Annotated in this window: 374 protein-coding genes, 4 tRNA genes, 4 pseudogenes and 1 riboswitch; of the genes and pseudogenes, 178 read left to right on the top strand and 204 right to left on the bottom strand. The window is 62.9% G+C overall.

The window, feature by feature from the left end; genetic code table 11:
- Positions 1 to 143, top strand: a pseudogene (locus ABIE35_RS14080) (DUF222 domain-containing protein); the annotation flags it as partial.
- A 130-nt stretch (positions 144 to 273) separates the two neighbouring features.
- Here the strand turns inward: ABIE35_RS14080 and ABIE35_RS14075 are convergent.
- Both ABIE35_RS14075 and ABIE35_RS14070 read right to left on the bottom strand, forming a co-directional pair.
- On the bottom strand, positions 274 to 1461 hold the full coding sequence (locus ABIE35_RS14075; RefSeq protein ID WP_354515780.1) for a 4-hydroxybenzoate 3-monooxygenase: 1188 nt from the start codon (positions 1459 to 1461) through the stop codon (positions 274 to 276).
- 117 nt (positions 1462 to 1578) lie between these two features.
- Positions 1579 to 2319 carry an IclR family transcriptional regulator gene (locus tag ABIE35_RS14070; RefSeq protein WP_354515778.1) on the bottom strand — a complete coding sequence of 247 codons (741 nt, stop codon included), beginning with the start codon at positions 2317 to 2319 and terminating at the stop codon, positions 1579 to 1581.
- A gap of 219 nt (positions 2320 to 2538) precedes the next feature.
- Here ABIE35_RS14070 and ABIE35_RS14065 point away from each other — a divergent pair, with 219 nt between their 5' ends.
- Entirely contained in the window at positions 2539 to 3822 is a 1284-nt protein-coding gene (locus ABIE35_RS14065) for an MFS transporter (RefSeq protein ID WP_502921385.1), read from the top strand.
- Here ABIE35_RS14065 and ABIE35_RS14060 read toward each other — a convergent pair.
- Both ABIE35_RS14060 and ABIE35_RS14055 read right to left on the bottom strand, forming a co-directional pair.
- Complete coding sequence (locus tag ABIE35_RS14060; protein WP_354515774.1) at positions 3819 to 4292, bottom strand: Hpt domain-containing protein; 474 nt, start codon at positions 4290 to 4292, stop codon at positions 3819 to 3821. The two genes, ABIE35_RS14065 and ABIE35_RS14060, sit on opposite strands and share 4 nt — an antisense overlap.
- A gap of 261 nt (positions 4293 to 4553) precedes the next feature.
- Positions 4554 to 5162 (bottom strand): TasA family protein, encoded by a 609-nt coding sequence (locus ABIE35_RS14055; protein ID WP_354515773.1) that lies wholly within the window; start codon positions 5160 to 5162, stop codon positions 4554 to 4556.
- Between the two features lie 217 nt (positions 5163 to 5379).
- Between ABIE35_RS14055 and ABIE35_RS14050 the strand changes: the two genes are divergently transcribed.
- Entirely contained in the window at positions 5380 to 6135 is a 756-nt protein-coding gene (locus tag ABIE35_RS14050) for a ZIP family metal transporter (RefSeq protein WP_354515771.1), read from the top strand.
- A gap of 19 nt (positions 6136 to 6154) precedes the next feature.
- Here the strand turns inward: ABIE35_RS14050 and ABIE35_RS14045 are convergent, their stop codons facing one another.
- A complete protein-coding gene (locus ABIE35_RS14045; protein WP_354515769.1) occupies positions 6155 to 7402 on the bottom strand; it encodes a hypothetical protein in 1248 nt (415 codons plus the stop codon).
- Between the two features lie 314 nt (positions 7403 to 7716).
- On the opposite strand from ABIE35_RS14045, the gene ABIE35_RS14040 reads away from it, so the two are divergent.
- Genes ABIE35_RS14040 through cls form a run of 3 tightly spaced genes read left to right on the top strand, consistent with a single transcriptional unit; the run spans position 7717 to position 10676 of the window.
- Positions 7717 to 8094, top strand: coding sequence for an SHOCT domain-containing protein (locus ABIE35_RS14040; protein ID WP_207595426.1), 378 nt, complete (start codon positions 7717 to 7719; stop codon positions 8092 to 8094).
- A 44-nt stretch (positions 8095 to 8138) separates the two neighbouring features.
- On the top strand, positions 8139 to 9203 hold the full coding sequence (locus ABIE35_RS14035) for an AI-2E family transporter (protein WP_354515767.1): 1065 nt from the start codon (positions 8139 to 8141) through the stop codon (positions 9201 to 9203).
- Between the two features lie 6 nt (positions 9204 to 9209).
- Positions 9210 to 10676, top strand: a complete 1467-nt coding sequence (gene cls / locus ABIE35_RS14030; RefSeq protein WP_354515765.1) for a cardiolipin synthase — start codon at positions 9210 to 9212, stop codon at positions 10674 to 10676.
- Between the two features lie 15 nt (positions 10677 to 10691).
- On the opposite strand, the gene ABIE35_RS14025 is transcribed toward cls, so the two are convergent.
- Positions 10692 to 11288 carry a DedA family protein gene (locus tag ABIE35_RS14025; protein WP_354515763.1) on the bottom strand — a complete coding sequence of 199 codons (597 nt, stop codon included), beginning with the start codon at positions 11286 to 11288 and terminating at the stop codon, positions 10692 to 10694.
- Positions 11289 to 11416: 128 nt separating this feature from the next.
- Between ABIE35_RS14025 and ABIE35_RS14020 the strand changes: the two genes are divergently transcribed.
- The 4 genes from ABIE35_RS14020 (at position 11417) to ABIE35_RS14005 (ending at position 19379) form a co-directional block, all read left to right on the top strand.
- Positions 11417 to 14053, top strand: coding sequence for a LuxR C-terminal-related transcriptional regulator (locus ABIE35_RS14020; RefSeq protein ID WP_354515761.1), 2637 nt, complete (start codon positions 11417 to 11419; stop codon positions 14051 to 14053).
- A gap of 116 nt (positions 14054 to 14169) precedes the next feature.
- Positions 14170 to 15972 (top strand): SLC13 family permease, encoded by a 1803-nt coding sequence (locus ABIE35_RS14015; RefSeq protein WP_354515759.1) that lies wholly within the window; start codon positions 14170 to 14172, stop codon positions 15970 to 15972.
- A 150-nt stretch (positions 15973 to 16122) separates the two neighbouring features.
- Positions 16123 to 17871 (top strand): MFS transporter, encoded by a 1749-nt coding sequence (locus tag ABIE35_RS14010; RefSeq protein ID WP_354515757.1) that lies wholly within the window; start codon positions 16123 to 16125, stop codon positions 17869 to 17871.
- Positions 17868 to 19379, top strand: coding sequence for a leucyl aminopeptidase family protein (locus ABIE35_RS14005; RefSeq protein WP_354515756.1), 1512 nt, complete (start codon positions 17868 to 17870; stop codon positions 19377 to 19379). The genes ABIE35_RS14010 and ABIE35_RS14005 overlap by 4 nt, the downstream gene beginning before the upstream one ends.
- A 114-nt stretch (positions 19380 to 19493) precedes the next feature.
- Here ABIE35_RS14005 and ABIE35_RS14000 read toward each other — a convergent pair whose 3' ends face one another.
- The 15 genes from ABIE35_RS14000 to gcvP form a co-directional block, all read right to left on the bottom strand.
- On the bottom strand, positions 19494 to 19754 hold the full coding sequence (locus tag ABIE35_RS14000) for a GlsB/YeaQ/YmgE family stress response membrane protein (RefSeq protein WP_207595429.1): 261 nt from the start codon (positions 19752 to 19754) through the stop codon (positions 19494 to 19496).
- Between the two features lie 72 nt (positions 19755 to 19826).
- Positions 19827 to 20765, bottom strand: coding sequence for a serine/threonine-protein kinase (locus ABIE35_RS13995; RefSeq protein ID WP_354515753.1), 939 nt, complete (start codon positions 20763 to 20765; stop codon positions 19827 to 19829).
- Positions 20762 to 21163, bottom strand: coding sequence for a hypothetical protein (locus tag ABIE35_RS13990; protein WP_354515751.1), 402 nt, complete (start codon positions 21161 to 21163; stop codon positions 20762 to 20764). The genes ABIE35_RS13995 and ABIE35_RS13990 overlap by 4 nt, the downstream gene beginning before the upstream one ends.
- 79 nt (positions 21164 to 21242) lie before the next feature.
- Positions 21243 to 21764 (bottom strand): MarR family winged helix-turn-helix transcriptional regulator, encoded by a 522-nt coding sequence (locus ABIE35_RS13985; RefSeq protein ID WP_354515749.1) that lies wholly within the window; start codon positions 21762 to 21764, stop codon positions 21243 to 21245.
- A gap of 65 nt (positions 21765 to 21829) precedes the next feature.
- Entirely contained in the window at positions 21830 to 22894 is a 1065-nt protein-coding gene (locus tag ABIE35_RS13980; RefSeq protein ID WP_354515747.1) for an FUSC family protein, read from the bottom strand.
- A gap of 160 nt (positions 22895 to 23054) precedes the next feature.
- On the bottom strand, positions 23055 to 24326 hold the full coding sequence (locus ABIE35_RS13975; protein ID WP_354515745.1) for a hypothetical protein: 1272 nt from the start codon (positions 24324 to 24326) through the stop codon (positions 23055 to 23057).
- A complete protein-coding gene (locus ABIE35_RS13970; protein WP_354515743.1) occupies positions 24323 to 24835 on the bottom strand; it encodes a hypothetical protein in 513 nt (170 codons plus the stop codon). The genes ABIE35_RS13975 and ABIE35_RS13970 overlap by 4 nt, the downstream gene beginning before the upstream one ends.
- Position 24836: 1 nt before the next feature.
- Positions 24837 to 25673, bottom strand: coding sequence for a COG1470 family protein (locus tag ABIE35_RS13965; RefSeq protein ID WP_354515741.1), 837 nt, complete (start codon positions 25671 to 25673; stop codon positions 24837 to 24839).
- 86 nt (positions 25674 to 25759) lie between these two features.
- Complete coding sequence (locus ABIE35_RS13960; RefSeq protein WP_354515739.1) at positions 25760 to 26215, bottom strand: hypothetical protein; 456 nt, start codon at positions 26213 to 26215, stop codon at positions 25760 to 25762.
- A gap of 501 nt (positions 26216 to 26716) precedes the next feature.
- On the bottom strand, positions 26717 to 27724 hold the full coding sequence (lipA, locus tag ABIE35_RS13955; protein ID WP_011774451.1) for a lipoyl synthase: 1008 nt from the start codon (positions 27722 to 27724) through the stop codon (positions 26717 to 26719).
- A 111-nt stretch (positions 27725 to 27835) separates the two neighbouring features.
- Complete coding sequence (locus tag ABIE35_RS13950; protein WP_354515737.1) at positions 27836 to 29248, bottom strand: L-serine ammonia-lyase; 1413 nt, start codon at positions 29246 to 29248, stop codon at positions 27836 to 27838.
- A 383-nt stretch (positions 29249 to 29631) separates the two neighbouring features.
- Positions 29632 to 30951: a serine hydroxymethyltransferase gene (gene glyA, locus ABIE35_RS13945; protein WP_354515735.1), complete on the bottom strand. Its 1320-nt coding sequence runs from the start codon at positions 30949 to 30951 to the stop codon at positions 29632 to 29634.
- A complete protein-coding gene (gene gcvH, locus ABIE35_RS13940; protein WP_089596855.1) occupies positions 30948 to 31331 on the bottom strand; it encodes a glycine cleavage system protein GcvH in 384 nt (127 codons plus the stop codon). Before gcvH ends, glyA begins: the two co-directional genes overlap by 4 nt.
- A 53-nt stretch (positions 31332 to 31384) precedes the next feature.
- Positions 31385 to 32533, bottom strand: coding sequence for a glycine cleavage system aminomethyltransferase GcvT (gene gcvT, locus ABIE35_RS13935; protein ID WP_337340041.1), 1149 nt, complete (start codon positions 32531 to 32533; stop codon positions 31385 to 31387).
- A gap of 11 nt (positions 32534 to 32544) precedes the next feature.
- Entirely contained in the window at positions 32545 to 35397 is a 2853-nt protein-coding gene (gene gcvP / locus ABIE35_RS13930) for an aminomethyl-transferring glycine dehydrogenase (protein ID WP_354515732.1), read from the bottom strand.
- A gap of 149 nt (positions 35398 to 35546) precedes the next feature.
- Positions 35547 to 35645: riboswitch (glycine riboswitch) on the bottom strand.
- Positions 35646 to 35893: 248 nt separating this feature from the next.
- Between gcvP and mscL the strand changes: the two genes are divergently transcribed.
- Both mscL and ABIE35_RS13920 read left to right on the top strand, forming a co-directional pair.
- Complete coding sequence (gene mscL / locus ABIE35_RS13925) at positions 35894 to 36370, top strand: large conductance mechanosensitive channel protein MscL (RefSeq protein WP_354515731.1); 477 nt, start codon at positions 35894 to 35896, stop codon at positions 36368 to 36370.
- Positions 36371 to 36526: 156 nt separating this feature from the next.
- A complete protein-coding gene (locus ABIE35_RS13920) occupies positions 36527 to 37420 on the top strand; it encodes an amino acid-binding protein (RefSeq protein ID WP_354515729.1) in 894 nt (297 codons plus the stop codon).
- 12 nt (positions 37421 to 37432) lie between these two features.
- Here the strand turns inward: ABIE35_RS13920 and ABIE35_RS13915 are convergent, their stop codons facing one another.
- From ABIE35_RS13915 to ABIE35_RS13895, 5 genes are all read right to left on the bottom strand, one after another.
- Positions 37433 to 37780: a hypothetical protein gene (locus ABIE35_RS13915; protein WP_354515727.1), complete on the bottom strand. Its 348-nt coding sequence runs from the start codon at positions 37778 to 37780 to the stop codon at positions 37433 to 37435.
- Between the two features lie 154 nt (positions 37781 to 37934).
- Positions 37935 to 38216 carry a hypothetical protein gene (locus tag ABIE35_RS13910; protein ID WP_354515725.1) on the bottom strand — a complete coding sequence of 94 codons (282 nt, stop codon included), beginning with the start codon at positions 38214 to 38216 and terminating at the stop codon, positions 37935 to 37937.
- Positions 38217 to 38278: 62 nt separating this feature from the next.
- Positions 38279 to 39652, bottom strand: coding sequence for an NAD(P)(+) transhydrogenase (Re/Si-specific) subunit beta (locus ABIE35_RS13905; protein ID WP_354515723.1), 1374 nt, complete (start codon positions 39650 to 39652; stop codon positions 38279 to 38281).
- The gene (locus tag ABIE35_RS13900) at positions 39649 to 39996 is read right to left on the bottom strand and encodes an NAD(P) transhydrogenase subunit alpha part 2 (RefSeq protein WP_354515721.1); all 348 of its coding nucleotides are present in this window, start codon (positions 39994 to 39996) and stop codon (positions 39649 to 39651) included. The genes ABIE35_RS13905 and ABIE35_RS13900 overlap by 4 nt, the downstream gene beginning before the upstream one ends.
- Entirely contained in the window at positions 39996 to 41192 is a 1197-nt protein-coding gene (locus tag ABIE35_RS13895) for a Re/Si-specific NAD(P)(+) transhydrogenase subunit alpha (protein ID WP_354515719.1), read from the bottom strand. Before ABIE35_RS13895 ends, ABIE35_RS13900 begins: the two co-directional genes overlap by 1 nt.
- 185 nt (positions 41193 to 41377) lie before the next feature.
- Between ABIE35_RS13895 and ABIE35_RS13890 the strand changes: the two genes are divergently transcribed.
- Both ABIE35_RS13890 and ABIE35_RS13885 read left to right on the top strand, forming a co-directional pair.
- On the top strand, positions 41378 to 41989 hold the full coding sequence (locus ABIE35_RS13890; protein ID WP_089596871.1) for an NADPH-dependent FMN reductase: 612 nt from the start codon (positions 41378 to 41380) through the stop codon (positions 41987 to 41989).
- Between the two features lie 115 nt (positions 41990 to 42104).
- Complete coding sequence (locus ABIE35_RS13885; RefSeq protein WP_354515717.1) at positions 42105 to 42533, top strand: superantigen-like protein SSL4; 429 nt, start codon at positions 42105 to 42107, stop codon at positions 42531 to 42533.
- A gap of 8 nt (positions 42534 to 42541) precedes the next feature.
- Here the strand turns inward: ABIE35_RS13885 and ABIE35_RS13880 are convergent, their stop codons facing one another.
- Positions 42542 to 43246 carry an HAD family hydrolase gene (locus ABIE35_RS13880; RefSeq protein WP_354515715.1) on the bottom strand — a complete coding sequence of 235 codons (705 nt, stop codon included), beginning with the start codon at positions 43244 to 43246 and terminating at the stop codon, positions 42542 to 42544.
- Complete coding sequence (locus tag ABIE35_RS13875; protein WP_354515713.1) at positions 43236 to 43517, bottom strand: hypothetical protein; 282 nt, start codon at positions 43515 to 43517, stop codon at positions 43236 to 43238. Before ABIE35_RS13875 ends, ABIE35_RS13880 begins: the two co-directional genes overlap by 11 nt.
- Positions 43518 to 43628: 111 nt before the next feature.
- Between ABIE35_RS13875 and ABIE35_RS13870 the strand changes: the two genes are divergently transcribed.
- Together ABIE35_RS13870 and ABIE35_RS13865 are read left to right on the top strand one after the other, a co-directional pair.
- Positions 43629 to 44270 (top strand): NADPH-dependent F420 reductase, encoded by a 642-nt coding sequence (locus tag ABIE35_RS13870; protein WP_354515711.1) that lies wholly within the window; start codon positions 43629 to 43631, stop codon positions 44268 to 44270.
- A gap of 199 nt (positions 44271 to 44469) precedes the next feature.
- Positions 44470 to 45252, top strand: a complete 783-nt coding sequence (locus ABIE35_RS13865; RefSeq protein ID WP_354515709.1) for a VOC family protein — start codon at positions 44470 to 44472, stop codon at positions 45250 to 45252.
- On the opposite strand, the gene ABIE35_RS13860 is transcribed toward ABIE35_RS13865, so the two are convergent.
- Both ABIE35_RS13860 and ABIE35_RS13855 read right to left on the bottom strand, forming a co-directional pair.
- Positions 45253 to 46137, bottom strand: a complete 885-nt coding sequence (locus tag ABIE35_RS13860) for a PaaX family transcriptional regulator (protein ID WP_354515707.1) — start codon at positions 46135 to 46137, stop codon at positions 45253 to 45255. It abuts the gene before it with no gap.
- An 85-nt stretch (positions 46138 to 46222) separates the two neighbouring features.
- Complete coding sequence (locus ABIE35_RS13855) at positions 46223 to 46603, bottom strand: hypothetical protein (protein WP_354515705.1); 381 nt, start codon at positions 46601 to 46603, stop codon at positions 46223 to 46225.
- Positions 46604 to 46776: 173 nt separating this feature from the next.
- Between ABIE35_RS13855 and ABIE35_RS13850 the strand changes: the two genes are divergently transcribed.
- A complete protein-coding gene (locus ABIE35_RS13850; RefSeq protein WP_354515703.1) occupies positions 46777 to 47310 on the top strand; it encodes an ABC transporter permease family protein in 534 nt (177 codons plus the stop codon).
- Positions 47311 to 47408: 98 nt separating this feature from the next.
- Here the strand turns inward: ABIE35_RS13850 and ABIE35_RS13845 are convergent, their stop codons facing one another.
- The 7 genes from ABIE35_RS13845 to ABIE35_RS13815 are packed head-to-tail and all read right to left on the bottom strand — an operon-like array spanning position 47409 to position 55590.
- Complete coding sequence (locus ABIE35_RS13845) at positions 47409 to 47825, bottom strand: acyl-CoA thioesterase (protein ID WP_354515702.1); 417 nt, start codon at positions 47823 to 47825, stop codon at positions 47409 to 47411.
- An 8-nt stretch (positions 47826 to 47833) separates the two neighbouring features.
- The gene (locus ABIE35_RS13840; RefSeq protein ID WP_354515700.1) at positions 47834 to 49192 is read right to left on the bottom strand and encodes an MFS transporter; all 1359 of its coding nucleotides are present in this window, start codon (positions 49190 to 49192) and stop codon (positions 47834 to 47836) included.
- A 2-nt stretch (positions 49193 to 49194) separates the two neighbouring features.
- Positions 49195 to 51585 (bottom strand): bifunctional salicylyl-CoA 5-hydroxylase/oxidoreductase, encoded by a 2391-nt coding sequence (locus ABIE35_RS13835; RefSeq protein ID WP_354515698.1) that lies wholly within the window; start codon positions 51583 to 51585, stop codon positions 49195 to 49197.
- 14 nt (positions 51586 to 51599) lie between these two features.
- The gene (locus tag ABIE35_RS13830; protein WP_354515696.1) at positions 51600 to 53282 is read right to left on the bottom strand and encodes an AMP-binding protein; all 1683 of its coding nucleotides are present in this window, start codon (positions 53280 to 53282) and stop codon (positions 51600 to 51602) included.
- Positions 53283 to 53340: 58 nt separating this feature from the next.
- A complete protein-coding gene (locus tag ABIE35_RS13825; RefSeq protein WP_354515695.1) occupies positions 53341 to 54213 on the bottom strand; it encodes an acyl-CoA thioesterase in 873 nt (290 codons plus the stop codon).
- Between the two features lie 3 nt (positions 54214 to 54216).
- Positions 54217 to 54699, bottom strand: a complete 483-nt coding sequence (locus ABIE35_RS13820; protein WP_179017946.1) for a cupin domain-containing protein — start codon at positions 54697 to 54699, stop codon at positions 54217 to 54219.
- A 30-nt stretch (positions 54700 to 54729) separates the two neighbouring features.
- Positions 54730 to 55590 (bottom strand): fumarylacetoacetate hydrolase family protein, encoded by an 861-nt coding sequence (locus ABIE35_RS13815; RefSeq protein WP_354515693.1) that lies wholly within the window; start codon positions 55588 to 55590, stop codon positions 54730 to 54732.
- 135 nt (positions 55591 to 55725) lie between these two features.
- Between ABIE35_RS13815 and ABIE35_RS13810 the strand changes: the two genes are divergently transcribed.
- Together ABIE35_RS13810 and ABIE35_RS13805 are read left to right on the top strand one after the other, a co-directional pair.
- Positions 55726 to 56124, top strand: a complete 399-nt coding sequence (locus ABIE35_RS13810) for a RidA family protein (RefSeq protein ID WP_354515691.1) — start codon at positions 55726 to 55728, stop codon at positions 56122 to 56124.
- 76 nt (positions 56125 to 56200) lie between these two features.
- Positions 56201 to 56563 (top strand): iron chaperone, encoded by a 363-nt coding sequence (locus tag ABIE35_RS13805; RefSeq protein ID WP_232481469.1) that lies wholly within the window; start codon positions 56201 to 56203, stop codon positions 56561 to 56563.
- Here ABIE35_RS13805 and ABIE35_RS13800 read toward each other — a convergent pair whose 3' ends face one another.
- The 12 genes from ABIE35_RS13800 to ABIE35_RS13745 all read right to left on the bottom strand — a co-directional run bounded on the left by ABIE35_RS13800 (position 56564) and on the right by ABIE35_RS13745 (position 68020).
- A complete protein-coding gene (locus ABIE35_RS13800) occupies positions 56564 to 57367 on the bottom strand; it encodes an IclR family transcriptional regulator domain-containing protein (protein WP_354515690.1) in 804 nt (267 codons plus the stop codon).
- Between the two features lie 105 nt (positions 57368 to 57472).
- Complete coding sequence (locus ABIE35_RS13795; protein WP_354515688.1) at positions 57473 to 58141, bottom strand: 3-oxoacid CoA-transferase subunit B; 669 nt, start codon at positions 58139 to 58141, stop codon at positions 57473 to 57475.
- Between the two features lie 2 nt (positions 58142 to 58143).
- Positions 58144 to 58830: a 3-oxoacid CoA-transferase subunit A gene (locus ABIE35_RS13790; protein WP_354515686.1), complete on the bottom strand. Its 687-nt coding sequence runs from the start codon at positions 58828 to 58830 to the stop codon at positions 58144 to 58146.
- A gap of 5 nt (positions 58831 to 58835) precedes the next feature.
- Positions 58836 to 60056 carry a thiolase family protein gene (locus ABIE35_RS13785; RefSeq protein WP_354515684.1) on the bottom strand — a complete coding sequence of 407 codons (1221 nt, stop codon included), beginning with the start codon at positions 60054 to 60056 and terminating at the stop codon, positions 58836 to 58838.
- Positions 60057 to 60093: 37 nt separating this feature from the next.
- Complete coding sequence (gene pcaC, locus ABIE35_RS13780; RefSeq protein ID WP_354515682.1) at positions 60094 to 60525, bottom strand: 4-carboxymuconolactone decarboxylase; 432 nt, start codon at positions 60523 to 60525, stop codon at positions 60094 to 60096.
- Complete coding sequence (locus tag ABIE35_RS13775; RefSeq protein WP_354515680.1) at positions 60522 to 61325, bottom strand: alpha/beta fold hydrolase; 804 nt, start codon at positions 61323 to 61325, stop codon at positions 60522 to 60524. The genes pcaC and ABIE35_RS13775 overlap by 4 nt, the downstream gene beginning before the upstream one ends.
- A complete protein-coding gene (locus ABIE35_RS13770) occupies positions 61318 to 62739 on the bottom strand; it encodes a lyase family protein (RefSeq protein ID WP_354515678.1) in 1422 nt (473 codons plus the stop codon). Before ABIE35_RS13770 ends, ABIE35_RS13775 begins: the two co-directional genes overlap by 8 nt.
- Positions 62736 to 63329 (bottom strand): protocatechuate 3,4-dioxygenase subunit alpha, encoded by a 594-nt coding sequence (gene pcaG / locus ABIE35_RS13765; RefSeq protein ID WP_354515676.1) that lies wholly within the window; start codon positions 63327 to 63329, stop codon positions 62736 to 62738. Before pcaG ends, ABIE35_RS13770 begins: the two co-directional genes overlap by 4 nt.
- 4 nt (positions 63330 to 63333) lie before the next feature.
- The gene (gene pcaH / locus ABIE35_RS13760; protein WP_354515674.1) at positions 63334 to 64203 is read right to left on the bottom strand and encodes a protocatechuate 3,4-dioxygenase subunit beta; all 870 of its coding nucleotides are present in this window, start codon (positions 64201 to 64203) and stop codon (positions 63334 to 63336) included.
- A gap of 51 nt (positions 64204 to 64254) precedes the next feature.
- The gene (locus ABIE35_RS13755) at positions 64255 to 66126 is read right to left on the bottom strand and encodes a bifunctional sugar phosphate isomerase/epimerase/4-hydroxyphenylpyruvate dioxygenase family protein (RefSeq protein WP_354515672.1); all 1872 of its coding nucleotides are present in this window, start codon (positions 66124 to 66126) and stop codon (positions 64255 to 64257) included.
- Positions 66126 to 67031, bottom strand: a complete 906-nt coding sequence (locus ABIE35_RS13750; RefSeq protein WP_354515670.1) for a shikimate dehydrogenase — start codon at positions 67029 to 67031, stop codon at positions 66126 to 66128. The genes ABIE35_RS13755 and ABIE35_RS13750 overlap by 1 nt, the downstream gene beginning before the upstream one ends.
- A 218-nt stretch (positions 67032 to 67249) precedes the next feature.
- Positions 67250 to 68020, bottom strand: coding sequence for an IclR family transcriptional regulator (locus ABIE35_RS13745; RefSeq protein WP_354515668.1), 771 nt, complete (start codon positions 68018 to 68020; stop codon positions 67250 to 67252).
- A gap of 206 nt (positions 68021 to 68226) precedes the next feature.
- Here ABIE35_RS13745 and ABIE35_RS13740 point away from each other — a divergent pair, with 206 nt between their 5' ends.
- A complete protein-coding gene (locus ABIE35_RS13740; RefSeq protein WP_354515666.1) occupies positions 68227 to 69564 on the top strand; it encodes an MFS transporter in 1338 nt (445 codons plus the stop codon).
- A gap of 134 nt (positions 69565 to 69698) precedes the next feature.
- Here ABIE35_RS13740 and ABIE35_RS13735 read toward each other — a convergent pair whose 3' ends face one another.
- A complete protein-coding gene (locus tag ABIE35_RS13735) occupies positions 69699 to 69944 on the bottom strand; it encodes a type II toxin-antitoxin system PemK/MazF family toxin (protein ID WP_354515806.1) in 246 nt (81 codons plus the stop codon).
- Positions 69945 to 69980: 36 nt separating this feature from the next.
- Positions 69981 to 72695, bottom strand: coding sequence for an FG-GAP-like repeat-containing protein (locus ABIE35_RS13730; RefSeq protein WP_354515664.1), 2715 nt, complete (start codon positions 72693 to 72695; stop codon positions 69981 to 69983).
- 228 nt (positions 72696 to 72923) lie between these two features.
- On the opposite strand from ABIE35_RS13730, the gene ABIE35_RS13725 reads away from it, so the two are divergent.
- Positions 72924 to 73160, top strand: coding sequence for a hypothetical protein (locus ABIE35_RS13725; protein WP_089597727.1), 237 nt, complete (start codon positions 72924 to 72926; stop codon positions 73158 to 73160).
- 23 nt (positions 73161 to 73183) lie between these two features.
- Here ABIE35_RS13725 and ABIE35_RS13720 read toward each other — a convergent pair whose 3' ends face one another.
- On the bottom strand, positions 73184 to 73471 hold the full coding sequence (locus ABIE35_RS13720) for a MoaD/ThiS family protein (protein ID WP_354231278.1): 288 nt from the start codon (positions 73469 to 73471) through the stop codon (positions 73184 to 73186).
- 7 nt (positions 73472 to 73478) lie between these two features.
- Positions 73479 to 74642 (bottom strand): WD40/YVTN/BNR-like repeat-containing protein, encoded by a 1164-nt coding sequence (locus tag ABIE35_RS13715; RefSeq protein ID WP_354515662.1) that lies wholly within the window; start codon positions 74640 to 74642, stop codon positions 73479 to 73481.
- Positions 74643 to 74950: 308 nt separating this feature from the next.
- On the opposite strand from ABIE35_RS13715, the gene ABIE35_RS13710 reads away from it, so the two are divergent.
- Both ABIE35_RS13710 and ABIE35_RS13705 read left to right on the top strand, forming a co-directional pair.
- The gene (locus ABIE35_RS13710; protein ID WP_354515660.1) at positions 74951 to 76159 is read left to right on the top strand and encodes a GGDEF domain-containing protein; all 1209 of its coding nucleotides are present in this window, start codon (positions 74951 to 74953) and stop codon (positions 76157 to 76159) included.
- Positions 76160 to 76360: 201 nt separating this feature from the next.
- Positions 76361 to 77140 carry an isocitrate lyase/PEP mutase family protein gene (locus ABIE35_RS13705; protein WP_354515659.1) on the top strand — a complete coding sequence of 260 codons (780 nt, stop codon included), beginning with the start codon at positions 76361 to 76363 and terminating at the stop codon, positions 77138 to 77140.
- 51 nt (positions 77141 to 77191) lie between these two features.
- On the opposite strand, the gene ABIE35_RS13700 is transcribed toward ABIE35_RS13705, so the two are convergent.
- Positions 77192 to 78115 (bottom strand): LysR family transcriptional regulator, encoded by a 924-nt coding sequence (locus ABIE35_RS13700; protein WP_089596932.1) that lies wholly within the window; start codon positions 78113 to 78115, stop codon positions 77192 to 77194.
- Between the two features lie 182 nt (positions 78116 to 78297).
- Between ABIE35_RS13700 and ABIE35_RS13695 the strand changes: the two genes are divergently transcribed.
- Both ABIE35_RS13695 and ABIE35_RS13690 read left to right on the top strand, forming a co-directional pair.
- Positions 78298 to 78663 carry a CBU_0592 family membrane protein gene (locus ABIE35_RS13695; RefSeq protein ID WP_354515657.1) on the top strand — a complete coding sequence of 122 codons (366 nt, stop codon included), beginning with the start codon at positions 78298 to 78300 and terminating at the stop codon, positions 78661 to 78663.
- A 149-nt stretch (positions 78664 to 78812) separates the two neighbouring features.
- Positions 78813 to 79844, top strand: a complete 1032-nt coding sequence (locus ABIE35_RS13690) for an LLM class flavin-dependent oxidoreductase (RefSeq protein WP_354515655.1) — start codon at positions 78813 to 78815, stop codon at positions 79842 to 79844.
- 33 nt (positions 79845 to 79877) lie between these two features.
- Here the strand turns inward: ABIE35_RS13690 and ABIE35_RS13685 are convergent, their stop codons facing one another.
- Entirely contained in the window at positions 79878 to 80078 is a 201-nt protein-coding gene (locus ABIE35_RS13685) for a hypothetical protein (protein WP_207595485.1), read from the bottom strand.
- Between the two features lie 193 nt (positions 80079 to 80271).
- Here ABIE35_RS13685 and ABIE35_RS13680 point away from each other — a divergent pair, with 193 nt between their 5' ends.
- Genes ABIE35_RS13680 through ABIE35_RS13670 form a run of 3 tightly spaced genes read left to right on the top strand, consistent with a single transcriptional unit; the run spans position 80272 to position 83791 of the window.
- Positions 80272 to 82902 (top strand): CHAT domain-containing protein, encoded by a 2631-nt coding sequence (locus ABIE35_RS13680; RefSeq protein WP_354515653.1) that lies wholly within the window; start codon positions 80272 to 80274, stop codon positions 82900 to 82902.
- A complete protein-coding gene (locus ABIE35_RS13675; protein WP_354515652.1) occupies positions 82886 to 83227 on the top strand; it encodes a CU044_2847 family protein in 342 nt (113 codons plus the stop codon). The genes ABIE35_RS13680 and ABIE35_RS13675 overlap by 17 nt, the downstream gene beginning before the upstream one ends.
- A 57-nt stretch (positions 83228 to 83284) precedes the next feature.
- Positions 83285 to 83791, top strand: coding sequence for a universal stress protein (locus ABIE35_RS13670; RefSeq protein WP_354515650.1), 507 nt, complete (start codon positions 83285 to 83287; stop codon positions 83789 to 83791).
- Positions 83792 to 84180: 389 nt separating this feature from the next.
- Here ABIE35_RS13670 and ABIE35_RS13665 read toward each other — a convergent pair whose 3' ends face one another.
- From ABIE35_RS13665 to ABIE35_RS13655, 3 genes are all read right to left on the bottom strand, one after another.
- Complete coding sequence (locus ABIE35_RS13665) at positions 84181 to 84951, bottom strand: polyprenol monophosphomannose synthase (RefSeq protein ID WP_354515648.1); 771 nt, start codon at positions 84949 to 84951, stop codon at positions 84181 to 84183.
- A gap of 158 nt (positions 84952 to 85109) precedes the next feature.
- The gene (locus tag ABIE35_RS13660; protein WP_354515647.1) at positions 85110 to 86414 is read right to left on the bottom strand and encodes an LssY C-terminal domain-containing protein; all 1305 of its coding nucleotides are present in this window, start codon (positions 86412 to 86414) and stop codon (positions 85110 to 85112) included.
- 55 nt (positions 86415 to 86469) lie between these two features.
- The gene (locus ABIE35_RS13655; protein WP_354515645.1) at positions 86470 to 87444 is read right to left on the bottom strand and encodes an NAD-dependent epimerase/dehydratase family protein; all 975 of its coding nucleotides are present in this window, start codon (positions 87442 to 87444) and stop codon (positions 86470 to 86472) included.
- Between the two features lie 113 nt (positions 87445 to 87557).
- Here ABIE35_RS13655 and ABIE35_RS13650 point away from each other — a divergent pair, with 113 nt between their 5' ends.
- Positions 87558 to 87806 (top strand): hypothetical protein, encoded by a 249-nt coding sequence (locus tag ABIE35_RS13650; protein ID WP_354515643.1) that lies wholly within the window; start codon positions 87558 to 87560, stop codon positions 87804 to 87806.
- Positions 87807 to 88064: 258 nt separating this feature from the next.
- Positions 88065 to 90356, top strand: a complete 2292-nt coding sequence (treS, locus tag ABIE35_RS13645; protein ID WP_354515641.1) for a maltose alpha-D-glucosyltransferase — start codon at positions 88065 to 88067, stop codon at positions 90354 to 90356.
- Positions 90357 to 90422: 66 nt separating this feature from the next.
- Here the strand turns inward: treS and ppk2 are convergent, their stop codons facing one another.
- The 3 genes from ppk2 to ABIE35_RS13630 all read right to left on the bottom strand — a co-directional run bounded on the left by ppk2 (position 90423) and on the right by ABIE35_RS13630 (position 92900).
- Positions 90423 to 91358, bottom strand: a complete 936-nt coding sequence (gene ppk2, locus ABIE35_RS13640) for a polyphosphate kinase 2 (RefSeq protein WP_089596959.1) — start codon at positions 91356 to 91358, stop codon at positions 90423 to 90425.
- Between the two features lie 71 nt (positions 91359 to 91429).
- Positions 91430 to 91972, bottom strand: coding sequence for a GNAT family N-acetyltransferase (locus ABIE35_RS13635; protein ID WP_354515639.1), 543 nt, complete (start codon positions 91970 to 91972; stop codon positions 91430 to 91432).
- 37 nt (positions 91973 to 92009) lie between these two features.
- The gene (locus ABIE35_RS13630) at positions 92010 to 92900 is read right to left on the bottom strand and encodes a MurR/RpiR family transcriptional regulator (protein WP_354515637.1); all 891 of its coding nucleotides are present in this window, start codon (positions 92898 to 92900) and stop codon (positions 92010 to 92012) included.
- A 174-nt stretch (positions 92901 to 93074) separates the two neighbouring features.
- Between ABIE35_RS13630 and ABIE35_RS13625 the strand changes: the two genes are divergently transcribed.
- Positions 93075 to 94370 (top strand): exo-beta-N-acetylmuramidase NamZ family protein, encoded by a 1296-nt coding sequence (locus ABIE35_RS13625; RefSeq protein WP_354515635.1) that lies wholly within the window; start codon positions 93075 to 93077, stop codon positions 94368 to 94370.
- Between the two features lie 64 nt (positions 94371 to 94434).
- On the top strand, positions 94435 to 96453 hold the full coding sequence (locus ABIE35_RS13620; protein ID WP_354515633.1) for a glycoside hydrolase family 3 protein: 2019 nt from the start codon (positions 94435 to 94437) through the stop codon (positions 96451 to 96453).
- A 16-nt stretch (positions 96454 to 96469) separates the two neighbouring features.
- On the opposite strand, the gene ABIE35_RS13615 is transcribed toward ABIE35_RS13620, so the two are convergent.
- Both ABIE35_RS13615 and ABIE35_RS13610 read right to left on the bottom strand, forming a co-directional pair.
- Positions 96470 to 97480, bottom strand: coding sequence for a YdcF family protein (locus tag ABIE35_RS13615; RefSeq protein WP_354515631.1), 1011 nt, complete (start codon positions 97478 to 97480; stop codon positions 96470 to 96472).
- A gap of 168 nt (positions 97481 to 97648) precedes the next feature.
- The gene (locus ABIE35_RS13610) at positions 97649 to 98311 is read right to left on the bottom strand and encodes an alpha/beta fold hydrolase (RefSeq protein ID WP_354515629.1); all 663 of its coding nucleotides are present in this window, start codon (positions 98309 to 98311) and stop codon (positions 97649 to 97651) included.
- A 275-nt stretch (positions 98312 to 98586) separates the two neighbouring features.
- On the opposite strand from ABIE35_RS13610, the gene ABIE35_RS13605 reads away from it, so the two are divergent.
- The 4 genes from ABIE35_RS13605 to ABIE35_RS13590 all read left to right on the top strand — a co-directional run bounded on the left by ABIE35_RS13605 (position 98587) and on the right by ABIE35_RS13590 (position 103520).
- Positions 98587 to 100473 carry an FG-GAP-like repeat-containing protein gene (locus ABIE35_RS13605; RefSeq protein WP_354515627.1) on the top strand — a complete coding sequence of 629 codons (1887 nt, stop codon included), beginning with the start codon at positions 98587 to 98589 and terminating at the stop codon, positions 100471 to 100473.
- A gap of 65 nt (positions 100474 to 100538) precedes the next feature.
- Positions 100539 to 100904 carry a metal-sensitive transcriptional regulator gene (locus ABIE35_RS13600; RefSeq protein ID WP_354515625.1) on the top strand — a complete coding sequence of 122 codons (366 nt, stop codon included), beginning with the start codon at positions 100539 to 100541 and terminating at the stop codon, positions 100902 to 100904.
- 49 nt (positions 100905 to 100953) lie between these two features.
- Entirely contained in the window at positions 100954 to 101187 is a 234-nt protein-coding gene (locus ABIE35_RS13595) for a heavy-metal-associated domain-containing protein (RefSeq protein ID WP_232481475.1), read from the top strand.
- A gap of 8 nt (positions 101188 to 101195) precedes the next feature.
- On the top strand, positions 101196 to 103520 hold the full coding sequence (locus ABIE35_RS13590; protein WP_354515623.1) for a heavy metal translocating P-type ATPase: 2325 nt from the start codon (positions 101196 to 101198) through the stop codon (positions 103518 to 103520).
- Between the two features lie 26 nt (positions 103521 to 103546).
- Here ABIE35_RS13590 and ABIE35_RS13585 read toward each other — a convergent pair whose 3' ends face one another.
- Entirely contained in the window at positions 103547 to 103819 is a 273-nt protein-coding gene (locus tag ABIE35_RS13585) for a DUF2277 domain-containing protein (protein ID WP_089596993.1), read from the bottom strand.
- Positions 103820 to 103977: 158 nt separating this feature from the next.
- Here ABIE35_RS13585 and ABIE35_RS13580 point away from each other — a divergent pair, with 158 nt between their 5' ends.
- Positions 103978 to 104241, top strand: a complete 264-nt coding sequence (locus ABIE35_RS13580; protein WP_011776688.1) for a WXG100 family type VII secretion target — start codon at positions 103978 to 103980, stop codon at positions 104239 to 104241.
- A gap of 62 nt (positions 104242 to 104303) precedes the next feature.
- Here the strand turns inward: ABIE35_RS13580 and ABIE35_RS13575 are convergent, their stop codons facing one another.
- Positions 104304 to 105350 (bottom strand): EamA family transporter, encoded by a 1047-nt coding sequence (locus ABIE35_RS13575; protein ID WP_354515621.1) that lies wholly within the window; start codon positions 105348 to 105350, stop codon positions 104304 to 104306.
- A gap of 71 nt (positions 105351 to 105421) precedes the next feature.
- Here ABIE35_RS13575 and ABIE35_RS13570 point away from each other — a divergent pair, with 71 nt between their 5' ends.
- Together ABIE35_RS13570 and ABIE35_RS13565 are read left to right on the top strand one after the other, a co-directional pair.
- Positions 105422 to 105970 (top strand): CGNR zinc finger domain-containing protein, encoded by a 549-nt coding sequence (locus tag ABIE35_RS13570; RefSeq protein ID WP_354515619.1) that lies wholly within the window; start codon positions 105422 to 105424, stop codon positions 105968 to 105970.
- Positions 105971 to 106018: 48 nt separating this feature from the next.
- Positions 106019 to 106378, top strand: coding sequence for an iron chaperone (locus tag ABIE35_RS13565; RefSeq protein WP_354515618.1), 360 nt, complete (start codon positions 106019 to 106021; stop codon positions 106376 to 106378).
- Positions 106379 to 106387: 9 nt separating this feature from the next.
- Here ABIE35_RS13565 and ABIE35_RS13560 read toward each other — a convergent pair whose 3' ends face one another.
- The 4 genes from ABIE35_RS13560 to ABIE35_RS13545 all read right to left on the bottom strand — a co-directional run bounded on the left by ABIE35_RS13560 (position 106388) and on the right by ABIE35_RS13545 (position 109302).
- The gene (locus ABIE35_RS13560; RefSeq protein ID WP_354515616.1) at positions 106388 to 106837 is read right to left on the bottom strand and encodes a hypothetical protein; all 450 of its coding nucleotides are present in this window, start codon (positions 106835 to 106837) and stop codon (positions 106388 to 106390) included.
- A gap of 117 nt (positions 106838 to 106954) precedes the next feature.
- Positions 106955 to 107299 carry a hypothetical protein gene (locus tag ABIE35_RS13555; protein ID WP_354515614.1) on the bottom strand — a complete coding sequence of 115 codons (345 nt, stop codon included), beginning with the start codon at positions 107297 to 107299 and terminating at the stop codon, positions 106955 to 106957.
- A 68-nt stretch (positions 107300 to 107367) separates the two neighbouring features.
- Positions 107368 to 107952 (bottom strand): DUF308 domain-containing protein, encoded by a 585-nt coding sequence (locus ABIE35_RS13550; RefSeq protein ID WP_354515612.1) that lies wholly within the window; start codon positions 107950 to 107952, stop codon positions 107368 to 107370.
- Positions 107953 to 107961: 9 nt separating this feature from the next.
- Positions 107962 to 109302 (bottom strand): MATE family efflux transporter, encoded by a 1341-nt coding sequence (locus ABIE35_RS13545; protein ID WP_354515610.1) that lies wholly within the window; start codon positions 109300 to 109302, stop codon positions 107962 to 107964.
- 41 nt (positions 109303 to 109343) lie between these two features.
- Between ABIE35_RS13545 and ABIE35_RS13540 the strand changes: the two genes are divergently transcribed.
- The 3 genes from ABIE35_RS13540 (at position 109344) to ABIE35_RS13530 (ending at position 110852) form a co-directional block, all read left to right on the top strand.
- Positions 109344 to 109943 (top strand): antibiotic biosynthesis monooxygenase, encoded by a 600-nt coding sequence (locus tag ABIE35_RS13540; protein WP_089597001.1) that lies wholly within the window; start codon positions 109344 to 109346, stop codon positions 109941 to 109943.
- A complete protein-coding gene (locus ABIE35_RS13535) occupies positions 109940 to 110350 on the top strand; it encodes a GNAT family N-acetyltransferase (RefSeq protein ID WP_089597002.1) in 411 nt (136 codons plus the stop codon). Before ABIE35_RS13540 ends, ABIE35_RS13535 begins: the two co-directional genes overlap by 4 nt.
- A 67-nt stretch (positions 110351 to 110417) precedes the next feature.
- On the top strand, positions 110418 to 110852 hold the full coding sequence (locus tag ABIE35_RS13530; protein WP_354515608.1) for a DoxX family protein: 435 nt from the start codon (positions 110418 to 110420) through the stop codon (positions 110850 to 110852).
- A 153-nt stretch (positions 110853 to 111005) separates the two neighbouring features.
- Here ABIE35_RS13530 and aztD read toward each other — a convergent pair whose 3' ends face one another.
- Positions 111006 to 112319: a zinc metallochaperone AztD gene (gene aztD / locus ABIE35_RS13525; RefSeq protein WP_354515606.1), complete on the bottom strand. Its 1314-nt coding sequence runs from the start codon at positions 112317 to 112319 to the stop codon at positions 111006 to 111008.
- A 124-nt stretch (positions 112320 to 112443) separates the two neighbouring features.
- On the opposite strand from aztD, the gene ABIE35_RS13520 reads away from it, so the two are divergent.
- The 4 genes from ABIE35_RS13520 (at position 112444) to ABIE35_RS13505 (ending at position 114744) form a co-directional block, all read left to right on the top strand.
- On the top strand, positions 112444 to 112776 hold the full coding sequence (locus tag ABIE35_RS13520; protein WP_354515604.1) for a PEP-utilizing enzyme: 333 nt from the start codon (positions 112444 to 112446) through the stop codon (positions 112774 to 112776).
- The gene (locus ABIE35_RS13515) at positions 112773 to 113336 is read left to right on the top strand and encodes a hypothetical protein (protein WP_354515602.1); all 564 of its coding nucleotides are present in this window, start codon (positions 112773 to 112775) and stop codon (positions 113334 to 113336) included. The genes ABIE35_RS13520 and ABIE35_RS13515 overlap by 4 nt, the downstream gene beginning before the upstream one ends.
- Positions 113337 to 113404: 68 nt before the next feature.
- Positions 113405 to 114379, top strand: a complete 975-nt coding sequence (locus ABIE35_RS13510) for an acyl-CoA thioesterase (protein ID WP_354515601.1) — start codon at positions 113405 to 113407, stop codon at positions 114377 to 114379.
- Between the two features lie 110 nt (positions 114380 to 114489).
- The gene (locus tag ABIE35_RS13505) at positions 114490 to 114744 is read left to right on the top strand and encodes a histidine kinase dimerization/phospho-acceptor domain-containing protein (protein ID WP_354515804.1); all 255 of its coding nucleotides are present in this window, start codon (positions 114490 to 114492) and stop codon (positions 114742 to 114744) included.
- A 16-nt stretch (positions 114745 to 114760) separates the two neighbouring features.
- Here the strand turns inward: ABIE35_RS13505 and ABIE35_RS13500 are convergent, their stop codons facing one another.
- The gene (locus ABIE35_RS13500; RefSeq protein ID WP_354515600.1) at positions 114761 to 115498 is read right to left on the bottom strand and encodes a VOC family protein; all 738 of its coding nucleotides are present in this window, start codon (positions 115496 to 115498) and stop codon (positions 114761 to 114763) included.
- Positions 115499 to 115593: 95 nt separating this feature from the next.
- Here ABIE35_RS13500 and ABIE35_RS13495 point away from each other — a divergent pair, with 95 nt between their 5' ends.
- Positions 115594 to 115953 carry a hypothetical protein gene (locus tag ABIE35_RS13495; protein WP_354515598.1) on the top strand — a complete coding sequence of 120 codons (360 nt, stop codon included), beginning with the start codon at positions 115594 to 115596 and terminating at the stop codon, positions 115951 to 115953.
- Between the two features lie 61 nt (positions 115954 to 116014).
- On the opposite strand, the gene ABIE35_RS13490 is transcribed toward ABIE35_RS13495, so the two are convergent.
- The gene (locus ABIE35_RS13490) at positions 116015 to 116746 is read right to left on the bottom strand and encodes a hypothetical protein (RefSeq protein ID WP_354515596.1); all 732 of its coding nucleotides are present in this window, start codon (positions 116744 to 116746) and stop codon (positions 116015 to 116017) included.
- Positions 116747 to 116841: 95 nt separating this feature from the next.
- Positions 116842 to 118230, bottom strand: a complete 1389-nt coding sequence (gene dnaB / locus ABIE35_RS13485) for a replicative DNA helicase (protein WP_089597011.1) — start codon at positions 118228 to 118230, stop codon at positions 116842 to 116844.
- 595 nt (positions 118231 to 118825) lie between these two features.
- On the opposite strand from dnaB, the gene ABIE35_RS13480 reads away from it, so the two are divergent.
- Together ABIE35_RS13480 and ABIE35_RS13475 are read left to right on the top strand one after the other, a co-directional pair.
- Positions 118826 to 119299, top strand: a complete 474-nt coding sequence (locus ABIE35_RS13480) for a hypothetical protein (protein WP_089597012.1) — start codon at positions 118826 to 118828, stop codon at positions 119297 to 119299.
- 7 nt (positions 119300 to 119306) lie between these two features.
- On the top strand, positions 119307 to 119882 hold the full coding sequence (locus ABIE35_RS13475) for a hypothetical protein (RefSeq protein WP_354515594.1): 576 nt from the start codon (positions 119307 to 119309) through the stop codon (positions 119880 to 119882).
- 6 nt (positions 119883 to 119888) lie between these two features.
- Here ABIE35_RS13475 and ABIE35_RS13470 read toward each other — a convergent pair whose 3' ends face one another.
- On the bottom strand, positions 119889 to 120245 hold the full coding sequence (locus tag ABIE35_RS13470; protein WP_354515592.1) for a TFIIB-type zinc ribbon-containing protein: 357 nt from the start codon (positions 120243 to 120245) through the stop codon (positions 119889 to 119891).
- A gap of 103 nt (positions 120246 to 120348) precedes the next feature.
- Here ABIE35_RS13470 and ABIE35_RS13465 point away from each other — a divergent pair, with 103 nt between their 5' ends.
- Positions 120349 to 120828: a MepB family protein gene (locus tag ABIE35_RS13465; protein ID WP_354515591.1), complete on the top strand. Its 480-nt coding sequence runs from the start codon at positions 120349 to 120351 to the stop codon at positions 120826 to 120828.
- On the opposite strand, the gene ABIE35_RS13460 is transcribed toward ABIE35_RS13465, so the two are convergent.
- From ABIE35_RS13460 to ABIE35_RS13445, 4 genes are all read right to left on the bottom strand, one after another.
- Positions 120814 to 121440: an FMN reductase gene (locus ABIE35_RS13460; RefSeq protein WP_354515590.1), complete on the bottom strand. Its 627-nt coding sequence runs from the start codon at positions 121438 to 121440 to the stop codon at positions 120814 to 120816. The two genes, ABIE35_RS13465 and ABIE35_RS13460, sit on opposite strands and share 15 nt — an antisense overlap.
- Positions 121441 to 121531: 91 nt before the next feature.
- Positions 121532 to 122491: an alpha/beta hydrolase gene (locus ABIE35_RS13455; protein ID WP_354515588.1), complete on the bottom strand. Its 960-nt coding sequence runs from the start codon at positions 122489 to 122491 to the stop codon at positions 121532 to 121534.
- Between the two features lie 57 nt (positions 122492 to 122548).
- Entirely contained in the window at positions 122549 to 123535 is a 987-nt protein-coding gene (locus ABIE35_RS13450) for an alpha/beta hydrolase (RefSeq protein WP_354515586.1), read from the bottom strand.
- 153 nt (positions 123536 to 123688) lie between these two features.
- Positions 123689 to 124201: a GNAT family N-acetyltransferase gene (locus tag ABIE35_RS13445; RefSeq protein ID WP_354515585.1), complete on the bottom strand. Its 513-nt coding sequence runs from the start codon at positions 124199 to 124201 to the stop codon at positions 123689 to 123691.
- 152 nt (positions 124202 to 124353) lie between these two features.
- Here ABIE35_RS13445 and ABIE35_RS13440 point away from each other — a divergent pair, with 152 nt between their 5' ends.
- Both ABIE35_RS13440 and ABIE35_RS13435 read left to right on the top strand, forming a co-directional pair.
- The gene (locus tag ABIE35_RS13440) at positions 124354 to 125604 is read left to right on the top strand and encodes a CaiB/BaiF CoA transferase family protein (RefSeq protein ID WP_354515584.1); all 1251 of its coding nucleotides are present in this window, start codon (positions 124354 to 124356) and stop codon (positions 125602 to 125604) included.
- Entirely contained in the window at positions 125601 to 126554 is a 954-nt protein-coding gene (locus tag ABIE35_RS13435; RefSeq protein ID WP_354515582.1) for a hydroxymethylglutaryl-CoA lyase-like TIM-barrel protein, read from the top strand. The genes ABIE35_RS13440 and ABIE35_RS13435 overlap by 4 nt, the downstream gene beginning before the upstream one ends.
- Here ABIE35_RS13435 and ABIE35_RS13430 read toward each other — a convergent pair.
- The gene (locus ABIE35_RS13430) at positions 126551 to 127000 is read right to left on the bottom strand and encodes an SRPBCC family protein (RefSeq protein WP_354515580.1); all 450 of its coding nucleotides are present in this window, start codon (positions 126998 to 127000) and stop codon (positions 126551 to 126553) included. The two genes, ABIE35_RS13435 and ABIE35_RS13430, sit on opposite strands and share 4 nt — an antisense overlap.
- A gap of 85 nt (positions 127001 to 127085) precedes the next feature.
- Positions 127086 to 127379 (bottom strand): DUF4287 domain-containing protein, encoded by a 294-nt coding sequence (locus ABIE35_RS13425; protein WP_354515579.1) that lies wholly within the window; start codon positions 127377 to 127379, stop codon positions 127086 to 127088.
- Between the two features lie 203 nt (positions 127380 to 127582).
- On the opposite strand from ABIE35_RS13425, the gene ABIE35_RS13420 reads away from it, so the two are divergent.
- Positions 127583 to 128491, top strand: coding sequence for a hypothetical protein (locus ABIE35_RS13420; RefSeq protein WP_354515577.1), 909 nt, complete (start codon positions 127583 to 127585; stop codon positions 128489 to 128491).
- Positions 128492 to 128497: 6 nt separating this feature from the next.
- On the opposite strand, the gene ABIE35_RS13415 is transcribed toward ABIE35_RS13420, so the two are convergent.
- Positions 128498 to 129415 carry a diacylglycerol/lipid kinase family protein gene (locus ABIE35_RS13415; RefSeq protein WP_400389136.1) on the bottom strand — a complete coding sequence of 306 codons (918 nt, stop codon included), beginning with the start codon at positions 129413 to 129415 and terminating at the stop codon, positions 128498 to 128500.
- Between the two features lie 176 nt (positions 129416 to 129591).
- Here ABIE35_RS13415 and ABIE35_RS13410 point away from each other — a divergent pair, with 176 nt between their 5' ends.
- A complete protein-coding gene (locus ABIE35_RS13410; RefSeq protein WP_089597024.1) occupies positions 129592 to 129801 on the top strand; it encodes a hypothetical protein in 210 nt (69 codons plus the stop codon).
- Positions 129802 to 129806: 5 nt separating this feature from the next.
- Here the strand turns inward: ABIE35_RS13410 and ABIE35_RS13405 are convergent, their stop codons facing one another.
- Genes ABIE35_RS13405 through ABIE35_RS13395 form a run of 3 tightly spaced genes read right to left on the bottom strand, consistent with a single transcriptional unit; the run spans position 129807 to position 131765 of the window.
- A complete protein-coding gene (locus tag ABIE35_RS13405) occupies positions 129807 to 130589 on the bottom strand; it encodes a methyltransferase domain-containing protein (protein WP_354515575.1) in 783 nt (260 codons plus the stop codon).
- Positions 130589 to 130948: an iron chaperone gene (locus tag ABIE35_RS13400; RefSeq protein ID WP_354515574.1), complete on the bottom strand. Its 360-nt coding sequence runs from the start codon at positions 130946 to 130948 to the stop codon at positions 130589 to 130591. The genes ABIE35_RS13405 and ABIE35_RS13400 overlap by 1 nt, the downstream gene beginning before the upstream one ends.
- A 25-nt stretch (positions 130949 to 130973) precedes the next feature.
- A complete protein-coding gene (locus ABIE35_RS13395; RefSeq protein ID WP_354515800.1) occupies positions 130974 to 131765 on the bottom strand; it encodes an IclR family transcriptional regulator in 792 nt (263 codons plus the stop codon).
- A 58-nt stretch (positions 131766 to 131823) separates the two neighbouring features.
- Here ABIE35_RS13395 and ABIE35_RS13390 point away from each other — a divergent pair, with 58 nt between their 5' ends.
- Positions 131824 to 132501: an ABC transporter ATP-binding protein gene (locus ABIE35_RS13390; protein WP_354515572.1), complete on the top strand. Its 678-nt coding sequence runs from the start codon at positions 131824 to 131826 to the stop codon at positions 132499 to 132501.
- A 1-nt stretch (position 132502) separates the two neighbouring features.
- The gene (locus tag ABIE35_RS13385; RefSeq protein WP_354515570.1) at positions 132503 to 134035 is read left to right on the top strand and encodes a DUF6297 family protein; all 1533 of its coding nucleotides are present in this window, start codon (positions 132503 to 132505) and stop codon (positions 134033 to 134035) included.
- A gap of 30 nt (positions 134036 to 134065) precedes the next feature.
- Here the strand turns inward: ABIE35_RS13385 and ABIE35_RS13380 are convergent, their stop codons facing one another.
- Positions 134066 to 134917, bottom strand: a complete 852-nt coding sequence (locus ABIE35_RS13380; RefSeq protein WP_354515568.1) for a PhzF family phenazine biosynthesis protein — start codon at positions 134915 to 134917, stop codon at positions 134066 to 134068.
- Positions 134918 to 134988: 71 nt separating this feature from the next.
- On the opposite strand from ABIE35_RS13380, the gene ABIE35_RS13375 reads away from it, so the two are divergent.
- Positions 134989 to 135411: a DUF1801 domain-containing protein gene (locus tag ABIE35_RS13375; protein WP_089597030.1), complete on the top strand. Its 423-nt coding sequence runs from the start codon at positions 134989 to 134991 to the stop codon at positions 135409 to 135411.
- Between the two features lie 66 nt (positions 135412 to 135477).
- Here ABIE35_RS13375 and rplI read toward each other — a convergent pair whose 3' ends face one another.
- From rplI to rpsF, 4 genes are all read right to left on the bottom strand, one after another.
- Entirely contained in the window at positions 135478 to 135930 is a 453-nt protein-coding gene (gene rplI / locus ABIE35_RS13370) for a 50S ribosomal protein L9 (protein ID WP_024818808.1), read from the bottom strand.
- Positions 135931 to 135948: 18 nt separating this feature from the next.
- Positions 135949 to 136188, bottom strand: a complete 240-nt coding sequence (rpsR, locus tag ABIE35_RS13365) for a 30S ribosomal protein S18 (protein WP_003800144.1) — start codon at positions 136186 to 136188, stop codon at positions 135949 to 135951.
- A 128-nt stretch (positions 136189 to 136316) separates the two neighbouring features.
- Complete coding sequence (locus ABIE35_RS13360) at positions 136317 to 136898, bottom strand: single-stranded DNA-binding protein (protein WP_011776754.1); 582 nt, start codon at positions 136896 to 136898, stop codon at positions 136317 to 136319.
- A gap of 50 nt (positions 136899 to 136948) precedes the next feature.
- Complete coding sequence (rpsF, locus tag ABIE35_RS13355; protein WP_011776755.1) at positions 136949 to 137254, bottom strand: 30S ribosomal protein S6; 306 nt, start codon at positions 137252 to 137254, stop codon at positions 136949 to 136951.
- 232 nt (positions 137255 to 137486) lie between these two features.
- On the opposite strand from rpsF, the gene ABIE35_RS13350 reads away from it, so the two are divergent.
- Entirely contained in the window at positions 137487 to 137825 is a 339-nt protein-coding gene (locus ABIE35_RS13350; protein WP_354515565.1) for a YnfA family protein, read from the top strand.
- Positions 137826 to 137884: 59 nt separating this feature from the next.
- On the opposite strand, the gene ABIE35_RS13345 is transcribed toward ABIE35_RS13350, so the two are convergent.
- Positions 137885 to 137967: transfer RNA gene (locus ABIE35_RS13345), tRNA-Leu, on the bottom strand.
- A 120-nt stretch (positions 137968 to 138087) separates the two neighbouring features.
- Here ABIE35_RS13345 and ABIE35_RS13340 point away from each other — a divergent pair.
- Together ABIE35_RS13340 and ABIE35_RS13335 are read left to right on the top strand one after the other, a co-directional pair.
- The gene (locus ABIE35_RS13340; protein WP_354515563.1) at positions 138088 to 138252 is read left to right on the top strand and encodes a hypothetical protein; all 165 of its coding nucleotides are present in this window, start codon (positions 138088 to 138090) and stop codon (positions 138250 to 138252) included.
- Positions 138253 to 138278: 26 nt separating this feature from the next.
- Positions 138279 to 138938, top strand: a complete 660-nt coding sequence (locus ABIE35_RS13335) for a DUF1345 domain-containing protein (RefSeq protein WP_354515561.1) — start codon at positions 138279 to 138281, stop codon at positions 138936 to 138938.
- 87 nt (positions 138939 to 139025) lie between these two features.
- Here ABIE35_RS13335 and ABIE35_RS13330 read toward each other — a convergent pair whose 3' ends face one another.
- The 3 genes from ABIE35_RS13330 to ABIE35_RS13320 all read right to left on the bottom strand — a co-directional run bounded on the left by ABIE35_RS13330 (position 139026) and on the right by ABIE35_RS13320 (position 142905).
- Positions 139026 to 140441, bottom strand: coding sequence for an amino acid permease (locus ABIE35_RS13330; protein ID WP_354515559.1), 1416 nt, complete (start codon positions 140439 to 140441; stop codon positions 139026 to 139028).
- Positions 140442 to 140666: 225 nt separating this feature from the next.
- The gene (locus tag ABIE35_RS13325; protein ID WP_354515557.1) at positions 140667 to 141974 is read right to left on the bottom strand and encodes a M18 family aminopeptidase; all 1308 of its coding nucleotides are present in this window, start codon (positions 141972 to 141974) and stop codon (positions 140667 to 140669) included.
- 37 nt (positions 141975 to 142011) lie between these two features.
- Positions 142012 to 142905, bottom strand: coding sequence for an intradiol ring-cleavage dioxygenase (locus tag ABIE35_RS13320; protein WP_354515555.1), 894 nt, complete (start codon positions 142903 to 142905; stop codon positions 142012 to 142014).
- Between the two features lie 165 nt (positions 142906 to 143070).
- Between ABIE35_RS13320 and ABIE35_RS13315 the strand changes: the two genes are divergently transcribed.
- From ABIE35_RS13315 to ABIE35_RS13305, 3 genes are all read left to right on the top strand, one after another.
- Entirely contained in the window at positions 143071 to 143517 is a 447-nt protein-coding gene (locus tag ABIE35_RS13315) for a hypothetical protein (protein ID WP_354515553.1), read from the top strand.
- Positions 143514 to 144254 (top strand): cyclase family protein, encoded by a 741-nt coding sequence (locus ABIE35_RS13310; RefSeq protein WP_354515551.1) that lies wholly within the window; start codon positions 143514 to 143516, stop codon positions 144252 to 144254. The genes ABIE35_RS13315 and ABIE35_RS13310 overlap by 4 nt, the downstream gene beginning before the upstream one ends.
- Positions 144255 to 144319: 65 nt before the next feature.
- On the top strand, positions 144320 to 145096 hold the full coding sequence (locus ABIE35_RS13305; RefSeq protein WP_354515549.1) for an IclR family transcriptional regulator: 777 nt from the start codon (positions 144320 to 144322) through the stop codon (positions 145094 to 145096).
- On the opposite strand, the gene ABIE35_RS13300 is transcribed toward ABIE35_RS13305, so the two are convergent.
- From ABIE35_RS13300 to ABIE35_RS13260, 9 genes are all read right to left on the bottom strand, one after another.
- Entirely contained in the window at positions 145093 to 145863 is a 771-nt protein-coding gene (locus ABIE35_RS13300; protein WP_354515547.1) for an IclR family transcriptional regulator, read from the bottom strand. The genes ABIE35_RS13305 and ABIE35_RS13300 overlap by 4 nt on opposite strands.
- Positions 145864 to 145899: 36 nt before the next feature.
- Positions 145900 to 146082, bottom strand: coding sequence for a hypothetical protein (locus ABIE35_RS13295; RefSeq protein WP_354515545.1), 183 nt, complete (start codon positions 146080 to 146082; stop codon positions 145900 to 145902).
- Positions 146083 to 146095: 13 nt separating this feature from the next.
- Positions 146096 to 147538: an amino acid permease gene (locus ABIE35_RS13290; RefSeq protein WP_354515543.1), complete on the bottom strand. Its 1443-nt coding sequence runs from the start codon at positions 147536 to 147538 to the stop codon at positions 146096 to 146098.
- Between the two features lie 238 nt (positions 147539 to 147776).
- Complete coding sequence (locus ABIE35_RS13285; RefSeq protein ID WP_354231659.1) at positions 147777 to 148226, bottom strand: Lrp/AsnC family transcriptional regulator; 450 nt, start codon at positions 148224 to 148226, stop codon at positions 147777 to 147779.
- Between the two features lie 105 nt (positions 148227 to 148331).
- Entirely contained in the window at positions 148332 to 149024 is a 693-nt protein-coding gene (locus ABIE35_RS13280) for a response regulator (protein WP_354515540.1), read from the bottom strand.
- Positions 149021 to 150310: a sensor histidine kinase gene (locus ABIE35_RS13275; RefSeq protein ID WP_354515538.1), complete on the bottom strand. Its 1290-nt coding sequence runs from the start codon at positions 150308 to 150310 to the stop codon at positions 149021 to 149023. The genes ABIE35_RS13280 and ABIE35_RS13275 overlap by 4 nt, the downstream gene beginning before the upstream one ends.
- Positions 150311 to 150336: 26 nt before the next feature.
- Positions 150337 to 151188, bottom strand: coding sequence for an ABC transporter permease (locus ABIE35_RS13270; protein ID WP_089597045.1), 852 nt, complete (start codon positions 151186 to 151188; stop codon positions 150337 to 150339).
- Positions 151189 to 151190: 2 nt separating this feature from the next.
- Positions 151191 to 152135 (bottom strand): ABC transporter ATP-binding protein, encoded by a 945-nt coding sequence (locus tag ABIE35_RS13265; RefSeq protein ID WP_280625159.1) that lies wholly within the window; start codon positions 152133 to 152135, stop codon positions 151191 to 151193.
- 147 nt (positions 152136 to 152282) lie between these two features.
- On the bottom strand, positions 152283 to 153785 hold the full coding sequence (locus ABIE35_RS13260) for a bifunctional phosphatase PAP2/diacylglycerol kinase family protein (RefSeq protein WP_354515535.1): 1503 nt from the start codon (positions 153783 to 153785) through the stop codon (positions 152283 to 152285).
- 76 nt (positions 153786 to 153861) lie between these two features.
- Here ABIE35_RS13260 and ABIE35_RS13255 point away from each other — a divergent pair, with 76 nt between their 5' ends.
- Positions 153862 to 154566: a phosphatase PAP2 family protein gene (locus ABIE35_RS13255; RefSeq protein ID WP_354515533.1), complete on the top strand. Its 705-nt coding sequence runs from the start codon at positions 153862 to 153864 to the stop codon at positions 154564 to 154566.
- On the opposite strand, the gene ABIE35_RS13250 is transcribed toward ABIE35_RS13255, so the two are convergent.
- The 8 genes from ABIE35_RS13250 to ABIE35_RS13215 form a co-directional block, all read right to left on the bottom strand.
- Complete coding sequence (locus tag ABIE35_RS13250; RefSeq protein WP_354515531.1) at positions 154511 to 155698, bottom strand: MFS transporter; 1188 nt, start codon at positions 155696 to 155698, stop codon at positions 154511 to 154513. The genes ABIE35_RS13255 and ABIE35_RS13250 overlap by 56 nt on opposite strands.
- Complete coding sequence (locus ABIE35_RS13245) at positions 155695 to 156462, bottom strand: DeoR/GlpR family DNA-binding transcription regulator (protein WP_354515529.1); 768 nt, start codon at positions 156460 to 156462, stop codon at positions 155695 to 155697. The genes ABIE35_RS13250 and ABIE35_RS13245 overlap by 4 nt, the downstream gene beginning before the upstream one ends.
- Positions 156463 to 156606: 144 nt before the next feature.
- The gene (locus ABIE35_RS13240; protein ID WP_354515527.1) at positions 156607 to 158289 is read right to left on the bottom strand and encodes an ABC-F family ATP-binding cassette domain-containing protein; all 1683 of its coding nucleotides are present in this window, start codon (positions 158287 to 158289) and stop codon (positions 156607 to 156609) included.
- An 88-nt stretch (positions 158290 to 158377) separates the two neighbouring features.
- Positions 158378 to 159634, bottom strand: coding sequence for an FAD-dependent oxidoreductase (locus ABIE35_RS13235; protein ID WP_354515526.1), 1257 nt, complete (start codon positions 159632 to 159634; stop codon positions 158378 to 158380).
- Positions 159635 to 159648: 14 nt separating this feature from the next.
- Positions 159649 to 161637, bottom strand: coding sequence for a penicillin-binding transpeptidase domain-containing protein (locus ABIE35_RS13230; protein WP_354515524.1), 1989 nt, complete (start codon positions 161635 to 161637; stop codon positions 159649 to 159651).
- Positions 161638 to 161743: 106 nt separating this feature from the next.
- Positions 161744 to 165595: an NPCBM/NEW2 domain-containing protein gene (locus tag ABIE35_RS13225; RefSeq protein ID WP_354515523.1), complete on the bottom strand. Its 3852-nt coding sequence runs from the start codon at positions 165593 to 165595 to the stop codon at positions 161744 to 161746.
- A gap of 150 nt (positions 165596 to 165745) precedes the next feature.
- Positions 165746 to 166402, bottom strand: a complete 657-nt coding sequence (locus ABIE35_RS13220) for a response regulator (protein ID WP_354515521.1) — start codon at positions 166400 to 166402, stop codon at positions 165746 to 165748.
- Positions 166399 to 167676: a sensor histidine kinase gene (locus ABIE35_RS13215; protein ID WP_354515519.1), complete on the bottom strand. Its 1278-nt coding sequence runs from the start codon at positions 167674 to 167676 to the stop codon at positions 166399 to 166401. Before ABIE35_RS13215 ends, ABIE35_RS13220 begins: the two co-directional genes overlap by 4 nt.
- A gap of 195 nt (positions 167677 to 167871) precedes the next feature.
- Between ABIE35_RS13215 and ABIE35_RS13210 the strand changes: the two genes are divergently transcribed.
- Positions 167872 to 168951, top strand: a complete 1080-nt coding sequence (locus ABIE35_RS13210; protein WP_354515517.1) for an ABC transporter permease — start codon at positions 167872 to 167874, stop codon at positions 168949 to 168951.
- 24 nt (positions 168952 to 168975) lie between these two features.
- Entirely contained in the window at positions 168976 to 169680 is a 705-nt protein-coding gene (locus ABIE35_RS13205; protein WP_354515515.1) for an ABC transporter ATP-binding protein, read from the top strand.
- A 7-nt stretch (positions 169681 to 169687) separates the two neighbouring features.
- Here the strand turns inward: ABIE35_RS13205 and ABIE35_RS13200 are convergent, their stop codons facing one another.
- Positions 169688 to 170086, bottom strand: a complete 399-nt coding sequence (locus ABIE35_RS13200) for a winged helix-turn-helix transcriptional regulator (protein WP_207595570.1) — start codon at positions 170084 to 170086, stop codon at positions 169688 to 169690.
- An 83-nt stretch (positions 170087 to 170169) separates the two neighbouring features.
- Here ABIE35_RS13200 and ABIE35_RS13195 point away from each other — a divergent pair, with 83 nt between their 5' ends.
- Positions 170170 to 170775, top strand: coding sequence for an NAD(P)-dependent oxidoreductase (locus tag ABIE35_RS13195; RefSeq protein WP_354515514.1), 606 nt, complete (start codon positions 170170 to 170172; stop codon positions 170773 to 170775).
- A 6-nt stretch (positions 170776 to 170781) separates the two neighbouring features.
- Here the strand turns inward: ABIE35_RS13195 and ABIE35_RS13190 are convergent, their stop codons facing one another.
- From ABIE35_RS13190 to ABIE35_RS13170, 5 genes are all read right to left on the bottom strand, one after another.
- Positions 170782 to 172227: a phytoene desaturase family protein gene (locus tag ABIE35_RS13190; protein WP_354515512.1), complete on the bottom strand. Its 1446-nt coding sequence runs from the start codon at positions 172225 to 172227 to the stop codon at positions 170782 to 170784.
- Positions 172228 to 172233: 6 nt separating this feature from the next.
- Positions 172234 to 173730: a glycosyltransferase family 87 protein gene (locus tag ABIE35_RS13185; protein ID WP_354515510.1), complete on the bottom strand. Its 1497-nt coding sequence runs from the start codon at positions 173728 to 173730 to the stop codon at positions 172234 to 172236.
- 163 nt (positions 173731 to 173893) lie between these two features.
- The gene (locus tag ABIE35_RS13180) at positions 173894 to 174034 is read right to left on the bottom strand and encodes a hypothetical protein (RefSeq protein WP_181151794.1); all 141 of its coding nucleotides are present in this window, start codon (positions 174032 to 174034) and stop codon (positions 173894 to 173896) included.
- 611 nt (positions 174035 to 174645) lie between these two features.
- Positions 174646 to 175227 carry a histidine phosphatase family protein gene (locus ABIE35_RS13175; RefSeq protein ID WP_089597061.1) on the bottom strand — a complete coding sequence of 194 codons (582 nt, stop codon included), beginning with the start codon at positions 175225 to 175227 and terminating at the stop codon, positions 174646 to 174648.
- On the bottom strand, positions 175224 to 176693 hold the full coding sequence (locus ABIE35_RS13170; protein ID WP_354515507.1) for a CCA tRNA nucleotidyltransferase: 1470 nt from the start codon (positions 176691 to 176693) through the stop codon (positions 175224 to 175226). Before ABIE35_RS13170 ends, ABIE35_RS13175 begins: the two co-directional genes overlap by 4 nt.
- A 196-nt stretch (positions 176694 to 176889) precedes the next feature.
- Between ABIE35_RS13170 and ABIE35_RS13165 the strand changes: the two genes are divergently transcribed.
- The 5 genes from ABIE35_RS13165 to trxA all read left to right on the top strand — a co-directional run bounded on the left by ABIE35_RS13165 (position 176890) and on the right by trxA (position 182875).
- Positions 176890 to 177393, top strand: a complete 504-nt coding sequence (locus ABIE35_RS13165) for an NUDIX hydrolase (protein ID WP_026005276.1) — start codon at positions 176890 to 176892, stop codon at positions 177391 to 177393.
- Positions 177394 to 177419: 26 nt separating this feature from the next.
- Complete coding sequence (murJ, locus tag ABIE35_RS13160) at positions 177420 to 179432, top strand: murein biosynthesis integral membrane protein MurJ (RefSeq protein WP_354515506.1); 2013 nt, start codon at positions 177420 to 177422, stop codon at positions 179430 to 179432.
- Between the two features lie 141 nt (positions 179433 to 179573).
- On the top strand, positions 179574 to 181325 hold the full coding sequence (locus ABIE35_RS13155; RefSeq protein ID WP_354515504.1) for an ABC transporter substrate-binding protein: 1752 nt from the start codon (positions 179574 to 179576) through the stop codon (positions 181323 to 181325).
- Positions 181326 to 181557: 232 nt separating this feature from the next.
- Positions 181558 to 182514, top strand: coding sequence for a thioredoxin-disulfide reductase (gene trxB / locus ABIE35_RS13150; protein WP_354515502.1), 957 nt, complete (start codon positions 181558 to 181560; stop codon positions 182512 to 182514).
- 34 nt (positions 182515 to 182548) lie between these two features.
- On the top strand, positions 182549 to 182875 hold the full coding sequence (trxA, locus tag ABIE35_RS13145; protein ID WP_021473158.1) for a thioredoxin: 327 nt from the start codon (positions 182549 to 182551) through the stop codon (positions 182873 to 182875).
- Between the two features lie 5704 nt (positions 182876 to 188579).
- Here the strand turns inward: trxA and ABIE35_RS13140 are convergent.
- From ABIE35_RS13140 to rpmH, 8 genes are all read right to left on the bottom strand, one after another.
- Positions 188580 to 189800, bottom strand: coding sequence for a ParB/RepB/Spo0J family partition protein (locus ABIE35_RS13140; protein WP_354515500.1), 1221 nt, complete (start codon positions 189798 to 189800; stop codon positions 188580 to 188582).
- Between the two features lie 67 nt (positions 189801 to 189867).
- On the bottom strand, positions 189868 to 190923 hold the full coding sequence (locus tag ABIE35_RS13135) for a ParA family protein (protein WP_280625212.1): 1056 nt from the start codon (positions 190921 to 190923) through the stop codon (positions 189868 to 189870).
- An 87-nt stretch (positions 190924 to 191010) separates the two neighbouring features.
- Positions 191011 to 191661, bottom strand: coding sequence for a 16S rRNA (guanine(527)-N(7))-methyltransferase RsmG (gene rsmG, locus ABIE35_RS13130; RefSeq protein WP_311212517.1), 651 nt, complete (start codon positions 191659 to 191661; stop codon positions 191011 to 191013).
- Between the two features lie 6 nt (positions 191662 to 191667).
- Positions 191668 to 192219, bottom strand: a complete 552-nt coding sequence (locus ABIE35_RS13125) for a Jag family protein (RefSeq protein ID WP_089597070.1) — start codon at positions 192217 to 192219, stop codon at positions 191668 to 191670.
- The gene (gene yidC, locus ABIE35_RS13120) at positions 192219 to 193196 is read right to left on the bottom strand and encodes a membrane protein insertase YidC (RefSeq protein ID WP_354515497.1); all 978 of its coding nucleotides are present in this window, start codon (positions 193194 to 193196) and stop codon (positions 192219 to 192221) included. The genes ABIE35_RS13125 and yidC overlap by 1 nt, the downstream gene beginning before the upstream one ends.
- A 16-nt stretch (positions 193197 to 193212) precedes the next feature.
- Positions 193213 to 193698: a membrane protein insertion efficiency factor YidD gene (gene yidD / locus ABIE35_RS13115; protein ID WP_354515496.1), complete on the bottom strand. Its 486-nt coding sequence runs from the start codon at positions 193696 to 193698 to the stop codon at positions 193213 to 193215.
- A complete protein-coding gene (rnpA, locus tag ABIE35_RS13110; protein ID WP_354515494.1) occupies positions 193628 to 194038 on the bottom strand; it encodes a ribonuclease P protein component in 411 nt (136 codons plus the stop codon). Before rnpA ends, yidD begins: the two co-directional genes overlap by 71 nt.
- Positions 194039 to 194079: 41 nt before the next feature.
- Positions 194080 to 194217, bottom strand: a complete 138-nt coding sequence (gene rpmH, locus ABIE35_RS13105) for a 50S ribosomal protein L34 (protein WP_011776797.1) — start codon at positions 194215 to 194217, stop codon at positions 194080 to 194082.
- Between the two features lie 465 nt (positions 194218 to 194682).
- On the opposite strand from rpmH, the gene dnaA reads away from it, so the two are divergent.
- The 11 genes and pseudogenes from dnaA to ABIE35_RS13050 all read left to right on the top strand — a co-directional run bounded on the left by dnaA (position 194683) and on the right by ABIE35_RS13050 (position 206832).
- Positions 194683 to 196101, top strand: a complete 1419-nt coding sequence (gene dnaA, locus ABIE35_RS13100; protein ID WP_026541014.1) for a chromosomal replication initiator protein DnaA — start codon at positions 194683 to 194685, stop codon at positions 196099 to 196101.
- Positions 196102 to 196675: 574 nt separating this feature from the next.
- Positions 196676 to 197800: a DNA polymerase III subunit beta gene (dnaN, locus tag ABIE35_RS13095; RefSeq protein ID WP_089593048.1), complete on the top strand. Its 1125-nt coding sequence runs from the start codon at positions 196676 to 196678 to the stop codon at positions 197798 to 197800.
- A gap of 11 nt (positions 197801 to 197811) precedes the next feature.
- Positions 197812 to 198726, top strand: a pseudogene (gene gnd / locus ABIE35_RS13090) (phosphogluconate dehydrogenase (NAD(+)-dependent, decarboxylating)); the annotation flags it as partial.
- Positions 198727 to 198749: 23 nt separating this feature from the next.
- Positions 198750 to 199943, top strand: a complete 1194-nt coding sequence (gene recF, locus ABIE35_RS13085) for a DNA replication/repair protein RecF (RefSeq protein WP_354515491.1) — start codon at positions 198750 to 198752, stop codon at positions 199941 to 199943.
- The gene (locus ABIE35_RS13080) at positions 199930 to 200484 is read left to right on the top strand and encodes a DciA family protein (RefSeq protein WP_354515489.1); all 555 of its coding nucleotides are present in this window, start codon (positions 199930 to 199932) and stop codon (positions 200482 to 200484) included. The genes recF and ABIE35_RS13080 overlap by 14 nt, the downstream gene beginning before the upstream one ends.
- Before the next feature lie 338 nt (positions 200485 to 200822).
- Entirely contained in the window at positions 200823 to 202901 is a 2079-nt protein-coding gene (gyrB, locus tag ABIE35_RS13075; protein ID WP_089593052.1) for a DNA topoisomerase (ATP-hydrolyzing) subunit B, read from the top strand.
- 63 nt (positions 202902 to 202964) lie between these two features.
- Positions 202965 to 205634, top strand: a complete 2670-nt coding sequence (gene gyrA, locus ABIE35_RS13070) for a DNA gyrase subunit A (protein WP_207595586.1) — start codon at positions 202965 to 202967, stop codon at positions 205632 to 205634.
- On the top strand, positions 205631 to 206332 hold the full coding sequence (locus ABIE35_RS13065) for a DUF3566 domain-containing protein (protein ID WP_207595587.1): 702 nt from the start codon (positions 205631 to 205633) through the stop codon (positions 206330 to 206332). Before gyrA ends, ABIE35_RS13065 begins: the two co-directional genes overlap by 4 nt.
- Before the next feature lie 113 nt (positions 206333 to 206445).
- A tRNA-Ile gene (locus ABIE35_RS13060) sits at positions 206446 to 206519 on the top strand.
- Positions 206520 to 206566: 47 nt separating this feature from the next.
- The gene (locus ABIE35_RS13055; RefSeq protein ID WP_232481486.1) at positions 206567 to 206686 is read left to right on the top strand and encodes a DLW-39 family protein; all 120 of its coding nucleotides are present in this window, start codon (positions 206567 to 206569) and stop codon (positions 206684 to 206686) included.
- 70 nt (positions 206687 to 206756) lie between these two features.
- Positions 206757 to 206832 (top strand) — tRNA-Ala (locus ABIE35_RS13050).
- A gap of 182 nt (positions 206833 to 207014) precedes the next feature.
- Here ABIE35_RS13050 and ABIE35_RS13045 read toward each other — a convergent pair.
- Complete coding sequence (locus ABIE35_RS13045; RefSeq protein WP_354515486.1) at positions 207015 to 209006, bottom strand: beta-N-acetylglucosaminidase domain-containing protein; 1992 nt, start codon at positions 209004 to 209006, stop codon at positions 207015 to 207017.
- A gap of 118 nt (positions 209007 to 209124) precedes the next feature.
- On the opposite strand from ABIE35_RS13045, the gene ABIE35_RS13040 reads away from it, so the two are divergent.
- A complete protein-coding gene (locus tag ABIE35_RS13040; protein ID WP_354515484.1) occupies positions 209125 to 210033 on the top strand; it encodes a DMT family transporter in 909 nt (302 codons plus the stop codon).
- Positions 210034 to 210071: 38 nt separating this feature from the next.
- On the opposite strand, the gene ABIE35_RS13035 is transcribed toward ABIE35_RS13040, so the two are convergent.
- Together ABIE35_RS13035 and ABIE35_RS13030 are read right to left on the bottom strand one after the other, a co-directional pair.
- A complete protein-coding gene (locus tag ABIE35_RS13035; RefSeq protein ID WP_354515482.1) occupies positions 210072 to 210947 on the bottom strand; it encodes a glycosyltransferase family 2 protein in 876 nt (291 codons plus the stop codon).
- A 143-nt stretch (positions 210948 to 211090) separates the two neighbouring features.
- Positions 211091 to 212059: a hypothetical protein gene (locus ABIE35_RS13030; RefSeq protein ID WP_354515480.1), complete on the bottom strand. Its 969-nt coding sequence runs from the start codon at positions 212057 to 212059 to the stop codon at positions 211091 to 211093.
- A gap of 153 nt (positions 212060 to 212212) precedes the next feature.
- Here ABIE35_RS13030 and ABIE35_RS13025 point away from each other — a divergent pair, with 153 nt between their 5' ends.
- On the top strand, positions 212213 to 212755 hold the full coding sequence (locus tag ABIE35_RS13025; protein ID WP_026541003.1) for a peptidylprolyl isomerase: 543 nt from the start codon (positions 212213 to 212215) through the stop codon (positions 212753 to 212755).
- Between the two features lie 21 nt (positions 212756 to 212776).
- Positions 212777 to 213631: a rhomboid family intramembrane serine protease gene (locus tag ABIE35_RS13020; protein ID WP_354515478.1), complete on the top strand. Its 855-nt coding sequence runs from the start codon at positions 212777 to 212779 to the stop codon at positions 213629 to 213631.
- Between the two features lie 46 nt (positions 213632 to 213677).
- Here ABIE35_RS13020 and ABIE35_RS13015 read toward each other — a convergent pair whose 3' ends face one another.
- The 7 genes from ABIE35_RS13015 to ABIE35_RS12985 all read right to left on the bottom strand — a co-directional run bounded on the left by ABIE35_RS13015 (position 213678) and on the right by ABIE35_RS12985 (position 218482).
- Positions 213678 to 214298, bottom strand: a complete 621-nt coding sequence (locus ABIE35_RS13015) for a GyrI-like domain-containing protein (RefSeq protein WP_354515477.1) — start codon at positions 214296 to 214298, stop codon at positions 213678 to 213680.
- Between the two features lie 812 nt (positions 214299 to 215110).
- The gene (locus tag ABIE35_RS13010; RefSeq protein ID WP_354515475.1) at positions 215111 to 215710 is read right to left on the bottom strand and encodes a DNA-3-methyladenine glycosylase I; all 600 of its coding nucleotides are present in this window, start codon (positions 215708 to 215710) and stop codon (positions 215111 to 215113) included.
- Positions 215711 to 215803: 93 nt separating this feature from the next.
- Positions 215804 to 216520 (bottom strand): alpha-ketoglutarate-dependent dioxygenase AlkB family protein, encoded by a 717-nt coding sequence (locus tag ABIE35_RS13005; RefSeq protein WP_354515474.1) that lies wholly within the window; start codon positions 216518 to 216520, stop codon positions 215804 to 215806.
- Positions 216517 to 217146 carry a methylated-DNA--[protein]-cysteine S-methyltransferase gene (locus ABIE35_RS13000; RefSeq protein WP_354515472.1) on the bottom strand — a complete coding sequence of 210 codons (630 nt, stop codon included), beginning with the start codon at positions 217144 to 217146 and terminating at the stop codon, positions 216517 to 216519. The genes ABIE35_RS13005 and ABIE35_RS13000 overlap by 4 nt, the downstream gene beginning before the upstream one ends.
- Positions 217143 to 217673 (bottom strand): RNA polymerase sigma factor, encoded by a 531-nt coding sequence (locus tag ABIE35_RS12995; RefSeq protein ID WP_354515471.1) that lies wholly within the window; start codon positions 217671 to 217673, stop codon positions 217143 to 217145. Before ABIE35_RS12995 ends, ABIE35_RS13000 begins: the two co-directional genes overlap by 4 nt.
- Positions 217673 to 218182, bottom strand: coding sequence for a methylated-DNA--[protein]-cysteine S-methyltransferase (locus ABIE35_RS12990; protein WP_354515469.1), 510 nt, complete (start codon positions 218180 to 218182; stop codon positions 217673 to 217675). The genes ABIE35_RS12995 and ABIE35_RS12990 overlap by 1 nt, the downstream gene beginning before the upstream one ends.
- Positions 218183 to 218227: 45 nt before the next feature.
- On the bottom strand, positions 218228 to 218482 hold the full coding sequence (locus ABIE35_RS12985; RefSeq protein WP_089593065.1) for a cell division protein CrgA: 255 nt from the start codon (positions 218480 to 218482) through the stop codon (positions 218228 to 218230).
- Between the two features lie 157 nt (positions 218483 to 218639).
- Between ABIE35_RS12985 and ABIE35_RS12980 the strand changes: the two genes are divergently transcribed.
- Together ABIE35_RS12980 and ABIE35_RS12975 are read left to right on the top strand one after the other, a co-directional pair.
- A complete protein-coding gene (locus ABIE35_RS12980; protein WP_354515797.1) occupies positions 218640 to 219467 on the top strand; it encodes a class E sortase in 828 nt (275 codons plus the stop codon).
- Positions 219468 to 219637: 170 nt separating this feature from the next.
- Positions 219638 to 220279, top strand: a complete 642-nt coding sequence (locus tag ABIE35_RS12975; RefSeq protein WP_354515468.1) for an aminodeoxychorismate/anthranilate synthase component II — start codon at positions 219638 to 219640, stop codon at positions 220277 to 220279.
- 104 nt (positions 220280 to 220383) lie between these two features.
- Here the strand turns inward: ABIE35_RS12975 and pknB are convergent, their stop codons facing one another.
- The 7 genes from pknB to ABIE35_RS12940 are packed head-to-tail and all read right to left on the bottom strand — an operon-like array spanning position 220384 to position 229940.
- Positions 220384 to 222288: a Stk1 family PASTA domain-containing Ser/Thr kinase gene (gene pknB / locus ABIE35_RS12970; protein WP_354515466.1), complete on the bottom strand. Its 1905-nt coding sequence runs from the start codon at positions 222286 to 222288 to the stop codon at positions 220384 to 220386.
- Between the two features lie 9 nt (positions 222289 to 222297).
- Positions 222298 to 224133: a protein kinase domain-containing protein gene (locus ABIE35_RS12965; RefSeq protein WP_354515465.1), complete on the bottom strand. Its 1836-nt coding sequence runs from the start codon at positions 224131 to 224133 to the stop codon at positions 222298 to 222300.
- On the bottom strand, positions 224130 to 225587 hold the full coding sequence (locus ABIE35_RS12960; protein ID WP_354515464.1) for a peptidoglycan D,D-transpeptidase FtsI family protein: 1458 nt from the start codon (positions 225585 to 225587) through the stop codon (positions 224130 to 224132). The genes ABIE35_RS12965 and ABIE35_RS12960 overlap by 4 nt, the downstream gene beginning before the upstream one ends.
- Entirely contained in the window at positions 225584 to 227011 is a 1428-nt protein-coding gene (locus ABIE35_RS12955) for an FtsW/RodA/SpoVE family cell cycle protein (protein ID WP_354515462.1), read from the bottom strand. The genes ABIE35_RS12960 and ABIE35_RS12955 overlap by 4 nt, the downstream gene beginning before the upstream one ends.
- A complete protein-coding gene (locus ABIE35_RS12950; RefSeq protein WP_354515461.1) occupies positions 227008 to 228702 on the bottom strand; it encodes a PP2C family protein-serine/threonine phosphatase in 1695 nt (564 codons plus the stop codon). The genes ABIE35_RS12955 and ABIE35_RS12950 overlap by 4 nt, the downstream gene beginning before the upstream one ends.
- Before the next feature lie 3 nt (positions 228703 to 228705).
- Complete coding sequence (locus tag ABIE35_RS12945; protein ID WP_089597073.1) at positions 228706 to 229185, bottom strand: FHA domain-containing protein FhaB/FipA; 480 nt, start codon at positions 229183 to 229185, stop codon at positions 228706 to 228708.
- A 5-nt stretch (positions 229186 to 229190) separates the two neighbouring features.
- The gene (locus ABIE35_RS12940; RefSeq protein WP_354515795.1) at positions 229191 to 229940 is read right to left on the bottom strand and encodes an FHA domain-containing protein; all 750 of its coding nucleotides are present in this window, start codon (positions 229938 to 229940) and stop codon (positions 229191 to 229193) included.
- Between the two features lie 370 nt (positions 229941 to 230310).
- Between ABIE35_RS12940 and ABIE35_RS12935 the strand changes: the two genes are divergently transcribed.
- Positions 230311 to 230393, top strand: a tRNA-Leu gene (locus tag ABIE35_RS12935).
- Between the two features lie 138 nt (positions 230394 to 230531).
- Here ABIE35_RS12935 and ABIE35_RS12930 read toward each other — a convergent pair.
- Both ABIE35_RS12930 and ABIE35_RS12925 read right to left on the bottom strand, forming a co-directional pair.
- A complete protein-coding gene (locus ABIE35_RS12930) occupies positions 230532 to 231230 on the bottom strand; it encodes a FadR/GntR family transcriptional regulator (protein WP_354515459.1) in 699 nt (232 codons plus the stop codon).
- 10 nt (positions 231231 to 231240) lie between these two features.
- On the bottom strand, positions 231241 to 232368 hold the full coding sequence (locus ABIE35_RS12925) for an L-talarate/galactarate dehydratase (protein ID WP_090822204.1): 1128 nt from the start codon (positions 232366 to 232368) through the stop codon (positions 231241 to 231243).
- Positions 232369 to 232451: 83 nt separating this feature from the next.
- Here ABIE35_RS12925 and ABIE35_RS12920 point away from each other — a divergent pair, with 83 nt between their 5' ends.
- Positions 232452 to 232724, top strand: a complete 273-nt coding sequence (locus ABIE35_RS12920; protein ID WP_354515456.1) for a hypothetical protein — start codon at positions 232452 to 232454, stop codon at positions 232722 to 232724.
- Positions 232725 to 232760: 36 nt separating this feature from the next.
- On the opposite strand, the gene ABIE35_RS12915 is transcribed toward ABIE35_RS12920, so the two are convergent.
- Positions 232761 to 233387, bottom strand: coding sequence for a response regulator transcription factor (locus ABIE35_RS12915; RefSeq protein ID WP_354515454.1), 627 nt, complete (start codon positions 233385 to 233387; stop codon positions 232761 to 232763).
- The gene (locus tag ABIE35_RS12910; RefSeq protein WP_354515452.1) at positions 233384 to 234604 is read right to left on the bottom strand and encodes a sensor histidine kinase; all 1221 of its coding nucleotides are present in this window, start codon (positions 234602 to 234604) and stop codon (positions 233384 to 233386) included. The genes ABIE35_RS12915 and ABIE35_RS12910 overlap by 4 nt, the downstream gene beginning before the upstream one ends.
- A 145-nt stretch (positions 234605 to 234749) precedes the next feature.
- On the opposite strand from ABIE35_RS12910, the gene ABIE35_RS12905 reads away from it, so the two are divergent.
- From ABIE35_RS12905 to ABIE35_RS12895, 3 genes are all read left to right on the top strand, one after another.
- A complete protein-coding gene (locus tag ABIE35_RS12905) occupies positions 234750 to 235223 on the top strand; it encodes a hypothetical protein (RefSeq protein WP_354515450.1) in 474 nt (157 codons plus the stop codon).
- An 89-nt stretch (positions 235224 to 235312) separates the two neighbouring features.
- Positions 235313 to 235885, top strand: coding sequence for an RNA polymerase sigma factor (locus ABIE35_RS12900; RefSeq protein ID WP_354515448.1), 573 nt, complete (start codon positions 235313 to 235315; stop codon positions 235883 to 235885).
- Entirely contained in the window at positions 235882 to 236706 is an 825-nt protein-coding gene (locus tag ABIE35_RS12895) for a hypothetical protein (protein ID WP_354515447.1), read from the top strand. Before ABIE35_RS12900 ends, ABIE35_RS12895 begins: the two co-directional genes overlap by 4 nt.
- 27 nt (positions 236707 to 236733) lie before the next feature.
- On the opposite strand, the gene ABIE35_RS12890 is transcribed toward ABIE35_RS12895, so the two are convergent.
- Positions 236734 to 237450, bottom strand: coding sequence for a TetR/AcrR family transcriptional regulator (locus ABIE35_RS12890; protein WP_354515445.1), 717 nt, complete (start codon positions 237448 to 237450; stop codon positions 236734 to 236736).
- Positions 237451 to 237505: 55 nt separating this feature from the next.
- Here ABIE35_RS12890 and ABIE35_RS12885 point away from each other — a divergent pair, with 55 nt between their 5' ends.
- From ABIE35_RS12885 to ABIE35_RS12875, 3 genes are all read left to right on the top strand, one after another.
- Positions 237506 to 238930, top strand: a complete 1425-nt coding sequence (locus tag ABIE35_RS12885; RefSeq protein WP_354515443.1) for a flavin monoamine oxidase family protein — start codon at positions 237506 to 237508, stop codon at positions 238928 to 238930.
- An 84-nt stretch (positions 238931 to 239014) separates the two neighbouring features.
- Positions 239015 to 239881 (top strand): universal stress protein, encoded by an 867-nt coding sequence (locus ABIE35_RS12880; RefSeq protein WP_354515442.1) that lies wholly within the window; start codon positions 239015 to 239017, stop codon positions 239879 to 239881.
- A gap of 23 nt (positions 239882 to 239904) precedes the next feature.
- A complete protein-coding gene (locus ABIE35_RS12875; protein WP_354515440.1) occupies positions 239905 to 241419 on the top strand; it encodes an APC family permease in 1515 nt (504 codons plus the stop codon).
- Between the two features lie 39 nt (positions 241420 to 241458).
- Here ABIE35_RS12875 and ABIE35_RS12870 read toward each other — a convergent pair.
- Together ABIE35_RS12870 and ABIE35_RS12865 are read right to left on the bottom strand one after the other, a co-directional pair.
- Positions 241459 to 242121, bottom strand: a pseudogene (locus tag ABIE35_RS12870) (prolyl oligopeptidase family serine peptidase); the annotation flags it as partial.
- 1004 nt (positions 242122 to 243125) lie between these two features.
- Positions 243126 to 244349: a YncE family protein gene (locus ABIE35_RS12865; protein WP_354515438.1), complete on the bottom strand. Its 1224-nt coding sequence runs from the start codon at positions 244347 to 244349 to the stop codon at positions 243126 to 243128.
- A 104-nt stretch (positions 244350 to 244453) separates the two neighbouring features.
- Here ABIE35_RS12865 and amiA point away from each other — a divergent pair, with 104 nt between their 5' ends.
- The 7 genes from amiA (at position 244454) to ABIE35_RS12830 (ending at position 252378) form a co-directional block, all read left to right on the top strand.
- On the top strand, positions 244454 to 244555 hold the full coding sequence (amiA, locus tag ABIE35_RS12860; protein ID WP_242703463.1) for a streptamidine family RiPP: 102 nt from the start codon (positions 244454 to 244456) through the stop codon (positions 244553 to 244555).
- A gap of 74 nt (positions 244556 to 244629) precedes the next feature.
- Positions 244630 to 245361 carry a hypothetical protein gene (locus ABIE35_RS12855; protein ID WP_354515436.1) on the top strand — a complete coding sequence of 244 codons (732 nt, stop codon included), beginning with the start codon at positions 244630 to 244632 and terminating at the stop codon, positions 245359 to 245361.
- Positions 245358 to 246434, top strand: coding sequence for a CocE/NonD family hydrolase (locus ABIE35_RS12850; RefSeq protein WP_354515434.1), 1077 nt, complete (start codon positions 245358 to 245360; stop codon positions 246432 to 246434). The genes ABIE35_RS12855 and ABIE35_RS12850 overlap by 4 nt, the downstream gene beginning before the upstream one ends.
- Entirely contained in the window at positions 246431 to 247822 is a 1392-nt protein-coding gene (locus ABIE35_RS12845; protein ID WP_354515432.1) for a YcaO-like family protein, read from the top strand. The genes ABIE35_RS12850 and ABIE35_RS12845 overlap by 4 nt, the downstream gene beginning before the upstream one ends.
- Complete coding sequence (locus ABIE35_RS12840) at positions 247822 to 248970, top strand: nitroreductase family protein (RefSeq protein ID WP_354515431.1); 1149 nt, start codon at positions 247822 to 247824, stop codon at positions 248968 to 248970. Before ABIE35_RS12845 ends, ABIE35_RS12840 begins: the two co-directional genes overlap by 1 nt.
- Positions 248957 to 250720 (top strand): ABC transporter ATP-binding protein/permease, encoded by a 1764-nt coding sequence (locus ABIE35_RS12835; RefSeq protein ID WP_354515429.1) that lies wholly within the window; start codon positions 248957 to 248959, stop codon positions 250718 to 250720. Before ABIE35_RS12840 ends, ABIE35_RS12835 begins: the two co-directional genes overlap by 14 nt.
- Positions 250717 to 252378: an amino acid ABC transporter ATP-binding/permease protein gene (locus tag ABIE35_RS12830; RefSeq protein ID WP_354515428.1), complete on the top strand. Its 1662-nt coding sequence runs from the start codon at positions 250717 to 250719 to the stop codon at positions 252376 to 252378. The genes ABIE35_RS12835 and ABIE35_RS12830 overlap by 4 nt, the downstream gene beginning before the upstream one ends.
- A gap of 31 nt (positions 252379 to 252409) precedes the next feature.
- Here ABIE35_RS12830 and ABIE35_RS12825 read toward each other — a convergent pair whose 3' ends face one another.
- A complete protein-coding gene (locus ABIE35_RS12825; protein WP_354515426.1) occupies positions 252410 to 253498 on the bottom strand; it encodes a LacI family DNA-binding transcriptional regulator in 1089 nt (362 codons plus the stop codon).
- Between the two features lie 280 nt (positions 253499 to 253778).
- Here ABIE35_RS12825 and ABIE35_RS12820 point away from each other — a divergent pair, with 280 nt between their 5' ends.
- The gene (locus ABIE35_RS12820) at positions 253779 to 255206 is read left to right on the top strand and encodes a right-handed parallel beta-helix repeat-containing protein (protein ID WP_354515424.1); all 1428 of its coding nucleotides are present in this window, start codon (positions 253779 to 253781) and stop codon (positions 255204 to 255206) included.
- A gap of 119 nt (positions 255207 to 255325) precedes the next feature.
- On the opposite strand, the gene ABIE35_RS12815 is transcribed toward ABIE35_RS12820, so the two are convergent.
- The 4 genes from ABIE35_RS12815 to ABIE35_RS12800 all read right to left on the bottom strand — a co-directional run bounded on the left by ABIE35_RS12815 (position 255326) and on the right by ABIE35_RS12800 (position 258996).
- Positions 255326 to 256345 carry an ABC transporter substrate-binding protein gene (locus ABIE35_RS12815; protein ID WP_354515423.1) on the bottom strand — a complete coding sequence of 340 codons (1020 nt, stop codon included), beginning with the start codon at positions 256343 to 256345 and terminating at the stop codon, positions 255326 to 255328.
- Positions 256346 to 256386: 41 nt separating this feature from the next.
- A complete protein-coding gene (locus ABIE35_RS12810) occupies positions 256387 to 257208 on the bottom strand; it encodes an ABC transporter ATP-binding protein (RefSeq protein ID WP_354515421.1) in 822 nt (273 codons plus the stop codon).
- Entirely contained in the window at positions 257205 to 258323 is a 1119-nt protein-coding gene (locus tag ABIE35_RS12805; RefSeq protein ID WP_354515419.1) for a FecCD family ABC transporter permease, read from the bottom strand. Before ABIE35_RS12805 ends, ABIE35_RS12810 begins: the two co-directional genes overlap by 4 nt.
- A gap of 109 nt (positions 258324 to 258432) precedes the next feature.
- Positions 258433 to 258996 carry a hypothetical protein gene (locus tag ABIE35_RS12800; protein ID WP_354515417.1) on the bottom strand — a complete coding sequence of 188 codons (564 nt, stop codon included), beginning with the start codon at positions 258994 to 258996 and terminating at the stop codon, positions 258433 to 258435.
- Between the two features lie 121 nt (positions 258997 to 259117).
- On the opposite strand from ABIE35_RS12800, the gene ABIE35_RS12795 reads away from it, so the two are divergent.
- Positions 259118 to 259501 (top strand): VOC family protein, encoded by a 384-nt coding sequence (locus ABIE35_RS12795; RefSeq protein WP_354515415.1) that lies wholly within the window; start codon positions 259118 to 259120, stop codon positions 259499 to 259501.
- Positions 259502 to 259555: 54 nt separating this feature from the next.
- Here ABIE35_RS12795 and ABIE35_RS12790 read toward each other — a convergent pair whose 3' ends face one another.
- Positions 259556 to 260005, bottom strand: a complete 450-nt coding sequence (locus tag ABIE35_RS12790) for a DUF5997 family protein (RefSeq protein WP_354515413.1) — start codon at positions 260003 to 260005, stop codon at positions 259556 to 259558.
- Between the two features lie 33 nt (positions 260006 to 260038).
- Here ABIE35_RS12790 and ABIE35_RS12785 point away from each other — a divergent pair, with 33 nt between their 5' ends.
- Positions 260039 to 260764 (top strand): LysR family transcriptional regulator substrate-binding protein, encoded by a 726-nt coding sequence (locus tag ABIE35_RS12785; RefSeq protein WP_354515411.1) that lies wholly within the window; start codon positions 260039 to 260041, stop codon positions 260762 to 260764.
- Here the strand turns inward: ABIE35_RS12785 and ABIE35_RS12780 are convergent, their stop codons facing one another.
- Entirely contained in the window at positions 260765 to 261463 is a 699-nt protein-coding gene (locus tag ABIE35_RS12780; protein ID WP_354515409.1) for a GntR family transcriptional regulator, read from the bottom strand.
- Positions 261464 to 261572: 109 nt separating this feature from the next.
- On the opposite strand from ABIE35_RS12780, the gene ABIE35_RS12775 reads away from it, so the two are divergent.
- Genes ABIE35_RS12775 through ABIE35_RS12760 form a run of 4 tightly spaced genes read left to right on the top strand, consistent with a single transcriptional unit; the run spans position 261573 to position 267216 of the window.
- Positions 261573 to 262331, top strand: a complete 759-nt coding sequence (locus tag ABIE35_RS12775; RefSeq protein ID WP_354515407.1) for a LamB/YcsF family protein — start codon at positions 261573 to 261575, stop codon at positions 262329 to 262331.
- A gap of 49 nt (positions 262332 to 262380) precedes the next feature.
- Positions 262381 to 263730 carry an MFS transporter gene (locus ABIE35_RS12770; RefSeq protein WP_354515405.1) on the top strand — a complete coding sequence of 450 codons (1350 nt, stop codon included), beginning with the start codon at positions 262381 to 262383 and terminating at the stop codon, positions 263728 to 263730.
- Between the two features lie 5 nt (positions 263731 to 263735).
- Complete coding sequence (locus tag ABIE35_RS12765) at positions 263736 to 265445, top strand: 5-oxoprolinase subunit B/C family protein (protein ID WP_354515403.1); 1710 nt, start codon at positions 263736 to 263738, stop codon at positions 265443 to 265445.
- Positions 265446 to 265452: 7 nt separating this feature from the next.
- On the top strand, positions 265453 to 267216 hold the full coding sequence (locus ABIE35_RS12760) for an acetyl/propionyl/methylcrotonyl-CoA carboxylase subunit alpha (RefSeq protein WP_354515793.1): 1764 nt from the start codon (positions 265453 to 265455) through the stop codon (positions 267214 to 267216).
- Between the two features lie 5 nt (positions 267217 to 267221).
- On the opposite strand, the gene ABIE35_RS12755 is transcribed toward ABIE35_RS12760, so the two are convergent.
- A complete protein-coding gene (locus ABIE35_RS12755) occupies positions 267222 to 268475 on the bottom strand; it encodes a D-arabinono-1,4-lactone oxidase (protein WP_354515401.1) in 1254 nt (417 codons plus the stop codon).
- A gap of 126 nt (positions 268476 to 268601) precedes the next feature.
- On the opposite strand from ABIE35_RS12755, the gene ABIE35_RS12750 reads away from it, so the two are divergent.
- Positions 268602 to 269606, top strand: coding sequence for a LacI family DNA-binding transcriptional regulator (locus tag ABIE35_RS12750; RefSeq protein WP_354515399.1), 1005 nt, complete (start codon positions 268602 to 268604; stop codon positions 269604 to 269606).
- Here ABIE35_RS12750 and ABIE35_RS12745 read toward each other — a convergent pair whose 3' ends face one another.
- The 3 genes from ABIE35_RS12745 to ABIE35_RS12735 form a co-directional block, all read right to left on the bottom strand.
- Entirely contained in the window at positions 269607 to 270602 is a 996-nt protein-coding gene (locus tag ABIE35_RS12745; RefSeq protein ID WP_354515397.1) for a bile acid:sodium symporter family protein, read from the bottom strand.
- Positions 270603 to 270685: 83 nt separating this feature from the next.
- Positions 270686 to 272182 (bottom strand): SulP family inorganic anion transporter, encoded by a 1497-nt coding sequence (locus ABIE35_RS12740; protein WP_354515395.1) that lies wholly within the window; start codon positions 272180 to 272182, stop codon positions 270686 to 270688.
- 22 nt (positions 272183 to 272204) lie between these two features.
- The gene (locus ABIE35_RS12735) at positions 272205 to 273311 is read right to left on the bottom strand and encodes a GTP pyrophosphokinase (protein ID WP_354515393.1); all 1107 of its coding nucleotides are present in this window, start codon (positions 273309 to 273311) and stop codon (positions 272205 to 272207) included.
- Positions 273312 to 273421: 110 nt separating this feature from the next.
- Between ABIE35_RS12735 and ABIE35_RS12730 the strand changes: the two genes are divergently transcribed.
- Both ABIE35_RS12730 and ABIE35_RS12725 read left to right on the top strand, forming a co-directional pair.
- On the top strand, positions 273422 to 274243 hold the full coding sequence (locus ABIE35_RS12730) for an alpha/beta hydrolase fold domain-containing protein (protein ID WP_354515392.1): 822 nt from the start codon (positions 273422 to 273424) through the stop codon (positions 274241 to 274243).
- 39 nt (positions 274244 to 274282) lie between these two features.
- Complete coding sequence (locus ABIE35_RS12725) at positions 274283 to 275218, top strand: carbohydrate kinase family protein (protein WP_354515390.1); 936 nt, start codon at positions 274283 to 274285, stop codon at positions 275216 to 275218.
- A 23-nt stretch (positions 275219 to 275241) separates the two neighbouring features.
- On the opposite strand, the gene ABIE35_RS12720 is transcribed toward ABIE35_RS12725, so the two are convergent.
- Entirely contained in the window at positions 275242 to 276303 is a 1062-nt protein-coding gene (locus tag ABIE35_RS12720) for a glutathione S-transferase family protein (RefSeq protein WP_354515389.1), read from the bottom strand.
- 71 nt (positions 276304 to 276374) lie between these two features.
- Here ABIE35_RS12720 and ABIE35_RS12715 point away from each other — a divergent pair, with 71 nt between their 5' ends.
- Complete coding sequence (locus ABIE35_RS12715; RefSeq protein WP_354515791.1) at positions 276375 to 277184, top strand: HAD family hydrolase; 810 nt, start codon at positions 276375 to 276377, stop codon at positions 277182 to 277184.
- Here the strand turns inward: ABIE35_RS12715 and ABIE35_RS12710 are convergent.
- Both ABIE35_RS12710 and ABIE35_RS12705 read right to left on the bottom strand, forming a co-directional pair.
- Positions 277181 to 278110: a methyltransferase family protein gene (locus ABIE35_RS12710; protein ID WP_354515387.1), complete on the bottom strand. Its 930-nt coding sequence runs from the start codon at positions 278108 to 278110 to the stop codon at positions 277181 to 277183. The genes ABIE35_RS12715 and ABIE35_RS12710 overlap by 4 nt on opposite strands.
- Complete coding sequence (locus ABIE35_RS12705; protein WP_354515384.1) at positions 278107 to 278973, bottom strand: SDR family oxidoreductase; 867 nt, start codon at positions 278971 to 278973, stop codon at positions 278107 to 278109. The genes ABIE35_RS12710 and ABIE35_RS12705 overlap by 4 nt, the downstream gene beginning before the upstream one ends.
- 138 nt (positions 278974 to 279111) lie before the next feature.
- On the opposite strand from ABIE35_RS12705, the gene ABIE35_RS12700 reads away from it, so the two are divergent.
- Together ABIE35_RS12700 and ABIE35_RS12695 are read left to right on the top strand one after the other, a co-directional pair.
- Positions 279112 to 279384: a hypothetical protein gene (locus ABIE35_RS12700; protein WP_354515382.1), complete on the top strand. Its 273-nt coding sequence runs from the start codon at positions 279112 to 279114 to the stop codon at positions 279382 to 279384.
- Positions 279385 to 279397: 13 nt separating this feature from the next.
- Positions 279398 to 280195, top strand: coding sequence for a glycerophosphodiester phosphodiesterase family protein (locus tag ABIE35_RS12695; RefSeq protein ID WP_354515380.1), 798 nt, complete (start codon positions 279398 to 279400; stop codon positions 280193 to 280195).
- Positions 280196 to 280287: 92 nt separating this feature from the next.
- On the opposite strand, the gene ABIE35_RS12690 is transcribed toward ABIE35_RS12695, so the two are convergent.
- On the bottom strand, positions 280288 to 282129 hold the full coding sequence (locus ABIE35_RS12690) for a glycoside hydrolase family 2 protein (protein WP_502921386.1): 1842 nt from the start codon (positions 282127 to 282129) through the stop codon (positions 280288 to 280290).
- Positions 282130 to 282231: 102 nt separating this feature from the next.
- Entirely contained in the window at positions 282232 to 283287 is a 1056-nt protein-coding gene (locus ABIE35_RS12685; RefSeq protein ID WP_354515378.1) for a LacI family DNA-binding transcriptional regulator, read from the bottom strand.
- Between the two features lie 379 nt (positions 283288 to 283666).
- Here ABIE35_RS12685 and ABIE35_RS12680 point away from each other — a divergent pair, with 379 nt between their 5' ends.
- The 5 genes from ABIE35_RS12680 to ABIE35_RS12660 all read left to right on the top strand — a co-directional run bounded on the left by ABIE35_RS12680 (position 283667) and on the right by ABIE35_RS12660 (position 288894).
- On the top strand, positions 283667 to 284806 hold the full coding sequence (locus ABIE35_RS12680; RefSeq protein WP_354515376.1) for an extracellular solute-binding protein: 1140 nt from the start codon (positions 283667 to 283669) through the stop codon (positions 284804 to 284806).
- A gap of 178 nt (positions 284807 to 284984) precedes the next feature.
- Positions 284985 to 285746, top strand: coding sequence for a carbohydrate ABC transporter permease (locus ABIE35_RS12675; RefSeq protein WP_337340153.1), 762 nt, complete (start codon positions 284985 to 284987; stop codon positions 285744 to 285746).
- A gap of 2 nt (positions 285747 to 285748) precedes the next feature.
- The gene (locus ABIE35_RS12670; RefSeq protein WP_354515373.1) at positions 285749 to 286639 is read left to right on the top strand and encodes a carbohydrate ABC transporter permease; all 891 of its coding nucleotides are present in this window, start codon (positions 285749 to 285751) and stop codon (positions 286637 to 286639) included.
- Between the two features lie 90 nt (positions 286640 to 286729).
- A complete protein-coding gene (locus ABIE35_RS12665; RefSeq protein ID WP_354515371.1) occupies positions 286730 to 287692 on the top strand; it encodes a D-2-hydroxyacid dehydrogenase family protein in 963 nt (320 codons plus the stop codon).
- A gap of 59 nt (positions 287693 to 287751) precedes the next feature.
- Positions 287752 to 288894, top strand: a complete 1143-nt coding sequence (locus tag ABIE35_RS12660; RefSeq protein WP_354515369.1) for a glycerate kinase — start codon at positions 287752 to 287754, stop codon at positions 288892 to 288894.
- On the opposite strand, the gene ABIE35_RS12655 is transcribed toward ABIE35_RS12660, so the two are convergent.
- The gene (locus tag ABIE35_RS12655) at positions 288895 to 289125 is read right to left on the bottom strand and encodes a DUF2630 family protein (protein ID WP_207595644.1); all 231 of its coding nucleotides are present in this window, start codon (positions 289123 to 289125) and stop codon (positions 288895 to 288897) included. It lies immediately after the preceding gene.
- Between the two features lie 91 nt (positions 289126 to 289216).
- Here ABIE35_RS12655 and ABIE35_RS12650 point away from each other — a divergent pair, with 91 nt between their 5' ends.
- The 3 genes from ABIE35_RS12650 (at position 289217) to ABIE35_RS12640 (ending at position 290574) form a co-directional block, all read left to right on the top strand.
- Positions 289217 to 289660, top strand: coding sequence for a YdeI/OmpD-associated family protein (locus tag ABIE35_RS12650; protein ID WP_354515367.1), 444 nt, complete (start codon positions 289217 to 289219; stop codon positions 289658 to 289660).
- Positions 289661 to 289708: 48 nt separating this feature from the next.
- On the top strand, positions 289709 to 290152 hold the full coding sequence (locus ABIE35_RS12645) for a hypothetical protein (RefSeq protein WP_354515365.1): 444 nt from the start codon (positions 289709 to 289711) through the stop codon (positions 290150 to 290152).
- 122 nt (positions 290153 to 290274) lie between these two features.
- The gene (locus ABIE35_RS12640; protein ID WP_354515363.1) at positions 290275 to 290574 is read left to right on the top strand and encodes a hypothetical protein; all 300 of its coding nucleotides are present in this window, start codon (positions 290275 to 290277) and stop codon (positions 290572 to 290574) included.
- Positions 290575 to 290648: 74 nt separating this feature from the next.
- On the opposite strand, the gene ABIE35_RS12635 is transcribed toward ABIE35_RS12640, so the two are convergent.
- Positions 290649 to 291908 carry an MFS transporter gene (locus tag ABIE35_RS12635; protein WP_354515361.1) on the bottom strand — a complete coding sequence of 420 codons (1260 nt, stop codon included), beginning with the start codon at positions 291906 to 291908 and terminating at the stop codon, positions 290649 to 290651.
- Positions 291909 to 291963: 55 nt separating this feature from the next.
- Between ABIE35_RS12635 and ABIE35_RS12630 the strand changes: the two genes are divergently transcribed.
- Positions 291964 to 292917, top strand: a complete 954-nt coding sequence (locus tag ABIE35_RS12630) for an ArsR/SmtB family transcription factor (RefSeq protein WP_354515359.1) — start codon at positions 291964 to 291966, stop codon at positions 292915 to 292917.
- A gap of 48 nt (positions 292918 to 292965) precedes the next feature.
- On the opposite strand, the gene ABIE35_RS12625 is transcribed toward ABIE35_RS12630, so the two are convergent.
- From ABIE35_RS12625 to ABIE35_RS12595, 7 genes are all read right to left on the bottom strand, one after another.
- Positions 292966 to 293517, bottom strand: coding sequence for a dihydrofolate reductase family protein (locus tag ABIE35_RS12625; RefSeq protein WP_354515358.1), 552 nt, complete (start codon positions 293515 to 293517; stop codon positions 292966 to 292968).
- A 41-nt stretch (positions 293518 to 293558) separates the two neighbouring features.
- A complete protein-coding gene (locus ABIE35_RS12620; RefSeq protein WP_280625425.1) occupies positions 293559 to 293885 on the bottom strand; it encodes a hypothetical protein in 327 nt (108 codons plus the stop codon).
- A 513-nt stretch (positions 293886 to 294398) separates the two neighbouring features.
- The gene (locus tag ABIE35_RS12615; protein WP_354515356.1) at positions 294399 to 294965 is read right to left on the bottom strand and encodes a TetR/AcrR family transcriptional regulator; all 567 of its coding nucleotides are present in this window, start codon (positions 294963 to 294965) and stop codon (positions 294399 to 294401) included.
- Positions 294965 to 295432: a nuclear transport factor 2 family protein gene (locus tag ABIE35_RS12610; RefSeq protein WP_354515354.1), complete on the bottom strand. Its 468-nt coding sequence runs from the start codon at positions 295430 to 295432 to the stop codon at positions 294965 to 294967. The genes ABIE35_RS12615 and ABIE35_RS12610 overlap by 1 nt, the downstream gene beginning before the upstream one ends.
- Before the next feature lie 302 nt (positions 295433 to 295734).
- Positions 295735 to 296277, bottom strand: coding sequence for a GNAT family N-acetyltransferase (locus ABIE35_RS12605; protein WP_354515352.1), 543 nt, complete (start codon positions 296275 to 296277; stop codon positions 295735 to 295737).
- Between the two features lie 324 nt (positions 296278 to 296601).
- Positions 296602 to 296859, bottom strand: a complete 258-nt coding sequence (locus tag ABIE35_RS12600; RefSeq protein ID WP_207595661.1) for a hypothetical protein — start codon at positions 296857 to 296859, stop codon at positions 296602 to 296604.
- Between the two features lie 8 nt (positions 296860 to 296867).
- Complete coding sequence (locus ABIE35_RS12595; RefSeq protein WP_354515350.1) at positions 296868 to 297836, bottom strand: hypothetical protein; 969 nt, start codon at positions 297834 to 297836, stop codon at positions 296868 to 296870.
- Positions 297837 to 298262: 426 nt separating this feature from the next.
- On the opposite strand from ABIE35_RS12595, the gene ABIE35_RS12590 reads away from it, so the two are divergent.
- The 3 genes from ABIE35_RS12590 to ABIE35_RS12580 all read left to right on the top strand — a co-directional run bounded on the left by ABIE35_RS12590 (position 298263) and on the right by ABIE35_RS12580 (position 301151).
- Entirely contained in the window at positions 298263 to 298643 is a 381-nt protein-coding gene (locus ABIE35_RS12590; RefSeq protein ID WP_207595663.1) for a hypothetical protein, read from the top strand.
- Positions 298644 to 298893: 250 nt separating this feature from the next.
- The gene (locus ABIE35_RS12585; RefSeq protein WP_354515348.1) at positions 298894 to 299748 is read left to right on the top strand and encodes an alpha/beta fold hydrolase; all 855 of its coding nucleotides are present in this window, start codon (positions 298894 to 298896) and stop codon (positions 299746 to 299748) included.
- A gap of 614 nt (positions 299749 to 300362) precedes the next feature.
- On the top strand, positions 300363 to 301151 hold the full coding sequence (locus ABIE35_RS12580; RefSeq protein WP_354515346.1) for a hypothetical protein: 789 nt from the start codon (positions 300363 to 300365) through the stop codon (positions 301149 to 301151).
- Between the two features lie 340 nt (positions 301152 to 301491).
- On the opposite strand, the gene ABIE35_RS12575 is transcribed toward ABIE35_RS12580, so the two are convergent.
- On the bottom strand, positions 301492 to 302265 hold the full coding sequence (locus ABIE35_RS12575; protein WP_354515344.1) for an SDR family oxidoreductase: 774 nt from the start codon (positions 302263 to 302265) through the stop codon (positions 301492 to 301494).
- 159 nt (positions 302266 to 302424) lie between these two features.
- Between ABIE35_RS12575 and ABIE35_RS12570 the strand changes: the two genes are divergently transcribed.
- Positions 302425 to 303021, top strand: a complete 597-nt coding sequence (locus ABIE35_RS12570; protein WP_354515342.1) for a TetR/AcrR family transcriptional regulator — start codon at positions 302425 to 302427, stop codon at positions 303019 to 303021.
- Between the two features lie 239 nt (positions 303022 to 303260).
- Here the strand turns inward: ABIE35_RS12570 and yczE are convergent, their stop codons facing one another.
- The 4 genes from yczE to ABIE35_RS12550 all read right to left on the bottom strand — a co-directional run bounded on the left by yczE (position 303261) and on the right by ABIE35_RS12550 (position 307086).
- Positions 303261 to 303890: a membrane protein YczE gene (gene yczE, locus ABIE35_RS12565; protein WP_207595667.1), complete on the bottom strand. Its 630-nt coding sequence runs from the start codon at positions 303888 to 303890 to the stop codon at positions 303261 to 303263.
- Between the two features lie 67 nt (positions 303891 to 303957).
- On the bottom strand, positions 303958 to 305793 hold the full coding sequence (locus tag ABIE35_RS12560; protein ID WP_354515340.1) for an alpha/beta fold hydrolase: 1836 nt from the start codon (positions 305791 to 305793) through the stop codon (positions 303958 to 303960).
- On the bottom strand, positions 305790 to 306389 hold the full coding sequence (locus tag ABIE35_RS12555) for a TetR/AcrR family transcriptional regulator (protein ID WP_354515339.1): 600 nt from the start codon (positions 306387 to 306389) through the stop codon (positions 305790 to 305792). Before ABIE35_RS12555 ends, ABIE35_RS12560 begins: the two co-directional genes overlap by 4 nt.
- A 130-nt stretch (positions 306390 to 306519) precedes the next feature.
- Positions 306520 to 307086 carry a type 1 glutamine amidotransferase domain-containing protein gene (locus ABIE35_RS12550; protein ID WP_280625520.1) on the bottom strand — a complete coding sequence of 189 codons (567 nt, stop codon included), beginning with the start codon at positions 307084 to 307086 and terminating at the stop codon, positions 306520 to 306522.
- A 192-nt stretch (positions 307087 to 307278) separates the two neighbouring features.
- Here ABIE35_RS12550 and ABIE35_RS12545 point away from each other — a divergent pair, with 192 nt between their 5' ends.
- Both ABIE35_RS12545 and ABIE35_RS21200 read left to right on the top strand, forming a co-directional pair.
- Complete coding sequence (locus ABIE35_RS12545) at positions 307279 to 307770, top strand: DUF2975 domain-containing protein (protein ID WP_354515337.1); 492 nt, start codon at positions 307279 to 307281, stop codon at positions 307768 to 307770.
- Positions 307770 to 307913, top strand: a pseudogene (locus ABIE35_RS21200) (helix-turn-helix domain-containing protein); the annotation flags it as partial. The gene ABIE35_RS12545 and the pseudogene ABIE35_RS21200, both read left to right, overlap by 1 nt.
- On the opposite strand, the gene ABIE35_RS21195 reads toward ABIE35_RS21200, so the two are convergent.
- The 6 genes from ABIE35_RS21195 to ABIE35_RS12510 form a co-directional block, all read right to left on the bottom strand.
- On the bottom strand, positions 307906 to 309015 hold the full coding sequence (locus tag ABIE35_RS21195) for a Gfo/Idh/MocA family protein (protein ID WP_502921384.1): 1110 nt from the start codon (positions 309013 to 309015) through the stop codon (positions 307906 to 307908). The pseudogene ABIE35_RS21200 and the gene ABIE35_RS21195 overlap by 8 nt on opposite strands.
- 30 nt (positions 309016 to 309045) lie before the next feature.
- Positions 309046 to 310065: a LacI family DNA-binding transcriptional regulator gene (locus tag ABIE35_RS12530; protein ID WP_354515788.1), complete on the bottom strand. Its 1020-nt coding sequence runs from the start codon at positions 310063 to 310065 to the stop codon at positions 309046 to 309048.
- A 45-nt stretch (positions 310066 to 310110) separates the two neighbouring features.
- Positions 310111 to 311568: a GH1 family beta-glucosidase gene (locus ABIE35_RS12525; protein WP_354515334.1), complete on the bottom strand. Its 1458-nt coding sequence runs from the start codon at positions 311566 to 311568 to the stop codon at positions 310111 to 310113.
- Positions 311568 to 312470, bottom strand: a complete 903-nt coding sequence (locus ABIE35_RS12520; RefSeq protein WP_354515332.1) for a carbohydrate ABC transporter permease — start codon at positions 312468 to 312470, stop codon at positions 311568 to 311570. Before ABIE35_RS12520 ends, ABIE35_RS12525 begins: the two co-directional genes overlap by 1 nt.
- Complete coding sequence (locus tag ABIE35_RS12515) at positions 312467 to 313564, bottom strand: carbohydrate ABC transporter permease (protein ID WP_354515330.1); 1098 nt, start codon at positions 313562 to 313564, stop codon at positions 312467 to 312469. The genes ABIE35_RS12520 and ABIE35_RS12515 overlap by 4 nt, the downstream gene beginning before the upstream one ends.
- A gap of 63 nt (positions 313565 to 313627) precedes the next feature.
- Entirely contained in the window at positions 313628 to 314944 is a 1317-nt protein-coding gene (locus ABIE35_RS12510; RefSeq protein ID WP_207595676.1) for an ABC transporter substrate-binding protein, read from the bottom strand.
- 453 nt (positions 314945 to 315397) lie between these two features.
- Here ABIE35_RS12510 and ABIE35_RS12505 point away from each other — a divergent pair, with 453 nt between their 5' ends.
- Positions 315398 to 316009 carry a nucleotidyltransferase domain-containing protein gene (locus tag ABIE35_RS12505; RefSeq protein WP_354515328.1) on the top strand — a complete coding sequence of 204 codons (612 nt, stop codon included), beginning with the start codon at positions 315398 to 315400 and terminating at the stop codon, positions 316007 to 316009.
- The gene (locus ABIE35_RS12500; protein WP_354515326.1) at positions 316009 to 316389 is read left to right on the top strand and encodes a hypothetical protein; all 381 of its coding nucleotides are present in this window, start codon (positions 316009 to 316011) and stop codon (positions 316387 to 316389) included. Before ABIE35_RS12505 ends, ABIE35_RS12500 begins: the two co-directional genes overlap by 1 nt.
- A 6-nt stretch (positions 316390 to 316395) precedes the next feature.
- On the opposite strand, the gene ABIE35_RS12495 is transcribed toward ABIE35_RS12500, so the two are convergent.
- Positions 316396 to 317244, bottom strand: coding sequence for a MurR/RpiR family transcriptional regulator (locus ABIE35_RS12495; RefSeq protein ID WP_354515324.1), 849 nt, complete (start codon positions 317242 to 317244; stop codon positions 316396 to 316398).
- A gap of 149 nt (positions 317245 to 317393) precedes the next feature.
- Here ABIE35_RS12495 and ABIE35_RS12490 point away from each other — a divergent pair, with 149 nt between their 5' ends.
- The 6 genes from ABIE35_RS12490 to ABIE35_RS12465 are packed head-to-tail and all read left to right on the top strand — an operon-like array spanning position 317394 to position 323677.
- Positions 317394 to 318581 carry a C45 family autoproteolytic acyltransferase/hydrolase gene (locus tag ABIE35_RS12490; RefSeq protein WP_354515322.1) on the top strand — a complete coding sequence of 396 codons (1188 nt, stop codon included), beginning with the start codon at positions 317394 to 317396 and terminating at the stop codon, positions 318579 to 318581.
- Positions 318578 to 320230 (top strand): ABC transporter substrate-binding protein, encoded by a 1653-nt coding sequence (locus ABIE35_RS12485; RefSeq protein ID WP_354515320.1) that lies wholly within the window; start codon positions 318578 to 318580, stop codon positions 320228 to 320230. Before ABIE35_RS12490 ends, ABIE35_RS12485 begins: the two co-directional genes overlap by 4 nt.
- 4 nt (positions 320231 to 320234) lie before the next feature.
- Entirely contained in the window at positions 320235 to 321185 is a 951-nt protein-coding gene (locus ABIE35_RS12480; protein WP_354515318.1) for an ABC transporter permease, read from the top strand.
- Positions 321182 to 322045: an ABC transporter permease gene (locus ABIE35_RS12475; protein WP_354515316.1), complete on the top strand. Its 864-nt coding sequence runs from the start codon at positions 321182 to 321184 to the stop codon at positions 322043 to 322045. Before ABIE35_RS12480 ends, ABIE35_RS12475 begins: the two co-directional genes overlap by 4 nt.
- 4 nt (positions 322046 to 322049) lie before the next feature.
- On the top strand, positions 322050 to 322859 hold the full coding sequence (locus tag ABIE35_RS12470) for an ABC transporter ATP-binding protein (protein ID WP_354515315.1): 810 nt from the start codon (positions 322050 to 322052) through the stop codon (positions 322857 to 322859).
- Positions 322856 to 323677 carry an ABC transporter ATP-binding protein gene (locus ABIE35_RS12465; protein ID WP_354515313.1) on the top strand — a complete coding sequence of 274 codons (822 nt, stop codon included), beginning with the start codon at positions 322856 to 322858 and terminating at the stop codon, positions 323675 to 323677. Before ABIE35_RS12470 ends, ABIE35_RS12465 begins: the two co-directional genes overlap by 4 nt.
- Positions 323678 to 323839: 162 nt before the next feature.
- On the opposite strand, the gene ABIE35_RS12460 is transcribed toward ABIE35_RS12465, so the two are convergent.
- Both ABIE35_RS12460 and ABIE35_RS12455 read right to left on the bottom strand, forming a co-directional pair.
- Positions 323840 to 324772: a 5'-nucleotidase gene (locus ABIE35_RS12460; protein WP_354515311.1), complete on the bottom strand. Its 933-nt coding sequence runs from the start codon at positions 324770 to 324772 to the stop codon at positions 323840 to 323842.
- A 99-nt stretch (positions 324773 to 324871) separates the two neighbouring features.
- Entirely contained in the window at positions 324872 to 326227 is a 1356-nt protein-coding gene (locus ABIE35_RS12455; RefSeq protein WP_354515310.1) for a uracil-xanthine permease family protein, read from the bottom strand.
- Between the two features lie 255 nt (positions 326228 to 326482).
- Between ABIE35_RS12455 and ABIE35_RS12450 the strand changes: the two genes are divergently transcribed.
- Positions 326483 to 327088 (top strand): malonic semialdehyde reductase, encoded by a 606-nt coding sequence (locus ABIE35_RS12450; RefSeq protein WP_354515308.1) that lies wholly within the window; start codon positions 326483 to 326485, stop codon positions 327086 to 327088.
- A 564-nt stretch (positions 327089 to 327652) separates the two neighbouring features.
- Here the strand turns inward: ABIE35_RS12450 and pgm are convergent.
- Together pgm and ABIE35_RS12440 are read right to left on the bottom strand one after the other, a co-directional pair.
- Positions 327653 to 329314 (bottom strand): phosphoglucomutase (alpha-D-glucose-1,6-bisphosphate-dependent), encoded by a 1662-nt coding sequence (gene pgm / locus ABIE35_RS12445; RefSeq protein WP_354515306.1) that lies wholly within the window; start codon positions 329312 to 329314, stop codon positions 327653 to 327655.
- A 201-nt stretch (positions 329315 to 329515) separates the two neighbouring features.
- Entirely contained in the window at positions 329516 to 330271 is a 756-nt protein-coding gene (locus ABIE35_RS12440; protein ID WP_207595695.1) for an SDR family NAD(P)-dependent oxidoreductase, read from the bottom strand.
- Between the two features lie 217 nt (positions 330272 to 330488).
- Between ABIE35_RS12440 and ABIE35_RS12435 the strand changes: the two genes are divergently transcribed.
- Positions 330489 to 331175, top strand: a complete 687-nt coding sequence (locus ABIE35_RS12435) for a DUF4190 domain-containing protein (RefSeq protein WP_354515304.1) — start codon at positions 330489 to 330491, stop codon at positions 331173 to 331175.
- Between the two features lie 93 nt (positions 331176 to 331268).
- Here the strand turns inward: ABIE35_RS12435 and ABIE35_RS12430 are convergent, their stop codons facing one another.
- From ABIE35_RS12430 to ABIE35_RS12420, 3 genes are all read right to left on the bottom strand, one after another.
- Positions 331269 to 332768, bottom strand: a complete 1500-nt coding sequence (locus ABIE35_RS12430) for a peptide MFS transporter (RefSeq protein WP_354515303.1) — start codon at positions 332766 to 332768, stop codon at positions 331269 to 331271.
- A gap of 74 nt (positions 332769 to 332842) precedes the next feature.
- Entirely contained in the window at positions 332843 to 334246 is a 1404-nt protein-coding gene (locus ABIE35_RS12425) for an amidase (protein WP_354515301.1), read from the bottom strand.
- A gap of 25 nt (positions 334247 to 334271) precedes the next feature.
- The gene (locus ABIE35_RS12420) at positions 334272 to 335015 is read right to left on the bottom strand and encodes a Type 1 glutamine amidotransferase-like domain-containing protein (protein WP_354515300.1); all 744 of its coding nucleotides are present in this window, start codon (positions 335013 to 335015) and stop codon (positions 334272 to 334274) included.
- A 155-nt stretch (positions 335016 to 335170) separates the two neighbouring features.
- On the opposite strand from ABIE35_RS12420, the gene ABIE35_RS12415 reads away from it, so the two are divergent.
- From ABIE35_RS12415 to ABIE35_RS12405, 3 genes are all read left to right on the top strand, one after another.
- Complete coding sequence (locus ABIE35_RS12415) at positions 335171 to 335497, top strand: rhodanese-like domain-containing protein (RefSeq protein ID WP_024818941.1); 327 nt, start codon at positions 335171 to 335173, stop codon at positions 335495 to 335497.
- A gap of 30 nt (positions 335498 to 335527) precedes the next feature.
- Entirely contained in the window at positions 335528 to 336463 is a 936-nt protein-coding gene (gene pheA / locus ABIE35_RS12410; RefSeq protein ID WP_354515298.1) for a prephenate dehydratase, read from the top strand.
- Positions 336464 to 336568: 105 nt separating this feature from the next.
- Complete coding sequence (locus ABIE35_RS12405) at positions 336569 to 336799, top strand: hypothetical protein (RefSeq protein ID WP_354515296.1); 231 nt, start codon at positions 336569 to 336571, stop codon at positions 336797 to 336799.
- On the opposite strand, the gene ABIE35_RS12400 is transcribed toward ABIE35_RS12405, so the two are convergent.
- Positions 336796 to 337857 (bottom strand): diacylglycerol/lipid kinase family protein, encoded by a 1062-nt coding sequence (locus ABIE35_RS12400; RefSeq protein WP_354515294.1) that lies wholly within the window; start codon positions 337855 to 337857, stop codon positions 336796 to 336798. The genes ABIE35_RS12405 and ABIE35_RS12400 overlap by 4 nt on opposite strands.
- A gap of 112 nt (positions 337858 to 337969) precedes the next feature.
- Between ABIE35_RS12400 and serS the strand changes: the two genes are divergently transcribed.
- Entirely contained in the window at positions 337970 to 339250 is a 1281-nt protein-coding gene (serS, locus tag ABIE35_RS12395) for a serine--tRNA ligase (RefSeq protein ID WP_354515292.1), read from the top strand.
- Here the strand turns inward: serS and ABIE35_RS12390 are convergent.
- Positions 339247 to 339987, bottom strand: coding sequence for a class I SAM-dependent methyltransferase (locus ABIE35_RS12390; RefSeq protein WP_354515291.1), 741 nt, complete (start codon positions 339985 to 339987; stop codon positions 339247 to 339249). The two genes, serS and ABIE35_RS12390, sit on opposite strands and share 4 nt — an antisense overlap.
- A 175-nt stretch (positions 339988 to 340162) precedes the next feature.
- Between ABIE35_RS12390 and helR the strand changes: the two genes are divergently transcribed.
- The 4 genes from helR (at position 340163) to ABIE35_RS12370 (ending at position 344665) form a co-directional block, all read left to right on the top strand.
- Positions 340163 to 342376, top strand: coding sequence for an RNA polymerase recycling motor ATPase HelR (helR, locus tag ABIE35_RS12385; protein ID WP_354515289.1), 2214 nt, complete (start codon positions 340163 to 340165; stop codon positions 342374 to 342376).
- A 73-nt stretch (positions 342377 to 342449) separates the two neighbouring features.
- Entirely contained in the window at positions 342450 to 343295 is an 846-nt protein-coding gene (locus tag ABIE35_RS12380) for an HAD family hydrolase (RefSeq protein WP_354515287.1), read from the top strand.
- 39 nt (positions 343296 to 343334) lie between these two features.
- A complete protein-coding gene (locus tag ABIE35_RS12375; protein WP_354515286.1) occupies positions 343335 to 344189 on the top strand; it encodes a DUF6597 domain-containing transcriptional factor in 855 nt (284 codons plus the stop codon).
- Between the two features lie 80 nt (positions 344190 to 344269).
- On the top strand, positions 344270 to 344665 hold the full coding sequence (locus ABIE35_RS12370) for a DUF1761 domain-containing protein (protein WP_354515284.1): 396 nt from the start codon (positions 344270 to 344272) through the stop codon (positions 344663 to 344665).
- Between the two features lie 19 nt (positions 344666 to 344684).
- Here ABIE35_RS12370 and ABIE35_RS12365 read toward each other — a convergent pair whose 3' ends face one another.
- Positions 344685 to 345422 carry a GAF and ANTAR domain-containing protein gene (locus ABIE35_RS12365; protein WP_354515282.1) on the bottom strand — a complete coding sequence of 246 codons (738 nt, stop codon included), beginning with the start codon at positions 345420 to 345422 and terminating at the stop codon, positions 344685 to 344687.
- A 139-nt stretch (positions 345423 to 345561) separates the two neighbouring features.
- Between ABIE35_RS12365 and ABIE35_RS12360 the strand changes: the two genes are divergently transcribed.
- A complete protein-coding gene (locus tag ABIE35_RS12360) occupies positions 345562 to 346338 on the top strand; it encodes a sigma-70 family RNA polymerase sigma factor (protein ID WP_354515280.1) in 777 nt (258 codons plus the stop codon).
- Between the two features lie 18 nt (positions 346339 to 346356).
- Here the strand turns inward: ABIE35_RS12360 and ABIE35_RS12355 are convergent, their stop codons facing one another.
- Complete coding sequence (locus tag ABIE35_RS12355; RefSeq protein WP_354515278.1) at positions 346357 to 347319, bottom strand: glycosyltransferase family 9 protein; 963 nt, start codon at positions 347317 to 347319, stop codon at positions 346357 to 346359.
- Between the two features lie 86 nt (positions 347320 to 347405).
- Between ABIE35_RS12355 and ABIE35_RS12350 the strand changes: the two genes are divergently transcribed.
- The 7 genes from ABIE35_RS12350 to ABIE35_RS12320 all read left to right on the top strand — a co-directional run bounded on the left by ABIE35_RS12350 (position 347406) and on the right by ABIE35_RS12320 (position 354279).
- On the top strand, positions 347406 to 347960 hold the full coding sequence (locus tag ABIE35_RS12350) for a D-glycero-alpha-D-manno-heptose-1,7-bisphosphate 7-phosphatase (protein ID WP_354515277.1): 555 nt from the start codon (positions 347406 to 347408) through the stop codon (positions 347958 to 347960).
- Entirely contained in the window at positions 347957 to 349045 is a 1089-nt protein-coding gene (locus tag ABIE35_RS12345) for a glycosyltransferase family 9 protein (RefSeq protein WP_354515275.1), read from the top strand. Before ABIE35_RS12350 ends, ABIE35_RS12345 begins: the two co-directional genes overlap by 4 nt.
- Positions 349042 to 350145 carry a glycosyltransferase gene (locus tag ABIE35_RS12340; protein WP_354515274.1) on the top strand — a complete coding sequence of 368 codons (1104 nt, stop codon included), beginning with the start codon at positions 349042 to 349044 and terminating at the stop codon, positions 350143 to 350145. The genes ABIE35_RS12345 and ABIE35_RS12340 overlap by 4 nt, the downstream gene beginning before the upstream one ends.
- On the top strand, positions 350142 to 351410 hold the full coding sequence (locus ABIE35_RS12335; RefSeq protein WP_354515272.1) for a glycosyltransferase: 1269 nt from the start codon (positions 350142 to 350144) through the stop codon (positions 351408 to 351410). The genes ABIE35_RS12340 and ABIE35_RS12335 overlap by 4 nt, the downstream gene beginning before the upstream one ends.
- 65 nt (positions 351411 to 351475) lie before the next feature.
- A complete protein-coding gene (locus tag ABIE35_RS12330; RefSeq protein WP_354515786.1) occupies positions 351476 to 352117 on the top strand; it encodes a D-sedoheptulose-7-phosphate isomerase in 642 nt (213 codons plus the stop codon).
- Positions 352114 to 353517: a PfkB family carbohydrate kinase gene (locus ABIE35_RS12325; RefSeq protein ID WP_354515270.1), complete on the top strand. Its 1404-nt coding sequence runs from the start codon at positions 352114 to 352116 to the stop codon at positions 353515 to 353517. The genes ABIE35_RS12330 and ABIE35_RS12325 overlap by 4 nt, the downstream gene beginning before the upstream one ends.
- 66 nt (positions 353518 to 353583) lie before the next feature.
- A complete protein-coding gene (locus tag ABIE35_RS12320) occupies positions 353584 to 354279 on the top strand; it encodes an SDR family oxidoreductase (RefSeq protein ID WP_091464488.1) in 696 nt (231 codons plus the stop codon).
- On the opposite strand, the gene ABIE35_RS12315 is transcribed toward ABIE35_RS12320, so the two are convergent.
- The gene (locus ABIE35_RS12315) at positions 354245 to 355411 is read right to left on the bottom strand and encodes a glycosyltransferase family 9 protein (protein ID WP_354515268.1); all 1167 of its coding nucleotides are present in this window, start codon (positions 355409 to 355411) and stop codon (positions 354245 to 354247) included. The two genes, ABIE35_RS12320 and ABIE35_RS12315, sit on opposite strands and share 35 nt — an antisense overlap.
- A 111-nt stretch (positions 355412 to 355522) precedes the next feature.
- Between ABIE35_RS12315 and rfaE2 the strand changes: the two genes are divergently transcribed.
- On the top strand, positions 355523 to 357112 hold the full coding sequence (gene rfaE2 / locus ABIE35_RS12310; protein WP_354515267.1) for a D-glycero-beta-D-manno-heptose 1-phosphate adenylyltransferase: 1590 nt from the start codon (positions 355523 to 355525) through the stop codon (positions 357110 to 357112).
- A gap of 9 nt (positions 357113 to 357121) precedes the next feature.
- Positions 357122 to 358156, top strand: coding sequence for an NAD-dependent epimerase/dehydratase family protein (locus ABIE35_RS12305; RefSeq protein ID WP_354515265.1), 1035 nt, complete (start codon positions 357122 to 357124; stop codon positions 358154 to 358156).
- Positions 358157 to 358159: 3 nt separating this feature from the next.
- Here ABIE35_RS12305 and ABIE35_RS12300 read toward each other — a convergent pair whose 3' ends face one another.
- A complete protein-coding gene (locus ABIE35_RS12300; protein WP_354515263.1) occupies positions 358160 to 359242 on the bottom strand; it encodes an FUSC family protein in 1083 nt (360 codons plus the stop codon).
- Positions 359243 to 359426: 184 nt separating this feature from the next.
- On the opposite strand from ABIE35_RS12300, the gene ABIE35_RS12295 reads away from it, so the two are divergent.
- Genes ABIE35_RS12295 through ABIE35_RS12285 form a run of 3 tightly spaced genes read left to right on the top strand, consistent with a single transcriptional unit; the run spans position 359427 to position 361380 of the window.
- Positions 359427 to 360359 (top strand): hypothetical protein, encoded by a 933-nt coding sequence (locus ABIE35_RS12295; RefSeq protein ID WP_354515261.1) that lies wholly within the window; start codon positions 359427 to 359429, stop codon positions 360357 to 360359.
- Positions 360356 to 360787 carry a phage holin family protein gene (locus tag ABIE35_RS12290; protein ID WP_011772900.1) on the top strand — a complete coding sequence of 144 codons (432 nt, stop codon included), beginning with the start codon at positions 360356 to 360358 and terminating at the stop codon, positions 360785 to 360787. Before ABIE35_RS12295 ends, ABIE35_RS12290 begins: the two co-directional genes overlap by 4 nt.
- Positions 360784 to 361380: a DUF3618 domain-containing protein gene (locus ABIE35_RS12285; protein ID WP_354515259.1), complete on the top strand. Its 597-nt coding sequence runs from the start codon at positions 360784 to 360786 to the stop codon at positions 361378 to 361380. Before ABIE35_RS12290 ends, ABIE35_RS12285 begins: the two co-directional genes overlap by 4 nt.
- 120 nt (positions 361381 to 361500) lie before the next feature.
- Here the strand turns inward: ABIE35_RS12285 and ABIE35_RS12280 are convergent, their stop codons facing one another.
- From ABIE35_RS12280 to ABIE35_RS12255, 6 genes are all read right to left on the bottom strand, one after another.
- The gene (locus ABIE35_RS12280; protein WP_207595725.1) at positions 361501 to 362100 is read right to left on the bottom strand and encodes a hypothetical protein; all 600 of its coding nucleotides are present in this window, start codon (positions 362098 to 362100) and stop codon (positions 361501 to 361503) included.
- 71 nt (positions 362101 to 362171) lie between these two features.
- Complete coding sequence (locus tag ABIE35_RS12275) at positions 362172 to 362822, bottom strand: hypothetical protein (protein WP_354515257.1); 651 nt, start codon at positions 362820 to 362822, stop codon at positions 362172 to 362174.
- Positions 362794 to 363429 carry a hypothetical protein gene (locus ABIE35_RS12270; RefSeq protein WP_354515255.1) on the bottom strand — a complete coding sequence of 212 codons (636 nt, stop codon included), beginning with the start codon at positions 363427 to 363429 and terminating at the stop codon, positions 362794 to 362796. The genes ABIE35_RS12275 and ABIE35_RS12270 overlap by 29 nt, the downstream gene beginning before the upstream one ends.
- A 46-nt stretch (positions 363430 to 363475) precedes the next feature.
- On the bottom strand, positions 363476 to 364279 hold the full coding sequence (locus ABIE35_RS12265; protein ID WP_354515254.1) for a hypothetical protein: 804 nt from the start codon (positions 364277 to 364279) through the stop codon (positions 363476 to 363478).
- Positions 364276 to 365256 (bottom strand): hypothetical protein, encoded by a 981-nt coding sequence (locus ABIE35_RS12260; protein ID WP_354515253.1) that lies wholly within the window; start codon positions 365254 to 365256, stop codon positions 364276 to 364278. The genes ABIE35_RS12265 and ABIE35_RS12260 overlap by 4 nt, the downstream gene beginning before the upstream one ends.
- 201 nt (positions 365257 to 365457) lie before the next feature.
- The gene (locus ABIE35_RS12255) at positions 365458 to 365946 is read right to left on the bottom strand and encodes an inorganic diphosphatase (RefSeq protein WP_024818962.1); all 489 of its coding nucleotides are present in this window, start codon (positions 365944 to 365946) and stop codon (positions 365458 to 365460) included.
- Positions 365947 to 366158: 212 nt separating this feature from the next.
- Here ABIE35_RS12255 and dacB point away from each other — a divergent pair, with 212 nt between their 5' ends.
- The 16 genes from dacB to ABIE35_RS12175 all read left to right on the top strand — a co-directional run bounded on the left by dacB (position 366159) and on the right by ABIE35_RS12175 (position 382385).
- Entirely contained in the window at positions 366159 to 367601 is a 1443-nt protein-coding gene (gene dacB / locus ABIE35_RS12250) for a D-alanyl-D-alanine carboxypeptidase/D-alanyl-D-alanine endopeptidase (RefSeq protein ID WP_354515784.1), read from the top strand.
- Between the two features lie 61 nt (positions 367602 to 367662).
- The gene (locus ABIE35_RS12245; protein WP_354515251.1) at positions 367663 to 368784 is read left to right on the top strand and encodes an Rv3626c family coenzyme F420 biosynthesis-associated protein; all 1122 of its coding nucleotides are present in this window, start codon (positions 367663 to 367665) and stop codon (positions 368782 to 368784) included.
- 119 nt (positions 368785 to 368903) lie between these two features.
- Positions 368904 to 369974 carry a tRNA lysidine(34) synthetase TilS gene (gene tilS / locus ABIE35_RS12240; RefSeq protein WP_354515782.1) on the top strand — a complete coding sequence of 357 codons (1071 nt, stop codon included), beginning with the start codon at positions 368904 to 368906 and terminating at the stop codon, positions 369972 to 369974.
- A 31-nt stretch (positions 369975 to 370005) separates the two neighbouring features.
- The gene (gene hpt / locus ABIE35_RS12235; RefSeq protein ID WP_011772910.1) at positions 370006 to 370557 is read left to right on the top strand and encodes a hypoxanthine phosphoribosyltransferase; all 552 of its coding nucleotides are present in this window, start codon (positions 370006 to 370008) and stop codon (positions 370555 to 370557) included.
- A 165-nt stretch (positions 370558 to 370722) separates the two neighbouring features.
- Positions 370723 to 371553 carry a hypothetical protein gene (locus tag ABIE35_RS12230; RefSeq protein WP_354515249.1) on the top strand — a complete coding sequence of 277 codons (831 nt, stop codon included), beginning with the start codon at positions 370723 to 370725 and terminating at the stop codon, positions 371551 to 371553.
- Positions 371554 to 371792: 239 nt separating this feature from the next.
- Complete coding sequence (gene ftsH / locus ABIE35_RS12225; RefSeq protein ID WP_089593194.1) at positions 371793 to 373862, top strand: ATP-dependent zinc metalloprotease FtsH; 2070 nt, start codon at positions 371793 to 371795, stop codon at positions 373860 to 373862.
- Positions 373863 to 373872: 10 nt separating this feature from the next.
- Positions 373873 to 374508 (top strand): GTP cyclohydrolase I FolE, encoded by a 636-nt coding sequence (gene folE / locus ABIE35_RS12220; RefSeq protein ID WP_354515248.1) that lies wholly within the window; start codon positions 373873 to 373875, stop codon positions 374506 to 374508.
- 5 nt (positions 374509 to 374513) lie between these two features.
- Complete coding sequence (gene folP, locus ABIE35_RS12215; protein ID WP_354515246.1) at positions 374514 to 375419, top strand: dihydropteroate synthase; 906 nt, start codon at positions 374514 to 374516, stop codon at positions 375417 to 375419.
- Positions 375420 to 375430: 11 nt separating this feature from the next.
- Positions 375431 to 375790, top strand: a complete 360-nt coding sequence (folB, locus tag ABIE35_RS12210; protein WP_354515244.1) for a dihydroneopterin aldolase — start codon at positions 375431 to 375433, stop codon at positions 375788 to 375790.
- Positions 375787 to 376332 (top strand): 2-amino-4-hydroxy-6-hydroxymethyldihydropteridine diphosphokinase, encoded by a 546-nt coding sequence (gene folK, locus ABIE35_RS12205; protein ID WP_354515242.1) that lies wholly within the window; start codon positions 375787 to 375789, stop codon positions 376330 to 376332. Before folB ends, folK begins: the two co-directional genes overlap by 4 nt.
- Positions 376329 to 376850: a DUF3180 domain-containing protein gene (locus tag ABIE35_RS12200; RefSeq protein WP_354515241.1), complete on the top strand. Its 522-nt coding sequence runs from the start codon at positions 376329 to 376331 to the stop codon at positions 376848 to 376850. Before folK ends, ABIE35_RS12200 begins: the two co-directional genes overlap by 4 nt.
- Positions 376831 to 377343 carry a PH domain-containing protein gene (locus ABIE35_RS12195; protein ID WP_354515239.1) on the top strand — a complete coding sequence of 171 codons (513 nt, stop codon included), beginning with the start codon at positions 376831 to 376833 and terminating at the stop codon, positions 377341 to 377343. The genes ABIE35_RS12200 and ABIE35_RS12195 overlap by 20 nt, the downstream gene beginning before the upstream one ends.
- Positions 377340 to 378959, top strand: a complete 1620-nt coding sequence (locus tag ABIE35_RS12190) for a PH domain-containing protein (protein WP_354515237.1) — start codon at positions 377340 to 377342, stop codon at positions 378957 to 378959. The genes ABIE35_RS12195 and ABIE35_RS12190 overlap by 4 nt, the downstream gene beginning before the upstream one ends.
- Complete coding sequence (locus ABIE35_RS12185) at positions 378952 to 379860, top strand: Rossmann-like and DUF2520 domain-containing protein (protein ID WP_354515236.1); 909 nt, start codon at positions 378952 to 378954, stop codon at positions 379858 to 379860. The genes ABIE35_RS12190 and ABIE35_RS12185 overlap by 8 nt, the downstream gene beginning before the upstream one ends.
- Before the next feature lie 5 nt (positions 379861 to 379865).
- Positions 379866 to 380768 (top strand): pantoate--beta-alanine ligase, encoded by a 903-nt coding sequence (panC, locus tag ABIE35_RS12180; protein WP_354515234.1) that lies wholly within the window; start codon positions 379866 to 379868, stop codon positions 380766 to 380768.
- A gap of 105 nt (positions 380769 to 380873) precedes the next feature.
- Positions 380874 to 382385 (top strand): DHA2 family efflux MFS transporter permease subunit, encoded by a 1512-nt coding sequence (locus ABIE35_RS12175; RefSeq protein WP_354515232.1) that lies wholly within the window; start codon positions 380874 to 380876, stop codon positions 382383 to 382385.
- Positions 382386 to 383191 lie beyond the last annotated feature (806 nt).

Genomic DNA, 383191 nt, shown 5'->3' with positions numbered 1-383191 from the left:
GCAACCACCACCACCACCTCATCCACAAAGAACAATGGCGCATCGACATGAAAACCGGCGTCCCCTGGTTCATCCCCCCACCCCACATCGACCCAACCCAAACACCCCGACGCAACCACCACCACACACCCCACAGAACATAGGAGGCCCGGGTTCAACGGGGGGGAAGAGGCCAAGGGCCCGATCTTGATCCGGGGGCGGCGACCCATCGCCATCAGGAGATGAGCCGCCGTCGAGCGCTTGCTGAACGGTTCGCCCGGCAAATCCGCGGGCTTAGCGCGTGGCGGGCCAGCCCGTGTAGGACTCTGCGAGGTACGCCTTCGCGTGCTCGGAGGTCACCACCGAGTGCAGTTCACCGAGTTGTCGGGCGCGGTCGAACTCGTCGCCACCCGCCACCGTGTGCAGCATGGACGTCATCCAGTATGAGAAGTGCTGGGCCTTCCACACGCGGTCCAAAGCACGGTCGCTGTACATATCCAACAGCGCCGTGGAGCCCTGGGAGTAGAAGGAATCGAGGCCCTCAAAGAGCATTTTGACGTCATGGATGGCCAGGTTGAGGCCCTTTGCTCCCGTGGGTGGAACAGTGTGCGCTGCATCGCCGGCCAGGAAGAGGTTGCCGTGGCGCATGGGGGTGTGGACGAAGCTGCGGAACGGCAGGACCATCTTCTCCAGGACAGGCCCTTCCTTAAGCTCGAACCCGTTGCCATTGACGCGCTTGCGGAATTCGTTCCAGATGCGTTCGTCATCCCAGTCGGCCACATTTTCCTTGGGATCGCACTGGAAATACATGCGCTGCACAGTTTCGGTGCGCTGGCTGATCAGGGCGAATCCGTTCTCGGAGTTGGCATAGATCAGTTCGTCGGCGCTGCGCGGGGCTTCGGCGAGGATCCCGAACCATGCGAAAGGGTACTCGTGGAAGTACCACTTGCGGTCGGCCTCGGGGATCTGGAAGCGGCAATGGCTGCGGGATCCGTCAGCGCCGACCAGGAAGTCGGCCTGGATTTCGAATTCCTCGCCGTTGGCGTCTGTGAACCACACCTTCGGCTTGCCTTTGAGATCGTGAACCGTGGTGTCCGTGACGCTGTACCGGACGTCACCGCCGTCGGCCTCCCGCTTCGCAGCGAGGTCCATGAAAACGTCAGTTTGCGGGTAAAGCCATACGGATTCGCCGACGAGTTCCTTAAAGTTGATGCGATGGCTCTCGCCGTTGAACCGCAGCTCGATGCCGTCGTGCCGGTCGCCTTCGCGAAGCACCCGGTCCGAAACGCCGGAATCCACCAACAAGTTCACGGTGCCGTGCTCAAGAATTCCCGCGCGAACCGTCTCCTGGATGTCCTTGCGGCTGCGGATCTCCACCACTACGGACTCAATGCCCTGTTTGGCCAGCAAATGGGAGAGCATGAGACCTGCGGGGCCTGCGCCCATAATGGCCACTTGGGTGGTGATGGGTGTGCGTGCCATGGTTGTTCCTCGCTTCGTTGCGGATCCCGGCTTGCTCGGAAGCGGGATGAATCTGGAATCAGTGTGTCCCGCAACGGGTGAGTGGCGTTACAGCAATTCCGTTGAACGGAAGCTCACTTACTCGCCGAGTTGGCGTCCAATGCCACGGGCCGCCGTTTGAAGCGCTGGTACCAGCGCCTGCAGCCTCATCTCAGCCAGCGGGACCACAACGCCCAGTGCCGCCACGGTCCGACGCTTGCCATTCATCACAGGAACGGCAATGCCCCACGTGTCAGGATCCACAACACCCGCGAGTTGCGCGTATCCCTGCTGGCCCGCTTCGGCCAGGAAATGACGCACGACGTCGGCAGTCACCTTCCCGGAAGGATCCTCGAATTGTTCGAGGTACTCCGCCTGCAGTTCCCGTGGTTGGTGGGACATCAGGGCCAGCCCTGCCGAAGAGATGTGGACAGGCATCCTTCCGGCGATCCTGGCACGGTTGGCGACTGATCCCCTCCTCGAAAGCCGCTCCACGAAGAGCGCTTCCCACCCATCCAGCACAGCAAGGTTCACGTTCTGGTTCAGGACCTGCTGGATATCCTCCATGAAGGGCATGGCAGCTTGCCGGAGGGCCAAGGTGGGCGAATTGCGGTTGACGAGTTCCCACAGACGCAGCCCCAGCCTTACAGTCCCGCCAGCACCAAGATCCAGCAACCGGTGCTCCGAGAGTTGGCGGACCAGTCGATGCGCCGAGGAGAGCGGAAGCCCGGCCCGGTCAGCCAACTCGGTCAATTGCAGCGAGGTTGCCCCCTCCGGAAAGGCCTCGATCACCCGCACTACGCGGTCAACCACGGAATCACCGGATGCCGAGTTGGCCACGATGCGCTCCTTTGCTTGCTGGTCGGTCGCTTGCACGTCAGTGGGGTCTGATCTGTGGTGAGTGGCTTACATTCATGCCAGCAGACACACCTTCCATTCAATGGTAGAACGTGTGCCACGCAACATCAGACGGTGATACAACTCTCATGACTGACCGAACGTTCTTTGGCTCAGGAATCAATCAGCCAGGACCACCAACAACGAAGTACCGAGGACGCTATGCCAACGATGTCATCTGCCCGCCGCTCCCAATGGCCCGTTTGGCTATGCTGGCTGGCCATGGTTCTGGACGGCTTCGACCTCGTGGTTCTCGGAACCGTCATCCCCACACTCATCAAGACAGGCGAACTGGGCTTCGACGCGGTCGGAGCCACCTTCGCCGCCACCATCTCCTTGGTTGGCGTTGGTCTTGGCGCGCTCTTCATCGCGCCGCTATCGGACAAGTTTGGTCGTAGGAAACTCCTGATCGCCTGCGTGGCAGGCTTCTCGCTGTTCACCATCGGCGTTGCCTTCGCCCCGAACGTTGCGGTCTTCTCACTGCTCCGCCTGCTGGCCGGTCTCGGGTTGGGCGCCTGCCTGCCGGCGGCGTTGGCATACATGAACGACTACGCCCCAGCCGGGTCGGCCGGAAAGTCCACAACCCGGACCATGACCGGGTACCACGTGGGCGCCGTGGCCACGGCCTTGCTGGCCATTTTCATCGTTCCCGACTGGCGGCTCATGTTCATCATCGGTGGCGTGGCTGGGCTGATACTGCTCCCGTTCCTGTGGGCCAAGTTGCCCGAATCCCTCCCGGAAGCAGTTCCTGTCAACGCGGGCGAGTCCAAGGCGGACGGATCCGCAAAGGCGGCGACCGCCGTCGAACATTCCGCCGGTACCAAACCAAAGACCGGCTTCCGCGACCTCCTGCAGAAGCCCTATCCTCTGGTGGCGGTTGGAATTGGCATTGCGTCCTTCATGGGGCTGCTGCTGGTCTACGGGCTGAATACGTGGCTGCCCCAACTGATGGCCGCCGCCGGATACCCCGTGAGCACCGGGCTGACGCTGTTGCTGGTCCTGAACGTGGGCGCCGTCGCGGGGCTGTTCGTCGCCGGAATCCTTGCCGATAAGCATGGGACCAAGAAGATCGTGCTGCTGTGGTTCGGGTTGTCGGCGGTGCTGCTGGCCATCCTCAGCGTCAAGATCCAGAACGAATTCCTGCTCAACGCGGCAGTCTTCGTGACGGGAGTCTTCGTCTTCAGCTCCCAGGTACTGGTGTATGCCTGGGTCAGCCAGCTCTTCCCGGCCAGGCTCCGCGGTACCGCACTGGGCTTCGCTGCGGGGGTTGGCAGGTTGGGTGCGATCGTTGGTCCTGCCGTAACCGGGACCCTGGTGGCCGCGAATATCGCCTACCCTGCAGGCTTCTACGTCTTTGCAGGTGCCGGTGTCCTGGCCGTTGCCGCACTGTTCCTGGTGCCGCATGAGGTCAAGGCCGCCGACCCCTCCGTGTCGGCCCACCACTAACTCCCTTCAACCCTGAAACCTGCCGCCAAGCAGCGGTCCGTGGAGTTCTGCAGCGATGGGAGTGCCAGGACCGCTGAATCGAAATGGCCTCCCCGGATCATGGCTTCAATGGCCCGGCACTGGTTCTCCGTGTCCACGGCACCCACCATGGCGGAGGAAATCTTAAGGCTCAAGACCGCATCCATACTGGCATCGGCATCGTGAAGGCAAAGGCCAGTGGAGATTCTGAGGATCCTGCCGGGCAGCATGGACAGGTATGTGGAGAGGAAGCTTATGGCCGGCGCATCGTCGTCCAACTCCTCAGCCAGCGCCTGCAGCGTGCTCGCCTCCAGGACAGATTCCGTTGGAGCCCGGTGTGGTTCAGCGTGACTTGCCACTGCCCGCCAGTCCCTCATTACGTGCTGCTTGGGGCTCCACGATGAAACGCCGACCTTGGGGGCTGATCCCTCGATGCTGTTGAGGGTGCTCATTGTCCCTGGCGTTCCTTCCGGGTGTTGATCGGCTTCTGTGGGGAGCCTGTTCCAAAGTCTGTGTGGCCCGGCTCAGGCTTCCTGCGGAAAATCCTCAAGGCTGGCCCAGAAATATGGCAGGCCAGGAAAATACCGGCGGACCTGATCGGGCAGGGGGGCGCCCGACCAGGCCCGGCGGGGCTTGATGGTGTTTCTGTTCGGCAGTCGCAGCGGACCCGTTGTTACAGCGGGCTGGCCGTTCGGGGTCAGCGGGGGTGGGTGCTACTTGGTGGTTTCGGTGCGCTGGGTGCCGGTGAAGGAGAAGGCGATGGTGGAGGTGGCGCCTTGGAAGTCGTTGTTCGCGGTGGTGGGGAACGCGGTGGTGACTTTGAGGTTGTCGGTCTTGGCCGAGGTCAGGGAGGTGAGGTTGGTGAGGGCCTTGTTGGCGATGATGACCGGGGCGGAGGCCAGGACGGTGCTCTTGGTTCCGGTGCAGCTGTAGGGGGCGGCGGTGCCGGTCCAGGCCACGGAGCAGTTTTCGATGGTCAGTTGCAGGCCGTTGGTCACGTCGGTGGTGAGCAAGGACCCGGTGGCCCCGGCGGAGGTGGTGAGGGTGACGTTGTTCAGGTCCGAGTTGCCGGTGTTGGCCAGGGTGACGAGTTTTTCGACCTTGTCTCCGGGGAGCAGTCCTGCGATGGGGACGTTGAGGGTGTTGGCCGGGCCGGGGGCGCCCAGGGCGATGGTGACCGTGCCTGCGGTGACGGCCTGCGACGCGGAGGTCGAAGAGGTGAACGCGCCGTAGGTTCCCATGCCGGCGACGGCGGCTGCGGTGCCGACCAGTGCGACGGAGGCGAGGATTTTGCCGGAGGTGGTCTTGAGGCTGATGGCCATCTGAGTATGGTCCTTTCGGGAGGCCACCGCGGGTCCGGCCGGCCGTTCTTTTCCAGCCTCTCTGGCTGACAAGAACTACTGTGCCGGGGCTGGATCAAGAACTAATCCTGCAAACCCGCAACACTTCCTCAGGAAAACCTCAAGACTCACCACAGCCCCACCAACCCCATATGAAACACTCATGTGGCACGTGGAAGACCAAGGAGAGGGCACAAGAATGCCGATGTGGTTGCAGGCCCTGATGTGGGGAACGCTGGCAGGCGGAGCCCTGGTTCTCGGCGCGGGCATTGCCTGGCTGTGGAAAGTCCCGCCGAAGGTTGTTTCCACGGTGATGGCCTTCGGTGCGGGTGTCCTGATCTCAGCCCTTGCCTTCGAACTGGTGGACGAAGCCGTCCAAGGCGGTGGCTTGATCCCCACCGTCTTGGGCTTCCTCCTCGGTGCACTGATATTTGTGGGCTCGAACGTTCTGTTGGCACGCGCCGGTGCCAAACATCGAAAACGTTCCAGCGGCCCCCAACCGTCCGAGAAAGACAGCCCCGGCAGTGGAACAGCCATCGCCGTGGGTGCGCTGATTGACGGCATTCCCGAATCGGTGGTGCTCGGCGTCGGCCTCCTTGCCGGCGGGGCGGTGAGCCCTGCCATGCTGGCCGCCGTCTTCATTTCCAATGTTCCTGAGGGATTGTCCAGCACAGCCGGCATGAAGAAGGCCGGCCGCAGTCCTGCCTACGTCTTTGGCACATGGACCGGCATTGCCGTGTTCAGCGGACTCGCGGCGCTCATCGGCTACACCGCCTTGGAGAACGCCCCCGGCACTGTCATTGCGTTCATCACCGCGATCGCCGCCGGCGGAATCCTGGCCATGCTGGCGGACACCATGATTCCCGAGGCTTTCGAAGAGCACCATAACCTCACGGGGCTGACGGCCGCCGTCGGGTTCTTGAGTGCCTTCACGATCCATCACGTCGGCGGGTAACGGTGAGAGCCAAAAGGGGCTAGTGCGGCAGCAGACCCAGCAACGGCAGGGCGACCGCCGTCGACACTGCCATGGCCGCCGTGTTGCCGATCACCGGGTGAAATCCGACGGGTAGGCGAACGGAAACCACGCGGGCAAGGGGCGGAGCCAGGACTGCTCCCAGCACGGCTCCGCCCACCATCGCGGACCACGACCCTTCGTAGGCCAGGACGGCGGCAGGAGCTACGGACACCACGGACGCGTACGTGGCCGCCCACCCGTCGCCGCGGTACCAGCGCTGCCAGAGGACGACGCCGGTTGCCGAGGTCAGCGCCTGGGCGAACAGTATGTGGGGCAACAGGTTGGTTCCGTACGCCGGCAACGCCGGGTTGAGCACAAACGCCGCCGCGACGGCCAGAATCACGCCGATACCGGCGAGTTCGTTGGCGAAGAAGTGCGTTTCGGTGAAGTCCTTGAGGACGCGGCGAGCAGCCCACGCGGCGTCGTTGCGGAAAGTACGGTAACCACCCGACGGCGGTCGGCACGGTTCTGGTGGTGGCCCGGGCTTTTGCAGTGCCAGCCACGGCAAACGCCGGGCCACCATGAACGCCAGCACGGAGCCAACGGACATCGCGAGGACGTTTGCCACCACCACCGGCAGGCTGAGCGGCGTCGATAAGGCAGGGATGAACAGCAACGCCAAGGGTGTCGTGGTGGCTGCTCCCAGAACGGCACCGGTGACACAGGTCTTCCAGCCGGCCCCGTAGAGAAGGACCATGGCGGGAGCGACGCAAACAAAAGGCACGAACGTGGGCTGCCACCCGTCGTCGAGCATCCACCCGAAAGCCAGGTTGGACAGGAGCAAGCTCAGCGACGCCGACGCCAGCACCCACGGCCAGAGGCCGCTGCCATAGGTGAGCGACCCCGCCCAGTTCCTCCCCCGTCGCCCGGCCCACCATGCCAGCGCGGCCCCTGACAGCAGGCCGAACGCGGCCAGATCCGACGCCCAGAACAAGGGCTCGGTCATGTCGCTGAGGAACCAGCGCAAGGCAGTCATCGGTGAGTGGGCGGCGGCTTCCGGCCAGCCCGTGTACACCGGGCCAATCCGCGGAGACTGTTGCCCGAGCGTGTGCAGGAGCAACGCGAAGGCCCCGACGATAGCCGCAATGCTGAACGCCCCCAAGGCGACCGCTGCCGAACCGCGACGGGGCGCTTGCTCCGGCCCTCGCGTGACCTCGGGTTTGGATGGTAGGTCAGCTGCCGGAAAAGTTGGGAAAGAGTGCGTCATTGGAACCCTAAAACGTGCGGTGGTGCGTGGCTTTGAGCAGCGTAACCGACCGTTTGACGCCAACTGCAACGGCCAAGTTATGGGGAATTTGTGACCGGAACGGGGGCCCAGCCCAGCCGCCCGTCGTCGGTCCTCACAACCTCCGCTCACCCTTAGTGGGTGATCTTTCTGTCCAATCGCTGTCGATCCAGCGCGGAGGGGGACTGGCGGATGCGGGCGAATCGAGAATGGTGTTGTGGTCCCGCCGGGGAACGGGTCCCTTGCCGGATGACGACGGCCCTGCCCCGGGCCGAACGAACGATGGGAAAGACACCATGAACTTTTTGGAATCGTTGTGGAGCATCATTGTCGCCTTCTTCTTCATTGCCTATTTGATTCTCCTCTTTCAGATCATTTCGGATCTTCTCCGCGATAAAGCCCTGGGCGGCGGTGTAAAGGCCCTGTGGATTTTGTGCCTGTTCGTGGCACCGTTTATCTCGGCCTTGATCTACGTCATCATGCGCGGGAAAGGCATGGCGCTTCGCAGCGAAATACGCGTCCGTGAATCTGTGGAGGAAGCAGAGAATTACATCCGGGAGGTTGCTGGAGCGCCGACGCCCACCCAGCAAATCGAATCAGCCAAAGCGCTGCTTGCCGCTGGCGACATTACCGAGGCGGAGTACGCTCGCCTGAAGGAGCTCGCTTTGGCCTGATTCGGGCGATGGCCCGCTATCCATATACCGCCGAAAGGGACCGCATGACGCGATTGAAGGCATTCCCACTGCTGGAAGGCGGGCCGTTCCGATTTGGTCTGATTACGGCATTGGGTGTTCTGGTTGCCTTGGCCCTGGGCTCGGCGGTCATTACGTTGCGGTATTCGCTGACGCTGATCTTCGCGGCCCTGTTCATCTCCTTGGGCCTGTATCCGTTGGTGCGCTGGCTGGAACGCTGGAAACTCTCGCGTGGCGGAGCTGTACTCGCAGTGGCCGCTGGATTCCTTATGGTGGTGGCCCTTTTGATCCGCTTCGTGGTCCCCATCCTGGTGGAGGAGGGCGCCGCGCTGGTCCGGGTGCTGCCATCCAGCTTCGACGCAGTGGGTGAACAAGAGTGGTTCCGGGACGTCAACGGTTCGCTGGGTGGAGCCTTGACTCCGTTGCTGGATTGGTTGGAAACCTCTGCGGCGGATCCCAATGTCTGGCTGGCAATTGGCGGCGGAGCGGTCCAGGTTGGCTACAACGTGGTGAACGGGACCTTCGCCGTGGTCTTTGTGGTTGTCCTGACCCTCTATTTCGTGGCAGGACACGAGGTCATGAAATCCAGCCTTTACGCCCTGGTGCCGGCATCCCGCAGGGAATCATTCGCGGATATCTCCGAAACAATCATTGCCTCCGTGGGTAAATACCTGAGCGGAATGTCGGTTCTGGCTCTGTTCAATGCGATCTTCACCTTTATTCTCCTTTCCGTGGCCGGAGTCAGATATGCGGCTGTACTCGCCGTCCTGGCATTCCCCATTACCCTCATACCGCTGGTGGGCAGTGCGATCAGCACGGTCATCATTACCGTGGTTTCACTCTTCACCTCTCCTTCAACGGCGCTTGTTGTTTTCCTCGTCATGCTGGCCTACATGCAGATTGAGGCCTACGTCCTGACCCCTCGTGTGGTGGGCAAAGCGATCAGCATCCCAGGTTCTTTGGTGCTGATCGGCGCAATGGTGGGCGGTACGCTGCTGGGCCTGCTGGGAGCGCTGATCGCCTGCCCCACCACGGCTTCCATCCTGCTGATCATCAAAAAAGTGGTCATCCCGCAGCAGAACGCCAAGTAGCGCGGCATGCAAGGACTACTGCACGACGCCGATGCCGTCGCCTTGATCCTGCTGGCGCTCCACATCGTGCTCGGATCAATTGCCGCGGTGATGGTTTCGGCCAACCGGAAACCGTCGTCGGCCATTGCCTGGGTGCTGGCAATCATCTTCATTCCCTACCTGGGCACGGTGGCGTTCCTGCTGGTGGGCCGCGGCAAACTGCCCAAGGCCCGGCGCGACAAGCAACGCGCCGTCAACGAGCTGATGCTTGGACGCACGCCTGGCCTCTCAGCAGTCAGCCACAGTGAGGACTGGCCCGCCTGGCTGCGTTCCGCCGTCGAACTTAACCTCCGGCTCGGCGCGCTGCCCATGGTGGGCGGCAACCGCGCCGAGTTGCTGGAGGACTACAAGGGTTGCTTCGACCGCATGATCGCGGATATGGATACCGCTGAAGAGTATGTCCATGTGGAGTTCTACATTTTGGCCCTGGACCCCACGACTTCTCCGTTCTTCGATGCCATGGCCAGGGCCTGCCAGCGCGGTGTGGCGGTCAGAGTGCTCTTCGATCACCTGGCAGCAGTAGGCGACCCCAAATACAAGGACATGCTGCAAGCTTTTGACGGTATGGGCGCCGAGTGGCACGCGATGCTTCCCTTGCGCCCCTTCAAGGGTCAATGGCAACGTCCGGACCTGCGCAACCACCGGAAACTTGTGGTGGTGGATGGAAAGGTGGGCTACACGGGCTCCCAAAACCTGATCGATGCCTCCTACAACAAGAAGCGGAATATCAGACGCGGCCTCCAATGGCATGAGCTGATGGTGCGGTTGGAGGGGCCCGTGGTGCGGGAACTCAACGCCGTGTTCGTCACCGACTGGTACAGCGAGTCCCAAGCCCTGCTTCCGTTGGACACTTCACCGGTGGTCCTGGGGTCGGAGCCGGAGCTCATTGACGCCCAGGTCCTGCCCAGCGGTCCCAGCTTCGATAACGACAACAACCTCAAGCTCTACACCACGCTCATTTACAAGGCCGAGCACCGCGTCAGTATCACCAGCCCCTACTTTGTCCCCGACGAAGCCATCCAACTGGCCATTGTCACCGCAGCGTCGCGGGGCTTGAGCGTTGAGCTCTTTGTCTCGGAGGTAGGCGACCAGGACATGGTCTACCACGCCCAGCGTTCCTACTATGAAGTCCTGCTGCGGGCCGGTGTCCGTATCTACCTTTACCGGGCTCCGCAGGTCCTGCACGCCAAACACTTCACCATCGACCACGACGTCGCAGTTATCGGCTCAAGCAACATGGATGTCCGCTCGTTCAGCCTCAACATGGAAGTCTCGGTGCTGGTCCATGGCCGATCCATCGTGGACCGGATGCGGGCAGTGGAGGACACCTACCGCGCGGCGAGCACCGAGTTGTTGCTGGAGGACTGGTTGCGGCGGCCGGTGGGTGAAGTGGCACTGGACAATTTGGCCAGGCTGACGTCGTCGTTGCAATAGCACGCCTGGGTTAAGTCAGTCGTCCAGCTGCAAATACCACGTCACGGCGGCGCTGATTCCCCTGCCCAACAGCAGCGAGAAGGCGATGGCGATGACCACGGCGAACTCCGTGGAAAGCCCTGGCCAAAGCCCGGACAGGGCCCCAATGCCCACCGAGTAGGCGGACCACAGGATGCCAGCTGCGACGGAGTAGAGGACAAACCTGCCGCGCGGGACCGGGGTGATGGCGCTGGCGACATTCATGGTCAGCCGTCCGAGCGGGACAAACCGGGACGTCAGGACCCACGAGGCGGAGTGCTTGGACAGACGTTCCCGGGAAGCATGCAGGGCCTTCTGCGTCCGGGGGCCCTGGAGGATCTTCCAGCTGGCCATGTCCCGGCGCCGGACCAATTCATACGCGCCCAGGTCTCCGGCAACCGCTCCGGCCAGCATCGCGGCCACCAACAGGTAACCGTTGGGAAGGTTGTCGGTGGCGGACAAGGCTCCCAGAGCCACAAACAAGGACGTGGTGGGAATGGGTGGAAAAACGGCCGACAATGCCACGAACACGGCCCCGAGCGGGTAGACCCAGCCGGAATCCGCAGCGCTCATGATGTCCCTGAAAGCCTGCACGGTGAAACCCCCTTCCGGGCTTCGCCCAAGCGTCTCACGGCGGACAACCCAATCCTCACGCTCAGAGGCCGCCTCGCGGATCGCCTGTACTGGGTGAATCCTCGAAGTCCCACCCCTACACTGAAGGAGTGGACGACCTCGGTGGTACCCGCCCGGACCTCTTGAGCCCCCAACTGATGGCGGTCTCCAAACCGCCTTTGGACCTGCTGGCTCGGCCCCGGCTTGTGGCAAAACTGGATGCCACACCTGACACCATCCTCCTCTGCGCCCCTGCCGGGTTCGGCAAATCGGTGGTCCTCGGCCAATGGCTTGCCAGCCGGATGTGCAACGTGGCGTGGGTCAGCCCGGACCACCAGGACGAGCCGGCCCTGTGGCCCTCGGTACTTCAGGCACTCCGGCAGTGCCCAGCCATACCGGACGGTGCCTTGTGTCAATTTTCGGGAGCCGAGACGAATGCCCACGACGTCCTGAATCACTTGGCAAGGCAGTTGACCGCCTCCGAAGGCACCATCCGCCTGGTCATCGACGGCGTTGAGGGCTTCCCGGCAGAAGACCGCGATCATTGGATTCCGGCGCTGTTGAACCAAGCGAATCTGCCCCTCCAACTTGTCCTGGCTACCAGGGAAAGCACGGCCGTTGACCCTGGACGCGCCCGGCTCAGCGGGCGGATCCTGGAACTGCAATCACGTGATCTTGCTTTTTCCCTGGACGAGATCAACTCACTCGCGGCCAAGACCATCACGCTGCTGGGGACGCATCAACTGGCCGAGCTGTTCCGACAAACCGGGGGCTGGCCCGCTTGTGTGGTGCTTGCTTTGCGTTCGTTGCGCCAAGCCGCGGACGTCGAAATGCCCGTGGGCGACATTGCAGCCAACAACCGCCAACTCGCTGAGTATCTGGACCATGAAATTCTCCGTACACTCACCCTGGACGAGCGGCACGTGCTCTCCAGTACCAGCGTGTGCCGTGTCCTGGTGGCCGCCCAGGCCAACGCCCTCACGGGCCACCGGAACGCCGGGAACGACCTCGCCAAGCTGGCGGACCACCGCGATCTGGTGGAATCTGCGGGGAGTGGCCGGAAGGTCTTTCTGGTCCGGTCCCCGATCAGGGCCTGCTTCCGGGCGGAACTTGCCCGGAAGGAGCCGGACGAATTGCTCCGTCTCCACCGGATCGCCGCGCACTGGCATGAGCAGGCAGGCGAACTCGAGGCCGCCCTCCGGCACGCCATGGACTCAGCTGACAGTCAGTTGACCGGCGCAATCCTCGAACGGCACGGAGCAACCCTCCTGGGATCAGGCGGAGTCACGCGGGTTCGGAGGGCCATCGCGGAGCTGCCGGATTCCGTCCTGGCGGTGAGTCCCAAGCTCTGCCTGGTTGCGGCGCTGGCCCATGTGGAGAGCCGTCAGCCCACCACCGCCGCCCGCTACCTGGCCGCCGCGAGTCGTTTGTGGACAGAAAACCCGCCCTCCGACCTCTCAGAACTACGCGCCCTGGCAGAAGCCCGTCTTTCCTGGTTCAGTGGAGACTGGGAGAAACAGGACCCCAAAGCTACCTCGGACTTGGCAGCCCTTCCCTTGTCACGGCAGAGCGACATCCGGATCGAAGCAAGGATGGTTTCGGTCACCGCCGCCGTGGTCGAGCAGCAATACGGGGCCGCCGAAAACGAGGCCCAGGAGGCCCTGCTCGAGGCCACCGAAGCGGGTAACGGCTACCTCGCCGGCAAGGTGTACCTCAAGCTTGCCGGCATTTCCTCAATGCAAGGCCACCTCCGCCGCGCCGGTGAGTATCTTCGACAGGCAGAGGAGAAGCTTCCGGCCTATGCGTGGACTGCGGGAGCCGGCCGATCGGTGGGTGCCCTGATGCATGCCGCTGCCGCCCTTCTCGGCGCCGAACCTGCGGCGGCCCTCAAATTCGCCGCGTCGGCAAGTGCGGAACTGGGACAACTGGGGTCCTCTTCCAAAGGAGTGGGGGCCGCGATGCGCGCCACGGTGGAACTGATCACTGCGTGCGCCCACCTGGATTCAGGGGACAGGCGGCACTCCCTGGATGGCATGCGGCAAGCTAGGCTGAGGATCGGCCAGGGCCATCTCTTCGCCCAGCCCGTGGCGGCCTTCGTCGCGGTGTTGGAACATGCCGCTGCACTGTCCTTGGGTCATTCAGAGCGTGCCCGCGAAGTCCTGGAGTGGGCCGAAGAGATCATCCCCGGGACGGGCGAGTTGTGCTTGCTGCGAGCGCAGGGCCCCGCGGGGATCAGTCGCTTCGACGCCGCAACCGAACGTCTCCGGCCACTGCACGCGGGCGTTGCTGCACCCCTGCTGGAGTGGACGTGGCTTCACGTGAACGTCCTTGAGTGTTCCATTGCCATTCGCACGGGGCGGCGGACTCTGGCCGGCAAACTCTTGGAAGATGCGCTGGGCATGGCCGACGATTTAGGGGTTATCAGGCCTTTGGCCATCGCTCCCCAGGAGGTCGTGGACCTGTTGGTGGAACGGGCGGGTACGCACGGGCCCCGCGAGGAGCTCGCCAAGCGGTTGCTGGCTTTGAGGCCTCCCGCTGATTCCCGGCTTGCGCCTTTGTTGACGCCCCGCGAGCGGGAGGTCCTTACCCTGCTCCCCTCACACTTGTCGCAGGAACAGATGGCGTCAGAGCTTCACTTGTCCGTGAATACGGTGAAAACCCACCTGCGGATCATCTATTCCAAGCTCGGCGCCGGGTCTCGTCATGATGCCGTGTCCGCGGCCTACAAGTTCGGGCACCTGCCGTAGCCCGTGACCTCGGCGGACGCCCATCACTCACCCGATTGGGGTGACCCTGCGGTTGTTACCCGGATCTAGTCTGAAAGAATGCTGGCCAAGTACCCCACGGGTGACCCAAGGCATCAATGACAGACGTCGTCGTTACGCTGCTGGTGCTCGTCGTAGTGATTGCTGCGTTCGTGTGGAACCGCCTGCCGGTTGAGGTAGTGGCGCTCGGAGCAGCCTTGGCCCTCTACGGCACCGGCATTGTGGGTTTGGACGACACATTCGCCGGTTTCGGGAGCGGGACCGTGGTGTTGATCGCCGCGTTGTTCGTGGTGGCGGAGGCGATCGATGCCGCGGGCGTCACGACGTGGCTGGGAAGCTTGCTGATCAGGTTCTCGGGAACGAGCCGAACCCGGTTGATGGTGCTGATGATGGTTTTGACGGCTTTGCTGACGGCCCTCATCAGTGTCAACGGAGCAGTCGCCGCGTTGTTGCCCATGGTGGTTGTCCTCGCAGTCCGACTGGGTCGCAGGCCTTCGGAACTCCTGATGCCCATGGCTTTCGCAGCCCACGCCGGGTCCTTGCTGATTCTTACCGGTTCACCGGTCAACATACTGATCCTGAACGCAGCGCTGGACACCACGGGAAAGGGAATCGGGTTCTTTGAGTTCGGGCTGGTGGGGCTTCCCTTGCTGCTGGGCACCATCGGATTGACCCTGTGGCTGGGACCACGGCTTCTGCCATCCCGAACGCCTGATGCCCTCCCCAAGGACCTGGGTTCCCACAGCGAGACCCTCATGAACCACTACCTCGGCGGGGAGGGGCTGAGCCGTCTCAGCATCCCGGCAGGATCAGCATTGGTCGGCCAGCCGGTTGCGTGTCTTCAGGACGGGCACGACGGCGGCCACCTCCACCTCATCAGCGTGCAGCGGCCGGACGGAAAACCGTCCGGCAGCACCATTTTTGAAGGCGGCGATGAGATAGTGGTGCGCGGCGGGCAGCAGACGATCGACGCCCTCGCTGCCCGGCACGGCCTGGAACAGGACGACGACGCCACATGCGGCCTCATCAGCAGTACCTACGGAGTGGCCGAGGTAGTGGTGGCGCCGCGGTCGAACCTCGTCGGCACGGAGGCCTACCCCGGGATGGTCACGGACAGCGGGGACCTGGTGGTGTTGGCCCATCACCATCCGGGTGAGCCGGAATCGTCGGGGCGCACGCTGATCACTGCCGGAGACAGGCTGCTGCTTCAAGGATCCTGGTCGGCGCTGGATCAGCACACAGTGGACCACAATGTGTTGCTGGTGGACTCTCCAGACACCATCCGCCGCCAAACAGTGCCGTTGGGGCCGCGGGCCACGCCGGCGCTGATCATCCTGGGAGCCATGGTGGTTCTGCTGGCCACCAACTTGGTGCCTGCACCCGTCGCGGCCATGCTGGCGGCTTTGGCCATGGTGGTGCTGCGCGTTGTCACAGTTCAGCAAGCCCACCGTTCCATGGCCTGGACCACCCTCATCCTGGTGGCCGGCATGATTCCGCTGTCCACGGCCATCACCTCCACCGGCACCGCCGAGATCCTCGCCGAGGGCATGGTGGCAGTGGTAGGGAATGGTGGGCCCTTGCTGTTGCTCTTGGGGCTCTTTGTGGTGACTGCAGTCCTGGGTCAGCTGATCAGCAATACGGCCACTGCCCTGATTATCATTCCTATCGCTCTTTCCGTGGCCCAGGAATCATCCATCAATCCCTACGCCGTGCTGATGTGCGTGTCCGTAGCTTCCTCCGCCGCGTTGCTGACCCCCGTGGCAACGCCGGCGAACATGATGATCATGCAGCCGGCGGGCTACAGGTTTGGCGACTACTGGAAGTTCGGGCTGGCCATCATGGCACTATACGCGGCAGTGGCCATCCTATTGGTGCCCGTGTTCTGGCCGCTGCAGACGTAGCCCTCCCTTCAGGACCAAGACTCCAGAACCAGAACCCAGTGATCGGAGATCGACGCCAAGGCAAACCCGCATACCGTTCCGCCAACCCCGTAGTGAGGTATTCACAACGCCCCTTCACTGTGAAGGGGCAGAGCACACCAGGAGCAGGATATGGCCAGCGACCACACCACCAAGGAAACCCCACCACCCGTCAAGGCGGCTTCATGGCTGCCCTTGATCGTGGTGGTCCTCACCCAAATCCAGGCATCATTCGCCGTCAATGCCCTGACGGTTTCCATGCAGGGCATCACCACCGACTTGGACACCGCAGCGACGTCAGTGGGCACTGCCATTACTGCCGGGACGTTTTCGATGGCGGCGTTCATCCTCTTGGGAGCGAAGCTGGGCGCCCGGTTCGGTACGCGCAAGGTGTTCCAGATTGCCGTCGCCATTCATGCCGCCGCCATGGCAGGGGTGGCATTGAGCCTCAGTCCGGCGATGCTCTTCATCGCCCAAGCGTCGTCCGGTGCTGTCATTGCCTTGATCGCACCCGCACTCACGGTCTTTATCGCCACCAATTACAAGGATCAGCAGCAAGCCAAGGCCATCGGGCTCCTGGCTGCCGCCATTCCGGCCGCTGGTGTTCTGGCCTTGCTCATCGCCGGCTGGTTCGCCACCACAATCGGCTGGCGCTACTCGTTCGGCCTCATGGTGGTCCTCGGCGCCCTCAACCTGCTGCTGAGTTTTAAGCTCAAAACTGTCCCGGCACAACCCCAGCTGAAGATCGACTGGACCGGCTCCGTCATCGCCGCGGTGGCCGTCATCCTGCTGAGCTTCGGTTTCAGCGGGTTGTCCGCCTGGGGTACCTGGTTCGCAACCAACCAGGCGCCGTTCGACATCCTTGAACTCTCCCCTGCGCCGCTGCTGATTCTCCTGGGAACCATCGCGGGACAGGTGTTCTTCAGGTGGATCCGGAAACGCCAGGATGCCAAACTGCCCCGCATTTTCGACCTCAGGGTGTTGGCCTCCAGTTCCGAACTCGCAGTGACCGCGTGCATGGCCATCATGCTCTTCGTGGGAACGGCCGCAAATTTCCTGATCCCGCTCTACATGCAGATCGTGCAGGGCCGCTCCAGCATCGAGACGTCGTTCTCGATCATTCCCTACACGTTGTCCATCTTCCTTGCGAGCACCTTCGTGGCGTTCCTGTATGACAAGTTTCCGCCCCGGACCATCGCGCAAGGCGGCTTCGTAGTGGTTGCCGGTGCGCTGGTCCTTCTCGCCTTCACCATCCGCAACGACTGGGGCCAGCTGTTTGTCGTGCTGGGCCTGATCCTCCTGGGACTCGGCCAGGGCGCAATCGTCGCGTTGGTGTTCAATACGCTGCTCAGCGCGGTTCCCCGTGAGCTGGCCGGCGACGTCGGAGCCTGGCGCGGACTGGTCCATAACCTCTCCGGCAGTGTGGGCATCGCGGTGGCGAGCGCGTTCGCCGTCGGAATGCTCTCCTCGCTGATTGCCAGCGGCGCCGCCGCGCATCCTGAGGTTTCCCAGGAGTTGATCTACAAAGTGAACGTCAATGAGGCCGACTTTATGACCAACGCGCAGGTGGAGGCGGTGATCGGCGACCGCGTGAGCAGCCCTACCGAGCTGGCGGCCGCGACGGAAGTCAACGAGGAAGCGCGTCTCCGTGCCCTGCAGATCTCCCTTCTTGGGCTCTCGGGGCTTGCCCTGCTGGCGATCGTTCCGGCGGGCCGTATGCCAGGCCGGATGACAGGCGACCTGCCTGAACAGCTCGAACCGGACGATCCCGACGCGATCCCGGAGCCGGGCCCCAAAGCGGACCAAGCCGTGACGGATTCTTCACCCACAGGTGCTCCAACCACAGATGTCCCCACCACAAAAGAACGGGCGAAACGGTGAACCACGAAGCCTACAAACTGATCCCGGAAGATTTCTCAGCTCTTCCTTCCTTGGGCGGCACCGAACCGGAGTTGCACTTCGTGGACGGCTTCGGCGCCCTCGACGCGATCGGCGTGCTGGTCTCCTCAGAGGGTGATGTTCCCGAGTCCGTCGGACTGCACCGGGAGACCTTGGCCGGCGCGGGGTTTGACGGCAAACCCGGGACTACCCTGCAACTGGCCAACGCCTCAGGAACCCTGGTGGTTGCCGTTGGAGGCGGAGAGCCTGGTTCCTTGGACGCGGACGGCTGGCGCAAGGCGGCCGCGGCCTTGGTCCGGGCCACGCAGAAGCACTCCCGGATCGGTTTTGAACTGACTGACACGGCAAGGATCGACGCCGGGCGGCTGGGCCAGGTGCTGGCCGAAGGAGTGCTGTTGGCCCGGTACAGCTACGACACCCTCAAGAGCAGGGGCAAAGGAACCGCCCTTGCCGAGGTGCAGTTCCTGGCTCCCGGGACAGACACCGAGGCTGCTTCACGGGGTGTGGACACGGGCCGCGCTAAAGTGCGGGCCACCACCATCGCCCGGGACCTATGCAACGCTCCGCCGAGCCACCTCACTGCCGTTGGCTTGGGCTCGGCGGCGAAGGAGCTCGGGGAACGGTTCGGGTTTGGGGTTGAGGAGTTCGATAAACAACAGCTCATCGACCTCCGCTGCGGCGGCCTGCTCGGCGTGAATGCCGGCAGTGCCCAGGAACCGCGCATGATCAAGCTCTCGTACCGGCCCGGGGGAACACCAACAGGCCACCTCGGCCTGGTGGGCAAGGGCATCATGTACGACTCCGGCGGTGTCAGCCTCAAACCCAGCGATCCCATGCACCTGCTCATGAAAATGGACATGGGCGGGGCTGCGGCGGTCCTTGCCGTTTTCACCGCATTGCGCGATCTCGGCTGCAAAGCCGCCGTCACCGGATTCCTGATGTGCACGGACAACATGCCCTCCGGCTCGGCCTACAAGTTGGGGGACGTGCTCACCACGCGGAGCGGACTCACCATCGAGGTAAAGAATACCGACGCCGAAGGTCGCCTGGTGATGTGCGATGCTCTGACGCTCGCGGTAGAGGATGGTGTGGACGGGATCGTGGACATCGCCACCCTGACCGGGGCAGCCCTGATGTCGTTGGGACAGCTCACCGCCCCGGTGTTCGGAAACGACCAGCGCTTGGTGGACCTGGTGCTGGAATCGGGCCGGCGCACAGACGAGCAACTGTGGCAGCTTCCACTGGAACAGGCCTACCGCCCCCAGCTGGATTCCGACGTCGCGGACATCTCCAACCTCGGCGGACCCTACGCCGGTTCCACCACTGCCGCCCTGTTCCTGGCCGAGTTCGTGGGTGAAACTCCCTGGGCGCACATCGACATTGCAGGCACCATGCAGTCGGACAAGGACGACTCGTGGCGAAGCAAGGGTGCCACGGGGTTCGGCGCGCGTCTCCTCATCGATCTGGCACTCAACTATTCAGCCACCTGACCGCATTCACCCCTGAGCGCCCCCGTGAGACGGCCACGAGGCCCCGACGCAGCAGCGTCGGGGCCTCGTGGTGTTCTGGCGGTGCGGCTTTCAGGCGCCTGGGCCTTCTTGCGCTTAGGCCTTCTTGCGGGTGAGCAGTCCCCAGATGATGAGGACCAACAGAGCGCCGCCGATGGCGAGCAGCCACGTGGAGAGCGACCAGAACTCGTTGATACCCACGTTGAAGAGCGCGCTGCCGATCCATCCACCCAGGACGGCGCCGACGATGCCGAGCAACAGCGTAGCGATCCAGCCGCCGCCCTGCTTGCCAGGCTTAATGGCCTTGGCGATGGCTCCAGCAATCAAACCCAAAACGATCCAACCAATGATTCCCATTTTTCATCTCTCTTTCATAAGTAGGACCCAGTTCGGCATAAGGACGCATGCCGCTATCGACCTGATTGTTGGCTACCAGCTGAGCCGTCGGAGCATGCCGACGGTTTGGCTGGCAGACGGCCTGCCGGCAGGATCGGGGTCTGTCATGGCATGAAGCACCATGGACCAGCGCCGCCGAACCGTGCCGGGAATTCGGGGTTCCCCAAGAGTCCTTGCCACCATTGACTCGAGGGGAGGGCCTGGGAACGCTTTGGTTCCGGTCAGGCATTCAAGTGCCACCAAGCCCAGCGAGTAGATATCGCTGGCCGACGTAGACGTACCACCGCATACCTCTTCGGGACTCAAGTAATGAGGTGTTCCCGACGACGATTTGGGCGCCGAATGACGCCCGTCGATGGCTATCCCAAAGTCGGTCAACTTTGCGATTCCAGGACCATCCGGGTCCGCGCGGAAATCCACCAGGATATTGCCCGGCTTGATGTCGTTGTGGACGATCCCCCGGCGATGAAGATGCGTCAGCGCCTTGGCGATTCCGCTCATCCACGCCACCGTCTGCGCCGGGGAGGCCGGGTGCTCGTGGAGGATGGACCGGAGGTCGTTGCCGTCCATCAGATCCATCACCAGATAATTGCGGCTTCGCTGGGAGTCCGCGTCCGCCGTCGTACCCGAACCGAGCACTGCGACGATGTTCTGGTGGCGAAGCCTGCTATGGATGTCCACCTCGCGCCGGAAGGGCGAGTCCTTGGCGGGGTCCGATGTGCCGGGGCTGGATGTAGAGGGATCCGTTGCCCGGAAGATCTTCACGGCCACGTGCTTTCCTGTGCGGAGGTCGAGGGCTTCATTGACGTAGGCTTCCGAGCCGCCGCCCAGCCGACCGCCGAGACGGTACCGTCCACCGAGCACTACTGCACCTGGCTGGACCGTGCTTGGCTTCACCGCACCTGGCTGGGCCATGCTTGAACACCCGGCCCCGCGATCAGCGCGGACGGCCGTAACGTCAAGCGTGGTCACGCCAAGAGTGTTTCGATCTCGGCGGCCGGAACACCGGCCACCTCCGCGAGCGCCTGGGGGTTGACTCCGGCGTCAACGGCCTTCCTGAAGGCCAAGGCAAGAGTGTTCTGGGAGATAGCGAGTTCATGCTGGAGACTCTGGCGGCGAAGCGCAGCGATCCAGACACCACTCACCGGGTCAATGGCGTCAATGTCCATGCGGAAGCCGCACCCGCAGGCCCACTCCGGCCAGATGGGCTCTACCGAGACCCACTTCATGGCGTCATAGGATGGCCCGGCGGAGATGGCCATGTGCGACCCGCAATGCACCGGTCCCACAGGAATTACCTGTTCCGTGACAACGTGCACGTCATTCTCAGCCACCGGTGTGGAACTTGGTTCACGCAGTGCGACTGTCATCGTCTTCCCACACATTCACTAGTAAGTAGCTTGGCTATCTAGTTATATGTGTACTTATCAGTTATGTCCAGCCGGGACGTCAGGGAGTTGCGACGCTGTCAATGGCTGCGCGCATACGCCGGAGGAACTCCACCACCACGGCGGCGTCTTCTGCGCTCAGGGTTTCGGCGGCCTCCATCATCCGCGAATGCATGTCCCCCAAGGTGCTGCGAACCTCTTGGTCGGAGCCCGGGGTGGGTCGCAGAATGAGGGCCCGCCGATCGGTAGGATGCGGTTCCCGGCTCACGTAGCCGGACCTGACCAGGCGGTCCACCAGGGAGGTCATGGACGCCGACGTCACACCAAGACGGACCGCCAACTCCTTGGGCCCCACATCGCGACCAGCCCGCTCGGCTTCAAGAAGGTAGCGCAAGGCCACAAGATCGGTTTCGCCCATTCCCATGGAGGCGCGCGTTCGGCGGCGCATATCAGCCTCGGCGGAGCGATAGTCCCTGAGCGCATTCAGGACGTCCACTGCGCCCATCTGCTTACGGCTCTCCAGCCCGTACCAATAGCCCTGACGTTCACTTTTGTCGATCATCACCAGTCCTTTGGTAGACATGTATCTCGCTTGTCTAACCAATCGATCCTAGGCGATAACTCCCCGTACCGCTGACATCCACCCGCTCAGGCAGTGGACAGACCCCCGCGCACCCGCCGCCAAACCGCCGGGGCCACCACCACTGCGACGCCGACGGCGGCACCAATGACTGTCTCGATGATGCGGTCCCGGAGGAGCAAAGCAGGATCGACCGGCGCCGCCAACAATGTGGCAATCAACGCCAGCGGAGTTACGAACACCTGCGCCACCAGATACTGCCGGGCGATGAACATTTCCGCGCCGAACTGGCACGCCGCGATCACCAGGACCATGGCCCAAGGCGCCGGGTTGAACCACAGGATGCCGGCCAGCAACACCAGCCCGATTACCGTTCCGGCGATCCTTTGGATGCCGCGGCTCACCCGGTGGCGCGTCGAATGGCCCACCAGCGGAACCACGGCCGCAACCATCGCCCAGTAGGTGTGCCCGAACCCGAGCCGCTCCCCCACCAGCGTCGCGATGGTCCCCGCAAGGCCCGCAGCAACCAGGTAACCGCCGCCTTCCAGCCAGATCGCCCGGCGCTCGGCGTCGGTGTGACGGATGGGAGGCGGCCGTTTCCACGGTGTCCGATGGCTCTTGACGACACGGGACGACATGCCAATCAGCAGGCAGAAACCAGTGGTGAGAAGCGAGACCAGCATCGCTTCCCACAGAGGCGGTTGGGCGGCGATGGACGCGATGGCGGCAAACGCAAAGATGTGAAAGAGCGAACCACCCGGACGGAGCCTCCAGGCAGCCACCACCACGGAGCAGACACCGGCCACTACGGTGGTCGTGGCGGTCAGAAGCCACGAATATGCGGCACCTTCCAGCCCGGAGCTCTGCGCAAAGCGGGCCATGAGAGTGGCCAGGAGAATGATGAAAAGCATGAAGCCGCCGGCACGCAACTGGCTGCGAAAACGGATGCTGTGCGGCTCGTTGCGGCCATAAATTCCGGTGAAGGCTCCGAACGAGGCAAACACTGCCAGGTCCATGCGTCCGATCAGCGTCAACGTGATCAGCGGAACAAACACACCTACAGCGCAGCGGAGGGCGGGATGATGGTCCTTGTTTCCAGGACCCATCGTGAACATTTCCGCTACAGCCTTCAAGGGGGCGGCTCGCCTTTCGTCGCAGGATCAAACGTACGACGACGGCGCTGGCGTCCGCTTCAAGGTTACGCTCCGAGCACTGGACTACTTGGAGTTTTTGTACACATAGTGCCCCGAATCACGCGTCATCGGGGCACTATGTGTACAAAAAACTCCAGGGTCAGAAGCGGGATGCTGCGAGGCTGTTGACCTGCATCGTGGAGAGCTCGTTGCCGGCGAGGTCAGTCACTCCGGCTGCCGGAGCGTAGCCCGGAAGTGGCGTCGGCGTAGCAGCTACCGTCAGCGTCCCGGGGCCTCCCGCCCCCAAGGTGATTGTGAGTGTCTTGGCGCCCGGGTTCCACGTCAGGCTGGAGCCGCTGGTGTTGTTCCCGGCGAAGGTGAGGGCCGTGCCGGTGTAATTCCCACCGAGCGCCACACTGCCAACCCTCAAAGTGGGGCAACCCGCCTGGGACACGGTCAGCACATCGTCTGCGCTGATGTTTACGAGGACCTGGCTGCTGCCGTTTCCGTTCTGGGTTTGGGTTGTGGTGTTGCTGGTCCAGGCACTGCAGATGGTGTTGGCCACCAGCGCCTCGGAGAAGGTGAGCTTCACGGAGTCGGTCTGCTCTACGATGCCCAGGGTTTTTCCTGTGCCGTTGTTCAGCTGAACCGCAGTGACCGTTGGCACCACCACATCCTTGGTGGATGTTGCGGTCCCGGCGGGTCCGGTGTTCCCGGCCGCATCGCTTGCGCGGGCCGAATAGGAGATGGTTCCGTCAGTGAAGGCGGAGAGGTTGAGTGGAGCGGCGGTCCACACGCCGGTGGCAAGGGTGGCGACAGTCTGCGATACCGGCGCTGCACCGGCGCCGGACACCGTGAGGGTCACCGAGGAGTTGGCCTCTGCCGTACCGCTGATGGGAACGCTCCCGACGGTGGACTGGTTGACGTAAGCCGGCGCGGTTACCGCCGGAGCCAGGGGCGCGGTGGTGTCCGTGACAGGTGTGGTGGCAGTGCTGCGTTGGCTCTCGGTTCCTTGCCACAGGGAAAGGGTAGGCGTCACGGTGTAGTACCAGGTTCCGGCCGGCACTCCGGCCTCAACGCAACCCAGTCCAACCACCGTTCCGGCGCATCCATTTGTCGCCGGAACCTTCGTCCCGCCGGTCGCCGAACTGTAGCGGGCAATACTGTAGCCGGTCACGGACCGTCCTGCCGCCGTCGTGCCGGCCGCCCATGACACCGTCACGTTGGCACCGGAGATGGCGGTAGCAGGCCTGGCCCCTTGGGTTACCGTGTCGGCCTTTACTGCGCCCGGCCCGCTGGTGATTGAGCCCCAGAATGCGCTGGCAGCCGGACCTCCCCAGGAGACGAGGAGAATGCCGGCCACGATGATCGCGAGCCTGCTCCGCCAGCCGAACACAGCAGATACAGGACGGTTTTGACGAAGCCGGCTCACTTCCGTACCTCCAGCGTGACAGGAACGGTGAATTGGGCGCCTTGGCAGGCGGAGACCGACGTCGTGCTCATTCCTGCAGCGCCCTGGAGCGTCAGCAGGATGGAGGAGTTCGGCTGGATGATCAGCGGCGGTGAAAGCGGCACGGGAGGCGGTGTGAACGACACTCCTGTTGTGGTGCAACCGGGGTGGGCCGCGTCGGCGGTCACGGGCCCGTTGGCCGCAAAACCATAGACGGTGACGGCGTGCGGGTTGGGGTTCGACGCGCGAAGGAGGACGTCTGCGGTTCCGCCGGGGACCAGGCTGGTCTGGGAAGTGTCGCCCGGGACCAGTGCGTCCACCGTGACGGCCTGCATGGTGCCATTGCTTGCTGAACCGCTGCCTGTTCCCGCAGCCGCCCAGTAGGCATAGGCGGAACCTGCGCCGCCCAGGATGCAGAGGGCCACGGTGGCCACAGCAGTTCGTGCAAGCCGGCCATGAGTGGGGATGCGCGGAGTTGGGACTGTGGTCATGTCAGTTCGCCTGTCCTGTTCCGCTGAACGTCAGCCGGATGGTGGCACCCTTGCACCCATCCTGAAGCTGTGACGTATCCAGCATGGTGATCTGGGGCCGTTTCGGCTCAGGAACCCCCAGCGATGAGAGGGAGCGGCTCCCCGGCGCCACTGTCAGCGGATACGTTCCGGAGTACTGGGCGAGCGTGTAGTCGGCCGGAGTGCACGGCAGGTTGGCCGCCACCGCGGCGGGAGTCCTCACCACCTGGCTGATGGCAACAGTCAGATTGCTCACCGCGATGGCCTTGTTGTTGGGGTTGGAGATCAGCAGGTCCACGGACCGTGTAACTCCCGGAGCGAGCAGCCCGCTGACAGTACCGCTCACATCAAAGGTCCGGTTTACCTCCAGGACGTGCAACTGCGCCTGCGCTGACGACTGGAGAGTTCCGGCCGTCCCCTTCACGGTGAAGTTGGTCTTTCCAGCCGGGGTGGCGGGCGCCGTGGTGATGGTCAACGCCACCTGGGCGGTGCCTCCGGACGTCAACACCACCGACGACGGCGACCATGCAGCTGCCGCTCCTGCCGGCAGACCTGTGACGGCGAACGTCACCGGCCCCGTAAAACCTCCCGCGGATGCTGCGGACACCGTGTACGTGGCTGATTGACCCTGATTAACCGTGCGGCTTGAAGGCGACAACGTCACGGTGATTCCTTTGGTGACCTTGGCCTGACCGCCCTGTGCACCGCTTGCGGCAAGTGCCCCAACGGGCACCAATGCCACTACCAACGCCAGGAGCAGCGCGCGTAGTGGTATCGCGACTCGGTGCAATGGCGCGGTGCGCTCTGGGCGGGGGTCCATGGAAGCTCTTTTCGGACGTATTCGGTGCTGGGCAGAAGGATCAGCCGGGGATCACCACTCGCAGGATGATCCCCGGCAGGCCGGTGCTACAGGCTTGAGACGTTGACCGTCACGATTGCCGACTTGCAGGCGTCCTGGTTCTCGGTGGTGCTGTCATTGAACTTCAGGACGCCGCTGCCCACTGAGGTTCCGGTGGAACCGGCCGCCACAGGGCTGCTGCTGGTCACCGCGGTGACCTCGAACCAAGCCGGAAGACAACCGGCCACGTTGGTGGTCACATTCGCGGAGAGGGCGCCCACCACCGTGCTGGAGGTGGTCGAGTTATCGGCCGTGTAGGCCACATCGACCTGGTTGCCTGGTGCGAGCCCAGCGGCGAACGTGGCGTGGAGCGTCACCGTTCCGCCGCCGGACGCGTTGGTGGCTGAGCCGTTGCCCGAGCCCGTGGTGGTCCAGTAGGCATAGGCAGCCCCGCCGCCGACGGCTACCAGTGCCACGCCAGCGACAGCAGCGGTGATCCGGCTCTTCTTGGAAAGCTTGCGCATGATAAGACTCCTTGGTTTTTCTATGTCCCGGGGAGCCGCATCGCAACCCCCAGCATCCGAACGTTGTTGTCGAATGAAGCGATGCCCCCATGTTTCTGTGCGCCAGGCTTCCGTGGCTACCCTTTGCTGTACGCCTCTTTTAAGCCCGAACGAGGGGTCAGAAATACGCTCATACCGCATGCAAGTACTCAGGTTCTGGCGGCGGACTACTTGGATGGGCGCCGCTGAATGCAGTCAGGGCCGGGCGGTGGGTACTCAGTTTCAGTCAACGCGACCGGGGCGCCGTCCGCTGGCTTTGCGATCCTCCGCAGCACGCAGCCCCACCTGACTGCGCGAACATTGTGCCCGTCTTGAGCAAAAACTGCGCTGGTGTTCGAGTGCTGGGGTTTATGACTTAACCCCCGACGGCGGTCGGTCGCCTCTTGGAGGGGACCGACCGCCGTCGGGCTATGCCGTTGGTGGGGATGATTTCAACGCCGTGAGGTGTCCTTGTGTGGGGGCTTAGCCGTGGGCGGCGAGGATGGTGGAGGCTTCCTGGCGGGTGGTGCCGGAGGACTCGATGTGGGCCAGGGCGGCCGGGATCTCCCAGCCCTTCTTCCGCATGGCGGTGGCCCAGAGGCGCCCGGCCCGGTACGAGGACCGCACCAACGGACCCGACATCACACCAAGGAACCCGATCTCCTCGGCCTCGTGCTGGAGGTCCACGAACTCCTGCGGCTTGACCCACCGGTCCACCGGCAAGTGCCGCTCGGACGGGCGCAGGTACTGGGTGATCGTGATCAAATCACACCCGGCCGCATGCAGATCCCGCAGCGCCTCGGAGATTTCTTCCCGGGTCTCGCCCATGCCCAGGATCAGGTTGGACTTGGTCACCATGCCCAAATCCCGGCCCTGCGTGATGACATCCAGGGACCGCTCGTACCGAAACGCCGGACGGATCCGCTTGAAAATCCTCGGCACGGTCTCCACGTTGTGCGCGAACACCTCGGGCTTGGAATCACAGATCGCCGCAATGTGCTCGGGCTTGCCGGAGAAATCAGGGATCAACAACTCCACCCCGGTGCCCGGGTTCAGTTCATGGATCTTCCGCACCGTTTCGGCGTACAACCACACACCCTCATCGGCCAGGTCATCACGGGCCACCCCGGTCACCGTGGCGTACCGCAACTGCATGGCCTGGACGCTCCGCGCCACTTTGGTGGGTTCGAACATGTCCACCGGGGACGGCTTACCGGTATCGATCTGGCAGAAATCACAGCGCCGGGTGCACTCTGACCCGCCGATCAGGAATGTCGCTTCCTTGTCTTCCCAGCACTCAAAAATGTTCGGGCATCCGGCCTCTTCACAGACCGTGTGCAGGCCTTCCTTCTTCACCAGATTCTTGAGCTGGACGAACTCCGGACCCATCTGGACCTTGGCCTTGATCCACTCGGGCTTGCGTTCAACCGGGACCGCCGAGTTACGCTGCTCAACGCGCAGCAACTTACGGCCTTCAGGGGCGAGTGTCATGACGTTCCTTCGAGTTGATCTCTAAATTCTTGCGTTGCGGGGCCTGTTCTGCGCCCTTCGGCTTCGGCATGGGGCGCAGAGCGGGCCCCACAACGCGTTGGGTTTTGGGTTTCAGCATTCGACGACGTTGACGGCGAGGCCGCCCATCGCTGTTTCTTTGTACTTATGGGACATGTCCTTGCCCGTTTCCCGCATGGTCACAATGACCTCATCCAACGAGACCCGGTGTGTTCCGTCGCCCCAGAGCGCCATCTTCGCCGCGTTGATCGCCTTCGCCGCAGCAATCGCGTTCCGCTCAATACACGGAATCTGCACCAACCCACCGATCGGATCACACGTCAGCCCCAGGTTATGTTCCATCGCGATCTCCGCAGCATTCTCCACCTGCCCCGGCGTACCACCCATCACCTCAGCCAACCCGGCAGCAGCCATCGACGACGCCGACCCCACCTCACCCTGACAGCCCACCTCAGCACCCGAAATGGACGCCTGCTCCTTATACAACACACCCACAGCACCGGCAGCGAGCAAGAACTTCACCACCACATCATCCCGATCCTGCTGCGTGGCCTGGTCCATGCCCGGGGCGTAATTCAACGCGTAATACAACACCGCCGGAATGATCCCCGCAGCACCATTCGTCGGCGCCGTCACCACACGCCCACCGGACGCGTTCTCCTCATTGACCGCCAACGCGATCAGGTTCACCCACTCCTGCCAATACTTCGGATCGTTCCGGTCCTTGTCCTCCTTCAACAACCGCTCCAACCAATCAGGAGCACGACGACGGACCCGCAACCCACCCGGCAACACACCCTCACGCTTCAAACTGGTTTCAACGCAGGCCTCCATCACGGACCAGATATGCAGCAAACCCTCCCGGATCTCCTCCTCCGACCGGGACGCCCGCTCATTGATGAACATGATGTCGCTGATCCCCAAACCCTTCGACGAACAACGCCCCATCAACTCCGCCGCCGTCCTAAAAGGCAACGGCAACTCCGCCTTCGACTCCTCCAACTCTTCCTGGGCCGCGTCTTCCTCACCCTCACGGACAATAAACCCGCCACCGACCGAGAAGAACGTCGCCTCCCGCAGAACATTCCCCCCAGCATCGGACACAGCGAACTTCATCCCATTCGTATGCCGCGGCAACACCGTCAACGGATGCAGAATCATGTCCTCCACCGCGTACGGCACCTCCACACCCTCACCGAAGGCACCAGCCAGGTTCAGCACACCCGTCTCAGCAATCGAGGCCAAACGCTCCTCCACCTGATCAGGCAGGATTTCCGCGGGATCATAGCCCTCAAGTCCGAGCAACGTCGCCGTCATGGTCCCATGCCCACGACCCGTCGCAGCCAACGACCCATACAGGTCAACCCGCAACGACGCCACTGAATCCAGGACACCAGCGTCCCGCAACTCGCCGGCAAACACCGCCCCCGCACGCATCGGCCCCACAGTATGAGAGCTCGAAGGCCCAATGCCTACAGAGAACAGATCGAAGACCCCAACGGCCATGGCTATTTCCTCACTAAGTAAAACGACATTGAACCCGCCCCGCCCCCAACAAACGGAACGGACCCCAAACCCCCCTTCGCCGATTCGGGGCTTCGCTGCAAACCCGCCGTACCCACGGCACGTCCCGCAGCAACCCCGAATCGGACGGAACACCAACACATTCCCCAACCAACCCGACGCCCGAAGAACACCCCCGGCAGCTGGACCTGTTTCTCAAACAAGCGAACCCGAGTCCGGTCCTGAGACGGCGATCAGGCATGCGGCCCTCATGGGCCTGAGGTCCGGCAGCGGGCGTCCAAGGGAGCATCGCATCCGCTCAGCGGGTGCCTATGCGACCGAGCCCGCCGAGGACTTCAGGCCCATCGGCCAACGCAACCGAGCGACTAGCTCAGGTTCGCAACTCCCGGGTACAGCGGGTGCGCCTTCGCAAGAACATCAACACGGTGACGCAACCCGGAAAGGTCCGCGTCGGCGTCGGCGATCAATGCCTCGGCGATGATGTCAGCCACCTCGCGGAAGGCTGCTTCGCCGAAACCGCGCGTGGCCAACGCCGGGGTGCCGATGCGCAGCCCGGAGGTGACCATGGGCGGGCGGGGGTCGAACGGGACAGCATTGCGGTTGACGGTGATGTCGATCGTGGCAAGGCGGTCTTCGGCTTGCTGGCCGTCGAGTTCGCAGTCGCGGAGATCGACCAGGACCAGGTGCACGTCCGTTCCGCCGGAGACGACGCTGATGCCCTTGGCGGCGACGTCGGGCTGGACCAGTCGCTCGGCGAGGATGCGGGCACCGGCGAGAACGCGTTCCTGACGCTCACGGAACTCCTCCGACGCGGCGATCTTGAACGCCACAGCCTTGCCGGCAATGACGTGCTCCAGCGGTCCGCCCTGCTGGCCCGGGAACACAGCCGAATTGATCTTCTTGGCGATGTCGGCGTCGTTGGAGAGGATGATGCCGCCGCGCGGACCGGCGAGGGTCTTGTGCGTGGTGGACGTGGTGACGTGGGCGTGCGGGACCGGCGAGGGGTGCAGTCCCGCAGCTACGAGACCTGCGAAGTGGGCCATGTCCACCATGAGGTAGGCGCCCACCAGGTCTGCAATGCGGCGGAACTCGGCGAAGTCCAGCTGCCGCGCATAAGCGGACCAGCCAGCCACGATCAGTGCCGGTTTGTGCTCCTGTGCCAAGCGCTCAACCTCGGCCATGTCCACGGTGTGGGTGTCCTCGCGAACACCGTAGGGGACCACGTTGTACAGCTTGCCGGAGAAGTTGATGCGCATGCCGTGGGTCAGGTGGCCGCCGTGTGCCAGGTTCAGTCCCATGATGGTGTCGCCCGGCTTGATGAGCGCGTGCATCACCGAGGCGTTGGCCTGGGCACCTGAGTGTGGCTGGACGTTCGCGTACTCAGCACCGAACAGGGCCTTGATGCGGTCAATGGCGAGCTGCTCGATCACATCGACGTGCTCGCAGCCGCCGTAGTAGCGCTTGCCCGGGTAGCCCTCGGCGTACTTGTTGGTCAGCACCGAACCCTGTGCCTGCATTACCGCGACGGCGGTGTGGTTTTCGGAGGCGATCATTTCCAGGCCGTCGCGCTGGCGACCCAGTTCGTCGTCGATCTTCGCAGCGATCTCAGGATCCAGCTCGGACAGCTGGGCGTCCAACGACGCCGACACCACTTGCTGGTACTCAGTTACAGATACCGGGTTCACAGTTCTCCACCGTTCGTTGCAGCGTATTCTTCGGCCGACATGAGCGGCCCTTCCTCCGTGGCGGCCACCTTGAACAGCCAGCCGGCCCCGTAAGGATCGTTGTTGATGAGCGCAGGATCGCTGACCACGGCGTCGTTGATCTCGGTCACCTCCCCCGTCACGGGCGAGTACAAGTCAGAGACCGACTTGGTCGACTCCACTTCGCCACAAGTCTCACCTGCAGTGACGGTCGAACCAACCTCGGGCAGGTCGACGTACACAATGTCGCCCAAGGCATCAGCGGCAACCGCGGAAATCCCGATCCCCACAGGCCCGTCACCATCAGCGGCAACCCACTCGTGCTCAGCCGAGTACTTCAACTCGGCAACTACCTTGCTCATAAGATTCCTTCTCTCACTAACTGAAAACTTTTCAAGATCACCCGCTGTAGGGGCTACTTCCGACGCTTGTAGAACGGCAGCGCCACTACTTCGAAGGGCTCAGCCTTCCCGCGCAGGTCCACCTCGACCGTCGTGCCCGGCTCTGAATGCTCGACGTCGACATACGCCATCGCTACCGGGTAACCGAGCGTGGGGCTCGGTTGGCCGGAGGTGACTTCGCCGATGAGCGAGCCGTCTTTGAGGACCGAGTAGTGTCCGCGGGCGGCGCGGCGGCCGGTACCTTTGAGACCGACCAGCTTCTGGCCGATGGTGGATCCGACCCCGGCTGCCTTGATCGACGTCAGTGCTTCCCGACCAACGAAGTCGCTTTCCTTAGCTAAGGAAACTACCGGGCCGAGGCCTGCGGCGTAGGCATTGACGTGGATGGAGAGCTCGTTGCCGTAGAGCGGCATTCCGGCCTCCAAACGCAGTGAGTCGCGGGCTGCGAGGCCTGCCGGGATGAGGCCGTGGCCTTCGCCGGCTTCGAGCAATGCTTCCCAGAGGCCCGGGGCGTCGAGGTTCGGGACGTAGATCTCGAAGCCGTCTTCGCCGGTGTATCCGGTGCGGGCGAGCAGCAGGTCCTGGGTGCCGCCGTCGAACGTCAGTCCAACCTCAACCGCAGCGTAGTACTTCAGATCGGTGACCAGCGCGTGCTGATCGGTGGGAACCAGGGTCAGCAGGATGGCTTCGGCGTTCGGGCCCTGCACCGCGATCAGTGACGTCTCGGCAGAAACGTCCTCAACGACGACGTCGAAACCGGCCGCGCGCTTCAGCAGCGCCGCGGCGACCACCTTGGCGTTGCCCGCATTGGGGACCACCAGGTACTTGTCCACGCCGTCCTCAGGAGAGGGTCGACGGTAGGTAATGAGGTCGTCGATGATGCCGCCGTCGGTGTTGCAGATCAGCGAGTACTTCGCTTTGCCCACGGCGATCGCGGACAGCTTGCCTACCAGCGCGTAATCCAGGAAGGCCGCAGCGTCCGGGCCGGACACCCAGACTTCACCCATGTGGGAGAGGTCGAACAAGCCCGCGGACTTGCGAACGGCGTGGTGCTCGGCGAGCTCGGACTCGTACTTCAGGGGCATCTGCCAGCCGCCGAAATCGGTGAAGGAAGCGCCGGCCTTTTTGTGCTGTTCGTACAGAGCCGTGTAGTTCTCAGACATGTGGGGAGTCCTTAGTTTTCGAAGTCCGTGAGCGGAGGGCAGGAGCACACCAGGTTGCGGTCACCGGCGGCGCCGTCGATCCTGCCGACCGGCGGGAAGTACTTGTCCTGCTTCAGGTGAGGGACGGGGAACGCTGCCTGCTCACGCGGGTACTCACGTTCCCAGGCGGAATTCACGACGGCGGCAGCCGTGTGCGGCGCGTTGCGCAGCGGCGACTTCTCAACAGTGAAATCACCGCTGGCCACCTGCTCGATTTCGGCGCGGATGGTGATCATGGCTTCGATGAACCGGTCGATTTCGGCCAGGTCCTCGGACTCCGTCGGCTCCACCATCAACGTGCCGGCAACCGGGAACGCCAGGGTGGGGGCGTGGAAGCCGAAGTCGATCAGGCGCTTGGCCACGTCTTCGGCCGTGACACCCGTGCGGGAGGTCAGTTCGCGGAGGTCCAGGATGCACTCGTGCGCCACGAGCCCGCCCTCGCCCGTGTAAAGGATGGGGAAGTGCTCATCCAGGCGGGAGGCAACATAGTTGGCTGCAAGAAGCGCCGACTTGGTAGCTTCCGTCAGACCCTGCCCACCCATGAGCTTCACGTACGCCCAGGAAATCGGCAGCACACCGGCCGAGCCGTAACGTGAGGCGGAGATCGCGACACCATGACCAGGTTCGTGCGCCGCTTTGTTCGCGTCGCCCGGCATGAAGGGAGCCAGATGCGCCTTCGCAGCAACCGGACCAACACCCGGTCCGCCGCCACCGTGCGGGATGCAGAAGGTCTTGTGCAGGTTCAGGTGTGAAACGTCGCCGCCGAACTTGCCCGGCTGGGCCAGGCCAACCAGCGCGTTGAGGTTGGCTCCGTCAACATAGACCTGGCCGCCGGCTGCGTGGATCGCGTCGCACACCTCGCGGACGTCGGCGTCGTACACACCGTGCGTGGACGGGTAGGTGATCATGATGCAGGACAGGACGTCCTTGTTGGCTTCAATCTTGGCCGTCAGATCCGCGTGATCAATGGTGCCGTCAGCAGCCGTGGCCACCACCACTACCTTCATGCCGGCCAGCACAGCAGACGCTGCATTGGTGCCGTGGGCCGACGCCGGGATCAGGCAGACAGTGCGCTGCTCATCACCGCGGGACAGGTGGTAGCCGCGAATCGCCAGCAGACCGGCGAGTTCACCCTGGGAACCGGCGTTCGGCTGGATGGAGACCTGGTCATAGCCCGTGATCTCCGTCAGATCAGCTTCAAGATCCCCGATCAGTTCGCGCCAACCCGCCGTCTGGTGGTCCGGAGCGAACGGGTGGATCGAGGCGAACTCCGGCCAGGAAATGGCTTCCATCTCAGCCGTGGCGTTCAGCTTCATGGTGCAGGAACCCAGCGGGATCATGGTGCGATCCAATGCGAGGTCCCGGTCGGACAGCTTGCGGATATAGCGCAACAGCTGCGTCTCGGAACGGTGCGTGTTGAACACCGGGTGCTGCAGGAAATCACTCGTTCGGACCACGTCCGCGGGCAACTCGAATCCGGAGGCGTCCCCTACCGGACCGGCTCCAAAGGCGACGGCCACCGCAGAGAGGACCTCCGGCGTCGTGGTTTCATCAACGGAGACACCAACGGTGTCGGCGTCGATGAGGCGCAGGTTGATGCCGCGGGCTTCAGCGGCGGCAATGACCTTGTCAGCCTTGCCGGGGACGCGGACCGTGAGCGTGTCGAAGAAGGCGTCGGCCACGAGTTCGCGGCCGGCCTTCTGCAGCGCGGTGGCAAGCGTACGGGCATGGCCGTGGACAGTTTCGGCGATCGCTTTCAGGCCCTCAGGGCCGTGGTACACCGCGTACATCGAGGCGACAATGGCGAGCAATGCCTGCGCCGTGCAGATGTTGGACGTGGCCTTTTCGCGGCGGATGTGCTGCTCGCGGGTCTGGAGTGCCAAGCGGTACGCAGGGACGCCGGCGTTGTCTTTGGAAACACCAACGATGCGGCCGGGAAGTGTACGTTCCATGCCTTCGCGAACGGCCATGTAAGCGGCGTGCGGGCCGCCAAAGAACAGCGGGACACCGAAGCGCTGCGCAGTTCCGACGGCGATGTCCGCACCTTGCTCGCCCGGGGGCGTGATGAGGGTGAGCGCCAGCAAATCCGCGGCGACCGTGACCAGCGCACCGCGTTCCTTGGCCTCGGCGATCACACCGGAGTGATCGAACACGCGGCCCGAGACCCCGGGTTGCTGCAAGACGATGCCGTTGATGTCGCCGTCGGGAAGGCCGGAGCTGAGGTCGGTGATCTCAACTTCGAAACCCAGCGCCTCGGCCCGGCCCTTCACAATGGCGATGGTCTGCGGCAGGAGATCAGCGTCCAGGACAGTCTTGCCGTCCTTGGCAGTCTTGGACTTGTTGGCGCGGCGCATCAGCAGTACAGCCTCGGCCACGGCGGTGGCTTCATCCAGCAGCGAGGCGTTGGCTACGGGAAGTCCGGTGAGGTCCTGCACCATGGTCTGGAAGTTGAGCAGCGCTTCGAGGCGGCCCTGCGAAATTTCCGGCTGGTACGGCGTGTAGGCCGTGTACCAAGCGGGAGCTTCCAGGATGTTGCGGCGGATCACCGGGGGCGTCACGGTGTCGTAGTAGCCCTGGCCGATCATCTGGACAGCGGTTTTGTTCTTGGAAGCCAGTTTGCGCAACTCGGCGAGGACCTGGACTTCAGTGAGGGCGTCCTGCAACTTCAGGGCGGTGTCCTGGCGGATGGAATCGGGGACCGCGACGTCTACCAGGCCGTCGACAGAGTCGTAGCCGATGGCCTTGAGCATGGTGTCAACGTCGGCTTGGCGGCGGGCGCCGATGTGCCGGTCCGCGAAGGCGGTGGGGGTTGATTGAACAGTCAAGAGGAACTCCATGATTCAGGCGCCCAGTGAGCGCCACGATGATGTGGGGTTCCTCCCCGCTCTGTATTGGACCTGAGAGATTCCGCAGGAATGGTTGCCTGCTTGCACCGTCGGTGAGCCCGGTTGCCCGGACTGCTTTCCAGAGTTGCCTAACCGCGGCGGTACATGGGCCTGAGAGATTCCTGGGGAGGATTTGCTCCTACGGCGCCTGACTGGATGTACCGGCAGGACTCTCCCGCCGCAGATCAAAAGCGTTGCGCCACCATGAGTGACACGCTTCACACCATAGCCGGTTGTTTTGAAAAAGTGCAAGCAAGGTGTGGCTACTCCAGCAACCCTCTCTCACATCCCAAGCCCTTCCCACCAACGCTCTCTCACATCCCGAGCCCTTCCCACCAACGCTCTCTCACATCCCCGCTTACACCGGCTGGAAACCCCGGAGTGGTATTTTGATCTCTGCTGGAGGCAGACACTGCACCTATTCGGAGGATCATCCATGTTCAAGGGTTTCAAGGACTTCATACTTCGCGGCAACGTGATCGAGTTGGCCATTGCCGTCGTCATCGGCAGCGCGTTCACCGCACTCGTCAGTGCCTTCACCAACAACATCATCAACCCCGTAATCGCCGCCGCCGGTGGCATGAACGCCGATGGGCTCGGCTTCAAGATCTGGGAAAACAACCCCGCGACGCTGGTCAACATCGGCGCTGTACTGACGGCTCTCGTGACCTTTGTGATCACCGCTGCCGTGGTCTACTTCATCTTCGTGGCACCCATGAACAAGATCAATTCCCTGGTCAAGGACCGTCTCTCCACCGAAGAACCCGAGGAAGAGCCGCTTCCGGCAGATACTGCCCTTCTGGCCGAAATCCGCGACCTCCTCAAGGACGCCGCTGCCGCCCGCAGCACCGCTCGGACCTCTGACCTTGAGTCGGACCTGGACTCCGAACTCGATTCCGACAGAACCCGCTAGGATCGTCAGCTCCCTGCGGGCATTAGTTCCCAGTTGCTTCACCGAACCCGGTGTTCTCTCCGCGAGGGCGCCGGGTTCTTGCACGTTCACCGGCCTGTCCCCAGAACGTGACGCAGAGGCAACGGGCACGAAACAGCAACAGGGCAGCATGAAACCATGAAGCCCAACCCGAGCACTCCCGTTACCGCGGATCTCCTCTGTGACGTCTGCGGTCAATTGCCCGAAGCTTCCAAAACCCGGCTCACGCTCGCAAACATCGCGGTAATGCTCCCCATCGAATTGCTGGTGCACGCCGCCGTCGTGGAAACGCGCCTTCCCTACGTCGCCAAAGTCCTCCTCCTGGCAGTCACGGCCACAGTCCTGGTCATCTGGGTGGCCGAGCCATCGGCCGCCAAGGTACTCCGCCGTTGGCTGCACGCGCCGGCCCTCCGCCAGCGACGTACGCTGAACTTGGCACCTGCCCTATGGCGTGCGCGTACCGTGCTTCTGGACCAGCCAGGGTCCTTGCAGAAGATCACCCAATCCCTGGCCAAGCTGAACAGCAACATCCTCAGTCTTCATGTCCACCCTATGACCGGGAGTGGGCCCACTGCCGGTGACCCCGATGAAACCGTAATGGATGAGTTTGTCCTCTCCGCCCCGGGCGAGGTCACTGAGTTCGAGCTGCTGAAAGCACTGCACGACGGCGGCGGGCGGGAGTCCCAGGTGTGGCCCACCACCGCTTTGGCCATGGCTGACGGCCAAACCAAGGCCCTGAGCCTCGCCACGCGAATTGCCGGCAATCCCGCGGAACTTCCGCACGCAGTTGCCGAGCTTCTCGCCGCCAAAGTAGTCCCGCTCGATCCCGAACGCCCGGCACCCCAGGTGAGTACCGGCGTCGGGTCTTCCAGCGACATCCTCAAGATTCCGACAGCTTGGCATGGTCCGCTGGTCTTTTCCCGGCCGGGTGAGCCGTTCTCGCCAGCGGAATCCGCACGCGCTCACAGGTTGGCCGAGCTTGCTGAAATCCTGTCGCACAGCCCGGCGGCCCAAGAGAGCGCGCACTGCTGAACCCCACAGCCTTCAGTCCTGGTCGATCTTCTCGAGAAGCTTCCCCAAGGCATCCCGGATGTCGTCGTAGTCGTACTGACCAGCCCTGCTCTCGGCGGCGATCACACCACAGCGGTGGATCTTCGTGAAATCGCCAATGGGGAACTTGTAGTGGCCCTTTTGGTCATCCGGGTGGTCGTCGTCCACCCCGAGGAACCACTTGGAGTATTCGGCGTGCCCGTGCTTGTCCAGGAAGGCATTTTCGTCCTTGGTGGAGGGCGCGTGCTCACTCCAGTCGTCGCGGGTGTCCTTGACCACCTTGCCGTCCGCGACCAGGTGCTTCGCATGGTCGAAGGCCTTTTTGTTGAGTTTCACTGTCATGGCGCACCTCGCTGGGATGGGTGGCTTGGCTGTATTCGGTAGCTCGTGCAGCCCAGCTTAGGACGACGGCGGACGGGCGGGAAGGCCGCTTCGGGGGAAGGCCGGACTGGCGGGCCCAGCGACCAGGCTCAATTTCCGCGCCAGGCCCCTGCGGTCAGTCGACGAGCCGGACCCTGAGACCGGTTCCCCACTCCTTTTCCACCAACCTCCGCTCGATAGGCCCGCTCTGTGCAAGCCAGAGAACCTTGCCGTCATAGGTCACGGACTCCACACAGCCTTGGTCCACAACCTCGTTGTACCGCAAAACCTGCACCGTCTGGCCCACGAGGACCCTCCAATTGGTCACAGCCCTGCCCTCGGCTTGGCTGAAACTCGTCCCGGCCGACGACTCTTTGTAACTGTCCTGCACGTCGATGACTCCTAGCGGTGCTTTCACAAGTTTCTTTAAGGACTTGTGCCGCCACGGTTCAATACATGACGCGGTTCGGGGGCTTTTTCCTAGAGTCCCTTCACCGCGCCCAGGACTTTGGTCAGTGAATCCTTGGCATCTCCGAACAGCAGGGTGGTTTGGGGTTCGTAGAGGAGTTCGTTCTCAATGCCGGCAAACCCCGGACGCATGGAGCGTTTGAGGAACACCACCTGCCGGGCGTCGGCCACTTCAAGGATGGGCATCCCATAGATCGGCGAGCCGGAGGTGGTCTTCGCGGCAGGGTTGACGACGTCGTTGGCGCCCACCACCAAAGCGACATCCGCGGTCTTGAATTCGGAGTTGATGTCGCCCATTTCCTTCAGCGATTCGTAGGGCACGTTGGCCTCAGCCAGCAGCACGTTCATGTGTCCGGGCATTCGCCCTGCAACGGGGTGGATGGCGAAGTCCACTTCGATTCCGCGTGCTTCCAAAGCCAATGCCAGCTCTGCCGCGGTGTGTTGTCCCTGGGCAACTGCAAGTCCGTATCCCGGCACAATGATGACCCTCTGGGCATAGCCAAGCAGCACTGCAACGTCCTCTGCACTGGAGGACCGCACTGGCCGCTCGCTCACAGCGGTGGATCCTGCCGTCGAGCCACCTTTGAAGGCGCCAAACATGATGCCGGCGACACTACGACCCATCGCCGCCGCCATGGCCCGGGTCAGGATGGTGCCCGATGCTCCCACCAACGTTCCGGCAACCAACAAAAGAACATTGCCCAGCACCAGCCCCGATGCCGCGACAGCCAAGCCGGTGAAGGCATTCAGGAGCGAAATGACGATCGGCACATCGGCACCGCCTACCGGAAGAACCAAGAGGACCCCTGTAACAAGACCCAGGACAAGGAGCACCAACGCCAAGGCCAGTGAGCCGTTCAATATCACCACAACACCGGCACCCACAGCGGCCAGCAACACCACGGCCATCAGTGCGGGCAGACCCGGGAACGTGACAGGGCGGGTGGTCATGAGCCCTTGGAGCTTGGCGAACGTGACCCCGGAACCGGCGAATGACACTGCACCCACCAGCAGCGTAAAGACGATGGCCAGACGAACCCAGGGATCGTCTGCGTGGGATAGTTCCAGCATGGCAACAAGCGCCGCAGCACCACCGCCGACCCCGTTGAAGAGGGCCACGAGCTGGGGCATCTGCGTCATCTGCACGCGGCGGGCCACCGGCGCCGCCACACCTGAACCCACCGCAATGGCACCGAGGATCCAGGGAATGTTGTCCAACTTCACGGAAACGAAGACCGTGACCACGGCCAGAAGGGCACCAAGGGCTCCAATCAGGTTGCCGCGACGGGCCGTTCTGGGTGAATTGAGCCCCTTCAACGCGAGGATGAAGCACGCCGCCGCAGCCAGGTAGAGGAGTGCCGTCCACGTGGGATTGAGCAGCGTCACGGTTGGCGCTCCTTCGTCACGGTTTCGGCGGAGCCAGGACCAGCCGGCTCAACTTTCGACGGCGGCCGTTGCCTTCCGCGGAACATCTCCAGCATGCGGTCAGTCACCACGAACCCGCCCACGAGGTTGGCCGTGGCAAGGACGACAGCCAACAAGGCCACTGCCAGCACCCACGGATCTGCAGCCTGTCCGGCAACAATGATGGCTCCCACCAGGATGATGCCGTGGATCGCGTTCGCGCCGGACATGAGCGGCGTGTGCAGGGTGCTGGAGACCTTGGAAACAACCTCGAAGCCCACAAACACGGCCAGCACGGTGATCGTCAGCAGGCTCATGCCATCCATCAGCGCACTCCTTCAGGTCCGGGACGGGTGGTGCCAACGGGTGCTGTTTCGCCTGCGAGCGCCGTGAGCGCCTCCGCAGTGGGTGCGTGCCGGACTTCTCCGAGGTGGGTGAGGCAGCTGCCGGCCACTACTTCGTCGTCGAAGTCCGGGGAGACCGTCCCGTCTTTGGTCATGAGCGCCAACAGATTGGCCACATTCTTGGCGTAGAGACGGGAAGCGTCTGCGGGCATCGCGGAGGCTGCGTCCTTGATTCCCACCAGTGTCACAAGCCCTTGACCGTCAGCGGTGGGCACGGGAATGTCTTGCCCCGGGATGCTTCCCTCAACATTCCCGCCGGATTCGGCCGCCAGGTCCACCACCACGGAGCCGGGGCGCATACCCTGTACCATCTCGCGGCTCACCAGGAGCGGCGCCCTTCTGCCGGGAACAGCGGCGGTGGTAATCAATACGTCGGCTTGGGCAACGTGCGGCGCCAGGAGTGCCCGCTGCAACGCGCCGCGGTCTGCGCTGAGTTCGCGGGCGTATCCACCGGATGCCTCGGCGGTTTCCAGGTCCAGTTTGATGAACGTGCCGCCCATGGAAGCTACTTCGTCCGCCGAAGCCGGGCGGATGTCGTTGGCGGAAACCCTGGCCCCGAGCCGCTTGGCTGTGCCGATCGCTTGCAGTCCGGCAACACCGGCGCCCAGCACCAGCACCCGGGCAGGCGGAATGGTCCCGGCCGCCGTCATGTACAGCGGGAAGAACCGAGGCAAACGCATGGCCGCCTCGAGGACGCAGCGATAGCCCGCCACCAGGGCCTGAGAAGTGAGCGCGTCCATGGACTGGGCGCGGGAAATACGGGGAACCAGCTCGAGGGCAAAGGACGTGATTCCACCTGCGGCCAGCGCCCGCACCGTAGGCAACTCCGAGGACGGCGACCCCAACCCTACGGTGACCGAACCCCGTGGGAGGGCTGCCGCCGTCGACGGTTCCATGGGACGTACGTGGCAGTAGACATCAAGCGATCCGAGAACCAACGACTGCACCACAGCGGCGCCCGCCGCCCTGTAGTCGTCGTCGCCATGGCCGGACGCCAGCCCAGCGCCGGACTCGATCTCAACCTCAAGGCCCAACCCCACCAACTGCTTCACCGTTTCCGGCGTTGCAGCCACACGTCGCTCACCGTCGAGCGTCTCGCGCGCTATGCCAGCTTTCACCCGCCACCCCTTTTCCGGAATTCTCCAGAACTCAGTTGGCATGAGTCTATGACCGCAAAGGTCCCGACGGGAGTAGGGGCTGCGCTATGTGCATAAGTCAATTAGGGTCGGTAAGAGCTGGGGCAACCAGCCACCACACCGTCGACGAGCCGGTTCCGGCCGTGCCGTCGGAAAGGAACGCCGCAATGGACACTTTCAAAATCGGTTACTTCGTCGGAAGCCTGGCGAGCAATTCCATCAACCGGGTCCTCTCCAAGGCGCTCATCAGCGTCGCGCCTTCGGAGCTCGAGTTCCATGAGATCGCCATCAAGGACCTGCCTCTTTACAGCTCGGATTACGACGCCGATTTCCCGCCGGCGGGCCGGGAACTGAAGGATGCCATCGCCGCATCGGACGGCATCCTGTTTGTCTCCCCTGAGTACAACCGCTCCATTCCGGGCGCGTTGAAGAACGCCATCGACTGGGGTTCGCGCCCATGGGGCACCAACTCGTTCGCCAGGAAGCCCACGGGGATTATCGGCGCATCGCCCGGCGGCATTGGAACGGCGGTGATGCAGTCGTCCATGCGCAGCGTGTTGAGCTTCCTGGACGCGCCGCAGCTGAACGCCCCTGAGGCTTACATCCGCTTCGTCGCAGACGCGTACGACGACGACGGTTCAGTTAAGGACGAGGGAACCGCGGCCTTGCTGCGGCATTACATGGAGGAATACAGCGCGTTCGTGCAGCGTGTACTCGCAGCCAACGCCCCGGGCCACATCGGGGACCAGGAACCGGATTCTGCCAAGCTCACGCGGTAAGGGCCGCGCTTCACGTCGCCCCGGTGGCTGCAGCGGCGAAAACCACCCACCGCCACGGTTTAGTCAGTATCCTTACGAGTACGAGGATGCACGCCACTAAATCTTGGAGGTATCGATGTTTCGAAGAATAGCCACCACCACCTTGGCCGTGGCCCTTTTCGCAGGGTCCATGCTCTCTGCAACGGTTGCAGCCAACGCGGCGCCAGCCGCCCATGGGGGCGCAGTCCAAGGCAGCGCAGTCCAAGGCAACGTAGGCGCCACCACACCGACACCCACAGCGGATTCCACCAACCCCTCCGGCCCCTCAACACAAACACCAACCAACCCGGCACCATCATCCGGGGCTCCCAGCACATCGAATCCTGCAGGCAGTGGCCCCGCAAACCCCGGGACCGGAGAGTCCGATCCCCAGGAACAAACCCGCACGGACGCCACGCCATGGGTGCTGGCCGGAGTAGCCGCAGTCATCATCATCGCCTTGATCATCTGGACCGCGCGGAATCGGCGCGGGCGGGACAAGGGAATCAGCGACGAGCCGCGCTAGGCGACTGACTACCCCTTGGGAGCGCCCGCCGCCAACCGGCCGATGATGCTGCTTTCCAGGTGCTCCAGCAGGTGCCGCGGATTGTCATAGACCTCTGCGGCACCTGCGTCACGCAGCTCCGCCTCACTGATTCCGCCGCAGGTCAGGGCAATCACGGGAACACCAATGGCCGCACCGGCCATGACGTCCCAGACTGCGTCGCCAACAAAAACGGCATCCTCGGGGCTGACGCCAAGCTTCTCCAGGCAGGCGATCAGGATGTCCGGCGCGGGCTTGCTCTCCTTGGCGTCGTTGGAGCTGGTCCACGCATCGATGGAGGATCCGGCGTCGAGGATGTGCCTGCTGACCTCAAGGTCTCTTTCTTGTGCTGACGACGCCAAGCCCACAGCCAGCCCTGACCCGGAGCATGCTGAGAGGAGGTCGCGGACGGAGTCGAACGGCCGCAGCGTCGGCCAGAACGTTGAGAACACTGCGCTATGGGCTGATTTTAGATTTTCCTGCAGGTCTTCGGTGCAGTCAGTTACGAGGCTCTGGATCAGGCGGTCGCCCCCCATGCCCACCCGCCGATGGATGGCGGACATCTCTATGTCCAACCCTTCACGCCGGAACGCCTGCCACCACGCCATGGCGTGGAAGTAGCTGGAATCAATCAGGGTGCCGTCCACATCGAAGAGGACCCCGCGCGTCTTCGGTGATGCTGAATCAGTTGTCATGGCCAACCACCTTCGGTTTGGTCTGGATGTCCTGCGCCGCAAGGGCAGGATCGATGACTGGCTCCTGGAGCATAAGGACTGCATACCGCTCCGCGGATCCCGTTCGCAACAGGCCCGTCCCCGCTACTTCCCTCATGGCGGCGACTCCCTCAACAGCCTCGTCCAGCGAGGAAAAACGCTTTGAAAGCCCCATCAATGCGTCGCTGCCGTCCAACACCAGAATACGAAATCCTCCGTCGGGGGTCTCTACCAGTTCCAAATGACCGGCCATACCGACCTCCTCGCCTCAACCCACCCCATAATAAGACTACTTAGTATAGGGCTGATCGACATATTTCGTCACGCGGGAAATAGGCGTCTGCAACTTTTTGTTTGCACGGACATGACAACAATCGGAATCATCGGTGCAGGACACATTGGCAGCCAGGTTGCACGCAAGGCCGTGGAATTGGGCTATGACGTCGTGATCAGCAATTCACGAGGCCCCGAAACACTCGGCGAACTCGTTGCAGAACTGGGGCCGCGCGCCCGTGCCGCCACGGCAGCCGAGGCAGCAGCGGCGGGCGATTTCGCCGTCGTGACCGTACCCCTCAAGAACTACCAGAGCATCCCGGCAGAGCCACTCGAGGGCAAGATCGTCATCGACACCAACAACTATTACTGGGAACGCGACGGCCGCATCCCCGAGCTGGACAACGGCGAAGCCACCACTTCCGGACTGCTCCAGAAGCACCTCCCCACGTCCAAAGTGGCCAAGGGCTTCAACCACATCTTCGCCAAGGACATCACCACCGACGGCACCCCGGCCGGCACGCCCAACCGCCGCGCGCTGGCCACCGCAAGCGACTTCCCGGAAGCCGCCGAGCTGGTCACCAAGCTGTACGACGAGTTCGGCTTTGACACCGTCAACGTCGGCCCGCTGGAGGACAGCTGGCGCGTCGAACGCGACCGCCCCGCGTACGTCATCCGGCAGACCGCCGTCGAACTCCAGGACAACCTCGCCAAGGCGACCCGTACGGTCTAAACACTCAACCCACGACGGCGGGCAGGCGGCTGACGCTTGCCCGCCGCCTTGTTTTGGGCTGCTGCCTTGAAAAAGGGGATGGAAACGGTGTCATAAATCGGGCCCGAGGCGCACTTTATGGGTGGCTGCTTCCTCAGGCGCTTGGCGCATCGGGCACCTGGGGAAGCAGCTGCCCCAGCGCCCCGACCCGAGGAGTCCTATGTCCACCAAGATTTCGAGCTGGCCCGCCGCAACCCCCATGTGGGTGGACCTGGGTGTTGGCGACCTCACCGCCGCGAAGGCGTTCTACGCAAACCTTTTTGGTTGGGAGTTCGTGTCCGGTGGCATGGAATCCGGCGACTACGTCCTGGCTCATCTGAGGGGCCGCGCCGTGGCCGGACTGGGCCCCAAACAAGATCCCGGCATGCCCACGGTCTGGACCACCTTCCTGGCGTCGGACGATGTTGACCTCACGGCGAAAAGGATCCGCGCGGCGGGAGGGCAGCTCTTGGCCCCGCCCTTTGATGTCATGGAATCCGGCCGCATGGCCCTGGCCACCGACAGAGTTGGTGCGGCGTTCGGCGTCTGGCAGGCAGGCACCCACATCGGCGCTGAACGCGTCAATGAGCACGGATCCCTTTGCTGGAATGAACTCCACACCCGCGACTATTCCGGGGCCCGGTCCTTCTACTCGGAGGTCTTCGACGTCAGCTACCAGGATGTCACCGAAGAGGGCCTGGTCTACTCCACGTTCCGCCGCCCTTCGGACGGCCGGGAAGTGGGCGGGATGCAGCACGACACGGCACTTCCAGAAAACGCGCCCAACTACTGGATGACTTGGTTCGCCAGTGATTACGTGGCGGGGACGGCAACCCGGGCCGTCGAGTTGGGCGCAACACTGTTGGGCCCCGTGGCGGAAACCACCCTGGGCCGGATGGTGGTGGTCCGGGCGCCGCAGGGTGAAGTGTTCGGCGTCATCGACGCACCCCGGACCAGCGACTAATCAGGCTGCTGCGGGGTCCAGGGCTTCCGCGATGACCTCGTGTGCGTGGGCGGCGGCCAAGGGTGCCGCCAGACGATGAACTGCCTGGAACGTCCTCCGCACCGCCGGACCGTGCCATTCCGGCGGAAGGTAGTCGGTGGGGAGGTTCGGGTCGCGGTACGGGAACTTACGCCACATGGTGAGCATGGGAATGTAATAGCGGAAGGCGTCACGCCGCAGCTCTTCGGTGGAATCAGCCAGCGCCCTTTCGGGATCGTCGCCTACCCTCTCCGTCCATTGCTGTTCCGCGCCTTCGTACAGCCCAAGGAACTCGGTGAATTGCTCATCGAGCTCCTTGAGGTCCCACCATTCCGAGATCTTGGGTCTCATGGGGCCGTCAAAAACGTAGTCGCTCCGGAACAGGTCCACGAACTCAATCAGTCCCCCGGCGGTGAGCCGCTCCCGGGCTTGCTCCAGCTTGTGGGCCGGCGCGATCCACACCCCGTTGGCCACCGAACCGAACCCCAGGGCCAGCAGCGCGGAACGGAGCTGGTGACGGCGGTTGCGCATGGATTCCGGAACTGAGAAAACAGCAAGCACCCAAGTGTCCACCGGAGCGGGCGGTTCGGGCGCAAAGATCCGCCGGTCACCCTCACGGAACACATCGCTGATGGACTCGGAAATTTTGTACTTGGCGATTCCACCCTCTCGGACACTCTTCAGCACACCCTTGGCCTTGAGCCTTGAGACTGACGACCTCACACCCGGAGCGTCATAACCGAGCGAACCCAGCATGGAGATCAGCGCAGAAACCGGCAAAGCATCGCCCGCGTTCCGGCCATAGAGGCCGAAGATCGTAACGAGCAACTGCTGGTGGCGCACCGGGGGTGCCGGGACGGCGAACATCGAAGGATCCTCATTTCCGCGCCCCCAATCAGGCGCCAGTCCAGTTCATCATAGGTGCGGTGATGGTCCCCGCCGATGTTCCGTATCAGCCCAGCGAAAGAAGCAGAAAGAGAATTGCGAGTACCAGCGCCACAGGAGTCATGACGAAACGCTCGGGCTTGCTGCGTGAGATCGCGTTCAAAACGACGCCCAAGGCGAAGTAGGCGGTGAGGACCCACATGAAAACCCCGGTAAAGGGTTGGCTGATCAGCACCGGAACCAGGCCGGCCTGCGCCAAAGCCGCATAGCCGAAGAGGGCGTACAACAGGATGGAGACGATGCTGCCGATCCTCAATTTCCGCGGCAGGACCTCATGCTGTCCGCCCCAAGCGAACCTTCCAATAGGCGCGCCAGCAACCAAAGCCACCTGGAAAACGGCCAAACAACCAAGGATTATGCACGCGGGAATCGCGTAGAGCTGCTCCACCGGCTAAGCGTAACCGCCCGGCGCCGCGCAGTCCGCGAACCTGACATGAACGCGGAACGAAAAATCCGGAGCGACTGGCCGCATCTTTATAAGCATGCTTACTATAGACGGACGCTGTTTCGAGGCCCCACGCCTCACAAGGTTCTTTCCGTATCAACGACAGGAAGCACATCATGGCAGGAAATCTCGTAGCCCGTTCCCTTCACGACCTCACCGCCGCGGCATGGTTCGGCGGCTCGCTGATGGGGGCCATCGGACTGAACGGTGCCGCAGCAGAAGCCAAGGATCCCACCGAGCGTACCCGCCTCTCAAGCAAAGGCTGGGGAAAATGGGCTCCCATTCAGACAGCAGCGTTCGCCGGACACCTGGCCTCGGATCTGGCCATCGCCTGGGAGAACAAAGGCCGCATCGCCAAGCAGGACAACGTGGCCGCAAACACTGTCTACAAGACTGTGGTGACTTTGGCGGGAGCTGCCGTCACCTTGTACGCAGGTGTTGTTGGGAAGAAGGTGGATGAGCTCTCGGGCGAGGGCGCAGAGGGTGCCACCGAACCGCGCGCAGGCGCATCGGACGAGTTGAAGGCTGCCCAGACGCAGCTGAAGGCACTCCAGTGGGCCATTCCTGCTTTCGCTGCCTGGGTGATCATCCTTGGTGCCAAGCACGGCGAGATGCAGCGGCCCAAGAACATTCTGAAGGGCCTGCGCTAGCCACCCCGCCCGGCGCAAAACCCTTAGCCCCTCGCCGAGACGGCAGTTGATGACATTCCCAGAACCCGGCATTGTCACCTACTGCCATCTCGGCGGGGCTATCCGGTAACTCGCCCGGCACGGTCCGCCTTGACGGCGCGGACCAGATGTTCCGGCCAAGGCAGCGCCGACGTCGCTCCCGGGGGGACATGCGCGGTGGTGACCGTCCCGTACGCGGCCACCTCACCGGCGTCGGACGTTACATCGAAAGCCATGGTCAGCGAGGTCCGGCCGAGCGCACTGATCTTCACCGTGGCGGTAATGCGCTGGCCGAACCACAGCTTGGCCTTGTAGTTGATCACTTGCTGCACCCGCGGAGCGCTGGGGAAATAGTCCGGCAACTCCAGCGAACGGAAGAGCTCGGCCTCCGCAGCTTCAACCCAGCGCAGGATGGCCGAGTTGTGCTGGTGTCCGGAGGCGTCGGTGTCCACCCATTCCACCGTTCGCTCGACGCTCGCCTCCGGAAACCTGTCCATGATTACTCCTAGCGGGCGCTGACGGTAGCGTCGTCAGGATCAACGTCGACGGCGGCGACGGGCACCTCAGGCTGTGGCTTGGGAATCATCGCCACAGCACCGGCTGCCAGTACTGCGATGCCGGCGAAGATCGCGAAGTTGGCCTCGAAAGGCAACTTGGAGCCTGCGATCCAGCCACCAATCAACGGCCCGGAGATGGCACCAAGGCGGGCGAAGCTCAGGGCCCAGCCAGTTGCCGTGCCACGGACCTTGGCCGGGTAGTAGTCGGCGATGTACCCGGTGAGCACCAGCGACGTGGAGATGGAACCGACACCGGCGAAGGCGACGAACAGCAGGTTGACCACCATGGTGTTGGGGAAGACCAGCAGCATGATGCCCAAGCCGCCCAGGATGTAGAACACCACCAGGATGAGCTTCTTGCCGTACTTGTCCGCGGCGCGGCCCAGGAGCAGGCCACCGATGGCGGACGCAAGGCTGAAGACCAGAAGGAAGGTCAAGGACGAGCCGAGATCGTAGCCGGCCTTCTTCATGATGCTCGGGAGCCAGGTGTTCAGGCCGTAGACAAGGACCAGGCCACAGAAAAGCGAGATCCAGAAGAACACGGTGGAGCGCAGGTACTTCCGCGAGAACATGGTGGTGATGGTCTTCCACCAAGGATCAGCCTGCACACCTGCTTTGGGAGCCACGGCAACAACCGGCGTGTAGTTGGAGATGTTCAGCTTGGTGGCCAGAGCCTTGGCCTCTGTCTTGCGGCCCTTGGATTCCAGGAATTCCAAGGACTCGGGGAGGAACTTCCAGATGATCGGAATCAGCACCACCGGTGCCGCGCCGATGGCAACAACCGCGCGCCAACCGCCCAATGGCAGGACGAACAGTGCGGCAAGTGCGGCAGCAACGATGCCAAGCGAGTAGCCGGAGTACATCAGGCCGTAGTTGTAGGAGCGCTTGTTCGGCGCAGAGTATTCAATGGTCAGGGCCGCGGCTACCGGGATGACGCCGCCCATGCCCAAACCACCGATGAGCCGGAACAGTCCGAAGAGCTCCGGTGTCGGAGCCCAGGCAGCGCCGGCCTGGGTGAGCGTGAAGATCGCCATGGAAGCCAGGAGCATCTTCTTGCGCCCCACGAGGTCGCTGAGCGTGCCTATGAAGAGGGCACCAATGAGCATTCCGACCAGGGCATATGATCCCAGGCCGCCCAATGCGAGCGGCGAAAGGTTCCATTCCTTGTACTCAGCAAGGGCCGGAAGGATGGCTCCGAGGACGCCGACGTCGTAGCCCTCGGCGAGGATCGCGAGCCAGCAGCAGAACAACACCAGGCCGGTGGTCTTCTTGGGCACGTTCCAGTTGTTGACGGGTGCGGTGGCCATGGCTACTTCACCAAAACCGATGCGGCGGCGGACTCGGGAGTCCAGCGGAGGTGGGTGTTGGCCTCTTCGATGTCCGCTTCCTTCAGCAAGGACAGACGGGGACGGACGGCGTCAGTGCGGGAGCTCGGTGGTTTCCGGCGACCGGCACGGAACTGCGGGATCCAGTCAGCGCCGGGGCCTTGGTACTCCTGCTCCGCGGCAGCGTGGAGGGTCCACTGGGGATCGTAGAGGTGCGTACGGCCCAACGCGATAAGGTCCGCACGGCCGGCGAGGAGGATGGAGTTCACGTCGTCGTAGGTGGAGATGGCGCCTACGGCGATCACAGCTACGCCTGCCGGTGCGGCCACTTCCTGACGGATGCGGTCCGCGAACGGTGTCTGGTAGCTGCGGCCGAAAGCGGGCTTCTCTTCCTTCGCGACCTGACCGGTGGAGACGTCCAAGCCGGCAGCACCGTGTGCCACGAAGGCGCGGGCGATTGCTACGGAATCGTCGGAAGTGTTGCCACCCTCGATCCAGTCAGTCGCGGAGATGCGCACCGTCACCGGCTTGCCGGCAGGCCATGCCGCGCGAACGGCGTCGAACACTTCCAGCGGGAACCGCAGCCGGTTCTCCAGGCTGCCGCCGTATTCGTCGGTCCGCTTGTTGGACACCGGCGAAAGGAAGGAAGACAGCAGGTAACCGTGGGCAGCGTGGATTTCGAGGAGGTCGAAGCCTGCCTCGTCGGCACGGACCGTGGAAGCGACGAACTCTGCCTTGATGGCGTCCATGCCGGCGCGATCCAACTCCACGGGAGTCTGGTTCTCCGGGCTGTACGGCAGGGCTGAGGGCCCGACGGCGGTCCAGTTGCCGGACTCGAGCGGCTGGTCGATGCCTTCCCACATGAGCTTGGTGGAACCCTTGCGGCCTGAGTGGCCCAACTGGGCGCCGATCTTGGCGGTGGAACGGCTGTGAACGAAGTCCACGATCTCCTTCCAGCTGTCACGCTGCTCGTCCGTGTACAGGCCGCTGCAACCGGGGGTGATGCGGCCGGCTTCGGAAACACAGACCATTTCGGTCATGACCAGGCCGGCACCACCAAGAGCTTTGGAGCCGAGGTGGACCTTGTGGAAGTCCCCCGGGATGCCATCCGTGGCTGAGTACATGTCCATCGGGGAGACCACAATGCGGTTCTTCAGTTCCAGATCGCCGATGCGGAACGGTTGGAACATGGCCGGCGCTACCTCGGTGAGCCCCTGGGATTCAGCAAAACCGCGGTCCACGGCGTCCGCGAATTCAGGATCACGGAGGCGCAGGTTTTCCTGGGTAATGCGGCGACTACGGGTAAGCAGGTTGAACGCGAACTGGGTGGGGTCCTGGTCCTTGTACTGGCCGATCCGTTCGAACCACTCAAGGGAAGCCTGGGCGGCGCGCTGGGTGGAGGCGACCACGGGCCGACGCTCAGCCTCATAGGCTGCCAGGGCGGACTCAACATCCGGGTGCTCGTGCAGGCACGCGGCCAGCGCCAGGGAGTCTTCCATGGCCAGCTTGGTGCCGGACCCGATGGAGAAGTGGGCCGTGTGGGCAGCGTCGCCCAGCAGCACCACGTTGTTGTGGCGCCAGCTCTCGTTGCGGACCGTGGTGAAGTTGATCCACTTGGAGTTGTTGGTCAGGACCTCGTAGCCGTCCAGTTCCTCAGCGAAGATCCCACGGATCTTGTCGATGGCCTTTTCATCCGAGACGCCGGGAGGAAAGACCTCGTTGGCCGTCTCATCGAAGCCTGCGGCTTGCCATACATCCTGGTGCATCTCCACGATGAACGTAGAGCCCTCGTCTGAGTACGGGTAACCGTGGATCTGCATGACGCCCCACTCGGTTTCCTTCACGAAGAATTTAAAGGCCTCGAACACCTGGTCCGTACCAAGCCACATGAACTTGTTGGTCCGGGGATCCAGGTTTGGCTTGAACGAGTCAGCGTACTTCGCACGGATCTGCGAGTTGATGCCATCCGCAGCAAGAACCAGATCGTAGTTGGCTTCAAGTTCCTCGACAGCCGGGGCCAAGGTGCTGAAGCGCACGTCAACGTTCAGTTCGATGCAGCGGCGCTGGAGCAGCTCCAGCAGTTCCTTGCGGCTCATGGCCGCGAAGCCCTGGCCGCCGACCGTCATCATCTCGCCGCGGAAGTGGATGTCGATGTCTGACCAGCGAGCGAAGCGCCGGCTCATGTATTCAGCCACCACGGGATCGGCATTGCCGATGCCGCCGAGCGTCTCATCGGAAAATACGACGCCGAAGCCAAAGGTGTCGCTGGCAGCGTTACGTTCCCAGAGGGTGATGTCGTGCGATGGATCCAGCTGCTTCATCAGCGCTGCGAAGTACAGGCCGCCGGGGCCGCCTCCAACGATTGCGATCTTCATGGTGATGCTCCTTCTCAGGCCTGGCTCTGGCCGGCGGGGGTAAGTTGTTCGGTCTGGCTCACGTTCGCCTGCGAAAGGCCTTCACGGAGCTTGAAATGCTGGAGTTTGCCGCTGGGGTTGCGCGGCAGTTCGGTGACGAACCGAATGTCCCGGGGGTACTTGTACGGGGCGATGGTCTGCTTCACGAAGTCCTGGATCTCCTTGCGTTTGCCGGCGTCGCCTGTGACGCCGTCGCGCAGGACAATGAACGCGCAGACGATGCTGCCACGTTCCGGATCCGGGACTCCAATCACCGCGTTCTCCACCACATCCGGGTGCTGGTCGATAGCGGTCTCCACCTCGGGCGCACCGATGTTGTAACCGGAGGAGACGATCATGTTGTCCGAGCGGGCCTGATAGGTGAAGTACCCGTCGGCGTCCATGGCGAAGGTGTCGCCGGTGACGTTCCAGCCGCGGACCACGTAGTTGGCTTGGCGGGCGTCGTCCAGGTAGCGGCATCCGGTGGGGCCGATCACGGCCAGGCGTCCGATGCTGCCGGGGCCGAGCTCATTGCCGTCGTCGTCCAGGATGGTGGCGCGGAAGCCCGGCACTGCGCGGCCGGTGGTTCCGGGCCGGATGTCGTCCCCGGCAGCGGAGATGAAGACGTGCAGCATCTCCGTGGCGCCGATTCCATTGACCAGACGCAAACCCGTAGCCGCGTGCACGGCTTCCCAGGTTTCCTTGGAAAGGTGCTCTCCGGCGGAAACGGCGATGCGCAGGCCTCGGAGGAGGTCGCCCCGCTGCTCCTTCAGGATGGCGCGGTACGCAGTGGGGGCGGTGAACAGGATGGTGGCCCCGGCTTTTGCGGCGTGCTCCGCCAATTCCACAGGCCCGGCCTTCTCCGTCAGGAGCGAGGACGCGCCGAACCGGAGCGGGAAGACCACCAGACCACCCAGCCCGAAAGTGAACGCCAACGGCGGCGAACCAGCGAAGACATCATCCGCGGTGGGCTGCAGGATATACCTGGCGAACGTGTCCGCATTGGCCAAGATGTCCCGGTGGAAGTGCATGGTCACCTTCGGGACTCCGGTGGTACCCGACGTCGGACCCAGCAGGGCAACGTCGTCAGCGGCAGTGTCCACCGGGGTGAACTTGCCGCTCTTGTGCCCGCAGCGGGAGGCGAGGTCGCCGTCGTCGTCGAATCCCTTGCCGGCCCCATACGTCAGGACGGTGAGGCCATCACCCGCCGCAATGGCGAGCTCGTCCACAAACCGGTGGTCCGAAATGGCGACCGTCGGCTTGGTGAGTTGGATGAGCGTGGCGACCTCGGTGGAGCGCAGCATGGGCATGGTGGTGACCACTACGCCGCCGGCCTTCAGAACGCCCAGCCAGGCAGCAACGATCCACGGATTGTTGGGGCCGCGCAGGAGCACGCGGTTTCCGGGAACAACACCGAGGTCCTCGGTGAGAACCTGGGCCACCTGGTTGGAGCGCTTCTGGAGCTGACCGTAGGTCCAGACCGAGCCGTCAGGGGTCCACAGGGCGGGGCGGTCTGCGCCGTACTGTTCGACAGCGTTGTCGATCAGCACCGCAGCAGCGTTGAGCCGTTCCGGGTACTGGAGTTCGGGAAGGGTGAATTCAAGCGCAGGCCAGGTATCGGCGGGCGGCAGGTGGTCGCGGGTGAACGTGTCCACGTGGGCCGATGGCATCATGCTCATGGCCGTTCCTTTCAGTGGTGCGTCGTTGAAGCTGTTGGTTGGGGAGGTGGAGTGTTGTCTAGGCGCCGGCGCGGATCATGCCCTCTTGGGCCACCGTGGCGAGCAGCCTTCCTTGCCGGTCGAAGAAGCGGCCCATGGCGAGGCCCCTGTTGCTTTGCCCGGAGATGGCTTCCTGGGCGTAGAGGATCCATTCGTCAGCCCGCCCGTCCCGGTGGAACCACATGGAATGGTCCAGGCTGGCGGTGGCGAGTCCGGGGCTTGACCAATTGAGCCCGTTGACCCGGAGGAGCGGCTCCAGGATGGTGTAATCGCAAACGTAGGCGAGGGCCGTGCGGTGAAGGTCGGCGTCGTCGGGCAGGGTGTCGAAGGCCTTGACCCATATGGCTTGCTGAGGCACTGCACCGCCTTCAAGCTCGATGTATACCGGCCCGGGAATATGCCGCATGTCGAAGCTTCGTCCCGTGGACCAATAGTCTGCGGCCGGTCCGTCCGTCCCGTCCAGCACATCGGCTGCGGTCCGCAGTGATTCAGGCTCGACGGCGGCAGGGGCCTCGGGCTGGAAGTCCGGTCCGGCTTCGGGAACCTGGAAGGAACCCATTGCGGCATAGACTGCCTTGCCGTTCTGGAAGCCCCTGACGGTCCGGGTGGAGTAGCCACGACCATCCCGCAGGCGCTCCACTTCGTACCGGACACTGGAACCGATATCCACTGGACGCATGAAGTAGCTGTGCATCGAGTGGAGTGTCCTGTCAGTATCAACGGACCGCATCATGGCGGCAGCGGCTTGTGCCACCATGTCTCCACCGTAGGCTTTTGGCCACGGCACGTACTGGGTGGTTGCTTCATAGGCCTCGTCGAAAACCTCGGCTGTTGCCGGCGCGAGTTCAACGGCCTTGAGGAAGGTCTCCGACGTCAGGGTTCCAGCGATCATGGCTCAGGCCCGGCGGTAGTCGGCGAGGGTTTCGTCGGCAACGTCTTCAAGGTTGACCACGAGGTTCTCCGGCGTGCGCGCGGTGAGCCAGACGAGCTCTTCCGTGATGGACATGTTGGCCTCGACGTGCGGCATGAAGGGCGGCACGAAGACCCAGTCACCGGCCTTCATGTCGATGAACTCGGAATAGTTCTCGCCGAAGTAGATGCGGCCGTGGCCGCGCAACACGTAACCGCCGGTTTCAGCCTCGCCATGGTGGTGCGGCAATGAGCGGTATCCGGGGGTGTTGGATACCTGGCCGAACCAGATCTTGGTTGCCGGGGTGTGCTGGATGCTGACACCGGAGACGCGGATGCAGTCGCCGGACTGAGCCGTGTTGGTATCTTCGGCACCGGCACGGGTGACTACGGGGACAACCTTGCCGTCAGCCTGGGCGTAGATGGAGTTGTCGCCTTCGAGGCGGTATTCCGTGGTGGTCTGGCTCATGGGTTTCTCTCCTGATCAGTTGATGGTGGACTAAGCGTTTGCGGTAGCTGCTACGGGAGCGTGGATACGGAACTGGTTTTCCAGCCGGCCGATCCCGTCAATTTCGGTGGCGAGGACATCGCCGTCCTTGAGGAAGCGGGGAGGGGTCATCCCCATCCCCACTCCCCCGGGCGTGCCTGTGAGGACAAGGTCACCGGGACGCAGGATGGTGAACTGCGAAATGTACGACAACAGCTGTGCCGGGCCGAACACCAAGGTGCTGGTGTTCCCCTCCTGCACCAGCTCGCCGTTGACGTAACCGCGGACGTCGAAATGCCCACCGACTTCATCTGCCGTGACCATGACCGGGCCTACCGGGGTGGTGCCGTCCCAGGCTTTGCCTTGGAACCACTGCAGCGTTCGGTTCTGCCAATCGCGCATGGAAACGTCGTTGGCAACCGTATATCCGGCGATGGCCTCACGGGCCCGGCCTTCATCCGCACGGAACAGTTCAGAACCCACGACGACGGCGAGCTCGGCTTCCCAGTCGACGCGGCCGCTGCCGTGGACTTCAACAGCGTCGTTTGCGCCCACCAGGGTGTCCGCGTACTTGGCGAACAACGTGGGGTACTCCGGAAGGTCGCGGCCCATTTCCTGGATGTGGTCCCCGTAGTTCAGGCCGCAGCAGATAACCTTGCCGGCCCGGGGAAGGAGCGGGGCCAGGTGGGCGTCAGCTGCTGCGATCACGGTCTGGTCCTTGGACGCTGCGGCCTCTTCCACAACAGCACGCCACTCCGGCTGAGCCAGGAGGGCCCCGACGTCAGTGGCGGGCAGCGCGAGGTATGAGTCGGCGCCCGTGGCGAGTGCCGCCGTCGTACCTCCGTTGGACGTGCGCAAGGTGGCGAGTTTCATTGCGGGTTCCCTTCGAGTTTTGTGATGTGTCGACTTTTTTACGATCGTCACATATGCTCAACGTAGCACGGCGGAAATGATCTGCACAGAGGCTTTCCAAAAGTTTTTGCAGTTGCCACAACGAGGAGGAACAGCATGAGCCACACAACGATCAACCCGGAATCGCTGCCCAAGCCATCAGGCTTTGCGCACGGCATCCTTGCCGGCAACACCGTCTTCCTGGGTGGGCAGACGGCCCTGGACAAGAACATGAACATTGTTCCCGGCGGCATCGTGGAGCAGTTCACGCAGGCCTTCACCAACGTTCTGACAACGCTGCGTGAAGCCGGCGGACAGCCCGAAGACCTCGTCAACGTCACCATCTACCTCACGGACGTGGACGACTACATGGCCAACGGTCGCGAAATCGGACGCATCTGGCGCGAGATGGCGGGATCGCAGTATCCGGCAATGGCCGGCATCGGTGTCACGCGGCTGTGGCAGAAAGAGGCCCTGATCGAAATCCAGGGCATCGCGGTCATTCCTGAGCGCTAAAGCTCTGGAGTTTTTGTACAGATACCGCCCCTAAAACCGCTTCTAAAGGTCATTAGCTGTACAAAAACTCCCGTCCATGGCGCAGGATTGGGCCATGGGAACCGTCACCGAATACCTTGAGGGCGTCAGCGAAGCCAACCGCTCGATTCTGGAGCGGATTGTGGGGATCGCCCGCGAACTCGCGCCCGACGCCGAAGAAGGCGTCAGCTACGGTATGCCTGCGCTGCTTGTTGACGGCAAGGGCTTCCTGAGCGTGCAGGAAACCAAAAAGCACCTGGCGTTGTACCCCTTCAGCGGGCAGATCCTGCCAGAAATGTCGGAGGAATTAGGCGGCTATTCCTGGTCGCCGGGCACATTGCGGTTCTCTGCCGACAATCCCGTGCCGGACTCGTTGGTACGCCGGATCCTGGAGACGCGGTTGGCTTCGATCCGGAAGTAGTCAGTGCTTCGCCGAGACGTCCTGCGAGATGGCGTTGGCCGTGGCCACCACTTCGGCCCGGACTGAATCCAGGTACTTCTCCGGATCCGGCTGCGCTGAGACGGCTTGGGCCTGCAGGGACACGTTGATCGCAGCCACATTGTCACCATTGTTGTGGTTCCACACGGGCGCGGCGATGGACATCAGTCCGATTTCCAGCTCCTGGTCGAGCAGGCACCAGCCTTGCACACGGACGCGCTCGACGGCGGCCCTCAAGTCGGGCACGCTGGCGACGGTTCGCGGGGTGAGGGGTTTCAATTCGGCGTTGGCCAGATACGCCTCAAGCTTGGCCTGCGGCAGTCCGGCGAGCAGAACCCGGCCCATGGAGGTGGCGTACGCCGGGAAGCGGGTGCCCACCGTGATGCCCACGTTCATGATCCGGCGCGTGGCGACGCGGGCCACATAGAAAATGTCGGGACCGTCAAGGACCGCTGCCGAGGTGGACTCCCCCAGTTTCACACTGAGCTGCTCCAAGTGCGGCTGCGCCAACTGGGGCAGGGACAGCGCCGACAGGTAGGAGTAGCCAAGCTGCAGCACCTTGGCCGTGAGCGCGAAGGTCTTGCCGTCGGTGCGGACGTAGCCCAGCTCAACCAGGGTGTGCAGAAAACGGCGTGCCGTCGCGCGGGTCAGGTCGGTGCGGGCTGCGACTTCGCTGAGGGTCATCACCGGGTTGTTCGCATCGAACGCACGGATCACCGCCAGGCCCCGGGCCAGCGACTGGACATACTGATCGCTGGCTTGAGGGGTTCCTGCGGAGTCGGTCATGGTTACCAATCCTAGATTGCGCTGCGGGGCCTACTCTGCACGCTAAGCGGGGCTCATAACGCGCAAAGCGGGCCCCACAACGGTAAGGGCCACAACTTGCGGGGCCTACTCTGCCTTCTTCAGCGGCAGCGGCACGAGTTCCTGGATCTCCTCGAAGGTGCAGCCGAACGTTTCGCGGACGGTGACGCCGTCGGGTCCTGTGAGGAACACTGCCTTGTCCGTGTACACCCGCGTCACACATCCGACGCCGGTCAGCGGGTACGTGCACTGCTCCACCAGCTTGGACACACCCTCGCGCGTCAGCAGCGTCATCATCACGAAAACGTCCTTGGCGCCGGTGGCCAGGTCCATGGCTCCACCGACGGCGGGGATGGCGTCTGGGGCGCCGGTGTGCCAGTTGGCGAGGTCACCGGTGGCGGAGACCTGGAACGCGCCGAGCACGCAGATGTCCAGGTGCCCGCCGCGCATGATCGCGAACGAGTCGGCATGGTGGAAGTAGGAGGCTCCGGGCAGCTCGGTGACGGGGATCTTGCCTGCATTGATCAAGTCACCATCGATCTCGTCACCAACAGCGGCCGGCCCCATGCCGAGCATCCCGTTCTCCGTGTGGAGCGTGATGTTCTGCTCCTCGGTGAGGTAGTTGGATACGAGGGTCGGCTGGCCGATGCCCAGGTTCACGAAAGAACCCGGGGCGATGTCGCGGGCCACCAGCTGGGCGAGTTCGTCGCGACCCAGCGGCTTCTCGGACGTCTGGATGCTTGTCTGGGTGCTCATGCTCAGGCCACCTTTTCTGTTGTTCCGGCAGAATCGACGCGGACCACACTGTTGACGTAAATCCCCGGGGTCACCACGTTCTCCGGATCCAGGGAACCGGTGGGCACGATCTCCGAGACCTGCACAATCGTGTGCTTGGCCGCGGCAGCCATGATGGGCCCGAAGTTCCGGGCGGTCTTGCGGTACACGAGGTTGCCTTTGCCGTCGGCCTTGAGTGCCTTGATGAGGGCAACGTCGGCGTGGATCGGCGTTTCGAACACCTGCCACTTCCCGTCCAGCAACCGGGTTTCCTTGCCCTCAGCCAACGTGGTGCCGTAGCCCGTGGGGGTGAAGAACCCGCCGATACCGGCACCGGCGGCTCGGATACGCTCGGCGAGGTTGCCCTGCGGAACCAGTTCCAGCTCGATCTCGCCGGCATGGAACTTGGCGTCGAAGTGCCAGGAATCGGATTGCCGCGGGAAGGAGCAGATCATTTTGCGGACCCGGCCTTCCTTGATCAGCAAGGCCAGGCCCTGATCGCCCTGGCCGGCGTTGTTGTTCACCACGGTCAGGTCCTTCGCACCGCAATCCATCAGTGCGTCGATCAGTTCGAACGGCTGCCCGGCGTTGCCGAAACCGCCGATCATCACCGTGGAACCGTCTTTGATGCCAGCGACAGCCTCGCCAACAGTGTCAATGAAATTCAGCATCGTCCTTAGGCTCCTTCCGAAACACCGGCAGTAACGTTTTCGAGCACCACGGCCAGGCCTTGGCCCACGCCGATGCAAATCGCCGCGACACCCCAGCGCTGGCCGGAGGCCTGCAGGGAACGGGCCAGCGTGCCCAGGATGCGTGTGCCGGAAGCCCCGAGCGGGTGGCCCATGGCGATCGCCCCGCCGTGCTGGTTCACGATCCCGGGATCGATCCCCCACGCGTCAACGCACGCGAGCGATTGCGCGGCGAACGCTTCGTTAAGTTCGACGGCGCCCACCTGGTCCCAGCCGATGCCCGCCTTCGCGAGGGCCTTGTTCGCGGCCTCCACCGGGGCAAATCCGAAGAACTGGGGATCGTTGCCGTGCGCGCCCCGGCCGGCAATGCGGGCCAAAGGATCCAGGCCCAGCATCCCAGCAGCCGCTTCCGAACCGATCCACGCCGCCGAAGCACCATCGGACAAAGGCGAAGCATTCCCTGCGGTGACCGTACCGCCGTCGGGCCCTGAACCCTCGGGACGGAAGACGGTCTTCAAACCGGCAAGCTTCTCAGCCGAAGAACCAGCCCGGATACCCTCATCACGGACAAGGTCGGTACCCGGGACCTGCGACACAAGGTTGTCGTAGAAGCCCTCGTTCCATGCAACATCGGCCAGGTTGTGCGAATCTGCCGCAAAAGCATCCTGCCGTTCACGGGTGATTCCGTACTTTTCGCGCAGCCGTTCGGTGGCCTCACCCAGGGAGATGGTCCAGTCCTTGTCCATGGCCGGGTTCACCAAACGCCAACCGAGCGTGGTGGACGCCAAGGTCATGTCACCGGCCGGGTAGGGCTTGGAGGTCTTCGGCAGCACCCACGGCGCACGGGACATGGATTCGGCGCCGCCCACGAGCATGAGATCGGCGTCGCCGGCGTTGATCTGCCGCGAAGCGATGATCGCAGCATCCAAGGACGAGCCGCAGAGACGGTTGACCGTGGTGCCCGGAATGGAGACCGGCAGGCCAGCGAGCAAGGTGGCCATGCGGGCGACGTTGCGGTTTTCCTCGCCGGCACCGTTGGCGTTGCCGAACACCACCTCGTCGATCCGCTCAACATCCAGCCCCGGCGCCCGCTTGACGGACTCTCGGACAACGTGGGCAGCAAGGTCATCGGGACGGACTGCAGCAAGGCCGGAGCCGAACTTGCCAAAGGGCGTGCGCACGGCGTCGTACACAAAAGCCTGGTTCATGGGTTTCTCTTTCGTTCTTCCCACCTTGGTGGGGGACTTAGTTGGGTTCGTTGGCGTCGATTTCGGCGAATACTTTCTGGGCCGTCTTGAAGGCCGAATTGGCCGACGGAACACTGCAATAAATGGCGGTCTGCAGCAGGATTTCCTTGATTTCATCCCGGCTCAGACCGTTGTTGAGGGCCGCCCTGATGTGCATGGCCAGCTCTTCCCAATGGCCATGGGCCACCAGTGCCGTGAGGGTGACAGCGGAACGCATTTGCCGGCTGAGGCCGGGTCGCGTCCAGATGCCACCCCAGGCGATTCTGGTGATCATGTCCTGATAGTCCTCGGTAAACGAGTCCTTGTTGGCGTTTGCCCGATCAACGTGGGCATCCCCCAGCACTTCGCGGCGGACCACCATGCCGGCGTCGTAGATGTCCTGGGCGGTGGCGTCGGGCTGCACGGCGCCGTTGTGGTCGGCAGTAGTCACAGTTCGTTCTCCTTCATGAAGGTGCGCATCAATTCCGCCACGGCGGCTGGTGCCTCTGCGGGCGCGAGGTGGGCGACGCCGTCGAGCGCTACAGCCTGGGCAGTACCGCCGCCTGCGGTGATACCGGCGGCAACAGCTTCGGCGAACGACGGCGGAGCAACAGAATCTTCGACGCCGGCAATCGCCAGCGTGGGGACGGTGATGCTGCCGAGCTGCTCGCGGACGTCGAACGAGGCAAGGGCTTCGCAGCAGAACGAGTAGCCGAACCGGTCGGCGTCGCGCAGGGCGTGCAGGAGGCGGCTGCTGATGTCCGGCTGGCGGTCCATGAATCCGGGCGCAAACCAACGCTCCGCGGAGCCTTGGATCATCACGGGAGTGCCCAGTTTGCGAACCGTCTCGGCGCGCTCCAGCCAGCCCTCCGGAGTGCCGAGTTTGGCACCGGTGCACTGGACCGACAGGCTGCGGAGGCGGTCGCCGTGCTTGATCCCGAGCTGCAGGCCGGTGGCCCCGCCCAGGGAGACGCCGGCGTAGTGGAACTTTCCGCCCGGCGAAACAGAGTCGACAAGATCGACGACGGCGTCAGCCAGTTCCGCAACATCGAAGCCTTCGGTGGCGGTCGGCGAGATGCCGTGGCCGGGGAGGTCCCAACCGATGACGTCATATTCGTCGCCGAGGAGGGCCGCGGTTTCCGTCCAAAGAATGGTGGATGTGCCCAGCGACGGGCCCACCACCAAGAGCGGTTTGGCTCCGAGTTCCCGCTGCGGGGAGAGCAGCACGGCCTTGACAGTTGGCTTAGCCACGAGTGGCTCCCTTCGATGAATATGCTGCAAAGTGCGGGTACGCGGCCAAGATCCGCCGGGTGATCTCCCGGGCCTCGCCAAGGTAGCTCGCGGGATTCAGCAGCGCCTCAAGTTCGGGGTCCGAGAGCTGACCCCCAGGCACGGTTTCGCGCAGCAGTTTGGTGTAAATGCGGGTCTGCTCGGCGGCAGGCGCCTTCAAGGTTTCGTCAACGACGGCCTGCAGCTTCTGCTTTCCGTCGTCCCCGAGGAGGGGTGCGACGGCGGCCACCACCCCTTCGCTGAGGAGCAGCGGTCCCGGGATGTCGAGGTTCCTGCGCATCGCATCAGGGAAGATGCGGAGACCTTCTGTGAGTTCACGGAGATGCCCGGCCGCGCCCAAGGCCAAGGCCAGCAACTGCCGCAGGGCCGGCCATTCACTGTGCCAGGCGCCATCCGGCCGCTCGTCGTTGAAGGTCGCCGCAGCAAGGTGCAGCTGGGCCGCGAGGCCGGGAGCCTGCAGCGCCGCACTACGAATCAGCACCGACAAGACAGGGTTCTGCTTCTGCGGCATGGCCGAGGAAACCCCGCGTCCGGCGGCCAAGGGTTCGCCGAGTTCGGCAACCTCCGGGCGGGTCAGGAACAGCAGATCCGCGGCGATTTTGCCGAAGGAATCGATGAGGGCGGCGAGCCCGTCGCCGAGGGCAGTGATCGCCAGGCGGTTAGTGTGCCACGGGGCGGGAGCGGGTGCGAGGCCCAGCCCCGAGGCCAAGGCATCGGCCAGCGTAAATGGCGTTGAAGAAGTACCAGCAGTCAGCTTGGTACCTGAGGCCAGCGTCCCGCCAGCCCCACCAAATTGCACCGGAAGCTCCAGGGACTCCAACCGTGCAGCCGCAGCGGCCACACCCTGGAACCACTGGGCGGCCTTGAGCCCGAAGGTGTACGGAAGGGCATGCTGCGTCAGGCTCCTGCCCACGCACAGCGTGTCCGCGTGCTCCTCCGCCAAGGCGGCGAGCGCCGTCGTCGTGCCCTTGGCCTCTGCCAGCAACGCCGTAACGGCGCGGCTGGCGAGCAGCATGAGGGCGGAGTCGAGGACGTCCTGGCTGGTCAGCGAGGTGTGGACAGCGGAATTCGCGCCAACGCCGGCGGTGTCCAACTCCCGGACCCGGGCCCGCAGATCACCGAGCAGCGGGATGACCGGGTTTCCGCCGCCCTGGGCGCGTTCCGCTAGTGAGAGAACGTCGTAAGAACCGGCATCGGCGGCTTCGGCCACCACGGCGGCGGATCCGGCGGGAACGAGTCCCGCCTCCTCAAGGACGGCAGCCCAGGAGGCTTCGACGTCGAGGATCGCCGCCATCACGGCACGGTCGCCCGTCAGCGCCGCCACAGCGGGCGACGCCGAGACGGGGCTGAGGAGGCCGAAGTCGCCGTCGGTCATGCCGGGTTTTCCGTCTTAATGTCCAGCGAGCCGTCCTGCTGGAAATCCAGGAAGACGGTCTCGTCGCCACCCTGCAGGCGGATGTCCCAGGTGAGGCCACCGTCAGGGTCGCGGCGGGCGATGAGCGTCTTGCGGCGCCCGGGGTCCAGGGAGCTCAGCAGGGGATCGTTGGCCAGGGCTTCCTCATTCTCCGGTAGGTAGACGCGGGTGAAGAGGCGGTTCATGAGGCCACGGGCAAACACGGCCACGGAGATGAACGGCGCTGCGCCCGGCTTAAGCGGGCCGGGGTTGACGGTGGTGAAGGTGTACACGCCGGAGTTGCCAACGGAGCCGCGGCCCCAGCCGGTGAACGTGTAGCCGTCGCGGACCAGGGAGCCGGTGCGCTGGACGATGTTGCCTTCGGAGTCCGGCTGCCAGATCTCCAGAATGGCGTCGGGGATGGCGTTGCCGGCGCCGTCGTACACGGTGCCTTGGAGGCGGATGCTGCCAGGGCTGCCAGGTGCCAGGAGTTCGTTGTCCTTGTTAAAGGGAAGGGCGTAGCCGTAGAAGGGGCCTACGGTCTGGCCCGGTGTGGGTGCCAGCTTGCTCATGCGCTTACTCCTCGTCCCCGGCGTCGCCGTACGCTTCGTTTTCGGTCCAGGTCCGTTTGGAACCGGTCAGGATGATGTCCCACTTGTAACCGAGGGCCCATTCCGGGCTGGTCAGCTCATGGTCATACTGTGCCACCAGGCGGTCACGGGCATCCTGGTCCACGATGGACTGGTAGATGGGGTCAAGCGGGAAGAGCTGGTCACCGGGGAAGTACATTTGGGTGACGATTCGCTGGGTGAACTCGGAGCCGAACATGGAGAAGTGGATGTGCGCCGGGCGCCAGGCGTTCAGGTGGTTCTTCCACGGGTATGCGCCGGGCTTGATGGTGGTGAAGCTGTAGGAGCCGTCATCACCGGTAATGCAACGGCCGACGCCGGTGAAGTTCGGGTCCAGCGGTGCGGGGTGCTGGTCGCGCTTGTGGATGTAGCGGCCTGATGCATTGGCCTGCCAGATCTCCACGAGCTGGCCTGCCACCGGACGGCCATCACCATCCAGGACGCGGCCGGCCACGATGATGCGCTCACCCTGCGGTTCGCCGTTGTGCTGGATGGTCAGGTCGGATTCCAGGGCATGCACGTCCTGGTGTCCGAACGCCGGCGAGTAAAGCTCAATGGTCTCCGGGTCCGCGTGGTGCAGGCTCTTGGTGGGGTGGCGCAGGATGCTGCTGCGGTACGGCGCGTAGTCCAGCCGCGGCATGGTCTCCGGCCCCTTGCCGTTCTTCAACGCCTCGGCGTAACGGTCCCCGATGCCCTTGATCTCAGCACTGAGATCGGATTGGGTTTCCACCTTCTTGGCGTGATGGGCGGCGTGTGGCTCAGCGGGCGGCACGAGTTCCTCGGATTCGAGCGCCTGTGTTGTCTGTTCTTGCGGCACGGCCGGCTCCTTTCGGTTGATGGGTTCTCTTGGGTCTGCGGGGCGGCGGGTTTACACCCGGTGGAGCGAGTCGTATTGGACGGCGTGGCGCACCGGAGCGTTGGGCGCCCCGTAGCCGTCGTAGTTGCCGCGGCGTTCCACCATTTCGAAGAACACACTGCCCACTGTGGCGGTGTAGAAGTGGAGGAATTCGCCGTTGGCGTCCCGGTCATACAGGAGGTTCAGTTCCTTGAGGGTGTCCAGGAAACCGGGTTCAAGATCGAACCGGGCATCCAGGTCCTCGTAATAGTTGGCCGGAATCTGCAGGAACTCAAGGCCCCTTTTGTGGGCGGACCGGGCAGTTGCCACGAGGTCGTCCACGGCGAAGGCGATGTGTTCCTGGTACGTTTTGCGGGCTGTTTGGGCCTGCTGTGCGGGCGCCAAATTCAGGACCAGCCTGATCGCGCCGTTACTGGTCTCCATGACTTGTGAACGGACCAAGCCGCTGGGGCTGGGGACTTCGGCGAACGGCTGCGGTTCCAAAGCCAAAGCGCTGGTGTAGAAGAGGACGGCTTCGTCAAAGTGTTGCCACGGCTGGGCCAGGTTTACATGGTCAATCACTGCGTTCTGTGCGCTGGGAGCGTGCTCCTGGCCTTCGCCGAACTCGTGCGTCCACGCCGCGGTCCCGTCCGGGCTGCCTTGGCAAAGGAAGATCTCGGTGGAGTCCGGTGCGGAGATGCCTTGGAAGACTTCCTCGTCAGCCTGGACCTTGCGCGCCACCACGGGCGCCTTGAGTTGCTGGGCGCGAGCGGAGGCAATCACTGGAGAGTCGACGTCGAACCCCAGAGCGGCAATGGCCGGTTCAGCGTCTTGTGCCGCCTGTTCGTTGATGATCACGCGGGCCTGTCCCATGGTCCATAGCTGGACGTCCTTGGTGCGGTGCCGGCCTTGGAACCCGAAGCCAAGCTGGCCCAGGAGCTTCTCCAGCTGAGCGGTGTCGTCAGCCTTGACCTCGGCGAAGTTGAAGCCTGCGGGCTCGTTCACCTTGGGCAGCGTGGCCAGTTCCATGGGATAACGACGGCGGGACGCACCGCCGTTGCCGGCCGCGGCTTCGGTTGGGCTGCTTGCCAGCCACTGGGCGCTCTGCTCCTCCAGCCAGATCAAGGAACGCATGGCGTCGACGGCGGTGCGCTCGGTGTCGGACTGCCGGAAGACGTCATTGAAGACTTCCAAAGAGACCGGACCCGTGTAGCCGGCCCGGACCACGTGGCCCATGAACTTGGCGAGCTCGAACTGGCCTTCACCGGGGAACACGCGGTAGTGGCGGCTCCAGGAGAGGACGTCCATGGTGAGCTTGGGGGCATCGGCAACCTGGACGAAGAAGATCTTCTCCGCGTTGATGTCCTCGATGGGCGCCGTGTCCCAGTCACGGGAGAGGATGTGGAAGGAGTCCAGGCAGGTGCCCAGGTTGGGGTGGTCCACCATTTCAACCAGGCGGTAGGCGTGCTCGTAGTCGTTGACGTACTTGCCCCAGGCCAGGGCTTCGTAAGCAACCCTGACGCCGTGGGCCCCCGCAAGGTCGGCGAGTTCAGCCAGTTGCCCTGCCCTAAGGGCATCGTCGTCGATGGTTGCCGTGGCGACATTGGAGCACACCAGGATGGTGTCCATGCCAAGGCGTTCCATCAGGTTGAACTTGGCCTCGGCGCGCTTGAGGTTGGCCTTCAGCAAGTCCGGAGTGACGCCGTCGAAATCGCGGAACGGCTGGTACAAATCCAAGCCCAACCCCAGGTCCGCCGCCATTTTCCGGACTTCTTCCGGGCTGTGCGGCGAGGTCACAAGGTCCTGCTCGAAGATCTCGATGCCGTCAAAGCCCGCAATGGCGCAGGCCTGCATCTTCTCCTTCAGGGTGCCGGAGAGGCAGACCGTGGCGATTCCGGTGCGCATCAGTGGGCAGCCTTCGCAAGCTCGGGGGCTGCGGCATCTTCAACGGCGATCAGCTCCAGGAAGTGTGCCCGCATCCGTTCACGGTTGGCTTCGCGTCCAGTGATGAGCTGGAAGGCGTCGGCCGCCTGGCCGACCGCCATCCGACCGCCGTCGAGGACTTCGCAGCCCTTGGCGCGCGCTTCCCGAACCAGCTGCGTCTCGATGGGGCGGTACACGATATCCGCCACCCAGTGGCGCGGTTCCAGTAGTTCGATGTCCAGGGGAAGGCCGGGGTGGGCCGCCATGCCGATGGGGGTGCAGTGCACCAACCCGTCGGCCTGGGGCATGATCTGGCTCAACTCCTCGGTGCTTCGCGGCGTGACGGTGGCTTCGGGGAAGAGCCCGCCGAGCTCTGCGGCACGTTCGGCAGCGCGGTTAGGGTCCATGTCCACGAGGTCCAGCGTGCTCACACCGGCCGTGAGGAGCGCGTAGGCCACGGCCGAGCCGGCGCCGCCTGCGCCCAACTGGACCACGCGGTCCAGCGTCGCCCCAGGGAGTCCGTCGGCGAGCGCCGAGCCGAAGCCGGAGAAGTCGGTGTTGTGGCCGATCAGCCGACCATTTTGAATCAGGACTGTATTGACAGCACCCAGGCGACGGGCGTCGTCGGAAATTTCATGAAGATGCTCCAGCACCAGCTGCTTGCAGGGGTGCGTGATGTTGAGGCCGTTGTAGCCCATGCGCTGGGCTGCGGTCAGGAGATCCCCGACGGCGGTGGCCGGCAACACGAGTTCCAGCAGGTCGATGGGGCGGTACAGCAAGCGAAGGCCCTGCACGTCGGCTTCGCGTTCGTGCATGGGCGGCGTGAGCGAGGGCATGACGCCTTCACCTATGAGGCCCACCAGAACGGACTCGGCTCGGTTGCTCATCCTAAAGCTCCTTTGACTTCAGCACCGCGGTCTTTCGGCGCCTTCTCGGGGCGCCGCCGGACCGGGTGTTCTTTAGATTACTACAAGTGTTCATATTCCGCACGCTTGTTCTTATCGCGAACATTTGCCTTGTTTGGCAATGGTGCCTGGGTGCGTTGCGAGGCCTGCTCTGCGCGGTATTTCGAGCATTTGGGGCGCAGAGCAGGCCTCACAACGAACTAGCGCTGGGGCAGGCGGGCCGCGAGTTCAGCCGCAGCCTCCTGCAGGGTGGGTACGTGCGCGATGAGCTCTTCCATGGTGAGGCGGAAGACCGGCACGGCGACGGCCACCGAGGCGAAGGCGTGGCCCTGCGAGTTGAGGACGGGAACAGCGACGGCGCGCATGCCGATCTCATTCTCTTCGTCCATCACCGCATAGCCCTGCCGGCGGACCTGCTCGATCTCCGCGCGGAAGGCGTCGCGGTCGGTAATGGAGCGCTCCGTGAGGGGATCCAGGGGAAGTTCCTCCAGGAGGTGCTTCCGCTCGATCTCTTCCTCGAAAGCCACAATTGCCTTGCCGACTGATGTCGTGTGCAGCGCCCCGAGATGGCCGGGGTCGCTGGTGACGCGAAAGGTCTTGGGGCCATCCACCTTGTTCACCGTCAGATGGTGGTTGCCATCGCGAACGGAGAGGATAGTGGCCTCATGCGTGCGCTCGGTAACGCGCTGCAAGACAGGCAGCGCAGTGGCGGCGAAGCCATGATGGTTCGATACGCGCTGGCCGAGCTGGAAGACGCGCAAGCCCAGGTGGTACCGGCGCCCATCGGGCTCGTAATCCACAAAGCCATCGCGTGTCAGCGAGCCCAGCAGGCGGTACGTGGTGCTGAATGGCAGCCCGGCACTCCTCGCAAGATCCGCCGCACTGGCGCCTCGTGGCTCGTCGCCCAGTAGCACCAACAAGCTCAGTGCCTTGCCGACCATGTCGGTCTTTGTGTCCTCTTTCACACTCATAGCTCGATGCTCTCACATAGTGAGAGCTATTTCTAGATGGTGGCGACATCTCTTGACAAGTGACCCCACTCACAGCCACTATTGCTGTATTGCACAAGTAGCTCTCACCATGTGGTTACTTGTATGGGATTTGACCGGCCGCACCTCGCTTGGGTCTCCCCACAGAAGCCAGATCCGCGACATCGTCGTCACAGAAGGAACCACCCATGAGCCAAACAATGCCGTCAGCGACGCCAGGCACTGAAACCGCCGCCGGAACCCCTAAGAAAGCCGCGCTTGCCAGCTTCCTGGGCAGCGCCGTCGAGTACTACGACTTCTTCATCTTCGGCTCGGCCGCGGCCCTGATCTTCCCCCACGTGTTCTTCCCGTCCGCCGATGCCAACGCGGCCATCATGTCCTTCGCGACCTTCGGCTTCGCCTATGTTGCCCGCCCCGTGGGCGCCGTGATCCTCGGCCACTTCGGTGACAGGATCGGCCGGCAGAAGGTGCTCATGTTCACCTTGGTCCTGATGGGTGCAGCTACCTTTGTGATCGGCTGCCTCCCCGACTTCAAGACCATCGGCTGGTGGGCTCCCGTCCTGCTTGTTCTGGCCCGTCTTTGCCAGGGCCTCTCCGCTGCCGGCGAGCAGGCAGGAGCCTCGTCCATGACCCTGGAGCACGCTCCGGACAACCGCCGCTCGTTCTTCACCTCGTGGACCCTCACCGGTACACAGGGCGGCCAGATCCTGGCAGCGCTGGTCTTCATTCCTGTGGTGGCCCTGCCTGACGAGATCAAATACGGCATTGGGTGGCGCATCCCGTTCTGGCTCAGCGCCGTGGTGGTTCTGGTGGCGTTCTTTATCCGCCGCACGCTGCACGAGCCCCCGGCCTTCGCCGAAGCCAAGAAGAACAACGAAATCTCCAAGCTCCCTGTTGCCGATCTGCTCCGCCTGCACTGGCGCGATGTCCTGCGCGTCGTCTGCTGTGCCTTCATCGCCGCAGTGAGCACCGTGTTCGGAACGCTCGCCATCAAGTACGCCCAGGACGTCGCCGGGGTCAACAGCACCATCACCCTGTGGCTGGTGGTCGTAGCCAATGTGGTGGCCCTCGGAACCCAGCCGCTGTTCGGCATGCTCGCGGACAAGATCGGCCGGAAGCCCGTCTTTATCTATGGAGCTTTCGCCAGCGCCATCATGACCCCAGTGTTCCTGCTGACTCTGGAATCCGGCGTGGTGCCCCTGATGTTCCTGGTGTCCGTGCTGTTCTTCTCCTTCGGGTACGCCGCTGCCAACGCAGTATGGCCATCCTTCTACGGTGAAATGTTCAGCACCAAGGTCCGCTTCTCCGGCCTGGCTATCGGCACGCAGCTCGGCTTCCTCATGGCAGGCTTCGCCCCGGCCATCGTGACTGCACTGGGCGGAACAAAGCCGGGCGGGTGGGTGCAGATCTCCATCTTCACCGCCGTGATCTGCGTGATCGCAGCCGTCTCAGCCATGACGGCCCGCGAATCAGCCAAGACCCCCACGGCGGAACTCGGCCTGCACAAGCAAGCACAGCACGCCTAACCCTGACGCTTCTTCCCACTCAGCTGGGACCGAAGCAGCGAAAACCCGGAGTGTCACGTGACATTCCGGGTTTTTCGCTTGCCTAAACCTGAGGGGTCAAAACTCTCGGAGGAGGCCCGGAGCTTTACGCTGCGTCACCCAGCGAGACCCAGGAAAACCAGCAGCGCTCTCTCTACATCTACAAGCTGGGTTGCCGTAACTCTGCCGAGTCGATGGTGGACGTTGCTTCGCCTCACCGTTGTGGGCTTGTCGATCATGACGTGACTGACCTGTCGAAGGCCAGTTCCCGAGCTTGGTTCCACCGCGATTCGCAACAAGGGGGCATCCACCAAGGTGCTGGTCAATGGCAGCACAGTGACAGAGTCAGTTTTGGGCGCTATGGCTGAGGTTGGTCTGTGGACATCTCCGAAGACGGGCTACCTCGGGTCCAACGCCACCGGCTTGAACTTTCCCGCGCCCGTCCCGGAGTAGAGCAGCAGCGTTCCGTCGCCGGCTACGCCCACCAGGGTCGGATCGCCTGTGCCCGTGAAAGCGTTGCCGAGCGCAGCGAAGGAGGTGAACATGTTCCATCCAGAGCCCAGGTACTGCCGGGTGAGGAACCCTCCGCTGCCGTTGCCCGGGTAGAGCCACAGTGCCCCGTCCGTCCCTCGGGCAAGGACATCTTCCCGGCCGTCACCGTTGAAGTCGCTGCCCTGCATCACCGCGTTGAAGATATTCCACCCGGTACCGACCTGCTTCCATGGCTGGAATCCTCCGGCGCCATTTCCTGGGTAAAGCCACAAGGTACCGTCCGCGGCGCGCGCCAGGATGTCGGCCATCCCATCACCGGAGAAGTCGCCCGGCGCCAGCATCTGCGTGAAGCCCTGCCAGCCAGTGCCGATCTGTTTGCGGGCAAGGAACTGGCCTTTCCCGTCGGTCGGGTACAGCCACAGCGTCCCATCGGAGGCCCTGGCCACAAGATCCGGGTGCTTATCGCCGTCGAAATCGCCCACGCTCAAGACTGACGTGAAGACGTTCCAGCCCGTCCCCACCTGCACGCGCGGCAAGAAGCCGCCCGAGCCGTTGCCCGGGTAGAGCCACAGGATGCCGTTGGTGCCGCGGGCCAAAATGTCAGCGACAGCATCGCCGTCGAAATCCCCGGCCTCCCACACCTGGCTGAACTGGTTCCAACCGGTTCCAATCGCCAGGCGGTCCGCGAAGCCGGTCCCGTCACCCGGATAAAGGGTCATACGTGAACCGACGCCGAGGACGTCATGTTTACCGTCACCGGTAAATTCCTGCCCGCCGACGATGTCGCCCGCCAGGTTCCACCCAGTCCCGACGGCGGTACGCGGCAGGAGGCTTCCCTTGCCGTCGCCGGGGTAGACGTAGAGGGTGCCGTCCGACGAACGGGCCAGGAGTCCAGCCGTCCCGCCCCCGAACGTCCCCGCCGCCGAAAGACTGGTGAACGCATCCCAGCCTTGGCCGATCTGCCGCTGGGCCAGGAAACCGCCAGAGCCGTTTCCGGGATAGAGCCACAGCCGGCCATCGGTTCCGCTTGCCACCAGATCTGCCCGGCCATCGCCGCTGAAGTCACCGGGAGCCACCAACTGTGTGAAGCCCTGCCAGCCCACGCCTACCTGCGTACGTGGCAGGAAACCGCCCTTGCCGTTGCCAGGGTAGAGCCACAGAGCGCCGTCACTGCTGCGCGCCAGAATGTCAGTGAAGCCGTCACCGTTGAAATCGGAGGTGCCCAGTACAGCGTTGAAAATGTCCCAACCACTGCCAATTCGTACGGGATCTTCAAGGCGGTTTCCGGGCAGCCCTGCATAGAGCAGGAGCGAACCGTCAGCTTCGCGGGAAAGGACGTCGGCCAGCTTGTCGCCGTCGAAATCGCCGGCGGAAAAGCTCATCCGCGTCTTCAATTTGGTGTCAGCGTTGATGGTCACCGTGGCCGAGGTGGCGCTGACCGAGTTGATGGTCACCCTGGTGCCCGTGTAGGTGGTGAAAGTGCTGCCCGCCTGCCAGGCGTGGTTCTGGCTGTACCAACCATTGAACGGCGTGGTGTCCGGCATGAGGACCAGTGACGAGGCGATGGTGGCACCGCCGCGCTGGACGATTTTGACGCCTTTGTTGCCGCCCGAGAGGTAGCTGTCGTAGGCGCCCACTGGCTGCCGGAGTTCCAGGTAGTAGACCTCCCGGCTGACGGGATCCGTGAACTTGATGGCGCGCTGGGCCTCTGTGCCGCCCCAGGGCTTCAGGGTGTAGCTCTTGACTCCTGTGGCCACGCCGGTATCGCGGATTTCGTCGCCCCGCCCGAGGCCTCCGTAGTCCCAAAACGTTGAGCTGATGACCGGCGAGTTCCACTGCGCAGCGCCCATGATGTCTGTGGTGTCGCCGTACTCGCGGATGTAGCAGGACGGGTCCGTGAACTGGCCATTGCTGTTGACGCCGACGTCGGACGCCCCGCTGCGGCACTGCAGGGCATCAGCGTGCATCATGCCAATGACGTGCCCAAACTCATGGCTCATCACGTTATTGGAAAAGTTGCTGATCTGCGGCATCAAGACGCGGCCACTGTAACTGCCGCTGCTGTAGCCGGCGCCGAGCGCGTTCCCGGACAGGGTGGTGGTGGGAATGTAGATCACCAGCGCCGTGTAGGGGCTCGCGGACCATTTCAGCTCGCTGGTGATGGTGGAGATGATGGAGCTGTAGCTGTCGGTCGACTTCGCGCTGGACTGGTGCCCGGCAACCTTGCTGGTAACCGTCATGGAGAGCTTGTTGGCCGACATCGCCTGCCAGTACTTGCTGCTGGCCGCTACCGTCTTTTCGGCGTCGGCCATGGAGACAGTGTTGGCGTTGTCCGCCAGCTTTGCCGTCACCAGCCGGACACGGATGTCCCCGGCGGGGCCAATCGCTGCCGCACCGTCACGGAGGAGGGAGTCGACGTCGGACTGTCCCTTGGGTGCATCGTCCGCCGGCGGCGTCTCGAACGTGTGATCAGAATGCGGGGTGCCTTCGACAAACTGGACATTCGGATTATCCGGACCCGGCACTGGAACGGCCGTGGCGGGGGCCTGAACAAAAAACAGGCCGGTGGCAAACACCACCAAGCCTGTGGACAGCGCGATCGATCGCCGCAAAACACCCATTGAATCTCCCCGGGGACGGAGCCTGTGGTTCCTGTGAGTCTCAAGAACCGAGATCAGGCTACAGCCGCACCCGCAATGCGCCGGGAAGGCGGGGCTGGGTCGCCGGAAATGCAACCAACCCGGAATGCTAACCGGACCCTAACCACCCCGAAATACCGTGGCAACATTGCCGCGCCACACTGGAAGAGCCGGCAAGTGCAGGCACCAGCTCCAGCCCAGGAGGCCACCATGTTGAAGGAAGTCACAACACATACAACACGAATACGCGCGATCAGCCAGCTCCACCGTGGAGACGAGATCGAAGCCCGACTGTCCGTGGGACCCGCCTATGATGACGTGGTCATCCGCCGCGGACAGGTCCAGGAAACCGCGCCGGGAATCGGCGTTGTCTGGATCATGGATCACGCCTCCGGTATGAGGAAAGCCATCAACACCGACGAATGCAGTGTTTGGCGCGTCGCCTGATCCGGCTTGACCCCAAACCCTGCTCAGCCGCCGGCAACGGACTGGACAATCAGGACCTCCTGGCCGGCTGCAACCTCCGTATCAAGACCCTTCAGACGCCGGACCTCATCACCGTTCACGTAAATATTCACGAAACGGCGCAGGGCCCCGGTTTCATCACGCAAGCGCCTGGCCAGCACCGGATAATCTCCGGTCACCGCATCAAGCAACTGTCCAACGGTCACAGCCCCGTCGGCGGACGCAGTCAGATAGGACTGTCCGCCGACGAGTGGCTGCAGGACACCAGGCAACAGGACCGTAAAGTCAGCCACAACGGGCCTAACCAGGTACCGGGGCGCTGGCTTGCCCTGCACGCGCGGCGCCGCTGGGGCTTCCCACCACGACGGCGGCCCTCACGCACAGGACGTCCGGCAAGTGCGAGGCCACTTCAGTAAAGGTCCCGCCCTCGTCGGCACTGGCGTAGACCGCACCTCCACGGGTACCGAAATACACGCCAACAGGTTCTGCCGTGTCCACGGACGCGGCATCGCGCAGGACAGCGTTGTATTCGTGGTCCGGCAGGCCGGTATGAAGTTCTGTCCAAGTATTGCCGGCGTCGTTGGTGCGGTGAACACTGAGCCTGCTGTCCGGCGGGATGCGTTCTCCGTCGGCCTTCAATGGAACCACCCACGCAGTTCCTTCACGCCGTGGGTGCGTCAGCATGACAAAACCGAAGTCTGCAGGCAACCCGTCCGCGATGGAATCCCAGTTCTCCCCGTTGTCATCCGTTCGGTATACGCCGTGATGGTTCTGCGCGTACAAACGGCCCTCGACGGCGGCGTCCGCTGCGATCTTGTGGACGCACTGCCCGAACTCCGGGTTGGGATCGGGCATGAAGTACGCCGAGATTCCTTTGTTCCTGGGCTCCCAGGAGGTCCCGCCGTCGAGCGATCTGTAAACGCCGCCCGTACTCATGGCGATGTGGACCTTCTCGCCGGAAGGATCAACCACTATCGAGTGCGCCGCCGCGCCTCCATAGCCGGCTCCCCACTCGCCGCGGTGCGGGTGGTCCCACAGTCCGCGGTTCAACTCGAAGTGTTCGCCCCCGTCGGTGGACTTCCATACTGAAATCGGCTCGCACCCGGCCCAGACAACGCCAGGGCGGGAGTCGGCGTCAGGGTAGATCTGCCAAACGCGTTCCAAGGCGGCGTCAGTGCCCTCCGGGAATTTGATGGCACCTTGCTCGGGCTCGGTCCAAGTGTCGCCAAGGTCATCAGAGTGGGCCACGGTGGGTCCCCAATGCTCTGATCTCACGCCCACCATAATCCGGGTTTTGCCGTCCCGCGTGTCTATCCCGATGCTGGGAATCTCACTCATCAGGAAGTGCGGGCCGGAGAGGGACCATTCCTTGCGGTCCGGGCTGGTGGCCAGCCACAGGCCTTTCTTGGTCCCGATCGCAATGACATAACTCTCTGCGGTATCTGCGGTTGCCATGCGTCCCATCGAACCATCAGGGCGGGTGGGTGGCAACGGTTTTTGGGCGTATGTGGATAGTCAGGCCTCCAGGGCAAGAACAACCCTTACGGTTACAGTGTGGTCAAACTCCAGATCGTGACACGAAAATCGAGAAAACTTTTATGGAGCCAAAGCGACCAACCTCCACCGGCACTGGAGAAAACGTGCTTGACTGTGGTTTTGCGGTCATGAGACCGGAACAACTTGTTGGGGGATCAGATGTTTTGCGAGGTCAAAGAGCCATGAGGCGATCACGAAGGAACTCCGCGGTTGTAGCCCGGTAGCGGGGCCGCGTCGTGATTGGAGTTTCGCTACAAGAGGGAACGATAGTTCTGGACCCCTTCTCCGTCAGGATGGTCCTCGGCTTGGTCATTCTGACCTTGATCGTCATTTCCTGTGTTTCGTCCCAGCGGAGACGCTCGCCCTACGCCGAATGGTGGCGCGTGGCCCTGTGCCTCTTTTTGGTCGGCAATGCCGCCTTCCTGCTGAACGGTACTGACTTCCAGCTGTGGGCCAACCCCTTGGGCAAGGCCTTGGTTGTTGCCGGAACCTTCTGCATCTGGGCGGGAGCGCGCACTCTGCGCGACCACCGGGTGCCTCCCTGGTTTCTGGCGGCTGCGTCCATTCCCAGCTGTGTTGCATCTGCACTGGATGGCCCGGGGAACAGCGTATGGTCCGGCGGTTTGGTGTACCTGGGCCTGACCACACTGGGAATCACGTTGGCGGGGCTGGAACTGTGGTTCGCCAAACCCGTCCGGTCCAGGATTACGAGGTTCCTGTCCATCATTGCCGGGCTGACAGCCTTGTATTACCTGTTCCGGGCCATCAGCTTTGTCCTGGACGGGCCCACCAGCCAGGTGTTCCGAACATTCTTTGGGTACGCGCCGGCCGCTCTGATGCATTTGATCCTGCTGGTGGCAGTGTCCTCCACCATGAATACGCTCAGCAACAAGCAGTTGATCAAACGCCTCCGGGAACGTGCCGATCGTGACCACCTGACCGGCCTGCTTAACCGGGGTGCCTTCTTGGAGCTGGCCTCCCGGTCCCTCGCGGAGTCTTCCCCGCGGGGTGCGGCGCTGATTCTTGCGGACTTGGACAACTTCAAAGCCGTCAACGATGAGCATGGCCACGCAGCCGGGGACTCCGCGCTCCGGGCTTTTGCTGAGGCCTGCACTTCTTCGGTCAGGTCGACAGACGTCGTGGCGCGGTATGGCGGGGAAGAATTCGTCCTGCTGCTGCCGGGGGCGACACAACAGCGGGCCGAAGCCATCGCGGCCGAAATCAGTGGTCGGCTGGCGGCCATGAAGGGTCCGGATGGCCTGCCGTTCCCGACAGTGAGCTACGGCGTGACGTCCACCGGCGCGGACGTCCAGGACCTGGCCTTCATGATCAATGTGGCAGACGCCGCGCTCTACAGTGCCAAGGCCCAAGGACGGAACAGGGTTGTAGGCGCCGACCCCGCGGACGCGGAGGCCGCGGCTGAAGCCAGCCAGCCGCCGTCGTAATTCACGCACGTTCGTAGTACACGGACATCCGACGCATTGTGTCGGGCCTCGCCCTTTAGTCTGTGGAAAGTCAGGAGTAGGTAGTTCACCGCCCGCAGGCGCTTGGTATCGCGTTGTGTGACGTTATGCCTAGGCTGTGGGTGGCAAGTGGGACCGGTCCCACCCGTGGAGCACGAAGAACAACGATGACGGAGAGCGACGATGACTGAAGCCAACACCAATGCACGTGCACAACAGCTGAAAGCCCTGCACGAAGCCCCTGAAATCCTGAGTGTGGTCAATGTGTGGGACGCCATCAGTGCCCGCACTATTGCAGGTCTTCCTGAAACGAAGGCCATCGCCACTGCAGGGCATTCCATTGCCGCAGCCTTCGGATATGCCGACGGAACCATGCCCCTGGACGTGGCGCTGGACGGCGTGAAGCGAATAGTCGACGCCGTGGATCTCCCGGTCACCGCAGACCTGGACGATGGCTATGACAACCCTGCCGAAACCATCCGCCGGGCAATTGGGATCGGAGTGGTGGGCGCGAACGTTGAAGATCGCTTGCGGCCCTTCGACGAGGCCGTTGCCCGCGTGCAGGCCATCATCTCGGCTGCTGCCGGGGAAGGCATCCCGTTCCAGCTGAATGCGCGAACCGACGCGATTGCCCGGGGTGGGGACCGGCCGGTTGAGGAGAGCATTCAGGATGCCATCGCCCGGGGACGCGCCTTCCTGGACGCCGGAGCTTCGTTGGTCTTCGTGCCGGGTGCCATGACCCGTGAGGTCATCGAACCCTTGGTGGAAGGCTTGGGACACGGGAAGCTCTCCGTGATTGGTGCGCCGGGAGCGCTGCCGGCCGCGGAGCTTCAGGAACTTGGTGTGGCACGAGTGTCCTACGGTCCGTTCACCCAGCGGGTTGCCCTGCGGGCGCTTCAGGATCTGGCCTCGGACCTGTACGGCTCAGGAGTCATACCTGCCGACACTCCGGCGCTGAACTAGCCGCCTGCGCGTGCTTGCCTGTACCTGTCCTGTCCGCGAAGGCGGGACAGGTCAGGAGGCCGAGCGGGTATCGAACGCCGCCGCGGATTCCCTCAGCAGCCGGGCCACCGTGTCCACAGGCAGACTCGCTGCCCGTCGCCGATCGAAGCGTCGCAGGGCGATATGGCGGGTGCCCAACCCAGGAACGTCCAGGATGTCCACGTGGTCGTGGACGACGCCGGTAAGCGCCAGGGTGGGCACAATGGCCACCCCCTCCCCGGCAGCGACGAGTGCCAGCGCGGTGAGGGTGTCGTGGTACTGATGAACAGTCTCAATCCGGGCACCTGTCGAGTGGCGGAGGCGTCCGAGCACTGCGGTGTTGGCTGCTGACGGCTCCACTCCCAGCCACGGCAAGTGCAAGCGGCTTAGGTCGATGTTGTCCGTGCCGAGCAGGCTTCCTGCGGGCACCACCAGCTTCCATGGCTCATCAAGCAGGGGTTCCTGGACCATTCCGGCCGCCATCGGATGCTGCTCTGCCGCCGTCGAATCCTGTTCTATGACCACTGCATCCAGCTGTCGCTGGCGGAGTAGCCGCATCACCGCTGGGAAGCTGTCCTCAACGATCTGTATCTGCAGCTGAGGGTATTGGCTGCGCCACTCGGGAAGTCGCGGGATCACCACTGTGCGCATGAAACTGGTAAATCCTCCCACCCGCACGACTCCCGCGATGTTAACCTCGCTTTGCATCCGGGCACGGGCAACGTTCAGTGCCCGTTCTATCTCTTCCCCTGCCTCTGCCATGGCCAAGCCGGCGGGTGTGAGCATTGATCCTTTGGGGGTGCGCAGGAGTAGTGCTTGCCCTGCCTCAGTCTCGAGTTTGCTGAGCTGCTGCGACACCGCAGACGGCGTAATCCGCAGTTCGTCAGCCGCCGCCAGAACGCCTCCAGTGCGGGCTACGGCAAGAAGAACCAGCAGCCGGCGTGGGTCCACATCCATGTTAAGCACTCCTAAACACGGTCTTCAGAATATTGCAATTGATCTAAAGGTCATAGTCGCCCAATATTGTCTCAAAAGCACGATTCAGCAACGCACCACCGTCTAGCGAATCAAGCCTCCACTCCGGACCAAACGCCGCCCGCCGGCGTCATCCGGGTGCCCAAAATCTTGAAAGGACTCCCATGGAACTGCTGTTCGAAATCACCGGCTGGGCCGGCGCAGTGGCAATGCTCGGCGGCTACATGGCAGTGTCCATGGGCTGGTTGCAGGCAGGCACCACCTTCCAGACCGTGAACCTCTTTGGTTCGTGCGCCTTCATTGTTAACGGCACGCTCCATGGGGCATGGCCGTCCGTGGTGACCAACGTGGCATGGTTCCTGATCTCCGCTGTGGCGCTTCTCCGGATGCGGGCCAAGGAAGTCCCCGCGCAGCAGCCCGCGCAGGCTGCGCAGCCCGCGCCCCATGCCCAAGAGATCCACTCTCTTGCCCCCGACACTGCCGCCCAGGTCATCGTCGCGGCCGCTCGCCCAGTCGCCACCTGCGTCTAGCGGCCGCTAGCTGCGCCTGGTCCCGGCGTCACGAGCAGTCCTTCCGCTGTAAACGGTCCGGGCATCACAAAAGGTAACGTCCCGCCGTCGTCCGCGGGACCGGAGCCTATTCTGGGCAAGTAGCCGCCGCCCTACCGTGAAGGAAGCCCATGCCCACCCCCGAACATCCCCTGCGCAAGCTTGGTTTCCTCACTATTGGCCTGTTCGATCCCGCGGATCCCGCCGCCGGGCACCAGTCCACGTTGGAGATCATCGAGCTCGGGGAGAGGCTCGGCTTCGACAGTGCGTGGCTCCGGCACCGCCACCTGCAGTTCGGCATCTCCTCGCCGGTAGCAATCATGGCTGCGGCCAGCCAGCGCACCTCCAGGATTGAGCTGGGCACCGCGGTGACTCCGTTGGGCTGGGAAAACCCTTTGCGCCTTGCCGAAGACCTGGCCACCGTGGACCTGCTCTCCGGCGGCCGGATCAATCCGGGGCTGAGCGTAGGCGAACCCATGAACTACGACACCATAAAACATGAGCTGTACCCGGACACTGCCGGCGTGGAGGACTTCAGCTACGCCCGCGTGAACCGGCTTGCCCGCCTGATCGCCGGGGAGAGAGTGCGGGACTTCTCCGGCAAGCAGGGCGTGGTGGAAGAATTCTCCAACCGCGTTGAGCCACACTCCGCCGGGCTCCGTTCGCGGCTTTGGTATGGGGCGGCGAGCATGAAATCGGCGGTGTGGGCAGGGGAGAACGGCTTCAATCTTCTCTCCAGCAGTGTGATCTTCCCGGACAAGGATCAAGAACCGGACTTCGCCGGAGTCCAGCAGTCACAGATCCGCGCGTACCGTGAAGCCGCGGCCCAGTCAGGGAACACCTCCCGTGCCTCACAAGGCCTGGTAGTGATTCCCACAGACTCGGCCACACCTGCCCAGCGGAACAAGTACCAACGCTACGTCGAGGAACGCACCCCACGCACCCGCGCGCCCCAAGGGCCGAAGGGCATGATGTTCGCACAGGACATCATCGGCACCAGCGATGACATCGCCGAGCAGCTCTACGCCCACCGAGGATTCCAGGAAGTGGACGAGGTGGCCTTCGCACTGCCCTTCAGTTTTGACCACGAGGACTACGTCCAGATCCTCACCGACATTGCAGTCAAACTGGGGCCGGCCTTGGGCTGGAAGCCCGCCGGCTAAGCCGCCGTCAGTCCAGTCAGGCCAGCCAACCCGTCAGTCCACGAACTCTGATTGTGTCTCGATGAAGTCCCAATCCGCATCGGTCAGCACGCCGCTGACCTTGTCAGGATGGGGCCCGCCGGCCTCAGCAATATGCTGCAGCACGGGCAGCGGAAGTTCGTCGGCGCGCAGGTTCTCACGCAGCCATTCCTTGCTGTCCAGGTGCAGATCGAGCCACCACATGAAAATTTCCATCGCGGACCGCCTTCCGTCAGATGAGCCATGGGTTCTGATGCGCCGTGGGCCCGGATTAACCGTAGGCCGGGTCAGGAGCGTCTACAAGGGTCCGGCTCTTGTGGCGGGCCCGGCTTAGGGCCAATCTATTCCTAAGGGTGCTCCCGGCCCTCTCGATGTTCGGCCGGACCGCCCGTCACACAAGGGATCCGCGATGGACAGTGACATCGAGCTGGAGATTGATGCCGGCTCTGCACGCGGCGACTATACGGTGCGCGTGGTCCGTGCACCGGCGGGAGGTCACGCCTCGGGCATGTTCACCCTGGACGTGGAGGGCATCCTTGAGCGGCTCCCCCAGCTTGAAGCCACCGTCCTGGCGTCCGCTGTAGCCGCCCGCAGGACCATGCCAGTGGCGGAGATGGCCGTCCGTGAAGTGGGCCAGCAGTTGTTCCAGGCCTTGTTCACCCGCGAGGTTTACGGCACATACCGGGCCAGCCTCGGCGCGGCGCAGCATGCCGGCCGGCAGCTCAGGGTGGTCTTGAGGTTGTCCGCCCCTGAACTGGCCACCATGCCCTGGGAGACCCTGTTTGATCCCGAAACAGAGACCTACCTCTGCCAGACCGAGCCCCTCCTCCGCCATGTCCCCGCACCCGACTACAACCTGAATCCCCTGGATGTGGCGCCACCCCTGCGCATTCTGGGGATCGTCGCCTCGCCGCGGGACCTGCCCAGCTTGGACGTCACCGCTGAGAAGGACCATCTGAGCCGGGCCCTGGCCGGGCCGGTGTCCGAAGGCCGGGTGGAGCTGGTCTGGGCAAAAAGCGGAACCTGGGATGACGTTCAATCCATGCTGCTGGCCGGGCCTTGGCATGTGGTCCACTTTGTAGGCCACGGAGACTACGACTCCCGCACCGACGAAGGCAGGATCGCGCTGGTAGGACCTGACGGCAGGGCCGCCATGGTCCGCGCCGTCCGTCTCATGGCACTGCTCAGCGTCGCTGCTCCCCGCCCGCGGCTGGTGGTGCTGAACTCGTGTTCCTCCGGGGAAATGGGCCAGTCGGACCTCTTCTCGGGCACCGCAGCCGCTCTGGTCCGGAGCGGAATAGGCGCCGTTGCAGCCATGCAGTTCGCCATCAGCGACTACGCCGCCATCGCCTTCGCCCACGGCTTCTACGCAGCAATCGCCAATGGCCGCACCGTGGACGAGGCAGCGCGGGTCGGCAGAATCTCTGTCATGGCCAGCCCGGACGGAACGCTCGAATGGGTCACCCCTGCCCTCTACGTCCGCAGCGGCACCACCCAGCTGTTCACACTCACAGGAACACCGCGCGCTGCGGTTGAAAGTTCGACGGCGGCCCGGACCTCGGGCGGTCAAGATCCGGGACCAGCCCACGCAAGTTCGCCGGCCTCATCGCCCGGAACCGGCCAGGACCAAGCCATGCCGGCCCAAGCAACGCCGATACCGGCCACACAGCCCCAGTCCAACGCCGGGCAGGCCATGAAACGGGCGCAGCTGCGGGCACTGTACGTCCAGGCCTCCGCTGAGTTGCGGGCCCGGCGCTTGGAACAGGCCGTGGAACTGTTCGAAGACCTCCTCATGCTGGAGCCTGGATACCGGGACGCGACGGCCCTCAGAGACAAGGCCCGGCACCGGCTGGAGCTGGATCGCACTTACCGCGAAGCACTCAAAGCAGAGGAAGCCGAAGACTGGCTGGCCGCGGCTGATGGCTTCGCCGCGGTGCAGGATGACCCCGGGTTCCCTGACGCCGCCGTCCGACGCCAGGACTGCGAGCGCCGGCAACGGATCTCGGACCTGCAAGGCGAGCTTCGATACCATTCCTCCCTGGGCTCCTGGGAAGCAGTGCTGGACGTGTCGGCAGAGTTGGCCACCGTGGACCCCAATGCCGCAGATCCCGATGGACTCGCAACCGCGGCCCAGGCAGAAATCGAAAAGGCCAAGCCGCAAGAGCCACCTGCCGCTGAAACGGCTGAGGTGCCTGCGACGCCTAACGATGAGAAGCCCCACGGTTCGTACACGGCGGCGGATCTACCAGTGCGGCCACCACGGACAAATGCCCCGGCCCGCGCCAACCCCGGCCCTCACACCGTGCCCGGCCCCAGCCCCCAAGCGCGTTCAGCCCTGAACCCAGCCCCATCCGTCACCAAAGCCCAGGCACCCGCTGGCGTCCCGCCGTCGAACGCCGGGTTCCGGGGGTCAAAGGCCGGCGTCCCGGCACCCGCCCCCGTTGGCGGGTTGGCTCCTCCGCTGCGGGCGCCGCTGCTGTGGGGCGGCGTCGCACTGATCGTGGCGGGCGGACTCGGGGCGTGCTTCGCCGTCTACTTCCTGTGGTTGGACGACAACTATTGGTACGAGAGCGGCGGCGACGGCTCCCTCCGCATCGTTTACGGCCTTGTGGCACCTCTTGGGTACCTGCTGTTGGCGGTCGCGGGACTTCCCGATCGCACCGCCATGGCCCGGGTGGTGATGGCGGTGGTGGTTGTTTCGGGTGCTCTTTTTGGGCTCTCCGGGCTGACCGAAACGGTGGATCCCACCACGGTGATCTCCGGTTTTGTGCATGCGGGGTTCGGTTTGTGGGCGGGGATCCTGGCCCTGCGCTCCCGCACATCCGAGCCGTTCGGGTGGCTGCTGCTGTGGCCCACGGTGACGGTTCCGCTGGTCTGGGTCCAGGACAAAGGTGTCTTCCTTGAGTCCTGGTACCGGACGCACGCCTACTTTGTGCTGATTCAGCTGCTGGTTTTGTGCGCAGCCGGGATCGGTTTCGTGGTGGCGGCCCGCCGACTGCGGGCGTCGGAGAAGGGACAGGAACATGAGCAGGTTGGTTGAATTCACCACCGACGACGGCGGCACGGTTGTTGTGGAGGTCGCGAACGCAGCGGGGAGCCTGGTAACCAGGGGTGGTGATCACGCGGGAGACCATTCGGGGGTTTTCGCACGGGCGCAACAGACGTTCGAGCGCGCACTGGCGCATGTGCGTCCGGCGGTGCAGGGAGTGATCGATGAGCTCCTGAGCCTGGAGAACCGTCCGGATGAGGTGAGCGTGGAGTTCGGCATTGACCTCCACGCGGAGGCGGGCGCTTTCATCGCATCGGCAAGCACGGCGTCCAATTTCAAGGTGCGGCTCACTTGGAACAAGCCGACGGCAACCTGACGCCGGATCGCCCCTCAACAGCCTGTTCTTTGGATCGCCCCGGCGCAACAATAAGGTATGGCTGCGGAAAATTTCAGCGGACCGATTCCCTTGGTGGTGGGGGTTCTCCCGGACCAGCATGTGGAAGTGCTCCAAACTGCCCGGGCCTTGGCCGAGCGACTCGGCGTGCCGTTGGTGTGCGCCTACGTGGACGAGGCGAGTTACCTCGTCGAGTGGGACCCGTCCCGGGAGACGCACCGGATGTCGCTCCACCCGGAGAAGGAAGATGCCGACGTCGAGGCCGTGCGCGGCGACCTCGGCAGGGTGATCGCGGAGGCTATGGACGGCGGCACGGCAGATTGGACCTTGCGCCTGCTGGCAGGTGACCCGGCACGGGCCTTGGGCAGGCTCGCCGCGGACATCAACGCGTCCATGATCATTGTGGGGACGCCCGAGCCCGGTTTGGGGCACAGGATTTCCGAGGCACTCAACGGCTCGGTGGCCGCATGGCTGAGCCATCACCAACGCCGTCCGGTGCTGATTGTCCCCCAGAAAAAACGGCCGGAAGCTGCCCATAGAAACTAAAGTGAAAGTACTTATTCGAGGTGGTGGCGAAGGGGTTGCGCGCAACGTAGAGTGATTACTGCAGGTCAGCGAAAGCGCCTGCTCAAAGGCCGCTCCGGAGTGCGTATCCCCCAATAACGCACTCCGGAGCTCTTTTGTTTAACCCCTAAAACGCTCTCTCACATCCCACGCCCTTCCGACCAGCGCTCTCTCACCTCCCACGTAGACGGAACGACGGCGGCACCCGGGTGAGTGCCGCCGTCGAGCCTTAAGGGGCGGCCTTCATTGGGTGGCTGGCTTCCTGCCGCGGTCCGTCACCACCCACTTTGAATCTCCGGGCAGGGCAACGCGCCGCATTCACCGGCGTGTCCGGCCGTCAGCGGATTCAAAGTCGGTGGTTGCGGGACGGCCTACTTCTGAAAGCGGAGCTTCCACGGCGTGAGCGCCGACTCCAACTGCTCGCGGAAATTCATCTTCGAGGCACCTTCCACACGTTCTTCAAAGTGGATGGGAATTTCGGCGATTGCCAATCCCCGCCTTGCCGCCCGGTAGTTCATCTCAACCTGAAATGAGTAACCGTCACTTTGAACCGCCTGGACATCGATCTCTTTCAGTGCAGAGGCGGTCCAGGCCTTGAAACCCGCCGTTGCATCTTTGACCTTCAAGCCCAGGACCACACTCACATAAAAATTCGCCCAGGCGGAGAGGGCCTTGCGATGCCATGGCCATTCCGCAGCCGTGGAACCCCCGGAGACATACCGTGAGCCGATAACCAGCGCCGCGCCGGAGGTTTGAATCCGATCAACCATGGTGGGAATCGCCAGCACGGGATGGGACAAATCAGCGTCCATCTGGATGACGATCCCGGAGCCATCGGCCAGAGCCCGGGTCATTCCCGCCACGTATGCTCTGCCCAACCCATCTTTTTCCTTCCGATGGAGGACTGACACTGTTCCGCTGGATTCCGCTGCCAGTCGATCAGCCACAGCCCCGGTTCCATCGGGAGAGTTGTCATCGACAACCAGAATGTTGAGATTGGCAATTCCAAGGGCGGCGAGCTGGGCAATGAGAACGGGCAGGTTTTCCCGCTCATTGTAAGTGGGCACAACAACGGTTATTTTCGGATTCTTGACACTCAAAACGTGGGTCCCCAATTCGGTTTTCGGATCTAGCCTGAGCATGGTGCATGCGCTAGGCCCAGCCAGTCTATTCACTGGATCCTTATGACCTCCGCCGGCCCGGCGGCATACCCGTGCCTTCACCACCCACTTTGAATCTGAAACCACCGCGACACGCCGCAAAGGCCGGCGTGTCAGACGGACCCCACACTCTAAGAAGGTCAGGAAGGCACGCGCCGCCCCACCACGGAGGCCGGAACGGCCGGGACGCGCTGCCGTTTGGCGTAGACCCTGGCCCGCTGGCTGGACAACGCCAGCAGGACCAGGATGTCCGAGGCGAGACCGGAGAGACCTGCTTCGAGAGTGAGATTGGCAGTCCCAGTGGAGTAGTCGACGGCCTGCACCAGGATCGAGATGGAGCTCAGGGCCATTGCGATCACCCGGGCGCCGTTGCTGCCAAGGAAAATCCGCCAAGCCAGGAAAACCTCACCGAGCCCGAAGAGCAGGACGATGACCGCCATGGTGACGATCGCCGTCGTCGTGGTTTCCGGGTCCAGAGGGACGTCTTCGAGCCCAATGTCGCCACCGGAGCTGAGCAGTGTCAGCGCCAACGTAAAAGCTGCAATCGCCCGGATGGCCACCAGGACAGCGCCGGTCACGATAGGTGCCGGGCGCCGGTCACGGCTGTCGGTCCGGCTGGGCGGCTGGTTGGCGGGGACCTGGACGCGGCTGGCGTCGATGATGGGAAGGTCTCCGTCGGTGGAGATGGAATCACCGCCGCCGTTGCGCGTGTGATATCCGGTGGAGAAGTCCTCGATCACCTGAACCGAGACGGCAGGCTCGGCAGAGGAAACGGTGGAAACGATGTGGTCCCGCTCCACGTCCGTGTTCTGCTCGATCTTGTGAGTGATCTGCAGGGTGAAGAGCGAGAAGCCGACGCTGCGGTCATACGTTCCTGCCGCGAGCCAATCCACTTTGTGCCCACCGGGGAGGAGCCAACCCTCAGGGCAACGCCAGAAGCGGACGTGGTGGCGTTTTCCGGGGGTGTTGTTGACCTCTTGTTGGTATGCAAAGTCTTGTTGCCGGTCGAAGAGATACAGGGGGCTGACCGGCGCTTCGGTATAGCTCTGCCGGAAAATGGTGGAGCTGATGATGCGGCGGCTGCTGGCGAAAGTGACGTCGTCGGCCATGGTCCATCCTGCGGACCTCATGATCGCATGGATCTGGGGTTCGGCTCCCAGCAACGCCGCGTTCACGGGATCGCCCAGCAGACCATCGCTGGTGCGTGCGCGGCCTATGAAATAGCCCGGAACGTAGATGGTGGTCAGTATCCGGTGCAGCCGTGGCAAAAGCAGGTAGGCAAGGAAGGCCCAGAAGACAAAGGAGAACCAAAGCTGGCCCCACCCCAAGTGGAAGCTCTCCCCCACCAGCAGGAAGGCCAGCCATACCGCGGCAGCTCCACCCAGGACGAAGAACCCGTGATCGAGCCGGCTGTCCGTGACACCGTTGTTCGGCACTTTATCCATGAAACTCCCCCTGTGGCCCCTTAAGCTTCGGGCCTCGGGTGATAGTTGTACAGGCTTAGGTCAGCAGTTTCGGCACGTCGAGTTGCCCGTTGCTGACGAGCCACTGCACAGACTCCAGCACTGCCTGCTCGGGTTCGTAGCGCGGCGCATACCCGATCAGCGACTTTGCCTTGTGGATACTCACGCAATGATTGCGGGAGAGGTGGGCCCAGCTGATATCGGCAGACTCCCTGGTAGTGGTCCGTCGGAACTCATCCCAGCCCACGGTTTCCATGCGGGGTTCCTGCCCGAACCAGGAAGCAGCGACGCTCACGTAACCGCGCACCGTCAGGGCGCTCGGAGCAACAATATTGAAGTCCTCCCCGGCCGCAGCGTCCCGATTCAGGATGGCTTTCTCGAAGGCCTGCGCGACGTCGTCGGCATGCACATGGTGCATCAACTCAGTACCGATTCCGGGCACCCGGAGTGGCTGTCCCGAGGCAATCGTCTGCCACACTCCAGGATCCAGATTGCCCAAGGGCCCAATCGGCTGCCATCCAGGACCTACGATGTGCCCAGGATGTATCGAGGTTGTGGCCAACCCTCCGGAAGCAGTTTCCTCCTTGAGTATCCGGGCGATGTCACGCTTCTGGATCCCGTACTCATCCACCGGCTCTTCGGCGGAGTCCGATTCCTCGGCCAGGGGCAACTTCAGACTGACGCCGTATCGCCAGATGGAGCCGCAGTGCAGCAGATGGCCTGTTTCGCCGCGCAAGCGATCCACCAGCGCAGTGGCCGATTCGACTGTGAAGCACATGAGGTCAACCACGACGTCGGCGCCCAGTTCCGCAACCCGGTCGCCAAAGATGCCCTCGCGGTCCTCGTGCTCACGGTCCGCGGTGACCTTGCGGACCTGCCGCCACTCGGGGACGTCCGCATACGGCAGGCGGCTTCCGCGGCTGATGTTGACGACCTCGTGTCCTGCGCGCACAAGCCTGGGGACAAGGAAGGACCCAATATGGCCACTGCCACCGATTACTACGATTTTCATGGGTTCTCCGATCTCCACGAGTCACGGTACTGGCTGATGAGGGTGCAGCGGTAGGGCCGAAAGCAGCTCCGGGAACCGTTGACTGTCCCGGCGCGCCTACTTAGGCTATCGAAATGACAAACCTCAAGAAGAAGATTGCGTCCATCTTTGCGGCTACCTCCATTCTTGCGGGCGGAGGAATTGCCCTCGCCGCACCCGCCGAGGCATCCAGCACTTACGTTTATTGGTTTCACACGAAGGCTACGTGCGAATCAAACCTGAACGCCGCCAGGCCGGGATTTGGTTCGTACGTTCGGCTGGTCGAAGGGTGCGTACGGAACGGCAACGGTTACGCCTACACCGTGGTGTGGCGGTCCTCGTAGGCCACCCGCTGACAGACCCCCCGAAGCCCGACGTCGGCAGTCATGTGAGTGCCGACGTCGGGCTTTGCTGTGGTTGACCTCTTGGACGACGAACGTCAAGCCGCCAGATGATCACGAGACTTACTTGTTCCCGGGTTCGACAAACCGCAGGCCAAAGTGACTAGCATGAATAGTCCGGGCAAGCCCGGGTACGTGACCTCTTGAACGACCCCCCTCGGACGGTCGGCGTTGACGCGGCGACCACGTAAGGAGACAACTGTGCGGGAGCCTGCAGTCAACACGAGCGTGTCAGAAATCAGCGAATCTCCAGAAGAAAATCCGGAGGAGACGCCCCTGGAAACGCCCGATGAAACCGCAAGCGAACCGGCGGAAATCACGTTTGATGAACAGTTCTACCCGGCCAGGCCCAAGGCGCTGCGGCCGATCGCCCGGAGGCGGCAATTCTTTGCTGCCCGGCCCTCCTTGGAATTCGATGGCTTGAACTCCACCTATGTGGACTGGCTCCGGAACCAATCCATGCTGGGCGACGCCAACACCATGGCCCGGCAACTGTCCGGGCAGGCCAGCATGTGGCAGAACTCGTATGCCAGGCCCAACCCGCGGGCAGCCGTTGAGCGTTCACCCGTCTGGTTCACCGCCTACCCGTTGTCCTTCATCACCAAGGACGGCCAGTCCTTCCTATCGGCACTGGGTGATCCCGAGCTCTGGGATGCGTTCAGCAAAATCGGCATCCGTGGGTTGCACACGGGCCCGGTAAAGCTGGCCGGTGGCATCCGCGGCTGGTCGCAGACGCCCAGCGTGGACGGGCATTTTGACCGCATCTCCATGGCGATTGATCCCGCGTTCGGGACGGAAGAAGAGTTCCGTCAGATGTGCGAGGTCGCCAACGAGCACGGCGGCACCATTATTGACGACATCGTCCCCGGGCACACCGGCAAGGGTGCGGACTTCCGGCTGGCTGAGATGAACTTCCGGGACTACCCCGGTATCTATCACATGGTAGACATCCCCGAGGAGGACTGGCACTTGCTGCCCGACGTCCCCGAGGGCGAAGACTCGGTGAACATCAGCCCGGCAGCTGAGGAAGCCCTGCAAAAGGCGGGCTACATCATTGGGCGGCTGCAGCGGGTCATTTTCTACGAACCCGGTGTCAAGGAAACCAACTGGAGCGCCACAAAGCCCATTATCGACACCACTGGCAAGACCCGACGCTGGGTCTACCTGCACTACTTCAAGTCCGGCCAGCCGTCCATCAACTGGCTGGACCCAACGTTCGCCGGCATGCGCCTGGTGGTCGGCGACGCGCTGCATTCGTTGCTGGACCTCGGCACCGGTGCGTTGCGGCTTGATGCCAACGGCTTCCTGGGCGTCGAAAAGAGCGCGGAAGAGGAGCCGGGATGGTCAGAGGGCCACCCGTTGTCCGAGGCGGCAAACCAGCTGATCGGCTCCATGATCCGCAAGGTGGGCGGGTTCTCCTTCCAGGAACTCAACCTCACCATCGACGACATCAAGGCCCAGTCAGAATCGGGCCCCGACCTCTCATACGACTTCATCACCCGGCCCGCATACCATTACGCGTTCGTCACCGGCGATACCGAATTCCTGCGCCTGACCTTGCGCCTCTCCATGGAGATCGGGGTGGACCAGGCCTCCTTGGTCCACGCCCTCCAGAACCACGACGAACTGACCTATGAGTTGCTGCACTTCGCCGCCGGACACAGGGACGATGTTTTCGAGCTTGGCGGTGAAGAACTGACCGGAGCCGAAGTTGCGGAGAAGGTGCAGGAGACCCTGCGGGAACGTCTCACGGGCGAGAATGGGCCCTACAACGCCCTGTTCACCACCAACGGCATCGCTTGCACCACGGTCAGCTTCATCATGGCCGCGCTGGGCATCAAGGACCAGGACGCCATCACCCCTGAGCAGGAAGCCCAGGTACTGGACGCCCACGTGCTGTTGTCCATGTACAACGCGCTGCAGCCGGGCGTCTTCGCACTCTCGGGCTGGGACCTCACCGGTATCACGGCCCTGGACCGCGAAACCGTCAAGGAACTCACGTCGCAGGGCGATACACGCTGGATCAACCGTGGTGCCCACGACCTCATGGGCACCAGCCCGGACGCGAAGACCTCGCTGGCCGGCATGGCCCGTGCCCGCAGTCTCTACGGTTCCCTGCCAGAGCAGCTCAAGGATTCACGCTCCTACGCGCGGCGCCTCCAGCAGATCCTCACGGTGCGGGAAGAGTCCGGCATCGCCACCAGCACTCTGCTGGACGTGCCCGACGTTTCCAACCGGGGGCTGCTGGTTTTGGTCAACCAGCTCGCCGGCGGAGCGCTGCAGGTCACGGTCCTGAACTTCTCGGACCAGGACATTGCAGGCAGCATCCAGTCCGGACACCTTGTCCCCGGCGCCAGCGTGCACGACCTCTTCAGCGGCGACAACGTGGGCCAGGTGGACGACCTCCACAGCTTCTATCTCGAGCTGCCGGCCTTCCAGGGTACGGCGCTGCTGTTGAAGGACCCGGTTGTTGAGGAAGAGTCCGCCGAATAGGAAAGCACGACGTCGGCACTCACGGTGAGTGCCGACGTCGCGGTTTGGCGTTGATCGCCCGCAGCGTTAGTCGCCTACGGCGTCGCGGCCGCGGCGGAGGATGAGCGGATCGGCGTCGTAAACGACCGAGGTGTCCTTGTCCTCGTAGTCGAATTGGTTCAGGAAGTAGCGCATGGCGTTGATGCGGGCGCGCTTCTTGTCATTGGACTTGATGGTGATCCACGGCGCGTGGTCGGAGTCCGTGTGCAGGAACGTCTGTTCCTTCGCGTCGGTGTACTCCTCCCAGCGGTCCAGGGATGCAAGATCCATGGGCGAGAGCTTCCAGCGGCGGACGGGGTCGATCTGGCGGATGGCGAAGCGGGTCCGTTGCTCCTGCCGGGTGACGGAGAACCAGAACTTGGTCACGTGGATCCCGGCGTCCACCAGCATCTTTTCGAAGACCGGCGCCTGCCCCATGAAGGTGTCGTATTCGTCGTCTGTGCAGAAGCCCATGACTTTCTCCACGTTGGCCCGGTTGTACCAGGAGCGGTCGAACATGACGATCTCGCCGGCTGTCGGAAGGTGCTGGATGTAGCGCTGGAAATACCACTGGCCCTGCTCCCGGTCCGAGGGCTTGGCCAGCGCAACTGTCCTGGCGGACCGGGGATCCAGGTGCTCTGTGAAGCGCTTGATGGTGCCGCCCTTGCCGGCGGCGTCCCTGCCCTCAAAGACAATCACGTGCTTGAGCCCGCGGTCCTGGCCCCAATACTGGAACTTCAGCAACTCAATCTGGAGTCGGTACTTCTCGATCTCGTACTCATCGCGGGTCATCCGCTCTTGGTACGGATAGTCCTCGTTCCACGTTTCAACGGCGGATCCACCGGGATCGATCAGGTCCGGGTCCTCCCCTTGCCCGCCGCTGATGGTGTAGCCCAACTCCACCAGGTGATCGATGGTCTCCCGAAGGTTGTCCCGGACCCACCAGTCGTCCAGTGATGTGGATAGTGAGTTAGCCTCCGTCATGCGGTCCTCCTGGTCAGCCGTGTAGTGCCCGGCAGCCTAGCAACGGATGGTGACGGGAACATGAACGACTGTCATGAGCTTGGCCCAAAGCCCACGACGTCAATCCAGTAGCGACGGAAGGCCTTGCCCTCGCCGTCCAGGCGCACGTCTTCGAGTACCCCACCACAACGTTCAATGGTCTTTGCGGACGCATCATTGCTGTCATCGCAGGTCAGGAGTACCCGGTCAGGCCCTCCCCCTGCCGCCAGGCTGGAGCACATTTCCCGCAGGGCCCAGGTTGCTGCGCCACGACCGCGATCCGAAGGGCGGACGCCGTACCCAAGGTGTCCACCCGAGTTGAGAAGTGCCGGAGTGAGGTAGTGCCGAAAAGCGATAGCCCCTACATATCGGGATCCCTCTGTTATCCAGCGATAGGTGCAGGGAACAATGCCGTTCACTTCCTGGGCATGCTCAGCGTCCGCCAACTTTCGGACCCACGCGGCAAAACCTTCGGCCGTGCTGATGTCATCCCCGGCAAACAGCCCGGCGCCATCCTGGTGGGCGCCGTCCCATTCGCGGTGGGAATCGGCAAAAGACTGGTAGAAGGCCACGTCCGGAGCGGTAAGAGTAAACATGGTGACGACTCTAGGCCCCGCTGATCCGAACTTCTTGTCAAGCCAATTTACGGCCTTGGACCGCTGCGTGCGTTTTCTTCAGCGCAGAGACGGACGCATCGTAGGAACGTTGGGCGACTCCCACAAAGAGGCAGTCCACCACCATCATTTGGGCGATACGGCTACCCATTGCCCCGGACCTGAAGGGTGTCTCACGCGCGGCGGTGTTCAGCACAATGTCGGCGGTCCGCCCCAGTGCAGAATCGGCGTGATTGGTGACCGCAATGGTGGCTGCCCCTGCCGCCTTCGCTGCCAACAGGAAGTCGACCGTATCCACGGTGCTCCCTGAGTGGGAGACTGCGACAGCAACGCCGTCGCCGTCCAGGAGCGCCGCAGATGCCAGCGCCGCATGGGGGTCGGACCAACTGAAGGACGTCAGGCCAATCCTGTGCAGCTTCTGCTGCAGGTCCTCGCCCACCAAGCCACCCGCCCCAACGCCGAAGATGTCGGTCTTCCGCGAGGTGGAGATGGCCTCCACCGCCTGGGCGAGTTTATCGACGTCGAGCACTTGGGCCGTGTCGGCTATGGACATGGTCTCGTTGAAGGCAATTTTGGAAACGATGTCGCGCAGCGAATCGGATGTATTGATGTCCTCATAGACTCCCGCCGGAACATTGTTGGCGAGACTCTCGCGTGCGGTTTCCCGGGCCAGATCCAGACGCAGATCCGAGTACCCGCTGTAGCCCACCTTCTTGTAGAAACGGACTACCGATGTGGTGGACGTCCCGCCCTGCTCGGCAAGATCCCCGATGGACATCATGGCCGCGCGGGAAGGATCCGCCAGGACGATCTCGGCAATGGCCCGCTCGGACGGGCGCAGCGACGGCAGTGCGGAACGGATCCGCACTAAAACGGTCCGTGACAATTGCCCGTTCAGTGCCTCTTCCATGGTGTTTCCTTCCAGCTAACCCAGCCAATCCACGGTAGCGGCCGGCCCATGTAAATAATTTACCCAACCACAGCACGAGCGGTAAACGATTGACGCAGATCCTCCCAGCGAATACGGTCGATGTAAGCGACATCACAAAAGTTGTCATGCCCTGCTCATCCGGAAAGGCTCCCCATGACACTCAACCGCCGAAAACTCATCCACGCGTCGGGACTGGCCGCCGCGGCCGCCGTCGTCGGGCCCTTAGCCCCGAGCGCCAGTGCCACCACCGGTCTGGCCACCCGCCCCGGAAAGCCGGGAACCGTAGTCACCGGCGCCGACGTTGCCGCCGCAGGCAACTGGAGCATTTTCGCCGGCCGCCGGGTGGGAGTCATCACCAACCCCACCGGAGTCCTGGCGAACTTCCACTCAATCGTTGACGACATGGCGGAAAAGGGCGTCGACCTGAGGGCAGTCTTCGGTCCCGAACATGGCTTTCGGGGCACTGCCCAGGACGGCGCCAGCGAGGGGACCTCCGTGGATCCCCGCACGGGCATCACGGTCTACGACTCCTACGGCGCCGACGTGGACCAGTACGTGGGCTTCTACGAAAAGTCCGGCGTGGACACCATCTGCTTCGACATCCAAGACGTGGGGGCGCGGTTCTACACCTACATCTGGACCATGTGGGGTGCCATGCAGGCCGCCTCCCGGACGGGCGCCAGATTTGTCGTCCTGGACCGTCCCAACCCGATCGGCGGACAGGCAAGGGGGCCGGTCCTGCAGAGCGGATTCGAGTCCGGAGTGGGAAAACTGGGCATCGCTCTCCAGCACGGCATGACCGTGGGTGAGCTCGCCAAGTACTTCAACGCGGTGCATTTGCCGGCCGTGGGCCTCGCTCCCCTTCAAGACCTCCACGTGGTGGAAGTACAGGGGTGGCGCCGCGAGATGACCGGCCCGGAGAACCGGGCATCGTGGATCCTGCCGAGCCCCAATATGCCCACCCCGGAGACTGCCCTCTTGTACCCGGGCACGGCACTTTTCGAGGCCACCAATATGTCCGAAGGCCGCGGAACCACCCGGCCCTTCGAACTGATCGGCGCCCCCTACGTGGATCACCGTTGGGCCGAGGCGCTCAACAGCAAGGGCCTGGCCGGCGTCACGTTTCGCGAGGCCTACTTCCAGCCCACCCTGTCCAAGAACCAGGGCGTCATCTGCGGAGGGGTCCAGGTGCACATCACCGATCCTGCCCGCGTTGAGGCCCTGGAGGTCGGCACCCACATGCTGGTGGAAGCCAAGCGGTTGTACCCGGGCTTCGCCTGGCGCGGCGACGCCGGGCGCTGGATGGGGCTGTTGAGCGGGTCCGCCCGCTTTGCCGAACAGCTCGACGCCGGTGCTGACGCCCGGACCATCCTGGACAGCTGGCAGGCGGAATTGGGCAAGTTCGTCCGCGATACCCGCCAATACCTCCTCTACAACGGGCCGCGCTAGGCCAGCCGGAAATAATGTGACGATTGGGATGGGAATTCACATGCTCAGAAAAGGAACTACCTTGATGACGGCCGCCGCCACGGCGCTGCTCATGACGGGTGCGGGGGTGGTGACGGGCGCCGGCGCTGCAGTGGCGGACGTCCCCACCACGGCACGCACGACGACGGTCACCGCCTCACCGGACATCGAGGCAATGATCTCCGGCATGTCGCTGGACGAAAAGATCGGCCAAATGACCTGGACCCACGTTTATGGATCCTCGGCCGATGACACGTCCATGGCGGCAAGCAACCAAGCACGTTACGGCGTCAATACTCCGGCGGAAGTCGTGGCCAAGTACAACCTTGGCGGCGTCCTCTACTTCGCGTGGTCCGGGAACACCAACAACCCCCGGCAGGTTGCCGGGCTGTCCAACGGCCTGCAGGAAGCCGCGGTGGGCGAGGACGGAACCGGCATTCCGCTGGCGGTCACCATCGACCAGGAAGGCGGCCTGGTTGCCCGCATCGGACCGCCGGCCACCGTCCTCCCGGGAAATATGGCGTTGGGAGCTACGGCAGACGCGGAACTTGCTAGGGCGCAGGGCGAAATCCTGGGCTCTGAGATGCGTGCCATGGGCATCAACGTGGACTTCGCGCCGGTGCTGGACCTCAACTCCAACCCGGACAACCCCGTGATCGGCATCCGCTCCATGGGCGAAGATCCCGCGTTGGTCAGCGCGCTCGGCGTGGCGCAAATCGACGGCATCCAGGAACACAACGTCGGCGCGGCAGCCAAACACTTCCCCGGCCACGGCGACACCTCAGTGGATTCCCACTACGGGCTCCCCACCGTCACCTACAACCGGGAGACCCTGAACCAGCACCTGAAACCCTTCAAAGCCGCCATTGACGGTGGCGTGGACATGGTCATGACAGCGCACATCATTGTGGAGGCCATCGACGCAGAGATGCCCGGCACCCTGTCCCACAAGGTCCTCACAGGATTGCTTCGGGATGAGCTGGGCTTCAAGGGCCTGGTGACCACCGACGCCTTGGATATGGCCGCTATGGCCGCCGAATGGCCCCAGGAAGAAATAGCCGTCAAGGCCATCCAGGCCGGCTCTGACATCCTGCTTAACTCCCCCGATGTGGACGCCTCGTTCGCAGGTGTCCGTGCCGCCGTCGAGTCCGGAGAGCTCGCCGAGAGCCGCCTGGATGAGTCCGTCCGGCGGATCCTCGAGTGGAAGGTCAAGCGGGGTGTCTTCGAGCAACCGATGGCAGACCCCAACGCTGTGGACACCCTTGTTGGAAGCGCAGAGAACCTGGCCACGGCCAAGCTGATCTCGGACCGGGCAGTGACCCTGCTCCGCAATGAGGACAAAGTCCTGCCCCTCGCATCCGGCAGCTCGGTACTCATGGTGGGGGCCGGTTCAGCCTGGCCGGAGCTCGCGGGACCGATGCTCAAGGAGCAGGGATTTACGGTCACTGAAGACTACGAGGATGGGGCATCCCCCTCCGCGGCGTACCGCGCGCGTGCGGTAGCCGCAGCCGGCACCGTGGATGCCGTGGTCTTCGCTTCGTACAACGCAACCGGCAACGCGGCGCAGCAGCAGATGGTGGCGGAGCTGGCAGCCACCGGGACCCCCGTCATCGTTGTGGCCACACGCAACCCCTACGACATCAGCGTCTTCCCCGGCGCCGACGCCGTAATCAACAGTTACGGGGTCAAGGACGTCAATTTCCACGGTGCCGTCCGTGCCATTTCAGGGGCTGTAAACCCCGGCGGCAAGCTTCCGGTCAACATACCGGAAGCAGACGGCGACGGCGTCCTGTTGCCTTTGGGCTTCGGCCTCCACTACGACACCGCGACGCCGGCAACGGTCACCTTCACGGACAAGCCGGGCCGCGGGCAGGACTCGTACACGGTCCCGGCGGTGGACGGCGTGGTCTACCTGGTTGACGGCAAGGAAATCGCGGCCGGTACGTACAAGAAGCCTGAGGGCACTGTGACAGTCACTGCAGTCCGCGGCAAGGGGTACGTCTTTACCGACGGCGCCGTCACCGAATGGAGCCACACGTTCACCACGGGGGTCCCCAAGCCGTAGGGCCAGATTAAACGGCTCACACCACCGACGAGTTCATCAGTGCGACCGTGATGAGCAGGGCAACCCCGAACATCGGCAGGCAAAGGACCATGTTGGTCAGGCGGTTGTCCCTCATCACGGCCACGAACTCGCGAAGGAAAGCGCTGGGCACAAAGTACCTGGCGGTCGGAGCACCCACTACCTCCGCGTTGATCTTCTGGCGTCGGGACAGGAGGGCAGCGCGGAGTACGTGGTAGTTGTTGGTGCACACCAGCAAGGGCCCTTGGATTCCCTTTTCAGCCAAAAGGGCTACGGAATAGGCCAGGTTTTCGCGGGTGGTGGTGGCCTGGTTTTCTTCCAGCACGTCGCCGGAGGCAGCGCCCTTTGCCACCAGATACTCCTTCATTGCCGTGGACTCGGGCCGGGGTTCATCCGGGCCTTGACCCCCGGAAGGCACCAGGACCGGCCTTGCCGGTGCGCCGCCGTCGTAGATTTCCAAAGCCTTGTTCAGGCGCGCGGCGAGCAACGGCGGGACCGCTCCGTCGATCAAACCGGAACCCAGCACAATGACGGCCGCCGGATTTGCGCTGAACCGCATCCTTGAATACACCAAGGCATACCCGAGAAACACCACAAAGGCGCAGCCCAGGTAAGCGCAGAGGAAGAAGGCCAACGCAGCGAGGCCTGCCAGGACGGGCTGCCCGCTCAGGACGAAGAGGAACGCGACCACCGGGGCGAGGAACACCGCCAGCCCCACCGCAATAGGCAGAAAGCTGCTGATGCCGGGGCCTTCCCTGCGGACCATCGTGATCCCGTTGGCGATCAGGAAGCCGGCGAACACGAAAATGCTCACCACCGGAACCACCACTACCACCAGGTTCAGCCATTCGAACCACGGGTTCAGGTCGATCAGGAAGTCCAGGATGGCCTGCAACAGGAGCCATACCGCCACCAGGAGCAGCACCCCGTTGCGGAGCCTGCGTCGATCGGACTGGTAGGAGGCAAGGAAGAGCCCCGCGAAGAGAAGTCCAAGGACCAGATTCAGCATGGTCCAAGCCTATGCGTTGGGGGCTGGTGCCTCGCGGTGCCCGGCTCAGTGGGGCTCGGTGGGGATGGTGACGGCGGCGGACACCTTCTGGGAAGGCCGCGAAATACCCCTGCTGTGGCTGCATTCGTGCAGCAGCAACATCAACTCACAACGTATTTTGAAGTACAGTCAGCGTTCATCCTGTGCTTGTCTGAGCAACTGCTGGGCGAACTGGTTCAACGCCGCCGCCACAGCGCCCGGGTGACTTAGCGTGGCGTAATGGCCGCCCGGGATTTCCACCGGTTCGATTCCCAGCCGATCCTGTACTTGACGCCGCATGAACGGCGCTGGAAAGAACAGGTCGTCACGGCACAGGATGGCCAGTGTGGGCACGTCCGGATGCCGGCCGGGCCATGGTCCTGACATCCAGGCCCCCTGCTGATCGCGCTCCTTGTCCCGGGCTTGCTGTGCAAGATCGTCAGGAACCATATTGAAGAACGCCTCTTCGGGGATGGTCTCGCGGTCATGCCCGGTATTGGTCCACCAGTCGCCGAAGGTCTCGCCAGGCATGGGAATCATGGCCGAGAGATACACCAGGCCGTCGGACGTGAGTTCATTGCTGACCAAGGGTGCCGTAAAGCCACCCAGCGAGTGGCCCACAACTATGGTGTGCCGCGCGCCGTCGGCCGCCCTGGTTGCCGCGCGGGTGTAGTCCTCAAGCATCGCGCCGTCGTCTTCAATAGGGAGGTCGACCGCGATGACCTCATGGCCCGCCGATTCGAGCAAGGGCTTGACCAAGTGCCAGTCCCACGCCGTGGAACCGCCGCCATGAATCAGTACGAAAACCGCCATTTCCCCTCCCCGTCCCAGTTCACCGTGTGCCGTCACCAACGGGTCCGCAAAGCCACGTGTGGCCGGTGGGTTGATCAGAAATTCATCGTAGTGCCGGCCCTCCGGCAAAGGCCAGAACACCTGGGTGCTGCCTGAGGCGCATCTGGTGCGTCCCGCCGTCGAGGGCTATTCCGCGGCCCAAGTGCGGGGTAGACTCCGGCCCAGGCGCGGGGGAAGCGTCTTGGCACTTTGGGGGGATTGCAGTGGGAACTGTTGTCAGTGTTTCAGGAACGCCTGTGCGCCGCTTTTCTGACCGGGGGCGGTCCCGCTGGGGCACTTTGGTTGCGGCAGCCGGAGTGGCGTCGCTGTTAATTTCCGGGATCCCAACTTCTCCTGCTGCGGCAGACATCGTTGCGGACATCATCGACGTGGGGCCCGAAGCCAGCGACGTAGCGGTCAACCCCGTCACCAATACTGTGTATGTCACTACCCGCGATGGGCTGACCGTCATTAATGGAAAAACACAGGCCACAGTCAAAATAGCAACGGGGAGCACCCCGGTGGCTGTCGCGGTTAACACTGCGACCAATAAGATCTACCTCAGCCTCAAAAGTGACCCATCCGCGCCGGGATCCGTGGCCATTGTCAACGGCGCCACTCATGCCGTCGCCAGAGTTTCGGTGGGCGCCGCTCCCGGAGAGCTGGTCATCGACCAGAAGACCAACAAGATCTACGCGGGCACCCTCGACGGCGTCTCCGTCATTAACGGAAGCACCAACGCCAGCACCATCATCAACTCCGGATCGGTCAGTACGCTGGCCATCAATCAGGTGACCCATCGGCTGTATACCCTGGGTGGAGGTGGCCTCAATGTCATCGACACTTCAACCAACGCCGTGACTCGCATTGACCTGGGCACCAATGCAGTGCCGAGTTACTTGGCCGTCAATCAGGTGACCAACAAGGTATACGTCGCCGTACGGGCGCGGCAGTATGCAGCGCTGGAAGTTGTTGATGGAGCCACAAACCAAGCAGGCGGGATGTTCTCCGATCTCAACGCCAGCCCCACGTCCCTCTCCGTGGACGAAAAGAACAATCGGGTCTACTTCGGCCGGACTTCACTGGGGGATGGCACCATTTCATCGCGGACCGGTCTGCTGGCGATATTCGACGACGGCGGACCTGGGCGGGTCGATATCAGAACCGGCGCGGCGCCAGGAGCGATTGCCGTCAACGGAACCACCAACAAGGTGTATTTTGAGGCCGGTTACAGGGGCACCACGGTGGTCGATGGTAAAAGCTTCGCTCTCTCCACACTGTCACACCCCTTTACGGGCACCCTGGCCGTCAATGAGGCCACCAACAAAATCTACGCAAGCAATTGGCAAGGGTCCGTAACGATCATTGACGGGAACAGCCCCACACCCCTGAAAAACGACTTCAGCGGTGATCGAAAGACGGACCTGTTGGCCCGCGACGCTTCGGGTGTCTTGTGGCTCTACCCGGGAAACGGGGCGGGTGGTTGGCTCCCCCGCACCCAAGTGGGTTCGGCGTGGAACTCCATGACCGCCGTCGTCAGTCCCGGCGACTTTAACGGCGACAAGAAACCGGACGTTCTTGCTCGCGATGGTGCCGGCCACCTGTGGATGTACCCGGGAAACGGGGCGGGTGGTTGGCTGGCGCGGGTTCACGTCGGGTCGGGCTGGAATGCCATCACGGCCATCGTTACGCCAGGGGACTTCAATGGGGACGGCACCGCCGACATCCTCGCCCGCGATACTTCCGGGACCCTCTGGCTGTACCCCGGCGACGGTCGGGGAGATTGGTTGCCCAGGACCAACCTAGGGACCGGCTGGAACGCGCTGACGGCAATTGTTGGCTCAGGTGACTTCAACAGCGATGGCACCCCCGATGTCCTTGCCCGTGACGGATCCGGTGTTCTCTGGCTCTACAACGGGAACGGCACCGGAGGCTGGGCATGGGACCGCCAGAAGGTCGGTGAGGGTTGGAACAGCATGACATCCATCGTCGCCCCAGGAGATTTCAACGGTGACGGGCGGCCGGACATTGTGGCCCGCGATGGCAGCGGCTCACTCTTCTTGTACCCGAGCGCCAGCGGTGGAGCGTGGCTGCCTACCGTCCGGATCGGACAGGGCTGGAATGGCATGACCGCCCTGCTCTAGAAACAGTCAAGTTATACCCCTAGGGGGTACTTGCTTTATACCCCCATGGGGTATAAGTTTGTGTCATGAGCACGCCAGACCTGAGCATGGGCCAACCGGATGCACTCACCATCGACGTGGAACCGGAGCACGCCGCACCCCACGGGTACACCAGCAACAAGGATGCCTACCTCAAACGATTGAAACGGATCGAGGGGCAAGTCCGCGGAATAGCGCGGATGGTGGAGGACGACAAGTACTGCATCGACATCCTCACCCAAGTAGCCGCCGCCACCAAGGCGCTCCATGCCGTCAGCCTTGGACTCGTCGAAGAGCACATCGGCCACTGTGTGGTCGGTGCTGCCTCCGAGCCCAACCCGGAAGCCCGCGCCGAACAGATAGACGCCAAAGTGAAGGAGGCCACCGATGCCATCGGGCGCCTGCTGCGGTAATTCCGCCAACAACCACCACACCATTCAACTCACCACCAAGGAGAGCTCCATGAGCCAGACCATCCAGACCAACGTCAACGTTTCCGGCATGACCTGCGGTCACTGCGTCTCCAGCGTGAGCGAAGAACTTGAGTCTCTCACCGGCGTCGAAAACGTGGCCGTAGACCTCAACCCCGGTGGACTGTCCACCGTAACCATCACCTCAACCAAGGAGCTCTCGCCGTCCGAAATTGGCGAAGCCGTCGCAGAAGCCGGCTACCTGGTGGTAGCCAACGAAGCTTAGGAGTCCTCTTGAGTACCCAGGAGACTTTCAACCAACCTGCACACAGGGTCATCGAACTGGACATCGAGGGCATGACCTGCGCCTCGTGCGTCAATCGAGTGGAACGAAAACTGGGCAAACTTGAAGGCGTCGAGGCAAGCGTCAACCTCCCCCTCGAATCAGCCCACGTCACCGTCCCGGCAACCGTGACAGACCAGCAGATCGTCGACACGGTTAACGCCACAGGCTACAAGGCCACCGTCCGCCAAGCCCCAACGCCCCACACCCGCGAACCCCGCCCCCATGAGCACCACCACGGCAACGAGGCTCCGGAAGCAGAGCATGATGCCGGGCACGAAAATCACATGGAGCACGGCCCCTCCGCATCGACGCTCCGGCCCCGCCTGATTGCCGCGGCGCTGTTGACTGTGCCCGTCTTTGCCATCTCGATGATCCCCGCCCTCCAGTTCGCCAACTGGGGTTGGGTTGTTGGGGCGTTGGCCCTGCCGGTGGTGAGTTGGGCGGCGTGGCCTTTCCACAGGGCTGCTGCCGTCAACGCCCGGCACTTCGCCTCCACCATGGACACGCTGGTGTCCATCGGTGTGATCGCCGCGTACCTCTACTCTGCGTGGCAGTTGTTCGTGGATCCCCGGATGACTGAACACCCCGGCATGGAAAGCATGTCCGGCGGCGGGCTGTACTTCGAGGTCGCCGCCGTGGTCACCACGTTCCTGCTGCTGGGGCGCTACCTCGAGGCGAACGCGAAGGCCAAGGCCGGCAATGCACTCAAGGCCCTGCTGAATCTGGGTGCCAAGGATGCCACGATCCTGGTAGACGGCGTGGAGCAGAAGATTCCGGCCGATCAACTCCTGGTGGACGACCTCATTGTGGTCCGCCCGGGCGAGAAGATCGCCACTGACGGCGTGGTCACTGATGGTGCGTCCGCCGTCGACGCTTCACTGGTGACGGGCGAATCGGTGCCGGTCGAGGTTGGACCCGGGAGCGCGGTGACAGGCGCTACCATCAACACGTCCGGCCGCCTGCTGGTGCGTGCAACCCGTGTTGGTTCTGACACGACGCTCGCCCAGATGGGTCGCCTGGTCAGCCAGGCACAAACCGGGAAGGCACCTATTGCCCGGCTCGCGGACAGGATCAGTTCCGTCTTTGTGCCGATCGTTTTGGTGATTGCCCTGGTCACGTTCCTGTTGTGGCTGTTCTTCTCGGGTGACCTCAACGCAGCCTTCACGGCCGCGGTCGCTGTCCTGGTTATCGCTTGCCCCTGCGCCTTGGGCCTGGCCACTCCTGTGGGTCTGCTGACGGGAACGGGCCGCGGCGCTCAGCTGGGCATTCTCATCAAGGGCCCACAGGTCCTTGAGGACACCCGGCACGTGGACACCATCCTGCTGGACAAGACGGGCACCGTGACCAGCAGCAAGCTCGCAGTCGACCACACTGTTGCACTGAACGGCCATTCAGCGGCCACCGTCCTGACATTGGCAGGAGCCGTGGAAGCCGCTTCCGAGCACCCGATCGCCCACGCGATTGCCGCCTCGGCGCAAGAAGCACTGCACGACGCCGGCAGCCTGCCTCGCGTAGAGGGCTTCAGTTCCGCTCCGGGCGGCGGCGTCCGGGGAACCGTTGCGCTGGACGGGGTGACCAAGATTGTCGTCGTCGGACGCTCCGGCTGGCTCGAGGAGAACGGCGTCACGCTCGACTCAAGTCACCGTGAAGCACTTACCGCGGAGGAAAACGGTGGCGCCACGGCGATCTGGGTTGCCATCGACGGCCAGCCAGCCGGCATTGTCAGCCTGAGCGACACCATCAAGCCCGGATCTGCAGCAGCAATCCAGAAGTTGAAGGACCTGGGCATCCGCCCCATCCTGTTGACCGGGGACAACGCTGCCGTGGCCGCCCAAGTAGCGGCCGCCGTCGGGATTTCACCTGAGGACGTGTTTGCCGGTGTCCTGCCTGAGGGCAAGGTCCAGGCTGTCAGGAAGCTGCAGGCTTCCGGCGCTACGGTGGCCATGGCCGGTGACGGCGTCAACGACGCTGCGGCCTTGGCACAGTCGGACCTCGGCATCGCCATGGGCTCGGGCACGGATGTCGCCATCGAAGCCTCAGACCTCACGGTGATGGGCAGCGACCTTGGTCAACTGGTGCAGGCGATTGAGTTGTCCCGCAAGACCCTGTCCACCATCAAGACCAACCTGTTCTGGGCATTCTTCTACAACGCGATCGGCATCCCGGTGGCAGCCCTCGGATTCCTGAACCCGATGATCGCCGGCGCAGCAATGGCGGCGAGCTCGGTGCTGGTAGTAGCGAACTCGCTGAGACTTCGGTCCTTCGGGAAGTAGACCCGGAAAGCTAGCAGAGGCCTGGGTTAGGCCGTTCCGAAACGGACGGCCGACCGGGCCTTTGCTTTGGCTGCTTCCTCTTCCCGGTTCTTCGCCGGAGCGTGGCTCACCAGGGAGTCCAGGAGATGCTGCGTAATATGGGCGATCTCGTGGACAGCCTCGGCGAAGGCTTCCTCGTTGGCTTTGGAAGGCTTGGTGGATCCGCTGATCTTGCGCACGTATTGCAGCGCTGCGGCCTCCACTTCGGCGTTCGTAGCATGCGGTTCGAAGTTATGCAGGGTCCTGATATTGCGGCACATAACCCCATGCTAACTAGGGGCAGTGCTGCATGGGGAGGGGTGCCCATCGACGGTTTTTGGTTTCCCGGGATAGGTTTTAGTTATTGGATCTTCCGGATGAGCCGGAGGCCGCTGGGGATGCCGAAGAGCTCGGGTCCGAACAAATGAAGGAGAATCTCATGGCTATTTGGGGTGCAGATGTTGATCAGCTTCGTCAGCTCGGTAACAAGCTGAAGGCAGGTGCCGAGAACATCGAGCAGCAGCGTTCACAGCTGAAGGGTGCACTTGACGGCACCGACTGGAAGGGCCCGGACGCTGACAAGTTCCGCGGCGAGTGGGACAGCCAGCACGCTTCCAACCTGAAGAAGGTTGCCGACGCACTTCGCGAAGCCGGCGATCGCGCTCAGAAGAACGCTGAGCAGCAGCAGCAGGCCTCCAACTAAGACAGTTGGAAAGAACCCGGACGCACAAGCGTCCGGGTTCTCTGCGTTTAAGGCTCGCCCGCTTAGCTGCGTGGCGCTTTGGTGACTGACCCTGACGGGACGGGTTCGACGTCGTTCGGGTGGTCCAGGACCCGGGCCGCAGACTCAGCGGGCCGGCCTTTGGCGGCGCTTCGGTCTCCCCGCAACTCATCGACGCGGACCAGGACAACGCCGCCCACAATGAAGAGGCCGCCCAGCAACTGGATGGGACCAGGGAGTTCGCCCAGCAGCAACCATGCCCAGATCACGGCGAACAGAACTTCGGTCAGAGACACGAACGATGCCACTTTGGAACCCAGGCTCCGCGCGGCCATGATCCCGGAAACATAGGCAAGGACAGTGGCCAGGATGATGAGTCCGACGGCGGACACCCACCACGGCGTTGTCCAGGGTCCGAGGGTTGTATCGGCGGTGCTGAACGTCATGGGCAGCAAACCCAGCAGGCCGACCAGCCACATCACCAGCGCACCCACCATAAGACCGCCGGACGCGAGCACCAGCGGAGGCAGGGTGTCGTTCTCCTTGGCGGTGATGAAGAAGTAGATCACCAGGCACACGGCCGCGGCCATGCCCCAAAGAACACCGATGAAGTCCACCTTTACGGCACCGGTCAGGTCGAGCACCAGGACCAGGCCACCCAGTGACAGGAGTGCGCCCACAGAGGTAAGTGCCCGGGGCCGGCGGCGGCTTGCGATCCACAGCCACAAAACGATCATCACCGGGGCCAGGTACTCCAGCAACAGGGCGACACCCACAGACAACCGCGCGACGGCGTTGAAGTAGAACAGTTGGCATCCTGCGACGCCGATCAAGCCGAACAGCAAGATGGTCAGCCAGTTGTCCTTGAGTTGGTGCCAGCGGCCGCGGAGAACCACGACGGCGGGAATCAACAGAATCAGCGCGGCACCAGTGAGGCGCACGGCAACAGCAGCTCCGGGTGACCACCCGGTTTCCAGCATCGACTTGGCGAACGAGCCGGACGTGCCAAAGACAGCGGAAGAAAAGAGTGCAATGCCGAGTCCTGATGCCAGGAAACCTTGTGCATCAGCCTTCGTCGTTGGAGCTGACACAGCAGCCTCCTGTCAGGAGTAAAGTGGGCTTATGGTCATGACAGTACTCCCGGAACTTGTAAGGAGTCAAAGTGCTTTTTGCGCCTGACACCGAAATTGCCCTTCGTAGCGTCGTCAATCTCATCAACACTGCCGCCAACGGAGAGGAATCGCTCGCCACGCTGGAGGACCTCAACGCCTTTCTGGACGCCGAAGAGTTCACGGGTTCCAGGGTTAACTCCCCTGCGGAACTGACCAGTATCAAGCGTCTCCGCAGCGAACTCGCAGCGCTCTGGAGTGCCGACGAGGATACGGCGGCCAAGTCCGTCAACAAGCTGCTGATCGACGCCAAGGCACTTCCCCAACTTGTGAAGCATGACCACTGGGACTGGCACCTCCACGCCACCACTCCTGAAGCTCCACTGGCAGACCGGATGGGTACCGAGGCAGCGATGGCTATAGTCGACGTCATCCGCAGCAGGGAAATGGACCGCATGCGCGTGTGCGCGGCCGAGGACTGCGACGCCGTGGTGCTGGACCTCAGCCGCAACCGCTCCAAGCTCTACTGCGACACCGGCAATTGCGCCAACCGAGCCCACGTTGCCGCCTACCGGGCAAGGAAGGCCGCCGAGGGCGAGTAAAAGGGCATAATGGCGCTATCAATGCGGTCGATATAGAGGACATCCACCATGACAGCGAGTTCCATCAGCGAGTACATCGACCAGTACGACGGCGATGTACAGCAACGATTGCTGACCGTGTACCGGATGATCAAGTCGGCCGTACCGGCTGAAGCGGTGGAATCGATCAGCTGGCGCATGCCTACTTTCAAACTCGGCGTCGAGCCGTTGTTCTTCTTCACCGGAACAAAGCGCCACGTCGGGTTCTACCCCACACCGCAGGCGATCACGCACTTCTCAACGGCTTTGAGCGACTACGGAACCACCGAGCACGCCATCCAGCTGCCCCACAACGCCCCGCTCCCCATCACGATCCTTCAGGAGATCATCGATTGGCGGCTGCGGCAATTGCCTTCAGACGAGGCATGACCGGTTCGCTTAGGCCACACTCTCCGGCCACGTCACACGGTCTCCGGAGACCATAGACATCGGCCCCAGGCTTACGCCCTTTCCCCGGACCAGCGTGTACGGCTGCACCAGGCTTAGCGCGAATCCCGCTGAGTGTTCCAACGCGAGATGAACGGCGTCACCTTCCAGGCCCACAAGCCTGACGTCGGACACCACGACGGCGGCCCGCAGGTCCTCCCGCTGGTCGGCCAGCGCGTCGTAGCATTCCGCGATTGCGGCGTTCGACTCCACCTCGCCAGCCCCGGGCGTCGCCTCCGCACCGACGAGGAAGTGGTCTCCGTCGTCCTTGATGGCTGCCGCAAACGGGCGGAGTCGGCCGGAAACGGTGAGCCGCTGGACGGCCAGCGGCAACGCCAGGTTGAGCAAGGTGTCCACGTCCGCCTGGGCCGTTTTATCCACGGATTCCCGCCAAGGTGCCATCAATTCCCCCCAAGAAAGATAGTCGTGGGCCCACCCTACCCCCGGGCTTCAGTCAGCGGAATGCCACAGCACGCGTAAAAAAGCGCTCCCCCACCATGGTGGGGAAGCGCTGGAAGACTAGCGGCCGGCGTCGGGCGTTTCAGCCTGGTCGTCCGGAGCCGCTGGGCCGCCGTGGCCTGGACGCTTGGAGCTGAGGTTTACCCCGGAGCCCTTGCCGAGGTGGTCGGCGTTTTCCTTGTGGCTCATGGAAAGCATGGCCGCCACAACTAGGCTCACGATGAACGCGATGCCGGCGCCGGTGAAAGCGAGGTCGAACCGCGGGGCCTTCGCACTCCCGCCGGAGGCGAAGATGAGCACGGCCACGAAAGCCAGTACTGCAAAGAACGCGGAGAACATGAGGGGTCCCTTGACCGAGGTCCGCATCTTGCGCGGTTCTCCTGGTGTCTGGTCAGCCACGGTCATTCCTCCAATGATGGCGGTTCGTGTCCGCCGGTCTGCAAAAGTTCTACAACGAGTAGAACGTCCAGCTACTAGTTTACGGCCTCGGGCGAAGCGCCGGGAGCAGAGGCCTGGGCCGTGCCACCGGACGCTGCCTTGGAGTCGTGCCGCAGGGTAAGCCCGGACAGTATCCACAGCACGCCGGAAATGATGGCCCCGCCGCCGGTAACACCCAACAGCGCATGGGCCCCGAGCGAGGTGAAGAACGGCAACAGAACGGCCGTGCCAACGGAAATGACGCCGGAAACGAGCCAGTCGCGAGCCAAGGAATCGCGTTTCCTGATGCCGTGCACCAGCTCGAGGAGGCCCAGCACCAGTAGCGCCAGCATGGCCGAAAGAGCGACGCCCGCATCAGACTGGGTGACCAGGGCGCCAATTCCGCCGAGCGCCATCACTGCAGGCACGGCCACCGGCAAAGCCCGGGACATCCATACGGCACCGGCAGTGGCAAGCAAATACAGGCCTACAGCCCACGCCAGGACGTGCACAGACGGGGAAGCCCAGAAGATGGTGACCGCACCAAACAGCAGTGCCACCGTGGCACGGATCAGCACGGGTTTCCAGAGTCCGGCCGCGGAGGCAGAAGGAGTCTGGGCAGGAGTCGCTGGGAGAGTCACCCGTCCAGTTTAGTGGGAACCCAGCACCATCCACCGATCAGTGCGTGCACGGAGCCCCAAAGTCACGCCGCGGGCCAGCATGTAGCCCAGCGCAAACGCGGCCCACAGCCACAGGAGCCCCGCCTCGCCGTCGGGCCTCAACTGGTGGATGGCCACCAGCAGCGGCAGGTAGACCACCAGGTTGACGACGCCGGCAATCGCCAGATAGCGGGCGTCGCCGGCGCCGATGAGGACTCCGTCCAGGACGAAGACGTATCCGGCCAACGGCTGCCCGACCGCCAGGACCCAGAGGGCGACGGTGAGGGCGGAGCGGACACCGGCGTCGGGAGTGAAGAGGTAGCCGGCCCACGGAGCAGCAATGGCAAGGAGCACACCGGTGATCACGCCGAATCCCAGGCCCCAGCGGATCATGGTGCGGGTCAGCTCACGGACGCGTTGGGCGTTCTTGGCGCCGAGTTCCTTGCCGATCAGGGCTTGCGCGGCGATCGCCAGGGCATCCAGGGCGAACGCGAGGAACGAGAAAATTGTCATGGCCAACTGGTGCGCGGCGAGGTTCACGGCCCCTTGGGCTGTGACCACCAGAACAGTGGCGAGGATGGCGAGGCGGAGACTCAGGGTGCGCAACATGAGCCACGAACCCACTTTGGTCATGGCGCGGATGCCATGCCAGTAGGGCTTCAAGGACACGCCGTGTTGCCGCGCATTCCGGCCCACCATCACCAAATAGACCGCCGCCATTGCCCACTGCGCAATGCTGGTGCCGATCGCCGAGCCCGCCACGGACATGTTCAACCCGTACACAAAAAACACGTTGAGGGCGATGTTGACGGCGAATCCCGCGGTGGCCACCAGCAACGGAGTCCGGGTGTCCTGGAGGCCACGAAGGACGCCGGTCCCGGCGAAAATGAGGAGCATCGCGGCCAGGCCTGGCATGGACCACCGCAGATAATCGACGGCGAACTGCCGAACGTCCCCAGTGGCTCCCATGAAGCCAACCAGCGGTTCAGCCGCCAAAAAGCCAACCACCGCGAGGACCAGGCCCAGCAGCAGCGCCAGCCACACGCCGTCGCGCCCTGCCGCCAAAGCCTTGCCCAACTTGCCGTCGCCGATCGCCCGGGCCACTGCCGGCGTCGTCGAATACGCCAGGAAGACCATCAGCCCCACTGCGGTGTGCAATATGGTGGACGCGAGCCCTACACCGGCCAGTTGGTCGACGCCCAGGTGTCCGACGATTGCGGAGTCGGCCAGCAGGAACAGCGGCTCGGCTATGAGCGCGCCGAACGCGGGGACGGCCAGGCGGAGGATCTCGCGGGCGTTGGAGCGCGTGGGTGCGATTGTGGTTTGAGGCACTAAACAAGCCTAGTCTGCTCCGGGCCGGGTACATTTGGGCCGTGTCACACGAGCATCCCGTCACCGTTTCCGTCGCCCGCACCATCCTTCCGGGCTATACGCGCCAAGCCAACGCGTGGGCCCACGCCGGCCAGGAACTCGCCCGCGAATGGCCGGGATACTTGGGGTCGGGATGGGTTCGCAACGGGGTGGATTCCACCGAATGGCACATGCTTTATCGCTTTGCTGACGCCGAGTCGCTGCAGGAGTGGGAAGACTCCGAGGAACGGCGCTGGTGGATCGACAGCGCCAGGGACATGATGGAGACCACCCGCGTGGAGCGTCACACGGGGATTGAAGGCTGGTTCTCGCGGCCCGGCGACGTCTCGGTGGTGGTGCCCGAAACAGTGGTGCCGCCGCGTTGGAAGCAGGCCATCAGCATCTTCCTGCCGTTCTTCCCGTTGAGTCTGCTGGCCAACTTCCTGCTGCATCCGTTGACCCAGGACTGGCCGTTGGTGTTCGCGGTCCTCTTGAACATCGTGATCCTCACGCCGTTGATGACGTACATCTTCCTGCCGATCACCACCCGGCTGCTGCAGCCATGGCTTCAGGCGAAGCCCCGCGGCAGCCGTCCCGTTCGGACCAAGGGGGCTGCGCGATGACCTACGTTCTTTCCGCAGACAAGGACCGCGTTGATCGCGATTGGCTCTGGAATGAACTCTCCACCAATGTCTACTGGGGGAGGTGGCGCACTCGCGCCGATGTTGAAGCACAGCTGGACAACGCTTGGCGGATCGTGGGTGCCTACGATTCCCGCACCGGCGCCATGGTGGGCTACGCCCGGGCGTTCTCCGACGGCGTCGCCATCGCTTACCTGGCCGACGTTTACGTCCACGAATCCGCGCGCGGCCAGTCGCTGGGCAAGGCCATTGTCCGGGAAATGATCGACGCCGGGCCGGGGGCCAACTTCCGCTGGATGCTCCACACCAGCGATGCACATGGGCTGTACCAGCAGTTCGGTTTTGCAGAACCAGATGCGCGCTACCTTGAGCGTCGCGAAGTCAGGTAGCTGGGAGTTTGGTCATAAAAAGCCACGATTAGTTGACAGTTCAACTTAATTCCTGAAGGGTTGAACCATGAACAAGTCCAGCTTGACCACCACAGCCCTGACCATCCTGCGCGTTATTGCAGGATTTCTCTTCGCCGCGCACGGTTGGCAGAAGTTCAACGAATTCACCATTGCAGGCACCCAGGCGTCCTTCGCCCAGATGGGCGTCCCCGGCGCTTCGGCGGTAGCCCCGATCGTGGCAACCCTGGAGCTCGTGGGCGGCATCGCGCTGATCATCGGGCTCCTGACCCGCGTGTTCGCGGCCCTTCTGGCCGTCAACATGCTCGGCGCACTCTTCCTGGTGCACGCGCCGGCCGGCGTCTTTGTCGGCAACGGCGGGTACGAGCTGGTGCTGCTCTTCGCCGGAGCCGCCCTTGCCCTCGCACTGGCCGGCGCAGGCAAAATCTCCGCCGACGCCGCACTGTTCGGCCGCTCAGGATCCAGGCTCCGCGTCCTCGCATAAGTGCCCCACGCCAGCCACCCGCGTCAACGCACCACCGACGCTCTCTCACATAACAGTCCCTATACGCCAACGGTCTCTCACTTTTCTAAAGGAAGTGAGAGACCGTCGGCGTTTAAGCACCGGGATGTGAGCGAGCGTCGGGGACGTCAGGGACTAGCCCTTGACGCCGGTCAGCTCGTTCGGGACATGCTCCACCTGCGCCGACTTCGCCACCTTGCCGGTCTTCAAGTCCACCGCATGGATGGTGCGCGTCGCTGGCTCGGTGACGAACGCCGTCGAGCCCTGGACAAAGAGCGTGGGCCGCGGGTCCTGCCAAGTCGTCGATTCTTCCCATGAGCCAACCACCGGGATCGTCGTCGTGACGGTACCGGTCAGGGGATCGATCACACGCAGCCCGCCATCCGTGCCAAGTACCAGCGCCTCACCGGCGGGTCCGCGGCCGAGCGAGCGGAAGGAGTAGCTGGTGCCAATATCCACCAACTGCAGGCTGGCCGTCTCAGTGTTGACCAAGGAGATCCGCGTGGGCCGCTCGAGCTCGGCGGCCTTATCCACCTTGTAGTCACCGAGAATGACAGGCGACTTTTCGGAGCCGGCCTGGTTTCCCATCCGGCCGTAGGCGTCAGGGCTGGCAACCTTGGTGATGGCGCCGTCCTTGTAGATGAGCATTCCGTTTTCGCAGCCAACCACGACGGCTTCGTTGGCGGCTACGGCCTCGCCGTGAACTCCGGGGCATTCCTCGTTGCGCAGGATTTCCTTGCGGTCCTGGCCTTTGCCCGCCGACAGCACCGCGATGCCCGATCGCCCCTCGTCGTTACCGATTGTCACCAGGAGCTTGCCGTCTTCCAGTTCCACAGCCACACCGTGATGTGCCTCGGGCGTGGTGTAGACGTCCGTTGACGGCAGTTTTCCGTCCTCTACGGCAACAGCCAGCGCAGAGGTTTCGAAGCTCTCCACCTTGCCGGAACCGTCATTGAAGAGCACGGTCTTGCCTCCGTGCAGCACCACATGACCGGCTTTCTCTGCCGCAAACGCCAACTCAGTCAGCTTGGGCTCGGCCACATAGTGGTGGCTGTGATCTCCGTGCGGCTCCGTCCAGGCGCCTGCGTCGAAGAGGCGGAAGGAGTCGCCCGTGGACACGAAGACGTGCCGGCCATCGCCGGCGGGGTTAAGCCGGTTGAAACCGGACATTTCCGCACTTGCCACCTGCTCAAGCGAGGTAGCGTCCAGAACTGCAATGCCGGCGTCGTGGGTGTAAACGAGCCGCGGAGTCGGTGCACCAGCCTCCTTTGCGCTGGATGAGGAGATGGCTTGGGGCGCTGCGTCGACTGCGTTGCCGGCTGAGCCACCAGTCGCGGCGCACGCTGTGAGCAAAAGGGCAGAGAGCCCGACGGCGGCAATCGGCTGTGCGCGAAACCTACCTTTGCGCGTGGTGCGGACAGGGGACATGGGGGCGGGGTGATGAGGCATGTGTTAAATGATATTGATTCTCATTTATGGTGCAACTTGATCGCTTAGCTGCTTGTCACGTTTCGTGGCGTACGACCAGGCCGAATGGTGCCGGGGCAGCGGTTTCGGTGGTAGAACTAGCGTGATGAACACGATCCTCACCGGTGTCGGCGCCAGCGCCGGGACTGTCCAAGGGCCCGCCCGGCTCATTCACGGACCCGACGAATTCAGCCGCTTCCAGGCCGGCGATGTCCTGATCTGCCGCACCACCGACCCCGCATGGACCCCTCTGTTCGGCATGGCATCCGCAGTAGTCACCCAGACCGGCGGAACGCTGTCCCACGCAGCGATAGTGGCCAGGGAATACGGAATCCCAGCCGTGTTGGGCGTCCGGGATGCCCTTGCTTTGCTCCCCGACGGAAGCCAGCTGACCGTAGACGGCGCGCAAGGAACCGTCACCGTGGCGGACAGCAAATGACACTTCTCACCCTGCACGCCGTGCGCCTCCTCGGATTCGCGGATACGGAGGCTGTAGCGGCGCGCTTCGCACAGGATCGACTTGCGGTGGAGTCCCAGCTCATCGACGCCGGTGTGAACGGCCTTGTTACGTACAGCACGTTTGCGGGGAGCAGTGGTTGGTCGTTGTCGAGCTTTGGTCGGACTGAGAATGAGCGGCTGCTTGCCCAAGAGTTGGATGATGCAGGGGCACGCGGCGCGGTACTGACCGTGCATGACGATTTCGCGGACCTAAACACCGGCGTCGTGGAGGCTTGCAGCGCCATCCAGCTGCAGACTCCGGACGGTGAGGGGGCTATGGATGTCCTGATAGGCGCCTTGTCAGCGTGGCGTCCGCTCGAAGCCCAGCTCGCCGGCGTGCTCCCCCGCTTCGAGGGTTACTCCGAGCGCCTGCTGAACGCACTGAAGCGCGCTCCAGAGGATACGGCCTGGTTGACGGCTACGGACCGCGATTCATTCCACCGCGCCTGGTTCGAGCTGCACGAGGATCTCATCGCCACCCTTGGCATCCAGCGCGCGTGACCCGTTCAACCCCTGGGACAGCCGACTTAGTCACGTAACAGAAACCTGCCAACAGTAAGATTCCAAGCATGAGCGATGACGCCGCCAATTCAGTGACCCTCCGCTTCCTCGCGGCTCCCATGGACGTTGGGCACAGCGGGTCCGTCGACGCCGGCACGGTCCTTGAGTGGGTGGATAAGGCAGCCTACGCAGCAGCAGTGGGCTGGTCGAAGTCGTATTGTGTCACCGCCTATGTAGGCAACATCCACTTCACGGATCCGGTCAACAGCGGCGACATGGTGGAGGTGACGTCCACCATCGTCTACACCGGCCGCTCCTCCATGCACATCCACACCGTGGTCAGCTCGCGTGATCCCAAGGGCGGCCCTGAGACAATGCACAGCCAGTGCATGGTGATCTTCGTGGCGGTGGGGCCCGACGGCAAGCCGATTCCCGTCCCCCAGTTTGAGCCGTCTACGCCTGGAGAGATCGAGCAACGCGACCATGCCCTGGCGCGCATCGAGGTCCGCGAGCAGATCGTCAACGCGATGAACGCCCAGGAATATACCGACGCCGGCACCGCCGAGCGCGTCGTCCTGCGGTTCATGGCGTCCCCCACTGATGTGAACTGGGGCGGCAAGGTCCACGGCGGCATCGTGATGAAGTGGATCGACGAAGCTGCGTATGTCTGCGCATCCCGGTATGCCGGGAAGGACACTGTGGCTGTGTTCTCCGGTGGCGTGCGCTTTTACCGGCCACTGCTGATCGGTCACGTCGTAGAGGTGGAAGCCCGTCTCGTCTACACCGGCGCCAAGGGCATGCACATTGCAGTCCACGTCCGCTCCGGCGACCCCAAGAACCGCGAAATGAACCTGACCACGTATTGCCTCACGGTGATGGTGGCGCGCGATGAAACCGGCACCGCCGTACCGATTCCGTCCTGGGTGCCAGTCTCCGAGGAGGACAAGAAGCTGCACGCTCATGCCCGCGAACTGCTGGAAATCCGCGGGCGGGCACCGGGAAACAGGCTGCCGGATCACCTGTTGAAGGCTTCGGGCAGCTAAGGTCGGGCAACTAAGGGAGCCGGCTGACCCCGAGTGTCGAAAGCGGACGAGGTGCCCGTCATCGATGAAGGCTCACTGTCGGCCGGGCTGGTCCCGGCCGCAGCCATGCCATCGCTGCCGCCTCCCATGAACTGCGGACGCCCCTGACGTCGCCGCGGACCAACGCAGCAATGCTCCGGAACTCCGAACTTCCCCAGGTCAGCAAGGAACGCATTACCGGGGCCCTGGAGCATGAACTGATAGCCATGCAGTCCTTCATCGAGGACCTGATCGATCTGGCCCGAAACAAGGAGTCCCTTCCTTCATCGAAGAAGTTGATCTCAGCGAACTTGTTCCTTACGCTGCCGCTGGCCGAAGGCAGCTAGGCACCTCGTCTGTTCGTCAGCCTGGCCGCAGTACACAGAACTCGTTGCCCTCGGGGTCCGCAAGGCAACGCCATGACACGTCGCCCTGGCCGACGTCAGCGTCAACGGCACCCAGGGTGTGCAAACGGTCCACTTCTGCCGCTTGATCGTCACCGGAGTAGGGCATCAGATCGAGATGGATACGGTTCTGCAGTGAGTCGGGGTCCGTCGTGCGGAGCAACTCCAGATATGGCCCGACCCCCGCGGACGAACGCAGCCTAGCGTGTTCATCCGTCACCTCGTGGAGGGTCCAGTCCATGGCACGGCTCCAGAAGGTGGCCATGGCCCGCGGATCTGCGCAATTGACCACCACAGTGGCAATAGGTCCGGTGTCTTGGTAGATCGGGCGGGGTTCCAACACGCAGAACAGGTTGCCCTCGGGATCTGCCAGCACCGTCCATGGCACCTCTCCCTGCCCTATATCGGCCGGAGTCGCGCCGAGCTCCTTGAGCCGCGCAATAAGTTCCGCTTGGTGGGCAGCAGAGGTGGTAGCGAGATCGAGGTGCACCCGGTATTGCACCGTCTCCGAGTCCGGAACTGTCACGACGTCAACGCAGACGGCTGAAGGGTCAGGCCACGTGAAACCCACGGGTTCAACATTGGTCACACCGGGTCCCTCACTGGAAGTACCCCATCCGAGGGCGTCAGCCCAAAACTTCCCGAGAGCAGAGTCATCCCGGGCTTTGAAGTTCACTTGAACAAGTCGCAGTCCCATGCCGCACTACCCTATACCGAGCCAAGGCGCATTCGCGGTCGGCAACGTCATGACCGAGGCATGGCGCCCGACGTTCATGTTCTACAGTGTCCTCCATGAACGAACTGATCCTCCTGATCATGCCGCAATATCTCGACGCCGGAGATGAAGTCCTGCTGTTCCGGGAGGCCGCGGAAGGGGTGGGAGCCAGCCTCAGGGAAATTGTCCTCATGGACACGCGCGAGGCTTCCGTTGAATGGTTCTATTCCCGCAACGACAGCGATGATCCCTGGCATGCGAGTGTCACCGCCATCGTGGAGCAGGGCGGAGGTCGGCGACTGTTGGAATCGATGTACCAGGACCTCACCAGCGGCCTGGACGATCGCCCGTCTGCCACGGTGATCCCGAGCCGCAGGGGCCACATCGAGGAGACCTACCGCCTCCTGGTGGAGGCTCTGGCTCCGGCCGCTCATTAGGGGAACCAAAAGCCGCACAGGCGGGGAAAGCTCCCGCCTGTGCGGCCCGGACATTCAAGAACTACTTGATCAGCGCTGCTGCCTGGTCCATGAGGGCGCCCGCTGCTTCCGGCCCACCGGCCACACCATCTTCGGCAGTTGCCGAGGCGGAGATCAAGACACCATCCTTAATCGCGTGCGCAATAAAGATGGCGCCTTTTCTTCCATCAGGGAGCACCATTACGGTCTTGAAACCCTCGGTTCCGGGCACGTTGCCCACGCCTTCGACCTTCTGAGTAGAGGTGGTGAGCGTTTGCCCTTCAGCGGAGTAGGACACCTTTTTGCACTCTTCCGCCTGGGATTTGCTCTTCTCCAAATCGTCTTGGAGACGGGCAGCATCGACGCCGGAGGTCAACGACACACTGCTGATGAAACCGTTGGCTTTGGTCCGGGTCGTGCCGGCCGCCGTGGAACCGTCGATGGTGCGCGGCGCCCCCAGCAAGAAAGGATCCTTACAGGCGGCGGGTTCGATGGTGGCTCCTGCGAATCCCTTAACCATCGAGTCATACTGCGCCAGCAGCTCGTCGCCCGAGAGTACGGCGGGGCTGGTGCCATCCGCCAGTTTGACCTGCCCGACCAACGCGATGAGCTCTTCCTTGGTGTACTGCTTCACGGGCGTCGGCGTCGAAGTAGCAGCCTCGCTGGCCGGGGCCGACGTTGATTCCTGTGCGGCCGTGGTACCACCACCACAAGCCGTGAGAGCCAAAATTACCAGTGCCGATGCCCCGAATCCGAGCAGCGAATTTTTCTTCATGTGTTTCCCCAATAATTCTTAGTGATGCGCCCGCTGTCACGGACTCCACTTAGACTACTGGCCCTCATTGGTCGCCCCGGACCATGTAGTGGCGGCTAGAAGCCGCCGCCGCCAGCGCCTGCATCGCCTGCCATATTGGCAAAACGCGAGTAGTGGCCCTGGAAAGCAACAACGATGTCCTTGGTGGGACCGTTACGGTGCTTGGCAATGAGGATGTCCGCTTCGCCGGCGCGGGGCGATTCTTTGTCGTAGACATCTTCACGGTGCAACAGGATGACCATGTCCGCGTCCTGCTCGATGGAGCCGGATTCACGGAGGTCGGACACCATGGGGCGCTTGTCCTGGCGCTGCTCGGAACCACGGTTCAGCTGTGACAGGGCGATGACGGGAACCTGGAGCTCCTTGGCAAGCAGCTTAAGCGCACGCGAGAACTCGGAAACTTCCTGCTGGCGGGATTCCACCTTTTTGCCGGAGCTCATGAGCTGGAGGTAGTCGAGAATCACCAGTTTGAGGTCGTGCTGCTGCTTCAGGCGGCGGCACTTGGCCCGGATCTCCATCAGGGACATGTTGGGGCTGTCATCGATGAACAGCGGAGCATCGTTCATGCGACCCATGGTGGTGGCGATCTTGGACCATTGCTCGTCCTTGATGGTGCCCTTACGGAGGTCTTGCAGACCAATAGTGGCCTCTGCGGACAGAAGACGCATGGCGATCTCGTTCCGGCCCATTTCCAAGGAGAACATGACTGTAGCCAGGTTGTTCTTGATGGCGGCAGAACGGGCAAAGTCCAGTGCGAACGTGGACTTACCCACGGCAGGACGCGCTGCAATGACGATCATCTGGCCGGGGTGGAGCCCGTGAGTCAGTTCGTCCAGCTCGTAGAAGCCAGTGGGAACACCGGTCATGCCTTCGCCGCGGTGACCGGAAGCTTCGATCTCGTCCACGGTGGATTCCATGACGTCCTTCAACGCCACGTAGTCCTCTGCAGTGCGCTTTTCCGCCACCGCGTAGACCTCGGCCTGGGCCTGGTTGACCAGGTCTTCCACTTCGCCGTCCTGGCCGTAGCCCATCTGGACGATCTTGGTGCCGGCGTTAACAAGGCGGCGAAGGACAGCACGCTCGGCAACAATCTCGGCGTAGTAGCCGGCGTTTGCCGCGGTGGGCACGGTCTGGATGAGCTCGTGGAGGTAGGCAGGACCGCCGATCCTGTTAATCTCCCCGCGCTTGGTCAGTTCATCCGAGACGGTGACGGCGTCGGCTGGCTCGCCACGACCGTAGAGGTCAATGATGGACTCATAGATGGTCTCGTGGGCCGGACGGTAGAAATCATGCCCACGGACGATCTCGACGACATCCGCGATCGCATCCTTGGACAGCATCATGCCGCCAAGTACCGACTGTTCTGCAGGGATGTCCTGGGGAGGTTTCCGGCTCGAGTCCGAAGCGCGTGTGCCCTCGATTGAGTCCAAGTGCGTAACTGACAAAGCCGTCCTCCATTTGTGTACCGCTGCAGAGATCTACTCCCCGGCGGCCCGTAAAGCGCAGTGTGTGGTGACGAAGTCCGCCCGGTGCCTCTGACGATGTCAGGCAGGGCCGACAAAATAGCATTCCGTATCCACAAGTTATCCACAGCCGATTCCCCAGGCCCGCTGCCAATGGTGGTTGGAGCAGCGTCCGGGGAACTCAACAAGAGATATTCGCATCCAAAATGGACACTCCAGACACGTTACAGCAGGCGCCTGACACCCCCTGTGGAAAACCTGTGGAATACCAGCCCCTCGTTGTGCACAGACTGTGCGTTACCCTGTGGATAGAGAAATTCTTTTACAGGAAAATAGCGTCTGACCTGCGGAAACAGTCATCACAAGCTGTGGACTAAAGAAAGATTCGGCGCAATTTCATCCACAGACGCTCTGCCACTCTGAGCCTCATGAAGGGCGGAAAGCACCCCAAACATGCCGCAAATGTGATGCATCTTACAAACCGGCCCTAAATTTGACACCACCATCTCAGAAGCCTATGCCGGAAGTGGAATGTGCTGTGGATAACCAAGTTCTGGCATAAGCTCTAAGCATGGGGATGAACTTTGGTGACGTGTTGACGCTTGCCCTTCCGCTTCTAGTCCTCGTTGGCCTGTTGTGGGCACTCACGGCGGCCTTCAAACCGCGTGATACCGGCGTCTCGGACGCGGAGAGGTATCAACGTGAACTGGCAGCCCGTTCGGCTGCGCACCAAGCGTCCCAAGTGCAGGAGGCGCTGGCCCTGCGCGCCCGGATTGAAGCCACCACCAAGCCGAGCCAGAATGAGGCAAGCCACCGGGAACAGGCGGAGAACACCAGGTCCGCTATTCAGGCCCAGGCCGCCCGTTCACACGCTGCCGGCCAGACCGGACACCAGCCTGCCGTCCTTCCCAATGGCCAACTGAACCCACAGCTGGCGCTCGAGCTCCAAAACCTGGTCCGCAGCGGGAAGAAAATCGAGGCCATCAAGGTTCTGCGCCAAGCCACCCACTCGGACCTGCTTACCGCCAAGAACTACGTAGATCGGCTCTGACAACGCCATGGATTCCATCCTCATCCCGCTCCTGATCCTCATTGCGGTCATTGCGGGCGTGCTCCTGCTCATTCGCTCTTTCACCAAGCGTTCAGCTGAAACCACAGCGGGCGTCGCTGCCGCGAACGCCCCGAAGGATCCCGTCGAGCTGGCCAGGGAATCTGCCGCCAAGCTCAACCAGGAGCAGCACCGCCAGCTCTACTCCCTGATCGCCCGAGGACAGGGCATGGCAGCGATCAAGCTTTACTTACAGGCCACTGGCGAAGGCCTGCGTGCCTCGCGTGAAGCGGTAGGCGCCTTGGCGGCCCACCCGCAGCCTTTCACCCCGGAGCCAGCCGCCAAGGACCTGCTGGCTGAGGACGATGATGAGCCCGAGCGCTTTCCCTACCGCTACAGGGCGATCGTCAGCAAAGGCGAGGTGACGCGGGAAGTGAGCAGCAACATGCTCAACGATGAGATCTACGGACGAATCCGGACGCTCGCCAAAAGTGGAGATGTTGAGGGCGCCGCCATAGCGTTGACGCGCCACTCAGACATCACCATCAAACAAGCCCGCGAGTTTATTGAGCTGTTGGACGACTAGGAAAACCTAGAAGTCGAAGAGGTCTCCGAGGAAGCCTTCTTTTTTCTTGCGTTTACGGCCGTACCCATCGCGATCGTAGCCTTCGCGCCGATCGCCATCACGCCGGTCGTAGTCGCGCCTGTCCCTGTCGTCATACCGCGGCTGCTGCGGACGGGAGTCAAACGGATTGTAGAGGGGTGGCGGCGCGACGGGGGGCTGGGACGGCGCAGCCGCCGGCCGGGAGGGGGCAGGGATGGTTTCTGCTGCGACGCGATCAATGATCTTGTCCAGCTCCCCACGGTCCAACCACACACCCCTGCATTGGGGGCAGTAGTCAATCTCCACGCCGCTTCGTTCGCTCATCACCAGGTCAATGGAATCCACAGGACACTTCATGGTTGCCCCAACGATCAACCACGTGAAAAAGTTCGGGCCAACCAAAGGGTGGGATTCACCAAGGGCCCAGCACCACGTGCATACTGATCTGATGGTTCATCCTGATGTCCTTCAAGCGCACCGGCTGATGAACCTCCTGGGGAAGACGTGCTCCCTCCCCGTTCCCGAGTCGGACAACACTGAGTACGGCGCCGCAACGTCCACCTGTGGGCCCGCAGTGATCCGTTTCCGGGTGGGCAAGGTTACGCCGACCAAGGTGGGTCTCTTCGTCGCGGTGTGGCGTCGGTCAGCTGCCGGAGGTACGGAACCGTTCCCGGCGGACCACCCGGAAGCCAACGACGCCGACACTTTGGTGATCTCCGTCCGGGAAGCGGAGAACACCGGTCACTTCGTCTTTCCCCGGTCCGCCTTGGTCACTCACGGCATCAGTTCCCTCAATGGAAGAGGCGGGAAGCGCGGGTTCCGCGTCTATCCTCCGTGGTCCGCAACCACCAACCCCCAGGCACAGAAGACGCAGGCGTGGCAGAGCGGGTATTTCCACTCTCCTGAAAGCGGACTACCGACCCGCTGAAATACCTGCCAACAGCTGTTCGAACGGCAGTGATTCAAGGGCGTCGGGCTTGCGGTTCGGCTGGGGACCGCTGAGCAACTGCACGAGTTCCCCCGCAGCGCGGTCCACTCGCGACGAAAGGGGCGAGCCGCCGTCGTCGGTGTTTCCCCAGTCCTGGGGCCCCGCGAACACGCCCGTAGCGGCGATCCTGGTGCGCAGGTAGGTGAACAGTGGGCGCATGGCGTAATCGAGGACCATCTGGTGGCGGTCGGTGCCTCCTGTGGCGCCCAGCAGAACAGCCTTGCCATCCAGCGACTTCGGGTCCAGCACATCGATGAACGATTTGAACAAACCACTGTAGGAAGCGCTGAAGACGGGACTGACGGCGATGATGGCGTCGGAATCATCGACGCCGGCAATCACCTCAGCGAGGCGCGGCGCGGCATAGCCGGTGACGAAGTTGTTGGCGATATCCACGGCAAGGTCACGCAGTTCAACGGTGTCGATCTTCACGTCGTACCCTGCAGCCCGCAACTGTCGCTCGGCGGATGCGGCCAGCTGATCGGCCAGCAGGCGGCTCGACGACGGGACACCGAGTCCGGCGGAAAGGACGGTGATGCGGCGGGTTTCCATGGCATTCTCCTGTTACTTGTTCATCCAGCTTACATGCATTTGCATCTAAATCAATGAACGGGCGCAGGCCTGGAACTATTCCCGGAAGGCCTTAGCCGCCGTCGATCCCCGCCAGGAACGCGGTCGTGGCCGCCGCGATCCGCTCCTGGGCAACGTCGCGGCCCACGGTGGGTTCGCCGTCGCCGGGCTGCGGCCCGTAATCCCCGAAGAACGCATGGTTACCACCCCGGACCTCCACAAAGGCGGCATCACGGGGCAGCAGCTCACGGGACGCGTTGATCTTCCCAGGCGTACTGAATCCGTCTTCGGATCCCGAGATGGACAGGATCTTCAGCCCTGTGCGGTCCCGCATGGAATCCAGCGGGTAGGAGGCGTACAGCAGCAGGCCGTCCACGTCCTGGTTGGACAGGGCAAATGAACTCGCACTGACCCCGCCCAGCGAATGACCCCCAACAGTCCACGTGGAAATTTCCGGATGGGCCTCCATGGCGCCACGGGCCTGGTTTCCGTCCAACAAGCTGAGATTGAGGGGTGTCTTGAGGATCACCACCAGGACCCCGGCATCCACTGCGGGCCTGAGGATGTCCGCATACGCCCGCGCCTCTACGCGGGCACCGGGGTAGAAGACGAGCCCCTTGCTGGGCGGCGCTCCTTCGGGCCTCATGACAATCGCCGTCGGCTCTTCAACCACCGGGGCCTTGGGAGACGATCCGGCCGCTACGGCGCCCTCTTGGTAGGCGAAGGGATTCAGCCAAGCCAGCATGCCCACCAGGGCCAGCACAGCCACGCGCCCGGCCCACGCGCCTGCAACCCTTAGCGCCGAACGCTTGCGGGACGCGCGGCGGCGGCGCCACAGCAGAACAGCCCAAAGAAGTCCGACGACGACGGCAGTCACCAACAGCGCGGGCAGCAACGGGTGTCCGCGCAGGACAGCGGGATTCCCGAGCAACATCCACAGGGGCGCCAGGACCAAGGCGGCAACACACACGACAGAGGCCCAGAAGAGCACCGGCCTGCGTGTGACGGGTGGGACTTCAAGGGAGGGGGTCATACTCCAATAATAGTTCCATCATGGAGATACTTTGAACTTTCCCAGGAAACCGGACGATCAGCGCCGCGTGGCGTGGGTGGACAGGAAGGCGAACGTCTTGTCCCGCGCCTCCCTCGCCTCATCGAAGTTCAGGTGGAACTGGTACTCATGCGGCAGCTCCGGCTCATGGGTGGCGGGCCAGAACAGCTCGGTCACCGGAACGCCGGCATCCTTCAGGCGGTTACTGTAGGGCACGGATTGGAGCCAGGTGAGCCCGTCACCATTGCCGCCGCTGATGAACGTCGGAGGAAAGTCGTCGGTGACAAAGTCGATGGTGGACATGGTCGCCCCGGCGTAGGTAGCGGACCAGTCCTTAGTGCCCGTGTAGGCCCAAAGGGAGGTCTTGAATCCCCAAGCTACGATGCCACTGAGGTCAGCCATGGCCCGGAGATCATACACACCGCAATGCAGGATGGTGGCGGCCAACTCCGACTTCTGGAGGGCGGGCTGGATCCCCATCAGATTGGCGTACTCGGGGTTTACGGTGAGCGTGGTCATCTGGCTGGCAAGCTGGGCCCCGGCAGAGTCACCGGCGAGCACAATACGGCTGGTGTCCACGTTCAGTTCGGCCGCATGGGCCTTGATGTAGGCAAGGGCGTCGTTAATGTCACGCACGGCAGTGGGATAGGTGGCTTCGGGGGCGATCGGATAGCTCATGCCGATGGTGGTGTAACCCTCGGCGGCGATGATCTGGAGATACGGATTCACGTCGCGCTGCGCCCCGGAAATCCAGGCACCCCCATGAATCCACACCACTGTCGGCAGCGGCGCGGTGGTCCCCTCAGGGCTGAAAACATCAAAAGTGGACCCGGGCTTGTACACCACGCCGGCCTGGGTTTGCAGTGGCGCATCCGGCACGTAAGGGGTCATCTCGTCAATGGTCGCCTGCGCCCCACGCTCAAAAACACTGCGGATCAGCATCGCGGATGGCCACGGGGTAGCGGACAGCGCCAGAAGGACGATCAGGACCAGAAGAATCGCAACGTCCAGCTTCTTAAGCCGCAACGACCGTGCTCTCGGAGGCCGCGAACGTGGCCCCGCGCCTGCTGATTGGCTCTTGTCCGCGCTTCTTTGGATCGATTCCAACGGTCCCATCACACACTCCCCCGGTCGGCGCACCTGTGGACTATGCTAAGGCAGCCGCGGCGTTTGCTGACGTCAGCCCTGCGGCCGTGCCGCTGACAGCAGCACTCCTTCGCCGCCGTCGAACGCTACGGTGTGAAAACGGGCGCCACGCGCGACCTCCCGAAAGCCCCATCTTCGGTGCAACGCCAGCGACGCCTCGTTGCCCGCATTGACCACATACCAAGCGAACTCCGCCCGCTCCCACATCCAGTGGAGACGGGCCTCAGTCAGCTGAGCCGCCAGGCCCCTGCGCCGGAATTCAGGCCGCACGGTGACGCCACCCAGGTATTGCCCGGCCGGCGCGGGGCCGTCCGCATAGTCCCAGTGATGCGTTTTGGCCCAACCGACGACGCCGGACCCACCTTCCGCGTTGGCGTCATCATGCGCTTCGGCCACCACGACGAGACGGGCGGGGTCCGCGACCGCGGCGCCGATGCCCGCAGCGAATCGCTCAGCGTCACTGGACGATGTCCGCCCAGCTGCGATGTCCGTGGCGAGGATGACCTGTACATCGGCCGGGCGGGCGGGCCTGATAGTGAAGTACACCGGCTCAGTCTATTTGAGCAAAAGACTTTCATTATGAGTTGCAGCCCATAATATGGGATAGGTAATGGAGCCCTCGCGCCGGGATCCAGGCCATGGGCCGGCTATTCTGCCAGGCCCCGCAACACAGTCCCGCGCCCGCACGAAAGAAGCCCATGACACACCACACCATCGCCCCACTGGACGGCGTCCGGGTCCTGGAACTCGGCAACTACATCGCCGCACCCACGGCCGGCAGGCTGCTGGCCGACTTCGGAGCCGAGGTCATCAAGGTGGAGCGGCCCGGCACAGGCGACGAACTGCGCAACTGGCGCCTGCACAAGGGCACCACGTCCATGCTGTACCGCACGCTGAACCGCAACAAGAAGTCCGTGGTCCTGGATCTCCGCACCAAGGCGGGCAAGCAGGCAGTGCTGGAGCTGGTGGCCAAGTGCGACATCCTCCTGGAGAACTTCCGGCCCGGGACGCTGGAAAAGTGGGGTCTGGGACCGGAGGTCCTCAACGAAGTGAACCCCGACCTCATCGTCACCCGCATCTCCGCCTTCGGGCAGACGGGGCCGCTGTCTGAGCGGCCCGGTTTTGCCGCCGTCGCCGAAGCCTACGGCGGGTTCCGCAACCTGGTGGGCGACCCGGATCGCGCTCCCGTTCGCGTTGGCGTCTCCATCGGCGACTCAATCGCGGGCCTGTACGCCGCCTTCGGCTCCATGATGAGCCTGTACCAGCGTGAAGCACGACGCCGGGACTCGGCCGGCGCCGTTCCGCTCACCGAGCGCATCATCGACGTTGCGCTGAACGAGGCAATGTTCTCGATGATGGAATCGCTGATCCCTGACTACCAGGCTTACGGCGTGGACCGGCAGCGCGTGGGCGGCCGGATGGAGGGCATCGCTCCCTCCAACGCGTACGTATGCAAGGACGGTGCGAGCATTGTGGTGGCAGGCAACGGTGACTCCATTTATCAGCGATACATGCAGACCATCGGGCGCCCCGATCTCGCCGAAGACCCTTCGCTGCAAACAAATGCCGGGCGCTGGGCCCAGCGAGAGGAGCTTGACCAGGCCATCGGCGAGTGGGCAGCTACGCTTTCAGGTGCCCAGGCGCTGGCCGCCCTTGAGGCCGCAGGAGTTCCGGCTGGACCGATCTATACCGCCGCGGACATCAGCACGGACACCCAGTACGCGGCCCGCAACATGATCCAGAAGTTCGACGTGTCCACCGGCGAGGAAATCCTTCCACGGGTGGGCTTCCCGGGCATTGTTCCAGTGATCGGGGACCAGTCCCTGCCCATCAGGAACCTCGGCCCGGACTTGGGCGAAAATACGCAGGAAATCCTTGGCGGACTCCTGAAAATGGATGCCGCGCAGATCAATGCGGCTTCCGGCCGCGAGGAGGCCTTCCGACCATGAGCCGCTTCGAAAGCCCCCTGGCCACCACGCTGGGCAATGTCATCCTTCGGGACGTCACGCTGCGCGACGGACTACAACTCACCGGCAAGCTCCTCCCCACCGAACAGAAGATCGAGACGGTGCGGGAACTGCTGCGGCTTGGAGTGCCGGCCATTGAGCTGGGGTCCATGGCCCGCGCAGACCTGGTCCCCACCATGGCCAACACACTTGACGTGGTTCAAGCCCTTACCCCCGAGGAATTGGAGAAGTGCTGGATCTGGGTTGCCACCCCCGGCCACGTCGCCAAAGCATCAGCCGCCGGAGCGCGGAACTTCCAGTACTGCTTGTCGGCCTCGGATTCGCACAACAAGGCCAACATTGGGCGGACCACCGATGAGAGCTTGGCCGCCCTTCCCGAAGCCGTTGAGTACGTGCGAGCGGTGGCTGGCCGGATCCAACTGTGCATTGCCACCTCCTTCACCTGCCCGTTCGAGGGTTATGTTCCCGAGGAGCGCGTTCTCTCCATCGCCAATGATCCCCGGGCGGAAGGCACCACGGACATCGTCATCTGCGACACCTTGGGGCAAGCCGTGCCCGCGCAGGTCTCCCGGCTCATCACCCGGGTCCGGGACGAGTCCCCTGCGCGCAGGGTCGTTTATCACGGCCACGACACTTGGGGCTTGGGTGTAGCGAATACGCTCGCCGCCATTGAGGCCGGAGCCGCCATGGTGGACGGCGCCCTTGGTGGACTGGGCGGCTGCCCTTTCGCACCCGGCGCAAGCGGCAATACGTCCAGCGAAGACATTCTTTTTGCAACCCGCCCTGAATGGCTGAGTCCGGGTGTCTTCGGGGAACTTGTGATGCTTTCGGAGAAACTGCTGGCCGCGTTGGGTGAACCGAACCGCTCCAAGGCAGCCCAGGGCGCACGCTCCAAGGCTGAGGCCTTTGATTGGGTCAGGCCTGCCTCCTAGCCCTTCTTGCCCGCTCCGCCCGCAGCCATAAGTTCCAGACGCTTGAGCGTCTCGCGGTTCCGCACTGCTATCACGGGGTCCCGCAACGCCTTGGGTATCAGTTTCCCCGGGCCGCGGACTGCATCTTCTGCGATGGACACCCGGCACTGGGAACCGCCAAGGTCTTCCAAGGTGATCAGGATTCTGGCTTCGCCCAGAGGCCAGCCCTTGGCGAGGATTTCCAGCTTTCTGCCAGGTTCCACAGCTGTGACCCTGCTGCTGTCATCGATCAGAAAGGGCCACGACCCCACGGAATGATGCAGCTTGGAACCCACCTGCGGCCACTGGTCGTCGACGGCGCGGATCCGTGAAGCACCCACCACCCAGCCGGAATAGAGCCACCCGTCCTCAATGACTTCCCAGACGTCGGCGGCGGGGGACCTGAACAACTGCGTGACGGTGGACATGTGGACCCTTTCTCAGCAGATGCGGCCAAGGCAATGAGCTTAAGCTAAGCATGCTTATTGATTGCCCGCCATAGGCCGCTCCCAGTCACGGCTGTGGCTTGCTGGCCTTGCCGTCCAGCCAGAGCATGTCCGACTCGTCCCGGTGCGTGCCGTCCGAGCCCACGTGCTTGCTGTCGATCTGTGGGCCCTTCTTAATGACGTGCACCAGCGCCATTCCATGGCCGCGCCCAAGTTCGTAGTCGGCTTTGAGCCATTCAAGGATGGTCCCGGCCTTCACCGAAGGGTCACTGAAGCCCTTGGATTCGGCGATTTCAACCAATTTCCTCGGAGTGAGGCCGGTCTTGTCTTCAATGGCATCGAGATAAGCCTGGAATGACATCGACGTCACCTTTTCGTTGTAGATTTCAGGGACAGGACTGCGGAGTCTGCGTGAGCCACATCGTACCGCCGCCAAGCCCCCGCTATGCGGGGCTTTGATGTACGACTCGCTGAGGTAGGGCCGCGAAAGCGTCAGCTCAGCGTTAACCCGGCGGTGTCATGCGCGGGTACCGCGCTGCTTGCCGGCGCCCCTACACTGATCGCATGATGAGCCGACGGTGGCCTCCTTTTGTTGTGGGTATGGCCATCGCTGTGACTATGCCCCTTTTGGCCGCGTGCGACTCCGGCGGAACCGGTGACGGCGGCTCCGTTTCGGATCCCTCCAGCGGAAGCTCAGGGCCTATCGCCGTTGAGGTCAACCAGTCCCGGGACCAATATGGCAAGCAGGCCATCCTGCTGCAGCTCACCAACACCACGGACGCTCCCCTGACGGTGACCGCCGCCCGGCTGCGGTCCACGCTATTTGCCGATGACATTTCCTGGGAGCCGTCGGAAGGCGGCCTGGAGTTGCCACCCCGTCAGCCAAAAAGCCTTCCCGCAATCCTGCCCGCGGCCGCCTGCGAAACATCAGGGGATGCGTCACCGGAACTCAACGCCAGGATCACTTACGCAGCACCGGGCAAAGAACCCGCGGAGGGGATCACCGACGCTTCCGATCCCTTCGACGTCCTGACCAGAAACGCCGGCGAGCTGTGCCTCGCAACAGAAGTCGCCGCCGTCGCCGCCATAGTCCTGGACCCCGCACTTGAGGTGGCAGCGGACGGTCGCACCGCCGTCGTGCGCCTTGTCATTACGCCAGCCACGCCGGGTGGATCGGCGAATACCCTCACCATTGAATCGATCGACGGAACGACTCTTCTGGCGGAGGCTCCCTCTGATCCCTGGCCTCGGAACGTCACCATCGCACCCGGTGACTCCATACGCGATTTGGCCTTGCGCATCAGACCTGCGCGCTGCGACCCACATGCTGTCGCCGAGGACAAGGTGGGGACACTCCTGCCATTAAGGATCACAGTGGGAGAACGGCAGGGGTCGGTGAAGATCGCAGCGTCGAACGAGCTCCGCGGCCGGATCTACGACTTCGTCACCGCCGCCTGCGCCACTGCGGGCTAAGCGCGCCTAGCCGAGAGTGGCCAGGGCGCGGGGAGCGCACTCCACTGTGACCTTGACGTTCGCTTCAACGCTCTTCACCTCGCCATCCATTTGATACGGCAGCGGCTTGAGCGTGGTGAATTCGTACTTGCTCATGCTCGGTTGGTCACCCAAGCCCTGCGTGGTGGCCTTGAGCGCAGTCAGGAGAACGCGCCACTTGGGCATGTGCGGGAAAGTGATGACCTCGAATTTCCCGTCGGACGGGTGGTTTGCCGCTTCACTGAGCGTGGCGTACTTGGCCATTTCATTGATGTTGGCGAAGACGAGGCTGTCGAACTTCCGGCGCTTCCCGTCAGCCGTGCGAATACCAAAGGGCTCGAACTTGGAAAACGTCTGGATCACGGTGACCATTTCCGTCAGGGCACCTTTACTGCCCTTTTCGAGTTCAGTGGCCACCACCGGGGTCAAGCCGAATCCGATGTAGGAATGCGCGTATTCGAGGGGCTCATTCTCTTTTTGGCCCGTATGGATGCGGAGAAGGTCAATGTTGTGAACATGGCCTTCCGCGATGGCTTCTTCCAACGGTTTCGTCGCCATGATCCTGCTATGGTCGTTGGCGTTTCCGGCAGCCCTGACTGCACAGACAGCCCTGGGGTTCCCGGCCTGCATCACACCATTAACCACCTCGTTGTAGCCGCCATCGCCGCTGACGGACACCACCAGGACGTCTCCGCCCCTGCCGGCCGCTTCCCTCGCCAGATCGACGGCGTGTCCGGCGTGCTCGGTGGGCTGGAGGATGATCTCAGGCTGGTAGGAGAGGAGCTCCTTCAGCCGGTCATGCAACTGCTGCGCCAACTCAGGCGCATCCCCCGTGCTGTTGGGGTTGAAAATGATGACGATCGACTCAAAGGTCCGGGCAGAATCCACAGTGTGCTCCTGATTCATTGCGAGGTCCCTCTTCAGGCGGTAGTTTCCCTCGGAAGTTCCCATAGTATTCGCAAAGCCGCTGGGGTTTCGGATGAGCCCTGAACGTGCAAGCATGAAAATGCACGTTAAGAAGCAGGATCCACCTCAATCAGCCTGATGCAGTTTAGTGCTGTGTCAGGAGTCGGGAAAGGTTCATGGAAGACTCACGCCAGACGGCCCGATCACTGGTCATGGAGCATGAGATCACCCTGGACGATTTATGGGCTTGGTATTGGGCCAACGGCGGGAACGCCAGGCCATGGGATTTCGACGCCTACCTCTTTGGCATCCAGGAGCGGGATCCCTTTGACCTGAAGATCCTCACGTGGGCCATGGAAGATCTTGAGGCGCGTTCACTGCTCTGATTCCCCTAAGGCATTGCTGCATGGGCCGGCTGCTTACGCTCTTTCCGGGCCTCCATCAGATGCCGTGTTGAGTGGGCAACGAACGGGCGCCCGGACCTCATCTGCTCATCCATTTCCCTCAGTCTGCCCAGATAGCGTTCTGCTGAAAAATCGGGAACCCACCACACACATTTGCGCAGGATCCACACCACGGCGCCCACGTCGAAGAACTCCATCCGGCACCGGGCGGTGCGGAGGTCCGTGATGGTGAGGCCGGAGGCTTCGGCAGCCGCTGCCTCGGCCTGGGGGTCCCGCCCCTTACGCTGTTCCGATAAAGGCCCCAGAAAGTGTTCAATCAGTTCAAAGGCCGACGCCGGTCCCACATGCTGGGCGAAATAGCAGCCACCGGGAATCAGGACGCGGTGAATTTCTTTCCAGTCGGGCCTGACCGGGTGGCGTGCGGTCACGAGCTCGAAGGAACTGTCAGGGAAAGGCAGGCCGGAACCGGCTGTCGTCTCCAGGATGTCTACTCCGCGTGGCCCCAGTAACCCACGGGCGCGCTGGGCGTTGGGCGGCCAGCCCTCGGTGGCAGCCATCAGTTCAGGAAACTGGGTGGCCTCTGAGAGCACCTCGCCACCACCAGTGTCCAGGTCCAAGGCACTCCGGACAGCGGCAAGGCGGCCCGCCAGCAACTTCGCATATCCCCACGGCGGACGTTCTTCGGTTGCCCGCCCGTCCAGCCAGGCGAATCCCCAGCCGTTCACGTCCGCTTCCCCGGCCTCCGCCACCAAAGTCTCAAAATCACGCATCAGTGTTTCCGTCGTCTTTCCGCCGCGAGTTGGCCAGCAACCCTGCTGATCAGTTGGTACGGGATTGGCTTGGATAAAGGAAACTTCAAGGTTCCTTTCCCGGACAGATACTGCTCCAACTCGTTATTCAACGCTTCGTCTCCCCGAGGGACCGGATACACCGAAATGTGGTGTGCCCAAGCAGCGAAATACACCACATAGTGCCCGTCGATGGTGACTGTAGGAATGTCATAGCTGATCATCTCGCCGGCATCGGGAACTGCTGCGTGAATGCTCCTGCGGATCTCCTTGAGGATCAGCTGGGTGGCCTCAGGCTGGGCAGCAATGTAGGCGTCCACTGTGGAGTGTTTCCCAGCCATCGTCATTCTCCCTCACGTTGATTAATCAGCTTTCGCCGGGGAAACGTCCACCGATCAGCCTGGTCATGTGCTCAGCGGTAGCCAGCAAGGGCTCCACCCAAGCCTCGCATGTCTCCCGCGGCATCCGAAGGGTTGGCCCGCTGATAGTGACGGCACCCACCAGGCCGGCGGCCGAATCGAAAACCGGCGCGGATAGCCCTGATGCGCCGTCTTCCCGCTCACCCACAGTGATGGCGAACCCGTCAGCGTGGGTCTTCTTTACCGCCGCTTCGAGCTCCTCGGAGCTGGTGATGGTGTGGTCCGTGATGGACTCCAACGGATCCCGCAGCACGGCTTCCATCAATTCCGGCGACCAAGCCAGGAGCACCCTGCCTGCCGACCCTGCGTGAAGCGGCACAATCTTTCCCAAGTGCATCTCCCGGCGGAGTGCGTGATGCGTTTCAGCCATGGCCACGCAGACCCGGTAGTGCTGTTCCGCTTTGAAGAAGCACGCAGTCTCGCCGGTGGTGTCCCGAAGGGACTTGAGCAGCGGACCCAGGATATCCACCACGTCCATACCGCGGGTTGCCGGCGCTGCCCAGTAGGCCATCCGCATGCCGATGCGGTACGCATCGCCTTCCCGGTCCAGGAAGCCCTGCGACGTGAGGTTCGTGACCAGTCGCTGCACTGTCGACGTAGGCATGCCGGTGGATTCGCGGATGTCGGCCAACTGCAGCACCGGCTTGGACAACGAGAAAGCATCCAGGATGGACGTGATCTTGCCCAGGACAAGCAAAGGGTTGCCGTTGGCCTTCACGGAAGCATCGGATGCGGACATAAGACTCACGCTAAACGCTCCGGCAAGGTCGCGCCAATCCCGCCGGTAGGGTTGCATCATGGGGACAGTTTTGGAAGCCGACGGCTTGCTGGTTGGGTATGCCGGGGCTCCGGTGTGCGGGGAAGTTTCTGCATCCGTGGACACGGGTGAAGTCTTGGGAATCGTGGGCGTCAACGGCGCCGGGAAGTCCACGGTAGCCCGCACTCTGGCCGGACGTCAGGCGTCCTTGGCCGGCGACGTGAAAGTCCACGGCCTCCTCATCGACCCTGACGCCGTTCCCTTCCGCCGGCAAGTTTCCGCAGTGTTTGACGACGACCTCTTCTTCCCGTCCCTCACAGTTCGGGAACACCTCCTCCTCATCGCCCGCGGCCATTCACTGGACAACCCCGAAGCGAGCGTTGAGGAAGAGCTGGATTTCTTCGGGCTCCAGGGCAGGTCGCACGCCATCCCTGACGCCCTCTCTTCAGGGCAGCGGCGTCGGCTGCTGCTGGCAGCAGGGCTGATCCGCCCGTCGTCCCTCCTGATCCTTGATGAGCCGGAACAACGGCTCGATCCGCGGATGCGGGTGGCCCTCGGTGAGCGCATCGCCGCCCACGCCGAAGATGGTGGCGCAGTGGTTCTGGTAACCCATGATCCGCAGCTCCTGCTCGCCACCGCCTCCACGTGTTTGGTTATTGACGAGGAAGTCCAGGAATTCGATCCGGTACAGGGGGCCTCGATCATTGCCGGTTCCTGACATGCTCACCCTCGATCCGTCCGGCCGGAACAGGGAGCTGGCTGCTGACATCGTCCGGTTTACCCGCAAGTCCGCCCGACGCTACAAACGCAGTCGGATCTCGTGGGGCGACAGGTTCGTCGATGCCTACAGTTGGGGCCTTGGCATCGGTGTGTCCCTGACCATCGCAGCCTCGTTCGTTCTCGCGCTGCGCAACGAAATCGCGGACCGCGCTTCCACCACCGGCAGCATCATTGGCGAGCAATGGCTGGTCCTGCCGGAACCCGTGTTGTGGACGTCCGTGACCTTCGCGGTCCTTCTGGTCATCAGCAACCTGGCACGCAAGTTCGGACCCATGGCAGTGAGTGGGGCGGAGAGCACCTGGTGGCTGACTCTACCGGTGGATCGCCGCCCCATGGTCCTGCCGCCGTTCCTCGGCAAAGTCGCGCTCACCGCAGCCGGTTCGGCCATCATCTACCTTCCCTTCGGCATGGTGACCGCCATTGACCGCGCCCCCGTTGACCACGTGTTCGCTGCACTCACTTTTGGCGGTGCCGGCGCCATTGCGGTGGTTCTGGCGGCCGTGCAACAGCTCGGCCTACTGGGACCCCGGCTGGGTAAGGCGACCACTGCGGCGGCGACTTTTGGGTGCTCGTTCCTTCCCGCGCTGTCGTGGTCTCCGTGGCCAACAGCGCTGGTGGGCCTTGCCGCCGTCGGACTACTGGCGCTGGTTGTGCCGCGGTCCGGACGCGTGCGGGGTGAAGAGCTGGTTCGCGGCGGAGCCGTGGCCGGTCATGCCGGGGCTTCGCTGTTCATGATGGACGCCAATGAGGTGCTGCGCGCCTTAAGTGGCGGCCGCCAACGGGTCGACGGCGGCAGGGCGGCCCGCTTTTACGCCCGGCACACGCACGGCCCCCTCAGGGCGCTGATCCGCGCTGATGCAGTTGCCTTCCTCAGACTCAATCCCCCGCTGATGCCACCCCTCCTGTGGCTTGTTGCCTGCATCGCCATGCTTTCGGTGGAAGGCGGGCTGCCTGAGTTCGTGCAGCTGGCGGTCATCGTGATCGCGGGGTGTGCCACGGCTTCCGGGATGGGAACCGTGGCCCGGAAGACCGCCCTGGTTCCTGAGCTCGACGCCGTGCTTCCACTGCATCCGGCACTGGTCAGGACCAGTCGCGCGCTCATGCCTTGCCTCGCCATGTCCCTGTGGATGGCGGTGCTCAGTGGGCTGTTGGTTCTCCTCGGTGCAGCGGATCCGTGGTTGATGCTGGTCGGTGCCCTGGCCGGCGTGGGCATGGGCGCGGGAACTCTCCGCGCGGCCACCAGAACGCCGCCGGACTGGACCGCTCCGCCGGTTGAGACTCCGTTCGGCCCTGTTCCCCGTGCGCAGCTGGGCTCCCTGCTGCGCGGGCTGGACGTGACCATTTTGGCGACCATCCCGCTGCTCGTGGCACTCTATCTGGGGTACGTCCCATCGACCGTCCTGTTGGTGCAGGCCATGTTCAGTGCAGGGATTTTCCTGGTGGTAGTGCTGTCGAGGCCCAAGCGCACGTGACAGCGGTACGGGCAGTGCCTTGGGAAGCCTTTAGAGCAGCACCGTTCCTTTGATGCACGTGGCCGCCGCTCCACCCACCCAAATCACGCCGTCCTCCGCTTTGATATGGACCCTGCCCGCCCTGCCCAGCACGGTGCCCTGGGCTGCAATGTACTCCTCAGGCGCCCGGCCACTGCCGATCAACCACTGCGCCGCGCCGGCATTGAAACTGCCCGTGACCGGGTCTTCCACCATGGCGTCGCCAGGAATGAACGTACGGACTTCAAAGTCGACGCCGGTACCCGGTTGATGCGGTCCGATCACACCGACCTTGAGGTCACCCATGGCAGCGAAATCCGGTTCGATGGCCAAAACTTGTTCCGCGGAACCGAGGAGCACGCCGATCCATGTGGGTCCGTTGACCAGCCATGAGGCGTCCAACAGAGCTTCGTCCGGAAGACGCAGGCCGGCCGCGAGCTGGACCCTGATACTGTCATCAACCGGGCCAAAGCGCGTCAGCGGCGGCGCGGCGAAAGCCAACCGCCCGGCGTCGTGCTTCACCCTCACCAAACCGGCGCCGCACTCCTGGACCAGGACGCCGTCAGCCTTGGGCACTCCCCCGGCCTGAAGCCAGGTGTGCGCTGAACCCAGCGTCGGATGCCCTGCGAAGGGGAACTCCTCGCTGCCTGTGAAGATCCGCACCTTGTAATCCGCCAGTGGGTCCGTGGGCGGCAGGAGAAACGTGGTCTCGGAAAGGTTGGTCCAGTTGGCGAAGTGCTGCATTGTGCCTGTGCTGAGGCCTTCGGCATCGACCACCACGGCAAGCGGGTTGCCTCGGTAAGGCTGGTCGGAGAAGACGTCCACCTGGTGGAACGGGCGGCTGCGCAGGGCTTCTGAAGTCACCGCTGCAGGCTATCACCGGTTGCTGGCCGGTTTTGCTGACGCACGTGCCCCGGGTCTGCAAAACTACCCCTATGGCAGAGAACAAGACCCAGCCCACGGACGTGTCCGTGGAAGAATTCCTGGCCGCCGTGGAACACCCGACCCGGCGTGCGGACGGCTTCGAACTGCTGGAGATGATGCGTGACATCACCGGCAAGGAAGCCGTCATGTGGGGGCCGTCGATCGTTGGCTTCGGCAGCTATCACTACAAGTACGACAGCGGCCGCGAAGGCGACGCCGCCGCCGTCGGATTTTCACCGCGCAAGAGCAGCCTGGTGCTCTACGGCCTCACCGAAGGTCCCGACGCAGACCGGCTGCTTCCGGAACTCGGAAAGCACAAGACCAGTGCCGCGTGCCTGTATGTGAACAAACTGGACGACGTGGACCGGGACACCCTGGCCGAGATGATCCGCACCGGGTACAAGCACGTGATGGAGGAGTTCCACACTCCCTGATTCCCCCGTAAAAAAAGACCCCCACCACCGGAATCCGGTGATGGGGGCCTTGGATGCAGTCAGAGACTACTTGCTTGCAACGACCTCGAGGTCGATGACAGCGGAAACGTCCTCGTGCAGGCGAACGTTGGCCGTGTACGAACCGACAGACTTGATGTGGTTCGGCAGTTCAACGTTGCGCTTGTCGATGGCGCCGAGGCCAGCGGCCTCAACAGCAGCAGCGACGTCAGCAGGCTTGACCGTGCCGAAGAGACGACCGGACTCGCCGGCCTTCACCTCGAGCTTGACCTTCTTGGAGGACAGAGCCTGGGCCTGGGCCTGTGCAGCTTCAACAGAAGCGTGCGCACGAGCGGCGCGGGCAGCCTTGATGGACTCAACCTGCTTCTCGCCACCCTTGGACCAGGTCAGAGCGAAGCCGCGGGGCAGCAGGAAGTTACGTGCGTAACCGTCCTTGACCTCCACAACGTCGCCAGCAGCACCGAGACCGGTTACTTCGTGGGTCAGAATGAGCTTTGCCATGTTAGTTAATCCCTTCCCTTAGCCGCGGCCAGCGCCGGAGTAAGGCAGCAGAGCAACTTCGCGGGCGTTCTTGATTGCCTGGGCGATCTTGCGCTGTTCCTGAACGGTAACGCCAGTAACGCGACGAGCACGGATCTTTCCGCGGTCGGAGATGAACTTGCGCAGCAGTGCTACGTCCTTGTAGTCGATGACGGTGATGTCAGCGGCCTTCAAGGGGTTGGACTTTGGTTTGGGCTTACGGAGTTCAGCCTTAGCCATCGTGGAGCTCCTTTTCTATGGAGCCCGTGGATATTGATCCACGGGATGGTGGTGTTCGACGGCGGTTGCCACCAAGGTGCCTCGCGGCAGTCCGGGTGAGCGTCCGGCGTCGGACGTTTATGTTTTGTTTAGAAGGGAGGTTCGGAATCCGGGCCGTTGCCCCAGCCGCCAGCGTTGCTGACACCGGGCGTAGCCCAAGGGTCATCCTGCTGCTGTGCGGGCTGGTTGCCGCCCCAGGTTCCACCGGAGTTGCCGCCGCCCTGGTTTCCACCAGGAGCGCCACCTCCAAAGCCACCGGAATTACCAGCGTTACCGCCACCGAAGCCGCCCTGCCCACCGCCGGAGCGCTGGGTACGGTTGACCTTGGCGTTTGCGTAACGCAGGCTGGGGCCGATTTCGTCGACCTCAAGCTCGATAACGGTGCGCTTTTCGCCTTCTTTTGTTTCGTAGGAACGGCTCTTCAAACGGCCGGAAACGATGACGCGCATGCCCTTTGTGAGGGACTCGGCCACGTTCTCGGCTGCTTCGCGCCATACAGATGCGCGGAGGAACAGGGTTTCCCCGTCCTTCCACTCATTGGACTGGCGGTCAAAGGTCCGGGGAGTAGAAGCGATGGTGAAGTTCGCTACTGCTGAGCCAGACGGGGTGAACCGCAGCTCGGGGTCATTGGTGAGATTACCGATGACCGTAATAGTGGTTTCGCCTGCCATCTACTGCCTCCTTGTTCGTTCCTGCGGGATAAAGATCTGGAAGGGGCTGATTACTCAGCAACGACCTTCTGGTCTTCAGGACGGATGATCTTGGTGCGCATGATCGTCTCGTTAAGAGACAGCTGGCGATCAAGTTCCTTGGCGGTAGCCGGTGCTGCGGTGAAGTTCACCACTGCGTAGATACCTTCGGACTTCTTCTTGATGTCGTACGCCAGACGGCGACGGCCCCAGATGTCAACCTTTTCGATGGTTCCACCATCGGTGGTGATGACATTGAGGAACTTCTGAAGCGACGACTCTACGGTACGCTCTTCGACCTCGGGGTCGATGATTACCATCAATTCGTAAGGACGCATATGTGAACCCACCTCCTTTGGGCTAAGCGGTTACGGTATTTCCGTAACAGGAGGTTCATTTGCGATGCCGTGTACCCGCTCCCCCGCCGAAGACTCGGAAGGAGGGCGCAACACAGACTTCAATATCTTAGTGCATCTCCTGCACCCAAAGCTATTCGAGCGGATCCGTCGCCGGAACCGGTCACTTGGCGTATGTGGATAAGCCGGACAGCCAGCAGGGAATACTGGAGCAATGACCGCCCTGAAGTCCATCGTTCTCTTCGTCCTGGCCGCCGTTGCAGAGATCGGCGGTGCGTGGCTGATCTGGCAGGCCGTCCGTGAGGACAAGGCCTGGTGGTGGGCCGGCCTCGGCGTCGCGGCACTGGGCATCTACGGCTTCTTCGCAGCGTTTCAGCCCGACGCGCACTTCGGCAGGGTCCTGGCCGCCTACGGGGGCGTCTTCATCGCGGGCTCGCTGGCCTGGGGAATGCTGGTGGACGGCTTCCGCCCTGATCGGTGGGACGTGGTCGGGGCTGCAATCTGCATAGTGGGCGTGGGCGTCATCATGTTCGCACCCCGCCCGGGAGCGTAGGCCCGAACGGCCCGAACACTGCAAAACCCCCGGAAGGCAACCTTCCGGGGGTTTCTTTGTGCGCGGAGGGGGACTTGAACCCCCACCCCCTTTCGAGGACTAGCACCTCAAGCTAGCGCGTCTGCCATTCCGCCACCCGCGCAAGGTGATCAGGAGAAACAATGTTTCGTTTTTCTCCTCGACAGCGACAAAGACAGTAACACGGAGAACGGCAATTCGTGGATTCCTGAGGTCTTGATGGAGCCTCGCTAGGGTGGTGGCCATGGATGCCACACCCCTGAATGCCTTGGTCCTGACCGTCGTCTTCGCCGCGATCGGACTCTACGCCCTGTACTTCGTGATCCGCTCAGGCGTCCGCGACGGCATTCTGCAGGCCGACAAGAAGCGCAGCGGGCAAACGGAGCCGTCAGGCCCAACCGACTTTTGAGCTCCCCCACTGGTTAGGGTGGGCACATGGATAACGTCAGGGTGAGGCGGAGCCGGCTGCGCTTCGTCGTCATGGTCCTGGCCGGCACAGCGGCCTTCGTCGCTACCGGCATCTCAGGCAGTTGGGTGGATGCGCCTGCGGTCGGCTGGGCCGTGGCCGCCCTGGTCTACGTCGCATGGGTTTGGCTGGTGATCGCGCGACTCGATCCTGCACAAACGCAGCACCATGCAACGTCCGAGGACCCGTCGCGGGGAGTCACCGACCTGCTGATTCTCGGGGCCAACCTGGCCAGCCTTGCTGCTGTGGCCGCCGTGATCGTCAATTCGCACACTGAAGGAACCGGTTCCCGCCTGTCCTCTGCGGCTCTCGCCCTGGCGTGTGTGGGACTGTCATGGATGCTGGTCCAAACGCTCTTCACGCTGCGCTACGCCGAGCTGTATTACAACCAAGATGCCCGCGCCGGCGGTGAAGTGGGCGGCATCAGCTTCAACCAGGACCGGCCGCCGCAGTACACGGACTTCGCCTATCTGGCCACGAGCCTGGGCATGACGTACCAGGTATCGGACACCAACCTCGGCAACCACTCGATCCGGCTGGAGGCGCTGAAGCACAGCCTGCTGTCCTACTTGTTTGGAACCGTCATCCTGGCCGTCACCATCAACCTCGTCATCGGCCTGGCCCAGTAGCCAAGAGGCCTACGGCGGTGACCTTAAACCGAAACGGGGCAGCCGTCGTCGAATGTTGACGCCGGCTGCCCCGCTGCTGAAAGACGCTTACGACGCCGGTCCCCCACCGATCGTCGCGTCCACGGCTTCCGGGGTGGTCGCCTCGGGTGGAACGGCGCCACGCTTGCGGTAGCGCCAAATGCCGATGCCCACCACGATCGCGGCCAACGCCAGCGACAGGAAGAGCGACTCACGGGTGGATTCGATGATCACCATCCCGATAATGAGGGCAACGATGGCGCCAATGGCGATCCACGTGAGGTACGGGAAGAACCACATCTTGAGGTCGAGGTCCTTGGCCGCAGCCCCCATGCGCTTGCGCAGGATGAGTTGCGAGGCCGCAATGACCAGCCACACAAAGAGCGCGATGGCACCGGACGTGTTCACGAGGAACAGGAACACCGTGTCCGGGGCGATGTAGTTCAGGCCAACGGTAATGAAACCCACCACCGTGGAGGCCAGCACTGCTGCTGCCGGGACGCCGCGCTTGGAGATCTTCATCCAGGACTTGGGGGCGTCTCCACGCTGGGAGAGCGAGAACAGCATGCGGCTGGCGGTGTAGAGGCCGGAGTTCAAGCAGGAGAGCACCGAGGTGAGGACAACGATGTCCATGATGGTGCCGGCGCCCGGGATTCCGTAGAGCTCGATCACGGCAACGTACGGGCTCTTGGCAACGGAGGCGTCGTTCCACGGCAGAAGCGTGACAACAATGGCGATGGAGCCGATGTAGAAGATCAGGATGCGCCAGACAGTGGACTTCACGGCCTTCTTGACGGCGTCTACGGGGTTCTCCGATTCGCCGGCCGCGATGGTGGCGATTTCGGCGCCGAAGAACGAGAAGACCACTACGAGGATGCCCGCCAGGACTGCGCCAGGACCGTTCGGCATGAAGCCGCCCTGGTCCAGAAGGTTGGCGACGCCCGGCGCGGAAACGCCCGGCATGAGCCCCAGGATGGCAGCGATGCCTGCGAGCAGGAAGATGACGATTGCGGCCACCTTGATGGACGCGAACCAGAACTCGAACTCGCCGTAGGACTTCACGGAACCAAGGTTGGTCAGCGTCAGGAGCACCATCAAAATCAGTGCCCAGATCCACTGGTCCACGCCGGGAACCCAGCGGTGCATGATGGCTGCGCCCGCCGTTGCCTCGATGCCAAGGACAATGATCCAGAACCAGGCATAGAGCCAGCCGATACTGAAGCCCGCCCAGCGGCCAAGGGCCTTGTCAGCGTATGTGGAGAACGAGCCCGTCTCCGGATTGGCAGCAGCCATCTCGCCCAGCATGCGCATGACCAGGATGACCACCAAGCCGGCAGCCAGGTAGGCCACGAGGATGCCAGGACCGGCTTGCTGGATGGCAGCGCCCGAGCCTACAAACAAGCCTGCGCCAATAACGCCGGCGATGGCGATCATGGAGAGGTGCCGGGGCTTTAGGGACTTTGAAAGTTGTTGGTCAGCGTGCATGGATCTGCGCCGTCCTTTAGTTTTTTCCGGGTGGCCAGCGTGGTGTGCCACGGACCACATGACTCACTCACGCTAGCTTGCTGCACCATCGCGCTGCCTGTGCAGCTGAACATTTTGACGTCCCCAAAAAGGGGAGTGTGCACAAAATGTACACCTGGAGACATCCAAGGTTTCGTATTGGAAACTTTCGTAATACCCCTGAAATGAGTGTTTGAGGCTTCCCCGTCAGACGAAGGTGCGGAAGAACAACTCAACAACAGTTGCCAGGTACCGCGGATCCTCAACGCCGCAGAGCTCGCGCGCAGAGTGCATCGACAACAAGGGAATGCCCACATCCACGGTCCGGATACCAAGGCGTGTAGCAGTCAGGGGTCCAATGGTGGATCCACACGGGAGATCGTTGTTTGACACGTATTCCTGGTAGGGAACGCCGGACTCATCGCACAACCTGGCCCAGAAGGCAGCACCTGTGGCATCCGTGGCGTAGCGCTGGTTGGCGTTGATCTTCAGCAGCGGCCCACCGTTCAGTACCGGCTTGTTGGCGGGATCATGCTTTTCCGCATAGTTCGGGTGCACGGCATGGCCGGCATCGGCGGAAACGCAGAACGACGCCGCCAGCGCCTGCCTCCGCTGGCTCACCGAGGCGCCGAGGCCGTCCGAGATGCGGACCAGGATGTCTTCGAGGATGGGGCCGCACGCACCGGAGCGCGAGTTGGAGCCGATCTCCTCATGATCGAAGGCCGCCAGGACGGCGATAGGGCCCTCCACTGGAGCTGACGCTGCATGGCTGATCAGAGCCACCAGGCCCGCGTGGGTGGAGGAAAGGTTATCCATGCGGCCTGAAGCGAAGAACTCGCTGTTGGCCCCGAAAACCGCAGGGGCCTGCGTGTCTGCCACCACGACGTCGTACCCGCCAATCTCGGCTGCATCAACCACGTCACCCTCAACGCGATCGGCGAGCAACCCGAGCAGGTCCTCCCCGGCGGGGTCGCCTTGACCGAAAATCGGGTTCATGTGCTGCTGCTTGGACAGATGCAGTCCATTGTCGTTCACCCCGCGGTCCAAGTGGATCGCCAACTGGGGGAAGCGAAGAAGAGGGCCCGTGGCTGTCAGATGCTGGGTTCCGTCCCGCATGACCAAACGGCCCGCCAGCTGCAGTTCCCGGTCCAGCCATGAATTCAGCAGGGGTCCGCCGTACACCTCAACGCCGGCCTGCAGCCAGCCGAATTTTCCGGTGGTGGGCTTCGGCTTGAGTTTGAAGGAGGGCGAGTCCGTGTGGGCGCCGAGGATGTTGAAGGCAGTGGTGGGGCCGGCGGACGCGGGCGTTACCCACGCGATCAAGGCGCCGTCGCGGATCACGTAGAACGTGCCCGCTCCGCCATCCCACGGCTCCAGTTCATCCAGGGCCGTGAAGCCTGCCGCGTCCAGGCGGCGGGCTGCCTCGTGGACTGCATGGAAGCTCGACGGTGACGCAGAAACGTAGGCGCCAAGGTCCTGGATGTGGTCAACTGCTGCGGAGGCATTCGAAGGCATGACCCCGAGTCTAGCCGCGCTGTTGGCGCCGACCGGGTTAAACGGTGACGTTCAGCGCGGCCGTATAACCGCCCGCCACCGAGCCGGATATAGTCGCGAGTTGGTATATACCTCCGTCGTCGCCAAAGACGTTGTCCGAGGTCAACGTGGTGTTGGGGAAGTTTCGGGCGCTGGACTCGTAGCCCGCGGTTGCGTACACCGCCTTGCACGCCGTCTCTGTGAGGGCAATCTGGGAGACGGCCAGCACCTGCCCGGCAGCGGTAGTGTTACTCATCGATTCGAATACCTCAAAGTGAATATGTGGCCATCGGCCGTTGTACGCGCCTGGATAGATGGTGCTGAAGGTCAGTTGGCCGTTGGCGTCGGCCTCCTGCACGCCCCTCAGGTAGTTCTGGTTCTCCAAGCCTGAATCGTAGAGCGAGTACTTGCCGTTCTGGTCGCAATGCCAGATGTACACGGCAGCTCCAGCCAGCGGCGAGCAGCCATTGGCGTTGTCCAGGAGCGTCAGGGTCACCGTGAGGGGTACACCTTCAGCTGTAGTGGTGGACGTTCCGAAACTGGACCTGATGTCCCGGCGGACCACCCCGGAGGCCTCCAGCACGTTGGGACCGTTGGAGCCGTCCCCCGGGTAGGGCCCGAGCGTCTCCTCAGGGATCTCGACGCCACATTCAGCAAATGCCCGGGTCACCGTGCTGGTGGCCGACGCTGAAGGTGACGCTGCCGCCGTCGTGCCTTCCGTCGCCGTCGCTGCGGCCGTAGCGCTGGCAGCGCTCGACGGCGATGCGCCGCCACCTTCCGTACCGGGCGTGCATGCCGCGAGGGCCGCAGCAGTCCCGGCACCGAAGAGGACGCCCAAAGTACGTCGCCTGCTCAGGAGCGTAGAGAGATCGAACTCGAGTCCGCGATCGTGGTTGGGATGAGGAGTAGTCATGCCTCAATGAAACGCGGGCGGCCTGTGCCTTGTACATGGGAAGGCTGTGGCCGGACTGTGAGACTCCGAGCAATATGTGCAACATAAACATATTCATATGCTTGTAATGCTCGTCACGTCGTGGCACGATGTCTCAACGGACATAATGACGGAAGGTCACTCGCCATGAACATTGAACTGAAACCAGTGCGAAAGCTTCGAATTCACTGGCCCATTCCCGTGGAAACCATGAAGCAAATGGCCGCTGGCGACCTTGGCGCCCTCGACTCCGACGAGGGCATCGCCTCCCTGCTGAACGAACTGGAGTCGGCACCCGAACTGGGCGGCTTCGGCAACTACCACCACGTCTTCGAGTCCTCCGCGGGTTTCGAGGGATTCACGGTAGCTGAGGGGGCCAAGCCTACGCTCGGCGCTGTAGGACAGCGGACCATCTCCCCTACTTTTGTGTTCACCACCTACTTCGACGATTCCCTTGACCACCGAACTGTCCAAGAGTTGGTACAACGGATTGTCGACATCCACCCTTGGGAAGTCCCTGTGATCGAGGTCTCGGGTCCGCTCAGTGTCTCCAGCAGCTCCGCGGCCCACGCCGAAACGCGGGTGGCGTCATGAGTGCACCCCTTTGGCAGGAATTGGCACCTCTGCTCCGAAACCGGACATTCACCGACCTGACCCACGCCTTCCATCCCGGGCAGCCGCATTTTCCGGCCTTTCCCGACGAAACCAGGGAAACCCTCTTCGATCTGGAAAAGGGAGACGGGTTCACAGCCCACAGATACTCGATCGTGGGCCAGTGGGGCACCCACGTGGATCCGCCGTCGCATTTTGTCCTGGGCGGCCGGACCCTCGACCAACTGCCCGTGGAGGACATGATCCTGCCGTTGGTTGTCCTGGACATCAGTGAACGCGTCGCTGCCGATCCGGATGCTACCCCCACCGTGGAGGACGTCCTGGGCTGGGAGACGCGCAATGGGGACATCCCTGCCGGGTCGTTCGTGGCCCTACGCACCGGCTGGAGCCACCGCTGGCCGGACAGCGCTGCCATGGCCAACGTCGACGACGCCGGGATCAGCCATACTCCCGGATGGTCGCGGGAAGTTTTGGAGTACCTGATCGAAAAGCGATCTGTCAGCGCAATCGGCCATGAACAGACGGACACCGATCCCGGCATGGCCACATCGCGGCAGGATTTCAGCCTGGAAACCTACGTCCTGGCCCAGGACAAGTGGCAGATTGAGCTACTTGCCGCCCTGGACCATCTCCCGGAGGCCGGTGCAGCCTTGATAGCCTCGTGGGCAAAACCGCTCGAGGGCAGTGGCTTCCCGGCCAGGGTCTTCTCCATCCACTGACTCCGGCCGTCCCCATAACGCCGGGCTGTGACGCCTGAGCAGGCCGGGGTAGCTAGAATCGATCCATGTCAAAGACCTCCAGCATGGGCCGCGGCATGATGGCCCTTCTTGCGGTGGGGGCCCGTCATGCGGAAGGTTTCGACGGCGGCACGGTGGCCGACGTCGCAGCCCGCCTCGGCAAAGACCGCAGCCAGGTGTCGCGAAGCCTCAAGGGCGCGCAGCAGGAAGGCTTCCTGACACGTTCGGACCAACGCGAGTACTGCCTGGACTGGTCCATCCTGACGGACGCCCAACTGGTCACAGAGCAGCGGCTGAAGACCGACGGCCTCACGGCCTTGGAGGGATTGGCCACCGAAACCAACGAGGCCTGCTTCCTGGGCGTACTGAGCGGAAACAGTACGGTCACTATCGGCGAGCAAGTCCCCGAGAGCGCAAACCTTGTGGGTTCCTGGCTCGGCCGCCCCTACCCCGCCTACTGCAGTGACGCCGGCCAGGCGCTCCTGTGGGATGCCCCGGAGGCGGAAATCCGGAAAATCTTCAGCACAGTGGAGTTCGTGAGGCATGGCCCCAACACTCCGGTTTCCGTGGATGATTTCCTGGAACGGCTCAACAAAGCCCGCGTCCGCGGATACTCGATTGTTGATGAAGAAGCCGAACCCGGCCTCTACTCATTGTCCGCGCCCATCCGGGACTTCAAGGGAGATGTTGCCGCGGCCCTGCAGATAGTTGGGCCAAAAATTCGCGTGGAGCCCCAGCGGGAGGCCTTCGCCGTCGCTCTCGGCTCTTGGCGGACCTGGCTCGAGTCCAGGGTTGGCGGAGGCGCACGCCAGTTCGACGCCTAGGCTTCGAGGCCCGGCCCGCCGCTGAGCCGTTGGGCGCTGGAGTGAAGAACAGCGGCGATCTCCGGGGCAGCAGACTCCACAGTGGACTGGCTTCCCAGCACGCTGAGGGCCGCGATGATCCGGCCATCCACAGCCCGAACGGGGACGGCAAGCTCCCAGACGCCATATTCGAATTCTTCAGCAGCGAGGACATAGCCCTTTGGCCTGTCGCGTTCCATCAAATTGACGACTTCGGGGGCGGTGTGCGCTGCAGCGGGTCCGCCTACGCCGATGAAGTTAACTTCCCTGAGTAAGGCTCCGATGTCCTTAGGCGAGTGGTCCCACAGCAAGGCCCGCCCCGACCCCGTGCACCACACCGGGGTGACCATGCCAGGTTTGGCGAAGCCACCCAGGACTGAGTTGTTGGTTGACGAACGTAACAGGAGAACGCGGACACCCTCCCGAACGGACAGCCGGGACCGCAGTCCGAACGCTGACACCAGTTCTTCAAGTTCCGCGGGTGACTTCTGAACCCACGTACTGTTCAGGGAGGCTGCGAGGCTGAAGAATCGCGGTCCTGTGCGGAAAGGGCCACGGTCCACCCGTTCCAGCAGTCCAAGATCACACAATTCCTGGGCCAGTCGAGAGACCCGGCTTTGCTCCATGTCCAGTCCGGCAGCCAGCTGCGAGACACCCAAAAGTTGGCGTCCCTGCTTTTCGCGGTCCGTGACCATACGGACAAGGCGAAGACCCTGGCCCAGGGATGACGCCTCCGGTGACACCACCACGAATCCCGCTCCTTCCACCAAGCGTTCACGCCATTCTCACACGGTGGCGTCCGCTGCAAGGACACGGGCCCTGTTGGCCCACACAGTGTAGAGGTCAGCGAGTATCGCGGCATTCGCCGCTTCAAGTTCCCCGACCGTGATTTTTCCGCCGTCCTGCCCGCCGAAGAGGACCCCCGGAAACGGCGACACGGCCGGGCATGAGGCCCGGCCGTGACGCATGGCCAATCTCGAATCAGGCCGAACGCTTTGCCTTGGCCTTCGGGCCATAGCGGAAGTGGAAGAACAGGTAGCAAGCCGCCACGAACGGAACACCAAAGTACAGCGCAGCGATCTGGGTGGGGTCGAAGGCTATGCCAATCAGGGATACGACGCAGAGGGTGAAAGCCAGGATGGGCAGCACCGGGAAGAAGGGGGCTTTGTAGGCCAGATCAGCCACCTTTCCGCCATTCCGGATGAATGCCCTCCGGTGGAAGAAATGTGAGGCAGTGATGGACATCCAGACTCCCACCACCGCGAATCCGGCAATGGACACCAGGGCCAGGTAGACGGTCTCGGGTGCAGCCACACTGCTGACCAGGGACGCCAGCCCGCCCACCATGCTGACGGAAAGGGCGACCAAGGGTATTCCCCGCCGGGTCAGCTTCTTGAGTGCGCGGGGGCCGTGTCCTTCATCAGCAAGTGAATAGAGCATTCGTGCACATGAGAACAATCCGCTGTTCCCCGCTGACAACAGCGCGGTGATGATGACAAAGTTCATGATGTCAGCCGCGAACGGGATGCCCACAGAGGAGAAAACCGTGACGAACGGGCTTTCATCCAATCCAACTTGGTCGTAGGGGACCGTGGCAGCGATGACGGCAATAGCGCCCACAAAGAAGATCAGGAGCCGGATAACGGTGCTGCGCATGGCCTTGGGGATGTTCTTTGCAGGGTCCTTGGTCTCCCCAGCCGCAACGCCGATCAGTTCAGAGCCGGAGAAGGCATAGAAGACAGCCAGGGCGGTGACCAGGACACCGGTGAAACCGTTGGGGAAGAGACCGCCTGAGGTATTGAAGTTCTCAAAGAGGAAGGGGTGGTTGCCGGACTCTGCGAGGGGATGGAATCCAAACAATGCAGCCCCGCCGAAGACGATCAACGCGATGATCGCCCCCACTTTGACGATGGAGAACCAAAACTCGGATTCCCCGAAGAACTTGGAGGAGAAAGCGTTGAAGCCGAAGAGCATGGCAGCGAAGACGAGGCACCACACCCAGACCTCAACATCGGGGAACCAGCGCTGCATGAGCAAACCTGAGGCTGTGAACTCAGATCCGATGGCCACTGCCCAGCAGAGCCAGTAGAGCCAGGCGGTAGCGAAGCCGGTTGCCGGACCAATCGAGCGGGAGGCGTAGATGTGGAAGGCGCCGGAGACGGGGTAGGCAATGGCGAGTTCGCCGAGGCATGCCATCACCAGGTAGACCACGAAGGCGCCAACCAAGTAGGCGATCACGGCGCCCAGCGGGCCCGCTTGCGAGATGGTGTAGCCCGAGCTCAGGAAAAGCCCTGAACCGATCACACCTCCCATAGCGATCATGATCAGGTGCCGTGGTCCCATGGAGCGGCGCAACCCGGGTTCCGGCGGAGCCAAGGGGGTATCGGCTGGATGATCCAGTTTCAGGGGTGTAGAAGATTCCATGTCTTGTCTCCGTTAAGTGACAGGTGCGAACGGTACGCCGAGGACTTCCGGGGCGGGGAGCCGTGGGGGCGCTTGTAGTGACGAAGGTAACACAGATCATGTGAGTTTAGTCATTAAAAACATTTATGAATGCGAATAACGCACACTTTGCATTACGGGCATGACGATGTGCCCGTTCACTTGTCAGAATGACCCAGCATTGAGGCAGCGACAGGAGCCCGCCGGAACCAGGGGATCCCTACAGCGAAGCCCGTCGGATGACGTTGGACAACGTCATTGCTGTCACGGTATCGCTTACTCCGGGGAGGGCAGCGATCTGCTCCCAGATCTCCTGGACGCGGCCGAGGGATCGCGCTTCGACACGGACGATGAGGTCAAAGTCGCCACTGAGAACATCGCACAGGACTACTTCCGGAATCGATCGGAGCTCGTTCAGGACGTCGGCCCCCCGCATCCTGTCCTTGCGGTAAACCATCAGGAAGGCCGAAACCAGTGATTCGGCATCTACTCCAGCTACCACTGTGTAGCCCTGGATATAGCCCTGCCGTTCCATGCGGTCGATCCGCTGACGCACCGCATTTCTGGACAGAAGAACCTTGCCGGCAAGTTCGGCGTGAGGGACGCGGGCATTCTTGGTCAGTTCCGCGAGGATCCTTTGATCGATGCCGTCCAGACCAGCCCGCTCCATGTGTCCCTTTCCACCTACTCCTGCAGGAACAACAGCTCCTGCCTCGACCGAAAGGCCCACGAAGGAAATGATACTTCCACAAGTCCCCGCGGCGTTTCCCCGCGCTCAGTAGTCAGGGTTGCTCGGCACCACAAGCCCGGTCTCGTAGGCGTAAACCACCACCTGCACCCGGTCCCGCAACTGGAGCTTGCTCAGGATTCGGCGGACGTGGGTCTTAACGGTCGCCTCGGAGAGGAAGAACTTGTGGGCGATCTCCGCGTTGGACAGGCCCTCGGCAATGGTGGTGAGGATCTCGGTTTCGCGTGGCGTGAGATCGTCCAGCAACGGGTCCCGCTGGGGAGTTGGCGACTGCCCTGGCAGCGCACCTCCACGAACGTACGTTTCCAGGAGCCGTTGCGTCACTCGCGGAGCAACCACGGCATCGCCGCTGGCCACGAGGCGCACAGCGTGGACCAGTTCCGAGGGTGCAACGTCCTTAAGCAGGAAGGCGGAGGCGCCGGCCTGCAAACCGGTGAAGGCATACTCATCGAGGTCGAAGGTAGTAAGGATGATGACCCGCGCCTCGGACCCGGAGTCCGAGATCCGACGCGTTGCCTCAATCCCGTCCATGGCGGGCATCCGCACGTCCATCAGGATCACATCCGGCGCGAGTGCTTCTACTTGGCGCACGGCTTCGATGCCATCGGATGCCTCGCCGACTACGTGGAAGTCGTCCTCGCCTTCCAGAATGAGCCGGAAGCCCATCCGAAGCAGTGGCTGATCATCCACGAGCAGCACTTTGATGATGTCTTCTGTCATGATTCCCCCTTGTCGCCGGCCCAGCGGAGCTCGGCGTGAACTGCCCAGCCTCCCCTTTTACTGGGCCCCGCAGTAACGATTCCAGCATAAATTCCGGCGCGTTCATTCATCCCGGCGATTCCCTGCCCGGTGCCCAGGCTGCCCACGGGTTCGCTGCCGCCCTCCACGGTTCCGCGGCCGTCGTCGTGTACGTCAATGGTGACCAGATCGGCGTTCCGCGCCACCTGGACGTCAACGCGGCTCAGTGAGCGTCCGTACCGCAGGACGTTGGTCAGCGACTCCTGCACAATGCGGTAGACGGTGAGTTCAAAGGCGGGATCGGCCGGTAATCCAGGGCCTGTGTGCGCATAATGCAGCGGCAGACCCGCGGTCCGGAAGCCATCCAGGAGCTTCGAGAGGTTGTGCCCGGATTCCAGGGGCGTGAGCGGCGCCGGCCGCCCCGAGTCGTCGCGAAGGACGCCCAGCACGCGGCGCATGTCGGCCAGGGCGGTCCTGCCGGTCCGGGACAATTCGCCCAGGACCTCGGCTGCGCGCTCCGGATTCTTCCTGACCACCACGGCAGCACCGTCCGACAGGCTGACCATCACCGTCAGGGAGTGTGCCACGACGTCGTGCATCTCGCGTGCGATCCTGTTCCGCTCGGTCACCTTGCCCAGATGGGTGGTGCGGGCCGCCCAGGCAGCGATCTCGGCCTCATGCTCCCGCCGCTGGCGCACGGAAATACCGATGCCAGTGGCCAGGAGGTTGGACAACATGATGGTCACCGCGGTGGCAATGTTGTTGATCAGGTGGAAGTTCTCCGGGACCTCCTGGAGGGTGTCCATGCCGCTGGGAATCGTCCACATGAACAGATACAGCAGGCTCAGGGGCAGGCTGGCGGCAACGAACACCACCAAAGCGAGGCTGCGCTTCCTGATGGACGCCACGGCGTACAGCGCAAACCACAGGCCCGCTGAGACGTTGGAACCCCACGGGTTCAGGATGGCGGCCGCGACCTCCAGAAGAACGACGGCGGCCACCACTTGAAGCGGGTAGCGGCGCCTGAACATCAGTACAGCCGCGATCATCAGCAGCAGGGCCACCACCAGCCATTTGCCCTCGGCGACGGAAGTGATGATGGTGGGCAGGGCCAAGAGCACGTAGCAGAGGATCACCACGGCATCCATGGCGCGGGGGCGTTCGTAGAAGTAGCGCCGGATGCGGCCCCTGCGGCGCTGGGTGATTTCAGCGAAGGACGCGTCCACCGTAGCGGTGGACGCGTCCTTCACCTGTGGAGCTTCAGTCATGGATTGAGCCTAGACGGCAACCCGTCCTAGACGTCCCGCTTCTTCAGCAGGAGCATGGCCAGGGCTACCGGTACAACAACCCAGGCACCCAGGACCAGCGCGGCCTGCCATGCTTCCAGCGTTTCAGGAACATGCTCGACGGCGGTCATCGGGGTGATGGTGCTGGTGGGGAGGTACTTGTTGGCTTCCTTGAAGAAATCGCCGGGAATGAGCTGGAAGGCAATCGGCGCAACGAACAGCAGCCCCACCAGGCTCATGATGCCGCCGGCCGAGTTCCGGACGATGGTTCCAAGGGCCATGCCGATGGCTGCTACTGCTGCCACGTAAAGGCTGTTGACCAGGAGGAGCTTGACGGACTGCGAGCTGCCAAGATCCAGCTTGAGGTCGTAGTTATCCACGATCGGGAGGGACACCAGGCCGGCAATGTAGATGGACACGGCCGTCAGCAGGAAAGCGCTGACCATGACCACAATGAGCTTGGCCAAGAACGGTGAGAGCCGCTTGGGGACGGCGGCAAAAGTGGAGCGTGCCATGCCGGTGGTGAATTCGGAGCTCATCAGCAGGACACCCAAGGAGCCGAGGATGAGCTGGGCGAACGAGATGCCGGAGGTGGGAATGCTGACGGCCAGGTCTCCGCCCTGGGCGGCCATGGCAGCCGCGGCTTCGGGGTCGTTGGCAACCTGCTCGGCAAACTGGCCGGTTCCCCACGCCGAGAGGGCGGCGAAACCCACCATCACCAAGGCTGTGGAGGCCAGGAGGATCAAGGTGGACATCAGCGTGCGGAACTTGATGAATTCCGAGTTCAGCACGCGGTGGAATGCCGGTCCCGGACCGACGGAGTTACGGATGGACTTACGGTCCATAGTGGTGGTGCTCATGTCTATTTCCCTCCGGCCTGGGCGGGAACCGAGGCCCCGGTGGTGATGTGCGAGTGGTATTCCACCTCGTCCTTGGTCAGTTCCATGTACGCCTCTTCCAGGCTTGCCTGAAGCGGAGTGAGCTCGTACACCATGACCTGGTTTTCCAGTGCGGTCCTTGCGATGCCCCGGGGGTCCAGTCCGGACACCTCGAGGAGTTCGCGCTCGTGGACCTCCACGGAAACGCCGGTTCCGGCCAGGAGCTGCATGAGGCGTTCCGGCTGGTCGGTGCGGACACGGGTCCGTGCCTGGCCTTTGCCGGTAATGATTTCGGCGATGGGCGCATCGGCAATGATCCTGCCGCGGCCGATCACGATCAGGTGATCTGCCGTCAGTGCCATCTCGCTCATGAGGTGGCTGGACAGGAAGACCGTGCGGCCCTCGGAGGCCAGGTACTTTACGAGGTTGCGGACCCACACCACGCCTTCAGGGTCCAGGCCGTTGACGGGCTCATCCAGAATGATGGTCTGCGGATCGCCCAGCAGCGCAGCGGCAATGCCGAGGCGCTGACCCATTCCGAGCGAGAATCCCTTGACCTTCTTCTTTGCTACATCGCCCAGTCCGGTCATTTCAATGACTTCGCGGACCCTGCTCTTGGGGATGCTGTGCGTCGCCGCCATGGCGAGCAGGTGGTTGTAGGCGGTGCGGCTCGTGTGCACTGCCTTGGCGTCCAGGAGTGCGCCGATTTCGCGGAGCGGTGCCTTGTGCTGGGCGAACGGTTCACCGTTCACCGTCACAGAGCCCGACGACGGAGCGTCCAGCCCCATGATCATGCGCATGGTGGTGGACTTGCCGGCACCGTTCGGACCCAGGAAGCCGGTCACCCGTCCAGCCTGGACAGTGAAACTGACACCGCCGACGGCGGTCTTCTCGCCGTAGACCTTGGTCAGGCCTTTTGCTTCGATCATGGAAGCGTTCCCTCCTCGGAGCACATGAGTGTGCGGATGAGTTTTGAATGTACTCACCACGCTACTCATGGAGGGAACGAAAATCGCCGGTCTCAGGGATGATTCAGGGTTCGGTCAGGGTAGTCCTCGCGGATGACCCGCACTGATTCAGTCGGCCGGGAGCGGCGAGTAGACGCGCAGCTCGCGCGGTTTCACGGTGAAGGTGGCACTGCGCACCCCGGGCTTCGGTTCGCCGTCCACCGCCAGGACCAGCGGCTGCCCGATCGCCTCCACGGTGACGGTGGTGGCCTCGGTCAGGTGGGTGACTTTGGAGGCAGCAACCGTGCCGGTCACTACCGCCCACAGCAGCCGCGCACGGGCGAACGGCTCATCCGCAGTGATCATCCGCAGATCGAAAACACCGTCGTCCAGCACGGGTCGGCGAAGCGGTGCGTGGTCGCTGGGATAGAACCTTCCCCGCCCCATGTAGAGAATCCAGAGCTTGTGCTTAACCCCGTCCACGGTGAGCGTGGTGGGCGAGTTCACTCCGAAGGTGCGCAGCGATGCCACCACGCTGGCAAGTGGCTTACCCATCGCCGGCTGCAGTCGCTCCCGGCGACGAACAAGATTTGGATACACGCCTACGCTGGCGGTATTCAACATGGCCAGTTCCGTGGTTTCGGGGGTCTCGGGCAGGCCACGCTGCACCACTACATGCCCCAGGTCAACCGCCGCTGCTTGCCCCTTGGTCACCGCCTCGATGGCATCGTCGATCGAGCTGGTTCCGAGATCGCGGGCGAAGTGGTTGAGGGTTCCGCCGGGGAGCACCAGCAGCGGCAGTGAATGTTCGACGGCGGCCGCGGCGGCAGTTCCAACGGTTCCGTCCCCGCCCCACACGCCCAGCGCAACGGTGCCGGGCCGGGTGGCGGTGGCGTCGATTTCCGCGGCGACGTCGTCACCCTCCGCAATTTCGCGTATATACGCCTTTGGGAATACAACTTTGAGAAGCTCGCCGGTTTCGGGGGAGTAGGACCCTCCAAGGACGTTGACCGCAATACTCAGCCCCTCGCCCTCGACGATGGCGGGCGCCTCCGCAGGCGTCCGGCGGGGCGTTGGTTCTGCGGGCTTGGCGGGCCACCACCTGCGCGTCACTAGCGCCGCGCCTGCTCCCAGGGCCGATCCGAAGACCACATCGGAGGGCCAATGGGCCCCCGTGTGCACGCGGGAATAGGCCACCCCGGCGGCAAGGGGTGCCAGTACTGCGCCGAGTGCCGGTGACACCATCCCGGCACCCACGGCGAAAGCTACCGCCGAGGCAGAATGCCCGGAGGGCATCGATGAGCTGGTTGGCTGCGGGTTCACGAAGCGAAACAGCGGCAGGTGCTCAGGAAGGGGGCGCCGCCGGGGAAGTACCCGCTTGAAGATGACGTTGGTGACGCCTGAAGCAACGCCCAAGGCCAACACTCCATGAAGAGCCGCCCTACGCGGCTTTCCCGGGAAGGCGGACATGATTCCCGCAATCCCGAACCAGAGCTTTCCCTTGGTGGCCGCGGACGAAAGCCTCCTGAAGAAGACATCATGGTCACCTTGGGGCTGCCTGGAGACAGCCCGGACCAGAAAGTGGTCGAATCGTGCAACTCGTCTGGGGGCCTTGCCCACGAAGCCTCGCATTACTTCACAGTATCGCCTGCACACCCCCACTGAGGGGCTGCCCATGCCGTCAGCCTGCCGTGGCTACGATGAATGGATGATTCGTGTCCTGCTTCCTCGTCAACAGCCCGGGTGGCAACTGGTTGTCCCGGCCGTGCTGCTTCTCTGCGCCTTCATGGTGCCGGGCGTCATGATCATGGCCGGGCAGGGCGAGCCTGCGTTCAACGGCGTTGACACCACGTGGCAGACCTTCGCTTTCACTCTGCACTCACCGTTCTGGGACGGTGTGAACGCGGTACTCAACTGGGCGGGCTACGCCGGGATCCTGGCGTTCCACGTGGTGCTCGCCCTTGCGCTCGTGGTTTGGCAACGGCCCATGGGGGCGGTCTTTGCCGCAACCTCCGGCATCACGGCACTGGCCCTCACACAGCTGGGCAAAGCAGTGGTGGGTCGGGACAGGCCCCAGGCCGCCCAGGTCCTGACGGATACCGGTTCATACCCCTCGGGACATGTGTCGGCCACCACCGCGTTCCTCATGGTGTTGGCCATCCTTATGGGCCGTTGGTGGGTTACCTTAGTGGCTGCCATTGGTGTCTTGGCCATGATGGTCAGCCGCACCTACCTCTCGGCACATTGGCTCAGCGATGTACTTGGCGGCGCTTGCCTGGCAGCCGGTGTTGTCCTGATCATGTGGTGGCGGTTCAGGGATATATGCGTCAAAGAGAATGACTTGGCAGATGGCCGGACTATTTGGGCGGCAAGGGCTTCGCGACGCCGGCAAGCAGGAGAGCGAGCAAAATAGGCGCTCCGATGGCCAGCAATGCCAGGTGGATTCCTGTGTGGTCGCCCAGGTAACCCAAGAGGGGTGGCCCCGCCAGGAAGGCGACGTAGCCGATGGTGGAAACCACGGAAACCCGTGCAGCGGCATGCTTGGGGTCGTCCGCAGCGGCTGACATGCCCATCGGGAAGGCCAGCGCTGCACCGATGCCCCACAATGCCGCACCCACACCGGCCAGGATGACGTTACCGGCGAAGACAAACAGCGCCAGGCCCACAGCCGCTGCCGCCATGCTGGCCCGCAGGACGTTTACACGGCCAAACGTGTCGATCGCTTTGCCGCCGAAGAACCGCATGATGGTCATCGCCAGGACGAAGAGCGCGAACAGCAACGCACCCGTGGATTCGGAGGCGCCAAGCCCGTCCACAGCAGCCTTCGCGATCCAGTCGTTGCCCGCGCCTTCGGTCAAGGTGGCACCCAGGACTACGACGCCGATCAGCAGCGTCCTGCCGTCCCGCCAAGCCGAAGGTCCCTTCGCAACCGGAGCGCCGTCGTCGTGAACTTCTGCGGCCTCATGCGGAAGGAAGTACTTGGGGACCGTCAGCGCCAAGGCAACGGCAATGGCTGCGATAACCAGCAAGTGTTGCGGGAGGCCGACGCCAAGCTGGGAAAGACCTGCGCCAATCAGCGCTCCAAGGAACGCTCCGCCGCTGAACGCTGCGTGGAACTGCGGCATGATGGTGCGCTTGAGCCGGTGCTCAACGTCCGCGCCCTCAATGTTCTGGGCTACGTCCCACAGGCCGATGCCGATACCGAAGAAGAAGAGAGCAATCGCCGTCGCCGGAACAGAGGCGGCCATCAGCGAGAAGGCGATGGCCGCCCCTGCGGCTCCAGCGACGATGCCCGCCACACGAACCGTATTGGCCGTGCCGATCCTGCCAACCACCCAGCCGGCCGACGGCAACGCCAGCAAGGATCCGACGGCGGTGCAGAGCAGCAGGGTGCCCATCTGGCCTGACGTCAGGCTGAGCGCCTCCGTCACTGCCGGAATGCGTGCAGCCCAGCTGGCAAACACCAACCCGTTCATGCCGAAGATCAGGAACGTCGCCACCGCCGCGGCATTGACGTTGGTGCTGCTTCTGGTGTTGGTGGTCATACAATCACAACTTCCACGGAGAGTTTATTGAGCCGGGCAAGATCTTCTGGGGATGGTTTCTGGTCGGTCACGATCACGTCCACGGCGTCCATGGCTGCGACCAAAGCTACTGCACTGGCATTCCATTTGCTGCCAGCGGAGGCCACAACCACGCGCGCTGCGGATTCCAGGCCGGCGCGTTTCACGGCCGCATCATCAAGGTCATGGGCCAGCAGTCCGTCCTTGAGGTTGAGTGCACACGGGGTCACGACGGCGGTGTCGAACCTGAGCGAGCGGACGTTGGCTTCTGTCATGGGTCCCCGGAAAGACTGCTCCCCCGCGATGAGGCTGCCGCCGGGAAGGATAAGCTGCGGCGCCCGGCCGGATTGCTGCCCTGTCAGGGCCTCGACGCCGTGGAGGGACATGGGCATCACCGTCAGTTCCCGCTTACCCAACCGGCGCGCGATCTCCGTGGCAGTGGATCCGCTGTCCAGCCACACATGCTCGCGGTCGTTAATGAGTCCGTCAACGGCCTCAGCAATGCGCGTCTTGGCTTGGTGGTCTTCCAATTCACGTTGGCCGTAGCCAGGGTTCTCGCCGCGTGCCAGCAAGCTGCGGGCGCCGCCGTGGATGCGTTTCAGCACTCCGTTGGCGGCAAGGATCTCCAAGTCGCGGCGAATCGTGGCACCCGATGCTCCCGTGGCGTCCACGAGTTCATCCACGGTGGCTTGTTCGCGGGTGCGCAGCAGCTCGCCAATGAGCCGGTGGCGGTCAGCAGTTCCCATTCCTCAACCGTAGCAATGATTGCGCATTTAATCATCATTGGTGATCATTTGCTCATCGGCGCTCTCTCACATCCCATGGGTTAAAGCGGAACGCTCCTGCAGCAAGTGCAAGAGCGTTCGCGGAAAACCGGCGGAAGGTGAGGGTTACCGGGCGCGCTCCACCCGCTTCTCATCCCAGACGGGTTCTTCGGATTCGTAGACCTTTCCATCGGACCCAAAGATCATGAACCGGTCAAAGGACTTGGCGAACCAGCGGTCGTGCGTGACCGCAAGGACGGTGCCTTCGAAAGAGTCGATGGCACGCTCCAAGGCCTCACCGGAGTGCAGGTCCAGGTTGTCGGTTGGCTCGTCCAACAACAGCAGGGTGGCGCCGGACAGTTGCAGCAGCAGGATCTGGAAGCGGGCCTGTTGGCCACCGGACAAGGATTCATACTTCTGTTCGGACTGACCAGCCAAGCCGTACGAATCCAAGGCGCCGGCTGCCGCCTCGCGGGCGAGTCCGGAGCGGTGCTCATCGCCGCGGTGCAGGATCTCCAGCAATGTGCGGCCCAGAAGATCCGGACGAACATGCGTCTGCGCGAAGAACCCGGGCCTGATGCGGGCGCCCAGCTTCACGGTCCCTTCGTGCGGCACTTCAGCAATCACGACGTCGGACACCGGCAGGTGCTCACGCTCCGGATCGGTACCACCGGTGGCAAGAAGGCGCAGGAAGTGGCTCTTGCCGGAACCGTTGGAGCCGAGCACGCCCACACGGTCACCGAACCAGATCTCCGTGGAGAACGGCTTCATGAGTCCGGTCAGTTCGAGCTTCTCAGCTACTACGGCACGCTTGGCCGTTCGCCCACCCTTGAGGCGCATCTTGACGTTCTGCTCAATCGGCAAGGCCTCGGGTGGCCCGGCTTCCAGGAACTTTGCGAGGCGGGTTTGCGCAGCTTGGTACCTGTTGGCCATGTCGGAGCGGAAAGCGGCCTTGTTCTTGTACATGTTGACGAGTTCTTTGAGCTTCACGTGCTCCTCGTCCCAGCGCTTGCGGAGTTCCTCGAACCGGGCGTTACGGTCCGCACGTGCCTCCACGTAGGATCCAAACCCGCCGCCATGGATCCAGGCCGAGGCGCCGTTGATACCCGGCTCGAGCGTCACGATGCGACCCGCCGCGTTGTTCAGCAGCTCACGGTCGTGGCTGATGAACAGCACGGTCTTCTTGGACTCGTTGAGCTTCCCCTCCAGCCAGCGCTTGCCGGGGACATCCAAGTAGTTGTCCGGTTCATCCAGGAGCAAGAGCTCGTCCGGACCGGCAAAGAGCGCTTCCAGCACCAAGCGCTTCTGCTCGCCGCCTGAAAGGGTCGAGGCACGGCGGAACTGCGCTTTGTCGAAGGAAATCCCCAACGCAGCCATGCACACTTCATCCCAGACGGTCTCGACGTCGTACCCGCCGGCATCTCCCCAGTCCACGATCGCCTGGGCGTACTTCATCTGGGTGGGCTCGTCGTCGTGCTCCATCATGGCCAGCTCTGCGTCCTCAACCGCCTTGGCTGCAGCCGCGAGGCCCGCCTGGGCAGTGGAAACGAGGAGGTCGCGGACGGTTGACTCGTCACGGACCTGGCCCACGAACTGCCGCATGATTCCCATGTTGCCCGACCGGCCCACTACACCTTCGTCCGGCGTGAGGTCACCGGCGATGATCTTGAACAGCGTGGTCTTGCCGGTTCCGTTTGGTCCGATCAGTGCAGTCTTGGTGCCGTCGGGGACCTTGAAGGTCACCCCATTGAGCAGCTGAGTGCCGTCGGAGAGGAAATAGTCGATGCCGGAAACGTCAATATGGGCCACGTTTCAATCCTCCCACGGCGCGGTATTAACGCTCGACGGCGACAGTCGGCAACGCTCGACGACGGCAGTTGGTGGCGGAACCACCCGCCTAAGGCTTCCTCCGCGCAAAGGCCGGCGCATGCTCGGGGCGCGGGCCGAAGGCGATCATTCGAGCGGGCAGCTTCCCGAACCCGGGGAAATTCCGCGCAACAAAGAGCAACGGCTTGGGAGGTTTCGGCTGCTTACCCGCCATGACCTGTGCGAACACCACACGATGCAACACCCGCTGGAAGGACTGGATCATGACGGTGGGAAGCCAACGCCGCTTCTGGACCGCGGCGAGGTGGCCGTCGTCGAGCCTTTCCCGCAGCAACGGCGAGGCGAGCACGCGCGCTGCTGCCACAGCGTCCTGCACTGCGAGGTTGATGCCCACGCCGCCAGCGGGCGACATCGCATGGGCGGCGTCCCCTATCAGCAACAACCCCGGCTTGTGCCACCGGGACAGCCTGTTGAGTTTCACGTCCAAGAGGTGGAGGTCGTCCATGGCGGCAATGGTGTCCACACGGTCCGCAAGGTCCGGTCGCAGCCTGGCTACCTTAGTGCGGAAAGCTTCCACCCCTTCAGCCCTTAACTGAGGATCCAAACCCTTGGCCGCCAAGTACGCTATCTGGTGATAATCCTTGCGGGTCAGGCTCAGCAGGACATCTGAAGTGCCAAAGCGCGGCGCAATGGAAGCTACCGGCTGGTCCTCGTTTGCGGTACGCGGGAGCCGGAACCACCAGGTATCAAACGGCACGGGAAATTCGTGCGGGACCAGTCCGGCCTTCGTCCGGAGAATCGAGCCGCGACCATCACAGGCCACCGTCAAAGGAGCCCGTAGTTCGCCGCTCCCCACAACAGAACCAGTCCGCGGATCACGGGTTCCGTACGTCAGTCCAACCACAGCCCCCGAAGCGTCAGTCAGCAGGTCCGTCGCCTCCGTATTCATCAGCAGCGTGAAGGTAGGTTCCTGCCGGGCCGCATCCACCAGGAAGTTCAGCAAGTCCCATTGCGGGACCATGGCCACGTAGTTGTAGGGCGCCTTGAGTCGTCCAAAGTCCGCGAGGACCACGGAGTCGCCGGATCCTGCGGGTAGCCGGAAATTCCCCAGTTTGCTCTGGGGAAGGGCACGAAATCCCTCACCCAGCCCCAGCTCGTCCAAGAGCCGGATCGTCGAGGCGTGAACGGTATCGCCCCTGAAATCACGCAGGAAATCGGCGTGTTTCTCCAGCACAGTCACCTTCACGCCGGCGCGGGCAAGCAGCAGTCCCAGGACGATTCCGGCCGGCCCTCCGCCCGCCACCATACACTGGGTGTCTGCTGCCATGGTCAGCCTCCGGTTCAGCCCGCCGCGGTCAGGAACGACTTCAACAATGGCCCGCTGGTGGTGGCACCCAGCCCGCCGTCTTCAACAAAGACTGAGACTGCCAGGTCTCCGTGAGTCGCCACGATCCAGGCGTGGGTCTTGGGTGGGTTGTCGTTGCCGAATTCCGCGGTGCCCGTCTTGGCTCCCACGGGCGCGCCGGGAACCTCGGCCAGGAACCCAGCGTGCCCGGACGTGACCACGGCGCGCATCATGTCGGCCAGTGACGCGGCCTCTTCCTTGGTGATCGGCTGGGTGGACGCCGGTGCAGCGCTTGCCGTAGTGGAAGCGGACGACGGCGCGGCGGAGCCGCTTTCGGTTGGGGCAGCAGTAGCGCCGGGGTCCTGCGCGGCGGCGGCGTTCAGCACGAGCTGCGGTGAAACCGGGGCCCCGTTGGCGACGGAAGCGGCCATAACGGCGGCCGAAAGTGGCGAGAAGAGGACCTTGCCCTGGCCGATCATGGAGGCGGCGTGCTCGGTTCCTTCGGCGGCCCCGGGGACCGAGCCAAGGAAAGCATCCGCGCCCAGCTTGGGGGCTTCAACGGCCACACCCAAAGCCTGGGCAGCCGATTCAAGTTGATCCTGACTGACGGTTTCACGGGCGTTGATGAACGCGGTGTTGCACGAGTGCGCAAACGCGTCCCTCAAGGCGACGGAGCCCAGTGATGTTTCGGGGTAGCCTTCGGCGTTCTTGAAGGTGCGGCCGTCCACATTCAGCGTTGAGGGGCACTCCACCTTGGAATCCGGGGTGGCACCATTGCGGAACATCGCCAGCGAATCAACCATCTTGAAAGTGGATCCGGGTGCGTACTGTCCCAGGAGCGCAGTGTTGTAGCCGTTGCTGCCCGGACCGGAGGCAGCGGCAAGAACGGCGCCTGTCGAGGGCCTGATGGCCACAATGGCGGAAGCCGGTTCGATTCCTGCCAACGTTGCTTCAGCCAACTGCTGAAGCTTCAGGTCCAGGGTGGTCTTGAGCGTAGTGCCCGGCGCAGGAAGGGACGAGAAGAACACCTTGGTGCCGAGGGTTTCGCCGTCGGTCTTTTCAGCCGGGGTGGCCACCACCTCCACGCCATCCTTGCCGCGCAACAGGGAGTCGTACTTTTGCTGCAGGCCGCCGGTCCCCGTGGTGTCTCCGGCGCGCAGGGCTCCATTGGATTTCTCTATCTGCTCAGCGCTGGCTTGGCCTACGCTGCCCAAGAGGGCGCGGGCAAAGGTGCGTGTGGGTGCAAGCGCCATGGAGTCCAGGATGCTGACGCCGCCGGCAATAGCCTTGATCTTGGCCTCAGTGATCTCAGCTGTATAGGCGCGGAGGACGAGGCCCTCAACGAAAGCCTGTGGGCCGGAGGCGGCAACCTGCTTGGCATACTCTTCGGCATCCAGGCCGAGCAGAGCTGCCATGGCACGGGCAGAGGCGTCCGCTTGTTCAGCGGGAACCTTGGTCTTGTCGATGCCAACCCGGAAGACCGGACGGTCCTCAACAATAGGAGCGTCCCCCGCGCCAAGGATCTGGCCGCGCTGGGCGGCAACGGTCTTGACCGACAACGTCTCGCCGTCGGAGAGTTGCGGCGCCAGCAGGGCCGGGCTCCACTGAACCGCCCATTTGTCGCCGGACTTCTTCAGCGTGGCATCGGAGCTGTACTCCCATTTTGCCGAGCCAATGTTCCAACTGTAGTTAAGGGGGAAAGTTGCGGTATCGCCGTCGAGTTTGACGTCTCCCGAAGCAACCGAGGGCTTCGCGCCCAAGCCCTCAAAGACGGCTTTGAGTTCATCATTGGCCGCGGCAGCGTCCTTGCCCTCTACGGCGAGCGATCCGACGTCGAGGGCTGCCAGGGAGGACGCGAGCTGCTTGGCAGCTCCCTCCGCACCGGCGCGGCCGTCATCGCAGGCCGTCAACGAACCAGCCATCACGAGCGCTACAAGACCAAGGACAAAACCCTGCTGCATTTTCAGTTTCCCCATTTGGCACATTATGCCCCGTTCCCCTGACAGTTTCTTGTTGTGCCCGGGAAGCGGACAGCCGCCGCCTGCCAGCCCCGGGAAAGAGCGGCAAGCGACGGCTGCCTGGAACATCCAACTACGGAGCGCAGGTGAACTTGGCATCACCCCAGACACCGTGCGCGCCATTGATGGAGCCGGACGGATCCACCACCAGTTCCACGTACGCCGCTCCTGTCAGGTCAACAGACACCGATTCCGGAGCGAACCCCGGGGTGTAGGTGCGCGACTGGTACTTGTTCACGCCGTCGGCATTGACCTTGAAGATGATGTTGCCGCCGAAGCCGCTCTCGAGACCCACCTGCGAGGTAAACGAGGTGCACTTGCCGCCAAGGTAATACGTGATCTTCGAGGCAGCGTGGACCCCAAGACCCTTGGTGAACACGGGCTGCTGTCCTGTTGCCGGGTCTGTGTAGTTGATGGCCAGCGGCTTGTCGGGGGACGATGCCGAGTCCTTGTTGGCCACGTTCTTGCCGATCACGCCGTAACCATTCAAGGCCTGGACCCACGGGGTTTCGGAGGCATAAACGGAGCCCACCGGAACGTCCGGCAAGGGCTGTGAGGTCACCTTCCAGTCGAAGAACTTCACCCGGGTGTCTGTCGGCAACGTGACGGATGCCAACTCCTTGGTGGGGTTCAACCGGACAGTGTTGGAGAACGCCTGATACTTATACTGCGTGTACTCCGGTGAGGGACCGTTGGCGTTGTTGCGGCCCTGTTCAGACACCGCCAGGACAGCCCCGTTGAGGACGGACGGCTGCAGCCAGTTGGGGAAGAAGATGGACTGTTTTTCCATGCTCCCATCGGCATATGTCAGGGTCAGGGTTGGGCTGGTGCCGTTGCCCACCGCGGCAGACCCAAGGACGGCCAAGTGCGTTCCCTTGCCCGTGACAGCGATCGTCTGGGCAGAGAGCGCCACGGAGTTGGGCACGTCCGGTCCAACGGCAGGCCAGGTGTAGTCCACCTGTGTCGGCTTTCCGGCATCCACCGTTACTGTGCTCCCCGGACGGACGCCGCCAGCAGGAACCGTAGCGGCAGCCAGTTGCTCGGCAGCGAAGGTGGCCCCTCCGCCGTCGAAGTTTCCGAGGGCCTTGCCCGCAACGGTGGTCACCGAAACGGTGTTGTATGCGGCAGCCAAGGAACCGTAAGCGACGTAGATTTGGTTGCCGCCCGTCACCGTTTGCGTGCTGGAGCCAGAAGCAGCGTACGACGCCGACACCCGCACGGTCTGTTGGCCCGCCTTGGCGCTGGAGCCGGGTTTGATGACGAACGTTGCCGTGGTTGTCGCGCCACCTTCGACCTTGGCCGCAGTGGCACCGGAGGAAGAGACCACGGTCCAGCCTTCCGGGAGCACCGGCGTCAGGACCACATTGGTCTTGGCCTTGGTTCCGGTGTTCACGAACGCCGCTGTGGCAGTGGTTTCCTGGTCCTGGAAGACCTGCTCGCCGGTGGTCACCCGGACTTCAGCAGCCGTGTCTTCCTGGCTCTTGCCGCCCAGCGGGCCTGCCTGCTGGAGTTGCACGGTGGCCGACTGGTTGGAGGCAAGTGAGCCCGTCTTCACCCAGATGGTGCCGTTGTTGGCTTCGTCGAAGTACCAGCCCGTGGTTGCTGCAGCATAGGCGGCCTGGGTGGAGTGTTGGGCAAGCTTGGTGCCGCCGATCTTCACATCCTTGGGTGCTGCGCCCGCGTGGACCTTCAGTTCGTATGGCCGGGCTGCGGCCTTGCCGGTGTACTCGCCCTTGCGTTCACCAATGGACACCTTGACGCTGCTGTTTCCAGTGCCTGGAGCGTCCACGGAGAAGAGCTGGCTGGACGACTTGCCGTCCTTGAACTCGCGGGTGACCTTGTCGTCTTCGTACAGGGTGAATGTGTCCTGGCCCTTGGCGTAGACATCCAAAGTGATCATGGAATCTTCAGGAACCAAGGAAGCGTTGCGGGCCACGATGCCTTGCGGGATCACCGCTCCTGCACGAACGAAGACCGGGAGCTTATCCAGCGGCGCGTTGTAGCCGTTGAGGATCTGGCCGCCCTGGTAGAGCTTGCCTGTCCAGTAATCCACCCACTGCTGGCCTTCGGGAAGGAAGATGCCGTTGCGGACATCGGTCTGCGTAAAGACCGGAGCAACCAGGAAATCCGAGCCGAGCATGAACTGGTTGTTGGCCTCGGCTCCATATGACCATGGCTGGTCAGGGAACTCGAGGGCCATGGAGCGCATCATCGAAACGCCGGTGGTGGAGGACTCCTGGGCCAGCGTGTAGATGAAGGGCATCAACTGCTGGCGGAGCTGCAGGTACTGGCGGTTGATGGCCGTGGCCTCGTCGCCATAGAGCCACGGACGCTTGTCCGTAGCGGCCCAGCCGGACATGGAGTAGAGCGCCGGGGCAAAAGCCTTCCACTGAAGGTCGCGGACGTAGGACTCCGCGGAACCACCAAAGATGCCGTCAACGTCGCCCGTGGTGAACGCCAAACCCGAGTTGCCGGCACCGGTGAGGGCGGAGACCTGCCAGCGGACGGCGTCGAGGTTTCCTGAATGGTCACCCGTCCACTGCATGCCGCAACGCTGGGAGCCGGCCCAGCCCTCAACCATCAGCGAGGTGCCGCGGGCGTTGGAGTATTGCTCGATTCCGCCGTGCGCAGCTTCGCACCCGGTGAGCGCTTGGCGGTAGCCTTGGCCCACCCAGGCCACGTCGAGCTTCCGCAGCCGGACGCCGGCTTCGCCCACTTCGTATTCCTGGTTGGTCAGGGAACGCTGGGTCCACAGGCCAACTTTGAGGTCTGTTTCTTCCTCGACGTTGCTGACGGTTTCCGGGAGTTGCTGGTACTCGCAGCCGTAGCCGTCGTTGACCAGCATCCAGCCGGCGGGCATGTCGTTCTCTACGAACTTCCGCGCGGTCTTGATGGCGTCCGGAGTGCGCTGCTTGGCGCCGTCGGGATCGCCGTAGCCGGAAGAAGAATAGCCCGGATTGGACCGGTTGTAGCAGTCAGCATCGCCGTATTCCAGAGCGTAGACCGGAGGCATCATCGGCTTGCCGGTCAGCGTGGTGTAGGCGCCCAGCGACTGCTTGTAGTCGCCCACGAAGTAATAGGCGTCAAAGCGCTTTTCCTCGTGGGTGGTGGTGGGCTGCCCCGCAAAGTTGTAAGAGCCGCGGGCAAAGGTGTCACGAAGGACGCCGTAGCCGTTGGAGGACATGTAGTACGGCACGGCATTGGGGTAGCCGTCGTCGTCCCAGTCGAAGTTCTTGGCGATGTTGATCAGGGCGCCGGTGTGCACGGAGCGGCCGTTCTGCATGCCGCCACCGATGAACTGCTCCCCATCCTGCTGGGCGAGGTGCTGCGTGGCGGAGTTGGCGCCGAAGGTGATGGGTGCGGATTCTTCAAGGACCAGTGAGCCGTCAGCCCGGACGACGCGGAGTTGGGTGGTGGCTTTGTTGATCCCGACGCTGATCTTTGCGGTCTTCAGGACCAGCCAATCACCGTCAGTGACAGCAGGCGTGACGCCCGGGAACTTGTCTTTGCCCACCACGATGTTGGCGGTCCTGGCCGGGTCGCCCTGGTCCGAGTTGGCGGGGTCCGTGAACGTTCCACTGGGGTCAGCTTCCAAGCGGAAGTTGCCGTCGTCCAGGAAGGTGACGCGGATGGCGCCCTTTTCGGTGGAAAGGTCTACGACGTTGCCGGCCTGGGTAAAACCCGTCACCGCGCCGAGAGGTACTCCGGCGGCGTCGACAGGTACTTCGGGGGTGACGGATTTGATGGCGGCGGGATCGCCGGGAGCGGCATTCGCAGCATCAGCGAAGGACAGTGCGGGAATGGCTCCCGCTAGGAGTAATGAGGCGAGGCCGAGCGAAGCGGCCTTCCTGGCTAGCGAACCTTTTGTGGTGCGTCCGGAACTGTTGGGGACAGCTCCGGACAGACCCAAGGAGGGTGCGGACATGTGGGGCCAACTTTCGACGAGTGATTTTTCGTGATCTAACTCATAGCGAAACGTGCACTAATCGTCACCGCAAAAAGCCCAAAGGTCAACCGTTTCACCAAAATTGATATACGCAACTAGGCCAGGGAAGGCCCGGCAGAGCGGCGGGACTCAGTGCCCGCGGATGATCCTGCGCTGCGTCGCAACGGCAATGGCAGCCGTGCGGTTATCCACCCCGAGCTTGGAGTAGATGTGCACCAGATGTGTCTTCACAGTGGCCTCTGAAATGAAGAGCTGCTTGGCCATGGCCCTGTTGCTCATCCCCGTGGCGAGCAGCTCCAGCAGTTGGACTTCGCGGGCGCTCAACGCCGGGGCAGGATTCCGGATGCGGCCCATAAGACGTGCAGCAACCTCAGGCGCCAGCGCAGTTTGACCGGCGGCCGCCGACAGCACCGCCTGTCGGATCTGTTCGGGCGGAGCATCCTTGAGCATGTAGCCGCTGGCACCCGCTTCCACCGCCGCAAGGATATCGGCATCGGTATCGTACGTGGTCAGAATCAGCACAGGCGGCGGGGGAGTTCCCGCCTCGCCCGCCTTGATTTTCCCTGTGGCTGTGACCCCGTCCATGCCACTGCCCATCTGCAGGTCCATAAGCAACAGGTCCACCGGCTCACCGAGTGCGTGGAACTTGCCCAACTCAGCCAGCGCCGCATCGCCGTCGGACGCTTCTGCAACGACCGTGACTCCCGGGAAGTCCGCCAGCATGGCGCGGAGTCCGGCCCTCACCACGGGGTGGTCATCCACCAACAAGACCCTGATTTCGCTCATGACACACCATCATCTGCCGGCAGCGGCATACGAATGGCCACCACCGTTCCTTCGCCGGGCGCCGATTCAATCTCCAGGCTGCCTTCCAGTGCGGCCAGCCGCTCACGCAAACTCCTGAGTCCGACGCCGGTGCCGTCACCACGCACCGTACCGGCCGCCGTCGATGCCTCAAATCCGACGCCGTCGTCGAAAACGTCCAAGGTCACCTCTTCGCCCAGGAAGGACAGCGTCACGACGGCGGCACGCGCGTGGGCGTGCGCCCACACGTTGGCGAGGGAAGCCTGGACGGCCCGGAGCAGGGTGGTCTGGTACGTGTTCGGCAGCTCAACGGGCGTCCCCACCAGCTGGAACCGGCAACGCAGGGCGGTCCCCCTGGCAGCGGCTTCCGTCTCCGTCTTCCCGCACAGCCTGCGCAGCGTGTCCACCAGGCCGGACTGCTCCAGATCGGGCGACCGCAGGCCCCGGACGAAACTCCGCGCCTCCGCAAGATTGGTCGACGCCGTGTCTTGGACAATCCTCAAGCGCTCCTTGGCCGCCTGCGGATCCCCGTCATCCAAGGCCTTCTCCGCGGACCTGCCCATCAGGATGATGCTGGAGAATCCCTGGGCCAGGGTGTCGTGTATTTCGCGGGCCAGCCGTTCACGCTCAGCCAGCATGCCGGCGTCGTGCTGGGTTTGCGCGAGTTCAGCGCGCGTCCGCCGGAGATCGTCTGCAACGGTTCGCTGGTTCTCGGCTTCAAGGAACAGCGCCCGGTAGGCCAGCCCGGTGACCACCGCAAAGACGGCTCCAAACACCGGGCCCAGGACCATGGCCAGCTGCAATCCGCCGCCTGCCGCTCCCCGGCTATGGAACCACAAAGCACCCACCAGCAGCGCCGTGCTCAGTGCAATTGCGGGGAGGGCAAGCCTCCGGGGGAGCAGGTGAAGCAGCAGGAAGAACAGTGGGAATGCCACCCAGGCGAAGTCCCCACTGACCAGCAGGAGCAGCAACCAGAGCAGCATGACCGCGGCCAACCACCACCGCGCATACGGCGTGGGGTTGAAGCGGGAGGCATCGCCGGCATGGCGCTTCTCAAGGATTGTGCCAGCGAGGTACACCAAGGCCAGCACGGCAGATAACCCCAGCCCCGCCGCCACGGCCACCGGTGATGGCGCTGTGGTCGTGCCAACTCCGGTCAGCAAGCGAATAACCGCCACCAGCAGCAGCACCGCGAAGCCGACGTGCAGGCACACCCGCAGCACGCGGAGGATGGTGGCGGCGCCGGTGGACTGCATGCCTCCCAGCGTATCCCCGGCAACTCGCCGCAGGCCTCGGCTTCGGCGTCCCGCCGCCTGAATCAACCATTTGGATGATCGCCATCCCAACCCCTTGTCGCCGGCTGATCCATCCGGCTCCCGATGTGCCCGGGAACCATCGTTGGAATCGTTGTAAGTACCGGGATCAAGCCCGTGTTCAAGCAAAGGATTCTGATGTTTCTCGCCATCCGCGACATCCGTTTTGCCAAGGGCCGCTTCGCGCTCATGGGCAGCGTGGTCGCCCTGATCACCTTGCTCCTCGTCATGCTGTCAGGGTTGACGGCCGGCCTTGGCAACCAGTCCACGTCGGCCATCGCGGCGCTGCCCGCGCAGCAGATCGTGTTTGGCGCTCCCGCCGGAGGTGAGCCGAAGGCGTCGTACACCGAGTCGGAGGTTTCCACGAACCAACTCGAGGCCTGGCGGGAACAGCCAGGCGTCACCTCGGCCCAAGCAGTGGGGATCAGCCAAACCCGGTTCCAGTCCTTGGACGACTCCGGTGCCCCGAGCGGCACTGCCAACGTTGCGGTCTTCGGCGGTGGCCCTGCCCCAGCCACGGTGAAGGACGGAACAGCGGTCATCGGCGAATCCCTGGCCAAGGATCTGTCCCTTTCTCCCGGCAGCCGTGTCAGCGTTGGCGGCACGGAACTGGCCGTGGCCGACGTTGTGGCGGACCAGTGGTACTCGCACACCGGCGTCATCTGGACAACCCTTGAGTCCTGGCGGACCGTCGCGCACGCGGCACCCGGTACCGCTACCGTTCTCGCCATAACGCACGACGCCGGGCCCTCCTTGGACCTCGACGGCGCCAACGCGGCGGCAGGCACGGTGAGCACGGATCCCGTGGGTTCTTTTCAGGCACTTTCCTCGTATAAGAGCGAGAACGGCTCACTCATGCTGATGCAGGCTTTTCTATACGGCATCTCCGCACTGGTGATCGTTGCCTTCCTGACGGTCTGGACCGTACAGCGGACCCGCGATATCGCCGTGCTCAAGGCTTTGGGCGCGTCCTCGGGGTACGTTCTGCGCGATGCCCTGGCCCAAGCCGCCATAGTGCTCCTGGCGGGCGCAGCCGTGGGCGGTGCCATTGGCCTGGCCGGGGGAGTCTTCGCCGCGCAAGCCGCTCCCTTCCTCATCACTCCGATGACAACCCTGGTCCCCGTCGTGGGAATCGTGGTGCTGGGGTTGGCCGGCGCGGTTCTCGCGGTCCGCAAAGTCACCTCCGTCGATCCGCTCCTCGCCCTCGGCGGCAATTGATACATTCCCTGAAAGGAATACACTGTGCCAACCGCATTGAACCTCGTCAACGTCTCCCTGGAGTACCCGGATGGCGGCTCCGTCCTGAAGGCTCTGGACGCCGTCAACCTCACCGTCAGCGGTGGTGAGTTCCTCTCCTTGGCGGGTCCCTCCGGATCCGGAAAATCGTCCTTGCTCGCCGTAGCGGCCACCCTGGTCAAACCCAGTGCCGGGCTGGTCGTCATCGATGGGCAGGACGTCTCCGCCCTCAAGGAGGCCGACCGCACGGCGCTTCGCCGGCACAAGGTGGGCATCATCTTCCAGCAACCAAACCTGCTTCCCTCGCTGACCGCCGTCGAACAATTGCTGATCCGCGAGCACCTGCGGGGCAATCCGCTGAAGGAAGCCCGCCGCACGGCCGAGGGGCTGCTGGACGTTGTGGGCCTGTCCATGGCGGCGCACAAAAGGCCCCATCAGTTGTCAGGGGGACAGCGTCAGCGGGTGAACATTGCCCGGGCGCTCATGGGCAACCCCACCGTCCTGCTGGTGGATGAACCAACTGCTGCACTGGATCACGAGCGCAGCGAGTCCATTGTCCGGCTGCTGCGACGGGTGACGGATGAGTTCTCCACGGCCACTGTCATGGTCACCCACGACACGGAGTTCCTACCCCTCACCGACGCCGTCGCCACCATGCGCGACGGGCGAATCAGCCCCGCGCTGGTCCCCGGCGCGAGCCCAACTAAGTAGCAGTTGATCAGTTGGGTGAACGGAGAAGGGCCTCGTCCTGGGCGTCGTCATAGGCGTCGCGGGCTTCGAGGATGGTGGGCACATGGGTCTCGGCCCAATGCCGCAACATCGTCAGCGGGGGCAGCAGGGACTCGCCTAAAGCCGTCAGTTCGTAGTCAACCCGAGGCGGTACCTGCGCGTAGACGGTCCGCGTAATGAGGCCGTCGCGCTCCAAGGCGCGCAGGGTTTGCGTCAAGACCTTTGGAGTCACGACGTTCACCATTTTGCGCAGTTCCGAAAAACGGACCGGCCCGTCGCCAAGCACTTGAATCACCAATGAGGCCCACTTATCGCCGATGCGCTGGAAAACCACCCGCGACGGACAGTTGGGATCCAGGACATTGCCGGCCAGGTCTTTAGTATCCATGAGGTAACCCAGTTCCTTTGAAGCTATCAGTATCCGGTGGATACCGTTGTGTTATTGCAAGGATACCAACTCCAAGGAGAGCTATGAAAATCGCAGTCTACGGCGCAACGGGCATGGTCGGCAGCCAGATCGTCAATGAGTCCATCACCCGCGGCCATGAGGTTACAGCCATATCCCGCAAGGGCGCAGAGGTTCCCGGCGCTGCCGCCCAGGCGGCGGATCTGGCTGACGGCCCGGCGTTCGCCTCCATCGCAAAAGAGCATGACGTCGTTGTGCTGGCTACGGGCCCCAGCCGTACGGGCGGCGACCATGGCGAATGGCTCGATGCCATGGCTACCGCCTACAGCAATGCCGAAGGAACGCGGCTCATGATCGTCGGCGGTGCCGGCTCCCTGGAAATCGATGGCGTCCGCCTGCTCGACTCCCCGGACTTCCCGGAGGCCTACAAAGCTGAGGCGACCACCGCAGCCAGGGCCCTCGAAGCCGTGAAGCAGGCCCCGGAGTCCCTGGACTGGACAGTCCTCGCTCCTGCCCCCGTCATCCAGCCGGGTGAGCGCACCGGCGAATACTCCGTGGCCAAGGATTCACCGGCCGGTGGCAGCATCTCCACGCAGGACTACGCCGTAGCCATGCTGGACGAAATCGAAAGCCCGGCACACCGCCGCGCACGCTTCACCGCCGCCAACTAGCCCAAACTAAAGCCCCAGGCCCAGCCCGGGTACCCGCGCACCAAAGATGTCTTTGAGGGCATGTTTCGCTGCGTGGTACCCGGGCATTCCTGTAACACCCGGACCAGGCGGCGTGGACGACGAACACAGATATACGCCCGGCATCGGCGTCCTCCATGGCACGTTGGACACCACGGGCCGCTGCACCAGTCCGCGCAGGTCCAGGAGTCCGGCGCTGAAGTCGCCCCCAACATAATTCTCGTTGTACGCGGCCAATTCTGCCGCCGTCGTGGTCTTTGAAGCGACCACCACGTCGCGGAAGCCGGGGGCGTACTGCTCAATCCGCGCCGTCACGGCCTCAGCCATGTCCACCGTGGAATGGGCAGGTACATGGCAGTATGACCACAGGACCTGGCGGCCCTCCGGTGCCCGGGTGGGGTCCACCACCGATGGTTGGGACACCAGGACGTACGGCTCGGCGGGATGCTTGCCCATGTCCACCAGGTTCTCGGATTCAGCCATGGCAAGCCGTGAACCACCCACGTGGACCGTTCCCGCCTTCGCCAGTCCGGGATCCAACCATGGAACCGGTCCCGACAGGATGAAATCCACTTTGCATGCTGCATTCCCGAACCGGAATGTTTCGAGTGCACGCCGGTAGCGGTCGGGGACTTCAGTTCCGCCGAGCCTCGCCAAGGTGGGGGGAGCGACGTCCAGCAGGATGGCCTTCGCAGGCCGGACCTGATCCAGTGAGTCGACGCGTTCACCCACGTGGATGGTCCCACCGTGGGCCGTCAGGTCGTCTGCCATGGCCGTCGCGATGGACATCGATCCGCCCACCGGAATGGCCCAGCCTTCCGCGTGGGCCAGCACGCTGAGGAGGAGGCCCGCACCGGTGGAACTGAGCGACGGCTGAGACCCGAGGGCGTGCGACATGACTCCCGTCAACAGCGCAGGAGCCGCTTCCTCCCGGAAACGGCGGCTCCACAGTGGCGTCCCCTGGTCGAGGGTGGCAAGCCCGAACAGGACGGCCGCCACGGGGTCCTTCGGCATACGCAACAGCTGGTTGGAGGTAAAGTCCACAACTCCGTTGACACGCTCCACCAAGGGCCCAAGAAGCCGTCCGTACGCCTCACCGTCTACGCCCAGTTCCAAGACCGTCCGTTCCAGCGACTGGTAGGCCAGCGCCGCGCCGCCTGTGTCCAGGGGAGTGCCGTGCTGGACTTCCGGAACCCGCAGGTCTATCCGCCGGGAAAGCTCGAAGGCGCGGAAGAACGGAGACGCCAGGGCCATGGGATGGACAGCGGAGCAGACATCGTAGAGGTAGCCCGGTTCCAGGAGTTCACTGGTACGCGAGCCACCGCCGATTGCCTCCGCGGCCTCGTAAAGGCGGACGTCCAGTCCGGCCCGCGCCATGACCACTGCTGCGGCCAGACCGTTGGGACCGGCTCCGACGACGGCGACATCACCCATTGCTGGTTACCTCCGCTCGCTGGACTGCTGGGGTTTCGATGGCAGGGTGGCCGAGCTCCAAGGCAACAAAGACCGCGAGGGACGGAAAAGGTCTATCCGGAGCCAATCCGGGGCCCCGTTGAAGGGCCCTCCATGAGGATCGTCTTCGCCATGGATGCGCAAAGGGTCCTGCACGGGATCCCAGATATCCATGACTACTCGTGCCATGAGGTAGGCGGTCACCGTCATGTGCAGGCCGACTGCCAGCACGTAGTAGGACATATCGATGTTGTGCTGGACGGAGCCGCCACTGGTCGCTTGGCCCAGGTACATCCAGATTGCAGCCCAATGCAGCCCCTCGGCTGCCTGCCAGATGAGGAAGTCGCGCCAACGCGGCCGGGCCAGAGCCAGGAGCGGGATGAGCCAGATGACAAATTGTGGTGAGTAGACCTTGTTGGTGAGGATGAACGCGGCAACTATGAGGAACACGAGCTGGGCGATCCGGGGCCGCCGCGGTGCACACAACGCCAAGGCCCCAATGAGTGCACACGCCAGGACGAACAGGTACAGCGCCAGCGAATTGATGGTGGCCGCATTCATTTGCGTCCACTGGACCCGGTCGGCCACCAGGTTGTAAGCAAACCACGGTGAGCTGTACCCGGCGGGGCGTTCCTGCGTGAATTCGAAGAAGTAGCGCCAGCCGGAGGGATTCATCGCGGCGATCGGCAGGTTCACTGCGAGCCACGAGGCCAAGGCGGCCCCGGCCGTGATGAAGAATGTCCGGAGTTTTCCGGAACGCAGTGCCAGGACCAGCACAGCGCCAAGGACCAGTACGGGGTACAGCTTGGTCGCCGTCCCCAACCCAATGCACACACCGGCCAGCATCAGCTTGTCCCGTGAGAAGAAGTACATTCCCAGGGCCAGCAGCCCCACGGCCCACATATCCCAGTTGATAAAGCCGGCAAGGATGATCCCGGGCGCGACGGCTACCATGGCGGCGTCCCACGGGCGACGCTTGTTGATTCGTGCCGTCAGCAGCACGGTGATCATCCAGACGGCCACGATCAATGTTGCGTTGATATCGAAATAGCCCAGGATGCGTTCGCTGCCCACCCCTTGGCCAGGGACCATCAACGCCGTGATACCGGCGATGATTCCCATGAGGACGGGGTACTCGAACAGGCTGCCCTGGGTGAAGAAGGGGAAGATGCCATCGCCGAGGCCGCGGTTTTTGAAGAGCTCGGGGAAGTCGGAGTAGCAGGTGGCGTAGAACTGCCCGGGCGTTTGCCAACCATTAACGCGGCAGTACTCCTTGGCGAGAACTGCCAGTATCGCGGCCACCACGGTCAGGACGATGAGGACCCGTTCAACGGTGTACGGCCCGGAGGAGAGCTGTCCCGGAGACGAGTGCTTCCCCAAGGGCCCGCCAATGAGCTCCGTGAAGTTCCGAAGCAGGGAGTCGCTGCGGCTGGGAACCACAAAGCGGGCACGTTTTTGCTGCCGGTGCGGCTTCGTCTCCTGCATGGATCGAGCTTACAGTCACGCTTTGGCTGCAGCATCACACGCAGCAAACATCATCCCGCACCAACGCCTTTAAAAGGGGGGAGCCCACGCGTAGCCGCGTGGGCTCCTTGAGGTTCAGCATGAAGGTGTGGCACCTGAACTCCTTAGTGGCGGTTGCAGGGCATCAACGGATGAGTCCCATCTGGTGCAGGACAACGTAGACGTCTTCACGGCGCTGGTCCAGCAGTTGGCCGTTGAACAGCGTGCGGTCCTTGGGAGCATTGGTGCTCTTGAAGAAGCGCATGTCTTCCGGGCGTTTTCGCATGGTTCACCTCCTTTCCGGGATGAAAATCGGAATTTGGGCACAGCAATTAGAGCCTATGAACTCAAAAGAATTCGTGGCGTAAAAGGGCACAAATAGCCGAGGCTAATAAGGGGATAAAAGCGGACCGAATCAGGAAAACCCGAATCGTCGTGCACAATTGCGCGTGCTTCCGGCAGTCGACCCAACAAGAAGCTGGTTCCGAACTTTGGGGAAACTGCGCACCCGCGGCATGCTGCGTGGGTCCGCGCCTACAACTGACTACTCAGAAGGGCAACCACAGAGAGTGGCCGACCATGAAACTCCGCCGGCGTCAGGGCCGGTCCGGATGGTTCAGGAGTGGGTCAGAGAGCAAAAATGGCGTCGATCATCAGCAGAGGCCGGGGCAGCAGTGACGGTCAACTTCCGTCCGCTAGTCAAAGTAATCATTTTTCCCAACCTCCTTTTCTGGCTGATAAACAGCCTGCTGTGGCATTGTCCCGGCTGACTGAACCGAGGAATGCGCGCCTGGTTCCCGGCGGGTCGCTCTGGGAACAAGATATAAGCTACCCCATCAACCGGGGATTTGACCAGCACAAATGGCTAATTCGCCAAAAGTTTTCTAAATTCGTGTTCTAGAGGCCCCAACGCACAATTGCCGGCGTCCGCTTATCCCACCCGAGAGTGCAGACTTTTGCAGTTCCGAGAATGAAGTGCCGGCCTTCGCGGGCATCCATTTCCAGCCATCGCGCGGTGAGGATCCTGGAGAAATGCCCGTGTGCCACCACCAGGACATTGTCCATTCCGGATTCCAGGACGCGTCCAATGATCTTGTCGGCCCGGGCGGCTACTTCATCCAGGGTTTCACCGTTGGGCACACCATCGGTCCAGATGAGGTAGTCCGGGTTGTCCTTGCGGATGAGGTCGGAGCTAATGCCTTCGTAGTCGCCGTAGTTCCATTCGACCGCCAAGGGCTCGTGCACGGCTTCCGGGTAGCCGGCCAGTTCCGCGGTGCGACGGGCACGGCGCAGCGGCGAGGTCAGCACGAGGTCGAAATCGATGCCCTCCAGGACCTTGCGGGCCTCTACCGCCTGCTGCTCACCCTCAACAGTGAGGGGAAGGTCAGTCAGGCCGGTGTACTGGCCGCTCTTGGACCACTCCGTCTCGCCGTGGCGAAGGATCCAAAGTTGCGGACGTGGGGAAGTCGCAGCGTTCATGAAGGCTCCTCAGTTTCGGTCAAAGGCTCGACGACGGCGGATTCGGGTTGCGCTTCCCACCAAGCCAAAAGCTTCTGCTCGGCTTCTTCGGGGGACAGTGGTCCGTGTTCCATGCGTTCTTCGAGAAGGAACTTGTAGGCCCTGCCCACCACGGGTCCGGGCTTGAGCCCCAAGAGTGCCATGATCTGTGCTCCGTCGAGGTCGGGGCGCACAGCCGCCAGCGACTCCTGCTCCAAGAGCGTCCTGATGCGCTGCTCAAGGTCATCGTAGGCGAAGGACAAGCGGTCGGCCTTGCGCTGGTTACGCGTGGTGACGTCGGACCGGGTGAGGCGGTGCAGGCGCTCCAACAGGGGACCGGCGTCGGTCACGTAGCGGCGGACCGCAGAATCACTCCAGCCCGCATCGCCGTAGCCGTAGAAGCGCATGTGGAGTTCCACCAGGCGGGACACTGCTTTGATCGACTCGTTGTCAAAACGTAGTGCCTTCATTCTCTTCGCCGTCAGCTTGGACCCCACAACATCGTGATGGCGGAAGCTGACCGCGCCGCCCGGTTCAAAACGACGCGTCGCCGGCTTGCCGACGTCGTGCATTAACGCCGCGAACCTCAGTACGAAGTCCGGGCCGGGCACTGGACCGTCAGGTCCCGTTTCCAGGGCAGCGGCCTGCTCCAGTACCTGCAGGGAGTGCTGGTACACGTCCTTATGGCGGTGGTGTTCGTCGGCTTCGAGCCTCAGGGCGGACACCTCCGGAAGCACGAACTCTGCGAGCCCTGTGTCCACCAGGAGGTCGATGCCCACACGCGGGTGCGCTCCGTTGATGAGCCTGACCAGCTCTTCACGGACGCGCTCGGCGGAGATGATCTTGATACGGTCTGCCATTTGCGACATCGCGAGCCGGACGTCGTCATGTACCGACACGCCCAGCTGGGACGCGAAACGTGCCGCACGCATCATGCGCAGGGGATCGTCGGAGAAGGATGCCTCGGGCGCACCGGGTGTGGTGAGCTCGGAGGCGTGGAGGTCGCGGACACCGCCGAACGGGTCCACGAGTTCCAGGCTGGGCAACCGCAGTGCCATGGCATTGATGGTGAAGTCGCGCCGCAGCAGGTCATCGGTCAGGGAGTTGCCGAACGCCACCACCGGCTTGCGTGAATCGGGGTCGTAAGCCTCCGCGCGGTAGGTGGTGATCTCGATCTGGAAGCCGCTCTTCTTCATTCCGATGGTGCCGAAGGCGCGTCCGATTTCCCAGAAGTTGTCCGCCCACTTCTTGATAACGGCGATTGTCTGGTCCGGCGTGGCGTCGGTGGTGAAGTCGAGGTCCGGGGATGTCCTCCCCAGGAAAAGGTCGCGCACGGGTCCACCCACCAGGGACAGCTCAAAGCCGGCATCGACAAAGCGCTGCCCGAGGTCGAGCACCACCGGATCGATGGTGAAGTTAACTGAAGAGCTGTCCAATACGTGCGCCATAGTTCCTTAAGCTTGGCAGATTTTTGCTCGGCATTGGGCCACTGTTCCATGCGAAATCAGGCATGTGTCCACGGAGCATCTCCTGCAGTCCATCTTGTGGCCATGTCCCGGTCATCACTCGAGGGCAAGAGTCGTTAGAGTGGACCTCATGGCCAACCCGATCCCGAGCGCTCCTGGCAGGAGGACAAACGCACCGTTGCCGTCGGCAATCGGCGCGCACGTCGCGCCTGCCCAGCAGCACCCGGTCCAGGCCTCGCTTCCCACTGTGGAGGAAGTGTCAGCGGGCGGCGTAGTAGTAGACACGTCCGACGGCGAACTCCGGGTTGCGATTATTGCCCGCCTTAATAGGGGTGGCCGGCTGGAGTGGTGCCTGCCGAAGGGCCACCCTGAAGGCCGCGAGAACAACGAGGAAGCTGCTGTCCGTGAGATTGCCGAAGAAACCGGCATCGAAGGCAGCATCCTGGCGCCCTTGGGCAGCATCGATTACTGGTTCACTGTGAGCGGCCACCGGGTCCATAAAACAGTGCACCATTTCCTGCTCCGGGCAACGGGTGGCGAACTGACCATCGAGAACGATCCCGATCAGGAAGCCGTGGACGCGGCGTGGGTTCCTATCCAGGAACTGGCACGCAAACTGTCCTTTCCGAACGAACGCCGCATCGCCGACCTGGCACGGGAAGTGCTGCCGGAACACCTCTGAGCCGGCTACGTGGGACGATAAAGGCGATGTCTGAAGCCAAAACCACCCAGTCCGTTCAGTCCGGAGAAGCCCGTTCCAGCGCCATCATGGCTGCGGGGACGCTGGTTTCCCGGTTCCTTGGCTTCGCCAAAACATGGATGCTGGGAGCAGCACTCGGCCTCGGTTCCACGGTCAATGACACCTTTATCAACGCTAACAACCTGCCCAACCTGATCTTCCTGTTGGTTGCCGGCGGCGTCTTCAATGCCGTCCTGGTTCCGCAGATCATCAAAGCCAGCAAGGCACCGGACCGCGGCGCGGACTACATCAGCCGCCTCCTGACCCTGGCGGTGCTGGTCCTTTTGGCCTTGACGGCGTTGGTCACCCTCGCGGCGCCGCTGGTCATTGACCTCACCACCCAGGGCTACTCCGAGCAGCAAAAGGCCCTCGCAGTCACGTTCGCGTTCTGGTGCCTGCCTCAGATCTTCTTCTACGGGCTCTACGCCCTCCTCACCCAGGTTCTGAATGCTCATGGAGCATTCGGGCCTGCCATGTGGGCCCCCATCCTTAATAACCTGGTGGCCATTGCCGGCTTGGGCATGTTCATCTGGATCCTCGGTTCCAACCTCACCAACCCGCACACCTTGGACAACTGGGGCCCCACTCAGACGTTCCTGATCGCAGGGTTCTCCACCTTTGGCGTGATCGCACAGACCGCCATTCTCCTCATCCCGGTCTTCCGTCTGCGCCTCGGCCTGCGACCCCGCTTCGGTTGGCGCGGTGTTGGACTGGGACAGGCAGCCAAGCTGAGCGTATGGACCCTGGCGACTGCCGCCGTCGGGCAATTGGCGTTCCTTTATGTCATGAGGATCGCCACCATTCCCGGTGCAGAGCGGCTCCGCCTGGACAACGCCGGGGATAAGGCCGCAGCTGCAGTCCTGCCCGGCAACGCGGTCCTGGAAGTCGCGAGCCAGCTGTACCTGCTGCCGCACTCGATCATCGCGTTGTCCTTGGCCACCGTCCTCTTTAATCGCATGACACGCGCGTCGCAGGATGGCAACAAAGCCGAACTTCGTGACGCCCTGTCACACGGCCTGCGCACCATGGCCGTGGCCACCGTCTTCGGCGCCTTGGCCTTGTTCGCTTTGGCTGGCCCGCTGGGCATGTTCTTCTCCGGAGGCAAGCCGCAGGACGGCGTCATGCTGGCCCAAACGCTGACCATCCTGGCCCTCAGCACCCCGTTCCTGAGTGCCAACTTCATGATGTCCCGCGTGTTCTACGCCAATGAGGACGCCCGTACACCCCTGTACGTCCAGCTGTGGCTGGCCGTGATCTACGTGGTGGGCGCGTTCTTCATCCAGTTCCTCCCGGTCGGCCAGATCATCTACGCGATCGCCATTCTTTACACACTGGGCAACATCCTGTCCGTGGTCATCAGCGTCATCTTCCTGCGCCGCCTGCTGGGCCACCTGGACGGCCCCCGGATCGCCAATTCCTACATCCGCATGGGCTACGCCGGCCTCGGTTCTGCGCTTGCGGGCGCCGGCGCACTCTGGCTTCTGGGCAGCTACCGTGCCGATGGTTTCGCGTGGAGCAGCCGCCCGGCCGCCCTGGTGACGGTGGCCGTCGTCGGGCCCGTCATGCTGCTCGCCTACCTGGTCCTGCTCCGCGTCTTCCATGTCACCGAACTCCGCGACCTCCTGCGGCCGCTCATGGGACGCTTCGGACGTGGCGCCCCCGCACCGGTTACCGGCGACGTTGTGAAACCCACGACGGCGGCACGCGCCACGGTCTCGGATGATACCGGTTTGATTCCACGCATCTCCGGCGAGTTCGACGCCGCGTCCTACCGTGCAGGTCCAGCTGTGGAACGCGTTGCTCCCCAGCCCGCCCCTGACGTTCCGGACGCGCCAAAAACCTATCTCCCGGAAGAGGACGCCCCCAGCACGGCCCGGGGCAGCAGGTTCCGCCCGCAGGTCCCGTTGCCAGGCCGACGCACCTACCAAGGCGATGCCGGGCGCAATCCATACTTCCCAACCCGCGGAAACCGCCGGAAGTGAGCCGGTGGCGCCAACGTGGGCGCAGGGCATCAATCGGCTAGGCTAGAAAATGAATACAGGTAGTTGCAAAAGCGGTTGAACCGGCTCGCCGGGCCGGCCGCGTGCAGGGCCCGCAACTCCCGGACAGCCTAGGAGGAACACGTGTCCCACCCGATCGACGTCGGATCAGTACTTGGCGGCCGCTACAAGGTCACAGCCAATGTGTTGACCTCGCATGACCAAGATCAGGTGCTCGACGGCGTGGACCAGGTCCTCAACCGTCCCGTGAGCATCCTTGTCGCCGGCCCCGGAAACGCTGAGCAGGTTGCCCAGAGCGCCCGCGAAGTCGCCACGGGGGAACGCCCCGGCCATGTCCAGATCCTGGACCTCGGCGTCAGCGACAACACCACCTACCTCATCACCAACCACAGCAGCGCTCCCGATTTGCTGGACCTGGTGGTCGCGACCAACCCGCCGTACGTCGAGCCGTTCTTCACTGAGACGCTCGGAAGCGAGATCTTCGGCCAGCCACGGACCTATGAGCCTGAGACCTACGACGGCTTGTACGAAGACGACGAACACGACGCCGAGTACATCCAGTACGACGAAAACGGCTACCCGATTCACCGTGAGGGCGATGCCGATCCTGCTGCCGCTCCCCAGGGCAGCAACGTGCCTCCGAGACCAGCTTCCAGTCCGTCATCATCCAAGAGCGGCATCGCAGGCAAACTGGCTGCTGCCGCCGCCGGCGCTGGTGCCGCCGGTTTGGCGGCGTGGAAGAACTCGGGATCCAAGAACCACGACGCCGGTGCTGCCGCCGACGGTGGTGCGGTCGCCGGCAATAGTGCCGCTGACTCCGGCTCCGGTGCCGCTGCTTCAAGCGCTTCTTCGTCGGTTGCTGCGGGGTCGGGTGCATCGGCTCAGCCGCCAACGCAGGCCGTGACATCACAGCCAACACCTCCTCAGGCTCCGCCGGCAGCCCCGGCCCAGCCACCAACACAGCCGCGAACACAGACCGTCAATGCCCAGCCGGCACCGACGCGCGAACCGGCCGAACCCAAGGTGTCGCTGTGGTCCGAAGAGGACTATGGCTTTGCCGGAGGTGGTGCTGCTGCTGGCGCCGCAGCTGGAGCTGCGGGTGGTGCCGCAGCCGCTGCACGAGGTACCTCAGACTCCGGTTACGACCGCGCCCCCACCACCTTCCCGGCGTCGGCCGCTGTGCAGGAAGACTATGACGACGAGGAAGTGTACGAGGACGACGCTCCGGAGAAGGAGCCGCGTTCCCTCCGTTGGCTCGTCGGCGGCTTGCTTGCTGCCGTGCTGATCGTGGGACTTGTCCTCGCCGTCACCAACCTGGGCAGCCTCCTTCCCAGCGGAGCCCCTGCAGCCACGCAAAGCACCTCCGCACCTCAGTCCAGCAGCACGCAATCCGAGGAACCAACTCCTTCGGAGACGGCGCCGCCGGCCACACCGCCCGCCATCGAGGGCATTTCCCGCCTCGGTGACTTCCCCTTCGCGGCCACGTACGACAAAGACCTCGCCAGGGCCTTCGACGGCAACGCGGCAAGCTACTGGTCAGACATGGAGTTTGCCACAGCCGACTGGGGCGGACTTGTCACCAACATGCCGCTGGTGATCGAGCTGAAGGAAAAGACTGAGGTTAAGTCCATTGTGCTGAACCAGTTGGGTGGATCCGGTGGCAGCATCAGCGTTTACACCAACGACCGCCCTGCCATGGACGGAGCCAAGCTGGTAGGCACCAACAGCTTCACGTCCCCGGAGCTGACCATGCCCTTGGCGGCGCCGACGCAGACCCAGTACGTCATTGTGGACATTAAGGCCTTGCCCAAGCTGGCGGCACCGAAGACCCGTTTCGGATTCGGCCTGCGTTTGGCAGAGGTCGCGGTCCAGTAGCCCCACCCAACCAAGTAGTAGTAGTAGAGGCCGTTGTGACTCGTCAGAACGGCCTCTACTTTCATCCGTAGTGGAGTCACCGCTTATTATCGGCATGCGCGCAGACGGTACCCTTAACAATGGTGGCTTTCAGGGTCCCCATCCCCAACGGAATATTTGGGGTGCAACCGGGGTTGAGTCAGGTGGCTGCCCCGAAAGCCGCAGCATCGACTAAGGAAGAGGTTCACGCCACGTGAGCATTGCAGAAAACAGCGCATCGCAGGTGCGTGACGTCATCATCGTAGGTTCAGGCCCCGCCGGCTACACAGCCGCTGTTTACACCGCCCGTGCCAACATGAAGCCTCTGCTCATTGCCGGTTCCGTCACCGCTGGTGGCGAACTCATGAACACCACAGACGTGGAAAACTACCCGGGCTTCCCCGGCGGCATCATGGGCCCGGACCTTATGGAGAACTTCGAGAAGCAGGCCGCGCGTTTCGGTACCGAAATCCAGTTCGAGGACGTCACCGAATTGGACCTCGACGGCGACATCAAGACCGTGACCATCGGTACGGGTGAGACCTTCCAGGCGAAGGCCATCATCCTGTCCACCGGTTCGGCCTACCGCGAGCTCGGCTTGGCGAACGAAAAGCGCCTCTCAGGTCACGGCGTTAGCTGGTGTGCAACCTGCGACGGTTTCTTCTTCAAGGATCAGGACATCGCTGTAATCGGTGGTGGCGACTCGGCCATGGAGGAAGCACTGTTCCTCACCAAATTCGCAAAGTCTGTCACGGTGGTCCACCGACGCGACACACTCAAGGCTTCGAAGATCATGGGCGATCGCGCTCAGGCCCACGAGAAGATCAATTTCGTGTGGAACACCGCGGTGGAGGACGTTCTGGGTGAAGACAAGGTCACTGGTCTGAAACTGAAGAACCTTGTGGATGGCACCGAATCCGAGCTCGCCGTCACCGGGGTCTTCGTCGCTATCGGCAACGATCCCCGCACGGACCTCATCAAGGGCAAAGTTGATCTGACCCCCGAGGGAACCATCGCCGTGGAAGGCCGCAGCTCCCGGACCAACATCAAGGGTGTCTTCGCCGCGGGCGACGTCATCGACCCCACCTACCGCCAGGCCATCACGGCTTCGGGCTCCGGTTGTGTAGCGGCCCTCGATGTTGAGCACTACCTCGCAGACTTGCACTCCTAAGCTGCAACCAAGCAACCATACGAAGGGAAAAGTTATGAGCAACGCAAAAGACGTAACTGACGCAAGCTTCAGCACTGATGTCCTGGCTTCTGAGAAGCCGGTCATCGTGGACTTCTGGGCAGAGTGGTGTGGCCCTTGCCGCAAGCTCGGTCCCATCCTTGACGAGATCTCCGTCGAGTACGGCGACAAAGTTGATGTTGTGAAGCTCAACGTCGACGACAACCCTGCCATCGCCGCCGAGTACGGCATCACGTCCATCCCGGCTGTGTACCTGTTCAGTGGGGGAGAAGTGAAGAGCACTGTCATCGGCGCCAAGCCGAAGCAGTTCTTCGAGAAGGAATTCGCGGACGTCCTGTCCTAGGGGCAATTCCTCACCCTGATTCAACAAAAGCCGGCGGTTGCTGCTCCTCACGGAGCGGGAGCCGCCGGCTTTTTTGGCTCTCATGGATTATTGAACCATTTACGTTCACTTTTTCTATAGCGGTTGCCGTAGCGGGGCTGTGATTCGCTTAATTGGCGCGTTTCACCTCTCCCTACCTGGGGTAGGCAAAAGCAGGGACCCCCTCTCACATCCCGCGCCCTTGAACCCCACCCTCACTCACATCCCGCGCCCCTCAACCCCACCCACATCCCACGCCCTTCAACCCCACCCCCACTCACATCCCGCGCCCCTCAACCCCACCCTCACTCACACCCCACGCCCTTGAGCCCCACCCTCACTCACATCCCACGCCCTTGAACCCCACCCTCACTCACATCCCACTCGGGCCGGTGTTCCGCGAGGTAACATGCTGATCCGAAGTGATTGCTCGGCACAGTGTGATCGGGACACCTTGGAGAACTTCAGTCCCTGAATGCACCATCCTGAAGTGGAAGCACGCTTGAACAGAGCCCTATGGACCTTAGACGTGCGATGCCAGGACCAGGGAATCGGGAACGAAACTAGTAGCAGCAGCTTCGTCCTATCAGGCAAATAGCTCAATGTCGCCTAGTCGTAGGCGTGTGGAATCATCCGTTTTCGGCATGATGCTACCCGCAGCACAGGTCACCATAACGCGCGTCGTTGTGCCCCCGCCCGGCCAGGGCAAGCCATCAGCGTGGAGAGCTCAAAAAGAGGATCGAAGCAGAGGGGATGCTGATTGCTCCATGGAGTCTCGTCCGCCTATTCCCAGATTCGGTTGAACTGACTACCAGGCCAATTCCTAGGCCCGAGCCTGGCTTCATAACCCCCAGCGAATGTCGGAACTTCCGTTTTGGACATACATTCACTGCAGCACGTTCTTCCCACGGATGCAGATTGTGATCCTTATCCGTCGTTTCACGTGAAACGACGACGGTTAGTCCTCCTTAGGCGCATAGTCCATTGACCTTGCGCAGGTTTCACGTGAAACATGCTTCTCTTGGTCGGTTATGGCCGCATGAATTGTGCGCCAGCCGGTCGGCTCTGGCACCGGCCGACCAGGCGTGACGGCTGAATAGTGGCGAAAGTCCGCCATTGAGATGCTCTCGACGAGTATAAACCGCACGATCCATCGGCTACTTTTTGTTAGTTTCGGCGATCCCCGGAGTCCTTGGTCATCGCACTTGAGCCTTTCTGACAGAGGAACGCGCCAGGGCAGCTCCTGGGTGGGCGCCTCGCTCTGACGGGCCTACGTCGCTGTTGAGGAGCATTGCGCGGCAAAGCAGGGAGGAAGAATGGGCCTCGCGAGGGACATCAGCCGTGCTAGCGCCCAATCGCGCACCATCACGTCCTCACGAGAACCACAAAGAGTGGGGTACCTTGCCCTAAACTGAAACGCCATTTGAGACTGTTCAGATCGGTGCCCCTGGGACCTGCCCCTGGATACACAGATGCAACGACTATTGGGGGTCCAGTGGCCACGAAAACATCGAGAACACTCTGAGTAAAGTGCATCCAGGCCGCCAACGGTCATGCAATCACCCTATAGATGCATCGTGACTTGGGCGATGAATGGGGCTACCGCGACTATCCGGCAAAGCTAGGGCGCCGGCCTGCATGATTGGGGAGCGTGCACGCTCAATGATCCACGCAGGGACTCTCCGCTCGCCCGCACAGTTCCACAAACAAGCTCTGGGCAATGCACGTTAAATACGCTGCCGCCAGGTGTCTATGAGGAACAAGCCCTTGGAGCTAGGAATGCGCGCACTGGGCCACGACGTGTTTCACGTGAAACACGTCAGCCCGGCCACGACCACACGCGAAGAAATGCTTTGCCATGATGTAGCGGCATGACCGGCAAATAGGCGTTCATCAGCATGCGCAGATGCGTTCTTGGTCTGCGACTATGAACTTCTCGCAGCAGCGGAAGAGGACGCCGCCTCAGTGCTGACCTCGGTTTCCCGGAGGAGCTTACTATTTCACCACCCTCAAACCCGCTATGGATCAAAGGCAGGTCGGGGCGAGCTGCACTTTCCAGGAATAGTGGACCTGCAATGCAACGCTGTCCAGGGTTGTCCGTCACCACCGACTGTGACGCGCCATTATGTACTGACCGACCTCATTAGGAAGGCGCGAAGCCTAGGCCGGTCTACGGTCGGGCCTAGGGGACCGCTAGGGGAATAGACACCGTGAATTGAAAGAAGTGAATGAAGAGACAGGCCGTCCAGAGATGGTCGTCTAATCGACGGCCGGAGACGTCCTGCGATTGCCGACGTGCAGGACGCCACAGACGTGGCAACGACTCGAAACATGTCCACCGTCGGGAAATGCACAAATGCAGCCGACAAAGGCAATCAGCCGTCGGCGCCGCAATGTTTCACGTGAAACGCCGCATAGTCCCGGCCTGAATAACAGTGATCCTCCATGGATCATAAGACGACGTCGTCTCCAGCAGGCTCTGACTCTTACAGGCCCAGGGCTCCTGGGAGCAGTTCTATACCCCGCTCCGCCACAAGGCGAGCAGCCCCGTACCGCTCGATCTTGTGTCTGTGACCGTTGTGCCCCAGCACGGCATAGAGGCGGACGGGTCCAGGGGATTAGGCCTTTCGGTTCAGCCCACGCCCGCGGCGTCCGCCTACACGTATAGGCACAGTCCTTTGGAGAATACGGGGCACTCAATCACATAAGCCAGCGCGTGGGTGCCCGCGGAGTGTCGTACTCAAGACATCGGATGAATCTCCGGGAGTCAACGGGCTCCGCAGCGTAGTAGGACAGCCAGCCGGACCGCCCCACTGAACCCAAAGCTTAGGTGCCATGGCAAACTACGACGACATTGGATCCCCGGCTCGTTGATGCTCTTCATGCGCATTCCGGTACGGCATTCATTGCTAAGCATCAGAGCATCAGGACACACGGGCTGAGGTCATGGAGCAGCTTCACCCGGTACAGTTGTCCACCGGTGGACGACCCACAGGGGGCAAGTTGTGCACAGCTTTATCCACAGGGTTATCCACCGCCCATGAGATTATTCACAAGGCATCATTTCGCCGACCCGTAGTGGGCGGGACCCCGCCAAGGAGGGTTGAGTCTTTTAGTCTCTGCCTACCAGGTAAAAGTGGGCACGCACCGCGAGCGTACATACGGGAAATCAATGAATCGAGGGGCCAAACACGGAGAATTACGTCTATGGTCGTCGTTCGATTAGTCCGCCATGGATAGGGCCCTTTTGAAGAAGGAGCACCAAAGAAGGAAGGAGGACTCCTCGGCACTTCAACACACTCTGGGCCTCAAGAGGGACTGCAGCTCGGCTCAGGTTATCCCCAGACTTATCCACAATGATATCCACCACGATATACACAGGTAACTAAAGGTTCCCGACTATGTGTAGACGCTCCAGTCGACGTCCTGTTTCACGTGAAACACGAGTCGTTGATGCTCGGTGGGGGAGCAAGCAACATAGGTCGCCAAGGGCTCACCTCTAGTTCTCAACGCTCTCAGCGGAGTCTTCCCTGAAGAGGACAAGGATGAAAAGAGACGAGTAGCGCGCCGACCCGGGCGACATCTGACCAATCCGGTTCACGGCGTCCCATCGATGCGTCCGGGGGCTAAGTGCATGTAGACGTCCGGGGGGAATACGACCATCCTCTGACATTACGGAAAGCCTCCCGCCCGAACGTTGCCTGACGGATCCGTACTTCAACTTGGAGAGTCAATGTTGTAATGGAGGGGCATAGGCATTAGTCGGGGGACTATTTCCGTCTGCTCGACGGCCACATTGGCGGCACCGGCACAGTGACAGCCCCCGTCTACGGAGCTAAGGATGGGACCAGCTTCGACAGGCATGCCAGATTCGTCGACACCTGCTGCTGTACGCCGTGGTAGCCCGTTGGTGCCTGTTGGCCCTGGACACACGGGCTCAAGGGCCACAGACGTGAAGTTCCTCGCGACGCTGAGGAGGAACCAGCTGCCCAAGTTCCTGACGGTTAGCCTAAGTTCCAACGCACATTGACGCCGAGGGAAACGTGCCTAACTAATAAAGCTGCCAAGGACTCACCGGCTCCGCACTAGGAGAGGGCCAGTCTGTTCGAAGACCTCAATGCCTCTCTCATCAGCCCGAGCGGATTTGGTAGAGCGCGTAAAGCTGATCACAACGCCTCAGCCCTGGCAATCCGTTACGCCTGCGATAGGACAGTGTTCGTGGCAGCACCTCCGGCAACCACTGCCGGCTCGAGCGCGAGCGGGAGAGGCCGCGATGTGCTGTCCCGGAGAGCGACGACGGGGAAACCCTAAGGACCTGGAGGAGCCTGCTGGTGGCCTATTAGCCAATGGCCGCGAACCGTCAGGCTTTGGTTAGGAGGGAAGCTAGCTACGCATCAGCTGTTCCGCATTGATGCATTCTTGGTTCCAAGATCGTCAATTATGGGGACGCAAACTGTTGCACCTCGTACTGCCAAATAGCCTTGCCCCGACCTTCGGGCTATATGGTCGACGGAAGAACCGCACCCCGGCGAGAATTTTAGCCATCTAGTCGATCCGCCCTTGAACCATCGGTTGTGAAAGAAGATCACATACCTTCATAGTCGATTCGGTGCCCTGTGTCAGCGAATCCTTACCTTTTGCGGTTTCATAGCCGAACCTTAGACCCAGCTGTTTCACGTGAAACAGCGCCAGAGATGCGCGTGCCCGGAACCGGCTCTATTCCTCCGCGTATGCCAAAGATACAAACACTGGTTCTAGACGCTGGATATCCGACATTGCATGAGACTTCCCCATCTCCAAGAAGCCGCAATGCCAATGCGGCGACCGCCGAACCAGTGCTTAGCCAAAGATCGATTGCACGCCACCGAAATACTAAGAGTGTGTTTCACGTGAAACAGAAGCTTCCGCCGAAAGTTCAGATACGCCCGGGCCCTCGGCTACTAGAGAAGAGCAGCCTGGGGATCCGCGCAGAACTGGGGTAAGTGTTCATTTGTGGTGAAAATCCACTGACGGGGGCTTGCTCCACACGGGTTCCCTTCGCACCATTGGCGCTCAAATCCACCGGCATTCGGGAAAGCGTTGCGAATCGTCGACGGCAATCGGACGAGGCGTGCGGCTATGCCATAAGCCGTCTCCCGCGCCCTCTGGCGCCACCTAAGCCACGGGGGAGACCTGCAGAGTGCCAACGCTTGACCCAGCTCCACGCGCATTTCGAACCCCTCAGCCCGGCAAGGTGCGCACCCAAAAAGTCCTTCTCGCATGTTTCACGTGAAACATGTTTCGTCCGTCTCTTCACGGTGAGTATAGGGGAATCTTGAGCGAACAACGTATCCCAGCCACAGACGGTGGGGCGAACGCTCCAGGAAGGCGTAAGGTCCGCAAATCCCGGTAGACACTGCCAAGTACAGCGGATACCCACTGGCCAAGAGAGTCCCTTTTCGTCCAAGTCGACACATAGGGCCCTAGGAGTCCGTAGCAAAAGCCATGAGGATGCCACGCGACTGGTTGGTTTGTGGCTCTGAATCAATCAGTGCCCTCCGCAAGGACTCCCGTAGAAAATACGGAGAAGCCTATCTGGACACGCTACGTAGACCGAAACCGGGAAGGTACGAAAAACTGCGGGTGATCAAAAACCAAAATGGGGCCTACTCGACGAGTAAGCCCCATTCAGTTGGTTCACTACAATTTAGCCTTCGGCGCCAGGGCCAAGCACATCCATGATGCGGTTGAGATCCTCAACGCTGGCGAACTCAATGCTGACTCGGCCTTTGCGTGCACCCAAAGTAATCTTCACATTGGTGTCCAGACGGTCCGAGAGTGACGACGCCAAGTAGTCCAAACGCTCGTGGCGCGCATTGGGTTTCGGGATACTGCTCTTGGCGGGAGCAGTAGGATCTTGATAGAGAGCCACTGCCTCTTCTGTTGCCCTCACAGACATCCCCTCGGCCACAATCTTCTGAGCCAGGCGTTCCATCGCAGCGGCGTCCGGCAGGGCCAAGAGTGCCCGCGCATGGCCGGCAGACAAAACACTGGCTGCTACACGCCGCTGGACCAGCGGCGGAAGCTTCAGCAAACGGAGTGTGTTGGACACCTGCGGCCGAGAGCGACCTATGCGGTCTGCAAGCTGTTCGTGAGTGGTCCCAAAGTCTTCCAAGAGCTGCTGATAGGCAGCAGCCTCTTCCAGAGGGTTCAGCTGGCTGCGGTGGAGGTTTTCCAGCAAAGCGTCGCGAAGGAGGTCGTCGTCAGTGGTATCGCGGACGATTGCAGGGATGGTTTCGAGCCCTGCGGCCTGTACCGCCCGCCAGCGACGCTCACCCATGACCAATTCATACGGTTCTCCACCCTTTTCGGTTGAAGTACGTACAACAATTGGCTGGAGGACGCCGATTTCGCGAACGGAGTGAACCAGCTCGGCCATGTCATCTTCATCGAAGACCGAACGCGGCTGTTTACGGTTCGGATGGATGTCACCGACCGGAATCTCGGCAAAGCGAGCACCAGGAACTTCAACCAGCTCCACGTCCGGTGTCGAGCGAGTAGCGGACTTGGTTGCGGCCTTTGCTGGCTCCGATTCATCCGTCGTGTGATCAGAGGACACTGACGCTCGCTTGGGGGCAGGCTTCGATGCAGATGTCTTGGAGGTGGCGGACTTGGTTGACGCCTTGGAAGCTGCCGCTTTGGGTGCTGGAGCCTTGGTGGCGGCCGGCCCCGCTGCCGACTCCTTTGACGGCTCCACAGCAGCGGAGTCCTGCATCGGAGCTTCTACTGCCGGCTCTTCGGACTTCCGGGCTTCCGGGAAGAACAGATCCACAGGACGGGATGGCGCCACGCCGTTTCCCTGGGCCGCGGCCGAGCTAGGAATGAGAGCCCCAAGACCCCTACCGAGGCCCCTTCGCTTTTCGCTCATTGATTCATCCCTCCGATGAAATGGCCGAGCACGGAACTGCTCAGGCTGTTGCAGTGTTTCAAGAATTCTAGCGTTCAGCGATTTCGGCGGCGGCTTCCATGTAGGAGAGCGCGCCGCTCGACGAAGGATCGTAGGTCATGACCGTCTGCTGGTAGCTGGGTGCTTCGGAGATACGCACAGAACGCGGAACCACTGCTCCCAGAACTTGTTCGGGGAAGTGTTGGCGTACCTCGGATGCGACCTGAGCGGCGAGGTTCGTTCGGCCGTCGTACATGGTCAGCAGGATCGTGGACACCTCCAGGTCGGCATTGAGGTGCTTCTGGATCATTTCGATGTTCTTGAGAAGCTGGCTCAATCCTTCCAAGGCGTAGTACTCGCACTGGATGGGAATAAGGACTTCACTTGCGGCACAGAAGGCGTTGACCGTCAGCAGCCCGAGGCTGGGCGGGCAGTCAATAAAGATGAAGTCCAAGCGGCTCTCGCCGTTCTTCTCCCGCTCCTTGGCGTAGACGTCGATGGCTCGCCGGAGCCTCTGTTCCCGGGCAACCAATGAAACCAGCTCGATTTCAGCACCGGCAAGATGGATGGTGGCGGGTGCGCAGATCAGGTTGGGAATATCTGGGCAAGGGGCCACAACGTCCTTCAGGGGAAGGTCGTTGATCAGGACGTCGTAGATACTGTCAACGTCGGCGTGGTGCTCAATGCCCAGAGCAGTTGAAGCGTTGCCCTGTGGATCAATATCAATCACCAGGACGTTGAGGCCGGCGGAGGCCAGGGCGGCAGCGATGTTCACGGTGGTGGTCGTCTTACCGACCCCACCTTTTTGATTGGAAACCGTAAAGATGCGGGTTTTGTCCGGCTTTGGCAGCTCCCTGCCCACCAGCCGTTCACGCCGACGGGTCTCGTGTGCCAGCTGACGGGCGATGGGACTCGAGTCATCAATGGAATCCATCACGTTATGCACTCCATCAGATACGGTTTCACGTGAAACAGCGGCATTATCAACCGAATTAGTGCGCACGATTGCAGACTGAAGAGACGCAGAAGGTGTAGCCATTGCCCGAGCTGACCCCAACGACATAAACGGGGGGATTCGCTGCGTGGAGGTTTCACTACTGCCCACTGGTCACACTCTCACTCTCATTCGGCGCTTGCTGCCGTTCTCTAGCCTAACTGCTCAGCCGCCGACACGCGGGAAACCGAGCGGGTCTCAGGCCGTCTTTCCGGGCTTGTTGACGATAATCCTCACCACAGTGGTGGGTTCCTCCAAAAGCTCCTGTCCACAAACCACAACCGACGTTTCCACGCCGCCAAGTTTGCGGATGACTTTCTTGGCTTTCTCAATTTCCTCGGCAGCACTGCGACCCTTGATGGCCACGACTTCGCCGCGTCCGTTCAGGAGCGGAATCGTCAGGCCCGCCAAGTTGCTGAGTGCAGAAACAGCACGCGCCGTCACGACATCGGCATCCACCATTCCAACGGCCAGCTCTGCACGCGTCCTCATGATGGTGACGTTGTCCAGGCCCAGGTCATCTACGACTTCCTGAAGCCAGATGACACGACGCTCCAGCGGCTCAATCAACGTCAGTTCAAGGTCCGGGCGGGCAATCGCCAGGCAAAGACCCGGCAGACCTGCCCCGGATCCGACATCAGCGACATGGCTGTCCATGGCAATGGCAGATTCAATAACTGCGCAGTTCAATACGTGGCGACTCCACAAACGCGGAATCTCGCGTGGGCCAATCAGCCCACGCTCAGTTCCGGATGTGGCGAGGTGTTCCACGTAGCGCTTGGCAAGATCCAAGCGCTCCCCAAAGATTTTCTCTGCCGCTTCAAGTTCAGCTGCGGTAATTTCAACCATGAGCTGCTAGTCAGCCGAAACAACGATGTGGCGGCCGGCGCCTTCGCCTTCAGACTCGGAAACGAATCCGAGGTCAGCGACGGCGTCGTGGACAATCTTCCGCTCGTAAGCGCTCATCGGCTCAAGGGCCACCGTACCGCCGTCGGCCTTGACCTTCGCCACGGCGTCTTCAGCGATCTGCTGAAGCACGCCGGCGCGCTCCTTGCGGTAGCCGTTGATGTCCAACACAAGGCGTGAACGGCTCTCGGTAGCGGAAAGGACCGAGAGGCGGGCAAGCTCCTGCAGCGCTTCCAGAACTTCGCCGTCACGTCCTACGAGGCTATCCAACGCTGCCGACTCTTCATCGGCACCAATGGAGATGTACGTGCGCCCATTGCGGACCTCGATGTCGATATCGCCGTCGATATCGGCAATATCCAGAAGTTCCTCGAGGTAGTCGGCGGCAATGTCGCCTTCTTCTTCAAGACGGCTGGCCGTCTTGGACTGCGTCTCTTCCTGGGTCTCGTCCTGATCTTCAGTCACAGCGGCGATAACTTCTTCAGTGCTCTCGGCAGACATTACTTCTTCTTCCTGTTCTTACGTTGTGGCTGGACGCGCTGTGCCCGGATCTCGGCTGCTGCCGCGGCAGCTGCTTCGGCTTCAGCGGCGGCGTCCGCAGTCTTCTTGCCACCCAGCAGCGGCGGCAGGCCCTTCGCGGCGCGGCGCTCCTCCAGTGCCTTGGCGGCAGGGGAGCCCGGGGTGGGCATACGGCGGATGACGAAGAACTGCTGGCCCATGGTCCACAGGTTGGTGGTGGTCCAGTAGATGAGGACACCGATGGGGAAGTTAATGCCACCGATACCGAACACGAGCGGCAGGATATAAAGCATCATCTTCTGCTGGCGCATGAACGGGCTGGCCATGGCCTCTTCGGACATGTTCTTGGCCATGATTTGCTTCTGGGTGATGAACTGCGAGGCCGTCATGGCAATGATCATCACGATGGAGAGAATCCAGACTGCGACCTCGTTGCCGCCGGCACCACCGTGAAGCAGCGAAGCAGACAGCGGCGCACCAAAGATGCTGGATTCATCGAACTGTACAACCTGCTCGGCGCTCATGGCCCCGATGCCCTTGCCGCTGTTACGGGCTGCGGTGATACCCGACAACACCTGGAACAGTGCGAAGAAGAACGGCATCTGAATCAGCATCGGCAAACAGGCCGAGAACGGGTTGGTGCCGTGCTTCTTGTACAGGGCCATCTGTTCCTGGGCCATTGCCTGGCGGGACAGCTGATCGGTCTTGCCCTTGTACTTGGTCTGAAGTTTCTTCAGGTCCGGCTGCAGCAGCTGCATGCCTCGCTGCGCCTTGATCTGCTTGACGAAGACCGGAATCAGGGCGGCACGGATCACCAACACGAGGCCGATGATGGACAGAGTCCACGTCCAGCCGTTCGCGGCGGGCAGGCCAATGAAGCTCAGTCCCTCGTGGAAGCCAACCATGATGATTGACACCAGCCACTTGAACGGAAACATGATTGTTTCAAAGAAGTCCATACGATATCCCTATTCGTTAGGCCGCCGAGCGGCCTTCTTCATCAGCCTGAGCAGCCAGGAACTGGTCCGGATTGTTCAGTACAACAATTGTGGGCGTCCGGCCTTCAGGCCAATGACGGTGGCCGGCGGGGACATGGTCCACTCCACCGGCGTTCCAAGGGTGACATTTGGCGAGCCTTTTGGCTGCGAGCCAGCTGCCCTTCACGGCGCCATGCACCGTTACTGCTTCCAACGCGTACGCGGAGCAAGAGGGAAAGAAACGGCAAACCTGGCCGTACAGGGGCGAGATGACCTTGCGGTACGTCTTCAACAAGAGAATGAGGATGTTGCGGGGCAGCTCCCAGAGGAACGTGCCCATCGCCGCCGGCAGATTCCTTGAGGGAACCTTGCCGGAGGGGTCGCTTGAGGAAGGAACGACGGCGGTGCTTATGTCATGCACGCGGTGTCCCTTCCGTTGTGGTGCCGTTGTGTTCAGTCGAAGCGTCGCGTGGAGCTGAGCCACTCAATCGCTTCGTCGTCACTGCCAGTGCGGCGTTGTAGTCCGAGAGCAGTTGCTCCCAGCTGGCAGATGCAGCTGCGGGCAATGCCCGGACCACCACCGCCAGACCCGTTCCATGCGTGTGCAAGGAAAGAGCGCCTGCTTCTCTCAGTCTCCTCTTAACGAGGTTCCTGGTCACGGCGTTCCCGACGGCTTTGGAGACAATGAAGCCGATTCGACTCGGCTCCCCGGCCCCGATAGAGGCCGTATATAACACTAAGTTCCGGCGTCCATTGCGGACGCCGGAACGTACAGTTGTTGAAAAGTCGGTAGACGTCCGCAGACGGTTAGGGGTGGCTAGCACCGTCGAACCCGCAAAAAGACCCTGACCGACAAGTCAGTTATTTACGCCGACAGTTCGACGCGGCCCTTGCCGCGACGGGCAGCCAGGATGGCGCGGCCGGCACGGGTGCGCATACGAAGGCGGAAGCCGTGCTTCTTGGCCCGACGGCGGTTATTCGGCTGAAAAGTCCGCTTGCTCACGTTAGTTACTCCAGTGGATCAAAGGTGCGCCCACCCGATCAAAAAAGGGGAAGAACTGGCCGACGCTAAGTTTTGTATGTGCCTGCCGCCGTTGCCTTCCACACGGTGAACGTGTGGAGTTACAACTGATCTCAAAAGCGGACACAAAGGACTTCACAACGTTAGGGCAAAAAGGCACCCACAGTCAAACCGGGAGCCTGCCGCGGAGCTATCCACAGCTGTGCCCAACTCCCGTTCCCAGCCTGTGGATGAAGTGGCTCACAGGCTGCATTCCGGAACAACAACGGTGTAATTATCCACAGGCAACTTCCCAGCTATCTTCTAGCGTTTCCATCCCCTAGAGTGGCTCAGTAGCCCAATGTCCACCCGCTGTGTATAACTCTGTGGATTATCGCCCAGAACAGCGCCGCCGGAGACACTTCGGCTGCCAGCAACGCCGGCAAGCAAGTATTTAGGAACTGATTGATGACAGTAGACGAAGCCAACCACGCCAACACTGTCGGAAGTTCCTGGCGCAGGGTGCTGAGCCTCATGGAACAGGACGACCGGGTTTCACCCCGTCAGCGCGGTTTCGTCATCCTCGCCCAGGCACAGGGCCTCATTGGTTCCACACTCCTGGTTGCCGTTCCCAACGAGCTCACGCGCGAAGTCCTGCAGACCCAGGTCAAGGATGCCCTGGACGATGCCCTTCGCAGCGTCTTCTCGGACGATATCCGCTGCGCCATCGACGTCGACACCGATCTGGTGCCGGTCCACGCTGAGCCGGAACCCGTCGTCGAGCTTTCCGCCGTATCCGACTTCGCTGAGCCGAAGCCCCAGCCCACTCCGCCCAGTACCTCGCATGAGTTCGGCCGCCTGAACCCGAAGTACATCTTCGATACCTTCGTGATCGGTTCCTCGAACCGATTTGCGCACGCGGCCGCCGTCGCCGTAGCCGAAGCGCCGGCCAAGGCGTACAACCCGCTGTTCATCTACGGCGACTCGGGCTTGGGCAAGACCCACCTGCTGCACGCCATCGGTCATTATGCCCGCCGGCTCTACAGCGGCATCCGGGTCCGCTACGTGAACTCCGAGGAATTCACCAACGACTTCATCAACTCCATCCGGGACGACGAGGGCACCAGCTTCAAGACCACGTACCGGAACGTGGATGTGCTGTTGATCGATGACATCCAGTTCCTGGCCGGCAAGGACCGGACGCAGGAGGAGTTCTTCCATACGTTCAACGCCCTGCACAATGCCAACAAGCAGGTTGTCATCACCTCGGACCAGCCGCCCAAGATGCTGGCCGGTTTCGAGGACCGCATGACGTCCCGCTTCGAGTGGGGCCTGCTGACCGACATCCAGCCGCCGGAACTCGAAACCCGCATCGCCATCCTCCGCAAGAAGGGCTTGAGCGAAGGCTTGTCGGCACCGGACGATGCCCTGGAGTACATCGCTTCCAAGATCTCCAGCAACATCCGGGAACTCGAGGGTGCCTTGATCCGCGTCACGGCGTTCGCCAGCCTCAACCGCCAACCGGTGGATGTAGCCCTGGCTGAGATGGTGCTGAAGGACCTGATCACTGACGACGGCGCCCAGGAGATCACGGCGAAGCAGATCCTGGACCAGACGGCTGACTACTTCAAGCTCAGCATGGAAGAGCTCTGCAGCAAGTCCCGCACCCGTACGTTGGTGACCGCCCGCCAGATCGCCATGTACCTGTGCCGTGAACTGACGGACATGTCGCTGCCGAAGATCGGGCAGGAGCTCGGCGGCCGCGATCACACCACCGTCATCCACGCTGATCGCAAGATCCGCGAACTGATGGCGGAGCGTCGTGTGATTTACAACCAGGTCACTGAGCTCACCAACCGCATCAAGCAGCAGCAACGCGACTCCTGAAATCCACACCGCGGCCGCAACTACATACCTTATTAACAGGTGCATGTGGATAAGCCTGTGGATACTTAAGGGGACAAGCTCGGTTAATGGGCTTAAAACCCTTAAGCCGTCTGTGGATCGTTAAAACGCGGCCTGGGAGTTGTCCCCATCCACACCCTGTTTAAAACCCAGTTAACGCACAATGAGTGAACAGGGCTTAACCGCTGAACGACGCGGCAGGATCGGGTTATCCACAGTTTCCACAGCAGTTATTAACACTACGAATCCCAAAAAATTGAAATCCCTCAAATAACAATCTCGTTCTGCCGCCCTCCTGCCCCACCGGGGGCAGACCACAGACTGACCCAAAGGCCGCCTGCGGCTGTCCACATACGGAGGGTCCGGCCCGACGGGGATGGGTTAATCGCGGATCTTCCGGCTAAGCTGTCAGCAGCGCTCCCATCCTTGGGTCTGTTTGTAGTTCGCTGAGTGCGGACCATGCAGGTTCCGGTGCCGGATTGCAAAGAATTAGCGGCTTCCACGCAGGAATCCGCAGCTACTACTTGGCAGCAGCAATGAAAGGCGGCACCCCTCCGTGAAGTTCAGAGTCGACCGCGACGTCCTGGCAGAAGCCGTTACGTGGACCGCGCGATCGTTGTCTCCGCGGCCGCCAGTACCCGTGCTCTCCGGCCTCCTCCTCAAAGCTGAGGCAGGAACGGTCAGTCTCTCGAGCTTTGACTACGAGACTTCGGCGCGCCTGGAAATTCCGGCAGATATTGCTGTCGAGGGCACCATTTTGGTCTCGGGTCGCTTGCTGGCAGATATCTGCCGCAGCCTTCCGTCAGCTCCCGTGGAAGTGGAAACTGATGGCAGCAAAGTGACCCTCACTTGCCGCCGAAGCAGCTTCCACTTGGCAACCATGCCCGAGGCTGAGTATCCGGCACTCCCGGCACTGCCCACCATCAGCGGCACATTGCCCGGTGATGCTTTCGCCCAGGCTGTTTCCCAGGTAATTATTGCGGCCAGCAAGGACGACACCCTCCCAATCCTGACCGGTGTGCGCATGGAGATCGAGGACGACCTCATCACGCTCCTTGCCACCGACCGTTACCGCCTCGCCATGCGCGAAGTCCCTTGGAAGCCTGTTACTCCCGGGATTTCCACCAGCGCTTTGGTCAAGTCCAAGACCTTGAACGAAGTAGCCAAGACCCTTGGTGGCAGTGGCGACATCAACCTCGCCCTTGCAGACGACGACAGCCGGCTCATCGGCTTCGAGAGTGGCGGACGCACCACCACATCACTCCTGGTGGATGGCGACTACCCCAAGATCCGTTCACTGTTCCCGGATTCCACGCCCATCCACGCCACGGTTCAGACCCAGGAACTGGTTGAGGCCGTTCGCCGTGTTTCGCTCGTGGCCGAGCGAAACACTCCGGTCCGCCTCGCCTTCACACAAGGACTGCTCAACCTCGACGCCGGTACCGGCGAGGACGCACAGGCTTCCGAAGAGCTCGAGGCACAACTTTCCGGCGAAGACATCACGGTGGCCTTCAACCCGCACTACCTCGTTGAGGGTCTGAGCGTTATCGAGACCAAATATGTTCGTTTCTCCTTCACCACCGCCCCCAAGCCGGCCATGATCACGGCGCAGGCTGAGGCGGATGGCGACGACCAGGACGACTACCGCTACCTCGTGATGCCGGTCCGCCTTCCCAACTAACCGGAACGTACCCGCCACCCTCGCAGAAAAGAGTTCACACTGTGCACATCGGTCTGATCGGCCTCGGAAAAATGGGTTTCAACATGCGCCAGCGCATGCGGAACGGCGGCATCGAGGTCACTGGTTTCGACCGCAATCCGGACGTCACTGATGTTGCTTCCGTAGATGAACTCACCGCGGCACTTCCCAGCCCGCGACTGGTGTGGGTCATGGTGCCGTCAGGCGCGATCACCGATGCAGTGGTGACCGAACTGGGTGAGAAGCTCAGCCCAGGAGACTTGGTGATCGACGGCGGGAACTCACGTTTCACCGAAGACCAGAAGCACGCTGCGGCGCTTGCCGAAAAGGGCATTCGTTTTGCCGATTGTGGTGTTTCCGGAGGTGTCTGGGGCCTCGAGAACGGTTACGGCCTGATGGCAGGCGGCGCCGATGAGGACATCGAACTCGCCATGCCGGTATTCGACGCCCTGCGCCCGGAAGGCGAACGCGCTGACAGCTTTGTCCACGTTGGCGGTGTTGGCGCCGGCCATTACGCGAAAATGGTCCACAACGGCATCGAGTATGGTCTGATGCAGGCCTATGCCGAAGGCTACGAACTGCTGGCAGCCAAGGACATCGTGAAGGACCTTCCGGGTACTTTCCGGGCTTGGCAAAAGGGGACGGTGGTCCGCTCCTGGCTCCTGGACCTCATGGTCAAGGCGTTGGACGAAGATCCAGGCCTGGCTTCGATTGACGATTACGTCGAGGATTCCGGCGAGGGCCGCTGGACCGTGGAGGAAGCGATCGCAAATGCAGTGCCGGCACCAGCCATCACTGCTGCGCTTTTCGCCAGGTTTGCTTCCCGCGAGGACAATTCACCAGCCATGAAGATGGTTTCTGCCCTGCGTCACCAGTTCGGCGGACACGCCACCCGTCCGGCCAACTAGGCCGCAGGAGTCCTGCAAACGGCGTGTACCTCGAACATCTTTCGCTGACGGATTTCCGCAGCTACGCACAGGTTGACCTGAAACTCGGCCCGGGTGTGACTGTCTTGGTAGGGTCCAATGGAATCGGCAAGACCAACCTCATGGAAGCCATTGGATATTTGGCGACGTTGAGCTCCCACCGCGTCAGCACGGATGCGCCTTTGCTGCGTTTTGGTGCGGACCGCGCCATGATCCGGGCCAAGCTGGTCCGTGGGGAACAAGCCACGGTCATCGAACTGGAAATCAACGCCGGGCGGGCCAACCGGGGCCGTATCAACCGCGGAAACCCGGTGCGGGCCAGGGACATCCTGGGGATCTGCCATACGGTGTTGTTTGCGCCGGAGGACTTGGCACTGGTCAAGGGCGATCCCTCGAATCGCCGCCGTTTCCTGGATGAGCTGTTGGTCAGCCTCGTGCCGCGGCATGCTGCCACGCGGAGCGACTATGACCGCGTCCTGAAGCAGCGCAACGCCCTCCTGAAATCAGCCCGTGCGGGAAAATTCACGGCAGGTCACGAGGCAACACTGGACGTTTGGGACCAGCATATGGCCCGGGCCGGCGCCGAACTGCTCCACGCCCGTCTGGAACTGGTGGAACGTTTGCGGCCCCATCTGAACAGCGCCTATGCGCAGCTTACGGATGGATCCAAAGAGGCGGGGGCGGTCTACCGTTCAACCATCCAAGGCGTCTTGGACGACGACGGCGGTCCAGCCGAGCACGGTACGGAACCTTCGGCGTCGGTTGATGACCTCCGGCTGCTGTCCGTAGATGAACTCACCGAACGCTACATCCAGGCTTTCGCAGCATCGCGGAAGAAGGAACTGGAACGTGGCATCTCCCTGGTGGGTCCTCACCGCGATGAACTGGAACTGGTGTTGGGCCAAGCTCCGGCCAAGGGCTATGCGTCCCATGGTGAAACCTGGTCCATGTGCTTGTCTTTGCGCCTTGCTTCCTACTATGTGATGTTGGATGACGCACGTACGGGTGGAACGGCTCCGATCCTCATTCTGGACGATGTTTTCGCTGAGTTGGACGTCCAGCGGCGGCGTAAACTGGCTGCAATAGTGGGCGGTGCCGAGCAAGTGCTGGTGACTGCCGCCGTCGATGCCGATATCCCCGAGGAGCTGGCCGGACGGCGCGTAACCGTTGTTCCGGGAGGGATCGATGGCGAAGGATAGCCGCGACGGTCTTCAACCCGGCCGCGATCCGGATGAGATTGATGCTGCCCAGGCGGCGTTGAACCGTATGCGCGAAGCCGCGGCCGCGCGGGGCGAAGTACGGCAGCGTGCGCCCCGACCAGGATCTGCCCCCCAACGCAAGGGAATCCGGGATACCAGGGGTTTCGCGAAATTCCATGGCAGCGGCCGGGATCCTTTGGGCCTCGGCAATGTGGTGGGCCGTTTGGTGGCTGAGCGCGGGTGGACGTCCCCTGTGGCTGTTGGATCCGTCATGGCGGAATGGGAAACCCTTGTTGGGACGGATATTTCCGCCCACTGCACGCCGGAGAGTTTCACGGACACTACGCTCCACGTCCGCTGCGATTCCACGGCGTGGGCGACGCAGCTCCGCCTGCTCAGCTCGAGTCTCCTGGAGATGTTCCGCAACGAACTGGGTGAAGGAGTAGTTACGAGCATCCAGGTTCTGGGTCCATCGGCTCCAAGTTGGCGAAAAGGCGGGCGCAGCGTCAACGGTCGCGGCCCGCGAGATACTTACGGCTAAACGGCGTGCAGGGCGATTCAACGCCCCGGAGTCGTATAGGCCCCCATCGGGACCACCGTAGGGCCATTGCAGATAGGGCCAGCGCCCTCCTATGGCCATATTCAGCTCTCGGCTGCCCCCGTATTTGCAAGGATTTGCGGGTTTCCACGATAGAATTGGCGTAGATCACTGAGCGCCGGTGAAACGTCGTTGGGGTCCTGGATCCACTCTTGTGGCATTGGGGACCCCCTTCGTCGGAGTAATCGGCGCAATCAGTCACGTGCCCGTTGAAGGCTGCGGTTCGCCGCGGACACCACCGGGAACGGCCGACATCGAGTACAGAGGAGTCGAAAGCGCCTGTGGCTAACGACAATGCAGAGACCTTGGCAGTAGAGCCCGAAGAGGAGACTGTTCCCAAGCCTGACACGCCCGCAGAGGCGCCCAGGGAGTACGGTGCCAGCGACATCACCGTGCTGGAGGGCCTCGAAGCGGTGCGCAAACGCCCCGGTATGTATATCGGATCCACTGGTCCCCGCGGCTTGCACCACTTGGTCTATGAAGTGGTGGACAACTCTGTTGACGAGGCACTGGCCGGTTATTGCAGCCACATCGAGATCACCCTCCGCGCCGACGGCGGCGTTCGTGTTGTGGATGATGGCCGTGGTATCCCCGTGGACATTCACCCGACCGAAGGCAAGCCGACGGTTGAAGTGGTCATGACAATCCTTCACGCCGGCGGTAAGTTCGGAGGCGGCGGCTACGCTGTTTCCGGCGGCCTCCACGGTGTGGGTATCTCCGTGGTGAACGCCTTGTCCCGCCGTGTGGACACGGAAGTCCGCCGCCAGGGCCACGTATGGCGCATGACCTTCGCCGACGGCGGCAAACCGCAGGGCGAACTCGTCAAGGGTGAGGCCACCGACGTTACCGGAACGTCCCAGACGTTCTACCCGGATGGCACGATCTTCGAGTCCACCGAGTTCGATTTTGAAACCCTCCGGGCTCGTTTCCAGCAGATGGCGTTCCTCAACAAGGGCCTGCGGATCACGCTGACCGATGAGCGTCCGGTTTCCCGTGACGGTGATGATGATCTCGATCTCGACGCCGTTGCCACCGAAGGCGAAGTCGCCGCCGAACACCGCACTGTGGTGTACCAGTACCCGGACGGCCTGCTGGACTACGTTAAGCACCTGAACTCGAACAAGAAGGTCGAGATTGTCCACGAGGACGTCATCGCTTTCGAAACCGAGGACACCGAGCGGCACATCGCCGTCGAGGTTGCCATGCAGTGGACCACCGCGTACTCCGAGAGCGTCCACACTTACGCGAACACCATTAACACCCATGAGGGTGGAACGCACGAAGAGGGTTTCCGCGCCGCGATGACCTCGCTCATCAACCGGTACGCGCGGGAGAAGAGCATCATCAAGGAGAAGGAAGACAACCTCACGGGTGATGACATCCGTGAAGGTCTGACTGCCGTTATTTCGGTCAAGCTCTCCGAACCACAGTTCGAAGGACAGACCAAGACCAAGCTGGGCAACTCCGAGGTCAAAGGCTTTGTCCAGCGGGTTGTCACGGATCAACTGGGTGACTGGCTTGAACGTAACCCCGGCCCCGCCCGTGACGTGATCCGCAAGGCTATCTCGGCTGCCCAGGCACGCATGGCTGCACGCAAAGCCCGCGATAACGCCCGCCGGAAGAGCCCGCTGGAATCGTTCGGAATGCCCGGCAAGCTTTCCGACTGCTCGTCCAAGGATCCTTCACGTTGCGAGGTTTACCTGGTGGAGGGTGACTCCGCAGGTGGTTCGGCCAAGCGCGGCCGCAACCCGGAAACCCAGGCCATCCTGCCACTGCGCGGCAAGATCCTGAATGTCGAGCGTGCCCGCCTGGACAAGGCCCTCGGCAACGCCGAAGTTCAGTCCATGATTACCGCGTTCGGAACGGGCATTGGCGAAGACTTCGATATTTCCAAGTTGCGCTATCACAAGATTGTCTTGATGGCCGATGCTGACGTTGATGGCCAGCACATCACCACCCTGCTGATGACGCTGTTGTTCCGCTACATGCGCCCGCTGATCGAAAACGGCTACGTCTACCTGGCCCAGCCGCCGCTGTACAGGATCAAGTGGTCCAACGCGGCTCACGACTACGTTTACAGTGACCGCGAACGTGATGAAACCATCCGCAAGGGTGCTTCCATGAACAAGCGGCTCCCCAAGGACAATGGCATCCAGCGCTACAAGGGTCTCGGTGAGATGGATTACACCGAGCTGTGGGACACCACCATGGATCCGGATCGCCGCACGTTGCTGCAGGTCACCATGGATGATGCCCTGGCTGCCGACCAGACCTTCTCTGTCCTGATGGGCGAGGACGTTGAATCGCGCCGTAACTTCATCCAGCAGAACGCCAAGGACGTCAGGTTCCTCGATATCTAGGGCTCCACAAGGGCATCTGAATATTCTTGAACTGACATATACCTGAAACGGAAACCTTAGATTATGAGTGACGAAACTCCCGAAGTCCCGGCGGAATCCACTGCCGACGACGTAGTTCTTGAGGGCGATGTGCTGACCGACCGCGTGGAGCAGGTGGACCTGCAGACAGAGATGCAGCGGTCTTACCTCGACTACGCCATGGCCGTCATAGTCGGCCGCGCCCTCCCGGACGTCCGCGATGGCCTGAAGCCCGTGCACCGCCGCGTTTTGTACGCAATGTTCGACGGCGGTTACCGCCCCGACCGCTCGTTCAACAAGTGCGCCCGCGTGGTTGGCGACGTCATGGGTACCTATCACCCGCACGGTGACATGGCGATCTACGATGCCTTGGTGCGCCTGATCCAGGACTGGACCATGCGGTACCCGCTGGCACTTGGCCAGGGCAACTTCGGTTCACCGGGCAACGATGGCGCTGCTGCACCGCGGTACACCGAGACCAAGATGGCACAGCTGGCCATGGAAATGGTCCGGGACATTGACGAGGAAACCGTCGACTTCCAGGACAACTACGACGGCAAGAACCAGGAACCCACCATCCTGCCGGCGCGCTTCCCCAACTTGCTGGTCAACGGCTCTTCCGGCATCGCCGTCGGCATGGCCACCAACATTCCGCCGCACAACCTGCGCGAGGTTGCCGACGGCGTGCAGTGGGCTCTCGAGAACCCCACGGCCACGCGGGAAGAGCTTCTTGAGGCTCTGTTGCTGCGGATCAAGGGCCCCGACTTCCCCACGGGTGCCACCATCCTGGGCCACAAGGGCATCGAAGACGCCTACCGTACCGGCCGCGGCTCCATCACGATGCGCGCCGTGGTCAACGTCGAGGAACTCCAGGGCCGTACCTGCCTGGTGGTGACCGAGCTGCCGTACCAGGCCAACCCGGACAACCTGGCCATCAAGATTGCCGAACTGGTCAAGGACGGCAAGATTTCAGGCATTGCGGACCTCCGCGATGAAACCTCCGGCCGTACCGGACAGCGCCTGGTGATCGTGCTCAAGCGCGATGCGGTGGCCAAGGTGGTCCTGAACAACCTTTACAAGCACACGCAGTTGCAGGACAACTTCTCGGCGAACATGCTGGCAATTGTCGACGGCGTTCCGCGCACCTTGAGCCTTGACGCCTTCATCCGTCACTGGGTTGCGCACCAGATGGACGTCATTGCACGCCGCACCCGTTACCGCCTGCGCAAGGCCGAGGAAGAAGCGCACATCCTGCGCGCGCTCCTCAAGGCACTGGACATGCTGGATGAGGTCATTGCCCTCATCCGCGCGTCCAACACCACAGAGGCTGCCCGTGAAGGCCTCATGGAGCTCCTCGAGATCGACGAACTCCAGGCCCGCGCCATCCTGGACATGCAGCTGCGGCGACTGGCCGCCCTGGAACGACAGAAGATCCAGGACCGCCACTCCGAGCTCGAGTCGATGATCGAGGAATACAACTCGATCCTCGCTTCGGAGGAGCGGCAGCGCCAGATCATCAGCGAAGAACTCGCGGAGATCGTGGCCAAGCATGGCGATGACCGCCGCACGCACATCCTGATGGGCTTCGACGGCGACATGTCCATGGAGGACTTGATCCCCGAAGAGGAAATGGTTGTCACCATTACGCGCGGCGGCTACGTCAAGCGCACCCGCAGCGACAACTACCGTTCCCAGCAGCGCGGCGGCAAGGGCATCAAGGGTGCCCAACTGCGTGGCGACGATGTCGTGGAACACTTCTTCGTCACCACCACCCACCACTGGCTGCTGTTCTTCACCAACCTGGGCCGTGTCTACCGCGCCAAGGCCTACGAGCTCGCAGAAGCGGGTCGTGACGCCAAGGGCCAGCACGTGGCCAACCTGCTGGCATTCCAGCCTGATGAGCACATCGCCCAGGTCCTGGACCTCCGGGACTACCAGCAGGCCCCCTACTTGGTGCTCGCCACCAAGAACGGCCTGGTTAAGAAGACGAGGCTCGAAGACTATGACACCAACCGCACGGCCGGCGTCATCGCCATCAACCTGCGCGACGAGGACGAGCTGGTTTCCGCCCAGCTGGTCAGCGAGACCGACGACCTCCTCCTGGTTTCACGCAAGGGCCAGTCCATCCGCTTCACGGCCACCGATGACGCACTGCGTCCCATGGGCCGCGCTACGTCCGGTGTGACCGGTATGAAGTTCCGTGAAGACGACGAATTGCTTGCTGCAGACGTCGTCCAGGACGGTTCCTTCGTCTTCATCGTGACCGAGGGCGGCTACGCCAAGCGGACCGCCGTGGACGAATATCGCTTGCAGGGCCGTGGCGGCCTGGGCATCAAGGTTGCCAAGCTTGCCGAAGACCGCGGTGACCTTGTGGGTGCCTTGATCGTGCAGGAAGAGGACGAAGTCCTGGTGGTCATGGAGGGCGGCAAGGTGGTCCGCTCGGCTGTCACCGGCGTGCCGGCCAAGGGCCGTGACACCATGGGTGTCATCTTCGCCAAACCGGACAAGAACGACCGCATTATTGAGGTTGCGCGCAACAGCGAACGCGGCTTGGAAGTCGAAGAGTCAGAAGACGGACTCGACGATGACGTAACGTTGGCTGCAAACGACGGCGCCCCTGAGGCGACCGTGACGGCCGAAACGGAAAACGACGCAGACCCGGAAACCGAAACGGGCGCGGAGCTGAACGAAGACAACACCGGAGGTAACGAGTGAGTAATTCCGACTCATATCCCAAGCCGAGCACAGGTGTCCCCGGCGGACTCCGGCAGCCCTCGGGCAGCGCCCAAGCAGGAACGCCTGCGCGGCCCCAACAGCGTCCAGGAACCGGGGCTGCTGGAACCGGCGCCGCTGGCGCACGCCCAGCAACTGGCACCAACTCCGCGCAGCGGCCCTCCGGGGCTCCCGGACAACGGCCGGCCCAGGCAACCCAGCGTCCTGCAGGCGCTCCCGGACAACGCCCGGCACAGCCCGGACAGCGCCCTGCCCAGTCAGGTCAGCGCCCCGCCCAGGGTGCCCCCGGCTTGGTGAAGCCTGCTCCCAAGGCCAAGGTCCGCCGCGCTCGTTTGCTGGTCAGCAAGGTGGATCCCTGGTCTGTCCTGAAGATGGCGTTCCTCTTGTCCGTTGCGTTGGGCATCGTCACAGTGGTGGCTGCCATCGTGCTGTGGACTGTGTTGGATCTCACAGGCATCTTCAATCAGGTCGATAGCCTGCTGGGGACCCTGGCGGGATCGGAAGGCAGTGGATTCGAACTGAAGAAGATCGCGTCTCTCGGCCAGGTGGCATCCTTCGCCACCATCATTGCCGTGGTGAACGTGGTCCTGCTGACCGCACTCTCCATGCTTTCCGCAGTGCTGTATAACATTTCCGCAACGTTGGTTGGTGGCGTCGGCGTCACTTTGACCGACGACTAATAGAAACCCGCGGAAATACGCCGAAATTGGCAGAATTTCCGCACGGAAATGCCTCGATTTGAGATCGGGCCGGGATGTGCTGTACAGTCATATCTCGGCCCGATGAGGCATCGGGGCGTATAGCTCAGGCGGTTAGAGCGCTTCGCTGATAACGAAGAGGTCCCAGGTTCAAGTCCTGGTACGCCCACGGAACCGAAAGTGGTTCAGGTAAAACTGAACCGGAATGAGGTACTTGTGAAGAAGTTGCTTGTAGTTGTAGCAGCGGCAGTCGCAGGTCTCCTGGTCTATAAAAAGGCGCAGGAATCCGAAGCCCGGAAGGATGTCTGGAGCAAGTCAACCGACACGGTCGACTAGCCGAGGAGCCCGGTCTGAACTGGTAAATACCAGCGGGGACATGGGGTATGATTGACGGGTTGCTTCTTATGGGGGCATGGCGCAATTGGTAGCGCACCTGCTTTGCAAGCAGGGGGTTCGGGGTTCGAGTCCCCGTGCCTCCACCATAAGAAAAGTCCCGGTCAGAAATGACCGGGACTTTTGCTTTTAACTCCGTAACGCTGCCAACACCCAACAAGGCCGGCGCCACCCCGCCCACGCCACGCGCTTCCACCATCGCCACGCATCTCCGGGCGGCACCAGCGAATGTGCGTGTCATCAACGAATGCCCGCGGCACCAAGGGGGAACTCAGCCAGCCGGAACCTGCTGCAAAGCTCGCTCAAGGAACGCTGCCAGCTCGCTGTTCCCCAAGACGGGCGTCACCACACCCAGCTCCAACGTCGGCTGTGTCTTGGCCCCAGCAGTCTTCAGGGCACCCTGCACTTTGAGCCGTGCTGCGGTTGCGGCCTCTGTATCGGCTCGCTTGTCCGCCTCCAGCATGGTGATGGCCTCCTCCACGCCTCGTCCGTACTCAGCAGCCGCTGCAACCCACGTAGAGCCGTCCTGTGCGAAACCAGGCTCCGCCATCCGTGGCAGGAGCCCGGGAAGACGCTGAAGCAACGCAGCGCGGTCCCTCAACGCCCCCGAGGGTTGCGTGCCGGCGTCGTACTCCGCCCAGAACTGGTCAATATCGCGCCGCAACTCTGGAGCGGAAGGGGTGAGTTCGTCGTCCTGCCAGTCCTGATTCAGGTCCACGAAGGCCCGTACGGCAGCTTGGACCTCAGGATCGGGCCCGGCGAGCAAGGCCAACGCGGCATTCATGGAATGGGAGGCGTCATAGGCGGGGCCGTTCCAGGAGAGGTCAGCGTAGTTGAAAATGGCGGGCAGGGAGAGATAGGGCTGGATCATTGGGTTGGTGACGATGCCCTGGATGGACCGGTGCAGATCTGCGTCCCTGCCGATGACGGGTGCCAGGAAGAGATGGTCCTGGGAGAAGTCGTTGACCGGATAGTTATCCCAGATGACTATGCTGCGGGAGGCGCCGGGTGTCCCGTAGGTCTGGCCCGCTGTCTCAGCTGACTTCCGGGTAATCCGGTGGGAGACGACTTCTTCACCCGTCCACTGCACCACAATTCCGGGGTTTAGCGCCTGACCGAGTTCGCGCTTGTACGGAGTGCTCGGTGAGCCGTTATAGAAGGTGGGGACCGTTTCCAACGGGAGGACCCCGTCCTTGGCCGAGATGAACTTTTCATTCACGTCGTTAAGGAAGGACGCCTGTGCCTTCGCCAGGTTTGCTTGCCCCGCGCCGAATTCCCGGAGGTCTTCCGCGCATTGGACTTTGGTGGCGATGTCATCCAGGGGAATCACGAACGAACGCACTCCCGGCGCATACAGGGATTCAAGCTTCGCCACCGCGTCTTCAAGGTCGGCCTCGCGCGAATAACAAATGTCGATCCCTGGCGAGAGGGCGTAGCTGAAGCGGACGTGGTTGGCGGCAGCAGCGTCGATCAGTTCCCGCAGCTCCTCGAGCTCCTGCTCGGTGTACAGCTCGCGCCACTTGTCGCGCAACAAAGGATCGTCCTTGGGTGAGTAGATGTAGGTGTTCATCTTTTGGCTGCCCGCAAATTCAATGACATCCAGGCGGGCCTGGTGGGACCACGGCGTGCCATAGAAGCCCTCAATGACGCCGCGGGTTTGCATCAGCGGCCAGTCACTGACCAGGACCGGGGACACAGAGCCGGCCTTGAGCAACTGCCGGAGGGTCTGCACGGCGTGGAAGACGCCGTCGTTATCACGTCCGGCGAGGACCGCCGTCGGAACCCCGTCAGGCTGTCCGGTAGCAATGGCATAGCCTTCAGCGCGTCCAAGGGCATCACGAAGGGAGGAGTCGCCGTCCACGCTCAAAGCCTTGAGTGCCGGACCCATGGCGGACCCGGTGCCAAGGTGGATGGCAGATGATCCGTCGCGGGGGTTGGAAAGCTGCGTCACGACTTCGGCCGTGCCCCCAGCACCGGTCACGAGGTCCTGCACGGCGGCGGTGGAGGCCTGATCGGTTCCGGCGGGTGCCACCACGTACACATGACCGGTCAACGGAACAGGGTCGCCGGTTGCGGTCCGGGCATGCTGGGGTACCGGGAAGATGCTTGGAACACCTGTCCCGTTTCCCCCGTTTCCCGGGGTTCCGTCAGGACGTTCACGTGAAACAGCGGCCCATCCAGCGATAATCAGGGCGGCTGTGAGCACTCCGGCCGCCACCAGCAGCAGGACTGACCGCCGACGCTTGACGGGTGCTTCGCTCAATCAGATAACCCCTTGGGTATGCCGTCACCGGATGACGGGAATGCTGAGTCAAGACAACCACACTGTTGGAGCATCAGATAGGGGCTGGAACGCTCCCCCACCCCACTAGTGTTGATCCGTGACCTTTCTCATTGCCGCCCTGGGTGTTCTGGGTGTTGCGTCCTCCGGACCGCTCATTGCGGGCACCCTCGGAGCCACCTCAGTGACGGCACTGGCTATCGCTTTCTGGCGGAATGCGATCGGTGCGGTGGTGATGGCAGCTCCGGTGGCCGTCCGCGAGCCGAGAGCATTCGGCAGGATCACCCGTCGGGAATTCGGCTGGTCCACTGTTGCCGCCGTTGCACTGGCGTTCCACTTCGCTTGCTTCATCACCGCCCTTGAACTGACCTCGGTGGCGGCCGCCACTGCCTTGGTGTGCCTGCAATCCGCGTGGATCGCGGTTTTCCAGCTGTTCCGGGGCACACGGCATCGCTGGCCGGTGCTGGTGGGCCTGGGGATCGCTTTCGGCGGAGTGGTGGCCATTACCGGGTTCGATATGGGTTCCTCGCCGGAGGCCCTGCTCGGAGACTTGTTGGCGATTGCCGGCGGCGCTCTGGCGGGTCTCTATACACTTGCGGGCGGGAAGGCCCGCCAATCCATGGGAACGGGTACCTACACCACGCTCTGCTACGGCATGTGCGCAGCGATCGTGGCGGTGCTGGCACTGTTCAGCGCCCAGCCATTGACAGGGTTCGACGCCGGCGGCTGGCTTGGCATTATTGCCATCACCGTTTGCGCGCAGCTGGTAGGGCACACGGCGTTCAACCACTTGCTGGCCACGATGAGTCCGCTGCTGGTGTCCATGATCATCCTGCTGGAGATTCCGGGCGCTGCCATCCTGGCTGCCGTCTTCCTGTCTGAGACCTTGCCGGCCGGGACCTATGCGGGCTTGGCACTGATCCTGGCTGGCCTGGCCGTGGTTGTTGCCGGGCAGCGGCGGGGACGCCCAGCAGCAGATCGACGCGAAGCTGAGTTGGGCACGGACTGAGGATCCGCCGTCGGGCGCTTGTAATAGGCGCTGCGCGCCTAGACGCCACCGCGGCGGGCGCCCTGTGCGGCGTTGGCCGTGTGGATGGCCCGGAGAATCTTAGCCGGGAAATACACCGAGAAGAACACCACCATGGGCGCTTTCAAGGCCATCTTTTTGACGTTGTGGGCCTTGTACGTCCGGTCGAAGCGCTGCACGTAGTAGCGGTAATCGCGGGGTGAATCCTCCAGGCGGCGGGCAGACATGCCGGACACCATCTGGGGAATGTACTGCACTTTGAGGTCGTGCTCGAAGAGGTGCAGGGACAGATCAATGTCCTCGTGCATCTCATCCTTGGGATCAAGGCACGCTTCGTCGCGGATGGTCTCCCAGGCGGTGCGGCGAAGGGCCATGTTGGAGCCGAAGAGGAAATGGTACTGGTGCTTGGCCAAGCGCAACATGAGCTGGCGCATTTTGTCGTCCGCCTTGAGGCCGAAGCGACGCATGGGCATGTCGTAATAGACCACCGGACCCGTTGCCGCAGCAATCGACGGGTCCGTGAATGCCTTTTGGACTTGTTCAACCCAGTCAGGTTCCAGGACGGAATCTGCATCGATGCGTCCCACTACCTCGCCCGTGGCGCTGTTCAGGCCGTGGTTCCGGGTAGGGATCAGGCCCTGGGAGGCTTCCTGGCGCAGGAGAATGATGGGGCTTTCCGGGTATTCCTGCTGCATCTGGCGCACGATCTTGGCTGTGCGGTCCGTGGAGAGGTTGTCCACCACAATGATTTCGTCAGCCGGCACGGACTGGTAGATGGCCGCGATGAGGCACTGGCGAATGACGCTTTCCTCGTTATACGCCGGGATGACGATGGACACGCCCGGGGGCACCGGACCATCCTGAAGGGCACCCGCAGAGGGTCTATCGGCTGACATCACACCAAATCTAACACTCGAGGCAGTGCCCCGGACGGAGGCTTTGGTTACAAGCCGGCAAACACTGAAGGGATCCCGGCAATGAGCGGGATCCCTTCAGTTGCTCGACGTGCCGGCCCCTGCCCGGGGCCACATGTCACTGCTTAGTTCTGTACACCTTTGGCATCGGAGTCCGAGCCGTCAGTGTCCTTGTGCAAGCTGGCAGCGATGTTCTTGACTGCAGTCTTGGCGTCGGTTGCCACCTTCGCGGAGGAGTCTTCCACGTTCTGGAAAGCATCCTTGGTGGCCTGCTCTGCCTCAGCTGCGGCTTCCTCCGGCGTGATGTCCTTGGTGCCGGATTCAGTCGCTGCGGCAGCCGTTGCTGATGCTGAGGCGTCAGCCGAAGCCGGGGCAGCCGGAACCGGAGCGGGCGTCGGGGTGACCGGGGAAGGTGTCTTCCACGGATCCTCCACCGGCTTGGAAGCCTTCCATGCGGCAACGCCGGCGGCAGCGGCCGCGGCAATAACAGTCACGATCAGCCAGCCGCGCTTCTTAGGCTTAGGCTGTTCCTTCACCAAAGCAGTGGAAACGGCCTTGGTGGCCTGGTCGGTCACTGCCTTGATCTGCTTGCCAGTGGCCTGCGCCTGCTCCTGGACGCTGTGCACAACGCCGGAATCAACCAGCTTCTGCGCTACGGCGTCAACCTGGGCCGGCGCGTTCTCCAGCGCGTGGTGAACGGCTACCGAAGCCTGGCCCAATTGCTCGGACAGCTTGGGCAGGTACTCATCCACCACTTTGTCCCGCGCGTGGCCGAGAGCCGGAGTAGCTTTGTTGAGCGTCTCCTGGATCCTGGGCGTTGCGTCCTCCACTACGTCATGGATCTTCGGCGCGAGGTGCGCCAATCCATCCTGAATCCGCGGCGTAACAACAGCAACGCCGTCGGCGAGGTTGTGCGCAGCGGACTTCAGCCCCTCTTGGATCTTGGGGGAAGCGGTATCAATGCCGTGCTGGATACGCGGAACAGCCCAGTTGACGGCGGCTTCCACGCGGGGTGCTGCCCAGTCGCGGGCGTTGTCCACACCTGCCACAACGGATTGTTCGAGGTCGCGGGCAATACGGTCTGATTTCTTCACAACTACCTCCCGATACACATGCTCGTTTGTTGCTAGCCTACGTCGCTTGTGGAACACCGGCTATTCATCTGCCCGATTCGTCCCGGATTTCACCGAGCGCGGAACCGGCTTTACAACTGCAACGGCGTTGACCCTGCATGGAAGAATGGGGCCATGACCATCGCAACCGCAAAAGCAACGATCCACACGACCCTCGGCGACATCAAGGTTGACCTCTTCGGCAACCACGCGCCCAAGACGGTCGCCAACTTCATTGGCTTGGCCACGGGCGAAAAGTCCTGGAACCACCCCGAAACGGGCGAAGACAAGACCGGGACGCCGCTGTACGACGGCACCATCTTCCACCGCATCATCAAGGATTTCATGATCCAGGGTGGAGATCCCCTGGGCCGCGGCGTTGGCGGACCGGGCTACCAGTTCGACGACGAAATCCACCCGGAACTGACCTTCAACGCGCCGTACAAGCTGGCCATGGCCAACGCCGGTATCCAGATGGGCAAGGGCACCAACGGGTCACAGTTCTTCATCACCACCGTGAACACCGATTGGCTGTTCGGCAAGCACAGCATCTTCGGCGAGGTCACGGATGAGGAATCCCGCAAGGTTGTGGATTCCATTGAGGCCGTCCGCACCGGCATGGGCGACCGCCCCGTTGAGGACGTCGTCATCAACAGCATCGACATCGAACAGCTCTAGTCAGACTCTGAACCTGAGCTCATGAGTTACGGAATCCCGTCGGCAGAGCCGTCCGCTGATATTCCGGTGTGCCCGAGGCACCCGGACAGGCCCTCCTATGTGCGGTGCCAGCGCTGTGGGCGCCCTGCGTGCCCCGAGTGCCAGCGGGCGGCTGCCGTCGGGTTCCAGTGCGTTGACTGCGTCAACGAACAAAAACGTACGACGCCGGTCTACCGGTCGCCGTACGGCGGCGCCTTGGCTGTGGGCAAGCCCTTGGTGACGTTCGTGATCATTGGCCTGTGCCTGTTGATCTTTGTCCTTCAGTGGATCGTGCCCCGGGATGCGGTCTTCCAGAACTTTGCTTTCGCGAATATTTTCGCCGACAGCCAACCGTGGCGCATGCTCACCGCGGCCTTCCTGCATTCGCAGGGGTTCCTGCTTCATATCGTCCTGAACATGTACACGCTGTGGATCTTCGGACAAGCCCTTGAGCCTTTGCTCGGGCGCATCCGGTTCCTCGCTCTGTATTTGATCTCTGCCGTCGGCGGATCAGTGGGCTACCTGGCCCTGACCCCGATGTTTCCGCCCGTTGCCGTTGTGGGTGCGTCCGGGGCCATCTTCGGACTCTTTGGCGTCATGCTGGTGGTGCAACGTCACCGTGGCGGTGAAACCAAGCAGCTCTGGGTCCTGATCGCCATCAATGGAGCCATCGGTTTCTTCGTTCCCAGCATCGCGTGGCAAGCGCACCTGGGTGGCTTGATCACCGGCGGCCTGGCCGCTGCCGTTATCGCCTACGCACCAAAGGGCAAGAACCAAGCCCTGCTGCAGGCCGGCGGGCTAATCCTGGTGGCTGGCCTGTTGGCCGTAGTCACGTGGTTCCGCGTCACTGCCGGATAGCCGACCGTCAGCATAGTTTCCCTGTCCGCGGTTGGCCTGCCCTTATTTAGCCTGCAACCGGCATCACTGGCTGCCGCAGGATGGTCTTGAGCTTCTCCGGTACGGTGCGGCGCGGATCGCCGAGATAGATTTCATGATGCTTGCCGGTCATAGCCAGTGATTGACCGGGAATGAAACTGTTGTGCATCTCCTCAAGCACGGGTGCCTCGTCATCGTAGGACCCAATGTGGAGCGTCTGCACGCTCATGCCTTCCTCCAACGTCTCCAATCGGAGCGCCTCCAGGGCCGGGGCCTGCCCCTTTTTGGCCACCACCTCGCGTGCTGCATCAAAATGCTCATGCGTGATCCACTCCGGGATCAGGTTCATCAGCGACCAGTCCCACTGTGACTTGTCCCTGGCGCTGGTGAAGGACTCCATGTCATCGGCCCACCAGAGGGCCTCCAAGGGCATCACACCGTAATCCTTGTCCAGCTGGTTCTTACTGAAGAACTTCAGCTTGTAGGCCACCGGATACAGCGTGGTCAGAGCGTCCTTGTAGGCCTGGGCGCTGTTGGGGTCTCCGTGGCCGTCAATCATCAGGAACTGCAGCGGCGGGACTGTCACTACCGAGAACTCGCCGTGCTTGGCGCTGTAGGTGCGGATCAGTTTCTTGAAGTCGCTCTTCATCCCACCACGGTACGCGCAAGGCCAGAACGCATCGATGTACTCCGCCACGCCCAGCGGCAATGCTGGCTATCCCCGGCGTTATCCACAGCTGTTATCCACACTGTGTGTAACTTACATACGTGTAGTTAGCCCCTCTTCCGGTCGTTGGGGCCGTCAGATCGGCAGATATCCCCCGAAAGGCATGAATTTCTCCACACCTGTGGATAACTTTGTCCCCGTTAGCCTTGTAGATGTGGACAAACGCAGACATTTGGGGCCCGCTGTGGACAACCCTGTTATTTACGTCCCACAGCTCCGAGTATCAACAGGCTTATCAACATTGTTAATAACTTACACACGTGTAGTTCAGGGCATCCGGAGTGCCCTGAGTCCCGGCATCGTGGGGATTTCCGCTGAGAAACCCACAAGTTTTCCCCACCTGTGGATAACTTGTGAGCAGCTGGCTGTTATTAAGTGGGTAACTTCCTGGCCACCTTGGTACCTGCCGCGTGCTCAACAGGGGAGTGTGTCTGTGGAACGCCGGACCCGACGGGCCGCCGATGTGCCCCGAATCAACCCAGGGCAAATCCGGCAATCCTACGATGTTGAACATTCGGTGAAACTTAGGGCACTATCCACAGCCCAGTACACAGTGGGTAAAACTGTTCTTACCCGGGAATGTGGCCAAAATTGGCGCCAGCCCAACGATCCATGGCCAATTTCCGTGGATGTCCACAGAGTTTATCCACGCCTGTGGATAAAGTTGCGCACTTCTGTGGACAAGGGTTGGGGATCGCCGCACCACGGAGTCACGCCCACACTGAGCCGATGGATCAGGCCCATACTCCCGACGACCCACGGCGATGGCTGTCCAGCAGGTGGGTGTCAATCATGCCGATTGCTTCCATGAGGGCGTACATGGTGGTGGGCCCAACAAAAGCGAAGCCCTTCTTCCGAAGTGCCTTGGAGAGCGCGACTGACTCAGGGGATGTTGTGGGAATATCCGCATAGGTGCGCGGTGCCGGGGTGGTCTGTGGCTGGAATGACCACACAAAGTCCACCAGCCCCCCTTCATCGCGAAGGGCAATAGTGGCCTTGGCATTGGTGATGGCTGCACGGATCTTGAGGCGGTTTCGGACAATCCCCGCATCCAGCATCAGCCGTTCGACGTCCTCATCTGTGAAGGCTGCGACGCTCTCCGGATGGAAGTCCAAGAACGCAGCCCGGAATGCTTCCCGTTTCCGGAGAATGGTGGCCCATGACAGGCCCGCTTGGAAGGCTTCCAGGCTGATGCGTTCGTACATGCCCTGCTCATCGCGCACAGGCATTCCCCACTCGTGATCGTAGTAAGCCTGCATGAGCGGGTCCGATGCAGCCCACAGGGGGCGCGCAAGCCCGTCCTCGCCGATGACGGTGCCGTTGTCCGGGCTCATCCATGCTCCTCCGCGGCCGGGGCTCCTGGAACCCGCGGCCAGTTGTTGTGGCGTCTGGGGATATTCTGCCGGGTGGCTCCGACATTCATCGCTTCAGGACATTCCAGTTACCCTCATGGTGATGTTGATCCGCCCATGCGACAGGCCGCAATCATCGGGAGCCGTGCCGGGAAAGACCTTGGGAATGCCGTGATAGGCAAACCTGGATGGCCCACCGAAGACAAACAGGTCTCCGGAGCGGAGTTCCACATCCGTATACGGCTTGGTCCGGGTCTCGGTGTTGCCGAAGCGGAAGAGGCATGATTCGCCGATGCTGAGGGACACTACGGGAGCCCCGGAGCGTTCATCTTTGTCCTGATGCATACCCATTGCTGCGCCGTCGTCGTAGAAGTTCACCAGCGCGGCGTCGGGCGTGTAGTCCGAGGCAAGATCTGCCAGTGACCCCTCCGGATCGGCTCCGGACGCATAGGCATCCGCAAGAGCCTTCCGTCCCAAACGAACCATCCAGTCCGGGAAATCGAGCACGGGACGCCCGTTGACGTCGGTGGCTTCGCGCGTGTATTTGTACGGTTGCCAATGCCAGCCCAGACATACGGTTCGCACCGACATCTGGTGCCCGCCAGGCAGAGTCGCAGCACGCAGGGGAACCGGACCGTGGGTCCATTCCCCGAAACGTGCGACGATCCACCGCTGCTGTTCCGGGGTGAGCCAGCCAGGAATATGGACGGCACCCGAGGCAATCAGCCGGGGTCCGGCGTCGTGTGTTTCCGGCTGAACCAGCTCCAAGGGAAACAGGGCGTCATCGCTCACGCCGCTGCCTCCAAAGCCAGCAGCGCGCGTTTTGCCTCCGGTCCCCCGAGGTAGCCGCCAAAGCTGCCATCCGATTTCACTACCCGATGGCAAGGGATGATGACGGGAAGCGGATTGGTGGCACAGGCAGTTCCGACAGCCCGGACCGCATTGGGGCTGCCCGCAGCCAAAGCAACGTCCGCGTAGCTTTCGGTGCGACCGTAGGCAATCCGGGGCAGGTGCTGCAGCACATTCAGCCGGAACCCGCGGGACAGGCGGAAGTCCACGGTGAGATCGAACTCCGTCCGGGTGCCGCCAAAATACTCCTCGAGTTGCCGCGCAGCAGCGTCCAACCGTGCCGGTGCCTGAAGAATGCGGGGGCTGATGGTGTCGGACAAGCGCTGCAGGACTTCGGCGTGGTTTTCCACCTCAAAGGCCACACGAACGATTCCCCGGTCAGTGGCAGCCAAGAGGAGTTTCCCCACAGGGGAATCCACCACTCTGTAAGCCACGTCCAGGGTGTGGGTCAGTTGGGCATCGCGGGCAAGCCGGGCGCGCAGGCTCGTAAGGGCGGGTTCCAGGCCGGAGTCGAGGGGTTCCAGGAGTGACAGTACGTCCGCGTGGTCAGGGCTTGATTCAAGGGTCATCGGATTTCTCCCTTCGGAAGTGAATGTGCCAGAGCCGGAAGGTCAGCCAGCACGCTGCGGAGTGCTTTGACGCCGTCCGACCCTGCGCGTCGCGCAGCCTCAGGAGTACCTCCCAGGAGTGCGGCTACGTCCTTATAGGGAAGTCCAGCCAGGTAGTGATACGCAACGGCCTGCCGTTGCTTGGGTGGAAGATGCGTCACCGCGTCCAGTAACTCGGCGTGGTCCCCACCGGGAATGCCAAGGTGCGAAGCATGCTCGGGCGGGGAATCCACCGGGAGGGCCCGACGGTTGCCGGCCCGCAGGTGGTCGACGCATTTTCGGTGGGCTATGGTGACCAGCCAGGCCTGCACGTTGGCGTCGTGCGGGAGGTCAGGATAAGCCTGGAGGGCAGCGAGGAAGGTATCGGACCAGGCGTCGTCGGCGTCGTGAACGCCCAGGACCGCACGGCACACCCGGAGGACGGTGGCGCCCTGTTCGTGCACTACCGATTCGAAGGGTTTCTTGCTGATCGCTTGCCGAAGCCCCATCAGAAAAGCTTTCCTTCTTTCACAGCCGCCGGTTCTTCCAGTTCAAGCAGGAAGCGTTTATTCCGGAGGCCACCGGCGTAGCCGGTCAGTTGACCCTTGCCTCCCACCACGCGGTGGCACGGAATGATGATGCTGATGGGATTGCGGCCGACCGCGGAGCCCACGGCCTGGGCCAGATGAGGATCGCCCAACTCAGCGGCCAACTCGCCGTAACTGACGGTTTCTCCGAAAGGGATATCTTGGAGCCGCGTCCAGACCTTCTCCTGAAACGGATTACCGTGTGCCTCATGCGGTACGCCAAAAACGGTGCGGTGGCCACCCAGATACTCGTCCAGTTCGTGCCGGGTCCGGGCGAACACAGGATCTTCGAGCTCCACAGGAACCCCGAAGTAGTCGGGCGGAGGCATATGCCAGTGGCCCTCGTAGAAGATGCCCGTCAGAAATTCCCCGCGGGCAGTCAGCGTCAACTGCCCTAAGGGGGAATCCATGGTGGTGTGCCGGATGCTCATATCTTGTAGACGTCCACGGGCACGGAAATGTGAGGTGCGGCTTTCCTAGGAGCGCCAGCGCGTGGTCATCAGGAAGCCCACAATGGCAATTCCGAAGCCGGCCACGATGTTCCATGAGGCCCAGTCGCGGACCGGGAATTGTCCCTCGGTGATGTAAAACGTGATGATCCAAAGGAGGCCGAGGATCATGAGCCCGAACATGACGGCTTTGTACCAAACCGGGTTCGGCTTGTACTGCTGCGCTGCGGAAGCCTGCTGGTCCTGACGGGCAGGCCGCTTGCGGGGCTTGGACTCGGGCACGGATCCTCCTTGGCTGTACGTTGGTACCCGTTCCAGCCAGCCTTGATATCCTGCAGGAAGGAAAATTCCAGCGGTTAACGGCCACGCGGCGTTCCGGGTTGGTTCTAGCTGTCAAGTCTAGCCGCAACTCGGGGTCCGCCCGCCGCGCCCGCGCCCGATCCGAGGAGACGCTGTGGCGCATCAGCAGACGACGGCGGCTTCTGCCGTGCCGTCCGGGCGCCGCGGGCAGGAGGAATCTCCCCGCAGGCGCCTCCGCGCTTCGGACGTCGTCCGAAAACTCAGCCAGATCCTGGGTGAACTCCTCATCACCGGCGGTGTTGTCCTTTTGCTGTTTGTGGGCTGGCAACTGTGGTGGACCAACGTCGAGGCAGACGCCAAACAGACGGAAGCCATTCAGAACTTCGCCCAGCAACTCACGGGGCCCGTTACTCCTGCAGAGTCCCCGAGCCCGGCGGACTACGGGGATCCAGTCGTGGGAACAGCTCCTGCCAACGGGGAAACAATCGGGATCATGTACATCCCACGCTTCGGCGCCGACTACACCCGTCCCATCATCGAAGGAACCGGCGCGGACGTCCTGGACACGCTGGGCCTGGGACACTACGGAAGCACCAGCATGCCCGGCGCAGTCGGGAACTTCGCAGTGGCCGGCCATCGTCAGACACACGGAGCGGTCCTGGACAGCATTCACACCCTGGTTCCCGGGGACAAGATCTACGTTCAGACTGCTGACGGGTACTACACCTACGTCTTCCGCAACAACCAGATCGTGCTTCCCAACCGCACTGATGTGTTGCTGCCGGTGCCTACGCAGATGGGCGTCGCGCCGGAGGAGAGAATCCTGACCATGACCAGTTGCAACCCGCGTTTCGGTTCGCAGGAACGCATCATCGCCTACTCCGTCATGGAGGGCTGGCAACCGGCCTCAGCGGGACCGCCGTCGGAAATTGCCTCCCAAGTAGCCAAGGCCCAAGGAAAGGGGTAGCGGATGTACGCGTGGATTTTCCGCAATCTACCGGGACCCGTTTGGGTGCGGATCCTGACGTGTTTGGTACTGGTGGCAGCAGCCCTGGTACTGATGGTCCAGTTCCTCTTCCCCTGGTTCTCCCAATTCACCACTTTGACTGACTCAACGATTGGTTTAGTGCAGCAGCCATGAGCACAACAAAAATTCTTGTAGTAGATAACTACGACAGCTTCGTCTACACCCTGGTGGGATACCTCCAGGAACTCGGTGCGGAGACCACCGTTGTCCGCAACGACGACGTGACACTCGCCGAGGCCACCGAGCTAGCAGCAACGCGCGACGGCGTCCTCGTCTCGCCGGGCCCCGGCACCCCAGCTGAAGCCGGCGTCTGCATCGAGCTCATCAAGTGGTGCGGCGACAACAACAAACCGATGTTCGGCGTCTGCCTCGGCCATCAGGCCCTGGCCGAAGCGTACGGCGGCGTGGTGACCCATGCCCCGGAACTCATGCACGGCAAGACGTCCCCCGTGAAGCACGAAGGCAAAAGCGTTTTTGTCGGGCTCCCCTCGCCCGTCACGGCAACGCGCTACCACTCCCTTGCTGCGGTTCGCGATTCCATCCCGGACGTCCTTGAGATCACCGCGGAAACCACCAACGGCGTAGTGATGGGATTGCAGCACAAGACCGCACCCCTCTGCGGTGTCCAGTTCCATCCGGAATCGGTCCTCACAGAAGGCGGCTACCAGATGCTCGGCAACTGGTTGGAGTCCCTGGGGATGGCCGGAGCGGCCGAACGGGCCTCCAAACTGAGCCCGCTGATCAAGCAGTAGGTGGCGGGGCTGCGGCGGTCGGCAGCGACCGCCGCCCTCCGCGTGCTAGCTCGTTCCTCGCTTTGATGCACGCTTCCGGGCGCCGGCCCGCTGCCTTCGGGCCGCTATTTCTTGGTGGGCGTTGGCTTCGGAGTTGGTTTGTCTGTCTCCGTGGGTGTTGGAGTGGGGGTCGGCGTCGGAGTGACGGGGGCTTTCGCTACCGTGATGGTGACGGTTTTACCCTGATCCACTTCGGTATTGAACGTCTCGCTCTGGGCCGTTACGGTTCCTGCAGCAACCTCTGAGTTTTCCTGCTCAACCACCACCATGGGCAAGCCATTGGTCTTGAGTGAGGCCTCCGCTTCAGCCAGCGGCAGTCCGATCAGCTGGGGCATGAGTACCTTGCCGGAGGAGACCTGGAGCTCCACCTTGGAGCTGATGGCGATGGCTCCGCCAGGGGCCGGGCCGGTATTGATCACCAAGCCCACAGGCACAGTGGCGCTGTGAGTCCGGACGGTGACAATATCGCCGGTGATGCCCAGCCTGCGCAGGGCGTCACGGGCGTCAGACTCCGTACGGCCCACGATGTCGGCCGGAATGGTCACCGAACTGGGTCCACTGGAAATCTTGAGGACAACTTCGGCGTCCTGGTCGAGCATTGAACCAGCAATGGGCGATGTGCCAATGGTCATGTCCTTGGCCACTGTGTCACTGGCTTCGCGCACCGTTTTAGGCACCAGCTTGGCCGAATAGATTTCCTGGATGGCCTGGGACTCGGACATGTTGGCCACAACGGGCACAGCGATCTTAGCCGGGACCGGCGGTTGCGCGTTCATGAGGTTGTAAAGCCAGAAACCGCCGCCTGCCAGCACAATGAGAGTAAAGATCACCAGAGTTGCAGCCCACGCGCGACGGCGGCTCTTCTGGCCCGCTGTCCGCTCGGTTTCCGGTGGGAGGCCCAAAGGAAGGACCTCCTCCGGCTGTTGTTCAGCGGGTTCGTCCTTGTATTGATCGACGGCGAGGAAACCAACAGCGGTGGAACTCAGGAGCTGCGTAGCTGGGTCCTCTTGGTCCACGAGGTCGTTCGGATCTGTGGGCGCCTCACTGGCCGCGACAGCCGGGACGGGAATGCCGTTGCTTGCCGCGCGCAGTGCGCGGCGGAAGGAGGCAGCGTCCTGGAAACGGTCTGTCCGGCTCTTCTGCAGAGCCTTTGCAAGGACCGAGTCGAGGGCTTCGGAAACGTCGGGGTTGTGGGCGCTGGGCATATCCGGGATTTCGCGGACGTGCTGGTAGGCCACAGAGACCGGGCTGTCGCCAACAAAGGGCGGCCGGCTGGTCAGCAGTTCGTAGAGGAGGCAACCGGCCGAGTAGAGGTCGCTGCGGGCGTCCACGGTTTCGCCGCGGGCCTGCTCCGGTGAAAGGTACTGTGCTGTGCCCACCACGGCCTGCGTCTGGGTCATGGTGGCAGCGGAATCTGCCATGGCACGTGCGATGCCAAAGTCCATGACTTTGACGTCTCCGGTGTCAGCACAGACCATGACATTGGCTGGCTTGATGTCGCGGTGGACAATGCCGGCGCGGTGGCTGTACTCCAGAGCCGCAAGGACACCGAGGGTGAAGCCGATGGAACTCTCCACACCAAGCTCGTTCGCCTTGATCATGTCCCGCAGGGTGCGGCCGGCCACGTATTCCATCACGATGTACGGGACCCGGACGTCCTCGCCGGGACCTCCGGGGACCGAGTACTCGCCGGTATCGAAAATGGCCACGATGGACGGATGATTCAGCGCCGCAACGGCCTGTGCCTCACGTTTGAACCGTGCTTGGAACTGCGGATCGCGGGCCAGATCTGCACGCAGGATCTTGACCGCGATGGTCCGTCCCAGCAAAGTATCCGTTCCGCGGTATACGTCCGCCATGCCACCACGACCGATCAAATCACCGAGTTCGTAGCGTTCATTGAGGATGCGCTGTGAAGACACAGGTGTGCTCTCCTCTCGATGCGCGGGACCTTGGCGTGGGGTAGACATGGGACTCAGTTAGTTGCTTGGGCTGCCGCTGGGGCTGGCGCTGGACGAACCGGGGTTTGTGGGTACAACGGCCTTGGACAGGAAGTAGGTCACGGTGGAGCCTGCGGGAACCTCAGCTCCTGCTGCCGGCGAAGACCTTACGAACGTACCGGCCTGTTGGCCTACGGCTCCGTTCACCGGATCCCCGGCTACCCACCGCAGTCCGGCGCCCTCAATGGCCGCGCGAACCTGTGACTCGCTGGCTCCCACGCTGATGGTGGGGACGGCGACCGCCTCAGGTCCCTTCGAGTACTGAACCGTGATGGTTTGTCCCGGATCAACAGGTCCTGTGGGGTTGAGATCCACCACGGTCCCTGGAGCAGCCGGGTTGAAGACCTCCACACCGTTGACGCCGAGGCCCAGATTGCGGAGTTCCGCGCTGACGGTTTGGAACGGCTGACCCAGATACTGCTCGGGGATCACGTTGACCTTCTGCGGTGTTGACTGCGTCGGCGTCGGAGACGGTGCCTCGGACGTCTGCGTTGGAGTTGGCGTGGCCGAGGTGGATGTCGGGCTAGCCGAGCGGCTGGTGCTGACTGTGGTGGACTGGCTCGGGCTGGGGGTCGGCGAGAAGAACCCGGACTGGGTAATCAGGAAACCAACCAGCGCGAACAGCACCAGCAGGATCAAGGCAACCATCGGCCAAGTCCAGGGGCTGCGCTTCTTGCGTTCCGGCTCGCCATCGTCGAAGTTCTCGTCGTCGGTGTAGACGACCTCCTCTTCGTCGTTCAGCTGACGCTCTGCCTCCAGGGCATTTGCGCGTGACAGCGGATTGTCGGACGAGGCCGCAGCCGCACCGACAGCAGCTCCGGCTGCACCGGCGCCCAGCACCGGAAGTGCGGAGGTCGCCGTCGACGACTGCTCTTTTCCGTACGGCGAGGTGACGACGCCGGTGGGGGCCGTTGCGGTGTCCACAGGCGCCGTGATGGGTCCGGTAGTGGATTCGAACAGCAACATGCCGGGTACGGCGGCATGGGCTGTGGCGATGTCGCCGTTGCGGATGGCCTCGGCGGCTTCGGCCAGCTTGATCGCGTTGGCAGGACGGTTCTTGGGGTCCTTGGCCAACATGGACATCAGGAGGGCGCGGACGGGTGTCGGCAAGGTCTCCGGAAGGGGCGGGGGTGCGTCATTGACCTGCGCCAGGGCAATGGCGATCTGCGATTCGCCGGAGAACGGACGGTGGCCCGTGAGGCACTCGTAGCCGATGACGCCCAGCGAGTAGATGTCCGAGGAACCCGTGGCGGTCTGTCCGGTTGCCTGCTCAGGAGCCAGGTACTGGGCAGTGCCCATCACCTGGCCGGTCTGGGTCAGGGGAACCTGGTCCGCCAAGCGGGCGATACCGAAGTCGGTGACCTTGACGCGGTTGTCCGGTGTGATCAGCAGGTTGCCAGGCTTGATGTCACGGTGGACCAGGCCCTGGGCGTGTGCCACGGCAAGGGCGCGGGCGGTCTGCGCGATGATGGAGAGCGTCATGTCCGGAGACAGGACCTGCTCCCGCTCAAGGATTCCGCTCAAGGGGTGACCCGGAACGAGCTCCATGACCAGATAGGCCGAGCCGGCTTCTTCGCCGTAATCGAACACGTTGGCGATGCCCACGTGGTTGAGGAGGGCGGTGTGCCGTGCCTCGGCACGGAACCTCTGGAGGAACCCGGGGTCACCCGTGTATTCCTCTTTGAGTACCTTGATGGCAACGATCCGGCCAAGGATCTGGTCCTTGGCCTTCCAGACCTCGCCCATGCCGCCAATCGCAATACGACTGGTCAGTTGGAACCTGCCGCCGAGTGTGATTCCCGAAGTAGGCCTCACTTATTCAACACCGCCTCAAAAATCTTCTTTGCGTTCGGACTGGTTAGCTGGGCACCGCTGAGCACATCCACACCTTCCATGACGATGGTGACGGCTACTTGCGGGTCGTTTGCCGGGGCGAACCCGGTAAACCATGAGTTGTTCAAACCTGAATCGCCGAGCTCCGCGGTACCGGTCTTGCCGGCGACCTTGACGCCGGGGACGGCTGCTCCCTTGGCAATGCCGTTGTCCACTGCGCTGGTCATCCACTCGGTGATTTGCGCCGCGATGGGCTGGGTGGTGCTGGTGCGGAGGGCCTCGGGCCTGAGTTCGCTGATGACGCGGAGATCAGGAGCGCGGACGGTCTTGATCAGGTTCGGCTTCATCTGCACACCGCCATTGGCGATCGCGGCAGTCATCATGTTGATCTGCAGCGGGGTGGCCTTGACGTCGCGCTGGCCCACGGAGGACTGTGCGAGCTGGGCCTGGTCGAGGTCCTCGGGGAAAATACTGGGCGCCTGCTGGAGCTTGAGCTGATCGCCGAAGGTCTCGCCGAAGCCAAACTTCTGTGCCTGTTCGCGGATGGCATCCTGGCCGAGGTCCAGCGCGATGCTGGCGAACGGAGTATTGCAGGACTGCTCCAGGGCAAAGGCAAACGACGCCGTCTCCCGGACATTGCAGTTGCCACCGGCGTAGTTGGGCAGGCTGGCACTGGAACCCGGCAATGGCAGGCTGCTGGGGTTCGGCAGCTCGCTGTCCTTGTTGTATTTGCCTGAGTTCAGCGCAGCAGCTGTGTCGATGAGCTTGAAGACCGAACCCGGCGAGAGCAGGTTGCCTGTGGGGCCGCTGACGTTTTGGTTAAGGTTGATGCCCGGGACCTGGTTCAGCTCGGCGTAGCTTGCTTCTGCGGCGGCCGTGTCATGGGTCGCAATCAAGTTGGGGTCGTAGGACGGTTTGGACACCATGGCCAGAACGGCGCCGGTCCTGGGATTGGTGACCACGATGGATCCACGCTGTCCATCGGGGATGAGGTCGAAGGCCAACTTTTGAATTTCGGGATCCAGGGTCAGTTCTACCGATGCACCCTTCGGCTCGTTGCCCAGGAACATCTGGCTGATGCGGTCCAGGAAGAGCTGGTCCGAGTTGCCGGCGAGGGTGTCCTCCATGGAGAGTTCCAAGCCAGTGGAACCGAAGCCCTTGGAGAAGTAACCGGTAATGCCGGCGTAGAGCTCAGGCTGGTTGTACTTGCGCTGGAACGCGCAGGACTCTGTGCCGGCAACAGACTCAGCCACCGGCTTGCCGCCGACGATGATGGCGCCGCGGTCGTTGCAGAACGAGGCGAGGATGGCGCGCTGGTTCCAGGGATTGGCGTTGAGGTCGTCAGCGCCAATGACCTGGACATAGCTGATGGCACCGAAGATCAACGCGAACATGGCGACGGCGGCCATCCAGGAGCTGCGAATAGCCTGGTTCATTGGTGCTTCACCGCCTCTGTTGGTGCGCTGGGTGTCTGTCCTGTGGTGGGTTTACGTGCGGGCGCGCTGCTGCTGGCAGGGGGTTTGCCCACCATGGGAGTGGTGTCCACCGGCCCGCGGGCCGTGTTGGAGATCATGAGCAGCAAGCCGACGATGATCCAGTTGGCCAAGAGCGAGGAACCACCGGCTGCCAGGAAGGGTGTGGTCAGGCCCGTCAACGGGATGAGCCGGGTGACACCGCCGATGACGACGAAGCACTGCAGGGCGATCGCGAAGGACAGGCCGCACGCCAGGAGTTTCCCGAAGGCATCGCGGGTACCGAGGGCGGCGCGGAAGCCGCGCGTGAAGAGCAGCAGGTACAGCATGACGACGGCGAAGAGGCCGATCAGGCCAAGTTCCTCGCCGATGAGGGCCACAATCATGTCGCTGTTGGCGAACGGAACCAGGTCCGGGCGGCCTTGGCCAAGGCCCGTACCAACCAGCCCGCCGTCGGCCATGCCGAACAAGCCCTGCACAATCTGCCCACTGCCACCGGGCGACCTGCCGAAGACCTCCGGGGTGAAGGCGTTGATCCAGCTGTCGATGCGGAAAGCTACGTGCGAGAAGATCTGCGAGGCAATGAATCCGCCGCCGAGGATCAGCAACAGGCCAATGACAACCCAGGAGATACGGCTGGTGGCCACGTAAATCATCACGATGAACAGGCCGAAGAAGAGGATGGAGGAACCGAGGTCACGCTGGAAGACCAGGACGCCGATACTGACCAACCAGGCGGTGATCATGGGCCCGAGGTCCTTGAAGCGCGGGAACTGCATGGGACCGATCTTCCGGCCGGCCAGGAGGATGAGATCCCGGTTGGAGGAAAGATACCCGGCAAAGAATATGGCCAGCGTGATCTTGGCGATCTCACCTGGTTGGAACGTCATGGGGCCAACACGGATCCAGACGCGGGCGCCGAGGATTTCACCGGCGGAAATGCCCGGTATCAAAGGGAGGATCAGCAAGAACGCACTGGCTGCCAGGGAGATGTACGTGAAGCGACGCAGAATCCGGTGGTCCTTGAGGAACCAGATCACGGCGATCGACACGGCCATGGCAATCAGGGTCCAGCGGAGCTGGTTGTTGCCAGTATCGTCACCCGGACCGTCCATGCGGTGGATCAGGGCAAGTCCCAGACCGTTCAGGGCCACGACAATCGGAAGTATTACCGGATCGGCATATTTCGCGCGAAGCCTGAGGACGATATGGAAGGCGAAAGCCGCCACAGCCAGCAAGCTTGACTGGAACCAGAAGTCCCGGTCCAGGCCGACGTCGGAATTGATGCTCACCAAGGCACTCGCGCCTACACCTACGGCAAGGGCCAGCACGATGAGGACAAGCTCAACGTTCCGGCGTGGTTTGGAAGCAGTTTCAGTCTGTATCACTTGGCCGCCTCACAGGGAGTCGGGACGGGCGAAGGCGTCGCAACGGCCGCAGTACTCGGAACGGGCACGGTGCTGGTGGGCGACGGCGTGGCAGTCACTGTCGCCGAAGTAGTGGTGGGGCAGTTTGCAGAGGCGCTGCCGGTGTTCTTGAGGTTCTCCACTATGGCCTGTGCGTCGTCGAGGTCGCCCGCGGGAACCGTCTGGCGTACGCTCTGCTGACCGTATTCCGGCAATGAATCCACCCTGATATCGGTTACGGCTTCGAGCCGGGAGAGCTGAATGGGGCCGAGTCGCTGCGAGATGCCATTGAAGATGGCGACGCGCTGATCGTACTCGCCCACGTAGTAACGGGTTTGGGTCCACGCGTAGCCAAGCCACAGGCCAACCACGACGCCCACTACAACAACCGCTGCGACGGCGGGCATCAGCCAGCGGATGCGGCGTCGTGCAGGTTCCTCGATGTCCAGCCGATCCTGTTCGGCCTTGTGGGTGAGGACGGTGGCAGCCCTGCGGGCAACCGTCCGGCCTGCGACAGTAGGGATGGAGCCGGTCTCCGCAGCTGTTGCCGCAGCGCCAACCAGCTCATGGGGGCGGCTGGCCAATTCTTCGCGCAGGACTTCGGCGGACAGGTGCTCGCCCAAGTGCGGATCCGTGGTGATGGGAGGTTCTTTGGACTCATCCGAGGACGTGGAAGCCTCAACGGATTCGTCGTCTGCGCCGCTGGGGTCACCGGCGCTGAACGACGATCCAGCATCGGCCTCCTTCGCAGCCTTCTCCTTGGGCTCGGCCGGGGCATCCTCGGCCGACTTGGTGGCGGAAGGACCCTCAGTGGACTTGGAGGCGGTGACCGCTTCGGGCTCGTCCACCGCGGCAAGCGCCGCAGCCGGAACGACGTCGACGGCGGCCGTGTTGACGTCGTCGTCGGTCTCTTCCACGATCTCCAACATCACTACGGTGACGTTGTCCGGGGCGCCGGCTTCCAGCGTGAGGTCAACCAGGATTTCAGCGCATTCGCGAAGGTCTTTGGTTTCACGAACCATGCGCTCCACCACGTGCCCGGCCACATAGTTGAGGCCATCGGAGCAGAGCAGCCAGCGTTCGCCGGGTTCGACGTCCAGGACGTCCAAGTCCAGTTCCGGGCTGGCATCGACGTCGCCAAGGACGCGCATCAAAACGTTCTTGTGGGGATGGGTTTCGGCTTCTTCAGGACGAAGGCGTCCCTCGTCAATGAGCCGCTGCACGAACGTGTGGTCGATGCTGATTTGCTCAAACTTTTTGTTACGCAGCCGGTAGGCCCGGGAGTCGCCGATGTGCGCGAAGTGGAGCTTGCGGTCTTCCAGGAGGAGGGCAGTCACGGTAGTTCCCATGCCGGAAAGCTTGGGATTCTGGTGCACAAGCTCAGAAAGCAGCGAATTGGCCGTTTGGATCTCATCCGCGAGGACAGTCTCTGCACCGTCAGGATAGTCGTCATGGTCCAGGTGGATCATGTCCAGGACCGTTGACGCCGAAGCGACATCGCCGCCGGCATGGCCACCCATGCCGTCGGCCACCACTGCAAGATGGCGACCCACGTAAGCGGAGTCGTCATTCTTGGAGCGGATCCGTCCGACGTCGGAGCGGGCCGCGTAGCGCATGATGAGTGGGCGCTCCGCAGGCGTTTCCTTGCCTTCGGGGGTCTCGGGGGAAGCCATGGACTATGGCCTCAATTCAATGACCGTCTTGCCGATTCTCACGGGGACGCCAAGCTCAACCGGCAGAGCACGGGTGAGCTGTTGATCGGCCAAGTACGTGCCGTTGGTGGAGCCCAGGTCCTCAATGAACCAGCGGCTGCCTTGCGGGAACAGACGCGCGTGCCGGCCGGAAGCGTAGTCGTCTTCCAGGACCAGGGTGGCTTCCTGCGCGCGGCCCAACAGGATAGGGCTGGCGGCCAACGGAACAGTGGTGCCCTTGAGTGGCCCCTCAGTGACAACCAACGTGCGTGCATGCTGGATGGCCGGCGGCGGTGACGCTGCCAGTTCCGGATGCTTGCGCACTTCGCGGGCCGTGGGCACTCCGGTAACGGCTTTACGGCCGATCTGGAAGTCGCGGCGCATGGTGGACACAATGCTGAAAATCAAGACCCACAGCAGCAGGAGAAACCCGAAGCGAAGCGCTGTGATGGTCAGTTCGCTGATGTCGTTCACGCGTTGCCACCCGGGGTTTGGGGGAGAAGGCGGAAAATGATCTTGGTACGTCCCATCGTGATGGTTGAGCCGTCTGTAAGTTCCACGCTGCCGTTTACCTTATGCCCGTTGACGTAGCTGCCGTTGGTGGAACCAAGGTCAACGGCAGACGTGCTGCCGTTCTGTGTGCGGATCTCAAGGTGTTTCCGGGAGACGCCGGTGTCATCCACCAGGATGTCGGCCTCCGAGGAGCGTCCCAGCACCACGGACTGGGCATTGAGGGAGTACCGCTGGCCACCGATGTCCAGAACTGGCTGGAGGCGGATGGGCTGCCGTGCCGGGGCGGCCGGAACGTTGGCCCGTGGGGCCTGGGGGGCGGGAGCGGCGTTGTCGGAGGATTTCTCTGTCCGGGAAGTGATCTCAAAGTGCCCGGCGCGTTCTTCGTCATTACGGCGGAACGAAATCCGCACTGCACCCTGAAGCGTGTAGCCCTGGCTGCGGACGTGCTGGATGACGACGTCGCAGAGTTCCTCTGCCAGGGGAGTTCCCCATTCCTGGGCCCTGGCAAAATCCTCGTCGCTAAGCAGGACATCGAAAACATTGGGAGCGAGGGTGCGGCCGGCAGCGATGGTGATGGACTTGTTGTCCAACTCGCGCCTCAACTTGCTCGCAATCTCCACTGGCTCAACACGTGCACGCGACCCTGTGGAGAAGACGTTGCGAACGGCTTTTTCAATGCCGCGCTCGACTTTGTCCAGCAAACCCATGTCCTTCTCCTTTCCTTGCCGCGGCACCCGCTGTGCCTGGTCCGATAGTCCGTCTGCGCACACAGCGAAGTACGCGCCTGACGGCCCTTCCACTTCCCGATACTACTGGGACTGACTGGGAATGGCCTTAATCCACAACGCCTTGCGACCCGGAAAAGTTCGCTCCCGGCCCTTGCTGGTGCGGGAGTCGGGGTGTGAAATTTCCGTGGAGTTCAGCCGGTGGAACGGGATTTTTCCGGGCTCCGGGGTCTCGCGGAGGGGGCGCCATCTCCCGATTGGTGTTTTGCCGGGAATGTCCGTTATGCTTGATCTCGCTGCTTTTGAAGGAAACGAAGCTGGGAAACCCGCGGAGTCCGGAAAAAGAAGTTGCGCGCGAGTGGCGGAACGGCAGACGCGCTGGCTTCAGGTGCCAGTATCCGAAAGGGTGTGGGGGTTCAAATCCCCCCTCGCGCACGCAATCGAAAGAGCCCCAGTCTTCGGACTGGGGCTCTTTTGTTTTCCAGGGGATACCAACTGGGTGACAGATAACGCTCTATTGGCGCTTCGTAGGAGCAGTTGCTGATACCTAGTTGGGTGCGCCGCGCTCAACCGTCAGCTGCGCGCGGAACCCGTGAACCGGCGTCGTGAGTTGCTCAGGTGCAGGCGCATGGCTGCTGCGGCAGCCACTTGGTCGCCCTCCGCGATGGCCGCGTATATAGAGGAGTGCTCGTGGACGACCTGGGCGAAGCGCTCGGGGGAGTCCCGGTCTTCGCTGGCAACGAGGCGAGGGCGGGGCATGGTGATCATGGTCTGGCCCAGGGCGGAAATGCAGTCCGTATAGAAGGGATTGCCCGTGGCCGCAGCAACGGCACGGTGGAACTCGAAGTCCGCTTTCATGGAGTGCGCCGGGTGGCCTGAGCTCGCGGTGAATTGTTCCAACGCGCCGTGCACGGCCTTGAGTTGGTGTTCGGTGTGGTTCTTCGCTGCCAATGCGGCGGCTTCGGTCTCGACGCCGACGCGGAAATCGAGCATCTGAAGCCGGTCTTCCATGCTGGAAACGGGCCGTGTTCCTGGCGCTGCTGCGGGACCTTCCGCGGGTGGGGTCAGCGCGAAGCTGCCCCGCCCGCGTTCGGTTTCCACCAATCCCTCGGCTTGCAAGCGGGTCAGGGCGGAGCGGACGACGGTCCGACTCACCCCGAACTCGCTGATGAGGGTGTTTTCGCTGGGGAGCTTCTCTCCTGGTTGGATGGCGCCGTCGACGATGCGGTTGCGGAGGTCGGCGGCGAGATCCGCGGTCAGGTTTCGGCTCATGGGTTCAAGATTACGCGCCGAACTCCACTGATTCCGTGGTCCACGCGCGGGCCTGATCGCTGAGCGTGACTCCCAAACCGGGGCGGTCGGGAACGATCATGCGGCCGTTTTTGGTCTCCAGGCGTTCCTCGAACAGGGGGTCGAGCCAGTCGAAGTGCTCCACCCACGGCTCGCGTGGGTACGCGGCGGCCAGGTGCAGGTGGATCTCCATGGCGAAGTGCGGTGCAAGGCCGAGTCCGCGTTCATCCGCGAGGGCGGCGAGGCGCAGGAACTGGGTGATGCCGCCGACGCGGGGTGCGTCCGGCTGGATGATGTCGCAGCTGTTGGCGTTGATGAGGCCCTTGTGTTCAGCAACGGATGCGAGCATCTCGCCCGTTGCGATGGGCGTATCCAGGACCTGGGCCAAGTGTGCGTGGCCCTCAAAGTCGTAGGCATCCAGCGGTTCTTCGATCCAGATGAGGTTGAATTCCTCCAACTGGCGGCCCATGCGCAGCGCCGTGGCGCGGTCCCATTGCTGGTTGGCGTCCACCATAAGCGGGACGTCCCAGCCGATGTGCTCGCGGACTCCGGCCACGCGACGCAGGTCTTCTTTGGAATCAGGCAGTCCGACCTTGATCTTGATGCCGCCGATGCCCTCATCGATGGACCGGGTGGCGCGTTCCTTGACCTCGTCCAGTGTGGCGTTGAGGAAGCCGCCTGAGGTGTTGTAGGTCTGGACGGAGTCGCGGTAGGAGCCCAGCAGTTTGGCCAGAGGGAGTCCGGCGCGCTTGGCTTTGAGGTCATAGAGTGCGATGTCGATCGCGGCAAGTGCCTGCGTTGCCACGCCCGAGCGACCCACCGATGCGCCGGCCCAGAGGAGCTTGGTGTAGATCTTGCCGATGTCGTTCGGGTCCTCGCCGATGATGCCTTCGGCGACTTCCTTGGCGTGTGCGTACTGTGCGGGTCCGCCTGCACGCTTGGAGTAGCTGAAGCCGATGCCGCTGTGGCCCTGCTCCGTGGTGATCTCGGCGAACAGGAACACTACTTCGGTCATGGGCTTCTGCCTGCCGGTGAAGACTTTCGCGTCGCTGATCGGTACGGTGAGGGGCAAGCGAGCCGTGGACAGCTTGACGTGGCGAATGAGATCTACGGTGCTCATGGTTCTCCTAGTGGGTGCGGCATCCTTGCCTGCCACTTAGGATACAAGTTGTAAACTTATACTACAAGAGTTGGGCGGTTGTTATGGCGACTGCGGAGGCCTCGCATACCCACCTGTTTCCGGGGGCTGTCCTTCTTATGGAAGGGGCGGGCCCCTCTTTGGCGGTCACTTTTTCGGACGGCGCTTCGACTTCCGCTGAAATAGTCGACGACGGCGGCAAGCCCGCCTTGGTGGTGGAGGCGTACGCTACGGGTGCCGGGACGGTGATCCCCCGCAAGCTGTGGCCGGTGAGTGCCTCTGAAACCGACGGTGCTGGGGTGCGGCTGAAGCTTGGGAGGCCGGTGGTGCTGGAGTGACCGGCGGTTAGGTGGGCCCGATCGAGTGCCGGAGCATCAGATCCATCCCTGTTGCCAGGCTTTCTCGGCCGCTTCGTGCCGCGAAACGGCTCCAAGTTTCATCATTGCCGAGGACAGGTAATTGCGCACAGTTCCGGGGGCGAGCCGCAATGCTTCGGCAACCTGCGTCACGCTGGACGTTGACCGGCTGTACCTTAAGGCATCAAGCTCGCGGTCGGTGAGGGGGCAGCGCTCGGCGGCCAAGGCCGTCGCTGCAATTTCCGGGTCGATATACCGCTTGCCGCCGGCAACGTCACGGATGACGTGGGCCAGGTCTTCAGCCGGGGTGGATTTGGGGACGAAGCCCGAAACCTTCGAGGCCAGTGCCCTGCGCAACACCCCGGGCCGGGCATGACGCGTGACAATAATGACACGTGTTTTGACGGTGGACAGGATGCGGGCTGCTGCCTCTACGCCGTCCATCTTGGGCATTTCCAAATCCAAGAGGCAGATGTCCGGCTGAAACTCCAGTGCTAACTCGGCGGCAGTGACACCATTGTCGGCACTGGCAACCACCTCGATATCAGGCTCCAGCCCTAAAAGAGCCTCCAAGGCGCCGCGGATGAGATGTTCGTCGTCGGCTATCAACAAACGGATGCGCTGCGGCTCATCAAGATCGTTCACGAAACAATTCCTTTGGTGGGGACCGACGCCTGAAGTTCAAAGCGCTCCGCGTCCAAGATCGTTTCGACCTGACCACCCAGCGCCGAAATCCGTTCGCGAAGGCCAGCAAGGCCATTGCCGGGTAACAGGTTGACTAAGGAATCGCTTGTCACCCCGTTGTTGCGAATGGTGAGGCTGCAGCTATCCGCGGAAGCTTCCAGCGTGATGGAAGCCAGTGTTGCATTGCTGTGCCTGAGGATGTTGGTGGTGGCTTCACGAACCGCCATGGCCAGCGCCTTATGAACGTCGGGGTTTCCAGGAACTGCGTCAATCGTGAGTTCGCAATGTGCTCCGGAGGCCGATAGCACTTCTCGTGCGTTTTCGAGTTCGTTTTCGAGAACTGTTCCCCGGTACCCGGAGACCAGGGAACGGGTTTCCTCAAGCGCCTGTTTTGCGATAAGCCGTGCATCGTGAATGTGCCCGCGGGCAGCATCGAGATCGACAGTGAGCAGTCGTTCCGCAAGTTCGGACTTCAGGGCAATGACTTGGAGGTGGTGCCCCTGAATATCGTGGAGGTCCGCGGCAAAGCGCAGCCGCTCTTGGGCAACAGCCAGTTCTCCCGCCATGAGCCGGTGCCTGTCCAGCTCCACAACTATCCGCCACCACCACAAGCTGCTCATCAAGACCACGGGCATCAATGCCGCATAGCTGAGGAGCATGCGAAGACCGGGCTCTTCAGGAAATGTGTAGCCGTGGCCATGGATCAACGAGTAGATGGTGGGATGCAAGAGCGTCGTGGCTAGGCCAGCGCCCAGCACGGCCAGCCGCTGGCGGGAAGGAAGCAAGCAAGCCACCAGGCAGGCAGCAAGCCACAGCGGCAGGCTCCACATCAGCGCATTGCTGGTGGTAGAGATCAGGCCCAACACCCAAACGGCGACAGAAGAAACAAGCAGCGCCAGCGTCCAGGGGGTACTCGGAAGGCCTCCGTTCAAGCCCGCCCGCAGGAACCAGCAGTAGCGGATCTGGGCCGCCACCGCGCTGAAAAGAGCAAGGAGGAGAAGCCCGTTAGCGCCGTCGGAATGGGAAGAGAACGCTTCCAAGGCAAGAATGATCAGCATGAAATCGAGCACCACGAGGATGAACACCATGGAACCGAGTGTGTAAGTCCACGTCGTGCGCACGCTGCGACCCGGGCGGGAGGTGGGCTGCGGAACCTCACGGGTCGTGGCTGCGGACATGACGCCCAGTGTAGGGCAATGACATTTGTCATGGATTTTCCTGCGGAAGTGCTGGCGAAACGGTGACAGCAAGGCACTACATGGACCCCGGTTGACCCCTGAAAGATGGGACTGTCAGCGTTTTCCATCCACGAAAGTAGCCATCATGATTGAGTCCCTGCAAGGCTTCACTTCCTCCCTCCCGCCCATGTTGCAGTGGGTGGGGGTGCTGCTGATAGCGGCCGTCCCTTTTGTGGAGTCTTACTTCGGTGCTGTTGTGGGCGTACTGGCGGGCGTGAATCCTGTGGTGGCGATCGCTGCGGCTGTGGTGGGAAACATCGTCTCGCTGCTCGTTTTTGTTTTTGCCGCCCACCACGTGCGGACCAAAGTGTCCGCGAGCAGGCCATCCAAGGAGATGACTCCTCGCCGTGCCAAGCTGCGGGCTACCTTCGATAAGTTCGGCGTCGCAGGAGTAAGCCTGATCGGCCCAACAATCCTGCCCAGCCAGATCACGTCCGTTGCCATGATCTCCTTTGGAGCCTCCAGGAACGCCGTCATCCTCTGGCAGATCATTTCAATAATTGTCTGGGGGACAGCATTCGGCGTCCTGGCTGCATTGGGCGTTTCGCTTGTCCGCTAGAGCATCTCGGGCACGGCTTGTACTTCGAGTTCCGAGAATATTCTGAGTGCTTGCAACACACTTAGGTACGTGGCGGACAAGTACAGGGTATGAGCTACCTTTCGAGAGCCCCTGATCGGGAAGAGGCCTTTCGGGCACTCTACGAATCCGCGTATCCCGACCTGCTGAAGTTCGTGCAGCGTCGCGCGGATGCGGCGAATGCCGAAGACATCGTGGCTGAGGCATTTCTTACCGTCTGGCGGCGGTTTTCGGAAGCGCCAAAGCACCAGGAGGACGCCCGGGCCTGGGTTTTTGGCATCACACGAAATCTCATGCTGAATGCCCGTCGAGGAGAACAGCGACGGCAGGCCCTGGGTGTCCGCTTAGCCGAGGTGACGGTGACGTCTCAGGGCAATAGTTCCCACGCTGACCTGGTCACCAGTCGCGTTGACTTAGGCAGAGCCTGGGCACTTCTCTCCGAGGTCCACCAAGAGGCCCTTGGGCTTGCGATCTTCGAGAACCTGGCCGCACCCCAAGCAGCACATGTCGTGGGTATTTCGCCAGTCGCGTTTCGGCTCCGCCTGACCCGCGCAAGGCGAGCCCTGAGACTGCTTCTTGACCACGTCCCCCAGAATGAGTCGCCGACGCCGGCGACGTCTCCCGAAAAGGCCACGACATCATGAAAACCAGCCGAAATATCGACACGCAGCTGCGCTCCATGGACGCAGCCGGGCAGGTCGCAGCTCCCAACCCGGGCCGTACGCAAAGAGACCTGGAAGAAATCCTCAGGTCCCGCCCGTCTTCTTCGGACAGAGGCGCTGGAGCCGTGGACGGCAAAACGTCGACGTCGCGCCCAAACCGCCGTCGCCGTCGAACCCTCGCGTTGGGTGCCGTTGCGTTCGCAGCCACGGCCAGCTTCTTGGTGGTGCCCGTACTTTCAGGGGGAGACCCGGCCTTTGCAACGTGGACCGCAGCCCCTGGCGCACTGATCGGTACGGAGCGAGACAGTGCGGTCTCGGACTGCATCCGGTCCAGCAAAGGTACTGGTGATGGCATGTTCGCCGGCGATGTGGACGCGGCAGAAGTTGCCATCGCCGAGAGGCGCGGCGCTTGGGCTACCGTCGTCCTCGCTGGATCCGGCGGGTTCGAAGCAACTTGCACCACGGATACAACGGCTCCATGGTTCAAAAAGGGATCCATCGGCTCAGTGGGAAAGCCCGGAGACGGTCAGCCGCTCACGTCCCGAGGAGTCAGAGCCACCCAACTTGGAACAGGTGTCATCGCAGACAATCCGCTTTCAATGGCGTCCGGACAGGTTGGCACTGACGTTGTGGCTGTCGCCTACACCGCGACAACTGGGGAACGGATCACAGCCACCGTTTCCAAAGGCCAGTTCGCCTTCTGGTTTCCCGGCACTGAACTGACAAACTCCTCTGACCAACCCGTACCCGTTGAAGTGACGTACTCCGATAACACAACCGAAATCCGCTTCCTCAGCCTCTGACGGTAACCCTTGAGACAAAGGAAAAACCTACCCCCGCAGCGCCCCGAAACCCGTTATCAGGGCCTCGAGTCCCAAACTGAAAGCAACATCAGTGGGACGCGCATGCTGTTCCAGGGCCAACCGGTCCACCGCGGCGGTTAAGTTGGGGACCTGGTCAGCCAGCCTGCCGGCGTCGAAAATGTCCTCCGGCGCGTTGACGTCGTATGCGGCGCCAAACACAAACGCTTCCAAGGCGACGATCGCCGAGATGATCTTCTCCTCAGGGAACCCGGCGTCGCGGAATCCGGCAGTCACGGCCTCGTACATTGCCAGGGTCTTGGGGGCGTTTGCCACGGGAAGTACTGCAATCACGGGGATCAGCGGCGTATGCTCCGAGAAAACATCGCGGTAGGACCATGCCCAGCGGCGCACGGCAACATCCCACGGCTCCACCCCGAAAGCAGAGACGTCAACCATGGCTGCCAAGTGGTCCTCCACCAGCAGCAAAACGTCGTCCTTGGAGGCCACATGGTTGTACAACGCAGACGGCGCGACGCCGAGGGAGCGGGCCAGTGCCGCCATGGTGAGTCCGTTGTAACCCTTGGAGCTGATCAACTCGAGTGCCGCCGTCGTAATCCCGTCTTGGTCCAGGACCGCCGCCGTCGGTCGACCGGCGCGGCGGCGCACAGAACCGGCAGGGCCGGCGGACGGAGCGGGAGTTGGTGCGGGCATCGGAAGCCTTTCTGCTGCCTGTGTCCCCAGCATTATTCCATCGGGCCTTCACAGCGGCCGACTCCAACGCTACTATGGATATAAATGAATGGCATTCATTTATTGGTCAGCCACCACGGACGGCCACGGAGAGGACATCATGCAGAATCTTGATCGCGACGTTGTGATCGTCGGTGCCGGACCGTCAGGGCTGACGGCGGCACGCGAATTGAAGAAGGCCGGACTCAGCGTCGCAGTGCTCGAAGCACGCGACCGCGTGGGCGGCCGCACCTGGACCGACACCATCGACGGCGCCATGCTGGAAATCGGCGGCCAGTGGGTTTCCCCGGACCAGACGGTGCTCATGGAGCTGCTGGACGAGCTCGGACTGAAAATGTACTCACGCTACCGCGAAGGCGAGTCCGTCTACATCGGCGCAGACGGCAAGCGCACCCAGTACACCGGTGACACCTTCCCGGTAAACGAGAACACCAAGGCCGAGATGGACAAGCTCGTAGCCATCCTGGACGAGCTCGCTGCGGAGATCGGCCCCACCGAGCCCTGGGCGCACCCCAAGGCACGTGAGCTGGACACCATCTCCTTCCACCACTGGCTCCGTCAGAACTCCAACGATGAGGAAGCCTGCAACAACATTGGCCTCTTCATCGCCGGTGGCATGCTGACCAAGCCCGCCCACGCTTTCTCCGCACTTCAGGCAGTGCTGATGGCAGCTTCCGCCGGTTCCTTCAGCCACCTCACGGACGAAGACTTCATCCTGGACAAGCGCGTGATCGGCGGCATGCAGCAGGTCTCGCTGCTGCAGGCAGCAGAGCTGGGCGACGACGTCGTCCTTAACAGCCCCGTCCGCACCATCAAGTGGGACGACAACAACGTGACCGTGGTCTCCGAGCAGGCAACGGTCAACGCCCGCTTCGTGATCATGGCTGTGCCGCCCAACCTGTACTCCCGGGTCTCCTTCGATCCGCCGCTCCCGCGCCGCCAGCACCAGATGCACCAGCACCAGTCCCTGGGCCTGGTCATCAAGGTCCACGCGGTTTACGACACGCCGTTCTGGCGCGAAGAAGGACTCTCCGGCACGGGGTTCAGCGCCGGCGCGCTGGTCCAGGAGGTTTACGACAACACCAACCACGGCGATACCCGCGGCACCCTGGTGGGCTTCGTGTCCGACGAAAAGGCCGACGCCGTGTTCGAGCTCAGCGCTGAAGACCGCAAGAAAGCGATCCTGGAATCCATCGCCGGATTCCTGGGCGACAAGGCACTGACCCCTGAGGTCTACTACGAGTCCGATTGGGGCTCCGAAGAGTGGACCCGCGGCGCGTACGCCTCCAGCTACGACCTCGGTGGCCTGCACCGCTACGGCAAGGACCAGCACGCCAACGTCGGACCGATCTATTGGTCTTCCTCCGACCTCGCGGCCGAGGGTTACCAGCACGTCGACGGCGCCGTCCGCATGGGCCAGGCAACCGCCGCCCGCATCGTGGAAGCCAACAAGCTGGCTTCGGTCGCCGTCTAACCGCTGTGAAACCGCACCGGCAGGCCGGGGGAGCACAATTCCCCGGCCTGCCGGCTCCACTGTTTAAGAACTGAAAGGACCACCATGCGCTACGTAGTGGGCTACACCGCCAACGCGAGGGGGCACGACGCCGTTCACCTTGCCGTTGCGCTGGCCCGGAACCACGATGTCAGCCTGGATCTGGTCCTGGTGATCCCGGAAGATTCCCCGTTCAACGCCGTCTACCCGCCTGAGGCCGGCTACAACGACATCCTCAACGAGCAAGCGCAGCGCTGGTTGGACGAAGGCCTTGCGCTGGTTCCAGCCGACGTCACCGCCCGCGCGCACATCCGCCGCGGCGACTCTGAAGCGCAAACGCTGATCGATGCTGCCGTAGAGATGGACGCGGCCGCCTTGGTCATCGGCGCTACCAACGGTGGCCTGCTCAAGCGGTTCACCATCGGCTCGGTAGCCAGTTCGCTGCTCCATTCGTCACCGGTTCCGGTGGCTCTGGCGCCTCACGGATACCGGCGCGCGGAGCCCATCACGCGCCTGAGCTGCGGTTTCGGAACGCGCCCGGGCGCCGATGAACTGCTCGACGTCGCAGTGGAGTCCGCGCGGGACCGTGGCCTTCCGCTGCGGCTCGTCTCCCTGTTGGCGCTCGACGGCGGTGACTCGCCTCAGCTGCTCGACACGGCGTGGATGCATGCCGCCGACCGGATTGCCGCCGTCGACGGTTCCCCGGCAGGTTCGCAGCTGCCGGAGCCCGAGATCGTGGTGGCGCAAGGCCGCACCATCGAAGAAGCCGTTGACCGACTCGACTGGGAAGACGGCGAAATCCTGCTGATCGGCTCCAGCCGCCTGGCCCAGCACCGGGCCACCTTCCTGGGCAGCACCGCCAACCGGATCCTGCGTGCCCTGCCCGTTCCCATGATCGTGGTACCCCGCGACTACACGCGACAAAGCTCCTAGCAATCGCCTGAGAGGCAAAACCCATGTCCACTGCACCAAAGACGGTCCAGTCGAAAGAATCGCCAGCCCTGAGTGAAAAGGGGCTGAAGGCCGGATCGGTGGGCCTTATCGGCGCCGTCGTGATCGGTGTTTCCTGCATCGCACCCGCCTATACCCTGACTGCAGCCTTGGGCCCCACCGTGTCCGAGGTGGGCGTGCACCTGCCCGCCATCTTCCTGGTGGGCTTCATCCCCATGTTGCTGGTGGCGCTCGGCTACCGCGAACTGAACAACGCAATGCCCGACGCCGGTACCTCCTTCACGTGGGCGACGCGCGCCTTCGGTCCGTGGATCGGTTGGATGGGCGGCTGGGGGCTGATCGCTGCCACCATCATTGTGCTGTCCAATCTGGCGGCCGTGGCGGTGGACTTCTTCTACCTGATGCTCGCCCAGATCTTCAGCAATCCGGAGCTGGGTGAGCTCAGCAAGATCCTTCCGCTGAACATCGCCACCACGCTGGTGTTCATCGCCTTGGCCTGCTGGATTTCGTACCGCGGAATGGAGACCACCAAAGGCGTTCAGTACGTGCTGGTGGCCTTCCAGTTGCTGGTCCTGGGCTGGTTCGCAGTCTCCGCATTCGCCCACGTGGCAAACGGCACGGCCTTCGACGCCACCGCCATTTCACCGGACTGGTTCAACCCGTTCGCCGTTGACTCGTTCTCACAATTCGCCGCAGGTGTGTCGCTCTCGATCTTCATTTATTGGGGCTGGGACGTCACCCTCACCATGAACGAGGAAACGAAGAACCCGGAGAAAACGCCGGGCCGCGCCGCGACTATCACGGTGCTGGTCATCGTGGTCATCTACATGACCGTTGCACTGGCTACCCTCTCCTTCGCCGGCGTAGGGGAGACAGGATTGGGTGCCGGAAACCCGGAAAACCAGTCCAGCATCTTCGCCGTGCTTGCCGGTCCGGTGATGGGCCCCTTCGCGATCCTGATGTCACTGGCCATTCTGAGCAGCTCGGCGGCATCTTTGCAGTCGACGTTCGTTTCCCCGGCCCGCACTATGCTCGCGATGGGCCACTACCGCGCCATCTCGCCGAAGTTTGGCAAGATCAGCCCCACGTTCAAGTCGCCCAGCTTCGCGACCATCGCCGCTGCGATCGCCGCCGCCGGTTTCTACGTGATCACCCGGACCGTGTCCGAGAATGCGCTGTGGGACACCATCACAGCTCTGGGCATGATGATCTGCTTCTACTACGGCATCACCGCACTGGCCTGTGTCTGGTTCTTCCGGGCATCGGCGTTCAGCAGTGTCCGGGCGTTCTTCTTCAAGTTCCTCGCCCCGTTGCTGGGCGGTGTGATCCTCTTGGTCATGTTCGTCAAGACTGCCATGGACTCCATGGATCCTGAGTACGGCTCGGGCTCATCCGTGGGTGGCGTTGGGCTGGTGTTCGTTCTGGGAATGGGCGTGATCCTCCTGGGCGTAGTGATCATGCTGGTGATGTACCGGGTGCGGCCCGAATTCTTCAAGGGCAAGGTTCTCACGCGGGCCTAACCGCCCCGCTCCGCCGCGGGAAATGGACGCCGCAAACGCGAGAACGGCCGCGGAGAAGTCAAGCACGTCCGGGGCTGCTCGCTGGCCGTGACCGCCGCGGTCCTCGTGGAGCAGCCAGGCTTGGCCTCCACGTTCGCGGATTCGGGTAACAAGCTCGACGGCGGCACTGTTGTCAATGCGTTCGTCGCGCCCCATGAGGCAGCACAAGAGGGGCGGCAGCGCGGCGGCGGAGCTGAGTCCGCCCAGCAGGTGAACCGGGGAATAGGCAGCCCGGTCATGGTCAGAGCTCTCCCCGTCGGCACCAAACTCGTGCAACCATTGCTTCCCCAGGCCATGGCGGTGAAGGTCCACGGTGTCCAGCAACGGAGCTACGGCTACCGCTCCACCGAGGGAGGCGGGGGACAGCAGGGCCGCAGCTGTGACCACCAGTCCACCGTGTGAGGCCCCGAAGGCAACGGTCTGGGCAGGCGTGGTCCAGCGGGTATCGGCGAGATAGCCAGCCACGTCAATGAGGTCCAGGATTGTTCGCATCTTCCGTTTCCCCCGCCCGGCGTGGTGCCATTGCTTCCCCAGCTCGCCGCCGCCCCGTAGGTGCGCAGCCACGTACACCCCGCCGCTCTCCAGCCACGCCGGCACACTGGGCTCGGCCTCGGTCCTGTGCGTTACGCCGAAACCGCCGTAGCACGTGAGAATCAGCGGCATTGGCCGCGCTGGTAAGCCGTCAGGTCCAAGGTCTGATGCCCGCGCGGAGATGACCAGGGGAATCTCGACGCCGTCACTCGCCAGGGCTGTGACCCTGCGGTGGACGATGTCGCGAGGGAAGTCCATGGAGGCGTGCACCGGTTCGTCCACGCAGAAGACACCCAACGGGCGTTCCGGGGAGGCCGTCTGGAGCCAGAGGTCAGTGCCATCGGCATGGGGCCGGACGGCGAACGACGACACGTGTTCCGCTGGGGACAAGCCGTAAACGGGGAGGCCATCCAGTGTGACTGTAGTGCCGCCGTCATCGTCAGGGGCCAGTTCCACGCGGCTGTCAGGAGTTAAGGCAGCCACGTGATGCCAGTCCCCGGATGCCAATTCCCACTCCCGTGACCGACTTCCCGGCTTCTTCGCCGCGAGCCGAAGGTGCTCTCCAGGGTGAGTCAGTGAGAGGCGGATGCCCGTGGTGTTGCCAAGATCCGCTGGAAACGGGAGCTCCTGCGTGTGATCTGAGCCGAGCGGGCAGCGCATGATCTGCTGGCAGGGGGGCTTGCCGGTCAAGACCCAGATCCCGCCTCCGTCTGGCTCCCAAACCGGCGCAGCGTACCAGGCCGTCGCGCCAGGGATGCGGACCGGCTGCGTCCCGGCAGCGAGTATCCAGGTTTCGGCTAGTTCACTGGCGGAGGTGCTCAGCAAGGCCGCGATGCGCGTTCCGTCAGGGGCGATGGAGAAGCCGCGGACAATGGTGCCCGGTGGCGTGGGCAGCCGGACACCGGGCGGTGCCGCCACGTCCACGTGGGCCCGGCGAACGGTCCAGGCATCCCGAAGCATGGACTCGGCCGCCAGATACAAGGACGCAAACGCTTCGCCCGGCCCGCGCCAGAGAAACGCAGCCTGTCCGCCGGCGAACTGGGGGAGCCCTTGGCGGGGTGTTGAGTCCCAGCGTTCCAGGAGGGAACGGAAATGCGGCCGAAGTCCTCTGCCAGGAACAGCCTCCTCGAGGGTGTTCACCGTCCCACCGTGTCGCCCGGCGCTGCGTCCACAGCAGATACCCAAGCGAGGTGGCCGCCGTCGTGCAGGGGACTGCCCAGGGTGATGGTGCGCAGGGGGCTACCGGCCGCTGATGTGTCCACTACGTGCAGTTCGCCATGTCCACCGCGGGTCACGGCGACGAGTTCCGAGGACGGTGAGGCGGCAATGGCGCGTCGTTCGGCGTTGTCCCAGGGTTCATGGCCGGGCCGTGGGGCGCCGTCCATGCGGGGGAGATCCCACGTGCCCCGCAGCACCGGCGGGCCTGCTTCCAACGGTCCAAGGTGGTGCACGGAAAGCTCGTCGCCTTCCGGATGGACGCGGGTGGTCGCGATGCCGGTGGCGGTCAGCGCGAAACGGAAGACCAACCCGTGGCCCAATGGTGTGGACTGCGTCAGCCCGGTATCCACGTGGTGCACCCACAAAGTGTTGCCCCATCGGGCCCAGCTGCGGGGCTCGCCGCCGCCGTGGCGAAGGACTGCCACCAGGACACGACGCCGCGGGCAGAAGCGCAGGAAGTAGGCGCGACCGGGCGCATCCCACGCGATGGCCTGAAGGGCCGCCGGCTGTGGCTTGCGGATGTCGAAGCATTCCAGACCCTGGCCCGTCGCCACGAACATGGTGCCCGTGACGGGATCGAAGGCGTCGCCGTGGCCGTCGGGGGAGGCCTCGGCCCGCCGCCTTTGCATAGGCGGGCAGTGCACGCCTTCGGCCAGGATCCCCTCCACGCTAAAGGATTCGATGCCGCCGGGTTCACGGTGGCGGACGACGGCGGCAGGCCCCTCGGGCGTTTCGCCCACCACAACGCCAGGCTCCCCCGCCCGGGTGCGGATCCGGCGTGAGGTGGGTCCGCCGTCGGCCTCCAGGTCCACAACCGTGAGGAGATCGCTCCAGGGTTCCCACGAGACACCAAGTCCGGTGGTGACGGCAATGAAGCGGCCGGAAATGTCGCATGCCAGGTGCTCGCCCGGGATGGCTACGGGAATGGTGCGGGGCGGGGTGTTGGTGACTGCATCGGCAATGACCAGGGCACCTCCGGCATCATCAATGAACGCGCATCGTCCGCCTCCCAACGGCAGGAATCCGGCGTGCTCCGCCAGGACCACGGAGTCCAGGCGGTGCTGGACTGCCCCGGTGACCGGATTCAGGAACTGTACGTTGCCCGCTTTTTGATCCGCGACAACCAAAACTTCGGAGTTCATTAGCGCTCCCTTTCGCCTAATTTGAGAATGGTTCTCATTAACTATAGTGTGACGTTGTCGCCGCAACAGCGGAGGCAACCACCACCACCGAAAGGAGACCAACCATGGAAAAGACCACGGTTCTGGTTGAAGTTGAAGAGACCGAGCAGCTGGCACACCTGTCGGCAACGCACTCGAATGCACTGGTCGAAAACCCGTTCGACTAGTCACTAAGCCAGGGGGCGGGCGCGCCGGAGCGCCCGCCCCCTTAGCTCCACCCCCGCAACTCTTGGAAGGAACCATGGGCACCGCAATAGACAGCTTTGACGTCGCGGGAAGATCAATCATCCGCAGCGGTGACGGCGCCTTCTTTCATCTCCCACCCTCGGCAGGCAGTGGCCAGAACCTGGCGACGGGCATCAGCGACGAACTGCTGCAACGCCGCCAGGCAGGTGCGCGTCCCCTCGCCGGACGGGAGCGAATCGGGCTGGTAGCTCCCGAACCCGTTGCTGCCGCACTCCTGCCGTTGTTCCAGGAGGCCGGGGTGGACGTGGCGGTGAGCGACGACCGGGAGCCCGGGTCCGTAGGACTGGTCCTTCATTTAGCAGCCACGCCCGCCGAGCGGAACCGCTTTGAGGCACTGCCGGGGTGCCGTGCGGCCGTGCTCCGCTTCTACGGAGAAGGCGACCTGGTCTTCGTCGATCCGCTGTCTCTTGAACCGGCAGACCCAACAGGGTGGCAGGTACTCCGGCGCAGGCTCGCAGCCTCACCGGCCGCCGCCGAACTGAGGGCCTGGCTGGATACGCCCGCTGCTGCCGCGGACTTCGCTCCCCATGGGGTAGCCATGGACCTGCTCACGGCCAGACTGCTCACCATCATCACCGCTTGGCAAAGGAATTCGCCGTCACTTGCCGCTCACCGCCGTACGCTCTGGCGGCTGGACACCCTGACGTTGGCAGCCAGCGAACACCCCGTTCTGCCCTTCCCGGAACCCGCCAGCCTGGGCGAGGGCTTGCGGGATCCGCTGCGATGAGACCCGCCACCGCGCCGGATCACCTGGACATCACCGCTGACGACGGCGTTCGACTCACCGCAGACCGCTACCGGGCCCCAATGGAAGGGGAGGTCCAAGGGACGGTCCTGATCCGGACACCCTATGGCCGGACCCAGTACTCGGGCCAAGCCCACTCATGGTGCCGTGCCGGATACGACGTAGTGGTGCAGGACGTCCGCGGGCGCTACGGGTCCGCCGGCGTATGGAATCCCTATGACACGGAGGGCCTGGACGGAGCTGCAACCGCACGGTACCTCGCCGGGAACGGGTTGCTCAGGGGCTCCCTCATTCTGGCTGGAGCCTCCTACGATGCGCACTGCGCAGTTGAAGCCGCCCGGGTTTTGGAAACGGCGGCTGCACCGAAACCCCTGGCCGTGGTGGCGATGGTGCCGGCGCTGGGCCTCTGCGAAACAGCCAGGGAACCTGATGGCACACCGCGCCTGCGGGACCGGATTGGCTGGTGGCACCAACATGGTTTCGGCAAGGAGTCCCGCCAGCCTTTACCTGCCGCAGAGCTCCGGCGGATATACCGGCAGGCTGAGGAGCGCGGGATGGACTGGATGATTCACAACCTCATGGATGACGCCACGTATGGTCCGGGGTCCACCGCTGGTTGGAAGCGGCTCTGGGACGCCACACCAGCCGATCTTCACGCCCTTTATGGCCAGCTGAACACGCCGCTCCTGATGATTTCGGGACAACGGGACTTCTTTGTTGCCGAAGCTGCGAACCTGGTGAGGGCCTGGGGCAGCGCAGCACCGCGGACCTTGGTGGAAACCCTTTGGGGACCATGGGGACACCGACTCGCCAACGACCTCGGCGCCGGAGCCGCCGCAGCACTCCGCCAACAGGGTGGCCTGATGGCCCGGATCAAGGACTTTCTGGCTGCCGCCAGCGGCTGGGATCCAACCGGCGCCCAGCCCGGGCCCCTTGGAGACCGCCGCCCACCAGTCCTCCAGTGGCAACCCGACGACCAGCCACACACATGGCACTGGGCGCCTGCGACCCCCGAGACGTTGCCGCACCACCTGAACAACCACGGAGAATCATGACCACAACAGCCGAAACCCTGGGCCTGCTTCCCTTGCACACCTTGGTGGACGAGCAGACCGGGATCATCCGCAGGGTCCGTCCCGTTCTCACCCCGGAGAACGCCCCACCCGCATACACGTCCATGACCGCGGAGGTATCGAACGCGCGGTGGCTGGGAGACTGGCCCGCCGACCGCGTTTCACTGGGCACCACGTTCGGCGACAGCCGGCAAGCCTGGATCGCGGCCGTCGCCGAAGGCATGGAACGGTACTGCGGCAACTTCATCCCCGCAGACCTCCCGGACCACCACTACTTCACCGGGACGGCCCGTGAGCTGACGGCGTCAGGCCGGGCCGCCGTCGGGCTTGAACAACTGCCGCGATTCGCGGACTGGCAGCTGGAGCGTGCGGCATTCCCCTACCGGAACCTCGACGCCGATACTCCCGCGCTGTGGACAGCATGCAGGCTGGAGTCGGACAGCTCGGACGTGTGGCTTCCTGCGAGCCTCACCCTCCTGAATTGGCGGCAGCGGCGCTTCCGTGACCTCCCGCGGATCCATCATTTGAACTACGCGGGGATCGCCACCGGGCAGGGCCGCGCTGATGCCACGGACAGGGCGGTGCTGGAAACCATCGAACGCGACGCGCTGGAACTGTGGTGGCATTTGGGCGGTCCCACCCGCGGTATCAGGCCGGAGAGTGTTCCCGGACTGGTGGACGCCATGGCCGGTTGCCGGCTGCAGTACTGGGTGGTGGAAATGCCCAGTGAGTTCGCACCCTGCATGGCGGCCCTGGTGTTCGATCCGGACACGGGGCTGTACGCCGCCGGATTCTCCTGCAAGAACGAACCCGCTGAAGCGGCACGCAAGGCAGTCCTGGAGGCTGTCCACACGTGGATCTACTCCCAAGGTGCCACCGACGCTGATGGTTGGGTGTTCCAAGCGGTGGAGGCAGGGCTCATGGCCAAGGGGCTGTACTTGGAACACCGTGAAGACCGTCAATACCTGGACGACGTGGGGCCCGGGTTCGGTTCAGTCCGCGACCTCGGTGCGCATGTTCAGGTGTGGCTTGATCCCCGGACACACGTCCTCGCGGAACGCTTCACCAAGCCCGCGGGTGGGCTGGTGGACGTTGCTGCCGTGGATGACGTGTCCATGCAGGAGCTCTACAGGCGGCTGGAATCGGCCGGTCACGCTGTATATACCCGTGAACTGACCACTCCCGACGTCGCGGTGACCGGCCTGAGTGTTGTCCGCGCCGTGGTGGGAGGGCTGGTTCCCAACGCGCCGGCCGCTTTCGCCTACCTCGGCTGCCCCAGGTTCACCACAGCGGCGTTGGAGCGCGGGTGGCGTGAAACGGCGCCGGCCCTGCCTGAGGACTTCACCCTCACCCCGCCTCCCCACATGTAATGGACGTCCCCCACGTACTCCTAGCCCCAGGATTTGCCCGCGCCTGGAGCCACGAGGTTCCCGGTCCCGTGCAGCCGCCCGGCCCTCAAGGTTCCCCGGCGTCCGGCACAGTTGAGAGCCCGCGGCATGATGGGCTCCCGGTGGCTGCCATGCTGCGGGCCATCTGGTGGAGCGAGGACTTCCACCCGAATCCCGCCACCGGCCTGCCCGGGAAGGTGCGGAAACGCCCAGTGCCGTCGGCCGGCGGGTGCTACCCGGTGCAACTGTGGGTCCTCTGCGGGGAAGGCTGCGACGTGCCGCCCGGAACATACGTGTTTAACGGCACCGGCTTCAACGGCAGCGGCGGTGAGCTGCTACGCCTGCGGAACCACGACGGCGGTACCCCACCCCAATGGGGACTGCGGGCACCCGCGCGGGGCGCCGTCGTCGTGCTGACCGTGCTGCCGCAGCGCACCCTGGCGAAGTACCACCACCGTGCGGGTCCGCTGCTGATCGCGGATACTGCCTACGCGGCGGTGGCCTTGGTTCACCATGCCGCTGCCCGGGGTGTGGACGCCCGGTGGGATGCCGTGGCACCCCGCCGTTGGCCCGGCTCTGTTCCGGAGTTCGCGCTGGCCACGGTCTCTCTGGGAGTGTCCCCGGCGAGGTGCCAGCAGCCCCGCCATGACCGGATCGCCGGGGTTTCGGAGGCGCAGCTGGCTGCCCGCAGGAGCTTTGGGTTATCCCGCTTGCGTGCCCGCGCGGCCGCCGACGCAGGCCGGGTGGTTGGGGAACTCCTGGAGCGTTCCCTCCTTTCCTTCCCGCAGGCAGCCCCTTCGTCCTGCCGTGCCCGGGTCCTGTCCGCGGAGTCGCTCCGTGATCCGGAACTGGCCGATCGATGTGCCGGGCAGTCCTGGGTCAGGAGCCTCGACGCCCTGTTGGTTTTCGAGATCCTGGGCACGCCAACCCCGGCTGCCATGTGGTGGACCGCCACGTTGGCCGCTCATATCCTCTACACCGCGCTTGGCGCGGATCTGCCCTTGGAATTTCGGCCGGTGGGCGGCTGGACCGGTTCCCGCAGCGGCTGGACCACGCTCCACGGACTGGGCGTCGTCCTCCGGAAGCCACGCACCACAAATCACGAAAGGGCCGCGCATGCTGGTCAATAAGAGGCTCTTCCAGATGACGGCTGGCCACCGCGGCCGGCTGGCTGGAGTGACAGCCCTACTCTGCATCACCACGGCGAGCTACTGGTTGCAGGCGTGGTTCCTGGCCCAGGCCTTGTCGGCGCTTGTGGTTCTGGTGCGGGTTCCCGGAAACCCCGACGGCGGCATGTACTGGCCGCTCGTTCCGTACCTTGCCGGGGTTCTCGCGTGTGGCCTGGGGCGCCTTGTGATCCAGCAGTTCCACGCCCGGCTGGCCAGTTCCTTGGGCTCCGGGGTGCGGTTGCAGGTACGCCGGAAGCTGGCCGACAGCCTGCTCCAGCCCGAACGGCTCAGGGATACCTCGGACCGCGGTGGAGCCCGGCGCTTGGCCCTGAGCGAAGGTGTGGACGGAGTGGACAGCTACATCAGCCAGTACATCCCCCACGCTTTCCAACTGCAGATAGTGGTGCCAGCGCTTCTTGTCTGGATCGCGTGGCTGAATCCCTTGTTGGCGCTTGCCTTGGCCCTTGCCGTGGCCGTGGCGGTTGGTGCGCCGAAACTCTGGGGGAAGGCCCTGGCGAAACGCGGACAGCAGCACTGGGACAGTTACGAGGCACTGAGCGCCGACTTCCTGGAGGCCCTCCAAGGGATGCGGACCCTCAAGATCCTCCACGCCGTTCCCCGGACCAGGGCGCGGCTCCATCACAGGTCCCAAGAGCTCCATAAAGCAACCGTGTCCACCATGCGCACGTCGCTGGTGGACACAGCGTTGGCGGACTTCGGGATCCAGGCAGGGATGCTGGCCGCCGCCGCGCTAGCCGCATTCGCAGCGCTGGGGCAGGGGCCATTGCCCGGACCGGAGAGTGCGGCGATCACGTATTTCCTGCTGATGCTCTCGTCGGAAGTCTTCAGGCCGGTGCGGGACCTGGCACGCCAATGGCATGCCGGGTATCTGGGGCTCTCGGCTCTTGGGAGCATCGACGCAGCGGGAGGCGCGGACACTCCCGGTGGCCGTACGGTGTCGGGCGAAGGGCAGGCGCGTTTCCCGCACGGTGCCCCGTCCGCGAACGGTGCCGCTCCCGCGCCCGGGGCGGGTCCCGGCGTCGTGCCTCCCGGTCGTCTCACGCTGGAGAACGTGAGCTTCCGATACTCAGCTGCGGACCCCTGGGTTCTGCGGGATGCGACGGCAGAGATCCAGCCCGGCGGCCTCACCGCGCTGGCGGGGGTGTCAGGAGCGGGGAAGAGCACGTTGTTCGACCTTCTGCTGGGATTCCTGCCGGCAGGGGAGGGACGTATCCGCCTGGACGGTCAACCACTCAGGCCAAGTGACGTCAGCGTGGTCTCACAACGCAGCTACCTCTTTCCGGGGACCATTCGGGAGAACCTCCGTGTGGTGGCGCCTGCTGCTACGGAGGAGGAGATCCAGCGCGTCGTGGAGATTGCCGGCCTGGAAGAGGAGCTGCGGCAGTGGCCCTACGGCCTGGACACCGTGCTGTCCGAAGGGGGTGGATCCGTCTCGGGAGGCCAGCTCCAGCGGCTTTCAATTGCACGGGCGCTCCTGGTGGACAGGCCGGTTCTCCTGCTGGACGAGCCAACGTCCGCCCTCAACACCGAGCTCGCTGGGCGGGTGTTGGAGGGGCTTCGCCGCGAAGCCGGACGCCGGATTGTGCTCATGATCGCCCACCGGCCCGAAGCCCTCGCTGCCGCGGACACCGTACTCCGTCTGGCACACGGCCAACTCCACACACAGCAACAGGAAGCAGCCACGTTATGAGTCTCACCGCACGCACACCCCGTAACCCGCTCCTGGGCCTGGTTCCGCACATGTCCGGCGAGTGGTCAGGGATAGTGTGGACCGCCGTTGTGGGCATCCTGAACAACCTGGCCCTCATTGTCCTGGCGGTTGTGGGTTCCTACGTTGTGGCGCTGGCAGTGATGAGGCAGGAGTCCGCAGCCGCCGAATGGTGGGTTGCCGGGGTGGTGGCCGTGGTGTTCAGGGCGGTGCTGACGTGGCACGAGATGGACATCTCGCACAGCATTGCGTACCGGATCCTGGCCGCGCTGCGCATTGCACTCTTTGACGGTTTCGCGCGCGGTGTCCCTTCCCGCAAGCCGGACCAGCACACCGGAAAACTCGCCGCCACGGCCATGGGCGATGTTGAAAAGCTGGAGTTCTTCTACGCCCACACGGTTGCCCAGCTGGCTGGCTCTGCAGTGCTGTTCGTGGCCGGGGTGGCTGTGGTGTGGCCGCTGGGGCCGGGCCTGGCCGGGGTCTTGCTGCTGGGGTTCGTGGCGCTGGTGGCGGTGATGCTCCCCGGATTGCGCCGGGGCGCCGTGCTGGGTGCGAAGGTGCAGGAGGCCAGGTCCGGGGTGTCGGTACTCGCCGTGGATCTGCTGGCCGGCACCCGCGAGATCCTGGGTTTCGGACTGCGGGAGCACGCTCAACGCCAACTGGAGGACCAGAGCCTGGCAGTGGATGCCGGCCAGCGCAGGCTCAACTCCTTCCTTGTCTTGGCAGCGTCCTTGCGCGAGCTGTGTGTCCTGGGCACCGTGGTGGCGGTCTTTCTTGCTGCCATCTCACAACCCGGGCTGGATCCTGTGTGGCTGCCCGCCCTGGTTGCCGGCACGCTGACTCTCCTGGCTCCGGTGGCCGAGGGCGTTGCCACCGTAACCCAGCTCCAGCCGCACCGTGCCAGTGCCCAGCGCGTTGGGGAGGGCATCAGCCTGCCCTCGGCCGCCACGGTTTCGGGGCCCCTGGTGGAGTTCAACCCGCAGGGGCCGCTGGGTCTGGAGGTCCGGAACCTGCAGTTCACGTACGACGACGGCGCGCCGGCTTTGCGCGCGACGTCCCTGTCCGTGGCGCCCGGCGAGCATGTGGGGATCAGCGGCCCCTCCGGTGCAGGAAAGACCACGTTGGCCCGGTTGTTGGTGCGCCTGTGGGTGCCGGATTCGGGGAGTATCTCGCTGGTGTCGCGCAGCGGGGAGTCCGTGGACGCCTGGGCCGTGGACGAGGCGTCGTTCCGGCGTATGGTCACGTTGGTGGAGCAGGACGCCCCGGTTTTCCACGGTTCCGTCCTGGACAACATGCGCCTGGCCCAGCCCACGGCAACTGAAGCCGACGTCCTGTCAGCCTTGGACCTGGCCGGGCTTCCGTTCGCTGGCGAACGATGGGCGGATGGCGCGGATACTGTGATCGGAGAGCAAGGGGTGAGCCTGTCCGGTGGTGAGCGTGCCCGCTTCTGTTTGGCGAGGGCCCTGCTGATCAAGCCGAAGATTTTGGTGCTGGATGAAACCACAGCCAGCCTGGACCCTGCCTCGGAGCGTGCCTTGGTGGAGGCTGTTGCTGCAATCGCCGGCGACACCACGGTAATCACTGTGTCCCACCGGGAGTCCACTCTGGCCGCATGCCACCGGCGGGTGCAGCTGGGTTAGCCTTGGATGTGGATTGTTTCTCCGGCGTGCGCTATTTCTTGATCGACGATTCGCGTACAACGAGTGTGGGGTTCACGTAGATGCGCTGAGTAGGTCGTTCAGGACCTTCTTCCAGGCGTGCCAGCAGCAACTCCACGGCGAGGCGCCCGACGTGTTGCTTGGCAGGCCGAACGGCAGTGAGGGGAGGTTCCCCGAGATGTGAGCCCTCATCGCCGTACGCAACCACCGCTAAGTCATCGGGGATCACTATGCCATGATGGGAACAAAACTGGGCAAAAGCAACAGCATGAGGGTCCGAGTGGATGATCAGGGCGGTGATTCCAGCACCAATAACTTCCTCGGCCACGAGTTTCAGCAAGTCTTCCCGACGTGGAGCGTCAAAGCTCACCGTTTCATGCACCAGATCGTTACCGTTCGGAATCCCTAGCTTCCCGCAGGCCACCGCCCACCCACGCAGGATGTGACCTGCGGTGGGGGACTCCCGGCTGATGAGTACTCCGATCTTTGTATGGCCTTGGGAGCGTAAATGCCGCACAGCAATTTCAGTCCCGTGCCGATGGTCTGTGGCCACGATGTCTGCACCGCCACTCACCAGGTGGGACGGCGTGAAACGCTCCATGAGCACGTGCGGTTCAGAAAGGCTGCCAATCCAACGCAGCAAATCAGGGCCACCTGGCCCTGAGGTAGTCGGCGCCAACAACAGCCCATGAACCTTCCCCGGCTTAATCAATTTTTCTATCTGGCGGCGGTTGTCCGGCCCGTCATATGCCGAGCCTCTCACCAAAACTGCAGTCTTCTTGGCTGTTGCCGTGGCACGAACTCCTCTGATGATTCCGGGCCAAAAAAACTCCAATGAAGGCACCACGATCCCCAGCTTGTACTTCGACTGGCTGACGGCCGGCGGCCAACCATCTTCATTGGTGGTGCTGAGAAGAATGGCACCACCATGCACCCTGCTTAGGAGCCCACGACGCGCCAGTACCTCGATATCTCGCCGGACGGTCATCTGACTTACCGAAAGACGATTGGCTATTTCCCCGACGCCAATCGATCCTTCTCTGCGCAGCTCGTTCATGACGAATTCATACCGCTGTTCCGCAAAAAGTGTGTCTGGTGCCATCGTGGTCCTCATTCGAGCCCGCTCGGGTATACCGGGGTTTCTGGGGCGCAGGGCTCCCGGGGTGGTGGCAGTCTACCCGGAGGCGACGCTGCTGACAGGTCAAGAATGCCGCCCCGAGGTGGTCATGGGCGGCAGCGCCACTGATGGCGCGGTTGTTTACCTTTGTTTGAGTGTGTGCTAATCGGTTCGCTTCCTTACATTGTGGGGTGGGTCACATGTTTGACTTCGTGTGCCTGCAGAATCCATGCGGGTTTCACTCAAAGGGGAGAAGTTCTTGGCTATGACAAATTCACGCAACGTGCCCAACCCGCTGGAACAGCTCCGCGGTCCTGGCCGCAGAGATGTCCTCCGACTGATGGGAATCGGGGCAGCGGTAGGAGCGGTGGGCTTCACAATCCAGGAGGGCGGCATCGTTGCCAGGCCCGCAAGCGCCATAGCGGGACGGAACATCTACGTCCGGGCCGGAGCCGGGACGGGCACTGCCCAGGACGGCACCACACCGGAGAAGGCCTTCGGGACACTGCAGGCGGCTTCGAACATCACCACGCCCGGTGACACGGTTCTCATCATGAACGGGACCTACATTGACAACGGCAACCCGGGGAACAGCGGGACTTTGAACATCACACGGTCCGGACAAGATGGTCTTCCAATCACCTACGCTGCTTATCCGGGGCATACGCCCGTCATTACGGTGACCCGCGAGTCCTGGGCCGGTATTCGGATCACGGGCGCGGACTACATCACCATCGAGGGTCTCACCCTTGCGGGTTTGAACGCCGAACTCGTTTATGCGGATGCGTACGCTGCACGCTTGCAGGCAACCCCCACATACAACGCCAGCGGCATCAGCATCCAGCTGGCGCAGGGGGATACAAGCACAGTTGGTTCCCACCACATCATCGTGCGCAACAACGTTATTCACAGCTGGCCCGGCGGTGGTGTTGCTGCTGTCAAGGCCGACTATCTGACAGTGAACCAAAACACCATCTTTAACAATGCCTGGTACTCCATCTTCGCCAACAGTGGTGTCTCTACTCTGGTGCCGTCAAACTTCAACACCAACACCGGGAATCGGAACTTCTTTACGAGGAATTTGGTGTACGGCAACAAGTCCAACATTCCATGGCGGGATACCGGCAAAATTTCGGACGGAAACGGCATCATTGTCGATTCCACGCTGGGACTGGAATCGGGAGGGGTCCGCTACCAGGGCAGGACTCTAGTGTCCAACAACGTGGTTTTCAACAACGGCGGTTCTGGCATCCACGCCTACAAGGCCAACAACGTGGACATCATCAACAACACCGGCTACTTCAACTCCGCAAGCTCCACACTGAATTATGGAAACATCGGTGCTTGGGAAAGCCAGAACTGCAATGTCCTGAACAATGTCTCGTACGTGCGGACGGGCAAGTCCACCAACTCCAAGTACAACAACGTCAATGTCCGGTACGACTACAACATCTACTTCAACGGCGCTACCCCAGAGGTGCTGGGGCCGCAGGACGAGGTAGCTAATCCCCTGTTTTACTTCCCATCCACAGTGCGGACCGATTCCGATTTCCGGATTAAGTCCGGCTCGCCGGCTATTGGAACCGGAACCGCCCAACTCGCGCCCAGCGTTGATTTCACCGGAGCAACCCGTCCGGCCGGGGGAGTCGACAGGGGAGCGTATAGGTACGGCGCCACAACCAAGGGCTACTAAACGGTAGCCCTTCCCTGTACGTCTTGGAGGTTCGTGGCGAATCCCGTGGTTGAGGGCTCCAGCAGTAATTTAGGAATTTCATCGACGCTCGTGGCCATCTTCCTAACCTGCGAAACGGCTTAGAACGCGTCCGGATGGAGGCCCTTGGCAATCTGCTCCACGGCGCGGAGGTTGCCCCAGGTTCCGGGCATGACGTCGTCGGAGTTGATGGCCACCAATCGCTGGTTCTTCACGGCGTCTACCTCAGGGAATTTCTCTTGAAGGAAGGTGCGGGTGGCGTCCTCGTGGGCCTTGTCCAAGGTGGTGAACACGATGACCTCGGGGTTCTTTTGCACCAGTGTCTCCGGGGAGATCATGGCAGAGAAGAACTTGGCGAAGGCTTCATCGGACGGGCTGAAGAGGTTCTCGCCACCGGCAGTCTTGATCATGTCGTACTCGATCCCTGCCCCGATGGCCGCAATGGAATTCCCCTCAACAAACAGCTCCACCACGGTGGGCTTCTCCTTGCCTTCCACCTTTGATTCAACCGAAGTCAGCATCTCAGCTGCTTCCGTCCGAACGGCAGACGTACGCTCACCCGCGCCAACTACAGCGCCGACGTTCTCGATATCCGTGAGGATGTCCTTGACCTCGGCCCTGCTCCGGCGTTCCATGCAGCCCGCCGTTGCTATGTAGGACTCAGCACCTGCAGCTTTGAGCTGTTCGATGCTCGCGAAGCCCTGCTCGGCAGTGAATTCATACGCTGTGGGGGAGTAGACGAAATCGGGGTTGGCACCCAACAGGACTTCACGCGACGGCGGCATCTGATCGCTCAGCTGCTGCACGTTACCGCGCTCCTTCAGTTCCGGCAGCAGCTCACTGCCTTTGGTCTGTGCCTCGGCCACTACCTTGTCCGCGGCGCCCAGTTTCACCAACAGCTCGGACTGTCCGGGAGTCATGGCCACCACCCGCTGGGGAACGGAGGTGAAGGTCAGGGTGCGGCCGCAGTTCTCGATTGCTCCCGCGGGCTGCGCGGCGACACCAGCATTGTCCGTGGCAGGTGTTTGGCTGACTGCTTGACCGCAGCCGGACAACAGGATTCCGCTGAGTGCCATCACGCTCAGGACTGCACTGGTTTTGGGCAGGGTGGATTTTTTCATGGATGTGCCTCCGGTTGGGTTGTATCGGGTGATGGGTACGTTCAATGGCGGGCGGCGGAGAAGTCCGCATCCTGGCTAGGTGGGGGTGTCTGATCCGGCGTCTTCGCTGCGATGGCGATCAGCGCCCGCCCGGTCAAAGGATGCTCCAAGGTCCGGGATTCCACACCGAAGCAGCGGCGGATCAGTTGGGGGTCCAGCAGTGTTGACGGCGGCCCGAAAGCCTGCAGCCGCCCGGACTGCAGCACTGCCACCTGGTCACAGAATTCCGCCGCGAGGTTCATGTCATGCAGGGCCGCCAGCACAGTCCTTCCCCGCGAAGTGACCAGATGCATGAGCTCCAGTTGGAAGGCGACATCGAGGTGGTTGGTAGGCTCATCCAGGACCAGGACCGGTGCTTCCTGAACGAGTGCCCGCGCCAGGAGGACCCGCTGCTTTTCCCCGCCGGACAACCCCGCAAAGTAGCGGTCCGTCAGGGAGGAGGCTCCGACGTCGAGCATTGCTTGGTGGACGAGGTGGTGATCCCGGTCCGAATCGGCACCGAATCCGCGCTGATGCGGGGCTCGGCCCAGCATCACAACCTCGCGGGCCGTCATGGGAAAGTCCTGGCTGGATTCCTGGGCCATCACGGCCACTCGGAGCGCGACCTGCCGGGAGTTGAGGCTGCGGACATCCTGGCCGCCTACTGTGACGGTCCCCGAGGTGGGTTTGTTCACCCGGTACAGGGCACGCAGAAGAGTGGATTTGCCGCATCCGTTGGGGCCCAAAATGCCAACCACGGAGCCGCTGGGTGCAGTAAAGGTGACGTCGTGAACCACGGGAGTGCCGCCGAGGGCGATGCTGACGTTGAGGAATTCCACTTTCATCGCTTGATGCCTCCCCTTACGGCGCCGTTGCCGCGCATGAGCCATAGGAAGAAGGGCGCTCCCACGGTAGCGGTGAGAATGCCTAAGGGGATCTCGGCCGGTTGCGCCACCGTGCGGGCCAGCAGGTCGGTGAGTATGAGGAAAAGGGCCCCGCCAAAGATGGTGACGGGCAACATGCGGCGGTGATCTGAGCCCACCAGCATGCGCGCGGTGTGCGGCACCACCAAGCCAACAAATCCGATTCCGCCGCACACGGCAACCGTGGTGGCAGTCAGTAACGCGGTGGCCAGCAGGAGTGTTCGACGCAGCGATTCAACGTTGACGCCCAGGGCCGTGGCCGTTTCGTCGCCGGCCAGGAAGGCGTTGAGCGCGCGGGATCGGAACATCGCGAAGACGCTGATGGCCACTAGTGCCACGCCCGGCAGCAGCAGTTGCGGATAGGTGGCTGCGGAAACGCTGCCCAACAGAAAAAACAGCACACTGTAGACGTTCTGGGCGTCGGTGGTGATGGTCAGGAAGTTGGTGACCGCGGACAGCAAGGAGCCCAACGCCACGCCCGCCAGGATGAGCCGGGAGGGTGCAATCACGCCGTCCTGTTTCGCGAGCAAGTACACCAGTGCCGTCGCGGCCGCAGCTCCCGCGAAAGCCGACGCATTCAAGCCCAGCCCGCCAACCGCCGTCGAGCCTGCCACGATGGCCAGAACGGCTCCCACTCCCGCCCCGGCTGAAACACCCAGAATGTAAGGCTCAGCGAGTGGGTTGCGGACGTTCGCCTGGAGGAGGGCCCCGGCCAGCGCCAGGCTGGCCCCGGCAATGCCGGCCAGGAGCGCGCGGGGGAGCCGGAAGCTCCACACGGCTTGGTCCTGGGACACGGTGAGTGAGCCGTCGGACATCCATGGCAGGCCAGGGATCAGATGCCCGGACATGATCTGCAGCGATTCAAGGAACGTTGTTTGCAGTGGCCCGGTGCTGCCCGAGACCACCAGGAGCGCCACGATTCCGAGCACCAGCAGGGGTATCAGCAATCGTTCAAGCGCTGACCTGCGTGGGCGGGCGGGGCTGGCTGATGGGGCGGGGCGGTTGCCACTGACTGGGCGTTCGAGGTCAGCGGTCATGGAGGAGTCCAATCACGCCCTGACACTATCTTAAATGAGAATGATTCGCATATTTGGCCCGCATGTGGCATTTAATGCCAATGTTGCTCGTTGGGATTGTGATTACCTGTCATCTTGGCGCGGGCAAGCCGGCAGCGGGGACCCCTGCAGCGCGCTCGGCTGCTTCGAGAGCCTCTGCGAGGCGTTCGACGGCGGCCCGGTAGTCAGTTCCAGCCGTCAGCTTGCAGTATTCGGCCTCCCGCATGGCCCGGGTGAGCGCAGCAGTCTCCACTGACCTCACGTCCGTCATGGCCGGGAAATCGATGGTGCGTGCGGGGTCCAGCTCATACCGGCTCCACTGTTCCAGGACGTACTTGTGGCGGGCGACGTCGTCGGCATAACCGGCACGACGGCGGGGCTCGGCGGCGTGGATCCGCTCCACTTTGCGGATGCTGGCCAAGGTTGCTGCCGCTGTGGCGAGGCCGACGGAAATCATGATGAGCCCTGCCGGAGGCCACTGCACCGCGGGAACCAGGATGGCGGGCGCCACGACGACGAGCCCCCCGAACACGTCCCAAAAAAGCCCATCCGGCTCCGCGCCGCGGCCGTAGGTCATTTTCCTGTGCAGGACGTACGTGGTTGCTGCGGTTGCGAGAACCAGAGCTACACCCCACAGGAGCATCATGGCGGGCATCGGACCACCTCCAGGCGAATTCGCTGCTTTGCCTTTAGTATGCGGCAGTGTCCGCGTTGGCGCGAGGGGTCAGGTTGGCGGGAGGGTCAGGTTGTCGGGCCCGGGGCGTAGCCTAGGCACCATGAGACTGAAAATGTGCAGCATCCACGTCAAAGACCCGGCAGCAGCCCATGTTTTCTACACGGAGACGCTGGGCTTCGAGACCTTGATGGCCATGCCCGAGTACAACCTCTTCATCATCAAGGATCCCGGCGCGGACAACAGCACGTCGCCCGGCCTGCTGCTGGAACCCAGCGACAACCCCATCGCCTCGAACTACATGAACGCGCTGCATGAGTCCGGCCTGGCCGCCATCACTTTCGGCGTGCCCGATGTCAAGGCTGAATACGAGCGTCTGCTTGCCGCCGGCGTGACGTTCCAAGGAGAACCGACCGAAGATCCGTCCGGCGTCAGTGCGGTTTTCGACGACGGGTGCGGCAACTTCATTCAGCTCCACCAGGACTAGCCGGCTTAAACAGTTGTGGCCGGGACCACTGGTCCCGGCCACAACTTACACAGACTAAGCGTGGTCGCGCTTGGAGGTCTTGGGGGCGTCGCGCTTTGCGGCGGCGTTGTCCCGCGCTTCCTTGGTGGCGGCCTTCTTTGCGGCTTCATCCTTGACCCGCTGGGCTTCGGAACGGACGGCAGCGTGGGTGGCGCGCTCGGTGACCAGCCACTGCGGCGGAGCCTGCAGCAGCTCGGTGATTTCCGCCGTCGTGAGCGCATCCTCAACGCCGCCGCGGGCGAGGCCGCTGATGGAGATGTTGAGCTTGTGAGCGACTACCGGGCGCGGGTGCGGGCCGTTCCGGCGAAGTTCGGCGAGCCATTCCGGGGGATTGGCCTGGAGTTCGGCGAATTCGTCACGGGTGATGGACGAATCCTGGAACTCTTGGGGTGTCGCGGGCAGGTAGATGCCGAGTTTCTTGGCAACTGTTGCCGGCTTCATGGACTGGGAGTTCGAGGACGTCATGCTTCAAGGGTATCTGGCCGGTACTGTGAGTGTGTGCCAGACGCTGAAGAATCCGCCGAAACAACCGAACCCCTAGCCGGTCTCCGCTTCGCCTATGTTGCGGGTGTGACGCCTGGGAAATGGATCCGGCGTTGGGAAGAGCGGATGCCCAACTTCCCGTTGCACTCGTTCATGTCCGACGACGCCGCGCAGGTTTCGGTGTTGCGTGACGGTTCGGCTGACCTGAGTTTTGTTCGGTTGCCCGTGGACCGGGAGGGCCTGAACGTCATCCCCCTGTATGAAGAGCAGCCTGTTGTGGTTGCTCCCAAAGGGCACGAGATTTCGGTGTTCGAAGAGGTGGCCCTCGATGATCTTTCCGAGGAGAACTTCCTTGACATTGAGGAGATGGGCGGGCCGGACATGGCCCTCCAAGTAGTCGCGTCCGGTGCTGGGCTGGCGATCCTGCCGATGTCAGTTGCACGGCACTTGAACGCCAAAGACACCGTAATGCGCCGCTTGACCGGCGCTCCCGGGACCCAGATCGGCCTTGCTTGGCTTGTTGGAACCGACAGCCCCGTGATCGAGGAGTTCATTGGAATTGTGCGTGGGCGGACCGCGCAGAGTTCACGCCAACCCTCGGCCCAGCAGGAGAAGCCCAAGAAGGAACCCAAGCCCGATCGCCGCGGGGGAGGCCCCAAGAAGCCTGCGGTCGCGCAGCGTTACGCCCCGAATCCTGACAAGGGCCGGGGTAAAGGTTCACGCAAGAAGGGCAAGCGCTGACTACGCGCCGTGGATTGCGGTCTGTTGCTGCTCTGACCGGTTGAGGTAGGCGAGGAGAAGGTCGCCGGCCCGTTCCAGCTCGCCGGCCTCCAACGCTGAGCAGATTTGCTCATTTTCCTTCAGCCAATCGCTGTAGAAGTGAGCGTTCATGGTGGCTTTGTGGAAGTAGAGCCGCATCTCGGCCAGGATCTGCGCCATGATCGTGTTCAAGCGGTTGCTCTCGGCGAGGGCCACGATTGCACCGTGGAAATGCTGGTTTGCGCTGCCCAGGCCTTCGTTGTCGTTGGCCGCTGCCGCCCGCTTGCCTTCCTCGACGGCGGCCCTGACGGCAGCGATCCGCTCCGGCGAACCACCCGCGCGGATAGAGCTGACCTCTATAGCCCGCCGAACCGTGTAAACATCGTGGATGTCGCCTGCTTCGAGAGTGGCAACAAAAACACCCTTGTTGGGTTGGCGGAGGAGTAGCCGCTCACCGGCAAGCTCGGCGAACGCTTCGCGGACGGTGTTCCGGGACACTCCCAGGTCCTCGGCAATAGTGGCTTCGGTGAGTTTTGCGCCCGGCACCAGGAAGCCCTCGGCCAGTTGATAGCGCAGTTCTTCGGCGACTCTCTCAGCTACGGATGGAACTCTCATCCGGACGCGTGCCCGCGCGCTATCAAGGCCAACGTGTTCGCTTTTTTCCTGATCTACACCGGCCATGACACCAAAATTACACGATTGCCGAAAACTGGGATCGCTGGATTGTTGAACAATCCAGCAGATTGAGGCATCCTAGATGTAACGCACATCACGAGGCAGGGATCACATCATGGCAATCATTGATATGAACAGCGACGTCGGAGAGTCTTTCGGGCGCTGGACACTAGGCGATGACGCAGCCATGTTTGAGTCTGTCTCCAGTGCCAACGTTGCCTGCGGATTCCACGCTGGCGACCCCAGCGTCATCCGCGACACCTGCGAAAAGGCGGCCAAGGCCGGCGTCGTTATTGGCGCCCATGTTGGCTACCGCGACCTCGCTGGATTCGGGCGCCGCTTCATGGACATCGATCCCCGGGAACTGGCAGATGATGTGGTGTACCAGATTGGTGCCCTGCAGGCTCTGGCGGCCACCGCCGGCGTGCGCGTCCAGTACGTGAAGCCCCATGGTGGCCTCTACAACGCGATCGTGAAGCATACGGCCCAGGCCCGTGCCGTTGTCGAAGCTGTGAAGTCGGTGGACCCCAACCTTCCGATTCTCGGCCTCCCGGGCTCCGAAGTCCTGCGTCTCGCTGAAGACGCAGGTCTTCGCGGCGTTGCCGAGGCTTTTGCGGACCGTGCCTACAACCCGGATGGAACGCTGGTTTCCCGCTCACAGGCGGGCGCCGTTCTCCATGATCCGGCCCAAGTGGCAGAGCACGTCCTGCGCATGGCCACCGAACAATCCGTCAAGACCATTGATGGTTCCATCCTGAAAATCCGCGCAGAGAGCATTTGCGTGCATGGTGACTCACCGGGGGCCGTTGCCATGGCCACCGCAGTGAAGTCCGCTTTGGGCGAGGCCGGCGTCACCGTCGGCTCGTTCCTCTAATCCGTTCCATTCAGGCCCAGCACTACATCCCTCACCCCCGGAGGAAACCATGACCAGCACCAACAAGGCAGCCAAGGCCGTGACAAGGAAGCCACCGGCCGGCGCCATCAAGGCTTATGTCGCCAGCCTCACCGGCACCTCGCTTGAGTACTACGACTTCGCCATCTACTCGGTGGCTTCGGCCCTCGTGTTTCCCAAGATCTTCTTCCCCGGCAATGACGAATTTGTCGCGTTGCTGCTCTCCTTCTCGGCCTTTGCAGTTGGCTACTTGGCCCGCCCCATTGGTGGCGTTATCTTTGGCCGATTGGGCGACAAGATCGGCCGCAAGTACGTCCTGGTCTTCACGCTCGTTTTGATCGGCGTCGCAACCGTCCTGATCGGCGCTTTGCCCGACTACTCGGTGATCGGCGTTGCGGCTCCCACCATTCTCGTCTTGCTGCGCCTGGCTCAGGGCATCGGCGTCGGCGGCGAATGGGGCGGTGCAGTACTGCTGTCCAGCGAATTCGGCGATCCCAATAAGCGGGGTTTCTGGTCTTCCGCAGCACAGATCGGCCCGCCCGCCGGTAACCTCATGGCCAATGGTGTTCTTGCCATCCTGGCCGCCTCGCTGAGCGAAGAGGCCTTCCTCTCCTGGGGCTGGCGTGTAGCCTTCCTTGCCTCCGCGTTGCTGGTGGTCTTCGGCCTGGTCATCCGACTCAAGCTTGAAGAAACCCCGGTGTTCAAGGCCATCCAGGCCCACGGCGATCGTCCCAAGGCTCCTATCAAGGAAGTCTTCACCACGCAGCCCAAGGCGCTGGTGGCCGCAGCGCTGTCCCGAGTTTGCCCTGACATCCTTTACGCGCTGTTCACGGTGTTCGTCGCCGTTTACGCCACCAAGGAACTGGGCATGACAACTGGCAACGTCCTTTCCGCCATCCTGATCGGCTCCGCCTTCCAGCTCTTCCTGATCCCGTTGGCCGGTGCGTTGACGGACCGCTTCAACCGACGCTGGGTCTATGGCATCGCTGCAGCTGCGACCGCCGCCTATATCCCGCTGTTCTTCCTGATGATCCAAGGCAAGTCCGTGGCCATGCTGACAGTCGGTACCGTCATCGGCCTGGCCCTGCACGCCTTCATGTACGGACCTCAGGCGGCCTTCATCACCGAACAGTTCCCGGCCAGGCTCCGTTACGCCGGCAGCTCACTGGCGTACACCTTGGCCGGTGTGATCGGTGGAGCCGTTGCACCCATCATCTTCACCGCTCTCTACGGCGCGGCAGGTGGAGGCTGGTACCTGATCGCTGTGTACATCCTCGTCGCTGCTGTTGTGACGATCGTGGGCATGCTCCTCGGTCGCGACCCCAAGCCGGAAGAGGACGTCCGTTTGATGCAGGGGACGCACGCTCAGCCGGCGTCGTAGCGAAAATGGAAACCGTGATGCACACAGCCACCGCAAAAAGGGTTCGTTCTGTCAGGCCCGTCGGTACCCGTGCCGTGCTGGCTGAACTGGACGGGCTGCGGGACGTCTTGGCCTTGCAGGACATGCTCAACAAGTCCCCGCTGCCGGGACAAGTGGACGTTCTTGCCGCCGCCGAAACTGTCATGGTGGTGGGCGAGTCCGCAGCGGCCACCCGCGCCATCGGCGCCCGGTTGCTCGAGCTGGAAATCACCGCTCCGGAAGTCACCGACTCCGGGCTGGTGGTCATCGAGACCGTATACGACGGCGATGACCTCGCCGACGTCGCGGAGCTCACAGGCCTGAGCGTGGACGGCGTCATAGCCGCCCATACCGGCCAGGTCTGGACCGTTGCTTTCGCGGGCTTCGCACCAGGTTTCGGTTACATGGTGGGCGAGAACGAGGCCCTCACGGTTCCGCGCCGGTCTTCCCCGCGGACAGCCGTTCCCGCTGGATCCGTTGCCCTCGGCGGCCAATACTCGGCCGTTTATCCCCGCCGGTCTCCGGGCGGTTGGCAGTTGATTGGCCGGACCGGGGCGCGGATGTGGGACCTTGACCGTGACCAGCCTGCCTTGGTTCGACCCGGAGACCGTGTGCATTACAAAGCCGTCCGCGAGGTTGTGACGGCCGGCGCTTCCCCGGCAGGGGAAACCGCAGCCGGAGACTCCCCGGCCGGCGGCTCCGACAAGGAGCGCCACACCGAGTCCGGCCTTCGGGTCCTGAATCCTGGGGCCCAAAGCCTCATCCAGGACCTCGGCCGCCGGGGCTACGGTCCGCTGGGAGTGTCTGCTGCCGGGGCTTTGGACCGGGCATCGCTGCGCCGCGCCAATCGGCTGGTGGGGAATGCTTCGTCGGCTGCAGCCATTGAGAGCGTCAACGGCGGTCTAGCGGTGGAAGCAATCGGCGACCAAGTGATTGCTGTGGCGGGTGCGCCGACGACGCTGACCATCGAGTCGCCATCGTGGGTTGGTCCTGAAGGATCCGACGACGACGGCTACGTCCAGCCCGGCGCTCAGCGGACCGTCCCCATGGCCGCGCCCTTCGCATTGCTCGACGGCGAAGTGCTCACCGTGGGCGCTCCCGAGTCGGGATTCCGAAACTATGTAGCGATCCGTGGCGGCGTTGATGCCCCTGAGGTTCTGGGCAGTCGGTCCGCTGACACGATGTCCGGGATTGGTCCCGCACCTTTGGCAGTTGGCCAGGAGCTCCCGGCCGGTGAAGCCACCGCCTCCACAGCAGTGGAAAGCCCAGAGCTCCAACCGGATTTCCCCGGCCTTCCCGGCCAGGGCGTCACGGTACTCGACGTCGTTCCCGGACCACGTGCCGACTGGTTCGACCCCGAAGCGCTTGATTCCCTCTGCGGCCAGGAGTGGCTGGTCACGCCGCAGTCCAACCGTGTGGGCATGCGCCTGGACGGAACCCCGTTGCGGCGCACCCGTGAGGGCGAACTCCCCAGCGAGGGCACCATGGCCGGCGCCCTTCAGATTCCACCCGCGGGACTGCCCGTCCTCTTCCTGGCGGACCATCCCATCACAGGTGGCTATCCGGTGATTGGGGTGGTGCGCGACGAACACCTTGACCTCGCTGCCCAGGTCCCCATCGGCGGACGTATCCGGTTCCGCCTCGTTGCAGATGCGCCGGACTTCACCACGACGTTTACCAAGACCCCAGAGAATTGAGTATGTGATGCGCAAGGTCCTGATCGCGAACCGCGGCGAAATCGCAGTCCGCGTCGCCCGAGCCTGCGACGACGCCGGCATCCAGTCGGTCGCCGTCTATGCAGATATCGACGCCGATGCCATGCACGTTGGCGCTGCCGACGAAGCCTACAGCCTGGGCGGCAACTCACCGGCTGATACCTACCTGAACATTGGGAAACTCCTCAGTGTTGCTGAGGAGTCCGGCGCTGACGCCGTCCATCCCGGCTACGGTTTCCTGTCCGAGAATGCGGACTTTGCACAAGCAGTACTCGACGCCGGACTCGAGTGGATCGGCCCCTCGCCGGAGTCGATTCGCCAGTTGGGCAACAAGATCACCGCCCGCGAAATCGCCGTCCGCGCCGGCGCACCTTTGGTGGCCGGCAGCGACGGCCCGGTGTCGTCTGCGGCAGAGGCCCGCGCTTTCGCCGAAGATCATGGACTCCCGCTGGCCATCAAGGCCGCGTTCGGTGGAGGTGGCCGCGGACTCAAGGTGGTTCGCGAGCTCGCCGAAGTAGAGGAAGCCTTCGACTCCGCAGTGCGTGAAGCAGTAGCTGCGTTCGGTCGTGGCGAGTGCTTTGTGGAGCAGTACCTCGACCGGCCCCGGCATGTGGAGGCGCAGGTCATCGCAGACATCCACGGCAACGTGGTGGTGGTGGGAACCCGCGACTGCTCCCTGCAGCGCCGCCACCAAAAGCTCGTGGAAGAGGCTCCGGCGCCCTTCTTGAGCGAGGAACAGCGGCAGCAAATCTACCAGGGCTCCAAGGCCATTGTGCGCGAAGCCGGCTACTACGGCGCCGGGACAGTGGAATTCCTGGTCTCAGCCGACGGGGCCGTGGCTTTCCTGGAGGTCAACACCCGGCTTCAGGTTGAGCACCCCATCACGGAAGAAACCGCGGGGATTGACCTTGTCCAGGAGCAATTCCGCATTGCTGCCGGTCTGCCGCTGAGCATCACCGAGGATCCCACCCCACGTGGACACTCCTTCGAGTTCCGCATCAACGCCGAGGATGTGGGCCGCGGGTTCTTGCCGTCCCCTGGCACCGTGGCTTCCTTTGAGGCGCCCACCGGCCCAGGCATCCGCTTGGACACCGGAGTCCGGTCCGGTTCCCTCGTCGCGCCCCAATTCGACTCCCTGCTGGCCAAGTTGATCGTGAGCGGAGCTGATCGCCAGCAGGCACTCCGCCGCGCACGCCGGGCACTCGCCGAAATCAACATCACAGGACTCGCCACCGTTCTGCCATTCCACCGCGCGGTTCTGGAATCCGAAGACTTCACGTCCATTGCCGGAATGCGAGTCCACACCCGATGGATCGAAACCGACTTTGCGGACCAGATCCCGGTGGATCCCGAGTACAACGTGGTGGCCCCGGGAGGTGAGCGCAGAACCATCACTATCGATGTGGACGGAAAACGCCTCGCTGTGGGACTTCCCGCTGACCTGCTGGACGGCTGGGCCCGATCAGGGCAAGGCCTTCCGACGGCGTCCGACGTGACGGGGTTGCCGGGTTCTGCCGCCGGTGCCGGGGACTCGCCAGCCGAATCCGCGCTCGTCTCCAGCATGGCCGGCACAGTAGTGAAGTGGCTGGTGGAACCCGGTGAGGAGGTCGCCGCGGGTGACCCTTTGGTGGTCCTTGAAGCCATGAAGATGGAAACCCAAGTTCCCGCCCACCGGACAGGCACGCTGTCCAAAGTCCTGTCCGCGCCGGGTGGAGTGGTCGCCGCCGGCGCTGTGATGGCGTACATCGAGTAGCTCCGCTAGGCGTGTGCCTCCGCTGAAATGCCCAGCACGCTGTCCAGCAGGCTGTTGCGGAACTTGCCTGTGGGGTCGTTGGCCTGAACCAAGGCGCGGAAGTCTTCGAACCGCGGGTAGAGCGCGGCGAAGTCGTACTGCCCGGGAGTGAAGAGTTTGCCCCAGTGGGGGCGTGCCCCGAACGGACGCAACGCTTCCTCAAGTTCGGGGAGCACTGCTTCCACGTCGGACTGCAGGGGCTTCCACGTGAAGTGCAGCGCCACACTGTGCTGCTGATAGAACGGGCTGAGCCAGAACTCGTCAGCGGCAATGGTGCGGATTTCCGAGATGAACAAGAGCGGAGCCAGCTTGCCTGCAAGCGTGCGGACTGCCTGCAAGGCAGCAGGGGCTTGGTCCAGCGGCAGCAAGAACTCGCTCTGCAGCTCCTCACCGTTGCTCGGTGTGAATTCGTGGCGGAAGTGTGGCAAGCGGTCCAGCCATTTTCCAGCGACATCCAGCTGCTCGGTGCAGTTTTCGGCCGACATGTCCGGCAGGGGGTGCATGGCCGCGGTCGCTGCTGTTGCTCCAAAGAGGTCCGGCAGGGGAGCCTCGGAGTCGAGTGCTTTGAGCCAGACCTGCGGGATGGTGTCTCCGGTGTAATTCGTGAAGAAGCTGACGCTATAGGCGCTGGATGCGATGGCTTGGAAGTTCGCCAAGGCACCTTCCCATGACAACCCGGTGAGCACACGCTGTCGGACCTCATAGCTTGGACGGACCGCCAACTCTAGTCCCGTGACGATGCCAAGTGCGCCCAATCCCACCACGCTGGCGAGGAAATCGTCGTCGTCCGCTGTCAGTGTCACCAGCTCGCCGGAGGCGCGCACCAGGTCAACACCCACGACGGCGGCCGCCAGGGAGGGGTTGTTGACCCCACTGCCGTGCGTGCCGGTTTGGATGGCACCGGCGACAGAGATGTGGGGAAGCGAAGCAAGATTGTGGATGGCATAGCCCCGCTCCTCAAGCGCGCGCCCGAGGGCGCCGTAGCTGATGCCGCCGCTGACTTTTACTGTGCCCTTGGCGGTGTCCAACAGGATTTCCTGGGGGAGGGCGTCGAGGAGGATGTGGGTCCCGTCCGTGTCGGCCACTGTGTTGAAGGAGTGCCTCGAGCCGAGGGCCTTGACCTGGGTCGCATCAGCTACGAGCTCGCGCAGCTGATCCACGGTGGTGGGCCGCTGGACGTCCGCTGACGAGTACTCAAGATTTCCTGCCCAGTTCTTCATCGAAAGATCTCCCGCTTGTATTTGTAGACTCCCGCAATTGTTAACGTTCTCAACTAATTGCGTCAAGAGGTGTCCAACCCCTTGCCGATAGAGTTCAAGAAACCCGCTGTCTACCAGGAGCTGCACGTGAGCCAGGGATCCAAACCCACCATCCGGGATGTTGCGAAGGCCGCTGACGTATCGCTGACCACTGTGTCTTACGTGCTTTCCGGCCGCCACGGCGGGACAACCCGGATCAGCCAGCCCACACAGGACCGGGTGTTGGCGGCCGTGAAGGAGCTCGGTTACGTGCCCAATCAGGCCGCGCGGGGCATGCGTCGGGGGAAGACGGACGTGGTGGCCGTGGCTATCGGGAACCTCGATTGGCCATGGGACCGCGCCCTCGCCACGGCGGCGGCCCGGATCCTCCCGGAGCACGGGTACCAGCCGGTGATCCTGCTGGGCGACGATTGGCGGAAGTTCATGATGTCCGGGGGTGCCGATGGCGTCATCATCGGCTACTTCCCCGAGGCCAAGGCGGACGACGAAACCGTTACCGAGCTGGCTCGCCGCGGCGTCGCCCAAGTGGTGATCTCCGGAACGATGAAGCCCTCCGGGTTTGACGTCCTGGCTCCCGAATCCGATGAAGGGCTCGCGGAGTGCATGGAGTTCCTCACGGCGTCCCACCGCAGAATCGCGTGCATCCGCAGGGCAGACCCGGCCGGCCGGCCCAAGAGCCGCTTTGCCGCCTATGCTGCCGGGTTGGAGAAGGCAGGCATACCCCTGGATGAGTCCCTGGTCAGGACGTCGCAGCACCACCCTGCCACCGCGTACCAGTCAGCGGTGGAACTACTCGAGCTGCCGGACCGGCCCACGGCCATCTTCTGCACTGACGATATGGAAGCGCTGCAAGCCATCCGTGCCGCGTACCGCCTGGGCCTGCGGGTCCCTGAGGATATCCAGATTGTTGGCGTGGGGAACTCCACCGAGGGCCAGGAGTATGACCCGGCTCTGACCACCGTTGGTCCGGACCCCATTTTTGAGCAGGTGGTCAGGATGCTGCTTGATCGCCTGGCGGGAGTCACTCCCGTTGAGGGCATCCGGGTCGCGTCGCCGTGGACGTTGCACCGACGCGGCTCGACGCAAAGCTAGCTAGTCCTTCAGCGGGCGGCGCGCCAGCCAGGCAGCCACAATTGCCCCCGAGATGTTGTGCCACACCGAGAACACGGCCGACGGCAGTGCGGCCAAGGGGCTGAAGTGCGCTGTGGCCAGAGTGGCGGCCAGGCCGGAGTTCTGCATGCCAACTTCAAATGCGAGGGCGCGGCGTGCCTTGTCGTCCAGCCGGCCGAGCTTGCCGGCCAGGTAGCCGAGGCCAAGGCCGAAGCCGTTGTGGAGGACAACGGCCAGGAAAACGATCGCGCCTGCAGCCACGATCTTGCTGGCACTTCCCGCAACGACAATGGCTACGATCAGCGAAATCACGACGGCGGACGCCCACGGCAGTGCGGGAAGAACCTTTGCGACGAGCTTCGAGAGGAAGAGGCGGGCCAACAGGCCTGCGATGACCGGCAGCAGCACCGTCTTCACGATGTCCATCACCATGGCACCAGCTTCGATGTGCAGGAAAGATCCGGCCAGGAAAAGTGTCAGGGCAGGGGTCACGATGGGCGCGATCAGCGTGGAAACCGAGGCGACGGCCACGGACAGGGCAACATCGCCCTTGGCCAGGAACGCCATGACGTTCGAGGCGGTACCCGAAGGTGCGCAACCCACCAGGATCAGTCCGACGGCCAGTTCCGGCGGCAACTGCAGGAGGACGGCGATAAGCCACCCGGCGCCGGGCATGATTACGTAGTGCGCCACAATGCCAAGTGCAACGGCCCATGGACGCCGTGCCACCGACGCAAAGTCCGGCGGGGTGAGCGTGAGTCCCATGCAGAACATGATGACGCCCAGCAGGTAGGGAACCGCCACGCCCATGGGCTTGAAAAGATCGGGAATCAGGAACCCAAGAACACCGGCAACCACCACTAGAAGCGGGAACACTGTGACGGCAATGCGCGCAATCTTGGCTTCAGCAGCAAGGGCGGCGTTGACGGGCGCAGCGGCTTGATCGGTTTTCGACGGGGTATTGGTTGCCTCAAGCATTCATCCATGCTCACATCCGCCCAGTAGCTGCAACGAATTCTTTACTTTCGGGTGAGCGTATATGTCAGACAACCGCTGTTTCGTCAGGAGTTGAGCTTTCCCGCCAGCCGCTCGCGCATGCGGACGCTGGCCTCGTTGAGCCCAATAAACTCCACCTCGCGCCCGTGATTCCGGTACTTTTCGGTCACGGAATCCAGCACGGCAACAGTGGACGCGTCCCAGATGTGGGAGCCGTGCAGATCGATGATCACACGATCTATGCCTTCTGAGGAATCTTTCGCGTAGTCGAACTGGGTGTAGAGGTCGTTGGACGATGCAAAGAACAGCTCGCCGTCCACGGTGTAGGTGGCCACGTTCTCGCCGTTGAGTTCGAGTTCCGTCCGCTCCACCGTCGCGAAGTGGGCCACCCGCCGCGCGAACAGCACCATTGCAGTCAAGACGCCGACGCCGACACCCACCGCGAGGTTGTGCGTCGCCACTACAGCGGCAACAGTAATCAGCATGACGGCGGTCTCCGACTTGGGCAGTCGCTTGAGCGTAGAAGGCTGGATCGAGTGCCAGTCGAAGGTAATCAGCGAAACAAAAATCATCACGGCAACCAGCGCCGCCATGGGAATCATGCCCACGACGTCGCCGAGGACCACTACCAGCACCAGCAGGAACACGCCGGCCAGGAACGTCGAGAGCCGGCTTCGAGCCCCTGAGCCTTTGACGTTGATCATGGTCTGACCGATCACCGCACAGCCACCCAAGCCGCCAAGGAAACCGGTGACAATGTTGGCTGCGCCCTGGCCCCAGGAAACGCGGGTCTTGTTGGACCGGGTGTCCGTGATGTCGTCCACCAACTTGGCGGTCATCAGGGACTCCAGCAGGCCTACCAACGCCATGGACAGTGCGAAGGGTGCAATGATCTGGAAAGTTTCCAGGTTCAGGGGAACGTTGGGCAGGAAGAAACCTGGCAGGCTGTCCGGGAGTTCACCCTTATCGCTGACAGTCGGAACGTCGATGCCACCCACCACAGTGACCAACGTGATGGCAACAATAGCCACGAGAGGTGCCGGAATCGCTGTGGTCAGGCGGGGCAGCCCGAACACAATGACCAGACCAACAGTGACAATCGGGTAGACCATCCACGGCACGTTGAAGAGCTCGGGCATCTGTGACATGAAGACCAGGATGGCCAGCGCGTTCACGAAGCCGATCATCACGGACCGCGGGATGAAACGCATGAGTTTGGTGACGCCGAGTACCGCAAGGATGATCTGGAAAACACCCGCCAGGATGATCGTCGCGATCAGGTAGTCGAGCCCGTGCTCCTTCATTACCGGGGCGATCACCAACGCCACAGCACCGGTGGCTGCGGAAATCATGGCAGGCCGGCCACCCACCAAAGCTGTTACTACGCCCATGGTGAAGGAAGCGAACAGCCCGATTCGCGGATCAACCCCCGCAATCACCGAGAACGCGATGGCCTCGGGAATCAAAGCCAACGCCACCACGAGACCCGCGAGGGATTCCGTCAGCAGGCGGCGGGGCGAGCGGAAGGTCGCCCGCAGTGACATGAGTTGCTCGGGAGTCATGGGTCCTTACAGTGCAGTTGTCCTAGAGCGCAGTCTGGCGGTAGCGCTCAATCTGCTTAAGGCGCCGCAGGAGGCTGTCGCGCCGCGGGTGCGGAACGACGTCGGGCGCCTCAGCGGTGAGATCGATATGTTCGGTTCCGTACTGCCACAGCAGGAGGTCATCCAGGAGGCGGTCGGGGCCGGGGGAGTAGCGGTGGTCCAAGGCTTTCCGGACCTCGGTGATCCGGTTGGCGCTGAGCAGGCCCGCGAGCTCCACGGTCTTGGTGAGTCCGTGGGCGGCGAGCAATTCGGCAGCCCATCCCCAGTCGTCATCCACTTTACGGTCAACGTGCGGCAAGAGCGTACGCCAGACATCCCGGACCCGGTTGGGGGTCAGGGGTGAGCCGCCCTCGCCCTCAAGGTCCCAGTAACTGCGGACTTCCTCGTACCGCTCGTGAAGGTCGGCGAAGGCACTTTCAACGGTCTCCAGCATGGCTGCTGTTGCAGTGAACTGACGGTCGAAGTGGGGCGTCCATGCCCGGGGGTCTTCGGCCTTGAACCGGATGTCGTGCTCGATTTCGCTCCAGGCGTGGGCGAAGACGGTACGGATCTGGCACTCGAAGAAATAACTGCCGTTGGCTGGCATGTCCGGGTTGAAGACGTGCTGGTACTCCTTGACGGCCTCGTTCTGGATGGTGCGCAGGATGAGGTGCCGGCTGGAGTAGCCGTAGGTTCCGGACTCGATGGAGCCGATGTCCTTCTCGCGGTCGCCGCGGCAGTCAAAGAGCTGCCGCTGGCGCTTAATGATGTTGGCCACCGCAGCGTTCTCGGCGGGCAGCTTGGTGATGACACGGATGCCCACCATGTCGTTCAACGTGCGGAATGGGTCAGGGAACTTCAGGACACGCGGACCACCCGGCTCCAGGGGATCATCGGTGCGGGAAATCTTTTCGCGGAAGGACTCCACTGTTTTGGTCCGTCCGGTGACAAACAAAGGAGTGACCTCGGCGTCGTTCAGCATGTCCCTCAAGGTGAGCAGGACATCACGCGTGACCCGCTTCAGGGCAGGGCGGACACGCTCATAGAGCGCCACGTTTGCTTCCACTGCGTCGCGCTGATCCTGGTCCAGGCTGTCCCAATTGCTTGCCATGCCCCCAGCTTACGGGGCGGGTCCGACACAGAACCCAGCCACTCGCCGTCGGGGTGCCTCTAGCCAAACCAGTGAATCGTCACGATAGGCTCAGTACAAAGGAGGGCGCAATGTTGCGGCACAAGTACAGCTACGGCGAACACCCCAGCCAATGGGGCGAACTCTTCATACCTGAACCGTCCAACGGAAACCATCGCGGCGCGTCTGCGCTGGCCGGTGGAATCGCTGTTGTGATCCATGGCGGTTACTGGCGGTCCCAGTACGGCGCGGAGCTTGGCGAGCCCCTTGCGCGGGACCTCGCAGCGCACGGCATCACCGCCTGGAACCTCGAGTATCGGCGGGCCGGCAACGGCGGTGGTTGGCCCCATACTTTCGAGGACATCCTGGCCGGCATCGACCACCTGTCCACCATCGCCGGTGATCACAATCTCCAGCTCGGCAAAGTAGTCGCCTTGGGCCACTCGGCCGGCGGCCATTTGGCGGTCTGGGCTGCTGGCCGGCAGCGGCTCTCGGACATCGGAGCGCCCGACGCCGACCGCCAACTCCAGCGCAGCCCGGAGGACAACGCCGTGCACCTGACCGGCGTCGTCAGCCAGTCCGGGCTCCTGAACCTCGCCGCGGCAGAGAAGCTAAACCTCAGCAATGGCGCCGTCTGCAACCTCATGGGCGGGGATTCCCATAGATTCCCCAAACGGCATAAGTACGCGGACCCCATGAGCTCGCTGCCGCTGGACGTCCCCGTATATGCAGTCCACGCCACGGACGACGAGGACGTTCCCGCCAGCCAGTCTGAGGCATACGTTGCTGCAGCCACGGCGGCCGGAAGCGCCGCCCAGTTGCTCCGCGTTCCCGGGGACCACTTCGACCTGATCGATCCCAAAGCCGTCGCTTATAAGAAGTGCCGCGAACTGGTCCAGCGTCTGCTCTCGTAATCTGTACGTCGAGGGGCTTGCCTCTGGCAGAGTTGTCCCATGCTGACAGTCATTGGTGAAGCTCTTGTTGATGTGGTCCAACGCTCGTCTGGAATCGAGGCGCACGTTGGCGGTAGTCCACTCAACGTTGCCGTCGGCTTGGCGCGCCTTGACCACCCGGTGCAGTTCATCGGGCGCTATGGTCGGGACGCCTACGGTGACTCCGTGGCGGCACACCTCCGCTCAAGCTCCGTGATGGTGCCGCTGCCTCCGGATGAGAAGCCCACCAGCGTGGCCACCGCGCAAATCGACGACGACGGCGCCGCCACCTACGTTTTTGACCTCGCCTGGGAATTGCCGGGACTCGCCGCGAGGTTGCCCCTGATGCTGCAGGGTGCCACCTTGCTGCACACAGGCTCCATAGCCACCGCACTGGAGCCGGGTGCCGCAGAGGTGCTTGCCGCCGTCGAACATGCCCACCCGAGCAGCACCATCAGCTTCGATCCCAACTGCCGTCCGAGCATCATTACGGACGTTGACTACGCGCGGACACAAGCCGAGCGCTTCGTGGCGCTGTCCGACATCGTCAAGGCATCAGATGAGGACCTTGAGTGGCTGTACCCTGGCATCGATCCAACGGAATCCGCGCGCCGCTGGCTGACGTTGGGAGGCAACGAAGGCCCGGCGCTGGTAGTAGTGACGCGTGGTTCCCTTGGTCCGTGGGGCATCACCAGGGCAGGCGAGACCCAGATTCCGGCGCCATCCGTGAACGTGGTGGACACCGTGGGCGCAGGGGATTCGTTCATGGCTGCGCTGTTGTCCGCCATTGTGGACCATGGGCTGGATGGCGCACAGAATCGTGACGCCTTGAGGGCCATGCCGACTGAGACCTTGGCTGCCATCATGGACCATGCAACCCGCGCAGCTGCGGTGACGGTGTCACGGGCAGGCGCAAATCCGCCCACGCGGGCTGAGCTCAACCACGGAGTGGCTTAGCCACGGGCCGAAAGCGTAGGGACCTAGCTGGCGCCGTGACCGGCGGCCACTTCCTCGCCTGCCTTCACCGGCCCTGGCGGAGTGCCGTTCCCAAACGGACTTCCACCCAGGGATTCCCTTCCATGGGGACTCAGCCAGCCGGAAAGATCCGGTCCCGCAGGAACGATCTGCGTGGGATTAATGTCCTCGTGGACGATGTAGTAGTGCTGCTTGATCTGCACAAAGTCGATGGTGTCCCCAAACCCAGGCGTCTGGAACAAGTCCCGGGCGTAGCCCCATAGCGCCGGCATTTCGCTGAGTTTGTTGCGGTTGCACTTGAAGTGTCCGTGATAGACGGCGTCGAAGCGCGCCAGGGTGGTGAAGAGCCGGACGTCGGCTTCGGTGATGGAATCGCCCACGAGGTACCGTTGGCCGGTCAACCGTTCCTCAAGCCAGTCCAACGCGTTCCAGAGCCGGGCATAGGCGGAATCGTAGGCATCCTGGGACCCGGCGAAGCCGCACCTGTAGACCCCGTTGTTGACCTCGGTGAAAACTCTCTTGTTGACGGCGTCGATTTCCTCCCGCAGGTGTTCCGGATACAGCTGCGGCGCGCCAGGACGATGGAACTCCGTCCACTCCGTGGAGAAGTCCAGAGTGATCTGGGGGAAGTTGTTGGTCACCACTTCACCGCTGGGAATGTCCACGATGGCCGGAACGGTGATTCCGCGGGGGTAATCCGGGAAACGGCGGAGGAATGCCTCCTGCAGTCGCTCGATGCCCAGAATGGGATCCCTGCCGTCAGGGTCCAGATCGAAGGTCCAGGACCGGGCGTCGTGCGTGGGACCAGGCTGGCCAAGGCTGATGACGTCCTCAAGTCCCAGGAGCCTGCGGACGATGACAGTGCGGTTGGCCCAGGGGCAAGCCCGTGCCGCTATCAGCCGGTATCGCCCGGGCTCCACGGGCCAGCCGGGCTCGCCGTTGTGTCCGGTGGCGCCGTCACGGGTGATCCGGTCCTCGATGTAGTTGGTATCGCGGTTGAACTCACTGCCAGTGACGTACGCGCCGCGGGTGCTGTGTTCGTCGACTTCGCTGGTCTTCTCACTCATGACTTCACCCTAAGCCGGGCTCCCTGAACTGCGCGACCTTGTGGGCCGTGGCGCCCACGTAGACTGGCATGATGCGGCTCGTAGCAAGCGATATTGACGGCACCATCCTCGGTCACGACGGCAAAATCAGTGACCGGACCATCAAGGCATTCCAGGCGTGCCGCGACGCAGGGGTGGAACTCGTCTTCGTCACGGGTCGTCCGCCACGCTGGCTGTACCCGCTTGAGGAGCAGCTCGGCCATAGCGGAATCGTGATCTGTTCCAATGGAGCGGTGGTGTGGGACCTGGAAACCGAGAAAGCACTCTCTTCATGTGCCCTGGACGCCGCCTCCGTCTTTGAGGCGCGCCGCATCATCAAGTCACTCCGGCCCGACGCCCTCTTCGCCGTTGAGACCCTCACGGGTTTTCAGCTTGAGCCGGGCTTCATCGAGAACGAAACAAGCGAGCTTCTCGCCGAATTCACCCCAAAGCCGCTGGCTGAGACGCTCACGGCGGATGACGCCGTCGTGAAGTTCCTGGCGATCACCCGCAAAGGTACGCCGGACGAATTCCTCGCCGAAGTTCAGCCGGCCGTCGCGCATCTGGTGAGCACCACGCACTCAGCACCCCGGACGGCGATGCTGGAAATGTCCGTTCCCGGCATCAACAAGGCCGTCACTCTGGCCAAGTACGCCGAGTCCCTGGGAATCGAAGCCGCTGATGTGGTGGCGTTCGGGGACATGCCCAATGACATCGAGATGCTTCGCTGGGCCGGCCACGGCTACGCGATGGCCAGCGGACACCCGGAGGCCATCCTCGCCGCCGGACAGCAGGCACCGCACTTCGACGATGACGGCGTGGCCCAGATTCTCGAGGCAAAGCTGACGGAGCAGCGCGTCTAGTTCTGTCGGAGGCGCGGAATCCAGCAGCGCACTGAGTCGCGGTAACGCCGGAAGTCGGCTCCAAACCGGCGTTCCAGATCAGCCTCCTCATGTGGCCTAACAGCGTAATTCCACAGGAGCGAGCCGATGACGGCGTAGGCGATCACCAGCCACGAACCCAGCACAAGGCCCACAGCAGCGCCTTGGGAAATTCCTGCCACGGCCATGGGATTCCGAACCCACCTGTATGGACCGGCGATGACCAGACGGTTTGGCATGGCGGACGGCAAGGGGGTGCCGCCTCCGGTTGAGGACATAGTCACCGCGGAAGCGATACCTAGCGAACTGGCCAATAACAGCACCACGAAGCCGACGGGTGCGGCCGCCGAGGGGAACAGCAGGGAGACGCCCCACCGCTGCTCCAACCACCATATGACGGACGGCAGCACCACCAGGAAGAAACCCCAGAAGAGAATCAATTGACCCATGGTTGACCCCACGTTGGTTGCAGTGCCGCGCAGCGTGGATGCCGGACGGAACGCGAACGGTCCCCGCACGATCAACTCTGTGGGCACCCGTCCCTGCGCCACAAAGAACAGCGCAACCAGTGAGCATGCGGCGGCGGCGAACATGATCAGGACGCCCCACCCCGCCTCGGTAGTGATGGTTGCGTAGACAGCCAAGGCAACTGCAACGATTCCAGTCCAACCAGTTGCCACCACTGCTGCTGCCCTGACGCCGAAGGCCGCGACACCCGAGGCGATGACGAACAAGGGAATGTCGAAGGCGGCTACGGAGACGGGATCCAGGCGGCCAAGAGTGGCTGCGCGTATTGCCGGTGACAGGAAGACGCCAACCCACCACGCGAGGCCTGCCACAGCTTGGACAGCGAAGTAGATCCGGCCCCACCCGTGTGCCTGCGAAGGGGCATGGCCCTCCGAGCTCACGGGTGCCGCACGCCCTCGCCGGCCAACAGCGCGCGGTAGCCTTCTTTGAACGTGGGGAAGGTGAACTCAAAACCCGTCGCCCGAATCCGTGCGTTGCTGCAGCGCTTGTCGCCCGGGCCGGCGTCGGACGCGTCCCCGGGTGCCGCAGTCGTGGGTTCCGGGCATCCCATCTCTGAGGCGAGGAACCGCATGACGTCGCCCATCTCCGCCGCTTGGTTATCAACACCGACGTACACGGGGTCCGGGTCCTGGTCCATGGTGGTGAGGTGGACAATCATGGCCGCAGCGTCGTCCCTGTGGACGCGATTGGTATGCCGGGGTCGGGCCGGAATGACGGCTTTGCCGCTACGGACTTGATCGATCAGCCGGGTGCGTCCCGGCCCGTAAATGCCACCGAGCCGCAGCGAAACAGGCTGGGTGCCGGTTCCACGGGCTCGGGCGAACAGCAGATTTTCTGCCTCCACCAGGACTTTGCCGCTGAACCGTGTGGGCTCCGTGGGGGTGGCCTCGTCCACCACAGCCCCGCCGGAGTCCTTGTACACAGCCGTGGAGGAGACGAACAGGATGCGCCGCGGTTGAATGGACTGCCGTTTCAGGGCGTCCAGCACGTTCTCTACGCCGCTCACATAGGCAGCGCGGTAGGCCTCTTCGGTGGAAGCATCGGCCGCAATGGCCACCACCACAATGTCCACGTCTGAGGGCAGTTCCGGCAGCTCGGTGGAGAGGTCCGCGTACACGCCGCGGATTTCGGCAGGCAACTTCTCGGGGGACCTACGCAAGCCCACCACCTTATGGCCCGCAGCGGCGAAGCGGAGTCCGGCTTCGGTCCCAAGGTCGCCGCATCCGGCAATCAACACAGTCATGCCCTTTAGTTTGCCAGTCCCGCGGTGTCACTCAGTTCCCAGCTTTTATACAACCGGCGTTCAACTTGGCTCCGTAGGCTTCCAGCCAAGGACCCGTTCGCACGGTGAAATTGTCTCGTTGAATGTGTAGGGGGAATCATGGCCAAGCGTCGGATCAACAACGTCAATACTGCGCCTTTGCGGCGGATCGAACCGGACCATCACTGGCGTTCACTGCGCCAGGGGGATCGGGTCAGCGTCACTCTGACGCCGGGTTACGAATCGTCCGGGGTGGTGGACGCCGTCACCGGCGATGCCACCGCGGTGTGGGTGGAGCTCGACGGCGGACGCGGCCGCACGTTGGTACACGTCAGTGACGGCGTGGCGATCGTTCCGCAATCAACGACGGCGGCAGTCCCGCAGGAGAGCTAAACCCACCTTTGCAATGGGCTACGCTACGGGAGTGACGCTGCCCTATTTCCTCCGCAAGGACGGTTCGTCAGGCCCTCTGGCCTTCGCCCACCGGGGATTCTCCTTGGATGGCCTGGAGAACTCCATGTCAGCATTCCACGCTGCAGTGGAACTGGGCACCGTGCACCTGGAAACGGATGTCCACACCACCTCTGACGGCGTACTTCTGGTGTTCCACGATTCCTCCCTGGACCGCGTGACTGATTCGGTGGGCAGGGTTTCGGAACTGACCGCCCACAAGGTTGCCCGCGCGCGCATTGGCGGCGTGGAGCCGGTGCCAACTTTTGACGAGTTGGTCACGGCGTTGCCCCAAGCCCGGCTGAATCTTGACGTCAAGGATTGGAATTCCGTGGGCACTATGGCGGCGGCTATTGAGAAGCATGGCGTCCATGACCGGGTTCTGGTCACCAGCTTCTCTGATAGGCGACGCCGCGCAGTCCTTTCCAAGCTTTCCCGTCGTGTGGCCTCCTCAGCGGGCAGTTCACTCACTGCTCTTTTCGTTCTTCTTGGCCCCGTGCTTCCGGTTCCCTTGGCACGCAAGCTGCTCTCCGGCGTCGACGTCTTCCAGGTTCCTGTTCGCTATGGGCGGTTGCCGGTGGTGACGGCGGGATTCATCCGTCGAGCGCACCGGTTGGGCAGGCAGGTTCATGTGTGGACCGTCAATGATCCGGCAGAGATGGAACGGTTGCTGGACCTAGGTGTGGACGGGCTCGTGTCCGATCGGCTGGACCTTCTGAAGGAAGTCATGGTGCGCCGGGGCGAGTGGGTCTAATAGAGCGTCCGGGGGTGGGGACGCTCTATCACTTCCCTCGGGTTTGGTGGGGACGCTCTATCACTTCCCTCGGGTTTGGTGGGGACGCTCTATCACTTCCCTCGGGTTTCGATCGCTGCAGGCCGGATTTGGCTCGCACGGATCCTGGCGAGGTCGAACTTGTTGCTGCGGTCGAAGTTGAAGATGCCGTTTTTCTCCTGGAAGACGTCCGTCAGCTGGGTGTAGCAGTAACCGAACATGTCCGGGTTATCCAGGAGCACTGAGCAAAGTCCATCGAAGCGGGTGTAGAACTCTTCCTCGCTGCTGACGCGCTGGCCGTAGCCCCATGACGATGCGACGTCGCTTCCGTCCACAGCCTGGCGGGCCTCAACTTCGTTCCACCAGATCCCCCCGAATTCCGAGACGAAGTAGGGCTGCCCGGCATACGGCACTGAGTAGTCCTGGCCGTCCGCTGTGCGGTTGATGAACGGTTTGCCGTCCGCAAGGCCCTGTTGTTCCAGGCGGAAACGATCCGGATCCTGCTCATAGGAGTGGGAATCGTAGATGTCCGTTTCCCGGATGCGGTGGGAGTAGCCGGAGGCGTCGATGACCGGGCGTGTGGGATCAGCAAGCTTGGTAGCCAGGAACATGGCTTCGGTGACGTCATCCAGCACAGTGGGGCGGTCGTGCATCACTTGGTGTGTCTCGTTCAGCGGGCACCAACCAATGATGGAAGGGTGATTGAAGTCGCGCTTAAGCACTTCCAGCCACTGCGCCACGAAGCTCGCTGTGGGCTTTTGGTTGTGCCCCACGGTTCCTCCGCCGGAGACACCCCAGTCGCCGAACTCGCCCCACACCAGGTACCCGAGCCGGTCAGCGTGGTAGAGGAAGCGTTCCTCGAAGACTTTCTCGTGGAGCCGGGCGCCGTTGAAACCAGCTGCCATGGACAGTTCGATGTCCTTGATCAAGGCTGCGTCATCCGGAGAGGTCATCAGCGATTCGGGCCAGTAGCCCTGATCCAGAATGAGGCGTTGGAACACTGCTTTGCCGTTGATGCGAACAACCTTTCCGTCCAAGGCAACGGACCGCACTGCTGCGTAGCTGCTGACGTGGTCAACAGTATTGCCGGCGGAGTCCATCACGCTGACCTCAAGGTCATATAAGAAGGGATCTTCAATGGACCAAGGGCGCAGGGACTCGCTGGGGATTTCCAGCCGAAGGGAGGGCGTAAGGTCCAGATCGGCTTTGACCGTAGCTTCAACCCGCATGTCACCCTTGTCGCTGAGTACCGCGGTGATGGTGTGCCCGCTCCGGTTCTGGCTGACAGGCACCTCAAGTGTGATGCTGGAGTCCGCCAGGTTGGGGGTCATTTGGAGGCGCTTGATATGGACCTCAGGGACTGCTTCCATCCACACGGTCTGCCAGATTCCGGTGGTCCTGGTGTACTGGCAGTGGGTGTTGTTGTACCACGTGGCTTGCTTGCCGCGGGCCTGCATTTCGTGCCGGGAATCCCTGGCCCGCACCACAATTATTGCGTCCGTACCGGGCTCGGCCACTCCTCCAAGGTCTGCACTGAAGGGAGTGAAGCCGCCGCGATGGCGGGCCACTTCGACGCCGTTCACCCACACCGTGGCGTCGTGATCCACAGCGCCAAAGTGAAGCAGGACATTCCGACCTGCCCACTCCTGCGGAATGGTCACCGTGCGCCGGTACCAGACTGCTTCCATGAAATCGACGTGCTCAATCCCGGAAAGCTTAGATTCCGGCGCGAACGGCACCAGGATCTCGCTGTTGAGTTCGCGGGTGGTGAGGCCGCGTTCCAAACCGGAGTCACCGGCGTCGATCTCAAATGCCCAGGTTCCGTTGAGGTTCAGCCACTGCTCGCGGACCAGCTGCGGGCGGGGGTGTTCAGGCTTCGGGAGGGAGGGGATCACATCAGAGTACGTCAAGGCCAGTCCTTCGAGAGCGGGATGGGGGAGTCATTTCCAGTGAAGCGCATTGGGAGAAAATTTGCAACGTTAGAAATTTATGGACTTAGCTCAAGCGAGCCCTCAGTGTTAGTAGGTGGATTCCCGCCCCTTCAGCTCATGCGGGATCACTACTTCCTCGGCAGGGAGGTCGGTTCCGGCGATCCGGGCCAGCAGCAGGCGACAGGCTTCGTCGGCAAGGGCGGGCATGTCTGGGGCGATGCTAGTCAGCGAGGGAGCCATGAATGCGGCCTCGGGAATGTCGTCCCAGCCGGCCACTGCCATCTGCTCCGGTACCCGTAATCCCCGTCGCCTGAAGGCGCGCAAGGCACCCACGGCAAGGACGTCGCTGGCGCAGACAACACCATCGCAGTCAACGCCGGAGTTGAGGAGTCGCAGGGCTGCAAGCTCGCCTTCTTCGCGGCTGTAGTGCTGGACGTCCACCACCAAATCCGGCTCGTAGTAAATGCCGCATTCCTCCAGCCCGCGCCGGAAACCATCCAACCTGAGCATGGCCGTGCCCTCCCCGCTGCCCGGACGCGCGCCGATGAAGCCCAATCGCCGTCGCCCCCGGGCTGCCAGATGGCTGACGAGGTTCCGCGCGGAAGCGTCGTTGTCAATGCTCACGTGGGGGACGCCTGCTCCACTCAAACGTTCACCGAGCAGGACCATGGGGGTGGTGTCGGTGCGGGTCTGAAAAAGGGACAAATCCATGGTCAATGGACTGTAGATTACGCCGTCCACCATCCGGTCCCGATAGCCTGCCAACACGGACTTCTCAGCCTCGGGATCCAGGCCGAAAACCTCAGTGAGGACGGTGTAGCCCCTGTGTTTGGCCGCTGAGATGACTTCCTCTGCAAGCCTGCCAAAATAGGGTGAAGAAATTTCGGGAACAGCCAGAACCAGGGTGTTGGACGTTCCTTGGCGCAGTTGGCGCCCGGCAAGGTTGGGGCGGTAGTCAAGCTCGGCGATGGCGGCCAGGACTTTGTCCCGCGTAGAAGCCCTGACGTTGGGGCGGTTATTGACAACGTTGGACACCGTTTTCCAGGACACGCCGGCCAGGCTGGCTACCTCTTTGACCCCGGGTTCGCCGCTTTTCGTCCTTCGCACAGCAGGCCGTACAGGAAGAATTTCGTCAGAAGTCATGCTTTGCGTTCCTAGCAGCGTCGGTGAACCGGTCAAGGCAAGGATGCCCTTGACAAACCCTATCGGTCCCTTCATTGTTTCTAACGTTAGAACTTTATCAAGGACGTAAGTTCACCAGCGTCGCGTCGGGCAGGAAACATCGATGTACGAGCCAAGAAGTATGAAGTCGCTGCTGCGACCCAACCAAGAGCAGTCTCCTAAGCAGGGTCTCTATGCGGGCTCTTCGGGAATCAGCCGGCGCGCAGTGCTGCGCACGGCAGCTGCAGCCAGTGGAATTTTCGCTGCGGGCGCCCTAACTGGGTGCGCCGGTCCCTCGAGCGGGACGTCCATTCAGTCCTGGGATCTGTTTTCAGGTGCTGACGGTGTAAAAATGCGCGCCATGATAGGGGCCGTAAGCACAGCCAACAGCCTCGATGTCCGGCCGGTCACGCTGGCCTGGGGATCGCCTTACTACACCAAGCTCGCCATGGCCGCCTCAAGTGGCAAGGCCCCGAACACCGCCATCATGCACCTCTCGCGGCTGGCCGGTTTCGCTCCCGAGCGCCTGCTCCAGCCCTACGACCTCGACCTCCTGGCGGAGTATGGGCTAAAGCCAGCGGATTTCGCTCCTGCAGTGTGGGAGAGGTGCTTCTACAACGGAAAACTCTTTGCTGTTCCCATGGACACCCACCCCTTCATCCTGCTCTACAACAAGGACTTGGCCGTCAAGGCCGGCATAGCTAACAGCGACGGCAAACTTCGGGAAATTTCCTCCCCCCAGGCACTCATGGAGGCAGCTTCCAGAATGGCTGTCGCCACTGGAAAGCAGGGACTTTCCTTTGGTCATGTGCTGGACTCCGCGCAGTCGTGGAGATTGTTTTGGGGCTTTTACAACCAAACCGGTGGCGGATACACAATGACGGCGGGGCAGCCCGCGCGGATAGACAAGGCCAAGGCAACAGAGGTGTTGGCCTTCTTGAAAGAGCTGCTGGATGGCAAGGCGGCCGTTAATAATCAGACCTACCACGGCGCTATTGCCGATTTCACTACCGGCACCACAGGCATGATCTTCTCCGGTGAGTGGGAGCTGCCCGCGTTCGCCAAAGCCGTGCCCAACCTTGGTGCCGTTCCCATGCCGACCCTCTTTGGCACACCGGCCAGCTACACCGACTCCCATGTCTGGGTACTGCCAAAGCAGGTAAGTAAGGATTCTGAAGCCTTTAAAGCCTCACATCAGTTCGTGGCCGGAATACTCAAGGAGGGACTCAACTGGGCCCAGGCGGGCCACATTCCTGCCTTCACTCCGATTCAAAACACTGACGAGTACCGCGCGTTGGTGCCTCAGGTGGATTACGCGGCCGCCGGCGAAACGCCGGCTTTCGACCCTGCTGTGTGGTTCGCCGGTGCCGGCACCGATTTTCAAAACCAGCTTTCACAAACGCTTTCCGCGGCGCTGCAGGGCACTGTCACGGTGGAGAACGCCGTGAATTCCATGATGGAGCACGTGCAGACGATGCTCTCAGCCCCCAACCCGACGTAACGCTGAGGTGAAAACAATGCTGACAGAGCTTTCTGAAACCAAACCTGGCACTGCGTTGGTAAGTCCTAGTCCAGGACGGAAGATCAGACAGACCAGCGGCTTCTGGTACGTGGTCCCTTTCCTGGCGGCTTTCGCACTTTTCCTTCTCTGGCCCATCATCTCCGGACTGTGGATGAGCATGACCAACCAGAGCCTCACGGGCGCCGGGGGTGAGTTCACGGGTTTCGGTAACTACGCGGAAGCCTTGGGAGACAAGGCCGTCTGGCAGTCCCTGGGCAACACCGCCGTCTTCACCCTCTTCACCGCAGCACCCCTGGTGGTGTTGTCGTTCGTGATGGCGCACTTGGTGTACGTGGGGCTTCCGGGCCAGTGGCTATGGCGGCTCAGTTTCTTCGCACCGTACCTACTGCCCGTTTCGGTGGTGGCTGCGCTGTGGCAGTGGATGTTCCAACCGGGCTTCGGGCTGGTCAACGCCACACTGGATGCGTGGGGAATCAAGCAGATCGGCTTCCTGAACACTGAGGGTGTAGCCATGTTCTCGGTGGTGCTGGTGACTATTTGGTGGACCGTGGGCTTCAACTTCCTGCTGTACCTATCGGCGCTTCAGAACATTCCGGACCACCTTTTCGAAGCCGCCCAGTTGGATGGGGCGGGGCCATGGCGGCGACTCTTCTCGATCACCATCCCTATGGTCAACCGAACCACAGTCATGATCGTCATGCTCCAGATTCTGGCGTCACTGAAAGTTTTCGAGCAGATCTACCTGTTGACGTCCGGCGGCCCCCGCGGCAGTACCCGGTCCGTCCTGGAGTACATCTACGACATCGGCTTTAGCGGTTACCGGTTGGGCTATGCCTCCGCAATCTCCTACCTCTTCTTTGCACTTATCGTCGTCATCGCAGTGGTCCAGTTGCGTCTGATGAACAGGAAGGCGTCTTGACCATGTCCATCCAAACGCAAACCCGACAGGCGGCCCCGGCCGCACCTTCCCGTAGGAACAGCGCACAGAACGGCAGCACAATTGCCAGGGTCGGCGGGATTCTGGCGCTTGTCATCCTCGCCCTCATGTGGCTGCTGCCTATCCTTTGGGGTGTCACCACCTCCCTCAAAAGCGAAGAAGACGCCGCTACGTCACCTTTTGTGGCACCCACATCCGGCTGGAACTTCGATGCCTACGTGCAAGTCCTCAGCCAAGGGGACGTGCCGCGATGGATGCTGAACAGCCTGGGCATTTCCATTGCCGTCACCGTCCTGACCGTTGGAATTTCGGCACTTGCCGCGTACGGATTCTCCCGCATGGAATTCCGGGGGCGGAAATGGCTTTTCGCAATGACCGTGGCGTCCATCATGGTCCCCGGCCAAATCCTCATTGTGCCTTTGTACCAGCAGATGAACTCCATGCAGCTTGCTGATACATGGGCGGGCATTGTCCTGCCGCAGGTGGTTGCTCCCATGATGGTGTTTATCCTCAAGAACTTCTTCGACACCATTCCCAAAGAGTTGGAGGAAGCGGCCAGGATTGACGGCGCCGGTGGCCTTCGAGTGTTCTTCACCATTGTGATGCCGCTGTCCCGCCCCATCCTGATTGCTGTCTCCATCTTTGTGTTCATCGGAGCGTGGAATAACTTCCTGTGGCCTTTCATCGTCACCAACAACCCGGATCTGCTGACACTTCCGGTTGGGCTGGCGACCATTAAGAACGCCTACGGTGTCCAGTACGCACAGACCATGGCCAGCGCCATCCTTGCGGCACTCCCGCTGCTGATCATGTTCATGCTGTTCCAACGCCACATCGTGAAGGGCTTCGCGACCTCCGGTTTGGGAGGACAGTAGCCGCGTCAGCAGGACCATCCGCGGGAGAATTCAAAAACCTAACGCGAGATGGGGTTGAGTACCACCGGCCACCACGCGAGGATAAGGAACGTGACCCGATTCCGATTAGCCATCCTGGATGATTACCAGCAGGTCTCCGGCGATTACGCCCCATGGGACTCCCTGCTCGACGACGGCGTGAAGGTGAGCGTTTTCAGCGCACCTTTCGTGTCGGAAGAGCAAGCCGTGGCCGCCCTGGCGCCGTTCGACATCATTGTGGCGATGCGCGAACGCACCCGTTTTCCCCAGGATGTCCTTGAGGCGCTGCCGAACCTGAAGCTGCTGGTGACCACTGGCATGGCGAATGCCGCTATCGATCTTGAATCTGCAGCGGACCGCGGCATCGTGGTGTGCGGGACAGGTGGTTCACCGGCGGCAGCGCCCGAGCTGACGTGGGCTTTGCTCATGGCGTTTGCCCGGAATCTGACTGTGGAGGAGAACTCACTGCGGGCTGGTGACTGGCAGACCGGCGTCGGGTTTGAACTCGAAGGCAAGACGCTGGGAATCGTTGGCCTGGGCAAGATCGGCAAGCGAATGGCCGGCTACGCCAAAGCATTCGGTATGGACGTCCTGGCTTGGAGCCAAAACCTCACGGCCGATGTTGCGGAGGCCGCTGGTGCCCGGAAGGTCAGCAAAGAGGAGCTGTTCCGTGAGTCCGACGTCGTGACGCTGCACCTTCGGCTGTCCGAGCGGACAGAAGGAATTGTCGGTTCCAGAGAACTGCGTCTTCTTGGTCCGGAAGGCGTGCTGGTCAACACCGCGCGGGGTCCTTTGGTGGATGAGGCCGCCCTGATCCAGGCGCTGGAGGAGGGGTGGATCCGCGGCGCCGCGCTGGACGTGTTCGACGAGGAACCCCTTCCGTCCGGGCACGCGCTGCTGCACTCTTCGCGGACAGTGCTCTCACCGCATATCGGGTACGTGACCCATGAGAGCTACCGGCAGTTCTATGGCGGGGCTTTCGAGGACGTCAAGGGGTGGCTCGACGGGGTTCCTGTTCGGGTGATCTCGGGCTAACCAACCGCTAAGTTACGCTCGGGCAAGCGCTTTCCGAACGAAGCTGGCAAGATGGACCCATGCGTATCCTCATCGCCCCGGACAAGTTCAAGGGATCACTGACCGCCGCCGAAGCCGCGTCAGCCATGGCCGAAGGCGCCCTCCGTGTTTACCCGGATGCCGTGACCACCCAATTCCCGGTGGCCGACGGTGGCGAAGGCACACTGGATGCCGCGATCGCTGCAGGCTACGAAGAGCGAAACAACGCGGTGGTCGGGCCCATCCTCAAGCCCGTCGGAGCCTCCTGGGCGATCCGGAAAGACGCCTTTGGCGGGGCAAGTGTCGTTATCGAAACCGCGATGGCATCCGGCCTGGCCCACATGGTGCCGACGCCGGAGAACTCACTGCGGGCCCACAGCTACGGCTGCGGCCAGCTCATCGCGGCCGCCTTGGACGCCGGTGCCACCGAGATCGTGCTCGGGCTGGGTGGCTCGGCAATGTCCGACGCCGGCAGCGGCGCCTTGCGTGCCTTGGGGCTCAAGCCCCTCGATGCTGCCGGGAATGTGGTGCCGCTCGGCGGAGGTTCCCTGGCCGACGTCGTCGCTGTCGATGTCTCCGAACTGGATCCGCGGCTTTCTACCGTGAAGTTCCGCATCGCCGTCGACGTCCAAAACCCGCTGTACGGGCCGGAAGGCGCCGCACATGTTTTCGGCCCGCAGAAGGGTGCCGATGAAGATGCTGTTGAGAAGCTCGACGCCGGTCTCCGCAACTGGGCGTCGCTCCTTCGGGAAGCTACGGGCCGCGACGTGAACGTTCCGGGAGCTGGAGCGGCGGGTGGGTTCCCGGCGTCGTTCCTTGCTTTCACAGACGCCGCGCTGGAAGGCGGCTTCGCGCTGGTCGCCGGTCTGACCGGCCTCGCGCAGCATTTGGGTGAGGCCGATCTGGTGATTACCGGCGAAGGGTCCATGGACGAGCAATCGCTCACAGGCAAGGCGCCGATCGCACTTGCCGACGCCGCAAGCGTGCACGGAATTCCCGTCATCGCAGTCGCAGGGCGCATCACGGTAACGCCCGAAGACCTGGCCAAGCACGGGATTGTGGCCGCCGCCCAGTTGCTGGACGTTGCGCAGCGCAAAGACGGCGTTCCTGACGTCGCCGACGCGGTAGCCAATGCCGCAAAATACCTCGCGTGGGCTACCAGCCAGGTGCTCGAGGGAGCCTGATTACTGCCGGTAGCCCTCGACTTCGCTGACGGGCCGTGGTTCGGCGTCGTCGGGGTTCCCGCCCGCGTCCTTTTTGGCGCGGCGTTGGCGCAGCAAGTCCCAGCATTGGTCCAGCTGGGCCTCCAGTTGGGCGAGGCGGGCGGTGTCGTTGTCTGACCCTTCGGAGTCACGCAAGCGGTGCTCCTCTTCGACCAGCGACTGGATGCGCTCCAAGAGATCCTGGTTGTCCATGGCTGTCTCCTTTGGTACGGGATTGCGGATATCTCGAAAGTAGTCCTGTAGGTGCGGTGCGTCTACCAATGGCCACCGGCATACTTGGGACATGAAATTCACAACCACCATCGTTGGCGATGGCAATAAGGCCGGCATCGAAGTTCCCCACAAGATCGTCGACGCGCTTGGAGCCGGCAAACGGCCCCCTGTGGTGGTGACCATCAACGGGCAGAGCTACCGCAGCAGCATCGCGGTGATGGGCGGGAAGTACATGGTGGGCGTCAGTTCGGCCAACCGTGAGCTCACGGGCGCTTCGGCTGGAGACACGGTTGAGGTTGGCCTTGAAGTGGACACCCAGCCACGCGTGATCGAGGTGCCCGAGGACTTGGCCGCCGCGCTGGATGACGAACCTGAGGCAAAGGCCTTCTACAAGACCCTGAACTACAGCTCTCAGCGGCGATACGTCGAGCCGATCGGTGACGCCAAGACCGAGGAGACGCGTGCCCGGCGGATAGCGAAAGTGGTCGCGGATTTGAAGGCGGGGAAGAAGTAGCCCAGTTGGCCGTAGGCTGGTTTCTTCGACCTTGGAGGGGGACTGATCGTGGTCTACGACCGGGAACGTGAGCGGCGCGACGACGCTGCATATGCGGAACATAAGGAAGCTGTCGCACGCGGCGAGAAGCGTGTCCTTCGACGGACCAGCACCGGTGAGTTACACAGCTATCCCAAGGAAGAGATCGGGTTTACGCCGGGGCGGGGGCAGGCGCAGGTCAGTTCGTGGTGGGGCATGGCAATATTGGCTGCTTTTGGGGCGGTGGGATTCCTTGCCACGGTGGTGCTGTTCATCATGCCTGTGTTTCAAGGAGGCGGGCCCTCATGGGGTGCCCTGTGGCCCATGGGCATTGCGGGCTTCCTGGCCTGGTACGGGTTCCGCTTGTCCAGAGACGAATATCGGGCCACGCAATTGCGCGAAAAACGTGGAGCCCCGAAGCCTGGCACGGGAAACGTCGACGTGAACCTGTTGGAGCTGGGTAGCCGTCAGTAGCCCGGTTCGAGGATGCTACCGAAGGGCCCTTACCCTCGGCGTGGACCTGCGCTATCTTATTCCCACCTGCGTCGGGCTGGCTGGGAAGCGCGCGCCAAGTCACAACTAAGCGAGGTAACACAATGCGAATCAGAATTCTCTCTGCTGCCCTCTGCGTGGGCGCGCTGACGGCCTTGTCTGCGACGCCGGCTTTAGCGGCGGGACAGGTGGAAAAGGGTCCGGAAAACTCCAACTCCATCTGCTCGTACTCGGGCCTGAATGACGACCCTGATGCGGCATACCCAGAGGGTGGCCGGGTGCAGTCCTACGGTCAGGCCGTGAGGCAGGGGCTCAAGGCCGAATTGGCTGAGCAGGGCGAATCGCCCAGCCTTCTTTGCAACGGGCACCGGCTTCCCTGGCAGGAAGTGACCGGCAGCCACTGACGTTAGCCCGATAATCAACAGCCGCCTTCCTCTGGCCGAACCCGTTGGAAGGCGGCTGTTGGCATGTGGCCCCCTCAGGTGAGCGCCGCCGTCGTCGACGCCTTCCGCGCTATCAGCGCGATTCCCGCCGCCGAGGCAAAGAAGACGGCACCCAGGATGGCCCAACCCAGCGTGCCATGTTCGACGACGGTGGCGGTCACCACGAGCGGTGCGAGCATGGCCCCCAGGGCAGATCCCATGCCGAACATCCCTTGGTAAGCGCCTGCTTGATGGGGGTTGGCGAGTTCGAAGCTGAGTCCCCAGGCTCCCGCTTGCGAGAGGATCTCCGCGAACGAGTGAAGAAGTGCCGCGCCGGATAGAAGGCTGATGGCGGCGATGACCGGCACCCCGCCCGCCGCGGCGTAGAGCGCGCAGGCCACAGCCATGAGCACGCCACCAATCAGCACGATCTTTCCTGCGCGCCGGGGGTGCTCGGTACCGCGGGAGAGCGGCACTTGCAGCAGAACGACACACAGGGTGTTGATGACAAGGATTGCCGATATCAGGACGTCTGGGGCACTGGTGTCCTGCGAAATCCACAGCGGTACGCCCATCTCGGCGAGCCCAAACTGCATGCCGAAGATACCGGACAGCACGGTCAGCAGTACGTAGCGGCGGTCCTTGAAGGGGGAGATGCCCCGCGTTGGGGCAGGTTTGGCGGGATCGTGGCGGGGTGCGTCCACCCTGGCGGGGAGGCGGCGGAGGGCCATCGCGCTCAGGAGGTAGGCCACGCCGGCGCCGATCATCATTCCCCGGAAGGCACCTGCGGTACCGGCCAACAGCGCGAGCCCGGCGATCATACCTCCCACGGCGATGCCCAGGTTGGTGATGGTGCGGAGGACGGCGCGCGCATTCACGCGGTTCGGGCCGTCGAAGGCCCGGGCGATGATCGCGGATCGCGTAGCATTCGCGCCACGGTCCACGCCCACTGCTATGCAAGCGATTACGACGGCGGTGCTGAAGTTCCCGGCGAACGTATAGCTTGCGATCGCGAGACCCTGGACGGCGACCATGCCGACAAGGAGTCGACGTGCGGAAAAGTGGTCGGCGAGTCGACCACCGATGTACGACGTCGCGACACCGACCCCGCTGGAAACCGTGAGGATCACAGCGATTTCGAGGGCACTCAGCCCGACGAAGCGGCTGAAGTACAGGACTGTCAGGGTGAGGAAGATTCCGCGGCCCACTGTGGATATCAGGATGGCGGAGGCGAGGATCTTGAGGGCGGGATCAGAGAGCGCGACGCGGAGGTTGTGCTGCGGAGCGGGGGCGGTATTGGCGGGGGATTTAGTCACACCCCAGTTCTGTCACCCACTGACGGCGGGCGGTATTGATGTAGCGTAATGCTTCATGTTGAAGTACGAGTTGTCAGAGGCAGATCTGGGCGGCGTGCGCTTTGGCATCTCGCCCCTCTGCGAACTGGGACTCTCCCTCAGGGCTGTTCGCGATCCCAGCCAGTACCCGCTCCAGCTGCCTTGGTTGCGTCGGACGGAAGAAGCCCGCTCACGTTTGGACCTCGATGGATTGCTGTCCTTGGTGGATGACCGGCTGTGGACACCGGACTTCCTGAACCCCCGGCCCCAGTCGCCACTGACCAGAATCGACGACGAGTTCGCAGCATTGGAGCAGCTTTCAGCCGAGCAGTTCCACGGGGATCTGGTCAGGGTGCACGGCGCTGTCCCGACAGTCTTTTCCGGGCCCGTTGGGCAGGCGATCCGACGCATGGTCGGTATCCTCCGGGACTTCTGGGAAACCTGCTTCGAGCCGCACTGGCTGCGCATGCGCACCATCCTGGAAGCGGACATTGTCTACCGGGGCCGGCAGATTGCACAGGCCGGGCTGTTCACGATGCTGAACGATTTGTCCGGTGCTGTGGAGTTCGATGGCCGCGTCATCTCCGTGCGGCTGAAGAATCCGGCGTCGCGGACCGAGAGGACGGACGGCTTGGGGCTGACACTTGTTCCCACCATGTTCACGCGCCGGGCCTCTGCTCCCGTGAACCACGGCGATCCGCCGCTGCTGATGTACCCCGCCAGGGGCCAGGGCGCCATGTGGGAAACGGAACGGATCACGAACCCGGCCGCGATTGTGGCCGTATTGGGTGAGGTCCGGACCAGCCTGCTCACCGCCTTGGCAGCCCCGGCCTCGTCCACAGAGTTGGGCCTGCGCTTTGGCGTCACAACGTCGGCCGTGAACCAGCACCTCAGGGCACTCCGGGACGCAGGACTCGTGACGTCAACCCGCTACGGCCGCAGTGTGCTCTACTTCCGGAGCGAACTGGGCGCGGCGTTGCTGCTGGGGTGACTTCACAGGCAGGACGACGGCGGCAGGCGAGTGTCGCCGTCGTACGTTTTAGTCTTTGCGGAGGCTGTAGGTGCTGATCACGTTGCCCTTGCTGGTAGCGTACTGGTCCTCCAACACGAGCCGGTGCAACGGGTCGCCGTCCTCAAAGAGCCGCCGCCCGCTGCCGGCCACCACGGGATGCGTCATGAGGGTCAGTTCGTCCAGGACGCCCGCGAAAAACAGTTGGCGGACCAGGGAGATGCTGCCGCAGACGGCAATCTCGCCGCCATCCCGGGGCTTGAGGTCGGCGACGAACTTCTCCACATCGCCTTCGATCAGGTGCGAGTTCTCCCACTCAAGAGGCTCTGTGAGGGTGCGCGATGCGACGAACTTTTCCACGGGATTGATGAAGGCAGCAAAGTCCTCATCCCGAGGTGCGGTGGGCCAATATCCGGCCCACTCCTGGTAGCTGACCCGCCCCAGGACCACGGTGTCCACCGTGGTGATCATCTTGGTCAGTCCTCTGCCGAGTTCGTCGTCGAAGCTGTCGAACTGGAACTTGAATGGGTCCTGAACCACGCCATCAACGGAGTGGAACAGGCCGGCGGTGACTTTGCGCAATTGTTTCTCCTGTTGGGCGGCGGGTGTTTGGAGTGTTGGTGTTAGGCGGCGCGGCTGGTGGTTTGGAGGCCGCGGGGCGGAAGGGCGGTCACATTGTTGTGGTCCGGGTTGAGGCGCACGGGCACTTCATGGAGTTCGGCGTAGACCTGGAGTTGTTTCAGTGCATCCTCATCAATGGTCGCTTGGGACAGGTCCATCTCCACTCCGAGACCGCCGCCAAGGCCCTTGGTGCGTTGGACCACTGGGTAGAGACCCTGAAGGCTCAAAGCGGTCACGCGACCGGTCGCTTCGATCTGAATTTGCTCGCCGTCTACGTCGACGCGAACAACAACGGAGAGCTTCTCGCTGGCCAATGCACTGCCTTTCATCCTTGCTGCCACGCTGCAGCGCCCCCAGCGTATGTGCCATGTGTGACCTGCGCAACATTACGACGGTGGTGGCCGGCATGACGGCTGCGGTTGAAGATCGTCGACGTCAGCCAGGCCGCTGTGTACCCACGGATGGATATGGGCTCCTGAGTCACAAACCGAATTGTCCCGGAAGTTGTCTTTGTGACAGCTGGCTGCAGGGGATGTTTTGGGACAACATACGGGACTGAAATGTTACGTCTAGGCTGATTCGGCATTCCACCAGTGCTCAAAAGTGCCTTGATGAATGGCCTACAGCCGTTTGCAAGATGCCCCGGAGTGGATGCCCTTTAGTCCGTTTTGCGGCGGGGCGCGGTGTCGGGGTGCCGTCGCCCCCTAAATCGGCCGAGTGGGACCGTCCCAACGAGAGTGTTCCAGTACTAAGGAAGTGGGACTGTTGACTGGTGGCGTTGAGGGCCCCTTCCCCCGGACGTCTTGGGCCCAATTAATGAGATCGGGCGGCGCGTTCGGGCGTCAGCTGAGCTGCGAGAGGAGACGACGCTCGACACGTTCCATGACGCCTAGAAACGTAGTTTCGTCGGCGTAGGCGCGGGTAATGATGAGTCCACCCTGGATCACGGCAACGGCGTCCAGCGCGTTCTCGTGGGCATCCTCAGGGTCAAGTCCTCCGCGGCGCAGCAGCGCGGCCAGCGCGTCGACCCAGTCTGCGAAGTATGTCTTGACCTCGCCGGCGAACGTTTCCTTCTCCTCGCCGAGTGTCATTGCGGCGAACAGGCAGACATTCTCGCGGGAGACGAAGTAGTCAGAGACTGCCTTCGTCATCGCTGAGACCGCGTCAGCGGCGTCAGTCGCGGAACGGAGCGGCGCGAAAACCTCATCCTCGAACCAGTCACTCACTTGGTCAAGCACGGCCCTGGCCATGTCTGTCTTCCCGTCTGGAAAGAAGTGATACAGGCTGCCGCGACCGATGCCGGCCTCCTGCTGAATCACGGAAAGGGAGCTGCTCTCAAACCCTCGCCGGCGGAAAACGCCGGCGAGGGCGTGGACTGCGTCCGATCGTTCGAGAAGGGTGCGTGGCATTACAGTCCGAGGTCGCTCAAGCCGGGGTGAGCCGCTGGACGAGGCCCGGAGGTATCCCAGAAGAACTTACGGTCGGCCTTGTCGATGGCGAGGTCGTTGATACTCGCGTGGCGGTGCGTCATGAGTCCTTCCTTGTCGAAGTGCCAGTTCTCGTTGCCGTAAGCGCGGAACCACTGGCCCGCTGCGTCATGGTACTCGTAGGCGAAACGAACAGCAATGACGTCATCGGTGTAGGCCCACAATTCCTTGATGAGCCGGTAGTCGAGCTCCCGTTCCCACTTACCGGCGAGAAACTCGACAATGGCGGCGCGACCCTGAACAAACGTCGAGCGATTGCGCCACCAGCTGTTCTCGCTGTACGCGAGGGAGATGCGCTCGGGGTCACGAGTGTTCCAGCCGTCCTCGGCTGTACGCACCTTCTGAATGGCGGTCGCTTCGGTGTACGGGGGGAAGGGGGGACGAGACATTATGGGCTCCTTCATAATTAGACTGTACCGAATAGTACAAGTTGTACTAAACGGTACAACTTTGAACGGCCGCCGTCAATCCGTTTCTTGACGTTCTATGTGGTGCGCTTGTGCGACGTTGGACAGGATGTCCGGCTTGGGATCCCCATAGGGGGTCTGCGAGGAATCGAACAGGAGAGGGAGGTCTCACGCTGACAATCAAATCCGCAATGGGGAGTGTGTCCCGCCTCTGAGGCTCCCAATTCCAAGGAAGTGGAACACCGAAACCACGGCAGGGCAGCGAGGTCTGCGTAGCGTGATTCCTAGCGAGCAGGAAGGCGCGAGTACATGTACATGTCCTTGCGCTGGCCGCCAATCTCTAGCCAGCTCCTCATCGTCCCTTCCCGTACGAACCCGCTGCGCTCGGCTGCGCGCCAGGAGCCCTCATTCCAAGGCTCGACGTAGAGTTCCAATCGATGAATCCCGGGTTGCGCAAGACCCCAGGCGGCGAGGGCACCTAAAGCAGAGGAAGCAGCTCCCTTCCCCCGATGACTTGGCGCCACCCAATAGCCAATGCTCGCCCGGCCTTGGCTGAGGTTCTTCAGCCACAGCCCGATTTGGCCAACCGCCTGATCAGAGGAGGAATCAGCAATAGCGAAGGAGTACCCGGTGCCATCAACTAAGCGTTGGTGCTGTCTTTCGATGAAGGCCAGAGCTGCCTGGCGTGAACCGCTGGCGGGAACCGTCGTGATGGCAGGAATTAGTGGATCGCTCGAGGCTTCCTGTACCACAGGAACATCGGCTGCCGTAAATGGGCGGAGCCTGTAAGGGGGCGCAACGAGTACAGGCTGCTCCAGAGGATTCATCCTCAGGCTCTACGCGGAGCCCCCGGGCAGCGGGGGAGATACCGAAACTGCCACCGTCCCACGTCCAAGGAAATGGGATACCGTCTTTCCCTTTGGTGGCGACAGGTGATCCGTCTGCGCCAGGAGGAAAAAGACAAGCAGAAGGAGGAGGCCTCGGAGGCCTCCTCCTTCTGCTTAGGCGGATCTGGTTTAGAAGAAAACGAAGAGTCCTAACCGAATACGCGATATGCGAGTGTGCGTATCGGCATCAGGGGTTGAACGATGAGCTCTCGTCCGGGGCTGGTGCCGTTATGGGTTTCGACCGTGATCGCATGTTGGTCAGTGTCAGTGAGTGGGGTCCCGGTAGGCATGACGTATATCAGCGGCGCTCTTGGAACTATTCTCCTGGGATCGGGAGAGTTCCGCGGTCAAGCGTCGCTGGCGCCATAGCCGCACTTCATTGATGAAGAACGGGAGGGAACCCCATACGGTGAAGCCGATCTTCCATTCGGGCGTCAAGTCACCGGTGGTCAGCATTATCACCACTCCGAGGATGAGTAACAGCAGGTATGGGACCCTGAAGTTCTTGATGTTCTCTTTCATGGTGGCCCCTATTGGCAGTCGCGTGCGGGCTGGACCGTTTGGCCGCCTCGGCCAGTAACGGGGAATCCATAGCAGGTGGTGGCGTTCAGTCCGTTGGAGGCCCACATTGAGGAGATGTGCCTCATGACGTCTTTCGCTCCGGAGAATCCAACAATTCCGCAGACCATGGCGAAGATACGTCCAGGGATTCCGCCAACCAGCGAAAGCATGCAGCCGCCGCCGGCGCCTGCAGCCAGGATCGTGCCAAGGCTCGCACCGATGGCGTGGGCTTCATAACCCCACATAGCGATGATGGGGTATGGAATCCATTGGATACTCGGATCGGCAACGATGGGGTACTGAGCCCCTTCGGTGTTTACGTGCTGGATTAGTGTCCTGCCAACGATTTCGTAGTTAGTAGCTAGTTTCTTACCGTTCGCATCCAAAGCCCAGGGGGATTTGATGAACGGGTACAGAAGGCTTGACTCGCTGTCTTTGAGAAGTACTGAGCCGTCGGTCTGCAGGGACGGCGTGTAGCCATCCGGGATTTCCAAGTCGAAGAAGGCCTTATCACCGTGCCGTAGAACGGTCATCAGGCTTGATGAATCATCACCGATTTTCGACACGGAATCATCTTCATCCTGCGCCTTGATTGCCACATCAACCTGTTTGCCTGTGGCACCTGTTCCTTCCGGGGCCGGTAGTGCCCCTGCGATCGCCGGAGCGCTTCCGGTAATGGAGTCCTTTGGAACCAAGCCGTCATCGGCCTTTAACGCTTCATTCACGATCGAAACAGCCGAGTCGTTAGTCGCTTCGTTTGCTTCCCCAGGCGACGCCTGCGCTGGTAGGCTCCCCGCGCTGAGGATCAGAGAAATTGCGATAGCAACGCCGGCCGGGCGTGCAAAGCTAAACATCGATTCTTTCAAAAAACTCTCCCCCATGTGCCGGGGCGGGTTGATTTCCGCGCTGCCGGAACTCACACCCTTCACGTTTTTCACGCAGTTGTAAAGTCAAGCGCATATGAGCGATTGATGGTCCGCTTACGGTACACAATCGCAGTGCAGACGACTTCTGTAGTCAGCGGTGGCGTCTTATGAAATGGATGGCTTGCAATATCCACTTTGGGTCTCCCGGTTCTAGAAGCAGCACGCCCCTTCTAGCTCTACGGGATGCGACAGTAACAGCGGACGCTGCCGCACGAGCTGGCTTGGATGTTCCACTTCTAAGGAAGTGGGACATCCGGCTGGGAAGCCCTGAACGCGACCTGACCTCCGGAGACCGCGCCAAGAGAAAGGGCGCTTGACTTGACAAAGGATAGCGGTCACTTGAGACTCAGAACGGCTTCGCGGTGTGATCGCCAACACATTCTTGGGGCGGGTGTGATGCCAGTAATTCACTAAAAATTCTGGGGAAGGAATTACGACATGCGTAAATCACGATTGGCTCTTTCCGGCGCTGCAGCCGCGGGTGCTATTGCAATCTCGGGGCTGGCCACGGCGCCGATGGCCTCCGCCAGTGCAGCGGCTTCGGTGACCGGGTCCTACGCCTACTACAACTCGTCCACTAACGTCCTGACGAGCCGGGACACCCGCGTAGATGGCGTCTCATCTGTGGCGCAGCTCAGGTATGTTTCGAACGGGACTACCTACATTGCGACGCTGACCAACAGTCAGGGAAGCGGCGAGCAGGCCCAAGCTCAAAGCAGCGGCCTGCGAGGGACCGTTTACGTCCGGGCGTGCCTCAACAACCGAAGCGCCGGCACTGGCATCTATGGTTGCTCAGGTTGGGTGGCTTCGGCAGCCTAGGAACTTCAATAAGAGGATGGGGATAACGTACTGTCTATCCCCATCCTCTTATTGTCTAAGTCGCGGCACTGATGGGGGCTATCGACTGACGCACTCATCGCCCCTAGCCCCACCCCCTCAGGCTTCCTCTGAAAACTGAGCGGCCAACCCCGTAACCTGCCTTGTCCTGGTTCCAAAGAAGTGGGACTGGCCTCAGGGTCTGGCAGTGTGGGGTTCGTGGGTTTTCCTTTTGCGGGGGCAGGATGGTGGCATGTTTGAGGGTTTCGAGGAACGCCACATCGACGTCGGGTCGTGCAGTCTGTTTGTCCGTTATGGTGGCGAAGGTCCACCGGTTCTGTTGCTTCACGGGCATCCGCGCACGTCCGCTACATGGCATCGGGTCGCTCCTCAACTGTTGAACGCGGGATTCTGTGTCGTTTGCCCCGACCTCCCGGGTTACGGACAGTCGAGCAAACCGGCACCGACAGTGGACCATGCAGCCCATTCAAAGCGCGCGACCGCCCGGCACATGGTCGCACTTATGGCGGAACTGGGTCACGAGCAATTTAGGCTCGTGGGACATGACCGGGGCAGCTACACTGCGCTGCGACTGGTCTTGGATTATCCCGGAATGGTCTCCAAGGTCGCCCTGCTCGATTGCATCCCCATCAGTGAGCATCTAGCCAGGGCCGATGCGAGGTTCGCTACAAAGTGGTGGCATTGGTTCTTCTACGCCCAACCAGATATCCCGGAACGGGTGATCATGGCAGATCCGGACAGCTGGTATGGCGGGAGCGCGGCGGCAATGGGGCAGGAAAACTACGATGAGTGGCGCAGGGCGATCCATAACCCGGACACGGTGCGGGCCATGCTTGAAGATTACCGGGCGGGCGTGACCATCGACCGGCAGCATGAGGAAGCCGACAGGCAGGCGGGAAGGGCAGTTACCGTGCCCCTGTTGCTGCTCTGGTCGCTCCGGGACGACCTTGTAGATCTCTACGGCGATCCGCTCAGGGTCTGGGAGCGGTGGGCGACCGATGTTCGCGGCCACGGCATCGATTCAGGGCACCACATGGCCGAGGAAGCCCCGGACGAGTTATCGTCCGCCCTGCTGGGATTCCTCTAACTGCACCGTTCCGTTCTGCAACTGAAAAAAGAAAGCTGGAACGAAATGGCACGTCCTTTGTCTACGGGGGAGAACCTCACCTCGGACGCATGGTCCATCCAAGAGCAACTTCCCCGCTGGGCAAGGGGCATCTATGAGGAATCCCCAAATGTCTCGGACGTGAGTGTCCCGGTTCCAAGGAAATGGCACATCCGACTGCACCGCCAATATCGGGTGACGTGCCTGTCTTGTAACTAACGATGATCACCGATCTCGAAACACTTAGTCGTAAGACTCGCCGGGGTTCAGAATGGCAAGCTGCGCAGGGGAGCAGAGCTACATCAGTGAGACGCCTCTTATCCCAAGGTTTACGAGACGTGAGCTACAGCCAGGTCTCATTGGCTGGTTAGACTCGGGCGGTGAGAGCTGCCGCAATTTTGGCGTTTCCTCGCCGCTGCTTCAGGGCGCTCCTGTCATTGCGGGGGTTGCATGAGTCGAAACTCATTTCCATCCAACTCTCATTGTCACGGGTTCTCTACCGGAGGAGACTGAGGCGACGGCATCCCATCTCGGACCGCCTGCTAGGCCACCCGGCTGCGGGGCCTCACAGTAGCTTGTAGTGGCCTGGTGGATCAATGAGTTCCATGACACCCATCGAAAAGGCCGCTCAGCGGTCACGCCATCTCTTGCCCTTGCTGACTATCGCACTGATTGGATGTCTCGGCGGGTGCGAGTATGAGTCCGACGACGCATCCCTGCCGTCTGCCAGTTCTCCGATGACGGAGGCTCGCACGGTCCCGCCGCTGCCTGAGAGTCGCGACCCTCGCACGGTCCCGCCGCTGCCGAAGAGTGGCGATATCGACGCCGGCACATATCTAGTCCCCGTCGACGGCTACAAGGAGCCTTTCGAGATCACCGTTCCAGGCGGCTGGTCCGCTCTCGACGGCAATAGCCTGGGCAAGGATGACCCGGATCACCCGGCTGAATGGGCCGTCCACCTGACCCTTGGGTCCGCGTTCTATGTGTCGATGGACGCATGCCACTGGAGGGGTGCCCTTGCCGATGTCGGTCCTGCGGACTGGGCCTTCACTAGGGCTATGGCGGCGCAGTCATCAACGGCAAGCACTCCTCCTGTCAAGATCATGTTGGGCGATTACCCCGGCTTCGAGTTCGACCACTCCGTCGAGGGCGACGTGGACATCCCGGCCTGCGACAGCGGCAAGTTCTGCATCCACTCAGAAATGATGTACCACTGCACACACTGGTACTCGACTCAGAATGAACACGAGACCTACCGGGTGGTCGACGTGGAGGGCCGACGGGCTGTCGTTGCGGTGGGCTATATCGACGAATCGATCAATCCGGAGCTGATAAGAGAGGCGCGCGCCGTTTTCGACTCGATCGTGTTCAGGTCCTTCAAGTGACCAGCTGATCCGATAGGCGATCCCGCCCGCGGTCTCCGACTCCTTCTCTGAACCCACCGGGGTGTCTCATAGGCTCAGTGTCTCGAAACGCTGGGGCTTCGAGGCGAGTTCGAGCGGGCGCCGGAGGAGGTTGCCTGCTGGCCCCGCACTAGCCCTGGGTGAGTGATTCGAGGCGACACGGAGCGGCGCAAGAACAGCGCCATTTATCGCCAACATTCACATTCTCGCGACTCCTGACTGATGGGGGAGTGTCCCGCTAATGGTGTCCCACTTCTAAGCGGCTGAGGGGCGCTGCCGCCCCGAACGCGGACGCGGTACGCGTCCAGATGGTGCTGGTGGGTTAGAGGTTGGTGCCGCCGGTGGCGTCGATCTTCTGCCCGGTGATCCAGCGCGCTTCGTCGGAAGCAAGGAAAGCTACGACGCTTGCGATATCGTCGGGCTGGCCCACTCGACCCAGGGCGCTGCTTGCAGCTACCCCGGCCTGGGCTTCTTCGTTTCCGCGGAGCCAACCAGCGTTGATGTCGGTGTCCACGACACCCGGAGCGACCGAATTCACCGTGATTTTCCTGGGCCCGAGGTGTTTGGCGAGAGTCAGGGTAAAGGCCTCAATGGCTCCCTTGGTGAGGGCGTAGCCAATGATTTCCGGGAACGCTATGCGGGTCACGCCGGAGGAGATGTTGACGATGCGGCCTCCGTCAGCGATCCGGGTCAGCCCTTCCTTGACGATGAAATAGGGTGCGTTGACGTTAATGGCCTGCTGGGTTAGGAAATCTTCCCGGCTGAAGTCTTCAATGGCCCCGCGCAAGGTGACCCCGGCATTGTTCACCAGGACGTGGATCGGCTGGCTCAAGGCGCCGGCTTCTGCAGCGGCTTTGTCGTAGGCGGCCCAAAAATCCTGTGCTGCGGTGTCGGCTCCAAGGTCTGCCTGGAAAGTGAAAGCCTTTCCTCCCGCAGCTTCGATGGAGGCCACCACCTCCGCGGCCGCCTTCCCGTCCCGTCCGTAGTGGACAGCAACAGTCAGGCCTGCGGTGGCAAGGCGGGAGGAGATTGCCGCACCGATCCCTCGGCTGGCTCCACTCACAACGGCGATGTGGTCTTTGTGTGTTTCGCTCATGAATGAGATACTTACATACGTTTAGCGATCACTACAAGAAAGATTTAGAAAACTTATTGTGGCGCTGACCACAGCATGAAAAACCACTCTCGTGGAGGCAGCCGGAATAGATGCCGGCTGCTGGGGGCTCTTCTTGAGAGGAACGACGAGAGGACGACGATGTCAGGAAAAGCAGGCCAAGGCCGGAAATTCAATATCGACGACGCCCTGGAAGCAGCCACTTTGGTCTTCTGGGACAGCGGATACGAGGGCACCTCCTTGGCGGAGCTCACAAAAGCCATGGGCATCAACCCACCCAGCCTGTATAAGGCCTTCGGCTCCAAGGAAGACCTCTTCTTCTCCGTCGTGGACCACTACAACGCAACCCACGGAAGCTTCATGTCCGTCGCGTTCGCAGAAGAAGAGAGCGGCCTGAAACTCATGCGTCGGCTGCTGATAGAAGCCGCCGACCACTACCCGTCAAAGACATTCCCGGGAGGCTGTCTGGTGATCAGCTCCGCCGTCGCGGTCACCTCCGCGAACCGCCACGTCGCAGAACGATTGTCCAAAATGCGCAACGACAACATCCTGGCCATGGCAGAAGCACTGACCCGGGACCGCGAAGCAGGCCGGATCTCCAAATCCACCGACACCCATGCAATGGCAGCCTTCGTCGGCGCGACACTACAAGGAATGAGCCAGCAAGCCCGCGACGGTGCAAGCAATGAGGACCTCCTCCGCATCGCCCACTACGCCATCACCGCCATCGGGGCCTAACAAACGACACGGCCAGACGCCACGCGGCCAGTCCAGACCGCCGGGCTGCAAGGGCGTGAAGCCAGCCCGCCACCACTCTGAAGAACTCCGGCAACCCGTGAATGTGTCGGCTTCCCCAGGATCGTCCCAGCCACGGTTCCACTTCCAAGGAAGTGGAACGCCTGATCAGACGGTTGAAAGTGCGTGGACTGCGCCTGCCTCAAGAGCCTAAGCGCCGCACCGGCATCTGCGGTTGCTGCTCAGGAGGCGGCCGACTTGCTCAGTGGGTTGTCCGGCGAGGGTTCTCGAGGGCCTGAAGGAACACTGAACAAGGGCATGAGCCACTGAATCAACGGTCCGATCAGAAACGCTTCGGCCACGGTACCGATCCCAAGGGTCCCGCCCAGCAACCAGCCGGCTGCGGCAACTGTTACCTCGATCAATGTGCGGCAAGTGCGGATTGACCAGCCGGTCCGCTGCGCCAGGCCGGTCATCAGCCCGTCCCGTGCACCTGGGCCGAAGGAGGCCCCAAGGTAGCAGGCGCTGCCGACGGCCAGGAGCACCAGCCCCCCGGCAAGGTAGACGACTTGCCAGAGTAGTCCGTTGGCTTGAGGAATCAAAGGTATCGACAAGTCGACGAAGGCGCCGATCAACACGGCATTCGCCAGAGTGCCCCAACCTGGGCGCATCCTCAGGGGGATCCATAGGAGGAGCACGAGAAAGCTGACCGCAATGATGACCATTCCGGTGCTGATTCCCGTCAGCCGGCCCAGGCCTTGATGAAAGATGTCCCAAGGGGAGATTCCAAGTCCAGCTTTGATGAGGACGGCGATGGAAAAGCCGAAGAGCGACAGGCCTGCGAGCAATTGAATGATTCTGCGTACCAACATCACACCAGCCTCCCCCAAACTGGCTCTGAAATATGTAGCCAGTTTAGACCTCTGGCTACCTCCAGATTCACGCCCGCCTGTCAGCGGTTGAAACCTCGGGAGCCGTGTCCACACGGGACATTCCGTTGATCAGAGTCACCAGAGAATCGCCATGCGTCAGTTGAGGATGGTGCCCGGCGCCCGTCACTGTGATCAGCTCAAAATTTGGAAGTGACTCGAGCTGCTCAACTGCTCCTGGGGTGATGGGGTCCTCGCTTCCCACGATGATGCGGACCGGGCTGCTGAAACGCCCCAGCGCTTCCCGTAGTTCAGCACGCCATTGCTTGGAGCCCGCCAGGGCGAGATGCTTGGCCACCCTCTTGGCGCTGCTTCGCTTGAGGTCACTGAGGCTGGACGTGAGAGCAGCGGCGCTGGCTTCTGATCCGGTCAGCTGGCGTGACAGCCGTGCGGCGTCAATGTGTCGCAAGTAGGTGGATGCCAGCGGCCATAGTTTGGCCGAAATACCCATCGGGGCTTGAAGGAAGAACGGTGCGATCAGCGTGAGGGACTTGACCTGCGCCGGGATCCGGTCAGCCGCGACTACTGCCGCAGCCGCACCGATGGAGTGGCCGATGAGGTCAACGGGTTCGCCGTCCAGTAGAGCTGGCAGCCACTGTTCCCAGTCCTGAACGCCTGTTCCGCTGCTGAGGCCGAGTCCGGGCAGGTCTACGACCCGCGCGCCGATACCCGACGCCACGTCGGCCCACGTGTCTGCGTTGACCGGCAAGCCAGGAAGGACAACCTTGCTGGATCCGGGTATGCCGAGCTCGAATGTCCTCAGGCCGCCAGCGTCGACGAATCGACGGCCGTTAGCCATGACGGCACCAAACCGATGCGCGGCCAAGTGGTCGGCCCACCGTTCCAGGGACACCAGTACGTCGGGCATCTGAATCCCGTGTTTGCGGGCGAACTCGACGGCGGACTCTGTCGGATAGCGGTCGGCGGACATGAAGGTGAGGGTCTCGGGATCCGCTTTGGTGATCCGCTGCGGGAGCCGCTTGATGATCCCGACCGGCATCCTTACCCGCGGAACCTTCGCGCCGAGATGCCGGCCAACGTGCGTGAGCAAGTCTGCCAACGGCGGGGTGGCATCGTCGAGAACCCAATAAGCCTGGCCCGCCGCAGCCGGATCGACCGCTGCTGCCGTCATGAAGGCCGCCAGATAGTCGACCGTGACGACCGGGAGGAACGTCGCTTGGTTTCCAGGCAGTGCGGCAACGGAGCCGTCCCAGATCTGCTCGATGGTGGTCGCCAGCCCAATGAGCTGGTCGGACTCCCCGGTCACGCTGTCACCGATCACGCTGGACGGATTGACGATGGTCCAGGGGACTCCGCGCTCCAGCGCCCGGGCCTGGAAGATGGCATCGGATTCCACCTTTGAGGCTTCGTAGGCGCCAAGTTCCTGGTAGATCGCGGCGCGGTGGTCCTCTGACCATGGAACAGTTGTGGGGTCCTGTCCGCCGACGCGGTAGCCCGATATGTGGACGACGCGCTGCAGGTTGGGGAGGTCCTGGGCGAAGTCGATCAACTTCTCGACGATGCCGACGTTCGCACTGCGTGCCTCTTGGGCGGTCATTCCGAATCGGTAGGACCCGGCGCAGTTGTGGATCTCGGTGATGGACGGGAACGCTGATGGACCGCCCGCGAGGATCTCAGGAGCATCGAAGTCGACGATGGTCGTTTTGATGCTCCGTTTTAGTCCATGCTCCCTGGCCCATCGCTCGACACCTGCTCCGGACTCGGCGGTCCGAACTGCCGCTGTGACGTTCGCGCCAGCTTTGGCAAGGGACAGAATGAGGTGTCGGCCGACCATTCCTGAAGCCCCGAAGACAAGGGCATGACGGGATTCTCCGGGGAGTGTCATCGCGTCCCCCCAATGCTCTTGCAGCGCTGGTTGATGAGTTCCGCCACGACGTCAGCGGCCGATAACAGGGGTTGGGTGCTTTGCATAGCGCGGGAGACGATCACCGCCCCCTCAATCGTCGATACAACAACGGTTGCCAGAGACCGGGCTTCCTTGGCGCCAACACCGCTGGCCTCGAGGAGCGCGGACGTCGGGGCGATCCACGCCTCGAAGGCAGCGGCACACGCCTTTCTCAGCCGCTCACTCTCTGCGCCCATCTCCAGGGTGACCACGGAAACCGGGCAACCCAGCCGGAAGTTGCTCTCGCTGACGATGGTGGCCAAAGCCTCAATCGCGGCCCGGGCAGCCTCAGCCGCGCTGCCGGCGGAAGTTGCTGCCTCCGCAATGAGCGTTTCGAACTGTTTCGCGGCGAGCTCGACCGCGGCGATGCCCAGGCCCTCCTTCCCGTCGGGGAAGTGGAAATAGATGGACCCCTTGGGAGCTGCGGCGTGTTCGATCACAGCATTCAGCCCGGTGCCGCTGTAACCGCTGGTCTGGATGAGCTGGAGCATTGACTCTGCCAGCCGTGCTTTTGTCAGGTTTCCTTTTGAGGCCATGAAGAAATAATAGACTGGTCTACATATTTTGCAAACTCTCAAGAAGCCACTTCGTGAAACGCCAAGTGCCGCCGTCGTACTTCTTGTAAAAGTACGACGGCGGCACTTGCCGTAAGGGGGTCGGTGACCGCTAAGCGGTCTGCCCGGCGTGCTGACCCTCGGAGATCTCCTCGACCACCTTGGCGTTGAACGCGGGGAGGTCGTCCGGGGTGCGGCTGGTGACCAAGCCCTGGTCCACCACCACTTCCTCGTCGGTCCAGTTGGCGCCGGCATTCTTCAAATCCGTCTGGAGTGTGTGATACGAGGTGACGTTGCGGCCCTTGATCACGCCGGCGTCGATGAGAATCCACGGGCCGTGGCAGATGGATGCCACCGGCTTGTGCTGCTCAAAGAAGGCTCGAGTGAAGTTCTGCGCATCTTTGTCGACGCGGAGATGATCGGCGTTCACGACGCCGCCCGGAAGAACCAGTGCGTCAAATTCGGAGGCATCCGCGTCGGCAACTGCGAGGTCGACGTCGAACGTGTCACCCTTCTCCACGCCGTTGAAACCCTGGAGCTTTCCCTTGGAGGGAGCCACGAGGGTGGGCTCGCCGCCGGCATCCTTGACCGCCTGCCATGGGCTGGTGAGTTCCACCTGCTCCACGCCGTCCGTCAAGAGGAATGCGACCTTCTTGCCTGCGATGTTGTGTTCTGACATTGTTCCTCCTCCATTGTGCGGCGGGGTGCTTTTTAAGCGCGGGCCGCCACTGTGAGAGTTGTTTGTCTGACCTGCTCAAGCCTAGGGAATGCAGCTTTACTAAGCAAGCTGACTAATTTGCCGTCGCATACGCTACTTGCTTACATATCGAATATCGATAGAATCAGGTTGTTGTTCGATAAAGGAGTGTCCATGGGAAAGCTGACGATCCTCGCCCTGCGCATAGTGATCGCGATGGTATTGGCGGGTTCGCTGTTTGTGCAGATACGGATGGTGCCGCTGCTCTCTAACGACCTAGTGGAGGCGGGTGCGCCTGATGGGCCGCGGATTGCGTTGCTGGTCATCGTGGTCCTGGGAATTCTGTGTGTCCAGGTGGTTGCGGTCTGTGTGTGGCGGCTGCTGACCATGATGCGGCGGGGGACGGTCTTTTCGCATGGAGCATTCAGGTTTGTGGACGTCATCTTCGGCGCTGTTTCGGCTGCCGCGCTGCTGATGTTTGGCATCGCAGTGATCCTGGCGCCCGGCGATATCGCACCGGGAGTCATCATGCTGATTTGTGGCGCAGCGTTGATGATCGGGGGAGTGGCGCTGGTTGTGCTGGTGACGCGAACCCTCCTTGCCCAGGCCGTAGCGCGGGACATCGAAGCCGCACAGCTCCGCTCCGAGCTCGATGAGGTGATTTGATGCCGATCATCGTGGACATCGACGTCATGCTGGCCAAGCGCAAAATGCCCGTCGGGGTGCTCGCCGAGAAGGTAGGCATCACCCCGGCGAACTTGGCTGTACTCAAGAACGGGCGTGCGAAGGCCGTGCGTTTTACTACGCTCGAAGCGCTGTGTGAGGTGCTGGAGTGCCAGCCAGGGGATCTGCTGCGGTGGGAAGCTGAGGATCGCTGGGATAACGGAGACCCATCTGCCGACGAGCCTCATCCAGCAGTTCCATGGTCCCAACCGACTCCTCGGGAGTCATGAAGGGGCTCTCGGTCAGCCCGGCCTGCAGGCAACGCGTCACCTCACGCAGCTCGTAACTGAATCCGTGTCCTAGCACCTCGAATTTCTCCGTCCGCGGCGTGCCGATGCGTGACTGAATAGTGAGTTCGGCCGGATTGAAAAGCGGAGCAGAGGACCGCAACCAACCTTCCGTGCCTCCCACTGTTATTACACTGGGGCATTCCGCGCCGATGGAGGTGATCAGCTGCGCCTGCGCGCCGCTCTGGTAGTTCAAGGTGAGGGAGTTCTGCAGGTCCACCCCCTCAGGAGTCAGGACTCCGGTGGCGACCATCTTTCGAGGCTCACCGAAAACTCCCAGCGCCCACGTCAGTGGATACACGGCGAGGTCCAGCAATGCTCCACCGCCTGCGGCCGGGTCCCAGATCCGCGCTGTGGGATCGAAGGCGGGCACGAAACCGAGGTCAGCCTGGAGCCAGCGCGGCTCCCCGATTTCCCCCGACTGCAAAATTTCGACCGCGCGGCAGAAACTGGGCAGGAACCGGGTCCACACGGCCTCCATCAGGAATAGTCCACGATCCCTGGCGAGATCCGCCAACTCCCGTGCCTGTACGGCGTTCATGGCGATGGGCTTTTCGCACAGGACATGCTTCCCCGCCGTCAGCGCGGCCAGCGCGACAGCATGATGTTGCGCATGAGGTGTGGCGATGTAGACGACGTCGACGGCGGGATCGGCCAGCAGCCGTTCATAGCCCGGCGTATCTCCGACATCCGAATAAGACGCTGCAAAGCCGAACTTCCCGGCAAAGCTGTGGGCCGACGCCTCCGAGCGCGAACTGACCGCTTGGAGAACGGCGTCCTCCAAGAGCGCGAGGTCTTGCACCACGCGTAAGGCGATGGAGCCCGTGGCCACAACTCCCCAGCGGATGGGACAGCCTGTCGCGACGGAAGGCGCGACGGTGCTGACGGGAGCAGGAAGCATGGAAGAGCCTTTCAAGGCACGGGCTAAAAGCTAGACGGAATCGCGGATCACGATCGACGTTGGCATCCTGTTGACGCGTTCCGCCGGCTTGCCCTCGATCAGGTGAACCAAGGTCTCGGCCATTTTCTTGCCGAGTTCAACAATCGGGTGATGCACGGTGGTGAGGGCGGGGGTGACGGAGGTGGCAAAGGAATCGTCATCAAAACCCACGACGGCGATGTCCTCCGGGATGCGGAGACCCCGGCCTTGGATGGCGGTGTAGGCGCCGGCGGCCATCTGGTCATTTGCAGCAAAAACGGCGTCAACAGGCACGCCGCGGTCCAACAATCGATGCATGGCTTTGGCGCCCGAGGCCAACGTGAAGTCGCCCTCCTCCACTAAACTTTCTCCAAGACCGGCTTCCCGCACGGCGGTCCTCCACCCCGCCAGGCGATCCAGGCCCGGGGGCATATCTTGCGGACCGGCAATAGTTGCAACGTTCTTTCGGCCGCTCTCGGTCAGTAGACGCGTGACCTCGTAGGCCGCTTGTTCGTTGGCAACATCCACGTAATAGCTCTCCTTGCCACCAACCAAGGGGCGTCCGGCGAACACCATGGGAAGTGATCCTGAAAGGTGCGTCCAGGAGTTGTCGCCACTGTGGTGCGAGACCACCAAAACTCCGTCAACGTTGCCGCCGAGCAGGAAGCTGCGGGTCTTCTCCGGCTTGGACTCCGAGGAGATCACCATATTCAGCGTGTACTCGGTATCGGTGAGATACAGCGCGATGCCCTGCACCACCGAGGCGAAGAACGGATCTGCGAAGACCTTGGATGTCGACTCCGGAACAATCAGCGTGACCGCATTTGCCCTCCGTTTGGCCAAGGAACGGGCAGCACGGTTGGGCGTGTAGTCGAGTGCGAGGATGGCTTTCCGCACGGACTGCGCCATTTCCGGGTCCACACTGGGGCTGTCGTTGACCACGCGGGACACGGTGGCCCGCGACACCCCGGCCAAGGCAGCCACCATTTCAAGGGTGGGTACCGGCCGGGGGCCGCTGGTGTCCTGCGTCATGGTCATCTCCGGAACGTAAGAAAAAGTATGCCTCTGAAGGCTACTTTAGGCGTTCACTGTGGCCGTGGCAGAAGCCTTGGCTGAGGCGATGACCCGGGAATAAGCCAGTCCGCTGTCCTTCACCTTGCGCTCAAAGGTGTCGTAATCCACGCGAACCACCCCGAAGCGTTTGCCGTAGCCCCAGGACCACTCAAAGTTGTCCAGGAGTGACCAAACAAAGTAGCCGCGCACATCGGCGCCTTGGTCCAGTGCCTCGCCCACGGCCGTGATGTGATCCAGCACGAACTGGGTCCGCTCGGCATCATGGACCGCCCCGTCAGGACTGACGACGTCGTCGTAAGCGGCACCGTTTTCGGTGATGTACAGCGGTGGCAGCGTGGGGTATTCCTCGCCAAGACGCACCAGGAGCTTCCGAAGCCCGTCCGGGTTGACCTCCCAGTTCATCGCAGTGCGCGGCAGGCCGCGGCTGGGGAATGCGATGTCCTCCGAACCGATCCAACATGACGACGTCGGGCGGGTTGCGCCGCCCGAGTGGCCGTCGCCGTGTTCATCAGTGGGGTGACCACTGATGAGGTCATCGTGGTAGTGGTTGACGCCCAGGAAATCGATGGGAGCGCCGATGATCTCCAGGTCGCCGGGCTTGATGACGTCCCGGATGCCGAACTGCTCAAGGTCGTTGAGCGAGTCCTCCGGGTAAACGCCACGGAGGATCGGATCAAGGAAGATCCTGTTCTGCAGCGAATCAAACCGGCGCGCGGCGTCGAGGTCTACGGGATCGGAAGGATCCCGCGGGATGGAGTTGCTGAGGTTGAGCGTGATCCCCAACTGCTGGGCGCCGCGGCTCCGCAGCTCGTTGACCGCAAGGCCGTGGGCGAGGTGCTGGTGGTGGATCGCTGCGACGGCTGCTTTCGGCTCTTGACGGCCGGGAGCGTGCACACCGGCCGCATAACCAAGGAGTGAGGAGCAGAACGGTTCGTTGAACGTAGTCCAGTGCTGAACGCGGTCACCCAGTGCTGAATAGACATCGTTCGCGTAGTCGACGAAGCGGTAGGCGGTGTCCCGGTTGGCCCAGCCGCCCTTCTCCTCCAGCGCCTGCGGGAGGTCCCAGTGGTAAAGGGTCAACCAAGGGAGGATGCCGGCGTCGAGCAGTTCATCCACAAGGCGGGAGTAGAAGTCCAAGCCTTCGGCGTTCGCGGCCCGGCCACCAGGCCGGACGCGGGACCAGCTGGTGGAGAACCGGTAGGAATCCAGGCCCAGCTCCTTCATGATCCGGACGTCCTGAGGCATGCGGTGGTAATGCTGCACCGCGTCCTTCAGCGTCTCGCCGTTGGCTATGGCGCCCGGGATACGGGCGAAAGCATCCCACACGGAATCTTCCTTGCCGCCTTCGTGGCTGGCACCTTCCACCTGCGCTGCGGCGGTAGCCGAGCCCCAGAGGAAGCCCTCGGGCCACACCCTGTTAAAAGGGGTGATCGCTGGGTGGGTTGTTGCTTCGAATGGCATTAGCCCTTCACTGCTCCTTGCATGATTCCGGAAATGAGTTGACGTCCCGCCAGGACAAAGAGGGCCAGTAGCGGAAGTGTTGCCATGACGGCGCCGGCCAGGACGATCGAGTAGTCCACGTAGCGGGCCGACTGCAGTTGGCTGAGCGCCGTCTGCAAGGTGGGGTTGCCGGCGTCGAGCACCAGCAGGGGCCAGAGGAAATCAGTCCATGCCGTCATGAACGTGAAGAGGCCCAGGATTGCCATGGCCGGACGCGCGGCCGGCAGTGCAACATGCCAAAAGGTGGAGATCATGGACGCACCATCCATACGTGCCGACTCGATGAGCTCGTCCGGGATTACGTCCACCAAGTACTGCCGCATGAAGAAGACACCGAACGCTGTCACCAGGGTAGGGATCACGACGGCGCCGATCTCACCTGTCCAGCCCAGCGTGCGCATCAGCATGAACAGCGGGATGATGCCGAGCTGCGTAGGGATGGCCATGGTGGCGATCACCGCGACCATCAGCCAGTTCCGGCCGCGGAAGCGCAGCTTGGCGAACGCGTATCCGGCCAGGGTGGAGAAGCCCACCACCGAGACGGTGATGATGCCCGAGATCAGGACGCTGTTGCCGAGCGCCAACCAGAACGGGATGGTGTCAAAGACCTCGCCAACGTTGGTCCAGAAGTTGCCGCCCGGGAACAGCGGCGGCCAGGTCTCACCGAGTGCTTCGTTGGAGCGGCTGCCGATGATCACGGACCACCACAGCGGGTAGGCCGAGGCCAGGAAGAACGCGAGCAGCAGGCCGTAGGTCAGGAAGCCGGGCCGGCGGCCGTTGCCAAGGAGTGCTTTTCGGGTGGTCATGGATCGGGAAGCTCGCTGAGGGGCAGGTGCTTGCGGCCGGTTTTGCGTGAGGGTCATTTCCCGCTCCTCGGGGTCGAGTCTGGTGCCGCTGCTGGTGCCGATACCGCCTGGCCGGCGAGGCCGCCGTCGTCCGCTTTAGTGTTCGCGGCGGAAGAACGCTTCCGACGGCGGCGGCTGGCTGCTCCGCGATCATCGCCATTGGTGGCGATGCGGCGTGAGATCAGCCAGTTAACGATGCCGAAAAGCAGGATGATCAGAAACAGGAGCCAGGCGATGGTGGAAGCCTTGCCGAAGTTCTGCCGCTGGAAAGCCATCTCCCACAGGTACAACACGGTGGTCTGGAACTGGCGTGCCGTTCCGCCGGCGGCCACGGGATCGAAGAGCCTTGGCTCGGTGAAGATCTGCAGCCCGCCGATGGTGGCCGTGACAATAACGAACACCATGGTGGGCCGGATGCTCGGCAGCGTGATGCTGAAGAAGCGGCGGACGGAGCCGGCGCCGTCGATTGCTGCGGATTCGTAGATATCGCGCGGTACTGACTGCATGGCGGCCAGAAGGATGAGCGCGTTGTAGCCGGTCCAGCGCCAGTTCACCATGGTGGCGATGGCGATGTGGCTGGGAAGGGTGTCGTTCTTCCACATGATGGGATCGATGCCGAAGCTGGACAGGATGTTGTTGATGAGGCCGTACTGCTCGCCGAACATGTTGGTGAAGATCATGGCGACAGCCACGGGAGTCACAACGTAGGGGAGCAGGATGCTCATGCGCCAGAAGGTCTTGGCACGCAGGTTCTGGTCCAGCACCGCGGCGATGATGGTGGCCATGATCAGCTGGGGGATGGTGGAAATCAGGAAGATGCTGACGGTGTTGAACAGGGAATTCCAGAAGAACCTGTCCTGAAGAACCTCAGCGAAGTTCTGGAATCCCACGAATTCGCCCTGGCCTTTGAGCAGGTGCCAGTCGAAGAGGGAGACGAAGAAGGTGTAGCCCAGGGGAAAGAGGCCTACCAGGGCAAACAGGATGAAAAACGGGGCGATGTAGAGGTACGGGGACGCCTTCATGTCGAAGACGTTGAGGCGTTGCCGGAACGACGGTTTCGGTTTGGTGGCAGCCGTTCTACCGGCGGCCGGGCGGTTCAAGGTGGTGGTCATGGTCGGGTCTCAGACTCTGTGAGGGGGCCTCCGGTTTCCCGGAGGCCCCACGGCCGGGTGCTGCTAGTTGTTGACCACGAGGTCGTTGAGGAGCTTGACGGCTTCATTCCAGGCTTGATCGGCGTTGCCCTTGCCCGAATCGAGCATCTTGAGGGCGGGTCCGAAGACGTTTTCCTGGATCACAGAGTCATCCGGACCCTTGAACTGGGCGATGACACCCTCTGCGCGGGACTCAAAGATGGCGCCGTAGGGAGCGTTGTTGAACAGTTCGTTCGGCTTTGCTGCTTCCACGATCTTCGCCTGTGCTTCGAGGGTGCTCGGGAAGTTGTTCGCTGCAGCGGACTGCTTGATCTGCTGTTCAGGTGCGGTCAGCCATGCTGCCAGCTTGGCTGCTTCAGCGGGGTGCTTGGAGCTCTTGGGCACCGAGAGGAAAGCGCCGCCCCAGTTGGAAGCACCGCCGGGGAAGACGTCGGCTACGTCCCAGCCGCTGGCTGCCCCTCCGCCTGCTGACTCGAGCTGGCCCTTGATGGTGCCGAGCATCCATGCCGGGCAAACGTGCGTGGCGAAGGAGCCGTCCACGAATGCCTTGCCGTTACCCCAGTCGAACTGGGTCTGGTTGGAGGACAGGCCATCGGCAGTGCCGGCAGCGAGCATGTCGAACTTCGCCCGCATTTCCTTGTTGCCCTCGACGTTCAGCTTGCCGTCCTTGGTGTAGTAACCCTCGTCCATCTGGTTGACCATGGAGTTCCAGACGAAGCCGGACTGGTCATACCAGGCCTTGCCTGTGGCCTCTTTGTACTGGCGGCCGAGCTTGAAGTACGTTTCCCAGCTTGCGTCCTTGCCGCCGAACAATTCCGCGACCTTCTCACGGTCGCTCGGCAGGCCTGCTGCCTCGAAGAGCTTGCCGTTGAAGCACAGGGCCTGCGGTCCGATGTCAGTGCCGTAACCGATCACACGACCATTGGGGTCGGTGCCCTGCTTGAACTTCCAGTCCACCCAGTTGCCCTTGATGTCCTCGGCGCCGTGCTCCTTGAGGTCCACAAACTGGTCCGAAACCTCCATGATGGAGCCGAGCCAGCCCTCCTCGATGGCCGTGACGTCGCTGAGTCCGGAGCCGGCGGCCAGCTTAGTGAACGCATCGGTCCGGGCGTTGGAACCGCGATCGATGTTGGTGGCCTCGATGGTGACGCCCGGGTTCTGCTTCTCATATTCGGCGTACAGGTCGTCGTATCCGAAAGTGCCGAAGGTGGTCACGGTCAGCGTGACGGGATTGTCTGCGCTCGCCGCTTTGTCGCCTCCGCCGCTGCAACCGGCCGCCACGAGGGCAAGAGAGGCTACGCCCGCCAGGGCAGTGAATTTCCTTAGTCGCGAAAACTCCACGATCACTCCTTTGTGTGTTCGAGCGACCGTACGCCAATGGCGAGAGAGCGCTCTCTGGGATGTGGGACCAATGTATGTGCTGCAAGTCACGTACGTCAAGAGAGCGCTCTCTGGCGTGGGTTCTGTGTCTTCGTGCGTCGGTGCCGCCGAGGGGTTAGCTCCCGTTTGCCGAGGGGTTAGCTCTCGGGGTTATGGGGGGCTTTTACTGCCGAAAGCTCACCCCTCGGTGGGTGCTTCCCGCTGCCCGTGCTGCCGAGGGGTTGGCTCTCGGGGGTATGGAGGGTTCTTATTACCGAAAGCTCACCCCTGGGTGGGTGATTCCCGCCAACAATCCCGAGGGGTCTGATTGGTGCGAGCAAAGGTAATGGTTGCTAGAAACGAGCTCTGACAGGCGCTTCCCGTGCCTGCCGATGGCATCAAATCGCGTACAATAAGAAGCGATTGGGAGGCCTGATGCAACTGCAGAACCCGTTGAGGGCGATATGTCCGACGCTTGAGGCGGATGTCCTCATGGCACTGGCGGACGGTCGTCCAAGTACACCCGGGCATTTGGTTCGGGACCGCGGCATCCATGCCTCGGTGTCTGGCACTCGGCGATGCTTGGAGCGCCTTCAAGAGAGCGGCATTGTTATGGGCGTCCAGGTCGGCAACCGAACCGAGTACGCCCTCAATTCGTCTCACATGCTTGCCGGCGTCATCGCTGAAGCGTCCCAGGGCAGAGATCGCTTTACGCGTTTCGTATCCCGCGCAATATTGAGATGGCCTGAACGCCCCCTGCAGGTGACTCTTTTTGGTTCTGCGGCACGCGGGGACATGCGCAACGACTCTGACATCGACTTGCTGTTCATCATTCGTGACGGCACTGGCGATGAACTCTATGACCAGATCGGGGATCTGGCCCTTGACGTCTACCGTCTCACCGGCAATGACGTTCGCCCGATGATCTACGAAGCGTCCGAAGTTCGGAAGGCGCCCATATTCGACTCGATTATGAGAGAAGGCGTTCACCTTTATGGTGATCGCCATTGGTTGTCGCGCCACCTCCGTGCTTCGGCGGCTGCCTAGTGACGGCAAGGTCAGATGCCAGTGCGAGGCTCGAGGATTCGCGCGCTTTCCTCGAAGCTGCGGATACGATCAACACTCTGAATCCCGAAGAAACTTATGCAGATGTCATTGCTACCCTGGCGGTCCATGCAGGCATTGCGGCAGCGGATGCTTTTTGTTTACTGGAGCTAGGCCGCCACTCCAAGTCCGACAATCATGCTGATGCGATAAAAGTGCTGAAGGAGGCCGGGGGTGAGAACGCGATTCTTGCCCGCCTTCTGGGCGAAAAGACAAAAGCTGCGTACAACGTTTCGAGCCTCACGCGGGCTAAGTCCAGCAAGTGTATTGAGTGGGCTTCCAAATTGGTTATTGCCGCCGAATCGAAATTTTTCTTGGGGTGAAAGACCTCAGTACCCCAACTGCTCCCGCAGCGCCGTGAGTTGGTGCGACGACTCCACTGCTTGCTCGTGGTCAACGGAGACCAGCGCCTGAACCAGGACATCACTGAGCACGATCGACGGCAACGCCTCAGTGGTCATGCCGGTGGGTGTGTGCGGGGCGAGGATCACGGCATCGGCCAGATCATGCAGATCAGACTCGGGTTCATCCGTCAGTAAGACTATGGACGCACCCACTGAACGTGCTCGCTTCAGCAGCACCTCGACGTCGACCGTTACACGTCCCGGCGCGAAGACGACCACCACATCCTGGCTCCCAAGTTGGAGCAGATCATCCGCGAGCCGGAAGCCGTCGCTGGAGATGCACCTGGCCCGCCGGCCGATCCGGTTGCAGCGCAGGGCCAGGTTGAGGGCGGCAATTCCGGACGCGCCCACACCGTAACTGACGATCGTGGAACCTCTCATGAGGAGTTCGACGGCGGGAGCGATCGCCTTCGCGGGATCGGCGCTGGCGGCGAGTTCCAGGCGGTCCTTGGCCTCGGACCACACATTTTCCCAGATGTCCTCAATGCTGGCGCCCATATGGTCGATGCGCTGCTGCATGCGAATTTCCGGCGCCACCGTTGAGGTGAAGGGGGTGGCGATGTCCCTCTTGAGCTCCTGGAGTCCTGAGTATTCCAATGACTGGACCGTGCGGACCACGGTGGCGCTGCTGGTTCCGCTTTCGGCGCCGAGCTCCTGCGCGCTCGCATAGAGAAGCCGCTCCGGGGAGCTGTTGGTGAGGAAGGTGCTGACCGTCCGCTCGGCTTTGGAGAGCCTGTCCCAATGCTCGCGGACACGACCACGCAAATTAATCATGCCTCGATTTTTCGTAACGTCTGTTACAGAAGTCACATTGGATGTACTATTCATTCTAAAGAAGCCCTCACTTGTAACGGTTGTTCCAAAGATACCCCTTCCCGCTGCGGATAACAGTGAGCCCCAACCGAATGAAAGGCCCTACGGATATGAGCAACACATCCTTGCGGATCGTGGAGATCTCCGGACCTCCCTTGGAGCGGGGGAGGCAGTACGGAAACGCTGCCGCAGACCTGATCGCCAAAGCCATCGATTTTTACACCGAAGCGTTCCAGCAGCAGACGGGACTGACCTGGGAGCAACTGCGCGGGCGGGCCGAGCGCTGGATGGGGCTGTGCACTGACACGGCGCCGGATCTGGTCACGGAAATGCGCGGCATCGCCGAAGGCAGTGGCCGGGACGTCCTGGACATCATGGTGCTGAACCTTCGCGGCGAAATCATCTACGACGCCGGCTTCGCAAAGGCACCTGAGCCCGAAGAGCGCGACAACGTGGACGGGTGCACCTCCTTTGTCCTGACCGATGGTGCATCCGGTGACGGCCACATGTACGTCGGCCAAAACTGGGATTGGCGCCACGGCACACAGGACACCGTGATGATCCTGCGGGTTATTCAGGATCCCAAGCCCACGCTGATCATGCAGGTTGAGGCCGGCCAGATCGGCCGCCACGGGGCAAACTCCGCAGGTATTGCGCTCAACGCCAACGGCTTGGGAGGCCGGTTCAATGACGAACTCGGCATGCCGCAGACCTTCATACGCCGCATGGTCCTGGATCAGGCTGAATTGCCGGATGCGCTGAATACGCTCTTCCGCCAGAAACCGCACATCGCTAGCAACGCAGTGTTGTCCCACCGTTCCGGATTCTCCATTGACGTGGAGACGACGCCGGGAAGCAACGGTTGGATGTACCCGGACACGTCCGGGGTGCTGGTGCACGGAAACCACTACGAAGCTTTCATGCCAGTACAACTGGCAGCCACCTACCGTCCGGTCTCCGTGGATTCCCTTTTCCGGGTTCCACAAGCGAGGCGTGGGCTGGAACGGGTCAGCACCGCCACAAGCACCGTGCACTCCCGCGAGCTCATCAAGTCAGCAATGTCAGACCATCTTGGCTTTCCCGAGTCCGTCTGTACCCACCCGGACCAGCGCCGACCGCTGGTCCGCCAATGGTCCACCCTGCTCTCAAGCTGTGTTGACCTCACAAGCGGTGACTACCTGGTCACCAACGGAACACCGTGCGACCACCAATACGAACAAATGCCCTGGAACCTCTACGACGGGCCCGGTTCCGCCCACGACTCCCTCAACCCCACCATTGCAGAGGTATCACTGTGAAACGCAACTATAGATTCAAGCCCTTTGCCCGAACCGGCGTGATCGCCGGTGCAGCCGCCTTCACTCTGGCGATCAGCGCCTGCAACGCTGCAGGTCCGCAAGCCCAGAGCACCCCCACTGATGTTTCCTTCGGTCCTACTACCTCGGAAGCCGCCGGCAAGATCGAATCCGTCACGTGGATGATCACCCAGGAGCCCGCAACATTCGACTTGGATATCGACAGCGCAACAGCTGAAAACACCATCATGTCCAACGTCTGCGAACGGTTGATGCAGCTTCAGCCGGATCTCACTACCAAGCCTCATTTGGCCGAGAAAGCCGAGTGGACTTCGGACACCACGGTGGTCTTCACACTCCGCAAGGACGTGACCTTCCACGACGGCACTCCAATGACCGCCGACGACGTGCTCTGGAGCATGCAACGCCACGCAGCCAAAGGCGCGGACGAGTCCGACGAATACGCCAACGTCACCGACATGGCAAAGACAGGCGACAGCCAAATCACCGTCACGCTGAAGCAGCGGGACGCCATCTTCCTCCAAGCCATGGCCGGCAACGGCGGAATCGTGCTGAACCGAAAAGTAGTGGAGGCTCAAGGCGCGAACTACGGGTCGCCGTCGGCCCCTGACGCTTGCTCAGGTCCCCTCAAACTGGACAAGTGGTCAGCCGGTTCCAGCATCACGCTCACCAAGGCCGCCGACTACTGGGACGCCGACAACGCTTCAAAGGCGGACACCATCACGTTCCGCTGGGCTGATGACAACGCAATCGTGAACGCCCTGACCAGCGGTGAAGCCCAAGGGGCGTACTTGGACAGTCCAGCGACGGCGGGACCGCTGCAGAAGAGCGATAAAGTCCAGATCGCCCAGGGGCCATCCACCAACGTCTGGTCACTCATAGCTACAGAGCGCGGAGCCCTGAAGGACGAGCGCATCCGGCAGGCACTTTCCTTGGCATTGAACCGACAAGGCGTGGCCCAGGCCGCGTTCGGCGGACTGGCCAAACCGTGGAAAGCCCCAGTGGGTCCGGGAGCCTGGGGTTACGAGGAGCCAACCTTCAGCGCAGCCTACGACGCCCTGGCAGGGGCGCCTGCCCAGCCGACCAACGATGATCTGGAAAAGGCAAAGAAGCTGGTGCAGGAAGCGGGCGCGCCTGCTGAACCGATCGTGGTGGCCAACAGCGGCGACTCCATCCGCAACGTCATCTCCAGTGCCTTGGTTGAAGCGGCACAGAAAATAGGCCTCAAGGCTGAAATTGTCACGATCCCGCGCCAGCAGTACGGGGACTTCTACTCGGATGCCTCCCTGCGAGCCCAAGCGGATCTCTTCTCGGACGAGTACTACATCTCCAAGAACGACCCCGTCGGCTTCTACAAGAACGGTACCTCCACAGCGAAGGTGAACTTCGTGAAGTTCGCCAGCGAGAGTTACGACAAAACGGTCAGGGAAGCCCAAGCCACCACCGATGACGCGGCCCGGGCAAAGCTTGCCATCGATCTGGAGAAGCAGTGGACGGACGCCGTCGTCTGGATTCCTGTGGCCCACACGCCCGCAACCATCGCGATGTCGAAGGACATCAGCGGGGCACCATCGTCGGCGTCGTTCCTTTACTACCCGTGGGCCGCGGACGTCGGCAGCAGCAAGAAGTAGTGCCATGATTCGTGCAGCAACCCGCATCGCGGGAATGATCCTGACCTTGGTGGTGAGCTCGTTCGTCATCTTCGCCGCGATGTATGCGGCGCCTGGGGATCCGGTCACGTTCCTGATCGGCAACCCGGAGAACATCACCCCCGAGCGGGTCGCGGAAGTGAAGGCACAGTACAACCTGGATCAGCCGCTGGTGGTCCAGTACTGGCTCTGGGCGTCCCAGGCCTTTGTTGGCAACCTCGGTACGTCGTTCCAGTATCACCAACCGGTGGCTGAGCTGATGGCCACCCGGCTTCCGGCAACTCTTGGGTTGGTGGCCATCGCATCGGTGCTGTTCATCGTGGCCGGTGTTGGCCTGGGCATCCTGTCCGCGCTGCGCCAAGGCAAACGGACCGACTCCACCATCACGGCGGCCACCACGCTCGCGGCATCCGTTCCTTCATTCGTGATCGGGCTGCTGCTGGTGTCCATCTTCTCCGTGCAACTGGGATGGTTCCCCGTTTCCGGTGCCGGCGAAGGGTTCCTGGACCGGCTGCACCACCTTGCGCTGCCAGCAGTGGCCCTTGCCGTTGGCGCCGTCGCCATAGTCAGCAGGGTGACCCGGCAATCCATGGTGGAGCAGCTGTCCATGGACCACGTGGAAGCGGCTCGGAGTTTCGGGCTGGCTCCTTCCAAACTGATCCGACGGCACGTCCTCCGCAATGCCTGGGGACCCATCCTCACCATGGTGGCGCTTGTGGTGGCCAGCATGCTGGCCGGAACGGTCGTCGTCGAGAGTGTCTTTGGCATCAGCGGCGTCGGCAAGCTGCTGGTGGATGCCATCAACACGCACGACTTCCCCGTGGTGCAGGCCGTGCTCCTCTACATGGTCATCACGTACATGGTGGTGACCACCCTGGTGGACCTGGTCCACCCGCTGCTTGATCCGCGCATCAAGGCAAAGGACAAGAAATCATGAGCTCCCTCTCGACGTCCACGCTGGCGTCTACCCCGGTTATTGGCAGGAAGAAGCGCGACGTTGCGTACCTTGTGAGCCTGGGCTTCCTCATCGTTGTGGTTGCCGCCGCTCTGCTTGCACCGTGGGTGGCCCCGTACGCCGCCAACGCCGTGGACTTCACCGCGATCTGGCAGGCGCCGGGTGCAGCGCACCTGCTCGGTACTGACCAAGTGGGCCAGGACCTGTTCTCCCGACTCATCCACGGCGCCCGCGAATCGTTGCTCGGCCCTCTTGCACTGTTGGCGCTGGCCACAGTGTTCGGGGTGACAATCGGAACTGTTGCGGCCTGGAACGGCGGTTGGATCGATGTCCTCCTGGCGCGCATCACCGACGTCATGTTCGCCTTCCCGGGGCTACTGTTCGTGGTTTTGGTCATCGCCGTCTTCGGCAAAGGACCCGCGACGGCGATTGTCGCCTTGGCGCTCGCCTACGCACCGGTGATCGCAAAGTTCGCAAGGTCGCTGGCGCTGGCCGAGATGGCCCGGCCCTACGTGGATGCCTACCGCGTGCAGGGTGTGGGCGGCTTCTTCCTGTGCGTCCGCTACATCATTCCCAACCTGACGCCACCGCTCCTCGGCTACCTGGTGGTGCTGTTCGGCGAAGGCCTCATGAGCCTCGCGACGCTCAGCTTCCTGGGGTTCGGCGCACAACCGCCCAGCTCAGAGTGGGGACTCATGGTTCAGGAAGGCCAATCCGGCATCATCCAAGGCCACATCTGGCCGACACTGGTTCCCGGCGCCGCCATCGCCGCCGTTGTGGTGGCCGTCAACGTGGTGGGCGTGCGGCTGTCCGACCGCCTGAACTCACGGTTTGAGAGGTAGGAAAATGCTGCTCGACATAGACAATCTGAGCCTCACCATCACTACGAATGGCCTTGTCAGTCCCATCCTTGATGACGTAAGTCTCTCCGTTGACGCCGGGGAAGTGGTGGGCCTGGTGGGCGAGTCCGGTTCCGGTAAGTCCACCACCGCGCGAGCCGTGCTGAGGCTGTATCCCGAGACGGCCGCCGTCGACGGTTCCATTACGGTGGGTGGGACGGAGGTTCTTGCTGCGTCCCGCGCTGATCTTCACAGGGTTCGATCGTCTGAGGTGGCCATGATCCATCAGGATCCCCGCGCTGCGCTCAATCCAGTCCGGAAGATCGGCGACTCGCTGACCGAGCGGCTGGTCCACGTGCTGGGTGTCAGCCGTGCGGACGCTGCTGCGGCTGGGCTGGAACTCCTTGCCGCAGTGGGGATCCGGCAACCTGAAGAGCGGATGCGGCAGTACCCGCACGAGCTTTCCGGCGGGATGCTCCAGCGCGTGGTTATTGCTGCGGCGCTCACCGGACAGCCAAAACTGCTGCTGGCAGACGAGGCCACCAGCGCGCTGGACGTGACTACCCAAGCCGAAGTCCTGGCGATCCTGCGGGACCTCCAGACGCAGCGCGGCCTGGGAGTTCTCCTCATCACCCACGACCTCCACCTGGCAGCCGCGTACTGCGACCGCGTGTACGTGATGTACCGCGGGCGGATCGTGGAGGAACTGCGCGGCAACGACCTCTTCCACGGGGCGCAACACGAATACACCCGCCGGCTGTTGTCGGCCGTTCCCGCAATCGGCCACCTCCCCAATTCAGAAAGCAGGGCATCATGAGCGAGCACGTCCTGGAGGTTCAAGGGCTGCAAAAGGCATTCCGCGTGGGTGCGGGCAACGTTGTGGCCTGCAATAACGTCAGCTTCGCCATTCCGTCGGGCGGTTCCATGGGGCTGGTGGGGGAGTCGGGCTCGGGTAAGAGCACCATCGCCCGCATGTTGGTGGGCCTTGAATCGCCCGACGCCGGCACTATCCACGTGCGGGGACGGCAGCTTGGGACGCGGGAACGGGGACGTGCGGCCCGCCTGCGGCGTGCCAAGGAGATCCAGATGGTGTTCCAGGATCCTTACGGTTCACTGGACCGTCGGCTGACCGTGGCGCAGTGTTTGGACCAGGCGATGAAGTTGCACGGGGTTTCTGGTTCTTCGCGGGTTGCAGCGCTGCTTGATCAGGTGGGGTTGTTGGCCAAGCACGGTGATTCCAAACCGCATCAACTCAGCGGTGGTCAGCGGCAGCGCGTGGCCATCGCCCGGTGCTTGGCCATCGAGCCGTCGGTGATGGTGCTGGACGAGGCTGTGTCCGCGTTGGATGTTTCGGTGCAGGCCCAGATCCTTGCACTGCTCAATGAGATCCGTTCATCGTCCGGGATCGCGCTGTTGTTTGTGAGCCATGACCTCGCCGTCGTTTCCGAGGTAACCGATGACGTGCTGGTCATGTACCGGGGATCGATCCTGGAGCAGGGACCCACGGGCCGGGTGCTGAATGCGCCGGAGCACAGCTACACGAAGCTGCTCATTTCCTCGATGCCGGGTCCGGGGTGGGATCCGAAGGACGTGCTGCAGAGGCGGGCGGAGTTCGAGGCGGAGGTGGGGGTGTGAGGTTTAGTGTTGGAGCACAGTCGTGAGGATTGCTGCGAGACAGGAAGACGCATGCACCTGTCGTTAGGAAGCATTCAGAGAATTAGCAGGACTCAGCTTGTGTTCTCTGGCTGTCCCAAAGATTACAAGCCTAAGGAACACTCCTGAGCGGACATATAACGATTATTTGCCGAGGTTCACGGCACCAAATGGGACATGGACGCTGGGAGTCATTGGTGCTGTCCGTTCCAAGTGGTCTGTTTGGTCATCGAAAAATATGTGTGGCTTCAGGACACTCGTTATGAGGGATTTATCGACTCCTCCCAGGAAGAAGGCATCATTGACGGTAACGCCCCATGACTTGAGGGTGGCTACGGCTCTTCGATGAGCCGGTGCATTCCTGGCCGTAACAATTGATGCGTGTACCCTGCGCTTGTAGGTCGGGTCTGTCTTGACCCGGGCCTCCTCAATACGTTGTATCTTGTTCAAATTAGAGAGGAAATCACGCAGAAGACCTGGGTCATGCGGAGTGGCGGCGTTAAGCATCTCATGTTCGCGGAATTGCTCTATGCCACCTTCTTGGAAGACTTGCTCGGACCCGTCATCGGCTATGACTCCGTCGAAGTCGAACGCTATTCGGAGGTCCCGATCGGCCGGATCGTCTACGTAAGTGGAGTCCAGAACGCGCCCAGCCGGAAGGTTAGCGGCAACGGCCTCCCGAACATCCTTGTCGTTTGCCGACAAGAAAAGGGACATATTCAAGGCGGACATAAATTTGTAAGGTGACTTGCCCTGCATGAAGATCGCTCGAGTTATCGGCAGCCCGTGGGCTTCAATTGAGTTCATGACCCTCAGCCCGGTGTCAGGGTCGTTCCGCGAAAGGATGATTACCTCGATCAGCGGGTCCTGGGCGTCGCGCAGATCGTTCAGAGACAGAAGGCGTTGGACGAAAGGAAACGCGACGCCTGGGTTGAGTCGATCCTCAACATGGAGTTCCTGATATTCGCGATACGCTTCCTCGCCTTCCTGACGAAAAACAGCGTCCGACTCGGCTAAGTCAAATAATGCGCTGGAAGCAAGCCCAATGACAAGTCGGTCGTCAAGGCTATAAGGCATTAGGTCTCCCGAAGCATTAGATTGCCGACATTCCTTGTCGACTGAATGTAGCGTAGCTCGGTGTCGGCCCCTTAAGATCCGGCGCCACAAGGGAAACCCCTACTTCCCCTTCTTCCCCGTCCGCTTAGCAGCAGCGTTCATCGCCGACTTCACTGCAGGCGGCAGCCCCGCCGTCTCGGTTTCCGGCTCGGCCACAGTCCCGCGCCAGCGAGCCAGCCCCTTCATACCGTGGTAGATCACCAAGGCGGCCGCGGAACCAAGGGCAATGCCCGTGAACTTCAGCTCGCCAATGGTCCAGGTGTAGTCAGCAATGCCGATGATCAGAGCCACAGCAGCCGTCGTCAGGTTGATCGGGTTGGAGAAGTTGACCTTGTTCTGCACCCAGATCTTCACGCCGAGCACGCCGATCATGCCGTACAGCATGGTCGCGGCACCGCCCAGGACACCAGCCGGGACGGTCGCGATCAGTTCGCCAAATTTCGGTGAGAAGCTCAGCAGGATGGCGAAGACACCGGCCACCCAGTAGGCCGCCGTCGAGTAGACCTTTGTGGCGGCCATGACGCCGATGTTCTCCGCGTACGTCGTCGTACCGGAACCGCCGCCGAAGCCGGCAAGTACCGTCGCGGCGCCGTCGGCCATCAGCGCGCGGCCGGAGACGCCGTCGAGGTTTTGGCCTGTCATCGCGGCTACCGACTTCACGTGCCCTACGTTCTCAGCCACGAGCACCAGCACCACCGGTACAAAGAGCCCCACCACGCCGAGGTGGAATTCGGGCGTCTGAAACAGCGGGAGGCCAATCCATGCGGCGGCGTCCATCTTTTCGTAGTTGACCTCGCCCCGCATCATCGCCACGAGGTAACCCACCACAACGCCCACCAAGATGCTCAGACGCCCCAGAATCCCGCGGAATAGAACGGAAACCAGGATGATCGTGACCAACGTGATCAGGGCGGTAACGGGTGCGAGGTCGAAATTCGCCTTGGCAGCCGGAGCCAGGTTCAGGCCGATCAATGCCACGATGGCGCCGGTGACGATCGGCGGCATCAACCGGTTGATCCACTCGGCGCCGAACTTCTGGACCACCGCACCAATAAGCGCTAGTACGACGCCGGCAAGCACCACGCCGCCCAAGGCGCCACTCACGCCGTACTGCTGCTGGGACGCCATGATCGGGGCGATAAACGCGAAGCTCGACCCCAGGTAGCTGGGCACGCGGCCCTTGGTGATCACCAGGAACAGCAGGGTGCCGATACCCGAGAAGAGCAAGGTGGTGGCCGGAGGCATGCCCGTGATGATGGGGACCAGGAAGGTCGCGCCGAACATGGCCACCACGTGCTGCATGCCGATGCCGATGGTCAGGGGCCACGCCAGCCGCTCGTCGGGTGCCACCACGTGGCCGGGCCGGACGGACTTGCCGTTGCCGTGGAGCTTCCATTTCATGCCGAGCATGCTCATGGCGGGGCCTTCCTCAGAAGAGTGTTGGGATTCGGTGCAACATTACCGCCATTGCGGGGCCTGCTCTACGCGCCTCGCGCGGTGAATAACGCGCCAAGCGGGCCCCGCAACGCAAGGAAACGACACGCGGAGTCACGCTGTGTGCTCAACGTCACGGGCCGTCACGGGAAGACGACAGGAGAACTTGAAGTTGCAACCATGGAAAGCAGAAGTGCCCGGCCGCTCACGAGGCCAGGCCCAGCGAAAGGTTTATCCATGACGATTGCCCACGAAGAAGCAGTCATTGACGCCGCAGCAGTCGACGCCATTTTTGCCGAAGCCCGAACCGCCAACAGCTTCGCCGGTGAGGTCACCGACGAGCAGGCCCGTGCCATCTACGAGCTCACCAAGTTCGGCCCCACTGCCTTCAACTCCCAGCCCCTTCGCGTGACCTACGTCCGCTCGCACGAGGCCCGCGCCAAGCTGGTGGACTCTCTCTCCAACGGGAACAAGGCCAAGACCGCGTCGGCTCCGCTTGTCGCCATCCTGTCCTACGACACTGACTGGCAGGGTCAGTGGGACAAGTTCCTGCCCGCCTACGGCGCGCCCAAGGCCATGTACGACGCCGATCCTGCTTTCGCCGCTGCTACGGGCAACAACAACGCTCATTTGCAGGCCGGCTACTTCATCCTGGCTGTGCGCTCCCTCGGTTTCGCCGCTGGCCCGATGACCGGCGCTGACTTCTCCGCCATCGACGCTGAGTTCTTCCCGGCCGGCGACCAGAAGAGCTTCCTCGTGGTCAACATTGGCCAGCCCGGCCCGGACGCTTGGGGCGAAGCAAAGCCGAAGTTCGCCTACGACGACGTTGTTCGCACCGTCTAATTTTCCGGAACAGAAACGCCCGCTCACAGGAATGTGGGCGGGCGTTTTGCGTTGAGGGGGCCCGGACCCAGCCAAGCCCACAGATCGCTCCCGCACGTCCCTCGGGCTTGAGACCAGCGCTCTCTCACGTCCCTCGTGCTTGAGACCAGCGCTCTCTCACGTTCCTCGTGCTTGAGACCAGCGCTCTCTCACTCCCGTTCGGGTCCATTGCCCCGGTCGCGATGATCTGCCGCTTTGATGACCCACCGGACGAGTAAGGTCACCGCCACGATCACCACGGCGGCCACTATCAGCAGAATGAGTAAAACCAGTAGGTGCCAGGCCTCAAGCCTCATCAGTTCCCCCGAGTGTTGAAAATCTTTGGCTCGACTCTAGGGCAGGTGAGAGAGGGTTGGCTGGAAGCCCGCGGGATGTGAGAGAGGGTTGGCTGGAAGCCCGCGGGAGGTGAGAGAGGGTTGGCTGGAAGCCCGCGGGAGGTGAGAGAGGGTTGGCTGGAAGCCCGCGGGAGGTGAGAGAGGGTTGGCTGGAAGCCCGCGGGAGGTGAGAGAGGGTTGGCTGGGGAAACTAGGCAATAACCCCGTCCACCAGAGCCTTGGCCTCTTCCTGCACCTGCTTCAAGTGGTCCGCGCCCTTGAAGGACTCGGCGTAGATCTTGTAGACGTCCTCGGTGCCGGAGGGGCGGGCCGCAAACCAGGCGTTCTCGGTGACAACCTTCAGGCCGCCGATCGCCGCGCCGTTGCCCGGAGCCTCGGTGAGCTTGGCCGTGATCTCTTCACCCGCAAGGGACGTGGCGGTGACGTCGGCGGCGGAGAGCTTGCCCAGCTTGGACTTCTGCTCGCGGGTGGCGGCGGCGTCGATGCGGGCGTACACGGGTGCGCCGAACTGGTCGGTTAGTCCCTTGTAGAGCTGAGAAGGCGAGGACCCCGTGACGGCCGTGATCTCCGAAGCCAACAGAGCCAGGAGGATGCCGTCCTTGTCCGTGGTCCATACGCTGCCGTCGAGCTTGTTGAAGGAAGCGCCGGCGGATTCCTCGCCACCGAAGGCGCCTTCGCCGGACAGCAGGCCCGGAACAAACCACTTGAAGCCCACGGGAACCTCAACCAGCTTGCGGCCCAGTCCACCGGCAACGCGGTCGATGATCGAGGAGGAAACCAGCGTCTTGCCCACCACGGATTCCGGGTTCCAGCCGCTGCGGTTCCGGTACAGGTAGTCAATGGCGACGGCAAGGTAGTGGTTCGGGTTCATGAGCCCGCCGTCCGGGGTCACGATGCCGTGGCGATCGGCGTCGGCGTCGTTACCTGTGGCGACGTCATAAGCGGCGGTGCCATCAGCACCAACGGCCATCCGCTTGATCAGGGATGCCATGGCCGACGGCGACGAGCAATCCATGCGGATTTTCTCGTCCCAGTCGAGGGTCATGAAGGCCCACTGCGGATCGACGGTGGGGTTCACAACGGTGAGGTTGAGCTGGTGGCGCTCGCCGATTTCGCCCCAGTAATCCACGGAGGCGCCGCCCATGGGGTCGGCTCCGATACGGACACCGGCGTTGCGGATGGCGTCGAGGTTCAGCACCGAGGGGAGATCGTCCACGTAGCTGCTGAGGAAGTCGAACTTGCCGGTGGTGTCAGCACTCAGGGCATCGTTCAACGGGATGCGCTTGACCCCACGGAGGCCGTTTTCCAGGAGCTGGTTGGCGCGGTCGGCGATCCATCCGGTGGCGTCGGTGTCTGCCGGGCCGCCGTGGGGAGGGTTGTATTTGAAGCCGCCGTCGCCGGGAGGGTTGTGGCTGGGAGTGACCACGATGCCGTCGGCCTGGGGGGTGCCTGGCGCCGCTTCGCGGTTGTACTTGAGGATCGCGTGGCTCAAAGCCGGGGTGGGAGTGTAGCCGTGGCGGGCGTCCACCAGGACGGTCACACCGTTGGCGGCGAGCACCTCCAAGGCGGAGTTCTGTGCCGGCTCGCTGAGGGCGTGGGTATCACGGCCGATGAACAGCGGACCGGTGATGCCCTGGCGTCCACGGTATTCGACGATTGCCTGCGTGATCGCAAGGATGTGAGGCTCGTTGAACGATGCCTTCAAGCTGGATCCGCGGTGTCCCGACGTTCCAAACGCCACGCGCTGCGCGGGATCGCCCAAGTCCGGAGCTACGTCGAAATACGCGTCCAGCAGGGCTGTGATGTCAACAAGGTCCTGGGGAAGGGCAACTGTGCCCGCTCGGCTAGCCATGGGGTCCAGCATGCCAGACCTTGGCGTCAGCTGACACGAAATGTCCGGGATCCGGCCCCTGTGACGCCGAAAGGCACCAAACTTGCCGCGACCGAAGCCCAGCGACGCGAAGATTAAGCGTTCGTTCAGCGGCGGGTGGTATGGCAGAAAAATGCTCCGGCCCGGTTGGTGAAACCGGGCCGGAGCGGTCCAAAACCAGTGCTAGACGGCCGTGTAACCGCCATCGACCAGCACGTAGGAGCCGGTCATGAAGCTGGCCTTGTCGGAGAGGAGGAACGTGGTGACGTTCGCGATCTCATCGGCCTTACCCAAACGACCCAGCGGGTGCTTGGCCTCAAGCCCATTGATGACTTCCTTCGGGGCGGCGGCCAGCAGGGGAGTGTCGATGTAGCCAGGGCCGATTGCGTTGACGCGGAGACCCTGCGCGCCGTATTCGGCAGCAGCGTTCTTGGTCAAGCCCACCACGGCGTGCTTGGCAGCGGTGTAGGCGGCGTTGCCGGGGGCAGCGACGGCGCCATGGATCGAGGCCATGTTCACAATGGCGCCTTCGGAAGCGCCCGCGGCGAGGATGGCCGGGATCTGATAGCGCATGCCGTACAGGACGCCGCTCAAGTTGATGGCGATGACCCGGTCCCAGTCCTCGATATCAACGTCGCCCACCGGAGCGCTGGCGCCGCCGATGCCGGCGTTGTTCACGGCGTAGTTGAGGGCGCCGTACGTTTCCACGGCGAAGTCGACGGCCTTCTTGCTGTCTTCAGCCACCGCAGTGTTGGCTTGGAACGGAACTGCCGTGCCGCCGTCGGCCGTGATCTGGTTGGCCACGCGGGTGGCGGCGTCGAGGTTGACGTCAGTAACTACTACCTTGACGCCGTTCTTTGCGAGGTCCTTGCTGATCGCTTCTCCAAGCCCTGAGCCGCCGCCGGTGACGAGCGCGGTCTTGCCTTCGAAGTTACCCATGATTCCTCCTTTGCGGGACGGATCCCGCCGATTCTTTTGGTGAGCGCTGCTTAAGTCGCTACTCCTATAAACCGAGTCTGACTCGAAAATATTCCATGCTTATGCATGAATCTTTGCTGATGGGTTGTTGTCCCCATGCCATCAATGCCCGCTACCTTATGCGGCGCCCCGGACGGCGGTAGTGTTGGGAGCAAAGACCACTTTCAGGGGGATTCCTATGTCAGATCAACCATCCAAGGGCAACGAGGACAAGCCGGCGGGCTACGAACCGCCGCAGTACGTCCCGCCGGCACAGTTCAGCGCACCCGAATCGAGCGCGCCGGGCCAAGGTGCACCGCACCAGGGCGCCTCAGACCAAGGCGCATCAAGCGAGGGCGCCAACGCTACGCAGCCCCTCCCGCCCTACGAGCAGAGCGCGCACGGGCAGGACTCTTACGCGCAGGACGCGTACACGCACAATGCCCAGGGCCAGAACGACTTCTACGCCCAGCCGCAGCCGCCCGCCAGCGCGTACACGCCGGGCGACTACAGCCAGCAACCGCCGTCGCCGTACGGCCAGCCGCCCAGCCCGTACCAGCAGCAGGCGTTCAACCAGCAGCCCTACGGCCAGCAGCAGTCACCCTACGGCCAGCCCGCCTACTACGCCATGCAAGCCGAGCCCAAGGGCCTGAGCATTGCCAGCATGTGCTGCGGTATCGCCATCTTTGTTGGGTTCGGATTCTTCATCCTCCCGCAGATCGCCGCCGTCATCCTGGGCCACCTCGGCCTCAAGCGCGAGCCTGCGGGCAGGGGCATGGCAATCGCCGGCTTGGTGATGGGATACATCGGTATTGCGCTGACAGTGATCTTCGGCATCATCTTCTTCGCTGCGATCGGCGCTTCCACGAGCCGCTACAACTACTAAATAAACGCGTACGACGGCGGCCCTTGCGTCAGGTGGGAATCCCACCGAACGCAAGGGCCGCCGTCGTCGTTTAACGTCAGTCCGTTACGGCTGTTACCGCACGCCACCCATCAGCTTCTTGATCGCCGGCGACGCTGCAGCCAGGCCAACAGCCAGGACCACTGCCACGCTGCCGATACCAAGGAAGTACGGGAGTTCGTCGTCGGGGTTGTAGAGGCCAGCGAGGATGCCGGCCAGTGTGGTGCCGAGCGAGACGGACAGGAAGAACAGCGCCACCATCTGGGTGTGGAAGGCCTGCGGGGCGAGCTTGGTGCTCACGGACAGGCCGATGGGGGAGAGGAACAGTTCCGCCAGGGTGAACATGAACAGGATGCCCACCAAGGCCAACAGTGGGGTCTTGCCTTCGCCGGCCAGCGGGATGAACGCAAGGAACGCCAGGCCCATGATGAACAGGCCGGCGGAGAACTTCAGCGGGGAACTCGGCTGCTTGGAGCCCAGCTTGGTCCACAGGGCAGCCATGACGCCGGCGAAGATGATGATGAACACCGGATTGATGGACTGGACCCACGCGGCCGGCATTTCCCAGCCGAACAGGTTGCGGTCCAGCTTCTCCTGCGAGTACACGGCGATGAACGTGAATTGCTGCTGGAACAGTGCCCAGAACCCGGCCGATGCGATGAACAACGGGATGAACGCGATCACGCGCTTGCGTTCCACGCCGGTAACCAAGGGGCTACGGAAGATCAGGAACAGGTAGACCACTGCGGCGCCGATCGCGGCGTAGGCCATGCTGCTGGCCAGGTTGTTGGCGTTGACCAGTCCAGTGCCGAGCAGGACGGCCACCACAATCAGGATGGCCAGGAAGATGAGGCCGTACTTGGTGCGGTCCTTCGCCGGGAGCGGGTTGGGTACGCGGTGTGCTTCCTCGGGGAGCCTCTTGCGGCCCAGCGAGTAGATGACCAGGCCGATCGCCATGCCCACGGCCGCTGCGCCGAAGCCAATGTGGAAGCCGTAGCTCGTCTGGAGCCAGCCGGTGACTAACGGGCCGATGAGCCCACCGATGTTGATGCCCATGTAGAAGATGGAGAAGCCGGCGTCGCGGCGCTCATCCTTCTCGCCGTACAGGCTGCCGACCAGCGCCGTGGCGTTGGCTTTCAGGCCACCGGAGCCGATGCCCACCAGCACCAGGCCCGCGATCAAGCCCGGAATGCCGGGAAGCAGGGCCAGCGCGATGTGGCCGGCCATGATCATGATGGCTGAGCCGAAAAGGACTTTTTCTGAGCCGAAGAGACGGTCGGCGAGCCAGGCGCCGAGAATCGTCGACAGGTAAACGCCGCCACCGTACGCGCCCACCAAACCAGCGGCGAGGCTCTGGTCAATGGAGAGACCGCCCTGCTCGGCGGTGAAGTACATGTAGTAGAGCAGGATTCCCTGCATGCCGTAGAAGGAGAATCGCTCCCACATTTCCACGGAGAAGAGGCTGGCCAACATCTTTGGGTGGCCGAAGAATGACGTATCGCCCGCTGGCTTTGCGGACTCAGCCGTGGTTTGAGGTGTGCTCATTTTCTTAATGCTGGCACTGACTGCGGGCATTGTCACATCGATGAATGCCCGGGGCAACCACTTTCCATATGTTAGACGCGCGACCCAGGCACGCTCAGCGGGCCTCAGCGGCTCTCGAGGACCGCCGCGAGCTGGAGGAGCACCAGTTCAGATCCCGGCCGGCCAATCAGCTGAATCCCCATGGGCAGTCCGCCCTGCGTCGTGTGCACGGGAATGCTGATGGCCGGGAGTCCGCACACATTCACCATGGACGACCACGGGGCGTACTCGCATTGCCGCTTGTAATCCTCGTCTGCGTCCCCGGCCCACTCGCTCGGCCAGAGTTCACCACTGTGCCCGCCACCGGTAAACCAACCGATCGGCCGCGGTGTCTGCGCCAGCGTCGGCATGAGCATCAGGTCCCAGTCCGAGTACTGCGTGATGGTGTCGTGCTCGAACTGACGCAGGAAACCCAGGGCCTCGTTGACCTTCAACACGCTCCGCTGTTGAGCCCGACGCCGGAACGTCCGGGTCAGCGGGGTCAGCAACGCCTCGCGCTGAGGTGCCATCCGGGCGCTCCCGACGCCGGCGGTCCAGGCTGCGGTGAATGCTTCGGGATAGCGGTTGTCGTAGCGGATTTGGGCTTCGGTAACGCTGTGGCCCGCTTTTTCCAGCAGCCGGATCCCCAGCGATAGAGCGTCCATCGCTTCCTGCTCGACCTGGAACGGGTAGATGCCGGCCCACGGGCTATCCAGGGTCACACCGATTCTCATGGGATCCGGTGCCCGCCCCACGTTGGCGAGGTATCCGCCGTCGGGCGCTTGGTCGCGAGGGACCAGCGCGTCCATCAGGAGCGCTGCATCTGGTGCTGTTCTTGCCAGCGGCCCGGCAACCACCAACTTGGCGGCATCGCCCGCGCTCGCACCCGATGGCACCACGCCCCGCCCTGGTTTCAACCCGACCAGGCCGCACGCGCCGGCCGGGATCCGGATGGACCCGCCGCCGTCTGTCCCCGGAGCGAACGGCACCAGGCCGGCGGCCACAGCGGCAGCGCTGCCACCCGACGACCCACCAGAGCTTCGACCCAGTGAATACGGATTGCGCGACGGCGGCGCAACGCGGTTTTCGCTGTAGGCCGTCAGTCCGAACTCTGGAACCTGGGTCTTGCCCAGTGAGATGGCGCCGAGGCCCTTCAGCGTCGCGGCGAGGGCGCCATCCTCGGGCGCGGGCTTGTGCTCAAGGGCCGCGCTGCCGTGGGTGGTGGGAACGCCGGCAACATCGGTGAGGTCCTTGAAGGCAGTGGGCATGCCGTGGAGGACGGGAAGTTCATTCAGGCGTCCCTCCCGGTTCAGCCTGGCGTGCAGCCCATCCGCGGCGGCCGCGTCCTGCAGGGCCTGTTCCACGGTGACCGTGACGAAGGCGCCCAGCTGCTTGTTTCCGGCTTCGATCATGGACAGGAAGTGGGTGGTGGCTTCACTGGCAGAGACTGCGCCCGAAGCCAGGGCATCACGGAGCTCAACGGCAGTCATCCGCGCTATGTCATGCACGTAAGGATCAGCCAAGGAAACGCGACTCCAACCGTTCCTCCACAGCAACAGCATCCACGCTCTCGCCCGCGCCGGCGGTCACCCTGAAGGCAGCCTTGTTCTTCACCTCGGACACCACCTCTACAAGTTCCGTGCCCCGGTAAACCAGCCCGACGCCGTCGTCCGTGCAGTGCGTCTCACCCAGGGTGCCGTTGGCCACCAGTTGGTGAATGGCGGGCGCGCGGCGCAGTTCTGAGTCATAGTGCACCCCGTTGCCGTAAGGGAGGAAGCCCAGGGCGTTGGTAACGGGCTTGAGCTCAGGCCCAAACGAATCAGTCACGCCGCCTTGGTACCAACAGATGGAGCCAGCGGAAACCCCGGCCAGTACTACGCCGTTTTCCCAGGCCCGCCGCAGAATTCCGTCCAGGCCATGCGCGCGCCAGACTGCCAGCAGGTTCACCACCGAACCGCCATTGACCCACACCACGTCCTGCTCAAGGAGATGGGCCTCCGGGTCCTCGATGTTGGGCATGGTGAAAAGGTTGAGGTGGCTGAAATCGAACCCTGCGATGCGGGCTGCCTGATCCATTTCCGCGGCCCACCAACGCTGGTCACCGGACGCGGTACCGATATGTGTGACGCGCGGCGCCCGGCCAGTGACACCGGACAGTTCCACGGCGTAATGCATCAGGTGATTGAACTCGATCCTGGTCCGATCGCCGGGCTTATAGCCGCCGGATGTCGCCAGGATGGTGGGGTGCCCAGCAGCCATGGGGGTACTCCTAACGCGCGAGTGTTGGGGGAGTGCTTGGGTCCCAGTCTTAGCGTCCCGGCGTCGGGAAGCAAGCGCGGTCCGCCTGTGAAGTTACGGTGCCGTGCGGCGGGGACTAGGCTGGATCCTGGACTTAATCGATGGAAGGGACCGCCATGAGCGACTTCGATACCGTGCCTGTGGGCGACATTCCGGCCGACGCCAGCATTCTGGACGTCCGCGAAGACTACGAGTGGGTGGCAGGCCATGCTGAAGGTGCGCGCCACATCCCCATGGACCAGCTTCCAGCACGCCTGGATGAGCTTGATCCGGACGACGACCTCTTTGTCATCTGCCGCACCGGCGGTCGCTCTTTCCGCGCCGTGCAGTGGCTCGTAGGGCAGGGCTACTCTGCCGTGAACGTAGCAGGGGGCATGGATATGTGGTTCGAGACCGGCAAGCCGATGGTGTCGGACAATGGACTGAAGCCGGTTGTTCTCTAGCCTGCGTATATAACCAGCAAGGAATATCTCTTGACGTCATCTGTGACCTACACGTTCCTCGGCCCCGAGGGCACCTTCACCGAAGCTGCCCTCCTCCAGGTGCCGGGTGCTGCTGACGCCACACGCATTCCCTGCACCAACGTCAACACAGCCCTGGACCGGGTGCGTGCGGGCGAGGCCGACGCCGCCATGGTCCCGATCGAGAACTCGGTGGAGGGCGGGGTCACTGCCACCCTGGACGCGATCGCCACTGGCCAGGAGCTCCGGATCATCCGTGAGGCCCTTGTTCCCATCACCTTCGTGCTCGTGGCGAGGCCCGGCGTCGAACTTTCCGACATCAAGAGGATCTCTACACACGGGCACGCCTGGGCGCAGTGCCGCCTGTGGGTGGATGAACACCTTCCGAACGCCGATTACGTTCCGGGGTCGTCGACGGCGGCCTCCGCCATGGGTCTGCTGGAGGATGATGCGCCGTACGAAGCCGCTATTTGTGCCCCGTTGGTGGCTGCGGAACAACCCGGCCTGAATGTTCTGGCGGAGGACATCGGCGACAACCCCGAGGCGGTCACGCGGTTCATCCTGGTGAGCAAACCCGGCCTTCTCCCAGACCGCACCGGAGCTGACAAGACCACCGTTGTTGTCCCGCTGCCTGAGGACCACCCGGGCGCGCTCATGGAGATCCTGGACCAGTTCGCATCCCGCGGAGTGAACCTCAGCCGCATCGAATCCCGGCCCACCGGACAGTACCTGGGCCACTACTTCTTCAGCATCGACGCCGACGGTCACGCCACGGATTCACGGGTAGCCGACGCCTTGGCCGGCCTTCACCGCATCAGCCCGGCCACGCGGTTCCTGGGCTCCTATGCCCGCGCCGACAAACAGCCAGCGGTGGTGGCCCCGCATACTTCCGACGCCGCCTTTGCCTCGGCGCATGCGTGGGTTGATTCGATCCTCAAGGGTTCCTAGGCGCTGTCCACAGAGTGGAATGCATGCTCTTTCGCAGTCATGCTTCTGTGCGTATGCTTGCCTGATCCATCAACGATGGCTGAATGCCAAACGAAGGGAGCGGTCATGACTGTCCACAGCGATGACAAAGACGGCCAGGGCATGATCGTCAATCCCAAGCCCTCAAGTGAAAACAAGGATGACTGGGACGGCGACGACGCTGATCGTGCGGATCGCCTGCGCTTCGAAGAGGAGCAGGCCATGATCAAGGAGCAGTCCGAGGCCCGGGCCGCAGCCAAGGCAGCGGCTGAAGAAGCCGCGAAGAACGCAGCACAACCCGAAAAGGGCGCTGTTTAGACGGTTTTGGCTTTGGGTACGCGCACCAGCAGGGAACCTGGCGCCACCTGGACGGTGACCGTTGTAGCCTCACCCGAGGGGTCGCCGTCCAGCTGTGTTGCCATGGGTTCCTGGCTGCGGATGACCACCTTGCCGGAGCGGTAAAAGCTCATCATCGGCAGGTTCGCGTTGTGCTTGAAGAGGACCTTGGTGTACATGGCGAGCCAGCCGAAAGCGCTGCGGGGACTCATGACCACAATGTCCAGCATGCCGTCGTCGACCATGGCCTGGGGGATGAAGTCGATGCCGCCGGGGATCAAACCACAGTTGGCGAACAGTACGCTGCGGATCTTCCGGGCTTGCTCGGGTTGGTCATCCATGGTGATGGTGACGCGTTTGCGGCGGCCGGGAAGGTGGCGGACGCCGGCTTCGGTGTAGGCAAGCCAACCGACGCTTTTCTTGAGCTTGTCCCTGGTATCGCCAACGACCTCGGCGTCCAGGCCCATGCCGGCGATGACCAGGAACGTGTGCTCGGCGGACTCGCCGGTGATGTCGTTGTCCAGGCCCATGGTGGCGGTATCGATGTAGCGCTGGTGGCCGAACAGCGCCACCTGGATGCAGTCCTCAAGGTCCGTGACGTCCAAATCCACGTTGCGCGCCAGCAGGTTTCCGGTGCCCAGTGGGATGAGGCCCATGGCAACGTTCTTGTGCGCCAGTGACTCAGCCACCACGCGCACTGTACCGTCGCCGCCGCACGCCAGAACGACGTCGGCCCCGTACGCAAGAGCCTCCCGCGACTGGCTGTAGCCGGGATCCTCCACAGTGGTTTCGTAGAATTTGGGGGCGTCCCATCCTGCGAGGTCGCAGGCGTCCACGATGGCCTGCCGGGCCGCGTCCGCGTTGTTCTTGACGGGGTTCAGGACGACTGCCACCCGCTGGTCCCCGGCGCCGGGCTTGTGCGTATCCTCCCGAACAGCGCTTCTGATGTGCCGGGCTTTCAATCGGCGCACACCCCACCAACTGGAGACGGCAAAGGCCACGCCCCCAGCGAGAATCACGTACAGGATCCAGTCGCTCATGGTGCTCCAACACTATCCTCCTGGGCAGGTCCCTCTGTGCCGCGTCTCCGCGACGGGTGACCATTGCCCGCTGCGGGCCGGAAATCCGCGGCGGATTCGATACTCTTGTCTGGTGATCGACGTAAAAGACCTCAGCGAAAATCCGGACAAGTTCCGTGCCAGCCAGCGCGCCCGTGGCGCCGATGAGTCCGTTGTGGACGCGATCATCTCCGCTGACTCCGATCGCCGTGCCGCGCTGATCCGCCACGAGACGCTCCGCGCAGAGCAGAACGCTTTCGGCAAGAAGGTGGCGCAGGCCAAGGGCGAGGAAAAGCAGGCGCTGCTGGCAGAGGTCAAGGAACTGGCCAACTCGGTCAAAGCCGCTGCTGCTGAAGCCTCAGCCGCCCAAGCGAAGCAGGAAGAACTGCTCCGGGTCATCCCCAACCTCGTGGTGGACGGTGTCCCCGAGGGTGGCGAGGACGACTACGTCGTGGTCAAGACCGTCGGTACTCCGCGCGAATTCACGGACTTCGAGCCGAAGGATCACCTGGAAATCGGTGAACTGATTGGCGCGATCGACATGGAACGTGGCGCCAAGGTTTCCGGGTCGCGTTTCTACTTCCTCCGCGGCGTTGGCGCCCGGCTGGAGATGGCTCTCCTGCAGATGGCCATGGAGCAGGCCATCGACGCCGGCTTCGTCCCCATGATCACCCCCACTTTGGTGCGCCCGGAGACCATGCAGGGCACCGGTTTTGATGTCAAGCACGACGCCGAGATCTACCGCCTCGCTGAAGACGACCTTTACCTTGTGGGAACCTCGGAGGTGGCCCTCGCCGGCTACCACGCAGACGAGATCCTGGACCTCTCCGCGGGCCCCATCCGCTACGCCGGCCAGAGTTCCTGCTACCGACGTGAGGCCGGTTCGCACGGCAAGGACACCCGCGGCATTATTCGCGTGCACCAGTTCAACAAGGTGGAGATGTTTATCTACACCACGGTTGAGGAAGCTGCTGCCGAGCACGAGCGCCTGCTCGCTTGGGAAGAGGAAATGCTGGCCAAGTGCGAGCTTCCCTACCGCGTGATCGACACTGCCGCCGGTGACCTCGGCATGTCCGCGGCCCGCAAGTTTGACTGTGAGGCCTGGGTTCCCACCCAGAATGCCTACCGGGAGCTCACCTCGACGTCCAACTGCACCACGTTCCAGGCGCGCCGCCTCAACATCCGCGAACGCGTGGTCAACGACGAAGGTGTTGCCAAGGGGACCCGCGCTGTTGCCACGCTGAACGGCACCCTGGCCACCACGCGCTGGATCGTTGCCATCCTTGAGCACCACCAGAACCCGGACGGCTCCGTCAACGTTCCCAAGGCACTGCAGAAGTACCTTGGCGGGCTTGAGGTTCTGCCGGTTATCTAGCGGGGCTTGCGGGCAAGCACGATCAGTTCACCTTGCCCGCTGCCCACGTCCTCGCCGGCCCAGCCGCCGCAGACGTGGTCCACCGTGAAGCCTGCTGAGGCTAGATCGTGGCGGAGCTGATCTTCCGTGCGGAAGGCCAGCACGGATGTCTCGGGTTTGTCGATGCTCCCGTCCACAACCCGGTGTTCAGTCAGTGCAACGAGCCCGCCCGGCCGAGGATCACACTCCGTCCACGTTTCCAAGGCAGTGCCGTCGGGGAGGGCGCAGCGCCGCCGCGTCCTCGCCGGAGTCCAGTGTTCCCACGCTCTGGCTGCAGGGTCTCGGGAATCGAAAGCCAATCGACCTCCCGGGACGAGCGCACGGTTGATGTCGGCAAGCGTTCCGGACCAGTCGCCGTCGTCGTAGATCGCTTGAGCCACGTGCGCCGTCATGATCGCCGCGTCGAAGATGGCGTCGTGGGGGATCGCCGCCGATGTCCCGTCCAACCAAGTGACGCCTTCAGCCCCGGGTTTCTGTCGCGCAGCCGCAAGGGAACCAGGGTTGGGGTCGATGCCAACAACGGCATGGCCAGCCGCGGCAACCGCCAAGGTGATCCGACCGGTACCGCAGCCCAGATCCAGCACCCGGCTGTCCGGCCGCTCATTCACGAAAGCCAGGAAAAAGTCGTCATCCGCGGCCCACTGATTCTCCGCGTCGTAGAGGGCTGACAGTTGGGCTGAGGTCATTCGGGAAGACATCCGCCCACCCTAACGGTCTCGTCGCCGGATCCCCGGGAAATCGGGCACAAAAAAGGAAGGGAATCATCCCTTCCATACTCAATTTATAACGCACCCTGGGGCTTGCGGCAAGGCCCCCTACGTGCCGAACAATTGGTCCACGAACCCCATCGCCCAGAGAAAAGGGAGTCGTGCCATGCCCGAAACCAGCCCCGTAGAAACCAGTGCCTTTGCCCTGCCTGCACACCTTTCCCGCAAGGCCGAGCCGACGTTGATCGGCAGCGATGACCAGCAATTCGAAGCCATTGCAACCAGCCTGTCCGAATCGGTGGAGGATTTGTCCGACCGCCTCGACACCGTGCGAAAACAGCCGGGCCGCCGCGGCCAGGCCGCCTTGGATCGGGACCAGGAAATTCATCGGATCACGGCGCGGCTTCGGGCCCTGCGCCGGTTCGGCCTGGATCTTTGCTTGGGCCGTATGGTCACCGCTGACAATCCGGAACCCACCTACATAGGAAGGCTGGGACTCAATGACGCAGGGGGCCGCCGGCTCCTGGTCGATTGGCGCTCGCCGGCAGCGGAGGCTTTCTTCGGAGCGACCCACGCCAATCCGATGGGCTTGGTGAGTCGCCGCCGCTACCGCTGGACCAGGGGGCGAATCAGTGACTACTGGGACGAAGTGTTCACGGCGGATGGCTTGGAAAGTAACGCTGCACTTGATGACCAGTCCGCCTTCATCGCCAGTTTGGGCAGCAGCCGCACTGCTCGAATGCGGGACGTGCTGGGGACCATACAGGCGGACCAGGACCAGATCATCCGCGCCGGTTCCCGCGGTGCCTTGGTGGTGGACGGCGGTCCTGGTACCGGTAAGACTGTGGTCGCCCTGCACCGCGCGGCGTACCTGCTCTATTCGGATCCAAGGCTGAGTCGGCGCGGTAACCATCGAAGGAGCGATGTCCTGTTCGTCGGCCCGCACCAGCCCTACCTCGCCTACGTTGCGGACGTTCTCCCCAGCTTGGGCGAAGAGGGAGTGCAGACCTGCACGCTGCGTGACCTGGTCCCGGAAGGTGCCACGGCCGTCGTCGAAAGTGATCCCGACGTCGCCCGGCTCAAATCGTCCGTGGAGATGGTGAAGGCGATTGAGGCCGCCGTGAGGTTTTACGAGGCGCCGCCGTCCAGGGGCATGGAGGTTGAGACGCCGTACGCCGACGTCTGGCTCAGCACTGAAGACTGGGCCGAGGCCTTTGATGCCGCAGAACCCGGCACCCCGCACAACGAGGCACGCGACGACGTGTGGGAGGCGCTGCTGGAAATCCTCATGGACAAGCTGGTCGAGCACGACGTTCCCACGGGCTCGCTCCGGAGGGTGTTCGCCCACAACACAGGGCTGCAGGAGGAATTCAACAAGGCCTGGCCGTTGCTCTCCTACGGTGCGCTGGTGGCCGACCTCTGGCGCGTACCTGCCTATCTGCAGCTGTGTGCACCGTGGTTGCAGCCCGATGAAAGGGCGATACTGCGGCGCCAGGACCAGGAGGGATGGACGACGGCGGACCTGCCGCTTTTGGACGCAGCCCGCCAACGCTTGGGCGACCCTGAAGCTTCCCAACGCAGGCGGAAGCAGGAAGTGGCGCTGGCCGTCGAACGGGAGCTGATGGACCGGGTGGTTGATGACCTGATTGCAGCTGACGACTCAGAAAACCTGGAGATGTACATGTTGAGGGGGGATGACATGCGGGACAAACTGGTGGGCAGTGACGCGGTGCCCATAGCTGACCCTGATGCCCTGGCAGGACCGTTCGCGCACATCGTGGTGGACGAGGCCCAGGAGTTGACCGACGCTGAGTGGCGCATGCTGCTTCTTCGCTGCCCGTCGCGGAGCTTTACGGTGGTGGGGGACCGCGCCCAAGCCAGGCATGGTTTCGTTGAGACCTGGGAGGAACGCCTGGAGCGAGTGGGCCTGGGTGCCGTTACTGTGGCCAGCCTCAGCATCAACTACCGCACGCCGGAAGAAGTCATGGCCGAAGCTGCGCCGGTCATCAGGGCGGCCCTCCCGGACGCCAACGTACCTGTTTCAGTCCGCAGCGCTGGCCTCCCCGTGCGCCACGGAACAGTGCGGGAACTAGAGTCCATTCTGGATACGTGGCTCGCTGAAAACCCGGAGGGCACGGCCGCCGTCATCGGCCTGCCGGATGGGAAAGCAGTGAACCAGGCCGTGGATCGCGTCAGCCGGCTTACTCCTGAATTGTCCAAGGGCCTGGAGTTCGACCTCGTGGTCATCATCGATCCGGAGGACTTAGGGGAAGGCGCGGGAGGTGAGGGCATTGAGGGCGCCGTGGACCGCTATGTCGCCATGACCCGGGCCACCCAGCAACTCGTGATCCTGGGGAGGAACGTGGAACCATCCGAATGATTCACCGTCCGTTAATCCACAGCTGTGGCGCCGGTCCTAGTTCAGTGTCGGAGGTGTCTGCTCTACTGTAAGCATGACTATTTTGACTGATACTCCAGTTGCTGGCATCGATGACCAGCCAAATAACAACAACAACCTCATGGTCGCCTTGGACGTTGACGGCACCTTGGTTGACCACGACGGCCACATGTCACCGGGCGTTCGCTCTGCTGCGCAGGCAGTGGTTGCCAGCGGCCACGACGTCATGATCGCCACGGGCCGCTCACTCAACGCGACGCTGCCCATCATTGAACAGATCGGCCTCGAGCGAGGTTACGCAGTGTGCTGCAATGGCGGCGTGACACTTCGGCTGGATCCCTCGCTGGACAAGGGCTACGAGATCATCCACAAGGCAACCTTCGATCCCGCTCCGGCGCTAAAGGCCCTGCGCGAACGGCTGCCCAACGCCAAGTACGCGCTGGAGGACGAGGACGGCAACTTCCTCTCCACCGAGCGCTTCCAGGATGCCAGCTTCGGTGTGGAGTCCATCGGCGTGGACTTTCAGACCATGTTGGATGCCACCGCGGTCCGCGTGGTGGTCTTCAGCAGCGAGAACACCTCGGATGAGTTCAACGAGGCCATCAAGCACATCGGACTTTCCGGCGTGACCTACTCGGTGGGCTGGACCGCCTGGCTGGACATCGCGGCGGAGGGTGTCACCAAGGCAAGCGCCCTCGAAGCCCTGCGCCGGAAGCTCGGCACGGACCGGGCCAACACGGTGGCCGTCGGTGATGGCCGCAACGACATCGAGATGCTCACCTGGGCAGGCCGGGGCATTGCCATGGGCCAGGCCCCTGACGAGGTACTCGCCGTTGCGGATGAGGTCACCGCGTCAGTGCTCGACGACGGCGCCGCTTTGGTTCTGCGCGGCCTGCTGTAACTGCCCATTAACGGGCGGCGCGGTACCTAGACTGGGGCTGTGTTCTACCAAGAGTGCCCCGCGCCGCCCGGGCTGCAGCCGTTCGTTACCCAGCTGTGGTTTGTCCGTGCTCAGCCTCAAGCCCGTTATGAGAAGATCCTCCCTGGACCTTCTGCGCACCTGGTTTTGAATCTGTCTGACCCATACCGGCTGATCACCCCGCCTGAGGGCGGAACAGCCCCCACCCTGTCGGAAGCCGGTGCAACTGAAGTATCCACGGGCTTCTACGCGGGCCTGCAACGCAGTTATGTCATCAGTGAAAACCCGGATCAGCTCTTCAACATTGGTGCCCGCCTGACTCCCTATGGACTGGCAGCGTTCACCAACCGGCCGCCGTCGGAGTTTCAGAACCGGGTGATGGATGCTGAAAGCATCTTTCCCGGCTTTTCCGAGCTCCGCTCTCATCTGACCACCGCAGAGCCTGAACAGGCCTTCAAGGCACTGGCAACTTTTCTGGAAGCGCAGCTCAGGCCGGGGTACAAAGCCGACCTCCGGACACTGCATGCGGTGGAAACCCTGGCCAAGGTCGACGTTGAAATCAGCGTGGTGGCTGCGGGATTGGGAATCAGTGCGTCCACGCTGGAGCGCATCATGATGCGGGACTGTGGAACCACGGCCAAGGCTTATTCGGACGTGTGCCGGTTCAATAGGCTCGTGAACCAGGCGGCGGCCCTGCCTGTGGGCTCCATCCCGGGCCGGGAACTCCTCCACTTGGCCGATTACTACGACCAGCCCCATCTGATCCGGTCTTTCAGGCGCTTCAGTGGTTTTACGCCCACCGAGTACCTTCAGGTGGTGCAGAACTACGGGGCGGAATATGCCACGTTTGTCCCGCTCAAGGACGTAGCCGGATAGCCTGCGGGTTTTTTACAAGACCGCGAGCTTGACCGGGCGTACTGTCCATTCAGGAACTGCTCACCCTGGAGAGGACACTGATGGACGTTCAGATCAATTGGCTCGCTGTGTTGCTGGCTGCGTTGGCCACGTTCGTGGTGGGTGGGCTCTGGTACTCGTTGCTTTTCGCCAAACCGTGGCAGAAGGCGGCCGGGGTGAGCGATGAACAGTTGAAGTCCGGAACGGCGCGCGTCTTTGTGGGCTCGTTCCTTCTGGCAGCTGTGATGGCCGTATTCCTGGCTGCGTTCATCGGCCGGGGCGGGTTCGCGTTCGGAACCTTTGCCGGGCTGGCCGCGGGCTTTGGGTGGGTGGCAACAGCGCTGGGCGTGAATTACCTGTTCGAGCGCCGCAGCCTCACGCTATTCGCGATCAACGGCAGCTACAACGTAGTCACTTTCACGGTGATGGGCGCCATCATCGGAGCCATGCAGGCTTAACGCTCCGTACTTACAAGACCTATTGGAATACCGTCTGGACCGGCCCTCCGCCGGCGGACTCAACAATGGCCTGCGCAACCACCCGCAGCTTGACGTTCCGGTTGCTCGAGGCCTTTTTGATGAGTTCAATTGCCTCCTCCTGGGTGCAGCGGTTCTGGGCGATGATGATGCCGGTGGCAATGTCGATCACCGTCCGCGACTCCATGGCCGCCCTCAGGTTGGCCGCGGTTTGGCTGTGCTGGGCAATCAAAACGGCCAACTGGAGACCTTTTGCGGCCTGTTCAACGTAGTCGTTGGCGCGCTGTACGGCCGCTTGGTCGAAGGCGTTGGGGCGGTCGGAATACAGGTTGAGGCCTGCCCGGGAAGTGTCGTCCGGAAGCGGGAAGGGAACCGCCAGCACGGAGCGAAGCCCATGGCCGGTGATGGCCTTGTTGTAGTCGGGCCAGGTGTTGTCTTTTTCGAAGTCAAGCACGTGCACCTGGGTGCCTTCGCGGCAGGCGTGGAGGCAGGGTCCGTCGGCAAACGCGTACTGGACCTCGTCCAGTTGCCTTGCGCGTTCGCTGCTGCTGGCCACGGTGCCGGCTGTCCGATCCCGCATGAGGGTGATGCCGCAGTAGACCTCGTGGTCAGGATTGCTGAACATGCTGGCCGAGTGGCGGGCCAACTCCTCAAGGAACGCCTCGACGTCAGGCGTGCTCAGCAGCAAGTCCTGGATATCGGCCAGCACTGTTGTCTCGGCGAGTTGGGGGTCTTCCATGAGGATCTCCGATCCGTGGATGTGGCTACCTTTCGAGACTAACTCCCGGCACCCGTTGAAAGCTAATAGTAAGTGTGCTTCTCTTTTTAAGGAGTCTTGCCGTGGGCTCACTTTCAGCCGGTCAGAGGATTGAAGCCCCATGGGACAGACCCAACAACTTGGCCTCCGCAACACGACGTCCGCAGGTAAACCTGAAGGGAGCATTCGCCAGAGCTTTCAGGACAGCCTGGTCCTGGACCATCTCAATCTGGCCAAGTCCATCGCCGCCAGATACTCAGCCCACACGCACGATCTCGACGACGTCAGGCAGGTCGCGTACATGGGCCTCATCAAAGCGTCCCGCGGTTACGACGAGTCCAAGGGCGTCAGTTTCCCCGCCTACGCCGCACCCACCATCGCCGGGGAGGTCAAACGGTATCTCCGCGACCATTGCTGGGTTGTCCGTCCGCCGCGGACCATCCAGGACGTCCGGCGCCAGGTGCTGGCGCGGACGGAGGAATTGACCCAAGCCCTGCAGCGGACGCCTTCCCCGGAGGAAGTAGCCGAGGACCTGCATCTGGAACCATGCCAGGTACGCGAGGCGTTGATGGCCGGAACCAGCAAACGCCCGGATTCCCTGGACGCCCCGGCATCCGATGGCAGGGATGGCCTGCAGGGCACCCTTTCCGCTTTCGGTTGCCCGACTGACCGGCTCGAGGACGTGCTGGCCCTGCGCAACGCCATCCGGGAACTTAGCCCGGAGGACCGCCACCTGCTGTACAGGCGCTACTACCGCGAGGAAACGCAGTCCACCATCGCCGAGGCCCTGGGGATGTCGCAAATGCAGGTATCGCGAAAGCTGTCCAAGATCCTGGTGTCCCTCCAGACCCAACTGCTGGACGATGAGGCCCACCTGCAGGACGGGACGGCTCCCTGACAAAACAGCAAGAGCCGGCTAGCAGCCCAGCCGCTCTACGGCGTCCACAACGTCGCGGACGCTGACGGCCAAAAGCGCCGGATCAGGATCGGCGGAGAACACATCACCGCGGCGCAGTTCGACGGCGGTAAGCACCACATGCGGTCCCGGCGGTGGACCCCACTCCTCAGCGGGCGCCGGTCCGAACAGCACCACGGACGGACGTCCGTAGGCGGATGCCAAATGTGCCGCGCCGGTGTCGGCCGAGACTACCAAGCGGGCCCCGGCGATGGTGGCCGCGAATTCGGCGAGGCCCTGCCGCCCGGCCAGCAGGCCGTCGTCGAGGTTTGCTCCTTTGAGCTTCGCCAACGCGGCAGTCTCCTCTGCCCGGACGCGCTCGGAGGTGCCACCCGTGAGAACCACCTGATGCCCCGCCGCGGCGAGCTGGACGGCAACGTCTGCGAACCGCTCCACCGGCCACAAGCGGCTGCCATAGGCCGCGCCAACGTGGATCACGGTGGCCCCGGGACGCGGCGACGGAACAGCTGGACGGTTCAGCCGGTAGTCCAGTGGATCAGCGTCGATACCGTGCCAGCCCAGCAGCCGGGTCCAGCGCTCGCGTTCGGGGATCCCGGTGATCCACGCTGGTCCGTCGATCCCCGGCGACTCATGGGCAATCACCCTGTTGGCCTGCAACTCCTCGATCCGAAGCCGGCTCTCAGGACCATTTCCGTGCAGGTTGACCGCGATGTCCACGGTTCCGCGGGGGACAGTCAACGGGTCATCGAGCCCTGGCGTCGGCAGGTGGTGGATACTGCCCACCAGCTCCACGGCCTCGGCGACCCAGGCAGGCGCAGCGTACAGAATCCGGTGCTCGGGAAAGGCCCTGTGCAGGCCACGGAGCGCCGGAACTGAGACCAGGAGGTCGCCGAGTTTCAAAGCCCGCAGGACAAGCAGAACGGGTTGATCTTTGCTCAAGGAACTGTCCGAAGCTGTGGTCATGGTGGCCTCCCGCTAGGAGTCTAACGGCACCAAACTTCTCACCGCTGCGCTGTTTAGCGTCCGGAGAACTGGGGAACGTTGCGGGTATGGGAGGATCCGGAACGTTGAAGGCGGTCCTGTTTGACCGCGACGGAACACTGGTTGTTGACGTGCCCTACAACAGCGATCCGCAGTTGGTGCGGCCCATGGACGGTGCGCTGTCCGCCCTCCAAAAAGTGCGCCGCGCGGGACTGGCCACCGGAGTGGTGACCAACCAGTCGGGCGTGGCGCGGGGGCTGCTGACACTGGAGCAAATGCACGCCGTCAACCAACGGGTGGAGCAGCTGCTGGGTCCTTTCGACGTATGGGAGTTCTGTCCGCACGGACCGGAGGACGGCTGCGACTGCCGCAAACCTGGGCCGGGAATGATCCTGGCGGCCTGCAGGGCTTTGGGCATCACGCCGGAGGAAGCTGCTTTTGTTGGCGACATCGGCGCTGATATGGAGGCGGCTGCCGCAGCGGGTGCCAGGGCTGTGTTGGTTCCAACGGAAGTCACCCGGCGCGAAGAGATCGAGGCCGCCGGCAGTGTTGCCGCGGACCTGGGGCGTGCAGTGGAGCTCCTGCTCTCCGGGGCACTGGAAGAACAGGATGCCCGTGTATGAGCCGCGTCCTGGTGGCCCGCTTGGACAGCATGGGAGACGTCCTGCTGTCAGGACCGGCCTTGCGCGCCGTGGCCAACGGAAGCAGGCCGGATGGCAGCCGCCCCAACGACGTGGTGCTGCTGTGCGGTCCCGAAGGATCGAGCGCGGCGGAGCTCCTTCCCGGAGTGACCCAAGTGCACACGTGGGAGTGCCCGTGGATCGTGAACCAGGCGCCCCCTGTGACAGAAGAGATGACGCGGGGACTGATCGACTTTGTCCGCAGCTCCCGGATTCAGGAAGCCGTGATCCTTACGTCCTTCCACCAGTCCCCGCTTCCTCTGGCGATGCTCCTCAGACTGGCCGGCGTCGAAAAGATCACGGGTGCGTCCACGGACTACGCAGGCTCCCTGCTGGACGTCCGGCTCAAGCCGGGCGAGGACTTTCCGGAGGACCAGCCGGAAGTAGTCCGGGCCCTCACCATCGCAGGGGCCGGGGGCTACGTGCTGCCCAACGGCGATGACGGGAAGCTGCGCATCACCTCCGGCCCGGATCCTGAAGGGGTGGCCGAACAACTGGCTGATGGGGGCCAGTACATTGTGGTCCACCCGGGATCGGCCGCCCCGGCCAGGGCCTGGCCCGCGCTGCACCATGCGGCAACCGTGGAACTCCTTGAAGCCTACGGCCACCGTGTGGTGGTCACGGGCGGCCCGGGGGAGACCTCACTGACGGCAACAGTCGCCGGCCCCTCCGCAAGGAACCTCGGCGGTGGAACCAACCTGCGGACGCTGGCAGCGGTGCTGGCGGGAGCCGCCGTCGTGGTCACCGGCAATACCGGTCCCGCGCATCTGGCGGCAGCGGTGGGAACGCCGGTGGTGTGCCTGTTTGCCCCGGTGGTTCCGGCCATCCGATGGGCGCCCTACGGGGTGCCGCTGGAACTGCTGGGAGACCAGGACGCTGCCTGCAAGAACTCCCGGGCACGCCTCTGTCCGGTGCCCGGGCATCCCTGCCTGAGCTCGGTAACCCCGGAACAGGTTGTCGAGGCCGTTGAAAGGCTCCTGGGAGGCGTGTCCTCCCTGTCCACCCGACGAAAGGTTTGGAAACCATGAGGATCCTGGTGTGGCACGTCCACGGCGGATGGATGGAGGCATTCGTCCGCGGCCGGCATGAGTACCTGCTGCCGACATCGTCCGACGGCGGCGCGTGGGGTTTGGGCCGGGGTGGCCGCGACTGGCCTGCCGCTGCCCAGGAAGTGAACCTGGACACCTTGGACCCAGCCAGTGTTGACGCTGTTGTCCTGCAGAGGCCCGAGGAAATCGCAGCAGTGGCCCGCTCACTCGGCCGCCGCCCGGGCGTGGAACTCCCCGCCGTGTACCTGGAACACAACACACCCAAGGGCGACGTCCCGTTCACGCTCCACCCTTTGGCGGACCAGAGCACCATCCCTGTGGTCCACGTGACCCATTTCAACCGCCTCTTCTGGGATACGGGGACGGCAACCACCACAGTGATCGAGCACGGCATCCCCGACCCCGGGCACCTGTACACCGGCGAACAGGAAGAGATGGGGGTGGTTGTCAACGAACCCGTCAGGCGTGGCCGTGTCACGGGAACCGATCTTCTGCCCGGATTCGCCGGGGTGGGCCCGCTGCGGGTCTTCGGTATGGGCACGGAAGATCTGCCCGGGGCGCTGAATCTCAAGGGCTACGGGCTGAGTGAGGTCCGGCTGCACATCGCCGGCGACGTGCAGGCGCCCAAACTCCACCAGGAACTGGCCCGCTGCCGCTTGTACCTTCACCCGCTCCGCTGGACCTCGCTGGGCTTGGCGCTGCTCGAAGCGATGCACCTTGGCATGCCTGTCCTGGCGCTTGCCACCACCGAGGCGAGCCGCGCCATTCCCCACGGTGCAGGCCTGGTCTCCAACGACGTCGACGACCTCCAAAAGTTTGCCCGACGGCTGCTGGACGACCCGGACGACGCCTACGCCATGGGCATCGTTGCGCGCGAGGCCGCGCTGCAGCGCTATGGCCTGGGCAAGTTTCTTCGGGCCTGGGATGAACTCCTGGCCGAACTCCCCAAGGGCGCGCGCCGGGAAGGCCGTCCGCAATCCGGAACGGCTTTCGCCAGCCACAACCCCGACGCCAGCCACAACCCCGACGCCCGCCATGACCCCGACGCCCGCCACAACCCCGAGAGGACGCACCCATGAAAATCTCCATGGTCTCCGAACACGCCAGTCCGCTGGCTGCCTTGGGAGGCGTTGATGCCGGAGGTCAGAACGTCCACGTTGCGGCACTTTCATCAGCCTTGGCAGATCGCGGCCATCAGGTCACGGTCTACACGCGGCGCGACGATCCCGAACTCCCCGCAAAGGTGCAGGTTGGGCCGGGACTCACCGTGGTTCACGTGGACGCCGGCCCGCCCCGGCACATCCCCAAGGACGATCTGCTGCCATTCATGGGCGAACTGGCAGACGGAATCTGCGAGGACTGGGGAGACCAGATCCCTGACATCGTCCACGCCCACTTCTGGATGTCCGGCCTCGCTGCCATCCAAGCATCCAGGCGGGCAGGAGCTGCCAACCCTGTTCCTGTGGTGCAGACTTTCCACGCCCTCGGCTCCGTAAAACGCCGGCACCAAGGTGCCGCCGATACCAGCCCACCCGCCAGGGCATGGCTGGAACCCTGGGTTGGGCGCGCCGCGGACTGGGTCATCGCCACGTGCCCGGACGAGGTCTTTGAACTCAAGGCCCTGGGCATCAGCGGCTCCAAGATTTCCATCGCGCCCTGCGGCGTGGACCTCACCCTGTTCCCTGGATCGTCCGACGCCGAACCCAGGACCCGCACGCATCGGATTCTGAGCGTGGGCCGCCTCGTGCAACGCAAGGGCGTGGACCTGATCATCCAGGCCCTGCCCCTTCTGGCGGAGGCGGGCTTCACCGACGTCGAGCTCCTGATTGTTGGCGGTTCCGGCGACGCCCTGACCCTCGAGGAAGACCCGGAGGCCCAACGGCTCCACGCCCTGGCGAAAGAGCTGGGCGTCGAGGACAAGGTGACCATGCGGGGCCAGGTGCCCCGCGACGCCATGCCCGGCATCTTCCGGAGTGCGGACGCCGTTGTTTGCGCGCCGTGGTACGAGCCTTTCGGCATTGTGCCCCTCGAAGCCATGGCGTGCGGGGTCCCTGTGGTGGCGGCAGCCGTGGGCGGCCTGCGGGAAACCGTGGTTGACCAGAAAACCGGGCTGCACGTCCCTCCGCGTGATCCGGAAGCCCTGGCCGAGGCGCTCGGAAAGCTACTGGGTGACCCTGACCTGCGGGCCGACATGGGCCGCGCCGGAGCACGCCGGGCGCGCTCCCGATACTCCTGGGAACGTATCGCAGCAGACACCGAAAAAGCCTACCGATCCGTCCTGGCTACCGGGCTGTCCCGGCGGGCCAACGAGGGTTTGGAACCACTGGAAGGAACGGCACTGTGAACATCAAAGGCTCCGTGACCATCAGCACCCACGTTCCTTCTACCGCTGACAGCGTCCCGGACACTGTGCCGGCGCGGTGGGCTCCCGATCCCACCGATTCCAACCACACGGCCGAGGTTACCAAGCACCTGGACAACGTCATGCCCGCGCTGGAGTCGCTGCGCTCGCAGTCGGGGCGCTTAGCCGAGTGGGGAACGGAACTGGCCAAGCGGCTGCTGGCCGGGCAACGCCTGCTGGCGGCCGGCAACGGCGGCTCAGCGGCTGAGGCGCAGCACCTGACGGCCGAGCTCGTGGGCAGGTTCGATGAAGAACGGGCACCCTTCTCCGCCATCTCCCTCCACGCCGAGTCCTCGGCCGTCACGGCGCTGTCCAACGACTATGGCTACGAGGAAGTCTTTGCCCGCCAAGTCAGGGCCCACGGCCGCGCGGGCGATGTCCTCCTCCTGCTCTCCACCAGCGGACGCAGTTCCAACCTGCTCAAAGCCGTCCGTGCAGCCAAAGAACGCGGCATCACCACGTGGGCTCTCACCGGCGCCGGGCCTAACCCGCTGGCCGACTCCTGCGATCAAGCCATCACCGTTGACGCCATCTCCGCAAACGCCCAGGAAGGCCACCTCATCGCCATCCACGCCGTGTGCCGGGCCTTTGATGCCGAGGTGGCAAAGCGGGCAGGCTCGGGCCCATTCTTCGGAGCGCGGCAGCCATGAGGATCACAGTGGTGGGCGACGTCCTCCTGGACGTGGACATCAACGGGGCCGCCACCCGGCTCAGCCCCGACGCGCCCGTGCCGGTGGTGGACGTCCGCGACATCCGGCGTCGTGCAGGCGGCGCTGGACTGGTGGCTACCGTGCTCGCCCAGGACGGCCACAGCGTCTCGCTGGTCACCGCGCTATCGAACGACGACGGCGCCAGCCACCTTAGGCGCGCACTGACCGGTGTCTCGGTGCTCGCCGGAGCCCCGCTGGCCCCAACGCCCACCAAGACGCGGGTGCGGATCGGGACACATCCCGTGGTCAGGTTCGACCAAGGGTGCGCCCCGGCCCCTGTACCCACCACCACGGGAAAGATGCTCGAAGCCATCGCGTCGGCGGAGGCCATTGTGGTGGCCGACTACGGCCGCGGAATGACCGCCAACACCGAGATCCGCGCCGCGCTTGCCAACGCCGTAGGCCGCGTCCCCGTGGTGTGGGACCCGCACCCTGCCGGTTCCGAGCCCGTGGCGGGGGTCGCCGTCGTGACGCCGAACCTTGCCGAGGCCGTGGCGGCAGCGAATGCGGCCGGGCTGGAACCGTCCACAGGTGCCGAAGTAGCAGGCCGGTACCTCCTCGAAAAGTGGGGAAGTGGGGCCGTTTTGGTGACGAGGGGTGAGGACGGGGCTCTCTTGATGTCAGCAGGAGCGGCGCAGGGTATCCCCGCCCCCAGAACCAACGTCAGTGATCCCTGCGGAGCCGGCGACCGACTGGCCGGCAGCCTTGCCGTGCACTTGGGGCTCGGGCTTGACCTCGCGCAGGCTGCCGCCCGGGCGGTGGAGGATGCGTCGGCATTCCTGGCAGCGGGCGGAGCGGCGTCGTTGGCGGTGGTGACCGAAGCGCCCGACACCAGCCCCGTCGTCGAGCTTAAGGGCCTGGAACTGGTGGGAGCCGGCGATCTGCACCCGGACGGCGTTCAGTTGGCCCGGGCTGTGCGGGCCGGAGGAGGCACGGTGGTGGCCACCGGCGGATGCTTCGATCTCCTCCACGCCGGTCACGCCCGGACGCTGGCTGCCGCGCGCAGCATGGGCGATTGCCTCATCGTTTGCCTGAATTCCGATGAATCGGTCAGGCGGCTCAAGGGCGTACACCGGCCAATCGTCAGCGTGGAGGACCGGGCGGAGTTGCTGCTGGCTCTTGAGTGCGTTGATGCCGTGGTGGTGTTCGACGAGGACACTCCCGAAGCCTGCCTCACCCAACTGCGGCCCGATATATGGGTCAAGGGTGGCGACTACACCCCCGAGGATTTGCCGGAAGCCCGCTTGGTGGCGGGGTGGGGAGGGCGTTGCGTCACTGTGCCCTTCCATCCGGCACGCTCCACCAGCGGCCTGGCCGCAGCCCTGGCCAAGGTCAGCTGACAACAGCACCGTCAACTGAGAACAAGCACCCAAGCAACCAAGCACCGATCAACCGAGAGGAACCGCATGAACACGCAAACACCTGGTCGCGTCATCGTCACTGGAGGCGGCTCCGGCCTTGGCGCTGCGATCGTGGAAGCCATCCGCGACGCCGGTGGCACGCCCTTCGTCTTCGACCGCGATGTCAGCAATGTGTCGGGGGCCAAGGCCCTGGAAGTGGACGTCTCCAACCGCGAAGCAGTGGAAGCCGCCGTCAAGGAGGCCGCCGAAACGCTGGGCGGCCTGGACGGAGTGGTGACGGCGGCAGGCATCGATCGCTGCGGCAAGCTGGGCGACGTCCCGGCGGAAGAATGGGAAAAGGTCATAGGCGTGAACCTCCTGGGCACGGTTTCGGTGGTCCGTGCGGCACTGCCCTATCTGAAGGGATCACGCGGCAGGGCCATCACCATCGCCTCCACGCTGGGACTTCGGGCGCTGCCCGATGCCACGGCGTACTGCGCCTCGAAGTTCGGTGTGATTGGCTTCAGCCGTGCACTCGCCGCCGAAACCGGGGGCGTCATCGGCGTCACCACCATCATCCCGGGCGGTATGAAGACCCACTTCTTCGACGATCGCGACGAACAGTACAAGCCACAGGACGACTCCAAGCTGAACGATCCCGCCAACGTGGCGCAGGCCGTGGTGTTCGCCCTCTCCCAGCCGTTCGGCAGCGAGGTCCGCGAACTCCTTATTTGCCCCGCAGAAGAAGGCTCGTGGCCGTAAGGTCCTGCACGTCCTGAACAACGTCGGCCACGGCGATGCCCTCAATGAGCGTGTCGTCGTGGCCGCAGTGCGGTGCCGTCCATCCCACCTGGGTGACGTCCGCTCCGCAGCGCGGGCACTGCGTAGCCCACGACATCCGGACACGGTGCAGGCCCCTGCCGCGCGGCCCCGCATTGAGCACGTTTCCCACCCAAAAGATTCCCACCGTGGGCGTCCCCAGTGCTTGGGCCAGGTGACGGGGGCCGCTGTCGCTGGCGAGCATCACCGTAGCCTCCGCCAGGAGAGCCGCCAGGTCCCCAATGTCCAGCTCGCCGGCTATGGAGCGCACGGCGTTCCGGCCACCCTCAGGCAGTTGGCGAACTGCCAGTTCAGCTACTTCCTGCGCCAACGCCTTCTCGGTATGGTCGCCCACGATCAGCACCTGGGCCCCTTCCCGCGCCAACCCCGCCGCGGCTTCAGCAAAATACGACGCCGGCCATCGCCTGCGGGGATCGGTGGCACCCGGGTGGATCACTACCAGCGATGTCCGCTGCGGGTCCCGTAATCCCGCCATGTTCTGCTGATGCTCAGGCCTGGGGCGCAATGGAGGGGAAACGATGCTTGGAGCTCCGGCCAGACCCGCCACCTCCAGCCAGCGGTCCGGTTCATTCTGGTAGTAGACGTAATCAAGGTTCCGCTCCAACGGCACCGCGTCCTTGGTGCGCGTGCCCACGGTATGCCGCGCCTCAAGACGAAGCAGGAATGGATTGGAAAACCGTCCGCCGCCGTGCATTTGGAACGCAACATCGAATTCCCTGGACCGCATCGATTCGAAGAACGCCTCCTGCGCCGCGAGGTCCTCAGCATCGTCCTCAAAGCGCTCGCCGTTGCGGGGGCCGTCATGGACGCCGCGCGCAACGGGCAGCATCTCGACGGCGTCAACCGGACCTTCCGTCGCGGCCACCAGTGCGGCATGGATCGGTGTGCCCAGAAGCGTGATGGTGGCGTCGGGGTATGCGTTCTTCAGCGCGTGGAGCGCCGGATAGAGGTATATCAGGTCGCCCAATCCACCGCCCCTGAGGACCGCAATCCGTGTGACGTCACTGAACTTTGCCAGCACGGGACCGATGCCGGGGTTCGCAGGACCATCCATGGGCGATTCCTTCTGTGCGGAGGCGGAAACCAGCGTACCCGGCGTGTGAAGTCCGTGCTGCGGGGTACCTGAGGGGAACAGGAAACTGTAAGCCCAACCGGAAGGTACCCCATGGCACGCCTATCCAATCAAGAGGGTCCGGACCATCACGAAAGCCTGGCCCATCAAGAGGGCCTGGCTGACTGGTTGCCGGGCCGCTTGGCCGAGGCGCATCCCGTGGTGACGGTCATCGGCGACTCCATCCTTGACGGCTGGTGGGATGGAACCATTGAGCGGTTCTGCCGCGAAGCCCCAGCCCCTGTGGTCCAGGTCCAGCGGCGTGACTTTGCCCCGGGAGGTGCGGCCAACACGGCGATGAACCTCGCTGCTATGGGGGCGAGGGTGCGTTTTGTGTCACTCGTGGGAGAGGACACAGGAGGCCGCACGCTCATTGAACAGCTCACATCGGCGGGCGTGGAGGCATCGCGTGTGGTGTCCCATGCCGGCATGACCACCACCACCAAGTTCCGTGTCAGCAGTGGCGGGCAGGTGATGCTACGCCTGGACGATGCCGCGGAAGAGGTTCCCGCAGATGGCCTCCGGCAGGTGGCTGCGGCCATTCCCGAGGCACTCCACGGAGCGTCAGCCGTGGTGCTCTGCGACTACGGGGCAGGGGCATTGGAAGGGGCGGTACGGGACGCAATTTTTGAGCATTTGGGCTCCCGGGGCGATGGTCCTGCTGAATCCGGCCCTGCCAATGCCCGCCAGGACACCCTGGTAGTTGTGGACGCCCACCATCCAGGGCGCTGGGCCCAGCTCCACCCGGACCTGGCAACCCCCAATGCGCAGGAAGCCGCCAGGTTGCTGGGGGCCGATTTTCCCGGTGGTGCTGCCAGGTGCCCCTTTGTGGAAGCCCACGCGGTCCAGCTCCTGCGCGCCTCAGGTGCGGGTGCCGTCGTCGTGACGTTGGACCGGGAGGGGACGCTGACCATCCGCCCCAACGGTGACGCCCAAAACCCGGCCACCCACCGGACGTGGGCGCGGCCGCAAGCAGAAAAGCAGGCTTCGGGCGCCGGCGATACGTTCGTGGCGGCGTTGACCATCGCCCGCGCCGGCGGGTTGCCGCTGACCACCAGCGTGGATCTGGCCCAAGCCGCGGCCGATGTTGTAGTGCACCGGCCAGGTACCTCCGTCTGCACCACTGATGAGCTGGCCAAGCACCTCCGCGGGTTCGCCGATACCGCACTAACGGACGCCGAGCTGGCGCGGCAGGTGGAGGAGCATCGCCGGGAGGGCAAGCGGATTGTGTTGACCAATGGGTGCTTCGATGTCCTGCATCGTGGCCATACCCGCTACCTCAACCAGGCCAAGCAACTGGGCGATGTGTTGGTGGTGGCGCTGAACAGTGATTCTTCGGTGCGGAAACTCAAAGGCCCCGACCGCCCGGTCAACCATGAGGCCGACCGCGCAGCAGTCATCGCCGCCCTGAGCTGCGTGGACCATGTCACCGTGTTCGACACCCCCACGCCCATACCGCTCATCGATCTCCTGCGGCCGGACGTCTATGCCAAAGGCGGTGATTACACGCCGGAAATGCTCCAGGAAACCGACGCCGTGGAGCGGTATGGCGGCACAGTGACCATCCTGGATTACGTGCCGGAGCACTCCACCACAGCAGTCCTGGAACGCATCCGTTCCACGGGCGAAACCCCGCAGGGCTAAGGAATCATCATGCGTATTGTGATCATCGGTGCAACAGGGCATGGCGGCACGGAACTGCTGAAGCGGCTCCAGAAGGCACGCTCAGAAGAAGGCGCGGATCTGGAACTCGTGGGCGTCGTCCGCCGACAACCGGATCCCGACGCCGCTCCCTATCACGGTGTGGAGTGGCACACTCTGGACATCAGCGACGCCGCGGATCAGCCCGCGCTGGAAGCAGCTTTGGCAGGAGCCGATGCTGTGGTTCATCTGGCGTGGCTCATCCAACCGAACCACAACCGGGAGATGCTTCGTCGGACCAATGTGGCCGGGACTTCCCACGTGCTGGCCGCCGCGCGCAAAGCCCGGGTGGGACACGTCGTGTGCGCATCGTCCGTGGGTGCCTACTCGCCTGCTCCCAAAGACCAGCGGACCAAGGAAGACTGGCCGGTGGGTGGGATCAGCAGCTCGCACTACAGCGCTGACAAAGCAGCGCAGGAAAGGCTCCTGGACGGTTTCGCCGAGGAGAACCCGGACGTGGTGGTGGCGCGTCTCCGCCCGGCGCTGATGTTCAGCGCCGGAGGCGGCAGTGAGGTTGGCCGCTACTTCCTGGGTCGGGTCCTGCCGCGGCTGGTTCCGCGTAAGCCCTGGCTGCCGTTCCTCGCGATCCCCAAGGAAATGGTGTTCCAGGCCGCCCACACGGCAGACGTCGCTGATGCCTACTGGCGGGTGCTGGAACGCAGGGCGGAAGGTGCTTTCAACATCGCGGCCGAGCCGGTCATCGATCCCAACGCCTTGGCGTGGATTCTCAACGCCCGGCGGGTCATACCGTTCCCCCTGCCGGTGCTCCGCGCCGTCGTCGAGGTCAGTTGGCGGCTCAGGCTGCAGGTGACCGACGCCGGATGGGTGGACATGGCGGCCAATGCCCCCATCATGGACACGGCGCGGGCGCACTCGCTTTTGGGCTGGTCGCCCAAGCATTCTTCGTTGGAGTCGCTGGCGGAAATGCTGGACGGGATCGGTGCCGGAAAGGGACGGGAAGCATCCCCTCCGCTGAAACCGCGGTAGCCCTTACTCGGAGGACAACACCACTGTCAGGATCCGGCGCAGGCTCATGGCCACCGAGGCCGGAGCGTTCACCGGGGCTTGGTCAGCGGCGGCCTCGGCTACGGCATCGCTGAGGGCAGTGATGCTGTCCTTGGCCTGCGCCAGCCGGTTGGCCAGCTCACCGTTCTCGGCGTCCCGCCAGTGGTCCACTACGGTCGCCACGGACTCCAAGGCTTCGGCCAAGGGGCCAACCACGGCGTCGGGGATGACAGTCCCGGCACCCTCTTCCCAGATGGCGCTGGCAAGGACGTCGGTAATGTCCTGGACGTGGAACGTGAGCCGTTCAAGCGTTCGCAGGCCAGCGAGGTCGCTGGGCAGCCGGGTTGCCCGACGGCGGGACCTGGGGTTCGCTTTGGCGCTCAGTTCAGCTTGATGCACCGCGGTCCGCACCCCGGCGGCCGTGAGCGAAAGTTCGTCGCTGCGGCTTGCCCAAGCCTCATGGTTGGGCGGCCAGGATTCTTCCATGGCCCGGGCCATGTCCTTGAGTTGGCGGGACAAAGCGCCTTGGTGCCCGGCGATGGCGGGATCGATGTCGTCCAGGTGCAGGGGCGGGAAGATCAGCCAGTTCACCGCAAACCCAACCGTGACGCCCAAAGCCATCTGGAGGACGTAGGCAAAGGAGAAACCCTCCGCGTTGGAGTCGCCCAGCACCAGGACGAACAACGCTGCCATGGGAATCCATTCGGATGCCGTGCCCAGCCGGGGAAGGCCGCCGATGAGCACGCCAAGTCCTACCACTACGGCAACAGCCAGGGCGGTAGGAGCGGCAATAGTGGTGATGGCGAAGGCCATGCCGATGCCCAACACCAGCCCCGCCAGGCTTTGGAGCCCATGTTTGGCGGAGTCGGCCACAGTGGGGTGCATGCTGACCAGTGCGCCCAGCGGCGCGTAGTACGGGTACGCAGCGGCGGGGCCGGGCATGAAGGGAGCGAGGTACCAGGCGAGGCCTGCTGCGATGGCCGTTTTGGCAGCGAACAGGAGCCGGTGGCGGGTGACAGTTTTTCGAAGCGCGGGAATCAGCCGTCGCCTCGCGGGCAGTTGGCTCATTACCCCAACATTCGCAGGTATGGCCGCGGCTGTCGAGCGGAAAGTGCAGAACGTGAGCAGGGACATCAATTCGTTCGATTGGGTGATTAGATCCCTGGCAAACGGGTACACACCCATTGATAGTAACGATACTTACTATCCCGGCTGCTGTCCGCAGCCTGCCAACTGTGGAAAGAGAGCGATAATGACTGAGAGCAAATCGCCGCAGGACGGAAGCTTCGCGGCGCCAAACACCGGTGCCCACACAGGCACCGAACCGTTCACGGGAAACTACTTGGACTCGGCCGATGTTGAGACTCAAACGGCTGGAACCACGGGAATCAGTGGAACCCCCGCTGGTTCGGGAACCGGTTCTGACAGCTCCGGCAAGGTGGACACGGCCAAGGAAGAAGCTGCGGGAGTAGCAGGCGCCGTCAGCGACGCCGCCGGGGGAGTCGTGGACACCGCCAAGACCGAGGCCGGACACGTTGCCCAGGAAGTCAAGGTGAATGCCCGCCAACTGCTGATGCAGACCAAGGGTGAGCTGTCCGAACAGGCCCAGGCCCAGCAACAACGTGTTGCCGAAGGTTTGCGGTCGATTTCCGATGAACTCTCCACCATGGCCAACTCAACGGAAAACGGTGGCGTTGCCACGGACTTGGTCCAGCAGGCAGCGCAACGCTCCTCTTCCGTTGCCCAGTGGCTGGAAGGCCGGGATCCCGGCTCGCTGCTGGATGAAGTCAAGGGCTTCGCACGTCGTAAGCCAGGAACCTTCCTGCTGCTGGCAGCTGGAGCCGGCGTCCTCGCAGGTCGTCTCGGCCGTGGCATGGCAGGCAACGCTTCCGATGCTGCCTCCCCAAGCGGCACGCCGACCACCACGGAGACGCCTCGCGCCGTGTACTACCCCACTCAGGGCGGCGCGGTCCCGCCTCCGGCAGTGGACCTCCCCGGGCCGACGGCAACCACCGCCGGATACGGTTCGGCCACCACCACCGGCTATGACGCAGGTACCACGGGTGGCTACGACGGATCCACGCTCCCTTACCCGGAGACTGAAGCCGGCGGCGTCAAGGCACAGGGCGATCCACTGGCAGGCCCGCTCGATCCCGATGACCCCCAGTATGGAGGTCACCGATGAGCAGTCCCGCCGATCTGCCTCCCACAGAAGCCCACGTCAAGGCGGAGACCCTTCCCCTTGGTGAGCTGCTGAGCGACCTGACGCGCGACGTTTCCACGTTGATGCGCCAGGAAGTGGAGCTGGCCAAAGCGGAACTGAAAGAGTCCGCCACCAAGGCCGGTAAAGGCGCGGGGATGCTGGGCGGAGCTGCGTACGCCGGCCACATCACCGTGCTGTTCCTTTCCATTGCCCTGTGGTGGGCCTTGGGTCAGCTTGTTGGCCTGGGATGGTCCGCTGTTATCGTCGCGGTCATCTGGGGCATCGTGGCAGCAGTTTTGGCTGCCAAGGGCCGCAAGGAACTTAACACCATCAAGGGCATGCCGCAGACCGCTGAGACGGTCAAAGAAATACCCCCCGCTTTGAAACCGAACACTGAGGAGACACGATGACGCAGAACCCCGACGCCCTGCGCGCCGATATCGAAGAAACTCGCCGGCGGCTCAGTACCAACGTTGATGCCGTGGCGGACAAGGTGACGCCCTCGCACATCGTCAATCGCAGGGTGGACAAGATCAAGTCCGCTGTGTTCGGCGCCCGCGACGACGTCAGTGACGCTGCAGGCAACGCTGCCCACCGCGCCGGAGACGCTGTCTCCGGCGTGGCCGGCAGTGTTTCCGGGGCCGTCTCGGACATCGGTGATGCCCCGCAGGTGATCACACGGAAGGCCCAGGGCAGCCCGATCGCCGCCGGCCTGATCGCGTTCGGCGCAGGCCTGCTGGTGTCCTCGCTTTTCCCGGCCTCGGAAAAGGAGCGCGAAGCTGCCCAGGCCGTCAAGGAAGCAGCCCAGCCCTTGACCGACGAACTGAGCCACGCGGCCCAGGAAGTCGCCGAGCACCTGCGCGAACCCGCTCAGGACGCCATGCAAAACGTCAAGGACAGCGCCACGGAAGCAGCAGCCAACGTCAAGGACGAAGGCCAGGCAGCAGCAGCCGACGTCCAGGACCGCGCGCAGACGGCCAAGGACAACGTCAGCAACCAGTAAGTTCTCCCACTGACCCAACTGAGTCGAAGCAGATGCCCTTTTGAGCCCTCAAAACAGCGTCATCTGCGACTCAGTTGGGTCAGTCCTGCGCTCCGGGGATGTGTCCGGCTGGGCCTCGGATCAGCGCACTTCCAGGATCATCTGCAGCAAGCGGGCTGCGGCCGGCCGGGCGGCGTGCTCCTCGGACCACTGCGCACGGGCCAGAGCCTTGCTGACAGCTTGCGTGGTGATGCCCAGTTCCTGGGCCACGGCCTTTTGCTGACCTCGGACGCCCGGTGTGAGCAGGTCAAGGACCCGCCATTCCGCCGCGCTGCGGTGTTGGACGATGTGTCCCAGGAGCCGCAGCACAGCTTCGGCTTCTGACGCCAACGCGGTCAGAGGTCCGTCCACTGCCACCGGGATCCGCTCTTTGCCGTTGCGCAGCCTGTCGACGGCCCGGCGCGCGTACACCAGGCCGTGCCCCGACGCATCCTTCACCAGGTTGGGCAGCGGCTCATTGATGGGTCCCACGCCGATTCCTACGTACCACTGGCTGGACCGGAGCGCGATCAGGGCAGTCTCCACGGCTTGGTGGCCCGATTCGACGATGCCCTGCACCTCATCCTCAACCGAGCGGTCAAAGTCGAGCCGCGCAGGAATGTGCCGCAGGTCCTTGAGCAGCTGCGGCACGAGGTCGCCGTCGCGCCGGCTGTCGCGTTGGTTGATAGTGAGAGTGAACATAGTGGATCACATGCTACCGGCTGGTAGACGCTCTGCAAGGGCAAAATTCGCCCATTGTTCAGTCCAGCCGCTCAGTCAAGCGCCATCCGCCCGGTAAGTACGACGGCGGGCAGCGCACCTGCCGCTGCCCGTGCGGCGCCGGGCATTCCTGCATCATTCATGGCCCCGTGGATAGCGCGGACCAAAGGGGCGGGATCCTGGTTCGAAGCGAAGACCCAGAACGTTTCGCGGGCTTGGAAAACCACGGCACTCCGGCCTCCAGCGCCCAGGGAAACCTTCCGGCGTGCCACCAATCGGCGGTCGGGATCAGTGCCGTCGGCAGTGGTCACGGCTTTGATGGTTCCGGGCGTGATGTCGGCCCAGGGAATCACCACGAGGGTGTGTTTCTGCGAATACTTGGCGACCAACCCGCCGTCGAAAACCAGCAACTTCCGGAAGCTGCCCAGAAGCGTCATGGACAACAGCACCAGACCCGTCAGAATGCTGGTCAGCGCAAAGAAGGCGGGATCGTTGAAGTGCCCGGCTTCCCGGGTGGACCGGATGGGGCTGACAAACTCTGCGATGGTCCCAAAAACGAACCCCACCACGAGGCAAGGGATGAGGACCTTCCAGTAGATGTGCCGGGAGGACGCTACACAGCGGAGCTGTCCCAGATCGGGGGCGAGCTTGCGCTCAACACGGCGGACCAGCCAGTTACGGCCGTGCATCCGGGCGCTGGCCATAGAGGTTGGGCAGGTTCTGCCGATCGGCCGCAGCGGCTTGTTCGGCGGTATGGGCCTTGGGGTCCGGAACCGGTGGCTGGCCCTGCGCAATGCCGGAGCGGCGATCGATGGCTGCGAACTTCGGATCCCAGGTGTCATCTCCGCCACCACTGATGGCGGAGGCGATGAGCATCACCACGAAGAACGGAAAGAAGGACCAGCAGATGGCGCGCCATCCGCCCAGCCAGGCGCCCGCCGTCGTGCCGTTCTTGATCCGAACTGAGCGCATGCCCGCGGCGGCGTCGCCCACGCTGCCCACGGTTCCCCAGATCATTCCGTAGACCAACAGGCCCACGAACCACAAGACAACGTAGAGGGTCAGCCACAAACCGTCGTTGTAACCGAGCGCCGAGCCGCTGTTCATCATGGACTCACGGACCACCGCGGCAATCGCGGCCAGGATCACGTAGCCCACCAGGAAGACGACTGCATCCAGGACCCGGCCCCAGAAGTGGGCACTACCCGAAGCCTTGACGAAGTACGCGCCGGTGTCAGGATGGCGGCGAACGGGGCGGCCGTTGACAGGGTCAAGCAGCCCAGTGAGGGTGGTGGACTTGGAAGAACTCATGAGGGACTTTCAGCTCGACGGCGGTGTGCGGCTTGGGTGCGGAACGTCAGGCCAGTCCGGCGAGTCCGCCCAGGACGCGGGCCAACGATGCCGCAGAGGTTTCCTGGAGCTCGAACGTTACGGATTCCGCCTGCTCCGGGCCGGATTCTGGCGAGCCCTCCACGCGTGGGGTGAGAACGTGGACGCCGGACGGACCGGTGTACACGGTGACAGTGGGGAATTCGTTGGTACTGGAATTGAAGGCCACTACGTTGCTTGCGGCCTGGGTGTCGGCCAATGCCGTGGCGGCGTGCGCCTCGAACTGGGCTTCAGTGTAAAGGGCAGGCTCGGTATCGCGGGCGGCAGCCTGCTGGGGGTCGACGAATTCGGCCAGGCGCGGAACCAGTTGGTCACGGGTGACTACTGTGAAGCCGTGCAAGCCGCTTTCGTCTACTTCCTCAAGCAGGACACCTTCGTCATGAAGGTAGCCGTAGAGCCAACGCTTGCCGGTGGACACGGTGCGTTCCACCGAGACAACGCTGCTGCCGCTGCGGCGCAGGGTGAGGGCGCCGGTGATTTCTTCAGTGGCATGCAGGCGGGACGGTTCGGTCTCGCCCTCGAAGACCACCGGATACACGAGTTCCTTGGCGAGCAGGCCGCGCAAGGCTATGGCGCACATCAGTTCCTTGCTGGCGTCCTGGGCCGAAAGCCACGGCAAGGCCACCAGCTGTTCGTGCTGAACGCCGTCCAGGGCAACAACTTCTTCATCGGTCAGCGTGGGCAAGGGAGCGCCGACTGCGCTGGCCGAGGCCAGGACCTTGGCTGCGGCCTCGATGTCCCTCTGGGTCCATTTCATGGTGCTGGTGGTCATCCGAATATCCCTCCGACAAAGTTTCCGACTGACTTGGCGGCGTCACTGACCCCGTCTGCCACCTTACTGCCTGCGTCCTTGACGAAGCCCGCCACCTCCTTGGCGCCGTCGGCGATGTAGCTGCCAGGGTTGCGTGCGAAGTTGCTGATGGAGTCCCAGTTGTCGGCTACGAGGTTGCCCAGCGCCCACGCGCCGGCGACGATGCCCGCGCCGATCACGATCGGAGCGCCGATCGGCCCCAGCAAGGCTGCGCCGCCGGCTGTCATGAGCATGATGCTGCCAACGCCACCCACCACGGACAGGCCGCCGGCAACGCGGTCGCCGGTGCCGCGCCAGCCATCGTGCTGGGGGTTGATCATGTCGCTGATGCCGCCCACAATGTTCAGCGGCGCAGCCAGCGCCCCGGCCACGCGGAGGCCCTTGGAGAACTTGCTGGCATCCTGGAACGCCTGGCTGTAAGGGATGTTGGCTTTGAGGTCGGTGAGGACGTCAGTGACTTTCTCACCGTTCCGCAGCGCGGTCATGGCATCGCGGACAACCGTTCCGCCGGCCCGCCAGTTGGTGAGGACCTCGCGGGTCTTCACCCATTCCGCATTGCCAAGCTTGAGGTATTTGTAGGCCGTCCACAACGGGGCAGCCAGTCCCTTGACGCCCATCGCGGTGTCATAAACGTCCTTGAGGACGCCCACCGATGAGCCCGAACCATCATTGTGGCTGGCGAACTCCTGCTGGTTGGCGTGCTTCTTCAGTTGGCTGGCATTCTCGCGCAGCATGGTGGCGGCCTTGACCAGGCTCTGCCGGTGCTGGGAGTTCCAATCGCCCTTGAAGACGGTGGCGTCCCGGCCCTGCCAGGCTGTTGTGGAATTGATGGCGTTGGACAACTGCGTGCTTTGCAGGCTGATGGCGTCGGCAGCTTTGCCCATCACGCCGGCCAGACTGCGAAGCTGCGTGATGTCCGCGCCGTAGAACCCAGCCATATGAACCCCCTGTGTAAGGCATCGAAAAGTCTCGTCCCAGCCTAAGCGGACCCGGGAGCTACCGCGATGGGGAGACATGCCCATGTGCGCACCACGGGCAAGGAGAATTTAAAGCACGACGGCGGCCGGTGCGGTTCGCAGGGAACCGCGCCGGCCGCCGTCGGGCGTCAGTGCACCGCACGTGACGCGCAAGGCAAAGCCTTAGTGTGCTGCCGGAACGTAGCGCTTGATGGAGGCTTCCAGCTCGGCTTCGGCAGCGGCGCGGTCGCCCCAGCCCTCGGCCTTGACCCACTTGCCGGGCTCCAGGTCCTTGTAGCGCGTGAAGAAGTGCTCGATTTCCTTGATCAGGAATTCGCTGACGTCGCTGACTTCCTGGATGTGGTCGAAGCGTGCGTCAACGGGGACGCAGAGGACCTTGGCGTCTCCGCCGCCGTCGTCGGTCATGTTGAAGACGCCGATGGGGCGGGATTCAACGATGACGCCCGGGTGGAGGTCGAAGTCCTGCAGGAGCACCAGTGCGTCCAGCGGGTCGCCGTCTTCGCCCAGGGTGTTCTCGAAGAAACCGTAGTGCGTGGGGTACTGCATGGAGGTGAACAGGACGCGGTCCAGGCGGACACGGCCGGTTTCGTGGTCAACTTCGTACTTGACGCGCGATCCCTTGGGGATCTCGATGGTCACGTCGTGCTTCATGGAATGCTCCTTGACGGGTGTGGGTGGGGCGTCGCTCCGCCGAAGCGGCCGTCACGGGTGACGGTGCCTCAGGCAGGCTGCTTAGCCCGGGGCTGGCGGCAGGCAAAAGGACAGCCGGTGCCGCCGACTACTATTGAGGATATAGCGAGAGGCCCGGGTTTCTTGAACCGGCGGGGACATTTCAGGACTGACAGGACCAAGCAACTTCCATGATGGGCGTTAAAAACGGGGGCGCCCGCAGGGTATCGGCGGTATGGCGGCGCCTGAAATGGCCGTTCCTGTTGGCCGGAGTCCTGCTGTGCCTAGGGGCCGTTGTGGTGGTTGGAATGGTGCCTGGCCTGCTGACGGTCCCCAAACCTTCGCCGTCAGTTCCCGCCTGGCAGCAGGAACCGGACCGATTGGCTGACGTCAGCGGAGTGCTTCCCCTGGACGCCGATGCCCCCCTTCCAATGCCCGCTGAGGTTGCTCGGCAACTTGATGCCACGCTGAAACCGGCCGGCGGGGGCAGTATCAGTGGCATGGTGATGGACGCTTCCACCGGCAAGGTCCTCTTTGACCGCGACGCCAACGCCAACCGGATCCCGGCCTCCAATATGAAGTTGCTGACCGCCGTGGCTGCGCTCAAAGCACTCGGTCCGGAGTCGCGTTTTACCACCCGTGTGCTCGCATCCGAGGATCCCTCCACCGTGGTGCTGACCGGGGGAGGGGACGTTCTGCTGGGCGCTTCAGCATCGGATCCGTCGGCGGTTCTCGGGCGCGCCGGTCTGGCGTCGCTGGCCTCGGATACTGCGGCGGCTTTGGCTGCAGCAGGCGTCAAGGGACCGGTCACCGTGCAGGTGGACGACTCACTCTTCACCGGCGCACCCCTTAACCCTGCGTGGAGCCTGGACGACGTCGCCGCCGGCGAGACAGCGCCGTTGTTTTCCCTCGCGTTGAACTCCGGCCGCTACGCTCCGGATGTCTTGACCGGGCCGCGCCCTCAGGATTCCGCCGTCACTACCGCCCAGGCGTTCGCCGAACAGTTGGCGGCTGCCGGCGTTGCGGTGAGTCCCGGCGTCGAACGCGGCAAAGGCCTCCCCACCAAGGTGCTGGCGGCCGCCGAATCGGCCACAGTCAGCGAGCAGGTGGACCTCATGCTTGAGTCCTCGGACAACTTCCTCGCCGAGGCGCTGGGGCGGATGACCGCCTTGGCTTCCGGTCAAAAGGCCACGTACGACGGCGCCACCGCGGCCGTGCGGCAACGGCTGGGGGAGTTGGGGATCGCCACCGATTCGATGCAGTTGGCCGACGTCTCCGGACTGGCCCTGGAAAACCAGGTCAGTGCCCGACAGTTTGCCGACGTGGTCCGTGCGATCACCAGCGGACCGGACCTCTCTCTGCGTACCGCGCTGGACGGGTTCCCGGTGGCCGGGCTGACCGGAACCCTTGATGACAGATATGTGGACGCCTCTACCGCGGAGGGTGCCGGGCTGGTCCGGGCCAAGACGGGGACGCTCAATACGGTGATCGCCCTGAGTGGTTACGTGGTGGACGCCGACGGGCGGTTGTTGGTGTTCTCTTTCATCGGCAACGACCTTGAACCGGGGGTCGCTGCCAACAAGGTGGCCATGGACAGGTCGGCGTCGGTGTTGGCCTCGTGCGGTTGCCGGGGCTGAATGCTCCGCGTGGAGCGAACTTAAGAGCCCACTGTCAGTCTCGTGTGGTGTGATGGTCCGTATGGTGTCATCTGCCCGCGATTCGTCAGCAGGGGCCCCGTCCCTGATCAATTGGGACCTGGCCGCCTCTACGGCTGCCCGGCTTGCCCCTCCCGGTCCGGAGCTTAGCGCCGGGGAGATTGGCAAGGCGGTGGAGAACCTGCGCTTCAACGCGGATATCTCCGTCCCGCACGTCCACGACATCACCGGGCTGGACGCTGCCCGGGATCTGCGAGACTCGCACGTCCTTGTGGTGGACCGCGCTTCCTGGTCCAAGGCCAACACCCAGAGCTTCGCGGTGATGCTCCAACCCGCGTTGAAAACGATGCTGGACAGCCGCAGCGGAGTGTCCATGACCCCAGCCGCAGCCGCAGCCAGCGGTGCCATCACCGGCACCCAGCTTGGCGCTGTGCTGGCCTTCCTTTCCAGCAAGGTCCTTGGCCAGTACGATCCCTTTGCTGCCCTGGCCCCTGAATCCAACGTTCCGCCCGGCGGCCGGCTCCTGCTCGTAGCGCCGAACATCATCTCCGTGGAGCGCGAACTCAACGTCCACCCGGACGACTTCCGCCTCTGGGTCTGCCTGCATGAACAAACACACCGCGTGCAATTCGCTGCCGCGCCGTGGCTCCGGCACCACATGCTCGACGAAATCGAGAAGCTCAGCGGCAACCTCCTGGGCAACATGGACTCCCTGGTGGAACGCGCTGGTGCAGTGGCCAAGTCCCTGCGTGACCGCACTCCCTCGGACAAGACTCCGGGCCGCGGCGCCATCCTGGACCTCCTCCAGAACCCTGAGGAGAAGGCGTCCCTGTCCCACATCACGGCCGTCATGAGTCTCCTTGAGGGCCACGCCAACGTAGTGATGGACGCTGTGGATTCGAGCATCGTTCCCTCGGTGAAGACCATCCGCCAGCGCTTCAACGAGCGCGGCAAGGACCGCGGCGTGGTGGAGAAGTTCATCCGCAACCTCCTCGGCCTTGACGCCAAGATGCGCCAGTACACCGATGGCGCCAAGTTCGTGCGCGAAGTGGTTGCCGTGGCAGGCATGGAGGGCTTCAACCGGGTGTGGGAATCCGCCGAGTACCTCCCCACCGAAGAAGAGATCCACAATTCCAAGCTGTGGCTTGAGCGGATGGGCCTTTGAGCGTTCCTTCCGGTTCCGGCGTCGCTGGCTCCGGCGTCGGTTCCGATGCCGGTCGCGGCGGTAAGGGTCGACGGCGGCCCGGGCGCCTTGCGCCGGTGGTCGGCAAGGCGCGGAAACAGTTGCAGAACGCCTTGGCCTCCGCGGGTCATCCCCAGCGGGTGCTCGTAGCCTGCAGCGGTGGGCCGGATTCGTTGGCTCTGGCAGCCATAGCCGCGTACTTCGGCCGGCGTGGCCACGTCGATGGACATCCGGTAACGGTTGCCGGTGTGGTGGTGGATCATCAGCTGCAGCCGGGCTCTGCAGAGGTCGCCTCCCGGACTGCCGCGGTGTTGCGCGAGCTGGGTCTGTCTCCCGTGGAGGTGCGCACTGTGGAAGTCGCGGCCACTGGGTTCGGCCCTGAGGCCGCGGCCAGGGATGCCCGCCATGCTGCGTTGGAATCTGCTGCCGCGGACCTGACGTGTGATGTGATCCTTCTTGGCCACACCCTGGACGACCAAGCCGAGCAGGTGTTGCTGGGCTTGGCCCGTGGTTCAGGGACTCGGTCTTTGGCGGGGATGAGGCCTGCCCGCGGTCGCCTTCTCCGCCCTCTCCTGGGCCTTCGCCGAGCCGAGACCCTGGAAATTTGTGAGGTCGAGGAACTTTCCCCATGGCACGATCCCAGCAACGCCGACCCTTCCTTCGCCCGGTCCCGGACCCGCGTGGAAGTCATGCCTGTCCTGGAAGAGAAGCTGGGGCCGGGGGTCGCCGAGTCGCTTGCCCGGACCGCCGCAATACTGCAGCAGGATGCCGATTTCCTTGAAGATCTGGCCAACGAGACCTATCTCTCACTTGTCCAGCGTGAAGACAACGGCGCATGGCTTCCGGAAGACGCCGTACGTGAGCTGCCCGCAGCGCTGAGGTTCCGGGTCATCGCGAAGGCTGCCGCCGACGTCGGGGGTCAACAACCTGGCTACGGACGGCTCCAAGCCGCGGAAGCGCTGCTGCGGCGACAAGGGTCGGCCGGGCCCGTGGAGCTTCCCGGCCACGTCAGTGTTTACCGGTTGTCCCTGAGCGATTTGGAGCAGGAGCGTTCGGTTTCCGCCGGTGCTCCGGCTGCCAGTAGTCCGCGCGATTCGGCCGGCGCCGGTCCCCGCGAAGCCGCGCGCTGTGGGAAGCTAGTATTCCGGCATCAGAAACCGTCCCAACAGTAGCCGCACCCGAGCATCAAAACAGGAGCCATTGGTGGATTCAAACGACGTCCAGGCAGATCTCAAGCACGTTCTTTACACCAAAGAGCAGATCCAAACGCGCATCGCGGAACTCGCAGCGCAGATCGACAAGGACTACGAGGGCCGCGACATCTTGATCGTCGGTGTCCTCAAGGGTGCGGTCATGGTCATGGCTGACCTGGCGCGCGCACTGCACAGCCACGTCAGCATGGACTGGATGGCTGTCTCGTCCTACGGCTCCGGTACCCAGTCTTCCGGCGTGGTCCGGATCCTCAAGGACCTTGACACCGACCTCATGGGCAAGGATGTCCTGATTGTTGAGGACATCATCGATTCCGGACTGACCCTTTCCTGGCTCAAGTCCAACCTCGAGTCCCGTGGCACGGCCAGCGTCGAGATCTGCACGGCCTTCCGCAAGCCGACCGCCGCCAAGGTGGAGATCGACGTCAAGTACGTTGGCTACGACATCCCCAACGAGTTCGTGGTGGGCTACGGCCTCGACTACGCCGAAAAGTACCGCAACCTGGACTTCGTGGGCACCTTGGCCCCGCACGTTTACGAGTAAGCGCACTTCTTCGTTTCACGCCGCCGCGCCCTTTTCCGCCGTTCGCACCCGTAACCTCTGGTCCGTGTGGCGGGAGTGGGTGCGGCGTTTGCGCTAACGGCTTCATCCGTTGGACGGCTGCATTCAAGGGGTGCCCTGGGGGAGGCCTCGGAGCTACACTGAACCATGACCGGTGCCCCTGCCCGTCTCCTGGCATGGCTCGTCGTCTTGTCGACGTTTCTCACGGCCTGCACTCCTGCGGTAGATGTCAACGGGACAGCTGCCGCCCAGTCCAGTGCGGCCGCGTCGGCCCCGCCAATCGCCGGGGACGTCGCAACTCCTGCGCCCGCCACCGTCCCCACACTGCCCCCAGCGCCTGCTCCACCTCCCGCGCCTGCACCTCCACCGCCAGTACCCCAGGCTTTCGCGCTGAACCTCTACCAAGAGGGTGACTTCGTGCCGCAGTACACGTTTGATTGGTGCGTAGCTGCCAGCATCCAGATGGCACACAACCTTATTGATGACACCAGAGGCGGAATCTGGGCATCCTCCGCACAGCAAAGCGAGCTGTGGGAGATGGCCCGTGCGCGGTCATCGAATTCGTTCAACGGTGCCAACCCCCGAGGCTGGGCGCAGGTGTTGACTGAGGTTGGATTGGGCCCGTACTCGGTGGTCAGCGTCGCGACCTACGAGGACACGCTGCAGACGGCGGCGCGTGCCATAGCGGAAACTGGCCGGCCAGTAGGGTTGGTCATGTGGAGCGGCCGGCATGCTTGGGTGATGAGCGGCTTTGAGTCCATGGGTGATCCCGCGCAGTTCCCGGAGTTTCAGGTAACGGGGATTCGCGTCCTGGATCCGCTCTATCCCCACGGCAGCGGGCAATGGGGTCCCTCTCCGGAGCCCAACAGCCTGCTCACTCCTGAGCAGTTGGCAACACAGTTCGTGGTCCGTGAGCCCCGGCGCTGGAGTACCGACCTGCCCGCTGGTTATTTGCTGGTGCTTCCGGTCGCAGCCTGACCAAGCAGCATCGAGACCACTCGGAAGCAACCAAGGTGGTGCACTGCCCACCAAGCGTAAACCCCTGTCCCAGCGCCCTCGAGGCGAGTATCCTGTGTACGCCCAGAGGGAACTTTTGGACTTTCCGGTGCGTGAATTACTGGGAACGGTGTATAGCTTGAAACTGAAGCAGCACCACTCGCGCGCAGAAGTTGCGCCTTGCAGCACTACCAGGAGGGACGGGGCAAAACCCCGATCAGATGAAAGCTAAGAGTTTCTTCAAGGGCCCGGGCATCTGGATTGTTGTCGTCGTTGGCTTGCTCCTGGTGGCATTCGCAACACTGGCTCCGGGCGGTTCAACGCGCATTGACACCAAGGAAGGCCTGGAACTCCTTTCCCAGAGCGGGAAGGTTGAGCAGGCCAAGATTTTCGACGCCGAGAACCGCGTTGACCTGGTGCTCAAGGACAACCTGAACCTGGACGGCCAGGACAAGGGCAAGAACGTACAGTTCTTCTACGTCACGGATCGTGGTCCGGATGTGGTGAAGGCAGTCACCAACGCCAACCCGGAAAAGGGCTTCACGGACCAGCCGATCGAGAACAACTGGTTCTCCGGCCTGTTCTCGCTGCTCATCCCGGTGCTGCTGCTCGGTGTGCTGTTCTGGTTCCTGCTTTCGCGTATGCAGGGCGGCGGCTCCAAGGTCATGCAGTTCGGCAAGTCCAAGGCCAAACTGGTCAACAAGGACATGCCGCAGGTGACCTTCTCCGACGTTGCCGGTGCTGACGAAGCTGTGGAAGAGCTCCAGGAAATCAAGGAGTTCCTCCAGGAACCGGCCAAGTTCCAGGCTGTTGGCGCCAAGATCCCCAAGGGCGTGCTGCTTTACGGCCCTCCAGGTACGGGTAAAACGCTGCTGGCCCGCGCTGTTGCCGGCGAAGCCGGCGTTCCCTTCTTCTCCATCTCCGGCTCGGACTTTGTTGAAATGTTCGTCGGCGTTGGTGCTTCCCGCGTCCGTGACTTGTTTGAGCAGGCCAAGGCCAGCTCTCCGGCCATCATCTTCGTGGATGAGATCGACGCCGTTGGTCGTCACCGTGGTGCCGGCATCGGCGGCGGCAACGACGAACGTGAGCAGACGCTGAACCAGCTCCTCGTGGAGATGGACGGCTTCGACGTCAAGACCAACGTCATCCTCATCGCTGCCACCAACCGTCCGGACGTCCTGGACCCCGCGTTGCTGCGCCCGGGCCGCTTCGACCGCCAGATCACCGTGGAAGCCCCGGATATGATCGGCCGCGAGCAGATCCTGAACGTTCACGCCAAGGGCAAGCCCATGGCGCAGGGCATCGACCTCAAGGCTGTTGCCAAGAAGACCCCGGGTTACACGGGCGCTGACCTGGCCAACGTCCTGAACGAGGCCGCACTTTTGACCGCGCGTTCCAACGCCAACCTGATTGACGACCGCGCACTGGATGAGGCAATCGACCGTGTCATGGCCGGCCCGCAGAAGCGCAGCCGCGTCATGAAGGAACTCGAACGCAAGATCACCGCGTACCACGAAGGTGGGCACGCTTTGGTTGCCGCTGCCCTTCGTAATTCGGCACCGGTCACCAAGATCACCATCCTTCCCCGTGGCCGCGCGCTCGGCTACACCATGGTGATTCCTGAGGACGACAAGTACTCGATCACCCGCAACGAACTGCTGGACCAGATGGCCTACGCCATGGGCGGCCGCGTCGCTGAAGAAATCGTGTTCCACGACCCCTCCACAGGTGCTTCCAATGACATCGAGAAGGCAACTTCCACGGCCCGCAAGATGGTCACGCAGTACGGTATGAGCGAACGCGTTGGAGCTGTAAAGCTGGGCCAGGGCGGCGGCGAGCCGTTCCTCGGACGCGACGCCGCACAGGAACGCAATTTCTCCGACCAGATCGCCTACGTTGTGGACGAAGAAGTGCGTCGACTCATTGACCAGGCCCACGACGAGGCCTACGCCATCCTCACGGAAAACCGGGACGTCCTGGACCGTCTGGCGCTGGAACTCCTTGAACGGGAAACCTTGAACCAGGCTGAGATTGCCGAGATCTTCCACGACATCCGGAAGCGCGATTTCCGTGAGATCTGGTTGTCCAAGGAATCCCGTCCGGTCCAGTCCATCCCGCCCGTGGAAAGCCGGGCGGAAAAGGCTGAACGAGAAGCCCAGGAGGAAGCCAAGCAGGCGCGTCTGGACGAACCGCTGGACGTCGTCGCTCCGCACGCCCAGGGGGTCAGCAGCCAGGATTCCTTCCAGGCGCCGCGACCTGACGGCGGCAACGACTCCACGCATCACGGCTAAGCTATCTGCCGTGACTCATTTCGACGACGACGACGACCTCGCCGCCGCCCACGGTTCCGCCGCGGGCTCCAAGCAGGCCCATAAAGTAGACCGTCCGCGCATTGAAGCGGCAGTCCGCGAGATCCTCCTGGCTATTGGTGAAGACCCTGACCGTGGCGGCCTCCAGGACACGCCCAAACGCGTGGCCAGGGCGTACGCCGAGGTTTTTGCGGGGCTCCACCAGCATCCGGCGGACGTCCTTTCCACCACGTTCGACCTCGATCATGAAGAGCTTGTCCTCGTGAAGGACATTCCGTTCTACTCGACGTGCGAGCACCACCTGGTGCCGTTCCACGGAGTGGCACATGTCGGTTACATTCCGTCACATGACGGGAAGGTGACAGGCCTCAGCAAGCTGGCGCGGTTGGTCGACATCTACGCGCGCCGGCCGCAGGTGCAGGAGCGCCTCACGACGCAGATCGTTGAGGCGCTGGTGAAGCACCTCAACCCGCGTGGCGCCATTGTGGTCGTCGAATGTGAACACATGTGTATGTCCATGCGCGGCATCCGCAAGCCCGGCGCGAAGACCGTCACCAGCGCGGTGCGCGGTCAGCTCCATGACCCGGCCACCCGCGCCGAGGCCATGAGCCTCATACTCGGAAGGTAATCACTATGGACTCCCTCGCTGCAGCACCCGGAACCGGCCCGGCCACAAGCCCGTTGCCGGTTCTCCGTAAGCCGCGCCCCGCGGCCAGGTTTGAGGACCTGCCAACGGACCGCACGCTCGTCATGGGAATCCTCAATGTCACCCCGGATTCCTTTAGCGACGGCGGCACCCACCGGACGCCGGACACGGCTATCGCGCTGGGCTTGCGCATGTTCTACGCCGGCGCGGACATTATCGACGTCGGTGGCGAGTCCACGCGCTCTGGCGCCGAACCGGTTTCCCCGGAAGAAGAACAACGCCGTGTCATTCCGGTGATTCAGGCATTGGTTAAGGCTGGCGCGCTGGTCAGTATCGACACGATGCACACGTCCACGGCCGCCGCAGCCGTGGAGGCTGGTGCGGCCATCATCAATGATGTGTCCGGCCTGACCATCGAGCCCGGTATGCCTGAGCTCGTGGCCCGGACCAAGGTCCCGTACATCCTCACGCACCGCCGCGGCGACGCCATGACCATGGACAGCCTGACGGATTACGACAACGTGACCCAGGACGTGGTGGCTGAACTCAGCGGCGTCCGCGACAAGTTGTACGCAGCGGGCGTTGCCCCGGAGCAGATCATCATTGATCCCGGAGTCGGGTTCTCCAAGAACGAGGACCAGAACTGGGAAATCCTCAAGAACCTTGATCAGCTCTTCGGGCTGGGCCACAAGGTGATGGTGGCTGCTTCCCGCAAGCGGTTCCTCGGTTCGCTCCTCACTGTTTCGGGCAAGTCGGCTGCTCCGCTGGAACGCGACGCTGCCACCGCTGCAATCACCGCTTTGAGCGCCACCAAGGGCGCCTGGGCTGTCCGCGTCCACGACGTCGGCCCCAGCCTTGACGCCGTCAAGGTCGCCGCCCGCATCGCACGCTGATAGGAAACGCTGTGGACAGGATCACGCTGACCGGCGTCACTGCCGTCGGTTATCACGGAGTGTTCGATTTCGAGCGCCGTGACGGCCAGCCTTTCGTGGTGGATGCCGTGCTCCACACGGATTTCACCAAGGCCGCGGAGACAGATGACCTGCAGTACACAGCGCACTATGGTGAAGTTGCCGAGCTGATCACGCGGCACATCGAGGGCGAGCCCTTGAACCTGATTGAGGGTCTGGCCGTGAGGATCGCGGAGGGAATCCTCGCGAACTACAGCGTGGCCGCCGTCGACGTCACCGTCCACAAGCCCAAGGCCCCCATTGAGGTGCCGTTTGGCGACGTTACTGTCAGCGTGCACCGGGAGCAATCATGACTTCCGGCTACACCAAGGCCATACTGGCCCTCGGCAGTAACCTGGGGGAGCGCAACGACACCCTTTCCACTGCGGTTGCGGCCTTGGTGGATCCGCCGGAAGTGCGGCTCCTTGGAGTTTCCCCGGTGGTGCAGACCAAGGCAGTCGGTGGTCCGGAAGGGCAACCGGACTTCCTGAACATGGTCATGGCCGTAGAAACCACGTTGCCCCCGCTGGAACTCTTGAAGCATTGCCACGATGTCGAACAGCAGCACCACCGTACGCGCGAGGTTCGCTGGGGTCCCAGGACGCTGGATGTGGACATCATCGTGTTCGGCGACGTTGTAAGTGAGGATCCCACTCTTACTCTTCCCCATCCACGGGCAGCTGAGCGCGCTTTCGTGCTTTATCCGTGGTCGTTGTTGGAACCGCACGCACAGTTGAATGGGCGCAGTGTTGCTGAGTTGGCCGCCGTCGCCGCTGACATGCCGGATATCCGGCGTTTCGATGGCTATGGCGATGTCGCCGGCGTGCCTGCGACGGGAGCGGTGGAGCAGCAATGAAAGCAATGCGCCCGATGGCTCTGGTGCTCATCGCGGTCATCGCTGCGGTTATTGGCTGGTTGGCAACCGCCACCACCAACCGCTTCAGCATGCCCACCCCGGTCCTGCCGGTATCCGCGCTGGTGACCATGGCCGTTATCGCGGGCCTCACACTCATCATGGGCATTCGCGTGCTGCGCTGGCGCAACGGCAAGAAGAAGAATCTGCTCAATCCAATTCTGGCGGCCAGGACGTTGATCCTGGCCCAGGCCTGCGCCTATGCGGGAACCTTGCTCCTTGGCTGGCATGCCGGAATTTCCATGGACCTTCTCCGGATCGGCAGCTTGCGCGGCGGCGAGGGAATACTGTGGAACGCACTGCTGATGGGCGGCGGTGGCGTGGTAATGGTGGTGGTTGGGCTCGTGGTGGAGCGCTTCTGCCGGATCCCACCCGAGGATCTTGAAGGTGGAACTGCCGGACCGGGGACCCGTCGCGGCGAAACCAAAGGCGAAGGCGAGTATGCATACCGAGGCGATTGATCCTCCCGACGTCCAGTGGCTTCGGGTTTCTCCGAGGTACGTCACCGTGCGGTTGGTGGAGTGGGCCATCGGCAATGTCCTGATGCTGGCGGTCCTCAGTTTGCCGCTCATATTTGTGCTGCTGGGTTGGTGGCGCTGGCCTCCGTTGTGGCTCGCCATCACGGTTCCTGCAGTGATGTTGGTCCTGGCGCTGTGGCGACTGGTGCTTATTCCCCGCCAGGTACGCGCCATCGGCTATGCAGAACGCGACGACGACCTCCTCATCCGCCGCGGTATCTTCTTCCAGCGCACCATGGTGGTTCCCTACGGCCGGATGCAGTACGTGGACGTTTCGGTTGGACCGGTTGAACGCAGCCTGGGACTGTGCACGCTCAAACTCCACACGGCATCGACTGGAACCAACGCGCACCTGCCAGGGCTTCCGGCAGAGGAAGGCGCACGGCTGCGCGAACAGCTTTCGGCCCGCGGAGAAGCCAGGCTGGCCGGGCTGTGAGCCCGGAAGGCAACGCGGCGGTGAGCCTTCCGGATCAACCGGAAGCAAAGGTCGACGGCGATTGGAACCGCGTCCACCCGGCATCACCTTTCGTTCGCGGCTGGGTGGCGCTTGCCGCCGTCGGGTTCTTCTTTGGCCGTGACGCTTTCGAACGCATGCTGCAGGGCAGGGATTTTCTGGATCCAAACCTGAACGGCCGTGTGCCGTGGCTTTTGGCCGGCGGCGCTGTGGTGCTGCTGTTGACCGTGGGCAGTTTCATCCTGAGCTGGTATTTCACCCGCTACCAGGTGGCTGAAGGGTACGTGCGCGTCAACACCGGTTTCCTGTTCAAGCAGCAGCGGCAGGCCCGATTGGACCGTGTCCAGGCCATCGACATCGTTCAGCCGCTTTTGGCGCGGATCTTTGGCCTCGCTGAACTCAAGTTTGAAGTGGCCGACGCCGGCGAGTCGGCGGTGCGGCTCGCTTACCTTCCGCTCGCCCAGGCGAAGCAATTGCGCGCCACCATCCTTGCTCGGGCCGCCGGCGTTGTCAGCGAGCCCGGTAAGGAAGAGGAAATTCCCGAGGCGCCGGAGCATGTGGTGCTGTCCGTCCCGCCGGCACGGCTCATCGGGTCCCTCGTGCTGAGCGAGCAGACGGTCGGAATCCTGATCGGTGCCGCCGTGGTGGTAGCTGTCTCCGTTTTCACAGAGAACCAGACGCTGTTCTTGGCGCTCATCCCCGGCATCCTGGGCATCGGTGCTGCGTACTGGAACTCCTTCAACAAGGGCTACAACTTCACGGCAGCCATATCGCCGGACGGTATCCGCCTTCGATACGGTCTCCTGGATACCCAGGCGCAGACCCTGCCTCCCGGACGCATCCAAGCAGTCATGGTGACGCAGCCGCCCCTCTGGAGGATTTTCGGCTGGTACCGGATGCACGTCAATGTGGCCGGTTATGGGGTGTCAGGCAGTACCGAGGGTGCCGCCCGCACCATGCTGCTGCCCGTTGGCATGAAGCCCGATGTCCTGCGGATGATGTCCTTGGTGCTGCCGGACCCTGGGGTAGAGGATCCGGAGCGTGTCTTTACGGCCGGACTGGATGGGTTGGCTCCGGCCGCGCCCGACGCCACCCCGACGGATGAATTTGTCACCACACCACGCCGCGCACGGTTGCTTGCTCCCCTTGGCCGGCGCCGCAACGGATTCCTTGCCACACGCACGGCCCTGTTGATCCGATCCGGCCGTTGGTGGCACACGCTGGTCCTTGTGCCGCATCAGCGGACGCAGTCCATGGCGCTCCATCAGGGTCCGTTGGCTCGCCGCTTCGGAGTGGCCGATCTTGTCCTCCACACCACCGCGGGACCTGTTTCTCCCCGGGTCTTCCAAGCTGATGCCGCGCAGGCCGTGGAACTCTTCGACCAACAGGCTGCCCGCGCCAGGGAAGCCCGGAAACGGCAGACGAGCGAGCAGTGGCTGGCGCAGGTGGCACCGCAGGCTCCGGAGGTTGCAGCCGCAGCGGAGGTTGCGGCTACGGCGGAACAGCTGCCCCAGCCGGCTCAATCCGCGCCGCCCCGGCCAATCGAGCCGGAACACCCCCACACTTCATCGCAACAGGAGGACCGCCACGATGGCTAGGCCAGGACGACTCGGAGTCGGAATCATCGGCGCCGGCAAGGTGGGCGCCGTGTTGGGTGCCGCTTTGCGCGCGGCCGAGCACGCCGTCGTCGGGGTTTCCGCTGTGTCCGAGGCGAGCCGAGAACGGGCTGAGAACCTTCTTCCCGGCGTCCCGATCATGGAGATTCAGGACATCGTGGAGCGCTCGGAACTGGTGCTGTTGGCCGTTCCGGACGATGCCCTCGGTGAATTGGTCGCAGGGCTCGCCAAGCTGGGCGCCTGGCAGCCTGGCCAACTGGTGGCGCACACGTCCGGCCGGTTCGGCGTCGGAATCCTCAACCCTGTCCGCGCGGTGGGTGCGATCCCACTGGCGCTGCACCCGGCCATGACGTTCACGGGCATGAGCCTGGACCTGACCCGGCTCATGGATTGCACTTTTGGTGTTACCGCGGATGCGGCCATGCTGCCGATCGCTCAAGCCCTCGTGGTGGAGATGGGGGCCGAGCCGGTGGCCATTGCCGAAGCCGACCGCACCCTCTACCACGCGTCCCTTGCGCATAGCTCGAACCACATGGTCACGCTGGTGGCCCAGGCATCCCAGATGCTGCGGGAGATCGGCGTCGAAAACCCGGAGTCCATGCTGGGTCCGCTGTTGCGCGCCACGCTGGAGAACGCCCTTGCATCCGGCGAATCGGCGCTGACCGGTCCCGTGGCGCGTGGGGATGTGGGTACCGTTTCCGCGCACGCCCAGGCACTGAAAGAGTACGACGGCGGTGCGGGCGGCGATGTTCTCGCGGCCTACCAGGCCATGGCGCGGGCCACCGCACGCAGGGCGGAAAACCGCGGGCTCCTGCGGCCCGAACAACTGAATGAGATCGACGAAGCCTTGGGTGCCGACCCCAAGTCGCCGGAAGGACACTGAACAGCATGGCCATAAAACTCGTGACCACCGCGGCGGAACTGCGTGCTGAAAGTGCACGCTTGCTGGCATCGAAGGGCGGCAATTCGCAGGGATTGGTCCCCACCATGGGTGCCCTGCACTCAGGCCACGCGGCACTGGCACGAACCGCCGCGGCCGAGAACGACGTGGTGGTGGCCACCATCTTCGTTAACCCGCTGCAATTCGGCGACGCCGTGGACCTGGACCGCTACCCGCGCACGCTCGACGCCGACATGGCCCTGCTGGACGCCGAAGGCGTTGACCTGGTGTTCGCGCCGTCCGTTGACGAGGTGTATCCCGGCGGACAGCCCCTGGTGCGGGTAACCTCCGGACCGTTGGGCGAAAAATGGGAAGGTGCTTCGCGCCCCGGTCACTTTGACGGCGCCCTGACCGTAGTGGCCAAGCTGCTGCACTACGGACTTCCCGGAGGTACTGCCGTAGACGGCACGACGGCGGCCTACCGGGCTTACTTTGGCCAGAAGGACGCGCAGCAGTTGGCTTTGGTGAAGCGGATGGTCTCGGACCTGAACTTCCCGGTGGAGATCGTTCCCGTGCCCATCGTTCGCAGTGAGGACGGCCTGGCGCTTTCAAGCCGGAACAGGTTCCTTTCCGATGAGGAACGAGAAGCCGCTCTTGTGCTGTCGCGGGCTTTGCACCTTATTGAGTCCCGGGCAAACGCCCACGAACCACTGGACCTGGACTCCGCCGTCGCGCTTGTTGAATCCCAACCGTTGGTGGAACTGGACTATTTCGACGTCGTCAACCCCAACACCCTGGAACCGCTCGCCGAGAACTGCAAGGAGACGCCGTTCCGCGGGGAAGGACTGGCGATCATCGCGGCCAAGGTGGGGCCGGTGCGGCTCATCGACAACGCTCCTCTGTTCTCCTAACGTTTGGAATTTTTCTACTGACGGGAATTGGATAGATGCTTAGACTGTTCTAGTCTTCACCGGCATCGATCGCCGGACATCAAATCCAACCCTTGGGGAACCCTCATGTCTACCGACGTCACGTCCGACGCCAACGGCAAGCCTGAATCCGGAGCATCCGGTTCGGTCGCCTCTGCAGAGGCAACGCCTTCCCAGGCCCCGCAGGCGCCGGTGTCGCAGGCGCCGGTTTCCGGGAAGATGTCACGTGAATCAGTGACGGTCATCGTCACTCTTTTGGTGGCAACCTTCGTGGTGATCCTCAACGAGACCATCATGAACGTCGCTCTCCAGCGGCTCATGACGGACCTCCAAGTGAGTGCGTCCACTGTGCAGTGGCTGGCTACCGGCTTCATGCTGACCATGGCTGTTGTCATTCCCACCACTGGGTTCATCCTTCAGCGGATGAGCACCCGCGGGGCGTTCATGCTGGCCATGGGTCTCTTCAGCGGTGGTACGTTGCTGGCCGCCTTGGCGCCGGGTTTCCTCGTGCTGCTGCTGGCACGCATCGTTCAAGCCGGCGGCACCGCCATCATGCTGCCGCTGCTGATGACCACCATCCTGACGCTGGTACCCATGTCCAAACGCGGTGCCGTCATGGGCAATGTCAGCATTGCCATCTCGGTTGCTCCGGCCATGGGTCCCACCGTTTCCGGCATCATCCTGGACCACTTCTCCTGGCGCTTCATGTTCGTGTTCGTGCTGCCTGTTGCCTTGGCGGCTTTCGCGATAGGTGCCAAGTACCTCACCAACGTGGGGGAGCGCGAGAAGACCACGCTTGACGTGCCTTCCGTTATCCTCACTGTTCCCGCCTTTGGTGGCCTGGTTTACGGTCTGAGCCAGATTGGTGGCGCCGAGGCCGGCGTTGTTCCTGTTATCGCGCTGGTGGTGGGTCTTCTCTGCTTGGCACTTTTTGTCTTCCGGCAGCTCAAGCTCCAGAAGTCCGACGCCCCGCTGCTGGATCTTCGTGCCTTCAAGTTCCGCATGTTCACGGTGTCCACGCTGCTGATGGTGGTGGCCATGATGGCCCTGTTCGGTGGTGTGATTTTGTTGCCGCTGTACCTGCAGAACACGCTGCACCTGCAGCCGTTGGAGACTGGACTCGCACTTCTGCCAGGCGGTTTGGCCATGGGCCTGCTGGGTCCGGTCATTGGACGGATTTTCGACAAGGTAGGCCCCCTGCCGCTCACCGTCTCCGGTTCCGTGCTCATGGTCCTGACGCTGTGGCAGTTCTCCCGCCTGGATGAGGGAAGTTCGCTTGGCTGGGTTATTGCTTTGCACGTCACCCTGAGCCTTGGCCTTGCCCTGCTCTTCACGCCGGCGTTCACCACTGGCCTGAACCCGCTGCCGCCGCACCTTTACTCGCACGGTTCGGCGATCATCAGCACCGCGCAGCAGGTAGCCGGTGCAGCCGGTACGGCGCTGCTGGTGTCCATCTATGCAGTGGTTTCTGCGTCGTCCGGTCTTGTGGCCGGCATGCAGGCGGCATTCCTGGCCGCGACCGTCATTGCACTCGCTGCCGTGGTGCTCGGCGCCATGATGCGCAAGACCGACGGCGCTGGAGGACACGGCGCCCACTGACCCCGAGGCTGCTTACCACCGGTTTCCCGCAAAGCTCTCCCACCGTGGTGGGGGAGCTTTGTTGGTTATGGGGTGGTGCAGGAGGCCTCGGCAGGTGATTCGTCCCCAGCGACTCCTGAGCGTGCACTCTTTCCGACGCTCTCTCATGTTCCTCGGGTTTGGGGTGGATGCTCTCTCGCGTCCCTCGGGTTTGGGGCGGTCGCTCTCTCACGTCCCTCGGGTTTGGGGTCGTCGCTCTCTCGCGTCCCTCGGGTTTGGGGCGGTCGCTCTCTCACGTCCCTCGGGTTTGGGGTGGATGCTCTCTCACGTTCCTCGGGTTTGGTCTGGGGTTCGACGGCGGTGGTGGGGTGGGGTTGTGTCGGTGGTTGCGGTGGGGTGGGGTTGTGTGACGGGCTTCACTTGGGCTGGTTTGGGGTGTGTTGGGGTGGTTTTGGGGTTGTTTTCCTTGTGTTTGCGGGGTTTTTGGGTGGTGTTGGGGTGGATTTGGTGTGGGGGTGTGGCGCGTGTAAAGTTATTCGAGTCGCCGCCGCTGATGCGGAAAGATGGCGACCGACTCCCTTCAAATTGCCGGTTTCGGTGGTGCTTTTGTGTGCTGCTGGTTGGTGTGGGAGGCCCGGGTTCTGGTTTGCTTTGTGCGGCTGGTTCGGGTAACTTTGAAAAGTTGCTCCGGAGCGATCCTGGACCCTTGTGGGTGTGGGTGGTGCCGGTAGTGTCTGTTGTTTGAGAACTCAATAGTGTGCCAAGTTTGTTGATACCGATTGTTTTATTGATTGGTTGAAATTATGGCTGGATCATTGCGCACCCCC

It is taken from the genome of Paenarthrobacter sp. 4246 (assembly GCF_040546855.1).
Classification (GTDB): Bacteria; Actinomycetota; Actinomycetes; order Actinomycetales; family Micrococcaceae; genus Arthrobacter.
Note: the sequence above shows the minus strand (reverse complement) of the source record. Positions and strands in the feature narration are given on the sequence as shown.

Coding starts and splice junctions, on each gene's coding strand:
- ABIE35_RS13465 (WP_354515591.1), top strand. CDS start 120,349: ATGGTTCATCCTGATGTCCTTCAAGCGCACCGGCTGATGAACCTCCTG.
- ABIE35_RS13845 (WP_354515702.1), bottom strand. CDS start 47,825: ATGGACAGGTTTCCGGAGGCGAGCGTCGAGCGAACGGTGGAATGGGTG.
- ABIE35_RS13960 (WP_354515739.1), bottom strand. CDS start 26,215: ATGCGCAAGCTTTCCAAGAAGAGCCGGATCACCGCTGCTGTCGCTGGC.
- ABIE35_RS12795 (WP_354515415.1), top strand. CDS start 259,118: ATGAGACTGAAAATGTGCAGCATCCACGTCAAAGACCCGGCAGCAGCC.
- ABIE35_RS13435 (WP_354515582.1), top strand. CDS start 125,601: ATGAGCCGCTTCGAAAGCCCCCTGGCCACCACGCTGGGCAATGTCATC.
- ABIE35_RS13015 (WP_354515477.1), bottom strand. CDS start 214,298: ATGAAGAGCGACTTCAAGAAACTGATCCGCACCTACAGCGCCAAGCAC.
- ABIE35_RS13865 (WP_354515709.1), top strand. CDS start 44,470: ATGTCCACCAAGATTTCGAGCTGGCCCGCCGCAACCCCCATGTGGGTG.
- ABIE35_RS12490 (WP_354515322.1), top strand. CDS start 317,394: ATGAGCAACACATCCTTGCGGATCGTGGAGATCTCCGGACCTCCCTTG.
- ABIE35_RS12585 (WP_354515348.1), top strand. CDS start 298,894: ATGTTTGAGGGTTTCGAGGAACGCCACATCGACGTCGGGTCGTGCAGT.
- ABIE35_RS13410 (WP_089597024.1), top strand. CDS start 129,592: ATGGAAGACTCACGCCAGACGGCCCGATCACTGGTCATGGAGCATGAG.
- ABIE35_RS13285 (WP_354231659.1), bottom strand. CDS start 148,226: ATGGAGCGGGCTGGTCTGGACGGCATCGATCAAAGGATCCTCGCGGAA.
- rpsR (WP_003800144.1), bottom strand. CDS start 136,188: ATGGCTAAGGCTGAACTCCGTAAGCCCAAACCAAAGTCCAACCCCTTG.
- ABIE35_RS13795 (WP_354515688.1), bottom strand. CDS start 58,141: ATGAGCACCCAGACAAGCATCCAGACGTCCGAGAAGCCGCTGGGTCGC.
- ABIE35_RS12435 (WP_354515304.1), top strand. CDS start 330,489: ATGTCAGATCAACCATCCAAGGGCAACGAGGACAAGCCGGCGGGCTAC.
- ABIE35_RS13190 (WP_354515512.1), bottom strand. CDS start 172,227: ATGGGTGATGTCGCCGTCGTCGGAGCCGGTCCCAACGGTCTGGCCGCA.
- ABIE35_RS13815 (WP_354515693.1), bottom strand. CDS start 55,590: ATGAAACTCGCCACCTTGCGCACGTCCAACGGAGGTACGACGGCGGCA.
- ABIE35_RS12370 (WP_354515284.1), top strand. CDS start 344,270: ATGGACGTTCAGATCAATTGGCTCGCTGTGTTGCTGGCTGCGTTGGCC.
- ABIE35_RS13225 (WP_354515523.1), bottom strand. CDS start 165,595: ATGTCCGCACCCTCCTTGGGTCTGTCCGGAGCTGTCCCCAACAGTTCC.
- ABIE35_RS13480 (WP_089597012.1), top strand. CDS start 118,826: ATGAACTTTGGTGACGTGTTGACGCTTGCCCTTCCGCTTCTAGTCCTC.
- ABIE35_RS12525 (WP_354515334.1), bottom strand. CDS start 311,568: ATGCCATTCGAAGCAACAACCCACCCAGCGATCACCCCTTTTAACAGG.
- ABIE35_RS12705 (WP_354515384.1), bottom strand. CDS start 278,973: ATGACTGTGTTGATTGCCGGATGCGGCGACCTTGGGACCGAAGCCGGA.
- ABIE35_RS13330 (WP_354515559.1), bottom strand. CDS start 140,441: ATGCACGCTGACCAACAACTTTCAAAGTCCCTAAAGCCCCGGCACCTC.
- ABIE35_RS13500 (WP_354515600.1), bottom strand. CDS start 115,498: ATGGGACTGCGACTTGTTCAAGTGAACTTCAAAGCCCGGGATGACTCT.
- ABIE35_RS12770 (WP_354515405.1), top strand. CDS start 262,381: ATGACCAGCACCAACAAGGCAGCCAAGGCCGTGACAAGGAAGCCACCG.
- ABIE35_RS12920 (WP_354515456.1), top strand. CDS start 232,452: ATGGCGACTGCGGAGGCCTCGCATACCCACCTGTTTCCGGGGGCTGTC.
- ABIE35_RS12630 (WP_354515359.1), top strand. CDS start 291,964: ATGTTGAAGTACGAGTTGTCAGAGGCAGATCTGGGCGGCGTGCGCTTT.
- ABIE35_RS12590 (WP_207595663.1), top strand. CDS start 298,263: ATGCGTAAATCACGATTGGCTCTTTCCGGCGCTGCAGCCGCGGGTGCT.
- ABIE35_RS13395 (WP_354515800.1), bottom strand. CDS start 131,765: ATGTCCGCATCCGATGCTTCCGTGAAGGCCAACGGCAACCCTTTGCTT.
- ABIE35_RS14055 (WP_354515773.1), bottom strand. CDS start 5,162: ATGGCCATCAGCCTCAAGACCACCTCCGGCAAAATCCTCGCCTCCGTC.
- ABIE35_RS13770 (WP_354515678.1), bottom strand. CDS start 62,739: ATGACCGACGGCGACTTCGGCCTCCTCAGCCCCGTCTCGGCGTCGCCC.
- gcvT (WP_337340041.1), bottom strand. CDS start 32,533: ATGTCTGAGAACTACACGGCTCTGTACGAACAGCACAAAAAGGCCGGC.
- ABIE35_RS13460 (WP_354515590.1), bottom strand. CDS start 121,440: ATGGAAACCCGCCGCATCACCGTCCTTTCCGCCGGACTCGGTGTCCCG.
- ABIE35_RS12760 (WP_354515793.1), top strand. CDS start 265,453: ATGCGCAAGGTCCTGATCGCGAACCGCGGCGAAATCGCAGTCCGCGTC.
- ABIE35_RS12605 (WP_354515352.1), bottom strand. CDS start 296,277: ATGAATCCTCTGGAGCAGCCTGTACTCGTTGCGCCCCCTTACAGGCTC.
- ABIE35_RS13530 (WP_354515608.1), top strand. CDS start 110,418: ATGAACAAGTCCAGCTTGACCACCACAGCCCTGACCATCCTGCGCGTT.
- gyrA (WP_207595586.1), top strand. CDS start 202,965: ATGAGTGACGAAACTCCCGAAGTCCCGGCGGAATCCACTGCCGACGAC.
- ABIE35_RS13620 (WP_354515633.1), top strand. CDS start 94,435: ATGACGGCCGCCGCCACGGCGCTGCTCATGACGGGTGCGGGGGTGGTG.
- ABIE35_RS12405 (WP_354515296.1), top strand. CDS start 336,569: ATGACTGTCCACAGCGATGACAAAGACGGCCAGGGCATGATCGTCAAT.
- ABIE35_RS13635 (WP_354515639.1), bottom strand. CDS start 91,972: ATGTTTACTCTTACCGCTCCGGACGTGGCCTTCTACCAGTCTTTTGCC.
- ABIE35_RS12700 (WP_354515382.1), top strand. CDS start 279,112: ATGGCCAAGCGTCGGATCAACAACGTCAATACTGCGCCTTTGCGGCGG.
- ABIE35_RS13025 (WP_026541003.1), top strand. CDS start 212,213: ATGACCATCGCAACCGCAAAAGCAACGATCCACACGACCCTCGGCGAC.
- rsmG (WP_311212517.1), bottom strand. CDS start 191,661: ATGGTTGAAATTACCGCAGCTGAACTTGAAGCGGCAGAGAAAATCTTT.
- ABIE35_RS13275 (WP_354515538.1), bottom strand. CDS start 150,310: ATGACTGAAGCTCCACAGGTGAAGGACGCGTCCACCGCTACGGTGGAC.
- ABIE35_RS13170 (WP_354515507.1), bottom strand. CDS start 176,693: ATGGCGCACGTATTGGACAGCTCTTCAGTTAACTTCACCATCGATCCG.
- ABIE35_RS12305 (WP_354515265.1), top strand. CDS start 357,122: ATGCGTATTGTGATCATCGGTGCAACAGGGCATGGCGGCACGGAACTG.
- ABIE35_RS13785 (WP_354515684.1), bottom strand. CDS start 60,056: ATGAACCAGGCTTTTGTGTACGACGCCGTGCGCACGCCCTTTGGCAAG.
- ABIE35_RS13320 (WP_354515555.1), bottom strand. CDS start 142,905: ATGACTACTCCTCATCCCAACCACGATCGCGGACTCGAGTTCGATCTC.
- ABIE35_RS12855 (WP_354515436.1), top strand. CDS start 244,630: ATGGGCACCGCAATAGACAGCTTTGACGTCGCGGGAAGATCAATCATC.
- ABIE35_RS13315 (WP_354515553.1), top strand. CDS start 143,071: ATGAACATTGAACTGAAACCAGTGCGAAAGCTTCGAATTCACTGGCCC.
- ABIE35_RS13595 (WP_232481475.1), top strand. CDS start 100,954: ATGAGCCAGACCATCCAGACCAACGTCAACGTTTCCGGCATGACCTGC.
- ABIE35_RS13080 (WP_354515489.1), top strand. CDS start 199,930: ATGGCGAAGGATAGCCGCGACGGTCTTCAACCCGGCCGCGATCCGGAT.
- ABIE35_RS12400 (WP_354515294.1), bottom strand. CDS start 337,857: ATGAGCGACTGGATCCTGTACGTGATTCTCGCTGGGGGCGTGGCCTTT.
- ABIE35_RS12720 (WP_354515389.1), bottom strand. CDS start 276,303: ATGAGTGAGAAGACCAGCGAAGTCGACGAACACAGCACCCGCGGCGCG.
- ABIE35_RS14060 (WP_354515774.1), bottom strand. CDS start 4,292: ATGAGCACCCTCAACAGCATCGAGGGATCAGCCCCCAAGGTCGGCGTT.
- ABIE35_RS12765 (WP_354515403.1), top strand. CDS start 263,736: ATGGAAACCGTGATGCACACAGCCACCGCAAAAAGGGTTCGTTCTGTC.
- ABIE35_RS13870 (WP_354515711.1), top strand. CDS start 43,629: ATGACAACAATCGGAATCATCGGTGCAGGACACATTGGCAGCCAGGTT.
- ABIE35_RS12185 (WP_354515236.1), top strand. CDS start 378,952: ATGGCTAGGCCAGGACGACTCGGAGTCGGAATCATCGGCGCCGGCAAG.
- ABIE35_RS13140 (WP_354515500.1), bottom strand. CDS start 189,800: ATGAGCGAAAAGCGAAGGGGCCTCGGTAGGGGTCTTGGGGCTCTCATT.
- ABIE35_RS12520 (WP_354515332.1), bottom strand. CDS start 312,470: ATGACCCTCACGCAAAACCGGCCGCAAGCACCTGCCCCTCAGCGAGCT.
- ABIE35_RS12560 (WP_354515340.1), bottom strand. CDS start 305,793: ATGACACTCCCCGGAGAATCCCGTCATGCCCTTGTCTTCGGGGCTTCA.
- ABIE35_RS12835 (WP_354515429.1), top strand. CDS start 248,957: ATGCTGGTCAATAAGAGGCTCTTCCAGATGACGGCTGGCCACCGCGGC.
- panC (WP_354515234.1), top strand. CDS start 379,866: ATGGCCATAAAACTCGTGACCACCGCGGCGGAACTGCGTGCTGAAAGT.
- ABIE35_RS13885 (WP_354515717.1), top strand. CDS start 42,105: ATGTTTCGAAGAATAGCCACCACCACCTTGGCCGTGGCCCTTTTCGCA.
- ABIE35_RS13350 (WP_354515565.1), top strand. CDS start 137,487: ATGACCGCCCTGAAGTCCATCGTTCTCTTCGTCCTGGCCGCCGTTGCA.
- helR (WP_354515289.1), top strand. CDS start 340,163: ATGCCCGAAACCAGCCCCGTAGAAACCAGTGCCTTTGCCCTGCCTGCA.
- ABIE35_RS13715 (WP_354515662.1), bottom strand. CDS start 74,642: ATGGGACGCATGGCAACCGCAGATACCGCAGAGAGTTATGTCATTGCG.
- ABIE35_RS13965 (WP_354515741.1), bottom strand. CDS start 25,673: ATGGACCCCCGCCCAGAGCGCACCGCGCCATTGCACCGAGTCGCGATA.
- ABIE35_RS13665 (WP_354515648.1), bottom strand. CDS start 84,951: ATGCTCAGGCTAGATCCGAAAACCGAATTGGGGACCCACGTTTTGAGT.
- ABIE35_RS12610 (WP_354515354.1), bottom strand. CDS start 295,432: ATGTCTCGTCCCCCCTTCCCCCCGTACACCGAAGCGACCGCCATTCAG.
- ABIE35_RS13660 (WP_354515647.1), bottom strand. CDS start 86,414: ATGGATAAAGTGCCGAACAACGGTGTCACGGACAGCCGGCTCGATCAC.
- ABIE35_RS12830 (WP_354515428.1), top strand. CDS start 250,717: ATGAGTCTCACCGCACGCACACCCCGTAACCCGCTCCTGGGCCTGGTT.
- ABIE35_RS13565 (WP_354515618.1), top strand. CDS start 106,019: ATGACAGCGAGTTCCATCAGCGAGTACATCGACCAGTACGACGGCGAT.
- ABIE35_RS12575 (WP_354515344.1), bottom strand. CDS start 302,265: ATGAGCGAAACACACAAAGACCACATCGCCGTTGTGAGTGGAGCCAGC.
- amiA (WP_242703463.1), top strand. CDS start 244,454: ATGGAAAAGACCACGGTTCTGGTTGAAGTTGAAGAGACCGAGCAGCTG.
- ABIE35_RS13310 (WP_354515551.1), top strand. CDS start 143,514: ATGAGTGCACCCCTTTGGCAGGAATTGGCACCTCTGCTCCGAAACCGG.
- ABIE35_RS12715 (WP_354515791.1), top strand. CDS start 276,375: ATGCGGCTCGTAGCAAGCGATATTGACGGCACCATCCTCGGTCACGAC.
- ABIE35_RS14075 (WP_354515780.1), bottom strand. CDS start 1,461: ATGGCACGCACACCCATCACCACCCAAGTGGCCATTATGGGCGCAGGC.
- ABIE35_RS13725 (WP_089597727.1), top strand. CDS start 72,924: ATGTTGAAGGAAGTCACAACACATACAACACGAATACGCGCGATCAGC.
- ABIE35_RS12345 (WP_354515275.1), top strand. CDS start 347,957: ATGAGCCGCGTCCTGGTGGCCCGCTTGGACAGCATGGGAGACGTCCTG.
- ABIE35_RS12900 (WP_354515448.1), top strand. CDS start 235,313: ATGAGCTACCTTTCGAGAGCCCCTGATCGGGAAGAGGCCTTTCGGGCA.
- ABIE35_RS12815 (WP_354515423.1), bottom strand. CDS start 256,345: ATGAAAAAATCCACCCTGCCCAAAACCAGTGCAGTCCTGAGCGTGATG.
- ABIE35_RS13280 (WP_354515540.1), bottom strand. CDS start 149,024: ATGACAGAAGACATCATCAAAGTGCTGCTCGTGGATGATCAGCCACTG.
- ABIE35_RS14010 (WP_354515757.1), top strand. CDS start 16,123: ATGGCCAGCGACCACACCACCAAGGAAACCCCACCACCCGTCAAGGCG.
- ABIE35_RS12800 (WP_354515417.1), bottom strand. CDS start 258,996: ATGCCCGCCATGATGCTCCTGTGGGGTGTAGCTCTGGTTCTCGCAACC.
- ABIE35_RS12545 (WP_354515337.1), top strand. CDS start 307,279: ATGGGAAAGCTGACGATCCTCGCCCTGCGCATAGTGATCGCGATGGTA.
- ABIE35_RS13010 (WP_354515475.1), bottom strand. CDS start 215,710: ATGAGCCCGGACAACGGCACCGTCATCGGCGAGGACGGGCTTGCGCGC.
- ABIE35_RS14065 (WP_502921385.1), top strand. CDS start 2,539: ATGCCAACGATGTCATCTGCCCGCCGCTCCCAATGGCCCGTTTGGCTA.
- ABIE35_RS12420 (WP_354515300.1), bottom strand. CDS start 335,015: ATGGCTGCTGGGCACCCCACCATCCTGGCGACATCCGGCGGCTATAAG.
- ABIE35_RS12810 (WP_354515421.1), bottom strand. CDS start 257,208: ATGAAAGTGGAATTCCTCAACGTCAGCATCGCCCTCGGCGGCACTCCC.
- ABIE35_RS13900 (WP_354515721.1), bottom strand. CDS start 39,996: ATGGATGGCATGAGCCTGCTGACGATCACCGTGCTGGCCGTGTTTGTG.
- ABIE35_RS14050 (WP_354515771.1), top strand. CDS start 5,380: ATGCCGATGTGGTTGCAGGCCCTGATGTGGGGAACGCTGGCAGGCGGA.
- ABIE35_RS13510 (WP_354515601.1), top strand. CDS start 113,405: ATGAGCGATGACGCCGCCAATTCAGTGACCCTCCGCTTCCTCGCGGCT.
- ABIE35_RS12905 (WP_354515450.1), top strand. CDS start 234,750: ATGATTGAGTCCCTGCAAGGCTTCACTTCCTCCCTCCCGCCCATGTTG.
- ABIE35_RS13705 (WP_354515659.1), top strand. CDS start 76,361: ATGACTGAAGCCAACACCAATGCACGTGCACAACAGCTGAAAGCCCTG.
- ABIE35_RS12680 (WP_354515376.1), top strand. CDS start 283,667: ATGATAGGGGCCGTAAGCACAGCCAACAGCCTCGATGTCCGGCCGGTC.
- ABIE35_RS13730 (WP_354515664.1), bottom strand. CDS start 72,695: ATGGGTGTTTTGCGGCGATCGATCGCGCTGTCCACAGGCTTGGTGGTG.
- ABIE35_RS12300 (WP_354515263.1), bottom strand. CDS start 359,242: ATGAGCCAACTGCCCGCGAGGCGACGGCTGATTCCCGCGCTTCGAAAA.
- ABIE35_RS13740 (WP_354515666.1), top strand. CDS start 68,227: ATGAGCCAAACAATGCCGTCAGCGACGCCAGGCACTGAAACCGCCGCC.
- ABIE35_RS13990 (WP_354515751.1), bottom strand. CDS start 21,163: ATGACAGTCGCACTGCGTGAACCAAGTTCCACACCGGTGGCTGAGAAT.
- ABIE35_RS12660 (WP_354515369.1), top strand. CDS start 287,752: ATGCGTATCCTCATCGCCCCGGACAAGTTCAAGGGATCACTGACCGCC.
- ABIE35_RS12895 (WP_354515447.1), top strand. CDS start 235,882: ATGAAAACCAGCCGAAATATCGACACGCAGCTGCGCTCCATGGACGCA.
- ABIE35_RS21195 (WP_502921384.1), bottom strand. CDS start 309,015: ATGCTTCCTGCTCCCGTCAGCACCGTCGCGCCTTCCGTCGCGACAGGC.
- ABIE35_RS13220 (WP_354515521.1), bottom strand. CDS start 166,402: ATGAGCGAAATCAGGGTCTTGTTGGTGGATGACCACCCCGTGGTGAGG.
- ABIE35_RS13610 (WP_354515629.1), bottom strand. CDS start 98,311: ATGGCGGTTTTCGTACTGATTCATGGCGGCGGTTCCACGGCGTGGGAC.
- ABIE35_RS13835 (WP_354515698.1), bottom strand. CDS start 51,585: ATGAAGATCGCAATCGTTGGAGGCGGCCCCGGCGGCCTGTACTTCGCA.
- aztD (WP_354515606.1), bottom strand. CDS start 112,319: ATGCCTCATCACCCCGCCCCCATGTCCCCTGTCCGCACCACGCGCAAA.
- ABIE35_RS13805 (WP_232481469.1), top strand. CDS start 56,201: ATGGCGCAGGATTGGGCCATGGGAACCGTCACCGAATACCTTGAGGGC.
- ABIE35_RS13600 (WP_354515625.1), top strand. CDS start 100,539: ATGAGCACGCCAGACCTGAGCATGGGCCAACCGGATGCACTCACCATC.
- ABIE35_RS12930 (WP_354515459.1), bottom strand. CDS start 231,230: ATGAGCCGAAACCTGACCGCGGATCTCGCCGCCGACCTCCGCAACCGC.
- rfaE2 (WP_354515267.1), top strand. CDS start 355,523: ATGGCACGCCTATCCAATCAAGAGGGTCCGGACCATCACGAAAGCCTG.
- ABIE35_RS12495 (WP_354515324.1), bottom strand. CDS start 317,244: ATGATTAATTTGCGTGGTCGTGTCCGCGAGCATTGGGACAGGCTCTCC.
- ABIE35_RS13670 (WP_354515650.1), top strand. CDS start 83,285: ATGGCTGCGGAAAATTTCAGCGGACCGATTCCCTTGGTGGTGGGGGTT.
- ABIE35_RS12325 (WP_354515270.1), top strand. CDS start 352,114: ATGAGGATCACAGTGGTGGGCGACGTCCTCCTGGACGTGGACATCAAC.
- ABIE35_RS13270 (WP_089597045.1), bottom strand. CDS start 151,188: ATGAGCACCACCACTATGGACCGTAAGTCCATCCGTAACTCCGTCGGT.
- ABIE35_RS13430 (WP_354515580.1), bottom strand. CDS start 127,000: ATGTCCACCGTCACGCAGTTGTTCAGGTCCCCCGCCGCCGACGTCTGG.
- ABIE35_RS12615 (WP_354515356.1), bottom strand. CDS start 294,965: ATGCCACGCACCCTTCTCGAACGATCGGACGCAGTCCACGCCCTCGCC.
- ABIE35_RS12650 (WP_354515367.1), top strand. CDS start 289,217: ATGAAATTCACAACCACCATCGTTGGCGATGGCAATAAGGCCGGCATC.
- ABIE35_RS13175 (WP_089597061.1), bottom strand. CDS start 175,227: ATGAACGCTGCGACTTCCCCACGTCCGCAACTTTGGATCCTTCGCCAC.
- ABIE35_RS12270 (WP_354515255.1), bottom strand. CDS start 363,429: ATGAGTTCTTCCAAGTCCACCACCCTCACTGGGCTGCTTGACCCTGTC.
- ABIE35_RS13850 (WP_354515703.1), top strand. CDS start 46,777: ATGGCAGGAAATCTCGTAGCCCGTTCCCTTCACGACCTCACCGCCGCG.
- ABIE35_RS13185 (WP_354515510.1), bottom strand. CDS start 173,730: ATGCAGGAGACGAAGCCGCACCGGCAGCAAAAACGTGCCCGCTTTGTG.
- ABIE35_RS12295 (WP_354515261.1), top strand. CDS start 359,427: ATGACTGAGAGCAAATCGCCGCAGGACGGAAGCTTCGCGGCGCCAAAC.
- ABIE35_RS13325 (WP_354515557.1), bottom strand. CDS start 141,974: ATGCCTTCGAATGCCTCCGCAGCAGTTGACCACATCCAGGACCTTGGC.
- ABIE35_RS12340 (WP_354515274.1), top strand. CDS start 349,042: ATGAGGATCCTGGTGTGGCACGTCCACGGCGGATGGATGGAGGCATTC.
- ABIE35_RS13750 (WP_354515670.1), bottom strand. CDS start 67,031: ATGAGCAACCGAGCCGAGTCCGTTCTGGTGGGCCTCATAGGTGAAGGC.
- ABIE35_RS12655 (WP_207595644.1), bottom strand. CDS start 289,125: ATGGACAACCAGGATCTCTTGGAGCGCATCCAGTCGCTGGTCGAAGAG.
- ABIE35_RS12845 (WP_354515432.1), top strand. CDS start 246,431: ATGACCACAACAGCCGAAACCCTGGGCCTGCTTCCCTTGCACACCTTG.
- ABIE35_RS12890 (WP_354515445.1), bottom strand. CDS start 237,450: ATGCTGGGGACACAGGCAGCAGAAAGGCTTCCGATGCCCGCACCAACT.
- ABIE35_RS13035 (WP_354515482.1), bottom strand. CDS start 210,947: ATGTCAGCCGATAGACCCTCTGCGGGTGCCCTTCAGGATGGTCCGGTG.
- ppk2 (WP_089596959.1), bottom strand. CDS start 91,358: ATGACGGAGGCTAACTCACTATCCACATCACTGGACGACTGGTGGGTC.
- ABIE35_RS13125 (WP_089597070.1), bottom strand. CDS start 192,219: ATGTCTGCCGAGAGCACTGAAGAAGTTATCGCCGCTGTGACTGAAGAT.
- ABIE35_RS13950 (WP_354515737.1), bottom strand. CDS start 29,248: ATGGCCGTTGGGGTCTTCGATCTGTTCTCTGTAGGCATTGGGCCTTCG.
- ABIE35_RS13560 (WP_354515616.1), bottom strand. CDS start 106,837: ATGGCACCTTGGCGGGAATCCGTGGATAAAACGGCCCAGGCGGACGTG.
- ABIE35_RS12455 (WP_354515310.1), bottom strand. CDS start 326,227: ATGAGCATGCTCGGCATGAAATGGAAGCTCCACGGCAACGGCAAGTCC.
- ABIE35_RS12995 (WP_354515471.1), bottom strand. CDS start 217,673: ATGGGGCTTCGGCAAGCGATCAGCAAGAAACCCTTCGAATCGGTAGTG.
- ABIE35_RS13245 (WP_354515529.1), bottom strand. CDS start 156,462: ATGGGAACTGCTGACCGCCACCGGCTCATTGGCGAGCTGCTGCGCACC.
- rpsF (WP_011776755.1), bottom strand. CDS start 137,254: ATGCGTCCTTACGAATTGATGGTAATCATCGACCCCGAGGTCGAAGAG.
- ABIE35_RS13745 (WP_354515668.1), bottom strand. CDS start 68,020: ATGAGTGTGAAAGAGGACACAAAGACCGACATGGTCGGCAAGGCACTG.
- ABIE35_RS12840 (WP_354515431.1), top strand. CDS start 247,822: ATGGACGTCCCCCACGTACTCCTAGCCCCAGGATTTGCCCGCGCCTGG.
- ABIE35_RS12280 (WP_207595725.1), bottom strand. CDS start 362,100: ATGTTCACTCTCACTATCAACCAACGCGACAGCCGGCGCGACGGCGAC.
- ABIE35_RS12335 (WP_354515272.1), top strand. CDS start 350,142: ATGAAAATCTCCATGGTCTCCGAACACGCCAGTCCGCTGGCTGCCTTG.
- ABIE35_RS13020 (WP_354515478.1), top strand. CDS start 212,777: ATGAGTTACGGAATCCCGTCGGCAGAGCCGTCCGCTGATATTCCGGTG.
- ABIE35_RS13680 (WP_354515653.1), top strand. CDS start 80,272: ATGGACAGTGACATCGAGCTGGAGATTGATGCCGGCTCTGCACGCGGC.
- ABIE35_RS14035 (WP_354515767.1), top strand. CDS start 8,139: ATGACGCGATTGAAGGCATTCCCACTGCTGGAAGGCGGGCCGTTCCGA.
- ABIE35_RS13400 (WP_354515574.1), bottom strand. CDS start 130,948: ATGGCTGGGAAACACTCCACAGTGGACGCCTACATTGCTGCCCAGCCT.
- ABIE35_RS12875 (WP_354515440.1), top strand. CDS start 239,905: ATGTCCACTGCACCAAAGACGGTCCAGTCGAAAGAATCGCCAGCCCTG.
- ftsH (WP_089593194.1), top strand. CDS start 371,793: ATGAAAGCTAAGAGTTTCTTCAAGGGCCCGGGCATCTGGATTGTTGTC.
- ABIE35_RS12380 (WP_354515287.1), top strand. CDS start 342,450: ATGACTATTTTGACTGATACTCCAGTTGCTGGCATCGATGACCAGCCA.
- ABIE35_RS12735 (WP_354515393.1), bottom strand. CDS start 273,311: ATGGCAAGCAATTGGGACAGCCTGGACCAGGATCAGCGCGACGCAGTG.
- ABIE35_RS13440 (WP_354515584.1), top strand. CDS start 124,354: ATGACACACCACACCATCGCCCCACTGGACGGCGTCCGGGTCCTGGAA.
- yidC (WP_354515497.1), bottom strand. CDS start 193,196: ATGGACTTCTTTGAAACAATCATGTTTCCGTTCAAGTGGCTGGTGTCA.
- ABIE35_RS13210 (WP_354515517.1), top strand. CDS start 167,872: ATGTTTCTCGCCATCCGCGACATCCGTTTTGCCAAGGGCCGCTTCGCG.
- ABIE35_RS12480 (WP_354515318.1), top strand. CDS start 320,235: ATGATTCGTGCAGCAACCCGCATCGCGGGAATGATCCTGACCTTGGTG.
- ABIE35_RS12350 (WP_354515277.1), top strand. CDS start 347,406: ATGGGAGGATCCGGAACGTTGAAGGCGGTCCTGTTTGACCGCGACGGA.
- ABIE35_RS13830 (WP_354515696.1), bottom strand. CDS start 53,282: ATGAGCATGATGCCATCGGCCCACGTGGACACGTTCACCCGCGACCAC.
- ABIE35_RS13970 (WP_354515743.1), bottom strand. CDS start 24,835: ATGACCACAGTCCCAACTCCGCGCATCCCCACTCATGGCCGGCTTGCA.
- ABIE35_RS12460 (WP_354515311.1), bottom strand. CDS start 324,772: ATGCCTTATAGCCTTGACGACCGACTTGTCATTGGGCTTGCTTCCAGC.
- pgm (WP_354515306.1), bottom strand. CDS start 329,314: ATGGCTAGCCGAGCGGGCACAGTTGCCCTTCCCCAGGACCTTGTTGAC.
- ABIE35_RS12745 (WP_354515397.1), bottom strand. CDS start 270,602: ATGCTTGAGGCAACCAATACCCCGTCGAAAACCGATCAAGCCGCTGCG.
- ABIE35_RS12265 (WP_354515254.1), bottom strand. CDS start 364,279: ATGACCACCAGCACCATGAAATGGACCCAGAGGGACATCGAGGCCGCA.
- ABIE35_RS12570 (WP_354515342.1), top strand. CDS start 302,425: ATGTCAGGAAAAGCAGGCCAAGGCCGGAAATTCAATATCGACGACGCC.
- ABIE35_RS13425 (WP_354515579.1), bottom strand. CDS start 127,379: ATGTCATTCCAGGCTTATCTCGATGCCATTGAAGACAAGACCGGCCTC.
- ABIE35_RS13390 (WP_354515572.1), top strand. CDS start 131,824: ATGGGGACAGTTTTGGAAGCCGACGGCTTGCTGGTTGGGTATGCCGGG.
- ABIE35_RS13215 (WP_354515519.1), bottom strand. CDS start 167,676: ATGCAGTCCACCGGCGCCGCCACCATCCTCCGCGTGCTGCGGGTGTGC.
- folP (WP_354515246.1), top strand. CDS start 374,514: ATGGACTCCCTCGCTGCAGCACCCGGAACCGGCCCGGCCACAAGCCCG.
- mscL (WP_354515731.1), top strand. CDS start 35,894: ATGTTCAAGGGTTTCAAGGACTTCATACTTCGCGGCAACGTGATCGAG.
- ABIE35_RS13650 (WP_354515643.1), top strand. CDS start 87,558: ATGACAAACCTCAAGAAGAAGATTGCGTCCATCTTTGCGGCTACCTCC.
- ABIE35_RS13625 (WP_354515635.1), top strand. CDS start 93,075: ATGACACTCAACCGCCGAAAACTCATCCACGCGTCGGGACTGGCCGCC.
- ABIE35_RS13200 (WP_207595570.1), bottom strand. CDS start 170,086: ATGGATACTAAAGACCTGGCCGGCAATGTCCTGGATCCCAACTGTCCG.
- ABIE35_RS12355 (WP_354515278.1), bottom strand. CDS start 347,319: ATGACCACAGCTTCGGACAGTTCCTTGAGCAAAGATCAACCCGTTCTG.
- ABIE35_RS12925 (WP_090822204.1), bottom strand. CDS start 232,368: ATGAGCACCGTAGATCTCATTCGCCACGTCAAGCTGTCCACGGCTCGC.
- ABIE35_RS13305 (WP_354515549.1), top strand. CDS start 144,320: ATGTCAAAGACCTCCAGCATGGGCCGCGGCATGATGGCCCTTCTTGCG.
- ABIE35_RS13385 (WP_354515570.1), top strand. CDS start 132,503: ATGCTCACCCTCGATCCGTCCGGCCGGAACAGGGAGCTGGCTGCTGAC.
- ABIE35_RS12790 (WP_354515413.1), bottom strand. CDS start 260,005: ATGACGTCCTCGAACTCCCAGTCCATGAAGCCGGCAACAGTTGCCAAG.
- ABIE35_RS12245 (WP_354515251.1), top strand. CDS start 367,663: ATGGTGTCATCTGCCCGCGATTCGTCAGCAGGGGCCCCGTCCCTGATC.
- rplI (WP_024818808.1), bottom strand. CDS start 135,930: ATGGCAAAGCTCATTCTGACCCACGAAGTAACCGGTCTCGGTGCTGCT.
- ABIE35_RS12255 (WP_024818962.1), bottom strand. CDS start 365,946: ATGAAGCACGACGTGACCATCGAGATCCCCAAGGGATCGCGCGTCAAG.
- ABIE35_RS12580 (WP_354515346.1), top strand. CDS start 300,363: ATGAGTTCCATGACACCCATCGAAAAGGCCGCTCAGCGGTCACGCCAT.
- ABIE35_RS12470 (WP_354515315.1), top strand. CDS start 322,050: ATGCTGCTCGACATAGACAATCTGAGCCTCACCATCACTACGAATGGC.
- ABIE35_RS12940 (WP_354515795.1), bottom strand. CDS start 229,940: ATGGGTTTGCTGGACAAAGTCGAGCGCGGCATTGAAAAAGCCGTTCGC.
- ABIE35_RS12430 (WP_354515303.1), bottom strand. CDS start 332,768: ATGCCCGCAGTCAGTGCCAGCATTAAGAAAATGAGCACACCTCAAACC.
- ABIE35_RS13695 (WP_354515657.1), top strand. CDS start 78,298: ATGGAACTGCTGTTCGAAATCACCGGCTGGGCCGGCGCAGTGGCAATG.
- ABIE35_RS12640 (WP_354515363.1), top strand. CDS start 290,275: ATGCGAATCAGAATTCTCTCTGCTGCCCTCTGCGTGGGCGCGCTGACG.
- ABIE35_RS13655 (WP_354515645.1), bottom strand. CDS start 87,444: ATGAAAATCGTAGTAATCGGTGGCAGTGGCCATATTGGGTCCTTCCTT.
- ABIE35_RS13180 (WP_181151794.1), bottom strand. CDS start 174,034: ATGCGAAAACGCCCGGAAGACATGCGCTTCTTCAAGAGCACCAATGCT.
- ABIE35_RS13915 (WP_354515727.1), bottom strand. CDS start 37,780: ATGACAGTGAAACTCAACAAAAAGGCCTTCGACCATGCGAAGCACCTG.
- ABIE35_RS12850 (WP_354515434.1), top strand. CDS start 245,358: ATGAGACCCGCCACCGCGCCGGATCACCTGGACATCACCGCTGACGAC.
- trxA (WP_021473158.1), top strand. CDS start 182,549: ATGAGCAACGCAAAAGACGTAACTGACGCAAGCTTCAGCACTGATGTC.
- ABIE35_RS13335 (WP_354515561.1), top strand. CDS start 138,279: ATGGATAACGTCAGGGTGAGGCGGAGCCGGCTGCGCTTCGTCGTCATG.
- ABIE35_RS13580 (WP_011776688.1), top strand. CDS start 103,978: ATGGCTATTTGGGGTGCAGATGTTGATCAGCTTCGTCAGCTCGGTAAC.
- ABIE35_RS12775 (WP_354515407.1), top strand. CDS start 261,573: ATGGCAATCATTGATATGAACAGCGACGTCGGAGAGTCTTTCGGGCGC.
- ABIE35_RS12825 (WP_354515426.1), bottom strand. CDS start 253,498: ATGGCACCAGACACACTTTTTGCGGAACAGCGGTATGAATTCGTCATG.
- ABIE35_RS12290 (WP_011772900.1), top strand. CDS start 360,356: ATGAGCAGTCCCGCCGATCTGCCTCCCACAGAAGCCCACGTCAAGGCG.
- ABIE35_RS12425 (WP_354515301.1), bottom strand. CDS start 334,246: ATGACTGCCGTTGAGCTCCGTGATGCCCTGGCTTCGGGCGCAGTCTCT.
- ABIE35_RS13520 (WP_354515604.1), top strand. CDS start 112,444: ATGAACACGATCCTCACCGGTGTCGGCGCCAGCGCCGGGACTGTCCAA.
- ABIE35_RS13295 (WP_354515545.1), bottom strand. CDS start 146,082: ATGCGTCACGGCCGGGCCTCATGCCCGGCCGTGTCGCCGTTTCCGGGG.
- ABIE35_RS13255 (WP_354515533.1), top strand. CDS start 153,862: ATGATTCGTGTCCTGCTTCCTCGTCAACAGCCCGGGTGGCAACTGGTT.
- ABIE35_RS13630 (WP_354515637.1), bottom strand. CDS start 92,900: ATGGAAGAGGCACTGAACGGGCAATTGTCACGGACCGTTTTAGTGCGG.
- ABIE35_RS12195 (WP_354515239.1), top strand. CDS start 376,831: ATGCATACCGAGGCGATTGATCCTCCCGACGTCCAGTGGCTTCGGGTT.
- ABIE35_RS12960 (WP_354515464.1), bottom strand. CDS start 225,587: ATGAACCAGGCTATTCGCAGCTCCTGGATGGCCGCCGTCGCCATGTTC.
- dacB (WP_354515784.1), top strand. CDS start 366,159: ATGGGCGTTAAAAACGGGGGCGCCCGCAGGGTATCGGCGGTATGGCGG.
- ABIE35_RS13800 (WP_354515690.1), bottom strand. CDS start 57,367: ATGACCGACTCCGCAGGAACCCCTCAAGCCAGCGATCAGTATGTCCAG.
- ABIE35_RS12365 (WP_354515282.1), bottom strand. CDS start 345,422: ATGGAAGACCCCCAACTCGCCGAGACAACAGTGCTGGCCGATATCCAG.
- ABIE35_RS12910 (WP_354515452.1), bottom strand. CDS start 234,604: ATGTCCGCAGCCACGACCCGTGAGGTTCCGCAGCCCACCTCCCGCCCG.
- ABIE35_RS12740 (WP_354515395.1), bottom strand. CDS start 272,182: ATGACTCCCGAGCAACTCATGTCACTGCGGGCGACCTTCCGCTCGCCC.
- gcvH (WP_089596855.1), bottom strand. CDS start 31,331: ATGAGCAAGGTAGTTGCCGAGTTGAAGTACTCGGCTGAGCACGAGTGG.
- ABIE35_RS13825 (WP_354515695.1), bottom strand. CDS start 54,213: ATGATCGCTGGAACCCTGACGTCGGAGACCTTCCTCAAGGCCGTTGAA.
- ABIE35_RS12550 (WP_280625520.1), bottom strand. CDS start 307,086: ATGTCAGAACACAACATCGCAGGCAAGAAGGTCGCATTCCTCTTGACG.
- ABIE35_RS13230 (WP_354515524.1), bottom strand. CDS start 161,637: ATGTGCCAAATGGGGAAACTGAAAATGCAGCAGGGTTTTGTCCTTGGT.
- dnaA (WP_026541014.1), top strand. CDS start 194,683: ATGACAGTAGACGAAGCCAACCACGCCAACACTGTCGGAAGTTCCTGG.
- lipA (WP_011774451.1), bottom strand. CDS start 27,724: ATGACACTCGCCCCTGAAGGCCGTAAGTTGCTGCGCGTTGAGCAGCGT.
- ABIE35_RS13820 (WP_179017946.1), bottom strand. CDS start 54,699: ATGAGCCAGACCACCACGGAATACCGCCTCGAAGGCGACAACTCCATC.
- ABIE35_RS13490 (WP_354515596.1), bottom strand. CDS start 116,746: ATGAAGAAAAATTCGCTGCTCGGATTCGGGGCATCGGCACTGGTAATT.
- ABIE35_RS12285 (WP_354515259.1), top strand. CDS start 360,784: ATGACGCAGAACCCCGACGCCCTGCGCGCCGATATCGAAGAAACTCGC.
- ABIE35_RS12695 (WP_354515380.1), top strand. CDS start 279,398: ATGGGCTACGCTACGGGAGTGACGCTGCCCTATTTCCTCCGCAAGGAC.
- ABIE35_RS13615 (WP_354515631.1), bottom strand. CDS start 97,480: ATGCTGAATCTGGTCCTTGGACTTCTCTTCGCGGGGCTCTTCCTTGCC.
- ABIE35_RS13555 (WP_354515614.1), bottom strand. CDS start 107,299: ATGACCGTGGCTGACCAGACACCAGGAGAACCGCGCAAGATGCGGACC.
- ABIE35_RS12275 (WP_354515257.1), bottom strand. CDS start 362,822: ATGGCCAGCGCCCGGATGCACGGCCGTAACTGGCTGGTCCGCCGTGTT.
- ABIE35_RS13755 (WP_354515672.1), bottom strand. CDS start 66,126: ATGCGCACCGGAATCGCCACGGTCTGCCTCTCCGGCACCCTGAAGGAG.
- pcaG (WP_354515676.1), bottom strand. CDS start 63,329: ATGAGCAAGCTGGCACCCACACCGGGCCAGACCGTAGGCCCCTTCTAC.
- ABIE35_RS13195 (WP_354515514.1), top strand. CDS start 170,170: ATGAAAATCGCAGTCTACGGCGCAACGGGCATGGTCGGCAGCCAGATC.
- ABIE35_RS12780 (WP_354515409.1), bottom strand. CDS start 261,463: ATGGCCGGTGTAGATCAGGAAAAAAGCGAACACGTTGGCCTTGATAGC.
- ABIE35_RS12880 (WP_354515442.1), top strand. CDS start 239,015: ATGCGCTACGTAGTGGGCTACACCGCCAACGCGAGGGGGCACGACGCC.
- ABIE35_RS12730 (WP_354515392.1), top strand. CDS start 273,422: ATGTTGCGGCACAAGTACAGCTACGGCGAACACCCCAGCCAATGGGGC.
- ABIE35_RS13515 (WP_354515602.1), top strand. CDS start 112,773: ATGACACTTCTCACCCTGCACGCCGTGCGCCTCCTCGGATTCGCGGAT.
- ABIE35_RS12390 (WP_354515291.1), bottom strand. CDS start 339,987: ATGTCTTCCCGAATGACCTCAGCCCAACTGTCAGCCCTCTACGACGCG.
- ABIE35_RS12820 (WP_354515424.1), top strand. CDS start 253,779: ATGACAAATTCACGCAACGTGCCCAACCCGCTGGAACAGCTCCGCGGT.
- ABIE35_RS12725 (WP_354515390.1), top strand. CDS start 274,283: ATGCTGACAGTCATTGGTGAAGCTCTTGTTGATGTGGTCCAACGCTCG.
- ABIE35_RS13920 (WP_354515729.1), top strand. CDS start 36,527: ATGAAGCCCAACCCGAGCACTCCCGTTACCGCGGATCTCCTCTGTGAC.
- ABIE35_RS12465 (WP_354515313.1), top strand. CDS start 322,856: ATGAGCGAGCACGTCCTGGAGGTTCAAGGGCTGCAAAAGGCATTCCGC.
- ABIE35_RS12555 (WP_354515339.1), bottom strand. CDS start 306,389: ATGGCCTCAAAAGGAAACCTGACAAAAGCACGGCTGGCAGAGTCAATG.
- ABIE35_RS13985 (WP_354515749.1), bottom strand. CDS start 21,764: ATGTCTACCAAAGGACTGGTGATGATCGACAAAAGTGAACGTCAGGGC.
- ABIE35_RS13585 (WP_089596993.1), bottom strand. CDS start 103,819: ATGTGCCGCAATATCAGGACCCTGCATAACTTCGAACCGCATGCTACG.
- ABIE35_RS12885 (WP_354515443.1), top strand. CDS start 237,506: ATGGCATTCATTTATTGGTCAGCCACCACGGACGGCCACGGAGAGGAC.
- ABIE35_RS13890 (WP_089596871.1), top strand. CDS start 41,378: ATGGACACTTTCAAAATCGGTTACTTCGTCGGAAGCCTGGCGAGCAAT.
- ABIE35_RS12675 (WP_337340153.1), top strand. CDS start 284,985: ATGACCAACCAGAGCCTCACGGGCGCCGGGGGTGAGTTCACGGGTTTC.
- ABIE35_RS13455 (WP_354515588.1), bottom strand. CDS start 122,491: ATGACCCCCTCCCTTGAAGTCCCACCCGTCACACGCAGGCCGGTGCTC.
- ABIE35_RS13675 (WP_354515652.1), top strand. CDS start 82,886: ATGAGCAGGTTGGTTGAATTCACCACCGACGACGGCGGCACGGTTGTT.
- ABIE35_RS12450 (WP_354515308.1), top strand. CDS start 326,483: ATGACGATTGCCCACGAAGAAGCAGTCATTGACGCCGCAGCAGTCGAC.
- ABIE35_RS13690 (WP_354515655.1), top strand. CDS start 78,813: ATGCCCACCCCCGAACATCCCCTGCGCAAGCTTGGTTTCCTCACTATT.
- ABIE35_RS13265 (WP_280625159.1), bottom strand. CDS start 152,135: ATGATCGAAGCAAAAGGCCTGACCAAGGTCTACGGCGAGAAGACCGCC.
- ABIE35_RS14045 (WP_354515769.1), bottom strand. CDS start 7,402: ATGACGCACTCTTTCCCAACTTTTCCGGCAGCTGACCTACCATCCAAA.
- ABIE35_RS12620 (WP_280625425.1), bottom strand. CDS start 293,885: ATGAAAGGCAGTGCATTGGCCAGCGAGAAGCTCTCCGTTGTTGTTCGC.
- ABIE35_RS13875 (WP_354515713.1), bottom strand. CDS start 43,517: ATGGCCGGTCATTTGGAACTGGTAGAGACCCCCGACGGAGGATTTCGT.
- ABIE35_RS13420 (WP_354515577.1), top strand. CDS start 127,583: ATGATGAGCCGACGGTGGCCTCCTTTTGTTGTGGGTATGGCCATCGCT.
- ABIE35_RS13000 (WP_354515472.1), bottom strand. CDS start 217,146: ATGACCCTTGAATCAAGCCCTGACCACGCGGACGTACTGTCACTCCTG.
- ABIE35_RS13685 (WP_207595485.1), bottom strand. CDS start 80,078: ATGGAAATTTTCATGTGGTGGCTCGATCTGCACCTGGACAGCAAGGAA.
- ABIE35_RS13860 (WP_354515707.1), bottom strand. CDS start 46,137: ATGTTCGCCGTCCCGGCACCCCCGGTGCGCCACCAGCAGTTGCTCGTT.
- ABIE35_RS13535 (WP_089597002.1), top strand. CDS start 109,940: ATGACCTACGTTCTTTCCGCAGACAAGGACCGCGTTGATCGCGATTGG.
- ABIE35_RS12950 (WP_354515461.1), bottom strand. CDS start 228,702: ATGGCTTCCCCCGAGACCCCCGAAGGCAAGGAAACGCCTGCGGAGCGC.
- ABIE35_RS13840 (WP_354515700.1), bottom strand. CDS start 49,192: ATGGCCACCGCACCCGTCAACAACTGGAACGTGCCCAAGAAGACCACC.
- ABIE35_RS12600 (WP_207595661.1), bottom strand. CDS start 296,859: ATGAAAGAGAACATCAAGAACTTCAGGGTCCCATACCTGCTGTTACTC.
- ABIE35_RS12320 (WP_091464488.1), top strand. CDS start 353,584: ATGAACACGCAAACACCTGGTCGCGTCATCGTCACTGGAGGCGGCTCC.
- ABIE35_RS12805 (WP_354515419.1), bottom strand. CDS start 258,323: ATGACCGCTGACCTCGAACGCCCAGTCAGTGGCAACCGCCCCGCCCCA.
- ABIE35_RS13250 (WP_354515531.1), bottom strand. CDS start 155,698: ATGACCACCAACACCAGAAGCAGCACCAACGTCAATGCCGCGGCGGTG.
- ABIE35_RS12230 (WP_354515249.1), top strand. CDS start 370,723: ATGACCGGTGCCCCTGCCCGTCTCCTGGCATGGCTCGTCGTCTTGTCG.
- ABIE35_RS14000 (WP_207595429.1), bottom strand. CDS start 19,754: ATGGGAATCATTGGTTGGATCGTTTTGGGTTTGATTGCTGGAGCCATC.
- cls (WP_354515765.1), top strand. CDS start 9,210: ATGCAAGGACTACTGCACGACGCCGATGCCGTCGCCTTGATCCTGCTG.
- ABIE35_RS12670 (WP_354515373.1), top strand. CDS start 285,749: ATGTCCATCCAAACGCAAACCCGACAGGCGGCCCCGGCCGCACCTTCC.
- ABIE35_RS13375 (WP_089597030.1), top strand. CDS start 134,989: ATGGCAGAGAACAAGACCCAGCCCACGGACGTGTCCGTGGAAGAATTC.
- ABIE35_RS13290 (WP_354515543.1), bottom strand. CDS start 147,538: ATGGAATCTTCTACACCCCTGAAACTGGATCATCCAGCCGATACCCCC.
- ABIE35_RS12865 (WP_354515438.1), bottom strand. CDS start 244,349: ATGAACTCCGAAGTTTTGGTTGTCGCGGATCAAAAAGCGGGCAACGTA.
- ABIE35_RS13880 (WP_354515715.1), bottom strand. CDS start 43,246: ATGACAACTGATTCAGCATCACCGAAGACGCGCGGGGTCCTCTTCGAT.
- ABIE35_RS14015 (WP_354515759.1), top strand. CDS start 14,170: ATGACAGACGTCGTCGTTACGCTGCTGGTGCTCGTCGTAGTGATTGCT.
- ABIE35_RS13475 (WP_354515594.1), top strand. CDS start 119,307: ATGGATTCCATCCTCATCCCGCTCCTGATCCTCATTGCGGTCATTGCG.
- ABIE35_RS12530 (WP_354515788.1), bottom strand. CDS start 310,065: ATGACGCAGGACACCAGCGGCCCCCGGCCGGTACCCACCCTTGAAATG.
- ABIE35_RS13415 (WP_400389136.1), bottom strand. CDS start 129,415: ATGAATCAGGAGCACACTGTGGATTCTGCCCGGACCTTTGAGTCGATC.
- ABIE35_RS12415 (WP_024818941.1), top strand. CDS start 335,171: ATGAGCGACTTCGATACCGTGCCTGTGGGCGACATTCCGGCCGACGCC.
- yczE (WP_207595667.1), bottom strand. CDS start 303,890: ATGTTGGTACGCAGAATCATTCAATTGCTCGCAGGCCTGTCGCTCTTC.
- ABIE35_RS13790 (WP_354515686.1), bottom strand. CDS start 58,830: ATGCTGAATTTCATTGACACTGTTGGCGAGGCTGTCGCTGGCATCAAA.
- ABIE35_RS12975 (WP_354515468.1), top strand. CDS start 219,638: ATGAGCACAACAAAAATTCTTGTAGTAGATAACTACGACAGCTTCGTC.
- murJ (WP_354515506.1), top strand. CDS start 177,420: ATGTCTGAAGCCAAAACCACCCAGTCCGTTCAGTCCGGAGAAGCCCGT.
- ABIE35_RS12515 (WP_354515330.1), bottom strand. CDS start 313,564: ATGACCACCACCTTGAACCGCCCGGCCGCCGGTAGAACGGCTGCCACC.
- ABIE35_RS12260 (WP_354515253.1), bottom strand. CDS start 365,256: ATGGCTGGGTTCTACGGCGCGGACATCACGCAGCTTCGCAGTCTGGCC.
- pknB (WP_354515466.1), bottom strand. CDS start 222,288: ATGTCTACCCCACGCCAAGGTCCCGCGCATCGAGAGGAGAGCACACCT.
- ABIE35_RS12685 (WP_354515378.1), bottom strand. CDS start 283,287: ATGACTTCTGACGAAATTCTTCCTGTACGGCCTGCTGTGCGAAGGACG.
- ABIE35_RS12475 (WP_354515316.1), top strand. CDS start 321,182: ATGAGCTCCCTCTCGACGTCCACGCTGGCGTCTACCCCGGTTATTGGC.
- ABIE35_RS13405 (WP_354515575.1), bottom strand. CDS start 130,589: ATGCGTGATTTTGAGACTTTGGTGGCGGAGGCCGGGGAAGCGGACGTG.
- ABIE35_RS13340 (WP_354515563.1), top strand. CDS start 138,088: ATGGATGCCACACCCCTGAATGCCTTGGTCCTGACCGTCGTCTTCGCC.
- ABIE35_RS12315 (WP_354515268.1), bottom strand. CDS start 355,411: ATGGATGGTCCTGCGAACCCCGGCATCGGTCCCGTGCTGGCAAAGTTC.
- ABIE35_RS12505 (WP_354515328.1), top strand. CDS start 315,398: ATGCAACTGCAGAACCCGTTGAGGGCGATATGTCCGACGCTTGAGGCG.
- ABIE35_RS13700 (WP_089596932.1), bottom strand. CDS start 78,115: ATGGATGTGGACCCACGCCGGCTGCTGGTTCTTCTTGCCGTAGCCCGC.
- ABIE35_RS14040 (WP_207595426.1), top strand. CDS start 7,717: ATGAACTTTTTGGAATCGTTGTGGAGCATCATTGTCGCCTTCTTCTTC.
- ABIE35_RS12200 (WP_354515241.1), top strand. CDS start 376,329: ATGAAAGCAATGCGCCCGATGGCTCTGGTGCTCATCGCGGTCATCGCT.
- ABIE35_RS12990 (WP_354515469.1), bottom strand. CDS start 218,182: ATGAGCATCCGGCACACCACCATGGATTCCCCCTTAGGGCAGTTGACG.
- ABIE35_RS13260 (WP_354515535.1), bottom strand. CDS start 153,785: ATGCGAGGCTTCGTGGGCAAGGCCCCCAGACGAGTTGCACGATTCGAC.
- ABIE35_RS13495 (WP_354515598.1), top strand. CDS start 115,594: ATGAACGAACTGATCCTCCTGATCATGCCGCAATATCTCGACGCCGGA.
- ABIE35_RS12175 (WP_354515232.1), top strand. CDS start 380,874: ATGTCTACCGACGTCACGTCCGACGCCAACGGCAAGCCTGAATCCGGA.
- ABIE35_RS13360 (WP_011776754.1), bottom strand. CDS start 136,898: ATGGCAGGCGAAACCACTATTACGGTCATCGGTAATCTCACCAATGAC.
- ABIE35_RS12440 (WP_207595695.1), bottom strand. CDS start 330,271: ATGGGTAACTTCGAAGGCAAGACCGCGCTCGTCACCGGCGGCGGCTCA.
- ABIE35_RS12755 (WP_354515401.1), bottom strand. CDS start 268,475: ATGAAGAACTGGGCAGGAAATCTTGAGTACTCGTCAGCGGACGTCCAG.
- folK (WP_354515242.1), top strand. CDS start 375,787: ATGACTTCCGGCTACACCAAGGCCATACTGGCCCTCGGCAGTAACCTG.
- ABIE35_RS13235 (WP_354515526.1), bottom strand. CDS start 159,634: ATGGCAGCAGACACCCAGTGTATGGTGGCGGGCGGAGGGCCGGCCGGA.
- ABIE35_RS12360 (WP_354515280.1), top strand. CDS start 345,562: ATGGGACAGACCCAACAACTTGGCCTCCGCAACACGACGTCCGCAGGT.
- ABIE35_RS13810 (WP_354515691.1), top strand. CDS start 55,726: ATGAGCCACACAACGATCAACCCGGAATCGCTGCCCAAGCCATCAGGC.